We start from the raw sequence: 461,373 nt of genomic DNA on the forward strand, positions 1-461,373 counted from the left end.
TGCAGAACAAGCAGATCTCGCCGTTCCCCGACGAGTTCCGCGCGCTCGGCAGCGGGTTCCTGCCCGACCTCGGCGGCGGAACCTCGTTCCTCGAACCGCTCACCATGATCCTCGGCCTGGTGGCCGCGGTGCTGCTTGTCTTCCAGGGCGTGCGTCAGCGCGTCGCGAAGCGCAAGTACGACCTCGAGGATGAGCCCGTCGTGTGGTTCCTGCTCAAGCTGGCCTTCACTGTCGTTCTCGTGCTGCTCATTGCCTACCTGCTGGCCGGCTACCGCGGAACCCCGATCGTGCTCGTCGTGCTCGGAGTGCTGGCGGTCGTGTACTCGGCGGTCATGGCGCGCACCGTGTGGGGACGCCACATCTACGCGATCGGCGGCAACCTGAACGCGGCCGCGCTCTCGGGCGTCAAGACGAAGCGCGTCACGTTCCTGCTGTTCATCAACATGGGTGTGCTGTCGGCGCTCGCCGGCCTCGTCTTCACGGCGCAGCTGAACCTCGCCAACCCGAAGGCCGGTGACGGCTTCGAGCTCGACGCGATCGCCGCGGTCTTCGTCGGTGGCGCGGCCATCACCGGCGGCATCGGAACGGTGACCGGGGCCATCATCGGTGGTCTCATCATCGGAATCCTGAACAACGGCATGTCGATCATGGGTGTCGGAACCGAGTACCAGCAGCTCATCAAGGGGCTGGTGCTCCTCGCCGCCGTCGCGTTCGACGTGTACAACAAGCGCCGCTCGGGCGGCAAGTAGGCGGTAAGCGGATGCGGCAGCCGCCTGCGGGCGGCTGCCGTCTTCGGGTGGCTGCCGTCTTCGGGTGGCTGCCGTCCTCGGGCGGCTGCCGTCCTCGCTTCACCGGGTCGGGCCATATTGCGGGTCTTTTCGAAGACAGCCCGCAATATGGCCCGACCCACGTGTTTGGTGCGGCTGTGCCGGGCGAGCGCTGTGACGGGGTCGGGGCAGATCGTGGGTTTCTACATGGCAAACTCGCGAAGTGGCCCGACTCGTTTGCGTCGAGAGGGTTCGCGGCGGCAGATAGTCTGCTCACGTGGCGAACGGCGGGGCGATGGGCGCGGGTGCGGGCGGGCGCGCCGAGGATGCGGGCGGGCGTGGCGCGGGTGCGGGCGGGAGCGCCGGGGATTCGGCAGCGAACGCGGCGGCGGCAGCTGCCGCGCATCCGCTCGGCAGGGCCGCGACGCTCACCGACGTGGCCCGTCATGCGGGCGTGTCGCTCGCGACCGCGTCTCGCGTCGTCAACGGGAGCACCCGCACCGTCAACCCGCGCATGCGGGAGCGCGTGCTGGCCTCCGCGGCCGTGCTCAGCTACACGGCGAACGTGCAGGCGCAGGCGGTCGCGCGCGGCACGGGCCGCACGGTCGCGCTCGTGGTCGGGGACATCGCCGACCCCTATTTCGCGTCGATCGCCTCCGGCGTTTCGCGGGCCGCTGCCGGCCGCGGCCTCACGGTCACGATCGCGATGACCGGCGACGGCGCTGAGGCAGAGCTGGCGGCGGTCGCTGCCGTGCGCGGCCAGCGGCCCCAGGCAGTCATCATGGCCGGCAGCCGCCGCACCGACCTCGCCGAAGACGACCCTGTGCTCGCCGAGCTGCATGCCGTGGAGGCGCTCGGCGGCACCGTCGCCTTCATCGGCACGGCCGTTGCCTTCGACGACGGGTCCACGCAGCGGTTCGCGGGCGTCGAGGTAGACCATCGCGCAGGCGCGCGTGCCCTCGCCCAGGCGCTGCTCTCGGCCGGTTACCGCGACTTCGGCATTCTCGCCGGGCCCGCCAGCCTGCTCACACCCGTCGACCGCTCGGCCGGATTCGTGGGCGCCCTGTCGGCCCCCGATTGCGCGCCGGGTGCCGGGCGCATTGTGCACGGGCCGTTCACCCGCGACGGCGGCTACGACGCCATGACGCGGATGCTCGCCGCCGGCCCCGCGCCCGAATGCGTCTTCGCCGTGGCCGACGTGATGGCCGTCGGAGCCATGGCCGCGATCAGGGAGCACGGGCTGCGGCCCGGCATCGACGTGGGCGTTGCGGGGTTCGACGACATCCCGATTCTGCAGGATCTCGCGCCCTCACTTACCACGGTGGCACTGCCGCTCGTCGAGCTCGGGGAGCGCGCTCTCGAGGTCGCGCTCGGCGAGACAGGCGATGCCGGGCCGATCGTCGGCCGCGTCATCGTGCGCGAGAGCACGCCCGGTCGCTGAGGTCGCGGCCGCCCAGCGCGCGGCGTTCGCCACGATCGCGCGGTGCTCGGCTGCGTCGTACGACGCGGCGTCGTGTCCGAGCGCGTCGTACACCACGCGCGCCTCGCCGTACTCGTGCGCCCAGAGCAGCGGATGCTCGCGCCCCTCGTACTCGTGGGTCGCGAGTGGCACCATGGCGGGGTCGACACGCAGGTCGCTGTAGCGCTCGTCATCGACCTCGAAATCGCTGAGCCCGGCAACGATCGGGTGGCGGTTGCCGAAGACGCGGATGCGCGAGCGCGAATAGTCGGGGTGCATCGTCGTGCCGCGAACCCAGATGCCGCCGAGAATCGACTCCCACTCGTCGATGGCGGGGAAGCTAGTAGCCGCCACGTGCAGGGCCAGCAGACCCCCGCCACGCCCCAGGTGGGCGACGAGACCGGCCCGGGTCGCAGCATCCGCGTCGCTCGGCTGCTGCGGGTTGCCCACGTTGACCACGAGGAGGTCGGGCTGAGCAGGCGAGGCGGGTGCGAGGCGCGCGAGCGCCGCATCCGTGTCGTCATCGATGGCAACCTCGAACCCTGCGTCCCGCAGAATCTGGGCGACGCAGGCCGAGGTCTGGGCGAATGGATGCCACGGGTCGGCATAGCGACCGCTGCCCGAGACGATAAGTGCTCGCGTCATGCTGCTCCTTGGACGGTCTGGTGCGGTGGCCCCACGATACGCTACGGTGTCGGTAAGCGCTTTCCCAACGGGACGAAAGCATCAGGGTAACGCGCGAGAATAACCGGCCACGAAAGAGAGCCCGCGTGTCAGAGAAGACCATCGGCATCATCATGAACGGCGTCTCCGGGCGCATGGGTTACCGACAGCACCTCGTGCGTTCGATCCTCGCCATTCGCGAGGAGGGCGGCGTGCTGCTCTCCGACGGCTCGCGCGTGCAGGTCGAGCCGCTGCTCGTGGGGCGCAGCGAGGCGCGGCTGCGTGAGCTCGCCGAGCGGCACGGTCTTGAGCACTACACCACAGACCTCGATGCGGCGCTGGCCGACGACCGCTGGCAGATCTACGCCGACTTCCTCGTCACCAAGGCTCGGGTGCCCGCCATCACCAAGGCCATTGCGGCAGGCAAGGCCATTTACACCGAGAAGCCCACAGCCGAGACGTTCGAGCAGGCACTCGAACTCGCCCGCCTCGCCAGGGCGGCCGGCGTGAAAAACGGGGTCGTGCACGACAAGCTCTACCTGCCCGGCCTGCTGAAGCTGCGCCGCCTGATCGACTCGGGGTTCTTCGGCCGCATTCTCTCGGTACGTGGCGAGTTCGGCTACTGGGTGTTCGAGGGCGACTGGCAGGAAGCCCAGCGACCCAGCTGGAACTATCGCGCCGAGGACGGCGGCGGCATCGTCGTCGACATGTTCCCGCACTGGAACTACGTGCTCGAAAACCTCTTCGGCCGCGTCGAATCGGTGTACGCGAGGGCCGTCACCGAGATCCCCGAACGCGTCGACGAGCAGGGCGAGCCGTATCGGGCCACGGCCGACGACGCGGCCTACGCCGTCTTCGACCTCGCCGGCGGCATCACGGCGCAGCTCAACTCCAGCTGGACCACGCGCGTCAACCGCGACGAGCTGGTCGAGTTCCAGGTGGATGGCACCCAGGGCAGCGCCGTGGTCGGCCTCTTCGGGTGCAAGGTGCAGCCGCGCCAGGTGACGCCCAAGCCCACCTGGAACCCCGACGTCCCCGACCCGCGTGACTACGCCGCCGGGTGGGTGGAGGTGCCGCAGAACGACCCCGTCGAGAATGGTTTCAAGCTGCAGTGGGTCGAGTTTCTGCGCCACGTGCTTGAGGATGCGCCGCATCCGTATGACTTCCTCGCCGGTGCGCGCGGCGTGCAACTCGCCGAGCGAGGCCTCGAGAGTTCACGCACCGGGCGCCGCGTCGACCTGCCCGTCGTGAGCGTGGACTGAGGGCGCGGCATGAGTGACCTGACGCTGCTCGAGCCGGACGGCACCACCAGGACCGTGCCGCTCGGCCCCGCCCCGACCTTCACGCGACCCACCCGGCCGCTCGCCTCCCGCATCGCCTACGCCGCCGCCCACGTGATTCCGACGGCGTGGGGCGACAATACTCCTGGCGCGCCGGCCGAGATCGACTGGGATTCCACGCTCGCGTTCCGGCGCCACCTCTACTCGTGGGGGCTCGGCGTCGCCGACGCCATGGACACGGCGCAGCGCAACATGGGGCTCGACGCCGCGGCGACCCGCGAACTCATCACCCGCAGCGCCGCCGACGCCCGGCAGGTGAGCGGCCGCCTCGTTGTCGGCGTCAACACCGACCACGTCGACGATGAGGTGATCGCCCTCGACTCCGTGATCGATGCGTACGTCTCGCAGCTGCACTTCGCCGAGGATGCCGGCGCAGGGGTCGTGCTCATGGCCTCACGGCACTTGGCCAGGGCCGCCCAGTCCGCAGCCGACTACGAGCGCGTGTACGCCGCGGTGCTCGCGCGGGCGGGCGCGCCCGTCATTCTGCACTGGCTCGGCGCCGCGTTCGACCCGGTGCTCGACGGGTATTTCGGGTCACGGCGAGCGGATGCGGCATCCGACGTTCTCGTTCGTATCATCGAGGCCAACGCGGCCCATGTCAGCGGCGTGAAGATGAGCCTGCTCGACGCCGACGCGGAAGTCTCGCTGCGCTCGCGTCTGCCCGAGACGGCGCCCATGTACACCGGGGACGACTTCAACTACGTCGCTCTCATCGAGGGCACCCCTGCCCCTTCGCACACCTACTCCAACGCGCTGCTCGGGGCCTTCGCGGCGATCGCACCGAACGCCTCGGCGGCGATCCAGGCGCTCGATGAGGGCGACGCGAGTCGGTACCGCAGCATTCTCGGCCCGACCGAGGCGTTGTCTCGGCAGGTCTTCGCGGCACCGACGTTCTACTACAAGACCGGCGTGGCGTTCCTGGCGTGGCTGAACGGGCATCAGCCGTCGTTCACCATGGTCGGCGGGCTGCATGCCGCGCGCAGCCTGCCGCATCTCTCCGCGATCGTGCGGCTCGCCAACGAGTCGGGAGCGCTCGAGCGCCCCGAACTCGCCGCCGCCCGCTGGCACGGCATGCTCGCCCAAAACGGGGTCGGCGCATGAGAGCGGATGCGCGTGCCGCCTCCCGTCGCCGGCCCCTCCCGAACGGAGTCCTCTCATGAGCGCCCACCCCCGCCTCTCGCTGAACCAGGCGACGATCAAGTACGCGCCCCTGGCCGAGGCGCTGCGCGTCACTGCGGAGGCGGGCATCGGCGCGATCGGCCTGTGGCGCGAGCCCGTCGCCGAGGTCGGCCTCGCCGAGGCCGCGCGCATGGTCACCGACTCGGGGCTGCGGGTCTCGAGCCTGTGTCGCGGCGGGTTCTTCACGATGGCGGCGGGCGCAGAGCGGCGCGCCAGCATCGATGACAACCGGCGCGCGATCGACGAGACGGCTGCCCTCGCCGCTGCCGGCGCCGCGGGCTCGGCGGCCGTGCTCGTGCTCGTGGCCGGGGGGCTTCCCGCCGGCGATCGCGACCTGGTCGGCGCCCGGCAGCGCGTGGCCGACGCGATCGGCGAGCTGGCACCCTCCGCAGCCGCCGCCGGTGTGACGCTCGCCATCGAGGCTCTGCACCCGATCTTCGCGGCCGACCGCGCCGTGATCTCGACGCTCGGGGAGGCGCTCGACATCGCCGAGCAGTTCGACGCGGCATCCGTCGGGGTCGTCGTCGACACCTATCACGTGTGGTGGGATCCACAGCTGCTCGAGCAGGTTGCGCGCGCGGGCAATGGCGGCCGCATCGCGAGCTACCAGGTCTGCGACTGGATCACGCCGCTGCCCGCCGACTCCCTGCTCGGCCGCGGCATGATGGGCGACGGCCACATCGACTTCGGCCCGCTCACGCGAGCAGTGACGGATGCCGGCTACACCGGCGACGTCGAGGTGGAGATCTTCAACCAGCAGATCTGGGATGCGGCCGCCGCCGAGATCGCAGCCCTGACAGTGCGCCGCTTCGGCGCGCAGGTGGCCCCGCACCTGTGACGAGCGGGTGGCCACGCGCCAGTGACGAGCGGGTGGCCACGCAGCTGTGACGAGCGGGTGGCCACGCGCCAGTGACGAGCAAGTGGTCCCGCAGCTGTGCGAGCGGCGCACTGCCGCGATTCCGCGTTGCCGCCGCTCCACGACGCCCGCCGCCCGCGAACGAAAACGACGGTGATTCTGCACGTTTCGGCTCGATCCGTGCTCTCTGGGGCCCGAATTGACAGAATGACCGTCGTTTTCGTTCGCGCGGCTTCCGCTCGCGGCACCCGCGACATGATTCATCGCGACCATTGCTGCCGTTAGCGCTCACATTTCGAAGCCGGTGCAACTCGGGACGGCCCTCGTGCAAGAGCGAAGCGTCTCTGCCTCCGTTACCAGAATGTGATGATTGACCATTGTGGCTCGAGAAATGTGAGCGCTAACATTCTGGGAACGAGAGAGCGGATGCACCGCTCCCCGGGGCGGGCGAATTCACCCGTGCCGCCCCAGCTGAACAAGGAGGTTTGGTCGATGAAGAAGATTCTCGGAATGGCGGCGGCAGGCGCCCTGCTCTTCGCCCTCGCGGGCTGCACCGCATCCGGCGGCGCAAGCGCCGACGGTCCGAAAGATACGAAGGACCTCGTGGTCGGCTTCGCCCAGGTCGGTGCGGAGAGCGGCTGGCGCACGGCAAACACCAAAGACATCCAGAGCTCGTTCAAGGAGGCGGGCATCACCCTCAAGTTCTCCGACGCGCAGCAGAAGCAGGAGAACCAGATCAAGGCGATCCGCTCCTACATTCAGCAGAAGGTCGACGTCATTGCCTTCTCGCCCGTTGTCGAATCCGGCTGGGACACCGTGCTCAAGGAGGCGAAGAACGCGGGCATTCCCGTCGTTCTCACCGACCGCGCAGTGGACTCGAAAGACACCTCGCTCTACGAGACCTTCCTCGGCAGCGACTTCGTGACCGAGGGCAAGAAGGCCGGCGAGTGGGCTCTCAACGAGTTCAAGGATGCGAGCGGCACCGTGCCGATCATCCAGCTCGAGGGCACGACCGGTTCCGCGCCGGCGATCGACCGTACCAAGGGATTCGCCGACGCGATCGCCGCCAACCCGAACCTGAAGATCGTGGCGAGCCAGACGGGCGACTTCACGCGCTCGGGCGGCAAGCAGGTCATGGAGGCGCTGCTCAAGGCGCACCCCGACGTCAAGCTGCTGTGGGCCCAGAACGATGACATGGGTCTCGGCGCGATCGAGGCCATCGAGGCCGCGGGCAAGGTTCCGGGCAAGGACATCAAGATCATCACCGCAGACGCCACGCACGACGGCATGCAGGCCGCCGCAGATGGCAAGATCAACTTCATCGTTGAGTGCAACCCCCTCATGGGCAAGCAGCTCATCGAGATCGTGAAGAAGATCAACAAGGGTGAGGATGTTCCCAAGCGCATCGTCACCGACGAGACGACCTTCACATCCGCACAGGCGAAGGAAGCCCTCCCCAGCCGCAAGTACTGAACAGGGGTCGCGCGCCGCACAGCCATCAAGCGGATGGCCGGCACGCGAGCCCAGGACCGGTGACCGGCCGGCGGCCTTCGGGCCGGCGGCCGGTCACCGCATCCGATTCATGCTGACGCAACTCAACGAAGAGAAGGCAGGTACAGAACATGAGCGAGCCGGCGCCCGTCGTTCAGATGAGGGGAATCTCGATCGCATTCCCGGGGGTGAAGGCGCTCGACGGCGTCGATTTTCGCATGTTCGCCGGTGAGGTGCATTCGCTCATGGGCGAGAACGGCGCCGGCAAGTCGACCCTCATCAAGGCGCTCACCGGAGTATACGAGGTCGACACAGGCAGCATCGTGCTCGATGGCCGGCCGCTGTCGGTGAACGGCCCGGCCCAGGCGCAGGAGGCGGGCATCAGCACCGTCTACCAAGAGGTCAATCTGCTGTCGAACCTCACGGTCGCCGAGAACATTCTGCTCGGGCGTGAGCCGCGCAAGCGCGGCGTCATCGACTGGAAGGCGATGAGGGCGCGCGCATCCGACCTGCTCTCGGGCCTCAATCTCGACATCGACCCCGCGTCACTGCTCGGCGAGCACTCGCTCGCGGTTCAGCAGCTTGTCGCCATCGCGCGCGCCATTGACGTGCAGGCCAAGGTGCTCATTCTCGATGAGCCGACGTCGAGTCTGGATGCCGACGAGGTTGCCGAGCTGTTCCGCGTGATCCGCGGGCTCAAGCAGCGCGGGGTGGCGATTCTGTTCGTCTCGCACTTTCTCGAGCAGGTCTACGAGATCTCGGATCGCCTCACGGTTCTGCGCAACGGCCGGTTCGTGGGGGAATACCTGACCGACGAGATTCTGCGCATCGAGCTCGTGCACAAGATGATCGGGAAAGAGGTGGCGGTGCTCGAGGGCCTCGACCATAAGACGCACGCCAGCGCCAGCGCCAGCGCCAGCGCGGGCGACGGCGACGGCGAGAGCAAGCCTCTCATTCAGGCGATCGGCCTCGGGAGCCGGGGCAGCATCGCGCCATTCGACCTTGACGTCTACGAGGGTGAGGTGGTCGGCCTCGCGGGGCTGCTCGGTTCCGGGCGCACCGAGCTGGCGAGGCTGCTTTCCGGCGTCGACCACGCCGACAGCGGCGAGCTGAGCATCGACGGCGTCGCCGCCCGGTTGCGCACCCCGCGGGCCGCACTGCGCAAACGCATCACGTACTCCTCTGAGAACCGCCGTTCCGAGGGGATCGTCGAAGATCTTACGGTGCGCGACAACATCGTGCTCGCGCTGCAGGCGGACCGCGGCTGGTTCAGGCGCATCCCGAAGAAGAGGCAGGATGAGCTGGCCGCCAGCTACATTCAGGCGCTCAATATTCGGCCGCCCGACCCGGACGCGCTGATTCGAAACCTGAGTGGTGGCAACCAGCAGAAGGTGCTGCTCGCGCGGTGGCTGGCCGTGGCTCCGCGCCTGCTCATTCTCGATGAGCCGACGCGCGGCATCGACGTGGGTGCGAAGGCCGAGATCCAGAAGCTGGTGGCCGAGCTCGCCGACAACGGCATGAGTGTCATCTTCATCTCGGCTGAACTCGAAGAGGTGCTGCGGCTCAGCCATCGCATCGCTGTCATGCGGGATCGGGAGAAGATCGCAGACATTGCGAACGACGACGTGAGCGTCGGCCAGGTCATGACCCTGATCGCGAGTGGGGCAGAGGAATGAGGAACATCGTCAGGCACCGGCTCTTCTGGCCCGTCGTCACGCTCGCCGCACTGCTCGCGCTCAACGTGATCGTCGAGCACGACTTCTTCGCCATCCGGCTGCAGGACGGCCACCTGTTCGGCAGCGTGATCGACATTCTGCGCAACGGCGCCCCCACGCTGCTCGTCGCCCTCGGCATGACCCTGGTCATCGCCACGCGAGGCATCGACCTCTCGGTCGGCGCCATCGTGGCCATCTGCGGCGCGCTGGCGTGTTCGATGATCGCCGCGTCGCCGACGCCCGGCAGTGTCGGCACTGTGCTCATCGCGGTCGGCGCCGCCCTCGTGCTGGCGATCGTGCTCGGGCTCTGGAACGGCCTGCTCGTCTCCGTGCTCGGCATTCAGCCGATCATCGCAACACTCATTCTCATGACCGCCGGCCGTGGTCTCGCCATGCTCATCACCGAGGGCCAGATCATCACCGTCTCGAGCGCGCCCTACAAGGTGATCGGCGGCGGCTACTGGCTCACGATGCCGGCCTCCATCCTCATCGCCGGCGTCATGTTCGCCCTCACCGCCCTGCTCACGCGCAAGACGGCGCTCGGCATCCTCATCGAGTCTGTCGGCATCAACCCCGAGGCGAGCCGGCTGGCCGGTGTGCGCTCGCGCAGCATCCTCTGGACCGTCTACATCTTCAGCGCCTTCTGCGCTGGAGTCGCCGGTCTCATGATCTCGTCGAACGTGACCGCCGCTGACGCCAACAACGCGGGGTTGTGGATCGAGCTTGACGCCATTCTCGCCGTCGTGCTCGGCGGCACCTCGCTCGCTGGCGGTCGCTACTCGCTCATCGGCACGCTCATCGGCGCATTCGTGATTCAGACGCTCACCACCACGGTGTACACGGTGGGCATCGCGCCCGAGATCACGCTCGTATTCAAGGCGCTTGTCGTCATCGCGGTGTGCCTGCTGCAGTCGCCGGCCATGCAGGCCAGGGTGCGCAACGCCAGACGGCGGCGAGCGCTTCAGAAACAGGGCACGGATGCCGCGGGCGCGCCCGCGGTCTCGCCCGCATCCCTCACGAACGAAGGAGCCGCATCATGAGCTCTCAGGCCGCCTCTCCTGTCTCCCGGGCGGATGAGCGCTTCCGCGCGCTACGCAGGTTGATACCCGGCTCACGCTACGTGTCGGTTCTCGTGACGCTCGGGCTGCTGATCGCCATGTTCATCGCGGGTTCGGCCAGGTACCGCGGCTTCGCGTCCGGCCAGGTCGTGCTCAACCTGTTCGTCGACAACGCGTTCCTCATCGTGCTCGCCGTCGGCACGACCTTCGTGATAGTCACGGGCGGCATCGACCTCTCGATCGGCTCGGTCGTGGCACTGTCGACCATGATCGCCGCGTCGCTGCTGCGGGCGGGGTGGCCGCCGCTCGTCGTGATCGCGATCGTGCTGCTGGCCGGGTCGACCCTGGGCCTGCTGGTGGGCCTCGTCATCCACTACTTCGACATTCAACCGTTCATCGCCACGCTGGCGGCCATGTTCTTCGCGCGCGGGCTCTGCTATGTGATCAGCCTCGACGCCATCTCCATCAGCGACCCGTTCTTCGTGGCCATGGCGCAGACGCGAATCCCGGTGGGCGGCGGCATGCAGATCACCCCGAGCGTGATCATCGCGGTGCTTGCGGTGATCGTGGCCTTCGTCGTGCTGCATTACACGCGGATGGGCCGCACCGTGTACGCCATCGGCAACGGCGGCCAGTCCGCCATGCTCATGGGTCTGCCGGTGACGCGCACGAAGATCCTGGTGTACGTGATCAGCGGGTTCTGCGCGGCGCTCGGCGGCGTGCTCTTCACCTTCTACACGCTCTCGGGCTACAGCCTGACGGCGGTGGGAATGGAGCTGGACGCCATCGCCGCGGTCGTGATCGGTGGCACGATTCTCACGGGCGGCTCCGGGTACGTGCTCGGGTCGGTGCTCGGCGTTCTCGTGCTCGGGCTGATCCAGACGATCATCAGCTTCGAGGGCACGCTCAGTTCCTGGTGGACCAAGATCGTCATCGGCGCACTCCTGCTGATCTTCGTGGTGCTGCAGCGGCTCTTCATCGCGCGGCGCCGATGAGCGCGAGGCGCCCAATGCCCCGAGACGCGAGCGGGTGCGCGTGGAAGCGACGGCATAATTGAAGACGCGACGGCCAGCGGGTGCATCAGCGTGCTGCGGCGGGAGAACACGGCGGAATTCGTGAGCACAGACGAGCAGAAGGCCCGGGCGGCGACCATCTTCGATGTCGCGCGGCTCGCGGGGGTCTCGCACCAGACGGTGTCGCGCGTGCTCAACGACCTGCCGAATGTGCGGCCGTCGACCAAGCAGCGCGTCGAGAACGCCATCCGTCAGCTGCGCTATCGCCCGTCGACTGCGGCACGGGCGCTCGTCACCCGTCGTTCGCGCACCATCGGGCTGATCATGACCGGCGCGCCGGACTTCGGGCCGTCGAGCACCGTGCTCGGCTTCAACGAGGCGGCGCGGGCAGAGCGCTACGCGGTGAGCATGGCGAGCATGCTCGAATCCGACCCGGAATCGGTAACGGCCGCGGCCGAGCTTCTGCTGCGGCAGAACGTCGAGGCGATCGTGCTCGTCGCGGCGCACCGCACGGCGCTTGAGGCCATCAATCACCTGGAACTGGGCGTTCCGCTGCTGGCCGTGGAGGCCGGGGTTCCGCGTGCCGCTCACACGGTGTCCATCGACCACTACGGCGGGGCACGGGCCGCCGTCGACCATCTCGTCGGCCTTGGGCATCGCGCCGTGCTGCACATCGCCGGCCCTGCGCATTCGATCGACGCGACCGAGAGGGTACGCGGATGGCGCGACGCCCTCTCCCAGCACGGTCTCGTGGCGCGCGAACCTCTCTTCGGTGACTGGTCGCCCGCGAGCGGCTATCGGTTCGGCCTCGAGCTCGGCCGCTCGAGAGACTTCACGGCGGTGTTCGTGGGCAACGACCAGATGGCGCTCGGCGTGATCCACGGCCTGACCGCGGGCGGCGTTCGAGTGCCAGACGACGTGAGCATCGTGGGCTTCGACGACATCCCGGAGGCCGCGCACTTCGCACCGCCGTTGACGACCATGCGCCAGGACTTCGCCGGGCTCGGCCGCGAGATCATGGCGAGCCTGCTCGCGATCCTCGGCGGGGATGACCCGGCGCCGCGCCCCCCGGTCGTGCCGCAGCTCGTGGTGCGGGAGTCGACCCGCCCGGTGTGAGGTGTCGGCGTGGAGTGCCGCCGGCGTCGAGTGCGCTCCCGGCCCTGTGTCGCCTGTCGGGACTAGCCTGACGGCAATCGAAAGGAGCGAGATGACTCACACAGACCTTCTCGTCGACGCGTTCGGGCGCGTCGAGCACGGGGTACACGCGGTTCTCGATGGCGCGAGCGACGAGGTGCTTACGTACCGGGCCGATCCCGACGCGAATACGATCGCCTGGCTGGTGTGGCACATCGCCCGCGTGCAGGACGCGCAGCTGGCCCCGCTCGCCGGCCGAGACGAGAGCTGGAGCTCGAACGGCTGGTACGACCGTTTCGAGGTTCCGTTCGACGCGTCGGCGTCGGGCTACGGCCAGAGTTCAGCGGATGTCGCGGCGATCACCGCCGACGCCGACCTGCTGCGCGGCTACTTCGACGACGTGCAGCGCTCGACCGTCGAATACGTGCGTTCGCTGACCGACGCCGACCTCGAGCGCGTCGTCGACACCAACTGGAACCCTCCGGTCACGCTCGGGGTGCGGCTCATCAGCACCGTAGCCGACGACCTGCAGCACGTGGGGCAGGCCGCGTACGTGAAGGGGCTCGCGACGCGCGCCGGCGTGTGAGCGGGCAGGCTCTCGGTCCCGCGCGGCGGGTGTGAGCCGGCGGACTCTCGGCCCCGAGCGGCGCACGTCAGCCGGCAGACGCTCGGCGCCGCGCGGCGCATCCGCAAGAATGGAGCACGTGCGCATCCTCATCGCCCCAGACTCTTTCAAAGGATCGGCCACGGCGACCGAGGTGGCACAGGCCATCGCGGCGGGCTGGGGCCTAGCGCGACCGCATGACGACGTGCGGCTCATGCCAATGGCAGACGGGGGCGAAGGCACGCTCGACGCGTTCGAGGTCGCCGTGCCGGCGGCACGCCGCATCCGTGTGACTGTGCAGGGGCCAGACGAGCGCCCGGTCGAGGCAAGCTGGCTGCTGCTGCCGCCGAGCCCGGAGGCACCCGCGGGCACGGGCGTCGTCGAGCTCGCGTGCACCAGCGGCATCACGCTGCTCGACCCGCTGCGCCCGCTGACGGCGCACACGTTCGGTTTCGGCCAGGCCATCGCGAGCGCGCTCGACCACGGTGTCTCGCGGCTGCTTCTGGCACTCGGCGGCAGCGCGTCGACCGACGGCGGCGCCGGTGCCCTTACGGCGCTCGGGGCGCGACTGCTCGACGAGAACGGCAGACAGCTCGCTTTCGGGGGCGCCGCGCTGAACGACGTGGCGCGCGTCGACACCGCGGGTCTGCGCCCGCTGCCGCCATCCGGGGCGCTGATTCTCAGTGATGTGACGAACCCGCTGCTCGGTCCGCTCGGCGCGGCCGCGGTCTTCGGGCCGCAGAAGGGCGCGGATGCCGCCGAGCTCGCCCTGCTCGAAAGCGGACTCGCGCGTCTTGCCGCCCTGATGCCCGCCGACTCCGCGACGCCGGGCGCCGGAGCGGCGGGCGGCACCGGGTTCGGCCTGCTCGCGTGGGGTGCACGGCTGGCGCCCGGTTCCGCCGCGGTGGGCGACGCCCTCGGCCTGCCCGCCGCCGCAGCAGGCGCCGACGTGCTCGTCACGGGCGAGGGTCGCTTCGACGCGCAGTCAGCGGCAGGCAAGGTGCCGGCCTATGCGAGCGCGCTCGCGAAGGCGTCGGGCGCGCGCGCCATGCTCGTCGCCGGTGGCATCGAGGCGCCGACCGACGACTTCGCGGCGGCCGTCTCGCTCGTCGAGCTCGCCGGTGGCCTTGAGGCCGCCCTCGCCGAGCCCGTGCGCTGGCTGCGCGAAGCCGGCACGTCGCTCGCCTCGTCCCTGGTCGAGTAGCGAAGAACGCGCGATAACGGCGCTATTCGACGAGCGACGCGTAGCGCGCGTACTGCTCGCGGATGATCGCACGGTGGTCCGGCTCGGGTTCCGCACTGATCGTCACCGACCAGCGTGGCCGGGTTCCGCTCAGCGCCCACGCGGCCTGGACCGCGGCGCCGTCGGCAACGTACTCGCCGGGCGCGGGCACGACCACGGGTGCGTCGAAGACCTGCGCCGCGATCTGTGCGACGGCCGGGTTCTGGGCGGCACCGCCGATGAGAAGCAGTCGCTTCTCGCGCACGCCCACACCGCGCACGGCGTCGAGACCCGCGGCCAGGCCGCACAGCATGCCTTCGATGGCGGCGCGCGCGATGTTCGCGCGCGTGTTCGACGCCAGCGTCAGGCCGTGAAAGCTCGCCGTCGCGGCAGGCAGGTTGGGCGTGCGCTCGCCCTCGAAGTACGGCACAAGAACCACACCGCCCGCGCCGGCCTCTGCCGAGAGCGCGAGGGAAGCGAGCCCGTCGTGGTCCACGCCGAGCACGGCGGCGACCGAGCCGAGCACACGCGCGGCGTTCAGGGTCGCCACCAGCGGAAGGAAGGCGCCCGAGGCATCCGCGAACCCGGCGACGGTGCCGCTGGGGTCGTGAGCGGCCTCGTCCGTCACCGCGAAGACCGTGCCGCTCGTGCCGATCGAGACGATCACGTCGCCCGGCGCCGCGCCGAGGCCGAGGGCCGCACCCGCGTTGTCGCCCGCGCCCGGGCCCACGACGATGCCATCCGGCGTCACGCCCGCACGCTCGCCGGGGCCGAGCACGCGCGGCAGGATCGCGTCGTGGCCGAGCGCGCGAACGAACAGCTCGCGGTCGTAACCGTCGTCTGCGGGGTTCCAATATGAGGTGCCGCTCGCATCCGACCGATCGGTCACCAGCTCGCCGAGCTGCGGGCCGAGCGGACTCTCGCCCTCGGGCCCGAACCCGCGCAGCCGCCACGTCAGCCAGTCGTGCGGCAGCGCGACGGCCGCGACCCGCGCCGCGTTCTCCGGCTCCGCGTCGCGCAGCCAGCGCAGTTTGGTGGCGGTGAAGGATGCCACGGGCACCGTGCCCGTGCGCCTCGCGTACTCGTCGCGGCCCACCTCGTCGATCAGGTCGCTCGCGGCCTGGGCGCTGCGCGTGTCGTTCCACAGCAGGGCGTCGCGAATCACCCGCCCGTCCGAATCCAGCACCACCATGCCGTGCTGCTGCCCCGCGACCGAGATCGCCTCGACGCCGTCGAGCCCACCGGCATCCGCTATGGCCGTCAGCAGAGCGCCCCACCACGCGTCGGGGTCGACCGACGTGCCATCGGGGTGGGATGCGCGGCCCTCGCGCACGAGTGCGCCGGTGGCCGCGTCACGAATGACGACCTTGCAGCTCTGGGTCGACGAGTCGACCCCAGCGACGAATGCCATGGTGGCTCCTGAGTTGTGCGCGGCGTGGACGGTCAGCCGCGGGCGCCGAGCAGGTGCTCGAGGGCCAGCTGCTGCAGGCGCACGAAGCCGAAGCCCTTGCCGCCGAAGTACGCCTCGGTGTCGAACTCTTCGAAAGCCGAACGGTCGGCGATGAGGTCGTCGTACGACTCGCCTTCGCCGAGCGTCGGCACCGACAGCTGCGCGACGCGCGAGGCCTCGAGCGCCTCCTGCACCTCCGGGTCGGCACGGAACGCGGCCGCCCGCTCCTTCAGCAGCAGGTAGGTGCGCATGTTGGCCGCGGCCGAGTCCCAGACCCCCGTGATGTCTTCGGTGCGCGACGGCTTGTAGTCGAAGTGGCGCGGGCCGTCGTACGAGGGGCCGCCGTTCGCCCCGCCGTTCTCGAGCAGGTCGACGAGCGCGAACGCGTTCTGCAGGTCGCCGTGCCCGAACACGAGGTCCTGGTCGTACTTGATGCCGCGCTGGCCATTGAGGTCGATGTGGAACAGCTTGCCCTGGTACAGCGCCTGCGCGATGCCGGCGGCGAAGTTCAGGCCGGCCATCTGCTCGTGACCCACCTCGGGGTTCACGCCGACGAGCTCGGGGCGCTCCAGCGTCTCGATGAACGCGAGCGCGTGACCGAGCGTGGGCAGCAGGATGTCGCCGCGGGGCTCGTTCGGCTTCGGCTCGATCGCGAAGCGGATGTCGTAGCCCTTATCCGTCACATAGTCACCGAGCAGGTTGACGGCCTCGCGGTAGCGCTCGAGCGCGGCACGGATGTCCTTGGCCGAGTCGTACTCTGCGCCCTCGCGCCCGCCCCACATGACGAGCGTCTTGGCGCCAAGCTCGACGCCGAGCTCGATCTGGCGAATGACCTTGCGCAGCGCGAAGCGGCGCACGTCGCGGTCGTTCGAGGTGAAGCCGCCGTCCTTGAAGACCGGCGCGCTGAACAGGTTGGTGGTGACCATCGGAATGATGATGCCGGTGTCGGCCAGCGCCTGCTTGAGACGGTCGATCTGCTTCTGCCGCTCGGCGTCGGTCGAGCCGAACGCGAACAGGTCGTCGTCGTGGAACGTCAGGCCGTATGCGCCGAGCTCCGCGAGCTTGTGCACCGCCTCGACCACGTCGAGCTGCGGACGGGTGGGCCCGCCGAACGGGTCGGTGCCGTTGTATCCGATGGTCCAGAGGCCGAAGGAGAACTTGTCGGCCTTGGTGGGGGTGGGGGTCATGTGATCAGCCCTTCAGCGTCTCGTTTGGATGGATGAGGTGTGTGTTGCGTGTCGGAACGAAGAGAAAAGTGAGCGGATGCTGCCCCAGCGCGCAACTCATAGTCGCCCTCGAAGCCGGTCACCGTGACGCGCCCGTGCGCATCCGTGACGACGGTCGTCGGCGCAAGCCACCACTCGTCCTTCACCAGCCTACGCAGCGCTTCGTAGGACGGCTTGGGCGTTCCGTCGGAGCGCACGAGGCCGATCGGCGCGCCGAGCCAGGCGCCCGCGTCGGTGATGCCCCAATACGTGATGGCCTCGACGGCGGGGTGCGAGACGAGCGAGCGGTAGTGCCGCTCGAGCTCATCGGCCTGCCTGGCCTCGCCCTCGGGCGTGGATGGCCACTCGGTGACCTGGTAGTCGTTGAGGTCGACGATGTCGCGCGGCATCACGTCGCCCGAGACGAGCGAGGTCTCGGTCAGGTGCAGCGGCAGACCGTAGCGGGCGAACCGGTCCACCATGGCGAGCATCTTCTCTTCGCCCCAGTAGCCCTGATGCATGTGCGTCTGCAGGCCGAGCGCATCGATGCGGATGCCGGCCTCGAGCACGCCCTCGATGAGGCACTCGTACGCGCTCGAGAGGTCGAAGTCGTTCAGCAGCAGCGTGGCGCGCGGGTTTGCGGCGCGAGCCTCCTCGAAGGCGAGGCGGATCATGGGGATGCGCCCCTTCGCCCGGGCGAGCGGCGTGATGCCGTTGTCGCCGTTCGCGAACACCGGCATAATGACGACCTCGTTGATGGCATCCCACGTGTCGATGAGAGAGGCGAAGTCGGCCACGTCACGGCGGATGCGCTCGCGCTGCAGGCGCTCGACCTCGTCGAGCGGCAGGCCGAGAAGCCAGTCGGGCTGCACCGTGTGCCACACGAGCGGGTGGCCCTTCAGGGCGACGCCGCGATCGCGGAAGAAGCGGGCCGTCTGCTGCAGCCGCGCGGTGTCGGGCCTGCCGCGCTCTGGCTCGAAGCGGCCCCAGTAGAAGGGCAGGGTGGCGGTGTTGAAGACATCGACGAACAGGTCGGCGAGCTGCTCGGTGCCGATCTCGTCCGGCTCACCGTTTGCGAGCGGGATGAAGTCGAAGCCGATGTTGCCGAAGCAGAAGGCGTGGCGTGTCTGGGCCACGACGAGTTCGGCGCCCGGCAGCGGGCGACCGGCGGCATCCGTGACCGTCAGCGTGCTCTCGTGCAGGCGGTGAGCGGGCGCCCGGAGAGAGGAGACGGAGGCAGCGTGCATCGGTGCAGTTCGCTTTCGAATGATGCGAGAAATGTTGTTTGACCAAACATATCAGGATGCGCGACGGGCGCAAGCGCCCCTCGCGGCCTCAGGCCGCAGGGGCAGCGGCGGTGCTCGCCCGCACCACGAGCTTCGCGGGCAGCTGCACGTGGTTCGGCACATCGTGACCGTCGAGCAGTTGCACCAGCATCTGCAGCGCCTGGGCCCCGAGGTCGTGCAGCGGCTGCGCCATGGTGGTCAACGGCGGCGTCGCGCTCGCCGCTTCGGGAATGTCGTCGAAGCCGATGACAGAGAGGTCCTCGGGCACGCGCAGCCCGAGCTCGGCGGCGACCTTCAGCACGCCGAGCGCCGACATGTCGTTCGCGGCGAAGACGGCGGTCGGCCGGTCGGCCCTAGTGAGCAACTCGCGCGCCGCATCAGAGGTGAGCGCGGCCTTGTAGCCGCCGTCGCGTACGAGCTCGGGGTCGAAGGCGATGCCGGCCTCGGCAAGAGACTGGCGGTACCCCTCCTCGCGCAATTGTGCGGATGCGAGGTCGCCACGGCCGCGGATATGAGCGATGCGACGATGGCCGAGCTCGATGAGATGCCGCGTCGCCGATCGTGCGCCGCCCACGCTGTCGGAGTCGATCGTCGACGGTCCGCCCGGGCCGGTGTGCGGGTCGATCGCCACGACGGGAATGGAGGTCGTGGGCATGAGCACCGTGGGCGTCACGATGATGGCGCCGTCGATGAGGGTGCCGGCCAGGCGCGAGAGGGATCGGCGCTCCCAGCCCGTCGGGCTGCCATCCGTCACCAGCCCCGAATACGCGAGAACCTCGTATCCCGTGCCCGCGGCGGCGGCCGAGACGCCCTTGAGCAGTTCGACCGAGAACGACTCGAACTCGGCCACGAGAATGCCGATGACATTCGTCTGCCTGCGACGCAAACTGCTCGCCACCAGCGACGTCTCATAGCCGAGCTCCTCGACCACTTCGAGCACGCGCTTGGAGGTCGCGGCGGCGACGCCGTAGCGGCCGTTCACCACCTTCGAGACCGTGGGAACTGAGACTCCCGCGGCTCGCGCGACGTCGGTGATCGTCACTCGCCCCAGCAGGGGAGAGGGCTCGACGTCGGTGCTCATAGTGCTTACAGTACAGCCAGCGCGGCCCGGATCGACGCGAAAAGGAGACGTTTCGAAAACGTTATCGATATCGATTGACAAATCGCGGATGCCGGTGCGATGCTCTATTCGCGGCAGAGGCGCTGCCGGTGTCACCAATCACTACCAAGGAGTTTCCACAATGAAGAGGAAAATTCGAGTCGCGGGCATTATCGCGCTCGCCGCGAGCACCGCGATGCTCGCCTCTGCCTGCACGAGCGGAGGCGACAACGGCGGGTCGGCAGACAGTGGCAAGAAGGTCACGATGAGCTTCTGGCACAACTCGACCACCGGGCCAGGCAAGGCATTCTGGGCGAAGACGGTCAAAGACTTCGAGGCCTCGCACAAGAACGTCACCATCAAGATCCAGACCATTCAGAACGAAGACCTCGACGGCAAGCTGCAGACCGCGATGAACTCGGGCAACGCTCCCGACATCTTCCTGCAGCGTGGTGGCGGCAAGATGGCCGCAATGGTCGACGCGGGCCAGGTGCTCGACATCACCGACCACATCAGTGCCGATACGAAGGCCGCCGTCGGCGACGGGGCGTTCAAGGGTGAGTCGTACAAGGGCAAGATCTACGCGATGCCCGTCGACGTGCTGCCCGAGGGCATCTACTACAGCCAGGACCTCTTCAAGGCGGCCGGCATCGACACGCCACCCGCCTCGATGGACGAGCTGAACTCGGCAGTGTCGAAGCTCAAGTCGAGCGGCGTCGCACCCATCGCCGTGGGCGCGAAGGATGCCTGGCCTGCCGCGCACTGGTACTACAACTTCGCGCTGCGCGAGTGCAGCGAGCAGACGCTGTCGAAGACGGCGGAGACGCTGAAGTTCGACGACCCGTGCTGGATCAAGGCGGGCAAGGATCTGGAGGCGTTCAAGCAGACAAACCCGTTCAACGACGGCTTCCTCACGACTGCCGCCCAGCAGGGCGCGGGCAGCTCCGCTGGCCTCGTGGCCAACCACAAGGCCGCCATGGAGCTCATGGGCGCATGGGACCCGGGAGTGATCGCGTCGCTGACGCCGGACAAGAAGCCGCTTCCCGACCTCGGCTGGTTCCCGTTCCCGGCCATCTCGGGCGGTGAGGGCGCCCCCGGCTCCATGATGGGCGGCATCGACGGGTACTCGTGTTCCGCTAAGGCGCCGGTGAAGGAATGCACCGAGTTCCTGAACTACATCACGAAGAAGGACGTGCAGGAGGCCTACTACAAGGCGTTCAACGCGATCCCCGTGAACAAGGACGCGCAGGGCGTCATCACGGAGCCGTACCTCAAGTCGGTCCTCGAGGCCTTCAACAAGGCGCCCTTCGTGTCGCAGTACCTTGACACCCTCTACGGGCAGAACGTCGGCAACGCGCTCAACACTGCCGTCGTCGACCTGCTGGCCGGCAAGGGCTCCCCCGAGGGAATCATCAAGGCGGTCGACGAGGCCGCGGCCAAGGGATAGTCAGACAATATGAGCAGGCCCCAAGGCGCATCGTCGTTGACCGATCAGCAGCCGCCTCAGGGCACGCAGACGGCCGGGGGCGTCGCACGCAGTGCGGCGTCCCCAGCCGAGCCGCGGCCGAGGCGACGAGCAACCGATTGGCGCAAGCGTCTCGAAATCACCGTCCTCTCCGGACCGGCGATCATCGTCTTCGTCGGGTTCGTCATCTTTCCGGTGGCGCTCGCCGCCTACTACGGCTTCTTCCGCTGGAAGGGCTTCGGGCCGCCGCTTGACTTCGTCGGCCTCGGCAACTATCTGGTCATCTTCAAGGACACCGCGTTCCACGAGGTGCTGATCCACAACGGCATCATCGTCGTACTCTCCCTGGTGATTCAGGGGCCCGTCGCGATCGTCCTGGCGCTTCTGCTCAACCGAAAGATCCGCGGGCGGTCCATCATCCGCGTGCTGATCTTCGTACCGTACGTCATCTCCGAGGTCATCGTCGGTGTCGGCTGGAGCCTCATGCTGCAGACCTCCGGCGCGGTCAACGACCTGCTGCAGAGCATCGGGCTCGGCTTCCTCAAGGCCGACTGGCTCTCTGATCCGGGCATCGCCATCTGGTCGCTGATGATCATCATCTCGTGGAAGTACATCGGCTTCGCCGTCATCCTCTTCCTCGCAGGGTTGCAGAGCATCCCTGAAGAGCTCTTCGAGGCGGCGGCGATCGATGGGGCAAGCTATTGGCAGATCCAGCGGCGCATCACACTTCCGCTACTCGGCCCCACGATTCGCATCTGGGCGTTCCTGTCGATCATCGGCTCGCTGCAGCTGTTCGACCTCGTGTACATCATCTGGGGCCAGTACATCGCGTCGACGGCGGGCGTCTCGACCATGGCGACATACATGGTCGCCAACGGGCGCACCTCGGGCAACTACGGATACGGCAATGCCGTCGCCGTCGTCATGTTCCTGATCTCACTCGTTATCGCACTGGTCTACCAGCGCTTCGTGTTGCGCCGCGACATGGCGGGCGCAGTCACTGAGAGGCAGAAGTAATGTCAGCCATCACACTGAACCGCGCGGCGGGCACTGAGAAGCCCCGCAAAGAGAAGAAGGGCGCGGCCGAGTCCAGCCACTGGGGCAGCCCGGTCACCTACTTCATCGCCCTCGTCTTCATCGCGGTGTGCCTCGCACCGGTGCTCTACATCGTCATCGGCGGATTCCGCAGCAACTCGCAGATCACGTCGTCGCCCGCCGGCTGGCCGAGCCCGTGGCAGTTCGACAACTACGCGAGCGTGCTCACAAGCTCGACGTTCTGGCTCGAGATCGGCAACTCCGCGATCGCGGGCCTGACCACCACCGTCGGGGTCGTCGTTCTCGGCGTCATGGTGAGCTTCGTGATCGCGCGGTACGAGTTCAAGGGGCGCGGCGCCATGTACTCGCTGTTCGCCGCGGGCCTCATGTTCCCCATGACGGTGGCGATCACGCCGCTGTACATCCTGGTCAAGGACATCGGCCTCATGAACAACCTGGCCGGCGTGATCCTGCCGCAGATCGCGTTCGCGCTGCCGACGACCGTGATCATTCTGGTGCCGTTCCTCAAGGCGATCCCCGACGAGATCGAGGAGGCCGCGTCGATCGACGGGGCCAGCCGGCTCGGCTTCTTCTTCCGCATGGTTGTGCCGCTGTCGGTTCCCGGCGTCGTGACGGTGGGCATTCTTGCGTTCATCGCCAGCTGGAACAGCTACCTGCTGCCCCTGTTCATTCTGAATGATCAGTCGACGTTCACCCTTCCGCTCGGCGTGCAGGCCTTCGCCTCGCAGTACTCGGTCGACACAGCCAAGGTGCTGGCATTCACTTCCCTGTCCATGATCCCGGCGCTCATCTTCTTCACCATCTTCGAGAGGCGCATTGTCGGCGGGCTCACCGGAGCGGTCAAGGGGTGAGCTGCGGCGCCCGATCGCGCCCATGCGGTCGGGGCCCGCAACACCCTGGCACTCCTCTGCCGTTCTGAAAACGAAAGTGATGATTCTGTGACCGCCGCCGATGTCCGCATGCCCGAGGTCTCCGAGCGCGTGCGAGCGCTGCACAAGAGCATGAGCCTCGAAGAGAAGCTCGCGCAGATCGTGGGCTACTGGCTCGACCAGAACGGCCTCGTCGCTCCCATGCAGGGCGAGATGGCCGCGGGGCAGAAGCCCGCGGGAGACCTCGCCGAGGTGACCACACACGGCATCGGGCACTACACGCGCGTGTACGGCACGAGGCCGGTCGAGGCTGCCGAGCGCGCGGCCTGGCTCTGGGGCGAGCAGCGCCGGCTGAAGCGGGAGACGAGGCTCGGCATCCCCGCGCTCGTGCACGAGGAGTGTCTCACGGGGCTTGCCGCCTGGAAGGCCGCGACGTTCCCGACCCCGCTGGCATGGGGTGCGTCGTTCGACCCCGAGCTGGTCGAGCAGGTGGGCCGCGCCATCGGTGACTCCATGAAGCAGCTCGGCATCCACCAAGGGCTCGCACCCGTGCTCGACGTCGTGCGCGACCCGCGCTGGGGGCGGGTCGACGAGTGCATCGCCGAAGATCCCTACCTCGTGGGCACCGTCGGCACCGCGTATGTGCGCGGGCTGCAGGATGCGGGTGTGCACGCGACGCTCAAGCACTTCCTCGGCTACTCGTCTTCACGCGCTGGGCGCAACCACGCCCCGGTGCACGCCGGCCCGCGCGAGCTCGCCGACGTGTTCCTGCCCCCATTCGAGATGGCGCTTCTCGACGGCGGCGCGAAGTCGGTGATGAACTCCTACACCGACGTCGATGGCATCCCCATGGCCGCGAACGGCGATTACCTCACCGGCCTGCTGCGCGACACGCTCGGGTTCGAGGGCGTGGTCGTCGCCGACTACTTCGCGGTGGCGTTCCTCGAGGTCATGCACGCCGTCGCGGCCGACCGCGGCGAGGCGGCGGCGCTGGCGCTCGAGGCGGGCATCGACATCGAGTTGCCGACCGGCGATGCATACCTGCAGCCGCTCGCCGACCGCATCCGCGCCGGGGAATTCGATGAGGCGTATGTCGACCGGGCGGTGCTGCGCGCCCTCGCGCAGAAGGAGGAGCTCGGCCTGCTCGAGCAGGACGCGTTTGAGAACGATCCGCCCGAGCAGGTCGACCTCGATTCGCCCCGGCATCAGCAGCTCGCCCGCCAGCTCGCCGAGGAGTCGATCGTGCTGCTGTCGAACGACGGCGTGCTGCCGCTCTCGGCCGCAGACACCCCTCACCCCCGCGTTGCCGTCATCGGCCCCAACGCCCACCGGGCTGAGGCGCTTCAGGGCTGCTACTCCTTCGCCAATCATGTGCTCGCCGGCTACCCCGAACTGCCGCTCGGATTCGAGATCCCGACCGTGTACGAGGCGCTGACCGCATCGTTCCGAGCCTCGGGCCGCGCGACGCCAGAACTCGTCTACGAAGAGGGGTGCTCGGTCGAGGGCGATGACACCTCCGGCATCGCGGCGGCCGTGGCCGCGGCGACATCCGCGCAGCTGGCGATCGTGGTCGTCGGCGATCAGGCCGGGCTCTTCGGTCGCGGCACGGTCGGCGAGGGCAACGACTCAGAGTCGCTCGAGCTGCCCGGCGTTCAGCGGCAGCTTGTCGAGGCGGTCGTGGCGAGCGGCACTCCCGCGGTCGTTGTGCTGATCACCGGCCGGCCGTATGCGGTCAGTTGGGCGCTCGACGGCGCCGAGACGGCGCCCGCGGCCGTGCTGCAAGCATTCTTCCCCGGCGAGGGCGGCGGCCTGGCCATCGCCGATGTCATCACCGGCACGGTCAACCCCTCCGGCCGCCTCCCCGTCTCGCTGCCGCGCTCGGCCGGAGCGCAGCCGTATTCGTACCTGCACCCGATTCTGGGCGGCCCCTCTGACGTGACGGCGACCGACCCGACGCCGCTGCGGCCGTTCGGGTTCGGACTGTCGTATGCGTCGTTCGCCTACTCGGAGTTCAGCGTGGATGCGGCGGTGCGCGCGGGCGAGCACTTCACCGCCTCGGTGACCGTGACGAACACGGGCGACGTGGCCGGCGTCGACACCGTTCAGCTCTACGGGCACGACGTGCAGGCCTCGATCACGCGGCCCGTCGCGCAGCTGCTCGGATACACGCGCGTCGAACTCGAGCCCGGGCAGTCCGTGCGGGTGAGCTTCACCGTGCCGACGACCCGCTTCGCCTTCAGCGACCGCCGCATGACGCGCATCGTCGAGCCGGGTGACGTGGAGGTGTGGGTCGCCTCGCACGCGGCAGCCTCTGCCGCCGGCATCACCGAAGAGGCGACCGGCGGGGCGATCGTCAACTCGAAGCAGGCGGCGGTTCGACGCCTGCCCGGCACAGCGACCCCGCGCGCGATCCTCGCGATCACGGGCGATGTGCACCGAGTCACGACGAGAGACGCGCGCGTGGTCTCCGTTGACCTCGGCGCACCGGTGCGCTCGGCGCCCGTGGGAGTGTGAACCTGCCGCCCCCGCCGCCCGCCACCCGCTTCAGCACGTGCTCGTCGGTGACCGGCTGAGGCGCCCGACGGGTTAGGGTCGTTCAGGGACCGGCCATCCGGTCTGCAGCCTTCGAAGGAGATGGAACAGTGGTTCACGCCTCGTCACCGAACCAGACCACGCCCCTGCGCGTCGGCATGGTCGGCTACGCGTTCATGGGCGCCGCCCACTCACACGCGTGGCGCAACGCCCACCGCTTCTTCGACCTGCCCATGACGCCGCAACTGACGGCGCTGGCCGGCCGTAACGAGCAGGCCGCGCGCGAGGCGGCCGACCGCATGGGCTGGGCCTCGGTCGAGACCGACTGGCGCCGCCTCATCGAGCGCGACGACATCGACCTCATCGACATCTGCACGCCAGGCGACACGCACCGCGACATCGCGATCGCCGCGCTCGAGGCCGGCAAGCACGTGCTGTGCGAAAAGCCCCTTGCCAACAGCGTGGCCGAGGCACGCGAGATGACGGATGCCGCCGAGCGCGCCGCGCTCGCCGGGGTCTACGCCATGTGCGGCTACTCGTACCGGCGCACGCCGGCGCTCGCGCTCGCCCGCCGATTCGTTGAAGAAGGCCGGCTGGGGCGCATCCGTCACATTCGGGCCCAGTACCTGCAGGACTGGCTGAGCGACGAGAACGCGCCGCTCACCTGGCGGCTCGACAAGGCGAAGGCGGGCAGCGGCTCGCTCGGCGACATCGGCGCCCACAGCATCGACATGGCGCAGTGGGTGAGCGGTCTGCGCATCGAGGGTGTCTCGGCGGTGCTCGAGACGTTCGTGGTCGAGCGGCCGCTCGGCGGCGAGATGGTGGGGCTCGGCGGCCACGGGCAGACTGGCGACGACGTGGCGAAGGGGCCGGTGACGGTCGACGACGCGGCCATGTTCACGGCGCGCTTCGAGGGCGGCCCCGTCGGCATCTTCGAGGCCACCCGGTTCGCGCTTGGGCGCAAGAACGCCGTGCGGCTCGAGATCAACGGCAGCGAGGGCTCCGTCGCCTTCGACTTCGAGGAGTCGAACATTCTGCAGTACTTCGACGGCAGTGACAGAGCGGATGCGCGGGGTTTCCGCCGCATCATCGTGACCGAGCCCGAGCATCCGTATGTCGGCAACTGGTGGCCCGCGGGCCACGGCCTCGGCTACGAGCACAACTTCACGCACCAGGTCGTCGATCTCGTGCGTGACATTGCCGGCGGCGAGCAGCCTCGCCCCTCGTTCGCCGATGCCCTGCAGGTGCAGCGGGTGCTCGACGCGGTTGAGACGAGTGCGGCGAATCGGTCATCGTGGCAACAGGTGGATAACGACGTGGAGGAGAGCAAGTGAACGGCGCAACGCGACGCGCGCTGGTGGTGCGCGGGGGATGGGACGGACACCAGCCGGTCGAGACGACCGAGTCGGTGATTCCGTTCCTTGAGGCGAACGGCTTCGAGGTTCGTGTCGAGGAATCGAGCGGCATCTACGCCGACGCCGACTACATGGCGGGCGTCGACCTCATCGTGCAGACGAACACCATGAACACCATCGCCGACAACGAGCTCGCCGGCCTCATCGCGGCCGTGAAGAACGGCACCGGCATGGGCGGCTGGCATGGCGGCATCGCCGATTCATACCGAAACAGCGCCGATTACCTGCAGATGATCGGCGGCCAGTTCGCGCATCACGCCGCGAAGGCGCCGAAGAGCGAGCTCGCCGGGGGGCAGGAGGACAACTACCTGACCTACACCATCAACATTGTGCCGGAGCGAGCCGAGCATCCCATCGTGGCGGGCCTCAGCGACTTCACGCTCACCACAGAGCAGTACTGGGTGCTGAGCGACGACTACAACGACGTGCTCGCGACGACCACGGTTGAGGCACGCGCCTTCGACCCGTGGCACCGGCCCGTGACGACGCCGGCAGTGTGGACCCGCGAGTGGGGCGCCGGCCGCATCTTCGTCTGCACGGCCGGCCACCGCCTCGAGGTGCTCGACGACCCGAACGTGCGCATGATCGTCGAGAGGGGGCTGCTGTGGGCAGCCCGCTGAGAATCGGTGTCATCGGCGTCGGCAACATCAGCGCGCAGTACTTCGCGACGCTTCCGGCCCTGCCGGGGCTCGAGCTCGTGGCCGTCGCCGACGTCAACGCGCAGCGCGCCGCCGAGGTCGCCGCAGAACAGGGCGTCGAGGCGCTCACGGTTGATGAACTGCTCGCCGACGATCGAGTCGATGTGGTGCTCAACCTGACCATTCCGGCGGTACATGCCGAAATCGGCATACGTTCGCTCGAGGCGGGCAAGCACGTGTACGGCGAGAAGCCGCTGGCGCTCACAGTGGCCGAGGCGACTCCCATGCTCGAGCTCGCCCGCGCGCAGGGGCTGCGCGTCGGCAGCGCGCCGGACACCGTACTCGGCACGGGAATCCAGACGGTACGGCACGCGCTCGACGCGGGCCTCGTAGGGGAGCCGGTTGCGGCATCCGTGCACTGGAGCGCGGCGGGCCACGAGTTGTGGCACCCTGCGCCGCAGTTCTACTACCAGCCGGGCGGCGGACCGCTCTTCGACATGGGCCCGTACTACCTCACGAGCCTCGTGACGCTGTTCGGCCCGGTCGTGCGCGTGAGCGGCGTTACGACGCGCTCTGCCCGCGAACGCACCGTGGCCAAGGGTGCGTCGGCCGGTGCAGCGGTGCCGGTCGCGGTCGACACGCATGTCAGCGCGCTTCTCGAGCACGAGAGCGGCGTGACCGCGACCGTGACCATGAGCTTCGAGGTGTGGGCCACGCGCACGCCGCTGTTCGAGGTCTACGGCACCGCAGGCACCATCGCCGTGCCAGACCCGAACCGGTTCTCAGAGAGCGTCGAGGTCTACACCGCGGATGCCGGCGAGTGGAGCACCCTGCCGGTTGCCGCCGGCTATGCAGACGCCGCCCGCGGCTTCGGTCTCGCTGACATGGCGCACGCGATCGAGACCAAGCGCTCGCACCGTGCCTCGGGCGAGCTGGCGCTGCACGTGCTCGAGATCATGGAGGCCGTGCTGGTGGCGGGCGCAGAGCACCGCGTGGTCGACATCTCCAGCAGCGTCGAGCGCCCGCAGCCGGTGCCGCTCGGCGCGACGCCGGAGTCGTGGTGAGCTGAGCGTCGCCGAGCGAGCCTGGCACGCAGAGATAAAGTCGTCACATGTCTTCAGCCGATGATCCCGCGCTGCGATTGGCGTCGGCGCGCGGCACCACGGATCGGCTGCGCCGAGCGAACCTGTCGGCGATCCTCACGCTCGTACACCGCGATGGTGCTCTCTCGAGGGCCGAGATCACGCGGCGCACCGGGCTGAACCGCTCCACGGTCGGCGCCTGCGTTGCCGACCTCGTCGAGCTCGGCCTTGTAAGCGAGAGCATGCCGGAGAACGGTTCGCGGGCGGGCCGGCCGAGCCCCATCGTCAGCGTGAGCAGCTCGGTCGTGGCGATCGCCGTGAACCCGGAGGTCGACGCGCTGCACATCGGCGTGGTGGGCCTCGGCGGAAAGGTGCTGCGGCGCATCCGCCTCGAAACGGAACGCACGCTCACCGTGCCCGAGGTCGTCTCGCGGGCCACCGCGGGAATCGCCGGCCTCGTCTCGGGCCACGAGCGCGCCGAGCACGTCATCGGCATGGGCGTGGCGGTGCCGGGCCAGGTGCGCCTCTCGGACGGTCAGGTGCGCGAGGCCACGCACATGGGCTGGGCCGAGGAGCCGCTGACCGCGATGCTCGCGAGCGCCACGGGGTACCGCGCGTCGGCAGCCAACGCGGCCATTCTCGGCATGCGGGCCGAGAGCGTCTTCGGTGCCGGTCGCGGCGTCGATGACTTCGTCTACTTCATCGGCGGGGCGAGCGGCGTGGGCGGCGGCGCGGTCACCGACGGCGACTGGGTGACGGGCGCGGCCGGCTACGCGGGGGAGTTCGGCCACACGTTCGTGCGAAGCGGCGGCCTGGAGTGCGCATGCGGCGCGAACGGCTGCCTCGAGGCCGAGGTGACCCAGCAGCGGTTGCTCGACGCGGTCGGGCTCGACAACGCGCACGAGGACCAGTTGGCGGATGCGCTCGCGACGAGCGCGAGCGACGCGGTGCATCGGCTCGTGCACGAGGATCTCGAGCTGCTCTCGATCGCCGTGCGCAACGCCGTGAACGTGTTCAACCCGAGCGTGGTCGTGCTCGGCGGATATCTCGACGCCCTGTATCGCGCTCGGCGCACAGACGACGAGTGGGATCTCGCGAAGCGCGCCATCCGCTCGGCTCGCGAGAGCGTGCGCGTGATCAGTGCCGCGCTCGGCCGCGACCAGCTCATGATCGGCGCCGGCGAACTGGCGTTCGCCGAGCTGCTCGACGACCCCGCATCGTACGCCCTCGCTGCCGCGTGAGGCGGCCGGCGCACGCGCCCGCCGACCCACGCTCGGCGCACGCGCACGCCGACCCACGCTCGGCGCACGCGCACGCCGACTCGCGCTCGGCGCACGCGCCCGCGCCCGCGCACGCGTCCGCCGCGCCGCGTTGCCGAGCGTGGGTGTTCGCGACGACACTGTGTGGCACACCACCCGATCTCGTCGCGAACACGCGGATTCGGCGAAATTGGCCCGTTTGTGTGCGACTCGAACAAAACCGGCGTTGTCTAGGCGCAGTCGAGCATGTCGTCCGGCACGATCCCGAAAGTTGCCGAATTGAGACTTGCAACCGGGCGCCGGATGTGTTTATGTTGGCGTCGTCAACAAATTGCATCGGGGTGGCTGCGAGGCCTGCATCGCGCATCCGCTCCATTACGAGGAGGTATTCGATGCGTAAGAGGCATCTCGCACTCGGGGCCATCGTGGTCGCGGGAGCCATGCTGCTCGCCGGCTGCTCAAGCAGCTCGAGCGGCGGCAACGGCAGCAACGGCGACACCATCAACAAGAACCCCGACGGCAAGGGCAAGACGCTCACGCTGTGGGACTACGAAGACGACACCAGTGCGATGGGCATCGCGTGGAACGCGGCCATCAAGCAGTTCGAGCAGGAGACCGGCGCCAAGGTGAAGTTCGAGGCGAAGGCCTTCGAGCAGATCCGCACGACGGCCAGCCAGGTGCTGAACTCGAACAAGGCGCCCGACATTCTCGAGTACAACAAGGGCAACGCCACGGCCGGCCTCATCTCGAGCCAGGGCCTGCTCACCAACCTCGACTCCGCCGTCAAGGCGTACGGCTGGGACAAGAAGCTGGCCCCGAGCCTGCAGACCACGGCCAAGTACAGCAAAAAGGGCATCATGGGCTCGGGCAACTGGTTCGGTGTGCCCACCTATGGCGAGTACGTCGAGGTCTACTACAACAAGGACATGTTCGCGAAGTACGGCATCGAGATCCCCAAGACCCTCGATGACTTCGAGAAGGCCATGGCGACGTTCAAGGAGAACGGCGTGACGCCGCTCGCCGAATCCGCCGCCGAGTACCCGCTCGGCCAGCTCTGGTACCAGCTCGCGCTGACGAAGGCCGACCGCAACTGGGTCAACGCCTACCAGACGTACACCGACAAGGTCGACTGGCAGGGCAAGGAGCTCAGCTACGCCACCAAGACCATCAAGGACTGGGAAGACAAGGGCTACATCTCGAAGGATGCCACGGGGCTGAAGGCCGAGGATGCGGGAACCGCGTTCGAGGCGGGCAAGTACCCCATCTTCTTCTCGGGCAGCTGGTGGTACGGCCGCTTCACGAATGAGATCAAGGGCTACGACTGGGGCACGTTCCTGTTCCCCGGCACCACAATGTCGCCCGGCTCGGCCGGCAACATGTGGGTCGTGCCCGCCAACGCCAAGAACAAGGATCTCGCGTACAAGTTCATCGACATCACGATGAGCCCGAAGATCCAGGCGCTCATGGGCAACAACGGCGGTATCCCCGTCGCGGCCGACCCGGCCGACATCACCGACCCGAAGAGCAAGGAGCTGATCGCGAACTTCAACGCTCTGACCGACAAGGACGGCATCGCGTTCTACCCGGACTGGCCCACGCCCACCTTCTACGACCAGCTCAACGCCGGCCTGCAGGAGCTGCTGAACGGCACGAAGAGCCCGAAGGACGTCAACACCGAGCTCGGCACTGAGTACGAGCAAGGCATCGCCGGCGTCAAGTAGCACCACCGATGGGGGTGTCGACGCGAGTCGGCGCCCCCATCATCCGCCCCTCAATCACGCCACGCGAAAGGCAATCACCGTGACCACCCTGTCTGCGCAGCGGCCGCCGGTCCGCCGCCCGAAGCGCCGCAACGACAGCATGCTGCCGTACAGCGGCCGGGGTGGCTTCTGGTGGTACCTCGTTCCCGGCTTCGCCCTGCTCACCGTCATCATTCTGGTGCCGCTGGGGTGGAACGTGTACCTCAGCTTCACGTCGTACCGCGGCATCCTTCCCCCCATCTGGATCGGCGGCGACAACTGGACCCGACTGTTCAGCGACCAGGTCTTCTGGACCTCGTTCCTCAACAGCATCGCCATGATCATCGCCATGGTGGTCGCACCGACGCTGCTCGGCCTGGTGCTCGCCGCCATGCTCTTCGACCTCGTCGGCCGCAAGTTCGGCGGCAAGCTCGCGAGCTTCCTGCGGGCCACCTACTACCTGCCGCAGATTCTGCCCGTCGTCATCGCCGCCATCGTCATCGGCTGGATCCTGAGACCGAGCGACGGCGCGCTCAACAACATCCTGAACGCGATCGGCCTCGGCTCTCTCTCGCACAACTGGCTCGGCAGCCCCGACACGGCGCTCGCCAGCATCATGGTCGTCATGGTCTGGGTACAGCTGGGCTACCCGGTCGTCATCTTCATGGCCGCACTGCAGCGCGTCGACCCCGAACTGTACGAGGCCGCCGAGCTCGACGGTGCCAACTGGTTCCAGCGGTTCCGCGCGATCACGGTGTCGATCATTCGTCCCGAGATCTTCGTCGTGACGCTCACCTGTACCATCGCGGCGCTCAAGGTGTTCGGTCCCATCTACGCGCTGACGCGAGGCGGGCCCGGCACCTCCACGATCGTGCCGAGCTACTACTCGTACAGCGAGTTCTTCCAGACCCAGCAGGTGGGCTACGGCGCCACCATCGCCACGGCGCTCACGGTCATCATCGTGATCGTCTCGATCCTGTTCATCCTTGCGCAGAACCGCGCCGAGAAGGCGGAGCGTTCCAACTGATGTCCACCACCGCATCCACCACGTCACCCGCGAAGACGGATGCCCGGCGCCGCGGCGCCGGGGACCCCTCCCGCTCCCTGCACAAGCAGAAGCCGAAGCGCACCGCCACCGACTACGTGATCCTCGTGATCGCGATCATCATCGCGATCCTGATCGTTGCGCCGTTCCTGTTGATCCTCATCAACTCGTTCAAGTCGCCCGCGGACTACAGCGCGGGCGGCCCGCTGCAGCTGCCGAAGGCCATCGACTTCCACAGCATCGCGAACTTCTGGAACCGCGTCGACTTCCCGCTGAAGCTCTGGAACAGCATCTTCATCTCGGGCCTCGTCTCGATCTTCGCCGTCGTCATCTCGGTGCTCAACGCGTTCGCGCTCGGCATCGGGCGGGTGCGCGCCAGAACCTGGATCATCGTGCTGTTCCTGCTGGCCAACATGATCCCGCAGGAGGCGCTGCTCTACCCGCTGTACATGATGTTCAAGCAGGTGGGCCTCTACGACAACGTGTGGTCGATCATCATCATCTTCACGGTGATCCAGAGCGCGTTCGGCACGTACCTGCTCTCGAGCGTCTACGGCACGTTCCCGAAGGAGATCCTCGAGGCCGCGGCGCTCGACGGCGCGAACCGCTGGAAGATCCTGTGGCGCGTGATCGTGCCCATCTCACGGCCGACGCTCTCGGTTCTGCTCATCTTCTTCTTCATCTGGACATGGAACGAGTTCCTGATCCCGCTGACGTTCCTGATCAGCAACGACAACCAGACCGTGCCCGTGGCGATCACCGCGCTGCAGGGCCAGCGGCTCATGGATGTCACGACCACAAGCGCCTCGGCCCTGCTCGGCCTGATCCCGACGCTCATCTTCTTCCTCATCTTCCAGCGCACCCTGACGCGCGGCATCACCGCCGGCGCCGTCAAGTAGCCGCTGCGCAGCACCACTCGAAAGGCAGCACGTGAAGTTCACCGACGGTTTCTGGCAGGTCCGCCCCGGCGTCGAGCCCCTCTACGCACGCGAGGCATACGGCATCGAGGTGGTCAGCGACGCGAGCGGCGACGACACGCTCGTCGTCACCGCGCCCACCAAGGTGATCGAGCGCCGCGGCGACACCCTCAACCGTCCCGTACTCACGGTCACGCTCAGCTCGCCGATTCCCAACGTGGTGGGCGTGCGCATCGAGCACTTCCAGGGCGTGCGCGATGAGCTCGGCTTCGACCTGGCGCGCGAGAACGGTCACGTCACAACCGAGGTGACGGATGCGCTCGCCTCCCTCACCGCAGGCGAGCTCACGGCCACCGTCACCCGCGGCCCCGGCTGGAACCTCTCCTTCTCGGCCGCCGGCCGCACCCTCACCTCCAGCGGCGACAAGGCGCAGGGCTACATGACCGTCGCGCCGGACGCCGAGGTGACCAGCACGATCGTGGGCAACGCGCGATCAGCGGATGAGCGGCATCCGTCTCGTCACCATCACTACGTGCACGAGCAGCTCGCGCTCGGCGTCGGCGAACTGGTCTATGGCCTGGGCGAGCGCTTCGGGCCGCTCGTGAAGAACGGCCAGGTCGTCGACATCTGGAACGCCGACGGCGGCACGTCGAGCGAGCAGTCGTACAAGAACGTTCCCTTCTATCTGACGAACCGCGGCTACGGCGTGCTCGTGAACCACCCGGGCCACGTCTCGTACGAGATTGGCAGCGAGGCCGTCGAGCGCGTGCAGTTCTCGGTGCCGGGGGAGAGCCTCGAGTACTACCTCATCTATGGGCCGACGCCGAAGCAGATTCTGGAGCGGTACACGGCGCTCACCGGCCGTCCCGCCACGGTGCCGGCCTGGTCGTACGGCCTGTGGCTCTCGACGAGCTTCACCACCAACTACGACGAGGCCACCGTCACGGGCTTCATCGACGCGATGGCAAGGCGGGACCTGCCGCTGAGCGTCTTCCACTTCGACTGCTTCTGGATGCGCGAGTTCAACTGGTGCGACTTCGAGTGGGACCCGCGCACGTTCCCCGACCCGGAGGGCATGCTGACGCGCCTGCACCAGAAGGACCTGCACGTATGCGTCTGGCTGAACCCGTACATCGGCCAGCGTTCGCCGCTGTTCGCCGAGGCGGCCGCGGCCGGCTACCTCGTGAAGCGCCCCAACGGCGACGTCTGGCAGTGGGATCTGTGGCAGGCGGGCATGGGTCTCGTCGACTTCACGAACCCGGATGCGACCCGCTGGTACCAGGGCCACCTGCGGCGCCTGATCGGCCAGGGCGTCGACGCGTTCAAGACCGACTTCGGCGAGCGCATCCCCCTCGAGATCGACTACTTCGACGGCTCGAGCCCCGAGCGCATGCACAACTACTACACGCAGCTCTACAACCAGGCCGTGTTCGACGTGCTCGAGGAGGCACGCGGCGCGGGCGAGGCGGTGCTGTTCGCCCGGTCGGCGACCGCGGGCGGACAGCAGCTGCCCGTGCACTGGGGCGGCGACAACACCTCGAGCTACGAGTCGATGGCCGAGACGCTGCGCGGCGGGCTGTCGCTCGCGTTCAGCGGCTTCGGCTTCTGGAGCCACGACATCGGCGGCTTCGAGGGCACCCCCGACCCCGGCGTATTCAAGCGCTGGGCCGCGTTCGGTCTGCTGTCGAGCCACTCGCGCCTGCACGGCAGCGACTCGTACCGCGTGCCCTGGGCGTTCGACGCCGACGAGGCGGCCGAGGCCGACCCCGAGAGCGCCGTGAGCGTCACGCGCGCCTTCACCAAGCTCAAGCTGCGGCTCATGCCGTACCTGTACGCGGCGGGCCTTGAGGCCCACACGCACGGCACGCCCATCATGCGACCCATGCAGCTCGAGTTCCCACTCGACCCCGCGGTCGCCCAGCTCGACCGGCAGTACATGCTGGGCGCCGACCTGCTCGTCGCCCCCGTGTTCTCGGCCGACGGCGAGGTCGAGTTCTACCTGCCGCACGGCACCTGGACCAACTACGTCACCGGTGAGCGGGTCGTCGGCGGCCGGTGGCGCCGCGAGAGGCACGGCTTCGCGTCGCTGCCGCTGTACGTGCGCGAGGGAGCCGTGATCCCCGTCGGCGCCAGGGACGACCGGCCCGACTACGACTACCTCGACGGGTTGCGACTCGACGTATATGCAGCGGATGCGGCATCCGCTGCCCGTACGCTCACCGTGACCTCGCCGGACGGCACCGCGGCAGACTTCGTGATCGAGCGCACGGATGACGCCGTGCGGCTGCGCAGTACGTCACGCGGCGCGTGGAGCGTTAAAGTCGTTGGAGCGGGCGAGGAGATTCGCCCGGTCGACGGAGAGGTATCGGTGCGGCGGTGACGCAGACGGCAGCGGGTACGGCGGGCAGAGACGACTATCGGGATTCGGGCCTGCAGTTCCCCGCAGACTTCGTGTTCGGGTCGGCGACCGCGTCGTACCAGATCGAGGGCGCGGCGAGCGAGGATGGGCGCGGTTCCTCCATCTGGGATACCTTCAGCCACACTCCCGGGCGGGTGGTGAACGGCGACACGGGTGACGTGGCCGATGACCACTACCACCGGGTCGAGGAAGACCTCGACCTGATGAAGAGCCTGAACCTCGACGCGTATCGGTTCTCCATCGCGTGGCCGCGCATTCAGCCGACCGGCCGCGGCCCCGTGAACCAGGCGGGCCTCGCGTTCTACTCGCGGCTCATCGACGGGCTCATCTCACGCGGCATCACGCCGGTTGCCACGCTCTACCACTGGGATCTGCCGCAGGCGCTCGAAGACGAGGGCGGCTGGGCCAACCGGGCGACGGCCGAGGCGTTCGGCGACTACGCCCGCATCGTGGGCGAGGCGTTCGGAGACCGGGTCGCCGTGTGGACCACGCTCAATGAGCCGTGGTGCTCCGCGTACCTCGGCTACGCGTCCGGAGCGCACGCGCCAGGGCGAACGGAACCCGTGGCGGCACTGCGCGCCGTTCACCACCTGAACCTCGCGCACGGCCTGGCCATCCGCGCCCTTCGCGAGGTCGTAACCAATGACCCCCAGTACTCGGTCACCCTCAACCTGCATGCGCTTCGCGGCGAGGGCACAAGCGGGCCCGAGGCGGTGCGGCGAATCGACGCGCTCGCCAACCGCTGCTTCACCGGGCCCATGCTGCACGGCGCATACCCGGCCGACCTGCTTGAGGACACCAGGGCGCTCACCGACTGGTCGTTCGTCGAGCCGGGCGACCTCGAGACTATTCGGCAGAGAATCGACATTCTCGGCATCAACTACTACTCGACCACGCTCGTGCGCGTCTGGAGCGGCGAGGGCGAGCGTGCCAGCGCCGACGGGCACAAGGCGGTCGGCGCCTCGCCGTGGCCGGGCGCCGACGACATCGAGTTCCTGCCGCAGCCCGGCCCGTACACCGAGATGGGCTGGAACATCGAGCCGAGCGGCCTCGAAGAGCTGCTGACGGCGGTGCACGCCGAGTTCCCCGACCAGCCGCTGATGGTCACCGAGAACGGTGTGGCCTTCGACGACGTCGTATCGACGGATGCCGGTGGCCCGGCCGTTCACGACGAGAACCGCGTCGACTACCTCCGCCGCCACATCACCGCCGTGCACCGGGCATTGGAGGCGGGCGTCGACCTGCGCGGCTACTTTGTGTGGTCGCTTATGGACAACTTCGAGTGGGGCTACGGCTACACCAAGCGATTCGGTATCGTGCGCGTCGACTACGACACGCTCGAGCGCCTGCCGAAGGACAGCGCCCGCTGGTACGCCGAGCTGGCCGCCACCAAGCGAATCCCCGCCTGAGTTGGCCGCGAGCGCCGTGGTCGGCAACAACCTCGACACCGTCAGACGACACAACCTTTCGACCGTGCTCGGGCTCGTGCACCGCTCGGGCACCCGGTCGCGCTCCGAGCTGACGCGGGTGACGGGTCTGAACCGCTCGACCATTGCCGCTCTCGTGGGCGAACTCGTCGAGCGCGGCCTCGTCACCGAGAGCGTGCCAGAGGAGAAGAACGGCGTCGGGCGACCGAGCCCTGTTGTCGGTGCGCATCCCGGTGTGCTCGCGCTCGCGGTGAACCCTGAGGTCGACGCTGTCACGGTCGGCGTCATCGGTCTCGACGGTACGCTGCTGCGCCGGGTGCGCCACGCTACCGAGACCATGCCGACGGCGAACGAAGCCGTGGTCATCGCGGCCGCCGTGATCGACGGTCTGCGGGTCGAGCTGGGCGCCGCGTCGCACGTCGTGGGCATCGGCGCCGCCATCCCGGGCCTCGTGCGCGAGAGCGACGGCGTGGTGCGTCTCGCCCCGCACCTCACGTGGGTCGACGAACCCTTCGCCGACATGCTCGCGGATGCCACGGGGTTGCCCGTTCTCGCCGCGAACGACGCGAACCTCGGCGTCGGTGCCGAGCACCTCTTCGGCGCCGGCCGCGGCGTCAGCGACCTCGTCTACATCAACGGAGGCGCGAGCGGCATCGGCGCGGGCGTGATCACGGGTGGTGTGCCGCTCGCCGGCATCTCCGGATACGCGGGCGAGCTGGGCCACACGCTCGTCAACAGCGCGGGCGTGCGCTGCCATTGCGGCGCGATCGGTTGCCTCGAGACCGAGGTCAGCCAGCGGTCGCTGCTCGCCGTGCTGGGGTTGGAGACCGCCGACGCTGACGAGCTGGAGCGGGAGCTTGCGGCATCCGCTGACCCTCGGGTGCGCGACGAGGTCGAACGGCAGCTGCGGTTCCTGGCGGTGGCGGTGCGCAATGCGACGAACGTGTTCAACCCCGAGCTGATCGTGCTCGGCGGGTTCCTGCGGGCGCTGCTCTCGGCGGCGCCCGGGCGGCTCGACGAACTGGTGGCGTCGGCGGCGCTCGGGGCGTCGGGGGAGTCGCTGCGCATCGCGCGCGCCGAGCTGGGCACGAACGTGCTTATGATCGGGGCCGCAGAGCGGGCCTTCGAGCGCGTGCTCGCCGACCCCGGCGCGTTCTAGCCCCTCGCTTCACCGACCTCGGCACGTTCTAGTCCCTCGCTTCACCGACCTCTTCACGTCCCCGGCGTCGACAGCCCCAAGGGTCGGGCCATTTTGTGGGTGTTTGTCGGGCGCACTCCACATGTGCCCCGACCCGGTTGCGGGGGTGGCGGAGTCTTCGAGGGTCGGGCCATTTTGTGGGTGTTTGTCGCGCGCACTCCACATGTGCCCCGACCCGGTCACGCGCTCGCGCTGTGCGCGACGTCGACGCGCTCAGCCGATGGCGCTCAGCCGATGGCGCTCAGCCGATGTGGCCGCCGGCGAGCTTCTCCTCGTCCGCTGATTCCTCGGCCGCATCCTCGATGTACTCATTGATGGTGTCGGTCGAGAGCGTGACCTTCACCGCGATCCAGTAGATGACCGCGCTGATCACTAGGTTGATGAGGAAAACCCAGAAGAACATGGCCGGATGCGCGGCCGGGTCGAACAGCCAGCTGACGAGTCCGAACAGCACGAACCACGGGATGACCCACGCCGCCCCGACCTTGATGTTCAGGGTGGGCTTGCGGCCGTTCTTGCGTCCCGCGATCTCGAACACGATGAGCAGCACGTAGCCGATGAGGATCGTGATGAGCAGCTTCATGTTGGTCGCCCAGCCCGCCCAGAACACGATCATGTTGGCGCTGTAGAACGCGAGGAACGGAATGATGTCGCCGCCGGGCAGCCGGAACGGTCGCTCGCGATTCGGCAGCTTGCGACGCAGCACCGCGACGACCAGCGGGCCCGACCCGAACGAGACGACCGTGGCGCTCGTGATGAAGCCGACCAGCGACTGCCAGCTCGGGAACGGCAGCAGCAGCACGATGCCCACAAGGAACGTCACCAGCAGGCTCCAGTAGGGAACGCCGAACTTGTTGTTCGTCGACAGCCAGCGCGGTGCGTTTCCGTTTCGGCCCATGGCGTACGAGACGCGGGATGCGATGGTCGTGTAGATGAGGCCTGTGTCGGTCGGCGAGATGATGGCGTCGAAGTACAGGATGTAGGCCAGCCACGCGAGGCCGGCGAGGCTGGCGAGGGCGGCCAGCGGCCCGAAGTCGTTGTTGAATGCGAGGCCCGCCCATCCGTGTGACGAGGTCAGAACGTGCGCAGGCACGGCCAGCGTGAACGCGAGCTGCAGCAGCGCATAGAGGATCGCGCAGATGGCGACCGAGCCGATAAGCGCGATGGGGATGTTGCGGCTCGGGTTCTTCGTCTCGCCGGCGAGCTCGATGCCCTGGCGGAATCCGAGGTACGAGAACGTGATGCCGGCGGTCGAGATGCACACGAAGACGGCCGAGAAGCCGCTGGGCGCGAACCCCGCAGAGGTGAAGTTCTCGGGCGAGCCCATGCGCGTGGTGGCGAACGCGGTGATGAGGAACACGACGATCACGAGTGCGATCACGAAGAGCTTCCACCACACGAGCACGTTGTTGACCTGCGCGAAGAGCCGCACGCCGTAGTAGTTGATGACCACGAACACGGCGAGCAGCGCGATGGCGACGACGATGCCGAGCGGCGTGAGCACCTGCGCCGTCGCTCCGTTGTCGGTGGCCTTCACGGTGAACGGCGCGAACTTGGTTGCGTATGTGAGCGCCCCGACGACCTCGATGGCGGGCACTGCGGCCGAGGCGATCCACGTGATGAAGCCGAGCGAGTAGCTGCCGAACGAGCCCCACACGAGGTGCGGGTAGCGCACCACGCCGCCGGAGATCGGGAACATCGGGCCGAGCTCCGCGTAGCAGAGCCCGATGAGAATGATCATGACAGCGGCGATGAGCCACGAGAAGATGGCCGCCGGTCCCGCGATCTGCGAGGCGTGGAACGCGCCGAACAGCCATCCCGAGCCGATGATCGAGCCGATGGCGGTGAACAGCAGGCCGATCATGCCCACGTGTCGCTTGAGTTTGAACTCCTCGTGCCCGGTCTTCGGGTCTCGCGGCTCGTTCAGCGTTCGCGTCATGGCGTCTCCTTCGTCGTCATTCGGGCAACGTCGCCCGGCGCAGCGTGTCGTTTCTGCGTCTGGCAGGCTACGCCGAATGACGATTCGCGCCAGTCGGCACTTCGGCGGGCCGAGTGGCGTTCAACCGAGCGGATGGCGCGAAGCCCGCATCCACGGCATAGTAAGCTGGCGCTCTCGAATCGATTCGATCCCACCCACAGCAAAGGAACGCATGACCACCGTTGTGCACCCGGGGGACTCGCTTTCGGGCCGTGAGCGTCTCGTCTACGTTCTCGTGCTCGGCGCGCTCACGGCGCTCGGCCCCTTCACCATCGACCTGTACCTGCCCGCGTTCCCGACCCTCGAGCACGACTTCGATGTGCCGGCCGCGCTTATTCAGCTGACCCTCACGGGCACGACCGTGGGCTTCGCCGTCGGGCAGCTGATCGTTGGGCCCTGGAGCGACAAGGTGGGTCGGCGCCTGCCCCTGATTCTGGCAACCGGGCTGCACGTGGTCGCCTCGGTCGGCGCGGCGCTCTCGCCCGATATCGCCTGGCTCGGCTCGTTCCGGGTTCTGCAGGGCTTCGGCGCGGCAGCGGGCGGCGTGGTCGCCATGGCACTCGTGCGCGACCTGTTCGGCGGGCGCCCGCTGGTGCGCATGCTCTCGCGCCTGGCGCTCGTGAGTGGTCTGGCGCCTGTGCTCGCGCCCGTGATCGGCTCGCAACTGCTGCTCATCATGCCGTGGCGCGGTATCTTCTGGGTGCTCGCCGGCTACGGCACGCTCGTGATCATTGCGGTCTTCCTGTGGATCGTCGAGACGCTGCCGAAGGAGCGACGGCAGGATTCGGGGCACTCCACCGCGCGCCAGCGCTACCATGCCATCTTCTCGGACCGGGTCTTCGTCGGCGTCGCGATCGTCGGCGGCATGACGTTCTCGGGGCTCTTCGCCTACCTCTCGGCGTCGCCGTTCCTCTTCCAGCAGATCTACTCGTTCGACGCCCAGCAGTACGGGCTCCTCTTCGCCGTCAACTCGCTCGGTGTGGTGTTCGGCGTGCAGGCCAGCTCCCGGCTGACCAAGTACGTGGGCCCGCAGTGGATCCTCGCCGCGACCACGATCGGCATGCTCGCCTGCGGCGTGCTCATCGTGGTGCTCGACTCGGCGGGCGCAGGGCTGTGGGGCATCCTCATTCCGCTCTGGTTCTTCATCATGTGCTGCGGGTTCAGCTTTCCGTGCGTGCAGGTTCTCGGCCTCAACGCTCACGGGCACGAGGCCGGCACCGCGGCATCCGTTCTCGGCGCCGTCAACTTCGGGATGGCGGGCATCGTTTCGCCGCTCGTGGGCGTGCTCGGCGCGCTCGGGCTGAGCGACGCCGTGCCGATGGGCGGCATCATGGCCGTCACGGCCACCATCTCGGTCGCCGCGCTCTGGCTCGTGGTTCGCCCGCGCACCGTGCCACCGCTCACGAACTAGGCGGTCTCTGCAACGTTGTAGTCTTCATGCTGTGCCGCGCTCGCGGCGCGCCGGCCGCGGCCGGGGTGTGGAAGGGGTGGCCGTGTCGATCACCATGCACGACGTGGCACGGGCTGCCGGCGTATCGATCAAGACGGTCTCCAACGTCATCAACGACTACCCGCACATCAGGCCCACAACCAAACAGCGCGTGCTCGAGGCTATCGACGCGCTCGGCTACCAGCCGAATCTGTCGGCCCGCAGCCTGCGCTCGGGCCGCACCGGAGTGATCAGCCTCGTGATCCCGGAGCTGCGCAACGCATACTTCGCCGAGCTCGCCGATTCCGTCATGCGCGCGGCGGCCGAACACGGCCTGTCGGTGCTGATCGAGCAGTTCGGCAACGATCGCGAAAGCGAGCTGGCCGTGCTGCGCAAGCCGCGCTCGCAGATGGTCGACGGCATCCTGTACAGCGTGCTGGCTCTCGGTGAAGACGACGTGGGCATTCTCGACGAGATCTCGCTGCCGATGGTTCTGCTCGGCGAGCGCATCTTCCACGGCCCGCGCGACCACGTGACCATGCAGAACGTGGAAGGCGCGAGGGCGGCCACCGAGCACATCCTCTCGCTCGGGCGGCGGCGAATCGTCGCGCTGGGAGCGCACGAGGGCGAGGTCATCGGATCGGCGGGCCTGCGACTCACGGGGTACCGGCAGGCGCTCGACGCAGCCGGCATCGCCGTCGATGAGCGTCTCATCAGGCCGGCCGGCACCTGGCACAGAAAGGATGGCGCGGCCGCCATGCGCGCGTTCCTTGCCGAGAGCGTGCCTTTCGATGCCGTGGTCGCCTTCAACGACACCCTGGCATTCGGTGCCATGCGTGTGATGCAGGAGGCCGGCATGCGAATTCCCGAGGACGTCGCCGTGATCGGCTTCGACGACATCGACGAGACCCGGTACTCGCTGCCCACCCTGTCGACCATCGACCCGGGCCGCGGCGAGATCGCACAGACGGCGATCTCGATCCTGCTCGAGCGCATCGGGGAGCATGGCGACGCGCACGACATGCAGGATGCACGGGAGTACCTCTCGGCCTACCGGCTCGTCGCGAGGGAGTCCACCGCATCCGCGTGATTTGCCTCATGCCCCTTGACAGGGGGGCTCAAAGGGCGCTGTAATGTCTACAACGTTGTAGTACAACGTTGTAGAACCGCCCCACGAGGGCATTCCCTCCTTGCACGCAGCTTCGTCGGCACGGGCACGAGCATCACGCCCGCACGACGAGCAAGGCTCCCTGACGGAGCCGGTTACAGACAATGGTGTCTCACGCACCGCGAAAGGAATGTTGATGAAAAGGCTCCTTGCAGCAGGCGGTGCGCTCGCTCTGCTCGCCGTCACACTCACCGGTTGCTCCGGTGGCGGCAGCGGCTCCAGCTGTCAGAACAAGATCATGCACTCCGACGCCACACAGGTGTCGATGTGGGCGTGGTACCCGAACTTCAAGCCCGTGGTCAACCTCTTCAACAAGACGCACAAGAAGGTGCAGATCTGCTGGACCAACGCGGGCGCAGGCAACGACGAGTACACGAAGTTCTCCACCGCGATCCAGGCCGGCTCCGGCGCTCCGGATGTCGTCATGCTCGAGAGCGAGGTCGTGCCGAGCTACATCGCCGACGGCTCCATCGTGAACCTCAGCACGCTCGGCGCCGACAAGCTCAAGGACAACTACTCCGAGGGCGCATGGTCTGACGAGAGCAAGGGCGGCGATGTCTACGCGATTCCCGTCGACGGTGGTCCCGTCGGCATGCTCTACCGCAAAGACCTGTTCGACAAGTACGGCCTGACCGTTCCCACTACCTGGGACGAGTTCGCGGCCGACGCGCAGAAGCTCAAGGACGCGGGCGCCAAGACACTCATGACCGACTTCCCCGGCAACGGCCGCGCCTACCAGACGGCGCTCTTCGCCCAGGCCGGCTCCGAGCCGTTCGAGCTCACAGGCAAGACGGACATGAAGGTCGACCTCGACGATCAGGCGAGCAACAAGGTGCTCTCATACTGGAACGACCTCGTGCAGAAGAAGCTCGTGGGCACCGAGGACGCCTCCACGACCGACTACAACACGCACCTCGTCAACGGCACGTACGCGAGCGTCATCGCCGCCGCCTGGCTGCCCGGCTACCTGCAGGGCTTCACCGGTGCAGACAAGAGTGCGCAGTGGCGCGTCGCCCCCGTGCCCCAGTGGGATCCGGCGAACCCCGTGCAGATCAACATCGGCGGCTCCGCGTTCGCCGTCAGCAACCAGGCGAAGGATAAGAAGGCGGCGGCCACCGTCGCCGAGGGCATCTTCGGAACCGAGGCGGCATGGAAGCTCGGCATCGAAAAGGCCGCGCTGTTCCCACTCTGGAAGCCGATCCTCGAATCGGACTACTTCAAAGAGAAGGCGTACGACTTCTTCGGCGGTCAGCAGATCAACAAGGACGTCTTCCTCACCGCAGCGACCGAGTACAAGGGGTTCCAGTTCAGCCCGTTCCAGAACCTGGTCTACGACAAGCTGACCGACGCGGTCAACGCCACGAACAAGGGCAAGCAGCAGCCCGCGCAGGCGCTCGCCGGCTACCAGAAGGCGGTCGTGAGCTACGCCAAGCAGCAGGGCTATAAGGTCACCGAATAGCGGATGCGTCGGGCGCCGACCTGTCGGCGCCCGGCGTCTCGTGGCTCGCCCCGCCCGGGCGCGGGCCACGAGCATCCCTCGACGATGCGGCACCCAACGTGCCCCACATGATCAAAGGAAATGGCTGATGGCTCAAACGGCAGTGACGGCGCCGCCGCTAGCGGCGATGTCGCGCTCTGGACGGCGTCGGGGAGACGTCGTCTCACGGCGGCGGGCGCGATGGGGCTGGGCGTTCACGGCGCCGTTCGCGGTGATTCTGCTCGTGTTCCTCATCGTCCCGCTCGTCTTCGCGTTCGTGCTGAGTCTGCAGAACACAACGCTCGCCGGCGGCACGTCGTGGGTGGGCTTCGCCAACTACATCAAGGCGTTCACCGATCCGCTCTTCCTCAGCGGAGTGTGGACCGTCGTGCTGTTCTCGATCGTGCTGATTCCCATTCAGATGGTGGTCTCGCTGATCGCGGCGCTGCTGCTCGACGCACTGACGAGCCGGTTCGCCCGCTTCTCGCGTCTGATGATCTTCGTTCCATACGCTGTGCCCGCCGTGATCGGCGCGCTCATGTGGGGATTCCTCTACAGCCCGAGTTTCGGCCCCGCGCAGGAGGTGTTCGGCTGGATCGGGCTCACGGCGCCGGACTTCTTCGCGGATCAGAACGTCTTCGGCTCGCTCGTCAATATCGTGACGTGGCAATGGGCCGGGTACTACATGATCATCCTCTACGCGGCGCTGCAGGGCGTCGACCCCACGATCTACGAGGCCGCCAGGGTCGACGGAGCGAGCGCGTTCCAGACGGCGGTGCGTATCAAGATTCCCATGATCGCGTCGTCGCTGGTGCTGATCCTCGTGTTCGCTCTCATCGGCACGCTGCAGTTCTTCAATGAGCCGCAGATGCTGCGCGGCATGGCATCCGGCTCCATCACCTCGCACTACACGCCGAACATCTACGCGTACACCGTGGCGTTCTCGTACCACCAGTTCAATTACGCGTCGGCCATCGCGTTCGCGCTCGGCATCGTGATCTTCGTCGGCTCGTACGTCTTCATGTTCGCGACGCGCAAGAGAAGTGGACTCATGAAATGACCGCCGCCGACACCACTGCCGACACGACCATCGCGGTGACGCGAGGCGCGGGCCGCGGCAAGCAGACTCCTGCAGGGCGCACCGGGCGCTCGGCACCCCGCCGCCGCGCCCTGGCGATCCCGCACATCATTCTCGCGGCCTTCATCGTCTACTTCGCGCTGCCGTTCTGGTGGCTCATCGTGGCGAGCACGAAGAGCCAGCAGAGCCTGTTCGACGGCAAGACGAGCCCGCTCTGGTTCGCGTCGCACTTCGATCTGTTCGCGAACATCTCCGCCCTGTTCAACTACTCGGGCGGCCTCTACGCGCGGTGGCTCGGCAACTCGTTCCTCTACGCGATCGCGGGTGGTCTCGGCGCCACCGTCGTCTCGGTGCTCGCCGGCTACGGCTTCGCTCAGTACGCGTTCAGGGGCAGGCGCGCGTTCTTCGCGATCGTGCTCGGCTCGGTCATGGTGCCGGCAACCGTGCTCGTGATTCCCCTGTTCGTCATGATGAGCGCGGCCCACCTGACCAACACGGTGTGGGCCATGATCCTGCCCTCCATGCTCAACCCGTTCGCGGTCTACCTCATGAAGGTGTATTCGGATGAGGCGATTCCCGCCGAAATGATCGATGCGGCCAGGGTCGACGGCGCGGGGGAGCTGCGCGTGTTCGGCCGGGTGGCGCTGCCGCTGCTGCGACCCGCCATCGTGACCGTGCTGCTGCTGTCGATCGTGGGAACATGGAACAACTTCTTCCTTCCTCTCGTCATGTTCTCGAACCCGCAGCTGTTCCCCATCACCGTGGGGCTCGGCGCGCTGCAGTCGCAGGCTCAGGTGAACACGGGCGGTCAGGCGCTGTGGAACCTCGTCATCACCGGCGCATTCCTCTCGATCATCCCGCTCGTGGTCTCGTTCCTCACTCTGCAGCGGTACTGGCAGGGCGGCCTCTCGATCGGAAGCGTCAAGTAGTCCGTCGGCCGCAGGCCGCATCCGCTGTCTTATCACCCACGGCCACACGGCCACTAACCCCTCGACCAGTGAAGGAACTCCCATGCACGAAGCCCAGATCGCCCTCGACCCCGAAGCCGTCGTCGCACCCGTCAATCGCCGGCTGTTCGGTTCGTTCGTCGAGCACCTCGGGCGCTGCGTCTACAACGGCATCTACGAGCCGGGGCACCCGAATGCGAACGAAGACGGGTTCCGCATGGATGTCGTCGAACTCGTCAGGGAGCTGGGCTCGACGACGGTGCGGTACCCGGGTGGCAACTTTGTGTCGGGATTCCGCTGGGAGGACAGCGTCGGCCCGCGTGAGAAGCGGCCTGTGCGGCGGGACCTCGCCTGGCACTCGCTCGAGACCAACCAGGTGGGCCTCGATGAGTTCGCCCGGTGGCTGAAGCTGACGGACTCCGAGCTGATGCTGGCGGTCAACCTGGGCACGCGCGGCATCCAGGAGGCGCTCGACCTGCTGGAGTACGCGAACCACCCGAGCGGCACGGCGCTGAGCGACCAGCGCATCGCCAACGGCACTCCCGAGCCGCACAACGTGCGCATGTGGTGTCTGGGAAACGAGATGGATGGCCCGTGGCAGACCGGGTACATGACGGCGGACGACTACGGCAAGCTCGCCGCGCGCACGGCGGCGGCCATGAAGATGGCCGACAGCACGCTGGAGCTCGTAGCCTGCGGGTCCTCCGGCTCGGGCATGCCGACCTTCGGTGACTGGGAGCGCGTCGTTCTCGAGCACACGTACGAGCACGTCGACTACATCTCGTGCCACGCGTACTACCAGGAGCGCGGCGGCGACCTCGACTCCTACCTCGCCTCGTCGCTCAACATGCAGTACTTCATCGACACGGTCGTTGCCACCGCCGACCACGTGGGTAACAAGCTGCGCAGCTCGAAGAAGATCGCTCTCTCGTTCGACGAGTGGAACATCTGGTATCTCGACGAGCACCAGGCGTCAGACGAGGTCAACACCGAGTGGCGTTACGCGCCACGACAGCTCGAAGACGTGTACTCGGTAGCGGATGCCGTCGTGCTCGGCGGCCTGCTCATCACACTTCTGAAGAACAGCGACCGGGTCACGAGCGCGAGCCTGGCGCAGCTGGTGAACGTGATCGCCCCGATCATGACCGAGCCCGGCGGGCCGGCGTGGCGGCAGACCACCTTCTTCCCGTTCTCGGTCACGAGCCGGCTCGCCGCAGGCGTGGTGCTGAAGCCGCGCATCAGGGTGGGGCAGTACGAGACCGCCGTGTATGGCGCCGCCGACGTGGTGGATTCAGTCGCGACGTTCGATGCCGAGGCGGGGCGCGCGGCCGTGTTCCTCGTCAACCGCAGCCGCACCGATTCGCTCACCGTTCGCGTGGACGCGGGCGGCCTCGGCGTCACCCGGGTTGACGAGGCGCTCACGCTGAACGACGACGACGTGTACGCGAAGAACACGCTCGATGATCAGCAGCGGGTCGGGCTGAAGCCGAACGGCACAGCCCGCGTCGATGACGGCACCGTCGAGGTCGTGCTGCCGCCCGTGTCGTGGACGGCCCTGGCGCTCTCGTAGCTCCCGCCCCGCCGGTCGAGTAGTCGGCGCAGCCGGCGTATCGAGACCTCCCGCCCCGCCGGTCGCACCAAGATAGAGGAATGACCGCGACCATCCGCCCCTATCGCCCCGAAGATCACGACGACGTCTACGACGTGTGCCTGCGCACCGCGGCGGTCGGCAAGGATGCGACCGGCATCTACTCGAGCGACGATCTCATGCCGGATGTCTATGCCGGCCCCTATATCGCGCTCGAACCCGAGCTCGCGTTCGTCGTCGACACGGGCGAGCGCGTGAGCGGGTACATCATCGCGGCGGCGAACACGCGGGAGTTCGTGGAACGCTACCGCCGCGACTGGGTGCCCGTCTTTGCGTCTCGCCATCCGCGGCAGGCAGAGCGCGAGAGCGAGCAGTGGCTCGTCGACGCCGGCTACCGGCCCGAGCGCATGCTGATTTCCGAGGTCGACGAGTACCCGGCTCATCTGCACATCGATCTGCTGCCGGGGCTACAGGGTCAGAGCCTCGGCAGGCAGCTCGTTCGAACGCTGCTCGGCGCGTTGCGCGAGCGTGGCGTGCCGCGGCTGCACCTCGGCATGTCGCCGGACAACGTGTCGGCGCGCGCCTTCTACGACAGGGTCGGCTTCCACGAGTTGCCGTCGAGCACTCCGCGCGGGCCGCTGCTCGGCATTGCGACAGATGCGCCTGTGTGACCGAGGCGTCAGGAGCGACGTAGGCGCGGCATCCGCTCGAACCAATAGAGCAGGTTCGGCGATCGGCGGTGCAGCTCGGCGAGGGTGACCGCCTCTGACGGTTCTGTCACGGGCACCTCGAGATCGTCGAGCACCTTGCGCATGCTCTCGCGTGACCAGAACTGCCCGCGCAGGCGCAGCAGACGGCGCCCCTCGGTGTCACAGAGGAACAGCTGCGGCGTGGTCTCGAGCGCGTTGCTCTGATACACATCGACGAGCAGTGCGTAACCCACCTGGTCGGCGGTGAAGGTGTGCACCCGGCCGAAGAAGCCACGCTCGGTGACCGTGCGGTCGCCGACGGTGACCACGGTGTCGAAGAACGCGATGAGTGAGAGCAGGCACGCGAGCAGAACGAGCACGTGCACGAGCAGGGCGATGGGCCAGGCGTGAGAGGGCACGGTCAGCCAGTAGACGACCGCGAAGACCGGCGTGGTCAGGGCGAAGACGGCGAGCAGGCCGCGCGCGAAAAGGTGGCGATGCGGCTTGAGCACCACTCGTGTCGCGGCCAGATTCTGTTGCGGCATGCTTCCCCACTGCTTGCTGGCTCTAAGTATCTCCCGAGCGGAGGGCAGGCGGTATCGGCATTTTGGGGGACAAATGCTGCTTTTCGGCCTCCAGTCCGGGGGTCAGCGAGCGTTACGCAGGGCCGCCGGAGGTGGTGTCTTGCTCGGTTTCGGCGTTGTGGTGCTCCTGACCGGAGGGCTCTGGTGACATGCGAGAGCCGTCCTGCCCGTCGTCGGCGTCGTATGGCAGGTCTTCGCCGGCCGGTGAGCCCGGGTCGGTGCCGGGAATCGGGTTCGGCTCGGCTGGGCTCGGCGGGTTCGGCTCGACGCTCGGGTCGGGTGCCGGCTCGGAGCCGGGCGCAGGGTCGCCGCCGGGCTCGGGGCCGGGCTCGGGTGGCGTGCTGCGCGGAATCTCGTCTGGGCTCTCGGGAATCGTGTTCATGCCCGCGACCGTACGCCGCGCATCCCGCTCGTGACAGGCCCTCGCGGCCCGACTGCCGCGGAACGCCGTTCGTGACTCGGCTTTGCGCGGTGGCAGCTACCGAGCCTGAGGGTTTCCAGCGAGCGGATGCCGTGGAGCAGCGCTCGACGCCTGTTGCGGTTACGCTCCCCAGCATGAGCGAGAGACTCGCAGACATGCCGGGGGCCGACGATGACCTCGAAGTGCCGGACGACAGCAGCTGGCTGGAGCGCCGAGACTGAGGTGTCGCGACGAGTCATGCAGGTGCAACACCCGATCTCGTCGCGAACGCACTGCCTGGGGGCGCGACGTCGACCGGTGGCCGCTTAGCCGTGGTACTGCACGGTGCAGGTGTGCTGGGCCGCTGTCTGGCCGTACACGTTGTCGGGCAACGTGACGGCGCCATCGGCCGAGCCGGGTGTCGCCGCGGCATCCGTCGTCTGGGCACCGCCCGCTTCGGCCGGAGGAGTCGGCTGGCTCGTGTCGAGTTGAGTGGCGCCGGCACCGCCGGTTCCGCCCGTGAGCACGACTGGCTTGTCATCTCTTAACGCGGTCATGAGCTGCTCGGCTGCGGCCTTGGTGGGAAGGACCCCATTCACGTCGGGTTCCTGCCCGCCCGGGTAATGATTGGGGTACTGCACAAAGACGATGCTGTCGAAGTCGATGTTCTTGAACGCGAGGGCGATCTGCACGAGGGTTCCGACATCGGAGAGGTTCTCGGAGAGCGTCATGTTCTTCGCTGCAACCTTGGCAATTTTGTACAGGCGAGGGATGTCGGAGAGCTGGTCCCGCGTCTGGCGCACGAGCGCCGCGAAGAACAGTTGTTGATTGCTGACCCGGCCGAGGTCGCTGCCGTCGCCAACGCCGTGGCGACTGCGCAGGAACGAGATCGCGGTCGGGCCCTCGAGCTTCACGGTGCCAGCGGGCAAATCGAGCGGCGGGTTCGTGTAGCGGTCGATGATGGGGTCGGCGAGGCACACCTCGACACCGCCCACTGCATCGGCGATGGCGATGGCGCCGTCGAACGCCACATCCGCGGCGTACGAGACGGTGAGGCCCGTGAGTTCCTCGACGGTCTTGGCGGTGCACGGCAGGCCGCCGTAACTGTACGAGACGTTGATCTTCTGCGACGACATGGCGGAGTAGTGGCCGCCGCCCTCGCGCGGGCATGACGGGATCTTCACGAACATGTCGCGGGGGAACGTGACGATGGTGGCGTTCTTGTGGTCGCCGTCGAGGTGAATGAGCACCGTGACGTCGTTGAGCTTCTCGCCGCGCTTGCCATACGCGGGGTTGCCTCCGCCGCTGTCATCGCCGACCAGCAGAAAGTTCAGGCCGCCCTCGTATGCGCCAATGCTGGGCACGTGCTCGCCCTCAGTGTGCTCGAGCGCCACGGGAGGTTTGAAGCTGCGGGCGACATCCCACGTGGCGACTGCGGCCACGGCCACACCGCTCACTGCGACGACGGCAACCGCCGACAACAGCCACCGAACGAGCGTCAGGCCGGGCCGACTGCGCAGTCGGGCGTGGCTGATCGGGGTCCGTTCGCGGGCCTTGCTCACGCCTACGAACCTACTATGCGCATGCTGCTCTTCATCGCAGCGAGCGACCCTCAGATTGTAGGCGGCAAGAGATGTCGCGGCTCAGGTGACGCCTGTGACGCGACTCATATGTCACCTATGACGCGACTCAGGACATTGGCGGAGGATGGGGGATTCGAACCCCCGAGGGCTTTCACCCAACACGCTTTCCAAGCGTGCGCCATAGGCCACTAGGCGAATCCTCCTGGCGAGCCGTGAATCACGGCCAGAGAGCATCCTATCCGACTTGCGCAGGCGTCTGCGCCCGCACGGGAGCCGGTTGGACGCTCGATGATTAGGGTGAGGGGCATGGGTCATCACGACGCGGGGCATCCCGACGCAGGTCATTCCCACCACGCGCACAATCACGCGAACGGCCACGCGAACGATCACCCGCACGGTCCCGGCGACCCGCACGGCGACCCGCACGGCGACCCGCACGGCCACGCGCATAGCGACCCGCACGACGGCCACGGGGCTGAGCGCACCGCTGCCACCGTCATCACGGTCTCGGATCGGTCCTCGCGCGGCGAGCGCGAGGACGCATCCGGCCCCAGGGCGGCGGCGCTATTGGCGGAAGCGGGCTTCGACGCGACGACACGCATCGTTCCGGATGGCGCCGAGAGCGTGCGTCGGGCTCTCGAATTCGCACTCGAGTCTGGTGCGCGGCTCGTTGTCACGACGGGGGGAACCGGCGTTGGGCCGCGCGACGAGACGCCGGAGGGAACGCGCCCGCTGCTCATGCGCGAGTTGCCAGGCATCGCCGAGGCGCTACGCCGCGAGGGTGCCAGGGAGCACCCCACCGCGGTGCTCACGCGCGGGCTCGTCGGCGTCGCGGGGACGCCGCCGTCGGCGCTCGTGGTGAACCTTCCCGGTTCCCTCGGCGCCGTCGAGGAGGGGCTCGCCGTGGTACTGCCGCTCGTGCCGCACATTCTCGACCAGCTCGATGGCGGGGATCACTGAGAGGCGGTGGTGCTGGGCTTCGAGACGGCGCTTCGCGCCTCCTCAGCCCGCAGGTGGTGCTGGGCTTCGAGACGGCCTTCGGCCTCCTCAGCCCGCGTGCGCCTCCTCAGCCCGCGTGCTGCTCGCCGGGGCGCCGCCAGTCGCCCGAGCGACCGCCTGACTTCGCCAGCAGGCGCACCGACTCGATCACTACCGTGCGGTCGATGCCCTTCACCATGTCGACGATGGCGAGCGCCGCGACCGACACCGCCGTGAGCGCCTCCATCTCGACCCCCGTGCGATCGGCGGTGCGCACGGTCGCATCGACCCGCACCCCCTCGTCCACGATCTCGAGGTCGACCGTGGCGCCGTGAACCCCGATCACGTGCGCAAGCGGCAGCAGCTCGCTCGTGCGCTTCGCCCCCTGGATCCCGGCGATGCGCGCCACCGCGAGAACGTCTCCCTTGGGCGCCGTGCCCCCGCGCAGCGCCGCCACAACCGAGGGTGCGCAGCGCACGAACCCGGTCGCCGTCGCCTCGCGCACCGTCGGCGTCTTGCCTGTGACGTCGACCATGCGCGCCTGGCCTGCGGAATCGAGATGCGTGAACGGCTGATCTGTCATGGTCGCACCAGTCTGACATCCACCGACTCGCCCGGCGCGATCTCGGTCACGTTCTCGGGCACGATCGCGATTCCGTCCGCCCCGGCGAGGCTCGCCACGAGGTGCGAGGCCGAGCCCCCGCGCGCCGCAGGGCGTACGTGCAGCGGCTCCGCATCCGTCACCGCAATCGGAATGTATTGCGCCCGACCCGCCGGGCTGCGCCACCCCTGCGCGGCGATCGCGCGTACGACGGGTCGCGACAGCCCGGCATCGTCGTACCCCTGCATGCGCCGCAGCGCCGGCCGCACGAACGTCTCGAACGACACGAAGACACTCACCGGGTTGCCGGGCAGCGCGAAGATCGGCGTGCCATCATGCCACCGACCGAACCCCTGCGGCTTGCCCGGCTGCATGCGCACCGGCCCGAACCACATGTGCTCCAGCGGCGCCAGCACCGCCTTCACCACGTCGTACGCACCCACGCTCACCCCGCCGCTCGTCACGAACGCGTCGAGGTCGCCCGCGTAGCGCACGAAGACCTCGCGCAGCAGGTCTTCGTCATCCGTCACCGCCCCGATGCGCACGGGCACGCCGCCCGCCTCGGTGACCGCTGCCTCGAGCAGGTACGAATTCGAATCATGGATGCGCCCACGCGCCAGCGGCGCGCCGGGCGGCACGAGCTCGCTGCCGGTCGAGAGCACGCCGACGCGCGGGGCCGGTCGCACGGGCAGCACCCCGTGCCCGGTAGCGGATGCCGCGGCGAGATCCCGCGAGCTGAGACGGCGCCCCGCGGGCAGCACGAGCTCGCCCACGCGCACGTCGGAACCGGCGCGTCGCACGTGGGTGCGGTCGCCGACAGGGCGCAGAACGCGCACGACGTCGACCGGGGCGGGCGAGAGAACGAACGCGTCGGTCTCCTCGATGGGAACGACCGCGTCGGCGTCGCTCGGCATCGGCGCGCCCGTCATGATGCGGGCGGCGGTTCCGGGTGTGAGCGGCGGGTTCTCGGCGGTTCCCGCAGGCAGGTCGGCCACGACCGTGAGCGCCACGGGCGAGTCAGCGGATGCCGCGGCGACATCGGCGGCGTGCACCGCGAACCCGTCCATGGCCGAGTTGTCGAAGCCCGGCACGTCGACGCGCGCGGTGACGTCGTCGACGAGGATGCGGTCGAGCGCGGAACTCAACTCGACGTCGACCGGCGACAGGGGCTGGACCTCGGCGAGAATGCGCGCCAGGTGCTGCTCGACCGACACGCTAGACGGGGCGCTCTCGGGGGCGCTCTTCGCGGCGCTCTGCGCTGCGCTCTGCGGCGCACTCTGCGGGGAATCCACCATGGCGCCACTCTATCCAGCGACGCAAGCGGAGCACCCGCGAGGGTCGGGCCGAATCGTGGGTGCCGCCGCGTGGCACCCGCAACATGCCCCGATCCGCAGAGGGCAAGGCCCCGCGAGACGGCACGACTTCCGCAAATGCGGCGGTATGCTAGCATTCATGGCGCAATATCGGATCAGCGAGGCGGCGGCCCTGCTCGGCGTCAGCGACGACACGGTGCGCCGGTGGGTTGCGTCCGGCGCTCTGGCCACGAGCGCCGATGCCGCGGGCAGGCAGGTCATCGACGGCGCCGCTCTCGCCGCACGAGCCACCGACATCGCGGTCGCGCCGGCCAATCCGCTCGGCGCATCGAGCAGCGCCCGCAACCGCCTCGTCGGCCTCGTCACCGCCATCACGAGCGACACCGTCATGTCGCAGGTCGAGCTGCAGTGCGGGCCGCATCGCATCGTCTCCCTCATGTCGACCGAGGCGGTACGCGACCTCGCCCTCGAAGTCGGGTCCCTCGCGGTCGCCGTCGTCAAGTCGACCACGGTCATCGTCGAGACGCCGGGCGAGGCGGGCCGGCGATGAGGGCGAGTGCGCGGCCAGCAACCGGCACGAGGGCGACTCGGCGCCGGCGGGTGCTGGCGACGGCGGTGCTTGCGGCATCCGCTCTGCTGTTGAGCGGATGCGCGACCGCCGCCGACGGCACGGCAGGCCCAGCGGCCGGCGGTTCCCCAGGCGCTGGCCACACGAGCGCGGCACTCTCCGGCGACCTCACCATCTTCGCGGCGGCATCTCTGACCGACGCGTTCACCGAGCTCGCCACCCGGTTCGGCGAGAAGCACCTCGGTGTCACCGTGAAGCCGGTCGAATACGACGGGTCATCCACGCTCGCCACCCAGCTCATCGAGGGTGCGCACGCCGATGTGTTCGCCTCGGCCGACCAGACCAACATCGACAAGGTGGGCGACGCCGGGCTGCTCGAGGGCTCGCCGCGAGCCTTCACGAGCAACGTGCTCGAGATCGCGGTGGCGCCCGGCAACCCGCACCACATCACCGGCCTCGCCGACCTGGCGTCGAGTGGCCTGAAGGTCGTGCTCTGTGCGCCCGAGGTGCCGTGCGGTTCCGCCGCCCGCACACTCCTCGACGCCGATCACGTCACGGTGAAGCCCGCGAGCGACGAGCAGAACGTGACCGCCGTTCTCACGAAGGTGGGCCTCGGAGAAGCAGATGCCGGCCTCGTCTACGTCACGGATGTCACCGCGGCGAAGGGCCGGGTCGACGGGGTGCCCATCCCGGATGCGGCGAAGGCCACGAACCGCTACGGGATCGGCGTGCCGAAGGCTGCGGAGAACCCGGCTGCAGGGCGCGCCTTCGTCGCCTTCGTGCTCTCGAAGCACGGGCAGGCTGTACTCGCCCGCTACGGATTCGGCTCGCCGTGAGCCGTGACGCGGCATCCGTGCCCCGCGGCCTCATGATCCCGGCATTCGTGGCGCTCGCGCTGCTGGTGCTGCCGATCGTGGGCCTCATCGCCCGCGCCGACTGGGCCAGCGTGCCCGCCGCCATCACCTCGCGCGAGGCGGCCGACGCCCTCTGGCTCTCGCTGCGCACGGGCGTCACGGCAACCCTGCTGTGTGTGGTGCTCGGCGTTCCGCTCGCGGCCGTCATGGCCCGCACCGGTCCGCGGCTCGGCGGCGCGCTGCGCACGCTCGTCACGCTGCCGCTCGTCATGCCGCCCATGGTCGGCGGCATCGCGCTGCTCTACCTGCTCGGCCGCAACGGGCTGCTCGGCGGCAGCCTCACCGCCGTCGGCATCAGCATTCCGTTCACCACCGCGGCCGTCGTGATCGCGCAGGCGTTCGTCGCCATGCCGTTCCTCGTGATCGCCGTCGAGGGGGCCCTGCGCACGGCGGGTACCCGCTACGAGGTCGTCGCGGCCACTCTGGGGGCAAGCCGCTGGCGCATCTTCCGCACCATCACCCTGCCGCTGGTCGCCCCCGGCCTGCTGGCAGGCACCGTGCTGTGCTTCGCCCGCGCCCTCGGCGAGTTCGGCGCGACCGCACTCTTCGCCGGCAACGCGCAGGGCGTCACGCGCACCATGCCGCTGGCCATCTACACGGCGTTCAACGGCGCCGGCGTCAGCCAGCAGTCGGCGGTGGCGCTCTCGCTGCTGCTCATCGCGGTCGCCATCGTGATCCTGCTGCTCATGCGCGGCTGGCGCGCCGGGGCCGTGCGATGAACGCCGAACGGGCGTGGGGCGACGCGACCGCCGAGCGGGCGTCCGATGCCGCTGCGACCAGCGCCCTCGACGCCGACATCACCGTGCGCCGCGGCGCGTTCGTGCTCGACGCCGCGCTCACCCTCGCGCCGGGCGAGGTGCTCGCGCTGCTGGGCCCGAACGGCTCGGGCAAGTCCACCCTGCTCGCCGCGATCGCCGGCCTCGTGCGACCCGGCAGCGGCCACGTGAGCGCGGGAGGCAGGGTGTTGTCACGGATGCCGGTCGCGCCACAATCGGCGCGCCCGGTCGCGCCGCATCCGTCTGACACGCAGGTCTGGGTCGAGCCCGCCCAGCGCAGCATCGGTCTGCTCGGGCAGGATCCGCTGCTGTTCCCGCACCTGAATGCGGCTGCGAACGTGGCATACGGCCTGCTCGCGCAGGGCGTGCCCCGCCCACGCGCCCTCGAGCGTGCCAGAGAGTGGCTCGACGCCGTCGGCCTGGCCGGCCTCGAACGGCGGCGGCCGCACGCGCTCTCGGGCGGCCAGCAGCAGCGCGTCGCGATCGCCCGGGCGCTCGCCGCGAGGCCGTCAGTGCTGCTGCTCGACGAGCCCATGGCCGCCCTCGACGTTCAGACGGCGGCGGCGACGCGCGAACTGCTCGCCGAGCGCATCAGGGAAACGGGAACGACCGCGATCATGGTGACGCACGACGTGCTCGACGTGGTCGCGCTCGCCGACCGCGTCGCCGTGCTCAGCCAGGGCCGCATCGTGGACGATGGCTCGCCCGAACGCGTGCTCGGTGAGCGCGCCACGCCGTTCGCGTCGGCGCTCGCCGGGGGCCGGCTCGTCGCCGGGATCGTCGGCGACGACGGCTTGGTCCGCCTCGAGCGCGCAGAGGGCGTTCTGCCCCGCGGCACCAGGGTCTGGCTCATCGCGGAGGCGCGCGATGCGTCTTCCTCGCAATCCTTTCAATGATTCGGCGTGCGGGTTATGCTCAGGCCATGGCGAACGTAGGACCGAAACCGGAAGATCTGCCGGCCCCCGCACCATCCACCGTCACCCCCGATGTCATTCGTCGCTTTCGCGGCGAGTTGAATCGTGGCGAAGACGTCATCGACCCGATGACGTTCGCGGGGTCGCTGCCACAGGATCGCGGGATCGCCCCGCGCATCCGCATCGGGCATTCGAAGTGGTTCAACCTGCTCTGGCTGATCCCCATCGGGTTCGTGCTGCTCATAATCGGTGTGGCGGTCGCGCAGGGGCTGCGCAACATCCCTGCCGTGCAATCGTTCATGAGCGACTACCCCGGCACCTCCACGATGCCGGACGGCGCGCCCGTCGGCTTCCCCGCCTGGATCGGCTGGCAGCACTTCCTCAACGCCTTCTTCATGATCTTCATCATTCGCTCGGGCGCCCAGATTCTCACCGACCACCCGCGCCTCTACTGGACCAGGCACTCGACCCCCGGCAAAGACTGGTTCCGCGTGCAGCGGCCGGTGCCGGAAGACCCGCTGTGGACCGCCAAGAAGGATTCGATCAGCCTTCCCCACCAGGTGGGCCTGCCCGGCATGCGCCACTCCATCGGCCTCGCCCGCTGGTGGCACCTCGGCGTCGACACGCTCTGGCTGGCCAACGGCATCATCTTCTACATCCTGCTTTTCATCACAGGCCAATGGATGCGGCTCATCCCGCTCAACTGGGACGTGTTCCCGAATGCCATCTCGGTCGCCATCCAGTACCTCTCGCTCAACTGGCCGACCGAGACCGGCTGGACCGAGTACAACGCGCTCCAGCTGCTCGCCTACTTCATCACGGTGTTCATCGCCGCGCCGCTCGCGCTCATCACGGGCCTCGGCATGTCGCCGGCGCTCTCGACCCGGTTCCACGTCATCAGCTCGCGCTTCAGCATCCAGGTGGCGCGCTCGCTGCACTTCCTGGTGCTGTGCTGGTTCCTGCTGTTCATCGTCGTGCACGTCACCCTGGTGCTGTGCACCGGGGCCCTGCGCAACCTCAACCACATGTACGCGGGGCGCAACGACGAGAGCTGGATCGGCTTCTGGATCTTCGCCCTCTCGCTCGTGGTGATGATCGTCGGGTGGGTCGCGGCGACGCCGTTCACCATCCGGCATCCGCGCGTGGTGCAGCGTGTCGGCTACTCGCTCATCGGTCCGGCCCAGCGCCTGTTCGAGCACGTCGACACGCGGCCTGGCCAGTACACCGAGAAGGACATCTCGCCCTACCTGTGGCACAACGGGCAGTACCCGCAGTCCGACGAGTACAAGCGGCTCTTCGACACGAACTTCGCCGACTACCGCCTGCACATCGGCGGCCTGGTCGAGCACCCGGTCGAGCTGGACCTCACGCAGCTGCGCTCCATGGCGTACCACGAGCAGATCACCCAGCACTTCTGCATTCAGGGCTGGTCGGGCGTTGCGAAGTGGGGCGGCGTCTCGATGCAGACCATCCTCGACCTCGTGAAGCCGACCCCCGACGCCAAGTGGGTGGTCTTCTACTCGTTCGGCGAGGGGCCGGACGAGGGCATCTATTACGACGCGCACCCCATCGAGCAGATGGGATACGCCCTCACCATGCTCGCCTACGACATGAACGGCGAGTCGCTCAGCTACGGTCACGGCGCCCCGTTGCGTCTGCGCAATGAGGTGCAGCTCGGCTTCAAGATGGTCAAGTGGATCAAGGGCATCGAGTTCGTGCACGACTTCGCCGAGGTCGGCGGCGGCTTCGGCGGCTACAACGAAGACCACGAGTTCTTCGGCTATCGGCAGTCGATCTGAGGCGATCATCGTGTCCGTAACCGTTCTCGACCGCGGGGCCGCCCCCGTGCTCGACCGCCTGCGCCGGCCCCTTCGCGACCTGCGCATCTCGGTCACGGACCGCTGCAACTTCCGCTGCGTCTACTGCATGCCCAAAGAGATCTTCGGGCGCGACTACGCGTTCCTCCCGCGCGAACAGCTGCTCAGCTTCGAAGAGATCACCCGCCTCGCCCGCGTGGCCGTCGCCAACGGCGTCGAGAAGATCAGACTCACGGGCGGCGAACCGCTGCTGCGCAAGGGCATCGAGGAATTGATACGGATGCTGGCCGCGCTGCGCACGCCCAGTGGCGCGGCGATCGACCTTGCGCTCACTACCAACGGTTCGGCCCTCGCCCACCTGGCCCCTGCCCTCGCTGAGGCAGGACTCGACCGCGTCACGGTCTCGCTCGACTCACTCGACGACGCCACATTCCAGGCCATGAACGACGTGCGGTTTCCCGTCGGGCGCGTGCTCGAGGGCATCGACGCGGCCGCTGCCGTCGGCCTCGGCCCCGTCAAGATCAACATGGTCGTCAAGCGTGGGTACAACGACCACGACATCGTGTCGATGGCCCGGCACTTCAAGGGCACCGGCCACATTCTGCGTTTCATCGAGTTCATGGATGTCGGCTCGACCAATGGCTGGCGTCTCGACGAGGTGGTGCCGAGTGACGAGGTGATCGCCCGCATCGCTGCCGAGTTGCCGCTCGAGCCGATCGCTGCGAACTACCCGGGCGAGGTCGCCGGCCGCTACCGGTACCGTGACGGCGGTGGCGAGATCGGCGTCATCTCGAGCGTCACGCACGCGTTCTGCGGGGCGTGCACGCGCGCCCGCGTCTCCGTCGAGGGCCAGCTCTTCACGTGCCTCTTCGCGACGCGAGGCCACGATCTGCGTGCGCTCATGCGCGGCGGCGGCACCGACGACGAACTCGCAGAGGCGCTGACGGGAGTGTGGCGGTCGCGAGACGACCACTACTCACAGACGCGCTCGGCGCACACGGCCATACCCGACGCATCCGCCCGTGAGCGCCGCGTGGAGATGTCGTACATCGGCGGCTAGGGTGGGCGCATGAACGTGAGGGTGCGGTATTTCGCAGCGGCTGCTGAGGCGGCGGGCCGTGAGGAGGAGAGCCTCGACGTCGCCGAGCCCGCGACGCTCGGCGCACTGCGTGCCGTGCTCGAGGAGCGCTACGGCGAGCCGATGCGGCGCGTGCTCGCGAGCGGCTCGTTCCTCGTCGACAAGGTGGTGCGTCGGGATGCCGCGCACCCACTTGCCGAGCGCGTCGACGTGCTGCCCCCGTTCGCCGGCGGCTGAGCCGGCGCATCCGCTTGCCCTGCTCTCTACTCTCTCTGCCCCGCTCGCGAGCGCTCGCTCTCGTGGTCGATTCCCAAAACAGGAAGATCTGCACGGTTGCGCGTGAAAGCAGGAGAAATTGCGCCTCGTCAGCGCGCCTTTCCTGCCTTGGTCGCGCTACAGCGGCAGTGACGCGCCCAGCGAGATGTTGTAGACCGTCGCGATCATCAGGTACATGAGCCACAGCCCCGTCACGATGTGCCAGAAGCCGAGCGCACGCTCGCCGAAGCCGACACCGATCGCGGCGAAGAAGTCAGACGCGTAGACGAGCGCCAGACCGATGAACAGCAGACCGACGGGCCAGTCGCCGACGGTGAAGAACACAGCCGCCCCAAGAACCGACAGTATGAAGAACGCCACGCACATGCCGGCGTTGGGTCGCGGATCGTGCATGCGCAGCCGGTTATAGCCGATGGCGAACCAGTGGATGCCGTATGCCGAGAACGCAAGCGCTGCCATGTAGAGGGGCGCTTCCTTGAATACCTGGAACCAGGTGAGGCCGACGAAGAGGATAGATCCGGCAACGAACTGGCAGAATCCAGGAAGCCAGATCCCCCAAACGCCAGTGCTGCCATCGACGCGCTCGTCGCGCTTTGGCCAGCCGAACAACTCCTGTGGGCCATAAATGAGGTAGCCCGTGCCGAGGCCGAAGAAGCCAAGGGCCAAGGGCACGAAAGGTGAGACTGCGAACGACATGATCCGCCTCCAACGCATCATTGCGGTTTCGGCCCATACATTAGGCCGATTTCCGAACGTCAGCAAGTGCCTGCTGATCGCTGCCTGAACGCGAGCGGAAGGCAAACCGTGTATGCGCCGAATTCTAATCGTGGGTCGGGTGTCAATATTGGGTGAGGGGGCGCCAGGAAGGTCAGTAACCGGCGCCCCCTCTGGCATCGTCAGCCGAGGGGGAATCTCGGCGAATCCTCCTGGAGGTCGGCGACGAGCCGGCTTATGCGGGCACTATGACGTCGTTTAAGCTCGTGCATGGTGAGGGGGCGCCGTGAGCGATAAGAGACGGCGCCCCCTCTGGTTCCGGTCACAGCGCAGGTGACACGTTCCTGCGGATGGAGCGCGACGGGAACCGTCTGATGGAGCGCGGCGAATCGGCGACTCCACGTTGGGAGAACGAAAAGGCCAAGAGCCCTGAAGCTAAATGATGCCCGTCTCAGCGACATGACGATGCTGGGCGACGCACTTTGCACAGCGGTAACCATGGCGGTCCTATCTCTGGGCAGCAAAAACTGAGAGACAGGGACCGTTGTCGACGATGTCGAGGTTGTTCGCGGCGAGCCCCACCGCCGCTGCACCTAAGGTGCCTTCGCAAGTGTGTCAGATCTTCGCGCCTTTGGGAATAGGGCGCCTGATTTAGCTCTGTCCTGCGCCGGGAGCTTGCTGATCGGTTTCCGCAATTCCGTTATGTGGTTTCCCAGGAAAGTTTCGTCCCGTGAGGCACTGGTGATACAGGAATGATTGCGATCGGTCGATGCTGTCGATGCGCCGAGTGCACGGCCACTGATCCCGCGAAAAACTCGTGCGCGCCTGCCCGAATCCCGGGAAGCCTCGTGCCAACGACGATAAGACACGCGCCAAGCTCATTGGCAAGGTGGGCCAGCGCGCGTGCCGGATCTCCCACGAGTTGTCGAAGTGCGCGATGCACTTCGCTTCGACTCAACAGGTGGATCAGGTGGTCAGCAAAATCCTCCTATCTGAAGCATCATGAATGTGATGCGAGATAGGGACTGTTGTCGGCAAGCCAGGTTTGTCACGGTGAGCCCCACCGCCGTAGCACCGCTGCTGCTCTCAAGTCTGGCAGATACGTCACGAAATGTGTTGACGGGATGAAAACGATAAAGCAGTCTTGATACCGCAGGCGCGATGAAGCTCGCGATTGCTCCAACGCATTGTGCATGTGGCTGGTGGCTTCTACCCATTGGTTGTATAACGACAACGCGAGGTAGAGAGCCATGACGATCGACTCGACGCGATCGACCATGGGCGGTTTGAACGAGTACCAGGCGCGCCGCCTGGACCTGGCCGCCGGGCCATTTTGTGTGGGCGGATCAGGATGTCGTCGCGTTCCTGGACGCGCATCCACACTCGGGCGGTCATGCACTCGTTATTCCGCACATCGCGTGGTGCCAACGGGTCCTGTCCGATGAAACGTGACATTCCTGGCTGGGCTGCGCCATTGACGTTGTCCCGAAAGAGTCACGAGGCCGAGGATGACGACACACCATACCGGTTGCGGGTTGCCACCATTCAGTTTGACAGTGCCGAGGATGTTCTGATGCAGGTCCTCAACGACACCCATCGATCAGCGGCAGCGAAGCCGGTGTCAGGAATCGCCGACTCCCCGGCAGAACAATAGCGGCTGGCAAGCCGACTCGTCATCCGCGCGGCTTCTGATCCACAGCTAGAACGCTCCACACCCCGCCGACGCGGACGAGGTCGTTCCAGCTTCCGGTGGGGACCTCGAGACCGGTTTTCGTGGAATCCAGTTCGGCGATCAATGGGCGGATCACCGCATCATGAGTGACGACAATCACGGGGTCTCCCTCCGGGCCGTCGAGGAGAGCATCGAGCTCCGGTCGTGCACGCGCGAGGACATCCTCGAGCGGTTCGACTCCGGGTGCGTCATCCACGGTTCCCCACTGCGCAATGACTTCGGCCTTGATGTTCCCGGTTTGGGGGCCGTAGTCACGGTCATTAAAGCGCTCATCCACAGAACACCCCACGCCGGCGGCTTCGGCGATGATGCCGGCGGTACGAGCGGCCCGTGCCAATGGACTCGACACCACACGCACGGGTCCTTTGGCTGCGAGGACGCCTGCAAGTGCTTTCGCTTCGGCGAGCCCGATCCCGTCGAGTGGCGGGTTCGCGAGCCCGCGGAGTCGTCCCTCCGCATTCAGCGCGGTTTGCCCGTGGCGGACGAGGTATACGTGTTGCGCTCGGTTCGTATCCTGTGTCATTGCTCGATCCTCTCCTGCCGCGGCGGAACCGCAGCGTCACGGCTTTCGTGCTGCGTTGTCATCGTTCGACCTAGCTTCGGATCAGCTTGCGGTGACTGGCTTGGGCGGGGTGGCCCAGGTCGCCTCCGAGGCGCTCGGTTCGATTCCGCTCGTAGTCAGCGAAGTTGCCTTCGAACCAGAACCATCGGGCTGGATCACGCTCGGATCCCTCCCACGCAAGGATGTGGGTCGCCACCCGGTCCAGGAACCAGCGGTCGTGCGCGGTGAGGGCGACGCAGCCAGGAAAATCGAGCAGGGCGCTTTCGAGAGACGCGAGAGCCTCGGTGTCGAGGTCGTTCGTCGGCTCGTCCAGGAGGAGAACGTTTCCACCCTGTTTGAGAGTGAGCGCCAGATTGAGGCGGTTCTGCTCACCACCGGAGAAGAGGCGAACGGGCTTCTGCTGGGTCGCCCCTTTGAATCCGAAAGCAGCGACGTAGGCACGGGAGGGAATCTCGACACGCCCGACGGTAATGAAGTCTTGCCCCTCAGACACAAGCTCCCATGCGCTCTTGTCCGAGTCCATTCCCGACCTGGCCTGGTCGACGTAAGAGATCGTGACAGTATCGCCTATGCGAATCGCACCCGAATCGGGGCTTTCTTCGCCGACGAGCATCTCGAACAGGGTGGTCTTGCCGACGCCGTTCGGGCCGAGAACGCCAACGATGCCGTTGCGAGGCAGCGAGAAGGACAGGCCGTGGATCAGAGTGCGATCGCCGAATCCCTTCGTCACGTCGATAGCGTCGATGACCCGTGTGCCGAGTCGAGGACCAGGCGGGATCTGTATCTCTTCGAAGTCGAGCTTTTCGTATCTTCTCGGCCGCAGAAGCCATCTCCTCGTACCGGGCAAGCCGGGCAGCCGATCTACTCTGCCGCGCGTTCGCACTCGACCGCACCCACTCGAGTTCTTCTCTCAATCGTCGTTGCTGCTTCGCGTCCTTCTTCCCTTCGACGGACAGCCGATCCTGCTTGGTCTCAAGGTACGTGAAGTAGTTGCCCTGATGAGGATATGCATGACCGCGATCGAGTTCGAGAATCCACTCAGCCACGTTGTTCAGGAAGTAACGATCGTGTGTGACGGCGATGACGGTGCCGGGATAGGCCTTCAAGTGTTGTTCGAGCCACGCCACGCTGTCAGCGTCGAGGTGGTTCGTCGGTTCGTCCAGCAGGAGGAGATCGGGCTGCTGCAGGAGAAGTCGACACAGCGCAACCCGCCGCCGTTCGCCACCGGACAAGCTAGCGACGTAGGTCTCTGACGGCGGGCAACGCAATGCATCCATTGCCTGCTCCAGCCTCGAATCGATGTCCCAGGCCTCTCGACGATCCAACTCCTGCTGCAGCTCACCCAGCTCGTCGAGGAGCTCATCGGAGTAGTCGTCGCTCATTTCGGCAGTGACCTCCGTGAAGCGCGTAAGAAGGCGCTTCGTTTCCGAAATCCCCACCTCGACGTTGCGGAGGACAGTCTCGGTCTCATCCAGTTGCGGCTCCTGAAAGAGAATTCCGACCGTTGTATCCGGCGCCGTCATCGCCTCGCCAGTGGTCGGCCTTTCAAGCCCGGCAATGACATTGAGCGTAGTCGACTTCCCTGAGCCGTTGGGGCCGATGACGCCGATCTTCGCACCGGGCAGAAAAGACAGGGTGACGTCATCGAGGATGACTTTGTCACCGCGGTTCACGCGAACCCGGTTGAGCTGAGAGATCCAACGTGATGAGACCATTTTCACACCCCACCTTCGACGCGTGCGCGTCTTTCAAGATAGGGACCGTTGGCGATCTGTCATCGCGTCTGGCCGGTGAGCCCCTCCACCACTGCCGTTGTAACGACAGTACTCCGCAGTCGAGCGGTTAAGCTGATCCGAAGGCGATGGATCCCGCCGGAACGGTTCCCGTTCGAACTGCCACATGCTGATGGTTCCTAACCGTTCTGAACCGGAGGTAGGTCCACATGCCGATAAGACGACTCGCCATGGACGTCGACAAGGTCGTCGATCGACCCGACATGATCACCTTGGCGAGAGCGCTCGAGGCCGTAGCCGGCGTCGATGCAGTAAACGTCACCGTGACGGAAATTGACATCGAAACGGTCGGGACAGATGTCACTGTCGAGGGAAACGACATCGATACCGATGCCCTCTTTGCGGCCATCGAGTCAGTTGGCGCTGTCCTTCACAGCGTTGACGAGGTTGTAGCGGGAGATCACATCGTCGAGCGTGTCAGCCGAATTCGGTAGAACCGGTGAGGTGGCTCCCCGCGGCTCGCGCGCTCCCGATGCTTCCGCTCGTTCTTGGTGTCACCGACGGCATCCTGAACGCCTTGACGCTTTCTGCTGGAGCGATCGTGCGAGGGGGTGGGGAGGGGATAACAGTCCTGCTCGCCCTGCGTGTGGGAATAGCGGCGCTCGTCACGGCCGCATTCACAATGTTCGTTGCTGATTATGCTGAGCGGCGCTCGAGCCTGGTGCGCGCGTCTCGTCAGTTGAACTTGACCCAGCCCGGGCGCCTGGCAGCTACTCAGTTGGGAAGGCAGGCATTCAGGGAATCCGCCTTCGCCATGTCTGTGGCAGCTGCAGCAAGCCTCCTTGGAGCGGCGCTTCCGCTGTTCGTCGGCGCCGTACTGCCCGGACCTTCATGGATCGTGCTCGTGCTGACCGTCGGCGCGCTTGGCGCTCTCGGCTGGACGCTGGGGGGACTTATGGTCGCTCGTCGTGCAAGATGGGCAATCGCCATGCTGGTCGGCGGCGTCATCGTCACCGTGATCGGGGTGTGGCTCGACATCACATGATCAGTCAGGGACGAGAAGGCCTCGTGGGAACCTGCCTTCACGAGGTGACCGGATAATTTGCCATACTGGCTACAGCGTTGGAAGGCGCGACGGCGGTGGGGCCCACCGTGAACAACTTCGGCGAATGCCGACAACGGTCCCTATCTCGTGACATGACCATGTCACAGAAGAGATAGGAGAACCCGTGGCACACCCTCTCGAGACGGAAGCCCGCGATGGCAATCTCGTATTCGTGAGGCACGGAGAGAGCAGTGCCAACGCTGCCGGTCTCTTCACCGGTGTTCTCGACGTTCCACTGACCGCGCGCGGAGAACAGGAGGCGCGGGAAGCGGCACGGCTTCTTCGCGAAGGCGGGCTTGTTCCGTCGCTCGCCTTCACCTCCGAACTCTCCCGAAGCAGGGAGACAGCGCGCATCATCCTGTCCGAGCTCTCTGTGAGCGACGGTGATCGCGTGCCCGACTGGCGATTGAACGAGCGCAACTACGGAGCTCTCACCGGCCGATCGAAGGCGGAGGTGCTTCGGCGCTATGGGCCGGACAGATTCACGCATTGGCGACGATCGGTAAGCGGCGAACCGCCGCCTCTGAGCGACGAGGATTTCAGGTCACTCGCTCAGTCGGAGCCCTTTCGCCGGCTGCCGCCAGAGGCGCTTACCCGTACCGAATCGTTGCGCGCCGTGATCACGCGCGTCGGCCGATTCTGGCGAGAGCGTCTACGCCCTTCGCTTGCGGAGCATCCGCTCGTGCTGGTTGTGGCGCACGGCAACTCCCTGCGCGCCCTCTGTGGAGTCGTCGACGCGCTGTCGGTCGCCGAGCTGAAAGCGCTCAACATCCCCACCGGACAGCCATTGGTATACCGGCTCGGAACGGACGGGCGGCCGGCAATCCGTGGCGGTCGCTACCTCGATGAACCCGCTGCGCTCGCGGCAGCACTCGAAATCGCACACACAGGAGGAACGTAATGAACGAATACATCAGCCATCCCGAATCCGTCTCCGCCCCCGCAGGCGAGTACGTGAGTCATCCGTCGGGGCATGCGCTGCACATCGTGGGCGTCACCGCACGGCAGATCCTCGACTCGCGCGGCTTCCCCACGGTTTCCGTCTCGCTGCGCCTCGATGACGGCATCGTCGTCGAGGCGTCGTCGCCGTCCGGTGCGTCGACCGGTGAGCACGAAGCGGTCGAACTGCGCGACGGTGGGGCCGCCTATTCAGGCAAGGCCGTCGGCAAGGCGGTCGCGTCGGTGACCGGTGAATTGGCGCGATTGCTCACGAGCAGGCCGTGGCGCGGCATCTCCGAGCTGGATTCAGCGATGCGCGATCTCGATGGCACGGAGGGGTATGCGCGACTCGGAGCGAATGCCGTCGTCGCTGTCTCCATCGCCGCCAGCCGTGCCTTCGCACACAATGCCCAACTACCGCTTCACGAATGGATCTCGATGGCGACCGGCTGCTCCGCGTCGATGCCGGTGCCGCACTTCAATGTGCTCAACGGCGGCGCGCACGCGGCCAATGATCTCGACTTCCAGGAATTCATGATCGCGCCGGTCGGCGCAGGGGGCGAGCAGAATGCTGTCGAGATCGGAGCGGATGTGTACCACGCTCTGGCGAAGCTCGTCACCTCCCGATTCGGTACGGCGGGCCTCGGCGACGAGGGCGGTTTCGCGCCTCCGATTGCCGATCCCCGGCAGGCGTTGGACCTCCTCGTCGAGGCCATCGGCGACGCCGGCTACTCGGCGGCGGTCGGCGGCGTGGCGATCGCGATGGACCCCGCGGCGAACGGCTTCTACGTCGGCGATGGTGTGTACCGGGTTGCGGGTGCGGAGCGCAGCCGCGAACAGCTGTCGGCATACTACGAAGCGCTTCTGGATCAGTACCCGATCCGCAGCATCGAGGACGGATTCGCCGAGGACGATCACGAGGGCTGGCAGGGGCTGTACGAGAAAGTCTCGGATCGCGTTCAGCTCGTCGGTGACGACATCTTCGTGACTGACGCCGAGCGAATCCGTGACGGTTCACGCAATCGATACGCTAACGCGGCACTCATCAAGCCAAATCAGATTGGCACCGTCTCGCAGACCTTCGATGCGATTGCGGCGGCGCGCGAGTGCGGCATGCATGCCATGATCTCGCATCGATCGGGCGAGACTCTCGACACGTTTATCGCCGATCTCGCCGTCGGCACGGGGGTCGGCCAGATCAAGACCGGTGCGCCTGCACGAGGGGAGCGGGTTGGCAAATACAACCGGCTCATGGAGATCGAGCTCGAGCGACCTGGAACCCGCTTCGGTCTGGGCTGAGCCGGCCCGGCATCGGCAAACGCCGAACGTCACCCGCCGCCGAGCGCGGTGACGACGGCGACGACCGCGACGAGAGCGACCAGCATGTACGCCATGTAGGCGTCGAGCCGACCCGACTGCAGCCTCTTGGCGGCATGCACGGTCGAGCGGGCGAGTGGGATCAGCGGTCGGTAGACATATCGTTCGACGACGTCGGCGACATCGACCACATAACCGAGTCGCGCTTCTCGGGCGCCAGGAGCGTTCGTGATTGTCACATCGGCCTGCTCCTCACTGCGCAGCTCATGACGCGTGCGCAGAAGCGCGGCGAGAACCTTGCGGATGGCGTGTGCGTAGCCGAACGACGTGTACCCGCGCACTCCAGGGACCCCGCGCGATGCAGAGGTCCAGGGCGGAACCCTTCGCACGGCGAAGAACCTTCTGCCAGAGAAGAGGAGCGTCATCGCCATGAGTAGGGCGATGAACGAGGGCAGCACGATCCATAGGAGGGTGGGCGAGAGCGCGGAGAAGCCGGGGTATACCGGCTGCAGAATCCACTGTCCCGCATCGGCGGAGAACGCCGCTCCGCCGACGATTGGCCTCACGCCTTCGGCGATCATGTCCACCTCGAGCGGCGCCAGGAGCGCAGTGCCGAGGCACGCGGCACCGAGAACGAGCATTGCCGCCGCGGGAAGAACTTGTGGAGCGTGCGTGGAGGGCGCCGCGAGAGGTGTAGAGGGCCTGCCGAACACGGTGAGTGCGACGAGCCGCACGAAGGCGATGCCGGCGACGCCGATCGTGAGCGCCACGAGCACCGCCGCGACCGCAGTGCTCAGCTCGAGCGCCAGGTTGTGCAGTCGAAACTGCTGCATCAGGGCCTCGAGGGTCAGCCACTCCGATGCGAAACCCGCAGTGAGCGGTAGGCCGGCGAGAGTGAATGACCCGACAGCGAGTCCGACTCCGGCGGCAGGTCTGACGAAGATCACTCCCCGCAGCCGGTCGAGGTCGGTCGTGCCGAGAGTGTCTTCGATGTCCGACGCGGCGGTGAAGAGCAGCGACTTTCCGAGCGCGTGCGCGCATACCTGAGCCGTCGCGGCGACGAGACCGGCTGCCGTCATCATTTTCTCATCGGTCGCAGCACCGACAAGAGCGACGCCGTAGCCCGAGAGGATGAGTCCCGCATTCTCGACACTCGACCAGCCGATGAGCTCCAGGAGCTTGGCGTGCACGGCGGCGTGACTGATGCCGAGGATGGCGCTGACACCCGCCACCACGAGAACAACTGCAGCGAGCCAGGGCGCGGGAGCCCCGACCACATCGAGAGTGCGCCAGAGCCCGTAGAACGCCACATTCACGGCAACCCCGGCGAGCACCGCGCGCGCCGGTCCGGGCGTCGCGGCGTAAGCCGGGGGCAGCCACAGGTGGAGAGGAACCAGGCCTGCTTTCGCGACGAAGGCGAAGACGAGAAGCGCATAGGCGAGATCTCTCGGCCAGCCGTGTGTGCCGTCGGCGAGGCCTTGCAGGGCGAAGGTGTGGGACTGCGCGGCAAGGATCAGCCCTCCGAGCAGGAGGGCCGCCCCGCTGACCTTGCTGAAACCGATCGCAAGCAGCGAGGCAGCGCCTCTGCCGGGGCGGTCGCGGTCGTAGCCGACCAGAAGGTAGAACGAGAATCCGAGTCCCTCCCACGCGGCGAGAAGGAGGAAGAGATTGTCTGCGCAGATCACAATCGCGGTGCACAGGAGCACGAGGGCGACCGCCGAGGCCATACGTGGGCGTCTTTCGTGCCCTGAAGCGAGTGCTGCGACAACGACGGGCAGGGCGACCGCGAACGTGATCACGAGGAAGACGCCCGAGAGCCGGTCGACCCGGAGCCCGAGCTCGCCGAGATCGTCGTTTACCAACTGCGCATACTGAGAAGCGCCTGCGAGGGCCCGTGCGCCGGCGATCGCGAGGATGCCGCTGCCTGCCGCACAGAGAAGCCAGGTGACGATCACAGTTGGCCGCATCTCTCGGCTTGTCCATCTCGATCGGCGTCCCACCCTCGCGGGCGCCTGGCCGGCGAACCAGCCGACGATGACGCCAAGAGCCACCGCTGCGATGCCGATGAGCGCCATCATGTTCGGCCTCTCCGCTCACGGCGACGGGAAGGCAGACGGTCGATCGCGGTGAGAATCCCTTCCATGAGAGCGAAAGGCGACGCCGGAGCGCCGGGTACCCATACATCCACGTCGATGATCGATCCAGCACCGAACCCGCCGGTGTAGCCGCTTCGCCCCATGAGCCCACCGCTGACCGCGTCTGCGCCGGCCGCGATGACGACGACCGGCTCCGGCATGGCCTCCCGTGTGCGTCTGAGCGGCTCCGTCATGCCTGCTGCACCGATGCCGGTGACGAGCAGGATGTCGGCGTGTCTCGGGCTTGCAGTGAAGAAGATCCCCAGACGGTGCACGTCGTAGACCGGGTTGGCGAGCGCTTGCACCTCCCACTCGTCCGACCCGTCGGATCCGGCATCGACATGCCGGATGAACACCGAGCGGCCCAGATTTCGTACCTTGCCGGCAAGCGTTTCGCGCAGGTGCTTGAGATCGTCCGCCTGCTCCGCGCCGGTCGAGATCAAAGCTGCGGCCTCGGAGGCGACTCGTGTCGTTCCCGTCTCCCACTCGAAGGTATCCGGGAAGAGACGCACGCATCGTCCGCATAGCACGCATCGGCCACGGTCGAGGGTCACGCTCGTCTCGCCGTTCTGCGACGCGACGGCGATGGCGCCGGTAGGACAAAGGGCGGCGGCCGTCTCCTTCTCGTCGTCTGCGAGCGCCGGCGCATCTGAACGCAGACGGGCGCTCGTGGCAAATTCATCGTAATAGCCGTCTTTCTGCGCCGGCCACCGCGTTGTGAGGCGCCCGTCGCGCATCCCTCGTGTAACCCAGGCCATCTACATCGCCACCCCTGCGTATCCCGTTCCGAAGCTCGCCTCGATGAAGGCGAAGTCGGTGAAAACGTCGCCGCGGAACACCTCGTGGAACGCGGCGAGGTTGTGCAACGACGCTGAGCGCGCAAAGCATCGACGGATGATCGAATCCTGCACTGTGACGGCGTACAGCACCTCGCCCTGCGGTGCCTCCGACCATCCGATGCCGAATGCTTCGCCCTCGGGAAGATCGATCGTCGCGCACATGCTGTCATCCGGTTCCCGATCGAGCCGCTGCAGAGCAGCGAGCACGAGAACGGCGGACTGGTCGATCTCACGCCAGCGAACGAGCATCCGGGCCTGCACATCGCCCGCGTCGAGTATCGGGGGAGCGGTCGCCAACGGTAGTTCCGCGTAGGCGTCGGTCGGTCGTCGCCAGCGGCAGTCATCCTCGAGCCTGCTCGCGCGGCCCACAGGCCCGAGCGACGCCCACTCGGCAGCCCTGTCGTGCGGCAATATGCCGGTCCCCCGCAGCCGATCGAGGAATGACGGCGTCTTCATGGCGAGAGCTGCATCGCGCCTGACGCGCTCGTGAATGGCGCGAAGGGCGCGGGCCGCGGCGGCAAGATCGAGAGACGGCATGCCGGCGACGCCGCCCGGGACGACGGCCGATCGACCGAATCGGTTGCCGCAGAGCTCTGAGACCAGGCGCATGACGGACTCCTTGTGCCATGCGAAGCGGCTCGTGGCGACGGCGAGACCGGCCGCCTCGGCGAGTCTCATGGCGACGTCGAGGTGGTTCGCCATGCGTTCCAGCTCGGCGTAGACGACCCTCAGAAGTCTCGCCTTCGGCGGAACGACCGCTCCGCTCATCGCCTCTACCGCGTGTGAGTACGCCAGTGCGTGGGCCACGGATGCGATGCCTTCAACACGTTCCGCGATGAGAACACCGTCGTCGATGCTCCTGCCCTCGAATCGCTTCGCTACACCTCGGTGCTTGTAATGAGGCCGAATGTTGAGATGCGGAATATCCTCGCCGGGGGTCTCGATGAGGAACTCCACCGACTCGAACACGCCGGAACGAACGGGGCCGAGCGGGATGGTGAACATGCCCCTCCCGTGCACGTCGACCGGTCCCGGCGGTGTGCGCAGGGACACACTCGTTGAGGAGTGCGCACGCCCCGGATGCGGGCGTCCGTATTCCCCGTCGATGAGCACCAGGAGCGGGTCGAGCCGCGGATGCCCGTCCGCGACGACACCGGAGAGATCGTGGGCGGCACGCTCGTACCAGAAGGCGGCGAGCACATGCGGCGTCAGTGACGGGAAATGCAGCTCACCGTGAGCATCAGGGGTGACGAGCGTTCGAAGAACGGTGAACCGATCCGTGTCCGCGAGGAGCGCCGTGAGTTCGCAGCCGTCTCTTCTCGCCGTGCCGTACAGCCCTGCGAATCGGCTCCCGTCGCGCACGAGGGCGTTGACCTGGCTTGTGAATGCAGCGGGATCCGTCGCCGTGCTCGTGCGCACGCTCTGCGGGGCACTCATGGCAGCTCGCTCATTTCCGCTGCGCCCTGGTGCAGCAGGTCGACGAGGTCGGCGGGAGGGTGCACGCCGATCAGGAGCACGGCGGAGAGAGCGATGGCCATTGGCAGCACCATCCAGCCACTTGGCTCGCGTCGGGTCGGCGACCATTCCTTCGACGACGGCTCGAAGAGGATGCGCGTGGTCGTCAACGCGAGACCGAAGAATGCGATTGTGACGAGCACGACACAGACGGCCGCCGCGATACCCGAGCCCGAGAAGATGCCGCCCGCCACGATGTCGAACTCGCTCCTGAAAACACCGAACGGCGGGAGGGCGCAGAGAGTGAAGATGGCGATGAGGAACAGAGGCGCCGTCCATCGCAGTCTGCCCATGGCTTCTCGCATGCCGTCGAGCTCCTTCGTGCCGAACGCCTGCGTCAGCACGCCCGCGCCCATGAAGGCGGCGCCCTTCGCCGCTGCGTGCGCCAGCACGTGCAGCAGCATGCCGATCATCGCGATGGGCGCGCCGAAGCTCAATGCGATGGCGAGAATGCCCATGTGCTCGACGCTGGAGTATGCGAGCATCCGCTTGATGTTGCGCTGGCCGAAGAGATAGAGCGCGGCGAGGAGCACGGAGAGCACGCCGAATACGAGCATCACAGTGCGGGGCAGCTGAGGCCCGATGGCCGCCACCGCCACTTGGAAATAGCGGATGATGGCGTAGAAGCTCGTGGCGAGAAGCGCCCCCGAAAGCAGCACCGAGATTGGCGTCGGTGCCTCCGCGTGGGCGTCGGGAAGCCAGGTGTGCACGGGGAAGAGCCCCACCTTGGTGCCGAAGCCGACGACGGCGAGCACGAACGCCAGTTGCACCGGAACGACCGGCAAATGGTGCGCCGCATGCAGGAGCGGCTCGAACGCGAGATCGTACGAATTTCCGATCGTCTGCGCGCCGGCGTAGTACAGCAGGATGGTCGCGAAGAGGGCGATGCCGAGACCCGAGGAAGCGATCAGCACGTATTTCCAGGCCGCCTCGGTGGCGTGGTCGGTTCGATCAAGCGCGACGAGCAGTGCCGAGACGACCGTCGTGATCTCGATGGCGACCCAGAGCACCGCGAACCCGTCGACGAGCGGGGCGCAGAGCATGGACCACGCGAAGGCGTTGAAGCCCAGATAGAAGAGCCTGCTGTAGCGGTTGAAAGGCTCGGCCGTTCCTACGCCGGCGGCACGGACGGCCCGCGTGCGGTGCGAGAAGTAGCCGACGGAGTAGATGGAGCACAGGGCGTAGAGGAATGATGTGGCGAGCACGAAGACCATCGAGATCGCATCCGCCCGAAGATACCCAGCGACATGAATCGTGCCGCGAAGCACCTCGGGCACCAGCAGAAGCGCGAGGGCAAACGAGACCACGCCGACGACCACTGTCCCGCTCGCCGCGGCGCGTCGAGGCAGGAACGCCGAGGCCAGCGTCATGGCAAGTGGGAGAGCGAGGATCGCGACGATCAGCATCTTCAGCCTCTTAACCGGTCGAGGTTCGCCGTGGAGAGAGACTGCGATTGGCCGTGGTGCACGCGCATGAGCACGCCGAAGACGATGACCGCGACAAGGAGGTCGAAGAGGAAGGCGACCTCGAGGATGAGGGGCATTCCGGCCGCCACCACGAGGCTCGCCATGGAGATGCCGTTCTCCAGCGAGAAGAAGCCGACCGCCTGGCTCACCACGTCACGGCGCAGAATCATAAGCACGAATGCGACCAGCACGACGGCCGCCGAAAGGCTCAGCGCCGTGGTGGGCAACGCGCTCGAGGTGATGCCGAGTGAGGCGAACGAGAAGTATCCGAACGCCGCGACGACGATCGAGAGGACCACCTCGCTCGCGACGCCGAGAGCGCCACTTCCCGCTATGTCGGCGTGCGCGTCACGGAGCAGCCGCAACACCACCATCGGCACGATCACCGCCTTCAGCAGAAATGACAGGGCAGCGAGAGCGAAGAGCTCGGGAATGCCCCGGCCCCCGGCTACGACACCCGCCAGCACGCTCACGGCGAGGGATTGCACCGCGTAGAGCTGGATCTGGGCGCGGAGGAGGGCGGCACGAAGCATCCCGAACTCAAGCAGGAGAACGATGACCGCGATCGTATTCGCGGAACCGTCGAAGACGTTCGGCGCACCGGCCGCCAGGTGGAACATGGTTAACCTCCTCCGAGATAGAGCGTGAATATGGCGAGCACCGCCAAGAGGAACGCCGCCGAGACGAACTCCGTGATCTTGAAGAGACGCAGCTTCGCGAAGGTGTTGTCGATGACGGCGACGATGATGCCGAGTGCGAGGGCTTTGACGAAGAGTGAGACCATCGCGAGCGCGACGGCGTCCAGTCGGCCGCTCGTCGCCAATCCCCACGGAGCGGCGAAGACGTTGATGAAGAGTGTGTAGAACACGAACTGCTTTGCCGAAGAGCCCCACGTCAGCAGAGCCATGTAGGGACCGGAGTGCTCGAACGTGCGCGCATGTTCGATCATGCCGAGTTCGAGCGTTCCCGAATGCGTCTCCACGGGGATGCGCGCCGTCTCGAACAGGATCACCATGAACAGCGCAGCGGCCGCGAGCAGGTGGGCTGGGCGAACGATCTGCTCGGGACCGCTCATCACCGTTCCTGCGAGAGCGTAGGGAAGGTCGGTGGCGGTGAGCAGGCCGACCGAGAAGACCACGAGCAGAACGACCGGCTCCGTGATGGCGCCGAACGTCCTCGACCGGCTCGACCCGAGCTGCGCGTACGCGTCACCTGTTTCGGCCGACGCGATCGCGACGATAAAGCTCGCGAGTCCCAGGACGATACCGCCGCCGAGGATGTCGCCCATGTTGCCGAGTGGCAGCGGAAACGTCGTGAGAACCGGGATAAGGAGTGGCACGGCCAGGTAGCACGCGAAGGAGATGAGCGGGGCCGCGAGGAAGAATGCGCTCGCTCCTTCGGGAGCCAACGACTCTTTATGGAAGTACTTGGCCAGATCGTAGTACGGCTGCAGGATGCGCGGACCACGCCTGCCTTGAAGCCGGCCTTCGACCTGAGCTATGACGCCGCTGATGGCCGGAGCGCCCACCATGATGGTGAGTACCTGCAGTGCCTGGATCAGGGGAAGTGGCAGCGTGATCATGCGGTCGTCCGACCGCTCGCGCCGAGGAAGGGCACGCGAAAAGCGACAGATCTTTCCCACCGAGGTCTGCCCATGCCTGTGCCTTATCGGTCACAGGGGCTATCAGCAGGTTTGCGGTTCGGACATCGTCCAGGCGAGCTCCATCGCCGAGCCTCAGTAGACCACGAGCCGCTTCTGCTGGTCAAGCATGGGCGCAGGCGTGTCGCAGTGGCCGCGACGATCGAGAGCAACATCCATGCAGCGGCGTAGATGAAGCATGCGGCGGGAGAGACGACGGTGAAGAGGATGCCGCCGACGAGCGTTGCGGTGAGGTCGCCGCCGGCCTGCACGAGCCCGAGAGCGCCGAAGCCGGTGCCCCGCAGACGGTCGGGGAGCGAACGGGCAATCAGCGCGGACTCCGCGGTCTCGGCCAGGCCGATGCCGCACCCACTGAGCACGAAGAACAGCAGCAGGGGTGCCCACGAAGCGGCGCCCGCAGCGAATCCGAGATAGCCGACGAGATACGCCGCGGCACCGAGTGCCAGCGCGACGCGAGGCCCCGCCCGGTCAACGAGTGAGCCGGCGCCCAGCGACACGACAGCGGCGACGGCATTGTGCGCGGCGTACAGGGCGGTAGTGGCCGCGACGGCCGCTGCTGGAGTCAATCCCGCGTGCAGCATCTCCGTGCTGCTGCGAAGAATCAGCAATGTCGCGGCAAGATTGCCGCCCTCGAACAGCGCCACGGGCACGAGGGCGCGTGCCACACCGGTGCCACGAAGCGATCGATAACGGGTGAGCAGGGCAGCGCCTCTCCGGGGCCGTCCGCGTCGTGGGCCGGTCGGGCGCCCGCTCGCGCTCACGCTGTCGTTGGCCATCGCACCTCTTCTCGCGGCGGCAGCCTCGCGAGCCGCGAAGGTGATTGCCGCGGCCGCCAGCAGGCCGGGAATGAGCGCGAACCAGATGGTGGGCCGGATGCCGATGAGCCCCACAAGCAGACCGGCCAGGAGCGGGCCGACGACCGCGCCGAGATTGTCCCCCGCGCGCTCGAGGCCGAACGCGCGGCCAAGCGCACGTCGCGGCGCAAGGGAGGCCAGCATGCTGTCCCTCGCCGGAGAACGAAGGCCTCGCGCGGCCCACGCGGCGCCCCGTAGCGCGCCGACCTGCCACACCGCGGTGGTCACGCCGATGCCCGCCGTGCACAGCGCGGTCACGAGGTAGCCGCCGCTCGCGAGCCTCCCTCTGCGAACAGGTTCATCGGCCAGCGGCCCGCCGACGAGCTTCGTCACGCCGGTGAGAGCGTCGCTGATCCCCTCGATAACGCCGAGCGCCGCCGCCGATCCGCCGAGAGCGGCCGTCACGAAACTCGGCAGGATCGCGGTAACCATCTCGTGTCCGGCGTCCGAGAGCAGGCTCGTCAGACCTACGCTGCCGACGCCGGATGTGAGCCATCTCTCGTGCTGCGGCCCTCGACGAGGTGCGCAGCGGCCGAAGCCGGCCATGCCGCGTCAGCTCTCGTAGGTGTCGGCGGTACGGAAGTCGTGCACCGCCTGGGCAACGATACGTTCCGCCTCAGCACGATCGCCGAAACCGTGAACGGTCACGAACTTGCCCGGCTCGAGATCCTTGTAGTGCGCGAAGAAGTGCTGCAGCTTGTCTCGAAAGTGCTGCGGCACGTCGTCGATATCTGTGACGCCGCTCCACCTCACATCCTCGGCGGGTACGGCGATGATCTTCGCGTCGTCGCCGTGCTCGTCCTCCATGCGGAAGACACCAACGGGTCGCGCCGCGATCACGACGCCGGGGAACGTCGGCTCGTCGAGAAGCACGAGCGCGTCGAGAGGGTCGTCGTCCTTTCCGAGCGTGCCCTCGATGAATCCGTAATCGGCCGGGTATGCCATGGATGTGAAGAGCATTCGGTCGAGCCGCATACGGCCGGTCGCGTGGTCGACCTCATACTTGTTGCGGCATCCTGCCGGGATCTCGACGACCACGTCGACGTGCGGTGTGGGCATGATGGTTCCTCCGTTCGGTACGAGCAGAGGAGTCATCAGCGAATGATCGCGGTTCGGATGCAGCATCCAGGCGGAACCCATCGCCCTGCGCTCAACATACCGCTGACCGCATGCCCTGCCGCAAAAAACGGCCCCATTGAGCCGCCTGTGCGCCCCGCACGCGGCGTGCATTTGCGTGCAGAAGCGTCCCCTTACCAAAGGCTAATGAGCTAGCCTTTGGTAAGGTAGCATCGTGATAACGAATCGACCGTATGCTGACAGGCGCCAGCCGAGCGATTGGCCGGGGGTCGGATACGAGAGCTGGCCGTGGGCGCGTAGCGACGACGAGGCCGCTTCCCGTCGAGACCTGCTTCGGGCTCGCGGCGATTACCAGGCTGCCGTTCCGCCCCTCATCGCTCGTCTCCCTGTCAGTCTCGGGTCCGAGACCACAGCATTGGCCGACGACGCGAGCCAGGAGCTCGCTCGGTTCGACGCGGAGGCAGGAACGATCACCGCCCCGTTTGCATCCATCCTGCTTCGCACAGAATCAGCATCCAGCTCTGAGGTGGAGAACCTCACCTCGAGCGCGAAACAGCTTGCCCTCGCCGAACTTGGTCATTCGAGGTCGGCGAATGCGCGCCTGGTCGTTGCGAACGTGCATGCGATGAAAGCCGCCATCGAGCTCTCCGACCGTCTCGACGAGGGCTCCATCCTCGCCATGCACGATGCATTGCTGCGCGACTCCGCGCCCGAATACGCGGGGCGCTGGCGCGATGAGCAGGTGTGGATCGGCGGCGGGAGCATCTCGCCTCACGCCGCGATGTTTGTGCCGCCCCACCACGAGCGCGTCCCCGGCCTCATGGCGGACGTGGTCTCCTTCGCCACACGCACGGACGTGCCTGTGCTCACTCAGGCGGCAATCGCGCACGCACAATTCGAGACCATCCATCCCTTCCCTGATGGCAACGGCCGGACTGGGCGCGCACTCCTCCAAGGCATGCTTCGCCACGGCCGACTGACCCGCAACGTCACCGTTCCTGTCTCGGCGGGGCTCCTGCATGACCTCGACGCCTACTTCGACGCGTTGAACGAATACCGGGCGGGGCGCCCGGACGCCATCGTCGCCGCCGTGGCCGAAGCCTCCTTCGCCGCCGTGAGGAACAGCCGAGCGCTCGTGAACGAGATCCGAGAAGTCGCTGATCGTTGGGGCGGCCAGGTCACGGCCAGAAGCGACTCATCGGTGCACCGAGTCAAGGAATACCTGCTGCATCAACCGGTCGTGAACGCAAGGACCGTCGCGGTCCAGTTGCAGATCAGCGAAGTTGCGGCGCAGAACGCGATCGACCGGCTGGTCGACGCGGGGGTCCTCGCAACCGCCAGCGTTGGCCGCCGCAACCGCATCTGGCAGGCACCGGATATCCTCGCCGCTCTCGACGCCTTCGGCGCACGCGCCAGGCGCCGCCGCGGCTGAGACGTCGCTTGCGGGTACCGCGCGAGAGGGGCAGACTGAAGACGGCGATGAGGCTCGCCACAACCGCGATGACTCGCTAATGGCCTCTACCTTCCGCACTGCATGCTGCAGTGCCACGAAGTAGAGAGGCGAGCCATGACATCGATCACGGGTGAAATCCGGGCTGCAGAAGTTCCACCGCAACGGTTCAGCGGCAGCATCCTCTTCAGCGGCTCTCCCCGAGCCTCAGGCGCGGCCGAAGCGGATGCCGGGCTGCGCGCAACCCCGCCCGCATGCTTCACCGATCTGCATCTCGACCAGGTGGTCGCCGCCGTGCTGAAGGGTCGCGACGAGTACAGGCTCGAGCCGTACTTCTACACGCCCTTGTCGGATACTCGAGAGATCGAGTATCGGCAGGAGGTGCTCCGGGATCTTCAGGATGCCGGCGTGCGTGCTCAGATCCGCAGCTTCGCCGATCGCATGCGCTCCATGCGCGAGCAGTCGGGCCAGCGCGAGAAAATCCGCGATGAATATGAGAGACGGTTCTGGCAGCTCTCGGCCTGCCTCTGTTACATCGACGCAGTGCGCGGATTGCAGTCGGACATGGCCGACGATGCGTTCCGCTCGAGCGGCATGGCACGGCTGCGGGACTGGTGGGACGAGTATGTGGAGTCGGCTCGCTTCGCCGAGCTCGAGCGCGCGGCGAAGACGACCCATGAACGGCTCATCGCCATCCGCTATTGCGTGCACATTCTGGGCAACAAGGTGACCGTGACCAGGTATGACGGCGAACCGGACTACAGCGCCGAGGTCGAGAAGACCTTCGACAAGTTCAGGCAGGGCGATGTGGAGAGCCACCTCGTCAGGTACAACCGATATGTCGAGCTGAATCATGTCGAGGCGAGCATTCTCGGCCTCGTCGCAGGCCTGTTCCCCGAGGAGTTCGGTGAACTGGCGCACTTCGCGACGGCTCACTCGAGCTTTCTCGACACGACGGTGGAGCGCTTCGACGCAGAGGTACAGTTTCTCGTCGCGTATCTCGAGCACGCGGAGCGAATGACGCGGGCGGGGCTCGAGTTCTGCTTTCCGCGAGTCGATGCATCGAAGGCTGTGAGTGCCGCAGACGTGTTCGACCTCGCCCTCGCCAGCGTACTCGTTCCGGAGAGCGGCGAGGTCGTCACGAACGACTTCGCCCTTGGCGAGGGTGAACGTGTGATCGTCGTCACGGGTGCGAACCAGGGGGGAAAGACGACGTTCTCGCGCACGTTCGGGCAGCTGCACTACCTGGCGACACTGGGGCTCCTCGTGCCGGGCAGTCAGGCGCACCTGTTCCTCTGCGACCAGGTGTTCACGCACTACGAGCGGGAGGAGGACATTCATGACCTGAGCGGCAAGCTCGAGGACGAGCTTCATCGCATCCACGACATTCTGCAGCGGGCGACGAGCGACAGCATCGTCATCATGAACGAGATCTTCACCTCGACCACTCTCGAAGACGCGCTGCAGCTCGGCACTGCGGTTCTCTCCACCATCATCGAACGTGACATTCTGTGCGTCTGCGTCACGTTCGTCGACGAGCTTTCGCGACTGAGCGACGCCACCGTGAGCATGGTGGCGACGGTGGATGAGACCGACCCGGCCACCCGCACCTTCCGTCTCGAACGCAAGGCGGCCGACGGCCTCGCGTATGCCGTGGCGGTGGCCGAGAAATACGGGCTGAGCTACCGTCGGCTGACCGAGAGGATCGCAGCATGAAGGCCTTCCTGATGTTTCCGGATCGTGACTTCGACCCTGCGGCGGCGCTCGTGCCGCACGCCGACGACCTGCAGAGAGATCTCGAGCTGCCCGCGCTCGTCTCGGCGATGAGCGCCGGGGATGCCTTTCTCTCTGACGTCGCACGAGCGGCGCTGCTCGGGAGCCTGACCGAACCGGCCGAGATCGAATACCGGCAGCACGTGCTGCGGGACTGCCTGGAGAATCCCGAGGCGTTGCGTGAGATGTATGCACTCGCGGTGGAGACCATCACCCGGCAGAAGCACGTGTTCAGCTGGACGACGAAATATCCGCCGGGCATTCTGCAGCATGCCCTCGAACTGCTCGAGATCTTCGTGCATCAGCTGAAGATCCTGCGCGCCATCGCGGTGGACAACGCATCCCGATTCAGCTCGCACGGATTCTCGCGCTTCTTCGCAATGTTGCAGGACGAGCTCGATGACGACTATTTCGACGAGATCGATCGGCACCTTCGCCGTCTGCGGCTGCGGGACGGTGTTCTCGTCAGCGCGAACCTCGGCGACGATGGACACGGCGCAGGCCTCACGCTGCGTCGTTCCCTGAACGAGAAGCCCAGCCTCTCGGAGCGTCTCAGCGCGCTCACCCATCCCGATCCCTCGTTCCGCATTGCCGACAGGGATGAGGCAGGTGCGGATGCGTTGCGAGACATGCGCGGCCAGGGGATCAACCTCGTGGCCGACGCGCTCGCCCGCTCGACCGACCATATTCTGAGTTTCTTCGTCATGCTCCAGCGCGAACTCGGCTTCTACATCGGCTGCCTCAACGTCGCCGAACGGCTGCGAGAGAAGGGGCAGCACATCGCGTTTCCCGCTGCTTCTCCTCCATCGCGTCCCGTCTTCGACGCCGACGGTCTCTACGACGTGGCGCTTGCGCTCGTTTCAGACGACACGGCTGTCGGCAACGATGTGCACATCGGGACGCGCTCCCTCCTCGTGATCACCGGTGCGAATCGGGGCGGCAAGTCGACGCTGCTGCGGGCCATCGGCCTCGCGCAGCTCATGACGCAATGCGGCATGTACGTCGGCGCAGACGCCCTTGCGGCGAGCACGTGTTCGGCACTGTACACGCACTTCAAGCGTGAAGAGGACGAGACCATGACGAGTGGAAAGCTCGACGAGGAGCTGGCCCGCATGAGCGACATCGCCGACGCCGTCTCGCCCGGCGGGCTCGTACTCTTCAACGAATCGTTCGCGTCGACGAACGAGCGCGAGGGGTCGGAGATCGCCCGCCAGGTGGTGCGGGCGCTGCTCGACTCGCGCATCCGTGTCGCCTATGTGACCCACATGTACGACCTGGCGCACGGGTTCGCCGAGACGGATGCTGCGAGAACCCTGTTCTTGCGGGCCGACCGCGAACGCACCTTCAGCCTGACCGAGGCCCCTCCGCTGACGACGAGCTTCGGCGGAGATCTGTACGAGCGCATCTTCGAGACGGGCACCGCCACAGGCGTCTCGCGCCCCGCCGCGCAGGAAACAGGGGCACCAGAAGCCGCTGCGCCGGAAGCAGGAGAAAGTGCTTCGGCGGCCGTGGGTGCAGGAAGAATCGCACCGCCAGAGTCCGCATCTCCTGCGTTCACGACGCGCACCGAGTGCAATACTGAACGTGCATGAGGAGGAAGACATGGTAGCGGCCGAGTCGGCAGGCGGCACGGATGCGCCTACGCCGGCGCCGCAGATCATCGTCGGCGTCGTGCGCGGGCAGTCCGAGACCGTGCTGCACGCCGCGGTGAGCTTTGCCCGCCGTTTCGGTGCAAGTCTGATCTGCGCCTCGGTCGACGCCATGCGCTACGCCGTCGAGGAGCACCCCGACGGAACGGTCACGTCATTGCCCGTCGACCCCGACCCCGTCGAGCAGGAGGATGGCGCGTTCGACCCGCAGATCGAGCGCACGCTGCACGAGTTGCTCGACGGTTCGGGCGTGCAGTGGAGCACGCGCGCGCTCGCCGGCGACCCGGCACGTGCACTGGCTCGCCTCGCAGACGTCGTCGATGCCGAGGCCATCCTGGTGGGCACGCGTCACGGCGGCCTGCGTTCCGGCCTGCAGGAGTTCTTCGGCGGTTCTGTCGCCGTGCACCTGGCGCACCGGCAGCACCTGCCCGTCATTGTGATCCCGGTCAACCCCGTGGGCGGCGAGGAGGCCCTGCCGTGGGAGGACCAGCCCTGGGAGGGCGCCTCGTGACGGGGCCGCAGCAGACCATCGATACCGTTTCTCCACCCGCTGCACACTTCAGGCCGCTCCACCTGCGCTGGCACTTCATCGCGCTCGTGGCGCTCGGCGGCGCGGTCGGCACGGCGGCGCGCGAAGGCCTCGCGCTCGCGGTGCCCGACTTCGGCGGACTGCCGACCACCATCTTCGGCATCAACGTGGTCGGCGCGTTCCTTCTCGGCCTGCTGCTCGAGACGCTCGCGCTGGCTGGGCCGGATGCCGGTGGCCGCCGTGTTCTGCGGCTGCTCGTCGGCACGGGCATGCTCGGAGGCTTCACGACCTACAGCACGTTCGCGACGGGCGCGGGTCTTCTGCTTGACGGCGGCAGTATCTGGCTGTCGGTGCTCTACGGCGTCGGCACCGTCGTCATCGGGGCGGCGGCGACATTCGGCGGCATCGTGCTCGCGGCATCCGTTCACAATGCTCGAAGCCGACGGCGTGAGGTACTGGGGCGCCAGGCACGAGGGCGCGGCGAGGAGGCGGACGCGTGACGCCGCTGCTCTTTCTCGCGCTGGCAGGCGCGGGCGGTGTCGGCGCGGCCTGCCGCATGCTCGTCGACGGCCTGATTCGCGGCTGGGTGCGCGTGGCCTACCCGCTGGGCACGACGGTGATCAACGTGTCGGGTTCGCTGCTGCTGGGAGTGCTGACGGGCCTGGCGCTCGGCAACGTTCTACCCGAGGCCTGGGTCATCGTTGTCGGCACCGGGTTCTGCGGCGGTTACACCACGTTCAGCACGGCGAGCTTCGAGACCGTTCGCCTGCTGCAGGACGGCCGCCGACTCGTCGCCGTCGCGAACGGGTTCGGCACGCTCGTGCTCTCGGTGGCCGCGGCCATGCTCGGCCTCTGGCTCGGCACGCTCGCCTAGAGCCCGACCCATTCGCTCGTGCCGTCGGCACCGTGCTGGCGCTTCCAGATGGGAACGGTCGCCTTGATGCGCTCGACGAGGCGCTCGCAGGCATCGAACGCCTCGGTGCGATGAGCAGCGGATGCCGCGGCGAACAACGCGACGTCACCCACCTCGAGATGCCCCACCCTGTGCGCTGCCGCCACGCGCAGCCCCGTCTCGTCGGCGATGGCCGAGCAGCACTCTGCGAGAACGCGCTCCGCGTCGGGGTGCGCCTGGTAGTCGAGCGAGAGAACCGAGTGACCGCTGTCGTGATTGCGCACCACGCCGGCGAAGAGCACGACGGCACCGCTCTCGTCGGCCTCGACCGCGGACCGCACGGCGGCCTCGTCGATCGGCTCGTCGGTGATGGCGGCGAACACTTGCTCGGTCGCGACGCTCATAGGCTCAGCTCCTCAATACCGCGGCAGCGCCGGGTCGATCTCACGCGACCACGCGTCGATGCCGCCCTCGAGATCGTCGACCTGCGCGATGCCGGCCTGCTGCAGAATCCGCGCGGCGTGCAGTGATCGAACTCCGCTGTGGCAGTACACCACCACGGGAACGTCGCGGCGCACCCGATCGAGCGCGTGGACGAGGCCGCCGAGCGGCATGAGCTGTGACCCCGCGATGCTCGCGATCGCCGCCTCGAACGGCTCCCGCACGTCGATGAGCTGCAGCGGCTCGCCGTCGGCGATGCGCCGGGCGAGCTGTGCGGGGGAGACGCGGCCGGGCGTAGAGGGAAGTGTCATCGTGGGTGGTGCTCCGGCATCCGTCGGTTGAGGGGTTTGTGCGGGGATGGCGGGACTCGATACGCGTTTCGCGCTGCTTGACCCGCGGGGGGTGCGGGCGGCGCAGAACGCCTCATAGTCGATGAGTCGGGTGATGCGCGGCGCCTCGGGATCGCGGCCGTACTCGAGTTCGCGGTATCGGCCGGTGAGTGCGTCGTACGTGGTGACGCGCCCGATGAGCGGGTCGCCGATGCCCGTGATGAGCTTGACGGTCTCGGTCGCCATGATCGAGCCGATCGCCGTGCATACCCCGGGCAGCACGCCCGCTTCGGAGCACGAGGGAACGTCGCCGGGCGCGGGCGGCACCGGGAAGAGGTCGCGGTAGGTCGGTCCGGCATCCGCCCACGCCACCGACGCCTGGCCTCCGTAACGCAGAATCGCGCCCCACACGAGCGGCTTGTGGCTGAGGGCCGTCGCATCGTTCGTGAGGTATCGCGTGGCGAAGTTGTCGCTGCCGTCGAGCACGAGGTCGTAGTCGGCGAGCAGCGCCATGATGTTGCCGCTCGTCAGGCGAATGGCGTGCCGGTGCACGACGATGCCGGGGTCGATCGCGGCGACCGTCTCGGCGATCGAGTCGACCTTCGCGCGGCCCACATCGGCGAGCGCGTGCGCGGTCTGGCGGTGCAGGTTCGTCAGCTCGACAGTGTCGTCGTCAACGACGCCGATGGTGCCGACTCCCGCGGCGGCCAGCTGCGGGATGCTCGCGCTGCCGAGACCCCCGGCTCCAACAACGAGCACCCGCGAGTGCGCGAGGCGACGCTGGGCCTCCTCGCCGAAGCCGGGCAGCATGAGTTGCCGGCTGTAGCGGGCGAGGCGGGCGGGCTCGAGCGGCGGCCCGGGCGATACGAGCGGTGGCAGCATCCCCATGTGCTCCTCCCTCCAGAGCCATCCTAGGCAGCGGCGCGCGCAGTCGCTCTTGATCGGCAGGGTCCCGAGTGTTAGACCGGAGAAGTGGGACGGATCACGGCTCGGCGCAGGGTCGCCCGCGTAACGGTGGGCGAACGCACTTCTGTGCGCGAAGACGTGCTCGCGGTCGAAGAGCCGCTGGAGATACGCGTGGGTGGCAAGCCGCTGTCCATCACCATGCGCACGCCAGGTCACGACATCGAGCTTGCCGCGGGCTTTCTCGTCTCGGAGGGCGTCATCAGCCGCCCCGACGAGTTCGCGACCGGCCGCTACTGCGCCGGAGCCAGCGCAGACGGCAACACCTACAACGTTCTCGACATCACGCTCGCGTCGGGAGTGGCCCCGCCAGCCGCCAGCCTCGATCGCGCCTTCTACACCACCAGCTCCTGTGGGCTGTGTGGAAAGGCGAGCATCGACGCCGTTCGATCGACGTCGGCGTACGACGTGCACGACGACCCGCTCACGATCGACGCGGCGACGCTCGCCGGATTCCCCGGTCTGCTGCGCGCCGGGCAGGAGGTGTTCGAGAAGACCGGTGGCCTGCACGCGGCGGCCTTGTTCGACGGATGCAGTGGAGAGCTTCTCGTTCTTCGCGAAGACGTCGGCCGGCACAACGCCGTCGACAAAGTCGTCGGCTGGGCGCTGAACGCCGGCAGGCTGCCGGGCCGCGGCCTCGTTCTCATGGTCTCGGGGCGTGCCGGATTCGAACTCACGCAGAAGGCGTCGATGGCGGGTATTCCCATGCTCGCCGCCGTTTCCGCGCCCTCCTCGCTTGCTGCGGAGCTCGCGGACGAGGTCGGCATGACCCTGGTCGGGTTCCTGCGTGGCGACTCGATGGTCGTCTACGCGGGCCGCGAGCGGGTCGTGAACGAGACGGCCGGGGCGGCGGGAGAGGCGCGTGCGGGGCGCGGCGGTGACGGGGCGGCGGATGCGGCATCCGCTGATCGGTTCTCGGAAAGCCAGGAGAAGGTGAGCGTGGCATGACGAAGAGGCCACCGGTGGAAGACGTCACGGCAGACGATCTTCAGGTGAGTAAGCCGAAAGACTGGGCGGCCGGCGTTCCCGGCATCGCGCAGGCGATGGGGCCCGCGTTCAAAGACACGGGTGTCTCGCGCAGCATGAAGGGCCTGCTGGCGATGAACCAGAAGGACGGCTTCGACTGCATGAGCTGTGCCTGGGAGGATCCGCCCGACCGCAAGACGTTCGAGTTCTGCGAGAACGGCGCCAAGGCGTTCAACTGGGAGGCGACGCCGGTTCTCGTGCCACGCGAGTTCTGGGCCGAGAACTCCATCGACGACCTGCTGGAGAAGACCGACTATTGGCTCGGGCTGCAGGGCCGGCTCACCGAGCCCGTGTACAAGCCGGTGGGATCGAACCATTACGAGCCGATCAGCTGGGAGCGGGCGTTCGAGATTCTGGCGCAGGAGCTGAACGCGCTCGACAGCCCCAACCAGGCCGCGTTCTACACGAGCGGGCGCACAGCCAACGAGACGGCGTTCGTGTACCAGCTGTTCGTGCGCGCGTTCGGCACGAACAACCTGCCGGACTGCTCGAACATGTGCCACGAGTCGACGGGCGCGGCGATGGGCGAAACCGTGGGCGTCGGCAAGTCGACCGTGCACTACCGGGACTTCGAGAAGGCCGACCTGATCATCATCATGGGTCAGAACCCGGGCACGAACCACCCTCGCATGCTCACCGCGCTCGAGGACGCGAAGAAGAACGGCGCGAAGATCGTGGCCGTGAACCCCATGCCCGAGGCGGGTCTCAAACGCTACAAGAACCCGCAGACGGCGCGTGGCCTCATCGGTCACGGCACCGATCTGGCCGACCAGTTCCTGCAGGTCAAGATGGCGGGCGACATGGCGCTGCTGCAGGCGCTGTCGAAAAGGGTTCTGGATGCCGAGGCCGCGCATCCGGGAACCGTTCTGGACCAGGAATTCATCGACAAGTACTGCGAGGGGCTCGAGGCGTTCCGTGAGCACCTGGCGAGTCTCGACGAGCAGCGGGTGCTCGAGGCGACCGGGCTCACGAGCGCCGAGATCGACGAGCTCGCCGAGCGATACATGTCGAGCGAGCGCGTGATCATCACGTGGGCCATGGGGCTCACGCAGCACGAGTGGGCGGTGCCGACGATCAAGGAGATCATCAACCTGCTGCTGCTGCGCGGCAACATGGGCCGGCCGGGAGCGGGCGCGTCGCCGATTCGCGGGCACAGCAATGTGCAGGGCGACCGCACCATGGGCATCTGGGAGAAGATGCCGCCGAAGTTCCTCGACGCGCTCGAGAAGGAGTTCGAGTTCACGGTGCCGCGGGACGACGGGGTCGACGCGGTCGGTGCGATCCGCGCCATGCGCGACGGCGACATCACGGTGTTCGTGGCGCTCGGCGGCAACCTGGTGAAGGCCGTGTCAGACACCGTGGTGGCCGAATCGGCGATGCAGAACACGCATCTGACGGTGCAGATCTCGACCAAGCTGAATCGGTCGCACGCTGTGGTCGGCGAGTCGGCGATGATCCTGCCGGTGCTCGGGCGCAGCGAGATCGACATGCAGGCCTCCGGTGAGCAGTTCGTGACCGTGGAGGACACCGTGGCGGCGATCCATGCGTCGAAGGGCAACCTGACGCCCGTGGCTCCCACGCTACTGTCGGAGATCTCGGTGGTCACGCGACTTGCTCGCGCGGTACTCGGCGACAAGGTGCCCGTGGACTGGGCGCACTTCGAGCACAACTACGACAGCATCCGCCGTCACATCGGGCACGTCGTGCCCGGCTGTGACGACTTCAACCTGAAAGTGCGCGCGCCGGGCGGCTTCGACCTGCCACACGGGCCGCGGGACACGCGGACGTTCCCCACGAAGACCGGCAAGGCCATGATCACGGTCAACGAGTTGAAGACGGTGACCGTGCCGCCCGGGCGGCTTCTCATGCAGTCGTTGCGCTCGCATGATCAGTTCAACACCACGATCTACAGCAACAACGACCGGTACCGCGGGGTGAAGAACGGGCGGCATGTGGTGTTCGTGAACCCGGATGACCTGGCCGAACTCGGCATCGCGGACGGCTCATACGTGGATATCCACAGCGAATGGACCGATGGCGTGGATCGCGTCGCACCCAAGTTCCGGGTGATCTCGTACCCCACGGCGCGGGGATGCGCTGCGACATACTTCCCGGAAACCAACGTGCTCGTGCCGCTCGACCACACCGCGAAGGTGAGCAACACGCCCGTCTCGAAGTCGATCGTGGTGCGCCTGGAGCCCGTCGCCGCGTAAGCCTAAGCGGGCTGAGGAGCGCGCCCTACGTGGGCTGAGGAGCGCGCCCTACGTGGGCTGAGGAGCGCGAAGCGCGTCTCGAAGCCTAGAGCCTCGGGTTTCGAGACGCGCCGTCGGCGCTCCTCAACCCGCTCTACCCGCTCAGTCGGCGGGCAGCGGGTGCTCGCGGCACAGGTGCGTGGCGGTCGCGATCGCCTCGCTCATCGCCACCTGCGGCGTGACAGATGCGCCCGCCGCCTGCAGTCCCGCCGCATACCCTGCGATGAACGTCGTCAGCGGCGCGGCTGGTCGCAGCGCGGCATGCGCCGCGCGCCCGGCAAGCCCGAGCACCGCGTTGATGTCGACCTCGAACCCCTTGAGCTGCAGCGCCTCCGCGACGTCGGCCGCCCACTCCTCGAGCAGTTCGTTCTCGTGCTCGCGATCGTTCTCGGTCATGGCTGCTCCTCTTCGCCGGCGGACGGATGCCTCACTCCCAGTCTCGCCGCATCGCGCCACGTGTCAACGTCGGCCGTCGAACCGGCCGGCACCCGGACTGCCCCGAGCGACAACGAGCCGATCAGGCTAAACATGCTGAGGCCGTGCAGATCGCCCGCCTCCCGGTGTTGCTGAACGACACGCGACAGCGCCGCTGTCGCGTAGATCGCGGCGAGCGGCTGCAGGCGATCGTTCTCGTCGAGTGCGATCACGCCGTCGGCGTCGTCGGCGTCGTCGAGCCGGCCGTCGAGTTGATCGGGCGCGGGGGCGCTGGGTTTCGAGACGCCGCCTGGGCGGCTCCTCAACCCGCTCAGCAGTGCCTCCACTGCGCGGGCGGCCCCCGGCATGTCGCACGCGAGCACAAGCGTGAGCGGCGCGGCCTGCGAGGCAAGCGTGTCGAGACCGGCAGCGACACCGGCGGCGGGCCCGCCGAATGCGGGATCTTCTCGGGCAACGAGAGTCTCGGGCGCGAGCGCGAGGGAAGGAGGGCCGACGATAACGATGCGACGGGCCGCGGATGCGGCATCCATGACCCTGTGAAGCAGCGTTCGCCCGCCGGCATCCAGCGCGGCCTTGTCGACTCCGCCGAGGCGGCTCGCGCGGCCGCCGCTCAGGATGATCGCATCGAAGCGCACGCCCCCACCCTAGTTGCGGCGTGTCAGCCCGGCACCTGCCATGAGAGTCGGTCGAGAGGGCGAAAAGCGCCCTCACGAGCCGTTTTAGGGACGCCTTCTGCCCACTCACCGGGCGGAGACGATGCTCGGGCGCAGTCCAGTAGACTTAACGCGGCTCCCCACGTGGCGCTATCTCGGCCAACTCCCCCAGGGCGGAAACGCAGCAAGGGTAACCGGGCTCTGGCGGGTGCGTGGGGGGTCTTCTCTTTTCCGCGAGCCTTCCTACTCTGGGAACCGTGCCGCCTTTTCACCGCGGCGCGCTGGGAGGCGCCATGACCGAGAGCGAAATCTGGCAGGCACGCGACGTCGCGCCACTCGACGACGAGACGCTCGCGCAGGTCGATGCGTGGTGGCGCGCCGCCAACTACCTGAGCGTCGGCCAGATCTACCTGCTCGACAACCCGCTGCTGCGCGAGCCGCTCAGCCGCGAGCACATCAAGCCGCGCCTGCTCGGCCACTGGGGAACGACGCCAGGCCTCAACTTCGTCTATGCGCACCTGAACCGGGCCATCCGTCAACGCGACCTCAACACCATCTACATTGCGGGGCCCGGGCACGGCGGCCCGGGCATGGTGGCGAACGCCTGGCTCGACGGCACGTACAGCGAGATCTACTCCGGCATCGATCGCAGCGTCGAGGGCATGCGAAAACTGTTCCGCCAGTTCTCGTTCCCCGGCGGCATTCCGAGCCACGCGGCGCCCGAGACGCCCGGGTCGATCCACGAGGGCGGCGAGCTCGGCTACGCCCTGAGCCACGCGTATGGCGCCGCGTTCGACAACCCCGACCTGCTCGTCGCCGCGGTCGTGGGCGACGGCGAGGCCGAGACGGGCCCGCTCGCCACCAGCTGGCACTCCAACAAGTTCCTGAACCCCGAGCATGATGGCGTCGTTCTGCCGATCCTGCACCTGAACGGCTACAAGATCGCCAACCCCACGGTGCTCGCGCGCATCCCCGAAGACGAACTGCTCGACCTCATGCGCGGCTACGGCTACGCCCCGCACATCGTCTCGGGCGGCTTCGACGGCGAGAACCCGCTTGACGTGCACCAGCGCATGGCGCAGACGCTCGACACCATTCTCAACGAGATCGCGAGAATCAAAGCGGATGCAGCGCGCGGCGCCTACCGGGCCGATCCCGCCGGCGCAGCCGAGACGTGGTCGCCGCCGCCCGCAGGCGGCCCCGCCTCGGCCACCGATGCGTCCGCGTCGGCGCCAGCGCGCTATCCGCACTGGCCCATGCTGATCATGTGCACCCCGAAGGGCTGGACCTGCCCCACCGTCATCGACGGCGTTCGCGTCGAGGGCACGTACCGCGCCCACCAGGTGCCGCTCGCCAACGCCCGCGACACCGAGGCGCACACGCGCCTGCTCGAGAGCTGGCTCGCCGGCTACCGCCCAGACGAGTTGTTCGACGACGACGGGGCGCCGGTCGCGACGATCACGGCTCTCGCCCCGGACGGCGAGAGGCGCATGAGCGCCAACCCCGTCGCCAACGGCGGCCTGCTGCGAAAGCAGCTGCGGCTGCCCGACTTCCGCGACTACGCCGTCGGCGTGCGGGCCCCCGGCGCGACGACGGCCGAGGCCACGAAGGTGCTCGGCACCTGGCTCGCCGACGTGATCGACCAAAATCCACACACGTTCCGCCTCTTCGGGCCGGACGAGACCGCATCGAACCGGCTCGCGCCCGCCGTCTACGAGCACACCGAGAAGCAGTGGAACGCCGAGGTCGTCGGCACCGACGACCACCTGCGCCGCGCCGGCCGCGTCATGGAGATGCTGAGCGAGCACCAGTGCCAGGGCTGGCTCGAGGGCTACCTGCTCACCGGCAGGCACGGCGTGTTCAACTCGTACGAGGCGTTCATCCACATCGTCGACTCCATGTTCAACCAGCACGCCAAGTGGCTCGAGGCCTCGGCCGAGATCCCGTGGCGCGCCCCCATCTCCTCCCTCAACTACCTGCTCTCCTCCCACGTCTGGCGCCAGGACCACAACGGCTTCTCGCACCAGGACCCGGGCTTCATCGACCTTGTCGTCAACAAGAGCGCCAGCCTGGTTCGCGTCTATCTGCCGTTCGATGCCAACACCCTTCTCTCCACCTACGACCACTGCCTGCGCTCGGTCGACTACGTGAACGTCGTCGTCGCGGGCAAGCAGCCTGCCCCCGCCTGGCTCGGCATTGACGACGCGATCGCGCATTGCGCCCGCGGCCTCGGCATCTTCGAGTGGGCGGGCACCGAGCGCGACGGCGAGGAACCGGACGTAGTGCTGGGGGCGGCCGGCGATATACCGACGCTCGAGGTGCTCGCCGCGGCATCCATTATTCGAAAGCGGATGCCGCAGCTCGCCCTGCGCGTCGTGAACGTCGTCGACCTCATGCGGCTGCAGTCGGAGCACGAGCACCCGCACGGGCTCGCCGACACCGAGTTCGACGCGATCTTCACGCGCGACAAGCCGGTGATCTTCGCGTATCACGGGTATCCGTGGATGATCCACCGGCTCACGTACCGCCGGCACGGGCACGACAACATTCACGTGCGCGGGTTCAAGGAGAAGGGCACGACGACGACGCCGTTCGACATGGCGATGCTGAACGACATCGACCGGTACCACCTGGTGATCGACGTGATCGACCGCACTCCGGGCCTCGCCTCCCGGTTCGCGGGGCTGCGGCAGGAGATGCTCGACGCCCGGCTGCGCGCGCGGCTCTACACGCGCGAGCACGGCGAGGATCTGCCCGAGGTCGTGAACTGGACGTGGAGCGGCTCGGCGGGGCCGGGCCTCGCGCAGGATTCGGCCGAGGAGCAGGTGGGCGCCGGCCCCCGAGCCGACGCGACCGGCGGCGACAACACGTAGCCGGGCGCACAAGAACACGGCCGCTTGGCGCGTCGCGGCCACTACGGCTTAGATGGAAGACGGGCACAAGGCGAACGGAGAACCGTGGCGAGAAGCATCTACATCACGTCGGCCGAGGGCCACACCGGAAAATCGACCATCGCCCTCGGGGTGCTCGACACCCTCGCACGGTCGGTCGCTCGCGTCGGCGTCTTTCGCCCCATCGCCCGCTCCACCGTTGAACGCGACTACGTGCTGCAGCTTCTGCTCGACCACGACGGGGTCGACCTCGACTACGACCAGTGCATCGGCACGACCTACGACGACGTGCACAGTGACGCGGATGCCGCGCTCGCCCTCATCGTCGAGCGCTACAAGGCCGTGGAGGCCCAGTGCGACGCGGTCGTGATCCTCGGCTCGGATTACACGGATGTCGGCACACCGACCGAGCTGCGGTACAACGCGCGCATCGCCGCCAACCTCGGCTCGCCCGCGCTGCTCGTGCTCGGCGGCCGCGTGCCGCGCGGCACGGGGGAGCGCCTCGGCAGCGGCGAGGCGCGCAGCCCCGAGGAGATGCACCAGCTCGCCGACATCGCCCTCGCGGAGCTGCGCGACGAGCACGCAGGCGTTCTCGCCATCGTGGCCAACCGGGCCGACCCCGAGCAGCTCGACGGCATCGTGGCCGGCATCGGGGCGAGTGCGCCGGCCGACGTTCCCGTGTGGGCGATCCCCGAAGATCCGGTGCTCGTCGCGCCCACCATGCGCAGCGTCATGGAGGCCATTGACGGCACGCTGTTGCGCGGCGATCCCGAACTGCTGGGGCGCGAGGCGCTCGCGGTGGTCGTGGCGGCAATGTCGATGAACAACGTGCTGCCGCGCCTCATCGAGGGCAGCGTCGTGGTCGTGCCGGCAGACCGCACCGAGGTGCTGCTGGCCGTGCTCATGGCCAACGGCTCCGGCACCTTCCCGTCGGTGGCCGGCATCGTGCTCAACGGCGGCTTCGCCCTGCCCGAGCCCATCGACCGACTCATCACCGGCGTGCGATCCACCCTGCCGATCATCGGCACCGAGCTCGGCAGCTACGAGACGACGGTGCGCATCACCAACGCCCGCGGCCGACTCGCCGCGGACTCCCAGCGCAAGCACGACAGCGCCCTGGCGCTGTTCACCACACACGTGGATGCCGCGCGGCTTCTCGACCGGCTGAACCTCTCGAGCGCGCAGGTCGTCACGCCGCTCATGTTCGAATACGGCCTGCTGGAGCGGGCGAAGGCCGAGCGCAGACACATCGTGCTTCCCGAGGGGGGCGACGACCGCATCCTTCGCGCCGCCGCTCGACTGCTCGCGCGCGGCGTGGCCGACCTCACCATTCTGGGCGAGACGTTCGAGGTGCGCTCGCGGGCCATCGAGCTGGGCCTCGACATCTCGGCGGCCGAGGTGCTGAGCCCCTTCGACCCCGTCCTGAGCATGAAGTTCGCCGAGGAATACGCCCGGCTGCGCTCGCATAAGGGCATCACCATTCAGCAGGCATCCGACACCGTGACCGACCCGTCGTACTTCGGAACCATGATGGTGCACATGGGGCTCGCCGACGGCATGGTCTCGGGTGCCGCCCACACCACCGCTCACACGATTCGGCCCGCGTTCGAGATCATCAAGACGAGGCCCGAGGTGTCTGTGGTGTCGAGCGTGTTCCTCATGGCGCTCGCCGACCGGGTGCTGGTCTACGGCGACTGCGCCGTGATCCCCGACCCGACGGCCGAGCAGCTGGCCGACATCGCGGTGTCCGCCTCCGAGACGGCGGTGCAGTTCGGCATCGAGCCGCGCGTGGCGATGCTCTCGTACTCGACGGGCGAATCCGGCTCGGGCGCAGACGTCGACAAGGTGCGCCAGGCCACCGCGTTCGTGCGCTCGCGCAGGCCCGAGCTGCCGGTCGAGGGGCCCATCCAGTACGACGCCGCAGCCGATGCGGCCGTGGCCAAGTCGAAGATGCCGAACTCGCAGGTCGCCGGGCGCGCAACGGTCTTCATCTTCCCCGACCTCAACACCGGCAACAACACATACAAGGCGGTGCAGCGGAGTGCGGGGGCGGTGGCGATCGGGCCGGTGCTGCAGGGCCTTCGCAAACCCATCAACGACCTCTCTCGAGGAGCCACAGTGGAAGACATCGTGAACACCGTCGCAATCACGGCGATCCAGGCCGCCTCATGACCCACATCCTCGTCGTCAACAGCGGGTCCTCGTCGTTCAAGTACCAGTTCATCGACATCGAATCCGAGCACACGCTCGCGAGCGGCCTCGTCGAGCGAATCGGCCAGCCTGCCGGGCACACCAGGCACACGGATGCCGCGGGCGAGACCCACGAGCGGGATCTTCCCATCGCAGACCACACCGCGGGCTTCCAGGTGATGCTCGACGCGTTCGAGCAGTACGGACCGTCGCTTGCGCAGCATCCGCCGCTCGCTGTCGGGCACCGCGTGGTGCACGGGGGCAAGCGGTTCTTCGAGCCGACGATCGTCACGCCTCTCGTCGAGATCAACATCGAGGATCTGTCCGAGCTGGCGCCGCTGCACAACCCGGGCGCGCTGCAGGGCATTCGGGCGGCCGAGAAGGCGTTCCCGAAGATCCCGCACGTTGCGGTGTTCGACACGGCGTTCCACCAGACGCTGCCGTCGGCCGCCTACACGTATGCGATCGACCCCGCGCTCGCCGAGCGGTACCGCATTCGGCGCTACGGATTCCACGGCACCTCGCACAAGTTCGTCTCCGAGGCGGCGGCGCGCTTTCTTCAGCGCCCCCTCGGCGAGCTGAACCAGATCGTGCTGCACCTGGGCAACGGAGCATCGGTGTGCGCGGTGCGCGCCGGCGAGTCGGTCGACACGAGCATGGGCATGACGCCGCTGGAGGGGCTCGTGATGGGCACGCGGTCGGGCGACATCGACCCCGCAGTGCTGCTGCACCTGCAGCGGCGCACCGGCGCGAGCTCCGACGACCTCGACGAGATGTTCAACAAGCACAGCGGCATGCTTGGCATGACGGGCAACCTCGACATGCGCGACGTGCACGCGGCCGCGGAATCCGGCGACGAGGGCGCGAGGCTCGCGCTCGACGTGTACGCGCACCGGCTCAAGCACTACATCGGCGCGTATCTGGCCGAACTCGGGCGCGTCGACGTCATCTCGTTCACGGCGGGTGTCGGCGAGAACGCGGCGTTCGTGCGCGAGGCGGCCCTCGAGGGCCTGGAAGAGCTCGGAATCCGGCTCGATCCCGAGCGCAACGGCGCCCGCAGCCGCGAGGCGCGCCGCATCTCGACGGACGACTCGCGAATCGCGGTGCTCGTGATCCCCACCAACGAGGAACTCGAGATCGCGCGCCAGACGTTCGAGGTGTCGCAGGCCGCGGCGGAATGACGCCGCGACCCGTCGCGCTGCCCTGCACAGCGTGACGCCGCGACCCGTCGCGCTGCCCTGCACAGCGTGACGCCGCGACCCGTCGCGCTGCCCTGCACAGCGTGACGCCGCGACCTTACCCAGCACCACCCGCGTTTCAGCAGGAGGAATCGGCCGACACGCCGGCTGCGTCCGCTGATTCGTCGGCACGCCGCCCGATTGCTCCTGATTACTGCAGCGGGGTGCACTACGGCGGCAGTGCGCTACCGCAGCAGGCTGCGTGCATCACTGCGATCAGCTGCGTGCACGAGCGCTCTCGACTACCCGAACGATCGCGTCCCAGGTGCCGGGCCAGTCGCCGTCGATGTGGTCAGGATTCACGCTGATCATCGGCAGATCCCACCGCTGCGCGGCGAGAATTCGGCTTGTGTCGCGAAGTACCTGGGCTGGCCCACTGTGAAACGCGATGCCGTTGACCTCGAAGCCGACGCATTCCTCGATGATGCCGTCGATCCTGCCGAGGCCCGGGATCACCACCTGGGGCCGCACCCGGTATCCGCCTGCGCGTACTCGGCGGATGAAGATCGTCTCCCACCCGGACTCCGCGGCCGGCGTGATCTCGTCGAGTAGTGGATGCAGATGGCGCGGCAGTGCCAGCACCACGCTGCGAACGGAGGCGGGCGTGAGCAGGTGATGGTGAATCACAGAATCAATGCAAGCGAGGGCGTGCTCCGCATCCTGACAGCGCAGCGCCTGGGCCAGCGCGTTCTGTGGCGGCTCAAGCCAGTCGAGCTCCCGCCCGGCCGACCCTCGCTCGCTCCAGTGCAGAACCGGCATGCCGGGAGCACGAATCTGTAGCGGATCGCCCTCGGACCGCGCCCGCGCACCGGGCGCAGGCACCGGAGCCAGACTGCCAAGAAGAGCGGATGCGCGCTCCCGACTCAGCCGTGAGGCATTCGGTGCGAGCTGCACGTGGAGCCGGTTGCCCTTGCCAGCCCACGCGCCCCATCGGTGCAGCGCGCTCACGCAGCCGACTCGGCCGCCCAGCGCGAGCGCGCGCAACTGGTCGGAGTCGGCGAGTCCGGTCGCGAACCAGCCACGACGCACGCGGAAGAGCGTGCTGTCCGCCAGCGCTCGAGACAGCGCGCCTCGCGTTACGCCGAGGCGCGCCAGCGTCGAGCCGCGGGCAACCTGGCCGAGGGAGTTCATGAGATCGATGAGCTGCGGCATCCGTCAACTGTTGCGGTAGCCACGGCGCTCGGCGGTCCTCACGATCGAATCTGTGGAAACTGACCGGAACCGCCGTGCTGGGGAGGGGGAGGGAGGAGTGGCGCTGGGCGGCGGGCGACGGTGAAGGGCGGGGGAGACGTGGCGCTGGGCGGCGGGCGAGGGTGAAGGGCGGGGGAGACGTGGCGGCGGGCGACGGGAGAGGGTGAAGGGCAGGGAGAGGTGGCGGTGGCGGTGGACGACGGGAGAGGGTGAAGGGCGGGGAGACGTGGCGGTGGGCGGCAGGCGAGGGCGAAGGGCGGGGCGACGGCGGGCGACGGGAGGCGGCGACGGGCCGGGCGGCACGGATGTGACGCGCTGCGCACTTGTAGCCACTCTGTCACCGCGTCGTTCAACAGGAGGAATCGGCCGACACGCCGCGGAAACGGTGGCCGAGAGCGGGGTATCGCTCGATTTCTCCTGCTGAGTGACGGGTGACGGGTGACGGGTGACGGGTGACGGGTGACGGGTGACGGGTGACGGGTGACGGGTGACGGGTGACGGGGTGACGGGTGACGGGTGACGGGCGACGGGCGGCGACGCCCACCCCACCTCACCCCGCCTGCTCCACCACCTTCGTGAACGCGAAGTGCGCGTTGCTCCACACGGCGAAGAGCAGCACGCTCGGCACCAGGAACGCGCCGAGCACCGGTTGCACCAGCACGGCGGCCGCGATGAGCCCCAGAAGCACGAGCGCCATCACGCTGAAGTACCACCGGCGCACCGCCAGGTACACCGCGGCCTTCACGATGGCAGCCGCCGACACCCGCTCATACATCGCAAAGCCGGCCAGCGCCGTCACGGCGACCGCCACAGCGGCGGCAGCAATCATCACGAGCGTGGGCGCGAACAGCGGGGCGTACGTGTTCGCCCCGAACAGCGCCAGGTTGAACAGCATCGCCGAGACGATCACCGCGACGCCCAGCCCGACGACGAACGCCCGGCCTGCATTGCGGCGGTAACTGCGCCAGAACGCACCGAGCGGATGCGGCGCCGCGTCATCACGCGCCGCCTTGAACGCGCCGAACGCCGCGGCCAGTGACGGCGCGAGCGTGAGCGACAGCAGCATGAAGAACGGCCACGATGCGAGGGGGTCCGGCACGGCGAACACCATGATCGCCAGCGGCAGGTTCGCGGCGATGAGCGACACGTTGATCATGAGCGCGGTGTACACGTGGCCGAAGATTGACTCGAACGTCTCTTGTCGCACGGCGAAGAGGCGGCGTCGACGGGCAGGCACGGCGCTCACCCTTTCATTCCGCTCGTCGCGATGCCGCTGATGAAGTAGCGCTGCCCCGACAGGAAGATGATGAAGATCGGGATGATGGAGATCACCGAACCGGTCATGATCATGGCGTACTGCGCCGAGTACTGGCCGATGAACGAGCGAAGCCCGATCTGCACGGTCCACAGGTTGTTGCTCGAGAGGTAGATGAACGGCCCCATGTAGTCGTTCCACGTGTTCACGAACGTCAGAAGCGCGAGCGACGCGAGTGCGGGCTTCGACAACGGCAGGATGATGCGGGCCCAGATGCCGTAGTCATTGAGCCCGTCGATGCGCGCGGCCTCGTTCAGGTCGTCGGGGATCGTCATGTAGTACTGCCGCATGAGGAAGACGCCGAATGCGCCGAATGCCTGCAGCAGGATGAGCGCGGTAAACGTGTTCGTCAGCCCCGCGTGCTGCATCATGACGTACTGCGGAATCATGTACGCCTGCCACGGAACGGCGATCGTCGCGACGTACGCCAGGAACAGGGCGTCGCGCCCCGGAAACTTCACCTTCGAGAAGCCGTACGCCGCGAAGCTGCCCGTGAGCACCTGCAGGAACGTGATGACGATCGCGAGCAGCGCGGAGTTGCCGAGGTAGCCGGCCAGCGGGATCTTGTTCCAGATCTGCGCGTAGTTGCTCCACACGAACGTCTCGGGTACCCACTGGATCGGCACCGTGAGCACCTGGTTGTCGTGCTTGAACGACGACGACAGCATCCAGATGAAGGGGAGAAGCACCACGATGAGCAGCACCGAGAGCGCCACGTACATGGCCGCCTTGCCGAGACGAGAGCGGATGCGCCTACGCCCCCTGCGCGATGGCCGCGGACTCGGGTGGGTGTGCGCCGTCTCGAGCTCCTGCGTGAGGTCTGAAGTGAGCGTGGACATCAGCGCTCCCGCCGTTGCTGAATCTTGAACTGGAAGACGGTGACCACCAGCACGATGAGGAACAGCACGAGCGAGATGGCCGAGGAGTAGCCGAACTGGCCGTTGAGAATGCCGTCCTGGTAGATCAGTTGCGACAGCACGAGTGTGGCGCGACCGGGGCCTCCCTGGGTCATGACGAAGATGAGGTCGAAGACCTTGAAGCTGGAGACGCTGAGCAGCACGAGCACGAGGAACGTCGTGGGCCGCAGCGAGGGCAACGTGACGTTCCAGAACTTCTGCCAGCGGCCGGCCCCGTCGACCTCGGCGGCCTCGTAGTACTCAGAGGGGATCGCCTGGAGCCCGGCGAGGAACAGCACCATGTAGTAGCCCATGTCGCGCCACACGCTGGTGATGATGACCGCTGGCAGCGCCCACCCGGTGCTCGCCGTCCAGCCAGGGGCGTTGGCGATGCCGATCATGTGCAGGAACTGGTTGATCGGTCCGTTGATCGGGTCGAACAGCATGTTCCACACGATGGCGATGGCCACCAGCGAGGTGATGTACGGGAAGAAGATCGCGACCCGGAAGAAGGCGATGCCCTTCAGTTTCTGGTTCAGCAGTAGCGCGAGGCCGAGCGAGAGGGCGAGCGTCAGCGGCACGTGTCCGAGTGCGTACAGAACCGTGTTGGTGAAGGCGACGTGGAAGTTGCTGTCGCCGACGAGCCGCACGAAGTTGTCGATGCCGGCCCAGGTCGGAGGGTTGTAGGCATCCCAGTGCATGAACGCCAGCACGAACGCGGCGATCACGGGGATCAGCGTGAAGAGCGCGAAGCCGAGGAAGTTCGGCAGGATGAAGCTCCAGCCGACGAGAATCCGTCGCCGGCGGAGCGACCGACTGGTCGGCCTGCGCGTCACGCTCGCGCGTTGGGTGAGGGTTGTCATTCTCTCTGCACGTCTCCTGGTGTCCGGGTGCGACCTGCGGGTCGGCCTTCACGTTGCCGACCGACCCGCAGGCGCGGGCTGCCCGAATGCTACTGGTGCAGCACCTCGGACTTCACGCGGCTCTCCATCTCGGCGATGCCGTCGTCGACCGACTTGCTTCCGGTCATGATGAGCTGGTGCTCCTGGTTGAGGATGTTGCCGATCGCGGCCGCGTTCGGACCGGTGGGGCCATCCGGCTTGATCACATCAGGGTTGAACGCCTTCTTCGACAGGTCGTCCTGCGGCATCCCATCGAGCGCGAAGTACTTCGTGGTGATCGCGTCGCTGTGGTAGGCGGGCACGATGCCGATCGATGCCACGGCGTCGGCTCCCTGCTCACCGGCGGCGAACGTCAGGAACTTCTTGGCGGCGTCCTGGTGCTTCGAGTTCTTGTTGATGCCGAAGCCCGTGGGGCCACCGATACTCGTGATCTTCGTGCCGGACTTGAGCTGCGGCACCGGCGCGATTCCCCAGTCGATGTCGTTCGTGCCGGCCTTCTTGTCTGCCAGCAGCGGGGCGATCAACCAGCTGCCCATGGGAACCATGGCCGCCTTGCCCGTCTCGAACATGGTCTGGTAGCTGGTCTGCTGGCTGCTTGCCGTTCCCCAGTCCATGATGGTGCCGGCCTTCTGCATGCCGAGCACGAGCTTGTACTGGTCCTTCATCCAGCCGTAGTCTCCCGTGTCCCACTTGGCGTTCGACTTCTGCGCCGCCGGGTAGGCCTGCACGAGAGAGTTCCAGGTGTGAATGTAGGCGCCGTAGACCTTGTCGCTGCCGCTGCCCGACGTGAGCTTCTGCGCGTCTGAGGCGAACTCGTCCCATGTGAGGTTCGTCGGCTCGGCCACGCCCGCGTTCTTGAACATGGTCTTGTTGTAGAAGAGCATGGCGAAGTCCTGGCGATAGGGGACCGCGTATTGTGCGCCGTCGACCGCGTAGCTCGTCAGCGCCGGGATCTTGTCGGCCGGCAGCTGCTTGACGAGGCCTTCGACGTTCACGAACTGCTTCTTCTGGGCGTAACCGGCGTAGTCGGTGAGGTTCTTGACTGTGATGATGTCGGTCGTGTCACCGCCCGCCAGCATGGTGGTCACCTTGTCCTCGTAGTTTGCGGCGAGGATGTCGACGGGCTGAATCGTGATGTTCGGGTTGGCCTTCTCGAACGCGTCGAACAGGGCCTTGAATTCGGGTGTCTGCTTGTAGTTCCAGACCGAGATCGACAACGTCGTCTTGCCGTTGGAGGCTGAACCGCCGTCACTCGGCGAGCCGGCGCAGCCGGCGAGCACGAGTGCCGTGGCGGCCATGCCGGCAGCGGCCACGAGGGTGCGCTTCATTCGCATGGATAACTCCTTTGTTATGTGTCAAACGTTCTGCTGCTGTGGGGCGGGGAGAAAGTGATGTCTAGGCCGGATGCACCTCCGATGCCGACGGAAGGGTGATGCTCATGCGCTGAGCCTCAGATCTTCGTGGGAGAGGCCGGCGCGCAGTTGCACGCCGCGGGTGTACCGCTCGAGTTCGTCGAGTGCGGCATCCGTCATGCGGTGCACCTCTGAGCCGAGGGAGCCGGCGACATGCGGCGTCAGCATGACGTTGGGCAGGTCGTAGAGCACCGAGTCGGCCGGCAGCGGCTCGGGCTCGGTCACATCGAGAATGGCGCCGAGGCGGCCGGAGGCGCACTCGCGCTCGAGCGCGGCCGTGTCGACGAGCGAGCCGCGGGCCGTGTTGATCACGGTGGCATGGTCGCTGAGTGCGGCGAGTTCGGCGGCCCCGATCATGTGACGCGTGCTCGGCAGTTCGGGGGCATGAAGGGAGAGAACGTCGACGCGAGGGAGCATCTCATCGAGCGTGACGAGCGTGCCGCCCGCTGCGCGCACCTCGCCCGGTTCGGCGTAAGGGTCGGCGACGAGGCACGTGACGCCCTCGAGCTGCTGCACGAGCGAGACGACCCGGCGGCCGACGCGCGAGAAGCCGACCACGCCGATCGTGCGTTCGAGGTTGCTGAGCTCGCCGCGGGTGTTCAGGTAGCTCCAGTCCTCGCGATGGGTGCGCGCATCCGCGGCGAGGAATGGCGCCTTTTTGCCCGCGAAGATGACGGCGGCGAGGGTGAACTCGGCCACCGGGATCGCGTTGGCGTCTGCGACGTTGGAGGCGAGGATTCCGCGCTCCCAGAATTCCTCTGAGACGAGCGAGCGGATGGTGCCGGCGCAGTGGAACATGGCCGTGAGCCGCGGCATGCGGGCCAGGCGCTCCGCGGTGAGGCGCGGCGCCCCCCAACCCGTGAGCAGCACCTCGACATTCGCGAGGCGCTCGGCGAGGTCGGCAGAATCGAGATCGTCTGTCCATACCGGCTCGTCCAGAGAAGCGAGCCTGCCGAGGCGTGTCAGCCGCGCGGCATCGAACTGCGCCGAGAACGCCTTCGCGTCCATCACGATGAGTGCCTCGGGTCGGTTGGGCTGTGTCATTGTCGCTCTCGGTGCTCCTGGGGCTTCATGGGCTGCCGCGGCCGCCCACCCGAGAAGGTGATTGCGACCGTGCGGAAATCAGTAGATACTCAATGCCGAAAGCAGTCAAACAACAAGCACCAACTCGATCACAAAAGAACACATTCGAACACGAGAGACGCAATGACGCCACACTCCGGACTGCAGGGCCTCGACGATCGCGCCGACGACGCCACAGGCGAACGGTTCCGCGGCCCGCTTGCCGAGCACTGGGGCGAGAGGGCGCTGCCCGCCGCTCTCGTCGACCTGATTCGCAGCGCACCGCGCGCGAGCAACATCGCCTCCTCAACCGACAGGCCGGCGTGGCAGAGCCGGGATTCCGCCACCCTCGCCGCCGTCTCGGAACGCGCCAACCTCGAACTCGGCACCGCCTGGCCGCAGCCACTTATGTCGCACTACTCGCGCTACTTCCGCGAGGGCGACGGCGATCGCGCCCAGTACGAGAGCCTGGTCGCCGACCGTCAGCATCGGCTCACTCGCGCGGTGCTGATGGCGGCATTCACCGACGATCCGCGCTGGATCGACGAGGCGGGCGACGGCATCGCCCTGCTGTGCGAGCAGAGCAGCTGGTCATGGGCGGCGCACGACGACACCTTCACCGCCCAAGGCCACGTCGTTCCCACCGCGAGTTCGCCCTACCTCGACCTCGGTGCCGGCGAGGTGGCCGCTCAGCTGGCGTGGGCCGACGTGGTGCTCGGTGACCGGCTCGACGAACGCATTGCCGGGCTTCGCGAGCGGATGCGCCACGAGACCCGCCTGCGTGTCATCGAGCCGTTCCTCACCCGCCGGGACTGGCACTGGCTTGGCCTCGACGGCGACGTGCACAACTGGAATCCCTGGATCCACGGCAACGTCACGCTCGCCGCGCTGTTCCTCGTCGATGACCGGCAGCAGCGGGCCGAGGTCGTGGCCCGCGCCATCGAGGGGCTCGACCGTTACTTGGCGTCCCTCCCGCCCGACGGCGCCATCGACGAGGGCTTCGCGTACTGGTGGAACGGCGCCGGCCGGGCGCTTGAGATGGTGCAGACGCTCGAGGATGCCACCGGAGGCGCGCTCGACGCCACCGGCATCCGCGTCATTCATGCGGTCACGCGCTTCCCACACCGCATGCACCTCGGCGGCGACTGGTATGTGAACCACGCCGACGGCTCGGCCAGGCGCAGTCCGGCTCTGCCGTGGCACATGCTGCAGCACTGGGGGCGGCGTCTCGGTGACGAGGAGGCCGCTGCGCAGGCATCCGCTCACCGTGTGCCCGGCGCGCCGGTCGCCGACGAGGGTGCGGGGCTCGGGCGCATGCTTCGGGCGCTGTTCGACGAGCATTGGGTGCACACGCGGCCCGGCACTGCGCCGCTCGTGCAACGCACGTGGCTGCCCTCGGTGCAGGTGCTGGTCACACGGCAGAAGCAGGGCTCGACTGAGGGCCTCGCGCTCGCCGTCAAGGGCGGGCACAACGGCGAGCACCACAATCACAACGACGTGGGCAGCTACATCATCGCGCTCGACGGGCGGCCGCGCATCGTTGACGCGGGCCAGCCAACCTACACGGCACAGACCTTCGGGCCGAGGCGGTACGAGATCCGCGTGATGCAGAGCGGCTGGCACAACACGCCGTCGCCGCTCGGGGTGGAGCAGCGTGCGGGCGACCGATACCGTGCCACCGAGGTCACACCGGTGACGGATGCCGCAGCCGACGCCCTGCGCATGCAGCTCGCGAGCGCGTATGACCTGGGCGAGGGCGCCTCCTGGCGACGGGAAGCTCGGCTCGACCGGTCCGCCGAACTCGTTGTCGTGACGGACGAGTGGAGGCTGCCCGCCACGCCGGGCGCACCCTTCGACGGTGTGCGCATCAACCACCTGCTCGCCGGGGTGGTTCGGCTCATCGATGGAGGCGCGGCCGCGGTCGTCGGCGAGCCCGAGGGCGGGCGCGAGCTTGTGCTGCGCTGGCACGGGTCTGGCGCAGGAGGCGCGGGGGACGGGGGCGACGGGGGCGGCGCGGTCCCGGTCACGGCGGCGATCGAGCGGTGGGAACTGGATGATCCGCTGCTCGTCGCCGTGTGGGGAAGCGCGCTGAGCCGGCTCGTGCTGTCGATCCCCGCAGTCGGCGACCGGCGAAGTGAGGGCGTGCGCGGAAGCATGACGATGACGATCGGGGCGGGGCAATGAGCGAGAGACACGATGGGCCACCGCTGTTCGCCCTGCAACGGCGCGAGCGCGTGATGGACGAGCTGCGCATGCACGGCTCGGTGTCGGTGCGAGATCTCGCCGACCTTCTCGCCGTGAGCGAGCTGACGATTCGCCGCGACATCAACACGCTCGCCGGGCAGGGCCTCGTGACGCGCGTGCACGGCGGGGCGACGCTGCGCAGCACCATCGAGCGCAGCCTCGGCCAGAGCCTGGAACGGGTCGGCGCCACGAGCCGCTACACGATCGGCATGGTCGTGCCCTCGCTCGACTATTACTACCCGCAGGTCATCAACGGCGCCCGGGCCACCGCGGCGCAGGCGCAGTGCCAGCTCATTCTGCGCGGCTCGTCGTACGACGTTCGCGACAATCGCAAGCAGATCCAGGCGCTGCTGAACACGCCGGGCATCCATGGTCTCGTGCTTGCACCGAACGTCGCGGGCGACGCGGGTGCCGAGCTGCTGCGCTGGCTTGACGCGCAGCCCGTGCCGGTCGTGCTCATCGAGAGGCGCGCACCGGAGGCGGTGGCTGCGCGCCGACTCGAGTCGGTGGCAACCGACCATGCGTATGGTGCGGGCCTCGCGGTGCGCCACCTGCACGCCGCCGGCCACGAGCGCATCGGCCTGCTCTCCGAAGCCGAAAGCCCTACCTCGATCCCGGTGCGCCGCGGCTGGCGCGAGGCCGTCGCCTCACTGGGCCTGCCGACCGACGTGGTCTACGACGAGTCGATCGGGTTCACCGTGACCGACCGCGAGACCGGGCTCGACCAGGTCATCGACCGGTGCGAGGCGACCGGCACAACCGCGCTCATCATCCACTCCGATCCCGAGGCCGTGGCGTTCGTGCAGCACTGCGTGGATCGGGGCGTGCGCGTTCCCCAGGACATCGCGGTCGTGGCATACGACGACGAGGTGGCGCATTTCGCGCAGCCGGCCCTGACCGCTGTGCGCCCGCCGAAGCAGGCGGTCGGCCGGGAGGCGGTCGAGCTTCTGATCGCCCGGCTCGAGGGCGGGCGCAAGCGACCCGTGCACCACGTTCAGTTGAACCCCGAGCTGGTCGTGCGCGAGTCGTCGGTGCTGCCCGAAGCGGTGCCCGTTGAGTGAGGCCGGCCGCCGGCATCCGTGATTCGAAGAAGTGAAGGAGTACGAAGGCCGATGACATCGCTGATGCTGCCCGACGAGGATCGCACGCTCTCGCCCCACACGGGCTTCACCCGAGAGCACTGGGCGGCCGTCGCCGACCACCTGCTGCTCTCGCTTCGGCCGTACTTCTCGCCGGGTCGCGCGCGCGTGCTGCCGCCGGGCCGAACGAGCGCGTACGGCGTCGACAGCGACGGTCTCGAGGGGTTCGCGAGGTCGTTCCTGCTGTTCGGCTTCCGGTTGAAGGGAGAGGATGGCCGCGATCCGCACGGCTTCCTCGACTGGTACCGGCAGGGGCTCATCACGGGCACCGACCCCCGCTCGCCGGAGGCGTGGCCGCGCCCGGACCAGCTGGGGCAGGCGAAGGTGGAGGCCGCCTCGATCGCGTTGATTCTGCAGCTGACCAGGCCGTGGCTGTGGCAGACGCTCGACGAGGAGCAGCAGCGCAACGTGATCGCGTGGCTCGGCACGGTGGTCGGCGAGCAGTATCCGCCGAACAACTGGGCGTGGTTCCGCATTCTCGTCGAGACGTTTCTCGCGTCGGTCGGCGGGCCGTACTCGAGCGACGACATCTGCGCCGACCTGGCACTGCATGAGTCGTTCGCGCGCGAGCACGGCTGGTATTCAGACGGCGCCGAGCGCTCGTACGACTACTACAGCGGCTGGGCGCTGCACTTCTATCCGCTCGTGTGGGCGGGCGAGCCCGACTGGAGCGAGACGGTCTCTCGGCACGGCGCAGACCGGTTGGCGCCGCTGTGGCGCGAGCGGCTCGCCGACTACCTCGACGACTACGTGCACCTCATCGGCGGCGACGGCATGCCGGTGCTCGAGGGCCGCAGCCTCATCTACCGTTTCGCGGCGGCCGCGCCGCTGTGGGTAGGCGCTGCGACAGGGGCGAGCCGGATCTCGCCGGGGCTGCTGCGGCGCTCGGCGAGCGGGATTTTGCGGGCGTTCGTCTCGCGTGGTGTGCCGGATGAGCGCGGGCTGCTGACGCTCGGCATCACCAGGGAATGGCCGAACATGGCCCAGTCGTACTCGGGCTCGGGCTCGCCGTACTGGGCGGCGAAGGGCATGTATGGGCTTGCCCTGCCGGCCTCGCACCCCGTGTGGTCGGCCGTTGAGGAGCCGCTGCCCGTGGAGCGCGGAGACACGCGCCGCCTCATCGTTGCGCCCGGATGGCTGGTGAGCGGAACACGCGACGACGGAATCGTTCGGGTGATCAATCACGGCACCGACCACGCGAGCGCGGGCGATGCGGTCTCGGATTCGCCGCTGTATGCCCGGCTCGGCTACTCGAGCGCGACGATTCCGCCGCTGACGGGCGAGACGATCGAGTCGCCCGTCGACTCGACGGTCGGCGTGCTCGACAGTGCGGGCAGGGTGAGCAGCCGAACGGGCTTCGTGCGTCTCGACGCGGGAGCGGACGACGTGAGCGCCTTCGCGGTCTCGGCGGTCGCGCCGCACTGGGTGGACGTCGCCGACGACGCGGGGCCCGATCACGGCTCGGGTCGCCGCGGCCGCGCCAGCTGGGGGCCGGCGCTGACGGTCGGTTCGGTCGTGCGCGGCGCCTGGGAGGTGCGGGTGGCGCGCGTTGATCGTGGCGAGGGCACGGTCCCGCTGCGCGTCAGCGGGTGGCCCCTCGACGCCGCGCAGGCGTCGCAGGCGCGCGTCGAGACGAGCGCCGGCGCTGCGGCGGTGTCGGTGGGGCCGCTGCACTCGCAGGTGCGGTTGCTTGGTGGTCGTACCTCTGCGACAGACGTGACCACGGCCGTGACCGCGCTCGAGAATGTCTCGCCCCTGGCCGACCACACGTTCGTGCCGACCCTCACCGTGCGGCAGCTGGAGCCGGGCGTACCGCTCGCCGTCGCGGTGCAGCTCGGCGCAGGCGCCGCCGCCGCGCCGACCGCCCGCTGGGAGCATGGCGACGACGGTCTCGACGCTCTGGTCGTCTCCTGGGCGGATGGCGCAGAATCGCACCTCGCCCTTCCTGCGTTGGCGCGCTGACGGCCCGCGCGCATCCGCCCGGCTGCCGTGTGGAGAAGCGCACCCGACTGTCAGCGGCGCCCATTACGATTGAGCCGTGGTCACCGCCCTGTATCGCCGCTACCGGCCAGAGACGTTCGCCGAGATGATCGGCCAGACGCAGGTGACCGAACCGCTCATGACGGCCCTGCGCGCCGACCGCGTCAACCACGCCTATCTGTTCAGCGGCCCGCGCGGCTGCGGCAAGACCACGAGTGCGCGCATTCTCGCCCGCTGCCTCAACTGTGTCGAGGGGCCAACTGACACCCCGTGCGGAAAGTGCTCGAGCTGCATCGAATTGGGCCGCGACGGCGGGGGCTCGCTCGACGTGGTCGAGATCGACGCGGCCAGCCACAACGGCGTCGACGACGCGCGCGACATCCGCGAACGCGCCATCTTCGCCCCGGCTCGCGACCGCTACAAGATCTTCATTCTCGACGAGGCGCACATGGTCACGCCGCAGGGCTTCAACGCGCTGCTGAAGATCGTGGAGGAGCCGCCGGAGCACGTGAAGTTCATCTTCGCGACGACCGAGCCAGACAAGGTCATCGGCACGATCCGCTCGCGCACGCACCACTACCCGTTCCGGCTGGTACCGCCCGCGCAGATGCTCGACTACGTGCAGCAGCTGTGCGACAGCGAGGGCGTCACCGTCGCGCCGGGCGTGCTGCCGCTCGTCGTGCGCGCCGGGGGAGGATCGCCTCGCGACACGCTTTCGCTGCTCGACCAACTCATGGCCGGCTCAGAGAGCGACTCGATCGACTACGAGCGCGCCGTCGCCCTGCTCGGCTACACGCACGCGTCGCTGCTCGACGAGGTCATCGACGCGGTCGCCGCCAGGGATGCCTCCGGCGCGTTCGCCGGCGTCGACCGGGTGATCCAGACGGGGCAGGATCCCCGTCGTTTCGTCGAAGACCTGCTCGAGCGCCTGCGCGACCTCATCGTGGTTGCGGCCACCTCGGCCGAGGGAGCTGCCGCGGTGCTGCGCGGCGTTCCGCAGGAGGAGCTCGACCACATGGCGGCACAGGCGGCGCGCTTCGGCGAGGCCGAGCTGTCGCGCACGGCCGACATCGCCAACACCGCGCTCACCGAGATGACGGGCGCCACCTCGCCGCGCCTGCACCTCGAGCTGATGCTCGCGCGCATCCTCGTGCCCTCGAGCGACGCGACGAACCGCGGCGCGCTCGCCCGCGTCGAGCGGCTCGAGCGCCGAGTTGGCGTCTCCGACACTGAGGCTGGCACCCCGGCCGCTCCCGCCGGTCGAGGAGCGGCGGAGCCGCGTCTCGAGGCCCCTGACGCTGCCCCGTCCGCTGGTCGAGGAGCGGCGGAGCCGCGTCTCGAGACCCCTGACGCTGCCCCGTCCGCTGGTCGAGGAGCGGCGGAGCCGCGTGTCGAGACCCCGCCGCAGTCGACGGCCCCCGCTCCCGCCCCCGCCCCCATCGCCCCCGTCACGCTGCAGCAAGTGCGCGACTCCTGGCCGCAGATCCTCGACGTCGTGCGCGAGGCGAAGATGAGCGCGTGGATGGTGCTGGCGACCGCCCACGTGCTCGAGCTGCGCGACGGCAGCGTTCTCGTGCTCACGTTCCCCAGCCGCAAAGACGTCGAGGCGCTCAAGCAACCCGCGCCCTCCGGTCAAGGCCCCGGCGACCTTCTCAAAGACGCCGTTTCGAGCGTGCTGGGGTTCCGCCCCGCGCTGATCGCGAAGACGGATGGCGGCGCCGCTCCGGCTCCCTCCTCCGCGCCGCCGGCCGCACCTGAGCAGGCAGCACCCGCACCGGGAACGCCGGCGACCGTCACGGACTGGGCCGTCGCCGCCATCCCGGAGTCGAGCCCGTCCCCGGTCGCGCCCGCCAGCACCGCCTCCGCACCGGCCGCCGCCGCACCGGACGCCTCCGCACCGGCCACCCCCGCACAGCCAGAGGCCGGTCCCTCGGCTGCGGAAGCGCCCGATGAGCCACCGGAGGTGCCGTCCGCCGATGCAGACGGCTACATGCCGGGCGACGACGACGCCCCGCCTGATGACGAACCGCCATACGAGTCCGCCGAGTTCGACGCGGCGCCCAGCGCAGGGCGGCCGAGCCCGGCGGCGCCCTCGAGCACGGCGGGAGCACGCGGCACCGCAGCGACCACGCAGGCGCCGGCAGCGACCCCGCGCGGCAGCGAGCGTGAGCGCACGTCGGCTGCAGCATCCGAGCGCAGTGTGGCGTTTCAGGAGCCGCAGCGTTACGGCGAAGCGGTCGTGCGAGAACTGCTCGGCGCCCGGTTCATCGAGGAGCAGCCCGCGGGGCAGAGCGGCAGCAGGTACTGAGTGTACGAGGGCATTGTTCAGGAGCTGATCGACGAACTCGGGCGGCTGCCGGGTATCGGGCCGAAGTCGGCGCAACGCATCGCGTTCCACATTGTGCAGACCGAGACGTTCGACGTCTCGCGCCTGGCGCAGGTGCTGCTCGACGTGCGCGACAAGGTGCGTTTCTGCGAGATCTGCGGCAACGTCTCCGAGCAGGAACGCTGCTCCATCTGCCGCGACCCGCGACGCAACCCCGCTTCGATCTGCGTGGTCGAAGAGGCGAAAGACGTGGTCGCGATCGAACGCACCCGCGAGTTCCGCGGCCTGTACCACGTGCTCGGCGGTGCGATCAGCCCCATCGACGGCATCGGGCCCGACGACCTGCGCATCCGCCAGCTCATGCAGCGCCTCGCTGACGGCACGGTGCAGGAGGTCATCATCGCGACCGACCCCAACCTCGAGGGCGAGGCGACGGCAACCTACCTCAGCCGGCTGCTCACGACGCTCGAGATCACCGTCACCCGACTCGCGAGCGGGCTGCCGGTCGGCGGCGACCTGGAGTACGCCGACGAGGTCACCCTCGGTCGCGCCTTCGAGGGCCGCCGCCGCGTCTGACCCCGCAATACCTTCGCTGCGCGGCCATACAATGGTGTCTCGGTAGTCGTCGCCTTCCCCAGGAGAATCTTTCGTGGCATTGATCGTGCAGAAATTCGGCGGGTCCTCGGTCTCTGACGCCGAGAGCATCAAGCGCGTCGCCAAGCGCATCGTCGAGACGCACAAGGCTGGCAACGAGGTGGTCGTCGCGGTCTCGGCCATGGGCGACACGACCGACGAGCTCCTCGACCTTGCGCACGACGTCACGCCCATCCCCGCGCCGCGAGAACTCGACATGCTGCTCACCGCAGGCGAGCGCATCTCCATGGCACTTCTCGCCATGGCGATCCGCAGCCTCGGTCACGACGCTCGCTCCTTCACCGGCAGCCAGGCCGGAATGATCACGGATGCGCGCCACGGCGCCGCCCGCATCGTCGACGTCACGCCCGGCCGGGTGCGTGACGCCCTCGACGAGGGCGCGGTCGCCATCGTCGCCGGGTTCCAGGGCTTCAACCGCGACACCCGCGACATCACCACGCTCGGCCGCGGCGGCTCAGACACCACGGCGGTCGCGCTGGCAGCGGCGCTCGACGCGAGCGTCTGCGAGATCTACACCGACGTGGATGGCGTCTTCACCGCCGATCCGCGCATCGTGCCGCTGGCCCACAAAATCGACCGCATCTCAAGCGAGGAAATGCTGGAACTGGCGGCATCCGGTGCCAAAGTCCTTCATATTCGCGCGGTGGAATATGCCAGGCGACACGGCGTGACGCTGAAGGTGCGCTCGTCGTTCAACAACACGGAGGGCACCCTCGTCATCAACGAGAGCGCCGAGGAGAGGGCCGCGCGGGTCGCGGTCGAGACGAAGGACGGAAGAACAGTGGAAGAGCCCATCATCGCCGGCGTCGCCACCGACCTCAGCGAGGCCAAGATCACGGTCGTCGGCGTGCCCGACGTGCCAGGCAAGGCCGCGCAGATCTTCAAGATCGTCTCGAAGACCAACGCGAACGTCGACATCATCGTGCAGAACGTCTCGGCCGCGGCAACCGGGCTGACCGACATCTCGTTCACGCTGCCGAAGTCGGATGGGCAGCGGGTGCTGACCGCGCTGACCGCAGAGCAGCCCGACGTCGGCTTCCAGAACCTGCAGTACGACGACCAGATCGGCAAGCTCGCGCTCGTCGGCGCGGGCATGCGCAGCAACGCGGGCGTCTCGGCGCAGCTGTTCGAGGCGCTGTACGACGCGGGCATCAACATCGAGATGATCTCGACGAGCGAGATCCGCATCTCGGTCGTCACGCGAGCCGACACCGTGAACGAGGCGGCGCGCGTCGTGCACCGCGCCTTCGGCCTCGACGGCGACGCGCAGGCCATCGTTTACGCAGGTACCGGACGGTAGGCTGACCCGATGATCAAGAACGCCATGCACACGGGCGAGCGCGGATTCCATCTCGGCGTCGTCGGCGCCACCGGCCAGGTGGGCGCGGTGATGCGGCAGCTTCTCGACGAGCGGGAGTTCCCGATCGCGAGCATCCGCTTCTTCGCCTCCGCGCGCTCCGCGGGCACGACCATCGCCTTCCGCGGCGAGGAGATCACGGTTGAGGATGCGGCCACGGCCGACCCGTCGGGCCTCGACATCGCGCTGTTCTCGGCCGGCGCAACGGGCAGCCGGGCCAACGCGCCCCGGTTCGCCGAGGCCGGTGCCGTTGTCATCGACAATTCGAGCGCCTGGCGCATGGACCCGAACGTGCCGCTCGTCGTCAGCGAGGTGAACCCGCACGCCATCGATGAGGCCATGGCTGATGGCGGCTCCGGCATCATCGCCAACCCCAACTGCACCACGATGGCGGCCATGCCGGTGCTGAAGGTGCTCGACGCCGAGGCGGGCCTTGAGCGCCTCATCGTCTCGACCTACCAGGCTGTGTCTGGCTCCGGTCTCGCCGGCGCCCAGGAACTCGCGACCCAGGTGCGCACCGCGGCCGAAGACGCCAATCTGCTGCAGCTTGTGCACGATGGCTCGGCGGTGGCCATGCCCGAGCCCGTGAAGTACGTGCGACCGATCGCGTTCGACGTCGTGCCCTTCGCCGGCAACCTCGTCGACGACGGCATGAACGAGACCGACGAAGAGAAGAAGCTGCGCAACGAAAGCCGCAAGATCCTCGAGCTGCCCGACCTTCTCGTGAGCGGCACGTGTGTTCGCGTGCCCGTCTTCACCGGCCATTCGCTGTCGATCAACGCCGAGTTCGCGCGCGCGCTCAGCCCCCAGCGTGCCGAGGAACTGCTGTCGGATGCCGCTGGCGTGACCCTCACAGACGTGCCCACTCCGCTCGAAGCCGCCGGCAAAGACCCCAGCTTCGTCGGCCGCATCCGCGCCGACGAGGGCGTGCCCGGCGGGCGCGGGATCGCGCTCTTCATCTCGAACGACAACCTGCGCAAGGGTGCGGCGCTGAACGCGGTGCAGATCGCCGAACTCGTCGCCTCCCGACTGGGCGCGCCCGCGGCATCCGTCGCCTGAGCCTTCGGGAATCGCCCGCTCAAAGGCACCCCGCACCGCGCGGTTCCGGGGCGCGGATACACTCGTATGGTGAGTAGATCCCCCCTCGACGTCGTTCTGATCGGCGGTGGGATCATGAGCGCCACGCTCGGCGCCATGATCCAGCGCGTGCAGCCGGACTGGTCCATCCGCATCTACGAGAGCCTCGGCGACGTCGCCCAGGAGAGTTCCAACCCGTGGAACAACGCCGGCACCGGCCACTCCGCCCTGTGCGAGCTGAACTACATGCCGGAGGGCCCCGACGGCTCCGTCGACCCGTCGAAGGCCGTCAGCATCAACGAGCAGTTCCAGCTGAGCCGCCAGTTCTGGGCGAGCCTCGTGAAGGCGGGCGACCTGCCCGACCCGAAGAACTTCATCAACGCCACGCCGCACATGACGTTCGTGCGTGGGCGCGACAACGTCGACTACCTCCGCCGCCGGTACGAGGCGCTGAAGGACCAGCCGCTCTTCGCCGGCATCGAGTTCAGTGACGACCCGGCGGTCATCGCCGAGTGGGCGCCGCTGCTCATGAAGAAGCGCTCGCCAAAGCAGCGCGTTGCGGCCACCCGCACCGTCGCCGGCACCGACGTCGACTTCGGCGCACTCACCCGCGGACTCTTCGACGACGTGGTGGGCAAGGGCGGGCAGCTCATGGTGAACCACAGGGTGCGCAGCATCCGCCGTATGAAAGACGGATTGTGGCGGGTGCGCGTTCGACACCTCGTCGGCAGCACGCCCCACGAGGTCACCGCGCGTTTCGTCTTCGTCGGCGCGGGCGGCGGCGCGCTGCACCTGCTGCAGAAGTCGGGCATTCCCGAGATCGACGGATTCGGCGGCTTCCCGATCAGCGGCGAGTTCCTGCGCACCACGAACCCGGCCATCGTCGCGCAGCACAAGGCCAAGGTGTACGGAAAGGCCGCGGTTGGCGCGCCGCCCATGTCGGTGCCGCACCTCGACGCGCGCATGGTCGACGGCGAAGCGTCGCTGCTGTTCGGGCCGTACGCCGGGTTCAGCCCGAAGTTCCTGAAGCACGGGTCGTGGTTCGATCTGTTCGCGTCCATTCGGCCGGGCAACATCGTGCCTATGCTCGCCGTGGCGCGCGACAATTTTGACCTCATGAAGTACCTGGTGGGCGAGCTGATCGCGTCGCGCTCCGACAAGGTGAAGGCGCTGCGGGCGTTCATGCCGACCGCGAAGAGCGAGGACTGGGAGCTGATCACGGCGGGCCAGCGCGTGCAGGTCATGAAGAAGGATGCCTCGCGCGGCGGAGTGCTGCAGTTCGGTACCGAGGTGGTCACCGGTGGCGACGGCAGCATTGCCGGCCTGCTCGGTGCGTCGCCCGGCGCCTCGACGGCGGTGCCGATCATGCTGAAGCTGCTGCAGCAGTGCTTCCCGGAGAAGTACCCGGCGTGGGAACCGCAGCTGAAGCAGCTGATCCCGACGCTGGGCACAACGCTGAACGACACGCCCGCGCGGGCGAAGGAGACGATGGCGGCGACCGCCGAGGTGCTTCAGCTTCCGGCGTGACTCATCAAAGGGTTGTGTGACGCCTCTGCGAGGAATGCCCCAGTTCATGGGGCATTCGCCCATCGAGGCGCTCATGTTGCTTTCGGTTCCGCGACAGCGCCCTAGACTGCCCTTCGGGCGCGGATTCACATATCAGTCGTCGGGTGAAGACCATCGCAAGCCGTCGGCTGCACTTCCCTTAGCAACGGCTCGCGGCGTCACGGGGGAATACACCAATGCCACACGCAACATCACCGAAGACATCGTCCGGCTGGCGCCGTAAGCGCCCGGCCATCTTCCTGTCTGCTGGTCTTGTCGCCGCGATGCTGGCCATCGGCGCCCCGCTCGCCGCGAACGCTGCTCCATCGTCTGCCACGATCACGCTCAATGTGTCGAAGGTCACCGCGTGGGGGCAGTTCTCGGTCGTATCGGGAGGCGGATTCGGCCCCGGTGATGCCCTGTCGTTCACACTCGATGGCATCGACGTGACGAACCAGCTGGTGAACCCCACAGCCGATGGCTCCGGTGACATCACCTCGTCGTTCGGTACGCTGCACTTCCCTAACGGCGGCTCGATCGGCTCGCACACGCTCGTCGTAACCGACACGTCAGATACGACTCTAACGGCTTCATCGACGATCGAGGTGGTTGCCGACCTGACGCCGACCCCTGCTACCGCCACGCGCACGCTCGCTCAGATGGCGAGTTCCGGTGTCGCGGTCAGCTTCAGCGGATTCACCGCGGGCGCCATGGTGAACGTCGGCATGTTCAACAGCGCGCTTGATGGCGGCCTGTGCGACTCGGTGGCGGCGGACAGCAATGGTGTCGTTGCGGTGACGTGCGTCTGGGACGCCGCGTTCGCCGCGCTGCATGGCGGCGCTGTGAAGGCCGGCGAGTACACCATCGGAGCGAACACCGTAGACACCAGCATGTTTTCGTCGAGCGTGATCGTCACTGTCGGCGACCCTGCCACGCCTGCGGCTCCGGCCGTTCCCGTCAAGTCGACGGCCAGTTTCACGGGCTGATCGACGACCCGAACACCCTTACCGTCGGCCGTGAGCGAACTGCTCCGGCCGGCGGTTCTGCTGTATTTCCTTCTCCGTTCCGAAAGTCGCATTCGTGAAGTCCCGAGTCCAGAGAATCGCCTTGACTATCGCCGGCATGGCCGCCGCCACCCTTGTCATGACCGGATGCTCCGCAGCGGGTCCGAAGCACACGGCGCCACCGGGCGCATCCGCTTCGTCAGCGGCGCCTTCAGCGCCTGCCGCGGCCTCGCCGACGCCCGCGCCGCCCGCAGCCGGAATCTCTGCTACGGCGAACGCCGGGAGCGTGGCCGTGTACGGGGCGCCTGGCGGTGGCATCGCCACGACGCTGGCCAACCCGCTGCCCAACGGCACGCCATTGACGTTCCTCGTCGAGGAGACGAAGGATGGCTGGGTCAAGGTCGACCTCGCCCAACGCCCGAACGGGAGCACCGGGTGGGTCAGGGCCGACGCCGTGACGCTGCGCTCGCTCGCCTACAGCCTGGAGGCATCGACGGAGAGCAACCAACTCTCGCTCTACAAGAATGGCGATCTCGTCAAGACGTACTCCGTGGCGACCGGCACCGGTGGAACGCCCACCCCGCACGGTCACTTCTACCTCACCGAGCTGCTGGCGCCGACCAACGCCGGGTACGGCCCGTACGCGTTCGGTCTCTCCGCGTTCTCCGACGTGCTTTCGAGCTTCGGGGGCGGCCCCGGGCAGATCGGGCTGCACGGCACCGACGACGCGGCGAGCATCGGCAAAGCGGCCAGCCACGGCTGCATCCGGCTCGCCAACCCGGATATCACCGAGCTCGCACAACTGCTCCCGCTCGGCACCCCGATCACGATCGAGTAACCGTGCTGCACGCTTCACGTTCCTGCGGGATGACGTGGAGCCTCCCCCGCGCCCCCAATAGGCGGCACAGCGGCCGCGAGTGCGCGCTGTGGTCATGCGACGGACAGTAGACTTATGCTGCAGGTACCCGTCTTGCCAGAGTGCCCGGTCGGCGTTGGTGTGGTCGATGGCCCTCGCATCACCAGTGTCGTGTGACCACTCTTGAAGGGATACCTGTGTCGTCTGACCAGATCACCAGCGCCGCGTCTACCCGTTTCCGCAGAAAGCGCTCGGTCACGTTCGTCGCAGCCAGTATCGTCGCCGCCGTGGTCTCATTGGGCGGGCCGCTCACGGCCGAGGCGGCATCATCGCCGACAGGCGGTGTCAATGCGACGGCGACGCCCTCCGGCACGCTGGAGGCGACCGGTAGCGGGTTCGTTCCCTACGAAGGCGTGTCCCTGACATACGACACGGAGCCAGCGGTCACCGGGTTTTCTGCCGATAAGAGTGGCTGGATCGATATCGCGGTCAACGTTCCAGACGACGAGACAGTCGGGCCGCATACGATCACATTCACCGGGGTTACCTCGGACACGCCTGTTGTGTTGCACTTCGATGTGGTAGCCATGCCGACCATCACGCTGAGCACGACCAACCTGACGGCGTCTGAGGTCGCAAGCACCGGCGTCACCGCGACGGTCAGCGGCTTCACTCCTGGCCAGAGTGTAGCGTTCCTCATCGGAAACGGTGGCGTAGACAGCTACGACGGAGACGTCGTTGCCAAGGCTGACGGAACGGCCGCCTACACCTACGCCGTCAAGGCCGGGGGGCCGCTCTCAACGGGCCAGATTGGCACGTACTCCGTGCGAGCAACCTCCGGCGATATGAGCATGCTGTCCCAAAGCGCCTCGTTCACAGTGGTCGCAGACCCGACCGCTGCCGCTCCGGCAGTTCCGGCAGTTCCGGCAGCGCCGGCAGCGCCGGCAACACCCGTTGCTGGGAACGCGAGCTTCACCGGTTAGCCCGAGCGCCCGCCCAGAAGAGCTCGACATGAAGGCCGTCAGCCTTTTCGCTGCCTGGCATGGTCGCAGTCCAACCGCCATGTGGCGTGCCGGTTGCTGGACAAGTGCGGCATAGCGCTGTTAGTGTCGACCTCGCTATGAAGAGATAACTCCTTTCGTCCCGCGTCCGAGGCATGTGCCCGGTGTGCACGCCCCTGGCGGCCACCACGGCGCGGTCGACGCGAAAGGCTCTTCGCACCGGTGCGATTCGCGCATGCTGCGTTTATGATGCCCTGATTGTGTCGGCCGTTCACGCCCGGCGGGAACCAGCGCTCCCCCTGCAGGGAGCATCCGTGCCGAAAGGCGGTTCTCCATGGCTGTAAACCAACACGAGCAATACGAACGACACGAGCAGCACCAGCACGACAAACCACGCGCGAGCGAGCGCGAACGGATTGTGCGGGCTGCGGCATCCGCTCACCTGAACGTGAGCGATCTCTCGCGCAGCTACGGCGACCGGCGGGTGCTCGCCGGCGTCTCGCTCGACGTGGCGCCGGGCAGCAGACTCGGGCTGATCGGGGAGAGCGGCGTCGGCAAGTCCACGTTGCTGCGGCTGCTGGCCGGGTTCGAGAAGGCCGACGCCGGCGGCATCGCGCGCCCCGAACGAACCGGCTTCCTACGGCAGGAAGTGCCGTTCGCGCCCACCGTAACCCTGCGCGAGCTTCTCGAAGACGCCCTCGGTGAGGTGCGCGGAATCGAGGCAGAGCTGACGGATGCCGCATCCGCTCTCGCCGTTCCGTTGACCGATGACGACGGTGATTCTGTAAAGTCGGCCAATCGCTACGCCGCGGCACTGGAGGCGGCGGAGCGCGCGGATGTGTGGGGTGCCGACGCGAGGCGGGATGCGATTCTCGACGGTCTCGAGCTTGGCGAGGTCTCGCTCGATCGCTCGCTCGGGGAAGTTTCGGGCGGGCAACGCAGCAGGCTGGCGCTCGCTGCGTTGCTGCTGCGCCGTCCTGACGCGCTGCTGCTCGACGAACCCACCAACCACCTCGACGACGAGGCGGCGGCGTTCCTCGAGAAGCAGCTCGTCGCCTGGGTGGGGCCGATCGTGTTCGCTAGCCATGACCGTGCGTTTCTCGACGCGGTGGCGACGGGGCTGCTCGATCTCGACCCGACTGCCGAGGGCGAACGCGCGACCGACGGCGCGCGCGGCCGCGGGATCCGCTTCGGTGGAAACTACACCGGCTACCTGGCGGCCAAGGCACAGGCGCGCAAGCGCTGGGAACGACAGTTCGACGCCGAGCAGGCCGAGCTGAAGGAACTCAAATACGCCGCAGACGTCACCTCGCGGTCTATCAACCACGCCCGCGCGATGACCGACCGCAACAAGATGTCGTACGGCAACATGGGCACCCGCGTGCAGAAGCAGGTTGGCCGGCGGGTGACGAACGCGCAGGGCCGGCTCGAGGAGTTGAAGCGAACCCAGGTGCGCAAGCCGCCGGCGCAGCTGACTTTCGCGGGCATCCCGCGCGGGTTCGGCACACCGGGCGGTCTCGGCACGCCGCCCGTGGGGGAGCGCTCTGCCCAGACCGACGCCGGCGGCGAGCTGCTTCTCCAGGCCACGGATGCGCGCGTCGCCGGCCGCCTCACCGTCGCACGGTTCACCGTGGGGCCGGCAACGCGCATCCTCATCACCGGGCACAACGGAGCGGGCAAGTCGACCCTGCTCGCGGCACTCGCGGGCACGCTCGCGCTCGATGGCGGCTCCATTCACCGGCGGCGAGGCCTGCGCGTGGGCCTGCTCGAGCAGGACGTGCGCTTCGCCGACCCGGATGCCTCGTGCCGCGCCCTCTACGAGAAGACGCTCGGCGAGCATCGGGCCGCCTCGCTGCCGCTGACGGGTCTCGGCCTCATCGCGCCGCGAGACGTCGACCGGCCGGTCGCGTCGCTCTCGATCGGGCAGCAGCGCAGGCTGGCACTCGCGCTGATCATCGCGAAGCCGCCGCACGTGTTCCTGCTCGATGAGCCGACGAACCACCTGTCACTGGCGCTCGCTGGCGAGCTCGAGGAGGCGCTGGGGTCATACCCGGGCGCGGTCGTCTTGGCGAGCCACGACCGTTGGCTGCGCGCCCACTGGACGGGCGAGCGCGCCGACATGCGGGCCGGCACCCTCTCGGTGGTCGAGTAGCGCGCCGCCGGCTACTCGACCATCGCAGCGCAGCAACCGGTAGCGTTGAGACCGTGATGCAGCGATGATCGGCGCGATTGCGGACGACTTCACGGGGGCCACCGACGTCGCCGTCGCGTTCCGCCGCGCCGGCATGCGCGTGTCGATCGTGTTCGGCCCGCCCGTCGGCCTCGACTCCATCGATGAGGTCGCTCCCGACCCTGCTCTCGACCCTGCTCCCGACCCTGCTCCCGACGTCATCGTCGTCGCCCTGAAGTCCCGCACGATCGCCACCGCCGACGCGGTCGCCCAGTCGCTCGCCGCCGCCCGCTGGCTGCAGAGTCAGGGCTGCGACCGCTTCTACTTCAAGTACTGCTCCACGTTCGACTCGTCGCCCGCCGGCAACATCGGCCCCGTCGCAGACGCGCTCGCCGACCACCTCGGCGCCGGCATCGTCGTCGCCACCCCGGCCTCGCCGGTACACGGCCGCACGGTCTATCAGGGCACCCTGTTCGTGGGCGAGCAACTGCTGAGCGAATCGCCGATGCGCCGGCATCCGCTGACGCCCATGACCGACTCGAACCTCGTGCGCGTGCTCTCCGCCCAGACGCCGCGGCAGGTCGGCCTGGTGCCGCATGCCGTCATCGCCGCTGGCAGCGCCGCCATCGCAGACTCCCTCGAGCGGATGCATCGCGCCGGCACTCGCTACGCGGTCGCCGACGCGATCGACGATGCGGATCTGGCTGAGCTCGGCCGTGCCGTCTCGTCGCACGTGCTCGTCACGGGCGCGGCCGGTCTCGCCGCCGGAGTCGCGGCGGCGCTGGCGGCTGAGCGCGACGCGGGTGCCGCAGCGGCGGCGCCCATCCGCTCGGCTGCCGACGGCCCCACGACCGCCGATCGCTACCGCACGCCGGCCGTTCTCGCGGGCAGCTGCTCGGCGCGAACGCTGGAGCAGGTCGCTCTCTTTCGCCGCAGCAACCCGTCGTTCCGGCTCGACGCCGTCGCGACTCCCGACGCGGCCGCGCTGGCAGACGCCGCGCTCGCGTGGTTCGATTCTCTCGAGCGCGGGCCGGCGCCCCTCATCTACTCGTCGGTCGAGCCGCAGGCATTGCGTGCCGCGCAGGAGGCGCTGGGCGCGGCGTTGCTGGCCGACGTGATCGAGACGGCCATGGCGCGGATCGCGACGGGGCTTGTCGAGCGGGGCGTGGAGAGGCTCGTTGTAGCCGGCGGTGAGACGTCCGGTTCGGTGACGAGCGCGCTTGGTGTGCGCGCGGGAGTCGTCGGAGACGAGGAGGCGCCCGGCGTGCCGTGGATCTTCGCCGAGCAGCCCAGGCGCCTGGCCCTGCTCCTGAAGTCCGGCAATTTCGGTGACCCCGAGCTGCTGCTTCGGGCGTCGGCTCGGCACGGCGGGCATGGCGGCCAGGGCAGTGGCGACGATCGGGAAGGATGACGGTACCGGCATGAACGGTGATCCAGCAGAGGAGGAGGCCGCTCGGGATGCGATCGTCGCGGCAGCGCGCTCGGCGTTCTCGCGCTCGCTGACACACGGCAGCACGGGCAACATCAGTGTGCGGGTGGGCGAGCGCATCATCGTCACCCCCACAGGAAGCAGCCTCGGCACGCTCGAGCGCGACGACCTGTCGGTGATCGATGCTAGCGGCGCACACGTCGACGGCCCGAAGCCCTCGAAGGAGGCGTTCCTGCACGCGGCCCTGTTGCGGGCGCGCCCGAGTGACAATGCCGTCGTGCACACGCATTCGACGCATGCGGCTGCCGTCTCCTGCCTCGACGGTCTCGACCCCGACAACGCGCTGCCGCCGCTGACCGCGTACTACGCCATGCGCATCGGCTCCCTGCCCCTGCTGCCGTACCACGCGCCGGGCGATTCCTCGCTGGGCGCGCTGGCCGAGCGTGTCGCGACCGACCACCATGCCATGCTCCTCGCCAATCATGGCCCCATCGTCTCGGCTCCGACGCTCGCCGCCGCCATGGATGCGATCGAGGAACTGGAGGAGACCGCGCGGCTCTTCTTCCTGCTCGCGGGCCACGCGACTCGCCCGCTCAGCCCGGAGCAGGTTTCGGCGCTGCGCTCCCGCTGACTTAGACCCCGCTTGCGCTGCGCTCCCGCTGACTTAGACCCCGCTTGCGCTGCGCTCGAACATATGTTCGAATGTACTGCATGAGGTGGAGCGGCCAGGAACTCGGCGATGAGCAGCAGAACGCCCTGCCCGGCCTCGCCCGCCTCAACAACCTGGTGCGCAGCGTGTGCACTCCGGAGTTCGCCGGCATCACGTTCCACGAGGTGCTGGCCAGATCGGCACTGAACAAGGTCCCCGGCACCTCCACGGCCCTGCCGTTCGGTTGGACCATCAACCCGTACCGGGGCTGCTCCCATGCGTGCTCCTACTGCCTGGATCCAGAAACACTGATCCTCATGGGTGACGGTCGCCAAAAGCCCCTTCGTGCTCTCCACGTGGGAGATGAAATCTACGGAACCGAGCGCCGAGGCAATTACCGCCGATACGTCAAGACGCTCGTGCTTGCCAAGTGGGGTACGCACAAGCGTGCGATTCGAACGACGCTCGCTGACGGCACTGAGTTGACGAGCAGCGCCGATCATCGCTTTCTCACCGAGCGCGGGTGGAAATTCGTGAAGGGAGCGATGGCGGGAGCAGGGCAACGCCCGTATCTGACAGTGAACAACAAGCTGATGGGATTCGGGCACGGTGGACCACCTCGTGACCGTGAAGCGGTATTCACGAGCGCGACGTATCGGCTCGGATACCTCACGGGCATGATCAGGGGAGATGGCATGCTCTTCACGAAGAAGTACCCGCAGAGAGCTGGCGGCGGAAGCCACATCACCGCTTTTCGCCTCGCGCTCGCCGACGCGGAGGCGCTTGACCGAACGAGGCGTTACCTCGAACTCGAGGGAGTTGCGACCGTCACACGCCCCTTTGCCGTGGCGGCTGGACGCCGGCCCATGCACGCGATTCACACGAGCAGGGGAGCTGATTTCCGGCGAATCACCTCACTCATCGAATGGCCCTCCGCACCAACCGAAGAGTGGCACGCGGGATATCTGGCAGGCATCTTCGACGCCGAGGGGAGCTGCTCGCAGGGAGTCCTCCGGATATCCAACAGGTCCCCGGACATCCTGGCCCAGATATGTTCATCGCTGAACTATTTGGGCATCAGGCATGTGCTGGAGGCTCCTCGGGAGAACGGAGTCACCGCAATTCGAGTTCGTGGCGGTCTTGCGATACGGTCTCGCTTCTTCGAACTCACACGGCCTTGGATCAGTCGCAAACTCTCCATAGAAGGCCGAGCGGTGAAGTCCGACGCCGCCCTTCAGATCATCTCCATCGTCGACCTCGACACGAGCATGCACATGATCGACATCACCACGGGAACGGGTGACTTCATCGCGAATGGCACGATTAGCCACAACTGCTTCGCCAGAGCCACTCACAAATACCTCGATCTCGACGCCGGCAAAGACTTCGACAACGAGATCATCGTCAAGGTGAACGTCGCTGAGGTTCTCGCGAAAGAGCTCGCGAAGCCCACCTGGCAGCGGCAGCCTGTCGCCCTTGGCACGAACACTGACCCGTACCAGCGCGCTGAGGGCCGGTACTCCCTCATGCCGGGCATCATCGATGCCCTCGCTGCGAGCGGCACGCCGTTCAGCATCCTGACCAAGGGCACTCTTCTGCGGCGTGACCTCGACAAAATAGCGGATGCCGCGGCGAACGTGCCCGTCGACCTGGCCATGTCGATCGCCATCTACGACGACGAGCTGCAGCATGCCGTTGAGCCGGGCACGCCGTCGACCAGCGCGCGTCTCGCCACCGTCAGCGCCATCAGGGAACGAGGGCTCGACTGCACGGTGTTTCTCATGCCGATCCTGCCGTACCTCACCGATACGCGAGAGCATCTCGACGACGCGCTGGCACGAGCGAAGGCGGCGGGCGCGACATCGGTTCTCTACAGTGCGCTGCACCTGCGGCCGGGCGCACGCGAGTGGTACCTGCAGTGGCTGCAGCGCGCGCATCCGGAGCTGATGGGGAGGTATGCGCGCATGTACGGGAACGGGGCGTATGCGCCCAAGGAGTATCGGGAGTGGCTGGCGGCGCGCATCCGGCCGCTCATCGCGAAGCACGGCCTGCGGCGAGGCCGCGAGGATCCGCTGACGGGCGGAGTGCGCTCGACGGCGCTCGCGCGGCCCCGCTTCGCGGCTCCTTCTCGGCCTGAGGCGCCGACGGCAGCCGCGCGGGCGGCGTCGGACGCGCTCGGCGCTCCCACGCTCTTCTGATTCGTGCCGACCCGCACACCGGTGCCATCCGAATTGGGGTACGTCGTCGGGGTACAAGGCGGCGGGTGAAAGTGGAATAATCCTCAGCGGGGGCGCTCCGCTCGACGGAGCGTGCACCGCCGCACCGCCAGGGGGGAGAGCAGCGATGTCGCTCGGTCTTCCATCGCACCTCGCCCGCAGCGCGAACAGATCCGCGGTCGCCGCCGCGGTGCAGGCCGCCGGAGTCGTCTGCCTCGCCGTCGCCCTCTCGATCGTGCTCATCGAGACGGCAGCCGGAGCGGCCGCTGGGGGTGGCATCGCTCTGTGGCCTGCCATCGTCTCGCTCGTGCCGATGGGTGTGCTTCTGATCGCCGTGCGTCGCCGCCGTCGCATTCTGGGCATCGTCAGCTACCTCATCGTCGGAACGTTCGCGACGGCCGTGACCGTGTACACGCTTCTGGTCTGGGCGCCCGCGTTCAACGACACCGACCTGCTCGTCGTCGCCCTGCCCGTGATCGCCATGATCGCGGTGGGCGGCGCCGCGCACGACGCGCTCACCGGCGTGCTCTGGAGCACCCTCGGCTACGCCCTCGGGGAGTGCGCCGTCGCGGTCGCTGCGGCCGCCGCGGGCAACGCGTTCCAGCCCGAGCTGATTTCTCTCGTCGCCTACCTTCTGCTCGTGGCGGTCATGATCTTCGACGCCATGGTCGGCGTCTCCCGGCAGGGCCCGCAGGCGGCGATTCACCGTGCCATCCGCCAGGATCAGGTCGCCGCCGCCCGGCACGAACTCGCCGTCGAGTTCGCCGCAGACCTGCACGACACCGTGCTGAGCGAGCTGCTCACACTCGCCACGAGCGTGCCGGGCGAGCTGGCCCCTCGCCTTCGCCGCCGCATCGAACAGGATCTCGAGGAGCTGGGCCGTGACCCCTCGACCGGCCGCATCATGAGCGACGCAGCGGATGTGCCAGGCTCCGCCTGGCAGTCCAGCGAACTGCGTGCGGTAGTTGACATCTCGCGCGACGACGGCCTCGACATCACCGTCTCCGGCGAACGTGAGGAGGTCGCGCGCCTTCGCCCTGATGCGGAGCGTGCCGTCGCGCAGGCGGTGCGGCAGTGCCTCGTCAACGTGCTGCGGCACGCCGGGACCCTCGAGGCCGAGGTTGCGATCGTCGGTGACGACGGCACGGTTTCGGTCAGCGTGATCGACGCGGGCCGCGGGTTCGTGCAGGCCGAGACGCGTTCCGATCGGATGGGGCTGCGCACCTCGGTGCGCGAACGGGTGGAGCGCATCGGCGGCTCCGTCGACATCTGGTCAAGCCGCGATGTCGGAACAACGGTGATTCTCACGGTTCCTGTCGCCGGCTCCGTCGAGACGGCCGAGACACGAGGGCCGAGCGAGCCCGAGCCCGAAGCCGAGACCGCCTCATGACGGCGCGCGAGCAGACACCGCAGCAGCTCGACCCGCTCGGCACGCTCTCGGTGAGTCGCGCCACACCCGTCTTCTGTGTGGCGGCGTTCGGCTATGCGCTCTACGGCACAATCGTGCATGCCTCCCAGACCACGACGACCCCGGCGGCGATTGCAGCGCTGATCGTGCTCGCCGCGGCATCCGTGGTTCTCATTGTGTTGTCGCGCCCGACGACCGCGCCGTTCAGCCGCGCCGGCTGCGGGGCCGTGACGGCACTCGCCCTCATCGCCGCGGCGTTGCAGTCGGCGTCAACGTGGGGCGAGAACCAGGCGGTGCAGGATGACTGGGGGCAGGTCGCGATCGGCCTGCTGATCGCCGGAATGGCGTTGTCGCGCCCAGTGGCCGACCTGCTGGTCGCGGGTTTCGCGGGGTCGCTCACCGTCGGGGCGTTCGCCGTCGCGCAGTCAGCACACCTCGCCCTCGACGCCCCGGCCGGTGTCTTCGCCATGGTGGCGGCGGCACCGGTGCTCGCCTTCACGGTTGCTGCGGCGGCATACTCCACCGCAATGGTGCAGCGCATCCGGCGCTGGCAGCACAGCGCCAGGGCGTCCATTGCCCGCCTCGAACCGGAGGTGCACGAGGTGACGGCCCGAATCGTGCACCAGGAGCAGGTGACGCTCCTGAATACCAACGCCGTGCCGCTCTTCACCCGGCTCCTCGAGCAGGGCGAGATCACGGAGTCAGACGTGGTCCAGGCCCGCGAGATCGCGGCAGCGCTGCGCGGTCGCGCCGTGATCGCCCTCGAACACACGTGGCTCGACGCGGCCGTCGCCCGTGCACGCACCGGACACGCGGTGCTGCCAGACAGTCAGGGCTTCGACGGAGCGGATGCGGCAATCCTCGCAAAGGGCGTCGACGATCCCGGCCGCCTCGCCGAGCACGTACCACCCGAGATACGGCCCGTTCTCGCAGCGTTCATTGCCGCCGTGGCCGAATGCCCCGGCTACGACCGGTTCTCGCTGCGGGTGACGCTGCGCGGCGTCGTCGGAGGGCTCAAGGCCAACGTCGATGCCAACGTCGACGCCGAGCGTCGCGCCACGATCGCCGCGCTGACTCCCTACCTCGGGGTGCTGCGCGTGCTCACCCGCGACGCGCGACTGCGTTCAGATCACGGTCGCCTCGCGCTAAAGTTCACGTATGAGCGACCCTGATCTGACGCAGGCCGAGCGAGTGCGTCTCGCCCTGCTCGACGATCACGAACTCCTGCTCGACAGTCTGGGCGCGTGGATCACCGAGCACGCCCCTGAGTTCGACCTCGTGCTCCGCGCCGGCACCTGGCTGCAACTCGTACACAGTCCCGCCTTCCCAACCGACCTGGTCATCATGGACATGCAGCTCGTCGAGCACGTCTCCATCGAGGCGCGCGTGCGCACGTGCCGCGCGGCCGGCGCCAAGGTGATCGTGCTGAGCGCGCTGGACACGCATCTGGATCGCGAGCGCGCGCTCGACGCTGGCGCATCCGCTTATGTGGCGAAGTCGCAGCCGATGAGCGAGCTCATCGCGGTGGTGCGGCAGGTGGCGGGCGTGGCGGGCGGCCAGGCGCCGACGCGCGAGTGGCGGCCTCTGCCCGAGGGAGCGATCTCGTTGCAGCGCCCCACGCTGAGCGACGGCGAGCGCGAGGCGCTGCGGCTGTATGCAGACGGCTGGACCACCAGCGAGGTCGCCGCCATGATGGAGGTCAAGTACGAGACCGCCAAGACGTACCTGCGACGGGTGCGCGAGAAGTACGGCAAGGCGGGGCGCCCCACGAGCAGTCGCGCCGACCTGACGCGGCGCGCGGCGGAGGACGGCTACCTGGTCTGACGGGTCGAGGCCCTACAATCGACCCGTGGCAAAACTGTATTTCCGCTATGGGGCGATGAACAGCGGCAAGAGCACGGCGATGCTCCAGGCGGCGTACAACTACGAGGAACGCGGGCACCGGGTGCTGCTGGCTAAGCCGGCCGTCGACACCAAGGGCGACATGGGCATTCTGTCGCGCCTCGGCGTGCGCCGTGCCGCCGACTTCCTGCTGACTCCCGAGACGGATGCCTACACCACGTTCCAGCGTCACCGCGAGCGAACGGTCAAGCGCTTCGATCGCGACGTGAGCGCGCTGCTGGTCGACGAGGCGCAGTTTCTCACCGAGGCGCAGGTCGACGACCTGCTGCGGATCGCGATACTCGAAGATATTCCCGTTCTGGCATACGGCATTCGCACCGACTTTCAGACGGTCGCGTTCCCGGGCAGCAGGCGGCTGCTCGAGACGGCGCACAGCCTCGAAGAGCTGAAGACGATCTGCCGCTGCGGGCGCAAGGCCGTGTTCAACGCGCGCAAGGTCAACGGCGAGTTCGTCTTCGACGGCAACCAGGTGGCGATCGACTCGTCGTTCGAGGAGCGCGAGGGCGGCGCGGTCGAGATCAGCTACGAGTCGCTGTGCGGCGCCTGCTATCTGCAGGAGAGCCACGGCGTTCTCAACAACGGCAGGCGGCGCTGGCCGGTCGACGACGCGCCGGTGTTCACGTACACGCAGGAGCCCGACGCCGACTTCACCTGACGCGCCCGGCGGGTTGAGGAGCTCGCGCAGCGAGCACCCAGCGGGTTGAGGAGCTCGCGCAGCGAGCACCCGGCGGGTTGAGGAGCTCGCGCAGCGAGCGTCTCGAAACCCTCCTCGCCGATAGGCTGATTCACATGGGAATGAGTGCATGAAGGTCTCGGTCATCGGCTGCGGCTACCTCGGCGCGGTGCATGCCGCGGCAATGGCCGAGGTGGGCCACGATGTCATCGGCATCGATGTTGACGCCGACAAGATCGCCCGCCTCGCGGCGGGCCATCCGCCGTTCTACGAGCCCGGCCTTGCCGAAATTCTCACCTCGGCGACCGCCACCGGTCGGCTGCGGTTCTCGAGCGAGATCGCCGACGCGCGTGGCTCGCAAGTGCACTTCATCGCCGTCGGAACGCCTCAGGTGCAGGGCGGTTACGCGGCCGATCTGACCTACGTGAACGCGGCGGTCGATTCGCTCACGCCGCACCTCAGCGAGGGCGACCTGGTGGTGGGCAAGAGCACCGTTCCTGTCGGCACGGCGGCGAAACTGGCCGAGAGAATTCAGGCGAGCGGCACGGGCGCCCGCCTCGCGTGGAACCCGGAGTTTCTGCGCGAGGGTTTCGCCGTGCAGGACACGGTGGCGCCGGACCGCCTGGTGTACGGCGTTGCGAACGGCGAGGGCGACCCGGCTGTCGCCATCCTGAATGAGATCTATGCCGGTGCCGTCGCCGCGAACACCCCCGTCGTCGTGGCCGACTACGCAACGGCCGAGCTCGTCAAGGTCGCCGCCAACGCGTTCCTCGCGACGAAGATCTCGTTCATCAACGCCATGGCCGAGATCGCCGAGGTGACGGGCGCCGACGTGACCAAGCTCGCGGATGCGATCGGTTACGACACCCGCATCGGCCGCCGGTTCCTTAACGCCGGTGTCGGGTTCGGCGGCGGCTGCCTTCCGAAGGACATCCGCGCGTTCACCGCACGCGCCGAGGAGCTCGGCCGCGGTGAATCGGTCGCGTTCCTCAAGGAGGTCGACCAGATCAACCTGCGCCGCCGTCAGCGCGTCATCTATCTCACGGTGCAGGCGCTGGGCGGCAGCGTGTACGGCAAGAAGGTCGCCGTGCTCGGCCTCGCCTTCAAGCCGCATTCCGATGATGTGCGTGACTCACCGGCCCTCGACGTCGCCGTGCAGCTTCGGGGTCTCGGGGCCGAGGTGGTCGCCACAGACCCGCAGGCCATCGCGAATGCGCGAGCGCGGCATCCGCAACTCGGCTACACCGACGACGTCTCCGCGGCGCTCCAGGGCGCGCACGCCGTCGTGCTCGTCACGGAGTGGCCCGAGTTCAGCGCGATCGATCCCGAGTGGGCGGCGACCCTCGTGTCGGTCCCGGTCGTCGTTGACGCGCGCAACCGCCTCGACGCTGACGCGTGGCGAGCCGCCGGGTGGCAGTACCTGGGGCTCGGCCGGCCCTGACCTCGCGAGGCAAGGCCGAGTGTCGAATGCGAGAGACTGGCCCTCGGATGAGGGTCAAGACCGCCGCGCGGAATAAAGTGAGAAATGCTTAGATTGGGTAATGCCGATCCGACCATCCCGGCGTCACGCCACGCCTGCGCCCGACGCAGCCTCTGGCTCTGACGCTGCTGAGGCGGCCGAGGGCGTCATCCAGAAGCCTGACCGACGAGCACGCGCTCGCAGGCGGCGAACCGTCATCCTCGTCGCGCTCGGGGTGCTTCTCGTCGTCGTGGCCGCGGGTGCGTGGGTTGGCATCCGTGGTTTGCTCGCCAAGCACGAACTCGAGCAGTCGATTCCGCTGGCGTCGCAGATCCAGCGGCAGCTCACCGCGGGCGACACGAGTCAGGTGGCGAGCGATGCCGCCGCGCTCCGCGCGCACACCCACGACGCTGCCGCGCTCACGGGTGACCCCGTCTGGCGAGCGGCCGAGGTGCTGCCATGGCTCGGAGGCAACCTGTCTGCCGTGCGGCAATCGGCTGAGATCGCCGACACGGTGGCGGACAAGGCCGTCATGCCGCTCGCGCGGGCCGTGGGTCGGCTCTCACTCGACTCCCTGAAGCCGAAAGACGGGCGGGTCGACGTCACGCCCTTGAAGAGCATCGCGCCGGTGCTTCTTGGCGCACAGCACGTGCTGGAGCGGCAGGCGAGCCGGGCGAATGCGATCGAGACCGACGGGACCATCGGACCCGTCGCATCCGCAGTGTCGAAGCTGACATCGGGCCTCGACGAGGCACGAACCGCGGTCACGGCACTCGCCAACACGAGCGCGGTGCTTCCCGGCATGCTGGGCGCGGACGGGCCGCGCAACATCCTGCTGCTCATCCAGAACCCGGCCGAACTGCGCGCCACGGGCGGGGTGCCAGGGGCCATGGCCGTGGTGCACACCGACGACGGCCGCATTTCGCTGACCGCGCAGGTGTCTGACCTCGACTTTCGCCGGTTCGCTGAGCCCGTGCTGCCGTTGCCGGCAGGCACGGAAGGACTCTATGGCACGCGACCTGGTCGCTACATTCAGAACATCAGTATGACGCCGTACTTCCCCCTGACCGGCGAGCTGGCGGCCACGATGTGGCAGAAGCGGTTCGGCACGCACATCGACGCGGTCGTGAAGGCCGACCCGGTGGCGCTCGCCTACCTGCTGAAGGCCACGGGGCCGGTCACGCTCGCCACGGGTGACACGCTCGGCCCAGACAACACGGTGCCCATGCTGCTGAGCGAGGTCTACCAGCGCTACACCGACCAGCGCACGCAGGACGCGTTCTTCGCGTCGGCGGCGAGCTCGGTCTTCGAGAAGCTGATGCACGGCTCTGGCGACGCCGTCGGCATGATCAAGGCGCTGGCGCGGGCCGGCGCGGAGCGCCGCATCCTCATCTACAGCTCTGTACCCGCCGAGCAGAAGGTGCTCGAGGGCACCACTCTCGCGGGTGAGCTGCCGGCCTCGACCACGAAGACGGCGGGATTCGGCGTCTACTTCAACGACAGCACCGGCTCGAAGATGGACTACTACCTGAAAGCGCGCGTGACGGTCGCGTCGCGAGTCTGTCGGGCAGATGGGCACCCGGAGACGCGCGTCGATGTGACCATGACGAACACCGCGCCGGCCGACGCAGGCACATCGTTGCCTCTCTTCGTCGCGGGGCCGGTGCCGGGCACCGTCACGCCAGGCCATGTGCGCAACCAGGTGACGGTGTACGCCCCGAAGGGCTCCATCATTCTCTCGACGACGAGCGACTCCGCGGCATACCCCTCGAATGCCGCACACGATTTCGGGCACACGGTGGGCCAGTTCGAGGTGGAGCTGAAGCCGGGCGAGACGCGCACGGTGAGCGTCGAGCTGGTGCAGATGAGTGGTTTCGCCACCAGAGCGGATGTGGTCACAACGCCGGGTCTGAACGTGACGACGGGCGCAGGGGTTGCTCCTCGCTGCGGTGCGGGCGTAAACTGAGAATTCGTCATAAACCTCCTACCCGACTCTGAGGTCTCATATGCGCAAGCCATTTCTTGCCGGCGTTCTTCTGGCCGCCGTTGCCGTGCTCTTCACACCCCTTGCCGCGAGCGCCGAGAACTATGTTCCGGCCGGCGGCTGCACCATGAACCCGACGTCCGTCGACGCTGGCGACTCTGGCGTGCTCTCCTGCCTTCCGCAGACCTTCGCCGCGGGCGAGACCGTGACGTTCACGGTGTCGGGCTCGAATGGCACCGAGGTTCAGCTGGCGTCGTACCGCACGGCCGCGACCGGCAGTGTGAAGACGACGAAGCCGGCCGCGGCCGACGGAAGCGTGTCGCTCACGGTCACCGTTCCGAAGAATGCCGAGGGCACCTACACCATCACCGCGGCAGGCGCGGCACGCACGGTCACCTCGAGCATCTCGGTGATTCCCGCCGATAACGCGGCTCCTGCCGTCTCGACGGTGCACACGAGCAACACCATGTCGCTCGCCACGCTGTTCATGTGGCTCGGCATCGTCGTGCTTGTTCTCGTGCTCGCCGCACTGGTCGTGTTCCTGCTGCGCCGCCGGGCCGCCCGGGTCTGAGGCGGGGGCGCGCCCGCGCCGGTGCCGGGCTCGCTCACGCGGGGTTGCGCAGAGGAATAGCCGATGAGGCGCACGCGTTCCTGAAAGATATGTCACGACTGCCGCTGAACGTCCTTGACCTGGCTGGCCGTGCCCACGGCGCCACGAATGCCGAAGCGGTGGGTGGCAGCATCCGCCTGGCACAGGCCGCGGAGCGCCTCGGATACGAGCGGTTCTGGGTGGCAGAACACCACGGCATGCCGGCGATCGCCTCGAGCGCGCCGGCCGTGCTCATCGCGGGTATCGCGGCGAAGACCGAGCGCATTCGGGTGGGCAGCGGGGGAGTCATGCTGCCCAACCATGCGCCGCTGGTCGTCGCCGAGCAGTTCGGCACACTGCGCGCGCTCTACGGCGACCGCATCGACCTCGGCATCGGTCGTGCCCCCGGCACCGACCCGGTCACGGCCATGGCCCTGCGGCGCAGCGAGCAGGGGCTCGGCGTCGAAGACTTTCCCCAGCAGCTTCTCGATCTCTTCGGGTTCTTCCACGGCATGACCGAGGCGAATCCGCTGCACACGATCACCGCGGTGCCGGGCCTCGGCGACGCGCCACAGATTTGGCTTCTTGGCTCGAGCGGGTACAGCGCCCAGGTGGCGGCCGCGCTCGGGATACCGTTCGCATTCGCGCATCACTTCGCCGGCGAGAACACCGAGGCGGCTCTCGCGCTGTACCGCGAGAGGTTCGAGCCGAGCGAGGTGCTCGCTAAACCGCACTCCATGATCGCCGTCAACGTCATCGCCGACGACGACCCCGAGGTGGTGCGCGCGCAGTCGCTGCCCGGCATGCTGTCGTTCCTGCGCATGCGGCAGGGGCAGAAGCCGCAGCCGGTGTCGATCGACGAGGCGCTCGCCTACGAGTTCTCCGCGCTCGAGCTCGACTTCATCGCCGCTCGCAACGCGAGGCAGGCCATCGGCACGCCCGACGAGGTAGAGGCGCGGCTCACGTCGCTGATCAACGCGACCGGCGTCGACGAACTCATGATCGCATCCAGCGCAGCCACCCTGGATGCGCGCATCCGCAGCCTCGAGGTCGTCGCCGAGCGCCTCGCGTAACGCAAAGCGAGCGTGAGACGGATGAGGGCCGCGCCTCGACGGCCCGGCCCTCATCGTGTGTCGGGGTGGCGGGATTCGAACCCACGACCTCCTCGTCCCGAACGAGGCGCGCTACCAAGCTGCGCCACACCCCGAGTGGCCTGCGAACAGGCCTCCATAAGAATACACGGTGCGCGGTACGGCCGTTGACCGCGAGAGGTACTCCGCCTCCCCGCACTCAGTGGCCGCCGCCACCGCCGTTACCGCCGCCCGGCCCGCCATTGCCCGGGCCGCCGCCATTGCCGCCCCCTGGCCCGCCGGTGCCACCGCCTGGTCCGCCGCCAGAGCCGCCGCCGTTACCGCCGCCGCTACCGCCGCTACCGCCGCCGTTTCCTCCGCCACCGCCGCCTGGGCTTGGCGGTGTCGTCGGCGTAGGCGGCCGATACGGGTACAACAGCGAGTTCGGCGGCGTCGGCAGGGCACCGCCGGGGTAGGTCGCGTTCAGTGCCTGCAGAATCGGTTTCGCGACATAGAACTTGATGTTGTTGCCGGCAATCGCCGGGCCCGTGCCATTGGCGCGGAAATACACGCGGTGCATGTCAGCCTTGCGGTAGATGCCGTTCGCATCCGGCACGCCCTGCACGTTCCCGATCCAGGTTGCCGTGGCGATGGAGGTCGTCGAGGTGACCAGCCAGTTGTCGTAGGCGTAGTCGGTCGTTCCAGTCTTCGACATGATCGGCACGCCGTCGCGAGGGTTCGCGGCCATCGCGGTGCCGCTCTTCATGACGTTCTGCAGAGCGTAGCTCACGGCCGCCGCGATGTTCTCGGGCATCGCGCGCGTGCATGTGGTCTTCGGAACCGGCTTCTCCTCGCCGTCGCGTCCCACCAGCTTGGTGATCGCGATCGGCGTGCAGACCACGCCCTTGTTCGCGATCCCCGCATACGCCGTCGCCATCGTGAGCGGTGAGATGTAGTTGGTGCCGAGAATCATCGACGGCACGATCTGCCAGGGGTTGGCGGTGGGGGAGGCCGAGTGTACGAGGAGGCGCTTGGCGACATCCGATATCGAACACAGGTCGAGCTTCGTCGCCATCATGGCGAACGCCGTGTTGACCGACCAGGTCGTGGCCTCCATGACCGAGAGATAGCCGCCCTCGGAGGATTCGTCGTTGGCCACCGGCCAGTCACCCCACCCGCCCGTACAGCTCGCGTGGAACGACGACGCGGGGAACTTGTGGACGTTGGCATTCACCGATTCGTACAGCGTGTGACCGGCTTCGAGCCAGGCAGCCAGGTCGAACGCCTTGAACGACGAACCGGTCTGGAAACCAGCGGACCCGCCTTGATCGTGGTCGGTCGCGTAATTCACCGACGTTGTACCGGCCGGCGCATTCGCCGAGTCGTTGTAATCGCGGTTCTCCACCATGCTGACGATCTCGCCTGTGCCGACCTTCATCGAGACGTTGGTGCCGCCGAGGTCCATGCCGTCACGCGTCGGGGGAACATAGGCGCTGAGCGAACTCTTCGCCACCGCTTGCACATCAAGGTTGAGCGTCGTGTAAACCTGCAGCCCGCCCAACTGGAACGCCTGCTCTCGTTGCGTGGCCGTCTTGCCGAAGACCTTGTCGTTCACCAGCAGGTGCTGCACGTAGTTGCAGAAGAAGCCGGCGTCGTACTGCGTTGCGCTCATGCACCCCGATGTCGTCTGGGTGATCTTCGGCTCAATCTTGGTCTTGACGGCGTCGTCGTACTGGCTCTGCGTGATCTTCTGGTTGGCGAGCATGCGGCGCAGCACGTAGTCACGCCGGGTGAGCGTGGCGGCGTATCCGTTGTCGGCGTTGTTGCCCTTGTTGGTCTTGGCATCTTGATCGATGCGCAGGTTGGCGGGGTTGTTCAGAATGGCCACAAGCGTTGCGGCCTGCGCGAGCGTCAGGTTCGCCGCCGTCGTACTGAAGTAGTACTTGGCCGCGGCTTCGATGCCGTATACCCGGCCGCCGAAGCCGGCGATGTTGAGGTAGCCGAGCAGAATCTCGTTCTTGCTGTACTTCTTCTGCAGCCCGATGGCGTAGCGCATCTCGCGCAGTTTGCGCGGGATCGTGACCCCGGACGCCTCGTAGTTGCACTCGCTCCACTTCTTGCGCTGGGCTTCCTGCACATCCTTCGACGCGTTCACGTCGACCGCGTACCGGTTGCAGCGCTGCACGAGCACGTTCTTCACGTACTGCTGCGTGATGCTCGAGCCGCCCTGCAGGTCCGCGTTCGTCGCCGTCGAGATCGCCGCGCGCACCGTGCCGAGCACGTCGATGCCGCCCTCCTCGTAAAAGCGCGGATCCTCGGTCGCCACCGCCGCATCCTTCGCGTACTGCGAGACGCCCGACCACGACACGTCGATGCGGTTCTGCGCGTAGAAGGTGGCGATCGGCACTGGTTTCCCGCCCTTGGTGGCGTAGAAGGTGGTCGTCTGGTCGAGCTTGGGGATCTTCAGGTACTCCGGGAGCCCATTGAACGTCGAGATTCCCGCATCGGCTGCGCTCGCGGTCACGGCGACGGCCGGCATGAGCCCGATCGTGAGCACGAGTGCGGCCACCGCGCTCAGCGCGACGAAACCGAGAAGGCCAGCGAGCGCACGACCGATTTTCGCAGCAGAGACAGACACGCATCCAACCTAACCCGGCTGCACGCCGACGCTGAACCGACGGCACGAACCATCAGCAAATCCGAACCAACGGATGCGCGCTCCGCGCGTCCCGAGCAGCCTGCCGTCGAGAGCCTCCACCGGCGTGGTGGCCGGCGCTCGGCGCCGATCCGTCAGCGCACGGGCGTCAGCGTCAGAAGGGTGGCTTCGGGCCGACAGGCGAAGCGGACGGGTGCGTAGATGGAGGTGCCGAGACCGGCCGAGACATTGAGGTATGCCGAACGCAGCGCGTGCCGCCACAGGCTGAGCCCCTTCACCTGATGGCGGGGGATGTCGCAGTTGGTTACGAGCGCGCCGAACCCGGGAACGCACACCTGGCCGCCGTGCGTATGGCCGGCGAAGATCACGGAGGCGCCGTGCGTGACGAAGGAGTTCAGCACCCGCTGGTACGGCGCGTGCGTGACGCCGATCGTCACCGTAGACCGCTCCGGCCGGGGCCGATCCGCGGGCCACGTCGAATCCTCGGAGTACGGGTCGCTCTCGCGCAGCTCATCGAGTGCTCCGGAGATCAGCTCGAGCCTGTCGTAATGCCGGTGCGGGTCGTCGACCCCGAAGAGCTCAAGGTGGGTGCCGTTGACGTCGAGCGCGCCCGCGGCGTTGTTGAGGTTCAGCCAGCCGAGCTCGCTGAAGAACGCCTCCAGGGCGCTCGTATCGAGACGGTGCGGTGCCGACGACGGCCCGCCCTTCGACGGCCCGGTGAAGTACTTCAGCGGGTTCTTCGGGCTGGGGCCGAAGTAGTCGTTCGAGCCGTGCACGAACACGCCAGGGGTGCCGGCGAACGGCTCGAGCGCGCGGCGCACGCCGTCGATCCCGTGCTCGTGGCCGAGGTTGTCGCCCGTGTCGACAATGAGGTCGGGCTTCAGCCCCGCGAGCATGCGGATCCACTCCTGCTTGCCGCGCTGCCACGGCGCCATGTGCAGGTCGGAGAGATGAAGCACCCTGATCGGCTCTGCGCCCGGAGCCAGCACCGGCGCGCTCACCTCGCGCAGCATGTACAGCCGACGCTCGACAACAGAGCCCCAGACGAGGGATGCTGCTGCCGCACCGCCGAGCAGGGCGAGCGCGGCCGCGCCCGCTCCGATGCCGCGCCGACCCACGTCAGCCACCCGAGCCGGGCGCGGCCGGTGGCTGAGTCGACGCGTCTGCCTTCTTCAGGGTCAGCGTCACGGTGCTGCCGGGATCGACGACACTGCCGCCGTCCGGGCTCATCGCCGTCACGATGTCAGTCGGATCGCCGCTTCCGCCCGTCGTCTTCACAGTGAAGCCCGAGAGAGCCGACGTCGCGTCTTTCAGGGACTTGCCGACCACTTGGCCGGCATCCGGCAGCTTGGCCTTGTTCTGCTTGCTCGTGTAGACGGTGATCGAACTGCCCTTGCTGGCGTTGGATCCAGCGGCGGGATCAGTGCGCTCGACGGTGCCCGCGGCCTGCACGCCGTCGGTCTCGCCGCCGTCGACGTAGATGAAGCCGACGCCCTCCAGGATCGACTTGGCCTCTGTCGGCGACTTGCCGGTGAGGTCGGGAACGCCGATCTGCACACCGTAGAGCATGGTGTTCTCCACGGGGGTGAACGCGTCACCACCGTATTGCTTGTTGATGGCGGCAAGGATCACTTTGGCAACCGGGAACTTCGCGTTATTGCCCGCGTAGTTGCCGCCAGGGCCGCGGAAGTACACACGGTGCATGTCGGCTTTGACCCACTTGCCGTTCTTCAGCACGGAGTTGGCGTTGCCGATCCAGGTCGCCGTGGAGACCTTCGTTGTCGACGTGACGAGCCAGTTGTCGTACGCGTGGTCGGTTGTTCCGGTCTTCGCGAGCATGGGAACGCCGTCGCGGGGGTTCGCGGTCGCCGCGGTCCCGCCGCCCTGCAGCGGGGTTTCGAGCGCGTAGGCGACGCCGGCGGCCACCTTCGGGTCGATCGCCTGCTTACACGTGGTCGGCGTGACGGGCCTCTCGGTGCCGTCGGAGTTGATGATCTTGTCGATCGCCACAGGCGTGCAGATCTTGCCGTTGTTGGCGAAGCCCGCGTAGGCGGTGGCCATCGTCAGGGGCGAGATGCTCTGAGTTCCCAGCATGCTCGACGGATTCTCCGCAAGCGCCGCACTGCCGTCGCTGTTCGGTTTGGCGAGGTGCACGCCGAGCGCCGTCGCGGCCTTCTTGATGCCGCACAGGTCGATCTTGGTTCCCATCATGGCGAACGCGGTGTTGACCGAGTACTTTGTGGCGTTGAGCACGTTGATCCGCGAAGCGACACCCTCGTCGTTCGACACCGACCAGTCCGGGCCGGACGGCGTGGAGCAGCTGCTGTGGAACATCGACTGCGGAAAACGGTGTCGGGTCGCATCGATGCTCTCGTAGAGGGAGTGCCCCTCCTGCAGCCAGGCTGCGAGGTCGAACGCCTTCCACGTCGAACCGGTCTGAGCGCCGGAGGCGCCGCCGTACGCGAAGTCGACCGCGTAGTTGAGGGCCGTGGATCCCGCCGGTGGGTTGCCGGTGTTATTGAACGGCCGGTTCTGCACCATCGTGATGATGCGCCCGGTGTTCTGCTCGACCGCCACGTTTGCCGCACCGAGATCCATGCCGTCCTTGATCGACGGGATGTAGGCGCTCAGGGAATCCTGAGCGGTCTTCTGCAGGCCAAGGTCGAGGGTGGTGTAGATCTTGAAGCCGCCACGCAGCAGGGCCGCGTAACGCGCATCCTCAGTCTTGCCGAATGCCTTGTCGTGCTCGATGACGTGCTGCACATAGTCGCAGAACGTCGCGGCGTTGTATTGCGCCGCGGCCATGCAGCCGTTGGTCGGCGGCGTGATGTGCGGCTCGATGGGAGCCTTGATGGCCTCGTCGTGCTGCTGCTGGGTGATCTTCTTGTACTGCAGCATGCGGTCGATGATGTAGTCGCGGCGTGACTTGTTCGCGGCGTAGCCGTTCGCGGCGCCGTTCTGCTTGCTCTCGGGATCGTCAAGCTTGTAGTACGAGGGGTTGTTGACGATGGCGAGCAGGCTTGCGGCCTGGGGCAGGGAGAGGTCTTTCGCGCTGACACCGTAGTAGTACCGTGCGGCCGACTCGATGCCGTACACCTTGCCGCCGAATCCGGCGATGTTGAGGTAGCCGAGCAGGATCTGCTTCTTCGAGTACTTCTTCTCGAGCCCGATCGCCATCTTCATCTCTTTGAGCTTGCGATCCGGGGTCGTTTCGGTGGCGTCGTTGTAGCAGTTGTGGTACTTCTTCTGGTTGGCCTTGCCCTCGACGTTGTAGACCTCGCACTTCTGAATGAGCACGTTCTTCACGTACTGCTGCGTGATCGTGGAGCCGCCCTGCGTGTCGCCCTTGATCCAGGTGGAGAGCGCGCCGCGGATCGTGCCCTTGATGTCGACGCCGCCGTGCTGGTAGAAGCGAGGGTCCTCGCCGCTGGTCGCGGCGTCTTTCGCGAAGTCTGAGACCTGGTCCCATTTCACGGCCACCCGGTTCTGCGCGTAGAACGACGCGATCTGCACTTCCGTATCGCCGCTCTTCGCGTAGACGGACGTCACCTGGGGCAGATCGTCGAGCTTCAGGTACTCGGGGAGGCCTTCGAAAACGCCGATCGTGTCGTTGGCCGCCATGCCGGTCACGGCGATGGCCGGAGTGACCGCGGCCGTCACGAGAAGGCCGGCGACGACGCTCATGCCGACGAAACCAGCGAACGCGCTGAGGGCGCCCCTGGTCGTTGGTTTTTGGGCAGACATAGAATCAAGCGTAGGTGAGAATCCTGACAAACCACCCGAATGCCGCTCGCTCAGAGCGCATTAAAAGGAGCCGCATGCCCCGCTGGGAGTACCTGACAACGCCGCTGATCGTGCACAACACGGCGGCGATCCTGAACAACTGGGGCTCCGAGGGCTGGGAGCTCGTGCAGGTCGTACAGGGTCCGGAGGGCGGGCTGGTCGCGTACCTCAAACGCCCAGTCGCAGAGGAGGAGCAGGGCTGATGGCCGCCATTGACGAGCGTCTTGCCGAGCTCGGTATCGAGCTGCCCGACGTGGCCGCGCCGGTCGCCGCGTACGTGCCCGCCGTCGTCTCCGGTTCATACGTCTACACCTCGGGCCAGCTGCCGTTCGTCTCCGGGCAACTGCCAGCAACCGGCAAAGTCGGCGACGGCCATGGGTTGGTCCCCGCAGCGGATGCGCAGGCTTACGCGCGCCAGGCGGCCCTGAATGCGCTGGCCGCCGCGCGCGCCGTCATCGGTTCGCTCGACCGGGTGACACGGGTCGTCAAGGTCACGGGGTTCGTGGCATCCGCTCTCGACTTCACGGGGCAGCCCGGCGTGATCAACGGTGCGTCGAACGTGCTCGGTGAGATCTTCGGCGAGCACGGGGCCCACGCGCGCTCCGCTGTGGGCGTGGCCGTGCTGCCGCTGGATTCACCCGTCGAGGTGGAGCTGATCCTCGAGTTCGCGTAGCGCCGGCGGCGGCTGGGCGCTGGCCCCGCGCCCTGCCGCGGTGCCCTGTCGCTGTACCTCGCCGCTGTAACCTGCCACAGTGTGCTGCCGTTGTATCCGCCGCTGTACCCCGATCGTCCACAGAAGTGGGGACTGGCAGGGCCAGGAGCATGGGGTAAAAGAAATCCCTTGCGCGAGAGCCGGTTTGCCGTAAACTGATCGCGGTCGAATTAGCTTTCGATCGCGACGACCGAGATTCCCCCCAATCCAGCGTCGCTGAGGCGGCACCTGTTCCCCCCAATAGGTGCCGCCCCCTTTCGTTAAGCGGTCGTGCAGCTCGCGGCCGTGCTGCTCGCGGTCGTGCTGCTCGCGGTCGTGCTGCTCGCGGCCGTGTTCCTCGTGTGGCGGTCGTGCCGCCCACGGTCCTCCTGACGTTCCTGCACAGGTACTGCGGCCGCGCCGCTCTCCACGACCTGCTCCTGCCCGGCGCGTCGGAGCGACCGCCCTGCCTAGTGTCGGCTGATGTGACCTCGACGCCATTCGTTCCGCAGCCCCGCCCGCGCGCTCTCGCGAGCGACTCCGACGCCGTTGCCATCGACGTCGAGGCGAGCGGCGCATCCGCTCGTGTCATAGAGCGTGAACCGGTAGAGAGCGCGCCGACGGCCTCGCCTGATGCGGCGTTCGGGCCGCTAGCCGCGTACCTGGCACGGGGCTCGGTGACCGACGTCTTCGTCAACGGCGCTCGTGACATCTGGGTCGACGAGGGCGCCGGCGCCGTTCGAGTCGGTGCGTGGCCGGGCAGCGAGGCGGATCTGCGCACCAGCGCGGTTCGCCTCATCGCCCTCGGCGGGCGGCACATCGACGAGGCGTCGCCCTGCGTCGATGTGCGCCTGAACGGCGGCATACGCGTGCATGCGGTTCTTCCTCCCGTCTCGACAACGGGCACCCTAATTTCGATCCGGGTTCCGAGCCGACAGCGGCCGAAGCTCGCAGAGCTCGTCGCATCAGGCGAAGTGGATGCGCGCCAATGGGAACTGTTGAACGCGGCGATCGGCGGCCGACGCAACGTGCTGATCACGGGAGCCGCGGGCTCAGGCAAGACCACGCTGCTGGCCGCCATGCTCTCCGAGGCGCCCGCGGCGGAACGCATCGTCGTCATAGAAGACGTCGCAGAGCTTCGCATCGAGCATCCCCACGTCGTGTCTCTCGAGGCCAGGCAGGCCAATCTCGAGGGCGTGGGGGAGATCGGGATCTCCCGGCTCCTGCGCGAGGCGCTGCGTATGCGGCCAGACCGGCTCGTGCTCGGCGAATGCCGCGGTGCCGAGATCAGAGACCTGCTCACGGCGCTCAACACGGGCCACGACGGAGGTGCAGGAACGCTGCACGCCAACTCGCTCGCTGACGTGCCCGCGAGAATCGAGGCGTTGGGCGCGCTCGCCTCCATGACGCCGGAGGCGGTCGCGAGGCAGACCGTCAGCGCGATCGATCTGGTGCTGCACCTGGAGCACCGCGGGGGCCGACGGCGCCTCGCCGAGACCGGCCGCTTCTGTCTCGACTCGGCCGGCCGCCTCCAGGTCGTGGCGGCATGAGGGGCGGCCCGCCGCAGATCGAGGCGGTTGCCGCAGTCGTCGAACGCCTCGCGGTTCTGCTCGCGGGCGGGGTTGCTCCGGCGTCCGCGTGGGGATACCTGGACGACGGATCGCCCATGGTGGCGGCCGCCGTGGCCGCAGCTCAGGGCGGAGAGCCGATCGCTGACGGCATCGCTCGGGGTGCTGCCGCTTCGCCCGCAGGCGAGACGCGTGAGGCCTGGAGCGCGCTCGCCGCCGCCTGGAGCGTGGCGTCCGATTCGGGCGCGCCCATGGCCGAGAGCCTGCGGCGGCTGGCCGATTCCTTCCGCTCGCTCGGCCTGACCCAGCGCGAGCTGCAGATCGCACTCTCCGGCCCCTCGGCCACGGCACGCATGGTCATGGCGCTGCCCGTCATCGGCATTCTGTTCGGACTCGCGCTGGGCTTCAACACGCTCCAAACGCTCTTCACGACGCTGCCGGGCCTCGTTCTTCTCGCCGCCGGCTCGGCGCTCATGCTGGTCGGCTCTCGCTGGAACCGGCGTATGGTGCGCCGCGCGACACCGCGCGAGCGCACGGTCGGGCTTGCGACGGACCTCATGGCGATTGCCATGTCGGGAGGGGGATCGATCGAGGTGTCCAAACGGCGACTCGAGACCGCGTGGCACACCTATCTCGGCGGCAAGCCGACGGAGCTTGCAGAGATCGACGAGATTCTCGACCTCGCCGGCAGAGCGGGCGTGCCCGCGGCAGAACTCCTGCGAAGCGAGGCAGCCTGCCGCAGACGTGATGCCCGCATGGAGGGGCAGCGCGTCGCGGCGGCCCTCGCGGTACGCCTCATGATTCCGCTCGGGCTCTGTGTCCTTCCCGCGTTCATGCTCGTCGGAGTCGCTCCACTCCTTCTGTCAATCGTCTCCTCCACCATCGGCGTTCTCGGATGACGTCCACAGATGCCCCGCCAGGCGCATTCGTCAGCGCGCTCATGACCGAGCATGGAGGAACGCGGTTCGAAGCCGTCTGCCAGTGCGCGATCCGCCTCGCGAGGCGAAAGAGAAACGAGGTTCACATGAAGCAGGCAATGAGGAACGCGGCGAGGCGACTGGCCGCGGAAGACGGTGCGGCCACGGCCGAGTATGCGGTTGCCACGATGGCAGCCGTCGGATTCGCGGGCCTCCTCGTCGTCATTCTGCGTGGCGACGAGGTCAAGGGCATTCTGACCGACCTGGTGCGTCGGGCGCTCACGACGGCGGGCTGAATCGATGAGGGTGGGGGGCATGGCGCGGGTGCGCGGCGAGCGTGGGGCGATCACGGCCGAGTTCGCGGTTGCGATGCCGGCGGTCATTCTGGTGCTCGCGGCCTGTCTCGCCTGCCTGCAACTGGCCTCGTCGCAGAGCCGGCTGGCGGTTGCCGCAGCACAGGTCGCGCGCGCCCTCGGTCGCGGCGATACGGCGCTGGCAGCGCAGAGCGTCGCGCAGGTGGGCGGCGCCACCATGTCGCACGAGCAGAACGGATCCTTTGTCTGCGTTCAGCTGCGTGCCCCGGCCGCCGCCCACGCCCTGATCTCAGCGATCACGCTCGAGGCGCGTTCATGCGCGCTGGCAGGAGGCCTGTGATGCGATGCCGAACGCGGCTTGGAGCACTGTGCGCAATGCGGCTCGCGGATGAGCGGGGATCCGGCTCTCTCGTCGCGGTGGCTATCGCGGCATCCGTCATGATGCTGACGACGGTGTTCGTCACCGTTGCCGGGGCGTTGGCAGTGAGGCAGTCAGTTGAATCGGCAGCGGATGCGGCCGCGCTCGCCGCGGCCGACACGGTATCGGGCGCGGTACCGGGGTTCCCGTGCGACGCCGCCGGCACGGCAGCTCGCCTCGCGTCCGGTGCCGTGCTCGAGACCTGTCGGCTCGATGGGCTCGTTGCCACGGTCGTCGTCGAGCGCCCGTGGCTCAGCTTCAGCGTACGGGCGGCAGCGCGGGCGGGGCCGCCGGGAGTGGAAGGTCAGTCGAACAGCGTCTCGAGGTAGCGGTAGTCCACCGCACTGGGGCGGCGGCTGTCCGTGTCCTCCGACGCGTACTCGACACCGGCCGCCCTCAGATAGAGGTACCGCTTCCCGGTGGACTCCACGGGGATCTCGAGACGCGGTTGCGGGTCGCCGGAATCGAGGAAGTCGATTCGGATCGTCTTGCCCTCGAGCGGGCCGTCCGTGAGCTTCGCCGTGTAGCTTCCGACTGAGGTGTCCATACCCTCATTGTCCCCGCCGCGACCGCTGCTGCCAAGGGAATCGGGAGTGATCGTGACACGCGAGTGAGCGGGAGACGATTAGGTGCTTGAGCGGAAATGGTGTGTATGGTGTGCCTGTCATATATATAAGGAGTCACGTGCCTGACACGAAGAAGCTGGTCATTGTCGAGTCACCGACGAAGGTGAAGTCGATCGCCCAGTATCTGGGGGAGGGCTACGAGGTGATGGCCTCGGTCGGCCACATCCGCGATCTCATCGAACCCAAGAACCTGCCCGCCGAGCTCAAGAAGGGCCCGCTCGGCAAGTTCTCGGTCGATGTGGAGAACGGCTTCGAGCCGTATTACGTGGTTTCCGACCAGAAGAGGAAGACTGTCAGCGACCTCAAACGTGCGCTGAAGAACGCCGACGAACTCCTGCTCGCAACTGATGAGGACCGCGAGGGCGAGGCCATCGCCTGGCACCTCATCGAGGAGCTCAAGCCCACCGTTCCCGTACGGCGCATGGTTTTCCACGAGATCACCCGCGAAGCCATCGAAGCGGCGCGGGAGAACACGCGCGATATCGACATCGCCCTGGTCGACGCGCAGGAGACTCGGCGCATCCTCGACCGCCTGTACGGCTACGAGGTGTCGCCCGTCCTGTGGCGCAAGGTGGGCCCCGGGCTCTCCGCCGGCCGGGTGCAGTCGGCGGCGACGCGGCTCGTCGTCGACCGCGAACGGGAGCGGCTCGCGTTCGTCGCGGCGTCGTATTGGGACCTGACGGCACGTCTCGCGAGTGAAGCGGATGCGGCATCCGCTGCCCGTGAGAATGACGACACGTTCGATGCCCGCCTCGTGCGCCTCGACGGTCGGCGCATCGCCACCGGGCGCGACTTCGACGACCGCGGCTCGCTCAAGAGCGATGCCGTGACGCTCGACGAGAGCGTCGCCCGCGCGCTCGCCGACGCGGTCGCGCAGAAGAGCACCGCCATCTCGGTGACAAAGGTGGAGTCGAAGCCGTTCTCCCGCCGACCGGCGGCGCCATTCACCACCTCGACCCTGCAGCAGGAGGCCGCGCGCAAGCTGCGCTTCTCGGCACGACAGACCATGAGCGTCGCGCAGTCGCTGTACGAGAACGGGTACATCACATACATGCGCACCGACTCGCCGTCGCTGTCGCAGCAGGCGACGAAGGCGGCACGCGCCCAGGCCGCGTCGCTGTACGGGTCCGAGACGGTGCCGGAGAAGCCGCGCCAGTACACGGGCAAGAGCAAGAGCGCGCAGGAGGCCCACGAGGCCATTCGGCCCTCCGGCGAGACATTCCGCACCCCGGATGACGTGGCGCGATCGCTGCGCGGCAACGACCTTCGCCTCTACGAGCTCATCTGGAAGCGCACGGTCGCGTCTCAGATGGCTGACGCCAAGGGGCAGACCGCGTCTGTGACCATCGAAGCACGCGTGACGGAGGGCGAGCAGAAGGGCAGGGTCGCCGAGTTCAGCGCGAGCGGTACCGTCATCACCTTCCGTGGCTTCCTGCTGGCGTACGAAGAAGGCACGGACGAGGAGCGCACCTCGGGCCAGGAGCCGAGCCAGTCCAAGCTGCCGCCGCTCGCCGAGGGTCAGGCTCTCGCCGCGCGTGAGGTGGAAGCCAAGGGCCATGAGACCACTCCGCCGCCGCGATTCACCGAGGCCAGCCTCGTGAAAAAGCTGGAGGAGTTGGGTGTCGGCCGGCCGTCGACGTACGCGTCGATCATCTCGACCATCGTCGACCGAGGCTACGTGACGCCGCGCGGACAGGCGCTCGTTCCCAGCTGGATCGCGTTCTCGGTCGTTCGGCTGCTCGAGGACTACTTCGGCGACCTCGTGCAATACGACTTCACCGCAGAGATGGAGAACGACCTCGACCGAATCGCGAACGGCGAGGCGGGTCGCGTCGACTGGCTCACCAGTTTCTACTTCGGCAGCGACAAGCACCGCGGGCTGCGCCAGGTCATCGACAACCTCGGTGAGATCGACGCGCGCACCATCAACTCGATCCGCATCGACGACGACATCACGTTGCGCATAGGCAAGTACGGGCCCTACCTCGAGACCGCGGAGGAGGGAAGCGAAACGCCACGCCGCGTGAACATTCCCGATTCCCTCGCACCCGACGAACTCACCCCCGCCAAGGCGCGCGAACTCGTCGAGGCGCCGGTGGCCACCGACCGCGTGATCGGCGTGAACCCGGATACAGGCAAGAACATCGTCGCCAAGGACGGCCGGTACGGCCCCTACGTGACCGAGGTCGACCCTGAGACGGCAGCATCGGAGGCGGCGGAGGCCACGGCGGCCGAGACCAAGACCGCGAAGAAGAAGGCTGCCGCGGTGAAGCCGCGCACCGCATCCCTCTTCAAGTCCATGGATCTCGCGTCCATCGATCTCGACACGGCACTGAAGCTGCTGGACCTGCCGCGCGTGGTCGGCACCGACCCTGAGTCGGGCGACGAGATTCTCGCCCAGAACGGCCGATACGGTCCCTACCTGAAGAAGGGGACGGATACGCGCACCCTGCCGAGCGAGGACGACATATTCGCGATCGACCTCGCCGGCGCCCTCGAGCTGTACGCGCAGCCCAAGTACGGCGCCCGCCGTGCGGCGAGCGCACTGAAGGAATTCGACGCCGACCCGGTGAGCGGCAAGCCGATCCGCCTGAAGGACGGGCGGTTCGGGCCGTACGTCACCGACGGCGAGACCAACGCCACCATTCCGAAGAGCGAATCGATCGACGAGGTCGATTTCGATCGGGCCGTGCAGTTGCTGGCCGACAAGCGCGCCAAGGGGCCGGCGAAGCCGAAGAAAAAGGCGCCCGCGAAGAAGGCGCCCGCCAAGAAGGCGCCCGCCAAGAAGGCAGCCACGACGAAGTCGAGCGCGACAGCGAAGAAGACAAGCACGACGAAGAAGGCCGGCACGGCGACGAGCACCACGAGCCAGAAGGCCGCGCCGAAGAAGTGAGCGGGGCGGCATCCGGTCTCTTCATCACGCTCGAAGGCGGCGACGGCTCAGGCAAGTCGACTCAGGCGGCGCTGCTCTCCGAGTGGCTCACCGGGCAAGGGCGCACGACCGTGCGAACCCGCGAGCCCGGCGGCACCGAGGTGGGGCTCGAGGTGCGCGAGCTCGTGCTGCACCACCGGGGTGACATCGCGCCACGCGCCGAGGCCCTGCTCTACGCCGCCGATCGCGCACACCACGTCGCAACCCTCGTGCGGCCCGCGCTGGAGCGTGGCGAGATCGTGATCCAGGATCGCTACATCGACTCGTCCGTCGCGTACCAGGGCGTCGGCCGGGTGCTCGACGCGCAGGAGATCCGCTCGCTCTCCCTCTGGGCGACCGAGGGGCTCCTGCCCCAGCTCACCATTCTGCTCGACCTCGACGAATCCGTCGCCCGCGCGCGGCTCGACTCGGCGCGCACCCGCTACGACCGGCTCGAGGCGGAGGCAGCCGAGTTCCACGCCAGAGTGCGCGCCGCCTACCTCGATCTCGCCGCGGCCGAGCCCGACCGCTTTCTCGTTCTGGATGCCGCGCAGCCCGTCGACGTTCTCGCGTCAGCCGTGCGGGCACGGGTCGCTGCGCTGCTCGCGTAGCCTTGGTGCCATGTCGATCTGGGACGAGCTGACGGGGCAGGCCGAGGCGATCGCGGTCTTCACCGCTGCCGCCGCCGGTGCACCCGGGGCGATGACGCACTCGTGGCTCATCACCGGCCCGCCCGGCTCCGGCCGTTCCAACCTCGCGTTCGCGTTCGCGACCGCGTTGCTCGCCCCGGCCGGTGCCGAACCCGACGAGGCGACGGCGCGGCAGGTCGCTGCGCGCACGCACCCCGACCTCAACGTGCTATCGACGACGGGCGTCATCATCAAGCGCGATGACGTGCGCGAGATGGTTCAGCGCTCGCACTACTCGCCATCCGTGGGTCGTTATCGCGTGATCGTCGTCGAGGACGCCGACCGCATGACGGAGCAGACGTCGAACTTTCTGCTCAAGGAGCTCGAGGAACCGCCGGAGCGCACGATCTGGATCCTGTGCGCGCCGAGCGAGGCCGACATGCTGCCCACCATTCGGTCCCGCGTGCGCAGCGTGCGGCTGCGCATTCCGTCGGTTGCCGACGTGGCGCAGCTCCTGGTGACGCGCGACGGAGTCGACCCCGTCGTCGCCGAGCAGGCGGCCCGACACGCGCAGAGCCACATCGGCATGGCCAGGAGACTGGCCACGAACGCCGACGCGCGGGCGCGGCGCCAGGAGACACTGCAGACGACTCTCGCCATCCGCAGCGTGTCAGACGCGGTCAACGCGGCCGCCCGTTTCATCGAGATCGCGGGGGCCGACGGCAAGGCGATCACCGAGCAACTCGACGCCGAGGAGCGCGAGAGCACGCTTCGCTCGCTCGGCGTGGAGCCGGGCGGAACGCTGCCGCCCGCCCTTCGCGCCCAGCTGCGGCAGCTGGAAGAGGACCAGAAGCGCCGCGCCACCCGCAGCCTGCGCGACGGCATCGACCGCATTCTCGTCGACCTGCTCTCGCTGTACCGCGACCTCTCCATGCTGCAGCTCGGCAGCGCGAGTGCGCTCGTCAACGTCGAGCTCTCACCCGAACTCATTGAGCGCGCGCGTACGATGACTCCCGCCGCCACGCTCGCCGTCATGGACTCCATCGCGCAGGCGCGCACCCGCATCGCCGCGAACGTGGCACCGGCGCTCGCGCTCGAGGCCATGCTGATCAGCGTGGTTCGGGGCGTGCGAAGCGACGGCGGCTTCGGTGCAGCATCCGACAACCGAACGAAGGAACTCGCCTCATGAGCCACGCGCCCCTCGGCCCTGCTGTCTCGCGTGGCCGTGCAGGCGGTGTCCGTGCACATCGGGGCGGGCTGCGGATGGCGCGCGGCCTCGTCGCCGTTGGTCTCGTCGTCGCCCTCAGCGCCTCGCTGAGCGGATGCGTGACCTGGTTCATGCCGAGCAAGCCGGCGACCACGTCATCCCCCACAAAGGAAAAGGTGAGTGCCGATCTCGCCCGCTACTACCACCAGGTGATCACGTGGACGAGCTGCGGCAACGACATGCAGTGCGGCAAGGCCATGGTGCCGCTCGACTGGAAGAATCCGAGCCACGCGACGATCGAGCTCGCCCTCGTGCGGCACCTTGCGACGGGCAAGTCGCTCGGCTCGCTGCTCGTGAACCCGGGCGGGCCCGGCGGCTCCGGCGTTGACTTCGTGGAGAACAACCTGGACTACGCCACCGACACGACGCTGCAGACGCACTACACGATCGTGGGCTTCGACCCGCGCGGTGTCGGCAAGTCGACCAAGGTCACCTGCTATGGCCCCGCCAAGATGGACCAGTACCTCTACGGCATCACCACGGGCACCCGCGGCTCCGCCGCCTGGATCGCCGCCCAGACGGAGGAGGCGAAAGACTTCGCCAGTGCCTGCGAGAAGAACACCGGCGCTCTCCTCGCCCACGTCGACACCGTGAGCGCCGCCCGGGACCTCGACGTGCTGCGCGCGGCGCTCGGCGACACGAAGCTGCACTACCTCGGTTACTCGTACGGCACGTATCTCGGAGCGACCTACGCCTCGCTCTTCCCCGACAAGGTCGGCAGGCTGGTGCTTGACGGCGCCATCGACCCCGCGGCGAGCAACTTCGACGTGACGATGGAGCAGTCCAAGGGCTTCGAAAGTGCGCTGCGCGCCTACCTCAAGTCGTGCCTGGGCGGCAAGGACTGCCCCTTCACCGGCACCGTCGAGCGCAGCATGACCACCGTCGGCGACCTGCTTTCGAGCGTCGAGGCCAGCCCGATCCGCAACGCCGACGGCCGCGAACTCGGCGCCGACACCCTGCTCACCGCCATCATCTACCCGCTCTACGACGCCAACGCCTGGTCGTACCTCTCCCAGATGTTCACCGAGGTCATGAAGGGTAAGGCATCGCTGGCATTCACTCTCGCCGACGCCTACAACAACCGCAGCAGCAACGGCACATACGGCGACAACTCGACCGAGGCGTTCATGGCCATCAACTGCCTCGACTACACCTACGACGACAACCCGGCCGTCATGCGCAGCCAGGAGCAGAAGCTCGAGCAGGCAGCACCGGTCATCGGCCGCTACATGGGCTATGGAGACATCGGATGCGCCACATGGCCGTACCACTCCACCACCAAGCGCGGCCCCATCACCGCCCCCGGCGCCGCACCCATCCTCGTCGTCGGCACCACCAACGACCCGGCGACGCCGTACGTGTGGGCGCAGAACCTCGCGGGCGAGCTGCAGAGCGGGCACCTCATCACCTACCACGGTGAGGGACACACCGCGTACAACAAGTCGAACTCGTGCGTGAACGACGCCGTCGACGGCTACTTCGTCTCGGGCACCGTGCCATCGACCGACCCGATGTGCTGAGGCATCCGGGCCATAATTGAGGCATGGAAGCCGTCACGGAGGAACTCGGGCTGCGCGAGCGCAAGCGTCGTGCAACCCGCCTCGCGATCCAGCGCGCGGCCATCGACCTGGCGAGCGAGCGTGGCCTCGAGGGGGTCACGGTCGAAGAGATCAGCCGCGTCGCCAACGTCTCCCCGCGCACCTTCTTCAACTACTTCTCGTCGAAAGACACCGCCGTCGTCGGTGAGGTGCCCGAGCTGCCGGATGAGGCGGCGATCGAACGCTTCGTGAATGCCGGCCCGGCCGAACCGCTGCTCGACGGCATCGCCGAGCTGCTCGCGCAGGCGCTGCTCGCCGACGACCCCAGCTCAGACGAGGCGGAGCCGGAGCACGCACATGACCAGGCGCTGCACGACCGGCGCCGAGAACTGCTGAGGCTGCATCCGCAGCTCTTCGCCCTGAAGTTCGCGAGCATGCGCGAGTTCGAGACCCGGCTCGAGACCGTGGTCGAGCGCCGGTTGGTGGCCGACCGCCCGGCGCTGGCGGCGAAACCCGACGAGCTGCGTTCGCGCGCTCTCATGGCGACCTACGTGGCGTTCGCCGGGGTGCGCCACGCCTGGTCGTGCTGGGCAGACCGCGGAGGTCGCGATTCGCTCGTCGTTCGGCTGCGTGAATCGTTCGCGCTTCTGGCGTCGCTTTCGACGCCCGCGACGTGATTCGCACCGCCCCTATGATCGGCTAAGCTATTCCACTGTGCGCAGGCTCGCCTCGAGCCGGCCACGCCGCCTTAGCTCAGTCGGTAGAGCATCTCACTCGTAATGAGAAGGTCGTCAGTTCGATTCTGACAGGCGGCTCCACGCACTCTGCTCCCCACGCCCGGCAACGCCCTCGGCCCGAGATCAGGAGAGACGCATGGAGACGACCACCGAACAGGCGAGCGGCCGTCGGCCCATCCGCTGGGGAATCCTCGCGACCGGCGGCATCGCCCACGCCTTCGCCCGCGACCTCGTGAGCTACGGCCACATCGTGCAGGCGGTCGGCTCCCGCTCGCAGCAGAGTGCCGACGCGTTCGCCGCCGAGTACGGCATCCCAACCGCACACGACAGTTACGAGAAGCTCGTCGCTGACCCGGACGTCGACATCGTCTACATCTCGACGCCGCACCCGTTCCACGCCGAGAACGCCGAGTTGGCCCTGGGCGCCGGCAAGCACGTTCTCATCGAGAAACCCATCACGCTCAATGCCGCCGAGGCGCAGCGCATCGCCGACCTCGCCGCCGAGAAGAACCTGCTGCTGCTCGAAGCCATGTGGACCCGCTTCCTGCCGCACGTCGTGCGCATCCGCGAGATCATCGCCGCGGGCACCATCGGCGACGTGCGCGCCTTCCTCGCCGACCACACGCAGCTCATCACAGACGACCCGGAGCACCGCCTCAACAACCTCGCGCTCGGCGGCGGCGCGCTGCTCGACCTCGGCATCTACCCCATCTCGTTCGCGGCCATGCTTTTCGGCAGCCCGGAAAGCGTCACGGCCACGGGCACGCTGCGAGAGACCGGGGCGGATGCGCAGGTCTCCGCGGTCTTCCGTTATGCCGACGGCGCCATCGCCTCCACCTATTCCGCGAGCAACACGAAGGGCCCGAACACGGCCAGCATTCTCGGCACCAACGGCCGCATCGACATCGACGCCGTCTGGTACTCGCCAACCACGTTCCGGGTCTATAACGGATCCGGTGACGTCATCGAGGCGTGGGAGAACACGGTGCCGGAGCGCGGCATGCAGTTCCAGGCGGATGAGGCGGAGCGTCTGATCCACGACGGCGCGATCGCCAGCAGCATCCTCTCGCCTGCCGAATCCGTGTCGATCATGCAGACGCTCGATGAGGTGCGGCGGCAGATCGGGGTCGTGTATCCGGCGGAATCCCAGCGCGACGCTGGTTGAATAGCGGGTGATGGAACAGAGCGAGGGGCCGGAGGCGTCACGTGCGGCGGGGAGCGCGGCGCGCGGGCGCCGCGGCATCCTTCGGTCTCTTCGTGACCACCGTCAGGCGTGGCTGATCGCCGCCGCGTGCGTGGCGTTCGCCGTTCTCGGCTCGGGCGCGGTTGCCGTGGGAGCCGCGGTGGGCGCGCCTGCCGCCTCGGCGACGCGCGCGCCCGGCCACTCGTCGTCGCCATCGGCGTCGGCCGCCCCGACACACACACCGCGCCCCACGCCCGCGACCGCGTCGGCGGCGGCGCCGATCCGCACGTGCTCGGTCGATGCGCTCGCACAGGATGCCCGGCTCGGCAACCTCGAGGCGCAGGTCGTCAACGCGAAGACGGGCGAGGTGCTGTTCGATCGCAACGGCTCGAAGCCCAACCCCACGGCGAGCGTGATGAAGGTGGTCACGTCGGCCGCCGCACTGGCGATTCTCGGGCCGAACTATCGCGTGTCGACCACCGTGGTGGCAGGGCCTGACGCGAACTCGGTGATTCTCGTCGGCGGCGGCGATTCGACGCTGTCGCGGCTGCCGACGGGCGACGAGCCGTTCTATCGGGGCGCCGCGCACCTCGACGACCTCGCGAAGCAGACCGTGGCCAACCACCCCGCGCCGATCACGACGGTGTATGTCGACACGTCGCTGTTCGGCGCGCCCTACTGGCAGCCGACGTGGAACGAGCACGAGGAGCGCTTCGTCGACGGCAGCAGCTCGTATGTGACGGCGCTGCAGGTCGACGGCGACCGGGCCGACCCGCACGCCATGGATTCACAGCGCGGCGATGACCCGGTGACGGTGGCGGCGAACGCGTTCGTGGCGGCGCTGGCATCGGAACAGGGCGCCGCCCCCGCGTACAAGGGCGAGTCGAAGGCCGCCGCCGGCGCGGCGCAGCTCGCGGTGGTGCAGTCGCAGCCGGTCTCCTCGCTCATCAAGCTGGCGGTCACGTACTCCGACAACACCATCATGGAGATGCTGACCCGCCTCGTGGCCATCAAGACAGGCTCCGGCAACACGTTCGCCGCCGAGAACGCCGGCGTGCTCAAGGGGCTCGCGGCCTACGGCATCGACACCACCGGCGTGCACGTCGCCGACGGCTCGGGTCTCAGCGATCAGAACGCGGTGCCGCCGTCGTTTCTCACCCAGCTGTTCATCAAGGTGCTGAACGGCGACAAAGGGCTCGGTGTCGTGTACGACGGGCTGCCGATCGCCGGCAAGACGGGCACGCTCGCGCCGGGGTACGGCCGCTTCACCGGCGCCAGCGCCGTCGCGCGCGGCGCCGTGCACGCGAAGACGGGCTCGGTCGACGGCGGGTTCTCGCTCGCGGGCATCATCAACGCGAAGGACGGCACCGCGCTCACGTTCGCCGTCTACGCGTTCGGCAATGTCAACACGAGCGCACGCGCCGCTATCGATGCGCTGACCGCCGGCTTCTACACGTGCGGCAACAACCTCTCAGACAACTGAGCCGGCGCCCCGCGCCGCCGCATCCGCTCGTTGTGCGGCTTGCCTCGCATCCGCTCGTTGTGCGGCTCACCTCGCTTTCGCTCGGGGCGTTTCGTGGGTGTTCGGTGAGGTGGACCGCGATTGGGCCCGACCCAGAGTCGGCCAGAGAGCGGCAGGCCCCTCGGCGTTGACGCTCGGGGCATTTCGTGGGTGTTCGGTGAGGCGACCCACGATTGGGCCCGACTCATTGCGGGCGAGGGCGGCCCGCCGCATCCGCTCGGGGGCATGATGGAGGCATGAGGCGAGCGCTGTTCATCATCGACGTGCAGAACGACTTCACCGAGGGCGGGGCGCTCGGCGTGACGGGCGGCGCGGCCGTAGCGGCGGGCATCACGCGGATGCTGCAGGCCCACCCGGACGCGTGGTCGACGATCTTCGCCTCGCGTGACTGGCACGACGCCTCCGGAGACAACGGCGGCCACTTCGCGCTCGACGGCGAGCCCGACTACGTGACGAGCTGGCCCGTTCACTGCGTCGCCGACACGAAGGGTGCGGCCTACCACCCCGATCTCGACATCAGCCGCGTGAAGTACCACATTCTGAAGGGGCAGGGCGTGCCCGCGTACTCGATCTTCGAGGGGCACACCGACGCGGGCTCGACCCTGCACAACCTGCTCGACGAGCACGGGGTGACCGACGTCGACGTGGTCGGCATCGCCACGGATCATTGCGTTCTCGCCTCGGCGACGGATGCGCTCAGCCACGGGCTTCGCGTTCGCGTCTTCACCGATCTCGTCGCGGGAGTCGACCCCGGACGCAGCGCTGACGCGCTCATGGAGCTCGCGCGGCGGGGCGCCGAGATTGTGACGGCAAAGGCGGCGCTCGCGGGGTAGAGGGGGCGCGCTGAGCGGTCGCGCTAAGCGGTCGCGCTATGGCCTCGCATCGGGCACGGTCGCGCTGTGGCCTCGCACTGCGCTGTCGGCGGCCGCGAGTACTGTGGGCCGCGAGGAGGCGGATAGCGATGACGGTGATCGACGAGAAGAAACTGCTGGAGCGAGTGCCGACGGGGCTGTTCATCGGCGGGCAGTGGCGGCAGGCAGCATCCGGTAAGACGTTCGAGGTGCGCGACCCGTCGACCAATGCCGTTCTCGCCTCGGTGGCTGACGCGTCGGTCGATGACGGCCTCGCGGCGCTCGATGCGGCGGTCGACGCCGCGCACGAGTGGGCGACGACGCCGCCGCGCGTGCGGGGCGAGCTGCTGCGGCGCGCGTTCGAGCTGGTCGTCGAGCGCCACGACGAGTTCGCCATGCTCATGACGCTCGAGATGGGCAAGCCCCTGGCGGAGTCGGATGGCGAGGTCACGTACGGGGCAGAGTTTCTGCGCTGGTTCGGCGAGGAGGCGGCCCGCATCACCGGTCGTTACGGTGTGAACCCGGAGGGGACGGGGCGCACGATTGTCTCGCAGCACCCGGTGGGGCCGTGCTTCCTGATCACGCCGTGGAACTTTCCGCTGGCGATGGCGACGCGCAAGATCGGGCCGGCGCTCGCCGCGGGCTGCACGGTGGTCGTCAAGCCGGCGAGCCTGACGCCGCTGACGACGCTGCACTTCGTTGCGCTGCTGCACGAGGTGGGGCTGCCGGCCGGGGTGGTGAACGTCGTGACGACGCGCAGTTCTGGGCCGGTTTCGGATGCGATCATCGCCGACCCGCGGCTGCGCAAGCTGAGCTTCACGGGGTCGACCCCCGTCGGGCGCTCGCTGCTGGCGAAGGCGGCGCGCGGCATCCTTCGCACCTCGATGGAACTGGGGGGCAACGCGCCGTTCCTGGTGTTCGACGATGCCGACCTCGACGCGGCGGTCGAGGGGGCGATGAAGGCGAAGTTCCGCAACATCGGGCAGGCGTGCACGGCAGCGAACCGCTTCATCGTGCACGCGTCGGTGGCCGAGGAGTTCGCCCGGCGCGTGACCGAGAAGGTGCAGGAGTTCACGGTCGGGCGCGGCACGGAGGAGGGCGTGACGATCGGCCCGCTCATTAATCAGGACGCCATTGAGAAGGCGGATTCTCTCGTGAAGGATGCCGTCTCGCGCGGCGCGCGGGTGCTCGTCGGCGGCTCGGCCATCGAGGGTGAGGGCACCTTTTACGAGCCGACCGTGGTCACGGACGTCGCGGCGGGCAGCAGCATCCTGACGGAGGAGATCTTCGGGCCCGTTCTCTCGATCGTCACCTTCGACGACGAGGACGAGGCCGTGCGCATCGCCAACGACACCGAGTACGGGCTCGTCGCGTACGCGTTCACGCGCGATCTCGCCCGCGGGCAGCGGCTCATTGAGCGCCTGCAGACTGGGATGCTCGGGCTCAACGTCGGCGTGGTCTCGAACGCGGCGGCGCCATTCGGTGGGGTGAAGCAGTCGGGCCTCGGGCGCGAGGGCGGCTTCGAGGGGATCCACGAGTACCTCGAGACCCGCTACACGATGACGCCAGACCCGTTCGCCTGAGCCACTTCGACCACGGCACTTCTGCAGGTTGAGGAGCGCCGAACACCGTTTCTGCAGGTTGAGGAGCGCCGAAGGCGCGTCTCGAAACCCCCGCTGGCCTGACACCCGCCCCCGCCCGTGAGTGTGCTTGACTATCTGAGGTCTACCCCCCGAAAGGGGCAGACGAGAAGAGAGGTCACCCACGTGCACAAGCCACGCCCGTCACGGCTGACGAGGATCGTTCCGGCCGCAATCGCCGCCGTCGCCGCGCTCTCCCTGTTCGGTGGCGTCGCCGCCGCAGCGGCATCCCCAGCCGACGCCAGCCACGAGACCGCGGGCGGCGCGCTCGCCGCCGCGGCATCCACTCCGCCTCCCGCCGACGTCAAGGGCAAGACGTTCACGATCGGCACCGACACCACGTTCGCACCGTTCGAGTTCCGCTCGGGCGGCGACCTCAAGGGCATCGACATGGACCTGATCCGGTCCATCGCGAAGCTCGAGGGCTTCAGCGTCAACATCAAGTCGCTCGGGTTCGATGCGGCGCTCCAGGCGCTCCAGTCGAATCAGGTCGACGGCGTCATCGCAGGTATGTCGATCACTGACGAGCGCAAGCAGATCTTCGACTTCAGCGACCCGTACTTCGACTCGGGCATTCAGATGGCCGTCGCGAAGAGCAACAACGACATCACGAGCTACAAAGACCTGAAGGGCAAGACCGTCGCGGTCAAGCGCGGCAGCGAGGGCGAGGCCTTCGCGAACTCGATCAAGAACAAGTACCACTTCACGGTCAAGCCGCTCGACCAGTCGGCCACTATGTACGACGACGTGAAGGCAGGCAACTCGGTCGCCGTCTTCGACGACTACCCCGTGCTGGCGTACGGCATCCGACAGAACAACGGACTGAAGGCCGTGACCGCCAAGGAGCGCGGCAGCTCATACGGCTTCGCCGTGAACAAGGGGCAGAACCAGGAGCTGCTCGCCGCGTTCAACACCGGCCTCGCCGAGCTGAAGGCGAACGGCCAGTACCAGAAGATCCTCGACCGCTACCTGAAGGCGCCCGACGAGGCCGCGCCGAACTCGAGCTTCTTCGCGCTGCTGGCCAACAGCTTCCCCGCCCTCATGAAGGGCCTCGGCCTCACCATGCTCGCGACGGTGCTGTCGCTGATCTTCGCGCTCATCATCGGCATCGTCTTCGGGTTCTTCAAGGTCGGCAGCAGCCTGGTGCTGCGCGGCATCGCCACAACGTACGTGGCGATCTTCCGCGGCACCCCTCTGCTGGTGCAGGCGTTCTTCTTCTACTTCGGCCTGCCCCAGCTCACGGGGGTGCCGATCGACGTGCTCACCGCCGGCATCCTCACCCTGAGCCTGAACGCCGGCGCGTACATGACCGAGATCATCCGCGGCGGCATCCAGTCGATCGATCCCGGCCAGCTCGAGGCGGCGCGCAGCCTCGGCCTCGGTTACGTCACCTCGATGCGCCGCGTGGTGATCCCGCAGGCGGTCAAGGTGATGACGCCCACGTTCATCAACCAGTTCGTGATCACGCTGAAAGACACCTCACTGCTCGCCGTCATCGGCTTCGCCGAACTGACGTACCAGGGCCAGCAGATCTACGCGTCGAACTTCCGCACGGGCGAGACCCTGCTGATCGTCGCCGCGCTGTACTTCATCGTCATCATGCTGCTGACCCAGCTCTCCAACCTTCTCGACAGGAAGTTCAACAAATGAGCACCATTCACGTGAAGGGCCTGACGAAGTCGTTCGGCGGCAACGATGTTCTCAAGGGCATCGACCTCGATGTCGCCGACGGCGAGGTCGTGTGCGTCATCGGCCCGTCGGGTTCGGGCAAGTCCACGCTGCTGCGCTGCCTCAACAAGCTCGAGGAGATCAGCGGCGGCTCGGTCGTCATCGACGACTTCGACCTCACCGACCCCAAGGTCGACCTCAACCAGGTGCGCCAGCGCATCGGCATGGTGTTCCAACACTTCAACCTGTTCCCGCACATGAGCGCGATCGAGAACATCATGCTCGCGCCGGTCGAACTGAAGAAGCAGACCAAGGCCGAGGCCCGGCAGAGTGCACTCCAACTGCTCACGCGTGTCGGCCTCGAAGAGAAAGCGGATGCGCGCCCCGCGTCGCTCTCGGGCGGCCAGAAGCAGCGGGTTGCGATCGCGCGCTCCCTGGCAATGAACCCGGGCATCATGCTGTTCGACGAGGCGACGAGCGCCCTCGACCCCGAGATGGTGGGCGAGGTGCTGCAGGTCATCAAAGACCTCGCGCGCGAGGGCATGACCATGGTGGTCGTCACGCACGAGATGGGCTTCGCCCGCGAGGTCTCCGACCGTGTGGTGTTCATGGCCGACGGCGTGATCTGTGAAGAGGGCACGCCCGAGCAGATCTTCTCCCACCCTGAGCAGCCGCGGCTGCAGGACTTCCTCGCGAAGGTGCTCTGAGCGACGATGCTGTGAGCGACGGCGCTCTGCGCGAAGGTGCTCTGAGCGACGCGGCGCTGCTGCGGCATCCGCTCTTCGGACCGCTTTTCGGCTCGGCGGCTATCGTGGAGTCATGAGCACTGACGCTGTCATCGTCGACGTCATCCGCACCCCGAGTGGTCGGGGCAAGCCGGGCGGGGCCCTCTCTGAGGTGCACCCGACAGACCTGTTCGCCGGGGTGCTGCGCGAGTTGCTCGACCGCAACGACATCGACGCTCGCCAGGTCGACGATGTGATCGGCGGCTGCGTCACGCAGATCGGCGAGCAGTCGACCAACGTGACACGCACGGCGCTGCTGTCTGCGGGGTTCCCTGACACGGTGCCGGCGGTCACGATCGACCGGCAGTGCGGCTCCAGCCAGCAGGCCGCCACGTTCGCGGCGCAGGGCGTGATCGCGGGGGCGTACGACATCGTGATCGCGGGCGGCGTCGAGTCGATGAGCCGGGTACCCATTCTCTCCAACGCGGCAGGCAAGAAGACCTGGGGCCGCCTGCTCGAGGAACGCTACCCCGGCGGCCTCGTCGACCAGGGTATCTCGGCCGAGCTCATCATCGAGAAGTGGGGACTCACGCGCGACGACCTCGACGCGTTCTCTGCGCTGTCGCACGAGCGCGCGGCGGCCGCGGCCGAGCGCGGAGACTTCGACAACGAGATCGTTCCCGTTGAGATGCCGAACGGAGCGGTGACCGCCGACGAGACGATTCGGCCCGGAACGACGGCCGAGCGGCTCGGAACGCTGGGTTCGGCGTTTCGTACCGACGCGTTCGCCGAGCGCTTTCCGCAGGCGAGCTGGCAGGTGACGGCGGGCAATTCCTCCCCGTTGACGGATGGCGCCTCAGCCGCGCTCATCATGAGCGCCGAACGCGCTGACCAACTCGGCCTGCGCCCCCGCGCCCGCTTCCACAGCTTCGCGGTGACGGGAAGCGACCCTCTTCTCATGCTGACGGGCGTGATCCCGGTGACCCGGCGCATCCTCGAGCGGTCGGGCCTCAGCCTCGACCAGATGGACGCCTACGAGGTCAACGAGGCGTTCGCGCCGGTGCCGATCATCTGGCAGCGCGAACTCGGCGCGGACCCCGCGAAGCTGAACCCGCGCGGCGGCGCGATCGCGCTCGGCCACCCGCTGGGCGCGACCGGCACCAAGCTGCTCGCAACGCTCGTGAACACGCTCGAATCGACCGGCGGGCGGTACGGGCTGCAGACCATGTGCGAGGGCGGCGGCATGGCCAACGCCACCATCATCGAACGGCTGTGACGAAACGGCTGTGACAAAACGGCTGTGACGAGACGGCTCTGACGAAGGGGAGCGCAGCATGCAGATTGAAGGATCGACGGCGCTGGTGACCGGGGGAGCGTCGGGCCTCGGCCTTGCCACAGCGACCGCGCTGCACCAGGCGGGCGCGCGTGTGGTGCTCGTCGACCTGCCGACATCGAAGGGTGCCGAGGCGGCGGAAAGCCTCGGCGACGGCGCCCGCTTCGTGGCCGCCGACGTCACCAGCGACACGGATGTGCGCGAGGCCGTCGACATCGCGGCCGCCGACGGCAGCCTGCGTATCGCGGTCAATTGCGCGGGCGTCGGAACGCCGGGCAAGATCCTGGGACGGGAGGGCGTGCTGCCGCTGGCCGACTTCGAGCGCGTGGTGCGCATCAACCTGTTCGGCACATTCAATGTGCTGCGGCTGGCGGCTGAGGCGATGTCGCGCAACGAGCCCGTGGGCGGCGCGGCGCAGGACGGTGGCGGGGAGGGCGCTGGGGCGGAGGCCGGTACGCCGGAGCGCGGCGTGATCGTCGACACCGCATCCGTCGCCGCGTTCGACGGGCAGATCGGGCAGCCCGCCTACGCCGCGTCGAAGGGCGCGGTGGCGGCGCTGACGCTGCCGGCCGCCCGGGAGCTCTCGCGGCACCTGATCCGGGTGATGACGATCGCTCCCGGCATCTTCGACACGCCCATGATGGCGTCGCTGCCCGAGGCGGCGCGCGCGTCGCTGGGGGCGCAGGTGCCGCATCCGTCGCGCCTCGGCCGGCCCGAGGAGTATGCGGCGCTCGTCAAGCACATCGTCGAGAACCCGATGCTCAACGGCGAGACGATCCGCCTCGACGGCGCGATCCGCATGCAGCCCAAGTAGCCGGCTGCGGGTTGAGGAGCCGCGAAGCGGCGTCTCGCAACCGCTCAACTCCGGCTGCGGGTTGAGGAGCGGCGAAGCGGCGTCTCGCAACCGCTGAAGTCCGGCTGCGGGTTGAGGAGCCGCGAAGCGGCGTCTCGAAACCGCTCAACGAAAGCTGCGGGTTGAGGAGCCGCGAAGCGGCGTCTCGAAACCCGTGCTCGGCGAAGGTTCCGAGACGCGCTGCGCGCTCCTCAACCAGCGTGGGATGCGCTGCGCGCTCCTCAACCAGCGTGGGACGCGCTGCGCGCTCCTCAACCAGCGAGGGATGCGTTGCGCGCTCCTCAACCAGCCTCGGCGTGCGCGTCGAGGAACGCGTACACCTCGGAGTCATCGACGCCGGGGAACGTGCCGGAGGGCAGCGGCGCCAGAATGTGCGCGTGCAGGCGTGCGCTCGGCCACGACTTGGCCTCCCACCGCTCGGTGAGGTCCGTGGTTGGGCGGCGGCAGCACGCTGCATCGGGGCAGGTCGACGTCGCCCGCACGGTCGTCTCCCGGCCCCGGAACCACTTCGCCTGCGCGAACGGCACGCCGATGGTGATGGAGAATTCGTCGTCGGTCCCCGTTCCTGTCTGCGTCGCGCACCAATAGGTGCCCGCGGGCGTGTCCGTGTACTGATACAGCTCGGTCGTGCGGTTGGTGTGCGTGAACGCGCTGCGGGCCAGCCAGTGCCGGCACACGAGCTGCCCCTCGATCGCCCCCGTCACGTCGGTCGGCAGCTGCAGGCCGTCGTTCTCGTAGCCCTTGTGCAGAGCGCCATCGCCGCCCACGCGCAGGAAGTGCAGCGGCATGTCGAGGTGCGAGGTGGCGAGGTTCGTCAGCCGCAGCGCCGCCGATTCGTGTGTGGTGCCGAACGCATCCCTGAAGTCCTCGACCGCCAGGTCGCGCTCGCGCTTGGCGTCGGCGAGGAACGCAACGGCAGCCCCACGCGGCATCAGGCAGCTTGCCGCAAAGTAGTTGATCTCGAGCCGCTGGCGTAGAAACTCCGCGTAACTCGATGGGCGCTCGTGCCCGAGCAGGCGGTGCGCCATGGCCTGCAGCGCCATCGATCGCAGCCCGTGCCCGCCGGGAATCGAGGCGGGCGGCAGGTAGATGCGCCGGTTCTCCAGGTCGGTCACCGACCGGGCCGAGTGCGGCAGGTCGCCCACGTAGATGAGCTTGAAGCCGAGCTGTTCGGCCATGACGCTCACCTCGCGGTGCGTCAGCGCGCCGGACGTGTGCCCGGCCGCCTTCACGCGCTCCTCGGCGAGCTGCTCGATGTCGGGCAGATAGTTGTTCAGGGTGCGCATGTGCTCGCGCAGCTCGGTGTTCGCCCGCCGCGCCTCTTCGGGCGTGGCGATGGCCTCCGACGCGCGCCGCGCCAGCTCCCGGTGCAGCCCGACGAGCACCTCGAGTGTTCCGGTTGGCGTGCCGCGCGTCGGCTTCACCTCAGGCAGACCGAGGCTGCGGTACAGGCTGCCGCGCTGCACCCGCGCGAGCTCGATCTCGATCGCCGCGCGCGAGTTGGGTGGCTCGGTGCTCAGGAGGTCCGCCAGGTGCACGCCCAGCTCGTCGGCGAGCCGCTGCAGCAGCGACAGCCGGGGTTCGCGCTTGCCGTTCTCGACGAGCGAGAGCAGGCTCGGCGCGGCATCCACCGCCTGGCCTAAGGAGTCGAGGGTGAGGCCTCGTTCCGTTCGATAGTGGCGGATGCGGTGACCCAGCGTGGTCAGGTCGTCTGCAGCGGTCGTCATCTCTTCACCATAGTGAAAGAACGGCGATTCTTGACAACCCCAACGTTGAGAATTGCGGTGCTAACGGGACAATGCTGGACACAGACGAGGAAATTGTCGAGGCAACGAGGAGAACTATGACGATCATCCAGCACTCGCGAGGGTCAACGGCGGGCAGCGATGAGCCACAGGGCCGCAGCACGACGGATGCGCGGCTGCTCGCCTGGGTCGACCAGGTCGCGGCGCTCACCAAGCCCGAATCGATCGTGTGGTGCGACGGTTCCCTGGCCGAGTTCGACCGCATCACCCGCCTGCTGGTGGCGGAGGGCAAGCTCATCAGGCTGAACCCCGAGTGGCGGCCGAACAGCTTCCTCGCGCGCACCGACCCGAGCGACGTCGCGAGGGTCGAGGATCGCACGTTCATCTGCTCCGCCGAGCCGGATGCCGCCGGACCCACGAACAACTGGCGCGATCCCACGGAGATGCGCGCCGTCCTCGATGCGCTGCTCGACGGCTCGATGCGCGGGCGGGTCATGTACGTCGTGCCGTTCTCGATGGGCCCGGTCGGCGGTGCGCTCTCGCGCCTCGGCGTGCAGATCACCGACTCGGCGTACGTTGTGGCGAGTATGCACGCCATGGCGCGAACGGGTCGCGAGGCGCTCGAGCTCATCGAGCGGGGTGAATCGTGGGTGCCCGCCGTGCACAGTGTCGGAATGCCCCTCATCGATGAGCGCGGCCGCCGCGTCGACGACGTGGCCTGGCCATGCAATGAGACGAAGTACATCGTGCACTTCCCCGAGGACCGTGAGATCGTCTCGTACGGTTCCGGCTACGGCGGCAACTCCCTGCTCGCGAAGAAGGCGTTCGCGCTGCGCATCGCCAGCGTGATGGCGCGCGACGAGGGCTGGCTTGCCGAGCACATGCTGCTCGTGCGCATCACCTCGCCCGAGGGGCAGGCGTACCACGTCGCCGCGGCGTTCCCTTCGGCGTGCGGCAAGACGAACCTCGCCATGATGCGCCCGGCGCTACCCGGCTGGAGCGTCGAGACGATCGGCGACGACATCGCCTGGCTGCGCCCCGGAGACGACGGCCGGCTCTGGGCCATCAATCCCGAGAACGGCTTCTTTGGCGTCGCGCCCGGCACCGGCATGGGCACCAACCCGACCGCCGTCGAGACCATGTGGGGCAACACCATCTTCACGAACGTCGCCCTGCGTGACGACGGTGACGTGTGGTGGGAAGGGCTCACGGACACCCCGCCGGCGCACCTCATCGACTGGCGGGGTGAAGACTGGACGCCTGAGAGCGGGCGCGTTGCGGCGCATCCGAATTCTCGTTTCACCGTGGCGGCCGCGCAGTGCCCCTCCATTGCAGACGATTGGGATGCTGCAGAAGGCGTGCCGATCGACGCGATCATCTTCGGCGGGCGTCGCGCCACGAATGTGCCGCTCGTCACCGAAGCCGGCTCGTGGGAGCAGGGCGTGTTCATGGGCGCGACCATCGCCTCAGAGCGCACCGCGGCGGCGGAGGGCGAGCTGGGCGAGCTGCGCCGCGATCCGTTCGCCATGCTGCCGTTCTGCGGCTACAACATGGCCGATCACTGGGCGCACTGGCTGCGCATGGGGGAGCGGCTGGGGGCATCGGCGCCGGCGATCTTCCGGGTGAACTGGTTTCGCAAGGGCGAGGATGGGCGCTACCTGTGGCCGGGGTTCGGCGAGAACGCGCGCGTGCTCGCGTGGATCGTGCGGCGGCTCGAGGGCGAGGCCGGGGCGATGCGCACACCGGTCGGCCTGGTGCCGCTGGAGCGCGAGCTCGACATCGACGGGCTCGACGTGACCGAGGCAGACCTCGACGAGCTGTTCGCGGTCGATCCCGAGCAGTGGATCGCCGAATGCGACTCAACTGAGGAGTACTTCGACCGTTTCGGCAATCGCGTGCCGCAGGCTCTGCGCGCCGAGCTCGCAAGCCTGCGCTACCACCTCACCCTCTGAAGCGGCTCGAGGAGGCCGCGCAGCTGTGGGCCCCGGAGCCCGCGCAGCGGGCGTCTCGAAACCCGGCTTGGATGTGGAATTCGAGACGGTCGCTGGCGCGACCTCCTCAATCCGCGTCCTCGAGACCTACACGAGCAGCTGGTGCTTCGCCAGGTCGCGGTACAGCGGCGTCGTGCCGACGAGTTCCGAGTGCGTGCCCACGCCGACGACCTGCCCGTGATCGAGCACCACGATCTGGTCGCTGTCGACCACCGTGGAGAGCCGGTGCGCGATCACGATCATGGTGCGATGCTCGGCGACCGCGTCGATCGCCTCCCGCATGAGCTGCTCGTTGCGCCCGTCGAGGCTCGACGTCGATTCATCGAGCAGCAGGATGGGCGGCGCCGCGAGCAGCGCCCTGGCAATGGCCAGCCGCTGACGCTCGCCACCGGAGAGCATGATGCCCTCCTCGCCCACGGGTGCGCCGAGCCCCAGCTCGTTGCGTTCGAGCACCTCGGTGAGGTTCACGGCGTGCAGCACGTCGATGCATTGCTCGTCGGTCGCATCGGGCGCGGCCAGCGTGAGGTTGTCACGGATTGTGCCCGCGAGTACGGGCGCATCCTGCTCCACGTAGCCGATCTGTGCGCGCAGCTCGTCGCGCTTGAGACTGCGGATATCGATGCCGCCCAGGCTGATCACGCCCGCGGTCGGGTCGTAGAACCGCTCGATGAGCGCGAGCGTCGTGCTCTTGCCCGCACCCGAGGGGCCGACCAGCGCCGTGCGCTTTCCCCGCGCCGCCTCGAACGTCACTCCGCGCAGCACCGGGGCGTCACCGTACGAGAAGTGCACGTCGTCGAAGGCGATCGCCGCGGCATCCGGGTTCACTGACGCATTTGCGGCGCCGACGGTCATCGCAAGCGGGGCGATGTCGCGGTCGTTCTCGCCCTCTGACGGCAGGGAGATGATCTCCTCGATGCGACCGAGCGCTCCGAGCGCCGAGTTGACCGACGTGAGCGCGCCGAACGCCTGGCCGAGGGGCATGATCATCATGAACAGGAACAGGATGAACGCCACGAGGTTCGCGATCGTGATGGCGCCGCTCGCCACCCGGAACCCGCCGACGCCCAGCACCACCAGGAACGACACCTGCATGGCGATGCCCGCCACCGGCACGACGAGCGCCGAGATCTTCGCGACCCGGATTCCCATGCTCCAGGCACCTCTCGCGTCGCTCTCGACCGCCGCGATCTCCCGCTCGGTGGCGTTGGCGGCGCGAATGGTGCGCACCGCAGTGATGGCCCTCTCGACGGATGCCGCCAGGTCGCCGACGCGCTCCTGGGCCTTGCGGCTCGCGACCCGGATGCGCCCCGACAGCACCGTGACGGTGACGACCGACGCGGCGATCACGAGCACGGTCAGCCCCAGCAGCACGGGGTCGATGATGAGCATGGCGATGAGCGCGCCGACGAACGTGAGCACGCCGCCGATCGCCTCGATGAGCCCCTGCGTGAGCACGGCCCGCAACAGCGTGGTGTCGCTGCCGACCCGGGAGACGAGGTCGCCGGTGCGCCGGGTGTCGAACTCGCCGATGGGAAGGTGCAGCATGCGTGCCACCAAACGCTTGCGGCTCGAGAGCACGATGCCCTCGCCGGTGCGCTGCAGCAGGTAGTGCTGGTAGCCGGTGATCAGGCCCGAGACGACCACGAGTGCCACGAGCGCCCAGACCAGACCACCCAGCGGCTTGGATGCGCCCACGACCGAGATCACCTGGCTCACGAGCAGCGGCTGCGCCAGGCTCGCGAGCGCGCCGAGAATGCTGAGCCCGATGATGAGGGCCATGACGGGTCGGTGCTCGAAGATGTACGGCAGCAGCTGGCGGAAGGTGGCGCGTGGGCCATCGTCTTTCGACGGGCGGCGGAAGGGGCTGCGACGTGCGGTGGGGGTTTCGCTCATTGCTCTTCTTCGTGGGTCGGGTGGGGGCAAGCGTCGTGTTGGGGGCGCCGTCGCCTACCTTATGACCGTAGTTCGTGTGAACACCGAGACAGAGCGACGTGGGCGCCCCGGATGCTGGCGCCGCGATGTCACCCCCCTCGTCTACAGTTATGACTTGTGCCAGGGCCTGTCATCACCGCAACGAAGCTCGTGAAGAAGTACAAAGACTTCGCGGCCGTCGACGGCATCTCGTTCCAGGTGGCGCCGGGGGAGTCGTTCGGCCTGCTCGGCCCCAACGGTGCGGGTAAATCCACGACCATGCGCATGGTGGGCGCGGTCTCCACGCGCACGAGCGGCGACCTCGAGATCCTCGGCCTCGACCCCAACGCCTTCGGGCCCGAGATCCGTTCCCAGCTCGGCGTAGTGCCGCAGACCGACAACCTCGACACCGAGTTGCGGGTGCGCGAGAACCTCATGGTCTACGGCCGCTACTTCGGCCTGCCCCGCGCCGCCGTCGCCGCGCGAGCCAGTGAGCTGCTCGAGTTCGCCCAGCTCGCCGACAAGGCGAAGGCCAAGGTCGACGATCTCTCCGGCGGCATGAAGCGCCGGCTCACCATCGCTCGCGCGCTCATCAACGAGCCTCGCATCCTGCTGCTCGACGAGCCGACCACGGGCCTCGACCCGCAGGCCAGGCACATCCTGTGGGATCGCCTGTTCCGCCTCAAAGAGCAGGGCACCACCCTCGTGCTCACGACCCACTACATGGACGAGGCCGAGCAGCTCTGCGACCGCCTCGTCGTGGTCGACAAGGGCCGCATCATGGCCGAGGGCTCGCCTGCCGCGCTCATCCGTGAGTACTCGTCTCGCGAGGTGCTCGAGGTGCGCTTCGGCTCCGAGCGAAATGCGGATGCCGCAACGCGCCTCGCCGGCATCGGCGACCGCATCGAGGTGCTCCCCGACCGCATCCTCGTGTACAGCTCCGACGGTGAGGCGGAGCTCGCGCGCATCACCGAGCTCGGGCTGCACCCCATCACGAGCCTCGTGCGCCGCTCGAGCCTGGAGGACGTGTTCCTGCGCCTCACGGGCAGGAGCCTGATCGAATGACCACCGTGCGCGCTCGCCGCTTCGGCGCCTGGTACGTGGCCGAGCACCGCCTGCTCGTGATGCGCTCGTACCTGCAGACCATCGTCATCTCGGGCCTCGGCAACCCGCTGCTCTACCTCTACGCGATGGGCGTTGGTCTCGGCAGCCTCGTGAGCAGCAACATGGGCGCCGGCGCGGTCGACGGCGTCAGCTACCTCACGTTCGTGGCGCCGGCGCTGCTGTGTTCCGCGGCGCTGACCACCGCATCCGAGGAATTCACCTACCCCGTCATGCTCGGCTTCAAATGGAATCCCACGTTCTTCGGCATGAACGCGGCCCCCATCTCGCCCGGCCAGATCATCGACGGGCTCATCATCGCCACAACGGCCCGGGTCGTCGTGACGAGCGCCGTGTACTACGGGTTCATGCAGCTGTTCGGGGCGGTGCCATCGGCGTGGGGGTTCGCCACGATCGTCGTCGCCACGCTGACGGCGCTGGCCTTCGGCATCCCGGTCATGACGTATGTCGCCACGATCGAGCAGGACACCGGGCAGATCGCGATGCTCATGCGCTTCGTGCTTCTGCCGATGACGCTGTTCTCCGGAACGTTCTTCCCGCTGACGGCGATGCCGGTGTTCCTGCAGTGGATCGGCTGGATCTCGCCGCTCTGGCACGGCGTGCAGCTGGCGCGCGTGTTCGCGTACGGGGCGAGCGAGCCGGCGTGGCTGACGGTCGTGCACGTCGTGTACATGCTGGCGCTCGTGACGGTCTGCTGGGCGTGGAGCAGGCGCATCGCGGCGAGGAGGCTCAACAAGTGACCGGCATTCGGGAGCAGCCCCGAGCATCCGTCTCGGCTGGTCGGCCTTTCAAGGCGCTGTACGCGGGCAACGCCTCCTCTGTTATGCAGCGGGGCTGGTTGGCGACGCGATCGACGAACTGGCTCGTGGTCGTCTCGGGATTCTTTGAGCCCATCTTCTACCTGCTCTCGCTCGGCATCGGGCTCGGCTCGCTCGTCGGCAACGTCACCGCGGCAGACGGGCACGACATTCCGTACGCGGCGTTCATCGCGCCCGGCCTGCTCGCGACCGCCGCGATGAACGGCGCCATCTACGACTCCACCTGGAACGTCTTCTTCAAGATGCGCTTCGCGAAGCTGTACGAGGGCATGCTGTCGACCTCGCTCGGCCCGCTCGACGTCGCGCTCGGCGAGATCGGTCTGGCGCTCGCGCGAGGGGCGCTCTACGCGCTGGGCTTCATGGTGGTCATGCAGGTGCTCGGCCTCAACCTGTCGTGGTGGGCCATCGCCGCGCTGCCGGCGGTGCTGCTCGTGGCGTTCGGCTTCGCGAGCTTCGGCATGGGCATCACGAGCTATATGACGTCGTTCCAGCAGATGGATCTCATCAACATCGTGATGCTGCCCATGTTCCTGCTCTCAGCGACGTTCTACCCGCTGTCGGTGTACCCCGAGCCGGTGCAGTGGGTGATCCAGGCGCTGCCCCTGTGGCAGGGCGTCGAGCTGATCCGTGGCCTGACCACCGGCGTCGTGGGCGTGGGGTTGCTGTGGCACGTGCTCTACTACCTCGTGATGATCCTGCTCGGGCTCATTCTCACGACCCGCCGCCTGCGCGCCCTTTTCCTCGACTGAGTCGGCGTGTCGAGATCCCGGGAGAACGCTGGGAATCCGGTTAGGCTGGCGGCATGGGTACCCTCTTGAACGTTCTTCACGTCGTCGCCGCGGTCTTCATCATCGGCCCCATGGCGATCCTGCCGCATCTCGCGCCGCGCCTGATCCGCACCGGGCACGGCGGCCAGGTCGTGGCCCTGGCGAAGTCGGTCACCCTCTTCAGCTGGCTCTCCCTGATCGTCGTCGTCTTCGGCTTCGGCGTCATGGGCATGTACAAGATCCCATTCGACCGCACGTGGATCTGGCTCTCGATCGTGCTCTACGTCATCGCGCTGCTGCTCAGCCTCTTCCTGGTGGCGCCCGCGATGCGTCGCGCGGGGCAGGCCCTCGAACTCAGCACAGCGGATGCCGCCGTCACCGACACCCCCGCCTCAGGCACCGGTGTCGCCACCGAGAAGCCCAGCGTCGGCGCGATCTCCGGCGGTGCCGGCATCGCCACCCTGTGTCTCATCGCGGTCGTCGTCTTCATGGTCTGGCACATCTGACCCCGTCTGGCACATCTGAGCCGTCTGGCACATCTGACCCGACAGGCACATCTGACCGTCTACTGGCGCTCCGCGCTCCGCACTACCTAGCCGGTGCTCGCAGGCCCTCCAGCACGCGCGCCATCGCCAGTGCGGCGTGGGCGGCCTCGGCGCCCTTGTCCTCCTTCGAGCCCTCGAGCCCCGCGCGGTCCAGGCCCTGCTGCTCGTCGTCCAGGGTGAGCACGCCGAAGCCCACGGGCTTTCCCGTGTCGAGCGCCACGCGGGTCAGCCCGTCGGTCGCCGCCGCCGACACGTACTCGAAGTGGGGTGTTCCGCCGCGGATGATCACGCCGAGGGCGACCACCGCATCCGCACCGGCCTGAAGCGCGACCGCGCTCGTGACCGGCAGCTCGAAGCTGCCCGGCACGCGCACGAGCGAGTACTCGGCGCCTGACTCCTCGAGAACGCGCGTCGCCCCCGCGATCAGCCCGTCGCTGATCGTCTCGTGCCATGTGCCGGCGACGATCACGAGACGCAGCCCCCGCCCGTCCACGTGCTCAAGCTGCTGGGGTGCCCCGGCTCCGCTCATCCTGCGTTCTCCTCTTGTTCGATCGCGGTCGCGGCCAGAGGCAGCGAATGCCCCATGCGGTCCCGCTTGGTTTCCAGGTAGGCCTCGTTGTACGGCCCGGCGCCCACGACCAGCGGCACGCGTTCGAGAACGCGAATGCCGTGATCGCCGAGCTGCCGTTCCTTCTCGGGGTTGTTCGTCAGAAGACGAACGGATGCGATGCCCAGGTCATCGAGGATCGCTGCGGCGGCGCCGTAGTCCCGTGCGTCCACGGGCAGGCCGAGCGCCAGGTTGGCGTCGAACGTGTCGAGCCCGTCCTCCTGCAGCCGGTAGGCGCGCAGCTTGTTGGTGAGGCCGATGCCGCGGCCCTCGTGCCCGCGCAGGTAAATGACGATGCCCCCGTCGCGCTGGATCGTGTCGAGTGCCGCGTCGAGCTGCGGGCCGCATTCGCACTTCAGCGAGCCGAAGGCCTCGCCCGTCAGGCACTCCGAGTGCACGCGCACGAGCGTGCCGTCGTGCGGTTCGCCCGCGACGATCGCCACGTGGTCGGCGCCGGTCATGCGATCCCGGTACGCACGCATGACGAACGGTCCGTGCGAGGTCGGCACGGTGGTGGAGACCTCGAAGATCACGCGCGAGCTCTCGGGCGTCGCCGCGACGGGCTCGAGCGGCGTGTCGCAGTGGAACTCCTCGAGGTAGGCGAGCAGCGCCCCGATCGTGGTGACGAGCACGCCCTCGCGCTCGCCGAGCTCGATGAGGCCGGGCAGGCGCATCATCTCACCGTCGTCGGCGACGATCTCGCTGATGGCCGCGACCGGGGTCAGCCCGGCCAGTTTCAGCAGATCCACCGCCGCCTCGGTGTGTCCGTCGCGCTCGCGCACCCCGCCGTCCCGCGCCCGCAGCGGCATGATGTGGCCGGGGCGGTGCACGCTCGAGGGGGTCGATGCGCCGTCAGCGAGCACGCGCAGCGTGTGAGCGCGATCCGCTGCACTGATGCCTGTGCTCAGCCTGTTCGCCGCGTCGACGCTCACGGTGTAGTTGGTGCCGCGGTCGTCCTCGTTGTCAACGACCATGACGGGCAGGTCGAGCCGGTCGGCGATCTCGTTCGTCATGGGTGCGCAGATGAAGCCGGAGGAGTGCTTGACCGTCCACGCGATCCACTCCTGGGTGGCGAGTTCAGCGGCGAGAATGACGTCACCCTCGTTCTCACGGCTTTCGTTGTCTGCCACGATCACGGGCAGGCCCGCGCGCAGGGCGACGAGTACGTCGGGTATGGATGCGAGGCTCATGAGGCGCTCCGTAGGGTTGCGGCCGGGGCGTCGAACGCGAGCATGCGCTCGACGTGCCTGGCCAGGATGTCGGTTTCGATGTTGACGACGTCGCCCTCCGTGAGCGCGCCGAGTGTTGTGGCGGTGAGGGTCTCGGGGATCAGCGACACCTCGAACCAGGCGCCGCCCGCCGAGCCCGCTGAGTTTGCCGAGCCCGCTGAATTTGCCGAGCCCGCTGAATTTGCCGAGCCCGCTGAGTTCGCCGCGCCCGCCGAGCCCGCCTCGCTGACCGCGCTCACCGTGAGCGAGACGCCGTCCACGGCGATCGAGCCCTTGCGCGCGACGAGCGGGGCGAGCGCGCGGTCGAGACCGAACCGCAGCACGCGCCACGCGCTTCCCGGCGTCACGCTGAGCAGGGTGGCGGTGCCGTCGATGTGCCCCTGCACGATGTGGCCTCCCAGTCGGTCGCCGACCCGCGCGGCCCGCTCCAGGTTGACCCGGGAGCCGACGCCGAGCCGATCGAGCGTGCTCATCGCGAGCGTCTCTGCCATGACGTCGGCCGTGAACGTGTCCTCGCTCCGCGCCACGACGGTCAGGCACACGCCGCTGACACTGATGGAGTCGCCGTGCCGCGCATCCGTCACCGTCACCGGGCCCCGCACCGTGAGGCGCGCGGCGTCTGGCGTGTTCTCGACGGCGGTGATCTCGCCGATCTCTTCGATGAGCCCTGTGAACATCAGCTCTCCTCTTCCATGGAATGCAGCGGCCTGCTCGGGTCTGGCCTGGTGGCGGGCAGGATCGTGCCCCCGTCGCGCGGATGCGCGACGATCATGAGGTCGTTGCCCAGACGCTCGACCCCGGTGATCTCGAGGCGCCTCGCCTCGGCGATGGTGCCGACGCCGATATCGGCGATGGCGGTGTGTGGCCCGCCGAGCAGGCTGGGTGCGAGGTAGACGACGAGCTCGTCCACGAGCCCTGCGGCCAGAAACGCGGTTGCGAGTGTCGGCCCGCCCTCGACGAACGCGCGCCGCACCCCGAGGCCGAAGAGGTGGTCGAGCACCTGCGCCAGGTCGTGTGTCGGCGCAATGAACGGGGCATGCGGATGCCGGAACACCGCCGCATCGCTCGGAATCTGCCGCACCCCCACCACCACGGGCATGGGCTGACGCGGCATCAATTCGCCCGCGTCGCCGCGCGCGGTGAGGCTGGGATCGTCGCTGAGAACCGTGGCGGTGCCCACGATGATGGCGTCGGAAGCCTCTCGCTGCTCGTGCACGCGCTGCCGGGCTGCCGCCCCGATGATCCACTTGCTCGTGCCGTCGGCCGCGGCCGTACGCCCATCGAGGCTGCTCGCCCACTTGAGGGTGACGAAGGGCCGCCCGAGGCGCGCCGCGGGCAGCCAGTCGCCGAGAAATCGCTCGACCTCGTCGCCGAGAACGCCGCCGATCACCTCGACGCCGGCGTCGTGCAGGCGCCGCGCACCGCCGCCCGAGCGAACCCCGGGGTCGGATGCCGCGTAGACCACCCGTGCGACGCCCGCCTCGATGAGCGCCACCGAGCACGGCCCGGTGCGGCCGGTGTGGTTGCACGGCTCGAGCGTGACGACGACCGTGCTGCCGCGCGCGTCCCCCGGCTCCAGGTGGCCGAGCGCGTCGATCTCGGCGTGCGGGGTGCCCGCGCCGCGGTGCCAGCCCTCGGCGATGACGGCGCCATCCGCGTCGAGAATGACGCAGCCGACGCGCGGGTTCACGCCCGTCGCGGGGCCGTGCGCGGCGAGGGCGAGGGCGCGACGCATCGCTGCCTCGTACGCCGCTGCCGCCATCCGCTCACCCGTTTCGTCTCGAAACGCGTTCCGGGGCTCGGCATGGCCGAATATCGGCCGCCGCAACAGATGCGTTCGGCCGCGTGCTGCCTCCCATCCGGACTGAGGGTGAGCCTCCGCTCACCCATTACCGTCGGTGCCGGAATTCCACCGGCTCAGCGACGCGCGCCCCCTCTTCAGGAAGCACGTGTCGGTCGCGGACTGTCACCGCCGGTTCGGACTTTCACCGACCCCGGAGCACGTTGATCTGCACTCAGTCTAGGTCAATCGCGCGTGTGGTCGCGCTATTCCCGTAACAATGCGACGCGCCGTCCAGCTGCCGCGAACCGGCGCCCGGGATCGACCCGAGCGCCGGTTTTGCGTGAGTGGAAGCGACGGTGGAATGCCTTAGTTCACTCCTCGTCGGCCGTCGAAGGCGGCGGCACGACCTCCTCGCGGTACGCGGCGTGCGCACCGGCCGCCTCTGCTGCAACCGTCGTCGTGTCACGCGTGCGCCCGACCGGCTCGGTGTCGAAGCCGCGCGAGTGCAGCACGTCCCCGATGAACAGGTCGTAGAGGAACACGCCGATGATGCCACCGATCAGTGGCCCGATGATGGGCACCCAGAAATACCAACTGAACGAGCCGTCGATCGTTCCCGGCATCGCGACTTGCCCCCAGCCGGCGATCCACGCGAAGAGGCGGGGGCCGAAGTCACGGGCGGGGTTGATCGCGTATCCGGCGTTGGCGCCGAACGACATGCCGATCGCGGCCACGATGAATCCCACGATGAGCGGGCCCAGGTTCGCCTTGACCGCCGTGTTGCGCATGTCGATGACCGCGACGAGCACCATCACCAGGAACGCTGTGCCGACGATCTGGTCGATCAGCGGCCCGGTGGGGTTGCCGTGGTAATACGGGGCGGGGAAGGTCGCGAAGATCGAATAGGTCGCGAGGCCACCCGCGGCATCCCGCGCCGTCTTCGACGCCTTGTTGAACGCGTCGATCGCGTCGTGGTACACGAGGTAGACCAGCGCTGCGCCCGCGAACGCGCCCACCAGCTGCGCGGCCATGTACGGCAGCACCTTGCGCCAGGGGAACTTGCGGCGCACCGCGAACGCCAGCGTCACCGCCGGGTTGATGTGCGCACCGCTGACGCCGCCGGCCACGTACACGCCGAGGGCGACGGCGAATGCCCAGCCCCAGGCGATCAGCAGCCAGTCACCGGCCCCGAGGAAGAACGTCGTCGGCCCCGACGTGCGTCCGGAGCCCGGCAGCGCGGCGACTGCCATCGCCACGACCCCGTCTCCGAAGGCGATCAGGACGAACGTGCCCAGAAACTCTGCGAGCACCTCGCCCCACGTGCCGCCGAGTCGCTTCAATGGTGCGCCGTTGCGCAGCGCAGATCTGATGGGTGTGATATCGCTCACGATGAATCTCCTTCGATTCGTTCGCCAGGCGCGTGCCGTGCCGTCTCGTCTCTCGCTTTGTGCGAGCGTGCCGACGATTCGGCTCGGCCCTCGCTAGTCGTCGCTATCCGTGTAATGACCGTGCAGGCCGTCGCGCTCGTGCGCCTCGGGGTCCGTCTCGGTGTTCGTGTACCCGCCTTCAGCATCGGACTGCGGCATGGTGTCCGTGTCTTCAGCGGTGTACCGTCCGTGTACACCGTGTGGCGACGGCTCCTGGCCGTTCACCTCGGTGTACCGGCCCTCGGCTTCGTCTCCGGCCGGCGCGTTGCTCGACTGCGCGGTCATGATCGCTCCCTCCTTGCTCTCCGCCCTCGTGTCTCGGGGGTGCCTTCGGGGCAGGTCCAGCAATGCGGCCTGCGATTGTGATGTTACGCCCGGCGTGCAGCGCTGCGCTAGAGACGGCTCTCGGCATCCGCTTGGCGACCAATGCCTGATCAGAGGGCGTGTCATCTTCTCGCTCATTTACGAGACCAGCGGATGCCGCGGCTGACGCCGCTCCTACGCGGCGGGCTCCTGCTCCATGAGCACCCGCGCCGTGGCCTCGTCCACGATGAGGTCGGTGATGAGCCCGGCCGCGAGGGCGCCGCGGAGGCTGGGCACCTTCGACGCGCCGGCGACCACCGCGATGCGCCGGGGCGTGCGCCGCAGCATGTCGAAGTCGGGGCCTGTCGCGCGGGCGTTGAGCGGGATGTCCCGGTAGCTGCCGTCGGCCCGGTAGAACACGGTCGCGACGTCGCCGACAACGCCCGCGGCCTCGAGCGATTCGTAGTCCTCCTTGTCGAGGTAGCCGCCGATGTACACGTGGCTCGGCACCACAGCGAAGGGCGAGCCGAGGCCGAACAGCGCCACGTCCATGCGGGCCTGGATGTCGAGCACGCGGCGGGTGCCCCGCTCGCGCCAGAGAGCCTGCTTGGTCGCGGGGTCGTCGAAGAAGGCGGGCACGGGGAACTGCTGGCTGGTGGCGGAGAACGCGTCGGCGAAGCGGCGCAGGATCTCGCTGGCGTACACGATCCCGGTCGTCAGGTTGTTGCCCGCGCCGTTCAGCTGCACGAACTCCACGTCGTGCAGCTCCTTGGGCACGAGGTGGCGGCTGATGGCCGTGACGGTCGAACCCCAGGCGAGGCCGACGATCATGTTGGAGTCGATGTAGCGGTCGAGAATACGTGCAGCCGAGAGGCAGACGCGCTCGAGCCGGTCGATGTCGCTCGTGCTCTCGGGCACGGGCACGATGTTGACGGCAATGCCGTGCGCCTCCTGAATATCCCGTTGCAACTGCGCCGTGCGGTCGAGGGGCGAGCGAATCTGGATGTCGACCAGCCCCGTGTTACGGGCGAAACTCAGCAGTCGCGAGATGGAGGAACGCGACGTGTGCATCTCGTGGGCGATGGCGTCCATCGTCAGGTCCTGCAGGTAGTAGAGATGGGCGGCGGTGAGAGCGTCCCGCACCTTGTCGCCTGCGCCCGCATCCGTCATCTCTTACGCCTCTCAATCGTGGTGCACGTATGTGCATACTACTTGACCGAAATTCTCGCTCGTCCGCACAATGCTGGGAGGACGGTTGTGCGCACGGGCTCACGGCCACGCGAGAACGAAGAGGCTTAGGTGACGACGTGACACGACAGAAGGACTCGGGTCAGGCACGCGAGGTTGTCGCGGCGATCAGGAATGCACCACACGCGCAGGTAGTGGTCATCGGCGGCGGCATCAACGGCATCGGCACGTTCCGCGACCTCGCGCTCCAGGGGGTCGAGGTCGTGCTCGTGGAGCGGGGAGACTTCGCTTCGGGCGCCTCGAGCGCGTCGAGCCACATGATCCACGGCGGCATCCGCTACCTCGAGAACGGCGAGTTCCGGCTCGTGCGCGAGTCGGTGCACGAGCGCAACGGCCTGCTGAAGATCGCGCCGCACTACGTCAAGCCGCTGCGCACAACAATCCCGATCTTCTCCACGTTCTCGGGCATCATGGCCGCCCCGTTGCGGTTCCTTACGCATCGCCAGGGAAAGATCGTGGAGCGCGGTGCGTTCCTGATCAAGCTCGGGCTCACCATGTACGACGCGTTCTCGCGTGACGGCGGCACGGTGCCGCGCCATGTGTTCCGCGGTGCGGCCGCCTCGAAGCGCGAGCTGCCGCGGCTGAACCCGGACACGAAGTACACGGCAACCTACTTCGACGCGTCGGTGCACGAGCCCGAGCGCCTTGCGCTCGACGTGCTCATGGACGGCCTCGCGAGCGGCCCGCACGCGCGCGCAGCGAACTACCTCGAGGCGGTGGGCGTCGCCGACGGCGGCGTCCGCGTGCGCGACACGCTCAGCGGCGACGAGTTCACGATCACGGCCGACGTGGTCGTGAACGCATCCGGCCCCTGGACCGACCTCACCAATGAGGCTCTCGGCGGCGAGACGCGCTACATGGGAGGCACCAAAGGCTCGCACATCGTGCTCGACAACCCCGAGCTGCTCGAGGCGTGCGCGGGGCGCGAGCTCTTCTTCGAGAACTCCGACGGGCGCATCGTGCTCATCTACCCGCTGCGCGGTCGTGTCATGGTCGGCACCACAGACCTGGAGGCCGACATCCGTCAGCCTGCGCGCTGCACCGAGGAGGAGGTCGACTACTTCTTCGACCTCGTCTCGCACGTTTTCCCAGACGTGGCGATCGACCGCAGTCAGATCGTGTTCCGCTTCTCCGGGGTGCGACCGCTGCCGCGACACGACGACACCCAGCCCGGGTTCGTCTCGCGCGACTACCGCATCGTGCCCACCACGCCTGCCGGCCTGAACGGCGCAACAGTGCTGAGTCTCGTCGGCGGCAAGTGGACCACGTTCCGCGCCGTCGCCGAGCATCTGGCCGGCGACGTGCTCGCGCTGCTGGGCCGCGAGCGCCGGGTGAGCACGAACGGGCTGGCGATCGGTGGCGGCCGCGGGTACCCGACGACGGATTCCGCCCGCCGCGACTGGATCGCGGCGAACGGTGCGGGCGTGGGCCGCGGGCGGGCGGAGCAGCTGCTCGCGCGCTATGGCACCAGGGCGAAACAGGTCATCGCGTTCCTCGAGGAACACGGCGACCGGGCACTCACGCACACCGACGAGCTGACCTCGGGCGAGCTGGTCTTCATCGCCGAGAACGAGCTCGTCGTGCACGTGGCCGACGTGCTGCTGCGCCGCACGAGCATGGCATTCGACGGACGAGTGGATGCCGCCGTCATCGACGAGATCGCGCGCGAGCTCGGGAGCATCCTCGGCTGGTCGGATGCCCGCGTTCGCGACGAGGTCGCCGCCGCCAGGGCCGTCATGACTGAAGAGCACGGGGTGCGGCTGGGGCTGCCGGCGGAGGCGTCGGCAACGGCATCCGAATAATGCACGAACGTGCACGTGGCGGTGCTTGTCCTTGCTGTGCGTTCCCCGATAGCTTCATCCCGACTCCGCGATAAGCGGAGCCCAACGGGCCGCTCGTCCGGCGCCCGCGACTCGAATGGAAGGTCAACGTGGACAATCTCGGATTAGTAATGCTCTCGGAGGTCGTCGGCACGGCGATGCTCGTGCTCCTGGGTACGGGTGTCGTTGCGAACGTCGCCCTCGTCAAGAACAAGGGGTTCAACGGCGGGTTCCTGATGGTCAACATCGGCTGGGGCCTCGCGGTCTATGCCGGTGTGATCGTGGCGTACAACTCGGGTGCCCACCTGAACCCCGCGGTCACGCTCGGGCTGTGGGCGAGCGGGGCGACCGAGTTCGGCTCAGGGGTGCCGGTGAACGCACTCTCGATCCTCGCGTACCTTGCGGCCGAGATGATCGGCGCCATCCTCGGCGCGGTGTTCTGCTGGCTGGCATACAAGCGCCACTTCGACGAGGAGCCGGACCCGGCGAACAAGCTGGGCGTGTTCTCGACGGGGCCCGCCATCCGCAGCTATGGCTGGAACCTCGTCACCGAGATCATCGGCACGTTCGTTCTGGTGTTCGTAGTGATCGCGTTCGGCGGCGGACGTCAGGGTGACGGCGGCCTCGCGGCGCTCGGCGCGCTGCCCGTGGCGCTGCTCGTCATCGTGATCGGTACCTCGCTCGGTGGCCCGACGGGTTACGCCATCAACCCGGCCCGTGACCTCGGCCCGCGCATCGCACACGCGTTCCTGCCCATCAAGGGCAAGGGCTCGAGCGACTGGTCGTACTCGTGGGTGCCGGTCGTCGGCCCCATCATCGGCGGTCTTCTCGCCGGTGTCGCCTCCTACGCGCTGCTTCCCATCATCCACGTCGCGACCGGGGCGTAACCTTGCCTCAGCGGCATCTGACAATGGAGTTCGGTAACCATGAATGATTATGTAATTGCGATCGACCAGGGCACGACCTCGAGCCGGGCGATCATCTTCGACAAGTCGGGTTCGATCATCTCGAGCGGGCAGCTCGAGCATGAACAGATCTTTCCGAAGGCGGGCTGGGTCGAGCACAACCCGAAGGAGATCTGGACCAACACCCGCGAGGTGATCGGTCAGGCGCTCTCGAAGGCCAACCTCACTCGGCACAACATTGCGGCGATCGGCATCACCAACCAGCGCGAGACCGCTGTGGTGTGGGACAAGAACACGGGCGAGCCGGTGTACAACGCCATCGTCTGGCAGGACACCCGCACGCAGCACATCGTCGATGAACTGGCGAAAGACGGGGGAGTCGAGCGCTTCAAGCAGATCGTCGGTCTGCCCCTGGCCACGTACTTCGCCGGCACGAAGATCAAGTGGATCCTCGACAACGTCGACGGTGCACGCGAGAAGGCTGAGGCTGGCGATCTGCTCTTCGGCACGACCGACACGTGGGTTCTGTGGAACCTGACCGGTGGTGTGAACGGGGGCGTGCACGCGACGGACGTCACGAACGCCAGCCGCACGCTGTTCATGGATCTTGAAACGCTGCAGTGGCGCGAGGACATTCTCGAGGTCTTCGGCGTGCCGGCCTCGATGCTGCCCGAGATCCGCAGCTCGTCCGAGGTCTACGGCATGGCCGAGCCGAACAGCCTGCTGCGCGAGGTGCCCATCGCGGGCATCCTCGGCGACCAGCAGGCCGCCACGTTCGGCCAGGCCGCGTTCGACAAGGGCGAGGCCAAGAACACATACGGCACCGGCAACTTCCTCATCTTCAACACGGGTGAGGAGATCGTGCACTCGAAGAACGGTCTGCTGACGACGCTCGGCTACAAGCTCGGCGATGCGGCACCGCACTATGCGCTCGAGGGTTCGATCGCCGTCACCGGTTCGCTCGTGCAGTGGCTGCGCGACAACCTGGGCCTCATCACGTCTGCCAGCGAGATCGAGGCGCTGGCGGCATCCGTCGATGACAATGGTGGCGCGTACTTCGTGCCCGCCTTCTCGGGTCTGTTCGCGCCGTATTGGCGAGCGGATGCGCGGGGTGCCCTCGTGGGCCTGACGCGCTACGTCAACAAGGGCCACATCGCCCGCGCCGTGCTCGAGGCGACCGCGTTCCAGACGCGCGAGGTGCTCGACGCGGTCAACGCCGACTCGGGCGTGCCGCTGACGGAGCTGAAGGTCGACGGCGGCATGATCGCCAACAACCTGCTCATGCAGTTCCAGGCCGACGTGATCGGCGTGCCGGTCGTGCGGCCCGTCGTGGCGGAGACCACGGCGCTCGGTGCGGCGTACGCGGCGGGCCTCGCGGTCGGGTTCTGGAGCGACCTGGACGACCTGCGTAAGAACTGGCAGGAGGACAGCCGCTGGACCCCGTCGATGGACGAGGAAGAGGCCGAGCGCCTGGTTCGCACGTGGAAGAAGGCCGTGACGAAGACCTTCGACTGGGTCGACGAAGACACGAAGTAGCAGCGCGACCGCGGGGGCGGGGCGTGCCGGTTCGACCGGCCGCCCCCCCCCCGCGCGTCTCCCGCGCTGCTCCCGTCGCAGCGCACCCGTCGCGCCGCCCGCGGCTCGAACCAAAACGACGGTGTTTCTGTCGAAATGGTCGGATTTCTGGGTCGAGGGAGAGTCTTTCGCCAGGATCTCCGTCGTTTTCGTTCTGGTCGGGGACGCCGACCCAGGCAGCGGCAGAGGCGACCCGTCTTCCAGGGCGAGAAGCCGACGCGCGGCCACGAGGGTCAGGCAGCCAGGAGCGGCGCGGGCCCGCTGCTGACCGGCATAGTCGAGTTCACCGGCGAGATAGCGGTGGTCGTGCCTCACTTCGAGCTGGTGCCAGAAGGCAACCTCGGCGGTCGGGTCGGTCACCCGGTACGGCGTCCCGAGAGTGCGCAGGTGATCGATGATGCCCGCGTCGACCGCGGCCCGATGTGCGAACAGGGTGTCGTCGAGGTCGAACAGCACGACCCGCACCCGCACCGGCGCAGGCCGAGCACGCGCCGAAAACGACGGTGATTCTGTCATTTCATGCTCGCTCGCTGGCTTAACCGACCAAAGTCGTCACAATCGCCGTCGTTTTCGTTCGACACGCGAAGTAGATGCGCCCCGCGCCTCGCTGCCCAACCGCGCAAACGTGAACGGGGGCCAGCCGGGGACCGGTGTGCGGGGGTCTGTCGCCAGCAGGGCGGCAGACCAGTCATCCAGACGGATGCCGCGCTGCACGCCCGCGAGTCGGTGCATGCCCTCGAACCGGAACCCCGCGCGCCGTGCCACCCCGGCCGAAGCCGTATTGCCGACGAACGCGCGCCACTCGATCCGGCGCAGTCCCAGCCCCTGGCCGTTCCCCAGCCCCTGGCCGCTCCCCAGTCCCTGGCCATCCCGCAGTCCCTGGCCGTTCTGCAGGCCCGGTGCGTGATCCAGCCGGCGTCCGGGCCCCGGCTCTGCGAAAGCCCACGAGCACACCAGCCCGACGGCCTCGCTCATCACGCCGAGGCCACGCGCGCCGGGCGCCAGCCAGAAGCCGATTTCGGCAGCGCCATCGGTGATGTTGTCGAGGCCGATCATGCCCACGAGCGGCCCGACCTGAACTGAATTCGACTCGAAGAAACCCGCCCCCGCACCAGGCGAGCCCGCCTCCGCACCAGGCGAGCCCGCCCCCGCACCAGACGAACCCGCCCCCGCACCAGACGAACCCGCCCCCGCACCACGCGACCCCGAGCTCGCGCCCGCCGAGCCGGCGTCACCCGCCTGCCGCGACGCACCCAGCGCCAGCGGCCCGCCCATCCGGATGCCCCACGTGCAACTCGTGCCCTGCTCCCAGCCGGGCGTCGCAACCTCACGCACGAAGCCCTCGGCATCGGCTCGCGTGTACGGCGACGGCACGGTCGTCCACCGCTGGATGGCCTCGTCCTGGCACTCCGCCGTGATGGCGGCGACGTCGTCGAGCGTCGGCGCCGAAAGCGCCAGCCGCGAGGACCTGAGCACGACGGGCTCCACGCGCCTCAGCGCCCCCGTGGCAGGAAGCCGATGCGGTCGTACACCTTCGCCAGCGTCACCTCGGCAACCGCGTTTGCGCGGTCCGCGTTCGCCGCGAGAATGCGGTCGAGCTCCGCCGGGTCGTCGAGCAGCTCGAGCACCCGCTCGCGAATCGGCCCGAACTCGCCGGCCACAACCTCCGCCAGGTCCTTCTTGAAGTCGCCATAGCCGCGGCCCGCGTACTCGTCTTCGAGTGTCGCTATCGAGCGCCCGCTCAGCACCGAGTAGATGGTGAGCAGGTTCGAGACGCCCGGCTTGTTCTGCCGGTCGTAGGCGACGCGGCCATCCGTGTCTGTCACAGCCCGCATGATCTTCTTGCGCGTGACCGACGGCTCATCGAGCACCCACAGCACGCCCGCGTGCGACTCGGCCGACTTCGACATCTTCGACGTCGGGTTCTGCAGGTCGTAGATGCGCGCCGTCTCCTTCAGAATGATCGCCTCAGGCACCACGAACGTCTCGCCGAAGCGGGCGTTGAATCGCTCAGCGAGGTCGCGGGTCAGCTCCACGTGCTGCCGCTGGTCGTCTCCCACGGGCACGACCTCGGTGTCGTAAAGCAGAATGTCGGCCGCCATCAGAATGGGGTACGCGAAGAGCCCCACGGTCGTGCCCTCGGCCCCGAACCGCTGCGACTTGTCTTTGAACTGCGTCATGCGGCTGGCCTCGCCGAAGCCGGTGATCGTGTTCAGCACCCAGGCCAGTTCTGCGTGCGCAGGCACCTGCGACTGCACGTACAGGGTCGAGGCCGACGGGTCGATGCCGGCCGCGATGTACTGGGCCGCCGTGCGCCGGGTCTGCGCGCGCAGCGCCGCCGGATCCTGCTCAGCCGTGATCGCGTGCATGTCGACCACCGAGAAGAACGCGTCGTGGTCGGCCTGCAGCGCCTTCCACTGCAGCAGCGCGCCGATGTAGTTGCCGGCCTGCAGCGAGTCGGCCGACGGCTGCATGCCCGAATAGAGGCGGGGGAGTGAGGAGTGGGTCATGATGCGGTTCCTTGCAGAAAGACCAGCGGATGCTTCGCGCGGCGCGAGCGCCGCGCTCAGTCGCGCGAGCTGGTCGGTGTGGTGAAGAGGTCAGATGGCGTAGTCGACCACGACGGGCGTGTGGTCGGAGAATCGCTCGTCGTACGCCGCCGCACGGTCCACCGCGTATTCCTTCACGCGTGCGGCCAGGGCGGGTGTCGCCAGGTGGTAGTCGATGCGCCAGCCCGTGTCGTTGTCGAACGCCTGGCCGCGCCACGACCACCACGTGTACGGCCCGTCGACCTCACCGGCCCACTTGCGGCCAACGTCGACCCAGCCGAGCCCGGCGCCGTCGTTGTAGTTCGGCTCGCCCTCGGACCCCAGGAAGCGGTCGAAGTACGCGCGCTCCTCCGGCAGGAAGCCGGCGCGCTTCACATTGCCCTTCCAGTTCTTGATGTCGAGGGTGCGGTGGCCCACGTTCAGGTCGCCGACCACGACGGTCAGCTCGTTGTGCTCGGCGAGCTCGGGCAGCCTGGCCTGCATACCGTCGAGAAACCGGTACTTCTCCACCTGCTTCGGGGTGTCGGCGACGCCCGAGTGCACGTAGGTGCTCACGACCGTGACGATCGAGCCGTCGACGTCGTAGTCGGCCTCCAGCCAGCGGCCCGCGCTGTCGAAATCCTCGTCGCCGAACGTGACTCGGTGGATCGACGCCTTGCGACGGCTCGCCAGCGCCACCCCCGCGCGGCCCTTCGCGCTCGCCGCGTCATGCAGGATGTTCCAGCCCGGCCCGAGCAGGTTCTCGATGTCTTCCGTCGAGGCGCGAACCTCTTGAATCGCGAGGATGTCGACGTCGCGCTTGTCGAGCCACGCGCCCATGCCCTTGCGGTAGGCGGCGCGGATTCCGTTCGTGTTGATGGTCGCGATTCTCAGCGGCTTCGAGGGCATGAAATCAGTGTAGTGAGTGCCCCCGACATCGCTTCCCGGGCGACGGCGAGCGGGCGGCCACTCGCCGTTTTCACGAGCGGATGCGCGTGCCGCACCCCGTCGTCGGCGTCACGCGCCGGCATCCGCTTCACGGTGCAGCCGGTCGCGCTCGCGAAGAGCATCCCGCAGGTGCCGGCGCGACGACGCGCGGTGCGGCCACCGAGCCTCGGCGACGCCACGCCGGGCGTCGGAGACGGCGGCGTCGGCAAGTAGCAGGCGCGCCTGCACCCGGCGCTGGTGCTCGGCGGCGCGCTCGTCCTCTGGGCTGCGGGCCGAATAGCCGTGGTCCGCCATGACGGTGGCGATCCAGGCAGCCCCGAGCAGGATCACGGTGCAGATCAGGTTGAACCAGATGAGCAGCCCCACGAACACCACGAACGACGCGAGCAGCGGGTTGTTGTCGGCGCCGCCGAGCAGCAGTCCGCTGATGCTGCTCATGACGACCAGCACAACGCCGCCCGCGAGAGAACCGACGGTGAGAATCGACATCGGGATGCGCACCTGCGACAGCACCCGGTACATGAGGGCGAGTGCGAAGCCGTTCAGCGCGACCGCGATGATGTAGCCGACGATGCGCGCCGTTGCAGTGGCCCAGATGGTGTGCGCGCCGACGCCGACGAGCGAGAACACGAAGTCGAGGGCGCTGGAACTCGCGACCGAGACGACCGCCGACGCGATCAGCAGCACGCCGAACAGCACGGCTAGCCCGAGGTCGGCCGACTTCTGCACCACGAAATTGCGCTTGTCGTTCGGCAGATCGAAGATGTCGCGGATTGACTTGCGGGCGGCGGCCATCCAGCCGATGGCCTTCCAGAGCAGGCCGACGAGGGCGATCGCGCCCGTCCAGCTGAGCGCCGTGCCGTTCAGGAGCGCGTGCGGCTGCACCGCGCCGCCCTTGCCGATGAGCCCGGGAATCGTGCGGTTGATCGCGTCGATCAACGCCCGCGTGAGCTCATCGTCGGCGCGCAGCCACAGGCCGATGATCGAGAACAGCACCCACAGGCCGGCGAAGATCGCGAAGATCGACTGGTACGCCATGCCCGCCGCGAGCAGCCCTCCGTCGCGCTGACCGAGCCGTAGGAACGCTCGCACCGGCTGCAGAGCCTTCGCCCAGGCGATGAGTGCCTTGAGACGGTCGATGAACGAGGGCTTGACTGCCGGTGTACGCTCCCCAGCGGATGCGGCCACGCCGGTCGCCGTGGCGTCGGCCGTGCCCGTGCTTCTGGCGTCGGCCGTGGCCGTGCTCCTGGCGTCGGCCGTGGCCGCGTCGGCATCCGTCCCCCTGCTCACGCCCCCAGACTAATCAGGGCCGGCTCATTTTGCCGAGGGGTAGCGCGAAGGCCTCGCCCGGGCCGCGATCTGACGCTCGAGAGTGGGTGTTCGCGACGAAACGCGGTCGTGCCAGGTGCTATTTCGTCGCGAACACCCACTCTCGGCGCTATGGCGGAGTAGGCCTAGCGGCCCTTCGCGAGCACAGCTCGCTCGGCGGAAAGCGCGGCACGGGCCCACTGGGCCCCTGCCTCCTAGCGCTTTCCGCGCATTATTGCCTGCTTGACCTCGGCGATCGCCTGCGTCACCTGGATGCCGCGGGGGCACGCCTCGGTGCAGTTGAAGGTCGTGCGGCAGCGCCACACGCCCTCCTTGTCGTTCAGGATGTCGAGGCGTACGTTCGAGGCGTCGTCGCGCGAATCGAAGATGAAGCGGTGCGCGTTCACGATCGCGGCCGGGCCGAAGTACTGGCCGTCGGTCCAGAACACCGGGCACGACGACGTGCACGCGGCGCACAGGATGCACTTGGTCGTGTCATCGAAGCGTGCGCGCTCGGCGGCCGACTGCAGGCGCTCCTTGCCCTTCTCGGGCTTCGAGTTGGCCTGCAGGAACGGCTGCACCTCGCGGTACGAGGCGAAGAACGGCTCCATGTCGACGACAAGATCCTTCTCGAGCGGCAGGCCCTTGATGGCCTCCACGTAGATGGGCTTGGAGATGTCCAGATCCTTGATGAGGGTCTTGCACGCGAGCCGGTTGCGACCGTTGATGCGCATCGCGTCAGAGCCGCAGACGCCGTGCGCGCACGAGCGGCGGAACGTGAGCGAGCCGTCCTGTTCCCACTTGATCTTGTGCAGGGCGTCGAGCACCCGGTCCGTCGCGTACATCTCGACGTCGAAGTCCTGCCAATGCGGCTCCGAGTCGACGTCAGGGTCGAAGCGCCGAATGATCAGCGTGACGGTGAACGTCTGAATGGCCGGCTCCGCCGGTGCGGGTGCGCCCTCCAGCTCGGCAGTGGACATCAGTACTTCCTCTCCATGGGCTGGTAGCGCGTGATCACCACGGGCTTCCAGTCCAGCGTGATGTGGTCGCCCGCATCGGCGGAGTGGGGATCGCCGGTGAGGTAGGCCATGGTGTGCTTCATGTAGTTCTCGTCGTCGCGCTTGGGGTAGTCGTCGCGCATGTGGCCGCCGCGGCTCTCCTTGCGGTTTCGGGCCGAGTAGACGACGACCTCGGCCAGGTCGAGCAGGAAGCCAAGCTCGACCGCCTCGAGCAGGTCGGTGTTGAACCGTTTGCCCTTGTCCTGCACCGCCACGTTCTTGTAACGCTCGCGCAGTGCGTGAATGGTGCGAGTGACCTCGTCGAGGGTCTCGTCGGTGCGGAACACCTGGGCGTTCTTATCCATCTCGTCCTGCAGCGTCTTGCGCAGGTCGGCGATGCGTTCGGTGCCCAGGCCGCCGCGCATGCTCTCGAGCATTTCGCGGATCGGCCGCGCCGGGTCCTCCGGCAGCGGCGCGTAGTCGGCATCCTTCACATAGTTCACCGCGTTGGTGCCCGCGCGCTTGCCGAACACGTTGATGTCGAGAAGCGAGTTCGTGCCGAGACGGTTCGAGCCGTGCACCGAGACACACGCGCACTCGCCTGCCGCGTAGAGCCCGGGAACAATGCGATCGTTCGTTTGCAGTACCTCGGCGCTCACATTCGTCGGGATGCCGCCCATCGCGTAGTGGGCGGTCGGCATGACGGGCACCGGTGTGGTGACGGGGTCGACTCCCAGGTAGGTTCGAGCGAACTCCGTGATGTCGGGCAGCTTGGTTTCGAGCACCTCGGCACCCAGGTGCGTGCAGTCGAGCAGCACGTAGTCCTTGTGCGGGCCGGCACCGCGCCCTTCCTGCACCTCCTTGACCATGCAGCGGGCCACGATGTCTCGGGGGGCGAGGTCTTTGATGGTGGGCGCGTAACGCTCCATGAAGCGCTCGCCGTTCGAGTTGCGCAGGATCGCGCCCTCGCCACGTGCGCCCTCAGTCAGCAGGATGCCGAGGCCGGCGAGGCCGGTGGGGTGGAACTGGAAAAACTCCATGTCTTCGAGTGGCAGGCCCTTGCGCCAGATGATCCCGACGCCGTCGCCCGTGAGCGTGTGGGCGTTCGAGGTGGTCTTGAACATCTTGCCGAAGCCGCCGGTCGCGAAGATCACGGCCTTCGCCTGGAACACGTGCAGCTCGCCGGTCGCCAGTTCATAGGCGACGACACCGGCGGGCTTGCGCTCGCCGTCGGCTGCCTCGCCCATGATCAGGTCGAGAACGTAGAACTCGTTGAAGAAGTTGATGCCGAGCTTCACGCAGTTCTGGAACAGCGTCTGCAGGATCATGTGCCCGGTGCGGTCCGCCGCGTAGCACGAGCGGCGTACGGCAGCCTTGCCGTGGTCGCGCGTGTGGCCGCCGAACCGGCGCTGGTCGATCTTGCCCTCGGGGGTGCGGTTGAACGGAAGCCCCATGTTCTCGAGGTCGATGACCGCGTCGATGGCCTCCTTCGCCAGAATCTCAGCGGCATCCTGATCGACGAGGTAGTCGCCGCCCTTGACCGTGTCGAACGTGTGCCACTCCCAGTTGTCCTCCTCGACGTTCGCGAGCGCGGCGGCCATGCCGCCCTGCGCCGCGCCCGTGTGCGAGCGGGTGGGATAGAGCTTGGAGATCACGGCGACATCCGCGCCGGCGCCCGCCTCGATGGCGGCGCGCATGCCGGCGCCGCCTGCACCCACGATCACGATTTCGTGCTTGTGATAGTGCACGCCGTCGATCACCTCGCCGGTGCCTTCGGCGGTCTGTGATGCCGCATTCTGCGGGTCGCGAGCCTCTGCCGCATTGGCCACGTTATCGGTCCTTTTCGTTGTCGGTCTCTAGTGCGCAGAGCACTGCTTGATGAGTGCGGTCGGCGTCTCACCGAGGCATGGGTCGAACGTGAACACCACCAGCGTGCCGAGCACGATGAGAATGACCACGGCAGCGAGGATCGCGTAGTTCAGCACGCGGTTCACCGACCGTCTCGTCGCGTAATCGTTGACGAGCGTGCGCATGCCGTTGCCGCCGTGAATGAGCGCGAGCCACAGCATCAGCACATCCCACACCTGCCAGAACGGCGAGGCGTACTTGCCGGCGACGAAGCCGAAGTCGATGGCCTTCACGCCCTGGCCGAGCACGAGGTTGACGATGAGGTGGCCGAAGATCAGCACGACCAGCAGAATGCCGGAGCCGCGCATGTACATCCAGCCGATCTTCTCCCAGTTCACGCCGCGCTTGCGGGCGGGACGCAGGGGGCTTCGAGGCGCCTCGATGGTCGTCATGAGCCGCTCCCCTCGCTGAAGACGTGGATGAGGTGGGTCGGAGCGAAGCCCGCCATGAGCACCACCCAGAGCACGATGACGATCCAGAACATGACGCGCTGGTAACGCGGCCCCTTGCTCCAGAAGTCGATCAGGATGATGCGAAGCCCATTGAACGCGTGATACATGATCGCGCCGACGAGCGCGAGCTCACCGAATCCCATGATCGGGTTCTTGTATGTGCCGATCACCGCGTTGTAGGCATCCGGGCTGACGCGGATCAGCGACGTGTCGAGCACGTGCACCAGAAGGAAGAAGAAGATGGCCACACCCGTGATGCGGTGCAGCACCCAGGACCACATACCCTCGCGGCCCCTGTACAGCGTGCCCCCGGGCCGTGTCTTCTTCGGCTCCAGGGTCCCTGCCGTTTGATCTGGCACGAACAACCCTCCCTGGCTGTGAACGCGGCTTGGCAGTCGCTAAGCCGGCGGGCAACACGCGAGATGCGCGCTTGCAAGTCTATGACTCCTGCTGCGCGGGTGCCGCCAAGGCCAGCCTAACTGTCTTGACGTCGAGATATCTCCCGACCCGCCCGCGCCGCCGCTAGGGTGGCCACATGACGAACTCCGCCATGGATCGCTTCTACAGCGTCATTCCCGCGGGCGGCATCGGCTCCCGTCTCTGGCCCCTGTCACGAGCGGATGCGCCGAAATTCCTGCACGACCTCACCGGTTCGGGCCAGACGATCCTGCGCGACACCTGGGACCGCCTCGCGCCTCTCGCGGGCGACCAGCGCATCATGGTGGTCACCGGCCGCGCCCATCGCGCCGCCGTCGAGAAGCAGCTGCCGGGCCTCGCCGACCACAACGTGGTGCTCGAGAGCGAGCCGCGCGACTCGACCGCGGCGATCGGCCTTGCCGCAGCCATCCTGCAGCGCCGCCAGAGTGACGTGATCATTGGCTCCTTCGCGGCCGACCACGTCATCCACAACGAGACCCTCTTCCGGCAGGCCGTGCGACAGGCCGTGCACGCCGCCGACGCCGGCTACATCTGCCTCGTCGGCATCAAGCCGAGCGAACCCGCGATCGGCTTCGGCTACATACAGACTGCGGATGCCGTGGAGATTCCCGGTGCGCCCAGTGCCCTCTCGGTCAACTGCTTCGTCGAGAAGCCGGACCTGAAGACGGCCCAGGGTTACCTGGCCAGCGGCGACTACCTGTGGAACGCGAGCATGTTCATCAGCCGTGCCGATGTGCTCTTGGAGGAGATCGGCCGCAGTGAGCCCGCGATGCTCGCGGGCCTGCTCGAACTCGCCGCGGCCTGGGACGATCCCGCCACCCGGGGCCCCGCCGTCGACCACATCTGGCCCGCCCTCAAGAAGATCGCCATCGACTACACCGTGGCCGAACCGGCCGCGACACGCGGCCGACTCGTGGTCGTTCCCGGGCACTTCGACTGGGACGACGTGGGCGACTTCGCCTCCCTCGCCAAGCTCAACTCAGGCGGCCGCGCCTCAGACCTGGCGATCCTCGGCAGCGACGCTCGCGTGCTCTCAGATGCGTCGAGCGGCATCGTCGTCAGCCAGACCAAGCGGGTCATCAGCCTCATCGGCGTACGCGACATCGTGGTGGTCGACACGCCGGATGCGCTGCTTGTGACCACGAGCGAGAATGCACAGCGCGTCAAGTCGGTCGTCGACGCACTGAGGCTCTCGGGGTCGAGCGATGTTTTGTAGCGGATCGGCGAGCGAGCGCAGCTCGCTCGGCTGTGACGTTCAAACCTCGCGAGCGTAGCTCGCTCGGCGCTGGCGTCGCGCGAAGGCGCACTGCGCCTTCGCCTTTAGCTCCAGCGCGCAAGCGCGCAAATGAGCAGTTTGCAAACGGGCGCGCATTTGTAACGCTTACGTGAAGAAGACGTACGGCCGCGCAAGGCCGTTCGTCACATTGGGTAACGTAAGTGGCACAACGGCGCGCACCAGCGCCAGCATCCTGGAGGACACCTTGACAATCACAGCCCGTAGGGCCGGCCTCGCCGGTCTTGCCGTAGCCAGCGTCATCGCGCTGTTCACGGCGTGCGCGCCCGCCCCGTCGTCAGACAACGCATCGAACGGCGGCGAGAAGAAGAACGACTTCCTGCCCTGCATGGTCTCCGACTCCGGCGGCTTCGACGACCACTCGTTCAACCAGCTGGGCTACGAGGGCCTCGTCGCGGCATCCAAGGATCTCGGCGTCTCGTTCAAGAAGGCCGAGTCGAAGGGCGCGAGCGACTTCGACCCCAACGTCTCGAGCATGGTCGACCAGAACTGCAACCTGATCATCACGGTCGGCTTCCTGCTGAAGGACGCCACCGAGAAGGCCGCGAAGGCCAACCCCGACGTCGACTTCGCCACCATGGACGACAACGAGATCAGCCTGCCGAACGTCAAGCCGATCATCTTCGACACCGCGCAGGCGGCGTTCCTCGGCGGCTACGCGGCGGCCAGCTACTCGAAGACCGGCGTCGTCGGCACCTTCGGCGGCATGCAGATCCCGACCGTCACCATCTTCATGGACGGCTTCGTGGACGGCGTCAAGTACTTCAACGAGCAGAAGAGCAAGAACGTGAAGGTCGTCGGCTGGGACGTCGACAAGCAGAACGGCTCCTTCACGGGTGGCTTCGAGGCCAACGAGACCGCGAAGAACACCGCGCAGGGCCTGATCGACCAGAATGCCGACGTCATCATGCCCGTCGGTGGCCCGATCTACCAGAGCGCCGCGCAGGCGATCCGCGACTCCAAGAAGGACATCGTGATGCTCGGCGTCGACGCCGACGTCTACGAGTCCGACCCGACCGTCAAGGACCTGCTGCTCACGAGCGTCATGAAGGGCCTCAAGCAGAGCGCCGAGGCCGTGACCAAGACGGCGGGCGAGGGCAAGTTCGACAACAGCCCCTACGTCGGCACCCTGAAGAACGACGGCGTGGGCCTCGCCCCGTTCCACGACTACGCCTCGAAGGTCGACTCGAACCTCGAGAGCGAGATCGCGACCATCAAGAAGGGCATCATCGACGGCTCGATCAAGGTCGTTTCGCCCTCCTCGCCCAAGTCATAAGGCGCGAGTAAGGGAACAACGGATGGGGGAGACCAGCGCGGCTGGTCTCCCCTTTTCGGCGCCGGCGCCATCCGCTGCTCTGATCGTGGCGGCGCACGCACACGACTGCCCGTTCCCCGCCACGCTGCTCATCTGAGCGCTGACTGACATATGTGCAAAAAGGTAGGGTGAAGGGGCGCAGCGCGGCACTCGAGGCTGTTCTGCGAGCCCAGCACCCGTGGACGGGCAGAGAAGGAACTTGACACATGAAGCTCGAGCTTCGCGGCATCACGAAGAGATTCGGTGCCCTGGTCGCGAATGACCACATCGACCTGACGGTCGAGCCGGGAGAGATCCACTGTCTGCTCGGCGAGAACGGCGCAGGCAAATCCACCCTCATGAACGTGCTCTACGGCCTCTACCAGGCCGAGGAGGGCGAGATTCTGCTGAACGACGAGGTTCAGCACTTCTCCGGCCCGGGCGACGCCATGGCGGCCGGCATCGGAATGGTGCACCAGCACTTCATGCTGATCCCGGTGTTCACGGTGGCAGAGAACGTGATGCTCGGCAACGAGGAGACGACGTTCGGTGGGCGGCTCGACCTTGCGGCGGCGCGAGCCAAGGTGCGTGACATCTCGTCGCGGTTCGGCTTCGACGTCGACCCCGACGCCCTGATCGAAGACCTGCCAGTCGGTGTGCAGCAGCGCGTGGAAATCATCAAGGCGCTCTCGCGCGACGCGAAGGTGCTCGTCTTCGACGAGCCGACCGCCGTGCTCACGCCGCAGGAGACCGACGAGCTCATGTCGATCATGAGGCAGCTGAAGGAATCCGGCACCGCCATCGTGTTCATCACCCACAAGCTGCGCGAGGTGCGCGAGGTCGCCGACCGCATCACCGTCATTCGGCTCGGCAAGGTCGTGGGCGAGGCGCAGCCCACCGCGACGAACACCGAGCTCGCCTCGCTCATGGTCGGCCGCGCCGTCGAGCTGACCGTGCACAAGGAGCCGGCGAAGGCGAGCGAGCCCGCCCTCGTCGTGCGCAACCTCTCGGTGATCGACCGCGCGGAGCAGCGCGTCGTCGACGGCGTGAGCTTCGACGTGAAGGCCGGGGAGATCCTCGCCATTGCCGGCGTGCAGGGCAACGGGCAGACCGAGCTGACCGAAGCGATCCTGGGCCTGCAGGCGAGGGTGAGCGGCAGCATCCGCCTCAATGGTCACGAGTTGAGCGGCCGGAGCGTGCGTCGCGTGCTCGACGCCGGCGTCGGCTTCGTTCCCGAGGACCGCAACGAAGACGGTCTGGTCGGCGAGTTCACGATCGCCGAGAACCTTATGCTCGACCGCAGCGAGGGCGCGCCGTTCGTTCGTGGCGGCGGCCTGCGGCTCGGCTTCCGGGCGCAGTTCGCGGAAGAGAAGGTGCGCGAGTTCGACGTGCGGGCGCAGGGCATCGACACGCCGGTGGGGCGCCTCTCGGGCGGCAACCAGCAGAAGGTGGTGCTGGCGCGCGAGCTCAGCCGCGAGCTGCGCCTCTTCGTGGCCGCTCAGCCCACGCGCGGCCTCGACGTGGGGTCCATCGAGTTCGTGCACAAACGCATCGTGGCCACGCGCGACGAGGGGATTCCGGTGATCGTGGTCTCCACCGAACTCGACGAGGTGGTGGCGCTCGCCGACCGCATCGCGGTCATGTACCGCGGCGGCATCGTGGGCATCGTGCCCGGTGACACGCCTCGTGACGTGCTTGGCCTGATGATGGCCGGCGAGAAGCCGACGAACCCGGAGGTCGCAGCGTGAGCGACGAGAAGGAAATCGATCCCCGTCGAGACGATCGGTTCAGCGAGGCGCTTCGCCAGATCATGGGCGGAAGCTTCATGATCTCGATCCTGGCCGTCGTGCTCGCGCTCATCGCGGGGGCGTTCCTGATCGCGATCACCGACCCCACCGTGCAGAAGACGGCCGGGTACTTCTTCTCTCGGCCGACCGACATGTTCCAGGCGATCTGGAACGTGGTCTCGGGCGCGTACACGTCGCTGTTCCAGGGGTCGATCTTCAACTTCCAGTCGACGAGCGCCGTACGCGCGATCCGGCCGATCACCGAGACGCTCAACTTCGCGACGCCGCTCATCGCGGGCGGCCTGGGCGTCGGGCTCGCCTTCCGTGTCGGCATGTTCAACATCGGCGGCCAGGGGCAGATGCTCATCGCCGCCGCGTGCGCCGGCTGGGTGGGCTGGTCGTTCCCCCTGCCCGCCGGCCTGCACATTCTGGTCGCGCTCATTGCGGGCATGGCGGGCGGCGCGGTCTGGGCCGGAATCGCCGGGTTCCTGAAGGCGCGGACCGGTGCACATGAGGTGATCGTGACGATCATGCTCAACTACGTCGCCCTGTACCTCATCTCGTACCTGCTGCGCACCCCTGGCGCGTTGCAGGAGCAGGGATCGAACAACCCGAAGTCGCCCGCCGTGCTGCCGACCGCCGTGTTCCCGCACCTGTTGGGTGCCCAGTTCAACCTCAACATCGGCATCCTCATCGTGCTCGTCGCCACCATCGTGGTGTGGTGGCTCATGAGCCGCTCGAGCCTCGGCTTCCGGTTCCGGGCCGTCGGTGAGAACCCCAACGCGGCGCGAGTGGCCGGCATCAGCGTGAAGAACATGTACACGTACTCGATGCTCATCGCCGGCGCGCTCGTGGGCCTCGCGGGCGTGAGCCAGGTTCTCGGCACATCGCCGGAGGGCTTCGGATCGGGCATCGACGCCGGCATCGGCTTCGACGCCATCACGGTGGCGCTGCTCGGCCGATCCAAGCCGTGGGGCATCTTCGTCGCCGGCATCCTGTTCGGCGCCTTCAAGGCCGGAGGCTTCTCGATGCAGGCGGCCAACGACATTCCCATCGATATCGTGCTCGTCGTGCAGTCCCTCATCGTGCTGTTCATCGCCGCGCCTCCGCTCGTGCGGGCGATCTTCCGCCTGCCGACGCCGGGCGTGGCCCGTCGTAAACGTACGAGCCTGACCAGGGAGGTGGCGGCCAAGTGAGCGCTGTGACCGACGACATTGCAACGGATGCCACGCCGGCGCTTCGCCGCGCCATCGAGTGGAAGACGTGGAAGGCGCCGATCATTCTCGGCGTGTTCGCCGTGCTCGGCATCGTGCTGTTCGTGCTGCTGCCCCGCGAGGGCGCGAGCACGTTCCGCTTCTCGAACACGGGCGACGCGATTCGCCTGCCGAACCTGACGCTGCCGACCCACGGCACCGGAATCGTCGTCGCGGTGCTTCTCGTGCTGCTCGCGATCGGCGGCTTCATGCTGGCCCGTGCCTCTCGCGCGGCGAAGCTGTGGCTGATGATCGCGTTCGCGTTCGCCTTCATGGTGGGCTTTCTCACGTGGGCCGCCGCCGGCCACACCATCCCGTTCACCGGACTGCTGCTCGGCACCGTCAGCCTCAGCGTGCCGCTGATCTTCGGCGCGCTCGGCGGTGTGATCTCCGAACGGGGCGGCGTAGTGAACGTCGCCATCGAGGGCCAGTTCCTGGCCGGAGCCTTCGTATCGGCGCTCGTCGCCTCGGCCACCAACAGCCTCGTGCTCGGCCTCGTCGCGGCGCTCGTCGCGGGCATGCTCGTCTCGTTCGTGCTCGCCGCGTTCTCCATCACCTACTTCGTCGACCAGGTGATCGTGGGCGTCGTGCTCAACGTGCTGGTCACCGGCCTCACGAGCTTCCTCTACTCCGAGGTACTCGCGCCGAGCGCGACCGTGCTGAACTACCCGCCGCGTTTCCCGCGCCTGGCGATCCCCGGGCTCAGCGACATCCCCATCATCGGGCCGGTGCTCTTCGACCAGACGGTCATCGTCTACCTCATGTACGTGGCCGTCGCGGCCGTGTACTTCGGGCTGTTCCACACGCGGTGGGGACTTCGCCTGCGGTCCGTTGGCGAGCATCCGCAGGCCGCTGACACCGTTGGCATCAACGTGGCCGCGACCCGCTTCTGGAACGTGTCGCTTGCCGGCGCCATCGCGGGGCTCGGCGGCGCGTACTTCACGCTCGGCTCCGTTGGAGCGTTCACGAAGGAGATGACAGCGGGGCAGGGCTTCATCGCCCTCGCCGCGGTGATCTTCGGCCGGTGGGACCCGATCAGGGCGACGCTGGCGGCGCTGCTGTTCGGCTTCGCCACCAACCTGCAGAACGTGCTCGGCATCATCGGGTCGCCCGTGCCGAGCGAGTTCATGCTGATGCTGCCATACGTGGTCACGATCTTCGCCGTGGCCGGGCTCGTCGGCCACTCACGGGCGCCCGCAGCCGATGGAAAGCCGTATATCAAGTCATGAGTTCTTTCGACGACGTCCCGACAAGCGGCGAGATCGATTGGGGTACGCTGCGCCAGGCGGCGACCGAGGCTATGGAGCACGCGTATGTGCCATACTCCGGGTTCCCCGTGGGCGCTGCCGCCCTGGTCTCCGACGGGCGGGTGATCTCGGGCTGCAACGTGGAGAACGCCAGCTATGGCGTCACGCTGTGCGCCGAGTGCGGCCTGGTCTCCTCACTGCACATGACGGGCGGCGGCCACCTCGTGGCCTTCACGTGCGTCGACGGCCGCGGCGATGTGCTCATGCCGTGCGGCCGCTGCCGCCAGCTGCTCTATGAGCACGCCCTGCCGGGCATGCTGCTCGAGACGGTCTCCGGTATCCGCACGATCGACGAGGTGCTGCCTGATGCGTTCGGGCCCAGGCAGCTGAACGAGTACGGGACGGAGCGGGCGTGAGCGACACGAGCGGAACGGGCGGGCATGGCGCGGGCGACGGCAGGGGCGCCACGGCATCCGCTGGTTCGGTTGAGGCGTTCGACGTCGTCGACCTGATTCACACGAAGCGGGATCGCGGCGCGCTGACCGGCGCCGAGATCGGCTGGCTCATCGACGCGTACACGCGCGGGTACGTGGGCGACGAGCAGATGGCCGCGATGACGATGGCGATCTTCCTGAACGGCATGGAGCGTCGCGAGATCACCGACCTGACCATGGCGATGATCGCGAGCGGCGAGCGCATGGACTTCTCCGGTCTCGGCAAGCCGACAGTCGACAAGCATTCGACAGGCGGGGTCGGCGACAAGATCACGCTGCCGCTCATGCCGCTGGTGGCGTCGTTCGGCGTCGCGGTGCCGCAGCTTTCCGGTCGTGGGCTCGGGCACACGGGTGGCACGCTCGACAAGCTCGAGTCGATCCCCGGCTGGCGTGCGGAACTGTCGAACGAGGAGATGTTCGCGCAGCTGCGCGAATGGGGCGGTGTGATCTGCGCGGCCGGCGCCGGGCTCGCGCCGGCCGACAAGAAGCTGTACGCGCTGCGCGACATCACGGGCACGGTCGAGGCGATCCCGCTCATCGCGTCGTCGATCATGTCGAAGAAGATCGCCGAGGGCACGGGCGCGCTCGTGCTCGACGTGAAGTTCGGCTCCGGGTCGTTCATGGGCGACATCGAGCGTTCGCGCGAGCTTGCACGCACCATGGTGGAGCTGGGCAGGGATGCCGGGGTGGCGACATCCGCTCTGCTGACCAATATGAACGTGCCGCTCGGGCTCACGATCGGCAACGCGAACGAGGTGCGCGAGTCGGTGGAGGTGCTCGCCGGCGGCGGCCCCGCCGATGTCGTCGAGCTGACGCTCGCGCTCGCCCGCGAGATGCTGGCGCTCGCCGGCCAGCCCGACGCCGATGTGGAGGCCGCGCTGCGCGACGGCCGGGCCATGGACACGTGGCGGGCGACCGTGCGTGCTCAGGGCGGCGACCCGGATGCCGCGCTGCCCGCCCCCCGGGAGACCCACACGGTCGTGGCCGACCGCGATGGGGTGCTCGTCGAGCAGCAGGCACTGCCGTTCGGCATTGCCGCGTGGCGCCTCGGCGCGGGCAGGGCCCGCAAGCAGGACCCGGTGCAGCACGCGGCGGGCATCGACCTGCACGCGAAACCGGGCGACACCGTGCGCGCCGGAGCGCCGCTGTTCACGCTCGCGACCGACGAGCCGGCCCGCTTCGAGCGTGCCCTGGCGGCGGTCGAGGGTGCGTGGCGCATCGGGGATGCGGGGGAGCAGCCCGTCACCGGTGGGCCCCTCATCGCCGGCCGCGTCACCGCCGAGTAGCCGCGCTGCGCGCTAGGGAATCTGCGGGCTGAGGAGCGGCGCGGCCGCGTCTCGAAGCCACGGGCCGGTTTCGAGACGCCGCTTCGCGGCTCCTCAACCTCCGTGGGCGGCTCCTCAACCTCCGTGGGCGGCTCCTCAACCTCCGTGGGCGGCTCCGTCGCGCACCGAGGCCGCGATCGCGGCGGCAGCCGAGCGGATGGCAGCAGCAGCCGGGTCGGCAGGTTGCGAGTGCACGATCGGCACACCGGCATCCCCGCCCGAGCGCAGTGCCACGCTGAGCGGCACCGACGCGAGCAGCGGCACCGCGGAACCCTGCGCGCGCGACAACCTCGCGCAGAGCGTCGCCCCTCCGCCGGCGCCGAAGACGTCGAGCACCGAGCCGTCCTGCTGCACGAACCCCGCCATGTTCTCGATCACCCCGAACACGCGCTGCCCCGTCTGCCGCGCCACGGTTCCGCTGCGCTCGGCGACGTCGGCCGCGGCCGGCTGAGGCGTCGTCACCACGATGATCTCGGCGTTCGGCAGCATCTGGCCCAGCGAGATCGCGATGTCGCCCGTGCCCGGCGGAAGGTCGAGCAGCAGCACGTCGAGCCGGTCGAAGTGCACGTCGGTCAGAAACTGCTTGATCGTGCGGTGCAGCATGGGCCCACGCCAGGCGACCGCCGCCGAGTTGTCGTCGATGAACATGCCGATCGAGATCGTCTTCACCCCGTAGCCGATCGGCGGCAGGATCATGCCGTCCACGCGGGTCGGCCGCGCCGCCACGCTCGTACCCTCGGCGCTCGTCTCCACCAGCCCGAGCAGCCCCGGCATCGAGAAGCCGAAAACATCCGCGTCGATGACCCCGACCGCGAGCCCGCTCTCTGCCAGGGCGACCGCCAGGTTCGCGGTGATCGTCGACTTGCCCACGCCCCCCTTGCCGCTCGCCACCGCGAACACGCGCGTCGGCGACCCCGGCCCGAACGGGATCCCGCGCGTCGCCGCCTCGCCGCGCAGCCTCGTCACGAGCTCCTCGCGCTCGGCCGGGCTCATCACGTCGACGATCACCTCGACGCCCGTCACCCCCGCGACTCCGGCCGTCGTCGCCCGCACGTCCTCGGCGATCCGCGTGGAGTTCGGGCAGGTCGCGATCGTGAGCCGAATCGTCACGCGGGCTCGCCCCGCGTCATCCACCTCGATCGCCGACACCATGCCGAGCTGCGTGATCGGCCGCCGAATCTCCGGGTCCAGAACCTGCGACAGCGCCCCGTGGATGCGCGGTTCCAGATACGCGAACGGATGCGTCGCCTCGGCGACGCGCACGTCAGACATTGAAGCCGAGCGCCCTCATCATCTCGCGGCCGTCGTCGGTGATGCGCGCCGGCGTCCAGGCCGGCATCCATACCCAATTGATGGTGTGCGCGTCGACCAGGCCTTCGAGAGCGAGGGCGGTCTGCGCCGAGATGTCGTCCTGCAGGGGGCACTCGGCTGTGGTCAGCGTCATGTAGATGACGAGCTCGCCCTTCTCGTCGTTCCACCCGAGCTCGTAGATGAGGCCGAGATCGACGACGTTGACGCCGAGTTCGGGGTCGATGACGTCGCGCAGCGCCTCCTCGACCTCGTCCTGGGTGGGTGGTTCGAGTGCGGTGATCATGGTCTCTCCAAGCGGGCCGGCGGGAACACGGCGGCGATTCCGCCACCTGCTTCGACGATATCAATTTACAGGAGTATTGTCCTGTAAAAAGGAGAAGCGATGGCCTACGTGATCGGCGCCGCCTGTATCGACGTCATGGACCGCGCCTGCGTCGACGAATGCCCCGTCGACTGCATCTATGAGGGCGAGCGGTCGCTGTACATTCACCCGGACGAGTGCATCGACTGCGGTGCCTGCGAGCCGGTCTGCCCCGTCGAGGCGATCTCGTACGAAGATGACGTACCCGAGCGCTGGGTCGATTTCATCGACGACAACGAGAGATTCTTCGCGCAGCCGCTGCCGGGCATCGTGAGCGCTCTCGGCTCGCCGGGTGGGGCGGCGAAAGTGGGCCCCGTCGGGGTCGACACCGAGCTGGTGGCGGGCTATCCGCCCCTCGCCGAGCGCGACGACACTCTCGACAACCGCTGCGGCTTCTCAGTCGGCGAACAGTGAACCGATCATACTCGCCGCCGTGCCCGCCCCGGTAGATTGAGGGGATGGACGCACCAGCACCCCGCGAGGGCACATCGACCACGAATGAGGCGGCAGGAGCGGAGGGCCGCGGCGCCGACATCCGCTCGCTGCCCAAGGTTTCGCTGCACGATCACCTCGACGGCGGGCTGCGACCGCAGACGATCATCGAGCTCGCCGACGCGATCGAGCTCGAGCTGCCGCGCACCGAAGCCAGCGCGCTCGGGGAGTGGTTCGCCGACCAGTCCGACTCGGGCGACCTCGTCGAGTACCTGAAGACGTTCGACGTGACGACCGCGGTCATGCAGACGCGGGAGGGGCTCGGCCGGGTCGCGCGCGAGTTCGTGCAGAACCTCGGCGACGATGGCGTCATCTACGGCGAAGTGCGCTGGGCGCCCGAGCAGCACCTCGCGCGCGGCCTCTCGCTCGACGAGACCGTCGAGGCAGTGCAGGAGGGCATCGAGGAGGGCATCGAGGATGTGCGCCGCACCGGCCGCGATATTCGCGTAGGGCAGCTCGTGACCGCGATGCGCCACGCCGACCGCGGGCTCGAGATCGCCCAGCTGGCGGTGCGGCACCGCGACCGCGGCGTCGTCGGCTTCGACATCGCCGGTGCCGAGGCCGGGTTCCCGGCCTCCCGGCACCGCGACGCGTTCGACTATCTGGCTTCCCAGTTCATGCCCGTCACGGTTCATGCCGGCGAAGCGGATGGGCTCGACAGCATCCGCAGCGCGCTATTCGACGGCCGGGCACTGCGCCTCGGTCACGGCGTGCGGCTGGCCGAGGACATCGTGATCGAGCGGGAGGACGCGGACAACACGTATGTCTCGCTCGGGCTCCTGGCGCAATGGGTGAAGGATCGCGAGATCGCGCTGGAGACGAGCCCGTCGTCGAACCTGCAGACCGGCGCGATCGCCGCCTGGGGAACCGAGCTCGTCGACCACCCGTTCGACCTGCTGTACCAGCTGGGGTTCCGCGTGACTGTGAACACCGACAACCGGCTCATGAGCAACACGACGCTCACGAACGAGCTGTCGCTGCTCATCGACGCGTTCGGGTACGACCTGAGCGACCTCGAGACGTTCCAGCTGAACGCAGCGGCCGCGGCGTTCCTGCCGTTGGAAGAGCGCGACGAGCTCGCCGAGGACATCACGGCGGGCTTCGCCGCCGCCTGAGCCAGCGGCGAAATCCCAGCCAATCCCGATACGCTTGTCGCATGCAACTCCCGCCCCTGCCAGCGAAGGCCGTGACGATAGGGGCACGCGCCGACGACTGGCGCGAGGCCGTTGAGCGGGCGGGGGAGGCGCTCGAACGCTCCGGCGCGACCTTCCCCGAGTACACGAAGCGCATGGCCGACGTGATCGACGAGTTTGGCGCCTATGTCGTCATCGCGCCGGGGCTCGCCCTGGTGCACGCCCGCCCCGGGCCCGACGTGATCACCGACGGGCTCGCCGTCGTCACGCTTGCCGAGCCGGTGCACTTCGGGCACCCGCACAACGACCCGGTGAGCGTGGTGGTGGGTCTCGCGGTGGCGCACCCCGACGCGCATGTCACGAGCGTCGCCGAGCTCGCCAACATCTTCAACGATGAGGCGGCGATTCCGGCGCTCGCCGCGGCCGAGAGCGTCGAGGCGGTGCAGCGCATCATGGGCGCCGAGGCGGTGCAGCGATGAAGATCGTCGCCATCTGCGGCGCGGGCGTCGGCACCTCGGCGATCCTCAAGCTCAACGCCGAGCGCGCGCTCGAGCGTCTCGATATCGAAGCGGATGTCGCCGCCTCCGACGTCGCATCCCTCGCCCAGTCGGCGGCCGATGCCCAGGTGATCCTCACCTCGCCCGAGCTCGTGAAGGCCATCGGCACGACCAACGCCGACGTGGTCGTCATCGACAACTACTTCGATCTCGACGAGATCGCCGCCAAGCTCGAGGTCGCCGTCGGCTGACCTCGCTCTACTCGACCGGCGGGGCGGCGCGTCGCGCCTGACGCACCCTGAACACCACGAGCACGATGCTCGCGACCAGCGCGATGAGCGGCACCGCGAGCGAGCCCACGATCGCCATGAGTACGACGAGCGCCGCACCCGCGATTGCGCTCACTACCGTGATCAGCCCAACAATGAACGGCCGCCGTGCGAGACGGCCCTGCTGCAGTCCCGTCCACACGACGCGGCCGACGGCGAACGCCATAGCGGCAAGCGCCAGGGTGGCGAGGGGGACGACGAGGGATGCCAGGCCGCCGGACGCGCCCACGGCATCCGCTGTGCCACTCGAGCCAGAACCCGAGCCAGAACCCGGGCCCGCCCCGGTGCCCGACCCCGCCCGCGATGCCGCAGCCTGCGACACCCCGATCACGCCAAGCGCGACGGCGGCGAACCCGACCGTCGCGAACGTCGCGACCATGGGCAGTGCCGGCCGCGGCAGCAGCAGCACGAGCAGACCGAGCGCGAGCGCCCAGGGTGCCACCCCCATCGAGAGCGCGGTGGACAGCGCGGCGAGTCCGCGCGCATCCGCCCCCGCACTGCCCGCGAGCAGTGCGACGACGCCCGCCAGCACCGAGAGCAGGGTGAAGCCGAGGACGACGTCGATGCGTTTCATACGTGAAGGTTACGAGACGAGCGCACGAATTCCCTCGGCCAGCTCGCGCACGCGGCTCTCCGCGGCGGCTCGGCGGTCGTCGGCGTTGCCGTCGGTGCTCGACGCGTCGATGTAGATCTTGAGCTTCGGCTCGGTGCCGCTGGGGCGCACGACGACGCGCGAGCCATCCTGCAGCCATACGCGCAGCACGTCGCTCGGCGGCAGCGACTCGAAGCCGTCGATGAGGTCGTCGATGTGGCGAATGCCGATGTCGCCGATGGCGGTCGGCGGCGCCTGCCGCAGCTGCGCCATGATGCCGGTGATGCGGTCGATGTCGGTCACCCGAATGGAGATCTGGTCTGACGCGTAGTACCCGAACTGCTCGCCGAACTGCGCCAGCCGCTGCTCGATGCTCACGCCCCGCCGCCGCAGCCGGCGCGCCATCGCGAGGAACAGCGCGGCCGCCGAGATGCCGTCCTTGTCGCGCACCGTGTCGGGGTTCACGAGGTAGCCGAGCGCCTCTTCGTAGCCGAAGATGAGGTGCGGCGCGCGCGAGACCCACTTGAACCCCGTGAGCGTCTCGACGAAGTCATGACCATACGCGGATGCAGCCTGGCGCAACGCCGGCGACGAGACGATCGAGACGGCCAGCGTGCCGTGCTCGCCGCGGTCGAACGCCTCCTCGGCGACCATCCAGCCGAGCAGGGTGCCCACCTCGTTGCCGGACAGCCGCCGGTAGCCGGCCTCGGCTCCCGCGTCGGGGATTGCCACGGCGAGGCGGTCGGCATCCGGATCGTTGGCAATGATGAGGTCGGCGCCGACGTCGCGTGCGGCGGCGAAGGCGAGGTCCATGGCGCCCGGCTCCTCCGGGTTGGGGAAGGTCACGGTGTGGAACGTGGGGTCGGGGTCGATCTGTTCGGCTACGACGTGCGGGCGCGGAAGGCCCGCGGCCTCGAAGACGCGCGCGGCGGTCTCCCAGCCCACGCCGTGCATGGCCGTGTAGACGACGACGGGGTCGGAGGAGTCGGGGGCATCCGAGCGGGGCGCGCCAGCACCGGCGTCGGTCGCGACCGCGGCCGTCTGAGCAACGTAGGCTTCGACGAGCTCCTCGCCGGCCACCGCGTACACGTTCGAGCGCGGCAGGTCGGCGACGCTGCCGGCCGCCACCCGCAGAATGTGCTCCGCGATCTCGCCGTCGGCGGGCGGAACGATCTGCGAACCGTGATCCGCGCCGCCGAGGTACACCTTGTAGCCGTTGTCGTTCGGCGGGTTGTGGCTGGCCGTCACCATGACGCCCGCGCTCACGTCGAGGTGGCGCACGGCGAACGCGAGCACCGGCGTGGGCAGCATGCGCGGCAGCAGAATGGCGCGAACGCCGGCGCCCGCCATGATCTCGGCGGTGTCGCGCGCGAACACGTCGGAGTTCTTGCGCCCGTCATACCCGATGACGACGGATGCCGCCGGCTGCGCCGCCGGTTGCGCCTCACCGGTCTCGTGCGTGACGAACTCGGCCTGGGCCGCCGCCGTATCCGCGGCCTCCCGCGCCTTCTCGAGAAGGTACGCCGCGAGGCCCGCCGCCGCCTGCGCCACGAGCACCCGGTTCATGCGGTTGGGGCCGGCCGCGAGCTCGCCGCGCAGGCCCGCGGTGCCGAAGGCGAGCCGCGTGTCGAAACGTGAGTGCAGCTCGGTCAGGGCTGCGTCGGCGTCGTCGCCATCCGTGCCCTCTGCCGCCCCGAGCAGCACGCCGAGCTCGGTGCGTGTCTCGTCGTCGGGGTCCTGTGCGAGCCAGGCGTGCGCCTCGGCGAGCAGGCGTTCGGTGGCGCCGTTCGCGGGTGTTGAACTCACGGTTTCTCCATTCAGCGTGTCGCGTTGTGGTGCGTGTCGCGTTGCCGCATGTCTACAGCGCGCCGACGATCTTCGCCAGCAGGGCGCTGATGACGGGCTCGGCGGCGCGGCCGGCCTCGATCACCTCCTGGTGGCTGAGCGGGGTCTTCTGGATGCCGGCGGCGAGGTTCGTAATGAGGGACATTCCGAGCACCTCCATGCCGGCCTGTCGGGCGGCGATCGCCTCGAGCGCGGTGGACATGCCCACGATGTGGCCGCCGATCGTCTTCGCCATCTGCACCTCGGCGGGCGTCTCGTAGTGCGGCCCGCGGAACTGGCAGTACACGCCCTCGTCGAGGCTGCGGTCGATGCTCTTCGCGAGCGCCCGAAGGCGGCTCGAGTACAGGTCGGTGAGGTCGACGAACGTCGCGCCCTCGAGCGGGGAATCGGCGGTGAGGTTGATGTGGTCGCTGATGAGCACCGGCGTGCCGGGCCGCCAGGTCTCCTTGATGCCTCCCGCGCCGTTGGTGAGCACCATGGTCTTCGCGCCGGTCGCCGCGGCCGTGCGCACGCTGTGGGCGACGCGGCGCACGCCGTGGCCCTCGTAATAATGCGTGCGGGCGCCGATCACGAGTGCGCGCTTGCCGTTCGGCAGCAGGATCGAGCGCAAGGTGCCCACGTGGCCGGCGAGCGCGGGCTTGCCGAAGCCCGGCACCTCGGTGGCGTCGATCGTGGCGGTCGTCTCGCCGATCAGGTCGGCGGCCTTGCCCCAACCGCTGCCGAGGGTGAGGGCGATGTCGTGGTGGTCCACCCCGCTGAGCGCGGCGATGCGCTCTGCGGCCTCTCGGGCGACCTCGAACGGGTCGGCGGCCGGGTCGTCGAGGGGGTTGGTCGTGTTCTGCGGCATCCGACAATTCTATGGCGCGTGCCGACATCCACGGCAGAGAGCGGATGCGCGTGGCCGCTGCACATGCGAGCACCGCCCCTCTCGGGCCCGCCCTCTCCCACTCGCCGCCGCCCCCACGCCGCCCCGCCCAGCACCCCGCCCCCCATGCCGCCCGCCACGCCGCCCCCATGCCGCCCCGCCCGAACGAAAACGACGGACAAATCGACATGATCGGCCGGATCCCGGCCCCCTGAGACACCTTCTGCCGATTTCACCGTCGTTTTTGTCAGCGCGGCCATTCTGCTTCCCCCTACGCGGCCTCGAACGAAAACGACGGTGATACGGATGCGATCGGCCGCATTCGCGCCCGATCGAGACGATTCGCGCGATTTCACCGTCGTTTTGGTACGAGCCGCGCGGTGGTTTGGCGCGGCTCTGCGCATGGGAAAGAATGGCTGCATGGCCTTTGAGTTCGAGCGCAAGCAGCGGGTCGCGGTACTCGGCGGAGGCCCCGGTGGCTACGAGGCGGCGATCGCGGCCGCCCAGTTGGGCGCCGACGTCACTCTCGTGGAGCGCGTCGGCGTCGGCGGCGCCGCCGTCATCACGGATGTCGTGCCGTCGAAAACGCTCATCGCCACTGCTGAGGCGACCAGCAACATCCGCGACGCATCCGATCTGGGCGTGCAGTTCTACGTGCGCACCGAGGCGGGCAAGCCCGTGCGGCCCGACGTTGCGGTGAACCTCGCGGCCGTGAATAAGCGGCTGCTAGGACTTGCACGGCAGCAGTCCGAAGACATGAAGTCCGAGCTGATCCGCGCCGGCGTGCACATCGTCTCGGGCGAGGGGCGGCTCGATGGGCCCGCGGCCGTCATCGTCTCGACGGGCAAGGGCAAGGGCGGCACCGATTTCGACCGCATCGAGGCCGACACGATCGTGGTGTCCGTGGGCGCGAGCCCACGCATCCTCCCCAGTGCCGTGCCGGATGGTGAGCGCATTCTTACCTGGACCCAGCTCTACGACCTCGACAGCGTTCCCGAGCATCTCATCGTCGTGGGCTCTGGCGTCACCGGTGCCGAGTTCGCGTCGGCGTACACGGCGCTCGGCGCGAAGGTCACGCTCATCTCGAGCCGCGACCGCGTGCTGCCGGGTGAGGACGAAGACGCGGCGATCGTGATCGAGAACGTGTTCCGCCGCAACGGCATGACGGTGCTCTCGAAGTCACGCGCGCAGTCGGTCGAGCGCACCGAGAACGGCGTGGTCGCAACGCTGTCGGATGGCCGCACTGTCGAGGGCAGCCACTGCCTGATGGCCGTCGGGTCGATCCCGAACACCGCCGGCATCGGGCTTGAGGAGGCCGGCGTGCAGCTGACCGAGTCGGGTCACATCCGAGTCAACAGGGTGGCGCGCACGTCGCGACCGAACATCTATGCGGCGGGGGACTGCTCAGACCTGCTGCCGCTCGCCTCGGTCGCGTCGATGCAGGGTCGCACCGCTATCTTCCACGCGATGGGCGACGCGGTGAACCCCATCGAGCTGCGCAACGTGACGTCGAACATCTTCACGAACCCCGAGATCGCGACCGTCGGCTGGAGCCAACGGCAGATCGAGGAGGGCATCGCGCAGGGCGACATCTACAAACTGCCGCTCAAGGTCAACCCGCGCGCGAAGATGATCGGGCTGCGCGACGGCTTCGTCAAGCTGTTCGCGCGCACCGGAAGCGGCACCGTCATTGGTGGCGTGATCGTTGCGCCGCGGGCGAGCGAGCTGATCTTCCCGCTGGCGCTCGCCGTGGAGCACCGCCTCACCGTCGACCAGGTCGCGCGCGCCTTCACGGTGTACCCGTCGCTGACCGGCTCCATTTCGGAGGCCGCCCGCGCGATGCACATCGTGCTCTGACGCGCTCGCCTCGTCGGCGACTAGCCACAACCCGGTGCCGCGCGCGAGATCAGGCGACAGCTCGTGAGTTGTCGAAGAGCGGATGCGCCGGCTGCCGCCCCAAAGAAGGGCGCTTCCGGCCTCAGACGATGTTCAGCAGGCGGTGGCCCGACGACACCGTCGCGCCGACCGACGCGTTGACATCGGCGATCGTGCCGTCCTTGTGCGCGGTCAGCGGCTGCTCCATCTTCATGGCCTCGAGCACGAGCACGAGGTCGCCCTTGACGACCTTGTCGCCCTCGCCCACCGCAAGCTTCACGATCGTGGCCTGCATGGGCGCCGTGATCGAGTCACCGGTCGACGTCGCGGCCGACCCGTTGCCCGGGTTCCCGCCCGCACGGCGGCGCGGTGCCGGCGAAGCAGCGGCGGCACCGGCCGCGCTGCCGGCCAGCAGCGACGTCGGCAGGCTCACCTGGATGCGCTTGCCCTCGACCTCGACGACCACGCTGTGCCGGCGCTCGGCAGGTGCGGCCTCCTCGAGTGCGCCGCTCCAGGGCTCCAGCTCGTTCGTGAACTCCGTCTCGATCCAGCGCGTATACACGCCGAACGGCCCGTCGCCGGCCGGCGCGAACGCGGCGTCGCGCACCACGGCGCGGTGGAACGGCAGCACGGTCGGCAGGCCAGCCACCTCGAATTCGTCCAGCGCCCGGCGCGCCCGCTCGAGCGCCTGCTCGCGCGTCGCCCCGGTCACGATCAGCTTCGCCAGCAACGAGTCGAACGCGCCCGAGACGACGTCGCCGGACTCGACGCCGCTGTCCACGCGCACGCCTGGCCCCGCGGCAGGCTTGAACACGTGCACCGGTCCCGGTGACGGCATGAAGTTACGCCCCGGGTCCTCCCCGTTGATGCGGAACTCGAACGAGTGGCCGCGCGGCTCGGGGTCGGCGTAGTCGAGCGTGCCGCCATCCGCGATTCTGAACTGTTCACGCACCAGGTCGATGCCGGTGACCTCCTCGGAGACCGGGTGCTCGACCTGCAGGCGGGTGTTGACCTCGAGGAACGACACCGTTCCATCGGCCCCGATAAGGAACTCGCAGGTTCCGGCGCCCACGTAGCCGACCTCGGCAAGGATCGCCTTCGACGCGCGGTACAGCAGCGCGGTCTGCTCGGGCGTGAGGTAGGGCGCGGGCGCCTCCTCAACGAGCTTCTGGTGCCGGCGCTGCAGCGAGCAGTCGCGCGTGGAGACGATCACGACGGTGCCGTGCGCATCGGCCAGGCACTGCGTCTCGACGTGGCGCGGCTTGTCGAGGTACTTCTCGACGAAGCACTCGCCGCGCCCGAACGCCGCGATCGCCTCACGCGTCGCGGACTCGAACATCTCGGGCACCTCGTCGCGCGTGCGGGCCACCTTCAGGCCGCGCCCGCCGCCGCCGAACGCCGCCTTGATGGCGACGGGCAGTCCGTGCGTGTCGACGAAATCAAGAACTTCGGATGCGTCGGCAACCGGATTCAAGGTGCCGGGCGCCAGTGGGGCGCCCACCTTCTCGGCGACATGCCGCGCGGAGACCTTGTCTCCGAGCCGCTCAATCGCCTCGGGGGAGGGGCCGATCCAGGTCAGGCCCGCGCCGATGACGGCGCGCGCGAAGTCGGCGTTCTCGGCGAGGAAACCGTAGCCGGGGTGCACCGCGTCGGCGCCCGAGCGGCGGGCGACCGACAGCAGCTTGTCGATCACGAGATAGGTCTCGGCGCTCGTCGTGCCCTCGAGTGCGTATGCCTCGTCGGCGAGGCGCACGTGCACGGCGTCGCGGTCCTGGTCGGCGTAGACGGCGACCGAGGCGATGCCGCTGTCCCTGGCCGCGCGGATCACGCGCACGGCGATCTCGCCCCTGTTCGCGATGAGGACCTTGGTAATGGGCACGACCTTTAGCCTAAGCGCGGGAGCGGGCGCGGTTTTTGGTCGAGTACCACAAAGCTCGTGCCTGACACGGTGGGGTACCTACAAAGCGGTGTCGAGACGGGTGCGCGAGGGGGCCTGACAACGCGGTGTCGAGTACAGGTGCGCGAGGGGCACTAAAGGGCCGGCTGCCACAGCCGGTGCCACGGCACGCCGGCATCCCTGAACAGCGAGCGCAGCGTCGACAGCGATAGCCCGACCACGGTCGACGGGTCGCCCTCGACCCTGGTGATGAACGCCCCGCCGAGGCTGTCGATCGTGAACGCGCCGGCGACCTTCAGCGGCTCGCCCGTCGCCACGTAGGCGTCGATCTCGTCGTCGCCGATATCGTCGGCGAACGTCACCAGAGCGGATGCCACCGCCCCCGCCGCCCGCCCGGCCCGGCCCCCGCGGTGGTCGATCAGCCAGTGACCCGAGAACAGCTCGCCCGTGCGACCGCGCTGGAGGAGCCAGCGCTCGCGAGCGACCTCGGGTTCGTGCGGCTTTCCGTAGATCTCTCCGTCGAGCTCGAACGCCGAGTCGCCGCCCAGAATGAAGCCGTCGATCGGCTCGTCGTCGACCAGCCGGCCGACGACGGCCTCGGCCTTGGCCCTGGCGAGCAGCTGCACCATCTCGGCCGTGCTGAGGCGCCGGCCGAGCCGCTCCTCCTCCGCAGCGGTCGTTGCAGGCTCGTCGACGTGCGACGGCAGTGTGACGGGCTCGATGCCCGCGGCCCGCAGCGTCGCAAGGCGGGCGGGAGAGGTGGAGGCGAGATAGAGGCGCACGGGTGTTGTTGTCGTCGCCGTCACGCCGCCGCCCACCGTCATGCTGCCGCTCCCGTCATGTTCGATTCAGGTCGTTGTGCCATGCTCAACCCGTGGTGAAGAAAGTCGAGCTCGAGCCTACCAACGTGGCCCACGGAGGCGTCTTCGTGGCCCGGCACGAGGGGCGGGTGGTCTTCGTCGCCGACGCCGTCGACGGCGAGCGCGTGCTCGCCCGCATCACCGACGATACGCACGACCGGTTCTGGCGCGCCGAGACGCTCGAGGTGCTCGAGCCATCCCCGCACCGCCGCGAGCACGTGTGGCCAGAGGCCGCACTCGCCCGCGACCCCGCCGAGCGTGCGGGCGGCGCCGAGTTCGGCCACATCGCCCTGCCGCACCAGCGCGAGCTCAAACGGCGGGTCATCACCGACGCCCTCTCGCGCATGGCCGGCATCGAGCGCGACGTCACGGTCGAGGCAGCGGATGGCGACGACGCCGGGAATGGCCTCGCCTGGCGTACGCGCGTGCGCCTACAGGTGGGAGAGAGAGGCGAGGTCGGTCCGTTCGCCGCACGGTCGCACCACGTGGTTCCGGTGCGCTCGCTGCCGCTGGCTGTGCCCGCCGTCGCCGACGCCGCCCCGCTCGACGGGCGCCTGGAGGGCGCCGCATCCGTCGATGTCATCGCGAGTGGCGCGGGCGACGTGCACGTGATCGTGAACCCACGCGACGAGAAGCGTCGCCGCGGCGCCGCACCTACGGCCGGCGCCCTCATCACTGAGGCCGTGGCGGGGCGCGAGTTCCAACTCGACGCCGGCGGCTTCTGGCAGGTGCACCGGCGCGCCCCCGAGACCCTCTTCCGTGCGGTGCAGGAGGCCATCGACCCCTCTCTCTTCGACCCGGCCGCCGCCAATCTCGATCTCTATGGCGGGGTCGGCCTGCTCGCCGCCGCCGTCGGCGACCGCTTCGGGCCGGCCACCCGCATCACCTCCGTTGAGTCGTTCGCGCCCGCGACCCGCCACGCCGGCCGCAACCTCGCCGACTGGCGGGGAGCCGAGGCGGTCACCGCGCGCGTCGACCGCTACCTCGCGCGTCTCGAAGCGGATGCGCCGGCCCGCGAGCGTGCGCGGCTCTCGCAGGGCACGGTCGTTCTCGACCCCCCGCGCTCGGGCGCCGGGCGCGAGGTCGTCGACGGGCTCGCCGCGCTCGGGCCAGCGCAGCTCGTGTACGTCGCCTGCGACCCCGTCGCGCTCGCCCGGGACCTGGCGCTCTTCGCCGATCGCGGCTACGAGCTGCGGCAGCTGCGCGCGTTCGACCTGTTCCCGCACACGCACCACGTGGAGGCGATCGCGACGCTGGCGCCCGCGAGCTGAGCTTTTTCGCTTGTGACGACGGGAGCGTCTAGTCACTAGACGCTCCGCACGCCCATTACGCCGGCCTCTTCGCGAATCTCATGCCGCGACCGCTCGTTCTCCCCTACGATAAGCACATGGTGCGCGTGGCAATCGTCGATGATCACGAGTCCGTGCGTCTGGGGCTCGGTGCGGCGTGCGCGAACGCCGAGTACGACGTGGTCGCCACCGGCGCCACCGTCGACGAGCTCATCAGCGATCTGGCCGGGCGCGAGTGCGATGTGGTGGTGCTCGACCTCTCCCTGGGCGACGGCTCGAGCGTGACCGCGAACGTCAAGCGCGTGCAGGGAACGGGTGCGGCCGTGCTCGTGCACAGCATCGCCGACCGGGTCGCCAGCGTGCGTGAAGCGCTCGCCGCGGGAGCGGCGGGCGTCATCCCCAAGTCTTCTCCCACGACCACCGTGATGGCCGCTATCGCCACCGTTGCCTCGGGCGAGGTGCTCAACAACCTCGAGTGGGCGAGCGCCATCGATGCCGACGGCGACTTCGCCAAAGCGCAGCTGGGCCGACGTGAGCGCGACGTGCTGCACCTCTACGCCTCCGGGCTGCCACTGAAGGCCGTGGCGATCGAGCTCGGCATCGCCAACTCGACCGCCCGGGAATACCTCGATCGCATCCGGGTGAAGTACGTGGAGGTCGGTCGGCCGGCGCCGACCAAGGTCGACCTGCTGCGCCGTGCTGTCGAAGACGGGATCCTGCCGGGCCTGGATCCGGATGCGGGCAATGTCCGCCGATAGCTGGCCCGACCGCCGGTTCACGGCGGAACGGGGCCCCCGCAACCCCATCAGCCGAGCGGGCTTCGAGGTCATCGCCGGCCGTTCCATTGCGATTTTCGGCCTGATCTTCGGGGCGCAGACGGTCAGCGCGCTGCTCGCCCAGGTGCCGTTCATGACGCCGCGCTGGGGCATCGTGGCGGCGATCGCGGTGTTCGGCAGCCTGGTGCTCGTCGCCGTTGCGGCCATCGTGCAGTTCGGCGTGAAGACCGCCATGGGCCTCTCGGCACTCATCTATCTGGCCGTGGTGGCGCTGTGGCCGCTGCTCGTGCACTCGCCCGTGTTCGAGGGCGGCAACAAGCCGTGGGTCTGGTACCTCTGCACCGTCGCCACGGCGTTCGCCACAGTGGCGTTCCCGCTCTGGCTCGCGACCGTGTACACGGTTGTCGCGCCGGTCGTGTACGGTGTCGCGCGTGCGCTGCCGGCCGGCGGCGGCGTCGGCCCGGAACTCGCCCTGCTCGATGTCATCTACGCCGTCATTCTCGGCGGTGCCATTCTCGTAATCGTGACCATGCTGCGACAGGCGGCATCGGGCGTGGATGCTGCGCAGTCGACCGCGCTCGAGAAGTACTCGACGGCCGTGCGTGAACACGCCATGGAGGTCGAGCGCGTGCAGGTTGACGCCATCGTGCACGACAGCGTGCTTACCACGCTGCTCGCGGCGGCGGGGGCATCCTCTGCCGACGACCAGTCACGGGCGGCGCGCATGGCGTCCGACGCGATCGGCCACCTGCACTCGGCCGTCGCGGTCGACCCCGACGACCAGACGCTGGTGGATCTGGGGCGGCTGACGCGCAGGGTGCGGGCGGCGGCATCCGCTTTCTCTAACGCGTTTGAGATTCGCACGAGCAGGGTCGAGGGCCAGACGCTGCCGGTGCACGTCGCCGAGGCGCTGTATTCGGCGAGCGTTCAGGCCATGGTCAACAGCATGCAGCACGCCGGGGGAGCCGAGGTCACCCGCACGCTCAGCATCGAGGGCGGGCGCGACGGCGACCCTGTGACGGTCACGGTGACGGATGACGGCGCCGGGTTCGACCCGGACGCCGTTCCGACGGAGCGGCTCGGACTGCGTGTCTCGATCGGCGAGCGGGTGGTGAACGTGGGCGGCGCCGTCGAGGTGCGCTCGCACCCCGGCGACGGGGCGTCGATCGTGCTCACCTGGCCTGCCGCGGAGGTGCGAGCATGATCACCGTTCCCCGCCTCATCTTCCTCGGGCTCGGGGCGCTGTTCTCGGCGTACCACGTGTTCCTCGGCATCTCGACGCTCGGGCACCCGGCGACGCCGCAGCCGGCCATCGCCGCGATGGTGGTGTACGCGCTGGCCACCGCCGTGAGTATCTGGCCGGGCAGCCCCGTGAAGATGCCGCTGTGGCTCGCCGCGTTCGACCTGGCCGTGTGTGTCGCGCTGCCGCTGCTCGTGACCAGCCAGCTCGACGGCGGCGCGGACAACGGGTATGCCACGTGGCATGTAGCGGCCGTCGGAACGCTCATGACGATCTGCGCCGTGCGGCGGCAGCAGCTCATTGCGTGGACGGGCGTACTGTTCCTCGCGGTGCAGACCGTGGTGTGGGGTGGCTTCGGCGCGCTGGCCTCGGTGGGCGTGATCGGCAGCGTGGCCTGGGTGGGGGTGGCCGTGGTGATCACGCGGGCCCTCGTGAAGGCCGCCCGCGATTCGCGGCAGTTCGCGAAGGCCGAGCGTGAGGCGACCGAGTGGCAGGCGGCGCAGGAGGCGCACGTGATCGAGCGGCAGTTTCGGCTGCGCAAGACGTATCGGGTGGCGCAGCCGATGCTCACGGAGATCGCGCGCACGGGCGGCAACCTCACGCCGGCACAGCGGCAGGAGTGCCGGTACCTGGAGCAGGCGATCCGCGACGAGATCCGTGGGCGCAGCCTGCTGACCGACGACGTGCGGGAGCAGGTCATGGCCGCCCGGCGCCGGGGCACGGTCGTGAGCCTGCTCGACGAGGGCGGGCTCGACGACATGCTCGAGGAGGAGCGCCTCGAGATTCTCGGGCGCCTGGCAGACGCGATCCGCGGAACGCGCACCGACCGGCTGATCGTGCGCACCGTGCCGCACTCGTCGCGCGTTGCCGTGACCGTGGTGGGGCTGAGCGTGCCGGGCGACGGCCACGCCAACGCCCTCGGCCCCGACTCGCACGATGACGAGGTGGACCTGTGGCTGGAGATCCCGCGGCACCCGTCGCAGGCGGCGGCACCGCTGCTTGCGCCCGCCTCCCCGGTCGGGAAGTAGCGAAGGGGGCCTGTCGCTTCCGAGCCGGGCCCAGAACCGGCGGGTTAAAGACTGCGAGGAGGCCGGCTGTTCGCCGGCCCCCTCGAGAAGCCCCGAGTCAGGGCGATAACCCGAATATCACCCTGACTCGCCCCCAACACATTCGCCCGCTTACCCTAGTCGGCGAATGATTGGCGGTGTAACTCGGAAGAGAGACACCTAGCACTAGTAATACTGGCTGAGCCCCAACATATCTAAAAGTCGTCTCTTTGGGGGACAATTGGGGGACAATCCCGGTCCCCCATGGGGCTGCGAGCCCCGAAAAGACGGGGCATCCCACAAATGGGGGGTAGACCCTCGGGGTACAGAGCGTCGCTAGACACCGTGCCTCCATGCGCCGGGGCCCGGCACCAGTTCCTGGCGGATGGGCCGGGCGCTGCGCACCCAGCCATTGCTCGCGGGCGACGGGGCGAGCTCGGCCGCGGCGGCCTGCTCTGCGGCGGCCGCAACGATGACGGCCGAGACGGCGGCGATCTCCTCGCTCGTCACGGCGGTCTCGAACACGATGTCACTCGCGTCGAGCGTCTTCGCGTGCGCCGGCCTCTGCATGCTCATGCTCCACCCATCACAGCGGGATGTTCCCGTGCTTCTTCGGCGGCAATGTCGCCCGCTTGGTGCGCAGCGCACGCAGCGCGCGCACGACCGTCACACGCGTAGCGGCTGGCTCGATCACGCCGTCGAGCTCGCCGCGCTCCGCCGCGAGGAAGGGGCTCGCCACGTTGTAGGTGTATTCGCTCGCGAGCCGGGCGCGCACCGCGGCGACATCCTCGCCTGCGGCCTCGGCCGCCCTGATCTCGTTGCGATACAGGATGTTCACCGCGCCCTGCCCGCCCATGACGGCGATCTCGGCCGTCGGCCACGCATAGTTCAGGTCGGCGCCGAGCTGCTTCGAGCCCATGACGATGTAGGCACCGCCGTAGGCCTTGCGCGTGATCACGGTGACGAGCGGCACGGTCGCCTCCGCGTATGCGTACAGCAGCTTCGCTCCGCGGCGGATCACGCCGGTCCACTCCTGGTCGGTGCCGGGCAGGTATCCGGGTACGTCGACGAGCGTGAGAATGGGGATCGAGAACGCGTCGCAGAACCGAACGAACCGCGAGGCCTTCTCGCCGGCGTCAATGTTGAGCGTGCCCGCCATGGCGTTGGGCTGGTTCGCGATGATCCCGACCGACCGGCCCTCCACCCGGGCGAACCCGATGACGATGTTGGGGGCGAACAGGGGCTGCACCTCGAGGAAGTCCCCGTCATCCACCACATGCTCAATGACTTCGTGCACGTCGTATGGCTGGTTCGGAGAATCGGGTATGAGCGAGTTGAGCCTTCGGTCGGCATCCGTTATCTCGAGCTCCGGCTCGCTCTCGAACGCCGGCAGCTCGGAGAGATTGTTGTCCGGCAGGAACCCGAGCAGCGTGCGCACGTAGTCGAGGGCATCCTCCTCGTCGTTCGCCAGATAGTGGGCGACCCCCGAGATCTTGTTGTGGGTGAGGGCGCCGCCGAGCTCTTCCATGCCCACGTCTTCGCCGGTGACGGTCTTGATGACGTCGGGCCCGGTGACGAACATCTGGCTGGTCTTGTCGACCATGATCACGAAGTCGGTGAGCGCGGGGGAGTACACGGCGCCGCCCGCCGCGGGGCCCATGATGACCGAGATCTGCGGGATCACGCCGGAGGCCTGCGTGTTGCGGCGGAAGATCTCACCGTACTTACCGAGCGCGACCACGCCCTCCTGAATGCGCGCGCCGCCCGAGTCGAGCAGGCCGATGATGGGAACGCCGAGCCGCAGCGCCAGGTCCATGACCTTGATGATCTTCTCGCCGGCGACCTCGCCGAGCGAGCCGCCGAAGATGGTGAAGTCCTGCGCGTAGACCGCGACCTGGCGCCCGTGGATCATGCCGGTGCCGGTGACGACCGCGTCGCCGTAGGGGCGCTTGGCGTCCATGCCGAACGCGTGCGTGCGGTGCCGCACGAACTCGTCGAGCTCGACGAACGACCCGTGGTCGAGCAGCAGCTCGATGCGCTCGCGGGCCGTCAGCTTGCCCTTCGCGTGCTGCTTCTCGATCGCCGCCTGCCCGCTCGCCGTGACGGCCTCGTGGTAGCGCTCTTTGAGGTCGGCGAGCTTGCCCGCCGTGGTCATCATGTCGGGGCGCGATTCATTCTCGGTCACGCCGTTCACTCTACCGGCCGCCTCTCGGCGTCTCCGGGTGACGAAACCCTACAAATATCGCGCGCAATTCAATGGATGCCGCGGCTACGGCCCGCCCGCCCCGTCGCTCCCGTCCGCGCGGCGCCGCGCCGAACGAAAACGACGGTGTTGCTGTCGAAAAGCGTGGAAAATCGCGCGGCTGCGCACATCCGCTCGCGCATCGCCGTCGTTTTCGTTCGTCGGCGAGGTGCGGGATGCGCGAGCGCGAGCGGTCTGGCTGGCGACGCTTGATCGAAAACGACGGAGATAGTCGCAAACATCGACTGAGAGGGTGGCGGATCAAGGCGAATAGACAGGATCACCGTCGTTTTCGTTCGGAGCTTCGTCAGAGCGTCGTTCAGCGCTTCGTTCACCACGGGAGCTGGCACGGCTCGGCGCAGCGGGGGCGACGACGCGCAGCGAGGCGGCAGACTGAGGGCATGGAGTTTTCCCGCAGCGCCCGCATCGCCTCGCGCCTCGTCGCGCTCGAGAGCGCAGGGTCCACCAACGACGAGCTCATGCTCAAGGCCACCGGCGCGGATGCCGCAGGCTGGCCCGATCTGTCGGTCATCGTCACCGGTGACCAGACCGGCGGCAGGGGCCGGCTCGGGCGGGTGTGGGTCGCACCGGCGGGGAAGTCGCTTGCGATCTCCGTGCTGCTGCGAACGAGTGGCGGTGCGACAGAGGTCGGTGCGGGTGGGGGTGGGACGGGCGGGGACGCCAACGTGCATCCGCTACCGCATCCGCTACCGCATCCGCTACCGCATCCGCTACCGCATTCGCATCCGCAGCAGCATTCGCACCCGCTGCCGCTGGATGCACTCGGCTGGGTTCCCCTGCTCGCCGGGCTGGCGATGACGCGCGCGGTGGCGTCGTTCGTGCCGCAGCCCGACACGGTGAGCCTGAAATGGCCGAACGACGTGCTGATCCGAGGGCGGAAGGTGTGCGGGATTCTGTGCGAGCTGCTGCCCGGCGCGACCGGCGTGATCGTGGGGGCGGGGCTGAACCTGACGCTCAACGAGCGGGATCTGCCGACGTCGACGTCGACCTCCCTTCTGCTCGAGGGAGCCGAGAGCGCCAGCGCCGACGAGGTTCTCGCGGCATACCTTCGAGAGCTGGCGGCGCTCGCCGAGGCGTTCCGGCAGGCGGGCGGGGACGCGACGGTCCCGCAGGCGGAGAGTGCGCGGTCCGGCGGGGACGCGACGGTCCCGCAGGCGGAGAGCGCGCGCTCCGGCGGCGATGCGCCGACGACGCCCACTGCTGTCGCCACGGCGCTGCGTGACGCCGTCGTTGCCCGCTGCGGCACGATCGGCCAGGCGGTGCGGGTCGAGCTGCCCGACGGATCCCGGCTCACGGGCACCGCCACGGGCATCGACGACGCCGGGCGGCTCATTGTCGCGACCGAAACCTCGCTCGAGGCTGTCGCGGCCGGCGATATCACACACCTGAGGTATTAATTGGACATGGCCAAACGCGAGCGCGACGACCGCCGCGGCAGGGGCGAACCCCGCCGCGGCAGCGCGCGCGACGACCGCGGCAGCGCCAGCGCCAGCAATCACAGCGAGGGCGGCAACCATGGCAGCCTAAGCAACCCCAATAGCGCGCCGGCCAGCACCCGCCCCGCCCCCGCCGAACGCGTCATCGCCCGCCTGCGCCCCAACGCGCGCGCCCTCTTCTGGCCCGCGATCCTGCTGCTCGCGGTGTGCGGGTCGGTCGGCTACTTCGGCGGATCGTTCCCCCTGGTCTGGGAGAACGTGCTGGTCTTCGTCGTCGCCGCGATCGTCGTCTTCCTGCTCTGCGTGCTCCCGCTCTGCTTCTGGCTCAGCCGCCGCTACGTCATCACGACCCGCCGCATCATCGTGCACCGCGGATTCTTCGTGCGCATCCGCCAAGAACTTCTGCACAGCCGCGGTTACGACATCACGTTGCGCCGCACCTGGCTGCAGAGTGCGTTCCGTTCCGGCGACATTCGCATCAACTCGGGGCTCGAAACGCCCGTCGTGCTCGCCGACGTTCCGCGCGCCGATCAGGTGCAGAGCGCGCTGCACGACCTCGCCGAGAGCAGCCAGAACGTCATCGCCTCGCGCCGCCAGCAGGAGGAGAGCGCCGCCGGCGACATCACCTCAGTCTGGGGCGCCCGGTAGTTCCGATTGTCGAGTAGCGCCGCCGGGCGCGTATCGAGGCCCGAGCACGGCGACATCGGCCGCCCCGAGAGACGCCTCAGGCACGGATGCGGCTTCAGGCACGGATGCGGCGCCCGCGCGCGACGCGCGGCCGCCGGCGCTCCGCGCGGGCGCGAACACCCACCAGCGATACAACGCGAACCGAAACACCGTTCCGAGCGCAAGGCCGACGACGTTGTTGGCGATGTTGTCGGCGAGCAGCGAGGTGAACCCGAACACGTAGTGCGAGAGCCACAGGCACAGCAGGGGGATCCCCATGCCCGCCAGGCTCACGGCGAAGAACTCCGCGGCTTCGCGACCGGTGTGGGCCTGCCTCGACGCCGAGAACGCCCAGTAGCGGTTGCCGAGCCAGTTCGTCGCGATGGCGACGACGGTGGCGATGATGGTCGCATAGAGGGGGCCATGGTGAACTGCAGCGGGCCGCAGCACCGTGAGCAGGAGACCGTTGAACACGACGAGATTCACGAAGAATCCCACGCCGCCGACGGCACCGAACTTGAGCAGCTGCGGCACGAGGCGAGCGCCCCGAGGGGCTTCAGTCTGCTGTTCGGTCATGTTCCCGTAACGGTTGTGCGCGTTTCATGCGCGAAGATGGATGCGGATTAGAGCCTACTTACCCGCACCGCGGGCCGACTGTGAGTTTGACAGGCAGATGCTGCGACTACCCCGGGCGGCGGTATCACCGGCAGCTGGCAGCGCACCCACCCCGAGTAGCTAAGGAGACACCCGCGAGATGCGAGAGACGATCGGCGTGATCGGGGGCGGACAACTGGCCCGCATGATGATTCCCGCGGCGGTGAACCTGGGCCTCACGATCCGTGTGCTCGAGGAGGCGCCGGGAATGTCGGCCGAGCTGGCCGCCACCGCCGTCGGCGACTACCGCGACCTCGAGACGGTGCTCACCTTCGCCGAGACGGTCGACGCCATCACCTTCGACCACGAGCATGTTCCGCAGGCGGTTCTGCGCGAGCTCGTGGCACGCGGCGTTGCGGTTCACCCCGGGCCGGATGCGCTGCTTTACGCACAGGACAAGCTGCAGATGCGCTCTCGCCTCACCGAGCTGGGGCTCCCCGTGCCCGACTGGGCGGCGGTGCGCAACGCCGACGAGCTCGGTGCCTTCCTCGCCGCACACGGCGGGCGCGCGGTCGTGAAGACGGCGCGAGGCGGCTACGACGGCAAGGGCGTGCGGGTGGTCCGCGACGCGCACGAGGCCGACGACTGGTTCAGCGCGCTCGCCGACGCCGGCACGACACCCACCGCCGGCACGACACCCACCGCCGGCACGACACCGGATGCCCTCCTCGTCGAGGAGCTCGTCGACTTCCGCCGCGAGCTCGCACAGCTCGTGGCCCGCCGTCCCTCCGGCCAGATCGCCGCGTGGCCCGTCGTCGAGACCGTCCAGAAGGGCGGCGTCTGCGCCGAGGTCATCGCCCCGGCGCCCGAGGCAGCCGGCCACGTCGCGAACGCGGCGGGCGAGATTGCGCGAGCAATCGCATCCGGTCTGGGGGTGACGGGGGTGCTCGCGGTCGAGCTCTTCGAGACGACGGATGGCCGCATTCTCGTCAATGAGCTTGCCATGCGGCCGCACAACAGTGGCCACTGGAGCATCGATGGCGCGATCACGAGCCAGTTCGAGCAGCACCTGCGCGCGGTGCTCGACCTGCCGCTCGGCAGCACCGAGGCTCGCGCGCCGTGGTCGGTCATGGTCAACATTCTGGGCGGACCGGCCGAGGGCAGCCTGCAGGACCGCTACTCGGCGGTGCTCGACGCGTACCCGTCGGTCAAGATCCACGCGTACGGCAAGGCGCCGCGCCCCGGCCGCAAGGTGGGGCACGTCACCGCCGTCGGCGCCGATCTTGCAAAGGTGCTGGCAGAGGCGCGTGGCGCAGCGGCGTTCTTTGAGAACTGAGCTCTAGCATGGTGCGCATGCCCAACCCGTCTGCCTCCGAGCCGCTCGTCGCCGTCGTGATGGGGTCGGATTCCGACTGGAACGTCATGAGCGCAGCCGCGGAGCTGCTCGGCGAGTTCGGCATTCCGCACGAGGTGCAGGTGGTCTCCGCGCACCGCACGCCCGAGAAGATGATCGCGTACGGCAAGACGGCGGCGGGGCGCGGCATCCGTGTCATCATCGCCGGGGCCGGGGGAGCAGCCCACCTGCCGGGCATGCTCGCCGCCGTGACGACCCTGCCCGTCGTGGGTGTGCCGGTGCCGCTCAGCCGGCTCGACGGCCTCGACTCGCTTCTCTCGATCGTGCAGATGCCCGCGGGCGTGCCGGTCGCGACGGTGTCGATCGGTGGCGCGAAGAATGCGGGGCTCATCGCCGTCAAGATCCTCGCGACGGCGGATGCGGCCCTGACCGCAAAGCTGGCCGACTATGCGGCCGGGCTCGCTGACAGCGTCGAGACGAAGAACGAAGCACTGCAGTCTCGCCTATGACGATCGCGAACCCGATCCGCTACCCGGATACCGGCTCGTCGCAGTTCATGTCGCGGCGGGGCTGGTGGCTCGTGGTGCTCAACGTGCTCATCCCGGGGTCGGCTCAGGTGCTCGCGGGCAATCGTCGGCTGGGCCGGTTCGGTCTGGTCTCCACCCTTGTTCTGTGGATGCTGGCGGTCGCCGCCGTCGTTCTCTACCTCGTCTCGCACAGCACCGTGTACGAGATCGTCACGTCGACGCTCGGCCTGTGGGTGCTGCAGATTCTACTGATTGTGTATGTGGCGATCTGGATCGTGCTGACGCTCGACACGCTGCGGCTGGTGCGGTTCGTGCGCACGTCGGCGGCCTCCGGTGCGCTCATCGCGGCCTTCTCGGTGCTCGTGCTCGCCGCCGTGACGGTCGGTGGCGGCTACGGCGCGGTCGTGGCATCGTCGGCGCGCGGTGCCCTCGGCCACATCTTCGCCGCGGGTCCGTCGGTCGCGCCCGTGGACGGCCGTTACAACATCATGCTGCTCGGCGGCGACGCCGGGCCCGACCGTCAGGGCCTGCGCCCCGACAGCATGTCGGTCGTGAGCATCGACGCCGACACGGGGCGGGCCACCATGATCGGACTGCCGCGCGACCTGAACCCCACGCCGTTCTCGGCCGGCTCGCCCATGCTTGCGGACTACCCGAACGGGTACGGGTACAGGAACCGCTGTGACGTCGACGTGTGCCAGCTCAACTCCATTTACACCGAGGTCGAGCTGTACAAGCCGAAGCTCTACCCGAATGCCAAGGCGCACAACAGCGAGCCCGGTATCGAGGCCATGCGCGACGCCATGGAGGGCGCGCTCGGCATCAAAATTCAGTTCTACGTGCTGATCGACATGGAGGGCTTCGCCGACCTGGTCGACGCGCTCGGCGGCGTGGATATCGACGTGAAGCAGCGCCTGCCCATCGGCGGCGACGAGAACCTCAATGGTGTTGTCGGCTGGATCGAGGCGGGCAAGCAGCACATGAACGGCTACACGGCCCAGTGGTACGCGCGCAGCCGCCATGGCAGCGCGCGCGGCGACTACGACCGCATGGACCGCCAACGCCAGCTCGAGGACGCGATCCTGAAGCAGGCGAACCCGGTGAACGTCGTGTCGAAGTTCCAGGCGATCGCGAGCGCCGGCACTCAAGTGGTGAAGACCGATATCCCCCAGCAGATGCTCGGCTATTTCGTGGACCTCGGCATGAAGACGCGCACCCAGCCCGTGACCACGCTCGAGCTGACCCCGCCCACTATCGTGCCCGCCGACCCCGACTACGACAAGATCCACGCCCTGGTACGCCAGGCCCTGGCCCCGCCGACCTCCACCCCGACCCCGTAGGCCTGCGGCTGCTGCGGGGGCATCCCGTGTCGTGCCGCGCCGTCCGTGCCGTGCCGTGCCGCTGTTGCCGCGCCGCTGCGGGGCGCATCCCGTCCCGTGCCACTGCCGCACCTGCCCGCTGCCCGAACGAAAACGACGGTGTTTCTGTCGAAAGTGACCTGCCAGCGACCCAGAATGCCGATTCCGAGCAGAATGTCCGTCGGTTTCGTTCAGACGAGAGCGGATGCGCCCCGCCGGGGCGGCGCCCGAGCCGGCCGCGGTCCCGTCTCCGTTGGCCCGACGGAGTCTATTCAAAGGACGAATAGACTAACGGAGCCGCCGCGACGAGCAAAAGCGGCGCTCAGCCGGCCTGCTCCTCAGCAACGAGGGCATGCAGGGCCGTCTCGGCCGCGTTCTGGATATGTTGCGCGCACAGCCGCGCCGCAACATCGGCGTCTGACTGCTCGATGGCGTCCATGATCGCCCGGAGTTCCCTCGCCGATTCCGCAGGCCGTCCGCTGGAGTTGAGCGATGTCGCGCGAAGCACCTGTACGCGAGCCTGCAGCGAACCGAGTACCTGCCTGAGAACCGCGCTGCCCGCGCCCTCGATGAGGGTCGCGTAGAAGTCATCCTTGGCGCGCAGCATTCCTTGCGTGTCCTCCGGACTCGCCTCGGAAATGGCCGACAACTCGTCAACCGCGATGCGCAGTTGGGCCACCTGCTCAGGGGTCGCACGGTCGACGAATCGTTCGACGGCGAGTGATTCAAGGTGCGCGCGCACGTCGTAGAGATCGGCGGCCTCTTCCGGCGAGGGTGCAGCAACGATCGCTCCCTTCTGAGGCACCACCGTGACCAAGCCCTCTGACGCAAGATCGCGCAGTGCCTCTCGAATCGTCGTTCGTGACACGCCGAAACGCTCGATGAGTTCGCGCTCAATAAGGCGCTGGCCGGGTCGAAGCTGGAAGTCGAGGATCGCCGCCCTCATCATCCCGATGACCTGTTCGCGCAGCGGCGCCGCCACTCGCCCGATCGGCTCGACTTCCCAGCCGCTCAATGTCGTGTTCTCGGTCTTCATCGGCCACCACCCCCTCGCATTGTCAGCCAATTGTACGATCACACACTCAGAAGGACCGGTACGACGGCGATTGCAGCAGTTGTATGACGATCATATGATATGAGGAAGAGCGAGGCTAAAGGAGGCCGGTGTGGCGCTGACGTCGCGACAACAGGAGATCAAGGACGCGTTCCTTGCCGAACGAGGTTGGTGGGGTGAACCGTGGGATACGGTTCTCGAGATCGACCCGGAGTTCGTCGTCGCCTATCAGGAGATGTACGCGGTTCCACACAAGAAGTCGCAGCTCACGGCCAAGTTCCGCGAGCTCTGCTACATCTCTATCAACGCTGCGGCCACTCACCTCTATCTCCCAGGAATCCTTCCGCACATCAAGAAGGCGCTGGATCTGGGCGCCACTCCGGCAGAGATTCTCGAAGTTCTCGAGCTGGCGGCGACGCTCGGCATCCACACCATGAATATCGGGGTCCCGCTGCTCGTCGAGGTCCTTGAGGAGCGCGGGCGAACCGGGCCCACACCGTTGACCGACTACCAAGAGGATCTCAAGGCTGAGTTCACCGAGCTGCGTGGCTACTGGCACGATTTCTGGGATGAGATGCTCGAACTCGATCCCGAGATGTTCGAGGCGTACACGCATTTCTCGACGGTGCCTTGGCGAACCGGAACCCTCACACCCGCTGAGAAGGAGCTCATCTATATCAGCTACGACATCGCTGCGACGCACCTGTATGTACCGGGGACCAAGCTGCATATTCGAAATGCCCTTGCGCACGGTGCGACCGTCGCACAGGTGCTCGAGGTCATGGAGATCTCATCGATCATTGGCATCCACGCTCTAACGACAGCCGTTCCTATGCTCGCGCGGGAAATGGCGCGACGAAAGTCCGGCGAGGTCGAGCCGGATTAGAACGGCGTTGCCTCAGCTGACCTGAATCGAGAGGTACTTGCGCTCCAGATACTCATCGATGCCCTCGTGGCCGCCCTCCCGTCCGTAGCCACTCGCCTTCACGCCGCCGAACGGTGCGGCGGGATTCGACAACACGCCGCGATTGAGTCCGATCATGCCGACGTCAAGCGCCTCTGACACGCGTACCGCACGACCCAAATCAGTCGTGAACACGTAGCCGGCGAGGCCAAAATCGCTGGCGTTCGCCCACTCGACCACTTCTTCCTCTGTGTTGAACACGACAATAGGCGCCACAGGACCGAAGATCTCCTCACGCACGATTCGAGACGTTTTCGGCACGTTGGTCAGTACGCGGGCGGCGCTGTAGTAGCCGTTGCCACTCGGTACCTCGCTAGCGTATGCAACCGTTGCGCCGTCGGCGACCGCGGCATCCACAAGCTCAGCCACCTTGTCGACCGCAGCCTGGTCGATGAGTGCACCCAGAGTCACACCGTCATCAACGCCAGGACCCACCGTGGTCAGGGATACGCGCTCGACCAGTTTCCGGGTGAACTCCTCGGCGATCGATGCGTGCACGTACAGCCGGTTTGCTGCCGTACACGCCTCGCCGTTGTTACGCAGCTTGGCAATCACTGCCTGTTCCACCGCGCGATCGACATCGGCGTCGTCGAACACGATGAGCGGCGCGTTCCCGCCGAGTTCGAGCGAGACGCGCAGCAGTCCGTCTGCGGCTTGCCGAGCGAGGGACTGCCCGACTTCCGTCGACCCGGTGAACGAGAGCTTGCGCAGCCGGCGATCGGCAAGCAGGTCACTTACCACCAGGCTCGATTTCGATGTCGTCACGACATTGAGCACGCCCGCGGGCAGTCCCGCCTCCATCAGGATCGCCGCGAGGGCGAGCATAGAGAGCGGGGTCTGTTTCGCCGGTTTGACCACGACCGTGCAGCCCGCCGCGAACGCCGGTCCGATCTTCCGTGCGCCCATAGCGAGAGGAAAGTTCCATGGCGTGACGAACAGGCACGGACCAACCGGCTGACGCATGGTGAGGATTCGGGAGCCGCCGTCCGGCGCGGTCGCCCAGGTGCCGTCCACGCGCACGGCCTCTTCCGAGAACCACCGGAAATAGTCTGCAGCGTATGCCACCTCGGCGCGCGATTCAGCGAGCGGTTTGCCCATTTCCAGAGTCATGAGCACCGCGAGATCTTCGTTGCGCTGCGTCATGAGCTCGAAGCTGCGCCGCAGAATCTCCCCGCGTTCGCGAGGCGCTGTCGCTGCCCATCGCGCCTGAGCCTCAACGGCTGAATCCAGAGCCGCCCTCGCGTCGGCTATTGATGCGTCGGCCACCCGCGCGATGGGCACCGCCGTACTTGGGTCTTCGACGTCGAAGGCTGCCCCGCCCTCAGCGTCGATCCATCGGCCGCCCCGCAGCAGTTGCGTCGGCGCCTGTGAAAGCGCCCGGTGATATCTCTCGGCTCTTTCTGTCACTCGTTCGGCTCCTCGTTCGCCACGGCAAGCTCCTCAATCAGGATCGGTGCAGCCAACGTCACCGAGTGAATCCCGATCACAGCTGCGATCTCCATCACCTCGAGAATCTCGCCGACGGTCGCACCGTAGCCGAGCGCGTTCTCAATGTGCAGTTTGAGTCCGACCTTGTAGAGGTGGGTGGCGGAGGTGTCGAACGCCATATAGATGAACTCGCGTACCTTCGGCTCAAGCGTGCCGTTCTTCCACGGATGCGATGAATACTCCGTGTAGGCGTCGAAGAGCTCTGGGTCGAGCTCCAACATTTCGTCCCAGGTGGGATTCCAGTAGCCGCGATTTCGAGTGAAATCGGCCTTCAACCGCTCCTGGTATTCGTTGAGATCCGCCGGCTCTGTGCGAATCCCTCTTTCGGCAAGTATCTCCGTGAGCACGGGAACACCGACATTCATGGCGTGGATGCTGAGGGTTGCCGTGCACTCGAGTACCTCCATGACCTCCTGCGCGGTCGCGCCCGCGGCGAGGGCCGCCTTGATGTGCTGGCGGACTCCCGGTGCGTAGAGGTGCGTTGCTGCGGCATCCACGGCAATGTAGATGAATTCCTTGGTCTTGGTATCGAGATGATTCTTGCGCCATGGCACCGCGGAGAATCCGAGGTACGCGGCGAGGAATTCCGCGTCCAGAGTGAGAATCGCCTCCCAGCTTTCGCCCCAGGTTCCGCGCACGCGGATGAATTCGTCTTTGATCTCCTGCTGGCGCGCAGTGAACTCCATGGTGTTCTCCCTACTCTGTCGATGCTTCAGTCATGCTGGCGCGGCGGCATTCTGCCCGCGCTCGAGAGCCCGCAACGCCGTCGCGCTGGCGCGACGCACGTGTTCGGCGAAGAGCTGCGAGGCCAGCGCGCCGTCTCGCTGACAAACCGCCTCGACGATGGCTCTAAGCTCCGACACGACCTGTTGGGGGCGGCCGTCCTCCGCTAGCGATGTGGCCCGTAGCACGTGCACGCGAGCCTTGAGACCGCCAAGCAGTTGCTGAAGGGTGGGGCTCTGAGCTCCCGCCAACAGCACGGCATAGAACCGGTCCTTGGCCGCAAGGATCTCCCGGACATCGGTGCTAGTGGCAACAACGTGGTCGTATTCGTCGACGCTCGCCACCAAGCGGGCAACGTCGTCGTCGTCAACGCGATCGACGAAGTGACGCACGAGCAAGGACTCGAGCACTGCCCGAATCTCATAGAGGTCTGCCGCTTCTTCTGCCGAGGGGATGCTGACGATCGCGCCGCGCTGTGGCACGACGGTGACCAGGCCATCCGAGATCAGGTCGCGCAGCGCCTCGCGGACCGTCGTGCGCGAGACCCCGAGGCGTTCGATCAGCTCACGCTCAACGAGCCGCTGACCCGGCTTCAGGCTCAGGTCAAAGATGGCGGCGCGCAGCGAGGCGACCACCTGTTCGCGGAGCGGCGCGGCGATCCTCCCGATCGGCGCGACCGACCAGGTGTCACCCGTGAACTCTGATGGCGACACATCGACTCCCTTACTCATTCTGGGGTGGAGTCATGGGCGCGCTGTTGAATCCAGCGTGCGACTTCGGTGTGGTCTGCCGTCGGCTCCAGGCTTTCCGAGGCTGCACTCCAATGCCTGATGGCGTCCTCTCCAAGCTGGCTCGGCACCCCGAGCTCATCGGCCAGGTTCGCAGCGATCTTCATATCCTTGAGCATCAGTCGCAGGCCGAAACCTGACGCATAGGTCTGCGTGAGGATGAAGTTGGGCCACTTGTTTTCCGTCGAGCCGCTTCGACCGCTCGAACTGTTGAATACGGAGAGCATCACCTCGGGATCGATCCCGAACTTCTGCCCGACGACCATCGCCTCGCTTGTGATCCACAGGTGAGTGGCGGAGAGCAGATTGTTGAGCGCCTTGATCGCGTGTCCTGCCCCCACATCACCCACCCGCACGGGGCGTCCGAGAAGTTCGAGGAGTGGCGTGACCCGTTCCAGGAGCTCGGGCGGGCAACCGAGCATGATCGTGAGTGTTCCGCGCACGGCCCCGGTGACGCCGCCCGATACCGGGGCGTCGATGAAGCGGATGCCGGCCCTGGCCAGCACGTCGGCGAGCGCCTTGGTGCGCAGCGGCTCCGACGAGCTCATGTCGATGACGAGCGCACCCGCCTTGAGGGACCGACTGAAGGCGTCGTCGCCGGCCACGGCATCGACGATGTCGGAGTTTGGAAGCATGAGGATGACGACGTCGGCATCCGTCACTGCTTCACTAAGGGTCGCCGCCTCAACAGCACCGAGGTCGACCGCATGCGCCCGCGCCGTCTCGCTTACGTCATACGCGTGAACGCGGTGGCCGGCCTGGATCAGCCGGGCTGTCATTGGCGCGCCCATGTTGCCGAGCCCGATGAAGCCGATGGTCAGGGAACCGTCAGGCATTCTCATCAAGATCCTTCAAGACCTTCTCCGCGACCCTGAACGACTCCAGCGCCGCAGGGACTCCAACGTAGATCGCTGTCTGCATCAGCACGGCCTGGATCTCTGCCACTGTCACTCCGTTGTTCAACGCCCCACGCACGTGGACACCGAGCTCATGGCTGCGGTTGAGCGCGGTGAGCATGGCGAGATTGATGAGGCTGCGGGTGCGGCGGGGCAGCTCGTCGCCGCTCCAGATTTCGCCCCAGCAGTACTCGGTCACCAGCTCCTGGATAGGCCTCGAGAAGTCGGTGACCTTGGCCATTGAGCGATCGACGTGCTCGTCCCCGAGCACAGCCCGACGCGTCGCGAGTCCCTTCTCCAGAGACTCGCGATGCGTCTCGTTTTTATCGGTCATTGTTCTTCCCTTGCCTCGGGGTCGTGATAGTCGGAGTCGTCCACGGGATCGGCCCAACTGGTCGCGCCGAGCGAGATCGCCGTGTGCACCATGTACGACTCCGGCGACGCTCCGTGCCAGTGGCGTTCGCCAGGCGGGCACCAGACGGTGTCGCCAGCGCGGACCACCTCAACGGGGCCTCCCTCGCTCTGGACGAGACCGCGGCCAGCCAGCACTTGCAGGATCTGTCCGCGCTCGTGCTCATGCCAGTAGGTGTGTGCTCCCGGCGTGAAGTTGACCGTGTTGATTACCACGCCGTCTGTTGCGGGCATGGTCACGTAGGGGAATGCGGTTCCGGTCATCTTGGAACGGCGGTTGCCGGCTGCGCCTTCCTGATCGCCAGGACGGGTGATGATCATCGGGAATCCTCCTTGTCGTCGTCGTCGTCGTCGTTGTGTAGCCGAACGCCGCCCGAGATATCGCCGATCGCGTCGACCACCGTGTTGCTGATTTCGTCGGCATAGCCGAGCGCCCGGGCGAGGCCGAATGCCGCGACCGGTCCCGAGGAAGTGACGCTGGCCACTCCAAGCTGCGCGAGCAGCTCTGTGTAGAGGGTGATGTCCTTGAGCATGAGCGTGTTCGTTAGACCGCCCTTGAGATAGTCACCGTGAATGATCTTCGGAAACCGATTCAACGTGGCGAAGTTCACGCCGGAACTTTTGTTGAATACCTTGAGTACAGTCTCGAGATCGAGGTCGGCCTTCTTCGCGGCCACCATGACCTCGGCGGTCGCTGCGAGAGCCACACCGTTGAGAAAGTTGTTCAGCAGTTTGGTGATATGCCCCGTGCCGCTCGGTCCGATGTAGAAGATGCTCGAGGCGAAGTACCCGAGCTCTTCTCTGATCGAATCAAGCGCAGGCTCGCTGCCGCCGACCATGAGCGTCAGGTTGCCCTTCTCAGCTGCCGCTGCGCCACCGGAAATGCCGGCGTCGAGGTAGTTGGCGCCTCGCTCGAAGAACTTGGCATGGATGCTGCGGGTCGATGCCGGTGCGGCGGTACTCAGATCGACGACGATCTGCCCGGGGCGCGAGTGCGCGATCAGACCGCTGTCACCGTAGACGACAGCTTCAATTACCCGGCTGTCTGGCAGCGACAGGAAGACGACGTCACTGTTCTCGATCACATCAGCGGCGGAGGCGGCCGGCGTGGCGCCGACTGCCTGAATGTTGTCGGTCTTCGCGTCGAAGCCGAGCACCTCGCGTCCGCCACGCACGATGCATCCGGTCATCCGGCCGCCCATGTTGCCGAGCCCGATGAATCCAATTCTCTTGTCACCCATGCTGCATTACCTTCGATCCGATCCGTAGATGACCCTGTCGGTGGCTGCCGGGTCCCAGGCTCCGGCTCCCGCGGCAGGCCGCACTGTGTTGACGATCGTCGCGCCGCCATCCACAGAAACAATTTGCCCTGTCATGTAGGCAGCGTCTTCGCTGAGCAGGAACGCGACGACTCCCGCCACTTCCTCAGGCGTTCCTGCTCGACGTAGCGGCGTTGTGGATGCGCGCTTCTCCATGTCGTTCTTGCCGCCTGTCGCGCTGGCAGCAGCCGCGAAGAGCTCGGTCGGCACGATCCCCGGAGCGACAGAGTTGACACGAATTCCCAGCGGCCCGCCGTAGGCTCCCGCCCCGTGCACCAGCCCGTGCACGGCGTGTTTCGACGTTGTATACGGCAGGAGATCCGCGCTTCCGGTGAGACCGGCAATGGAGCCGGTCACCACGATCGCACCAGTCGACTGCTGAACCGCGAACTGCCGGAAGGCAGCCCGTAGTCCCAGGAACTGTCCACGCACATTCACGGCGAGCACGCGGTCGAATTCCGAGACGTCAATGTCAGGTAAGGGAGCGAACGTGCCGAACACGCCCGCGTTCAGGTGATAGAGATCCACACGGCCGAACCGGTCCACGGCGGCGGCCATGTATCTTTCGACTGCAGCCTCGTCGGAAATGTCTGCCTCGACGGCGATCGACGGCGTCGGCAATTGATCGACGACCTCGTGCGCCGCATCCGCGTTGATATCAATGACGACGATGCTCGCGCCTTCGCGGGCAAGCCGAAAAGCTGAGGCACGACCTAGCCCGCTACCCGAACCCGTAACGATGGCAACCCGGTTCTCGAAGCGTCCACTCATGATCGGGCCGTTCCCATGGAGGTCGGCGTGCCGATAATGGATGCGAAAGCCCCCAACTCTCCCGGCGCTCGAGCGAAGCGACCGAGTGTCGTCGGATCGTGGCCGGGGACGAGGTGAGCGATCTCGCCGGAGGCGAGCATGCTCCGGAGGCGAGCGAATGCGTCGTACATCTCGACAAGATCGGCGACGGAGCTGAACGGCATATCGTCAGTCATCTCCTCGTAGTAGTGAACAGCGTCGCTTGCCAGCAGCACCGTGCCCTCCGCAGTGTCGACCTTCACGACGCTCTGGCCCGGTGTGTGGCCGCCGACTTCGATCACTTCGATGCCAGGGGCAGGCTGCGTCTGGTCGTCGAAGAAGTCCACGCGACCGGATTCGACGAGGCGCTTCAACGTCTCGAGCTCGTCGTCCTCGACCGAGTGATGGAAGAGGGCTTTGTGCGCGTTCGGGCTGGTCCAGAACTCGTACTCCCTGCGGGAGAGGATGAATCGCGCTGCCGGGAAGGCGTCAAGATTGCCGATGTGATCGTAGTGTGCGTGTGTGACGATCACGGTCGCGACCGCGGTCACATCTACGCCCAGCCTCTGCAGCAGCTCCGCCACGGGAATGAGCACGTCTCGTCCGCGCACCTTGGCGCCGTGCTCGGAATAGCCGGTATCGACGACGACTGTGCGCTCATCGTTCTGCAGCACCCACACGAAATAGTCCATGTTCAGGGGCGCATCCGGCTGCCGGTACACGGGGTAGTTCAGGAAAACGTCGCTGCGCACCGTCGCTCGAGTTCCATGCCGCGCGATGGTGACGAGGTATTCGCCGTTTGTCGGAGAGTTCACGCCAGTACCGTTGCGATCTGGCCCGCTGCGCCGGCCGCTGCCGGGAACCTGCCCCGAACGCGAGCATCATGTCCGGGCACGATTGTCGCGCCAGTCGTGCGTGAGAGCTCATTGATGAAGCTGAGTCCCCGCTTCATCTCGTCGAGGTCCGTGAACGCGAAGAACGGCCACTCGTGCTCGATCTGCTCGTAGAAGTGCGCCGCGTCGACCGTAAGAATGAGCCCGCCGCCGGCCGTCTCGACCTTCGTCAGCAGCTCGCCCGGGCAATGCCCGCCGATCGGGTACACCGTGATGCCGGGGAAGACCTCGGTCTTCTCTGTCACCAGGCGGAGCCGCCCCTGTGCCTCGGCCTCGAGTACCGGCTGCAGATCGTCTTCGGTCGAGAACTCGCCTTCAAGGTCATCTGCGCGCAACTTGGAAATCCAGTAGTCGTACTCGGCCTGAGCCGACACGATCTGCGCGTTCGTGAACAGCGCGAGGTAGCCGATGTGGTCGTAGTGGTAGTGGCTGGTGATGACCATGCTCACATCGGCAGGATCGATCCCGAGGATGTCGAGGCCGTCGGGAGTCGGTGTGACGCTGATCTCGCCGAGCCAGTCACGCTTCGGAATGTCGTAGCCGGTGTCGAGCAGGATGATCTTTCCCTGACTGCGGATCACCCAGAAGTTGTAGTCCATCTCGAGATCGCCGTCTGGCACGCCGTATTGGGCGTAGTCGTGAAACACGTCGCTCTTATGAACGACCCGCTCGCCGTACTTGACTGACCAGACCGATACGGCGCTGCCGTTGGACTCGGCTGAAGCCTTCATTGTGCAACTCCTTTGTTTGCTCAACACATTCGATCGGGCGATTCCGCCATCGATCAGAACAACATTAGCGGAACCGCTTGCCTGACTATATGATCGTCATACAAAAAAGCGCAAGTGCCGACGCAAACCAAGATCGACGCTTCGCCGCGCTTGACAAAGGTCATTTCGCCCCGCACAATGAGCTTGATTGTCAGACAATCATACGGTCATCTGAACGGTCAGGATAGGTGCTCCACGAAGGCCGCCGTCGTTCTGCTCGGATGCTCGCACCAAGACACCTCAGTGCCGAGGTTGTGCCGCTTCGCCACAACCCCGACGCGATTCCTCGAAGGGATTTGCAATGAAGCGAATCGTTACAGCAGTAGTGGGGCTTGTGGCCGCGATGAGTCTTCTCACCGCGTGCAGTTCACCCGCCGCATCAAGCCCCGGTCAAAGCAGCGACGGCACGAAGACACTCGGGATCGTTGCGCTCGTCGCCACCGACGCCCTCAACGCCGCCGTGATCAAAGGCATGAAGGAAGTCGCCGCCGACGAAGGTTGGAAGACCATCGTCACCGATACCAACGGCAGCGTCGACAAGGCGAATGCCGCCATGACGACGTTCTCGACCACGCAGAAGGTCGATGCGATCGCTGTAATGGCGTTCCTGAGCACCTCGCTCCAGTCCGGCCTGTCCTCTGCTCGCTCGGCCGGCATCCCCGTCGTCAGCTGGGGTGGGGAATTGACCGACGGCATCGTGGCCACCACGAGTGCTGAGGCCGTGGGTGTGCAGTCCGTGCAGGATCTGCTCAAGGACTTCGGCCACAAGGGCAGCGTGCTCGCTCTGACCTACCACACAGGCGTTCTCTGCTACTACCGCGGGATCGCGTTCGATGCGGCCGTCAAGAAGGAGCCGGACCTCCAGGTGACCCGAAACGAGGTTGCCATTCCCGGTCAGGTGGAGGACGGCACGAAGTTCACGTCAGGATGGCTCGCCAAGCACCCCGCAGGCAGCGGACCCCTGGCGATCTGGGGATCGTGGGACGAGCCGGCCATGGGTGCGATTGCCGCTCTGAAGCAGTCGGGGCGCACCGACGTCAAGGTCTACGCCATCAACGGAGGCCCGCAGGCTCTGCAGGCCGTCAAGGACGGCACCCTGGAGCAGGTCGTCTGGCAGGACGGTGTGACTGAGGGCAAGGACATGATGAAGGCCGCTGTCGGCTCCGTCAAGGCCGGCTCGTCGTGGAAGGCGAAGACCTACAACGTGCCCGGTATCACGGTCACCAAGGCCAACATCGACCAGTTCCTCGCCGATCACCCCGACGCGCTGAACTCCTAGGCACGATCCCACCGAACTCAAGCGACTGCAGGCAGAAGGGCACGATATGTCGGAGCGCAGCGGGGCCTGGTTGCAGGTCAGGGGCCTGAGCAAGCATTTCGGTGGCGCCAACGCTCTCTCCGCGGTGGATGTCGACATCCACCGCGGAGAGGTCCACGGCCTCGTTGGTGCCAATGGCGCAGGCAAGTCCACCTTCATCAAATGCCTCGCCTGCATCACCACGCCGGACGAGGGCACCGTGAGCCTGGATGGCGAACCGCTCGCGCTCGGTAACCCGCACACTCCCGAGGACGCCGGGTTCGCGTTCATCCATCAGGAACTCAACCTGGTGCCCCACTTCGACGCCATCCAGAACATCCTGTTGGGGGTGCCCAAGCCCCGAAAGGCCGGCTTCACGCAGTGGAGACAGGCACGGGCGATGGCGATCGCCGCCGCCGAGCGTATCGGCGTCGACTTCCCGCTGAATCGTCGTGTCGACGAACTCACTGTGGCACAGCGCTGGCTCGTGATGATCGGCAAAGCGCTGGTGCGAAATGCATCCCTCGTCGTCATGGATGAGCCGACCGCTTCGCTGTCGGCGGTGGAGAGCGACGCGCTGTTCAGGATCATCCGCGATCTCTCGCGGTCCGGCGTCGCCATTCTCTACGTGTCGCACCGGCTCGATGAGGTGCTCGACCTCTCGGACCGCATCACGGTGTTCCGCGATGGGCGCGTGACGAAACGCGCCGACCGAGGCGAACTCGACAAGGCGGGGCTGATTCAGGCCATCGTCGGTCGTGCCGTGCCCTCATCCGCTCGCTCGGTGCGTGCCGAGATCGACCGCACGACTCCGCTCTTCGAGGCCCGCAATGTGCGTCGACTTCCCATGGTCAAGGACGTGTCGTTCACGCTCTTTCCCGGGGAGGTGCTCGGACTGGGCGGCCTGGTGGGCGCCGGCCGCACGGAGACCGCACGGCTCGCCTTCCACGCAGACAAGCTGGAGTCCGGCTCCTTCCTGCTCGAGGGCACCGAACTCAAGGCGCGGGGCGTGGCGGATGCGGTCAAGGCCGGGATCGCGCTGATCCCCGAGGAGCGGCGCTCAGAGGGCCTCATCCTCGAGAAGTCGGTGCAGTTCAACATGAGCCTCGCCGCGCTCGAACATCTCAGGGCACTCGCCGGACTTCCGTTCCTCAGCGCCGCGAAGCAGAAGACGCGCACGCTCGAGATGATCCGTGCCCTGTCGATCAAGACCACAGGGCCGTCTCAGGCCGTCGGCAGGCTCTCTGGGGGAAATCAGCAGAAGGCGTTGATCGCCCGGTGGCTGATACCGGGCATCAAGGTGGTCTTCTTCGACGAACCGTCACGTGGTGTCGACATCGGCGCCCGCCAGGAGATCCACCAGGCGATCAGAGACCTGGCCGAACGGGGCATCGGCACGATCGTCATCTCCTCCGACGTGGAAGAACTGGCCATGCTCTGCGATCGCGTAGTCGTTCTGCGCGAAGGGGAGGTCAGCGGAGAAGCCGTCGGAGACGAGATCACCGAACAGGCGATCATCCAGCTCAGCTATGCCCCAGTACACGAAGCCGAGGGAGGCACCCGATGAGCACGAGTCCGACGATCCCGAACGCCGCAGCGTCCCCCCAGCCGTCTCCTACGCCAAACGGATCGGGCGTCATCGCACGCGATCAGCGACGCGTCAGCCGGCTTCTGCTGCTCATCCTCTCCCGTTACGGAACGTTGATCGGCTTGGCCCTCATGGTCATCCTCTTTACTGTCAGAGCGCCCGAGGCCTTCTTCAACATCACCAACTTCGTGAACATCCTGAGCCAGAGCTCGCTGACGGCCATCATCGCGGCCGGGCTGACGATGACGCTGGTGGTCGGAGAATTCGACCTCAGCATCGGATACGCCGCAAGCTTCGCCGGTCTGCTCGTCGTCGGCTTCATCGCGCTGAACGGGCTGCCCGTTGCCGCGGCAGTGCTGCTCATGCTCATGATCGGGGCCGCCGTCGGCACAGCGAACGGCGTGCTCGTGACGAAGGTGCGCATCAACGCGGTGATCGCCACACTGGGCGTGGGCACGATCCTGACCGGGCTCGGATTCGCCTACAGCGCGTTCCCGATTGCCGCCGGCATCCCGCAGTCGTTCGACAACATCTCGCTCGGGCGGCCGCTGCTCGGCATTCCCAATCCGATCATCATCATGGTGCTCGTTCTCGCGATCCTCTGGTTCATTCTGAACAAGACCGATCTCGGCCAGAAGATGCAGGCCGTCGGCGGCAACATCGAGGCGGCCCGGCTCTCCGGCATCCGTGTCGATCGCGTCAAGATCTTCGCCTTCGGTGCGGCGGGCGTCTGCGCGGCCTTGACCGGGATCCTGCTCTCGGCGCTGCTGGGCAGCGGAACCCTCGCCGCCGCGGACGGCTATCTGCTCGACGCTTTCGCCGCTGTCTTCCTCGGCTCAGCGACCCTGCGCGACGGCGAGTTCCACATCGTCGGCACGTTGGTCGGCGTACTCATCATCTCTGTCGGCTTCAACGGCCTCAGCATCTTCGGCGCTCCATCGTGGGCCCAGGACGTCTTCAACGGCGCGATCCTCATCGTCGCCGTCGGGCTCTCGACGCTGTCCCGCCGTTATGCCAAGGCGGGTTGAGCCCGCTCATCATTTTCACCTTCATCGTCACAACGAAAGGAAGCACCATGGTTGATCGTCTCAAGGGCAAGGTCGCTCTTATCACCGGCGGGGCCCGCGGGCAGGGGCGGGAAATGGCGGAACTCTTTACCCGGGAGGGGGCACAGGCTGTCATCGCCGCCGATATCCTCGACCCGGCCGACACCGAGAACAGCACCGTCGAGTTCGTGAAGCTGGACGTCACGAAGGACGACGAGTGGAAGGCCACCGTCGACAGGATCGTCGCCGACCACGGCAAGATCGACATTCTCGTGAACAACGCCGGCATCTGCCTGTACGAGCCGATACTCGAGACGAGCAACGAGCTATACGATCGGGTGCTCGACGTCGACCTCAAGAGCATCTTCTTTGGGATGCGAGAGGTCCTGCCGCACATGATCGAAAAGCAGGCGGGTTCGATCATCAACGTCTCGTCGATCTGGGGCCTCGCAGGAGTGCCGAACTCGTTCGCGTACCAGGCGGCCAAGGGCGCGATCCTCAACATCAGCAAGAACGTCGCCGCGACGCACGGAACCGACGGCATCCGCTGCAACTCACTGCATCCCGGCTACATCCTCTCGCCGATGAACGAGCACCAGGCGCCGGAGATCAACGAGGCACTCATCGCCGGAACCGTGCTCAAGCGGCCCGGGATCCCGATCGAGACCGCGTACGCCGTGCTGTTCCTCGCGAGCGATGAAGCCAGTTATGTGACCGGCACGGCGCTGGTCGTCGATGGCGGCTACCTCGCCCCGTAACACCACAACACCTCGACCACAACACACAAGGAAGTGAAGGCCATGAAGAAGATCACAGTTGCGGGAATCGCGGCCCTGACCGCGCTCGCGCTCGCCGGATGCTCTGGAGGCGTCGGTAGCGGCGGCTCCGGCGGCTCCGGCGGCACCATTCTCGTGGGGGGCATCGCCGGAACAAGCGGCGCTTACGGCACCACAGGGCAGGCCGCCTTCAACGGGGCCGAACTCGCGATCGACGAAATCAACAGCAGCGGCACGGTTCTCGGCAAGAAGCTGAAGTTCCAGGGTTACGACGACGGAGCGGATGCGACCAAAGCGTCTCAGCTCTTCAGCAAGCTGCAGAGCCAGGGCGCGGTCGCGATCCTCGGATCGCCGGACCAGGGGCCGACGGTCGCCGCGCTGGCGGATCAAAAGAAGTTCCCCGTACTCGGCCCGGTAGACGATGCGGGTTTGTCGATCTATCCGAACGGGCCCGAAGCTGACCCGTACGCATGGGCATGGAGTACCAGCCTCAACACCTTCGCATGGGGTGAGAAGCTGGGAGAGTACGCGCTGAAGAACTGCACCGGCCTCGCCGTGCTGCACGATCCCAGCGGTTACGGCATGGGCGGGCTCGCCGGTATCAAGCTCGCGTACGACGCTGCGGGTAAGAAGCTGGCACTTGACGAGTCGATCACAGAGAACTGGTCCACCGGCGCCACCGTTGGCTTGAAGGCTGAGATCCGCAAGATCAAGCAGTCGGGCGCTGACTGCGTCGATGTGTGGCTAACCCCGCAGGATCAGGCGTCCTTCATGCAGGAGGCACAGACCGAGGGAGCCGACTTCACCTTTCTTGGCAACGACGAGACCTGCTCTGACACCACGTTCTCGGGCCTCGCGAAGAAGCAAGGCGACGGCATGATCTGCGCCCTGATCACCACGGACATGAACCCGAATGCGCGTCTGTCCACGTTCCGTGACGACTACAAGAAGAAGTTCGGCGTGGACGCGACCGCGTTCGCCGAGCTCACCTATGACGCCGTCTACATCCTCAAGAAGGCGATCGAGGAGGGCAAGTCGACCGAGCCGGAGTCTCTGCGCACTCAGTTGAACAAGATCACGAACTTCGATGGTCTGACCGGCAGTCTGACGTTCACCGAGAAGCAGCATTCCACGCTGACGACGGATCAGCTGACCGTTGTTCGGTACGACGCCGCATCCGACGCCTGGGTGGCGGTCGACTAGGAAGCGAACCCCGGTCGTCTGTCTCGGACGACCGGGGTCACCGCCCGGCACCGCCCCACCACGAACACAGCACACGAGAACTCGAGGAGAAGAATGCTGCAAGTCTTGCTCAGCGGCCTGGCGACAGGAGCCGTGTACGGCCTCGTCGCAATGGCGTTCGCCGTGGTCTTCTACGTGACCAAGGTGATCAATTTCGCCACCGGCCAGCTGCTGATGGTCTCGATCATGACCGTCTCAGGATTGAGCGCAATCGGCGTGCCGGTGTGGCTCTCGATCGTTGCCGGCATCGCCTTGTCTACCGGCTTTGGCGTCGCGATCTACTACGGCGCGGTTGCGCCGGTGCTCAAGGTGGACCGTACCGGCTTCGGCTGGCTGGTCAGTACCCTTGGCGTGGCCATTGTTCTCGCGTCGGTTGCCGCGATGATCTTCGGGCCGACCTCGAGGGCATTCCCTGCCCTTCTGTACCACCACAGCATCCGCCTCTTCGGTACGTCGACCACATGGCAGGAGATGCTGGCCGTCATCGTCGCGGCTGTGGTGCTCGTTGCCTTTGAGGTTTTTCGCACGCGCACGCTGTTCGGCAAGGTCGGTATGGCCATTTCGGGCGATCCCGAAATGGCCACGGCGGTCGGCGCGAATGCGACCGCGTATGCCGTCATTGCCTTCGCGATCGGCGGACTGCTCGCTGGGGTCGCCGGCGTGCTCGTGGGCCCGATTACGTTTGCGAACCCGTATCTGGGCGATACCTACGGCATCGCCGGCTTCATCGCTCTCATGATCGGCGGCATCGACAAGCCGGCGGCGGCGATGGGCGGGGGAGTGCTGCTCGGCGTGCTCTCGGTCGTCGCGAACACCTACATCAACTCGCAGGCTTCCGACTGGTTCCCGTTCGTCGTCGTCGTCGCGGTGCTGCTCATCGCACCGCACGGGCTCTTCGCCTCGGGAAACCTCTTCGCGCGGTGGCTCGGCCGTGGCCGCAGATCCGCTGAGCTGGCCCTCCCGGCGGTGCGCTCATGACCACAACACTTCTTCGGCGCGAGACTCGACCCAGGGCCGCTGCGCCATCTCGGCGAGGCCGGTTGATCTCCCTCGGCATGATCGCCGTCGCCATCGCCTATCTCGCTTCTGTCGGCGGCGTCGCCAACGGCGGCTACTTCGCCCAGAGCCTCTTCGTGACCGGCGGGGTTTTCGCCGTGCTGGCGGTGAGCCTAGACCTCGTCGCCGGGGTCACGGGGCTGTACTCGCTCGGTCACGCCGGCCTGTTCGCACTCGGTGCCTACGGAACGACCCTGCTCTACCACGCCGGATGGAACATCTTCGTGCTCCTGCCCGTGGTCATCGTCGGTGTCGGCCTCATCGGGGCGATCCTCGGAACCCTCTCCCTACGTGTCAGCGGCCTCTACTTCGCGATCATGACCTTCATCTTTTCGCTCGTTGTCACCGTAGTGCTGACCGACTTCCCGTTTACCGGGGGCTTGAATGGCATCGCGGGGCCGCCTCTGCCGAGCTTCCCCGCGTCGCTCTCGTTCCTCGGGTCCTCCCTGGTCTGGTGTGTGGGACTGGTGCTGCTTCTCGCGGTCGGCGTGGTGTGGAGCATCCGTGCCTCAGCCATGTACCCCGTGCTGCTCGCGATTCGTGACGCGGAACCTTTCGCGGCGGCCAACGGCGTGCGCACAGCCGCGACCAAAGTGGGCGTCTTCGCGCTGTCCGCCGGGCTGGCGGCAATGGCGGGCTGGGCGTTCTCGTTCACCGGCTACATCTCACCGAGCCAGTTCACGTGGACGATGTCGGTGAACATTCTCGTCATGGTGATCTTCGGCGGCATCAATACCCGCGTCGGCCCTCTCATCGGTGCGGCGTTCGTGAGTGCGTTCCCCGTCGTCGTCTCAATCGATCCGCTCGTGCAGGAGGCGATCTTCGGACTGATCTTCCTGCTGGTCATCGTGCTGTTCCCCGGCGGGGTGATGGGGCTTGTCGGTTGGTTCTGGCGGCGCATCGTGTCGCGCAGCAGCACGACGCGACATCATGTGACGGATGCGGCGGGCGAGCCCGCCGTGACAGCCCCCATCGAGAGGCCCGCGCGGATCCGTGAGGTCTCGTGGCCATCCGACGAATACGCGCTCGAATGCGAGGGAATCCGCTTCTCCTATATACGCGGCAACACGGTCGTCGATGACGTCGACCTGCGTGTACGGCGCGGCACAGTGCATGGTCTGATCGGCCCGAACGGTTCGGGCAAGAGCACGCTCGTGAACCTGATCTCGGGGGCGTTGCGACCGGATGCGGGCGAGATCAGGGTCAGTTCCGTTCGCGTCGACGGGTTGCCCGCACACCGCAGGCCCGGGCTCGGGCTGCTGCGCACCTTTCAGACGGCCGTGCTCGCCGACGAGCTCTCGGTTCGGGAGAGCGTGACGATCGGTCTCTATCACCGCACCCCGAGAGTGGCTTTGCGTTCGCTCATCTGGCCTCTGCTGCCGAGCGCGCGCCGCGACCATCGCCGCATTCGGTCGGAGGCCGGGGAGGCAATCCGCTCTGTTGGTCTCGCCGAGAGCTGGAATGAGGCACGCGTTGCTGATGTGCCACACGGGGTTGAGCAGCTGACCCAACTGGCGGCGGCGTGCGTGGGCGAGCCGAACATCCTTATCCTCGATGAGCCTCTGGCGGGCTTGTCGGCGAGTGAGGTCGCGGAGGTCACCGAGATCATCGACGATCTTCGCGCCAAGGGCGTGACGATGGTCATCGTCGAGCACCAGACTCAGTTCATCTTCGGTGTGTGTGACGATGTCACAGTTCTCGCCGCGGGCAAGCTGGTGACCAGTGGCCCCGCAGAGCAGGTCAGGCAGAACGAACGAGTGCGAGAGGTGTACCTGGGCCAATGAGCGAACACGCATCCCCGGCGCTGACGGTCGAGGGCCTGTCGGCCGGTTACGGTCGGTTCGAGGTGATCCACGACATCACCCTGAGCGTCGCCAAGGGCCAGGCGGTCGCCCTCCTCGGCCCCAATGGCGCAGGCAAGACGACAGTGCTGCGCGCCATCATGGGCATGCTGCGTCACCGGCGGGGCTCTGTCATCGTCGACGGCACCGACATCACTGCGATGCCGCCGCATCGCGTGGCTCGCGGCCATGTCGCCCTGGTTCCCGAGGGCAGACGGCTCTTCCTCGGCCAGACGGTGGAGGACAACCTGCGGCTCGGCGGGTTGCACCTGCGACATGACAAGGAGCGCACAGAGGCACTGCTGCGATCCGTGTTCGAGCTGTTTCCTGTCGTCGAGCGCTATCGCTCACGACCGGTGACAGCGATGAGCGGTGGAGAGCAGCAGATGGTCGCCATCGGGCGCATGATGATGAGTGCTCCGTCGTTGATGCTGCTCGATGAACCGTCTCTCGGCCTGGCACCGCTGGCGATTCAGGGCATGGCGGATGCGCTTGGCGCGCTACGTGAACGCGGGCAATCGATACTGCTCGTCGAACAGCGCGTCGATCTTGCGCTGCAGGTCTGCGACCACGTCTATGTGCTCAGCGGTGGTCGCATTGTGCGTCAGAGCGACGCTGCAAGCGTGGATGCGCAGGGACGTGAACTCATCGACGCCTATCTCGGCTGAGCGGGCACACCGCCGTTACAGGTCGGCGTGCAGCTGCCAGATGCGCTCGGCCGAGTCGCGCCAGCTGAACGCGCGCGCCCGGTCCTGGCCGAGCACGCCGAGCTTCTCGGCGAGAGCCGCGTCGCCCAGGATGCGCCCGATGGCGTCGGCCAGGCGGCGGGGATAGCCTGCGGCATCCGCTCGTGGAACGGAGAGACCGGCACCGTCGGCGACCTCTGTGAGTGCGGGGTCGTCGGAGTGCACGACCGGCGTGCCGAACCGGAACGCCTCGATGACCGGCAGGCCGAAGCCCTCGGCGAGGCTCGGGTAGACGAAGACTGCGGCGCGGTCGAGCGCCACCGCGAGGTCGGCGTCGTCGAGCTGCCCGAGCATGCGCACGCGGTTCTCGGCCAGCCCTGCGGCAGCGGCGACTCCGGCCGCGGTCTCGACGCCGACGGCACCAGCGGCCTCCTCGGCAGGCGCCGCCTCGGCTCCGGCGATCAGCAGCGGCAGCCCCTCGGTCTCGGGCAGGGCCATGGCGGCGATGAGCGAGCGCAGGCCCTTGCGCGGGTCGATACCGCCCATCGCGAGAATGTACCGCGGGGGCAGCCCGAGCGCCCTCGCGCGCTCGTCGGCGTCCGAGGCCGAACCGAGCCGCAGCGTCGCGGCCGGCGCCCCGCTGATCACGCGGATGCGATCGCCGAAGTCGAAGCGCTCGCCCAGCTGCGTCGCGACCGCATGCGTGGGCACGACGATCGCATCGGCGTGCTTGCGTGCCCGCTTGATCATGGCCTTCTGCCACTGCACGTCGCGTGGCTTCAGCGATTCCGGATGCGTGTACGCGAGCGTGTCATGAATCGTGACGACGACCTGCGTTCCGTCGATGGTCCGGTCGTGCTTCATGAGCGGGGCGAGCAGCCCGGGGGAGTGGATCATGCCGGGCCCGATCGGGATCCCGATTCCGTATTGCCACGCGCGCGCCAGCTCACGTCGCCGCAGCGGCACGGTGTGCAGCCGCACGAGCCCGGGCAGTTGCGCCTCGAGCCGCTCGTACTTCTCGGCCGCGTGCGAGGCGACGATGCCCTCGACGTCGCACCCGCGTGGTGCCGTCTCGATGAGCTGGCTGGTCAACTCGCGCGTGTATCGCCCGATGCCGCCGCCGTCTGCGGAGATGAGCGGATCGACGACAACGCGAAGTGTTGCCATGGCCTCACAACCCCCTGCTGGCGGCCTCCGCAAGCGCTTCGCGCCAGTCGCGCATGGGGGCCAGACCGGCCTTGTGCCAGGCCTCATGGCCGAGCACGGAATACGAGGGCCGAGGCGCCGGCCGCACAAACGTCGAGCTGTCTGTCGGTGTGACCCTATCAGGGTTCAACCCCGCCGACTCGAACACCGCCCTCGCGAAGCCGAACCACGTCGTCTCGCCCGCGTTCGTGCCGTGGTAGACGCCGCCGGGCGCGTCGCTGTCGAGAAGCGTCACGATCTGCGCCGCCAGGTCGCCGGTCCACGTCGGCTGCCCGCGCTGGTCGTCGACGACGCTCACGGTCTCGTGCGTGTCGGCCAGGCGCAGCATGGTCTTGGCGAAGTTCGGCCCGCCCGCGCCGTACAGCCAAGCGGTGCGCACGACGTATGTCGCACCCGGGTTCGCGGCCAGTGCGCGGCGCTCGCCATCCGCTTTGGTGCGACCGTATGCCGAGATCGGCGCGAGCGCCGTGTCCTCGGCGTATGGCGCGGAGGCAGCGCCGTCGAAGACGTAGTCGGTCGAGAGCTGCACGAGCCGCGCGCCGTTCTCTGCCGCGGCGATGGCCAGGTTCTCGGCACCGACCGCGTTGACCGCGTGCGCCTCGGCCTCGTGCGTCTCGGCGTCGTCGACCTTCGTGTAGGCGGCCGCGTTCACGATGACCCCATGAGCGGATGCTGCCTGCCGCACCTCGTCCATGTTCGTCACGTCGAGCTCGGCCCGCGTCAGCGCCGTCACGTCGCGCCCCTCGAGCGCGCGCTGCAGATCGAGCCCGAGCATGCCGCCCGCCCCCGTGATGAGATATCGCATGCTCACGCCTCGAGCGCGGCGCGGGCCTTCAGCGGCTCCCACCAGGCGCGGTTGTCGCGGTACCACTGCACCACGTCGGCGAGCCCCTGCTCGAACGGAACCTGCGGCTCGTAGCCGAGCTCGGCCTGGATCTTGGAGATGTCGACCGAGTAGCGCAGGTCGTGGCCTTTGCGGTCGGCGACGCGGTCGACGTACGACCAGTCCTTGCCGGTGGCGTCGAGCAGCAGCTGGGTGAGCTGCTTGTTGGTCAGCTCGGTACCGCCGCCGATGTTGTAGATCTCGCCGGCGCGCCCTCGCGTAAGCACCATCGCGATGCCGCGCGTGTGGTCGTCGACGTGCAGCCAGTCGCGGATGTTGTTGCCCTCGCCGTAGAGGGGAACATGCTTGTCGTCGATGAGGTTCGTGACGAACAGCGGGATGACCTTCTCGGGAAAGTGGAATGGCCCGTAGTTGTTGGAGCAGCGCGTGATCGACACGTTCAGGCCGTGGGTGCGGAAGTAGCTGCGTGCCAGCAGGTCGCTGCCGGCCTTCGACGCCGAGTACGGCGAATTCGGCTCGAGCGGGCGGTCCTCCGCCCACGAACCTTCGGCGATGGATCCGTAGACCTCGTCGGTCGAGACGTGCACGAAGCGCTGAAGGTTGTTGCGCAGCGCGGCATCCAAAAGCTGCTGGGTGCCGAGCACGTTCGTCTCGACGAAGATCGAGGCGTCGCGAACCGAACGGTCCACGTGCGACTCGGCCGCGAAGTGCACGACCGCGTCGACGGAGGGGAACAGCTCGTCAAGCAGCCCCCCGTTGCGAATGTCGCCCTTAACAAAGGTGTACCGGGGCGAATCGGCGACGGATGCGAGGTTCTCGAGATTGCCCGAGTAGGTGAGCGCGTCGAGCACCACGACCTCCGCACCCTCGAGGCCCGGGTAGGCGTCTTCGAGCGTGCGCCGCACGAAGTTGGAGCCGATGAAACCGGCGCCGCCGGTGACGAGAATCTTCATGGGGAATGGGTGCTTTCTGTCGACAAACTCAGCGAAGAGTCTATCGTGGGGCCGATTGCTAGACTCGGCGGGTGCAGATTCGCGAGCTGTCCATTCCCGACTCCTACGAGATCACGCCGAAGCAGCACGGCGACGACCGTGGCGTCTTTCTCGAGTGGTACCGGTTCGATCGGCTCGAGGAGACTCTCGGGCATTCCCTGAACTTGCGGCAGGCAAACACGTCGGTTTCGAAGCGCGGGTCGGTGCGCGGCATCCATTTTGCGGATGTTCCCCCCAGCCAGGCCAAGTACGTCACCGCCCCTTATGGTGCAGTCCTCGATTTCGTTATCGATATTCGCGTGGGTTCACCGACTTTCGGCACGTGGGATTCGGTGCTTCTCGACGACAAGGATCGGCGCGCGATCTATATCGCTGAAGGCCTGGGCCACTGCTTCGTGGCGCTTACTGAGGACGCAACGGTGAGTTATCTTGTGACGGATGTCTACAACCCAACCCGCGAGCATGGCATCAACCCGCTCGACGCCGATGTCGCATTGCGGTTTCCTGACGAAGCCGGCGCGCCGCTGCTCTCGCCGAAGGACACCGATGCACCCGGGCTTCTTGAAGCCGCGGATGCCGGCCTGCTCCCCACCTGGGATGCGGCTCGCGCGTTCTACGACTCGCTGAACAACGGGGGGCGCTGACACATGCGCGGAATCATTCTCGCCGGCGGCTCGGGCTCGCGGCTGTGGCCGATCACCAAAGGCATCTCGAAGCAGCTCATGCCCATCTACGACAAGCCGATGATCTATTACCCGTTGTCGACGCTGATGATGGCTGGCATCAACGAGATCCTCATCATCACCACGCCCGAGTACAACTCGCAGTTCCGCGCGTTGCTCGGCGATGGGTCCCAGCTCGGCATCCGCATCGAATACGCCGTGCAGCCCTCGCCAGATGGCCTTGCGCAGGCGTTCATCATCGGTGAAGAGTTCATCGGCGATGACAGCGTTGCGCTCGTGCTTGGCGACAACATCTTCCACGGCACCGGTCTCGGGTCTGCTCTGCAGAACCACAACGACATCGAAGGTGCCGTGATCTTCGCCTACCAGGTGAGTGACCCCACGGCCTACGGCGTCGTCGAATTTGATGACGATTTCAGGGCACTGTCGATCGAGGAGAAGCCGGCTCAGCCGAAGAGCAACTACGCGGTGCCCGGCCTCTACTTCTACGACAACTCGGTCGTCGAGATTGCCAAGACGATCGAGCCGAGTGCTCGCGGAGAGCTCGAGATCTCCACCGTCAACGAACGCTATCTCGAGCGCGGCAATCTTCATGTCCAGGTGCTGGATAGAGGCACGGCCTGGCTCGACACGGGCACATTCGAGTCAATGATGCAGGCCTCGGAATACGTGCGCGTTATCGAGGACCGACAGGGTTTCAAGATCGGCTGCATCGAAGAGATCGCCTGGCGCCAGGGCTGGATCGACCGGTCTCAGATTGTGGAGTTGGCGAAGCCGCTGGAGAAAAGCGGATACGGCCGCTACTTGTCCAGATTATTGACGACAGCCTGATCTCCGAGGGCTCGAGACCTTAGCTCTCGGCGTTGCAGTAGCCGGGAACGTACGTTCAGTCCCACCGTCAAAAAGACTCGCACCGGCCAGAGCAACGGGTTCGAATACTTTCTGGCTAGGAAGCGCCGGGCACTCTCGTGATGGGCGGCAATCATCGCAGCCGATTCACCTTCAGTTGCGTGTGCTCCGACATGCTTAGCGCTTACGTCCGGCACGTAGACGTTGCGCCAGCCCGCCTGTCCGAGCCGGTACCCGAGATCCACGTCTTCGAAGTACATGAAGTACCTAGAATCGAAACCACCGAGAGCCTCGAACGCCCGTCGACGCACAAGCAAGCAGGAGCCGGAGAGCCATCCGGCATCGCGCTGCTTGTCAGCATCGCCGCTTTCGTTCCGGTAGACGCGCGTCCAGGGGTTGTTGATCCACAGGTTGGCGAAGAGAGCGTGTCCAATTCCGGTACGAAGAGATGGAATAGTTCTTGCCGACGGATAGACGTTTCCTTCGAGAGTAATGATCGCTGGCCCTACCGATCCAATTGTCGGGTCGGCGCTCCCGACGTGGACAAGCCGGTCAATTGTGCCCACACCGAGTTCGACATCTGGATTGGATATCAAGATCCACTCGATCGACTCAGGTAAATCCGCGGCGGCGGCGTTCATCCCACCTCCATAACCTGGATTCATAGGCAGTGGAAGGTAGTGTGCTCCATAATCTTCGGCGAGTTCACGTACTCGAGACAACGGGCCCGGCTTGTTGTCGGCGATGATGAGGAGCGGCTTAGTGGCGCAGGCCGAATTGACCGACGTCAAAAAGCCCGGCAGCACCGCTTCCGACCCATAGCTCACCGTAATTACGGCGACAGCGGGCGAGTCATCGGAGAAATGAGGGGGAGTCATACGGCAGCCATCCTAATTGGGTGCGCCTGTGAGCGGGCTACCACGCAAAGTGAGTTACATTGGTCTGCGGCAATTCATGGTCCGCCGAAGCGAGGAAAGCGATGTCAATCCTGAAGGAGATCCTCTCTTCACGCGAACTTCTGCTGAATCTCACTCTGAGAGAAATCAAAGGCCAATACAAGCGGACGGTGTTCGGCCAGCTTTGGTCGTTGGTCAACCCGCTTGCATCAATGCTGGTGTACACGATTGTCTTCGCGTTTATCATTCGAGTCCAGCCGGACCCCGGAAAGCCGAGCGGCCTGAACATATTCGTGTTGTGGCTGCTCTGCGCTCTCCTCCCATGGACGTTCTTCGCGACAGTCCTCAACAAGGGTATGGCGTCTCTGGTGACGAACGCAGGCCTCGTTCAGAAGGTCTACTTCTCGCGAATAACCCTTCCTTTGTCGACGGTGGGTTCGGTCGGCTTCAACTGGCTGTTTGAGATGGCTGTTCTGCTGATTGTGCTGATGCTTTGCGGCGCCTTCGTGCTGCCGTGGATTCCACTGCTGATCGTGCAGATGATATTGCTCGCAGCGTTTGCGACCGGCTTAGCGCTGTTGCTATCCATTGCCAACGTGCACTTCCGCGATACTCAGTACTTCGTCACGATCCTGCTTCAAATCTGGATGTACCTGACGCCTATCATCTATCCGATTAATCTTGTCGAGGCTCAATCGGGGTCAACCGGAGGACTATTGGGCACGAATATCACCGTCCTCGACATCTACAATCTGAATCCGATGGTGCCTTTTGTGAATGTCTTCCGTCAGCTGCTATACGATAATCGCTGGCCGAACCCCGCTGACTTTTTACTCTGCGTCGTATGGTCCATCGCCGCACTCGTTGTAGGTCTTTGGGTCTTTCGCCGTAGCGAGAAGAAGCTGGCGGAACTCCTGTGAGCGAAGTTGCGGTCAGCGTCGAAAATGTCGGAAAGAAGTTCCGGCTCTACCACGAACGTAACCAATCACTCAAAGCAGCGATTATGCGCAGGCGAGTTTCTGTGCACGAGGACTTTTGGGCGCTGAACGACGTATCGTTCGCGGTCCCCGCTGGAACCACCTTTGGCCTCATCGGCAGCAACGGGTCAGGCAAATCAACGCTGCTCAAGTGCTTGTCGAAGATCTACTACCCAGATCGCGGCACAATCACGCACAACGGTCGCCTTGCTGGGCTACTGGAAGTCGGGTCAGGTTTTCACCCAGAACTGTCGGGCCGAGAGAACATCTTTCTCAACGGCTCGATTTTGGGCATGGCCAAGAAGGAAGTCGCCGCAAAGTTCGACGAAATCGTGGAATTCTCCGGCGTAGGCCAGTTTATCGATCAGCCCGTGAAGAACTACTCATCGGGCATGTACGTTCGGCTCGGATTTTCCATCGCTATCAACGTCAATCCCGACATCCTTGTTGTGGACGAAGTCCTCGCTGTTGGCGACACCGACTTTCAAGAGAAATGTCGCCAAAAATTCATCGACTTGAAGACAGCGGGAAAGACGGTCATCTTGGTGTCGCATTCGATGGGGCAGGTGCGTGAAATGTGCGACCAGGTAGCGTGGCTCAACAATGGAGACCTTGTGGCCATCGGGGACTCTGGTCCAACGATTGACAAGTATCTGAGGTCCTTGGACGGAGTGTCTGAATGACGAGTCTGTCTATTCAGACAATCCTTTACGAGAATTCTCCACAAGACATTCTTCGTTCGGTTTGTGCTCTAGCACACGCAGCACAATTGGCGAAAGATGCTCGGAGCGTCAATGACTGGGAAATTGCCGTGGGCGACTCGTCTCCAGAACCGGTGTTCGCTGAGGGGCTTCTCGCTCAGTTGAGAGAGATAGTTGAGGCGGCGGGCGGATCTTTCCGGTATCAGTTCTTCGGCGCGAATCTTGGACACGGTGGCGGCCATAATGTCGTAGCATCCCAAGGCAAATCGGACGTATTGGTATTCGTGAATCCCGACGGAGTCGTAGCGCCGGATGCGTTAGCGAGGCTCATGGCAGCTCTCGGGCCGGGAGTGGGGGCAGTCGATGCCCGGCAGCTGCCTATCGAACACCCCAAAGAATTCAATTCCCGTACAGGGGAAACCGCGTGGGCGTCAGGGGCGTGTCTCGCGACTGCCCGGGAAGTATTCGACTCCGTTGGTGGGTTCGATGACGATACGTTCTTTATGTACTGCGATGACGTCGACTACTCTTGGCGCGTGAAACTTGCAGGGTTCGCGGTGCTTCACCAGCCGTCTGCTCGGCTATTTCACGACAAGCGCCTTTCTTCCGGAGCAACTTATTTGCCAGGGGACGCAGAGGTGTACTACTCGGCCGAGGCAGCGCTGCTGCTCGCACACAAGTATTCCCGGCAGGATGTCGTCGATCGCATCATTTCAGCCTTCCAAGCTTCGGCGTCGCCGGTCGAGGTGAAGGTACTCGCGGAATTCGAGAGGCGGCGCGCAGAGCACAGACTTCCTGCGCAAATCGACCCCGGCCATGATGTCGGTCAGTTCACGTCTGGAAACTATGCGCCACACCGCTACTGAGCCGGCCCTTCGAATTTCGGTCACAATATCGGAAGCCCTCGGAGGGCATCGGAACTCTCTCGGGCTCATCCGTCTAGTTTTGGCCGCGCTCGTCATTTTCGACCACTCTTACCCGCTTGGCGGATTCGGTATTGACCCTGTCTCGCGGCTAACCCATGGTCAAGCAACGGCAGGCAGCCTCGCTGTAGGCGGATTCTTTGCGATCAGTGGCTATCTGATTGCCAAGAGCGGCCTCAGCGGCGACGTCGTGCAGTTTATGTGGCGTCGCGTTCTTCGAATCTTCCCCGGCTATTGGACAGTGCTTATCGTTGCGGCGTTCATTGTCGCGCCCATTGTCTGGACGCTGGCGGACGGTAGCGCTGGCGACTTGTTCGCCAGCGGAACGGCAACACCACTTCAGTACATCGAGGCCAACTGGACGCTGAAGATCGGCACCTTCGGCATTCAGAACATATTCGCAGACACCACACCTTATGGCGCACTCGTTCATGCCAGCGTGCTCAATGGGTCGCTATGGTCGCTGATCTACGAGTGGAACTGCTATCTCGTGATTGGCGCGGCCGTGGCCTTCGGAGTTCTCACCAAGGCACGTTTCATCCTCCCGCTAACGACGGCCTTCTTCATGGTCGCCCAAGTCGTGAATCTGACGTCTCCAGAATCCCTCGCGTCAATCGCGCCGTTTTTGGGTGACCAGCAACGAGTGTTCCTGACCATGACGTTCCTGCTTGGCTCGTGTATCGCCTTATACCCCCAGTTCGTGCCTTATGACAATCGCCTTGGCGCGCTGTCGGCGCTGGTTGTTCTAGGCACTCTCCGACTGGGCGGGTTTCAGACGATTGGCACTCTTGCAGCCGTTTACCTTGTGCTCTTTGTTGCGGCGTGGCTGCCCAACGGGTTTCAGCGGGTCGGCGCAAAGAATGACTACTCGTACGGTGTCTATATTTATGGATTTCTCGTTCAACAATCGCTTGCCTATTTCGGCGTGACAAAGTGGGGCTTCGCTCCCTACTTCCTGCTTTCGCTCGCGCTTTCGGCTGGTTGTGCCTGGCTAAGTTGGCACCTAGTCGAAAAGCAGGCGATGCTGCTCAAGAATTGGGGTCCAGGTCACGGTTGGGCATACTGGAAGGCGCGGTTCTCGGCGCTGAGAACTCGAGATGTCGCAAACCCAGCTTCCGCGCTGCCGGAAGCCTCAGTGGGACGTTCCGGCACGAGTTCAGCGCAGGGAGAGCAATGACCTCACTTCTTATCGATCTTCTGGATTCAGTCGCGCAGTCCCCTCACGCCGACCCAGCACTGCTGACGGCTGCCGATGACCTTCGTGCGGCACTAACGCCCGACGTCACCCACGGCCCGTTTCTCACGGTGATCGTTCGAACTCAGGGACGTCGGATCGAAACTTTGAAAGATGCTTTGCTGTGCCTGGCGGCTCAGTCCTGCCAAGATTTTGACGTTATCGTTGCTGATCACGACTCCGACGAGGTGGGAGCGGTAGCAGTGCGTGCAGCCGTTGACGAGCAGGCTGTCGATTTCCGGTCAAGGATTAGCATCGCCGAAGTTAGCGGCGGGGGCCGTGCGCATCCACTGAACGTTGCCCTGTCGCGGGCAACGGGACAGTACATTGCAATCTACGACGATGATGATCTCCTTTTCGGTCACTGGGTCGAGACTTTCCGGAGCGCGGCTGAAACCGCCGGCAACCGCCTGATTCGCGCGCAGGTCGGATTGCAAAACGTGCAGCCAGAAGCTTGGCCGGACGCGGAAGCAGGATTCCTCACACTCTCCTCAATTCGGGCCGAATACCCAGAGGAGTACGATCAGCTCCGGCATATCCGCGTGAACTCGTCGCCGTTCATGGGCTGGGCATTTCCGAGGGTCCTTTTTGAGAAGCTGGGATTCCGCTTTGATGAAGAGCTCGAAGTATGCGAAGACTGGGACGTGATCCTGCGGGGGGCGTCGTTGCTCGGAGTTACGAATGCAACCGAACTCACGAGCATCTATCGGCGCTGGGAAAATGGCCGGTCTTCGTACGATGTGCACGACCTCGAAGAATGGCAGCGATCGGAATCCAGGGTGATTGAAAAACTTGATGCCATGCCTTTGGTGCTCGACAGAGGGGCGGCGACTCAGATACGACAAGTTCTTGTGTTCGAGGATGCCGCAAATGCACATGCGCACCTTCTCGCAGGCTGGACTTGGCGACTCGCGACTCCGATTCGAATCGGAGTAGGTGTGGTGAAGCGCGCTCGGCCATTTGTCGGTAGAGTTCTTCGGCGTTTCCATCTTCGCTGACCCCAGTTTCGGGGGTAATCCGGGACGCCAGGATGCGGCGATCGTAGCGGGCCGTTGGCCGTACATCCACGTACAATGGTGCGGGTACGCCTCGGAGAGCGACCGCATTCGGGGCTCATTGAGACTGGGGCCCAACGATGATACGACCACGCCGTTTGTTAGCCGCGTTCGTCGGGGCTGCGGTCACGGTCGCGGGGCTCTCGGCTGGGTTCGGGCTCGCCGGTTCTGCGGAGCCCGCTAGCGCCCTATCGGGTTCCCAGTTTCAAGCGGGACACATCATTAGCGATGCGAACTTCTACGACACGTCCTCAATGACTGTTGCCGACGTTCAGAATTTCTTCGTTTCGAAGTCATGTAATCCGAGGGACGGTGTGCCGTGCCTCGCGAATTATGTCGCGTCGACGCGCACGATTGCTGCAGACACCTCGAATGGCTGCCAGCAGTACGCCGGGTCCTCGGCCGAATCCGCTGCAAGCATTGTCGTCAAAGCAGCTCAGGCATGCGGGATAAGCCCGAAGGTGTTGCTCGTTTTGATGCAGAAAGAGCAGTCGCTGGTAACGAATCCAAGCGCCTATGGATATCAGCGAGCGATGGGTTGGGGCTGTCCGGATAGCGGCCCAAATTGGAGTGCGAACTGCGATGCCCGGTATTTTGGATTCCAGAATCAGGTGTACAAATCGGCCTGGCAGTTTCGGCAATACACTGCATTCCCCAATTCCTGGAATTACAGGATTGGTCCAACGTACATTCAGTATCATCCCGACCCCGCCTGCGGCGGGACGACCGTGAATATTGTCAACCAAGCCACAGCGAATCTCTACATCTACACTCCGTATCAACCCAATCCGTCAGCCCTCGCGAACCTCTATGGCGCGGGCGACGCGTGTGGTTCTTACGGGAATCGCAACTTTTGGCGGATTTATAGTGACTGGTTTGGCTCACCAACGGCGCCCAAGCCTCTAGGCGCGTGGCTTACCTCGTCGGGCGACGGCGGAGTGACAGTTACTGGTTGGGCGGTGTATCCGGACGCCCGCCCCGCAACCGCGTCAATCTCGGTTCAGATCGACTCAAGTTGGTATCCCCTGCAGGCGAACCTCCCTTCGCCTGGGTTAAATGCCAATTGGCCGGGAGCAGGGGACAACCATGGTTATCGGGGAACGTTTGCTGCGGAGCCCGGGAATCACAATGTATGCGTATACGTCGTCAATCGCGACGGCGGGTCGACTCGACTCGGTTGCCTGACACAGACGGTCACTCCCGCTCCAACCGGCGTCTGGTCAACTTCAGCTGGCGACGGGGGAGTGACCGTGTCTGGCTGGGCGGTGTACCCGAATGCGCTCACAACTTCGGTAAGCGTATCCGTCTCGGTCGATGGAGCTCGCTATCCTCTAACGGCGAACAAGAGGTTTGCCGGTGTAGATGCGAAATATCCGGGGGCTGGCGATATGCACGGGTACTTGGGGACTATCCCGGCCTCGCCTGGAAGTCACGAGGTATGCCTCTACCTCATTCACAAGTCGGTGGGCGAGACCAAACAGGGATGCCTGACGCAGAACGTTACGCCCGGGCCGACTGGCGTCTGGCAGCGTGCGAGCGGCGCGGGTGCTGTGCAGTTCGCGGGCTGGGCCGTATATCCAACAGCGTTAGCGACGCCGGTCGGTGTGGCTGTTGAAGTGGACGGGAATCGTTCGACGTTCGTGGCGAATCAGCCATCACCGGGTGTGGGGATCCGCTACCCGGGAGCAGGTGATTCCCACGGTTACCAGGGGTCCATCTCTGCGAGTCCCGGCGATCACGAGGTATGTCTATTCCTGCTTCACAAATCGATTGGTGAGACACGGATAGGCTGCCTCACGCAGACCGTTGTTGCGCCGAGCACGCCAGCAGTCGGCTCGTGGGAGTCTGCCACCGGCGCTGGCGGAGTGACGGTGAGCGGCTGGGCGCTCTACCCCGGCAACTATTCGAAGTCAGCGACGATCGCTGTGACCGTGGACGGTGCACGCACGGAAGCCACGGCCGACACCTCGTCTCCCGCAAGCGACTTGACCTACCCTGGCTCGGGGGGAAAGCACGGCTACTCGCTTACTGTGCCTGCCGCGGCGGGCGTCAGGCAAGTCTGCCTGTACATCATCGACAGCGGGAAGGATGTTAAACAGGGGTGCCTTCCCGTCGTTGTTGTCGCGCCGGATGCAGCGCCGACAGGCGTTTGGGAGAAGGCGACCGGCATTGATCAGATCACGGTATCGGGCTGGGCTGTCTATCCTGGTGACCTTGGCAAGGCAGTTAAAGTGTCGGTGGACGTCGATGGCAAACGAACGACGGCGACAGCCGACGAGGCATCTCCCGGCGTAGGGGCGAAATATCCCGGCGCTGGAGACAACCACGGCTACTCAATTAATATCCCCGCCTCTGCCGGAACTCATACCGTCTGCCTGTACCTTGCATATGTTTCTACGGGGGAGGCCCGTCAGGGTTGCCTCGTACAACATGTTGTCACTGCCGATTCGCCGCCGACTGGCGTGTGGGAGAAGTCGTCGGGTACGAACGGAGTGACGGTGTCAGGGTGGGCAGTCTATCCTGGCGCACTAACCAAACCGGTTGCGGTTATGGTGACAATCGATGGCGTGAGGCACTCGCTAATTGCCGGTGGTTCATCGCCGGGCATCAACTCGCGCTTCCCTGGAGCGGGCGACTCTCACGGGTACTCAGGTACTTTTCCATCCACAGTGGGATCCCATGAAGTTTGCGTCTATTTGACCACTCTTGACGGCGTAGACATAAGGCAAGGCTGCCTTACGCAGAAGGTTTCGGCACCGATTTTGCCAGCAGGAGTGTGGCAGCGCTCCTCAGGCGCGGGCGGTGTGACGGTCTCAGGGTGGGCGGTCTATCCCGACGCGAAGACGACGACGGTGAAGGGCGTGGTTACCGTTGATGGTGTCGCGCACTCGTTCACAGCAGACCAGAATTCGGCCGGGGTCGACCTGCAGTACCCAGGCGCCGGCGACGGTCACGGATACAGCACCACAGTCTCAGCTACAGCGGGGGATCACGAGGTGTGTCTTTACCTGTTTGATAGGACCGGAAATAGAGTCCGTCAAGGGTGTCTAACGCAGCTTGTGGTCGCGGTCGACGCCCCGCCTGCCGGGGTGTGGTCCTCCGTGTCAGGCGCCGGGGGAATCTCAGTGGCGGGCTGGGCGCTCTACCCGGGCGCGCTGACTACGACCGTGCCAATCACAGTCTCAATCGACGGTGTACGCACCACCATTTCCGCGAACGGCGATTTTGCGGGCACGGACGCGAAGTACCCAGGGGCTGGGGATAATCACGGCTTCTCAGTCAGCCTGCCAGCGTCCTCGGGCAGCCATAACGTCTGCGTGTTCTTTAGTAGGAATGGCGGCGGGGAAATCCAGTGGGGCTGCACGACTGTCGCCGTAATTCTTCCGAACTCGCCACCTGTCGGTACCTGGCTCTCGTCCACCGGTTTCGGAGGAGTGACTATCTCAGGATGGGCCCTGTTCCCAGGCGCATTGACCGAGACGGTCAGTATGGCGGTGCAGGTCGACTCGAGTTGGTATCCGCTCGCGGCCAACCAGTATTGGAGCGGCACGAACAAGCTCTATCCCGGGGCCGGAGACAACCACGGGTATTCGGGCACCGTTCCTGCAACTCCGGGTGACCACGAGGTCTGTGTTTATGCCAACAACCGCGACAGCGGGAGTACGCAGCTTGGGTGTCTAACCCAGAATGTTGTGCCGGCTGCGGCAGGCACCTGGGCGACGTCTGACGGGTCGAACGGGAACGTTACAGTAAGCGGCTGGGCGCTCTATCCGGACAAGCCAACTGCCACTGCCGACATCTCGGTTGAAATCGATGGTGCGGCTCAAAGTTTTCCCGCTGCGCAGCCGTCCCCGGGTGTCGGCACCATCTTCCCAGGGGCAGGAGACTCCCACGGATACGCAGTCGCGATCCCCGCCGCCGCCGGGACGCACCAAGTCTGCGTGTACGTCCTCGGGCCGGGCACGACAAAGACCAGATTGGGCTGTCTCAGCCAAGCCGTGACACCATGAGGTCGTGACTCTTCAATACACTCCCGGGCTGGTCTCAGTCATCCTTGTCAACTTCCGGGGTGCGGATGACACGGTTGTGGCGCTCGAAAGATTGCGCCAAGTGGACTGGCCCCTCGAAGCGCTAGAGGTTGTGGTTGTCGAGAACGGGTCGGCGGACGACAGCGCTTCCAAAATCCGGGCAGCGGCACCTTGGGCGGTTCTCGTAGAATCGCCAGCAAATCTCGGGTTCGCTGGAGGAAGCAACTTGGGTGCCGCTAGAGCGAAAGGAGAATATCTTGCATTCCTGAACAATGATGCGCGGCCGGATGCCAAGTGGATTTCAGCCGCCGTCAGCGCGTTCGCCAGTTCGGAAGGCATCGGAGCGGTCGCGAGCAAAGTGTTGGACTGGGACGGTAGGCTCGTTGACTTCGTCGGCGCTGGGCTCACTTGGTTCGGCATGGGGTACAAGCCCCTCGTCGGCGCCAAGCCAGACAAGCATTCAGACCAGGCTCGGGACGTCTTGTTCGGAACTGGTTCCGCCATGTTCGTTCGGCGCTCCGTCTTCGAAGAACTGGGCGGATTCGACAAGGAATTCTTCATGTTTTTTGAGGATGTAGACCTTGGGTGGCGACTCAACCTCCTCGGTTGGCGATTCCGTTATGTTCCGGAGTCAATCGCGTACCACCGTCACCACGGTGCGGCAGGGAAATTCGGCGAGTACAGGGAAACTTACTTCCTCGAGCGGAATGCGCTTGCCACGCTGTACAAGAACCTCGACGCGGAAAGCCTAGATAGAGTGCTCGCCCCCGCGATCGCACTTGTCGTTCGCCGCAGCATTGCCAAAGGGGAGATCGATTCAGGGACGTTCGATTATCGTGCTGACGATGACGACCGCAGGCAATCAATGCAGGTCAGCAAATCTGTTCTGGCGGGCATTTTCGGCATCGATCAGTACATAGAAATGCTGCCGCACCTTGTCGCTGCCCGCGAAAAGGTTCAGAGTACGCGCCGCGTGTCCGACCGCAAGCTGCGTCCGCTCTTCGGTCGGCTCGATGTACCCGCGTTCGGCGGCCGACAGTACCTGGACGGCTACGATAGCCTGACGAATGCCTTCGACGTGCTTGAGGAGCCTCGCGCGACGAGGGTGTTAATTGTCACAGGAGATCCGCTTGGAGCACAGGTCGCCGGGCCCGCCATCCGAGCGTGGAATATGGCGGACCAGCTGGCCGCCGAGAACGAGGTCACCCTAGTTACCCTGTCCTCGCTAGAGCCGCAAGATGCGCCATTCAGCCTTGCGGCGGTAAGGCCCGGCGACGATCATGCGTTCCGGCGATTCGAAAGCTGGGCCGACGTGATCGTTTTTCAAGGGCATGCGATCGCCCTATTCCCGTCTCTTCGGAAGACACGCAAGATCGTGGTAGCCGACGTCTACGACCCGATTCACCTCGAACAACTCGAACAGGGCCGAGAGTTGCCGCGCGGCGCGTGGGATCGCCAGGTCTCCGATGCAACTGCTGTACTCAACGAGCAACTCGAGCGGGCCGATTTCCTTCTGTGCGCTTCGGAGCGGCAACGTCACTTTTTCCTCGGCCAGCTGGCGGCGCTGGGCCGGATTAACCCCGAGTCCTATCTTGCGGACAACGACCTACGCAAACTAATCGATGTGGCGCCATTCGGGCTTTCTCGAACTCCACCTGTCCACACCAGAGACGCTCTGCGGGGTGTTGCTCCAGGAATTGGGTCCAACGACAAGCTGTTGCTTTGGGGTGGGGGCTTGTACAACTGGTTCGATCCTCACACACTTATCCGGGCTGTCGCGGAGCTGAGCGAGACCAGGTCAGACGTCCGGCTCTTCTTCCAAGGTACGAAGCACCCGAACCCGCACGTACCTGAGATGCGGATCGTGGCAGAGTCACGGGCTCTTGCCGCCGACCTCGGCGTGCTCGACTCAGCGGTGTTCTTCAACGAGGCTTGGGTCGCTTTCGATGATCGGCAGAACTACCTGCTCGAGGCAGATGCAGGAGTGAGCACTCATCACGCCCACATCGAGACAACGTTCTCGTTCCGCACGCGGATTCTCGACTATCTTTGGGCAGGGTTGCCTATGGTCGTCACGGAAGGTGACAGTTTCGCCGACCTGGTTGAGGCGGAGGGCCTAGGAATCGTCGTGCCGCCGCAGGACGTTCGCGCCCTGACGGCCGCGCTCGAGAAGGCCCTCTACGACAAGGAGTTCATAGCACAGTGCCGGGCAAACGTAGAGCGGGTTCGTCAGTCGTTCTACTGGGATCGCGCGCTGGCGCCCCTTGTTGAATTCATGCGGAGTCCTTCACGTGCGGCAGATCGATTCGGGACCAATCCTGAGCGAGCAGCGGGCGGCAGCAGGCGGACGGGAAAGTCGTATGGGTTTGGCCGGGACTTCCAGCTGGCGCTACTTCACTTACGTGAGAGCGGCTTGAGGGCTGTGATCGGAAAAGTAGCTCGGCGCTTGCGATCGCGTTTCGGCCGATGAGAGCTGAACGACCCACTGTGGCGGTTGCACTGTGCACCCACAATGGAGAGCGGTATATCGGCCGGCAACTGGCCAGCATCTTGAAGCAAAGCGAGCAACCGGTCGAGATCGTGGTTTCCGACGATGCTTCGGTAGATCGCACCGTCGAAATTGTGCGGGAGATTGCCAGTGCAGTGCCGGAGGGCGGTCCGAGGATTACCTTACTGCAGAACGATTCTGCCCTCGGTATCGCTGCCAATTTTGCGCAGGCAATGCTCGCTACTTCGGCCGAGCTGGTCGCGCTCTGCGATCAGGACGATATCTGGCACGAAGACAAGGTGCGCCGGGCGGTGGATGAGTTTGCTCGGTCGTCCGAAACGACCCTCGTACATTCGAACGCGCGCCTCGTCGACAGAAATGAGATGCCGCTCGGCACAGACTTGCTGCATTCTCTGGGTGTGTCGCGCCGGGAGCGCGAGAGCATTGCGGCGGGTAACGCCCTGTACGTGTTCCTTCGCCGCAACCTCGTGACGGGCGCGACCGCGACTGTTTGCCGCCGAGTAGTCGACTTAGCCTTGCCAGTCCCGGACGGGTGGCTGCACGATGAGTGGCTGGCGGTCGTGGCTTCGGCAATTGGGCGGGTCGTTCTCCTCGATGAGCAGCTCATTGACTATCGCCAGCACGGTCACAATCAAATCGGCGCGGAGAAGATCACGATGGCCGGCAGATTTGAACGGATTCGAGAAAGGAGGACCGAGCGGAACGCTCGGCTGCTTGAGCGTGCACATTCATTGGCGACGCGGTTCAGTGCGGGAGAACCTGCTGTTCCAGAGCGCGTACTGCTCGAGGTAGATGCGAAGCTTGCCCATGAACAGAAGCGCTCGAAGCTTAACCACAGCCGGATCTTGCGCGTTGGTCCCGTTATCGTTGAATGGTACTTGGGGCGATACTCGCGCTACGGTCGGGGGTGGAAGGATATCGCCCGAGATCTTCTACAGCCAGAGTGAGCGCGTTCGAACGAGCGAAACGTTCCGACAGACTCCGGTAACCTGAACCTCATGTCTTTTGCTCCTGCTCCCGGCCTGGACGCAGCACTGCCTAGGCCGGGGCGGCGTCGATCTGGCAGCTTGCGTTGGCTAGTACTTGCTCCAGTCCTTGCCTTCATCGCGTTAGCCTGCTGGGCCGTATCCTCGCCTGTCGGATCCAGTCCAGACGAGGACTTTCATCTAACTAGCATCTGGTGCGCCGGTGGTAATCAGCCGGGTACTTGCGAGACGACGGGGAACCCTGCCCGGAGAGTCGTCCCTGAGGCGCTCGTCGAGTCGGCGTGTTTCGCTCATAAGCCCAGTGTCAGTGGCGCGTGCCAGGCAGGTATTGACTTTGACCCCTCGGACACAGTCGTAACCGACAGAGGAAGCTTCCTCCACAACTACCCGCCGGTGTTCTACGCGACCATGCACGTTTTCGTGTCGTCGAAAATTGGGCTATCAGTCGTTATCATGCGTCTGGTCAACGCGCTATATTTTGTCGGCGTTGCGACTCTTCTGTGGTTTCTTTTGCCCCGGCGTCTCAAATCCACACTCGTGTGGCAATGGGTGATCACCATGGTTCCGCTAGGGCTGTTCCTAATACCTTCGGTAAACCCAAGTTCGTGGGCAATCACCGGTATCGGTGCCTCTTGGATTGCCCTTTACGGCTTCTTCCAGTCCGAAGGAAAGAAGAAGCTAGGTCTCGGTGTTGTGTACTCGCTGACAACGTTCCTCGCGGCAGGAGCACGCGGCGATGCGGCGATCTTCGAGATACTGACGGCGGCCGTCGTGTGCTTTCTCGCGTTCCGGCCCAAACGACGCTTTGCCTGGGAAGCTGTCCTACCGATCGTGCTCGCGGCCGTCGCACTGATGTTTTACCTAACCTCACAGCAGTCAGGGGTCATTACCACAGGACTGCCGGAGGACACGGCTGGTGGTACCGTTCCGCTGCCAGCCAAGCCGAGCGCGCTCTCCATCCTGGTGAATAACCTGCTGAACTCGCCGTCGTTGGTGATCGGCGTCTTTGGCTCGTGGGAACTTGGCTGGCTGGATACGGCGCTGCCTGTTGTCGTTTGGGCGTTCGGCTCCCTGGTCTTCGCAGGTGTGTCTTTCGGCGCGTTACGTTCCTCTGACTGGCGCAAGATCGTGAGTGTCGCTGGCGTCGCATTGGTTGTTTGGCTGTTGCCGGTCTATATCCTCCAGCGCAGTCTCTCCATCGTTGGCACACAGGTGCAGGCGCGATATATTCTGCCGCTGATCGTGCTGCTCGGCGGTCTGCTACTCCTTCAAACGGGTACGCGCGCATGGATGCTGACCGGGCTCCAGCGTACGGTTGTGGTCGGCGCGCTGTCTGTAAGTCAGGCAGTCTCATTGCACTACAACTTCAAGCGATATGTGAGTGGTGTCGGAAGCGGAGGCGGATTAGATCTTGACAACAAGGCGCAGTGGTGGTGGGGAATCCCAGTTGGTCCTATGGCGATCTGGGTGATCGGAGCCATCGCGTTTGCCGTCATGCTGGCGATAATCGCGCGCGAACTGCAACAGTATGACGAGGTGCTTCCGAGGCGGCGAAAGCAGGAGCCCTTACCGAACCTCACCTGATGGAGTTTCGGGGACTTGTCGCGTATCGCCCTGCTCCGGCTCGCCTTCCAGGGTCCGCACGCGAAGCTCCAAGAGAGTGTGCTGTTCGACGAGGGCTCGGTTCTGGCTCTCGATCTTGGTTAGCTCAGAGCTGTGCTGCAGGCACACTAGAAACAGGATGATAAGGCTGACGAAGAAGACCAGATTGATAGGGATGGTGATGCCGATCAGGTCTGCCGCCCAGGTGAGAATCGACGGGAAGACACCGATGACCAGCGCAAAGAGGCCGGCAACGAGCCACCAGATCGCGTGGCGCTCGCGTAGTCTGCGACGGCGCAGCATCTCGACTACAACGAATAGGACGAATAGCGCCGCGACAATCCCGAAGACGTAGCTGGTCGCGTTCATTATTCGAATCCTTCCCGAAAGGCGATGCCGGGTCGAGCGAAGGCAAAGACCACTGCGAGAGCGACGCGACCCAGATAGACAGCAGAGCGGAACGGGTTATGTGATGGCACGCCTGCTGCTCGTTCTCGCATCGAGACCGGCAGTTGTGTCACACGAAAACCGGCGCGGCATGCGATCACTAGCGATTCGATCGTGTCGCCGAGGTACTCGGCGGGGTAGTGCTCTGCGAACAGCGCTATGGCCCGTGGTCCGGAGGCCCGGAAACCACTCGTCGGGTCAGTCAGCTTGGCCTTCGCTGTGTGGCTGAGAATGCGAGCGAGGAGAGCGATTGCCCAGCGCCTGGGACCACGGACTTTGTAGGTACCTTTGCCGGCGAACCGGGCGCCTAATGCGAGATCAGAGTCGCTGAGGAGCGCGATTAACTCCCTAACGTCGCCCGGATCGTGTTGACCGTCAGCATCAACTTGCACAACGGCGCGGAAACCGTGCGCGCGCGCGTAGGCGAAGCCGACGCGCATTGCGCCGCCAACCCCCAGATTGAACGGCAAGGAGGCGACATGGGCCCCAGCCGCGCGCGCAACAGCCGCGGTCGCGTCTACAGAGCCATCGTCCACGACGAGGCAGGTCGCTCGGGGAAGCTTGTCGTATACCTCGCGGACGACGGCACCCACCGAGCCCTCTTCGTTGTATGCCGGCATGACGATGAGGGTCTCTGACAGGCTGGGGGGAATGACGGTTCCTCTCACTATCTAGTACCGCTATTTTGCGCGCAGAGAATCGAGATGACGCAGGTACCAGTCGTAGGTGTCGCGGATTCCCTCGTCAAGTCGAGTCTCGGCGGACCAGCCGAGGCCCTCAAGCCGACTCACATCGAGAAGCTTACGAGGCGTTCCGTCGGGCTTCGACGGGTCCTGAACCAATCGGCCCGTGTATCCAATGATCCCGGCCACTAGCTCGGCGAGCTCACGTATGGGGATGTCCCGGCCGACGCCTACGTTGATGATCTCGTCCGAATCGTAGTTGTCGAGTAGAAAGACACTGGCAGCGGCTAGATCGTTGACGTGAAGGAATTCCCGGAGTGGCTCGCCACTGCCCCAGATGACAATCTCAGGTGTCCCCGCCTCCTTCGCATCGTGAAGCCGGCGGATTAGTGCGGGGAGCACGTGTGAGTGCTCCGGGTGGAAGTTGTCTCCTGGCCCATAGAGGTTGGTGGGCATGGCCGAGATCCAGCGCCGCCCAAACTGCCGACGAAAGGCCTGCACTTGCAGTACTCCCGCGATCTTTGCGATGGCATATGCCTCGTTTGTTGGCTCTAACACGCCAGTCAGCAGCGAGGCCTCCGTGATCGGCTGCGCGGCAAGCTTCGGGTAAATGCACGAGGAACCCAGGAAGAGGAGTCGGTCCACATCGACACTGTTGGCCGCATCCATTAGATTTACCTGGATCTGCAGGTTGTCGCTCAAAAAGTCAGCTGGGAACCTGCTGTTTGCTACGATGCCACCGACGCGAGCGGCCGCGTCGATGACCACCTTCGGTCGGACTGACCCGAGGAAGTCGAAGGTGGCGCGGCGGTCGCGCAAGTCGAGTTCCGCTGAGGAAGCGCCGACGAGATCCGTGAAGCCCTCCGCCTCGAGGCGACGCCATATTGCACCTCCGACGAGGCCGCGGTGTCCGGCCACATAGACGCGGGCCGAGCGATCGAGCGGCTGCGATGTAGCGTTGGTGGCTATACTCACTTGGACCTTTACTTACGTCGACGACGGGATCGAAGCGATCCGCTGCCAAGTCTAGCGACCGCCGGCTTCGCGAGCCTGAATGGAGACCATGCCTGCGTCCGACATCCTTGTTGTCCTGCCGACCCTCGGTGACAGGATCGAATTGTTGCGCGAGACGCTCGAATCCATCGCCGCTCAGCGAGGCGACGTCCAGTTGACACTCGCCTTAGTCGCGCCCCGACGAGCGACCGCCGCGCGCGCTCTTGGGGAAAAGTATGGTGCCGTGGTCGTAGATGATCCGAAGGCCGGTATTTCCGAGGCCATCAACGCGGGAATCGCGATTCGTGACGGCGAGCGCTATTACGCATGGATCGGCGACGATGACCTCTTCCGTCCTGGCGGACTCGTCACTCTAAAGACGCTGCTGGATGCACATCCAGACGCAGTGCTCGCATACGGCGGCTGTGACTACATTGATGCCGAAGGGCACATTCTCGCAGTGAGCAACGCGGCCGGGCTGGCAAAGCTCTTGCTCCCATGGGGGCCAGACCTCATTCCCCATCCAGGGACGATGATTCGACTGGATGACTTGGAACACATCGGCGGGTTCGACCGTTCCCTTAAGTACGCAATGGACCTCGACGCCTTCCTCAAGCTTAGAAGCCGCGGGAGTTTTATATGGACTCGCGCCAGCGTCTCGGCGTTCCGCTGGCATTCCAACTCATTGACGGTTGCGAACCGTCGCCCGTCGAGCCTGGAATCGGAGGCCGTAAAGCGACGTCACCTCCCAGTGTGGCTACGGCCGGTCAGCCGCATTTGGAGCCATCCTGTCCGCTGGGCATCAGCCTTGGCCGCAAAGCGCGTGAGTGCGGCGGGACGCCAACGGCTTGCTGCCTCGTCTCAGTAGATTGGACGTGACCTGCGCTAGGCTCTGGCATCGCGGCCGGTTGAAAGCACGGCCGCCCGTTCTCAATAGGTGACAACTTAGAGGTACCAATGAGCAATACCCGTGCAAAGCGTGCGCTGATCACCGGCATCACCGGTCAGGACGGCAGCTACCTGGCAGAGCTACTTCTGAGTAAAGGGTACGAAGTGCACGGTCTGATCCGACGGGCCTCAACGTTCAACACCGCGCGAATCGACCACCTTTACACCGACCCGCACATGGCCGGAACCAGATTGTTCCTCCACTATGGCGATCTGAGCGACGGGTCTAGGCTGGCAACTCTCCTCAGCACTGTGCAGCCGGATGAGGTATACAACCTCGCGGCTCAGTCGCACGTGCGGGTGAGCTTCGATGAGCCGGAATACACAGGGAACTCGACGGCACTTGGCTCCATTCGCCTGCTGGAAGCCATACGCATGATCGGGCTGGACTGTCGCTACTATCAGGCTTCGAGCTCAGAGATGTTCGGGGCTACACCGCCGCCTCAGACAGAGGACACGCCGTTCTACCCGCGTTCCCCATACGGTGCGGCCAAGCTTTACTCATACTGGGTAACTCGGAACTACCGCGAGGCGTACGGCATGTTCGCGGTAAACGGCATTCTGTTCAATCACGAGTCGCCGCGTCGGGGAGAGACGTTCGTCACTCGCAAGATCACGCGTGCAGTCGCGCGCATCCGTGCAGGACTCCAGAGCGAACTCTTCATGGGCAACCTCGACGCAGTTCGTGACTGGGGGTACGCGCCGGAATACGTCGACGCGATGTGGCGCATGCTTCAGCACGACGAACCGAGCGACTATGTAGTTGCGACCGGTGCCGCGTACACAGTGCGCGACTTCCTGACGTTCTCGTTCCAGCACGCTGGACTCGATTGGGAGCAGTATGTGCGCTTTGATGAACGCTATTTGCGACCAACCGAGGTGGACGCTTTAATTGGCAACGCGTCGAAGGCGGAGTCCTTGCTTGGCTGGAAACCGCTGGTGAAGACCCCGCGCCTCGCACAGATTATGGTTGACGCAGACATCGCGGCCCTCGAAGTGGAGGGCCGGCCATGGATCGACACTGTCGTCTCTGGTTGATTCCGAGGCGACCGGTCGCCTTACGGTAGAATTTCCCAATGCTTCGAGCCGTCCGACTTTCTCTGAGTTTTATGGCACAGTCGGATCGTCTCCGGTTCTTTGCTCTATTAACCGGTCGGACGCTTTCTGGTCTCTTGGACGTGTTCGGCGTCGCGATGATTGGCGTCATAGCTAGCGTCGCAACCACGGCGCTCGGCCCTAGCTCTTCGAAGCCGGCAACGGTGCTCGGAGTTGAGATGCCATTCGCAGGGCCGTACGCGCTTGTTTGGCTTGCCGCGATTGTGCTCGCGGTATTCGTTTTTAAGTCGTTGCTCGCGCTTTTTCTCTCGCGTCGCCTGGCCTTCCTGATAGCACGCGTGGAAGCAAGGAATGCCACCGCAATCGGCCGTCACCTGCTACATGGCTCGCTGGACGACGTCAAGCGGTACTCAAAGGCGGAGTATCAATTCGCGATTACGGGCTCGTCCACTGCAGCATTCACCGGACTTCTCAACGGCTTCAGCACGATTATCAGTGAAGGCTTCCTCTTGGTGCTGATCAGTGCGGCATTCTTTTTCGTGGATTTCGTTGCGGCAGTATTCGCATTGGTGTATTTCGCGTTAGTTGGCGTTTGCATCCAGTTGTTGATCGGTCGCAGCTTAAAGCGGGCGGGACAGGAAGCGTCCCGCGGGTCAATCGACACCGTGAATCTGGTCGGCGACAGCATCGATACGTTTCGTGAGTTGTCAGTCATGGGTAAGCAGGACTTCTACCTTGAGCGCCTACATACCGCTCGCTCACGGCTCTCTGATAGCGGAGCGACTTCCGCCTTTCTCTCCGGAATGCCGCGCTACATCGTAGAGACTGCGCTTATCGTCGGCGTTGTTGCCCTCGTGGCTCAGCAACTTCTCACTAACGGTCTAGTGTCAGGTGCCACTACTTTGGGCGTATTCCTTACCGGTGGAATGCGCATCATGGCGTCCTTACTGCCACTGCAGAGCGCGCTCGGCAGTATTAAAATGAACGCTGCACAGGCGACACTCGCCTGTGCATTCCTGGCCGAGCAGCGAAAGGGCGAGGCATCGGAAGCGTACAGCGGAGAACGCGCGCGGGCACAAGCTGACGCAGATGCGGCACTACCCGGTCGATTCGACAAGGGGCTCAAAGTCGCCCTGACGCATGCGGGCTTTACATACACAGGAACGTCCCAACCGGCCTTGAGCGGCGTTAGCCTCACAGCTGAGTCTGGACAGTTCACAGCCATCATCGGCCCATCGGGCGCCGGGAAGACAACCGTGGTCGACGTACTCTTAGGCCTCTTTGATCCGAGCGCGGGCGCGGTGGCTATCGACGGTGTGGAACCGAGCGTGCTGCGCCGCGTAAGACCCGGCGCGGTCTCCTATGTTCCGCAAAGGCCGGGGATTGTCTCGGGGACTATTGCGGAAAATATAGCGCTCGGCATATCGGCCGATCAGATTGACCGGAAGCGTCTTGCGCAGGTGGTTCGGGACGCATTTCTTACGGACTTCATTGACGCACTCCCAGACGGCGTCGATACAAGCGTCGGCCACCAGGCGAACTCTCTCAGCGGCGGCCAGATCCAGCGTATCGGCCTGGCCCGCGCGCTCTATCCGTCGCCGCGGCTCCTAATCATGGATGAGGCGACCAGCGCGCTCGATGCCTCATCTGAGGCCTTCATCAGTGAGACCCTACGTCGACTGCACGGCCAAGTGACGGTAGTCGTCATCGCTCATCGGTTGTCGACCGTGCAGCACGCTGACGTGGTCTACCTGCTCGAAGGGGGGCAGGTAACCGCCTCCGGGACCTTCGCTGAGCTCCGATCGACGAACCCGATCGTGGCGGAATATGTGAAGCTGATGTCATTTGATGATCAGCCCGTGTCATCGGTCTCCGAGCGATGAGGCCAGGGAAGGCGCACCAAGCAATGAGCACGATTCCATTCAATGATCTATCGCGGACGCCACCCGAGCTGCTGTCGGAGATAGAGGACGCCGTGGGATCCGTTGTACGAAGTGGTTGGTTCGTTATGGGGCCGCAGCACGCCGCCCTCGAACAGGAACTCGCTGCCTATCTGGGAGTGAGTTCAGCGGTACTTGTCGGAAACGGAACGGACGCACTCGAGCTTGCCCTTTGCGCTGTCGGAGTGAAAGCAGGCGATCTCGTGCTGACAACCGCCAACTCAGGCGCCTACACGAGCGTCGCCAGTCGGCTGTTGAGCGCTCGTCCCGTATTCGCGGACGTTGCTGCGGATACCCTGCTAATGACCGCCGAGACCTTCGAGAGGGCACTCGTCTCGTTGCCGAAAACTCCCGCTGCCGTAGTTGTGACGCACCTGTATGGGATGCTGGCGAACGTGGCCGAGATTGCGGCTCTGGCTCGGCAACACGGCATCGCGGTCGTTGAGGACTGCGCTCAGGCGCTCGGCTCCCGACGGGGCGGCCGTCTCGCTGGCAGCTTCGGCGACGTAGCTACGACGAGTTTCTATCCGACAAAGAACCTTGGAGCATTGGGCGACGGAGGCGCAGTACTCACCTCTCGACCAGAGGTGGCCGATAGAGTGCGCCAACTGCGGCAGTACGGTTGGTCGGGGAAATACACGATCGAGCGCGCCCACGGTAAGAACAGTCGTATGGACGAACTGCAAGCTGCGATTGTGCGCGTCAAAATGTCGCACCTCGATCGGTGGAACGAGCGACGGCGCGCAATTCATACTGCCTACGAGGAGGCGCGTCCTACAGGATTGCGCTTTGTCACGAGCGTGTCTCCCGCATACAACGGTCACCTCGCGGTTGTTCAGGCCAGCGACGCCGCCGCCCGGGAAGTCGCCAGGGACACGCTGCGGTCAGCAGGGATCGCCACCGACGTACACTATCCGGTACCCGATCATCTGCAGCCGCTCAAAGAGCTCCACGAATTTGACGTAAGCCTTCCGGTCACTGAGCGGGCAGCCCAGACTATCTTCTCCCTCCCGCTTTTCCCCGAGCTGTCCGATGAAGAGGTGGCGCACGTGAGCGCCGCTCTGGGGTCGCTTTGACCGAGGTCGCGGTGACAGGCGGCTGGTCGCGAGCCGGGCTTGTCGAGTTGGCGGAGATTCTCGACGCGAAGGGCGCCCTGATCGTCGCCGAGTTGGGAGCCGCGTTACCATTCGCGGCCGCCCGAATGTTTGTTATTCGAGACGTCCCAGAGGGAGAACCACGTGGGATACATGCCCACCGTGTGTGTGAACAGTTTCTCGTGTGCGTGCGCGGATCGGTCAAGGCGATGATCGACGATGGGAATCGCCGGACTGTGGTCGCGCTCGATCGGCCTTCGCTTGGGCTCTACATGCCAGCGCTGACTTGGGGTACACAGTACGACTATTCTGAAGACGCTGTTCTTGTCGTTCTCGCATCCCACCCGTATGATCCGAAGGACTACGTTCACGAGTACGAGGAGTTTCTCGGACTCGTTGGTTGATCCGAAGGGAAACAGTGTCGCTTCTCAGTCGCTTGGTCCCATTCGTTTCGCAGCGAATGCCGAAGCTATCGAGCCGTGTGCTTGCGTCGAGCGGCTACTCCCTGGACGTCGAATCATTCGGCGCCAACGCGTTCAACGTGTGGGAGGACCGCACCGCCAAGCGGCAGGACGCGGCGTGGCAGCCGATCATCCAGCAAGCTAAACAGGGCAGGCTTCGAGAGGATGTGGCCTCGCTGTTCCAGGCGCTCGACAATCTTCCCGAAGGCGAGCTGCGTGTGCTCGAGTCAGGTTGCGGCGGGGGCTATAACGCCGAGTTGTTGGCGATGTGGAATCCGCGTATTGATTACCTCGGCGTCGATATCTCACCTGCAATGGTCGGCTTGGCGCGTCAGCATTATCCGCACCGCGAGTTCCGGATCGGGAGTGCCTACGACCTCCCGGTCGAAGATGGATCGCAGGATCTGGTGATTGACGGCGTTGCCCTATTGCACATGACCGACTGGCCGCTCGCAATTGCAGAATATGGCCGAGTGAGCAAACAAAAGGTCATCCTGCATGGGCTGACTATCACGGACGACGCCCCAACGACTCGCTTCGCCAAATATGCCTATGGTCAGCCCTCTCTTGAGTTGGTGTTCAACAGGCAGCAGCTACTTATGGAGGCGGCCCGGGCCGGCTTAGAGCTGATCGAGACTCACCCTGGGCTCGACTATGACTTGGCGCCATACCTCGGAATTCCGTCAGTGTCCGAGGCGTGGGTGCTCGCGAAGAGCTCCTAGTCGCGTAACGAAGGCAGATAGATCGCGTTGCCAGAGAGGATCGAGGCCGCATCAAGGATATTGCGCTGTATACCGAAGAGTAGGCCGCGCAGGCCGGTACCTCGGCGCGCGATGGGCATCGCGACCGTGCGTCGGGCCCTAAGCCCGGCCTCGATTGCAGCAAGACGACGGAGATATGGTTGATAGACGTCATTGCGCAGGGATGAGCCCATTGGGCTCCCGTAAACCAGCTGGCTCGTGACGTACCAGCGTCGAGTTCGTCGGACACCGTGGAAGTGGAAGAATACAAGCGGGTCGCCGTCAACATAGACCCGGGTAGTGTCGCCCTGCAACTGCGCGGTGAACGAGTAGCGCCTGGTGTTCCACGGGGCCAAGTCCTGTCCGGCGCCGGGCAGGATGACGACATTATCGACCAGGCCGGGGAAACTATCCAGGTAGCCTTGATCCGCATACTTGCCGTCCTCAGGGGTGTCTGAGCACCACTCCAGGCAGCTCTCGGCCCACCAGTCCAAGCAGCGTCTCCCGTTCTTGTCGTCCCGGAAGGCCACCCAGCCGACGTTAAATCGGCCGTACTTGCCGAGCCTCCGAGCTAGTCGCTCTGGATAGCGGTGTTCGATGATGCCCACAGACCCACTGCCCAACTCCGACAGGGAAAGGGCCGGGTCGTCGAAAAAGTAGAGGTCAGCATCCAAATACACAACTACCGAGCCGGGGTCGCCAAGCTGGCCGCGCACGTACTTAAGAAGGAGCGGAGTGCAGGTGAAGTAATACTCCATGCGGGACCGGGTGGCTCGCAGGGGCGCAAGACGCTGCTCTTGCGCCTCAATGTCAGCTGCCATCAGGGTGTGGATGCTGGGGTCGTCCAGGTCGTCCAAGTAGCGTTTGGCAGCTTCGTCGAGGCAGAGCACCCAAACCGGTGCTTTGTCGCCGTGGTCCCGCAGCGAGGAAACGAGGGTCAGACCGCGTGCCAGGTAACCACTGTCGAAGTAGGTCACATAGGCATGGCGTGGCGCCCGTACATTCATTTGCACGCCCTTACTGGTCGGAATCAGCGCTCGACAGACCCGATGCGGCGTGCCGCATCGGGAATGACTCGGGCTGGCACACCAACGAGCAAGCTATACGGGGGAGCCACTGTGCCCTCTCTGACCACTGCTCCGGCGCCGACGATCGAATGATCTCCAATAGTGGCTCCCATAAGGACGGTTGCGTTCGCGCCGATGTGAACGTTAGCGCCAATAAAGGTGGGACGCCGTTCGATCGGTCGCGCGCCTGCGGAGACACATCTCGCGACTGTCGAGTGGCTGTAGATTTGCGCGCCCGCCGATATGTCACAGCCATCACCGATGGTCAGCTCGCCGCTGCCGTCGATGACCGTGAATGCGCCGATCCATACGCCGTCGCCGATGGAAGGCTCGCCGACGATCCAAGCATGCGGATTGAATGGGTTTGCGGGAAGGCCATGATCAAATCTCGCTGATTTCGAGGCCAAGTCTGAGTTCTGCACACAGGCTCCTTTCCCGCCCTCACAAGGGTCGCTGGTACCATGATCTGATGCAGGCGACGGTTCGTTCGCCGTCTTTCTCACTCTAACTATTTCTAAGGACTGAAGCATGTCGGTGAAGTCGAAGTCGGTTCTCGTCACAGGGGGAGCCGGCTTCATCGGCAGCCACCTAGTGGACCGACTGATCCAGGACGATCCGAAGAACCTCGTTGTGGTGGACAATTACTTCTTGGGTCACGAGGACAACCTGGTCGCGGCCCGGGCGGCACGCTCCGATCTCGAGGTCATCCGGCTTGATGCCGCTGATCTCGCCGCCATGCAGGACGTGGTCACGGCTCGTCGAATCGATACCGTCTTCGACCTAGCCGTCGTGCCGCTCCCCACTTCTCTTACCTATCCCGCGTGGACGGTGCAGACCAACATCGGCATCGCCACGACCTTCTGCGAGATCTCTCGGCGTGGCCTCATCGAGCGCTTGGTGCACTACTCCAGTTCGGAGGCCTATGGTTCGGCGCGCTACGTCCCGATGGACGAGCAGCACCCGCACGACGCCATCACTCCGTACGCGGCGAGCAAGTCGGCCGAAGACCACATCATCCACTCGTACGTGCAGACTTTCGGCATCGACGCCACGATCGTGCGCCCGTTCAATAACATAGGTCCACGGCAGAATCCGGGCACCTACGCCGGGATCGTGCCTATCGTGGTGAAGCGCGTGCTCGACGGAGTGCCGATCGAGATCCACGGCGACGGCGAGCAGACCCGAGACCTGACCTTCGTGCGCGACAGTGCGAATATGACCGTCAAAATCTACGATTCCCCGGACTGCCGAGGCAAGGTCCTCAACGTTGCGACCGGACACGAGACATCGATGAACGAGCTAGTGCGCCGGCTGCTGATGATCTTGGAGGCGCCGAACCATCCGATCGTCCACACGCCTGCGCGGCCGGGCGACGTGCGTCGCCACTGCGCCGATGTGAGCCAGCTCACCGAGCTGCTCGGCGAGCGCCCGCAGCCGCTCAGCGACGAGCAGCTCGCGGAGACCGTCGACTGGTACCGTTCGGTGCTCTCGTGAGGCTGAACCTTCCGCTCACGGGTGCCGAGGAGCTGGCGGCCGTCGCGGAGGTGCTCGAATCGGGGTACCTAACGCAGGGGCCCAAAGCCGCGACCCTCGAGGCACTCGTCAACGATACCGTCGGAACTGAGCACGCGTTCGCTGTGAGCTCCGCGACCACAGGCCTCCACCTGGCTCTCGTTGGCCTGGGCGTGAAACCAGACGACGAGGTGATCATCCCGGACTTCAGCTTCCCCGCTACCGCGAACGTTGTAGTGCAGCTCGGCGCCATTCCGGTTTTCGTAGACATCGAACCGGACACTTTTAACCTGGCCCCAGCTCTGCTTGAGGCCGCGATCACGCCACGAACCGCCGCCATCATGCCGGTGCACGCGTTCGGACTCACGGCCGACATGGATCCCATCAACCACATCGCCGCGGTTCACGGCATCCCTGTGCTCGAGGACGCCGCGTGTGCGCTCACCGCGCTCTACAACGGCCGGCCCGCTGGATCGCTCGGGACAGCCGGTGTTTTCTCGTTCCATCCACGCAAGATCATCACGACCGGGGAGGGCGGGATGATCACCACGAATGATTCGGAGCTTGCGGCACGCATGCGCGTGCTTCGCACCCACGGTGCGGTTCGCGACGGCCTATTCATGAGCTTCGTGGATGCCGGATTCAACTACCGCCTGAGCGATGTGCACGCCGCAATCGGCATCGCCCAGATGGCGAAACTCGATCACATCGTCGGGCGCCGTCAGACGCTCGCTTCCGCGCTCACCGAGCGGATTGGCTCGGTGGAGGGTGTCACGGCGCCGGTCGTCCCGGAGGGATCCCGCCACTCGTTCCAATCCTATGTTGTAACACTGGATGAGGACATCGATCGGGACGCCGTAATCTGTGAGATGCGAGAGCTGGACGTCGAGACGACGCTCGGAACCTACTCGATGCACCTTCAGCCATACTTCCGGGAGCGCTTTGGCATCCCGGACGAGGCGCTGCCGAACGCCACGCGCGCACACCGCAGCGCGCTGACGCTTCCGCTCTACCCCCAGCTGTCCGAGTCCGATGTTGACCGCGTCGCTGAATCACTGCGATTGGCCGTGGAGCGCGTGCGCTCGGCGCCGGCCGCCGCACGGCGATGAGCTGACGTGTGCGGGATCGCTGGCGGATGGCTCGCGAACGAGTCCTCCTCCCCACTCGGTCGCGTGGCTGACGCGCTGACACGCATCAGCCACCGCGGGCCCGATGATCGTGGTGTCGCCGAGTGGCGCTCGCCGGAGGGGGGGACGATCCTTCTCGGGTCGACCCGATTGGCAGTGCTCGACCTGTCGTCTGCCGGGCACATGCCCATGACCTCCGACGACGGCCGGTACACGCTCGTATACAACGGTGAGATCACTAACTACGTGGAGCTCCGCGACGAGCTGATCGCGGGTGGGCGAAGCTTCCGCTCCAGCGGAGACACCGACGTGCTCCTGCAGGCGTGGGACGAGTGGGGCGCCCAGGCGCTCTCTCGGTTCGAGGGCATGTTCGCGTTCGCAATGCTCGACCGCCGAGCGCGTACCCTCATCATCGCTCGCGATGTTTTCGGGATCAAGCCGCTGTTCTACCGCAGCGCGCCCGGCGAGTCGTTCCACTTCGGTAGCGAGCTGCCGGGACTGCTGGAACTACTTCCTGGTCGTCCGACGCTGGACTGGCAGACTGCGGTCGATTATCTGCAGTGGGGGGTCTACGACAGCTCCGAGCGGACATTCGTCGAGGGCGTACGCCATCTCCCCCCCGGGCACGTCCTGACCGTGGACCTCGACGGCGGCGTGGCGGGGCAGCCGCAGAGGTACTGGTGGCCGTCGGTCCGCCGGGAAATACTGAGCCTCGACCAGGCAACGGAGGCCGTGCGCGAAGGTTTTCTGCGGAGCGTGCAGCGTAACCTACGCAGTGACGTCCCCGTGGGGATCGCGCTCTCGGGCGGAATCGACTCGTCCGCGATTACGGCGGCAGTGCGTCATCTGGAGCCGGACTTCGACCTCCACACCTTCAGCTTTGTGGCGCCGGGCTTCCGGCAGTCCGAAGACGCGTGGATCGACCTCGTTGCATCGCGCACCGGTGCAATTTCGCACAAAGTCGAGGCGAGTGGTCAGGAGCTCCTCAGCGACCTCGACGATATGATCTTGGCGCAGGGTGAGCCGTTCGGCTCCACCAGCATCTACGCGCAATACCGCGTGTTCCGGCTCGCGCGCGAACACGGCGTCGTGGTTACCCTCGATGGGCAAGGCGCCGACGAGATGTTCGCCGGCTACGACGGATACGTGGCGCAGCGCCTGCGCTCTCTGGTCGAACGCGGCCGCCTTGTGGCGGCGAAGCGCTTCCTCGATCATTGGGGGACATGGCCGCACCGGTCGCGCCGGGCTGGAGTGCTGGAGGCAGGCGCGGAGTTCGTCCCGGTCCGTCTGGCGCGCACTCTCGAGGCGGCACGGAGCCGGCCGAACCCGCTGTTCGACCACGCGGCCCTCGTCGATCGCGGTGTCTCAGTCCGCTATCCCCGTCTCGAGGTCGCGGGCGAGCGCGGGCGTAGGCTGCCGAGCTTCCTGCGCACCCGACTGACCAGCCGGGGACTTCCCGCGCTGCTGCGCCACGGCGACCGGAACTCTATGCGGTTCTCAATCGAGAGCCGCGTGCCCTTCCTGGATCGGGAGCTGGTGGCCGTCGCGCTGTCCCTACCGGAGGACTACCTGGTGGGCCCCGACGGGGAGTCGAAACGCATTCTGCGTCGCGCGATGCGCGGCATAGTGCCTGACGAAGTGCTCGACCGTCGCGACAAGATTGGCTTCGCCACCCCGGAGTCGTCGTGGCTGACCACTTTCCGCAGCTCGGCGCTCAGTCCCGAGTCCGCTGAGCGCATCGGATTCCTGCACGGCACGGCCGCAGTTGAGGCCGCCAGCTCGGACTCGGCTCAGGAGCGCCTCGGGTTCGGCGGGAACGGGCTGTGGCGATACCTCAACCTCGTGCGATGGGTCGAGCTCCTCGAAGTCGACGCCGCGTGAGCGATGCGATGGTGCTGACGCTCCGCACCCGAATCGCCGTTGCGGCGCAGAGAGCCCTGCTTCGGGTGGCGTATCCGCTGAACCGGGCGTTGCGACGCCAGGAGCGCGGAACGGCGAGTTGGGTGGTCGGGCCACACGAGATAGCGGCAATGGTCTACAAGATCGCTGCAGCGGTTCCCAGTTCTCACTCCGTGTCGATGGGCCGACACAAGTTCTATGACTATCCCTATGACAGCGAGCTTCCCATCTCCGGCATCGGGCGGCACATCCGGGCGCCGCTACTGCTCGCCCGGCTGATGAACCGTGCCGCCGGGTTCATCTACGTCGGAGCGAGCGGGTTCCTGCTAGACACCGCCGACCAGCGGGAGTTCGAGTTCGGTTACCTTCGCAGACACGGTCGCAAGATCGTGTGTATCTTCACGGGCGACGACATCCGCGCTCCCCGCCTCATGGCCGAGCTCGTGGCCGAGCATGGCCGCGAGAACATCGTCGGACACTACGGGGAAAACGAGGCTCTGTTCCAGTCGGACGGCTACGACCGGCTCAAGCGCCGGATCGCCGCTGTCGCGGACCGGTTCGCCGATGCAATCGTAAACCCTCCCGTCGACCAGCGCTCCTACCTCACTCGGCACATGGAGCCGTTCACTTACTTCCTTCCCGATGATTACTTCGAACGGGCGATAGCAAAGTTCGACTCGTACGACCCGGTCGTGATCGTGCACGCGCCGTCATCGGCCGCGATCAAGGGCACCGCCCTCGTGCGCGATGCGATCGAACGACTGCGGGCTGAGGGGTATTCGATTGACTACCGCGAATTGACCCAAGCCGCCAACCGAACGGTGCGGGACAACCTACGGGACGCCCACCTCGTCCTGAATCAGTTCTACGGGTATATGCCAGGAGTGTTCGGGATCGAAGCAATGGCCGTCTGCTGCGCGATGCTGACGAGTGCCGATCCCGCCCTAGAGCCCTCCCTCGCGCCCGGCGCCGATCGGGCCTGGCTTATGACGACACACGACCGAGTCTACGAGAATACTAAAGCTCTTCTCGACGACCCTGCTGGCGCCCGGCAGCTGGCGCTTGAAGGGTACCAGTGGACGCTCAAGAACGAGTCGGCTAGCGCAAGCGGGGCGAAGCTTCGCCGCCTTCTCGACGACGTTCTCGCGGGACGCTACCGGTCCTGATCGCCAGCGAACTCGACCGCCGCGAGGAACCGCTCTCGTTCGGCACTAGCGGAGAGCTCTCGCGCGGCGGTGTCCGAGCAGTGCTTCAGCTCGACGACGCGCTCTGCGCTCAACCCATTGATCGTGGAAGCGAGGGAAGCAGCGGTCCACTCAGGTGTGACGACACCGTTGCCATACTGCTCGATGATCCTGACCATTTCCGGGCTCTTGCCAATGACAAGTCCCAGCCGGCCTTGGACGGCCTCAAAGAGTTTGTTGGGCAGGGCGTTGCGCAGGTTTTCAGTGACCGGGGGGAAGAACATGACTTCCAGGTCAAACTCATTGATCCGCTGGGCGACCTGCAGCAGCGGGACCGGATCGACGAAGTGGATGCGCGGATTACCTCCCGCGAGTGCGCGTACCGCCGCCTTGCCGTCCTCCGCACCCGTGAGCATCAGGGTGAGGTAGAAGCGCGAGTCGAGCAGTTCGACCGCCTGGATCAGCAGATCGAACCCGCGCTTGAGGTCGGCATTGCCGTGGTAGACAAGACCGATATGGTCCGGGTTCACGGGCGACGGTAGAGCGTTCACGAAGTCGGGGGCGTTGCGTACTACGGCGGCCCGCGGAACGCCGTACTCCCGGGCATAAAGGGCGGCGATGCCGCCCGCGACGGTCGTTCTCGTCGCGAAGACGGGCGAAGCAACGAACGATTTGGTCCACTCGTGGTAGCCCGCGAACAGAATCTTGGCAATTCGGCCCCAACGCGACGGCGGCGCCCACGCGTGGTACTCGTGGACGTCAAGATGGACGTGCCCCCGGGCGCTGAGCAGCGACGGGCTGGCGAGCACGATCCAAGGGAGTAGGTCCATATCGTTGATGAGGATCAGATCGTAGCGTGTGCCGTCGGCGCCGAGATCCTGCGGAATGCGCGAGCCCATCAGCAGCCGGAATCGTGCGCGATAGGGGAGGAACATGTGGATGGCGGCCCGCGCAAGCGTAGGCCGGGTCGCCGTTGGGGGATCGAGCAACGGGTAGTGCTTCCGCACTGTCGGCCGTGGCTTGTCGCCCAAGCCAAGGCTGTCGACAGCCCAGCCGTCCGACTGGAGCCAGTCGATCTCTCGTACCACCCTCGGGTCCCGATCCAGGGTGGAGAAGCAGACCACCAGGGCTGTTCGCACGCTCACGAGGCCCCCTGATCGGCGCTGATTGCCTCCAGGAATCGCCGCGCCTCGGCCTCGGCGGAGAGCGGCTGGGCAGCCCGATCGGCGGCGGCCTTGTACCCGGCAACTCGCTCGGCCGTGAGCCGTCGTAGCGCGCCGGCTAAGGCCTCCGCGGTCCACGCCGGAACGACGATGCCCAGGTGGTATTCGTTGATGAGGTCCACCATTTCCGGGCTGTCTCCGACGACGATACCTAGGCGGCCCTGGACGGACTCGAAGAACTTGTTCGGCAGCGCGTGCTTCAGATTGAGGGTCGTGGGTGGGAAGAAGATGAGTTCGAGATCGTACGGGTTCACCGCAACGGCGACCTCCGTGACCGCGACTGGCGGGACGAACGACACCCGCGATCCGAGCGGCTCGGCCAGCTTGCGCAGCTTGGCGATCACACGCGGCGAGCCGATCAGCATCATCGTGAGGGTGAATCGGTCGTCAAGGAGCTTCATCGTATCGAACAGCAGCTGCGGATTGCGGTCAAGGTCGGCCTTGCCGTGATGCAGCAGCCGGATGTGCTCCGGATCGGCGGGGCTCGGCTCCAAGTCGACGTAGGCCGGCGAGCTTCGGACGATCGAGAGCGGCGGGATGCCGAAGTAGTCCTCATAGAGGCGGCCGATACCCGGCGCGACGGTTGACCGCGAACTGATGGCGGCCGAGCCGATGAAGGGTATGCTCCAGCGCTGATAGCGGCGGAAGAGGAGCTTCCACAGCCATCCGGTCGCCTGGCTCGGCGCGAACTCGTGGAGATCGAGGTGAAAGCGGCCATGCGGGGCGGGCTTGACGAGTCGCGGTGCCACTGACGTGGCCCAAGGAAGCAACTCCATGTCGTTGGCGAGCAACAGGTCGTACGGCGGCTCGCTCCCGTCCAGGGCGGGTACGGAGGGGATGAGGCTACCGACGAGAAGCTCGAAGCGCCAGCGGCTCGGGAGGAGCAGGTAGGAGAGCAATCGTACTGGGAGTGGGCGGCGGCCGAGGGTGAAGTGCCTTCCGTTCGAGCGCGGCGGCCGGGGACCGTGGCCGATGCTGTCCACGACCCAGCCATCCTCGACAAGCCACTGGATCTGCCGTAGCACTCGAGAGTCTCGACTGAGATCGGAGTCGCAGGCCACGAGAGCGCGGCGCGAGGGGTCAGCAGTCACCATACAATCCTAGAGCGCGCCCGTTGCTGTGTAGAATCGTCAGGGCCAGCACCCGGCCCGCCTGCGCAGGGCGCGTGCTCGCGATTGCCGTTGGAGAGCTGTGGCACAAAGTATTCTTCTCATCGACTCGTACTATCGGGGTGTACTCGACAGTCTTGGGGTTGCAACAGCAGACCCGATCGGCAGAGGATACGAGGACGCGCTCGCCGAGCTCGTCGACTTCGGCTTCGGCACCGGCGGCGCGTACCAGCGCAATCTCCGCGCGGCTGGCTGGCGCGCCGACGTCATCGTGCCCAACGCGCTTGGGCTGCAGATGCAGTGGGCGCGGGAGAACGGTGTCCGGTCTCCGTTCGCGCGCGGCTGGAAGTACGCGCCCCACCTCTCCCGACTCCCGGGAGTTCGCGACCTGCTGCATCTCGTGCCTCACCTGCACCGTGTGATGCTCCAGCAAGTTGAGGCGGCGCAGCCTGACGTCGTACTGGTGCAGGACATCAACCTGGTGCCGCCGGGGCTCGCCAAGGAGATTCGGCGGAATACTTCGCTACTCGTGGGCGAGATCGCCTCTCCGCTGCCGCCCAAGCCCTACCTGCTCAGCTACGACCTCATCGTCTCCGCGCTCCCGAGTGTTGTTGAGCAGGCGCGGAGCTGGAACATCCCGTCGGTCGGCGTCCCGCTCGGCTTCGACGAGCGCTGGATGACCGTGAGCCCGGCATCCTCGCGGCCGATCGACGCCATCTTCGTCGGAAGTTTCTCGCGCCTGCAGCTTGCGACGGCACCGCTCTTGCGTGCCGTCGCCGAGCGCATCCCGACCCTCCAGATCTACGGCCCGGCCAGCCAGAAAGTGCTGGACGACTCCGGACTAGCCCCGTTTCACCGTGGTCCCGCCTGGGGCAGACGCATGTTCGAGCTCCTTGGGCAGAGCAAGCTAGTGGTCAACCGTCATGGCGAAGTTGCCGGGCCATACGCCGTCAACATGCGGATGTTTGAGACGACCGGATCGGGCGCGCTCCTCGTCACAGAGGCGAAGCAGAACCTCGCGGATCTCTTCGAACCAGGTCGTGAGGTGCTCGCCTACCGCTCCGCACAGGAAGCGGCGGACCTCGCTGCGGCCGCCCTCGCCGAGCCGGCACGTCTGGACGCTATCGCTCGCGCCGGTCAGGAACGGACGCTCGCCGAGCACACCTACGCCCGCCGGATCGAGCGGTTCATCGAGATTCTAGAGGAGCATCTCCCGCGGGATTGACGCCGGTCAGCGCGCGGAGGCTGCTCCGATTACGTAGGTCGGCACGCTCGCGCGGAGGTCCGCGGAAGTGATGCCGCGGCCATCGACGATCGTCTTAGCGCCGGGCAGGTCCGATGCCGATACGCGGGTGTACTCGTCGTGGTTGGCCTGGACAATGACGGCGTCGACAGGAGTGCCGAACTCGTAGTCTTCGAAGCCGAGCCTCTCCAGTTCAGCGCGCGTATACATCGGGTCGTTCACGACCGGGCGAGCACCGGCCGTCCGTAGCGCCTCGACCACGTCGAATACGCCAGAGAACGCCGTCTCCTTGACGCCACCCCGGTAGCTCGCACCGAGCACGGCCACCGTCTGATCATGCAGAGGTCCGTGCTTCTGCTCGAGGAGTTCGACGGCGTAGTGGGGCATCGATCGATTGGCAGCTCGGGCGGCACGCACGATCGTAGCTGACGGGTCGTTCCAGAGGTACATCTGGGGATAGATCGGGATGCAGTGGCCACCGACGGCGATCCCGGGCTGGTGGATGTGGCTGAAGAATTGACTGTTGCACGCCTCGATGACGCCGTAGATGTCGATGTGTTGCCGATCCGCGAACACTGCAAACTGATTCGCGAGCCCGATGTTGACGTCGCGATACGTGGTCTCCGCCAGCTTCGCCAGCTCGCTCGCCTCGGAGGAGCCGAGTCGCCACACGCCATTTGGTCGTGGAAGGTCGGCGCGCTCATCGAAATCGAGAACGTGCTCGTAGAACGCTACTCCGGCGTCTTCACTCGAGGGGCTCACGCCGCCGACGAGTTTGGGGTAGGTGCGGAGATCCACGAAGATCCTTCCGGTGAGCACGCGCTCAGGGCTGAACACCACGTGCAGGTCCTTGCCTTCGTTGAGGCCAGAGAGTTCTTCGAGCATCGGGGTGAAGCGGTTCCGGGTCGTTCCGACGGGAAGCGTCGTCTCGTAGGAGACCAGCGTTCCAGCCTTTAGCCCACGACCGATGTCGCGGGTCGCGCTGTCCATCCAGTCAAACGTCGGAATGCCCTCTGCGTCGACGAAGAGGGGCACCACCACGACGACCGCGTCGCTCTGAGCGACGGCGGCAGCGGTGTCGGTCGTAGCCGTCAGCCGGCCGGCTGAAACGACTCCCGGAAGCTTCTCAGCGAGTCCCTTCTCGCCTGGGAAAGGTTCGGTGCCGCCGTTAATGAGGTCGACCGTTCGCGCGTTGACATCCGATCCGAAGACCGTGTGGCCCTTCTCAGCGAACTGAACCGCTAGCGGAAGGCCGATCTTCCCCATCCCGACGACGGTGATTCTCATAAGCGTTAGTACTCCGACTCAATTAAGCTGATGGTTCTGGCCGTCGAGAACGAACTTCTCAGCGGTGACGACGACGGCCGTGCCTTCGGCGAGTGTGACGATCCCGCCGGTGTCGCCGGAGATGACGGCGTCACGGAACGCTTCGTGTTCTGTTCGCAACGGCTCTCGTTTCTCGAGTGCGAACCGGGTGACGTCGCCTTCGGTCACGCCCCGGAACGATGAGACGCCATCCCAGGAGACGGCGGTCGTGCCATTGGCAAAGTAGGTCAGGTCCGCTGTGAGAGTGTCTGCGACCAGGGCGCCTTTGGCTCCGGTCACAACCGTCGTGCGCTCCTTGAACGGACTGAGCCAATTGACGGTGTGCGTCGCGATCGTGCCGCTGGAGAGAGTGCCTACGGCGATCACCATGTCTTCGTACTTTCGACCACTGCGGTGCGCGGTTCTCGCGTTGACGCTGACGTAAGTTTGCTGGCTCACCCAGGCGGTGAGGTCGATGTCGTGCGTGGCGAGATCTTTGACGACCCCGACATCGGCGATTCTTCCGGGGAAGGGCCCTTGGCGTCGCGTCGCAATTTGATAGATCTCGCCGAGCAGACCATCTTCGATCCGTTGGCGCATCGATTGCAGTGCCGGATTGTAGCGCTCGATGTGACCGACGCCGCCGACCAGCCCAGCCTGCTCAAAAAGTGCGCACAGCCGGTGTGCGGATTCAGCGTCTGAGGCAACGGGCTTCTCGATGAGCGCATGCACCCCGCGTTCCGCCAGCATTCGTCCGAGGTCGAGATGATAGATGGTCGGTGCCGCGACGACGGCGTAATCGAGGTCGAGGTCGAGGAAATGGTCCAGCTCTTTGATGACATCGCGACCCTCGATCGAAGATGGAACGGCATCGCCCGGATCGTAGACTCCGACGAAGCTGACTCCTTCGAGCGAATTGAGAACCCGTGAATGGTGACGACCCATCACTCCAAGGCCGAGAACACCGGCGCGCAAAGTCATGGTCAGCTCCCTGCCCGTGCCACGGCATTCACCGTCTCGGCGATGGTCTGCAGGTCGTCGTCGCTGAGCGCCGGGTGCACCGGAAGCGACAGGCACTGGGCCGCGACTGTGTCGGTCACGGGGAGGTCCAGGTCAAGGGCAAAGGACGGCAGTCGGTGGATGGGAGTCGGGTAGTAGACGCCGCTGCCGATCCCGCGCTTCATCAGTTCTGCCGCGAAGGCGTCACGATCGTGCCCCTCGATCCGCACGGTGTACTGATGGAAGACGTGCACTGCGCCGGGTGCAGTGGGCGGCGTCACGACCTCGGTGATTGCTTCGCTGAGGAATGCCGCATTCCTTTGGCGAGTGGCCGTCCACCCGGCCAGCTTGGTCAGTTGAACCCGGCCGATCGCCGCGTGAATGTCGGTCATCCTCGTGTTGAAACCGACGATCTCGTTCGCGTAGCGCTTTTCCATGCCCTGATTGCGCAGTAGCCGCAACCGACGGGCGACCTCGACATCGGCCGTGGTCACCATGCCGCCCTCGCCCGAAGTCATGTTCTTGGTGGGATAAAAGGAGAACGAGCTCGCGACACCCCAGGTGCCGACAGGTCGGCCATCGAGGGAGGCGGCGTGAGCCTGCGCGGCGTCCTCGAAGAGGATGAGGCCGTGGCGTTCAGCAATGCCCGATAGCGCGACGAGGTCGGCCGGCTGACCGTAGAGATGCACCGGCATGATGCCTTTGGTGCGCGATGTGATGGCCGCTTCGGCGGCGGCGGGATCCATCGTGAAAGTGTCGATGTCTACGTCGACGAATACCGGCGTCGCGCCGGCGAGTGCGACGGCGTTGGCCGTTGCGGCGAAAGTGAAGGAGGGCACGATTATCTCGTCGCCGGGGCCGACACCGGCCGCGAGAAAGCCCATGTGTAGAGCCGACGTCCCTGAATTCACCGCGACGCAGTGAAGGCCCGAGACGACGGAGGAGAACTCTGATTCGAAAGCGGCTACTTCGGGCCCCTGCGCGAGCATGCCGGATCGCATAACCCGATCGACCGCTTCGCGTTCCTCGTCACCGATGATCGGCTGTGCTGCGTTGATCACTGAGCTTCCATTTCCACCAGTCGGTCTGGTTCGATCTGCTGATAACGGGTGGACGTCACCGGGCACACCCAAATGCCCGCGGACTCTTCTGTCAACGGGTGCCCGGCGACGCCAACCCACCCGACACGTCGCGCCGGGTTGCCGACGACGAGCGCGAAGTCCGGAACGTCCTTGACGACGACCGCTCCGGCGCCCACCAGCGCCCACCGGCCGATCGTTATGGGGGCGATGCAGACCGAACGGGCGCCTATCGACGCGCCACGGCGAATGGTCACCCCCACGGGTTTCCAATCCGAAGCAGACTTCAAGGATCCGTCAGCGTTGATGGCTCGGGGGAACTGGTCGTTGGTGAGCACGACGGCCGGGCCTATGAAGACGCCGTCCTCGAGATGGGCGGGCTCGTACAGCAGGGCGTAGTTCTGCACCTTGCAGTTGTCGCCGAGATGTACGCCTTCGCCAATATATGCGCCCCGGCCGATGATGCAGTTCTCGCCCAGCTGCGCGTTCTCTCTGATTTGCGCGTAGTGCCACACGTTGGCGGATTCTGCGACATTGGCCGCGGGGGAGACCTCGGCAGTGGCGTGGACCGTGCCGCGCGAGGATGTCATGAAGGCTCCGCTTTGTGACTGATCAGGTAAGAAGTGCAGTTAGATTCTAGGTGGCATTGCGGGACCCCTCCAATCGGCGGGGCACATTTGCGAGGAGACGGATGGCTCGGCAGTTTGAATTCACGTTCCCGTGGGGAGAGTTCCACACTCAGCGGTTCTTCTGTCTCACCGCCGACCAGGACTGGGCGCCAGAGTGGGCGACTGACTATTTCCTCAGCTGGGTTCAGTCGCTCCGCTTGCCGGTGCACGTTTTCCAGACGAACCCCTCGGCGATTCTGGATGCGGCGGCGGCGGCGCCAGGTCTCTCCCGCGGATGGCACCCAAATTTTTTAGCCGGATCCTCGCACGGAGCCGACGCGGCCGAGGTGGTCGCCGGTCTCACAGTGTCCCTTCCACCGGCCGATTCGTTCCGGTCCCACGGCTTCGGCGAGAGCTTCGTGGCACTTGTCGAACTGGCGAAGGCCGGCTTTGTGACTGATTCGCAGCATCCGAGCGCGTTCTCTGCGCACATCGTTCCCGCCGTGCACGCCACAGGTGTGGTGAGGATTCCGGTGTGGTTCGAGGACGACATCTGGATGCGTTTGCCCGACGACAGGCGAGCCGGTCTCGCTGCGCTTCTACCCGGCCTGGAGTCGCCGGGACTCAAAGTCCTGAATCTGCACCCGGTCCACATCGCCCTAAATTCACCGGGCCACGATTTCTATGAGTCAGTGCGCTCGCGCCTGTATATGGACGAAGATGGCGACCCGCGAAATGAGCTTGCGTTCGGCGGGTGGGGTGTTCGCGATCTTGTCGAAGAAATCGTCGATCTAGTCCGGGAATCCGGCGACGAGTTCTTCGACTTCGGCGCCATCGCGGCGCGGGCACAGAGGTACGCGCAAGTCAACGGAAGTCGCGCGTTGACGCTCTGACCTGCTCGACGGAGAGCTCTCAGCGCGCAGAGGCGAGGAGTCGCGCGGGATTGCCGAGAACCTTTGAATCCGGAGCGACGTCCCGGAGGACGACGCTGCCGAGTCCGACCCGGGAACGAGCGCCGATTCGCGCCTGATCAATGACCGTCGCGCCCGGGCCGATCCACACGTCATCCTCGACGGTGCAGCTTCCGGCCACTACTGCGCGCCCAGCGACGAAGACGCGTTCGCCGAGTTGCGTACCATGCGCGATGAGCACAAGGCTGTCAATCTTCGAGTCGTCGCCTATCCTCGTTGTCCTGCGAGCGAAACCTTGCGCAATCGAGGCGAGTGCGCCGATCTCCACGCGTTCGCCGAGGGTGACTTCGCCGTCGTGAACAACGCTAAGAATGCCGCGCCGCGTTTGTTTGTGCTCGAAGCCGCTTGAGCCGATCACCGCGCCCGCTCGGATAATGCTGCCGGCGCCGATGGTGGCCGGGCCGACGATGGTGACGTTGGGCTCAACGATTACGCCGGCCCCTATCGTCACGCCGGCCGGTGAGATGACGGCCCCATCGCTGATAACTGCGTCGTCGGCAATGGCCGTCGGAGCGAGCGGCGGTCGCGTGGTGGCCAAATGGTTGTGGAGCATGTAGAACGACCATCGGGGGTCTTCGACGACGATGACGGGCAGCGCCGACGAGTTTAGCTCGAGCGCGAGCTTGGCTGTCGCGAGGACAGCGCCCACCGACGGGTTCTCGTCGAGAGACGAGATGAACTTTGAATCGTCGAGAAAGGCGAGGATCTTTCGGTCGCCTTTCGCGGTGATGAGGTCGAGCGCGGCGACCGCGAACCCCTCTGCGCTCTTCTCTCCCGTCGCCTGTTCGAGGTCAGCCTCAGTAATCATGCTCCGATCCTATTCATCGGATCCCGTGGCAGACTCTCCGATCGACGGTCCAGTGCGGCCTGGTTTGCTCCGCAATCAGTGAACGTCTGGGTTAGCCTAGATCCGCCGCGGTTGTCGTCCTGAACTCTCGCGGTAGGAAGAGCGATAGATGAACGACGCATCCTTGAAGGACCTGATCGACAGCGCACTGGGCGGTGTGACGACCGCCGGTCGCCCGTCGGAGAGAACATGGGACTCGCTCGACCAGCTCGAGATCCTCGAACACCTCAACGACGAGTTCGGCGACGGTGTCAACGAGGTTGAAGCGCTGAACAATTTCGAGAACCTGGCAGAGCTGTCCACTGTCTTGCGGGCCGAGGGTTACCTTGACTGATTCTGTCTGGGTCTACCCGCTCGGCGCAGTGCTCGGTGGTCAGCCGGCCGACGTCGCGGAGCTGCTGACCGAGCACGGCCCGGTTCGCGACGGGTTCCTTGAGAGGACCGGCTTCTCGACCATCTACAGAAGCAGGGACGATCAGTCCAGCCTCTCGCTCGCTCTTGACGCCGCCGTCATGAGCGGAAGTGATTGGTGGAAAGAGCAGGTCGACGGCATTGTGAGCGTGACCTCGACAAGCGAATTGATCGCGCCTGGCAACGCCCACCTGATTCAGGCGGCGCTTGGGCTCGATCGTGAGATATTCACTCTCGATGTCAACGACGCCTGCACGGGCTTCGTTCGAGCGTTTATGGTGGCGAAGACATTAATCAATGGCGGGCTCGCCACGACGGTGCTGCTTACGCTCGCCGATACGTACACCAAGCTGTTCGAGTCGTCGGAACTCAAAGTCTCTCCGTTGTTCTCCGATGGTGCGAGCGCGCTGTTGATCAGCTCGATCCAGCTGCCAGACCCTCCGAAGTCGGTGGAAGCTCGTCGATGGGAGGTGCTTGCGCATAGTTTCCTCTCCGAAGGCGCACGTGCAGGTGAGCTTCAAATCCGTCGCGAGTCCGGACGGGATCTCGGCCACCTCGGGATGAACGGGGGCGCTGTATTCAACTTCGTTCTTCGGAGCATCAACGCTTGCACAAGCCGGCTCATGGAACAGTCAGGCGTCGATCTGGCCGAAGTCGACCGATGGTATGTGCACCAGGGATCGCGTGCGGTTGTCTCTGCCGTCGAGAAGGCGCTCGGAGTCTCCGACGACCTGTTCCGATCAGCGGAATATGGAAACGTCGTCGGTAGCTCTCTCCCGTTTCAACTTCACGCGGACCAGCACGAACGATCCGATTACCTTCTCGGTTTCCTGGCGTTCGGCGTCGGACTGACAATCGGCGGGATGCTCGTCAAACAGACATCCGACTAACGATTGAGCGCTTCCGGTGACTGCGCTCCGATACCTGCTCGCCAGCGCACAGAGCGTATAGTCGTCGCTCAAGGCGGGAGCGAGGCAGGCAAAGCGCGCCGCACGGGAGAAGGCCGAGTTCGAGCACGAGCGGGCGCGGCTGCCAGCGGCGCGCGGCAGGCGCATCCGCTGGATTTATCGTTCTTTGCGAGAGGGGCGGTATCTGCGCTTCGCCAGCCGGGGGAACGCGGACGCCCTCAGAGATCTTCTGCGGCCCTCGTAGGGGCGCGGTGCGGCAGGGCGTCGCGCCAGCTCAGGGACTGGGCGGCCTTGACCGCGCAGACGACGACGAGCAGCCATCCGCTCTCGATGAGGATCGAGCTCTCGAAGAGTGACGTGCTCAAGAGCGCGATCAGCACGAGCGGCAGCCACACGTGCACGACCGTGCGCTTGTTCGAGGCGAGCACCCAGGCGCGGCTGAACGCCAGGGCGAGCAGCACCAGGAAGGCGACGAGCCCGACGAGGCCAGTCTGCAGGTAGACGTCGAGGAACGCGTTCAGGCCGTTGGAGTGGGTGCTGCCGCTGAAGAAGTCGATGCTTGCGAACGGCACGAGGTTGTGCCGCCACAGGCCCACCCAGCCCCAGCCCTGCAGCTCGCGCAGCGGGATCATCTGCCACATCTGGATCCACGTGTCGTAGCGCACCGAGAAATCCGCTCGGGCGTTCAGCAGGTTGATCACGCCCGTGCGGAACACGTAGCAGAGCACCGCAATGGCCAGCGTGACGATGGCGAGCGACCACTGCACGTACGGTCGGGCGTGCGGCGGCACCTTGCGCAGCCCGTAGAGCGCGAGCGTCGCGACGGCGACGACCACGAGCACCGCCGCGATCACGGGCGAGTGGGCGAGCGCCAGGCAGAGCACCGCCAGAAGTATCGACGGGATGGCTCGGCGCTGCAGCACCGAGCGCGTGCGCAGCTCCACGAGGAAGGTGACGAACGCGATCAGCGCCACGATGCTCAACTGATTGCGCGTGCCGAAGAGGCCCTGGATCGGGCCGCCGTGTGCAATGTTGCCCTGGATGCCGAGGAACCGGATGGGCAGGTCGAGCAGAATGCCCGAGAGAACCTCGAGCACGAGCGACGCCGTGAGCAGCACGCGCAGCACGTCGCCCACCGCGCGCACCACCTGGATCGTGTCGCGAACCAGCGCGATGTACACGCCGAGGAACGCGAACGCCACCTGGTAGACGACCCCGGAGACGGCGGTCCACTGGTAGTCGGTCCACAGCACGGTCAGGGCGCACCACACCACGAACGCGATGAGCGAAATGGGCAGCAGGCCGTGCCACTCGATGTAGTGACGCTGAGCGATGAAGGATGCCGCGGCGAGCACCACGAGCCCGCAGAGCGCCCCGATCAGCCCCGGCCACCCGATGGTGCTGCGCAGCACGTGCGTCGAGAACGCCATGCCGATGGCGGCCATCGACAGCACCGACGTGAACCGCGGCGAGGCCAGGAATTCAGAGACCGATTCCGGCACGACGGGCCGGCGACCGGGCAGCGAGCTCATGCTTCATCCTATGGCCGGGCGAGCTTGGTCTTCACGCAGAACAGCACCAGCAGCATCCACCCGGCTTCGATCAAAAGGCGGCTCTCGGCGACGCTCTGCGCGAGGTACGCGGCGAGCACGAGAAGGGGAAGAAGGCTGGCGGCGGTGAACGGCTCGCGGTCTTCGAGGCCGTGGCGCGGGCGGTCGACGGCGAAGAACCAGGAGCGCATCAGCGTGGTGGCGACCAGCAGGGCGAAGATGACGAGGCCCACGATGCCGAGCTGCATCCACACGTCGAGCCACACGTCGTGCGCCTGCAGGTACTCGACGCCGTGCCGCACCGCGAGCCCCTTGAACGGTTCGATCCAGGGGGCCCAATAGCTGATCCAGCCCCAACCGAACACCGGATGCTGGTGGGCCAACCCGATCACGGAGTTCCAGATGTCCAGCCGGCCGGTCAGATCCTCGCTCTTGCCGAAGAGCTCGAGGATGCGCCCCCACAGCGCCCACACCACGCCGACCGCGACGAGGGCTGCGGCGAAGCCCGACGCGTAGAGCGGCATCCGCTTCGACTGCGGTATCGCCCGCGCCCACAGGGCGAACGCCAGGACGACGGCGGTGAAGGCCGTGGCGATAATGACGGTCGAGGAGCGGGAGAGCACGAATGCGGCGGCGGCGAGAACGATCCAGACGGTGCCAGCGATGGGGCGCGAGGTGCGGTCGGCGCGCTGGATGCCGAAGACGATGAGGGCGAGCAGGGCACACATGGCGAGCAGGTTGCTGTTGCCGAGGATGCCCTGGATCTGGCCGCCGTGGAAGAGCAGGTCGCGGCTCCAGTAGAAGGCTTTCGGCACCTTCTCGTCGCCGTAGTTCGTCCAGAAGGGAAGCACGGGGTGACGCACGAAGATCGAGACGATGAGCTCGAACACGAATGAGAGGCCGATGATGAAGCGCAGCGCGATGCCGAGGGCTCGGACGAGCTGCGGCCAGTCGAGGGCGACGGCGAAGAGCAGGGCGCCGACGCCGGTGGCCCACTGGGCGACGACCGCGATCGCGGAGACGCCAGGGTAGGCGGACCAGGCGATGGAGACGAGGGCGAGCAGGAGGAAGAGGCCCAGCATGCGGGGCATGCGGCGCCAGTCGAGGTGGATGGCTCTCGTGGTGCCGGTGGTGCCGGTGTTGCGGCGGCTGCGGGTGCTGCGGATCAGGATGGCGAGGCTGATGAGCGTGAGTACGCCCACGAGCACGCCCCACCCCCACCAGCTGATGAGATTGCGCCAGAAGTCACCGGCGAGCAGCGTGAAGAACGCGAGGGCCGCGAAGCCGACCAGGGGAGTGCGAGCGCGCGCGGTTGCCATGCCCTAAGCGTATTGGGCGAGCTATGCGACGCCACGCAGCGCCGCGTCGACGGCGAACTCCAGCTCGGCGCGGGCGTCGGCCGCATCCGCCCGCCCCGCGTGCGCGAGCCGGGGGAACCGTGCCGAGAGGGCCTCGCCGAGCCAGGCAGGCGGCGCAGCGTCGCTCAGGTTGCGCTCGAGCGTCATGTAGGTGCGCACGAGGCTGTCCAGGAGCAGCGCGAGTCGCAGCGGATCGACCTCGGTGTCGGCCCCGATCGCGCCGACGAGCGCGTCGATCCAGGCGTACACGTGCGGCTGGGTCGGCATCCGTGTCGGCGCGACGTCGCTCAGCCACGGATGTGCCGCGTAACGATCGGCGAGCAGCGTGGTCCACGTGCGGCAGTGTTGCCGCCAGTCGTCTGCGGCGATCGTCGGCGCATCGCCGACTGCGCTGTCCACCATCAACTCGATGAGCACCGCCTTCGAGTCGACATAGCGATAGAGGGCAGTGGTCGTCACCTCGAGCCGTTTCGCGAGGCGGGCGAGCGAGACCCCGTCGAGGCCGACCTCGTCGGCGAGGGCAACGCCGGCTGCGGCGACCTCGCTCAGGCTCCATCGCGCCTTGGGGCCGCGCGCGCTCGGCGCATCGAGCGCCCAGAGCTGGCGAAGCGCCCGATCGTCTTGACTGTGCATGACATTCACTGTAGCGTGCTCTTACTGTGAACGTAATTCACTGAAGGAGAGAATCAATGTCAGTCGTCTTCATCACCGGTGCCTCATCGGGCATCGGAGCCCGCACCGCGCAACTGCTGGCCAAACGCGGCGAACGAGTCTTCGGCGCCGCACGCAATACCGCGGCGATCGCGGCGCTCGAGGGCGTCGCCCCCGTCGCGCTTGACCTCACGAGCGAGGCGTCGATCCACGAGGCGGTCGCTCAGGTCGAGAGCATTGAAGGCCCGATCGACGTGCTCGTCAACTGCGCCGGCTACGGCGAATTCGGCAGCGTCGAAGAGACCGCGCTCGCCGACGCGCGGGCGCAGCTCGAGGTGAATGTGCTCGGTGCCGTGGCTCTCGTGCAGGCCGCGTTGCCGGGCATGCGCGAGGCCGGGCACGGACGCATCGTCAACGTCTCCTCGCTTGCCGGCGAGTTCGCCGCGCCGCTTGGCGGCTGGTATCACGCGTCGAAGTTCGCCCTCGAGGCGCTCTCGGACTCGCTCCGCGGCGAAGTCTCGCAATTCGGCATCGACGTCACGATCGTGCAGCCGAGCTACGTCGAAACCGACTGGCACGAGGTGGCGATGGATCGTCTCGAGCACACGTCGGCGCGCGGTCCGTATGCAGCGATGGCGGCGGCGATGCGTCGCCACTTCCTGAGCCCGGCGCGGGCCAGAGAGACATCGAGTGTGGATGCGGTGGCATCCCTGATCGCGAAGGCGGCTCTCGTGCGCCGCCCCAAGACCCGCTACCGGATCGGCCCGGGCGCCAGCATCGCGGTGGCACTCGCGACGTTCCTGCCCGACCGCACCTTCGACGCGATGACTCGAAAGCAGTTCGGATACGTCTGAGCGGTGCCCCGAGCGCGCCTACCTGCCCATTGACAACACGAAAGGCCTCTCATGAATATCGCCATCGGAATCTCCGCCATCCTCGCCATCGTCGGCATCGCCGTGATCTTTGGCGCCGACGTGCTCGCCGCGGTTGTGCTTCGCCCCGTCTACGCCGGCGTCGATGACCGCACTCTCGTGCAGGCCGTCGGGCGTGGGCACCATTTCGGCGACCGCCGGTTACCCATCGCCGGGATCGGCGGCGTCGTGTTCACGGCACTCGCTGCCGCGCTCGCCTTCGTCGGCGGCGCGCCGCTCCCGGCAGCGCTTGCGACCGCCGCCCTTGCGCTTCTGCTGGTCTGGCTCGTGCTGTTCACGCGCATCGCGAAGCCCATAAACCGCCGGCTCAGCACCGCGGCCCTCGCCAACGAGGTGCCGGCCGACGCCCGCGCCCTGCAGGACCGCTGGGAGTCGATCATCACCGTTCGGGCGATTATCCAGGGGGCCGCTCTGCTGCTGCTCTGCGCGGTGCTGCTGGTGGGGTGAGGGTGCGCAGCGGGGTTTCGAGACACGGCTGCGGCGCTCCTGGGCCCGCGTAGCGTCAGACGAAGGCGCCGAAGCCCGTGAGCGCGCGGCCCACGATGAGGGTGTTCATCTCGCGCGTGCCCTCATACGAATAGAGGGCCTCGGCGTCGGCGAAGAATCGGGCGACGTTGTAGTCGAGCACAATGCCGTTGCCGCCGAGGATTTCGCGGGCATAAGCGACGGTCTCGCGCATCCGTGCCGTTGCATATGCCTTGGCGAGTGCCGAGTGCTCGTCACGCTGCTCACCGCGGTCGAGCATCTCGGAGACGCGCACGCACATGGCGATGCTGGCGGTGATGTTGCCCATGCTTTTGACGAGCAGGTCCTGGATGAGCTGATGCGAGGCGATGGGTTTTCCGAACTGGATGCGTTCGCGTGCGTAGGCGAGCGCGGCCTCGTATGCGCCGATCGCCACGCCGACGGCAGCCCATGCCACCTCGGCGCGGGTCTCGCGCAGCACCTTGGCGGTGTCCTTGAACGAGTTGGCGCGCTGCAGGCGCAGCGACTCGGGTACGACCACGTTCTCGAGCGTGATGTCGGCGTTCTGCACCATGCGCAGGCTCTGCTTGCCCTCGATCTTGGTGGCGGTGTAGCCGGGGGTGGAGGTGGGCACGATGAAGCCCTTGACCTGGTTGTCGTCGCTGCTGCGGGCCCAGATGACGGTGATGTCGCTGAAGGTGGCATTGCCGATCCAGCGCTTGGCGCCGTTGAGCACCCAGTTGTCGCCGTCGGGGGTGGCGACGGTGCGCAGGCCCTGGGCAGAATCGGAGCCGGAGAACGGCTCGGTGAGGCCGAACGCGCCGAGGGTCTCGCCCGAGGCCAGGCGCGGCAGCCATTCCGCGCGCTGCTCGTCGCTGCCCGTAAGAGCCACCGAGCCGAGCGCGAGCCCGTTCTGCACACCGACGTAGGTGCCGACGCTCGCATCGACGCGGCCGAGTTCGAGGGCGGCCCATCCGCGGAACACGGCGGAGTTCTCGAACGTGCGGGTCTCGGCGTGGCCGAGCCCGATGGCGCCCAGCTTGTGCAGCTCCGGGATCACCTGCATGGGGAACTCGGCCCGCTCCCAGTACTCGTTCGCGATCGGGCGAACCTCGGTCTCGAGGTAGTCGCGCAGGTCGACGAGAAACGCCTTCTCCTGATCGGTGAGGGTGTTCTCGAAGCCGTAGAAATCGCTGGCGAGGGGTTCGAATGCCATGTCTGCTCCATTGCGCGTCGCGTCATGCTCGTAGTCTCGCCAGCCTAGGCACACGCCCGTCAGCGAACAACGCGATTGGTAGTTTGGTCTAACTCGATGAAAGGGACCGCGAGCCATGTTTGTACGCATCGGCAACACCCCGCGTGATTACGCGTGGGGCTCCACGACGGCGATCGCCGAGCTGCTCGGTACGGAGCCATCTGGCGGCCCGGAAGCGGAGCTGTGGCTCGGGGCCCACCCCGCGTCGCCAAGCCAGGTTCTCGAGCCCGCCGCGGCAGGCGGGGCGCGGGACCTCGTGGAGGTCGTTGCGGGGGAAGGCGAGAGGCTGCCCTACCTGCTGAAGGTGCTGGCGGCGGCTGGGCCACTGTCGCTGCAGGCACATCCGTCGCCGTCGCGCGCACGTGCCGGGTTCGAGCGCGAGAATGCCGCAGGCGTGCCGCTGTCGGCTCCCGAGCGCAACTACAAGGACCCCTTCCACAAGCCCGAGCTCATCTATGCCCTGAGTGAGCGGTTTGAGGCACTGTGCGGGTTCCGGCCGGTTTCCGAGTCGGTTGCGATCGTCGACGAGCTGCGGATGGCGGCAGCCGGCGGCGGGGCCGGCCGAGACGCGCTCGAGGAGCTGCGGTCGCGGCTCGGCGGTGGGGTTTCTGGCCGCGATGCTGGGGGCTCGGGCGTCGGCGGTGAGGGCGCGAGCGGCGATGCCGGGGGCTCGGGCGTCGGTGGTGTGGGCGCGAGCGCGGGTGCGGGTGGCGATGGTGGCGCGTCGGGTGGGGCGGCGCTTCGCGACACGGTCGGGTGGCTGCTCGGGGGAGGCCCGCGCGTGGGCGACCTGGTGGAGGCGGTGGTGGCGGCATCCGCTGGAGTGCTGACAAGCGGCAACGCTGGTGCGTTCGCCGCCTCGCTTGCGACCGTCGGAGACCTGGCGCGTGCGTACCCGGGTGACCCGGGGATTGTGCTGTCGTTGCTGCTGAACCGGGTGACGTTGCGGCGGGGGGAGGCGCTGTATCTGCCGGCGGGGAATATTCACGCGTATTTGGAGGGGCTCGGCATCGAGCTCATGGCCGCGTCAGACAACGTGCTGCGCGGAGGCCTCACGCCGAAGCACATCGACGTGCCCGAGCTGCTGGCCGTACTCGAGTTTGAGCCGGTTCCGGTGCCGCATTTGCGGGGGCAGGTGGCGGGGCCGGGGGTCGAGGCGTTCCGGCCGGACGTGCCTGATTTCGCGCTGCTGCACGTGGAGGTGGGCGGTGCGGATGCTGGGGCCGCTCTTTCTGCGACCGGGCCGGCGATCGCGTTGTGCACGCGGGGGAAGGCTCGACTCAGCGGTACGACGGGGGAGGTCGCGTTGCGGCGCGGCGACGCCGTGTATGTCTCGGCCGGGGAGGCTCCGCTGCGCGTCGTCGGCGATGCGACTCTGTTCGTGGCCGTGCCGAACGGGTGAGCCGGGGCGTCGCGCCCTCCACCCGTGGATCGGCTGGCTTGGGTGTGCTCTGCTCTGCCATGCCCTGATCCACCGCGCCGCGGCGCGATCGAAAAGGACGGTGATTCTGTTCTCTTGTGTGTGAAATGGCATGAAACAGGCCGTTTCGGCCTGTTTCACCGTCGTTTTGAATCGGCCGGCGGAGCGGCCGGTGAGCTCGGCAATCGGGCGGCCGGGTGAGGGCGAGCGGGCGGTCGGTCAGGGCGGGGCGCTGCGGCGGCATCCGCTCTTCTCCACAGCGGGGAGCGCGAGCGTGTTGTCCACGGTTCTGGACAATGAGGCCGGCGGCCGCCGCTTGGCGCGGCACGATCGAGGGGTGCACAGCATCAGGCAGTCATTCGAGGGCAACGGGCTCTTCCTGCGCCGACGCGATCTGCTCGCGCTCGGGCACACCGACGGGCAGATTCGGGCGGCGATGCGACGGGGTATCGTGATCCGCGCGCGGCAGGGGTGGTACGCGCTCGCGACCGCGTCGACGGCGGCCGTGCAGGCAGTGCGTGTGGGCGGCAGGCTCACGGGGCTCAGCGCGCTCAAGACCTACGGGCACTGGACGCCCACGACGAAGAGCCTGCACGTCGTCGTGCCGGCCAAAGCCCGCGCCCTGCGCACACCGCATGACATGCGCAAGCGGAGGGCGGCGACGCGAGTGCGGGGATGCCGCGTCACCTGGCACGACAGCGACGAGCTGCGGGCCGCGCCTACGCAGTGGCGCGACAGCGTCGTGGACGCGCTCGCGCACGTGCTGCGCACCGCCGATCGAGTGACCGCGATTGTGTGCCTCGACGCCGCTTTGCATGCCAGGCAGGAAGGTCTCGAGGGGATCACCCGGAAGCAGCTGGACGAGCTCTTCGCGACCGCGCCGCGCCGAGTTCAGACGTGGAAACGACTGGTCGACGGGCGTGCCGAGGCCGGCGGTGAGACCGAGTTCAGGCTCTTGTGCGCGGATGCCGGCATCCCCTTCCTGCCCCAGGCCTTCATTCCCGGTGTCGGCGATACGGACGGCCAGATCGGCCCGCACACCTACGTCGAGGTCGATGGATCCGAGACGCACGACACACCTGAGGGCATCGCGAACGACGCCAGGCGAAGTGCCGCCGCCGCAGCGAAGGGCGCGCGCCTGCTGCGCTTCCGGTACCGGCAGTACCAGCAGCAGTGGTCTTCGTGCGTGGCCGCGATGTATCAGGCGCTCGAGGAGGACGAGGCGCTCGTGAAGACGCCGGTGGTTCGCTACGAGTCGCCGCGGTGGGCGCGTTTCGAGCGTCGGAACGCGCGGATGCTGCGCCAGCTTCGCACGAAGCGCACAGCGTTGGCGAGGGGGAGGGGCCGGTAAGGTTGCGGTGGCAGAAACTCGGCCCCGCGGGCTCGCTGAGTTGCCGCGGCCGGGCGGGCCGAATATAGAGGCGAGCGCGCGGTGCCGCCTGACGCAGACGAGGAGGAACGCATGGCGTGGCTTGTGACCGGGGGAGCCGGATACATCGGTGCGCACGTGGTGCGCGCGTTCGCGGACGAGGGCATCGACACGGTCATCGTTGACGACCTGTCCAGCGGCCATGAATCCTTCGTGCCCGACGGCGCGCCGTTCGTGCGCGGCAGCATCCTCGACCGCGAACTGCTTGATGCCACGTTCCGCGACCATGACATCACCGGCGTCGTGCACGTGGCCGGCTTCAAATACGCCGGCGTCTCGGTTCAGCGCCCGCTGCACACGTATGAGCAGAACGTGACGGGCACCGCGACGCTGCTTGCCGCGATGCAGAATGCCGGCATCCGCTCGATTGTGTTCTCGTCAAGCGCCGCCGTCTATGGCACGCCCTCAGTCGACCTCGTCACCGAGGAGACCGCGAAGAGCCCGGAGTCGCCGTACGGCGAGTCGAAGCTGATCGGCGAATGGCTGCTGCGCGACCAGGGCATCGCCGACGGATTGCGCCACACCAGCCTGCGCTACTTCAACGTTGTGGGCTCGGCGAGCGACCAGCTGCCAGACACGAGCCCGCACAATCTGTTCCCGCTGGTCTTCGACGCGCTTATCGAGGGGCGCACCCCCCGCATCAACGGGGACGACTACCCGACCCCCGACGGAACGTGTGTGCGCGACTACATCCACGTGGCCGATCTCGCCATCTCGCATGTAGCCGCCGCCAAGCGCCTCGCGGCCGGTGAGAGCATCGAGCCGGCCTACAACCTCGGTAGCGGTGACGGCGTCTCGGTAGGCGAGATCATGTCGGCCGTGGCCGCGGTCACGGGCATCGCGTTTACCCCAGAGGTGGGGCCACGCCGCCCAGGCGACCCGGCTCGCATCGTGGCGTCGGGGGAGCTCGCCGCCCGCGACCTCGACTGGCGGATGCGCCACACGCTCGACGACATGGTCGCGAGCGCTTGGGCGGCCCACCAGGCTGCGTCCTGAGCCGGCAGCGGGTGTAACGAGCCGCGCGTCGGTTCTCCAAGGCGCCCTCTCGGTGGTCAGCGGCGCGCACGAGCGCCCGCTTTCCCGGGCGAAAACGACGGTGTTTCTGCGGAAAACCGGCGTTCTCGAGGCGGATCTGACCGGTTTCAACAGAAGTGCCGTCGTTTTCGTTCGGCGCCACGCCTACCCCCGACACGTGGCGCCCGCCGATCACCCTCTCAGGAGGTGAGCCGACCGGCAACGCGACGTTCGAGTCTCAGCGAGGGGTAGACAGCCCGGGCGTGTCGCGAATCTTCTGCATGTCCGGCGCGTCGCGAAGTCTCCAGCGCCGGTTGAGGCTTTACGATTTGCGACTTGACGCCACCTAACTACACCGGTGTAATTACTAGCAAGCGTCTGCAGTTGCCGGCGTGAGATGGGTGGGAGATCGATATGGCTATACCTGAATATCGCTCTGGGGTACCCGATGACTGGTTCGTCGATCCTGTTCGTTTGGGGGTGCCGGGAGTTCGGTCCTCTGTCGATGACGACGAGAACCCCCTGGCGTGGCAGTCGGATGCTCTGTGTGCGCAGACCGATCCTGAGGCGTTCTTCCCCGAAAAGGGCGGATCGACCAGGGACGCCAAGAAGATTTGCGCCACGTGCGAAGTGCGCGCCCAGTGTCTCGAGTATGCGCTCGCGAATGATGAGCGATTCGGCATCTGGGGCGGCCTTTCGGAGCGCGAACGCCGCAAGCTGCGCAAACGCGCCGTCTGAGCCGAGAGGTTCTATCATCGGGATGCGCGGCCGCACCCCAATGTGAGTGCATCGACTTGGGGGTTCCACGCGCTCCGGGTCCGGACGCCACGCTCGTTTTGCCTGGCGGCCGTGCGCCTCGCCTGATGGCCGTGCGCCTCGCGTTGCGGCCCTGGGTCTCGCCCGACGCCGTCCGTGGTTCTGCGCCTCGCGCGACGCCGCCAGGGCCTCGCTTTGCGCCGATAAGGGTTTGCCGCGCCCCCGATCGAAAACGACGGACATATCGCCTTTAACAAAGGGATTCGGCGTCCTGAGCGCCGAATCGGCCAATTTCACCGTCGTTTTCAATTGTGCTATCCGGCTATCCGGCTATCCGGCTATCCGGCTGTCCGGCTGTCGGGCTGTCCGGGCGATCGGGCGCGGCGTCGCCGGGTCGCGGGGTGCCGGGCCCGATGCTCCCGTTCGGTCAACCGGCTTCCGTGCTGTCGAAAGCGACGGACTTTTCTGCTCTATGAAGCGGATGCGGCGCTTCCAGCGCTGAATCTCGCAGAATCACCGTCGTTTTCGATCACGGGCGCGGCAGGCGGCAGCGGGGCGCGACGGCCGGGCGCAGAGCCGCGACGCGCGCCTCGCCTGAGCGGCGTTCGGGGAAGCGCGACCTAGGCTTGCTGCGATGTATCCGAGAGTCACCGCCGTCGTCGTCGCCCGCAACGGGGGCGAGCATCTGAGGCGAACCCTCGAGGCGCTGCGCGCGCAGACCCGCCAGCCCGATGTGGTGATCGCCGTGGACTGCGGAGCCGGGGAGGCTACGGCCCGCGACCTGGCCGAGTTCAGCCCGACGCAGATCGTCGCCGTACGGGAGCGGCTCTCGTTCGGTGCCGCTGTGGCGACCGGGCTGCGTGTGAGCGCGCAGCCCGCATCCGATCATGAATGGCTATGGCTGCTCGGGCAGGACACGGCGCCCGAACCGACCGCGCTCGAAGCCCTGCTCGGCACGGTCGAGGTGTCACCCTCGGTCGCGGTTGCCGGGCCCAAGCTGGTCGACTGGGAAGACGCGAGCCGGATCCGCGCGCTGGGCGAGTCGATGACGCCGCTCGGCGCGTCGGTCGCCCTCGTCGAGGACGAGCTCGACCAGGCCCAGCACGACCACATGAGCGACGTGCTCGGCGTCTCACCCGCGGGCATGCTCGTGCGGCACACGCTGTGGGAGAAGCTCGGCGGCTTCGACCCCGCCCTGCCTGTGGCCGACGATGGCCTCGACTTCTGCGTGCGCACGCGGCTCGCCGGCTTCCGGGTGGTGCTGGTGCCCACGGCGCGCGTCGCGATCGCCGGCGATGGGGTGGTGGGGGCGAGCCGGTCGGGCAAGGGTTCCAACCGCCGCCGATTGTTCAGGGTGCGCCGCGCCGCCCAGCTGCACCGTCGCATGGCATACGCGCCCGCCGCGGCTGTGCCGTTCCACTGGCTCTCCCTCGTGCCGCTTGCCGTGCTGCGCTCGCTCGGCCGCCTGCTGCGCAAGCAACCCGGCGCCGTCGGCGGCGAACTCGCGGCGGCGTTCCAGGTCGCCTTCAGTGGGATGCGCACCGGCAACGCGCGCCGAGCCCTCGCGCGCGGCCGCGCCACCGGCTCCGGATTCTCGGCCATCGCCCCGCTTCGCGTGCCCCTGCCCGAGGTGCGCCGCGCCCGTGCCCTGCGCCGCGAGGCCGCGGTCATGCGAGCCCGCGGCGAGCGGCAGGAACTCGAGTTCTTCTCGGGCGGCGGCATCTGGGTCGTGATCGCCATGGCGGTCGTCGGCGTCGCCATCACAGTTCCGCTGCTCGGCTCGCCCGTACTCACGGGCGGCGGCCTGCTGCCGCTGGGCGACCGCGTCGGCGAGCTGTGGCAGAACATCGGCTACGGATGGCGAGACACCGGCCTCGGCTTCACCGGCTCCGCCGACCCCTTCTCAGCCGTGCTCGCCCTCCTCGGCTCGCTCACGTTCTGGCAGCCGTCGCTCTCGCTGACCGTGCTGTGGGTTGCCGCCCTGCCGCTCGCCGCGCTCGGTGCGTGGCTCGCCGCATGCCGGTTCACGCGCCGAATCGGCCTACGTGCGGTCGTCGCGGTTCTCTGGGCGCTCGCGCCGCCGCTTCTGGTGGGCATGCAGACGGGCAGGCCATCCGCTGTGCTGCTGCATCTGGTGCTTCCGTGGATCGTGTTCGCGGGCGCGACTGCGGCGCGCTCGTGGGCGGCCGCCGCGACGACCGCGCTGCTGGCGGCCGGAGCGCTTGCGTGCGCGCCGTCGCTGTGGCCGGCGTTCGTTCTCGTGTGGATCGGGGCGATGATCGTCGCCCGCCGGTACGCGCCGCGACTGGCCGCCGTTCCGCTGCCCGCCGCCGTGCTGTTCGCGCCGCTGGGAGCGCAGCTGATTCTTTCGGGCAACCCATGGGCGATCTTCGCCGATCCCGGCGTGCCGCTGGCGGCGGGGGGAGCCGCAGCGGGTGCGGGAGCCGCGGGCGCTGGCGCGGCGGGCGCTGGTGCGGGAGTCGCGGGCGCCGCTGGTGTCGGTGCCGCAGGTGCCGCGGGTGCCGACGGCAGCACAAGCATCTGGCACCTGCTCGCGGGCTTCCCCGACGCGGCCTACGGCGGCTGGCATGCGGTGCTCGACGCGATCGGCCTCGGCGCCGTGCCCGTGGGCGTGACGGTCGCGGTGCTGCTCGCGCCGCTCGCGCTGCTGGCGCTTCTCGCCCTGTTCCTTCGTGGCTTCACGCGCGCGCTGCTGTGGGTCGGCGTTGCTCTGCTCGGCTTCGCAACCGCCGTCGCCGCCGGGCAGGTCGTCGTCGCCTCGGCCGGCGCCGCCCCCGTGACCATCTGGCCGGGAGCCGGGCTCAGCCTCTTCTGGCTCGGTCTTGTTGCCGCCGCGACCATCGGCCTCTCGGCTCTTCGCCGCGTCGCGCTGCTGCCCGCGTGGGTGGCTGCGGTGGCGGTCGTGGTCGCCGTGATCCCGGCCGTTATCGCCCTGCCGTTCGGCACGTCGGCGGTGACCGCCAGCGACGGGCGTGTGCTGCCCGCCGTCGTCACCGCCGAGGCGTCCACAAACCCACGCATCGGCACCCTGCGGCTTACCGCCCAGCCCGGCGGCGGTGTCGTCGCCGACCTCGTGCGCGGCTCCGGTCCCACCCTCGAGCGCCAGAGCGTACTCGAGGGCACCCGCAGGCACGTCACCGACCGGCAGCGCGAGCTGGCCACGCTGGCAGGCAACCTGGCGTCGAAGAGCGGCAGGGACGCATCCGCTGACCTGAAGCGACTCGGCATCGGCTTCGTGCTCGTGGCGCCCCCGGTGCACGAGCGCGGCCAGGAGCCGACACGCGCCGCCGACGACACGGCCACGCGTGCGACGACGGCGCTCGCGGGCAACGCCGATCTCGCCGCCGTCGCGTCGACGTCATACGGTTCGCTGTTCAGTTTCGATGCCGGCACGGATGCTGCTCCGCCCGCCGCCCGGGTGCCCACCGCGACGGGCGAGCCCTACCGCACGCTCACGTTCGTCGTCTTCGGCATCGTGTTCGGGGCGTTCCTGCTGCTGGCGCTGCCGACCGGGCGCTGGGCCGAGGTTCCGGAGCCGCGGCCGTCGCGGCGGCGCGGGCGGGGCGCGATCAAGGAACGCCGGGGTGTCGATGATGGTGCCGCTGCAGGCCGGACGGATGGGGACGCGGAAGCGGTTGACGTGGCCGAGGGGAACGCGGACGCGGTCGACGAGGCCGAGGAGGCAGCGGACGCGCAAAGCGTCGCTGACGCTGAGACGGATGCCGGTGACGCCGGCTTCGACGGCCGGCTCGACGACGCTGTCGATGACGACAACGCCTTCGATGACGACGACGCCTTCGACGATGACGACGACTTCGACGACGACACCGTGCTGAGCGCGCGCGACCACGTGCGGGTTCCCGCGCGGGCCGCCCGCGATGGTGCAGAGGGCGACGCCGACCCAGACGACGCAGGAGGGCGATCGTGACCAACAGCCGATCGATTCTCCGCGGAGCCTCGCGCGCCGTCGCCGGCGTGGTGGGCGTCGGCGTGGTTGCGGCCGTCATCGGGGCGGCAGCGCTGATGCCGCTGCCTGGCCACAGCATTGGCCCGGCGGTCGTTCCCGTCACGCCCGTGCCCACCGACCAGCAGCTCGTATGCCCGGGCCCACTGCTCGCGCTCGCCGCCGACTCCACAAACGCCGGATCTGCCGCCTCGTTCGGCAGCCCGTCAACGGTCTCGGGCTCGCTCGCTGCCAGCGGCTCCGGCGCAGGCTCCGGCACCGGCACTGAGCTCGGCACGGTGCAGGAATCGCGTCTGAAGTCGGGCGGAGTGGGCTCCGGCGCACCGCTGCTCGTGACCGTGCCCGTCGCCGACGGCTCCACCACGGCGCCGCTCGTCGCGGGCGGGCAGAGCCAGCGCGCGACGGAAGACGACATTGCGGGGCTGGCCACCTCGGCGTGCGGTGTCGCATCCGCTGACAGCTGGCTCGTAGCGGGCGCCACGACCATCGGCCAGACGTCGCTGGTGCTGCTGACGAACCCCACGCAGGTGAGCGCGACCGTCGACCTCACGGTGTACGGCGAGGCCGGGCCGGTCGAGTCGGCCGGCGCCACGGGCGTGACGGTGCCCGCCGGTCAGCAGAAGGTGGTGCCGCTGGCCGGCATCGCGCCGAACGTCGCCGCACCGGTCGTGCACGTGCGCACCCGCGGCGGCGAGGTACTCGCGAGCATGCAGCAGAGCTTCGAGCAGGGAATCCAACCGCGCGGCGTCGAGCTGAGCGCCTCGACCCTCGGACCGTCGACGGAGCAGAGGGTGCCCGGCGTCATGGTGCGCACGTCGAAGGCGATCGACGCGGGGCAGTCCGACGAGGAATACGACGTCAACCAGCCCGCCCTGCGCGTGCTCGTGCCGGGCGCGAAGGCCGCGCACGTCTCGGTGAGCGCCGTCGGCGAGAGCGGAACCGAAGCGGGCAACGCGTACACCGCCACGCTCAAGCCGGGAGTCGTCACCGAGATTCCCCTGACGCAGCTGCCGGATGGCGACTACACGCTCACCGTCACCTCAGACGCGCCGGTCGTCGCCGCCGCCCGCACTGCCACCGTCGGCAGCTCGTCCGGCACCAGCGGGTCGAGCGGCGCCTCGGGGTCGAGCGCGTCTGCCGCGGCTCACGAGGACTTCGCGTGGTTCACCGCGTCGGCGCCGCTGCCCGCGCGCTTCCTCGCGGCCGTGGCGCCGGGCGCCGGAGACTCGGTGCGCCTGCACCTCGTCAACCCCTCCGCGACGGATGCGGCCGTTAGCGTCACCCCGCCATCCGGCCCCGCGTCGCGTATTGAGATTCCCGCCGGGTCGGCCGTGAGCTTGCCGGCGCAACGGGACGGCGTGTACGTGGTATCGGGCGCGGCGGGGCTGGTGGCCTCGGTGGGCTACGCGGGCGACGGCGTGATCAGCGCGTCGGCGGTGGAGCGGCCTGCGCCGCTCGCGAGCCCGATCACGGTGTACACGCGCTGAGTTGCCGCGCGGGGGTTGAGGAGCGCCGAGGGCGCGTCTCGAAACCCTGTAGTAGCGCTGGGCGCGTCTCGAAACCCTGGAGTAGCGCTGGGTTTCGAGAGAGCCGGCTGCGCCGGCTTCCTCAACCCGCGCTGCGAGCGGGTCAGAAGTGGTTGAAGCGGTCGGGCGCCAGATCCCATGGGTCTCGACCAAGCAACTCTGCGACGGCACGGAAGACGCAGGCTTCGACCAGCATCCGCTTGTGAAAATCATCGTTGCGGTGCAGCTTGGTCAGCCGCTGGATGGGCACGCGGTACAGCACGACCGTTCGCGTGCCCCGGTCGACCGACCAGCGGCGCACGCCCTCGTCGCCCACGGCGCCGGCGGGAGCGGCGGCGACCTCGAAGTGCACGGCGGAGAGCTCGTCGGGCCAGAGGCCCGTGAGGTAGTCGGCGGCGGCCGCGACCATCATTTCGAAGTCGTCGATGCGGTTGTGCAGCAGGGGCAGGTGCGGGCCGGTGATGGGCCCGCGCGCGCCGTGGCCGTGGCGGTTGCGCGGCACGATGACCGCCGGGGGAACCGCGTGCGCATGACGGGAACGAGGCATGTCGCCATCTTACGGCGAGCCGCCGACGGTAGTCTTGACGCACGATGTCAACCCGCCCGTGTTCCCGCGCCGCGTGCCAGCGCGAGGCGATCGCCACGCTCACCTACGACTACGCCGACTCGATGGCCGTGCTCGGTCCGCTCAGCCTCGTGCACGAGCCGCACAGCTACGACCTGTGCGCCGTGCATGCCGAGCGCATGTCGGCGCCGAAGGGCTGGCAGGTGGTGCGGCACCAGGTCGTCGGCGAGCTCGGGGCCGGTGGCGTGGGCGCGGGTGAGATAGGTTTTGGGGCATGAGTTCCAGCACCGAAGCCCGTGCCCAGCTCGCCTCCGTCGTCAAGACGTATGACATTCGGGGCCTGGTGGGCGAGGGGCTTACCGACGAGATCGTGACGGCCATCGCGGCCGGCTTCGTCGACGAGGTCGGCGCGGCGGGCGGCGACGTGATCGTCGGGCACGACATGCGCGATTCGTCCCCGCGGTTCGCGGCGGCGTTCGCGAGTGGCGCCCAGGCCCGTGGCGCCAACGTGGTCTCGATTGGGCTGTGCTCGACCGACGAGTCGTACTACGCCTCGGGCGCGCTCGGCGCCCCGGCCGCCATGTTCACGGCGAGCCACAACCCCGCGACATACAACGGCATCAAGCTCTCCCGCGCAGGCGCGCAGGCCATCAGCATGGAGACGGGGCTTGGCGCCATCCGCGACCGTGCCGGCGCGTACCTGGCCGCGGGAGCCGTCGAACCTGCCGCGCAGCCGGGTACATACCGCGAAGAGAATGTCTTGAGCGGATACGCCGCCCACCTGCGCGGGCTCGTCGATCTCGGCGGCATCCGAACGATCACGGTGGTCGTCGATGCGGGCAATGGCATGGGCGGGCTGACCGTGCCGGCCGTGCTGGGCACGGCGGCGGACCTGCCGGCGCTGCCGATCTCGATCGAGCCGCTGTACTTCGAGCTCGACGGCACGTTCCCGAACCATGAGGCGAACCCGCTGGAGCCGGCGAACCTCGTCGACCTGCAGCGCGCGGTCGTGGAGCGTGGGGCCGACCTGGGGCTTGCGTTCGATGGTGACGCCGACCGTTGCTTCGTGGTCGATGAGAAGGGGCAGGCGGTGTCGCCGTCGGCGGTCGCGGCGATCGTCGCGGTGCGCGAGATCCGGCGCGTTCGTGCGCTGCAGCCCGAGGGTGAGATCGCCGTGATTCACAACCTGATCACGTCGCATTTCGTGCCGGAGGCGATCGAGGCCGCTGGCGCGGTGCCGGTGCGCACCAAGGTGGGGCACTCGCTCATCAAGGACGCAATGCGCTCGACGGGTGCCATCTTCGGCGGGGAGCACTCGGCGCACTACTACTTCCGCGACTTCTGGAGCGCCGACAACGGGATGCTCGCGGCCATGCACCTGCTGGCCGAGTTCGGGTCGCAGGCCGAACCGCTGTCGAAGTTCGGCGCGCGGTACTCGCCGTATGCGGCGTCGGGCGAGATCAACTCGACGGTCTCTGATGTGGCCGCCGCCTACACCCGCATCGTGGAGGCGTACGCGCAGCAGGCCGAGTTCGATGAGCTCGACGGGCTCACGGTCGAGGGCATCGTCGCTTCGGACGAGCCCTTCTGGTGGTTCAACGTGCGGCCCTCGAACACGGAGCCGCTGCTGCGTCTGAACGTCGAGGCGGCGGATGTCGCCACCATGACCCGTGTGCGTGACGCCGTGCTCTCGCTGATCCGCGCGTAGCGGCGGCGCCCGGTCGCGCACGCCGCGCATCCGCTGCGTCCGGCGCGCGGTCGCGCACCGGCTGACCCCGAACAAAAACGACGGACATTGTGTCGAAAAGTGCTCTGAGAGACGGGTTTCACGACCGAATCGACAGTATCGCCGTCGTTTTGGTTCGCGGATGCCGGCAGCGCGACGGTACGGCGCGCCGCCTGTACGGGGTGGCCGCGCAGGAGCGCGGCGCATCCGCTCTGTGAATCGGGGGAGCGAGCTCGCCCGCCCCGAACGAAAACGACGGAGAAATCGCACGGAATGAGCTGCGCGGGCGGGAAAAGCAAGCGGATGCGCAGATTGTCCGTCGTTTTCGTTGGGGGCGCGGGTGTCTCGATCGGGGGCGCACGGGTTCGTTCGGGTGCGGGGGACTCGTTCGAGTGCGGACGAGTTCGTTCGGGCGCGGGTGCGAGAATAGGCGCATGACTCTTGCCTCGACGCAATCGACCGCGCCCGCCTTCAAAGTTGCCGACCTGAACCTGGCCACCGCCGGCCGCCACCAGCTGCGCCTCGCCGAGCAGGAGATGCCCGGCCTCATGGCTCTGCGCGAAGAATTCGGCGCGTCGAAGCCGCTGGCCGGCGCCCGCATCGCCGGATCACTGCACATGACCGTGCAGACCGCCGTGCTCATCGAGACCCTCGTGGCGCTCGGCGCTCAGGTGCGCTGGGCGAGCTGCAACATCTTCTCCACACAGGACGAGGCCGCCGCCGCCGTCGCGGTCGGCCCAGACGGCAGCCCCGAGAACCCGGCCGGCGTGCCGGTCTTCGCCTGGAAGGGCGAAACCCTCGAAGAGTACTGGTGGTGCACCCAGCAGATCTTCGACTGGTCCGCCGAGGCCGAGGCGGCCGGTGCCGACTGGACCGGCCCGAACCTCATTCTCGACGACGGAGGCGACGCCACGCTGCTGGTGCACAAGGGCCGGGAGTTCGAACAGACGGGCGGCGTGCCGGCCGCATCCGCTGGTGACAGTCACGAATACCGCGTCATTCTCGACGCCCTGCGCGCGTCGCTTGCCGAGAGCCCCGACCGGTGGACCCGCATTGCCGACGGCATCATGGGCGTCACAGAGGAGACCACCACCGGCGTGCACCGCCTCTACGAGCTCGCGCGCGACGGGCAGCTGCTGTTCCCGGCGATCAACGTGAATGACTCGGTGACGAAGTCGAAGTTCGACAACAAGTACGGCATCAGGCATTCACTGCCGGATGGCCTGAACCGCGCGACCGACGTTCTCATCGGCGGCAAAGTTGCGTTTGTGGCCGGTTACGGCGACGTGGGCAAGGGTGCGGCGGAGGCGCTGCGCGGCCAGGGCGCGCGTGTGATCGTGAGCGAGGTCGACCCGATCAACGCGCTGCAGGCCGCGATGGACGGGTTCCAGGTGGCGCGGCTCGAGTCGGTGGCCGACCAGGTGGACATATTGATCAGCGGCACCGGCAACCTCAACGTGATCAGGCTCGAGCATCTGCTGGCGCTGAAGCACCTGGCGATCGTGGCGAACGTGGGCCACTTCGACAACGAGATCGACATTGCCGCGCTCGAGGCTCTGCCGGAGGCCGAGAAGATCGAGATCAAGCCGCAGGTGCACGAGTGGCGGCTGCCGAACGGGCGGTCTGTGCTGGTGCTGAGCGAGGGGCGGCTCATGAACCTGGGCAACGCCACCGGGCACCCGTCGTTCGTGATGAGCAACTCGTTCACCAACCAGGTGCTCGCGCAGATCGAGTTGTACTGCCACCAGGAGAACTATCCGGTCGGCGTGTACGTGCTGCCGAAGCGGCTCGACGAGAAGGTGGCGCGGCTGCACCTGGACGCGCTCGGCGTGGAGCTCACCACGCTCACGCCCGAGCAGGCCGCGTACATCGGCGTGCCGGTCGAGGGGCCGTACAAGGTCGACCACTACCGGTACTGAGCCGGCTGCCGGTTGCCGGATGGGGTCGGCCGCGGCGGGTCCGGGCGACGTCGCCGAACGAAAACGACGGTGATAGTGTGCGGATGCGCATGGCTGGGCCTGTGCAGGCACGTTTCGGTCGAAATCACCGTCGTTTTCGACAGGCGGCTCCGTCGCGCGCCGGGTGCGGCAGGCGTCAGCGGTCGGGGAAGCCGTGCGGGAGGCCACTGAGCGTGGGGTGCAGGCGCAGCATCCGCTCGCGTTCGCCCATGAGGCGCTGGAAGTCGCGGTCCCGGCGCATGGCGGCCACCCCCGCGAGGAACAGTTCAGGGTCGCCGCTCGGCAGGGGTGAGACGAAGGGCGCGGCCTCGTTCGCGAGCTCGGACGCGAGGGCGCCCCGTGACGCCGGCGTGAGCTGCGGCGCCTGGCGCAGGAACGCCGCGATGCGACGCGAGAGCCTGTCGGGAAGGCGGGCGACGTCGGCGACGGAGGCCCATCCGCTGAGAGATTCGGGGATGCCGAACACCGGCTCGATCACGTTCGGCACCCGCTCGTGCTGGCTGTAGGTGCCTGCGAGGAGATCTCCGAGGCGCTTGGCGCGCGCGTTGAGGAGGGAGACGAGCGCGGCGATCCCGCCGAAGGTCATGAAGATCTCGACGACTCCCGTGAGGGAGCGAATGAACGCGTGCCGCAGCCGGATCGCCCCGCCGTCGTCGCGCACGATGCGCAGCCCGAGCGCCCAGCGACCGAGTGAGCGCCCGCGGGTGGAGACCTCCACGACCATCGGCACGATCACGAGCGCGAAGACGAGAGACGCGGTCACGAGCGCGGTCTGCAGAGCTGAGTCGAGGCCGCCCGCGAGCGTGACGATGCCCAGCACGATGCCGAGGAACAGCAGGCCGTACGCCAGCCAGTCGATGAGGGTGCCGGCCGCGCGAAGCATAAAGCTGGCGGGGCGCACATCGAGTGCGACCGCCTCGCCCGTGATGAGTTCATCGGGCGCGACCGAAGCGGAAGCGGCGAGGTCGGGTGGGGCGGCGCGATCCGCGCGGCGAGGGCTTTCCGCACGGGCGGGGGCTGCGGGGCGCGCGGGCCGCACCTCGGGGGCGGGGGCGGCGGGGCGGGGGCTGCCGTCATCCGCTGCGGTGCCCGACGCTACCCGCCTGCCTGCCATGGCTATCATCTAAGCAGATGGACCTCGATGCCTACAGTGCCGCCCACCGCGACGAGTGGGAGCGGCTCGACGCGCTCGCGCGCAAACGGCGGCTCACCGGAGCGGAGGCAGACGAGCTCATCGACCGGTACCAGGCCGGGGCGACGCAACTCTCGGCGATCAAGACGCAGGCCGGGTCGAGCGCTCAGGGCGATCGGCTGTCGATTCGGCTCTCGCTCGCCCGGCAGCGGTTCACGGGGGCGGGCGCGAACGTGCTGTCGCAGATCCCTCGATTCGTGCTGCTGCAGCTGCCGGCCGCGCTCTACCGGCTGCGCTGGCTCACGCTCGCGGTCGCCCTCGTGACCACCGCGGTCGCGCTGCTGTACGGCGCATGGGCGCTCGCTGACCCGCGCGTGCTGGCGAATGTCGGGTCGGATGCGCAGCTCAAGCAGCTCGTGAACCACTCCTTCACGGACTACTACTCCGAGAATCCGGCGGCCTCGTTCACCGGGCAGGTGTGGACCAACAACGCGTGGATCGCCGCGCAGTGCATCGCGTTCGGGGTGCTCGGTGTGTACGTGCCGGTGATCGTGCTGCAGAACGCGCAGAACGTGGGCGTGACGGGGGCGGTCATGTTCGCGTACGACAAGGGCGACGTGTTCTTCCAGTACATTGCACCGCACGGGATGCTGGAGCTGACCTCGATTTTCGTCGCGGCCGCGGCCGGCATGCGCATCTTCTGGGCATGGGTGGCGCCGGGAGCCCGCACGCGGGGACAGGCACTCGCCGAGGACGGGCGTGCGCTGTTCACCGTGGCGATCGGGCTCGTGTTCTCGCTGCTCGTGTCGGGGCTGATCGAGGGGTTCGTGACGCCGGCACCATGGCCGTGGCCCGTGAAGGTGGGCATCGGAGCGGTGGCGCTCGCCGCGTTCCTGGCGTACATGCTCGTGCTCGGGCGCCGCGCGGCGCGGGCGGGTGAGACTGGCGACCTCGACGAGTTCGAGGCGGGCGCGAAGCGGATCGTCGCGGGGTAGGGCGCGGGGCGCGGGTTCGTGTCGCGGGCTCGGTCGGGGGGCCTGCCACGGGCCGCCTGTCGAAAACGACGGTGATTGTGGGGCGGAGCCCCGCGCATCCGCTGTTTTTGGGAGTTTGAGACGATTTGTCCGTCGTTTTTGTTCGGGGCGAGTCGGTTGCCGCGGGGGACGGCTGGCGTTGTGCAGGGGGGCGGGTCGGGCTGCCGTCGGGGATGGGCGGGTCAGCCGGCCTGACGATCGGGGTGGATCGCGACGAGCAGCGAGAGGGGCGAGCCATCGGGGTCGGCGGGGCGCTCCTTGAACTCGACGAGCAGGTCGCGGAACCTGTCGTACAGCTCGCGGCGGCTCGCCTCATTGAGCTTGAGGCCGAGGCGCGAAACGGCGATCACGTCGGGGTCGAGTCCCCGGATCTCCTCGAGAAACGTCGCGATGAGCGTCGCCGAAATGCCCGGGGCGTCGGCGTCCCAGCTGAGGCCGGTCGCGCGATACGGCACCTCTCTCGCGCCGCGCGCGCCACGCCTGGCGGACTCGGCCCGAAGCAGCCCTGTGTCAACGAGGGTGCGCACGTGGTGCAGGCAGCTGCCGGGATTCATTCCGAGAGCATCGGCGATCTCACGATTCGTGTGCGCCTCATGCAGGCAGATACGAAGGATGCGCATGCGCACCGTCGACGCCAGAGCCTTCGCGCGAGCATCGGCGGGTGCCTGGCGCGCGGCCGCGGCCTCGGTATCCGCTTGCTCGGCGTGTGCGTGCTCGGCATCTGCCCGTGGGGCGTGGGCCTGCTCGGCGTGTGCTTGCTCGGCGTCTGTCCGATCGGCGTGTGCTTGCTCGGCGTCTGCCCGATCGGCGTGTGCTTGCTCGGCGTCTGTCCGATCGGCGTGTGCTTGCTCGGCGTCTGTCCGATCGGCGTGCGCTCGGTCGGCGTCTGTCCGCTCAGCGTGGGCCTGCTCGGCGTCCGTCCGCTCAGCGTGGGCCTGCTCGGCGTTCGTCATGCATCAAGAGTAGAGGCGCTGTGACGCGTGTGCGAGAGTGATTGACAATTCCCAATCGGTGGGCGGATACTGATCGACGTGAATGGTGGGGACGAACGTGCGGGCGACCAGCGTCCGGGCGAGCAGGACGCGCGTGCGGGTGCACGTGGGGGCGGCGCCGCGCGCGATGACGTGCACGGTCCAGGCGGAAACGATGGCTCGCACTCGCAGGGCAGGGGCGGCGCCGCGCGCGATGAGGTGCACGGTCCGGGCCGAAACGATGGCTCGCACTCGCAGGGCAGCGGCGACGCGCGGGGCGGTTCTGGCGGGCGGGGCGCGGAGACGGCATCCGCTGACAGTCTCTGGCGGCACGGTGGATTTCTCAAACTGTGGGCAGGCGAGACGGCCAGCCAGCTCGGCACGCAGCTGACCCAGCTCGCTGTGCCGGTGCTCGCGATCACGCTGCTGGCCGCGAACGAGTTTCAGGTTGGGGTGCTGAACGCCGCCGAGACGGCCGCGTTCCTCGTGGTGGGGTTGCCGGCGGGCGCGTGGGTCGACCGCTGGCTGAAGCGGCGCGTCATGATCGCCGCCGATGTGGTGCGCGCGGTGGCGCTCGCGATGATCCCGCTGCTGTGGGCGCTCGGAATGCTGCAGATGTGGCACGTGTACGTGATCGCTGCGGTTGTGGGAAGTGCGACCGTGTTCTTCGACGTGTCGTATCAAAGCTACATTCCGCTGCTGGTGCGCAGCTCACAAGTGTCGGATGCGAATGGTCACCTCGAGACGACAGCCCAGGTCGCGCGCATCGGCGGCCCGGCGCTCGGCGGGGCGCTGCTGACGGTCGTCAGCGCGCCGCTGCTGCTCCTGGGTGACGCGCTCAGCTATGTCGTGTCGTTTTTGTTTCTGGCGCGCATCCGCGATGAGGAGAGGCAGCCCGATCGCGGCTCGCGGATGAGCTTGCGGCACGACATTGCCGAGGGGCTTGCCTTCGTGTGGAATCACCGGCTGATCAGGGTGATCACGGCGACAACGGGCACGACGAACTTCTTCGGCACGATCGCAATGACGCTGCTGTCGCTCCTGGTGCTGCGGGAGCTGCGGCTCGGGGCCGCAGGACTCGGCGTGATCATGTCGGCGGGCGCGGTCGGCGGGCTGCTTGGCGCGCTGGCGACACCGTGGCTGGGGCGGCGGCTGGGGGAGGGCACGATCATCCCGCTCGCGGCGGTGGTCTCGGGGCTGGCCATGCTGCTGTGGCCGGTCGCGGCGCTCGTGCCGGCGTTTGCGTTGCCGCTGCTGATCGCGGCGGAGTTCGTGTTCTCGTTCACGGTGCTCGTGTACAACATTGCGCAGGTGAGCTTTCGGCAGCGGGTGTGCCCCCCGCGGCTGCTCGGGCGCATGAACGCGTCGATCCGGTTCGTGGTGTGGGGCGTGATGCCGATCGGCAGTCTGATCTCTGGCGTGCTCGGGTCGACGATCGGGGTGGTGCCGACACTGTGGATCGGGGCGGTCGGCAGCGTGCTCGGGTGCGCATTCACGGTGTTCTCGCCGCTTCTCGGGATGCGCCGGCTGCCCGGGCGCGCAGCCGAGGACGACGGCGCGGCCCCTGTCGAGAGCGCCGGAGCGGCCCCGGTCGAGAGCGCAGGAGCGGCCCCGGTCGAGAGCGCGGGCTCGGCCCCTGTCGAGAACGCAGGAGCGGCCCCGGTCGAGAACGCAGGAGCGGCCCCGGTCGAAAACGACGGAAGAACTGACGGGAACGGTCCCTGACGGGCCTGAATCGGCCGTTTTCGACAGAATGACCGTCGTTTTTGTTCGTGCGTGCCGGGGCGGGAGCGGGGCGGCGGGCGCAGCGGGACGCTCAGAGGCGGCCGGCGGCCTTCAGCGCGAGGTAGCGGTCGGCGACCGCCGGCGGCAGCTCCGCCGGCGCGGCCGTCACGACCTCGGCGCCCAGCCGGCGGGCCGCAGCCGACACCCGCGCCACGTCGAGCAGCGCCCGCTCGGCCGCCGCCGCCCGGTAGATCTGCTCCCGATCGCCCCGCGAACCCGTCGCCGCCAGCACCGCAGGGTCGGTCACTGAGGCGACGACCACGGTGTGCCGGCGGGTCAGCTGCGGCAGCACCGAGAGCAGCCCGCCGCTGGAGCCGGGGGCGTCCAGCGTGGTGAGCAGCACGACCAGAGCGGCCTGTCGCGTCAGCGTATCCACCTGAGCGGGTACGGCGGCCCAGTCCATCTCGATGAGCTCGGGCTCCACCACCGCCAGCGAATCCACCATGCGCGACAGCAACTCCGCGCCGCTCGCCCCCTGCACGCGCGCCCGCACCCGCCTGTCATACGCAAGAACATCGACCCGGTCGCCCGCCCGACTCGCGAGCGCCGCCAGCAGCAGGGCCGACTCGAACGCGGTGTCGAGCCGCGGCTCGTCGTCGATGCGTGCCGCCGACAGTCGCGACGAGTCGATCACGATCACCACGCGCCGATCGCGCTCCGGCCGCCAGGTGCGCACCACCAGGTTCTCGCCGCCATCCGGCCTCTCGGCGCCGCGCCGGGCGGTGGCCCGCCAGTCGACCGAGCGCACGTCGTCGCCGCGCACGTACTCCCGCAGCGAGTCGAATTCGGTGCCCTGCCCGCGCACCATCACGCTCGTGAGCCCGTCCAGCTCGCGCAGCCGAGCCAGCCGCGACGGCAGGTGCCGCCTCGAGGCGAACGGCGGCAGCACGCGGATGCGGCCCGGCGCCAGCAGGGTCGCCTGCCTGCCGACAAGACCGAGCGGTCCCCGCGATCGCACCGTCACCCGCTCCACGCGGCGCTCACCGCGGCGGCGTGGGGTGAGGCCCAGGCGCACGGCGCGCCTCTCGCCGGCGGGGACGGCCACCGGCATCCGCTGGGCTGGTGCACCTGCGGAGGGCTGCCAGGCGTCCCGCACGAGGCCGTGCAGGGTACGGGAGCCGAGGTTGGTCACGAGCAGGTCGCTCGTCACGGTCTCTCCGAGCCGCACGCGGGCCGGCAGCATCCGCTCGAACGCCAGCCGCCGAGGCGATGCCGCCAGCAACGCGTCGACCGCCCCGAGCACGACGCAGAACACGACCCAGCCGAGCATTACGAGCGCCGCCAGGTTGCCCTCGCGCCCGAGCAGCACGACGGGCACCACGCCGAGGGCGAGGAGCGTGACGAAGCGACCGGAGAGTGTCATGGTTTCAGCGCCTAGATCGGCACCTGAACCTGCTGCATGATGGAGCGCAGGATAGCGTCGACCGCCACGCCCTCGAGCTCGGCCTCTGGCCGCAGCTGCATGCGGTGCCGCCACACCGGCAGCAGCATGGCCTGCACGTGGTCGGGCGTGATCGAGTCGTAGCCGCAGAGCCACGCCCAGGCGCGGGCGGCGGCGAGCAGCGCGGTCGTACCCCGGGGGCTCACGCCGAGCTTCACCGACGGGCTGTGACGGGTGGCGCGGGCCAGGTCGACGATGTAGCCGAGCAGGTCGGCGCTCGCACCGACGGATGCCGCCGCCGCCTGCGCCTCGGCCAGGCGCGCGGCGTCAAGCACCGGGCGCACCCCGGCCGCGTCGAGATTGCGCGGGTCGAAACCGGTGGCGTGCCGGCGCAGCACCTCCACCTCGCCCTCGCGCTCGGGCACATCGAGCGTGAGCTTCATGAGGAACCGGTCGAGCTGCGCCTCGGGCAGCGTGTACGTGCCTTCGTACTCGATGGGGTTCTGCGTGGCGGCGACAATGAACGGCTCGGGCAGGTGCCGGCTCACCCCGTCGGCGCTGACCTGGCGCTCCTCCATGGCCTCGAGCAGGGCCGACTGGGTCTTCGGCGGCGTGCGGTTGATCTCGTCGGCGAGCAGGATGTTCGTGAACACGGGCCCCTCACGGAACTCGAACTCGCCCGCGCGCGCGTCGTACACGAGCGAGCCGGTCACGTCGCCCGGCATGAGGTCCGGCGTGAACTGCACGCGCGTCGTGCCGAGGCTGAGCGCGTGGCTCAGCGAGCGCACGAGCAGCGTCTTCGCCACGCCGGGCACGCCCTCGAGCAGCACGTGGCCGCGGGCGAGCAGCGCGATGATGAGACCGGTGACGGCGCCCTCCTGGCCGACCACCGCCTTGCCGACCTCGGTGCGCACCTGCGTCAGCGCGGCCCGCAGCGGGTCGGCGGCGAGGTCGGCTACGGCGCCGGTCGGCCGGCTGCCTGCCGCCTCGGTCATCGGACGTGTTGCATCACTCATGCGTTCATTCTCCCGGTCGATCGCTCTCGGTCGTGTTCGTGGTGCGCGTTGCCTGTGTCGCCTCGTGCGGCGAGGCGCTCGCGCCGCCCGGTACCGACGCCCGCGTGACGGCGCGCTCCAGCGCCGTGAGCCGGTCGGTGAGGGCAACGAGCTCGGTATCCGTGCCCGGCTCTGAATCGAGAAGGATGCCGCGCACCTCGCGCGGATCGCGGCCGAGAAGGGCGGCGGCGGCATCCGACACCTCGCTCACGCTGGCGCTCTCGGGAAGGCCGAGCCTTCTGGCGAACCGGGTGATCGTTCCCACCCGCAGGGCGTCGAGTGCCCGTAGCCGTGCGGACGCGCGTTGGTACAGGCGGGCCCGCCCCTCCATCGTCTCTTCCGCGCGCACCGTGACGGGCAGGTCCTCGACGACGAGCGGCCCGAACCGCCTGCCGCGCCAGAACGCGGCCGCAAGAGCCGTGGCGATGAGCAGCACCATGACGGGCGTGACCCAGCCCGGGGTCAGCTCGGCGAGGCTCGGCGGCCCGCTCGCGGCCACGTCGGCGAGCGTGGGCAGGTACCAGACGAGCGTCTCGTCAGCGCCCAGCAGGCCGAGCGCCAGCGCCGCGTTTCCCGCATGGGAGATCGACTGGTTGCTCACGAGGTCGGTCGAGCCGAGCACCGTGACGAGGCGCCCGTCGGTTCGCTGCTGGGCCATCGCCCATGCTCCGCCGCCGGTGCTGAAGCACCCCTGGGCGTCGCCGGAGACGCGGTAGGCGCTGCCGGACGCGGTGATCGTGCCGGCGCGTGCGGCCGAGGCATCCGTGCACCCTGTTCCCGCCGGGAGGTTCGTGCTGTGTCGAGCGACGCCGGCCGCGGAGACGCCGGGCGCGAGAGCCTGCAGCGCCGCGAACGAGGGATCGATTGCGACGATGCTCGGCGCCAGGGCGCGCATCGACCGCAGCGTGTCGGCCGTCAGCAGCGTCTTCGGGTCGTAGTAGAGCAGCGTGGCGTGCGAGTCGCGGGCCGTTGCGCGCCGCGCCTCGCGCAGGGAGCCGGCCTCGACGACGTGCACGCCATGGTCGCGCAGCACCTGAACGACGGCGCCCGCACCATCGGGTGCCGGGTTCGTCGCGCCGAGTTCGATGTCGGATGCCGCGTCGCCCGCACCCCGGATGATCAGCGTCGCGATCACGACGACGACCGCGATCGCGGCGAGCACCAGCCAGAAGCGGGCTCCCCGCAGCGCCTGCCGCAGGGTGGGCGTCTGGGCCGCCGCCGCCCGCATCGTGCCCTGCTCGCTCATGCCCGCCCACCAGCGCCGCCGCCGGCCGCGCTCAGCGCCGGCCGCGCCGCACTGAGCGCGTCGTCGAGCCGCGCCACGCCCTCGTAGTCGGCCTGCGTCGCCGCGCCGCCGAGATACCGAACGCGATCGAACAGAGCGGATGCCGCGCGCAGTCGCGCCCCCTCTACCTCGAACACCGTCGCCGCCTGCTCCGCGAACGCGTGCGCCGTCGTTCCAGGGCTCACCCACACCAGGGTGCGCTCGTCGAGGGCGCGGGCAATGGCCCGGAACCGCTCCTCAACGGCGGTGCCCCAGTCGCCGGAGGCGGCAGCGGCGGCCGCTGCGCGTCGCAGTGCGGCCGCATCCCTCTCGTCGCCGCTGCCGAAGACCTCGCCGGCGAGTCTGCTTCGCCGGTTCAGTCTCGGCCGGCCGAACACGATCAGCGCCACCACGACGAGCGCGGCGATCACCACCACGAGCACGACGACGAGCAGCGGCTCGAGCCCGCCGCCCTTCGGCGTGAAAAGCGCGGCGAGCCAGTCGCGAACGGCTTGCGACGCCAGGTCGAACCACGTCGGCTTCGCTGCCTGATACGGGGCCTTCGCCAGCTCGCCCAGCAGCCACGCGCGCGCGGTCGGCGCGTCGGGCGTGACCGGCGGCCCCGCCTCAGTGAACAGCCCAGGCACGACGAGAAGAGGGCTCATGCGCTTCCGGCGCCGCCCGCGCCGGGCGCGCCGGGGGCGGGCGGCCGCGGCGCGGATGCGTGCGCGCCCGCGCCACCTACCGTCGTCTGATACGGGTCGGGCACCGAGTCGTTTCCGGCCTGGCGCGCCTCGACGTAGCGCGTCAGGTGCAGGTCGAGCCCCTCCTTACGCATGCGCAGGTCGATGTAGATGACGGCGATCGCGCCAGCCTGCACCACGGTCGTGATGGCACCGATCACCAGGGAGACGAGCAGCATGACGCCGTACGAGACGATCGCGGCCGTGATCGCGCCGCCGTTGAGCTGACCGGTTCCCGTGGGGTCGACGAGCGTGACGGCGACGCCGTAGACGAGGCCGAGCGGTGCGGTCACGATCTGCGAGACCACATTCACGATGAGGGTGATGAGAATCTGCACGCCGAACGTGCGCCAGAAGAAGTGGGTGGTGAGCGACCAGGAGCGGCGCACAGCCACCCCGATCGGCGCGGATTCGAGCACGATCACGCTCGGAACGAGCGACGTCTTCGTGTAGAGCCACGCGCCGAGAACCAGCGCCCCGAGGGATCCGAGCACCGCGAGCACGATGCCGAGCGCGATCATCACCGCTCCGCCGATCATCACGAAGAGCACCACGATGCCGGCCAGCACGGCGACGATGAGCAAAAGCGCGACGGCCACGATGAACACCCAGCCGACGAGCGGCCACAGCCTGCGGCGGGCCACCCGCCACAGCGCACGCATGGTGAGCTTCTCGCCGAGCGTGCCGCGCGCCACGTCGGTCACGATGATGCCCTGCAACAGAGCGGATGCGACAAGACTCAGCGCGATCGGCACCAGCGCTGCCACGATGATTCCCCCCACCGCCCCGCTCATGACGGCATCCCGATCGGCGGTATCGGCCATGCTCACGCGCCAGAGCAGCAACGCCGAGACGCCACCGACGACCACAATGGAGACGATGAGCACGACAGCCTGAATGAGCAGGGCGCTGCCGAAGACCGCCTTGGGGTTGCGTCGCAGCTCAGCGAACGGGGCGCCGAGCAGCGCGCCGAAGCTGAGCGGTCGCAGCGGAATGAGACCCGGCTTCGGCGGGGGAGTCCAGCCCTGCCCGTACCCCGGCTGCCCGTACCCCGGCTGCCCGTAACCCTGCTGCCCGTGGCCGCCCCCGGTGCCGTACCCTGCGCCCTGCCCGCCATCCGCACTCGACTGCTCGTGCCCGGGCGCGTACTCGCCGTACCGGGGCTGCTCGGGCCGCGGCTCACGCGGCGTCTCGGGCGGCTGCCAGGACTGGTCATCGGTCACGGGGGCGCTCCTCGAACGTTCGTGTCGGCTGCACTCGAGCGGTGAGTCGTGATCAATGCTGGCACATCCGCCCGACAGAGCGCGGTTCCCGCCGCGTCCGTCCCCGAACAAAAACGACGGTGAAACTGCCGATCGGGTGCCAGCCTGCGTGCGAAACGGCCGCGTACGCCGAAATCTCCGTCGTTTTCGTGCGGTGACCGCGAGGAAGGCGTTCGTTCGGGGACCGCGGGGAACGCGCTCTCGACTACTCTTGTGCCAGATACAGTCTGGCCTGCGGCATCGTCGCCGTGCGGCCCCGGCGGGAAACGGGTTTATGAACGGTCGCATTCTGGTGGTCGATGACGACACGGCGCTGGCCGAGATGATCGGCATCGTGTTGCACACGGAGGGCTACGAGACGCAGTTCTGCGAAGACGGTCTCAGCGCCCTCGATGCGTGGCGTGCCATGAAGCCAGACCTCGTGCTGCTCGACGTCATGCTGCCCGGACTCGACGGCATCGAGGTATGCGGGCGCATTCGCGCCGAGTCCGGCGTGCCCATCATCATGCTCACCGCGAAGACCGACACGGCCGACGTGGTGAAGGGGCTCGAGTCCGGCGCAGACGACTATATGGTCAAGCCGTTCAACCCCAAGGAGCTGGTGGCGCGCATCCGCACCCGGCTGAGGCCCTCGTCGGCGTCGCCTGCAGCCGAGCAGCTGCGCATCGGCGATCTCGTTCTCGACGTCGCGGCGCACGAGGTGCGGCGGGGCGAGGCGCGCATCAACCTGACCCCTCTCGAGTTCGATCTGCTGCTCGCGCTCGCGTCGAAGCCGCAGCAGGTGTTCACGCGCGAACAGCTGCTCGAGCAGGTGTGGGGCTACCACTACAAGGCGGATACGCGACTCGTGAACGTGCACGTTCAGCGGCTGCGCGCCAAGATCGAAGACGATCCGGACAACCCGAAGATCGTCATGACCGTGCGTGGCGTCGGCTATCGCGCGGCGGCAGCCTAGGGGCGCCATGGCGGCGGCGACGGCGGCCACGCCCGCGAGGCTGTTCGGGGTCGAGTGGCGCTCATGGCGCAGCTGGCCCGGGCGCCTCGCGGTTTCGTGGCGGCGCTCGCTGCAGTTCAGAACGGTCGCGATCACGCTGCTGCTCACTGGGCTCGCCATTCTCATCACGGGCATCTACGTCTCGTTCAGCGTGGGCAGCGACCTCTACAAGTCGCGCCTCGACCAGGCGTTGCGCGATTCGGCGCGCGCCACCTCGTCGGCCCAGAGCACGCTCGACGCAGCCGACGTCTCGGACAGCGCCGCCGTTCGCCACCTACTCGACAACGCCCTGACCTCGATCGGCACCGCGACCTCGAGCCGCCTCGTCGCCGCGTACCGCGTGCCGGGCCAGGGCGCCGCCCCGCTCGCGCCGCAGGATTTCCGCAGCCCCGGGCTCGCCGCAGCCGACATCTCCGACTCCCTGCGCCACTCGGTGCAGAAGGGTGACGACAAGCAGTACTACCAGTCGGTCGAGCTGCGCACCGGGCCAGAGCAGCAGACGCCCGGCATCGTCGTCGGCTCCGACCTGTCGCTGCCCACGGCAGGCCGATACGAGCTGTACATCGCGTACGACCTGAGCGACGCCGAGAGCACGCTCGCGTTCGTGCAGCGCACCCTGCTGCTCGCCGGCTTCGGGCTCATCCTGCTCATCGGGGCGGTCACGTGGGTCATCGTGCGCTTCGTCGTGCAGCCCATCCGCATCGCTGCTGAGACCAGCAAGCGTCTCGCGGCGGGGGACTTAGCCGTGCGCATCCCTCAACACGGTGAAGACGTCTTCGCCTCGCTAGCGGCGTCGTTCAACGGCATGGCCGACAGTCTGCAGCGGCAGATCACGCAGCTCGGCACGCTCTCGCAACTGCAGCAGCGGTTCGTCTCCGATGTGTCGCACGAGCTGCGCACCCCGCTGACGACCATCCGCCTCGCGGGCGATGTCATCTACGACCAGCGCGAGAGCTTTCCGCCCGCCACGGCACGCACGGCCGAGCTGCTGCACACCCAGGTCGAGCGCTTCGACCTGCTGCTCTCCGACCTTCTTGAGATCAGCCGGTACGACGCGGGCAGCACCACGATCGACGCCGAGCCGACGAGTCTCGTTCGCGTCGCACAGGAGGTGGTCGACGACATGGCGCCGCTCGCGCAACAGAACGGCTCCGAGCTGCGGCTGGATGCGCCGGGCGGCTACGTCGAGGTGAGCCTCGACCCCAGGCGCATTCGCCGCATTGTACGCAACCTCATCGGCAACGCCATCGAGCACGGCGAGGGCCGGCCCATCGTGGTCGCCGTCGACAGCAACGAGAGCGCCGTCGCCCTGTCGGTTCGCGACTACGGCATCGGCATGAACGCTGACGCCGTGCAGCACGTGTTCGATCGCTTCTGGCGAGCCGATCCCTCGCGCAAACGCACCATCGGCGGAACGGGGCTCGGCCTCGCCATCTCGTTGGAGGACGCCACAGCGCACGGCGGCTGGCTCGAAGTGTGGTCGAGCCCCGGCGCCGGGTCGTGCTTTCGCCTCACGCTGCCGCGCATCGCCGACGAGCCGATCCTCGTCTCCCCTCTGCCGCTGCCGCCAGGCGACGCGGCAACGGGTGACGGCGCCGTCGGCACCGGCCAGGGCATTCCCGCGGTGAAGGGCACGCCCACCACCGCGAAAGCGCCGCGAGGCAAGACGGCGGCGCCTGCGAGGCGCACCGCGAACAGCAGGGAGTCACGAGCATGAAACAGCGGATGCGCCTCGCTGCGCTCGCCCTCGCCGTCGCGGCCACCCTGCCGGTGGCCGGCTGCGCCAGCATCCCGCGCTCCGGTCCCGTGAAGGTCGGCGGCACGATCGGGGACACGAGCCAGGACTTCACGCTCGACTACATTCCGGAAGACCCCGTGAAAGGTGCGTCCGCGGGCGAGATTCTGCGCGGGTTCGTCGAGGCGTCATCCAGCCCGCAGGGGGATTACGAGATCGCCCGCAAGTACCTGACGCCGAAGCTGGCGTCGACATGGAACGCCGATGAATCGGTCACGGTCGACGAGGGGCCAGGGCGCGTCTACCAGGAGCTCGCCGCCAATGCGTGGCAGCTCGCGGTGAGCCCCGTCGCCGACGTCGACGCGACGGGCGCGTATCGAGAGGTGGATGCGCAGACGCCCGTCACGCTGCGCTACCAGCTGGCGAAGAACGCCAAAGGGCAGTGGCGCATCTCGTCGGCGCCCAACGGTGTGGTCATCGACCTGCCGACCTTCCGCACGGTGTTCAGCTCGCGGGCACTGTACTTCTACGACCCCAGCTTCAGCTTCCTCGTGCCAGACCTGCGCTGGTTCCCCGCGCGCGTGTCGACGCCCACCCGCGTGGTGAAGGCGCTGCTGGCCGGACCGTCGAAGTGGCTGGGCCAGGGAGCGCTCGCCACCGCGTTCCCCCAGGGCACGCAGCTCGCCGTCGACTCGGTGCCCGCACCGGCCGGCCGCGCCGAGGTCGACCTGAACGACGCGGCGAATTCGGCTGATCAGGTCACTCTCGCCCGCATGAAGTACCAGCTACAGCGCAGCCTGCTCGACGGAGTCTCGGTCGGCAGCGTGCAGATGCTCATCGACGGCACGCCGCAACAGGGCGTGCCGGAGCTCTCCGGGCCCAATCTGCCGGTCAGCGACCCTTCCATCGATCCGCGGCCGCTCGTGCTGCACGAAGGAGTGTTCGGGTTTGCGAGCGGCACCACCGTCTCGGCGATCCAGGGGCTCTCGGACAAGGTGGAGGCGCTCGCCCCCACCGCGGCCGTGATCTCGGCCTCTCAGCAGAGCGCCGCCGTGCTCTCGGCGGGCGGAGTGTCCCTCGTGCGCACGGGGGCGAGCGCGGCGACACGCATCGACGAGCGAGCGGGCCTCATCGCCCCGTCGCTCGACCCGAACGGTTTCGTGTGGAGCGTGCCGCGAACCCAGCCGGGGGCGATCCTCGCCACCCAGCCCGGAGGCAAGCAGGCGGCCGTCGAGGCCGGCTGGACGGGCGCGACAAACATCGTCTCGCTGCAGGTCTCTCGTGATGGCACCCGCGTCATCGCGGTGCTGCGGAGCGGCGCGAACACCAAGCTCGTCGCGGCTTCGATCATCCGTGACGCCGACGGCGCACCCGCGCGCCTCGGTCCGCCCCTCGACCTCGGGTCAGACGGCGGCAGCATCGTCTCCGCGGCCTGGCTCGACCAGCTCACGGTCGCCTCGCTGTCGACCAATGCGAATGGCGAGACCACGGTGACCACCCAGCAGATCGGCGGCCAGAGCCAGAGCGTGAGCGGCCCGGTGAAGGGCGCCTCCATCGTCGGCGGCTCGGGCAACCCGACGTATTGGGTGCTCACCTCCCAGGGTTCGCTGCAGGCCGCGAGCGGCACGGGGTGGCAGGAGCGTCTCAGCAAGGTAGCCCTGATCGCGACGCAGCAGGGGGCGCCGCACTAGCGTCCGCTCACCGGCGCGTCTGCTCAGTGGCGCGTCTGCTCAGCACTCGTCTGCTCAGTACTGGTCTGCTCGGTGGCGCGTCTGCTCAGTACTCGTCTGCTCAGTACTCGTCTGCTTACTGGCGCGTCTCCTTCACCGCGCTCGTCGAATCCGGGCTGTCCCCAGATCGTGCACCAGCGCTGCGACGCCGGCCGCGAAGCCGCGAGCATGGCTGCATGAGAGAGGCCCTGCGTGACGCGCTGGCGCTCGCCCTGCCCACCCAGTGCAGCGGCTGCGGGCGTGACGACCGTGCGCTCTGCGCCGCGTGCCGGGCCGCACTCGCGCCGCACCCCCATGCGATCGTGGTCGGCGACGGCGCACTCACCGTCTGGTCGGGCCTCGACTACGAGGGGGTCTGCCGGCGCGTGCTTCCCGCGTTCAAAGACGGCGGGCGAACGGATGCCGCATCCGCTCTCGCCGCGCCGCTTCGCGCCGCGGTCGCGGCCGCGGTCACGGCGACCGGCTCTCCCCTCCACCTCGCGGCGAACGCCGCACCGCCTGCCGCGGCCCGCCCCGCCATCCACCTCGCGGTCATCCCGTCGACACGGCAGTCGCTTCGCCGGCGCGGCTATCACCCGGTGTCGCTCGTTCTCGCACACGCCGGGCTGCGTGCCGAACGCGCTTTGAAGCCCCTACGGCAGACGCTCGACCAGGCGGGTCTCGGCCTTGTCGATCGGGCTCAGAATCGCCGGGGATCCCTCGCGGCGACGGCCTTCGCTGCCGGCCGATCCTGGCTCATCGTCGACGACATCCTGACGACGGGCGCGACCCTCCTCGAGGCGCGGCGAGCGCTCGTTCAGGTGGGTGCGCACGTGGTCGGCGCAGCCGTGATCGCATACACGCGGCGTCTGTCGAAGCCACCGTGAGCGGTGCGGCCGTCGCGTCGATCCTCGACGAACGCCGGCACAGGCGGGGCAGGCACGATCGGCCTCGGGCGGCACCTGAGACTTGCGGCACTCATGGGTGACTTATGGAAGACGCGGCACTACGGTAGGGGGAAAGAGGCGTGGATGACCCGCCCTGACGAGCCGGGCGGGGGCACGTCAGATCAGGGAGGGTCGTCATGGAACTTGACATCATCGGACGAAACCTGGGGATCACTGATCGATTCCGTGAATACGCCACGGAGAAGACCGAGAAGCTGTCTCGGCTGGCCACGCGAGCGCTCGTACTCGAGTTGCGCGTCAGCCGGCACAACGAGAAGCCGAACGGTCAGAGCAGTGAAGATCGCGTCGAGCTGACGCTGATCGGCCCGGGTCCCGTGGTTCGCGCGGAGGCGACGGCGACCGACAAATACGCCGCCCTTGACGTCGCGATGGCCAAGCTGATCGAGCGGGTGCGCCGGGCGAAGGATCGCCGCAAGATCCATCGCGGCAACCACCGCCCCACCTCCCTGAGCGAGGCCAGTACGGGAGCGTTCAATGTTGTCGACATCACCCCGGCATCCGCCGACGTGATCGAGCGGGTGCGCACCGGCTCCATCCCCGTCGTCGGTGAGGAGGCCGAGGCGAGCGACGAGGAGCAGTACTGCCCCGTCGTGATCCGGCGCAAGGTGTTCGCCTCGGTACCGATGTCCGTCGACGACGCGCTCTACTACATGGAGCTCGTCGGCCACGACTTCTACCTCTTCATCGATCAGGAGAACGGGCGCCCGAGCGTCGTCTACCGCCGCAAGGGCTGGGACTACGGCGTCATCGCCCTCGACGAGAACGCCGACGAACTGCAGGAGGTGGCGACTGCCAGCCGCAAGCTCGGCCGGTGACGGATGCCGCGTCGGCGGCGACGCCGCCGGCGCGGGCATCCGCTTCTCTTCGTATCGGGCGAACCGTGCCGATACTCATCACGCACCCCGCTAGCATTGCTATAGTTGCCGGCTGCGGTCGGTTCGCGCGCGTCCGGCCGGACGACAGGCGCTCCCGGCGCCCTGATCAGTGTGGAGTGCATCCGTGGCCTCAGTTCTGGAAAAGGTTCTTCGTGTCGGTGAGGGGCGCACTCTGCGCCGCCTTCAGAACTACGCGAAGGCCGTCAACGCTCTGGAGGACGACTTCAGTCAGCTCACCGACGAGGAGCTGAAGAACGAGACCGTCGAGCTGCGGGAGCGACACGGCAACGGCGAGTCGCTCGACGACCTGCTGCCGGAGGCGTTCGCGGCAGTGCGTGAGGCCTCCAAGCGCACGCTCGGCATGCGGCCGTTCGACGTGCAGGTCATGGGCGGCGCGGCCCTGCACCTCGGCAACATCGCCGAGATGAAGACCGGTGAGGGCAAGACGCTCGTCGCGACCCTGCCGGCATACCTCAACGCGATCACGAGCCGTGGCGTGCACATCGTCACGGTCAACGACTATCTGGCGAACTACCAGTCCGAGCTGATGGGGCGCATCTTCCGCGCGCTCGGCATGACCACAGGCGTGATCCTCGCGGGCCAGGACCCGCAGGAGCGGCGCGAGCAGTACGCGGCGGACATCACGTACGGCACGAACAACGAGTTCGGCTTCGACTACCTGCGCGACAACATGGCGTGGCAGGCCAGCGACATGGTGCAGCGCGGCCACTACTACGCGATCGTCGACGAGGTCGACTCGATCCTCATCGACGAGGCGCGCACGCCGCTCATCATCTCCGGGCCCGCCTCGGGCGAGGCCAACCGCTGGTTCAACGAGTTCGCGAGCCTCGCCAAGCGGCTCACGCCCGAGGTCGACTACGAGGTCGACGAGAAGAAGCGCACGGTCGGCGTGCTGGAGCCGGGCATTGAGAAGGTCGAGGATTACCTCGGCATCGACAACCTGTACGAGTCGGCGAACACGCCGCTCATCTCGTTCCTGAACAACGCCATCAAGGCGAACGCGCTGTTCAAGCGCGACAAGGACTACGTGGTGATGAACGGCGAGGTGCTCATCGTCGATGAGCACACAGGCCGCATCCTCATGGGACGCCGATACAACGAGGGCATCCACCAGGCCATCGAGGCCAAAGAGGGCGTCGCGGTCAAGGCCGAGAACCAGACCCTCGCCACCGTCACGCTGCAGAACTATTTCCGCCTGTACACGAAGCTCGCGGGCATGACCGGTACCGCCGAGACCGAGGCGGCGGAGTTCATGTCGACGTACAAGCTCGGCGTGGTCCCCATCCCCACCAACAAGCCCATGGTGCGTAAAGACCAGCCCGACCTCGTGTACAAGCACGAGGAGGCGAAGTTCGGCCAGGTCGTCGAAGACATCGCGGCCAGGCACGAGAAGGGGCAGCCGGTTCTGGTCGGCACCACGAGCGTGGAGAAGAGCGAGTACCTCTCTCGGCTGCTCGCGAAGAAGGGCGTGCGGCACGAGGTGCTGAACGCGAAGAACCACGCGCGAGAGGCGTCGATCGTCGCGCAGGCTGGCCGCCTGGGCGCCGTCACCGTCGCCACCAACATGGCCGGTCGTGGCACCGACATCATGCTCGGCGGCAACGCCGAGTTCCTCGCTGTCGCCGAACTCAACCGGCGTGGGCTCGACCCGGCCGAGACGCCCGAGGAGTACGAGGCGGCGTGGGACGAGGTGTACGAGAACGTCAAGCAGGAGGTCGAGACCGAGGCCGACAAGGTGCGCGAGGCCGGCGGCCTGTACGTGCTCGGCACCGAACGGCACGAGTCGCGCCGCATTGACAACCAGCTGCGCGGGCGTTCCGGGCGTCAGGGCGACCCCGGCGAGAGCCGCTTCTACCTCTCGCTCACCGACGACCTGATGCGCCTGTTCAAGGCGGGCGCTGCCGAGACCCTCATGGGCCGCAGCAACGTGCCGGACGACCTCGCCATCGAGTCCAAGGTTGTCAGCCGAGCCATTCGCAGCGCGCAGGGGCAGGTCGAGGCGCGCAACGCCGAGATCCGCAAGAACGTGCTCAAGTACGACGACGTGCTGAACCGCCAGCGCGAAGCCATCTACAGCGACCGCAGGCGCATCCTCGAGGGTGACGACCTGCACGAGCGGGTGCAGACGTTCCTCGACAACGTCGTCGACGAAGTGCTCGAGGCGCACACCGGCGAGGGCAACGGCGACGACTGGGACTTCGACGCACTCTGGAACGAGCTGAAGACGCTCTACCCGGTCGGTGTCACGATCGATGAGGTCATCACCGAGGCGGGCAGCCGGGGCCGCGTGAACCGCGAGTTCATGCGCCGGGAGATTCTGTCGGATGCTCATCTCGCCTACCAGCGCAGGGAAGAGACCCTGGGCACCGAGGCGATGCGCGAGCTCGAGCGTCGCGTGGTTCTCTCGGTCATCGACCGCCGCTGGCGCGACCACCTCTACGAGATGGACTACCTGAAGGACGGCATCGGCCTGCGTGCCATGGCGCAGCGCGACCCGCTGGTCGAGTACCAGCGCGAGGGCTACGCCATGTTCCAGCAGATGATGGGGCAGATCCGAGAGGAGTCGGTCGGCTTCCTGTTCAACCTCGAGGTCGAGGTGCGTCAGGCGCCGGGCGAGGTCGAAGTCGCCGCGAAGGGTCTGGCCCGGGGCGAAGAGGCCGAGCAGAAGCTCAGCTATTCGGCGCCGAGCGACTCGGGCGGCATCGAGGTGCGCAACCAGCGCGGACAGGTCGAGCAGGCCGCCACGGCTCGCGCGCAGCGTGCCCAGCAGTTGAAGGATGCCGCGGCAGCCCAGCAGGAGGAGGGCCAGCCGGCGCCGCAGGGTACCGGGAGTGCCCAGCGCGGGGCGTTCGGCCAGCGAGTGGAATCGGGCGAGCAGGCACCGACCAATCGGGCCGAGCGGCGCGCACAGTCACGCCGCAAGGGCTGACCGCCGCACAGTCACGCCGCACAGGCTGACCGCCGCACAGTCACGCCGCGCGGGCCGACCACCGCTAGAGCACGGAGACGACGCTGGCTCGCCAGCGCCTGTCGATGCCCTCGAGCCTGATGGCAACGGCCCGCGACCGCGCACGGTTATGCACCATGACGACCGCCTCGACGACGTCTTCGCGCGGCATGCTGATGATCGTGCGGCCGATGGAGACCTGTGGTCGGCGCGCCGCAACTCCCTTGACCTGACGGGCGCGAGCGGCGAGCACGACCCGTTTGAGCAGGTGCCGGTAGACCTCGTCGCTGACCCAGCGTGAGAGCTGGTCGAGCTCTCGCACACCGGCGAGCACTTCGATGACGCAGCGGCTCAGGTTCTCCAGCAGCGGCTGCGGGTCCGGCAGCTCGTGCACGGGCGTGCGTTGCGCGCCGAAGTACTCGTCGGCATCGAATCGGGCCGCCGCCGCAGCGGCAGCTGCCGAGCCACGGCTCTGCCGAACCTGCCCGGCCGCGGGCGTGCCGCGTGCGTCGTCGTCGCGCTCCTCCGCGGCCACCGGCACAGCTGGGCTCATCGTCTGCTCCCCGACTCTCGAAAACGTCAGCATGGATCGAATTGCGGTGTCTGCCCCCGGAAGGGGGTGACTTCCCGAGAAAGACTCAACCAGTTGCAGACGTTTCTGTCTACCGGCTTGAGACGATCTGTGGATAACTCGCGACGCATCCGCTTCATGCCGATACCGTCGGAAGCATGCGCTGGGACAACCTCTTCGACGACATCGAGGGCCAGCTCGAGCACGAGCTTGACGCAGACGACGTCGAGCTTCGGGCCGAGCGCGAACGCCTCCGCCTGGCGCGACTTTCGCTGCGCGAGAGGTTGACGTCGCTCGCCGCCGGCGAGGGCGACGACCGTCACCATTCGGCACCGGAGGGCGACGGTCGCCGGCAGCCGAACGCCCTGACGCTGCAGCTCACGAGCGGCGCGACGATCCGCGTTCGCCCGGCGACCTTCGGGCGGGATTGGTTCTCAGGCGAACTGCTCGAGGAGGCCAGACGGCCGCGTCACTGCGTCGTGCCGCTCGCCGCCATCGCGGGCATCCTGGTCAGTACAGCGGATGCCGCCCGCAGCCTCGCGGACGAGCCTGCACGCGGTCGCGCCCCCTCACTCTCCGATCGCATCGGCATCGCGTTCGTGCTGCGCGACCTGTGCCGTCGCCGCGCAGGCGTCGAACTGCAGACGGCGGCCGGGTCGTTCCACGGCACCATCGATAGGGTGGCGCGAGAGCACCTGGATCTCGCCGTACATGAGCCGGGAAGCCCGCGCCGCGCCGCATCCGTCACGCAGGTCCGCATTGTGCCGATCGAGCAGATCACCCTCGTGCGAGTGTGAGCGCCGCCGCCGCCGCCGCCGCCGTCGTCGTCGTCGTCGACACGATCGCGCTCATTCGCCGGGGCGCGTGATGCGGCCGCCGGAGAGCTCGGGGATGCTCGCAAAGTCTGACTGCTGCCACAGGCTGGCGCGCCGGCTCTCTTCGTACATGGCGTCGATGTAAGCCTCAAGCACGTTGCGCTCGATGCGCCACTTGCCCGTGGTACCGATGCGAATGGCGGGCAATTCGCCCGACTGCACGATCGCGAGAACGTCGTCGGGAGACACGTTGAGAATCTCGGCGGCATCGGCAACGGTGAGGAAGCGGCCGAGCGAGTCGAATGTGTCTGCGCCCATGCATCGATTATCTCCCTGCGACGCGCCGGCCGGGTCGAAGCCTGTGGATAACTTTCACGCGCGTCGCCGTCACACGCCACCATTGTTGAGCACTCGACGCAACCGTCGTCGAGCACGCTGCATGCCGCACGACACGCGAGCACTCGAGGCGAAGGGGAACAATGAGCGCGCAACCGACGACGAGGCCGCACCGGGTGTTCTGGCTCGACCCGCGCTTCGCGATCGGCATTCTGCTCGTCGCGGCGTCCGTCGTCGGCGTGTGGGCAGTGGTGCACACGGCCGACCGCACCACGACCGTGCTTGCCGCCGCCTCGGCCATCGCTCCGGGTGATCGGGTCACCACGTCCGACCTGCGCCGCGTGCAGGTGAGGCTGGGTGATTCAGGCAAACGCTACATGACAGCAGAGCGGATGCCGGCGGCCGGCGTCGTCGTCACGCGAGCCGTCGGCCCGGGCGAACTCCTGCCGGTTGCTGCCGTCGGCGACGCCGACAGCGTCACCAGCGCACGGGTGGTGCTCAGCGTGCGGGGCCCGCTCGCGGCATCCGTCATCGCCGGTTCTGTCGTCGATGTCTGGTCTGCCGCCGCCATCGATGGGGGCGGCTTCGGGCCGCCCGCCGTGCTCGCCGAGAAGGCGGCGGTCGTGCGCGTCGTTGCCGACGACGGCATGGTGCGCACGGGCGACGGGGTCTCTGTCGAGGTGCAGGTGCCCAGGCGCAGCCTTCCGGCGGTGCTGCAGGCGCAGGCGAACGGCGACGCGGTGAGCGTGATCGCGGCGGCGGCGCAGGCGGGTTCCTGATGGCGCGGCTCGCCCTCGCGCTCGATCGACGCACCGAGGATCGCCTGATCGGCGACGCGCTGAACGCAGGGCACCAGCTGGCTAGCCGGCCGCAGACCGGAATGGAACTGGTCGCACTCGCCGGGGACGGGGTGCTCGACGCCGCCGTCGTCTCAGCATCTCGGCGCTGGCTGACGCCGGCACTGATGGCCGCATGCGACGCGGGCGCCGTGCGGCTCGTTGCCCTTGCGGCGGGGGAGCAGGAACGCCGCAACGCCGCCTCGCTCGGCCTCTACGAAGTGCTGGATGCGACGAGTGAATGGGCGGCCGTCGAGGAACTGCTGACGGCGGTCGCGCCCGCGCCTGCGCCCGCGAGGCAGAGCGCGGCAGAGGCGGTGGCCGGCGGCCGAGTCATCGCCGTGTGGGGCCCTGCTGGTGCGCCCGGGCGAACGACTCTCGCCACCACGATCGCGGCCGAGATCGCGGCGCGGGGGCACTCGGTGGCGCTCGCCGACGTCGACACGTATGGCGGCTGCATCGCCCCGAGCCTCGGTCTGCTCGACGAAGCGCCCGGGTTCGCGGCCGCGTGCCGGCTGGCCGGTTCGGGCGGTCTCAATCGTGGAGAGCTCGAGCGCGTCGCGTCGCGCTACGCCTCGTCGAAGGGCCCGTTCTGGGTTCTCACGGGCATCGGGCGGCCGACCCGCTGGCCCGAGCTGTCGGCCGAGCGGGTCGCCGCGACCATCGAGACCTGCCGCGGATGGGTCGACTACCTCGTGATCGACACCGGCTTCAGCCTCGAAAGCGACGAAGAGATCTCGAGCGATCTCTTCGCGCCCCGCCGCAATGCGGCGACCCTGGCCGCGCTGCGAGCCGCTGACCATATCGTCGAGGTCGGGCTCGCCGACCCGGTCGGCATGCCGCGGTTTCTGCGCGCACACGTCGACCTTGCCGAACTCGTACCGGACACGCCGAGCACGGTGGTCATGAACCGAGTGCGCGCCACGGCCGTTGGCATGGCGCCGTTCGCCCAGGTCTCCTCGACCCTGGCCCGCTTCGCGGGCATCACCGCACCCGTGCTCGTGCCGCACGACCAGCAGGGCGTCGACACCGCGCTGCTCACCGGCAAGACGCTGGCGGATGCCGCACCCCGGTCGCCTGCGCGCGCCGCCGTTTCGCGCATGGTCGAGTCTGCACTGCTGCCGAGAGCGGAGGCCGGGGTTGCCCCGCGCCGACGGCTGCTCGGGCGACGGGCGGGCGCGGCATCCGTGTCTACCTGAGGTACGTGCCCACGTAAACTGTCACCGTGCCGACGCTCAGTGAACTCGTACTCGCCCAGGGCCGCTCCGCTGACGACGTCGACTGGCTGCACATGCTTGTCGGCGACTGGCAACTCCTCGCCGACCTCGCCTTCGCCGACATTGTGCTGTGGGTGCCCTCGGATGACGCGGATGGCGAGTTCGTCGCCGTCGCTCACGCACGCCCGTCGAGCGCGGCAACGCTCTTCTATCGCGACTTCGTGGGCCAGAAGATCAAGGCGGAATGGCGCGACCAGGTCATGCGGGCGTTCGAGACGGCGCAGATCGTGGATTCGTCGGCGCCGGATTGGTACGAGGAGACCCCGACCCGGGTGCGTGCCGTGCCCGTCATGCGGCGCATCAACCCGCGCTCGCCTGACATCGATCCGGTGCCCGTCGCCGTCATCACTCGGCACAGCAATCTGAGCGAGGCCCGCACCCCCGGGCGTCAGGAGCTGACGTTCAACGAGTGCGCCAACGACCTGTTCGCCATGATCGCGTCGGGGGACTTTCCCGATATGGGTGCGCCGACCGGCCCACGGCGCGGGGCGCCGCGGGCATCCGATGGTCTGATCAGGCTCGACGTCGACGGTGTCACGACCTTCGCGAGCCCCAACGCTCTCTCCGCCTTCAACCGCATGGGTTTCGCGGATGAGCTGGAGGGCGAATCGCTCGCCGAGGTGACGACGCAGCTGCTCGGCGGCCGGCTCGTGGTCGACGAATCGCTGCCGCTCGTGGTGACCGGCAGGGCGCCATGGCGAACCGACATCGAGGCGCGCGGCGTGACGGTGTCGCTGCGGGCGATCCCCATTCGCAATCGGGGCGAGCGCGTGGGAGCGATCGTGCTGTGCCGGGACGTGACCGAGCTGCGGCATCAGGAACGCGAGCTCATCACCAAGGACGCGACGATTCGCGAGATCCACCATCGGGTGAAGAACAACCTGCAGACGGTGGCGTCGCTGCTGCGCATTCAGGCGAGGCGCACGCACTCGGACGAGGCGCGCGACGCGCTCTCGCAGGCGCAGCGGAGGGTCGGCGCGATCGCGGTGGTGCACGACACGCTCTCGGAGGGTCTGGCGCAGATTGTCGACTTCGACGATGTGTTCGCCCGGGTGCTGCTGCTGGTCGCCGAGGTGGCGGCCAGCCACAACACGACGGTGCACCCGAAATCCACGGGGAGCTTCGGGGAGTTGCCGAGCGAGTACGCGACCCCGTTGGCGCTGGCGCTCACCGAGCTCGTGACGAACGCGGTGGAGCACGGCCTGGCGGGCCGCGAGGGCGCGGTCGAGATCATCGCGAAGCGCTCGGCCGAGAGCCTTGCCGTGAAGGTGGTCGACAACGGGTCGGGGCTGCCCGAGGGCAAGGTCGGCGCCGGGCTCGGCACCCAGATCGTGCGAACGCTGATCCAGGGCGAGCTCGGGGGAACGATCGACTGGCACACGCTCATGGGGCAGGGCACCGAGGTGACCATCGAGGTGCCGCTGCGCTACCTCAACAAGAAGTAGCGCCGGCTGGCCGCATGTGCGGCTGCTTCGTGCGACCATCGTGCGGCTGCTCCGTGCGACTGCTCCATGCGACCGCTGACCGAGCGCGTGCCCGCCGAGGTCAAACGCGCGCCTGACCGAGGCCGGCCGCGTGCCCTCCCAAAACCGGCCGCGTGCCGTCCCGGGCGAACGAAAACGACGGTCATTCTGCAGATTCGGCCTCCGAGGGCCGTGTATCGGCGCGATTTCGTCGAGATCACCGTCGTTTTGGTTCGGGCGGGCGGCAGTTTGCGGCGGCGCGGCCGGAGTCGCGCATCCGCTCTCGTGCTCAACAACTGAGCAGCGGATGGCGGGCGCACGCGCCCGCGGCCGCGAACCAAAACGACGGTGATCTCGACAGAATCGGCCTGAACAGGGGCGCAACAGACCGAAAACGACAGAATGACCGTCGTTTTCGTTCGGGGAGCGGGGCGGTCGAGGGCGGATGGCCGGGGGCCTTCGGGGCGCGGCCGTGCGGCGGCTCGGGCCGGGGAGGGTTAGGAGGTGCGGCGGCTAGGGCCGGGCAGGGCTAGGAGGCGCGGCGGGCGCGGGCGGCGCGGCGCTTCAGGGCGCGGCGCTCGTCTTCCGACAGGCCTCCCCAGACGCCGGAATCCTGGCCGGTCTCAAGAGCGTATTGCAGGCAGATCTCGGTGACGGTGCACCGGGCGCACACGGCCTTGGCCTTCTCGATCTGGTCAACGGCCGGACCGGTGTTGCCGACGGGGAAGAAAAGCTCGGGGTCGGCGGTGAGGCAGGCGGCTTTGTCGCGCCAATCCATAGGGGTGCTCCTTTGTTGCGTGATGCACGTTTCGTGAGTGCACGGCCGAACGGCCTAGAATGCGAGGTAGCGTCGAGTTCAGGGCGGATGATCCGATGGGAACTGAGACCTGCCCACGGCCCTGTGAGCGACAACTCGACCTCAAATATGCTCCCATAGTGCATGGGTCAAATCAATAGTTTTGTATGGGACAACCCTGTGAACATGGGCGAAAATGCTGGCGCCGAGGCGCATGAGAACCGCCGCCGACCGGCGTTCCTGACCGCACTCGCGGTACTTCTGTTCCTCGATGCCGCACTCGTGGCCGCCACGGTCGTGTGGCTGCTCTTCGAGTTGCTGACGGCCACGCCGAGCTCGTACGCCAGCGCCGTCGCCATCCTCGTGCTCGCCGCCCTCGCGGCGGTGTGGCTCGTCGTGACCGCGCTCGCCACGTTGCGTGGCCGCTCATGGGTGCGCGCGGCGGCGATCACCTGGCAGATCCTGCAGCTGGCGATCGCCGTCGGCTTCTTTCAAGGGCAGGATGCGCGGCCCACGCTCGCCTGGGCGTTGCTCGTTCCGGCGCTCATCGGTGTCGCGCTGGCGCTCTCACCCGCCGTCGTGCGGGCGACGGCTCGGCCCGTGGCAGGCGGCGACACGCTCCCGGCAGGCGGCGACACACCCGCGGCAGGCGGCGACACACCCCCGGCAGGCGGCGACACACCCCCGGCAGGCGGCGACACGCCCCGGGGCCGCTGACACCGGCCGCAACGCGCGATCGACTTACGCGGCCAGCCCCAGCTCGCGCCGCAGCCGAGCCACATGCCCGGTTGCCTTTACGTTGTACAACGCGAGCCGCAGCGTGCCATCGGGGTTCACGACGAAGGTCGAGCGCAGCACACCCGTCGTGAGCTTGCCGTACAGCGACTTTTCTCCGTACGCGCCGTACGCCTTGTGAACGGCGAGATCCGGGTCCGAGAGCAGCGGGAACGTCAACCCGTCGCGCTCCTGGAACTCCTTGAGGGTGGCGGGAGCATCCTTCGAGATGCCGAAAACTCGGTAACCGGCAGTCTGCAGCGCGCCGAGGTTGTCGCGGAAGTCACAGGCTTCGGTCGTGCAGCCCGGCGTCATGGCCGCCGGGTAGAAGTACACGATGACGCTCTCGCCGGCGACGTCGCTGAGCGAGACGGATGCGCCATCCTGGTCGAGCAGGGTGAACGCGGGGGCGGTGTCGCCAGGGGAGAGGGGATCAGTGGTCATGCCTCCACGCTACCGCGGGCAGGCCGACCGGCGAGGCCGACCGGCGACGCAGGCCGACCGGCGAGGCTGACCGGCGACGCAGGCCGACCGGCGAGGCTGACCGGCGACGCAGGCCGACCGGCGAGGCCGACCGGCGACGCAGGCCGACCGGCGAGGCCGGCCAGCCCGCGGCATCCGCTACTTGATGGCGCCCGCCGTGAGGCCTGCGACGAAGCTGCGCTGCAGAAGGAGGAACGCGACGACGATCGGCACGCTGACGACGAGCGAGGCGGCCATGATCTGGTTCCAGTACACATTGATCTGCGTCGAGTACTGCTGCAGCCCGATCGCGAGAGTCTGCGTCGGCCCGGTGGTCAGCACCGAGGCGAAGAGCACCTCGCCCCAGCTCGTCATGAAGCTATAGATGCCGACTGCCACGAGCCCGGGCCGCGCGGCAGGCAGCACCACGTGCCACAGTGCGCCCATGGCGCCGGTTCCGTCGACCTTGGAGGCCTCGTCGAGGTCGCGGGGGATGCCGTCGAAGTAGCCGGCGAGCATCCAGATGGAGAACGGCAGCACGAATGTGAGATACGTGATGATGAGGCCGAGCCTTGTGCCCACGAGCTGGATGCCGGTCGCCTGGTCGATGTTGACGAAGATGAGGAACAGCGGCAGCAGGAACAGCACGCCGGGGAACATCTGCGTCGAGAGCACCGTGGTCGTGAACGCCCCGCGCCCGCGGAAGCGCCACCGTGAGACGCCGTACGCGGCGAAGACCGCGATGATGAGGCTGACGAACGTGGCGACCGTGCAGACGATGAGGCTGTTCAGGAAGTACTGCGCAAGCGGCACCGTCTGCCAGATGTGGATGTATGGCTCGAGCGTGATGTGCTCGGGGATCCAGGCGAACGCGTTCTGCACGTCGCCGAGAGGCTTGATCGAGGTGGTGATCATGACCCAGAGCGGAATGACCGTGAAGAGGGTCAGCACCACCAGGGTCACGACACGGAATACCTTGGTTCCAACGGTGTCACGCACGCTTGGACCTCCTGTTCACAAAGAGCAGATACGCGCTCGTGACCACGAGCAGGAACAGCAGCAGGAGGACCGACATGGCGGCGCCCGTACCGAAGTTCCACGTCAGGAACGACGCGTTGTAGATGTGGAATGAGATCAGGTCACCCGCGGGTGGTTGTGCGGTCGAACCGAACAGCACGAACGGGGTGTTGAAGTCGTTGAAGGTCCACAGGAACATGACCAGGACGAGCACGACGTTGACCGGCCGCAGCATCGGCAGCGTGATGCTCGACCACTGCCGCAGCGGCTTCGCGCCGTCTACCGCGGAGGCCTCGTAGACGTCCTGAGGCACGGATTGCAGCCCCGCCATGAGCATGAGGAACGCGAAGGGCCACAGCCGCCAGATGGCGACGATGACGATGGCCAAGAACGCGTTGTCGCCGATGAGCCAGAACGGCTTGTCACCCGGCAGGCCCAGGTTGTCGAATAGCAGATGATTGACCGCGCCCGTGTCCTTCTGGAACATGAACTTCCAGGTGATGATCCCGGCATAGATCGGGATGGCGTACGGGATGAGAAAGAGCGTGCGGAACAGCCCGCGCCCACGGAATGCGCGCTGCAGGGCGACGGCGGCCGCCATGCCGAGACCCCACGAGATGCCGACGACAAGCACCGTGAAGCCGCACGTGACGAGAAACGAGTTGAGCAGGCTCTTGCCGATGGCACTGTTGAAGTCGAGCGAGACCGAGTAGTTGCCGAGACCGACGAACGGCGCGGCCCCCCAGTTGCGAAGGTAGATCTGGGTGAGCTTGATGAAGCTGACCCAGACGCCCGTGGCCATCGGCACGATGTGAATGAGCAGCTCGAAGAGGATGGCGGGAGCGAGCAGCGCGTATGGCAGCCACCAGCCGCCCAATCTCCTGTGCTGCCCGTTCTTCGAGCCGCGACTCGTGACCCTCTTGGTCACCGTCGAGCTGTCAGGCTGCGGCGGTACGGTCGTCGCCGACATGCGTTGATCCCTTCGTCGTAGCAGGCACGGTGGGCCGCATGCGCATCAGAGCGCCTGCGGCCCACCGCGGTTGTGTCATCGTGTCGGCAGCTAGCCCTGTGCCTCCACCTGCTCCTGCGCTGTCTTCAGCATCGCCTTGATATCGGCATCGGAAACGGTGCCGCCTGTCGCGATCGTCGCGAACTCCTGGCTCAGGCCCTTGCCGATGGTGCTTTCGAACGAACCCTCGGTGGCCACCTGCGGCAGCGGCTTCGACTTGTTGTTGTACGCGTCGAGGAACACCTTGGCCTCGTCGGCGTTGTCCGTGAACGACGCCTTCGCGCCGGCGAGAACCGGCAGGGCCGCGTACGGCTTGTCGAGCGTCGACTGCGTGTCCTCACTCGTCATGTACTTGACGAACTTCAGCGCCTGGCTGAGGTGCTTCGTGTACTTGAAGATCGACAGGTTGATGCCGGCCGGGAACGTGGCGACCTCGGCCTTCGCGTTCTTCGGGGAGGGCAGCGCGACCACACCGTAGTCGTCTGGGCTCATGCCATCTGCCTTGATGCTCGCGTCGGCGTTGTTCTGGCTGAGCACCATAGCGGCCTTGCCTGAGGCGAAGTCGGCGATGGCCTGCGTGCCGTTGTCGTACTGTGCGTTGCCCGGGTTCACGACCTTGTCGGTCTGCATGAGCGCCAGGTACCGGGAGAGGCCGTCGACGATCGGCTGGCTGGTGAACGTGGGCTTGCCGTCCTTGTCATAGAACGATGCGCCGTTCTGCGCCGCGGTCAGGAAGGCGAAGTGGATGTTCTCCGTGTAGCTCGCCGCCGCCAGTGCCAGGCCGTACTTGCCGCCCGTGGTCAGCTGCTTGGCAGCGGCCACGAACTCCTCCCACGTCGTCGGCGGCTGCAGTCCGGCATCCGCGAACATGGCCTTGTTGTAGTACAGGCCGTACGCCAGGCCGTAGAGCGGCACCGAGGTGGGCGTCTTGCCGGGGGCGCCGCCCGCGTCGAGCGCGGTCTTCACGAACTTGTCGGCGCCGCCGATGGCCTTCATGTTCGCGTCGTTGAACTCCGCGAACGCGCCCGTGGACTGCAGCCATGCGCCCCACGTGTTGCCGATGTTGACGACGTCGGGTCCCTGGCCGCTCGAGACGGCGGTCTGAATGCGGGTCTGCAGGTCGTTCCAGCCGATGACCTCGAGCTTGACCTTGATGCCCGTCTTCTGCGTGAACTTGTCGAGCACCGGCGTCAGAACGTCTTTGTCGTTCTGGATGCTCGTGCCCTGGTTGCTCGCCCAGTAGGTGAGCGTCGTGTCCTTGTCTGAACCCGACGACGATCCGCCACCGCCCCCGCCGCTGCTGCACGCCGCGGTGGTGAGGGTGAGAGCGGCAATGGCTGTGGCCGCGAGGATTGCTCGTGTCTTGCCCATCTGACTTCCTTGTCTACTCACGGTGTCCGTGGGATGTGGGCCGATGCGGTGAGCGAGGGCTGGGACTCGCTGTCAGCACCGATCGGCAGGTCGGTCACCTGGTAGGAGCATAACTGAACCGGTTAAGAGCGCAAGTAACGATTTCATGTCGGTCGGTTCAATTCGGCTCCCCGTTGGCGCTCGACATCATGGCAAGGCTACTCGCTAGGCGTGTCGAACGCTCGTCTCGCGGGCGCACAGAATGCTGGCGATGGGCTGCTCCGGCCCGGCCGGAATGCCGTCGAGAATGTCGAGAAGCAGCCGGGCGCTGCGCCGCCCCTGGTCCTCCGGATGCCGGGCGAGCGCCGTCACCGTCGGGGTCGCGATCTGGCAGATCATCGAATCGTCCCAGCTGACGAGGGCCACGTCGTCTCGCGCGTTCGAGCGCAGCGCGGCCGAGATTCCCAGGGCCATCACGTCGTTCGACGCGATCACGGCCGTGGCCGTGCATCCGCTGCCCAGGGCCTCGCCCATCATGCGCTGGGCCGACCTCATCGTGTAGTCGCACTCGATGACGATCGAGCGGATGCCGCGGGCCGCCGCCTCCTCAATGACCGCGTCGCGCCGCCGCACCTCGTGCGCGAGCGCGAGCGGCCCGGTCACGTGCGCCAGCTCGGTGTGGCCGAGCGCGGCGATGTGCTCGACGATCGTCGCGGCATCGGTGAGCAGGTCCTCGACGAGCTCGCCTCCCGTCTCGGGGTCGTGGCGGATGCCGTGCAGCACGTACGGCATGCCCAGGCGGTTCAGCAGTTCGGGTCGCTGGTCGTCGACGGCGAGGTCGAGCACGATCACGCCGTCGACGCGGCGCTCGGCGCTCCACCTCTTGTAGACGGCGATGTCACGGCCCTCGCCCGTGCCGACCATGCGCAGCAGAAGGCTCTGGCCCGCGTGCAGCAGCACGTCTTCGACACCGCCGAGCAGGCTCATGTAGTAGGGCTCGGTGCCGAGCAGGTCGGGGTCGCGCTTCAGCACCATGCCGATCGCGTCGACGCGGGAACGCGAGAGGGCCCTGGCCGACGAACTCGGGTGCCAGCCGAGGTCGGCCGCGAGCGCGAGCACGCGGGCCCTCGTAGCGTCGCTCACGCCCGGCCGGTCGTTCAGCGCGTACGAGACGGAGGCTTTGGAGATGTCGAGCCGCCTGGCGAGCTCGTGGATCGTCACCCGTGTCATCACGGTGCCTTCGAGAACGTGGCGAGCAGGCGCTGGAGGGAGTCGATGCGGGCACGGCCGGTGTCGCCGAGGCGGCCCGCTTCGACCGCCTCGTTGATCGCGCAGTCCGGCGCATCCGGCAGGTGTGTGCAGCCGCGAGGGCAGTCCTCGGCGATCTCGGCGAGGTCGGTGAAGGCGCCGAGGATGTTGTCGGGGTTGACGTGGCCGAGGCCGAACGAGCGCACGCCGGGGGTGTCGATGACCCAGCCGCGGCCGGCGTCGGTGACGAGCCGCAGCGCCACGGTCGATGAGGAGGTGTGCCTGCCGCGCCCCGTCACGGTGTTCACGACGCCCGTCGCGCGGCCCGCCTCGGGCACCAGCGCGTTCACCAGCGTGGACTTGCCGACGCCCGAGTGGCCGACGAACACCGTCTCATGGCCGATCAGCCAGCCCGAGATCTCGTCGACCGGCAGCGCATCCTGCCTGCTGGCAAAGACGTGCAGGTCGAGGCCCGCGAAGTTGGCGAGGAACTCGCTCGGGTCGGCGAGGTCGGTCTTGGTCACGCACAGAAGCGGGCGGATGCCGGCGTCGAACGCCGCGACCAGGTAGCGGTCGACGAGGCGAATGCGGGGTTCGGGGTTCGCCGCCGCGACCACGATGAGCATCTGATCGGCGTTGGCGACGATGACCCGCTCGACCTCGTCGGTGTCGTCGGCGCTGCGGCGCAGCAGGGTCTCGCGGGGCTGGATGCGCACGATGCGGGCGAGGGTTCCCGGCTCGCCGGTGGTGTCGCCGACGAGGTCGACGAGGTCGCCCGTCACGAGCGACGTGCGCCGGAGTTCGCTCGCGCGCGCCGCGGTGACGTGGCGCTCATCCGCCGTGTTCTCGCCGACGAGCACGGCGTAGCGGCCCCGGTCGACACCGAGCACGCGCCCCGTGGTGGCCTCGGTGTGCTCAGGGCGGATCTTCGTGCGCGGGCGGGAGCCGCGGCGATTCGGGCGAACGCGAACATCCGTCTCGTCGAACTCCGGTTCGTCGTCGTCCGGGTCCGCGTCCCACCAGGCCATCTACGGGCGGTTCCCGCTGAATGCGTCGCCGCTGAGCATGGCCTGCCAGAGCCCGGTGAACTGGGGCAGCGTCTTTGCGGTCGTCGCCACGTTCTCGATGCCGATGCCGTCGACGGCGAGGCCGATGAGTGCGCCGGCCGTGGCCATGCGGTGGTCGTGGTAGCTGTGCCACACGCCGCCGTGCAGGGGCCGCGGCTCGATGCGCAGCCCGTCATCGAGCTCGGTGACGCTGCCGCCGAGCGCGTTGATCTCGGCCGCGAGGGCCGCAAGCCGATCGGTCTCGTGGTGGCGGATGTGGCCGATGCCCGTGATCTCGCTCGGCCCGTCGGCGAGCGCCGCGAGGGCGACGAGGGCGGGGGCGAGCTCGCCACCCGTCGTCAGGTCGAGATCAACAGAGCGGATGCCGCTGCCGCCGGTCACCGTCAGCGCGTCGCCGTCGAGGCTCACCTCGGCCCCGAATCGTGGCAGCAGCTCGGCCAGGTGCGCGCCGACTTGGGTGGTGTGTTCGGGCCAGCCGGTCATCGTGACGCGGCCGCCCGTGACGAGGGCCGCGGCGAGGAACGGGGCGGCGTTGGAGAGGTCGGGCTCGATGTCGACATCGGCTGCCGCGATGCTGCCCGGCTCGACGACCCAGGTTCCGACGGCCGGCGAGTCGACGGGCACGCCGCGCGCGGCAAGCGCCGCGATCGTCATCTCGATGTGGGGCAGGCTGGGCAGGCGCTCGCCGGTGTGGGTGAGGCGCAGGCCGTCATCGAAGCGGGCCGCCGCGATGAGCAGACCCGAGACGAACTGGCTCGATGCGGAGGCGTCGATGGCGACCTCGCCGCCCGCAACCCGGCCCGTGCCGTGCACCGTGAACGGCAGGCCGGCACGGCCGTCGTCGTTGATATCGACGCCGAGCGCCCGCAGCGCCGTGATCATGGTGGACATGGGGCGACCGCGCGCCGCGTCGTCCGCGTCGAAGGTGGTGGGGCCGAGGGCGAGCGCCGCGACGGGCGGCACGAAGCGCATGACGGTGCCCGCCAGCCCGCAGTCGATGGTCGTGCTGCCGAAGAGCTCGCCGGGGGTGACGAGCCAGTCGCCGCCGAACACGCCCTCGCCCGGCCTCTCCTCGATGGTGGCGCCGAGCGAGCGCAGCGCCGACGCCATGTTCTCGCTGTCGTTCGAGTGCAGCGGCGCCCGCAACAGCGACGGGCCGTCGGCGAGGGCCGCGAGAACGAGCTGCCGATTCGTCAGCGACTTCGACCCCGGCAGCGACACGACGGCGTCGATCGCGCCGCGACACGACGGCGCCGGCCACGGCATGTCGGAATCGATCGGGTCGGTGTCGCCGTACGGGTTGAAGTCCGGCGAGGAATATTTCGAGATCAGCATCGTTTATCAACAGTATCGGCGTTTCGTGCGCTGCGAGGGAGGAAAACATGGTGCGTGAGGCGACCGCCCTGCTCGACCGGCCCGTATCCGCTGCGCTGCCGCAACTAGACTTGCGACCGATGACGACCGCGACAGACGACCACGGCACCCTCTTTGAAGAGCAGGCTCTTCCGTTCATGGACCAGCTCTACGGGGCAGCCCTGCGCATGACCAGAAACCCGGCGGATGCGCAGGACCTGGTGCAGGAGACGTTCGTGAAGGCGTACGCCGCATTCGGCCAGTTCAAGCAGGGCACCAACCTTAAGGCGTGGCTGTACCGCATCCTGACCAACACGTTCATCAACACGTACCGGAAGAAGCAGCGCGAACCGTACCAGGGCACGATCGACGAGCTCGAGGACTGGCAGCTGGGCGGGGCCGAGTCGCGCACCGCTTCGTCGACCCGCTCGGCCGAGGCCGAGGCGATCGACCACCTGCCAGACAGCGCGGTGAAGGATGCGCTTCAGTCCATTCCGGAAGACTTCCGCATGGCGGTCTACTTCGCCGACGTGGAAGGGTTCTCCTACCAGGAGATCGCCGACATGATGAAGACCCCCATCGGGACCGTCATGAGCCGCCTGCATCGTGGCAGGCGCTTGTTGCGGGACCGCCTTTCCGATTACGCGCGCGAGAGAGGGCATGCCGTCGACGAGACGAGCACGGCCGACGCGCCCACCCCCAGGAGCACCAGATGACGGACTGCGGCTGCGCCAAAGCCAAGAAAGACCTCGAAGAATACCTGCACAACGAGCTGTGCCGATCGGATGCCGCAGACATTCGAGAGCACCTCGAGAGTTGCGCGGACTGCGCGCAGGAGCACAACGTCGGCATCGTGCTGACCGAGACGGTGCGGCGCGCGTGCAGCGAGAGCGCGCCTGAGGATCTGCGCGTGCAGGTGCTGGCGAAGCTGCGCGCGATTCAGTCGACTCACTGAGCGGGGCCCAGCGCGGCTGCCGTCAGCCCTGCGCGGCGGCCCATTCGGCGACGCGGGCGGCCGACTCCTCGGGAGAGAGGTCGTCGACGCGCGTCATGATGGTCCACCGCACGCCAAACGGGTCGAGCAGCGACGCATAGCGGTCGCCCGAGACGAACGTTGCGGAAGCCTCGCGCACCGTGGCGCCCGCCGCCTGCGCTCGGGCCGTGACCGCGTCGACGTCGGGGCAGTACAGCGCCATCGAGTACTGGTGCCCCGCGGCGGGATCGAGCGGGATGAGCCCGAGTTCCGGCATCGGGTCGCCGAGCGTCAGCATCCCGTTGCCGAAGTCGAGCACCGCGTGCGCGACGATTCCGCCCATCTCCGTCACGTCGACGACGCGGGCACCGAAGACGTCGCGGTAGAAGGCGATCGCCTCAGCGGCCGGATTCACGACGAGATGCGGCGTGAGGGCCGTCGATCCGTGCGGGGTTCCGTTGGTCGTGTAGGTGCCGTCGGCACCGGTCGTGTTCTGCGTCATGCAGCAACCATAGGCATCCGGTGTCGGCGGCATCTTGTATTTTTGCGACATGACGGATGCCGGCGCCGCGCCCCGTTCGCACGGCCACCTCAACCCGGGCCACGACGCCGTGCGCTTCGATCGCTTCGACATCGGCGCCGGCACGGGCGAACTCGTGCGCCATGTGTGGGTGGTGCGCTGGAGCATCCCGCCGGAGGCCGCCCTCACGCAACGCGTGCTGACGTATCCGGCGGTGAACGTCGTCGTCATGCCCGGCGGTGCACGGCTGCACGGGCCGGATCCCCGCGTGCAATCCCGGGTGCTTGAGGGATCGTCGTGGGCGGTCGGCGTGCTGTTCCGGCCCGCGGCCGCCGCCCTGCTCTCGCAGACGCCGGCTCGGGTGCTGGTGCGCGGATCGGCGAGCGGCGAGCCGATCGATGCTCCGGTCGCGGCGATCGAGGAGGCGATGGCGTTGGAGCCCGACCGGGCCCGCATGCGGCTCGTGGGGCTGCTGAGGGCATGGCTTGTGCCGTTGGCCGCGCGCGTCGACGAACGCGGGCTGCTCGTCAACCGTCTCTGCCGGCTCGCCGAGGAGGATGAGTCGATCGTGCGAACGGCTCAGCTTGCCGAACGCGCCGGAATCGGCGTGCGCACGCTCGAGCGGCTCGTGCGAGAACGCGTTGGCGTGACGCCGAAGTGGCTCATCGAGTGCCGCCGCCTTCAGCGCGCCGCAACCGCACTCTTCGCGGGCCGCGACGAGTTGAGCGACCTTGCCGCCGAGCTCGGCTACGCCGACTACGCGCACTTCTCGAGGCGGTACGCGGCGGTGCTCGACGAGACCCCCGCGCAGACTCGCCGCGCGGGGGAACTCGCTCGCGTCAGAGGGTGAGGGCGCGCTGCACGAGCTCGCTCTGCTCGGCGGCGTGGCGCTTGGCCGAACCGTTGGCAGGCGAAGCGGATGCCGCTCGCGAGATCACCCCGAGGGGCCTCGGCCCGAGCTTCGACGTCTCGAGGATCATGAACGGCCACGCGCCCTGGTTCTCCGGCTCGTCCTGCACCCAGAACAGCTGCGCGTTCGGGTAGGCGTCGACCGCGGCCTTCAGCTCGGCGCCGGGCAGCGGGTAGTACTGCTCCACGCGCACGAGCGCGATCGCGGGGTTCGGGTTCTTGTCGAGCTCGTTGAGCAGGTCGTAGTAGAGCTTGCCCGCCACGATGAGAACGCGCTTGACCGCGGCCTTGTCGCTGATGCGCGTGTCGTCGATCACCGGCTCGAAGCGGCCCTGCGTGAAGTCTTCGACGCTCGAGGTGGCCCCGCGCAGGCGCAGCATGGCCTTCGGCGTGAAGACGATGAGCGGCTTGCGCGGCAGCGCGTACGCCTGCCGGCGCAGCAGGTGGAAGTACGAGGCCGGGGTCGACGGCCTGGCGACGGTCATGTTGTTCTCAGCGCACAGCTGCAGGAAGCGCTCGATGCGGGCGGACGAGTGGTCCGGCCCCTGGCCTTCATACCCGTGCGGCAGCAGCAGAACGAGTGACGAGCGCTGGCCCCACTTCTGCTCGGCCGACGAGATGAACTCGTCGATGACGGTCTGGGCGCCGTTGGCGAAGTCGCCGAACTGGGCCTCCCACATGACGAGCGCATCCGGCCGCTCCACCGAGTAGCCGTATTCGAAGCCCATGGCCGCGTACTCGCTCAGCAGCGAGTCGTACACCCAGAGCCGCGCCTGGTTGTCGGTGAGGTTCGCGAGCGGCAGCCATTCCTGGCCGTTCACCCGGTCGTGCAGCACGGCGTGACGCTGCACGAAGGTGCCGCGACGCGTGTCCTGCCCGACCAGGCGCACGGGCGTGCCCTCGACGAGCAGCGAACCGAGTGCGAGCAGCTCGCCGAAGCCCCAGTCGATGTTGCCCTTGCGGCTCATGTCGAGCCGCTTGGCCAGCAGCTGCTTGAGCTTCGAGTGCACGGTGAAGCCTGCGGGCGGGTTGTCGAAAGCGTTGCCGATGAGGTCGATGACCGCCCTGTCGACGCCCGTCGTCTCTGGTGCGCCGTTGCCCGCCTGCTCTGACGCATCCGTGCCATCGCCACCTTGCGTGACGATGGGGATGGAGTTGGTCTGCGCGGCGTGCGTCTCCGCGAAGGCCCGCTCGAGGCGCTCCTGGAAGTCGCGGTGCGCCTCGTCGTATTCCTCTTCGGTGATGTCGCCGCGGCCGACGAGGGCCTCGGTGTAGAGCTTGCGCACGCTGCGCTTCGCCTCGATGAGGTTGTACATGAGCGGCTGGGTCATCGAGGGGTCGTCACCCTCGTTGTGGCCACGGCGGCGGTAGCAGACGAGGTCGATGACGACGTCTTTCTTGAACTGCTGCCGGTATTCGAACGCCAGCTCGGCGACCCGCACTACGGCTTCAGGGTCGTCGCCGTTCACGTGGAAGATGGGCGCCTGGATGGTCTTGGCGACGTCCGTCGAGTAGACCGACGTGCGGCCCTCGCCCGGAGGCGTCGTGAAGCCGACCTGGTTGTTGATGTTGACGTGGATCGTGCCGCCCGTGCGGTAGGCGCGAAGCTGCGACATCTGCATGGTCTCGAGCACGACGCCCTGGCCCGCCATGGCGGCGTCGCCATGAATGAGGATGGGCAGCGTCAGGAACGTGCCGGCCGGCCGGCGATCCTGCTTGGCGCGCACGATGCCCTCGAGCACACCGTCGACCGCCTCGAGGTGCGAGGGGTTCGCGGCGAGGTAGACGGGCACTTCCTGGCCATCGGCGGCCGTGAAGGTGCCTTCGGTGCCGAGGTGGTACTTCACGTCGCCCGAGCCGTGCATGGTGCGCGGGTCCTGCGTTCCCTCGAACTCCTGGAAGATCTGCCCGTAGGTCTTGCCGGCGATGTTCGTGAGCACGTTGAGCCGCCCGCGGTGTGCCATGCCGATGGCAACGCCGTCGAGCTCGGCTTCGGCCGCCCCCTGCAGAATGGTGTCGAGCAGCGCGATGGTCGACTCGCCGCCCTCAAGGCTGAACCGCTTCTGCCCCACGTATTTTGTCTGCAGGAACGTTTCGAACGCCTCGGCCTCGTTGAGCTTGCGAAGGATGCGCAGCTGCTCGTCGTGCGTCGGCTTGGCATACGGCAGCTCGACCTTCTCCTGCACCCACTTGCGCTGGGCCGGATCCTGGATGTGCATGTACTCGATGCCAATGGTGCGGCAGTACGAGTCGCGGAGCACGCCGAGGATGTCGCGCAGCAGCATCTGCCGCTTGTCGCGGCCGAACTGGCCGGTGACAAACGAGCGGTCGAGATCCCAGAACGTGAGACCGTGCGTGGCGATGTCGAGATCGGGGTGCGAGCGCTGCTTGTACTCGAGCGGGTCGATGTCGGCCATGAGGTGGCCGCGCACGCGGAACGAGTTGATGAGTTCCTGCACGCGCGCCGTCTTGTCGACCGCGCTGGCGAGGTCGACGCTGATGTCGGGCGCCCAGTGGATGGGGTCGTACGGGATGCGCAGGGCCGCGAAGATGCCTTCGTAGAAGTCGCGTTTGCCGATGAGCAGCTCGTGCACGATCTTCAGGAACTCGCCGCTACCCGCGCCCTGGATGACGCGGTGGTCGTACGTGCTGGTGAGCGTGATGGTCTTGCCGATGCCGAGGCCCGTCAGCGTCTTCTCGCTCGAGCCCTGGAACTCGGCCGGGTACTCGAGGGCGCCGGCGCCGATGATGCAGCCCTGGCCCGCCATGAGGCGCGGCACGGAGTGCACGGTGCCGATGCCGCCCGGGTTGGTGAGCGAGATGGTGGTGCCGGCGAAATCCGACGCGCCCAGCTTGCCCGCGCGAGCACGCGAGATGAGGTCTTCGTAGGCGGCGAGGTACTCGCCGAAGCCCATGGTGTCTGCGCGCTTGATGCTCGGCACGAGCAGGGCGCGTGTTCCGTCGGGCTTCGGGAGGTCGATGGCGATGCCGAGGTTGATGTGCGCGGGAGCCACGACCGACGGCTTGCCGTCGACCTCGGCGTAGTACACGTTCTGGCTCGGGAACTGTTTGAGCGCCTGGATCATGGCCCAGCCGATGAGGTGCGTGAACGAGATCTTGCCGCCGCGGGCGCGCCGCAGATGGTTGTTGATGACGATGCGGTTGTCGATCATCAGCTTGGCGGGGATGGTGCGAACGCTCGTCGCCGTGGGAACCGTGAGGCTCTGGTCCATGTTCTTGGCGAGCGTCTTCGTCATGCCGCGAAGCGGTGTGACGGTGTCGCTGGGTTCGGCGACCTCGCCCTCGGCCGAGACGACCGGCTGGGGGGCGGTGACTGGGGCGTCGGCGGGCACCGGCTGCGGGCGCGGTGCGACAGAGGTGGTCTTGGCGACGGGCTGGCTGCCGATGACCTGGTTCGGACCGGTCGTGGGGCGCGGCTCGGCGGCCGGGGCCGGCTGTGCGGCGGCAGGGGTCGGCTGCGCGGCGGCCGGGGCCGGCTGCGCGGCGGCGGGCGACGGCTGTGCGGGGGAGGCGGCGACGTCGGACGTGGGTGCCGGCGCAGAGGCGGCGGGCTGTGCGGGAGTGCCGCCATCCGCTGGCTGTGCGTTGCCCTCATCGGGCACGGTCGGCTGGTACTTCTCGAGGATCGGCCACCACGACTTGTCTACCGAGTTCTTGTCGACGATGTACTGCTCGTACAGTTCGTCTACCAGCCATTCGTTGGCCCCGAATTCCCCTGCGGCACCCTCGTCGGTACCCGTTCCGGTCAACTGGCTCGACACAGCCGATCGCCCACTCTCTTACATTGATCACAATGTCCCACGGGAGACCGCTCGGCCCCCGTGCACGTCCATCGAACAAGCCTAATCCATCGGCCGCTGCTGCACTCTTCAAGGCGGGGCGATACCGTGGCATTCATGCAGTTCTATGCGACGACACCACGGCACGACCTGACGTATTCCGACGTCTTCCTCGTACCCTCGCGCTCGTCGGTCACCAGCCGCCTCGACGTGTCGCTCGCGCCGGGGGATTCGACCGGCATGAGCATCCCTCTCGTGTCGGCGAACATGAACTCGGTCACCGGTCCGAGGCTCGCGGCGACGATGGCGAGGCGGGGCGGGCTCGGGGTGCTGCCGCAGGACATGCCGCTGCAGGATCTGGATGCGGCCATCCGCTGGGTGAAGGAACAGCCGGTGCGCTTCGACACGCCGTTCATCTTTGACCCGGACGACACCGTGGCTCATGCCGTGACCATCGTGCCCGCGGTGGAAGGGCACGGCATCGTCGTGCGCGACGACGCGGGGCGGTACCTGGGGTGCATTCCGTCGGCGCGGCTCGCGACCGCTCTGCCGGACGCGCGCCTGGGCGACCTGCTGCACGGCGCGCTCACGTCGCTCGACGCCGACGATCTGCCTGACGCACGCGCGGCGTTCGACGTGATGGCGGCGGCGGATCTCGAGTTCGCACCGGTGCTGCACCACGGCGAGGTGATCGGAACGCTCAGCAGGCGCAGCGCCCTGCGGTCGAGCATTTATGAGCCGGCGCTGGACGACGGCGGGCGGCTGCGTGTCGCGGCGGCCGTCGGCATCAACGGTGACGTCGAGGGCAAGGCGCGGGCGCTCGCCGCGGCGGGGGTCGATGTGCTCGTGCTCGACACGGCCCATGGTGATCAGGAGGCGATGCGTTCGGCCATCCGTGCAGTGAAGGCGCTGGGGCTCGGCTTGCCCATCGTCGCCGGGAACGTGGTGACCGACCAGGCCGTGCGAGACCTCGTCGAGGCGGGCGCCGATATTCTCAAGGTCGGCGTCGGTCCCGGGGCCATGTGCACGACGCGCATGATGACGGCCGTCGGCAGGCCGCAGTTCTCGGCGGTGCTTGAGACGGCGGATGCTGCGCGCGAACTCGGCGCCGGGGTCTGGGCCGACGGTGGCGTGCGTTACCCGCGCGATGTGGCTCTCGGCCTTGCGGCGGGCGGTGCGGCCGTCATGATCGGCTCGTGGTTCGCCGGCACGATCGAGGCGCCGGGGACCCTGAAGACGGATGCGTCTGGCCGGCTTTACAAGGAGAGCTGGGGCATGGCGAGTACCAAGGCCGTGCAGGAGCGGTTCGGTCGCCTGTCGGCGTACGAGCTGGCGCGCAAGCTGCTGTTCGCCGAGGGGATCTCGAGCTCGACGATCTATCTGGACCCGCTGCGGCCCTCGGTGGAGGATCTGCTCGACATGATCACGACGGGGCTGCGCAGCTCGTTCACGTACGCGGGAGCGCGCACTCTGCTGGAATTCCAGGACCGGGCGCTCGTGGGGATCCAGTCGGCGGCCGGCTACGAGGAGGGTAAGCCGCTGCCCGTCAGCTGGTAGCTGCGGCCCCTGTGGAACGCGTGCCCGGCGGACCTCGTGCGGCTGGGCGCACGAGGGTGGGGCGACGCACGCTCACGGTGCGCCGAGGTGCGGTCGGTATACTTGGCGCACGATGGACGACCCCCCTCCTGCCCATAGTCGATTAGCCGCGGGAACGCGCCATGTGCCCCGCGTCACGAGTCGACCGGCCGCGAAGCTGAGCCGATCAATCCACTACTCGGACGGCGCGCGTGCTCTCTGAGTGGATCATGCTCGGGGTCGGGGTGATCCTGACCATCGGCACCGGCCTGTTCGTGGCATCCGAATTCTCGCTCGTCAATCTTGATCGGGCCGATCTCGAAGCGCGGCGAGAGCGCGGCGAGACGCGCCTCGGCATGACGATCGCGGCGCTCAAGATCACCTCGACGCACCTCTCGAGCGCGCAGCTCGGCATCACGCTGACGACGCTGCTCACCGGTTTCACGATGGAGCCGGCGATCGGCTCGCTCCTCGGCGTCCCCATGCGCGCCGCAGGGCTGCCGCAGGCCGCCGTCACCCCCGTCGCCAGCGTTGTGGCGATCGTTCTCGCCACCCTCATCTCCATGATTCTCGGCGAGCTCGTGCCCAAGAACTTCGCGCTGGCTCTGCCGATCGCCACGGCGAAGCTCGCGATCCCGTTCCAGACGGTGTTCACGCTCGTATTCCGGCCCACGGTGATGCTGCTCAACCGCACAGCCAACGGCGTGCTGCGGATGCTGGGCATCGAGCCGAAGGAAGAGCTGTCGGGCGCGCGCACCGCCGAGGAACTCTCGTCGCTCGTGCGCAGATCCGCGAGTGCAGGCATGCTCGAGCAGGACACCGCCACCCTGCTCGATCGCACCCTGAGGTTCTCGGACCGCGCGGCCAGCGACGTGATGACGCCCAGGCTGCGCGTCGCGAGCGTGAAGCGGGAAGAGCCCGCGCAGAACGTCATCGACCTCGCCCGCTCGACCGGCTACTCGCGGTTCCCCGTGGTCGACGAGGGCGTCGACGACGTCGTCGGGTTCGTGCACGTGAAGCAGGCCGTCGCCGTGCCGCGCGACCGGCGCGCCCTCGTGCCCATCTCGGCGCTGCAGACCGAGGCGCTGCGCGTGCCCGAGACCATGCCGCTCGACACCCTTCTCGGCGAGCTGCGCGGGCGCGGCTACCAGATGGCCGTCGTCGTCGATGAATACGGCGGCACCTCGGGCGTCGCGACCCTCGAAGACCTCGTCGAAGAACTGGTGGGCGAGGTCGCCGACGAGCACGACCGCCTGCGCGCCGGCGTCGTGCGGGGGCGTAACTCCATCACGTTCCCCGGCAGTCTGCGGCCAGACGAGCTCGAGGAGCGCGCCGGTGTCACCGTTCCGGAAGACGGCCCGTACGAGACCGTCGCCGGCTTCGTGCTCAACGAGCTCGGCCGGCTGCCGTCCATCGGCGACGAGGTCGAGCTTGCCGACGGCACCCTGCGCGTCGAGCGCCTCGACGGCAGACGCATCGACCGGCTGCGCTTCACGCCCGACCCGGTGCCGCCCGCCCACACCGAAGGCGAGGCCCAGACATGAACCCGTGGGTCGGCATCCTCTGGCTCGTCGTGCTGCTCGTCGTCAACGCGTTCTTCGTCGCCAGCGAGTTCGCCGTGATCTCCGCACGACGCTCACAGATCGAGCCGCTCGCCGAGAGCGGCAAGCGCAGCGCCAAGGTCGCCCTCTGGGCCATGGAGCACGCGACGCTCATGCTCGCGACGACGCAGCTGGGCATCACGGTGTGCTCCCTGCTGATCCTCAACGTCTCAGAGCCTGCCATCCATCACCTGCTCGAGGCGCCCCTCGCGCTCACGGGCTGGGCCCCTGAGGTCATCGCCGTCGTCTCCTTCATCATCGCGCTCGTGCTCGTGTCGTTCCTGCACGTCGTGTTCGGCGAGATGGTGCCGAAGAACATCTCGTTCTCGGTGCCCGACCGGGCCGCGCTTGTGCTCGCGACCCCGTTGGTGTGGGTGGGTCGGGTGTTCAAGCCCGTCATCGTGGCGCTCAACGCCACCTCGAACGGCGTCGTGCGGCTCTTCGGCGTGCAACCCAAGAATGAGGCGGCGAGCACGTTCACGCTCGATGAGGTTGCGACCATCGTCAGCCAGTCGACCCGGGAGGGCGTTCTCACCGATCGCTCCGGGGCGCTGACGGCGGCGTTCGAGTTCAGTGAGAAGAAGGTACGCGACATCGCGCTCGGTCTCGACAGGCTCGTGACACTGCCGCCGGGCGCCACCCCCGCCCAGGTGGAACGGCAGGTCGCCCTGCACGGGTTCTCACGCTACGTGACGACGGATGCCGCGGGTCACCCCACCGGCTACCTGCATCTCAAAGACGTGCTCGACCTCGAGGAGACCGGGTTCGACCTGCCCGTTCCGGCTAAGCGCATCAGGACGCTGGCGTCGGTGCCCGCCCAGAGCGACGTCGAGGATGCACTCCAGGTCATGCGCAACGCGGGCAAGCACCTGGCTCGGGTCGTGGATGAGAACGGCCGGACGCGCGGCGTGCTGTTTCTCGAGGACATCATCGAGGAGCTCGTCGGCGAGGTGCAGGACGCGACCCGCCGCGACTGAGCACCAGCCGGTTGAGGAAGTCGGCGAAGCCGATTGTCTCGAAACCCCTAGCCGGTTGAGGAAGTCGGCGAAGCCGACTGTCTCGAAACCCCGCGTGTGGGTTGGGTTTCGAGACGACGCTTCGCGTCTCCTCAACCCGCCGTGGGGGTTTCGAGACGACGCTTCGCGTCTCCTCAACCCGCGTGGGGGCGGGGGCGGGCGCGGTGGTACGCCTCGGGCCAGTAGTCGACCTCGACGCCGAGGTGCTGCGCGGCGTGCAGCGGGAAGTGCGGGTCGCGCAGGAGCTCGCGGCCGAGCATGACAGCATCCGCTCGGTTCTCGGAGACGATCGCCTGTGCCTGATCCGTCGACGTGATGAGTCCGACGGCGCACACGCCAACCCCCGCCTCGTCGCGCACGTACTCGGCGAACGGCACCTGGTAGCCGGGGGAGACGGCGATGGAGGCGCCCGCGACGAGGCCGCCGGAGGAGATGTCGAAGAAGTCTGCGCCGGCATCTCTCGCCCAGCCTGCGACCGTGGCCGTCTGCTGCTGATCCCAGCCGCCCTCGGCCCAGTCGGTCGCCGAGAAGCGCACGAACACCGCGATGTCGTCGCCGACCGCCTCGCGCACGGCCGACACGACGCGCAGCACCAGCCGGGCGCGATTGGCGAGACTGCCGCCGTATTCGTCGTCGCGCCGGTTGCTGAGCGGGGAGAGGAACTGATGCAGCAGGTAGCCGTGGGCGGCATGCACCTCGACGACGTCGAAGCCGGCAGCGACCGAGCGAGCGGCCGCGGACGCGAAGTCTGCGACGACGGTGTCGATGCCCGCGGCATCCAGTGCGATCGGTGCGTCGTAACCCTCGAAGGCGACCGGTGACGCCGAGACACTCTGCCAGCCGCCGTCGGCCTCGGCCATGGTGCCGCTGCGGTCGTAGCCCCACTCCGGCCAGGTCGACGCCTTGCGCCCCGCGTGCGCGAGCTGGACGCCCGCGACGGCGCCGCGCTCGTGGATGAACCGCACGATGCGGGCCCACGCATCCCGCTGCTCGTCATTCCAGATGCCGGTGTCCTCGTCTGAGATGCGGCCCTCGGGGCTCACGGCCGTGGCTTCGGCCATGACCAGGCCGGCCCCGCCCACGGCGAGCGATCCGAGGTGCACGAGGTGCCAGTCGCGCGGCACCCCGTCTTTCTCGAGCACCGAGTACTGGCACATGGGGGAGACCCAGATGCGATTGCGGAACGTTGCGGAGCGGATGGTGAGCGGGTCGAACAGGCCGGGCATGGAGCTCCTATCGGGCGAGATCGGTGAGGAACGCGCGCAGCTGCGCCGCGCCCGTGAACGTGTGACCCGTGATGCCGAGCTGCTCGGCGCCGCGCACGTTGACCTCCTTGTTATCGATGAAGATCGTCTGCGCCGCCTCTATTCCCAACTCGGCCATCGCGTGCTCGAAAATGCCGGCCTCGGGCTTGATCATGCCGAGCTCGCCGCTGACGATCACGGCGTCAAAGAGGCGGCCGAGGTTGCCGAAGCGGAAGAAGCTGCCGAAATCCGGACCGGCGTTCGACAGGAGCGCCAGCCGCGTGCCGCCGTCAGCAAGGTCGTGCAGCACAGCGAGCGTTCCCGTGTCGACGCTGAGCCAGCTGCGGAAGTCAGCGGCCCAGAGTCTGTCGATGAGCACGTCGTCCCACTCCGAGCCGAGCTCGGTCGCGATGCCGCGCCAGTAGTCCCGGATGCTGAGCGTTCCGCGGTCGAGGGCGTCGCGGTGCCGGCCGTACGCGGGCCAGAATGCCGCGGGCACGGCACCGGCCAGCCGCAACAGCTCGTCGCGATCGTGCTGCTCCGGCGCCGTCGAGATCACCTCTCCGTAGTCGAAGACGACGACCCTGCCCGGGATGCTGATGCTCATGTTGCGCCTTTCGCTCACGTCGTTTCAACCTATCGTGAAGGCATGGAGACGAAGCGTGAGGGGCAGCCGGGCACGGCGAGGCAGCAGACGCCGGGCGGTGCCCACGACTGGCAGGTCTGGAGCGGCGACGACGCGCAGGCGCACATCGCGGTCCCGCTCGCCACGGGCGACAAGTACAGCCGCGGTGTCCTCGGCGTGATCTGCGGCTCGGCCCGCTACCCTGGCGCGGCGGTGCTCAGCGTCGAGGCGGCCATGCGCACGGGTGTCGGCATGGTGCGGTACGTGGGCGCGAAGCGGCCGAGCACGCTCGTGCTGCAGCGCAGGCCCGAGGTCGTCACCGGCGTCGGGCGCGTGCAGGCGTGGCTCATCGGGTCGGGCATCGACGCGGAGAGCCGGTCTGCGAAGGTGACCGCGCGCATCCGCTCTGCCCTTGCCGACGGCGTGCCGGTCGTTCTCGACGCCGGCGCCCTCGACCTGGTCGGTGAGGCCACGGGCCCGGTCATCATCACCCCGCACTTCCGCGAGCTCGCCGTCGCGCTCGACACGGTGGGCGAGAGGGTGGATGCGCACGACATCGCGCGGGAGCCGGCACGCTGGGCGGCCCACGCCGCCGACGCGCTCGGCGTGACCGTGCTGCTGAAGGGCAGCACGACCTACGTGGCGGCGCCGAGCGGAGTGCGGCTGACGACCCGCACCGGGTCGGGATGGCTCGCGACCGCTGGCACGGGCGACGTTCTCGGAGGCGTGCTCGGCGCGCTCGTCGCGACGCACGCCGAGCGGCTGGGCGACGCGCCGGCGACCGCTCTGGCGCAGCTCGGGGCGACGGCCGCATACGTGCATGGCGTGGCGGCCGCGAGAGCCTCGCGGGGCGGCCCCATCGCCGCGCTCGACGTCGCGGAGGCGCTGCCGGCCACGCTGCGCGCGCTTCTCGCTGTGTGAGGGCCGGTGCGCGCTACGGGCGCGCATCCGCTCGATGTGTGGCGGCGAGCGAGCGGCCGGCGACAGATAGCATGACCGTTATGGCGCGCGTTCCCGCTGATGGCACCGTGGCGCCGCATCGAGTGCCGACGGCGGGCGTGCGGATGCTGCGCAGCCGGCTCGTTCTCTGGATCGCCTTTCTCGTGGTGCACCTCGTGGCCGGCTGGCTCGCGCTGGCGGCGCCCGGCGCGATCCTGGGCGACGTGACGACCGTCTACCGGCCGTGGGCACTCGACGCGGTGCACGGCTACGTGGTCGGCATCGATACGCCCTGGGTCTACCCCATCGCGGCGATCGTGCCGGTCATGCTGCCGCTTGTGCTCGGGCCGGCGCACTACGTGGGCGCCTGGCTGACGTTGGTTCTCATAGCGGATGCCGCCGGGTTCGCCGTTCTCATCGCCGGTCGGCGACCGGGGCGCGTGTGGGCCGCGTGGTGGTGGCTGCTGTTCATGCTGCTGCTCGGGCCCGTGGGAGTCTCGCGGCTCGACTCGCTGTCGGTGCCGATGGCGATCGTGGGACTGCTGTGGCTTGCGGGCCGGCCCGCGGTGGCGGCCGTGCTGCTCACGGTGGCCACCTGGATCAAGGTGTGGCCGGCCGCACTTATCGCGGCGATCGTCGTGGCGAGCCGGCGCAGGTGGCGCTTCGTGGCGCTCGGGCTGGTCACGAGCGGGGTGATCGCGCTCGTCGCGGTCGTGTTCGGAGCCGGGGCGAACGTGCTCAGCTTCGTAACCGCGCAGGCGGACCGGGGAATGCAGCTGGAAGCCCCGGCCAGCGGAATCTGGCTGTGGCAGGCGCTGCTCGGCCGCCCCGGCAGCATGGTGTACTACCAGGCGTCGCTCAACACGTTCGAGGTCACGGGCGACGGGGTCGAGGCCGGCATCCGTCTCATGACGCCGCTGCTCGCCTTCGCCGCGGCCGCGCTTGTACTGCTCGGCGTGCGAGCGGTGCGGGCGCGTGTGCCGCTGGCCACACTGCTGCCGGACCTTGCGCTCGCGCTCGTGGCCGCACTCATCGTGTTCAACAAGGTGGGCTCGCCCCAGTACATGCTGTGGCTCGTGCCGCCGGTCGTGCTCGGGCTCGCCTGGCGTGGCCGCGGGTACCTCGTGCCCGCCGTGCTCGTGGCCGTCGCGGCGGGGCTCACCCAGGTGTTCTACCCGGTGCTGTACAACGCGCTGCTTGGCCTCGACCCGGTGCTCGTTGTCGTGCTGAGCGTGCGCAACCTCGTCGTCGTCGCGGTGTTCGTGTGGGCGGTATCGGCGCTGTGGCGTAGCGTCGGGTACGTGCGCCGTGCACGCCTCGAATGAAGGGAATCCCTATGCTTGTCGCGTTCTCCGTCGCCCCGTCCGGTGGCTCTGCCGATGCCTCTGTGCACGACGCGGTGGCCGCTGCCGTCGAGGTCGTGCGCGCCTCGGGCCTGCCGAACCACACTGACGCGATGTTCACGACCATCGAGGGGGAGTGGGATGAGGTGTTCGACGTCGTGCGTCGTGCCACCCAGGCGGTCGGCGAGTACGGGTCGCGCGTCTCGCTCGTGCTGAAGGCCGACATCAGGCCCGGCTATTCCGGCGAGCTGACGGGAAAGGTCGAGCGGCTCGAGCAGGCGCTCGGCGACCGCCGCTCGTCGTAGGCCGCTGCTGCGGCGTGAGCGTGCTTCCGGGGCGGGCGCTCGTGTGACTTCGCGGCTCCCGCTCGAATCGATTCGATTCGCGCGCGGGATGCGCCTATTCTTGACCGCGTGACTGTGCAGACCGAGCCCGCCCGACTGGCCGAAGCGCCGCTGTCGCCTGGGCGCATCCGCCTGGCTCTGCTGGCGCTCGCGCTCGGCGGGTTCGCCATCGGCTCGACTGAGTTCGTCGCGATGGGGCTGCTGCCGAACCTCGCGGCCGATTTGCTGCCCGGGCTCTACGCGGCCTCGCCGGCCGAGGCGAACGCGCAGGCCGGCTGGGCGATCTCGGCGTATGCGCTCGGCGTCGTCGTGGGGGCGCCCACCATCGCCGCAGCCGCCGCTCGGCTCCCGCGGCGCACCCTGCTGCTGTGGCTGCTCGTGGCGTTCACGCTGGGAACGGTCTTCTCGGCGCTGTCGCCGACGTTCGGGGTGCTGCTGGTCGCCCGCTTCGTCAGCGCGCTGCCGCACGGCGCCTACTTCGGCATCGCCTCGCTCGTCGCGGCGCGCCTCATGGGGCCGGGCAAGCGTGGTCAGGGCGTCGCGCTCGTGCTCTCGGGCCTCACGATCGCGAACGTCATCGGTGTGCCGCTGATCACGTGGCTCGGCCAGACTCACGGATGGCGCGTCGCCTACCTCGTGGTCGCGTCGATCTTCGCGCTCACCTTCGCGGCCGTGTGGGCCTTCGTGCCGTGGCAGGCCGGCGATCCCAGCGCGACGATGCGCAACGAGCTGCGGGCGTTCCGGCGACTGCAGGTGTGGCTGGCGCTGGCTATCGGCGCCATCGGCTTCGGCGGCTTCTTCGCGGTCTACAGCTATGTGGCGCCGCTGGTCACGGTGACGGCCGGGCTGCCGGCGGGCGCGGTGCCGGTCATGCTCGTGATCGTCGGGCTCGGCATGACTCTCGGCAACGTGCTCGGCGGTCGCGCTGCCGACCGCAATCTGCCTCGCGCACTCGTCGTCTACTTCTGCATGCTGCTCGTCACGCTGATCGGTCTCGCGCTGACCGCGGGAACGGTCGTCGGCCTCGCGGCGTTCCTGTTCCTCATCGCCGTGGCGTGTTCTGCGCTGTCGCCGGCGATCCAGACGCGGCTCATGGATGTCGCGCACAACAGCCAGTCGATCGCCGCCGCTCTGAACCACTCCGCGCTGAATCTGGCCAACGCGTCGGGCGCGTTCCTCGGCGGCCTGGCCATCGCCGCAGGCTACGGGTACGTGTCGCCCGCGTGGGTGGGCGCGGTGCTCAGCGTCGCCGGCATCATGCTCGTGCTCGCGAGTCTCGGAGTGGACCGGCGGCGCAGGCGCCGCATCCGTGCCTGAGATGGCTGCAGAGCTGCCGCGAATCGGGCGAGGCGCGAGCGCTCCGCGAATCGGGCCAAGCGCGAGCGCTCAGTCGCCCTGCAGCAGGATGCCGTCCTGGATCGCGCGCTTGCGCAGCGCCACCTTGGTGCCGACGTCGAAGCCGGCAACGCGGTACTTCTCGCGGATGCGCTTGAGGTAGCTCTTCGCGGTCTCGTCAGAGATTCCGAGCTGGAACGCGACCGACTTCACCGGCTCGCCAGCGCCGTAGAGCGCCATCACGCGCCGCTCCTGCGCACTGAGCTTCGGCGTGCCGCCGACATCCACCGAATTGATCGCGAGGTCGAGTTCGGCCGAGATGAACGACTCGCCCTTGCTCGCCGCCCGCAGCGCCTCCACGATCATCTCGGCGTCCTCGCTCTTCACGAGGTAACCGAGCGCGCCGGCCGCCAGGGCTTCGCGCACGACCGGGGGCTCGGAGTACGTGCTCATGAGCACTGTGTTCACACCGGTGGTCTTCAGCGTCGAGATCTTCAGCGAGATCGGGATATTGTCTTTCAGATCGAGGTCGAGCAGCACCACGTCGACCGGGAACTCCGGATGCGTAAGGAGCTCGGGCCAGGTCGCGACGGCGGCCACCATGCGGATATCGTCCGCAGCGCTGCGGATCCATTCCGTCAATGCTCCCAGGAGCATCTTGTGGTCGTCGACGATGGCGATGCGGATCGGATCTGCTGCGTTGCTCACGTATGGTCCTTCATCTCGTTGGTGACGACACCCCTGCGCCCTCTTCGGCGGTATGTGAACCGACCACGCACTCGATCTCGATCAGCAGACCCGAGCTCGTGACTGACTCGTCGTACCGTCCCACTCTGGCAATAGCATGCCACGTCGCGGGGTCCACCCCTTTTCGTGGCACGCCGGTTGCGAGAATTGACATGGGGATCGTGATCGTCGCACCCGGGGGTAGAGCGCCCTCCTTGGAGCGTGGGGAGATGCGCACGCGCAGCGCCTGCCCGGGCTTCGGCGGGTCACTCAGCAGCAGCCACATGGCCGAGAGCAGGCCATCGCGTTGGTCGGGTTCCATCAGGCCGGCAAGGCCGTCGCTGTCGGTCACGGTGACCGCGGGCCCGAGGAACGTCGATTCCGAGACGGCGTTGTGCAGCCACGTCTCGCGACGGCCCTCAATGAGGTGCAGGCGAAGCTCTGTGGCGAGGGATGCCGCCTCGGCCGACGCCTCGGCGGTCAGCGGCAGCGGCGTATGGCCGGTCGCCACCCCGTCGAGCAGCTTCTCGGCGTCGAGGTCGAGGCGGGCGAGCTCCTCCGAGGCGAGCATGCCGACGGCGAAGCCGGGGGAGTTGACGGTGCTCTGTACCTGAGTGCGGTCGAGCTCGAGTTGCGAGGCTGTTCCTACCGCGCGCATCACGAGCACGGCGAGCACCGACGGGCTGACGGCGAGCCCGATCATGAGGTAGCCGAGCGCGAACTCCTGAATCGGATCGGGCCCGTGCAGCAGGAAGGCGACGGCGATCGTGAGGCCAACCACGCCGGCCGCCGTGAGCACGACGCGGGGTCGCGCGTGGGTCACGAGTTGCATGAGGCCGGCGCCGACGGCGATAGTCGCGGCCGGCGACGCGCCCGTGTGTCGGCCCCAGGCGCCGGCGATGTCGAGCACGACCGCTACGCCCCAGATCGCCATGACAGTCGGGACCACCCAGGCCGGCAGCTCCTCGTCGGCCCGCACCTGAGCGAACTGCACGATGCTCGTGCCGATGATCACGAGCAGCCAGGCCGCGACCGACAGGGGCAGGCGCGGGTACGCGCCGGGGTGCAGCAGGAAGCTCAGGAGCTGGTAGAGCATGAGCACGAGCGAGGCGAGGCCGAAGCCCGCGGCGAGCCGACGCAGGCGCTGCGTGGCCTGGCGTCGATGAAGGTCGGCGGCGATGCTCATTTGGGAACCTCGAGTACGACGGTCGTGCCCGAACCGGGCGAGGAGAAGAGCCGCGCGTTGCCGCCCACGTCGCGCAGCCGGGCGACGATCGACTCGGTGAAGCCGAGCCGTGCACTGTCGACCGATTCGAGCGTGAAGCCGACCCCGGCATCCGTCACCATAGCGCGCACGGTCGTGTCATCGTCGGTGATGGTGACGTGCGCCTGCCCGACCTGGGCGTGACGGCGCACGTTCTCGAGACACTCGGCGAGGGCCAGCAGGAACGCGTCGAGAATGTCGCCGGGAAGCAGAACATGCCCGGTGCCGTGCCAGTTGACCTCGAGGCCGAGGCGCTCGAACTTCTGCTTCACCGAGCGCAGGGTGTTGCCGAGAGTCGACTCCTCGACCGGCTGCAGCTTGTAGTCGCCTGACACGGCGGGCGCAGGCGTGTAGCCGAGACGCAGCTGACGCAACAGCGCCGCGTCGTCTGCTGCCTGCTGTCGCAGCGCATCCGGGCTGACGCCCACCCCCGAGTGCGCGAGAAGCGTGAGGGTGGCGAGCACGGTGTCGTGCAGCAGGCGCGCGCCCTGCCTGCGGCGGGCCTCGGTCTCGCTCGCCCGGCGCTCGGCCTGGTACGCCTTCGACGCACTCTCGATGCGGCGCAGAGTCTGCGTGACCATGCGGCCGAGCCACACACCGCAGATGATGCAGGCGATCCAGCCGGCGAGCGTGAGGGCGAGCGGCTCGAGCGGCAACGTGTCAGTGAGCAGCTGCGTCGCCAGCAGCGCCACCACATCGCCCGCGAAAAGCGCGGCGAGAAGGGAGAAGTGTCGCGTGTTCGAGACCAGCACGATGGCGATGGATGCCACGGCCGCCCCTGAGACGATGCCGATGGCGCACAGCGCGGCGAGATTCAGCGTTGTGCCCGATGCGATCGGCAGCAGAACGACCCCAACGCCGAGGGCCCAGATGCCCAGCGCCTTCACGCGAACGTGCCCACGGGGCAGCTGCCACTGCAGCACGCCCATGGCGATGAGGCACAGAACCGAGATGACGTACAGGGCAAGCGGCAGCGAGCCAGGCAGGCTCAGGCAGAGAATGCCGGCGAACGTGCCGATGATGCCGATGTTGCGGGATGTTGCGGCGAGCAGCCGGTCACGCTCCTTCTGGATGCGCATGGGGCCCCTTCGCTTGTCACACGGCGAGCAGACGGCGCAACTGGTCACCCACCAGTTCGTTCTCGATGAGGAAGCCGTCGTGCCCGAAACTCGACTCTATTATGACCGGTTCGTCACCATCGATATTGCCGGTGAGGCGCGCCGCGATTCGCTGCTGAGACTCCACGGGGAAAAGCCTGTCGCTGTCAATGCCGACGACGAGCGCGGGCATGTCGGCGCGGGCGAGCGCCTCATCGAGACCGCCGCGATCCCGGCCGACATCGTGCGAGTTCATCGCCTCGACGAGCGTCACGTAGCTGTTCGCGTCGAATCGGCGGGTGAACTTGTTGCCGTGAAAGTCGAGATACGACTCGACCGCGTAGCGTCCGCCATGGCCGAGAGGGCTGATCCCGCTCTGCCAGCTGCGCGTGAAGCGCGCGTTGAGCTCGTCGGGGCTGCGGTAGTTGACGAGGGCCATTCGGCGCGCGAGGGCGAGACCGCGGTGCGGGCCCTCGCCATCCTCTGCCTCGTAGTAATGGCCTGCCCGGAAGAGCGGGTCGGTGCGAACGGCCTCGAGCTGAAGCGAGTTCAGGGCCACCTGGTCGGCGCTCGACTCTGGGGGTGCGGCGATGACGGCGAGTCTGGCCACGCGCTCGGGGTAACTGACCCCCCACTCGATGGCGTGCATGCCGCCCATCGAGCCGCCGATGACCGCCGCCCACTTCTCGATGCCGATGGCGTCGGAGAAGAGGGCCTGCGCGCGCACCTGGTCGCGGATGGTCGTGAACGGGAACCGGGGGCCCCACTCGTAGCCGTCCGGCGCGAGAGAAGCCGGGCCGGTCGACCCCTGGCAGCCGCCCAGCATGTTGGGTGCGACGACGAAGAAGCGGTCGGTGTCGACCGCGAGGCCGGGGCCGACGATGCCGGCCCACCAGCCGGGGGTGGCGTGTCCGGCTCCCGCCTGGCCCGCCACGTGGCTGTCTCCCGTGAGCGCGTGCAGGACGAGCACCGCGTTGTCGCGTGCAGGGGAGAGCTCGCCCCACGTCTCGTACGCGATGCGCGCGTACGGCACGTCGCCGCCCGCCTCGAAGTCGAACGGGCCGAGGCCTGCGAACTGCCGATGGCCGACGGGATCGGATTCGCGCCATGCCCCACTCGCCGGCGGCTTGCCGAGCAGCGACCGCGCCTGGGCCTCGGTGATGAAACTCGAGGGGGCGGTGTCCGCCGATGTCTGCCACTCCATGCATCAATTCTGCCGGTCGCCGGCGTGCGGCCCGACCACGTTACGCGCGTGGGGGAGCGAGGAGACATGGCGAGGGGCGGATGCCGCAGCATCCGCCCCTCGTTCATGCCGGCCGTTCGTGGCCCTTGCCGGCTCAGGCCGCGGCGGCACCCCGGCTGGCGGCAAGGCCCGCCTCGAGGTCGGCCTTCAGGTCGTCGACGTTCTCGAGGCCGACCGAGAGCCGCACCAGGCCGGGCGTCACGCCGGCCGTCAGCTGCTGCTCGGGCGAGAGCTGCGAGTGCGTCGTCGACGCGGGGTGGATGACGAGGCTGCGCACGTCGCCGATGTTGGCGAGGTGGCTGAACAGCTCGAGGTTGTCGACGAGCCGGCGGCCGGCGTCAACGCCGCCCTTGAGCTCGAACGAGAGAACCGCGCCCACGCCCTTCGGTGCGTAACGGTTGGCGTTCGCGCGCCACGGGCTCGAGTCGAGCCCGGAGTAGTTGACGCTCGCGACATCCGGGTGCGACTCGAGGAACCGCGCGATCTCGAGGGTGTTCTCGACGTGGCGCTCGATGCGAAGCGAGAGCGTCTCGATGCCCTGGATGAGCTGCCATGCGCTCGCCGGCGCGATCGCCGCACCGAGGTCGCGCAGCAGCTGCACGCGCGCCTTGATGATGAAGGCGAGGCCGTCGCCGACCGCCGCGGTGTAGCTTGCGCCGTGGTACGACGGGTCGGGCTCGGTGAGGCCGGGGAACTTCTCGACGTTCTTCGACCACGCGAACTTTCCGCCGTCGACGATGATGCCACCGATGACGGTGCCGTGGCCACCGAGGAACTTGGTGGCCGAGTGCACGATGATGTCGGCGCCGTGCTCGAACGGGCGAATCAGGTACGGCGTCGCGATGGTGTTGTCGACGACCAGCGGCACGCCGGCCTCGTGGGCGATGTCGGCGATCGACGAGATGTCGAGCACGTTGATCTTCGGGTTGCCGATGGTCTCGGCGAACAGCAGCTTCGTGTTCGGGCGGATGGCGCGACGCCACTCGTCCAGGTCGTCCTGGTTCTCGACAAACGTGACCTCGATGCCCAGCTTCGCAAGCGTGTACTTGAACAGGTTGTAGGTGCCGCCGTAGATCGAGCTTGAGGCGACGAAGTGGTCGCCGGCCTGGGCGATGTTCAGCACCGCGAAGGTCGATGCCGACTGGCCGGATGCGAGCAGCAGTGCTCCCGTTCCACCTTCGAGCGCGGCGACGCGCTCTTCGACGACGGCCTGGGTCGGGTTCTGGATGCGCGTGTAGATGTTGCCGAACTCAGCGAGTGCGAACAGGTTCTGTGCGTGCTCGGCGTTGTTGAACACGTACGAGGTGGTCTGGTAGATGGGCGTGGCCCGGGCGTTGGTGACCGGGTCCGGCGCTGCACCCGTGTGGATCTGCTTGGTTTCGAACTTCCAGTCGGGGTTGTCGGCCATGGTGGTGCTCCTGTCGTGAGGCATGCGGGGGAACGCGCCGGGCGCGTTCGTTCATTCCCCCGAGCGTAGGCAAGAAGGGGGCCGCTCCACAATCGAATGAAACCGGGCGTAACGAATACGCTGGAGCGCATGGGTGAAAGCGACAGAGACGAGCGCAATCCGAGACGGGTCGTCGTGACCGGGGCGAGCTCGGGCATCGGGCGCGCGAGCGCCGTCGAGTTCGCCCGGCGGGGATGGCAGGTTGTCGGCGTCGCGCGGCGCACCGACCGTCTCGAGGCGCTCGCCGACGAGACGGGCGCATCCGTCTTCACGGCAGACCTGACCGACCAGGCCGATGTCGATGCGTTACGCGACCACCTCGAGGCGAGCGGTCCGGTGCACGCCCTGGTGAACAACGCCGGCGGCGCGCACGGGCTCGACAGCGTCGAAGCTGGGTCGATCGACGACTGGCGCTGGATGTACGAGATCAACGTGCTCGGAGTGAAGCGCATGGTGAGCGCGCTTCTGCCGCTGCTTCGCCGCGCGGCTGGCGCATCCGGTCACGCGGACATTCTGACCGTCACCTCAACCGCGGGCCACGCGGCCTACGCGGGCGGCGGCGGCTACAACGCGGCCAAGTTCGCGGCGCACGCCCTCACCGACGTTCTGCGGCTCGAGCTGGCTGGAGAGCCCATTCGCGTGATCGAGGTGGCGCCCGGCATGGTGGCGACCGACGAGTTCTCGCTCGTGCGCTTCGGCGGCGACCGGGCGAAGGCCGACGGCGTCTACGAGGGCGTCGAGAACCCGCTCACGGCCCACGATGTGGCGGTGACGATCGTCGACGCGCTCGAGCGCGAACCGCACGTGAACCAGGATCTGATCGTGCTGCGCCCCCTCGCCCAGACGGGCGCCGGCGTGCACAAGGGGCGCCTCACGCCGCGCCTGTGACAGATGTGACCAGCGTGGCCGAAGAGGCAAAAGAGATTGCCTCGCAACCTCATGCGGCGAGTACCGTAGCCACCATGACTTTCGACGTCGAGGACTCCGGCTTAGACACGCTTGCGGAGGACGATCGGGAGGTTCTGGGCTGGCTTGAGTTCGGTGAGGCATCCCGACACCTGGCCTCCGCCGTGGTCGAGAGCGGCTTCGAGGTCGACGTCGTTCTGGCCATTGCGCGCGGTGGTCTGCTTCTGGCCGGGGCCATGGCGTATTCGCTCGGTGTCAAGTCGTGCGGCGCCCTCAACGTGGAGTTCTACACCGGCGTGAACGAGCGCCTGCCGCAGCCCGTGCTGCTTCCGCCCATGCTCGAGCAGAGCGCGCTCACCGGCAAGCGCGTGCTGCTGGTCGACGACGTCGCGGACTCCGGTCGAACCCTCGCCATGGTCGTCGACCTCGTCAGCGCAGGGGGCGCCGAGGTGCGCACGGTATGCCTGTACGGAAAGCCTCAGAGTGCGATCACGCCCGACTTCGTCTGGCGACGCACCTCGCGCTGGATCACCTTCCCCTGGTCCGCGCTTCCACCGGTCCAGGTGGCCGGGTAGCGTGCCGAAGTCTCTCGACGAGCTCGCGGAAGACGCTCTCATGGATGCCGGCTGGGCGCACGCGCTCGAGCCGGTCGCGGGCCGCATCCGCGAGATGGGCGACTTCCTGCGTGGCGAGAACGCAGCGGGGCGCGGCTATCTGCCGGCTGGGAGGCAGGTGCTGCGCGCCTTCCGTGAGCCGCTCGAGCGGGTGCGCGTGTTGATCGTGGGGCAGGACCCGTACCCGACGCCCGGGCATCCGATCGGTCTGTCGTTCGCCGTCGAGTCTCACGTGCGCCCCATCCCGCGCAGCCTCGCCAACATCTATGCAGAGCTGCAGAGCGACCTTGGCATCACGCCGGCACCGCACGGCGATCTGAGCGCGTGGGCATCGCAGGGAGTGATGCTGCTGAACCGGGTGCTCACGGTGCGGCCCGGCACTCCCGCCTCGCACCGCGGCAAGGGCTGGGAGGCCGTGACCGAGCACGCCATCCGCGTGCTCGTGGCGCGTGGCACGCCGCTCGTCGCCGTTCTCTGGGGCCGGGATGCCGCGGGTCTGAAGCCGCTGCTGTCAGCCACGCCGTTCGTGGAGTCCGCGCATCCGAGCCCCCTGTCGGCCAGCCGTGGCTTCGTCGGCTCGAGGCCGTTCAGCCGCGTGAACGCCCTCCTGGAGGCGCAGGGCGGTGGCAGTGTCGACTGGGCTGTGCCCGCGGCTGTTTCCTCGCCCGAAGACTCCAGCCGTGCACGCGTAGAATCTGTGCGTGCTTGAGGAGGAATACGCGACACCGCGCGTGCTTCCGCGTGCCCTGAGGCCCGCGCAACCGGCCGACCCCGCGTTCGCGTTCTCGATCAGGGAGGCGAGCGAGGCGGACCTGCCCGACGTGCGTGAGATCTACAACCACTACGTGGCGAACAGCACCGTCACCTTCGACGAAGACGGGATGACCCTCGCCGACTGGCGGGCGAAGTTCGCCCATCTCGCAAAGCTCGGTATGCCGTTCATCGTGGCCGTCTCGCCGCGGGGGAGTGTGCTCGGCTACGCCCTCGTCGCGCCATGGAAGCAGAAGCGGGCCTACCGTTTCACGGTGGAGAACTCCATCTACCTCGGGCCGGCCGCGACCGGTAAGGGGCTCGGCACGGTGCTCATGACCGAACTCATCGACCGGTCGAAGCGGGCCGGGCTGAAGGAGATGATCGCCGTGATCGCCGACCAGGGCGCCGAGCCATCCCTTGCGATGCACGAGCGATTCGGGTTCCACGAGATCGGGCGCATGGGCCACGTCGGCTACAAGTTCGAGCGCTGGCTCGGCATCGTGCTGCTGCAGCGTTCGCTCTCGTAGCGGCCCAGCTCGTCGGCACAGCGGCCCAGCTCGTCGACGTAGCGGCCCAGCTCGTCGGCCGAGAGGCTCAGCTCTTCGGTGTAGCGCGGCGCAGAATGAAGAAGCCCGTGACGGCCGCGATGGCGGTTACGACGAGGCTCCACGCGACGACCCCCGTGCCGCCGGTGACCGCGAACCACTCGCCGACGCCTTTCCAGCTGTCGGTGAACGAGATGAGGGCGACCGCCCCCACCAGCAGAACGGCGAGAACGAGCCCCGCAACGATGAGGCCGTTCGCACGCCAGCGCACGTACACGGCGGCACTCGCGGTGCCGACGAAGAAGAAAAAGAGGAACGCCGCGAACACCGTGAACATGCGAGCCGCGAAGCTGTCGTCGCCGAAGTACACGGCGTTGAAGAAGGTGGCGCGCAGGCCCCAGCCGTTCGTCCACGTCTCGAGCTGCCCGCAGATCGCTATGCCAAGAGTGAGGATGGCCGAGAGAATGAGCCAGGTGAGCGATGTGCCGAGGTAATAGTCGCGGCGCGTCGCCCCATAGCCCAGCGCGAACGGGAACGTCAGGTTGATGGCCTGGATCGCGACGACGAGCATGTAGGCGAAAATGAAGATGGTGGAGCCGCTGTACTGCGTGCCATCGAGCGCGTTCTCGGACATGTCGGAGGACCGGAAGGCGATCACCCAGATGGCGTAGTTGAGCACGAAGATGGCGCCCAGGATCAGCACGGGCAGAACGAGAATGTTCCAGCTGTTGGTGAACTGCAGCTTCACGACACGCCAGATGCGGGTAGTCGATGAGGGATGCGCGCCGCGTCGTGCGACGGACTGGGTTTCGGCGATGGTGGTCATGCCGCCTCCTTGAATTCCTTGTCTGAGACCTTGGTCAGGTGAACGATGAGCTGCTGGAGCGACACCGTGGAGAGTTCGAGGCCCGCGCTCGTTGCCGCGCGTCGCTCGTCGGGGGTGAGCCGGCCGATGGTGGCCGACGCGAGGCCGCCGATGGCCTCGCGGTGGATGATGTCGCGCCCAGCCACGAACTCCTCGACGCGGGATGCGGAACCGACGACCGTCGTGGCGGAGCCGCGTAGGTCGTCGGCATCCTCATCGAGAATGATGCGGCCCTCGTCGATCACAAGGACGTGTTCGAGCATGTTCGAGACCTCGTCGATGAGATGCGTCGAGAGCACGATGGTGCGCGGATGCTCGGCGTAGTCTTCGAGAAGCCGGTCGTAGAAGATCTGCCGGGCCACCGCATCCAGACCCAGATACGGCTCGTCGAAGAAGGTGAGCGGCGCGCGGGAGGCGAGGCCCACGATCACGCCGACAGCCGAGAGCTGACCGCGCGAGAGCTTCTTGATGCGCCGGTCGACGGGCAGCCGGAAGTCGTCGATGAGACGCGCGGCGAAGTCGGCATCCCAGTGCTCGAAGAACCAGGGGGCGCTTCGGAAGACGTGCTTCGGCTTGAAGTTGTCGGGGTAGCGCTGGCTCTCTTTGATGAAGCAGACGTGCTCGAGCACGGCGGCGTTCTCGGCGGGGCGCTCGCCGAAGACGTTGACGGTGCCGTGGCTGGCGAAGTCCTGGCCGGTGAGCAGCTGCATGATGGTGGTCTTGCCCGCGCCGTTTCGGCCGAGCAGGCCGTGGATCATGTCGGGCTGCAGCTGGAAGCTGACGTCGTCGAGGGCGGTGAAGCCCCCGAAGCGCTTGGTGAGGGAGCGCACGTCGACGACGAGGTCGCCTGTGCCAGAGGGCGGTGGTGCTGACGGTGTGGTGTTCATTGCTTCATGTCCTTTCGAATCATGTCGATCAACTGGTCGGCCCCGATGCCGAGCTTGGCTGCTTCGGTGACGAGGGGCTGTACGTATTCGTGGCGAAAGCCTTCGCTGCGTTTGGCGATGAGGTGCTCCCGGGCTCCGGCGGCGACGAACATTCCGATGCCGCGCTTCTTGTAGAGGATTCCCTCGTCGACGAGCCGGTTCACGCCCTTGCCTGCCGTTGCGGGGTTGATGCGGTGGAACGCGGCGAACTCGTTCGTCGAGGGCACCTGGCTCTCTGCCGGGTAGGTGCCCTGGATGATGTCGTTCTCGATCTGCTCGGCGATCTGCAGGAAGATCGGTCGACCGTCGTCGATCACGGCGCTCCCCGCAGCGCTGCGGATGCCGTCGGTTGCGGCCGCTCCCGGAGCGATCGTCTCCCTGCCATCCGATTACCTCCTTGGTTCATTACTCATGTAACTAACCACATAACCAACCGCGCTGTCAAGCCTCCCGTGTGGCTAGGCTCGATTCATGGCGACTGACGAGCTGCACGACCTCACCGCATACGCGCAATGGCGCGCCCTGCAGGCCGGCGAACTGACGCCTGCGGAGCTGACCGAGCACTATCTCGGCCGCATCGAACGCCTGAACCCCGAGCTCGGCGCCTTCGTCACCGTGACAGCGGACGCCGCGCGAAAACGCGCCGCGCATGTCACCCGGAACGTGCCGCATGTCGCGCCGATCTGGGGCCTGCCGTTCGGCGACAAGGACCTCTGGATGCGCGCCGGCGTGCCGACCGGTTTCGGCTCGCGCCTCTTCGCGGGATTCGTGCCCGAGACCTCGGACGAGCTGGTCGAGACACTCGATGCCGCGGGTGGCATCAGCCTCGGCAAGACCAATACGCCCGAATTCGGCCTGCCCGCGTACACCGAGTCGCTCGCCGCGCCTCCCGCACGTAACCCCTTGGACCCGTCGCTCGGGGCCGGAGGCTCGAGCGGCGGGGCCGCCGTCGCCGTGGCGAGCGGCATGCTGCCCTTCGCGCCGGGCAGCGACGGCGGCGGATCCGTTCGTATTCCCGCGGCAGCATGTGGCCTCGTTGGTCTGAAGACGTCGCGCGGTCGCGTGCCGGGCGGCAGCGGCATCGGCGCACTCGCCGGACTGCCGGTCGCCGGGCCCATCGCCAGAACCGTGACGGATGCCGCGCTGCTCCTCGACGCCATGATCACCGGGGCGGGCAACGGCCCCGAGCACCACTTCGCGTTGAGGGCACCGGGGGCGGACGGGCCGATGCTCGCGTCGGCGGTGCGGGGCGAGGGCCGCTACCAGCTCGGCGTCATGACGACCTCCGCGTGGGATGACGCGTACGAGATCGTCATCGCGCCCGAGGCCCGCGCCGCGCTCGAGGCCGCTGTCGCGGCGTTCGAGGCCATGGGGCACGGCATCGAGAAGACCGCCCTCGCGCCCGACGACTCGTACGCTGGGGCGTTCCGCACCATCTGGCAGGCGGGGGCCGCCGGCATCCCGGCAGAGGGGGATGCTGAGGCGGCGCTCGAGCCGCTGACCCGCTGGCTCATGGGCCGGGGGCGCGCCATCTCGGCACGCCAGCTCGCCGAGGCCCTCTCGGCGCTGAGCGCGTACGAGCGCTCGTTCATCGAGCAGCTTTCGCGCTTCGACGCCGTCATGACGCCGACGCTCGCGATGACGCCGCGGCCGCTCGGTTACTTCGACCAGGAAGACGGGGAGCGCAACTTCGAGCAGCAGGTGCAGTACACGCCGTTCACCTCGATGGTGAACGTCTCGGGCCTGCCCGCCATCACGCTGCCCATCGCGCAGACGGATTCCGGGCTGCCGATGGGCGTGCAGCTCATCGGCCGGCCGGGTGGCGAGGCGACCCTGCTGGCGCTCGGCGCCCAGCTGGAGAGGCGAGTGGGCTGGCAGCTGAGGCATCCGCCATGCTGGTGACGGTGTAGGTAAGGCTTACCTATACTGGTCGTGAGATGCATCAGAGTGAACACGACACAGCGGCAGGCGGCCCGAGGGCCGAGCACGCCGCGCACACCGCGCGCACGGCGCACCACGACGACCGCGCACAGTTCGTGGTCGTGGCAGACGAGACGGCGCTGGCTCAGCTCGAGGCCGAGCTCGCGCTGTTGCCGCTCTGCGCGCGGGGTCGGGTGTTCGTCGAGACGGCGTCTGCGGCCGACCGCGTGGTGCTCTCGGCTCCCGTGCGCATGACGGTGACGTTTCTGCCGCGCTCGCGGGCCCCTCGTGACCGCCGTGAACGCCGTGAACGCCGCCCCGAGGGCGAGGCTCGGCCGGGAGACCTCGCCGCACGTGCGGTTCACGCGTGGGCTGCCGAGATGCTGTGCGAGGGGCCGGGTGCGACCCGTGCCGTCCTGGTGGGGCGCGAGCAGACGCTCGAGCGCGTTCGGGCAGCGCTCACGGGGTTCGGGATGCCGACCTCGTCGATCGTGGCGAGCCCCGTCGCGGGCGGCTAGCCGAGCCACTCCTGCCGCAGGCGTGCCTTCGCCCGCTGCGGAGCCGAGCCAGCGGCGGCAATGCGTGCCGTCGCCGCACCTCAGCCGCCGAACGAATCCGCCGAAAGCCGGCCGACCTCGTCCGCTCGGAGCGGCCGCAGCGTCGCCGGTGCAGGCAGCTCGAGCGAATAGTAGAGCTGAGGGGCGCCGATGTCGCCGAAATCGTCCCTCTTCACCCTGACGCCGGCAGGGCTCACCTCGGCGATACGCACGCGGAGGTCGCCTCCGTTCTCAAGGGTGAGCATGTAGGGGTCGGCAAGGTAACCGATGCCAAGCTCCTCGAGCGTCTCCTCGGCCGTCAGCCAGTCGACGGGCCCGCTGCGCTCCCGGCCGAGCAGGTCGACCACGACGAATCCCTCGCCCCTCGGCACCATCCAGCCCACGCGCTCGCCGTCGCCGCGCCGATGCTCGATCCAGTCGTCTGCCACCATGGCAGGCCACGTTAGCAGGCCGGTGCGAAAGCGCCCGGGCGCTCGCTCAGCAGCCCGTGAGCCGCGCGGAAAGGTCCCAGAGTTCGCGGCCGAGCGCATCCGTCGCTCGAGCGCTCACGTGACCGCCGGCAGTGAAGCGGTCGAAGTACGTGCCGCTCGGCGCGCCGATCGGTGCCTCACCCGCCAGTCGTACGAGCGGCTCCGCGCCTGCTTCGGCGCTGATGCCGTAGTGGCCGCCCGTGATCGCCGAGGCGAGCCGCATGGTGCGCAGCTGCATCCCGAAACTGGTCACGACCAGCCCGGGGTGAACCGAATACGCGCTGACGCCGGTGCCCGCCGTGCGCTCGGCGAGTTGCCTGATGAACAGGATCGTCGCCAGCTTCGACGCCCCGTACGCGCCCCAGCCGCCCAGCCACGGCCGATGCTCCCAATTGAGATCGTCGAGCCGGAGTCTGCCGTAGCGGTTCGCCGTGCTCGCCGTCGAGACCACGCGCGTCGGCCCGTATGCGGCCGACTGGCGGATGCGCGGCAGCAGCAGGTTGGTCAGCAGAAACGGCGCCAGATGGTTGGCCTGGATGGTGCGTTCGAAGCCGTCGACCGTGAGCTCGTGCCGCGCAGAGATGCCGCCGGCGTTGTTCAGGAGCACGTCGATGCGCTCGTACCGACGGAGCAGTTCTGCCGCGAGCGAGCGCACGTCATCGAGCCGGTCGAAGTCGGCGATGAGGGGGTCGCCGCCCACGGAGCGGGCCACATCCGTCGTTCGCTCCTGGTTGCGGCCGACGACCACCACCCGCGCGCCGTCGTCGGCCAGACGCCGTGCCGTGACCGCGCCGATTCCAGAGCTTGCGCCCGTGATGACGACCGTGCGCTGCAGGCTCACACGTATCCGCCCTTCTCCAGCCCCGCCTCGATCTCGAAGCGATTCTTCAGCGGGTCGCGCCCGGAGAACCCGTAGAGCAGGGGAAAGAGCATGCCGTAGCGCTGCCACTGCCGTTTGTGCACGGCCTCGTGCTCGAGCACGGCATCGCCGGCGTTGTTGGCCGTGAGATAGCAGCCACCCACGCAGGAGCCGCCGCGGCCGAAGGCCCAGCGTGGCATGCCCGTGAAGACGACGAGTCCGCCGCGCCGCTCGACGCGGCCCGTGCTGAGCGTGTAGCCCCACGCGAGGCCGACCGCGGTGGCATACAGGTAGCCGGCGCGGCTCACGGGCGAGTCGAGAACCAGCGCCGAGAGGGAGCGCCCTGCCTCGCCCACCGCGCGAGCGATGCCGCCCAGTGTGCGGCTGGCGCCACCGAGCGCCCGCCCGGCGCCACCGAGCGCCCGCCCGGCGCCGTCGACCGTGGCTCCGACTCGCCTCACGCGGCCGGCCTGCCGTACGACTCGAGCAGGCGCAGCCACACCTCACTGAGCGTGGGATACGACGGAACGGCATGCCACAGCCGTGAGATTGGCACCTCGCCGACGACGGCGACGGTGGCCGAATGGAGCAACTCACCGACATCCGCTCCCACGAATGTCACGCCGAGCAGAACCTGGCGGTCTTCGTCGACGACCATGCGCGCGCGCCCCTGATAGTCGTCGGCAAGCACGGAGGCACCCGCCACATTGCCGATGTCGTAGTCGATCACGCGCGTGCGGTAGCCCGCTTTCTCGGCCTCCGCGGCGCTCAGGCCGACCGACGCCACCTCGGGGTCGGTGAAGGTGACCTGCGGCACGGCCTGGTGATCGGCGGTGGCCTGGCACGCCGACCAGGGCTCAGTAGAGATGCGGATGCCGCGGGCTCGCGCCGCAATCGCGTCACCCGCGATGCGAGCCTGGTACTTTCCCTGGTGCGTGAGCAGGGCGCGCTGGTTCACGTCGCCGGCGGCGTAGAGCCACTCACCGGCGAGTGCATCGTTGCCCTGGGATTGCACGAGCATGCTGTCGTCGACCGACAGCCCCTTACCGGGTGTGAGGCCGATGTTCTCGAGCCCGAGATCCTGCGTGCGCGGTGTGCGGCCGGTGGCGACGAGGATCTCGTCGGTGACGAGCTCGGTGCCGTCATCGAGGGTGATGGCCACGCTGCGCCCGGGGGTGCGCGCAACGGATGTGGGGGAGGCGCCGAGGTGCAGATGCGCCCCGAGCTTCGTGAGGGATGCCGCGACCAGCTCGCCCGCAAACGGCTCGTTGCGCGTGAGCAGGCCGCTTCGGGCGATCACGTGCACCACGCTGCCGAGGCTGGTGTACGCGGTCGCCATCTCGCTCGCCACCACGCCGCCGCCGATGATGGCGAGGGTGGTCGGCACGCCCTGCGCGCTCGTGGCCTCTTTGCTCGTCCACGGCTCGGCCTCGGCCAGGCCCGGCACGTCGGGCAGCGAGGCGACCGAGCCCGTGCAGACGGCGACGGCGTGGGCGGCCGTCAGCACGCGCGTGCTGCCGTCTTCGGCGGTGACCGTCACCTCGCGGGGGGCGGTGATGGTGGCGTGCCCGCGTACCAGGTCGATACCGGCCGTGCTCACCCAGGCCGCCTGGCCGTCGTCGTTCCAGTTGCTCGCGATGCGATTGCGCCGTTCCAGCACCGCGTGCACGTCGGTCTCGCCGGTGACGGCCTGGGCGGCGCCGTCCACCGCCTGGGCTGCCCGCACGGCGGTGCCACTGCGCAGCAGGGCCTTCGAGGGCATGCACGCCCAGTATGAGCACTCGCCGCCCACGAGCTCGGCCTCGATGATGGCGGTGCGCATCCCACCCTGAACGGCGCGGTCGGCCACGTTCTCGCCCACGGCGCCCGCGCCGATCACGATCACGTCGTACTCGTCTGTGGTCTGCGTTGCCGCCATGTCGCGCTCCCTCTACCGGTCAGGTTCGCTTCGCGTCGTCGCGAGCGCCTCTTCCGTCATCGTATGCGCGGCCGCCGTCATCGGCAGCAGAGCCTCAGCGGCCGACGAAGCGAGGGTCGGCGCGCGCGAGGAACGCCTCGACGCCGATTCGCGCGTCCTCCGTCTGCATGAGGCGTACGAGTTCGGGCCCGAGCGCCCGCTCGGCGGCCGCATCCCCTTCGCGAATAGCGAGGCGAGCGTTGGCGAGCGTGGCCTGCACGGCCAGCGGCGCCTGCGCGGCGATCCGCTCGGCGAGCTCGAGCGCGCGCTCCAGCTGGGCTCCGTGCGGCACCACCTCCTGCACGAGCCCCATGCGGTGCGCCTCGGTCGCGTCGAACCGGTCGGCCGTGAGCAGATAGCGCATGGCGTTGCCCCAGCCGGCGGCACGCGCGAAGCGGATGCTCGCTCCGCCGAACGGCAGAATTCCCCTCGCGACCTCGATCTGCCCGAACACGGCCGAGTCGGCCGCGACCACGATGTCGCTGGCGAGCATGAGCTCGACGCCGAGCGTCAGGCACGTGCCCTGCACCGCCATCACCACCGGCTTCGAAAGCTGCACGCCATCGACCTGCCACGGGTTGATGCCGCCCTCGGGCACGAGGTCCAGCCCGTCGGGACCCACATACGGCACGATGTCGGCCAGGTCGAGGCCCGCCGTGAAGTGGTCGCCGACGGCGTGCACCACTCCCACGCGCACCTCGGGGTCGCGCTCGAGCTCGCCGTAGGCGGCGGCGAGGGCGTTCAGCAGTTCGAAGTCGGCGGCGTTGCGCTTCTCCGGGCGGTTGAATCCGATGAGCAGCACGTGCCCGCGGCGCTCGGTGAGAATCTTCGGTTCGCTCATGAGTACCGAGGCTACCGGCGGCGGCCCGCAGCTACGAAAGCGGCGATGTCAGGGAGCCGAGCACGCGCAGGATCACCGGCATGTCGGCGGCGGCCGCATCCGCGCTCGCGGGCGCGAAGCCCGTGATGCCCGCCCCCGCGAGCTCGAAGCGGGAGCGCAGCGCCCGCACCGCGTCACACAGCGTCTCGGGCTGCAGCCCGAACGGCTCGGGGGCACCGACTCCCGTCATGGTGGCGGGGTCGAGTACGTCGAGATCCACGTGAATATAGACGGATGCCGCTCCGCTTCTCTCCACGGCGGCGACGAGCGCGTCGGGCTCGCTCAGCTCGTCGACGGTGACGACCAGAACGCCGGCCTCGTCGATGAAGGCGAGCTCGGCATCGTCGAACGAGCGGGCGCCGGCGACCACGAGGTGATCGGGGGCGAGTCGCGCCGAGCCGGTCGCATTCAGGCCCTCGGGCGCGTCGCCGAGCAGGGCACGGGCCGACATGCCGCCGAACGCGCCGCTCGGGCTCGACGCGGCGCTGTTGAGGTCGGCGTGCGCGTCGAACCAGACCACGGCGACGCTGCCGGTGGGGTGCGCGGCGACCGCGCGGGATGCGCTGGCGAGGTCGGCACCGCAGTCTCCGCCGATCGTGATGACCAGGCCATCGAGGTCGTCGAGGGCCGCCGCGGCGCGCTCGCGCGTGGCGACAAGCGCCGAGTAGCGGTGCACCCCGGTATCGAGCGACTCACCCGCACCGAGCGGAACCTCCACACTCCGGGTGGCCGCCCTCGGCAGGTCACCCGCGATCGCCTCGGCTCCGTCGATCAGCCGCATCGCGCGGGACGACGACGACCCCTGCCACTCGGGTACGACGAGAAATGTTGCTGGCACGCACTCCAGTATGACGGCGACGGGACCGGCCACCGGCATCCGCTCGTCTACCGCCCGTGCGGCAGCCCAGTCACGATGGCACGGATGCGCTCCACCGGCAGCTTCGGCCGGCGCTCCTCGTCGACCAGGCCGTTGGCCTCCTGCAGCGTGTCGGTCAGCTGCGTGTAGCAGATGCCGGCGAGCGACGTGCTCGCGCGGACGGCGTCGAACAGCGAGCGGAGCCGCCGCTCGAAGTCGTCTGCGCTCGACGCACGCGAGTAGCCCCACGCCGCAGCGTCGGCCTGCCCGGGGGAGTACTGCACTCCGCCGAACTCCGTGAGCATCACGGGCTGGCCGCGGTCCGCGACCTCGGCGAGGCGCATGCGCCGGCCGGCCGGCCCGAAGCCCTCGAGCAGACGGGACGTTGCGGCAGCATCCGCATACCGTTCTCGCAGCACATCGCCGGACGCCTCGTAGTCGTGGATCGAGAAGATGTCGGTGTCGAGATGCTCCCAGCCGTCGTTTGAGACGACGGGTCGCGACGGGTCGAGCGCCTTGGTGAGTTCGAAGATCGCCCGCGAATACGCCTGAACGCGCGGCTCGTGCGCAATGTGCTGCACGCCCCAGCTCTCGTTCAGCGGCACCCACGTGACGATCGACGGATGCGACAGGTCGCGCTCGATCGCCTCCGACCACTCGCGCATCATGCGCGTCACCGCCGTGGTCGAGAACTCGAAGGCGCTCGGCGTTTCACCCCACAGCAGCAGCCCGAGGCGGTCGGCCCAGAAGAGGAACCTCGGGTCCTCGATCTTCTGGTGCACGCGGGCCGCATTGAAGCCGAGATCCTTGATGAGCTGCGCCTCGGCGCGGAGCGCGTCGGCCGACGGCGCCGCGAGGTGGGAGGCGGGCCAGTAGCCCTGGCTCAAAACGGCGCGAACCGGATACGGGCGGTCGTTCAGCAGAAACCGCCCGCCGCCGATCGAGGCCGATCGCATGCCGAAGTACGAGGCGACCGTGTCTGCCTCGCCGTCTGACGGCGCCGGCTGCAGCGTGACGGTCGCGTCGAAGAGCCGTGGATGCTCGGGGCTCCACAGGTACTGCTCGTAACCCTGGCCGTTGGCGAGCCTCGGCAGCCGCACGCGCGTCTCGACGCGGTCGGAATGCACGGGCACGTCGATGCGGCCGTGCGACTCCTCACCGAAGTCAACGTCGACGCTCAGCACGGCGCCCGGCGCCGGCGTGCGGCTGAGCTGCACCGACAGCGCGACCTCGGCGGCGCTCACGTCGGGGGCCCACGCGAGCGAGCGCACGCTCGTGGTGGGCACCGCCTCCAGCCACGCCGGCTGCCAGATTCCGCTCGTGCGGTGGTACCAGACGGCGTGCGGGTGCCGCTGCCAGTCCTGCTTACCGCGCGGCTGGGAGACGTCGAACGGGTCGTCCTCGGCGCGGACGACGAGCGCGTGCGCCTCGCGTGCGGGATCGAGCGCAGTCGTGATGTCGAACGTGAACGGCGTGTGCCCGCCCTCGTGCCCGCCCAGCAGCCGCCCGTCGAGCCAGACCTCGCAGCGGTAGTCGACCGCGCCGAAGTGCAGCAGCAGCCGACCGCCGCCTCCAGACGAGAGCGGATGCCCGGCCGCCGACACGTCGGCGCCCGTGATTATGCGCTGATACCAGATGACGCGGTGGAAGCCGGTGTCGCCGATACCCGATGCGACGGACTCCGGGGGGAATGGCACCGTGATGCTGCGCTCGAAGGCCCGGCCGTCGAACCAGCCGGCGTCTCTGCCCTCGTCGGCATCGTCGAACGCGAAGCCCCACGTTCCGCAGAGGTCGCGCCAGCGCGACCGCTTCAGTTGCGGGCGCGGGTACGAGCCGTCCTGGCGGCTGGCGCGGTCAAGGGCTGCGACAGTGCCGCCATGGTTGATGCTCATGGCACCAGTGTGCCGCAAACTTGCAGCGCTGTAAAATGGTGGATCGGATCAGGTTGCCGCGGGGGCGCTTTCTCGCGGGATGAGCCGGTAGTCCACAATGGTGTGCCGCCCGAGCCCCTCGAACCCCGCGATGCGCTCGGAGAGCATATCGAGTGCCTTCTCGGCGAGGCCCGCGGTGTCGGCCGCGATGGTCGTCAGGCTCGGGTAGGTGTACGACGTGAGCGAGATGTTGTCCCATCCCGTGACGGCGACGTCGCGTGGCACGTCGAAGCCGCGCTCCTTGAGGGCGCGAAGGGTTCCGATGGCGGCGAGGTCGTCACGGCACACGAGGGCGTCGAAGCGCAGACCGCGCTCGAGCGCGGCCCCCACGGCCTGCGCGGCCGCTTCGGCCGATACGGCATAGCTGGGCAACAGAAGAGACATGTCGAGCCGCAGCCCCGCCTTCTCCAGGCCCTCCTGATAGCCGATGAGGCGCTGTCTGGAGGTCTCCGACTGCCGGGGCTCCTCGTGACCGACGAACCCGATGCGGCTGCGGCCGAGCGCGGCGAGGTGCTGCGTCGCCTCGGAGGCGGCCGCGATGTTATCGATCATCACGTGGTCAACGCTCAGGGGGGCAGAGGCCTCGCCGAGCAACACGAGCGGCACGTCGCTTCGGTGCTTCGCGATCTCCGTGGACGACATGACCGAGGGCTGGAAGAGCACGCCGTCGACGAGGCCGGCCTCGCTTTCCGAGAGCACGGCCCGCTCGCCGTCGAGCGTGCCGTCGGTCTGTTCGAGCAGCAGGCGGTAGCCGCGCGAGCGCGCGGCGGCCGAGACGACACGGGCGAGTTCAGAGAAGTACGGGATGCTCACGTCGGCGAATGCGAGCGCGAGCAGGCCGGTTTTGCCCGTGGCCAGGCGTCGGCCCAGCGCGTTCGGTCGGTAGCCGAGCTCATCGATCACCCGTTGCACGCGCTCGCGCATGCCGGGGCTCACGTGCGGGTAATCGTGCACGACATTGGAGACGGTCTTCATGGAGACGCCCGCGATCTTCGCGACGTCTTCCAGGCGGATGCGCGCCATGATCTCCCTCTTCGTGCACGGGTGGCCGCCGTCGTGATGGCGCCACTGACGACTCTAGTGTCGCGCCTCGCCGCGATGCGATGCCATGCTTGACAGCAAGAATACAGCGCTGTAAATTCACAAACACACCGAGTTCGGCACGCCGCGGATGCTGCATGACCGCCCTGCCGAACCCGCGCATCCCTCGCATCGCAGCTAGGTGTCGCATTCATCGCCTACGCGATCACACTCAAAGGAGAGCAAGACATGAAGAAGGGAATGGCACGCCGCGCGATCGCGGCGACGCTGGCCATCGGGGTTGGAATCACCCTGGCTGCCTGCAGCGGTTCAGGCGGAGGCGACACGGGCGGCAGCGTCAAGGCGGGCGACTACAGCGGCCCGAAGGTCACCGTGACATTCTGGAACGGATGGACGGGCGGAGCCGCTCCGGTTCTCGTGCCGAAGCTCGTCAAGAAGTTCAACGCGGAGCACAAGAACATCGTCGTCAAGGACGTGCCGATGGAATGGGGAGACATCGCCAAGAAGATGCCTCTCGCGGTCAAGGCGGGCAAGGGGCCGGATCTCGCCGTCGGGCATGGCGACGACATCGCCACATACGCCGCGCAGGGGCTTCTGCTGAAGAGTGACAGCATCGTGAAATCCCTCGGCTACACCGATTCCGACTTCCCGGCCGGCCTCATGAAAGACGGCAACTACAACGGCAGTCAGTACGGGATTCCGTGGAGCGTTACCCCCCTCGGCCTCTACGTCAACAAGGACGTGCTCAAGCAGGCGGGCCTCGACCCCTCGAACCTGCCGACGGACAAGCAGAGCTACCTCGCCGCGCTTCAGGCGCTGAAGGCCAAGGGCATTCAGGGCGAGTGGGTCGACGGCTTCGTCTTCACGGGCACATTCGAGTTCGAGTCGCTGCTCTGGCAATACGGTGGCGAGCTCTTTAACGACGATGTATCGAAGGCGACCTTCAATTCGGATGCCGGGGTGAAAGCCCTTACCTGGATGACCGACTTGATCAAGAACGGCTACAGCCCGAGCAACGTCGCGCAGGATGGCAACATCAACGCGCTGGTCGCCAGCAAGACCGCGTTCAACTGGAACGGCGTCTGGCAGACGACCAACACCGCCCTGTCGAAGGTCGACTGGACCGCCGTACCGGTGCCGCAGATCGGCGACCAGAAGGCTGTGTGGTCGAGCTCAACGCACTGGATGTTCATGAACAACAAGGGGCAGGACAAGAACAAGACGAGCGCCGCCGCGACCTTCGTGAAGTGGATGAACGACCACTCGAGCGGATGGGCCGAGACCGGCGAGCTACCCGCGGCAAACAGCGTGCGCAACGACCCGGCCCTGGTGCAGAAGTACCCGAACCTCAAGCCATTCCTCGAGGAGCTGCCGTACGCGCACTATGAGACCGTCGCCCCCGGCATCACCAACGTCGAGGCGACCATCACGACGGCCGTGAACGAGGCCGTGCTCGGTAAGAAGACGCCGAAGCAGGCGCTGGACGATGCCGTGAAGCAGGCGAACCAGCTGCTTGAGCAGAACAAGAGTCAATACGGTGGTTAGCATCACGCCGACCGCCCTCGGTGCCCGGGACCGCGTGTCCCGGGCGCCGAGGGGCGCCCGGCGCACCGGAACCGCGTATCTGTTCCTCGCGCCCTTCCTGGTGCTGTTCTGCGTCTTCGTGCTCGCGCCGTGCGTGTACGGGCTCTGGATCAGCCTGCACAACTGGAACCCCCTTCTGCCGAACCAGCCGTTCATCGGCCTGAAGAACTACATCGACCTGTTCACACCGGGAACGCTCACCTCGGGCAACTTCTGGGAGAGCATGCTCGCCACGGGCATCTTCACGGTGGCGAGTGTGCCGTTCCTCATCGTGATCCCCATCGGCCTTGCGCAGCTGCTGAACCGACGCATCGCCGGCGGCACGGTCTTCCGCGCCGTCTTCTTCGCACCATACGTGCTGGGTGTCGCCGTCATCGGTGTCATCTGGAAGTACCTGCTCGACCCGCAGGTCGGCGTAGTCAACCACGTTCTCGGCATGCTTGGTCTGCCCGCGAACACGCCGTGGACCGTCGATGTGCCCTGGGCATGGGTGTCGCTCGTCGGTGTCACTGTCTGGTGGACGATGGGCTTCAACACCGTGATCCTGCTCGCCGGCCTCAAAGGCATCAACGCCGAGCTCTATGACGCGGCGTCTGTCGACGGCGCGGGTGCCGCTCGCAAGTTCTTCAGCGTCACCCTGCCCGGGCTGAGGCCGGTCATGACGTTCGTCACGACGCTGACGATCCTTGCCTCGGCGAACATGTTCGGCCAGTCGTACATCATCACCGGCGGCCACCCCGGTAATCAGACCAGGACCGCCATCATGTACATCTCAGACGAGGGCCTGTCGCAGAACCAGATGGGCGCGGCATCCGCCATGAGCTACATTCTGTTCGCGATCCTCGCCGTGATCAGCATCATCAACTTCCGCCTTCAGCGCGACACGACGAAATGAGGCACCGTGAGCACCGTCAGCACGCGTGACGAACGGACGGCAGCCGCCCTTCCGCCGCGCCCGCCCGTCGGCGGCCGCACGTCGGCCCTTCGCCGATCGGCGCCGAAGATCTGGCTGTACGTGAGCCTCGTCGTCATTTCGCTCGTCATCATCCTGCCGCTCATCTGGATCTTCCTCACGAGCTTCAAGACCGACTTCGACGCGATCAACTCGCCACAGAACCCGATCCCCAATCCGTTCACGTTGAACGCCTATCAGACGCTGCTCTCGTCGGGTCAGCAGCCCATCTTCCGCTGGTTCCTCAACAGCGTGGCCGCGGCCGCCCTGCAGACGGTAATCATCCTCGTGACCGCGTCGGCCGGGGCCTACGCCCTCGCGCGCCTCGAGTTCCGGGGCAAGCGCATCGTCTTTGGCGCCATCATTGCCACCCTGCTCGTGCCCCCGGTCATCTTCCTGATTCCCAACTACCTCATCGTGCAGAATCTCGGCTGGCTCGACACCATCTGGGCCATCACGATCCCCGGCGCCGCCAGCGCGTTCGGCATCTTCTTCCTTCGCCAGTTCTTCATCAGCCTGCCGATGGAGATCGAGGAGGCCGCCCGCATGGACGGCGCCGGCGACTTCCGCATCTTCTGGCAGATCATCCTTCCGCTCTCCAAACCCGCACTCGCCACACTCGCGGTGCTCAGCTTCCTCAACAACTGGAACGACTTCCTGTGGCCGGTGTACGTGCTGCTCAGCCCCGAGAACCTCACTCTGCAGCCGGGCCTCTCGATTCTCCAGGGCGCGTACTCCACGCACTTCGGCATTGTCATGGCGGGCGCGGTCATCGCCGCGGTTCCGGTGCTCATCATCTTCACGCTTGCGCAGAGGCAGATCGTCGACAGTGTCGCCTCCTCCGGGCTGAAAGGGTGAGCGGATGCGCGCCAGCAGAGCATGGGCAAGCGCCATCGCGGCGGCCTTCCTGGCGGTCGCCGCGATGAGCGGATGCAGCGGCGAGCCCTCGCCCGCCGAGACGACCCCGCCGACCCTCCCCGACCCCCACTTCGTCATCGACCAGGATTTCCCCGATCCCGACGTCATGCGAGTCGGCACGACGTACTACGCGTACGCCACCAACAGGCCGGGGGCCAACATTCAGTTCGCCACGTCGACGAATCTCACGAAATGGGATGTCTCGACGTCCGACGCCCTGCCGACACTGCCCAGCTGGGCAGCACCGGGCAAGACCTGGGCGCCCGACGTCTCAGAGTTCTCGCCTGGCCACTTCGTGATGTACTTCGTCGCCGCCAGCGCGACGAAGACTCAGCAGTGCATCGGTGTCGCGACATCCGATTCTCCCAAGGGGCCCTTCGAAGCCCACGGCGACGCCCCGCTGCTCTGCCCTGTAGATGAGGGCGGTGCGATCGATCCGAGCACGTTCGTCGATACGGACGGCACCAGGTACCTCGTGTTCAAGAACGACGGCAACTGCTGCGGGCTCGACACGTGGCTGCAGATCGCGCCGCTGACGGCCGACGGCTCGGCGCTCGCCGGCCAGCCGACCAAGCTGATCAAACAGAGTGAGCAATGGGAGGGCACGCTGATCGAGGCGCCCGTGCTCGTGAAGCACGCGGACGAGTACGTGCTGTTCTATTCGGCGAATGACTACGGGAGCGGCGCATACGCGATCGGCTACGCCGAGGCGACCTCGCTCCTGGGGCCATACACGAAGCATGGCTCGCCGCTGCTCTCGACGCTCTCCTCGCACGGCCGCTACACGGGGCCAGGGGGGCAGGACGTGGTGCGCGGGCCGAATGGGCACGACGTGCTCGTCTTCCACTCGTGGGATGCGTCGATGGCGTATCGCGGCATGAGCGTGCTGCCTCTGGAGTGGAAGAACGGCAAGCCGGTCGTTCACCCGTAGACGCTCCCTCGAAACGAGGCCTCCGGCGCCTCTCGGCGAAGGCGCCTCACAGATCGCGCCTCTCGCGCCTTACATATCGCGGTAGCGCTTCGCGGATGCGACGGCGTCGCGCAGCCCCTCGGCATCGTACTTTGCGGTGTATCCCGGGGTGTCCCGCTGAATGCGCCAGCCCTCGGAGAGTGCACCGATGTCGACGACATCGAAGCCGAAGCTGTCGATGAGATCGGTGACCGTGCGCTTGGCATTGTCGTCGTCGCCCGCGACGACGAGCGCCCGACGGCCCTGCGTGCCAGCGGGGGAGCCGTCTGTTGTCAGGTCGCCCGCGAAGATGTGGTTGAACGCCTTGACCACGTGCGAGGTCGGCAGGTGGCGCTGCAGCAGTTCAGCCGTGGTGGTGCTCTCGTCGTCGAGTTCGGCGATCTGCCCGTCGCGTTGCGGGTAGTAATTGTTGGTGTCGATCACGATCTTGCCTGCGAGGGGTTCGACCGGCACGTCCGCGATGTTCTTCAGCGGAATGGTGACGACCACGATGTCGCCCGCGCGGGCGGCGTCGGCGGGCCGGCCGGCACGGGCGTGCTCGCCCAATTCCGCCACCAGCGGTGCCAGCGTCTGCGGGTCGCGCGAGTTGCTGACGACGACGTCGTGCCCCTGCCCCACCGCCAGCCTCGCGAGCTGGCTTCCGATGTGTCCTGATCCGATCAATCCGATGGTTGTCATGACCGGTGCAACCGTCAGGGGGCCGGATCTGTTCCGCCCTCGTCGTTGTGCTCGGCCCACGCGCCATCGCCGATGAGCGGCACGAATGCGACGCCACCGAGCGACGACTGCTCGAGCGTGCCGTCGGCCGCCCTCGTGCACACGACGAGTCGCTGACCGAGGCGCGGCGCCCCCAACGGCATGACGATCCTGCCGCCGACCGCGAGCTGATCGCGCCAGGCGTCTGGGACACGCGGGCCCGCGGCGGCGGCGACAATGGCGTCGTACGGTGCGGCATCCGGCCACCCGGCGAGCCCGTCACCGGCGATCACCTCAACGTTGTCGTAGCCAAGCGCCGTGAGCCGCCGCCGGGCGCTCTCGGCGAGGCCGGCGTGACGCTCGATGCTCACGACGCGGCGCGTGAGGAGCGAGGCGACGGCCGCGGCATACCCCGAGCCGGTGCCGATGTCGAGCAGCACGGCGTTCTCATCGAGTCGTGCCGCCTCGAGCATGAGGGCCACGATGTACGGCTGCGAGATCGTCTGGCCGTTGTCGATGGGCAGCGGATGGTCGCTGTAGGCCTCAGCGGCGAGGCGAGCGGGCACGAACTCGTGCCGCGGCACCGTGCGCATGGCATCGAGAACGCGCGCATCCGTAATGCCGCGCGACACGAGCTGCTGCTCGACCATGTCGAGCCGGCGTCGCACCTCTTTCTCCACTACTGCCTGCCCGCTACTGCCTGGCGCGGGCGACGAGCCGGTCGAATGCCGCGTCGAGCTCGGCGTCCACGTGCTGGCGGGAACGGTCGGCGAGGTACCACTCGACGATCTCGCGCGCCCCGTCAGCGAACGGCACACGCGCCCGGAAGTCGGGCACGAGCGAGGTCACCTTGCTGTTGTCGAACACCATCGAATGCGCCTTGTCGCCGAGAAGACCCGGGCCGAGATCCGGCACCTCGCGCGCGATCGCCTCAGAGGTCACGTGCACGAGCTCCGGCTCCGCGCCCGCCGCGTGCCCCAGCCACGTGTAGATCTGATTCCAGGTCGGCGCCTCATCCGAGGTGATGTGGAATGCCTCGCCGACCGCCTCCGGCCGCCCGAGCAGGCCGGCGAACGCGACGGCGAAGTCGGTGTTGTGGGTGATCGTCCAGAGGCTGGTGCCGTCGCCGTGCACGACGACGGGGGCACCCCGCAGCATCCGATCGATGTCGGTGAAGCCGCCCATGGTGGGAAGTGCCGTGCGGTCGTATGTGTGTGACGGCCGCACGATGGTGGCGGGGAACCCGCGCTCTCGATACGCCTCGACGAGCACGTCTTCACACGCGATCTTGTCGCGCGAGTACTGCCAGAACGGGTTGCGCAGTGGCGTCGACTCGGTGATGGGCAGGCGCGACGGCGGCGTCTGATACGCCGAGGCCGAGCTGATAAACACGTACTGGCCGGTCCGGCCCTCGAAGAGTTCGAGGTCGGCCTGCACATGCTCGGGAGCGAAGGCCACGAACTCCGCGACGGTGTCGAACTCGCGGCCGCCGAGCGCCTCGCGCACGCTGTCAGGCGAGCGGATATCGCCGCGAACGCTCTCGACATCATCCGGCAGCGGCCGAGTACTCGATTCGCCCCGGTTCAGCACCGTGACGGCGAGGCCCCTCGCCTGGGCTTGCCTGACGCATGCCGAACTGATGATTCCTGTGCCGCCGATGAAGAGAACCGAGCCCTGTGCCATAGGGCAAGAGCCTACGCGCGCAGGTGAGCCAGTGTGAGGCCCACGGGGATGCTGACGAGCAGGATCGCCGTCAGAGCCCGATACACCCACAGCCACCAGCGGTGGGCGGCGGCAGCGCCTCGAACGGCGAGAAGGAACAGAATGAGCGCGATCACGAGCAGCACACCGCCCGCGTCGACGGCGAAGGGCAGGCTGGCGGCGGTTCCGGCGAGCACGGCGGCGTTGCCCGCGTTCCAGAACACCGTCTCGGCCACGATGATGCCGCTCGATACCGGGCGCGGGGCGAGCGGCTGCTGCAGTGCGCCGTACGCGACCTGCGCGACGCCGGCCACGAGCACCAGGTACGCCGCGGCCCACGAGCCGACGGCGAGAGAGAGCGGGTCCGTGACGGCGGCGACCAGGCCGCCGGCGATCACGCATGCGACGCCGATCGTCATCATGACGATCGAGGCCGGCCGGCGCGTGAGCGCGCTCACCGCGGGAGACCGGCGTCGACGGGTGAGGCGGCCGAGGCGGCCGAGTCGGCGGCCAACCCCGCGCTCGTGGCCGGCTCCAGGCGCTGCCACAACGCGGCGATCGACTGGCTCCTCGCGAACGCAAGGTACGGCAGCAGCTCATCCCGCTCGCGCTGAAGATGATGCTCTATGGCCGAGCGCAGCATGACCGCAGCCGCGCCCGCCTCGTGGGGATCGTCGAGCGTCGTGAGGTCGGCGAGCCGATCGCGCACAAGAGCGAGATCGCGCTCGAGGACGGCCTGCAGCATCCGCCCCTCGTCTGTCTCGGGCAGGGCGGGGTAGAGCACCTCGGCCTCCCGCTCGACGTAGGGCAGAACGTGCCCGGCGCACCAGGTGACCAGAGCGCTGCGCGCGGCGTAGCGGGCGCCGCTCGCGCGCTCACCGCGAACGGTGTTCAGAAAGTGCAGGGTCTTGACGGCGGTCGTGGCCGCGAGCTCGGTGTGATGGCGGGCGATCGCCTGAGCGGCGTCGGCGTCTGCCGTGTTCGCCGCGAGCACGAGAGGACTCATGGGTTAAAAGTAGCAGTCTCCGGTTAAATGGGGGCGGTCGTGACACGAATGCAACGGATGCGCTCAGCCGCGCGTGCAGTGCCCCGAATCCGCGGTCGTGGTGTCACTCGCGGCGCCCTGCGCGACGGGGCCGAGTACCGACATCGCCAGGGCATAGCCGATCGGCCGGTCGTCGGCGGAGGTCGCGAAGACCACGCCAGCGACCGCGCCGGAACGTGTCAGCAGCGGCCCACCCGAGTTGCCCTGCTGCACGTCGGCCGCGAGCGTGTAGATCTCCATGGTCGTCTGGGACGACTTGTAGATGTCCTGCACGCTCGCGTCGGCGACGCTGCGCACCGCGGCGGGCTTCGACTGGAACGGACCGCCGAGAGGGTAGCCATCGAAGACCGCGCTGTCCCCGTCTTTCAACGTCTGCGCCAGGGGCAGTGCCGGCGTGCCGAGACCGTCGACGGCGATGACCGCGAGGTCGTGCTTCGGGTCGAAGTACACGATGCGGCCGGTGCGAGACGAACCATCCGGCGCCTGCACGACGGGCTGGCTGACGCCCGCCACCACGTGCGCGTTCGTCACCACGCGCCCGGGAGCGACGACGAAGCCGGAACCGGATTGGGTCTGGCTGCACGCGAACGCGACGCCGGTGATCTTGACCACGCTGCGTGCCGCCTTCGTCAGCGCGGGCGTGTCGGTGTCGATGTCGGGCGGTGTGGATGGCGCGGAGGGCGAGACGATGTCGATGACGCGACCGGTCGCATCCTTGACCACGAACGCTCGAAGCTGCGCGAGACCCTGCTGCACGGGGGCCGGGGTGAGGGCGTTGATGCTCTTCAGCACGGCCGACGAGCCGATGGCGTTCGAGAGCGGCGGGATGCCGAGCGACGAGATTCCGAACGCGAGCATCGACATGAGCAGCGCAGCCACGACGACGTCGACGGCCGCCCCGGCGACCCGGTCGACGACGCGCAGGGGTGTGCGGTGCACTCCGCGGCGAAGCGCGCGGCCGACGGCGCTGCCGAGCGCGTGGCCCGCGCCAAGCAGAATGGCTGCGACCAGCAGCACGATCGCGACCCGCCAGGCACTGTCGGCCACGGCCGCGTTCACGAGCGGGATGACGAAGAACGCCGCAATGGCCCCGACGACGATGCCGATGATGCCGCCGAGGCTCAGGACCAGGCCGCTGCGGAACCCGTGGAAGAGGTAGCCGATGAGAACGACGACGAGCGCGATGTCGAGGATGACCGAGCCGGACATACACACCTCTCGGCCAGGGGATCACCGGTGTGCCCCCAGTAGGATTTGAACCTACGGCCTTCTGCTCCGGAGGCAGACGCTCTATCCCCTGAGCTATGGGGGCCAGGAGTTGCTCGAATCACATTAGCACCCGCAGCACGCGGCCTTTCGGTGCTCCCCGATCAGCTCGCGGGCAGGTTGCCGAGCATGTCCGAGATCCACGGCGCCGGCTCCCCGGGCTCGAGGAACGTGGTCGACGTGCCGACGATCCAGTACCCGTGGCTGAATACCTGCACCTCACCGACGCCGCCGCGGGCCGTGAAGTAGCCCTCGACCTCCGGTGGCACCCCGTAGGTCGGTACGGCGTCGCTTGAGCTGATCGCCTTGTCCTTCAGGGCGTCGAGTTCGGATGCCGCGGGCCGGGCCACTGCGAAGGCGATCTTGTCGTTGCTCGTCTGGTTCATCCACCCGCATGCCACGCCGGCGTCAGCGACGATCGTGGCGGCGAGCGAGTCCTTCTCGGGTGCGTACGCGGGGTCGGTGCCGATATTGGGGCCGGCGCCCGGCAGCGCATACACCTGGTCGCGGGTCATCAGCTGGTCGCAGCTGAGGGTGACGGGCGTCGGTTTGGGCGTCGGGGTCGAACTCGCCACGGGCGGATCTGAATGGGTCTTCCCTGGCTTCGCCTTGCTTGTGGTCGACGAGCTGGGCGAATGCGTCGTCTCCGGAGTGCTCGCGCAGGCGGCGAGAAGTGCGGTGCCGACCAGGCCGAGAACGGCGGCGGCGATGAGGCGGGAAGCCAGAGGGCGGTGCGTGGCAGCCAATGCGGTGACCTTCGTGAGTGATCGCGGTGCGAGGGGCGCGACGACACCGATCCGGGCCGCCACGCGTGCGACTTTAGCAAGTCGCGCCGACAGATGGCTCTGTGAGGCGCCGACCTGCATACGAATCGTGACAAATGGCACGGCGGCGGCCTACGCCAGAGCCGCTCGATCTCCAACGGGCACTCAGGCCGCAGCCCATAGAATCGATCCTTGTGACTCCCGCCGAACTTGCCGCCGCCCTCCTCGACATCGTCCGTGACGTTCTCGAGGGCCGACGCGCTGCCGCGTCGGCCGGTGCACCCCAGGCTGCAGCAGAGAACGTCGGGGTCGCGGCATCCGATGTCACGCTGGAGCGCCCGAAGAACCGGGAGCACGGCGATTGGGCGTCGAATGTGGCCATGCGGCTCGCGAAGCGCATCGGTGCGAACCCGCGGGAGCTGGCCGGGGAGATCGCCGAGAGGGCGCGCTCGCTCGACGGCGTCGCCTCCGCCGAGGTCGCCGGCCCGGGCTTTATCAACCTGCGCCTCGACGCCGGTGCCGCCGGCCGGCTGGCGAAGACCATCGTGGATGCGGGGGACGCGTACGGCAACAACGACGCGCTCGCCGGGCACCGCATCAACCTCGAGTTCGTCTCGGCGAACCCCACGGGCCCGCTGCACATCGGCCACACCCGGTGGGCCGCGCTCGGCGACGCGATCGCCCGCGTGCTGAAGGCATCCGGTGCGGATCTCGCCAGCGAGTACTACATCAACGACGCCGGCAATCAGATGAACGTGTTCGGCCTCTCGGTGCTCGCCGCGGCCAAGGGCGAGCCGACGCCCGAGAACGGGTATCCAGGGGCGTACATCGCCGCTCTCGCCAACGACGTGCTCGAGCGGGTGCCCGATCTGCTCTCGAAGCCGCACGACGAGGCTGTCGCCATCGCACGCGAGGAGGCGTACGCGCTGCAGCTCGCCGAGATCGAGCGCTCTCTGGCCGCGTTCAACGTGCACTTCGACGTGTGGTTCTCCGAGCGCACCCTGCACGAGGCGGGCGAGGCGGGAGCGAGCGCGATCGACGAGGCCGTCGAGCGGCTGCGCGCCCAGGGCCACGTGTTCGATCGCGACGGCGCCGTGTGGGTGCGCACGACCGACTTCGGCGACGACAAGGATCGGGTGATCCGCCGCTCCAACGGCGTGTACACGTACTTCGCGGCCGATGCCGCGTACTACCTCAACAAGGGCGATCGGGGTTTCGGGCACAAGATCTACCTGCTCGGCGCCGACCACCACGGCTACGTGCACCGGCTCAAGGCCCTCGCGGGCGCAGCCGGTGACGACCCCGAGCACGACATCGAGGTGCTCATCGGCCAGCTGGTCAGCGTCAACGGTGCGCGGCTTTCCAAGCGTGCAGGCAACATCATCGAGTTGAACGACCTGCGCGAATGGCTCGGCACGGATGCGCTGCGCTATTCGCTCGCCCGGTATCCGGCCGACTCGCCGCTCGCCCTCGACCCCGACCAGCTGCGCAAGCGCACCAACGACAACCCTGTCTTCTACGTGCAGTACGCCCACGCGCGCACGTGCTCGGTGGCGCGCAACGCCACGGCGGCCGGCGTGGACCGCAGCGAGTTCGCTCCCGAGGAGCTCACGCACGAGACGGAATCCGCTCTTCTCGGCGCGCTGCAGGAGTTCCCTCGCATCGTCGCGCTCGCGGCGCAGCTGCGCGAGCCGCACCGCGTCGCGCGCTACGCCGAGGAGATCGCCGGCCTGTACCACCGCTGGTACGACAACTGCCGGGTGATTCCGCTCGGCGACGAGCCCGTGACGGCGCTGCACCGCACGCGCCTGTGGCTCAACGACGCCACGGGCCAGGTGATCCGCAACGCGCTCGGCCTGCTCGGCGTCTCCGCCCCGGAGCGGATGTAGCGATGACCGACATCGGTTCGCTCGAGGATCTCTTTGCCGAACCAGGCGAGCAGCGCCCCCGGCGACGCCGGCGCGCGTGGCTGATCGGCCTCGGCGTGACCCTGGGCTTGCTCGTCTTGATCGGCATCGCGGCCGTGCTCGTCGACAACGGCCTGCGCGGGGCCGCGGAAGCCGCGGCCGCCACCCAGATCGAGAAGCGGCTGCCCGCCGGTGTCACGGGCGACGTCGACGTGCACATCGGCGGTGGCTCCTTCATTCTGCAGTACCTCGGCGGCTCATTCGATGACGTTCGCGTCGATGCACCCGACCTCAGAATCGGCGGCGACCGCGTCCCGGTGCACCTGGTCGCCCACGGCGTCTCAAGCGACCTCTCCGCGCCGGTGAAGCACGTGACGGCGAGGGTCGCCCTCGGCCAGGACGCGCTCAACCACCTGGTTCAGGTTCCTATCGCGACCGGCGGCATCACCCTCGGGCACGGCACCTTCGCCCTCAGCGGGTCGAAGAGCGTGGCTGGCCTCACCCTGAGCTTCAGCCTGAGCGCCATACCGAAGGCCGACGGCGACCACCTTCTGCTTGCCCCGACCGCGGCCAAAGTGACCACCGGCCCCGCCGGTCTCGACTTCTCGTCGGTGATCAGAGACCTCATGGCGAGCGGTCCCATTCCCGTCTGTCTCGCCACACAGCTGCCCAAAGGCGTCGAGCTGAGCCACATCCAGGTCACGCCGGAGGCGGCGACGCTCACGTTCACGGCGCACGATCTGCCCCTCACCGGTTCGGCGCTCAGCTCGCGAGGCACCTGCAGCTGATTTCGGCCCCGGGCGGCGCTCTCGCTAGACTTTCGCTACCGTGCCCGCCGCGCACACGCGGTGCACTGATCGGCTTCAGGGGCCAAGCCGGGCCCGCTCGCCGCGCTCCTCGCCCGATACGAGCACACCTGTGAGGTACCCGTGGCCGAAAGCCCGCTCGCACCCGAATGGCTGCGCCTGCCCGCCGACGCCAACGACCTCGCGCCCGGCCTGTGGCCGCGCACGGCAACACGAGCAGCGGATGGCGCCATTGCCGTCGCCGGTGTCTCTGCGCCGGCGCTCGCCGCCGCCTTCGGCACCCCCCTCTATGTTCTCGACGAGGCGGACGTTCGCGCGAGGGCGCTCGAGGCCCGGGAGGCGTTCGAGAGCGCCTTTGCCGGCATCGGTACCAGCGTGCACGTGTACTACGCGGGCAAGGCGTTCCTGAGCACGCAGGTCGCGCGCTGGGTCAGCGACGCGGGCCTGAACATTGACGTCTGCAGCGGCGGTGAGCTCGCCGTCGCGCTGGCCGCCGACGTGGACGCCGACCGGCTCGGCTTCCATGGCAACAACAAGTCGGCCGCCGAGATCGAACGAGCCGTCGCCGCCGGCGTCGGTGCGATCGTGATCGACAGCGTGCAGGAGATCGAGCGTGTCGCGAGTGAGGCGGCACGGCAGGGGCGGGTGCAGCGCGTCCGCCTGCGCGTCAACAGCGGCGTGCACGCGCACACCCACGAGTTCCTGGCGACCGCGCACGAGGATCAGAAGTTCGGCATCGCGCTCGGCGATGCGGCCTCCGCCGTCGCCGCCATCCGCTCACATGACTCGCTCGAGTTCCTCGGCCTGCACTGCCACATCGGCTCCCAGATCTTCGGGGCTGACGGCTTCGCCTCGTCCGCGGCCCGCCTGCTCGCGTTGCATGCGCGACTGGTCGAGAGCGGTCCGGTGCCCGAGCTCAATCTCGGCGGCGGCTTCGGCATCGCATACACGACGGCAGACACCCCGACGCCGCTGGGTGAGCTCGCCGAGAGCATCGCCCGCATCGTGGGCGAGGAGTGCGAGAGGCTCGGCATCCGCGTGCCTGTCGTCGCGTTCGAGCCCGGGCGTGCCATCATCGGCCCGGCCGGCCTCACCCTGTACGAGGTCGGCACGACCAAGGACGTGCCGGTCACGGTGCCGGGCACGCCGGAGGCGACCGCGGTGCGGCGGTATGTGAGTGTCGACGGCGGCATGAGCGACAACGCCAGGCCTGCCCTTTACGGCGCCGAGTATTCTGTGCGCATCGCGAGCCGTGTCTCTGAGGCCGAGCCGGCGCTCGTGCGCATTGCGGGCAAGCACTGCGAGTCCGGCGACATCGTGGTCTACGACGACTACCTGCCCTCCGACGTCGCGCCTGGCGATCTCGTGGCCGTTCCTGCCACAGGCGCGTACTGCTTCTCGCTCGCCAGCAACTACAACTATCTCGGCCGGCCTCCTGTCGTGGCGGTGCGCGACGGCGAGGCGCGCGTGATCGTGCGCGGCGAGAGTGAGAGAGACCTGCTCGCGCGGGACGTCAGAATCGACGAGAGGAACGCGTAGCACGTGATCGAGTACAGAAATCTCCGCGTCGCACTGCTCGGTGCCGGATCCGTCGGGGCACAGGTCGCCCGGCTGCTGCTGGCCCACCAGGACGAGCTGGCCGCGCGCGCGGGCGCCGGCCTCGAGCTCGTCGGCATCGCCGTTCGCGACATCGACGCACCGCGAACGGTCGACCTGCCGCGCGAGCTCTTCACGACCGATGCCGAGTCGCTCATTCTCGGCGCCGACATCGTGGTGGAACTCATGGGCGGCATCGAGCCCGCCCGCACGCTCGTGCTGCAGGCGCTGAACTCGGGCGCCGACGTCGTCACCGCCAACAAGGCGCTCATCGCCACACACGGCCCCGAGCTGTCGGATGCGGCAGAGCAGGTCGGTGCGCAGCTGGCATACGAGGCCGCCGTCGGTGGCGCGATCCCCATCATCCGGCCGCTGCGCGACAGTCTCGCCGGTGACCGCGTCGAGCGCATCCTCGGCATCGTCAACGGCACGACCAACTTCGTTCTCGACCGGATGCATACGCACGGCGAGAGCCTCGAGACGGCGCTCGCCGTCGCAAGCGATCTCGGCTACGCGGAGGCCGACCCCACGGCCGACATCGAGGGCTACGACGCGGCGCAGAAGGCGGCCATCCTCGCCGGCCTCGCGTTCCACACCACCGTGCCCATCGAGCAGGTGTACCGAGAGGGCATCACGCGCGTGACCAAGGACGAGGTCGATGCGGCGCGCGAATCGGGCCACGTCATCAAGCTGCTCGCCATCTGTGAGCGCCTGACCGACCCGGCCACCGGTGCCGAGGGCGTCTCGGCGAGGGTGTATCCGGCACTGGTGCCCGCCGCGCATCCGCTTGCCGCCGTTCGCGGCGCCCACAACGCCGTATTCGTGCAGGCCTCCGCGGCGGGCGACCTCATGTTCTACGGCGCGGGAGCAGGGGGAGTGGAGACGGCCTCGGCCGTGCTCGGCGACCTCGTCTCCGTGGCGCGCAGGCACGTGGTGGGCGGTCCTGGTGTCGCGGAATCGATGCACGCACACCTGCCCGTGCTCGAGATCGGCCGGGCCGTCACCCGCTACCAGATCAGCCTGCAGGTCGTCGACCAGCCCGGTGTGCTCGCCCGCATCGCGCGCATGCTGAGCGACGGGGGAGTGTCGGTCGAAGCGGTGCGCCAGACCATCGCGTCAGACCCGAGTGAGAGCCCGGCGGCCGGTGCTGCTGCGCCCGCCGCCACCGCTACCCTTGTAATCGGAACCCACCCTGCTCCCGAATCCGCTCTCGCCGCCACGGTCGAGGCGCTGGCGCAGAGCGACGTGGTGGCCGCCGTGACATCCGTACTCCGAGTCGAAGGATCGTAATGCCCGCAAAACCGAACAGTCGCCAGTGGCGTGGAGTGCTCCGTGAGTACGCGGATCGGCTCGATGTGAGCGAGGCGACGCCGATCGTGACGCTCGGCGAGGGCGGCACGCCTCTCATCGAGGCGCCCGCGCTCTCGGCGCGTACGGGGGCGAAGATCTGGGTCAAGTACGAGGGCATGAACCCGACCGGCTCGTTCAAGGACCGCGGCATGACGATGGCCATCTCGAAGGCCGTCGAATCGGGCGCCAAGGCCGTCATCTGTGCGTCGACGGGCAACACCTCCGCCTCGGCGGCCGCGTATGCGACGCACGCCGGCATCAAGGCGGTCGTGCTGGTGCCGGAGGGCAAGATCGCGCTCGGCAAGCTGAGCCAGGCGATCGCGCACGGCGCCGAACTGCTGCAGGTGCAGGGCAACTTCGACGACTGCCTCGACATCGCCCGCGACCTCGCCGACAATTACCCGGTTCACCTCGTCAACTCGGTCAATCCCGACCGCATCGAGGGTCAGAAGACGGCGGCGTTCGAGGTCATCGAGGTGCTCGGCGACGCGCCCGACCTGCACATCGTGCCCGTCGGCAACGCCGGCAACTACACCGCGTACACGCGGGGCTACACGCAGGATCTCGAGGCGGGCAACAGCACGAGGCTGCCCCGCATGCTCGGATTCCAGGCCGCGGGAAGCGCACCCATCGTGCTCGGCCACCCTGTTCGCGAGCCCGAGACCATCGCGAGCGCGATCCGCATCGGCAACCCGGCCTCCTGGAAGCTGGCGCTTGAAGCGCGCGACGCCACCGGCGGCTACTTCGGCGCCATCGACGACGCAAAGATCCTCGAGGCGTACCGCATTCTCGCGAGCGAGGTCGGCATCTTCGTGGAGCCGGCATCCGCCATCAGCGTCGCCGGCCTGCTCGAGCGCTCCGAAGCGGGGGCGATTCCTGCGGGAGCGACGGTCGTGCTCACGGTCACCGGTCACGGGCTGAAGGACCCCCAGTGGGCCCTGCGCACCGCCGATGGCGCTGACGTGACGCCCACGGTCGTGCCGGTCGACACGGCCCAGGTCGCCGCCACCCTCGGCCTCGCGGAGAACGGCGCCGCATGACCGCCGCCCCCGCGGCGCTCATCGGCAGGTCGGTGAGCGTCAAGGTTCCGGCCACGACCGCGAACCTCGGACCGGGCTTCGACACGCTCGGCCTTGCGCTGTCGCTGTACGACGAGCTGACCGTGAGGGTGCGCGAGCAGCCGGGCGCCCACGTCGAGGTCGTCGGCGTCGGCGCGGGCGAGGTGCCCACCGATGAGACCAACCTCGTCGTCACCGCGATCGCCCGCACCTTCGCGGCGCTCGGTGTCGAGATGCCGGGGCTCGAACTCGTGGCGCGCAACGCGATTCCGCACGGTCGCGGTCTCGGCTCATCCGGCGCTGCCATCGTGTCTGGCATCATGGCGGCGCGCGGCCTGCTGAACGGCATCATCGAGATCGACGCGCAGGGCGTTCTCGCCCTCGCCACCGAGATGGAGGGTCACCCCGACAACGTGGCCCCGGCCATCTTCGGCGGCCTCACGATCGCCTGGGTCACGCCCGAGGGCCCCCAGAGCAAGAAGCTCATGGTGCACCGGGGCGTGTCGCCTCTCGTGCTGGTGCCGCAGCACGTCATGTCCACGGCGCTCGCCCGCAGTCTGCAGCCCTTGCAGGTGCCGCACGAGGACGCGGTGTTCAACCTGTCGCGTTCCGCTCTTCTCGTCGCCGCTCTCACGCAGAGTCCCGAGCTGCTGCTCGCCTCGACGGAGGACAAGCTGCACCAGAGCTACCGCGCCTCGGCGATGCCGGAAACGAACCGTCTCATCGCGCTGCTGCGTGAGCAGGGCTTCGCCGCCGTGGTGTCCGGCGCGGGGCCGTCGATCCTCGTGCTCTGCAGCGATCCGGGCCAGCGCATCGCCGCCGCCGAGCTCGCCGCAGCCAGCGCGGAGACCCGCTGGCAGGCGCTCATGCTCGCCGTCGATTTCAAGGGCGCGACCGTCGCGCACGTGGGCGAGCAGGCCACATCCGCGCTCGCATGACGTAATTACGCCGCGGTGATGCTAGTCTTTTAGCGCACCTCGCAGACACCGCGTAACGAGCGATTCTGGTTTGCGGGCGCAATCACCGGTAACCCACTGCTGTCGCACTGCTCTGTACCTGCGCCACCCGCGCACCGGTACCGGCTTCGTGTGGATCAGAACGCACGCAGCAGAAGGCAGTCCCTTACGCGACATGCGCTCTCGGCACGCCCATCTTCCGCGGCCGGGAGGGAAGGAAAATCACACACGTGACCAACGTCAACACCACAACTGTTGTGGATCCCACCATCGACCTGAACACCCTTCGCGTCGCCGAACTGCAGGCACTCGCCACCCAGCTCGGCATCGCGGGAGCGGCCAAGCTGCGTAAGAGCGCGCTTGTCGAGGCCGTCAGCGCCGCCCAGGCATCGCAGTCGACGGATGCCGGCGCCGCCGGCGCCGGGCCCGCCCCCGAGGCAGAGCCCGCCGCGCCCGCCGCGGAAACGCTGCCGGGCCTCGCCGAGGCAGAGCCCGCGACGCCCGCCGCCGAAACGCTGCCGGGCCTCGCCGAGGACGCCGCCGAGCAGGCATCCCGGGCGGATGCCGCGTCGAGCGCCACCGCGGCGCCCGAGGCAGCCGCCGCCGGGGTCACCGCTTCCGAGTCAGCCGCTTCCGAGTCAGCCGCTTCCGGGGCCGCCGCTTCCGCGCCGGCTGCCGAGCAGGCGCCGACCTCGGGACGTCGCCGCGGCCGTCGCGCGACCAGCGCAGACGCGCTTCGTGCTCCGGGCGAGAACGCCTCCGTTCCCGCAACCGCCCACGCCAATGCGGGCCAGACCGGAACCACCCCCGTCGGCGACGCCGAAGCAGGGGGCAGGAGCGCCGCCGCTACGGATGCGACCGGTGCTGCTGCCGTCGGCGAGACGGAGTCATCGGCGACATCCGCGGAGCAGACAACCTCCGGCACGACCGCTTCGGCGGAGTCCGACAACGAGGGGCAGGGTGAGCCGCGCCAGCCTCGCGGCCGCAACCGTAACCGCAACCGCAACACCAGCGGTCAGGGCGCCGACAGCAACGGCCAGAACGTAGGCGGCCAGAACGCGGGCGGCCAGAACACGGGCGGCCAGAACGATGGCGGTCAGAACGACGGCGGCCAGCGCAACGGCGGCCGGAACGACGGCGCGCAGAACGCGGGCGCCGCGAACGAGGGCCGCAGGAACAACAAGGGCGGCGGGCAGGACGGCGCTTCGGAGCGTCAGGGCGACCGCAAGCGCGGCAAGAACGGCGACCGCGATCACGGCAACGAGCAGGGCGACCGCGACAACCAGGGCGACCGCAATCAGGGCGACCGCGACAACCAGGGTGACCGCAATCAGGGCGACCGCGGCGACCGCAACCAGAACGACCGCGATGGCGAGCGGGGCGGCCGTGGTCGCTACCGTGACCGCAAGCGCCGCGGGCAGGGCAACGACGATGTCGAGCCCGAGATCACCGAAGACGACGTTCTGATCCCCATCGCGGGCATCCTCGACGTGCTCGACAACTACGCGTTCGTGCGCACCACCGGCTACCTGCCGGGTGCGAGCGATGTGTACGTGTCGCTCGGCCAGGTCAAGAAGTACAACCTGCGCAAGGGTGACGCTGTCGTCGGCGCGATCCGCCAGCCGCGCGAGGGCGAGAACAACAGCCGGCAGAAGTACAACGCCATCGTCAAGGTCGACTCCATCAACGGGCAGGCCGTCGAGGAGGCGGGCGGCCGCGTCGAGTTCGGCAACCTCACGCCGCTCTACCCGCAGGAGCGCCTGCGGCTCGAGACCGAGCCCTCCAAGCTCACGCAGCGCATCATCGACCTGGTCGCGCCCATCGGCAAGGGCCAGCGCGGCCTCATCGTCGCCCCGCCGAAGGCGGGCAAGACCATCGTGCTGCAGCAGATCGCCAACGCGATCGCGACGAACAACCCCGAGGTGCACCTCATGGTCGTGCTCGTCGACGAGCGGCCTGAAGAGGTCACCGACATGCAGCGCACCGTCAAGGGCGAGGTCATCGCCTCGACCTTCGACCGGCCTGCCGAAGATCACACGACCGTCGCAGAGCTTGCGATCGAGCGTGCCAAGCGCCTGGTCGAGCTCGGCCACGACGTGGTCGTGCTGCTCGACTCGATCACGCGTCTGAGCCGTGCGTACAACCTGGCCGCCCCGGCGTCAGGGCGCATCCTCTCGGGCGGCGTGGACGCATCCGCTCTGTACCCGCCCAAGCGCTTCTTCGGCGCTGCTCGCAACATCGAGCACGGCGGCTCGCTCACCATACTGGCCACCGCGCTTATCGAGACCGGCTCCAAGATGGATGAGGTCATCTTCGAGGAGTTCAAGGGCACCGGCAACATGGAGCTGCGGCTCTCGCGCCAGCTCGCTGACAAGCGCATCTTCCCGGCGGTGGATGTGAACGCGTCCGGCACCCGTCGCGAAGAGATGCTGATGGGCGCAGACGAGGTCAAGGTCACGTGGAAGCTGCGCCGGGCCCTCGCGGGCGTCGACCAGCAGCAGGCCCTCGAGGTCGTGCTCGGCCGGCTCAAGGAGACCACAAGCAACGTCGAGTTCCTCATGCAGGTGCAGAAGTCGATGCCGGTGCCGCCGACCGGTCACGGCACGGCGCACTCGCACGGGCACGAGAACGACCACCGTTAACGTCGCCGGTCGGGCGGCGCGCGGTCTCGCGCGTCGCCTCATCCGCTCGGTGACAGGAAATGCTGCGTGTGAATCGCGTGGCGACGGTGGGAAAGTAAGCACATGTTCGAATCAGTAGGCGTTCTTCTCGCTGAGCACGAGCAGCTGCAGACGCAGCTCTCCGACCCGGCGGTGCACGCGGACGCCGCGCGCGCCAAGAAGATCAACCGGCGCTATGCGGAGCTCAGCCAGATCAAGGCGGCCTACGAGCGCTGGCAGCAGCTGGGCGACGACCTGGCGGCCGCGCGGGAGTTGGCGAAGGAAGACGACTCGTTCGCCGCCGAGGTGCCGGGGCTCGAGACCGAGTTGCAGACCGCGCAGGAGAAGCTGAGGCGGCTGCTGATCCCGCGCGACCCGGATGACGGACGCGACGTGATCATGGAGATCAAGGGCGGCGAGGGGGGCGCCGAGAGCGCGCTGTTCGCAGCCGACCTGCTGCGCATGTATATCCACTACGCCGAGTCGAGGGGCTGGAAGACCGAGCTGCTCGAGCGCACCGAGAGCGATCTCGGCGGCTACAAGGACGTGCAGGTGGCCATCAAGTCGAACGCCACCGACCCGTCTCAGGGCGTCTGGGCCCACCTCAAGTACGAGGGCGGGGTGCACCGCGTGCAGCGCGTGCCCGCCACCGAGTCGCAGGGGCGCATCCACACGTCGACGACCGGCGTGCTCGTGTTCCCCGAGGTCGACGAGCCCGAAGAGGTGGAGATCAGCCAGAACGACCTGAAGATCGACGTGTACCGGTCTTCCGGCCCCGGCGGCCAGTCGGTCAACACGACCGACTCGGCCGTACGCATCACCCACCTGCCCACCGGCATCGTGGTGTCGATGCAGAACGAGAAGAGCCAGCTGCAGAACCGCGAGGCGGGCATGCGTGTGCTGCGCGCCCGGCTGCTCGCCCGCCAGCAGGAGGAGCAGGCCGCCGCCGCCTCCGACGCCCGCAGAAGCCAGATTCGCACCATGGATCGCTCCGAGCGGATCCGCACATACAACTTCCCCGAGAACCGCATTGCCGACCACCGCACCGGCTACAAGGCATACAACCTCGACGCGGTCATGAATGGCGCGCTCGACGCGGTCATCGACTCGTGCATCCAGTTCGACGAGGAGGCCAGGCTGGCCGACATCGGCGACCACGAGGCGTAGGCCGCTCTCGCTCGTCCCACACTGGGCCGCGCGCGCTGCGAGAGGCCAAAAGTCGCCCTCAAGATCTGAAATGAGGGCGGTTTTTGGCCTCTCACTGACGGGGACGGGCGGGGTAAGTGAGATGGCGCGGTGAGCAGAGGTGGGCGGGGTAAGTGAGATGACGAGGAGATGGGGGAGCGTGTTCGCCCGCGCGGCTCAGGCGGTGATGGCCTCGAGCAGCGACTCCTGCAGGTAGCCGCACCACAGGTAGAGCTGCTGCACGGGCTGCGCCTCGTCGTCGGTGCGGCCGGTCTCGCCGTCTCGCTGAATGCCGAGGCGCGCCGCCAGGGTCAGCCTGAGATCGGCGAGCGTACGCAACCAGGCCTGCACATCGTGAGCATCCAGAACCACGGATGCGCGCTCGCCGCCGCGTACCGAGTCCGCGACAGCGCGCGCGTTCGCGATCTTCCGCTGGGTGAGGTCGGCGGAGGTAAACCGGCGGAACTCGGCCGACGCCTCCGCGTCGTCGGGGTACGCGTCGGGCAGCAGGCGCGCAAGAGCCGGATCGGCGGCGGGCGACGCGCTGTCGCTCGAGAGGTCGAGCAGCTCGATCAGCTGCTCGGCAAGGCTGACGATGAGCCCGCGTTCGACGACGTCGAACTCGGCCTCGACCTCGCCGTCAGATCCCGGCCGGAACCCGTTCATGCGTCGGCCTTCGTCACGGTCGCCCACAGCCCGTACTCGTGCATCGCCTCGACATGCCGCTCCATCTGCTCGCGATTGCCGCGCGCCACAACGGCCTTGCCGTCGTTGTGCACCTGCAGCATGCGCCGCTCTGCCTCCGCGGCGCTCATGCCGAAGTACGTGCGGAACACGTAGACGACGTACGACATGAGATTCACCGGGTCGTTCCACACGATCGTCACCCAGGGAGTGTCCGGCCCCTGGAGAGTGCGCGTGCGGCGTCTCTCCTCGGTACTGGTCGACTCGCGCGCATCCGTTCGGCCTCGCGCGCGAAGGTCAGTGTGCATCCCTTAAGCGTGGCACGTCTCGGGGCCGTGTTGTGACGCGGATGCGCGGCAGCGGCTCAGATGTAGATCGCCGGGTCGAGCCAGGCGTCTTCGTCGGCTGCGGCATCCGCTCGGCTCGCCTGCGTTGCCGAGGCGCTCGCGCCGCCCGTCCCGCCGCGCGGTCGTGCGACGCCGGGGATGCCGACGATCACCGAATCCGGCGCCGCGTCGTGCACGACGACCGCGTTCGCGCCGATCACGCACCGGGCGCCGATCGTGATGTCGCCGAGCACCTGAGCGCCCGCGCCGACGACCACGCCATCGCCGAGCGTGGGGTGTCGTTTGCCGTGCCCCGAACTCTTTCCGCCGAGCGTGACGCCGTGGTACAGCATGACGTCGTGGCCGATGACGGCCGTTTCGCCGATCACGACGCCCATGCCGTGGTCGATGAAGAAGCGTCTGCCAATGCGCGCGCCCGGGTGGATCTCCACGCCGGTGGCGGCGCGTGCCGCCTGGGAGAGCAGGCGCGCGGCGAGGCGCATGCCGGGCGAACGCCACCAGCGATGAGCGATGCGGTACGCCCAGATCGCGTGCAGCCCCGAATAGCCGAGAAACACCTCGGCCGAACTGCGCGCGGCCGGATCGCGCTGCCTCGCGGCGCGGATGTCCTCACGCAGGCGGGAAGCGATGCTCACGGCGCGCTAATCCAGCAGGTCCTCGTACAGCGCGGTCGAGACGTAGCGCTCGCCGAAATCGGGGATCACGACGACGATGGTCTTGCCCGCGTTCTCCTCGCGCGCGGCGACCTCGAGCGCCACCGAGGCGGCGGCCCCGCCCGAGATGCCGGCGAGTATGCCCTCCTCGCTCGCCAGGCGCCTGGCGGTGGAGATGGCGGCCTCGAACGTGACGTCGGCCACCTCGTCGTACACGTCGGTGTCGAGCACGTCTGGCACGAAGTTCGCGCCCAGGCCCTGGATCTTGTGCGGGCCAGGTTCTCCGCCGCTCAGGATCGGTGAGTCGGCCGGCTCGACCGCGACCACGCGAACGTCACTCTTGCGTTCTTTGAGCAGCTGGCCGGCGCCCGTGATGGTGCCGCCGGTGCCGATCCCTGCAACGAGCACGTCGACCGCGCCGTCGGTGTCGGCCCAGATCTCCTCGCCGGTCGTGCGTCGGTGGATCTCGGGGTTGGCGGGGTTGGCGAACTGGCGTGCCCAGACGGCGCCCGGCGTCGCCGCGACGAGTTCCTTGACCTTCTCGGTGGCCCCGCTCATGCCGATCGAGCCCGGAACGAGAACGAGCTCTGCGCCGTACGCGCGCAGCAGCACGCGACGCTCCTTGCTCGCGGTGTCCGGCATCACGAGGATCACCTTGTAGCCGCGTGCGGCGCCGACCAGTGCCAGGGCGATCCCGGTGTTGCCGCTCGTGCCCTCGATGATCGTGCCGCCAGGCTTCAGCACGCCCGCCTTCTCGGCGGCGTCGACGATGGCCACGCCGATGCGGTCCTTCACGCTGCCCGCCGGATTGTAGAACTCGAGCTTGGCGAGCACGCTCGCGCCCAGCCCCTCGGTCAGGTGATTCAGCCGCACCAGCGGCGTGCGCCCGACGGCCTCGGTGATGTCCGAAAAGATGTGCGCGTTCATGTAGACCCTCGTCTCGGATACGTAAGCGGGCGGCGTCGATGTGGCCCGCGTGACCAGCCTATTCTTATAAGCCCATGACTCCACCTGACAGCGACGCCTCAGCGAGACCCGGCACTCCGGAGAGCCGCGACTCCTCCGAGAGCACCCACACCGCTCGCGCGCCGCAGACCGTCCGCGAGCTCAGAGCGTGCGCACGCGACAGGCTGGCCGCGGCGGGCATCCTTGAGGCCGAGACCGACGCCGAACTCCTCATCGGTCACGTGCTCGGCGTCAGCCGCGGCCGCGTGCAGTCGCTCGTCGTGACCGATTCCGGCGTCGAGCCGGGCCACGCGGCATCCGTCGCCTCACTCGTCGAGCGCCGTGCCAGACGCGAGCCGCTGCAGCACATCACGGGAATCGCGCCGTTCCGCGCGCTCGAGCTGCGTGTCGGGCCCGGCGTCTTCGTGCCGCGCCCGGAGACCGAGCTGGTCGCCCAGTTCGCGATCGACGCGCTGGCAGGCACGATGACGGATGCCGGCGCCCCTCCCATCGCTGTCGACCTCGGCACGGGCAGCGGCGCCATCGCCATCGCCCTCGCCACCGAGGTGCCGCACGCGAACGTCTACGCCGTCGAGAAGTCTGCGGAGGCGTACGCGTGGGCGAGGCGCAACGTCGACGAGCTCGCCGGAGGCAACCTCACGCTCGTGCACGGCGACCTCGCCGACGCGCTCGGCGAACTCGACGGCCGCGTCGATGTGGTCGTCTCTAACCCGCCGTACGTGCCCCGCGACGCGGTTCCCGTGGACCCCGAGGTGCGGCTCTTCGACCCGGAGCTCGCGCTCTACGGCGGCGACGACGGCCTCGACGTGGTGCGTGCGCTCTCGGTCACGGCGCTTCGGCTGCTGCACCCCGGCGGCCTGCTCGTTCTCGAGCACGGCGAGTTGCAGGGTCGCGCCATTCGCGAACTGCTCTCGGCAGACGGATGGCGCGCCGCCGCCACGCACCCCGATCTCACCACGCGCGACCGCATCACGACCGCCCTGCGCTGAGCCGTCGACGCGGTCGCGGAGCGCCGAAGGCGCGCCTCGAAACCCCATCGCCCGTTCGCCGAGAACGCGTCTTCGCGACGAGCCGGCATGTTCCGCGACCCCGCCTCGTCGCGAAGTCTCGCTCTCGAGGGGCAGGTCGCATTTCGAGACGGCCACGTCGCGGCCTCCTCAATCCGCGTCTCGGCGCTCCGGACTGGGGCGTACGCTCACTGAGATGAAATCCTCGTTCTCTCCCGCCTCCCATTCCCGCTGCGTCGTGCTCGTTCGGCACGGCGAGACCGAGTGGAGCCGCGACGGCCTGCACACCGGCACGACCGACGTCGACCTGACCGAGGCGGGGGAGCAGCAGGCTCGCGACGCCGGCGAGGTGCTGCGCGCGCATCCGTTCGGTCTCGCGCTCACAAGCCCTCTGGGCCGCGCCCGGCGCACGGCCGAGCTCGCCGGATTCCCCGACGCCGTCGTCGACGCCGACCTCGCCGAGTGGGACTACGGGCCGCTGGAGGGCCGCAGCACGCCCGACATCGTGGGCAAGCTCGGGCATCCGTGGAACATCTGGGACGCGGTCGCACCCGACCCGCTGCCCGCTGAGAGCGCGGATGCGGTCGGCGCCCGCGCCGACCGGGCCATCGCGCGGGCGCAGTCCGTTCTCGACGGGGGAGCCGACGTCGTGATCTTCGCGCACGCGCACCTGCTGCGCATCTTCGCCGCCCGCTGGCTCGGCCTTCCGGCCCGTGACGGTGCGCACTTCGCCCTCAGCACGGGTTCTCTTAGCGAGCTCGGCTTCGAGCACGGCACGCGCGTGATCGACCGCTGGAACATGCAGCCCTGACGCCGGCCGACTCCGGGACCCGACCGCGGCCGAAGCCACGCGCCGCCGCTCTCACAGAACCGTGAGCGGCTTCACAAGTATCATGGTGCCGACATGGCACCCACATACGACTGCTCGCTCGAGGCTGAGCTCCTCACAGGAATGCGACTCGCCCGCACCGCCATCGGGCGCGGCGAGCTCGTGGTGTTCCCCACCGACACCGTCTACGGCATCGCCGCGGACGCGTTCGATGCGTCCGCCGTCGGCCGCCTGCTCGAGGCGAAGGGCCGCACCCGGCAGTCACCGCCGCCCGTGCTCATTCCCGGCCTGCCCACGCTCGACGCGCTGGCCGAGCACGTGCCAGACGTGGTGCGCCGCCTCGTCGACGCCTTCTGGCCGGGCGGACTGACCGTCGTTCTGCCCGCGCAGCCCTCCCTCGTGTGGGATCTGGGGGAGACGCGCGGCACCGTTGCCCTGCGGATGCCGGACGACACGATCGCGCTCGAACTTCTCGCGGAGACCGGCCCGCTCGCCGTCTCCTCCGCGAACCTCACCGGCCAGCCCCCTGCCGACACCGCCGCAGCCGCCGAGGCGATGCTCGGCGAGAGCGTCAGCGTCTACCTCGAGGGCGGCAAGCGCCCCGCAGGTCGTCCGGCCGACGCGCCGCCGGAGCCGTCGTCCACGATCGTGGACGCGACGGCCCTCGTGACGGGAACGGGCGGTTTGCGCATCCTGCGTCACGGCGCCATATCCGACGAGCGCATCCGCGAGATCGCCGGCGACGAACTCGATGAGGATCAGACCGGCTCGTGACCCTCCTCCTTGTGCTGTCCATCGTGTCGGCGGTCATCACCTTCGGGCTGTCGATCGCGGTGCGGCGACTCGGAATCCGCTTCCGGCTGTACCCGAAGATCCGCGAGCGGGACATGCACACCACACCGACTCCGCGACTGGGCGGAGTCGCGATGTTCGGCGGCATCATCTGCGCGTTCGCGGTCGCGTTCGCCATCGCCTCCCGGTTCCCCGTTCTCAACGTCGTCTTCGCCGACCCGACGCCGGTGTTCGCCATTCTCGGCGGGGCGCTGCTCATCGTCGTGATCGGTGTCATCGACGACCTGTGGGACCTCGACTGGATGACGAAACTCGCCGGCCAGTTCGTCGCCGCGGGCCTCGTGGCGTGGCTCGGCGTGCAGATCTACTCCCTGCCGATCGGCGGCGTCACGGTGGGCTCGTCGTGGATGAGCGTGAGCATGACCGTGATTGCGATCGTGCTCGTCATGAACGCCATCAACTTCATCGATGGCCTCGACGGCCTCGTCGCCGGGGTCGGCCTCATTGCCAACGGCGTCTTCCTCATCTACGTGTACCTGCTCACGCGTGAGACGAACCCGTCGAACTACTTCAGCCTCTCCGCGGTCATCGCGGCGATCCTCGTCGGGGCGTGCGCCGGCTTCCTGCCGCTCAACTGGCACCCGGCCAAGCTCTTCATGGGTGACGCCGGAGCGCTGCTCATCGGCCTGCTGATGGCGGCATCCGCCATCTCGGTCACCGGCAACATCGTGCCGTCGACGATCTCGGAGTTCGGGCGTTCGCAGCTGTTCCCGGTGTTCATCCCGATCATCCTGCCGTTCGCGGTGCTGATCGTGCCGATCCTGGACTTCACACTCGCGGTGCTGCGCCGGCTGCGCGCAGGCAAGAGCCCGTTCAGCGCCGACCGCAAGCACCTTCACCACCGGCTCGTCGACATGGGGCACTCGCGCCTGCACGCCGTGCTCATCTTCTACGCCTGGACCGCCGTGCTCTCGATCGGCTGCCTGCTCTTCTACTTCCGCCCGTACTGGATGGCGGTGGTGTTCATCGCGGTCGGCGTGATCGTGTGTGCCGCAGTCACGTTCGCGCCGCTCAGCCGCAGGAAGGCGCGCGAGGTCGCCGCCGAACTCGCGCCGGCCGGTACGCCCGAGGGTGACGCGAGCGCCCACCTCGACCGCCTCGACCGCGCCGCGAGCGAGGCGCACAGCCCCAACCCAAGGAGAACGCCGTGACCGACCCGACGAATGCCGAGCCGGAGCCCGTCGCACCCCGACCCGTGCCCAGTTCCAACGCGGTGCTGACCCGCATCCTCAAATATGGTGGGATGCTGGCTGCCGCGATCGTCGTCGTCGGAGCGATTCTCGGCTACATCTTCGTCGGCTGGCCCGGCGTGACGAGCGCGCTCATCGGCACGGCGATGGCTGTCGTGTTCCTCAGCATCACGGCCATCAGCATTCTGCTGGGCAATCGGTTCGCGGGGAGCGACCTGTTCGTTGGCGCCTTCTTCGGCATCGTGCTTGGGTCGTGGTTCGTGAAGTTCGCGCTGTTCCTCGTGTTGTTCTTCGCGCTGCGGGGGCAGTCGTGGCTGAACCCCACGGTGGAGTTCCTGTGCCTCGTCGCGGGCGTGGTCGGATCGCTCGTCGTCGACGTGCTCGTCGTGACGAAGAGCCGCATGACCTACGCTTCCGACGTCAAACTGCAGGGTGAAGACGAGAGCCACTGATCGATCTTCGATTCGTCGGCGGGCCATATTTCTTGTAGAGTAAGGGGGATTCCCCGCCTTGTGCTGCGATGCGTCGCACCCGGTATGGCGTCACACTTTTCCGCTGCCTTGAGCGAAGCTCGATGCCTTGAAACAGGAGATAGCGCTGTTAGCTAACGCTGTGCACCTGCTGGTCCCGACCGCGGGCGTTCCCCCCTTCGTCGGTCCGGATATCGATGAGTTCTTCCCCCCTGCGGTTTTCTTCGAGGGCACGGCCTTCGAGATCAACCGCATCATGCTCATCCGCTTCGCCGCGGCCATTGCCATTCTGCTGCTCTTCTGGATCGGCACCCGGCGCATGCGCGTCGTTCCCGGTCGCTTCCAGAGCGTGATCGAGATGGGCCTCGACTTCGTTCGCGTCAACATCGCGGAAGATCTGCTCGGCAAGAAAGACGGCAGGCGATTCCTGCCGCTCATCATGGCCATCTTCTTCACGGTGCTCGTCATGAACTTCACGGGCGTCGTGCCGCTCATGAATATCGCCGGCACCTCGGTGATCGGCGTGCCCCTCCTGCTCGCCGTCGTGGCCTACGTTGCCTTCATCTACGCAGGCTGCCGCAAGAGCCCCGCCAACTTCTTCCGCAATGCGCTGTTCCCGCCCGGGGTTCCGTGGCCGCTGTACATCCTCATCACCCCGCTCGAGTTCCTCTCGACCTTCATCGTGCGACCGTTCACTCTCACGCTGCGTCTCATGATGAACATGATCGTCGGGCACCTGCTGTTGGTGCTGTTCTTCACGGCGACGCAGTGGTTCTTCTTCGTCGTACCCGGCTTCGTCAAGGCGATCGGCGCGGGCACCCTGGCATTCGGCTTCGCCTTCACGGTGTTCGAGCTTCTGATCATCGTCCTGCAGGCCTACATCTTCGCCCTGCTCACCACTGTCTACATCCAGCTCGCGCTGGCTGAAGAGCACTAATAAGCGGCTCGGCACCCGCCGATCACCGTCATCACGGAAGGAAACCCACGTGGACGCAACAACCGTTCTCGCTGAGATCAGCGGCAACATCGGAACCGTTGGCTACGGCCTCGCAGCCATCGGCCCCGGCATCGGCATCGGCATCGTCGTCGGCAAGACGGTCGAGGCCGTGGCCCGCCAGCCAGAACTCGCCGGCCGCCTGCAGGTGCTCATGTACATCGGTATCGCCTTCACCGAGGCGCTGGCATTCATCGGCATCGCCACTTACTTCTTCATGGTGGCCAAGTAGCTCGCTGAGCATTTAGGGAGACATGATGCTTCACGCGATTCGCGTGGCGGCTGCCGAGCACAACCCGCTCATTCCGGCGCCGGCCGACCTCATCTGGGCCACGCTGTGCTTCCTCGTCATCCTCTTCTTCTTCTGGAAGATCGGGCTGCCCCGGTTCACGAAGATGCTCGATGAGCGCTCCGCGGCCATCGAGGGCAACATCGCCAAGGCCGACGAGGCGCAGCAGAAGGCGGAGTCGCTGCTCGAGGAGTACACCGCGCAGCTCGCCGACGCGCGCGCCGAAGCCGGCAGAATCCGGGAGCAGGCGCGTGAAGACGGCAAGAAGATCCTCGCCGACCTCAAGGAGCAGGCCACGAGCGAGGCCGCGCGGGTGACCGCGAACGCTCAGGCGCAGATCGAGGCAGAGCGCCAGGCGGCCCTTGTATCACTGCGCAACGAGGTCGGCTCTCTCGCGCTCGATCTTGCTTCGGGTGTGATCGGGGCCTCCCTCGCCGACGACACGAAGGCGGCGGGCATCGTCGACCGTTTCCTCGCGGACCTCGAGGCAGACGAAGCACGTAAGGCAGGGTCGAACACGTAATGGGCAGCGCCACCAGGCACGCATTGACCGCCGCGAGGGCCACGCTGGGCTCTCTCGACGGCTCGGTCGACCTCCAGACGGCCCTCGATCTGTTCTCCATCGCGCGAGTGTTTGGCGAGAATGCGCAGCTTCGCGCGGCTCTCGCCGATCCGGCGGCCGCGTCTGAGGACAAGTCACGGCTGATTGGTCGCGTGTTCGACGGCAGGCTGGCTCAGAACGCTCTCGCCCTGGCCACGAGTGCGGTGGAACAGCGGTGGTCGAACCAGGACGAGCTGCTCGCCGGCATCGAGGAACTCGGCATTCGCGCCGCATCGCTCTCGGCGGACTCCGCCTCGTCGATCGAGAAGGAGCTGTTCGCCTTCGGTGAGGCCGTCGCTTCCGACGCGCAGCTGGAACTCGCGCTCGGCTCCAAACTCGGCCTCGACGACGCCAAGGTGGCCCTGATCGGCCGCCTGCTTCAGGGCAAGGCGTCCGAGGAGACCGTCGCGATCGTGCGTCAGCTCGTGCTGCAGCCGCGCGGGCGCAGCACTCGCGTCGCGCTGCGGCAGGCCGCATCCATCGTCTCCGATCAGCGGGGTGAGATGGTCGCCGTCGTGACCTCGGCGGCACCCGTGGCACCGGAACAACTCGACCGGCTCGCCGCGAGCCTGTCGGCCCAGTACGACACGAAGCTCACGCTGAATCTGGTCATCGACCCCGCGGTACTCGGCGGACTGCGCGTGCAGGTCGGCGACGACATCATCGACGGAACGATCGCAACGCGTTTGAACGACGTCAGGCAGAAACTGGCCGGCTGACCCGCCGAACCCGTCGCCACACAGACATTCGGGACACACCAGTCCCACATGAAAAAGGGAACGAAAGATGGCAGAACTAACGATCAGCCCCGATGAGATCCGCGATGCTCTCAAGGACTTCGTGGGTGCGTACGAGGCCAAGAAGGCGAGCGCGACCGAGGTCGGCCACGTCATCGATGCCTCCGACGGCATCGCGCACGTGGAGGGTCTGCCCGGCGTGATGGCGAACGAGCTCATCCGCTTCGCCAATGGCGTGCACGGCCTCGCGCAGAACCTCGACGAGAACGAGGTCGGCGTCATCGTGCTCGGCGAGTTCAACGAGATCGTCGAGGGCATGGAAGTCACGCGCACAGGCGAGGTGCTCTCGGTGCCCGTCGGCGACGGCTACCTCGGCCGCGTGGTCGACCCGCTCGGCAGCCCGATCGACGGCCTGGGCGAGATCACGTCCGAGGCGCACCGCGCGCTCGAGCTGCAGGCGCCGGGTGTCATGCAGCGCAAGAGCGTGCACGAGCCGATGCAGACCGGTATCAAGGCCATCGACGCCATGATCCCGATCGGTCGCGGCCAGCGCCAGCTGATCATCGGCGACCGCCAGACCGGCAAAACGGCCATCGCGATCGACACAATCATCAACCAGAAGGCCAACTGGGAATCGGGCGACGTCAACAAGCAGGTGCGCTGCATCTACGTCGCGATCGGTCAGAAGGGCTCCACGATCGCGGGCGTCAAGGGCGCCCTCGAGGATGCCGGCGCCATGGAGTACACCACCATCGTCGCGGCTCCGGCCTCCGACCCCGCCGGCTTCAAGTACCTCGCGCCGTACACCGGCAGCGCCATCGGCCAGCACTGGATGTACGGCGGAAAGCACGTGCTCATCGTCTTCGATGACCTGTCGAAGCAGGCGGAGGCGTACCGCGCCGTGTCGCTGCTTCTGCGTCGCCCGCCGGGACGCGAGGCGTACCCCGGCGACGTGTTCTACCTGCACTCGCGCCTGCTTGAGCGCTGCGCGAAGCTCTCGGACGAGCTGGGTGCCGGTTCGATGACGGGCCTTCCCATCATCGAGACCAAGGCGAACGACGTCTCCGCGTACATTCCGACCAACGTGATCTCGATCACCGACGGCCAGATCTTCCTGCAGTCCGACCTCTTCAACGCCAACCAGCGGCCGGCCGTCGACGTCGGCATCTCGGTCTCGCGCGTGGGTGGCGACGCACAGGTGAAGTCGATCAAGAAGGTCTCGGGAACGCTGAAGCTCGAGCTCGCGCAGTACCGTGCACTCGAGGCTTTCGCGATGTTCGCCTCTGACCTCGACCCGGCCAGCCGCCGCCAGCTTGACCGCGGCGCGAGGCTGACCGAGCTGCTGAAGCAGCCGCAGTACTCGCCCTACCCGGTCGAGAACCAGGTCGTCTCGATCTGGGCAGGCACGAACGGCAAGCTCGACGAGGTCCCTGTCGACGACGTGCTGCGTTTCGAGCAAGAGCTGCTCGATCACCTGGCGCGCAACACCCAGATCCTCGAGACGCTTCGTGAGACGAACGTGCTCAGCGACGACCTGGTCTCCGAGCTCGACTCCGCGGTTGACGCGTTCAAGCTCGAGTTCCAGACGGGTGAGGGCAAGCCGCTCGCCTCGGTCGGTCGTGAGGAGTTCGAGGCGATCGCCGAGGAAGACGTCAACCAGGAGAAGATCGTGAAAGGTCGCCGGTAGGCGACCCATCCGTCGGTCATCAGGTAATTAGCACAGGAGAGACATGGGAGCGCAACTTCGGGTCTACCGGCAGAAGATCAGGTCTGCCCAGACGACCAAGAAGATCACCCGGGCCATGGAGCTCATCTCTGCCTCGCGCATTCAGAAGGCGCAGGCGAGAGTGGCGGCGTCTACCCCGTACGCTCGCGCGATCACGCGTGCCGTCTCCGCCGTGGCCACATACTCGAACGTGGAGCACGTGCTCACGACCGAGCCCGAGAAGATCGAGCGGGCGGCCATTGTGGTCTTCGGTTCGGACCGAGGGCTGGCGGGGGCGTTCAACGCCAACGTGCTGAAGGAATCCGAGCAACTTGCCGAGCTGCTGCGCAGTCAGGGCAAGGAGGTCGTGTACTTCCTCGTCGGCCGTCGGGTCAGCTCGTACTTCCAGTTCCGCCACCGCGCGGCTGAACGGGTGTGGATCGGTGGAACGGATTCGCCCGTCTTCGACATGGCCCAGGAGGTCGGCCAGGCCCTGCTGGCGTCGTTCCTGCGGGATTCTGCGGATGGCGGCGTCGACGAGATCCACATCATCTACAACCGCTTCGTGACCATGCTCACGCAGGTGCCGGAAGTGGTGCGCCTGCTGCCACTCGAGGTCGTTGAGGGCGTGGAGGAGCCGGGGGAGCACGAACTGCTGCCGCTGTACGAGTTCGAGCCCGACCCGGAGACGGTGCTCGACGCGCTGCTGCCGGTCTACATCGAGAGCCGCATCTTCAATGCCCTGCTGCAGTCGGCGGCGTCGAAGCACGCGGCCACACAGCGGGCGATGAAGTCGGCGAGCGACAATGCCGACAAGCTGATCACCACATACACGCGTCTTGCGAACAACGCGCGGCAGGCCGAGATCACGCAGCAGATCTCCGAGATCGTGGGCGGGGCCGACGCGTTGGCCTCGACGAAGTAACACCTTTTGCTTGAAGAGAAGAGAAGAGACAGAGCAATGACACCGACCGCAACCGCGCAGACCCCGGCCGCGCCTGAGGCGCAGGTCGCCGGCGTCGGCCGCGTCGCCCGCGTCACGGGCCCCGTCGTCGACATCGAGTTCCCGCACGACGCGATCCCGGGCATCTACAACGCGCTGAAGACCACCATCACCATCGGCGAGAACACGCAGGAGATCACGCTCGAGGTCGCACAGCACCTCGGTGACGACCTCGTGCGGGCGATCGCGCTGAAGCCGACCGACGGCGTGGTTCGCGGGCAGGAGGTGCGCGACACCGGTGCCGCGATCTCCGTTCCCGTCGGCGACGTCACCAAGGGCAAGGTCTTCAACGTGATCGGCGAGGTGCTGAACGCCGAGCCGGGCGAGAAGATCGAGATCACCGAGCGCTGGCCCATTCATCGTGAGGCGCCCGCGTTCGACCAGCTCGAGTCCAAGACCACCATGTTCGAGACCGGCATCAAGGTCATCGACCTTCTCACCCCGTACGTGCAGGGCGGCAAGATCGGCCTGTTCGGCGGCGCGGGCGTCGGCAAGACCGTGCTCATCCAGGAGATGATCCAGCGCGTCGCGCAGGACCACGGCGGCGTGTCGGTGTTTGCGGGCGTCGGCGAGCGCACGCGTGAGGGCAACGACCTGATTCACGAGATGGAAGAGGCGGGCGTCTTCGACAAGACCGCGCTTGTGTTCGGCCAGATGGATGAGCCGCCGGGAACGCGTCTGCGCGTCGCCCTGAGCGCGCTGACCATGGCGGAGTACTTCCGCGATGTGCAGAAGCAGGACGTGCTGTTGTTCATCGACAACATCTTCCGCTTCACGCAGGCAGGCTCCGAGGTCTCCACGCTGCTCGGCCGCATGCCGTCCGCCGTGGGCTACCAGCCCAACCTGGCCGACGAGATGGGTCTGCTGCAGGAGCGCATCACGTCGACCCGTGGCCACTCGATCACGTCGCTGCAGGCCATCTACGTTCCCGCCGACGACTACACCGACCCGGCACCGGCGACGACGTTCGCGCACCTGGACGCCACGACCGAGCTCTCGCGTGAGATCGCTTCGCAGGGCCTCTACCCGGCCGTCGACCCGCTGGCCTCGACCAGCCGCATCCTCGACCCCCGCTACCTGGGCGAGGACCACTACCGCGTCGCGACGACGGTCAAGCAGATCCTGCAGAAGAACAAGGAACTGCAGGAGATCATCGCGATCCTCGGCGTCGACGAGCTCTCTGAAGAAGACAAGGTCACGGTCGAGCGCGCCAGGCGCATCCAGCAGTTCCTCTCCCAGAACACCTACATGGCGAAGAAGTTCACGGGTGTCGAGGGTTCGACTGTTCCGCTCAAGGACACGATCGAGTCGTTCGACGCCATCTGCCGCGGTGACTTCGACCACGTCGCCACCCAGGCGTTCTTCAACGTCGGCCCGATCACCGACGTCGAGGAGAAGTGGGCGCAGATCCAGAAGGAGAACGGCTGAGCATGGCCTCGCCGCTGAAGGTCTCACTCGTCTCGGCGGACCACGAGGTGTGGTCCGGCGAGGCGAGCATGGTCGTCGCCAGAACGACGGAGGGTGAGATCGGCATCATGGCCGGTCACGAGCCCATGCTCGCCATCCTCGCCTCGGGCCAGGTTCGCCTGACCCTGGCCGAGGGTGCGCCCATCACGGCGGATGCCGAGGATGGCTTCCTGTCGGTCGAGAACAACACCGTGACGATCGTCGCCGGCCGGGCTGAACTGGTCTGACGACGTGAGCGACGCATCCGCCCCTCTTGTTCGCCAATTCGGCGACCTCGCGGTGCCGATGCTCGTCGCCATGGCGGGCCTGCCCGGCACAGGCAAGTCCACCATTGCCGAGGTGCTTTCCGCGCGGATGGGCGCTGGGATCGTCTCGGTCGACCCGATCGAATCGGCAATTCTGAGTGCCGGCATCGACGCGGACCAGCCAACCGGGCTCGCGGCGTATCTCGTGGCCGAGGCCATGGCAGAGCAGACGCTCGCGTCCGGCCGATCGGTGATCGTCGACGCGGTGAATGCGGTCGAGCCGGCGCGCATGCAGTGGCGCGAGCTCGCCGAGAGGGCGGGAGTCCAGCTTCGGGTGGTTGAGGTCGTGTGCTCCGACGCTGAGCTGCACCGGCAGCGCCTGGCAAAGCGGGTGCGCAACCTGCCGCATCTGCACGAGGCCTCGTGGCGAGCGGTCGAGCAGAGCGTCGAGGGGTACGAGGAGTGGCGCGGACCGAGCGGCACCCTGCCCCGGGTCACGGTGGATTCGGCTCTCCCGCTCGGCGAGAACGTGGAGATCGCCCTCACGTTCCTGACGAGCTGACGTGCTCGTTCTGCTGCCGCCCTCCGAGACGAAGCGGGAGGGCGGCGATGCTGAGCGGGCGCTCGACCTCGATCGGCTGCGCTACCCGAGCCTGACGCGCATCCGCCGCTCCCTGGTGAGGGCGGTGTCGAAACTCGCGCACGACGAGGCGGCCACGATCACCGCGTTGCGGCTCGGTCCACGGCAGCACGGCGAGGTCGAGCGCAACCGGGTCATCGCGTCGGCGCCGGTCATGCCGGCCATCGACCGGTACACGGGCGTGCTGTACGACGCCCTCGACGCCGCAACCCTGAGCGAGGCGGGGCGCGCATCCGCGGAACGTCACCTGCTGATCCACTCTGCGCTCTTCGGCCCGGTGGGGGCGCTCGATGCGATTCCCGCCTATCGATTGTCCTGGGATTCACGGCTGCCGGACACCCGGCTGGCGTCAGTGTGGGCGGGGGCTGTCTCAGAGCAGCTCGGCAGGCATGACGGCCTCATCGTGGACCTGCGATCCGAGGGGTACGCGAAACTCGGCCCGCTTCCCGAACGCCCTGACGCCGTTTACGTGCGCGTGGTGTCGTCTGACCCGTCACGCCCTCGGCCGCTCAACCACTTCAACAAGCGCAGCAAGGGCCTCTTCGTCAGGGCGCTGATGGAGCGAGGCGAGCCTGTCGGCGATGCGGACGACCTCGTCGCCTGGGCCGCGCAGGCCGGCTTCACGTTGCGCCGCGCGGAATCGGGGGAGCTGCACCTCGTCGAGGTTGCTGCCGTCAGTGGCGCAGCCTGACGCAAGGCCAAGCGCGCTGACATCGCCGCGCACCGGCGATGAGGTTGCACAAGGGGGTGCCCAACCCTGCAAAAATGAGTTATGCTCATCGAGGGTGATCTGTGTCAAGATCCTACTGTTCACGCGAGCCGAAGGAGGCGCCAGCCGAGGGGCCCTCGAGCGCATTGACCGCTCGAATGGTCACCCCACCAAGACTGTCGGGCCGACGGATCGGCATCTCCTTCAGTGCTCAGCACTGCAAGGAAGCGCGACAGCTCAAGCACGTGATGACAGTCGAGAATCCGCCTGCGGTCGGGCACGAGCGGACGCTGGTCATGGAGCACGTGAGAAGCTGATCGTAGCCATTGCCGTCGTCGGCCCGACTTTCCTTTCTTGTTCGGTCTCAGAGTGAACGCCAGCAGCCCGTGACATGGTCGTCGAGCATCCCGCACGACTGCATGAGCGCGTGCATGGTTGTCGGCCCCACGAAGCGAAAGCCGCGTCGGCGCAGCTCAACGCTCATCGCGACCGATTCTGGCGTACGGGTGACGAGATCGCCGAGCGATTCGGGGCGGGGCCGCACCGGAGTGGGCGCGAAGCTCCAGAGCAGGTCGCCCAGGGGGCGGTCGAGCTCGAGAGCGGCCCGAGCGTTGCCAATCGTTGCCTCGATCTTGCTTCGATTGCGGATGATGCGTTCGTCGGCAAGAAGACGCTCAACGTCGTCTGCCGCCATTTCGGCAACCTTGTGCACGTCGAATCCGTGGAAGACTTCGCGGAAGTGCCCACGTCGCTTGAGGATCGTGATCCACGAGAGACCGGCCTGGAACCCTTCGAGGCAGAGCGATTCGAAGAGCGCGACGTCGTCGTGCTGGGGCGTGCCCCACTCCTCGTCGTGATATCGCCGGTACTCGGCGTCTGCCGCGGCCCAGGAACAGCGCTGGCGCCCGTCGTCGCCGGCCACGAGCGCGGCGCGCGGCGCATCCGCTGTTCTGGTCTGTGCACGTGTCATGGTCGTCTCGCTGCCTGTCATGCGCTCGACGCTACCGGCCCCTTCGCTGGGCAGGTGAGCGCCGGCTCTGGCGGTGGAGAGGGCGGATGCGCTGGCCGCTGTGGAGGATCGGTACACGTCGGCGTCGTGGGCCGCGATCCGTAGACTGGGAGCATGGCTCAGATCGAATACCGCCGGCTCGGCGAATCCGGCCTCATCGTCTCGACCATCGGCCTCGGCTGCAACAACTTCGGCAGGCTGAACACCGCCACCGAGTCGCAGGAGGGCACCAATGCCGTCATCGACGCCGCGATCGACGCGGGGGTCACGCTGTTCGACACGGCCGACATCTACGGCAAGGAGCGCGGCCTCTCCGAGACCCTCATGGGCAATGCACTGGCGGGCAAGCGCGAGAAGATCGTGCTCGCGACCAAGTTCGGCATGGACATGGAGGGCGCGAACGGCCCGGACTGGAGTGCCCGGGGCTCCCGCCGCTACATCAGACTCGCCGTCGAGGCGTCGCTGACGCGCCTGAAGACCGACTGGATCGACCTCTATCAGCTGCACCGGCCCGACGAGAACACCCCCATCGACGAGACGCTCGACACCCTCGACGACTTGATCTCGGAGGGCAAGATCCGCTACATCGGCCACTCGAACTTCGCGGGATGGCAGGTGGCCGAGGCCGAGTTCACGGCGAGAATGGGCGCGCATCCCCGGTTCATCTCGGCGCAGAACGAGTACAGCCTTCTCGCTCGCGAGGTCGAGCACGAGGTGCTGCCGGCCGTGCGCCAGTACGGGCTGGGGTTCCTGCCGTTCTTCCCGCTCTACAACGGCCTGCTCACGGGCAAGTTCAGCAAGGCGGGTGGCCCCGCCGAGAGCCGCATCATGCACACCAGGCCATACATTCTCGAGAACGCTCCGTGGGAGAAGATCGAGCGCTACCGTGCATTCTGTGACGAGCGGGGCGTCAGTATGCTCGAGGCCACCTTGGCCTGGCTGCTCGCCCAGCCGTCACTGACGAGCGTGATCGCCGGCGCCACCAGGCCCGAGCAGATCGTGCAGAACGCGGACGCCGCGACGGCATGGCGTCCGAGCGACGACGATGTCGCCGCTATCAGCGAGATCTTCGCGTGAGCGGCTGGGATGACGAGGTGCTCGCGCTCCAGGGCGACGCGCACTTCATGCAGAGTGAGGCGTGGGCGGCGACCAAGCAGGCAACGCCGTGGGCGCTCTCGCGCATCGCGGCCGACGCGTCGCCACTGCCCGTTCAGCTCTTCACGCGTCGTGTTCCCGCTTTCGGCTCGCTCGTGCACGCGCCGCGGGTGGCCGGCGTGCGCGCCGAGCACGTGCCCGAGCTGACCCGGGCGCTTCGGCAGGCCGCGAGCCGTGGGGCGTTCGCCGTCAAGCTCGAGTTCTTTCAGCACGACGACGACGCTCTCTTTGCGGCCTTCGAAGAGAACGGGTGGATGCGCACGCTCGCCTCGCAGTACCGGCACGCCGTCTCGCTCGACATCACGGGAAGCGAGGATGAGGTGCTCGGCCGCTTCAAGAAGCGCGCCCGCTATGAGGTTCGCGCGGCCGAACGCGGGGGAGTCGAGGTGAAGCGCGTGCCGCTCACATCCGAGAACGTCGACACCATGGTCTCGCTCGTGAACACCACCAAAGACCGCACCGGCGCCTTCTTCCGCCACCGCGGCTACCTTGAGCGCGCCTGGCGCGCGTTCGCCGAGCGCGGCCAGGGCGACCTCTACTTCGCGAGCCACGAGGGCGAGATCCTCGCCGGCGCGTTCGTCTTCAGCTTCGGTCGCACCGCCTGGTACAAGGATGGCGGCTCCGTGCGCTCCAAGCCCAAGCTCATGGCCCCGCGCTTCCTGCAGTGGGAGATCATGCGCGACCTGCGCGCACGCGGCATCGAGCGCTACGAGCTCGGCAACATTCCCGACCCCGACGCCGTGGAAGGCAGCTCGACGGCGGGCCTCTTCCGCTTCAAGACGGGCTTCAGTGATGAGACGGTGCGCTACCTTCCGGCCGTCGAGCTGCCGCTGAAGGACCGTCAGGGCTTCTGGCACACGCAGGAGAAGAACTGGCTGCGCGTGTATTCGAGGGCCCGGCGCGACTACTGGTACTGACGGCGGGTCGGCGCCGCGGCATCCGTGACAAATATCACTTGCGAGTGAGCGCTCACTCATTTAGATTGATCCGGTGAGCAGGAACACTGGAGCCACCCGCGCGCGGCCGTTGTCAATCGAGGATCGGCGCGCGATGATCATCGCGGCGGCCGCTCCGCTGCTCATGGAACGCGGGACCGCCGTGACCACACGGCAGATCGCTGACGCCGCCGGCATTGCCGAGGGCACCATCTTCCGGGCCTTCGACGACAAGGAGAGCCTGATCCGGGCCACGGTCGAGCACCACCTCGACCCGGAGCCGCTGCGCCAGAGCCTGCGTGAGATCGACGCCGGGCTTGCGCTGGAGGAGAAGGTGCCGCTCATTCTCTCCCTGCTTCGTGCGCGCTTCAGCGGAGTGTTCCGCATGATGGCGGCGCTCGCGCACCTCGACGGGCACACTCCGGGGCCGCCGCACCGCCCGGACCGTCTCGAGTACGCCACCATCGTGGCCAACGCGCTCGAGCCCGACCTCGCACGGCTGAACTGCCCGGCCGAGCGGGTCGCCCCGTTCATTCGCCTCGTCGCCTTCTCATCGTCCCTGCCGACCTTCGCCGAGGCCAGCCCATTCTCTGAGGATGAGCTCTCCCGGCTCGTCCTCTACGGCATCGCCGGCGCCACCGGCGACGCCACCTGAACAGGAGGAACATGCTTCTCAAACTTCTCGGCCGGTACCTTCGGCCGCACACCACGCTGCTGGTGGGCGTGGTGCTCTTCCAGCTTGCGCAGTCGATCGCATCGCTCTTTCTGCCGACCCTCAACGCCGACATCATCGACAACGGCGTCATCAAGGGCGACATCGGCTACATTCTGCGCGTCGGCGCCGTCATGCTTGCGATCACGCTGGCGCAGGTGGCATGCTCGATCCTCGCCGTCTACCTCGGCGCGAAGGCCGCCATGCGCGTCGGCCGCGACCTGCGCGGCGCCATCTTCACGCGCGTCTCGGAGTTCTCGGAGCGCGAGGTGACGCACTTCGGCGCCCCGTCTCTCATCACGCGCAACACGAACGACGTGCAGCAGGTGCAGATGCTCGTGCTCATGTCGTGCACTCTGCTCGTATCGGCGCCGATCCTCTGCGTCGGCGGCATCATCATGGCGCTCAGCCAGGACCTCGAACTGTCGTGGCTCATCGCCGTCAGCGTGCCCGTTCTGCTGATCGCGGTGGTGCTGATCATCCGCCGCATGGTGCCGCAGTTCCGGCGCATGCAGAAGCGGATCGACGCGGTCAACCGGGTGCTGCGGGAGCAGCTCACCGGCATCCGCGTGGTGCGGGCCTTTGTGCGTGAGGAGGTCGAAGCGCGCCGGTTCGAGACGGCCAACGAGGATGTCACCGAGACGGCGCTGAAGGCGGGCCGGCTGTTCGCGCTCATGTTCCCGACCGTGATGCTCGTGCTCAACGTGTCGAGCGTCGCGGTGATCTGGTTTGGGGCGTTCCGCATCGACGACGGTTCGATGCAGGTGGGCACGCTCACCGCGTTCCTCAGCTACCTCATGCAGATTCTCATGTCGGTCATGATGGCGACATTCATGTTCGTCATGGTGCCGCGCGCCGCGGTGTGCGCCGACCGCATTGGCGAGGTGCTGAACACGCCATCGAGCGTGACGGCGCCCGAGAAGCCCATCACGACGCTTGCCGAGCGCGGCTCGATCGAGCTCTTCGAGGTGGGATTCGCGTACCCGGGCGCGGCGCAGCCGGTTCTCAGCGAGATCAACTTCCGCGTGGAGCCGGGCACGACCACCGCCATCATCGGCTCGACGGGTGCGGGCAAGACGACGCTCATCAACCTGCTGCCGCGGCTGTTCGACGCCACGAGCGGTTCCGTGCTGGTCGACGGGGCGGATGTCGCGGAACTCGATCCCGACCTGCTCTGGTCGCGCATCGGCCTCGTGCCGCAGCGCCCGTACCTCTTCTCGGGAACCGTGGCGAGCAACCTGCGCTACGGCAACCCCGACGCGAGCGACGACGAGCTGTGGCGCGCGCTGCAGATCGCGCAGGCGAAAGACTTCGTCTCAGAGATGGATGGCGGGCTCGACGCGCCGATCGCGCAGGGCGGCACGAACGTCTCGGGCGGCCAGCGACAGCGCCTCGCAATTGCGAGGGCGCTTGTGAAGCGCCCGGAGCTGTACGTGTTCGACGACTCGTTCTCGGCTCTCGATCTGGCGACGGATGCGCGGCTGCGCCGCGCCCTGCGCACCCACGAGAAGGAGGCGACCTTCGTGATCGTGGCCCAACGCGTGTCGACGATCGTCGACGCCGACCAGATTCTGGTGCTCGAGGACGGCCGCATCGTGGGGCGGGGCACACACGAGCAGCTCCTCGAATCGTCGCCCACCTATGCCGAGATCGTCTCATCCCAGCTCACCCCGGAGGAGGCAGCATGAGCACCGAGAAGCCTGGCGCGACGCCCGCTGGCGCCACGCCCGCTGGCGCCACGCCCGCTGGGGCGACAGCGCGCACGACGGCACCCGCGCCCGCGTCCCCACCCCGCCCGCCCGCCCGCCGCGGACCCGGCGGAGGCGGCCCGTTCGGCGGCGCGATGCCGGTCGAGAAGTCCATGAACTTCGGGCCGAGTGCGAAGCGCCTCATCCGCCGCCTGAAGCCCGAGACGTGGGCCATCGCCGTCGTTGCCCTGCTCACGGTGGTGAGCGTGGCGTTCTCAGTCGTGGGACCGAAGCTTCTCGGCAACGCGACCAACCTCATCGTGGCCGGCTTCATCTCGAAGTCGCTGCCGACCGGTGCCACGCAGGCGCAGGTAATCCAGGGAATGCGGGCGAAGGGCCAGGGCCAGCTGGCGGACATGCTGACCGGCATGCACCTCACGCCGGGGCTCGGCATCGACTTCGGGGCGCTGTCGGCCGTGCTGTTCCTCACGCTAGCGCTGTACATTGCGGCATCCGTCTTCTCGTGGTTGCAGGGCTACATTCTGAACGGAGTGACGCAGCGCACGGTCTACCGTCTGCGTGAGGATGTCGAGCTGAAGATCAACCGGCTTCCGCTGAAGTACTTCGACCGCATGCAGCGCGGCGTATTGCTGAGCCGGGTGACGAACGACATCGACAACATCCAGCAAAGCCTGCAGCAGACGATGAGCCAGATGCTGACCTCGCTGCTGACGGTTGTGGGCGTCCTGGTCATGATGTTCGTGATCTCGCCGCTGCTCGCCATCATCGCCCTGGTGACGATCCCGATCACCCTCATCGTGACCGTGCTGATCGCCAGGCGCTCGCAGAAGCTGTTCGTCGCACAGTGGACGCACACGGGCGTTCTCAACGGGCAGATCGAGGAGGCGTTCACCGGCCACGCGCTCGTGAAGGTCTTCGGCCGTCACCGCGAGGTCGGCGAGCTGTTCCGCGTGAAGAACGAGGAACTGTACAAGGCCAGCTTCGGCGCGCAGTTCGTCTCCGGCATCATCATGCCGGCCATGATGTTCGTCGGAAACCTCGTCTACGTGGCGATCGCGGTCGTCGGCGGGCTGCAGGTCGCCTCCGGCGCCATGCAGATCGGCGACGTTCAGGCGTTCATCCAGTACTCGAGGCAGTTCACGCAGCCGCTGAGCCAGCTCGGATCGATGGCCAACCTGCTGCAGTCGGGCGTCGCGTCGGCCGAGCGGGTCTTCGAGCTGCTCGACGCCGAGGAGCAGAGCGAGGATCCCGAGGAGCCGGTGAGCCCAGAGGGCACGCGCGGCCGGCTGGCGTTCGAGAACGTGTCGTTCCGTTACACGAGCGAGACGCCGCTCATCGAGGATCTCTCGCTCGTGGCGGAGCCCGGGCAGACCGTGGCGATCGTCGGGCCGACGGGCGCGGGAAAGACCACGCTCGTCAACCTCATGATGCGCTTCTACGAGATCGACCAAGGTCGCATCACGCTCGACGGCGACGACATCGCGAAGATGACCCGCTACGACCTGCGCAGCCGCATGGGCATGGTGCTGCAGGACACCTGGCTCTTCGCGGGCACCATTCGCGACAACATCGCGTACGGCCGGCCCGATGCGACCGAGGAGGAGATCCTCGATGCGGCGAAAGCGACTTACGTTGACCGCTTCGTGCATTCGCTGCCAGACGGCTACGACACCGTGCTCGAGGATGAGGGCGCGAACGTGAGCGCGGGCGAGAAGCAGCTGCTCACGATCGCGCGGGCGTTCCTCGCCAGGCCGAGCGTGCTCATTCTCGACGAGGCGACGAGCTCGGTCGACACGCGCACCGAGCTTCTCGTGCAGCAGGCGATGGGAGCGCTGCGTGCGGACCGCACGAGCTTCGTGATCGCGCACCGCCTGTCGACCATTCGCGACGCCGACCTCATCCTCGTGATGGAGGCGGGCCGCATCGTCGAGCAGGGCACGCACAGCGAACTGCTGACCCGCGGCGGCGCGTACTACAGCCTGTACAACGCTCAGTTCGCAGGGGCCATCACCGACGAGGTGTAGGAGGTACGGGCGCTGCGGCGGTGCTCCTGCACTGCTGCGGCGCCCGCATCCGTTCTCCACAGATGTCAGCGGATGCCGCGAGCCCGTGCCGCGCGCACGCCATCGTTGACGCATGGACACCCTCGTGAAGGTCGACGGCCTCGCCCAGTTTCTCGCGGCCGTGCCGCACATGGTCGGCTTCGAGCCCGAGAACAGCGTGGTGCTCGTCGCCCTGCGCGGCAAGCGCACCTGCGGGGCGCTGCGCTTCAACCTGCCGGCATCGACGAATCGCACCGTCGTCAAACGAATCGTGACGACCATCATCGGGGTCTTCTGCCGGCTGCACGGGGTCGATGCGGTGGTGCCCGTCGTTTATACGCAGCAGCGCTTCGCCGACTCGGGCCATGCGCCGCATCGCGAGGTGGCAGACGAACTCATCAGGCGCGCCGAGCTTAGCGGCTTCACCGTGCGCGACGCGGCGTGCGTCGCCTCCGACGGCTGGGGCTCGTACTACGACTCGGACTGCCCCTCAAGCGGTCGGCCGCTTTCGCTCATCACCACATCCGGGCTGCAGCAGCGCCTGCCCGCCGAGCACACGGTCGCCGCCTCGGCCCAGCAGCTCGCGCGCATCGAACCAGCGGATGCCTCGACGCGCCGGCGCGTCGAGGGCGCACTCAACCGCATCGAAGGCCCCATCCCGCCCAACGCCCTCGTGGACCTTACCGAGCAGGTGCTCTCGTGGCAGGCGGCGTCGCTGACACCCGATCAGGCGGCGACACTTCTTGCGGCCATCCAGCCTCCGTCGGCTCGGGATCAGGCGATGCTGCAGTTCGCCTTCGGGCCCGACGCGGGGCGGCTCTCGGCCAGCGCGGATGCGCGAGCGAGGGTGGCGATGTGTGAGTCTGGTGGGAGCATGGACGACGTCGTCGCGGCATCGCTCGCCAATCCGTCGTTACAGCACGCCGACGACGTGCTGCTGGCGAGCATGATGATGGGCAGCTCGCCTCGACGCCCTGACGTCGAGCGTGTCGAGAGGGCAATCGAGCTGCTGAAGGCGGCGTGCGGCATGGCACCCGCGCCGGGGCTTCTGCCCGCGCCGCTGACCATGCTCGCGTGGCTCTCCTGGGCGCTCGGGCTCGGCAGCTGCGCCGGAGAATTCCTGGACCGAGTCCGAGCGATCGACTCGCGCTACGGCATGGCTGAGGTTCTCGGCATGGTCATTGACGGGGGAACACTGCCGGAGTGGGCGTTCGCCGATGGCTCGGGCGGGGACTCCTGAGCCGGCCCCGGCGCCGATACACTCGAGTCATACTGCACCGACGGCTGACTGAGCCGTGAACCTTCGACGTGAAGGATGACCCCAACGTGACATCCGGCCACACCCGCTCGCTGCCGCCGTCGGCATCGCGTAACTGGCTTCTGGTGTGCGGGCGAAGCTTCATCGTCGCTCTCGGCGACGATCCGGCGCCCGACGTGATCGAATCGCTCTGGGCGCTCGCCCGCAGGCACGATGTGCAGGTGGAGGAGGTCGTCGCCCTCATCCCTCTGGCCGGCGACGGCGCCGTGCGGTCATTCGCGCTGGCCAGCATCCCCGATGCGGGATCGGCGGATGGCCGCACCGTCACGGTCGTCACGAGGGGCACGGCCGTGGTCGACGTCGTCTCGATCGGTGGCGCCCGGCGCTTCAGCGCGGCCGGTATCCAGCCGTGGGTTCTTGCCGACTTCCGCTCGGTCACCGCGCTTCAGATCGGCGGCATCGAGGCTGAGGGCGACGACGAGGAGCAACCACGCTCGTTCGGCGCGCGCGCTCCCGCCGGTTCCCTGCCGGTCGCGGAAGGCGTGCTGCACGCCGGGGGAGCGCTGTGGTCGAACGACGAGCTAGCGCTCGACGATATCGAGCAGACGATCGTGTTCGTGCGGCGCGGCAGCACCGTGACCGATACTGAGACCGGGACCGAGCTCCCGCCTGAGAGCGAACGTCCGCAGGCGAGCGAGCTTCCACCCGAACTCGACGAGACCGTCATCCGCGAGCGGCCACTGCCGTCGCGGCAGTGGGGAACGCCCGCGGCAGCGGAGCCGAAACCGGAGCCGAAACCGGAACGGGAACCGGAACCTGAACCGGAACCGAAGGCGAGTGCCCCCGGCCAGGCGGACTTCGACGACGACACGATCGTGCGGGCCGAGCTCGACGACACGGTGCTGCTCAGGGGTCCGCGATCGTCTCCGCGACCCGTGGAGCCCGGCATCCGCGCCGAGACGGCACCCCCGACGCCGCAGCAGGCCGCCGCGCGGCAGGTCGAGCCGGCGGCGCCGCACACGCCACCCGGCCCGACGACGCCGTTCGGCTTCCGCCTGCTCCCGGGCGAGCCGTTCGACCTCGACGCGCCCACGTTCTTCGGCCGCAACCCGAGGGCGCCCGAATTCGTCGCCGGCGCCGCCCCTCGGCTGGTTCGCGTCGCGTCGCCCACCCAGGAGGTCTCGAGCACGCACCTGCGCATCGAGCCCGTCGGCGATTCCGTCGTCGTCACCGACCTTCGCTCCACGAACGGCACGGCACTGGCCGGTCCCGGCATCACGACGACGAGGATGCGGCCGGGCGAGTCCCGGGCGGTTCTCGCGGGCACGACCGTGGATATCGGCGACGGTAATATCATCGAGATTGTGCCTGGTCGGCGTTCAACCATGACGGTTTCCCACCCGACACGACCCGGAGAGGATCGTCTGTGACGCAGATCGGACGCAGCAACAGGCGTCACAATGTAGCCGTTCCCGGGGGAGAGGCCGGCCGGCTAAGCCTCGCCTGGGCAGCCCTGAGCGACACGGGCTACCGTCGTGCGGCGAACGAGGACAGCCTGCTCGCTCGGTCGCCGATCTTCGCCGTCGCCGACGGCATGGGCGGCCACACCGCCGGGGACTTCGCGAGCGCCGCGGTGGTGACGCGTCTGGCCGAGAAGGTTTCCTCGCCGTTCGTGGAGCGCGAGGCGATCAACGAGGCGCTGCGCTCCGCCGTTGACGACATCGCTCGGGGCGTCGGCACCACCGACCTCGGCACGGGCACCACGGTCACCGGCATTGCGCTGACCCTCGTCGAGGGCGTGCCGCACTGGCTCGTGCTGAACATCGGCGATTCGCGCGTGTACCAACTCGTCGACGGCGTGCTCGACCAGCTCACGACCGATCACTCCATCGTGCAGGAACTCATCGATGCCGGCGCCATCACACCCGCCGAGGCCGAGGTGCACCCGCACAGCAACGTCATCACGCGAGCGGTGGGCTTCAACGAAGATCCGGTTCCGGACTACTGGCTCATCCCCGTCGTCGCCGGCTCTCGGTTCCTGGTCTGCTCGGATGGGCTCACGAAGGAATTGACGGAGCACGGCATCCGTCACTTCCTCTCTGACGGGTCGTCGTCGCTCGACGCCGCGAAGCTTCTGATGGATGCCGCGCTCGGCAACGGCGGTCGCGACAACGTGACCGTCGTCGTGGTCGACGTGCTCGAGACCCCTGAATCCGTCGACGAGGCGGACGACGCGCATCCTCGCACCATGCGTCGGCACTGAGGCGACAGCATCCTCACACCGTGCGTCGGCACTGATGCGAGAAGGTGACGCCTCGCCCTCTCGCCCGGCGTGACCCCCGACTTGGGGGTGTGTCGCACTGTCCCCAGTTACGGTATCAACGCCCAAACGCGGTATGGGGCCTGCCTAGAATAGTCTTCAGCCGACGCGGAGGCATCCGACGCAAGGCTTGACCACTTTGGAGCATCTGGGGTCGCCGTCGCGACTGATCATTCGGGGGAGGCGCCATGGCCAGACGCCTGCCTTCGCAGCCCCCCGTTCTGCCCGGCTTCTCCTACGTGCGCGTGCTCGGTTCCGGCGGCTTCGCCGACGTCTTCCTCTACGAGCAGAACATGCCGCGGCGCCAGGTGGCGGTCAAAGTCATGCTCTCCGAGGTGGCCACGCCGCAGGTGCGCCAGATGTTCCAGGCCGAGGCGAACCTGATGGCCCAGCTGAGCACACATCCGTCGATCCTCACGGTCTACCAGGCGAGCGTCTCGGCAGACGGGCGCCCGTACCTGGTGATGGAACTGTGCTCGGCGTCCATCGGGCAGCGCTATCGTCAGCAGCCGCTGGGCGTGCCGGAGGTGCTCTCCATCGGGATCCGGGTGGCGAGTGCCGTCGAGACCGCGCACCGTTCCGGTGTGCTGCACCGCGACATCAAGCCGTCGAACATTCTCACGACCGCGTACGGGCATCCCGTTCTCAGCGACTTCGGCATCGCCTCGACGCTCGGCGACGTCGAGCTCGATGAGGCGGCGGGCCTGTCCATCCCGTGGTCGGCCCCTGAGGTTCTGCTCGACAACACTCCGGGAACCGTGGCAAGCGAGGTGTGGTCCCTCGGTGCCTCTCTCTACTCGTTGCTGGCGGGTCGCTCGCCCTTCGAAGTGCCGGGGAAGAACAACACGCCGGCAGACCTCATCGGCCGCATCACGAAGGCGAGGCCCGCGCCGATCGGCCGAGACGACGTGCCCCCGCGCCTGGAGGCGATGCTCGCGCGGGCCATGTCGAAGAAGCCCGAGGCGCGCCAACGCAGCGCCCTCGAGTTCATCAGGGAGCTGCAGTCGATCGAGACCGAGCTCGGGCTCGCCCAGACGCCCATCGAGGTCGCAATGGACGACTGGGCGCTCGCGACGGTCGCCGACCCCGAAGACCGCACGCGCATCAAGGGCATTGTCAGCGTCGATCCCGGCGGCCCCCGCAGGCGCACGCGCAAGCCCCGGCCTCAGCAGACCGCGCGGCCCCTCGGGCGTTCGGCCTCACGTGAGAGCGCCGGAAGCATCGTGAGTGCCAGTCGTTCGGCCGAGATCGCGGGACGACGTACGAAAACGCTCGCATGGTCGCTCGTCGCGTGCGCCGCGCTCGTCGTCGCTCTCGGCGTCACGGCCACCGTCGTGCTGGTGCGCTCGTCGACGGTCGCCGACATTCCCACGGTCAGGGACATCTCGGCCAACGTGGCGGACGGAACGATCGTCTTCTCCTGGCCCGATCCCGGCCTGCTGCCCGACGACGCGTACCAGGTGCGCGTGGGGGACACCCCGCCCAGCATCCAGCGTGGAACGCAGTTCAGGGTCGACCCCTCTGAATCCGGGCCGGTGTGCATCACGGTGGCGGTGAACCGAGACGGAAGAACGGGGCCTTCGAGCGCGCAGAAATGCGCAACGACGGCGGACGATTCATGATTCGCGCGTGGCTGGCAGCCCATAAGTCGCTCGCGGTCACCGCCGTCAGCAGCACCTCGATCGTCGCTCTCGTGACGACACTGGCGCTCGTCTCCGGCGGCTACCCCGCTCAGCGTATGCAACTCGACGACGCGTCGGTGTGGGTCACGAGCCAGTCACGCTCCCTTCTCGGTAGGGCGAACACCGAGATCTCTCGCCTGAACACCGTCGTCAGCTCGGCCAGCTCGAGCACGGATGTCGTGCAGTCCGGCAAGACGGTTCTCATGGTCGACGCGGGCGAGAACACCGTCTCCCGCGTCAATCCCGCGACATCCCAGGCGGGCAAGAGCGTTCCGCTTCCACCCCGGCAGCCGCGGGTGCAGCTCGCGGGAACCTCGGTGGCGATCAGCTCGGAGGCGACGGGGCAGCTCTGGCTGACAGGCCTCTCGCAGCTGGCCGACTTCACCGTCGAGTCACAGCCGACCCTCGATCTCGGCGGCCGCTCGGTCACATCCATCGACCAGGCGGGGGTGCTCTTCGCCTACCTCCCCGAGACGCATCAGCTTCGCCGCGTCGATCTCGCCGCCGGCACCGCGATGCAGACCGTCGGTGACGTCTCGATCGACAAGGCCGACGACGAACTGAGCATCACGAGCATCGGCGGCCATTGGGCGCTCCTCGACGCGACCACACGCATGCTCTACCTCGACCGCGGCCGTGTCGACCTTTCAGACGCCCTCGCGGGTGCCACCGGTGCGGTTCTCGAGCAGCCCGCAACCTCTGGCGACACTGTCTACATCGCGTCGTCGGCCGGCCTCGTCTCCGTACGGCTCGACAGCGGAGGCGCCACGAAGGTGCTGAGCGGCAGCATGGGGCGACCCGCCGCGCCGACGCGGGTCGACGGCTGCGTGTACGCGGGCTGGGCTGGCGGCACCGCGTGGAAGACGTGTGGAGCGGCATCCGATGGTGTGAAAGACACGCTGTCGAGCATGCCGGGCGGTGCGCAACTGGTGTACCGCGTGAACGGTGACCGTGTGGTGCTCAACGACGAGGTCAGCGGCACGTCGTGGGCAGTGCAGCAGGGCAATGCGCTCATCGACAACTGGGACGAACTCGTCGTCAAGAAGGACAAGACGCAGCAGATCGAGGAGAACAACCTCGACACGCCGCCTGAGTACGAGAAGACGCAGGCCCCGCCTGTCGCGATCGACGATTCGTTCGGGGCCAGGCCGGGCAGGGTGAGCCCGCTTCCGGTGCTCATGAACGACTACGACCCCAACGGCGACGTGCTCATGATCACGCAGGTGACGCCGGTCGACGCCACCAGGGGGCGCGTCGACATCGTCGGCAACGGCCAGCGTCTTCAGCTGACATTGCCAGCGGATGCCGTGGGAACCCTCTCGTTCGACTACACGATCACCGACGGCCGCGGCGGAACAGCCAGCGCCCACGTCCTCGTGACCGTGCGAACGCCCCAGGAGAACTCGCCGCCGCAGCAGATCCGTCGCACGAAGGCGCTCGTGCAGGCGGGTGGCAGGGTCACCTCGCAGGTGCTGGGCGATTGGTACGACCCCGACGGTGACCCCTTCTACCTGACCGCCGCAACCGTGCCGGCGCCGGACACCGTGACATACACGCCGCAGGGCGGCGTGGTGTTCTCGGACGCGGGCAAGGGCGGCACGCTGAAGAACGTGGCGCTCGTGGTCTCCGACTCGAGAGCGGAGGGTACGGGTGTGCTCGCGGTGACGGTGCGGCCGGCGAACCAGGTGCCGATCATCGCCGACCCGTTCGCGCTGCTGGCCACCGCCGGGCAGGAGATCACCGTCTCGCCGCTTGCGCACGTGCGCGGCGGCACGGGCGCCTTGCGGCTCTCGGCGGTGCCCGCGAAGCCGGATGCCACGATCACGCCAGATTACGAGGGCGGCACGTTCCGCTTCACGAGCACGCAGGTCGGGCCGCACTACGTCGACTACGCGGTCACCGACGGGGTGACGACGGCGACCGGGCTCGTTCGCATCGACGTTCAGGCCCCGCCGGATTCCAAGACGCAGCCCATCACCGTGCCGCACACGGCGTTCATCCACGCACAGAGCACCCAGGAGGTGGACGTCCTCGCCACCGACATCGACCCGGCAGGCGGCGTGCTGCTCATCACGGGTGTCACGACCGTGCCGGCGGCTAGCGGCATCCGCGTGGAGGTGCTGCAGCAGCGCATTCTGCGGGTGACGCTCACCCGGCCGCTTGAGGCGCCCGTCGACTTCACGTACCGGGTCAGCAACGGGCTCGCAGAGGCCGAGGGCACCGTGACGGTCATCGAGATCCCGCAGCCGGCCGTGCGGCAGCCGCCGGTCGCTATGGACGACACGGTCTCCGTGCGCGTGGGCGACGCCATCGACATCCCGGTGCTCGACAACGACTCGCAGCCAGACGGCGACGAGCTGACGCTCGACCCGACGCTCGTGCAGCCGCTGCCCCAGAACGCCGGTCTGCTGTTCGTCTCCGGCGACAGGCTGCGCTATCTCGCACCGAAGTCGACGGGAAACTTCACGGCGACATACAAGGTGTCGGCGCCGGACGGCCAATGGGCGACCGCGCAGGTGAAGATCGCCGTGCGCGAGCTGGATGCGGCGACGAACAACGCACCGGTGCCCAAGACCGTGACGGCGCGGGTCCTCGCGGGTGACACCGTGCGCATCCCGATCCCGCTGACCGGCATCGACCCGGACGGCGACTCGGTTCAGTTGCTCGGTCAGGAGAGCAACCCGGCGAAGGGTGCGGTAACCAAGGTCGGCTCCGACTGGATCGACTACGAGGCCGGCGACTACTCGGCAGGCACCGACACGTTCGGCTACACCGTTGTCGATGCGCTGGGCGCGAGGGCCACAGGGATCGTGCGCGTAGGCATCGCCACGAAGCTCGACGGGGCCAGGAACCCCGTCGCGGTCGAGGACGAGGTGACCGTGCGCCCCTCGCGAACCGTCAGCGTGCAGGTGCTCGCGAACGACTCCGACCCTGACAACAGCCCGCTGACCGTCACCAACGTCACCTCAACGACGCCGGGCATCAAGGCGACCACCGATGGCGAACTCGTCACCGTGACAGCCCCCGCGACCGAGGGCCGATATGGCTTTATCTACGAGATCAGCAACGAACGCGGTGGCACAAGCTCCAACTTCCTGACCGTCATCGTGGCGAAGAACGCGCCGTTGTCTCGCCCGATTGCAAACGACACCGTGCTCGCGCTCTCCGACATCCTGGGCCGCACGAGCGTTGACGTCGACGTGCTCGCCAACGTGTTCTTCGCCGACGGTCCGGTATCCCGTCTCGGCCTCAGCGTGCTGCCCGGCTACGGCGATACCGCGACCGTCACGAGCGACAAGCGCATCAGGGTGACCATTGAGAACGAGAGCCAGATCATCCCGTTCGCCGTGCGGCATCCCGATGATTCATCGATCGTCTCGTACGCGTTCATCTGGGTACCCGGCTTCGACGACGCCCTGCCCCAGCTCAAGCGCGGCGCGCGCGACGTCACGGTGGCGAGCGAGAGCACCGTGACGATCAACCTGGGCGGCTACGTCGTGGCAGCGGGCGGCAAGAAGGTCATGCTCACCGATGCGTCGACCGTGCGCGCAACGCATTCGAACGGCGACAACCTGGTGAAGGATTCGCACACGCTGGTGTTCACGAGCGCCGACCGGTACTTCGGCCCCGCCTCCATCTCGTTCGAAGTGACGGATGGCACGTCTCCCAGCGACCCCAACGGCCACACGGCCACGCTCGTTCTGCCTATCACCGTGACGCCGCGCGAGAACCAGCCGCCTGTGTTCACCGGCGGGCTCATCGACTTCGAGCCTGGCCAGCAGAAGACCATCGACCTGGTGAAGCTCACGCGTTACCCGTACCAGAAGGACCAGGGCGAGCTCACGTACACCGTGCTCGACCCGAAGCCGAAGGGCTTCTCCGTCAGCCTGAGCGGGCAGAAGCTCGACATCGACGCGGCAGAGAGCACGCCGAAGGGCGCCGTCGCGACCGTGCTCGTCGGGGTGAAGGACGCGATCAACGCGGGCCAGGCCGGGCGAATCCAGCTCACGGTGGTGCCATCGACCAGGCCGCTCGCGGTGCCGGCCGCCGATTCGGCGATCGTTCAGCGCGGCACGACCAAGACGGTCGACGTGCTCGCGAACGACGCGGCCACGAACCCGTTCCCGAAGACACCGCTTCGGGTGGTCGCGGTGCGCGGCATCGGCTCGGACGCCCTGCCCCCCGGCGTCTCCGTGACCCCGAGCGCCGACAAGAGCACCCTCACGGTGAGCGTCTCGGCCAACGCGCAGCCGATCGACACGAACCTGCAGTATGAGGTGGCGGATGCCACGGGTGACCCCGATCGCTATGCATGGGGCACCGTGCGCATCTCGGTGCAGGACAGGCCGGACCCCGTGCAGAACCTGCAATTGACCGGTATCAGCGATCAGAAGCTCACGTTCTCGTGGGTGCCGGGCGCGTTCAACAACTCGCCGATCACCGACTACCAGGTCACGACGACGAGGGCGAGCGACGGCAGCACGAACACGACGACCTGTGCCGCGACGTCGTGCACCGTGCCCACTTCGGGCAACGGGCCCGACAACCAGGTACGGGTGTCGGTCACGGCGAAGAACGCGCTCGGGATCTCGGATGCTGTCGCGTACCCCGATGCGGTCTGGTCGAACATCGTGCCTGCCGCACCGTCCAACCTCGCCACCTCGCCCCTCGACGGTGGCCTGCACATCACCTGGGACAAGCCGCCCGCGACGCCCGGTGCCAGCGCCGTCACGTCCTACCTCGTGACGGTGGCAGACAACACGACCGTCGTGTCGGCGGGAACGTACGCGATTGATGTCGGGAACTTGACCAACGGCACCCAGTACACGGTCAGTGTCGCCTCCCGAAACGCGTTTTACGGAGCCACCAACTGGAACCAGGCCACGGCCACAGGCGTGCCCGCAGGGCCGCCCCAGCGCATTGGCAATCTCACGGCCGCTCAGCCCAGCTACGGTTCAACGAGCGTCAACGTCAATTGGCCCGGCGTCTTCGACGGCAACGGTCGCGGCATCACCAAGTATGCGGTTGCCGCATACTCCGGCGGCTCAGGCCCGACCTGTCGCTCGAACGGCACTATCCTCGCCAACGGAGCGACGGTTCACGACGGGCTCCCTGCCTCGACAACCGCAGACACCTTCTCGGGGCTCTCGGCAGACACCCCGTACTCCTTCGTCGCGTTCGCCTACAACGGCCAAGGCTGCACGGCAAGCAACGTGGCCATGGTGAGCCCGCACGTGACGCCCGGGCCAATCACCGCATTCAACACTCACAGGCAGCCGGATTCATCCAGCCAGACGACCTTTGACTTCATATTGGACAGCGTTACGCCGGCGTGCTCGCCGACGATGCCGTGCGAGTATCGGGTGGATGGCGCCAACTCTTCGACTGCGTGGCAGGCAATAAGTGTGGGAGGCACGATCTCTGCGGGCACCGGGAACTACGGTCAGCCCATCACCGTTCATCTTCGCAGGGTCGCTGTCTACGACGACGGTGCGGTCCGACTTCCGAGCGACGAGTTCGCGAAGGTCATAGGTACGCCGGTTGATACAAAGGTGGGCGGACTTCATTTCGAGAACGGCGATTTCAGCTGGACGCAGGCCCCCGCGTCCTATACCTCGGTGCAGTACAGCTGCGATGCTGGCGTCACCAAGACCTCCATGCCCGCAGCGGGGGCGGCGACGAACTGCGTAAGCGGCTTACTGACCGTCTATGTGCAGATGAACGACAGTGGCGGCAGCAACCTCTACACCAAGACGTATCGGAGCACCGACTATGACCAGTGAGTCCGCCACGGCCGCAGGCGCTGCGACCGGCATACTGAATTCAGCCGCCGACGAGGTGGAGAGAAACAGGAGGATCCCCGGCATGACGATGACCCCGGAGCAGGCCGCGTGGTTCGCCGACGTCTTCGAGCGGCTCGTCAGCAATGTCGAGAAGGTGGTGCTCGGCAAGACGCACATCATCCGGCTCTCGTTCACGGCGCTGTTCAGTGAGGGTCACCTGCTGCTCGAGGACTTCCCGGGAACCGGCAAGACCTCGCTCGCTCGCGCCATCGCGCAGTCCGTGCATGGCGCGAGCAACCGCGTGCAGTTCACCCCGGATCTGCTGCCGGGCGACATCACGGGCGTCAACATCTACGACCAGCGCACCGGTGAGTTCGAGTTCCATCGCGGCCCGGTCTTCGCCAACATCGTGCTCGCCGACGAGATCAACCGGGCGAGCCCGAAGACGCAGTCGGCGCTTCTCGAGGTCATGGAGGAGGGCCAGGTCACGGTTGACGGTGTCACCCACCCCGTCGCCGCGCCGTTCATGGTCATCGCTACCCAGAATCCCATCGAACAGGCGGGCACCTACCGTCTGCCCGAGGCGCAGCTCGACCGATTCATCATGAAGGCCTCAATCGGGTATCCCGACCACGCGGCGATGCTGCGCATCCTTGACGGTTCTGAGCACCGCGCGCATGAGGTCGTCGTGCCCTCCGTCGTGCCTGCGGACACGATCGTCGAGATGGCGTCGCTCGCGCGCACCGTGCACGTCGACCCGGCGATCAACGACTACGTCTCACGCCTGGTCGACGCCACGAGGACCGCGGTCGAGGTGCGGCTCGGCGTCAGCGTGCGGGGCGCCCTCGCGCTGCTTCGCACGGCGAAGACCATGGCGGCCGCGAACGGCCGTCACTACGTGATTCCTGACGACGTCAAGGCCCTCGCGGAGCCCGTGCTGGCGCACCGCCTGCTGCTCGACCCCGAAGCCGAGTTCGACGGAGTCACCGCCTCGAGCGTCGTCTCACAGATTCTCATCGAGACGCCGCCCCCGGCCGATCGGCAAGCCGTGTGACGAACACCGTAACGAGAACGCAGCATGAGCTGACAAACGCGCGTACGCGCATCGTCGGCACGAGGGATGGCAGGCTCGCCGACGCGATCGTCACCATCGTGCGCATCGCCGGCACCGTGCGCACGCGCGCGACTGCCGTGTGGGCGCGGGTCAGTGCCGTCGTCACGCCCCTGGGCTGGTCGATCGCCGTCATCATGCTGCTCTCGTTCGTGCTCGGCTATCGGTTCGGCTGGGTGGAGGCCGTCGCCATGGCCTGGACCTCGCTCGCCCTTGCCTGCGCGGCCCTGTTCTACCTCATCGGCCGCAACGCGCACGAGGTCACCCTGGCGATGCCCGCAAACCGCGTCGTGGTCGGCGAGAAGGCACCAGGCGAGATCACGGTGCACAACCCCACCAGGCGCCGAATCTCGGGAGTTCGCGTCGAGGTTCCCGTCGGCTTCGGCCTCGCGGAGTTCGCCATGCCGAGCCTCCCCGCGGGGGCGGAGTACCGCGATGTCTTCATCGTGCCGACCGCCCATCGCGGCGTTATCCCCATCGGCCCCGTGCGAACCGTGCGCGCCGACCCGGTGGGCCTGCTGCGCAGGGAGGTCGTCTGGGCGAGCACCCTCGAGTTGTTCGTGCACCCGCGCACCACCGCCATTCCGAGCATGAGCACCGGGTTCATCCGCGATCTCGAGGGTGCACCGACCCGCGACCTGACCTCGAGCGACATCGCGTTCCATGCGTTGCGTGAATACGTGCCGGGGGACGAGCGTCGCAATATCCACTGGAAGAGCACGGCGAAGACCGGCAGCTACATGGTGCGCCAATACGAGCAGACCAGGCGGAGCCACCTCATGATCGCCCTCAGCCTCGCGGCGGCCGATTACGCCACCGCTGAGGAGTTCGAGCTGGCCGTCAGCGCCGCCGGCTCGCTCGGCGTACGCGCTATCAGGGATGCTCGCGACGTCTCCGTCGTCGCGAGCGAGCGCACTCCCGACTTCGCCAAGCGCGCCGTCCGTGCCGTGCGCCGACTGAGCACCCTCGGTCGCGCGCGCCTGCTCGACGACCTCGCGAGGGTCGAGCTCGCCCAGACGGCGCTGCCGCTGACCGAGCTTGCCCGCGTCGCCTCCGATTCGGCCGCAGGCATCTCCATCGCGTTCCTCGTGTGTGGCTCCACTGTTCCGGCGAACGAGCTGCAGGCCGCTGCGCTGCAGTTCCCGATCGGCGTCGATGTCATCGCGGTCGTCTGCGATGAGTCTGCGCCGCCCTCGCTGCGTCGCGTCGCCGACCTCACCGTGCTCACGGTGGGCGTGCTCGAGGACCTGCAGAAGAGCCTGGCCCGCAGGACGGCCAGCGCATGAACCGCTCCCCGGCATCCGCCTCGGTGAACATCGGCTTCGGCGTCGCCGCCACGGCCGCCGCAGCCTCGCCGTTCTGGGCCGTATACCGCAGCGTCGACTTTCTGATCATGGTCGCAGCGACGATCGTCATCGGCGGCCTTCTCGCGGGCCTCTCGGCACGCTTCCGCTGGCCGAGCGCTGTGGTCGTGCCCGCCGTCATCGTCGTGTACTTCGCGTTCGGCGTGCCTCTGGCGATCCCCGATCAGGCCCTCTCCCGCGTGCTTCCGACGCTCGGCTCCGAGTCTGCGCTCGCCACCGCGACCGTGACCAGCTGGAAGCAGCTCGTCACCATTTCAGTGCCGGTCGGCTCGTACCAGGCGCTGCTCGTGCCGGCGTTCATCCTCGTGCTGCTCACCATCGTGATCACCCTGGTGACGGCGTTGCGCTCGAGGCGTCCGGAACTCGCCGTGCTGCCTCCCGTCGGCCTGTTCGTCTCGGCGATCCTGCTTGGGGCGACGGATGCGCTGTGGCCGCTCATCGACGCATTGGCGCTTCTCGGCCTGCTCATCTTCTGGCTCCTGTGGTTCCGCTGGCGCCGACGCACGATGTCGATCCACTCCCTGGCCGAGCAGTCCGGCGTGGCCGTCGAGACGCCGGGTGAGCGCCGCCTCGCCGGACTGGGCACCGTGCTCTCCGCCCTGCTCATCCTCGTCATCGCAGGCGCTGTCGGCACGGCAGCGACCATCCTCGTTCCCACCACTGTTCCGCGCAACGTCGTGCGCACGCACGTTGTGCAGCCGTTCAACCCGCGCGACTACCCGAGCCCGCTTGTCGGGTTCCGACGCTACCTCGAGCCGGCCAACGCGAAGACGCCGTTGTTCACGGTTCGCGGCCTCGGGGACGTGCGGCACGTGCGCATCGCCACCCTCGATACGTACGACGGTGTCGTCTACTCGGTGGGCAGCGGCAACGCCGCATCCGGTTCGTTCACGCGCGTTCCGTACCGCCTCGACCAGGCGGGCGTCAACGGTGAGCGCGTCTCCCTGAACGTGACGATCAGCGGGTACCGGGGCGTGTGGGTGCCGTCAGACGGGCAGCTGCAGCAAGTGCGCTTCACGGGCGACGATGCGGCGGCGCTCAGCAACGCGTTCTTCTACAACGACACGACGGGCACGAGTGCGGTGACGAGACCGCTCGGCTCGGGCGACGCATACACGCTCGACGCGGTTGTGAAGCCCGAACGAACCGCCGCGCAGCTCGGCACCGCGATGCCTGGTGACGCCGCGCTTCCCCGCGTCAGCGTCGTGCCCGATGAACTGGTCTCGACCCTGCAGGACTACGCGGGGAGTGCCACGACGCCGGGCGCCAAGCTGGCCGCCGCCCTGAAGGCGTTGGCGAAGAACGGCTACATCAGCCACGGCATCGGGGACGAGCCGGTGAGCAGGTCGGGCCACAGCGCGGACCGCATCACGCAGCTGCTGACGGATGTCCCCATGATCGGCGATCAGGAGCAGTACGCGGTCACGGCCGCGCTCATGGCCAGGCAGCTCGGCTTCCCGGCCCGCGTCGTGTTCGGATTCGCCCTGCCGAAGGGGCAGGAGACGAGCTCCAGTGTCACCTTCACTGGCGCTGATGTCTCGGCGTGGATCGAGGTGCAGACGCGCGCCGATGGCTGGGTGAGCGTCGACCCGAATCCGCCTGTGCGGCCGATCCCGAAGAAGCAGCCCGACACGCCTCGGCAGATCTCGCGGCCCCAGACGATGGTCCAGCCGCCGAAGGACGAGACGGTGAAGCCGCCGGAGGAGGCGCCGCCGTCGCATGTCGACGACAACCCGGACACCATGTCCGGCCTGGTGGCGATCCTGCTCGCCGTGCTCGCCATCGCCGGGTGGAGCCTTCTTGGCCTCGCCATTCTCGCGGCACCCTTCCTGGCCGTCATCGCGGCGAAGCTGCGCAGGCGGGTTCTGAGGCGCAGGGCCGCCACCTCGATCGATCGCATCACCGGTGGGTGGCGCGAATTCGCCGACACCGCCGTCGACTACGGCTATGAGGCAGCCCCAACGGCAACCCGTCTCGAGCTTGCCGAAGTGGTGGGCGGCATGCCGCCTCTCGTGCTCGCCAGCGCCGCCGACCGCGCCGTGTTCTCGCCAACCGCTCCCAAGCCAGAAGAAGCGGATGCCGTGTGGCAGGCCGTTCGCGACCTGCGCACCGAACTCGGCTCACGCCGTACCCGGTGGCAGCGCCTGCGGGCCGCAGTCTCGCTGCGTTCGTTCGCAGGCTACCGTGGGAGTCAGGCACGAAAGAAGGGTGAACGATGAACTGTCGGGTCTGTGGCAGCGAGCTGCCGGAGGGCGCGATGTTCTGCGGCGAATGCGGCAGCTCCGTCACGGCAGCCAGGCTCACGCGGCCGGCCGTCGCCGATTCGAGACCCAGCGATACGAGCATCATCGAGCCGCTGCCCGCTCCAGCAACAGCGGGGCCGGCGATCGTGAGCCGCGAGATCCTGTTCGACATGCCGCCTGAGCCGATCGATGCGACTGACGAGCCTGTGGATGGGGCCTACGAGGTCGATGAGGTCGATGCGGCTGACGAGGCCGGTGAGCCTGTCGCGGAGCCTGTCGCTGTGCCTGTCGCTGGGCCTGTCGAGGCTCTCGCCGAGGCTCTCGATGAGGTGACGGGGCCGACCACGCAGTTTGCACTCAGCTTCAGTTCCGGTGAAAGAGCGCGCATCACGGGCGGCGGTCTTCTCGGCCGCCGGCCGATCGCTCAGCCGGGGGAGCACGTGGCGCAGATCGTGCAGATCTCCGATCCCGGCCGCTCGGTGTCCAAGACCCACCTGGAGTTCGGCATTGAAGCCGGCGAGCTGTGGATCTGTGACCGTTACTCGGGCAACGGCACCGTCATTCATCCGCCAGCCGGGGAGACGCGATTGTGCGAGCCGGGTCGGCGCTATCGGGTTGGGCGCGGTACTCGTGTCGAGATCGGCGATCAGTTCTTCGACGTGAGCTGACGCCGGCCTGGCTCTGCTGCCGCGACTCTTCTCCCCACGCCGGTCTTGCCTGCTCACCTCCACAGATCCCGTCGATCGGGGACGGCAGCACTCGTGTCGGTGTTCGACTTGTCGTGTGCAGAACACGAGCGAGATCGATCACACGCAACGGCAGCTGGCTCTGCCGCCTCGGGCAGCGGCCCCCGCCCGTACGCCCTTCCCGCTTGCGGCCATCATCGCTCCGCTTATCGCCGCGGGTGCGATCTGGGCGCTCACGCGTTCCTCGTTCGCGCTCGTCTTTGCCGCGCTGAGCCCCGTCATGGCGGTCGCCGGCATGGCGGACAGTCGCTGGCAGGCCCGCCGTTCCGCTCGACGGCATCAGCGGGAGCGTGAATCAGCGACCGCGCGACTCCAGATCGGGATTCACGAGGAACACGAGCGCGAGCGAGCGGCGCTGAGGCTGCGCTTTCCCAGCGCGACGAGCATTCTTGACGACCCGCAGGCCGAGTCTCGGCGATGGCGCACCGCCGCGATCGAATCGGGCCGACTGGCGCTCGTGCTCGGAAACGGCGCGTCGCCGAGCACGCTACGGGTCGCAGGTGAGGCGAGCGAAGAGTCAGAACGCAGGCTGATCGCATCGGCGGCGGTACTCGATGCTGCACCCGTCGTCGCCGACGCGTTCGGCGGCGTCGGCATCCTCGGCCCCCGAGGGCAGGCGCGTGCGCTCGCGCGAAGCTATCTCGTGCAGGTCACGCACGCGTTGTCGCCGACCACGGCATGCCTCAGCTCACTGCCCGACCACGGCTGGGAATGGGCCCGCCGTCTGCCGCACTACTCCGAATCGAACGAGGCACCCACCCGCATCGAGGTGCGCGAATCGTACGACGAGGCCGCGCCCGTTCGAACACCCGGCCCATCGGCCGCCGGTGCCAGCAGCGCGATCATTGCGCTCGCAGGCGAGCAGCGGCGCATCCCGCCATCGTGTTCCGTGGTCGTTCGCCTCGACGGCGTCGGCGGCGCCCAGCTGCTCCACGGCGATGGCATTCCCGCGCCAGGGCGCCTTGACGTCGAACAGGTCTCGGCCGTGAACGCCGAACACTTCGCGGCAACCCTCGCGGCTCACGCGGAGACCGCGGGGCTCGCGGCCTCCGCCGGCCTAGCCACGACGGCCGCGTTCGGCGAACTCGATCAGCGCGGCTTCGAGGCTTCGGGTCTCGGGTGCTCGATCGGGGTACGACCGGGAGGCAGGCACGCAATCGACCTGGCCCTCGAGGGCCCGCATGCCGTCATTGCGGGCACGACCGGCAGCGGCAAGAGCGAACTGCTGATCACGTGGGTCGCGGCTATGGCGGCGACCCGTTCGCCCGGGCAGGTGTCGTTCCTGTTGATCGATTTCAAAGGAGGCGCTGCGTTCGCACCGCTCACGGCGCTGCCTCACTGCGTCGGGGTCATGACCGACCTCGACCATGCCGCGGCCGCGCGTGCCCTGCAGTCCCTCGGCGCGGAGCTGCGGCGCCGCGAGGCGCTTCTCGCCGAACTCGGCGCGCGCGACATTGCCGACCCTGCCTGTCGCGGCCGTCTCGGCCGGCTCGTCATCGTCGTTGATGAGTTTCAGGCCATGCTCGAGACGCTGCCCGAGTTGCACGCGTCGTTCCTCGACGTGGCGGCACGCGGACGCTCGCTGGGCGTACACCTGATCCTGTGCACGCAGCGTCCGTCCGGCGTCGTGCGAGACGCGCTGCTTGCAAACTGCGGATTGCGGCTCTCCCTTCGTGTGCATTCACCGGCCGACAGCCGTGCCGTCGTCGGCACGGATGCTGCTGCGCGCCTTCCCGCCGATCGCCCCGGTCGTTGTGTTGTCGCGACCGGAGGCGAGGTCGTCACCGTGCAGGTGGCGGCCACGACGAGCGACGCGATTGCGCGCATCGCTCGCGCGGCCGGTGCCGCAGCCGGTGCGGACGAAGCGCCGCCGCCCCGCCCGTGGCTCGATCCGCTTCCAACCGAACTCGCTCTCGACGCGCTGCCGATGGCCGCGGCCGAGGAGTTCATGCTCGGTCTCGACGACGTGCCGTCTCGGCAGGCGCAGACGCCGGTACGGTACAAGCCGGCGACCGACGGCCATCTCATCGTCGTGGGGGCGCCCCGGTGCGGCAAGAGCACGCTCCTCGAACTGCTGCGGCGGCAGGCCCCCGCGTCGATCACCACGGTCGATCCCGGTACCGACCTGGAGCGCCTGTGGGACGCGGTGAACGAGCTGGCTGTCGACGGCAGCGTGAGCGGGGGCCGCCGGGCCGACGAGAGCAGTCAGACTCTGCTGCTTCTCGACGACCTGGACGCCGTTCCCGCGCGCCTTCCCGAGGCGTATCAGCACGCGTTTGTCGACGCGCTCGGCTCGCTGCTACGCGACTCTCCGGCCCGGGGCGTCCACGTGGTGGCGAGTGCACAGCGCGAGGTCGGCCCAGTCGCCGCACTCTGCGCACTGTTCCCCACTCGCCTGTTGCTGCGCATGAGCAGCCGGCAGGAACACGTTCTGGCGGGCGGGGACCCCGCGCTCTACGATTCGTCGTTGCCGCCGGGTGGCGGATTCCTCAACGGCCGCCGCCTGCAACTCGCGTTGCCGGGCGCAGCAGCAGTCGAGGAGCCATCGGCGCCAGACTCGGCGCCGAACTCGGCGTCAGACTCGGCGCCGAACTCGGCGTCAGACTCGGCGCCCGACTCGGCGCCGGACTCGGCGCCGGACTCGACGCCGGTTGTGGACTTCACCGCCGCGCGCACCCACCTTCTCGTCTCGCGTTCGCCTGTGCGACTGGCGCGACGCATCCGTGATTCGTCGACGGGAGAGCGGGTCGAGGTCATCGACCTGGCGAACGCGAATGCCTCCGGCGCGCCTGCCGTCGGGCATGTGCCGGCGAGCGGCGCCATCGACGTGGGCGCAAGCGGACGCCCTCGAGTCATTATCGGCGACCCCGACGAATGGCAGGCGAAATGGGGCGTGCTCGCGTCGCTCCGCCCCGGCGCGCGTCTCGTGTTCGACGGCTGCACCCCAGCGGATGTTCGCATGATCGCGCGCATCCCGTCTCTGCCGCCGTACCTTGCACCTGGTCGGGGCCGCGTATGGCTCGTTGACGCCGACGGCGGCATCGGTCGTGCACGACTGGACTTCAGCCGTGAATGAACCCGCCCGGTTCCTGGAACTCCATGCCGTGCGCCTCCGCCACCGCCCGGTTCACCACGGCGCCCGCGCACACGTTGAGGCCGTGAACGAGCGCCGGCTCGCCCTCGAGAGCCGCCCGCCATCCCTGTCCGGCGATCGCCCGTGCGTACGACAGGGTGGCGTTCGTGAGCGCGTAGGTCGATGTGCGGGGGACAGCGCCCGGCATGTTGGCAACGCAGTAGAAGAGGCTGCCGTGAACGGCGAAGGTCGGATCGGCATGCGTCGTCGGCCGGGAGTCTGCGAAGCATCCGCCCTGGTCGACCGCGATGTCGACCAGCACGCTTCCCGGGCGCATGCGCGAGACGAGCTCGTTCGAGACCAGCTTGGGCGCACGAGCCCCCGGCACCAGCACCGCACCGATCACGAGATCGGCATCGACGACCGCACGCTCCACTTCGAGGCTGTTCGAGGCGATCGTCGTGATGCGGCCCGCATAGAGCGAGTCGAGTTCCTGCAGCCTGGCCACATTGGTGTCGAGCACGCGCACGTCGGCGCCCAGCCCCACAGCGATGCGGGTCGCGTTGCTGCCGGCCACGCCGCCACCGAGAACCGTCACTCGGGCCGGATGCGTTCCCGGCACGCCGGGAACGAGCAGCCCTGGCCCCCCGTTCGGAGCGAGCATCGTGTTCGCGCCGACGATGGGCGCGAGCCTGCCCGCCACCTCGCTCATGGGAGCCAGCAGGGGAAGGGAGCCGTTCGGCAGCTGCACGGTCTCGTAAGCGATCGCGATGACGCCGGTGTCGACGAGGGCGCGCGTCAGCGCCGCATCCGCCGCAAGGTGCAGGTAGGTGAAGACGACGAGGCCGTCGCGGAAGTGACGGAACTCGTCAGGTACAGGCTCCTTCACCTTGAGAATCAGCTCGGCGTCGCTCCAGACCCGGTCGGTGTCGGCCTCGATCGTGGCCCCGGCCGCCGCGTACTCGTCGTCGGGAATCGCGGAGCCCTCGCCCGCGCCCGCCTCGACCACGACGTCGTGCCCCTGGCCGGTCAGGTCGTGCACGCCCGAGGGCGTGATGGCCACTCGGAACTCGCTGTTCTTCACCTCACGGGGGATGGCGATTCTCATTCGATTCCCTTCGCGTTCTCGTCGGCTCGACTTCAGGGTATCCACGAGCGTCGGCGCGTGCGACGAGGCTTCATTGCGTCGTTGTGTAGGTTCATGCGTGAGCCGGTGCCGCCGAACGGCGGCGCGGCGCCTTCCCGCCCTTGAGCACGAGGAGCCCCCGTGAGACGACAGCTGCCGGGCGACAATCGTCTGGCACAGCTCGTTCGCCTCGCCGAAGCTGCACGGCCGACCCGCCGGCAGCTGCTGTCCGGCGCCGCCGCGACCGCGCTCACTCTGACGCTCGCGGCATGCGCGCCGCGCCCGGCACCGCGCCCCACCGCGGCCGCCGACCGGTCGCGCTCCGAGCATTCGCTGCGCTGGGTGAGCCAGCCCGACTACCTCGACCGCGACGCGGCAGGGGGCCATCCGACACTCAAGGCCTTCTCGGCGAAGACCGGCATCGACGTGAGCTACCGCGAGAGCATCCGTTCGAGCAGCGACTACGTCTCCACCGTCGCGAAGCGGCTCGCACGCGGCGACGACATCGGTGCCGACCTCACGGTGCTCGACGACGGGATGGCCGCGCGCCTCGTGCGCGACGGTTACGTACAAGCGCTCGCGCCCGCTTCCCTGCCGAACGCGAAGAACCTGATCGCGCCGCTTCGAGGGGTGGACTACGACCCGAAGCGACAATGGTCGATGCCGTGGCAAGGCGGCATGGCCGGCATCTGCTGGCGCACGGATGCCGTGCCGGGCGGGCTCTCCTCGATCTCGGACCTGTGGGATTCGTCGTTCACAGGAGGCGTCGGGGTCGTGACCGAGATGCGCGACGTCATGGGGCTCATCATGCTTTCCCGCGGCGTCGACATCGCGGGCGACTGGACCAGGGACGACTTCTACAACGGGCTCGACGTGGTGAAGAAGCAGGTCGCGGCGGGGCAGTTCGCGCCGGTGGCCGGCCATTCCTACGTAGACGAGCTGCGCAGCGGCGCCGCGGTCGTCGCCATCGCCCGGTCGAGCGACGTCACGCTGCTGAACGCCGCGGCGGGGGAGAAGTGGAGCTTCGCGCTGCCCGACTCCGGCGGCACGCTCTTCAGCGACAACCTGCAGATCCCCATCGGCTCGCCGCACCGCGCGAACGCGGAGTCGCTCATCGACTACTACTACCAGCCGGCGGTGGCGGCGCAGGTGGCAGCCTGGGTGAAGGCGCTCTGCCCGGTCGACGGGGCGCGAGACGCGGCAGCGGCCGTGGACCCGGCGCTCGCTGCGAACACGCTCATCTTCCCCGACGCTGACATTCTGGCGCAGACGCATCGCTTCCGCACCCTCGGCGAGAGCGAGGCGGCCGAGCTGCAGGCGGCCTTCTCCGACGCGCTGCTCGGCACCTAGGCGTCAGCCGAGCAGTTCCTGGGCGGATGCCGGGGCCAACCGGTTCGGCCGCCGCTGGCGTCAGCCGAGCAACTCTCCGACGTCGCGCACGATGGCGTCAATGACGTCGCTCGCGCGGTGATGCCGGATCAGCGGAGCGCCCTGGCCAGCCCACAGCGACATGAGATCCGCGTTGCCCTGCCGGGCGGCCTCCGCCTTGATGCGGCCCGTGAGCCAGCCCTGCACGGGGAAGGGGGCGCGGCGGGCGCCGGGGGCGTCGAGCGCGGCGCTCATCCGGTTCGGGATGCCGCGGGACGCACGAGACGAGAACGCGCTCGTGATCACGGTGGTCTCGGCGTCGGCGCTCCAGAGCTTGGCCCGGTGGGCGGCGTTGGCTGCGGACTCGTCGCACGCGAGGAACGCCGTGCCCAGCTGGGCCGCCTGCGCGCCGAGGGTGAGTGCCGCCGCGACGCCGCGCCCGTCGGCGATGCCTCCCGCCGCCACGACCGGCACGTCGACCGCGTCGACCACGCGTGGCACCAGGGCCATGGTGCCGATGAGCGACTCGGCGGGCGGCTTCAGGAACGACACGCGGTGGCCCGCCGCCTCCATGCCGCTCGCCACGATGGCATCGACGCCCGCCTCGTTCAGCGCCCTGGCCTCATCGGGCGTGGTCGCCGTGCCGATCACCACGATGCCCTCGGCGCGGCACGCGTCGATCACCTCGGCCGACGGTACCCCGTAGACCAGGCTGAGGGCCGCAGGGCGCGCCTCGAGAACCGCGGCGAACTGCTCCTCAAAGCTCGGCAGGTAGCGCTCGGGGGCCTCGGGGGCGGCCAGAGAGAGCTCGGCGAAGAACGGTTCGAGCGCGGCAACGTACGACGCGAATTCCTCAGGCAGCGGATGCGCGGCGCCATGAAGCGCGCCGCCGCCCAGCGGCAGCCACAGGTTCAGGGCGAACGGCCGGCTCGTGGCCGACCTCAGCTCGCCCGCGGTGGCCCTGATGGCGTCGGCGCCCATCCCGTAGAGCCCGAACGAGCCGAGCCCGCCGGAGTTGCTGACGGCCGCCACGAGCGCGGTCGATGAGGCACCGCCGAAGGCGCCGAGCACGACGGGAAGGTCGATCCCGAGGAGTCTCGTGAATGGTGTCGATGTCCAGTCGTGTGGGCGCGGCATACTCTGCTCCTCAGCCTGCAGTTGCGGCACGCGGGCGCGTGCGTGTGTACGACGGGCGGATTCCGCCCACCACCTCGCCGCCGCCGAGCACGGCGAGTCCGAGTTCGGGGAGAACCGCCGCCACGGCCGCGCCGGTGAGTGCTCCGGCATCCGCGAGCATGGCGAGAGCGACCACGGTCGCTGCCCGCAGCCCGCCGTCGAGCATCTTGAGCGTGACGGTGGTGCCGTCGGGTGCCACGACGGCCATGACGCCCTCCGCGCCCCATTTCGCGAAGACGCCGAGCCGCTCGATGATCACGCTGTTCGGCCGGCCGCTGCCGTCGATGGCCCAGGGGTTCTCCAGCACCGCCTGTCGCAGCTGCGCGGCATGACGGTAGAGCGCGAACGGCGAGGAAGGTGAGGCGGTGCCGATGCGCTGGATGCCGCGGGCAAGCGCGACGAGGGACATCGCGTGAACGGGGGCGCCGCAGCCATCGATGGCGCTCAGCCCGATCTTCTCGCCCGTCATGCGCTCGACCACGTCGCGAATGTGCACCTGCAGCGGATGCTGCGGCTCGAGATAGCCCGAGACCGGCCACCCGTTGTGCGCACACGCGAGCAGCATGGCCGCGTGCTTGCCCGAGCACGTCATGGTCAGTCGCGAGGGGCCGTCGCCCGCCCGAAGCATGACGGCGTGCGACGTCGGGTCGCTCGGCCAGGCGGCGGGACACGCCAGCGCGCCCTCGTCGAGGCCGGCGCGTGCGAGCAGGCCGCGCACGAGCGAGACGTGGGCGGGCGTGCCCGCGTGGCTGGCCGTGGCGATGGCGGCGGCTGCACCCTCGAGATCGGCGCCGGCCGTCATCACGGCCACCGCCTGCAGCGGCTTCATGGCGGAGCGGGGCAGGATCGGAGCGTCGGGCGAGCCGTGCACCGCGATCGTACTGCCGTCCGGCGCGACGACGATCGCGGATCCCGCGTGCCGGGACTCGATGAACCCGCTGCGCTCGACGACCGCGAGCTCGACCGCCTCGCTCGTACTGAAGGTGCCGTCCACGCCTCGAGAGTGGCGCGCGGGCGAGTCGTTCATGGTGCGCCCATCCTACCGCCGCACTCAACCCGGCATTCCGCCGGCGCTGACAGGACGCGCGCTGCCAGAACGCGCTGGCAGAATGGCCGCATGGGGCATGAACACCGCTACGAGATCACCACCGAGTGGACGGGCGACCGCGGCACCGGCACCACGAGCTACCGCGACTACGGCCGCGACCACATCATCTCGGCCGAGGGCAAGCCGCCCATCCTCGGCTCGGCCGACCGCACCTTCCACGGCGACCGCGACCGCTGGAACCCCGAGGAGCTCCTCCTCGCCGCCCTGAGCCAATGCCACATGCTCAGCTACCTGCACGTCGCGACGACCCACGGCGTCGTGGTTGTGGGGTACGAGGATGCCGCATCCGGCACCCTTCAGACCGAAACCGACGGGTCGGGCCACTTCACGCGAGCTACGCTTCGACCCCGCGTTACCGTCGCAGCCGGGTCTATGCGCGATGCGGCGCAGGCCCTGCACGAGGAGGCGGCGACGAAGTGCTTCATCGCCGCATCCGTCAACTTCCCCGTCGAGCACGAGCCGGTCACCCTCGTCCTGGCGTGAGAGATCGTGCTGGCGTGACCAATCACGGCGCTGGGCGGCGAGAAGGCCGCCCGTCGCGCGCTCAGCGGCGCTCGGGCCTCAGCGGCGCTCGGGCCTCAGCGCCCTCTTGACACGCTCGACGGCGTTGGCCGGCGGCGCCTCGTTATACGAGCCTGCGAGCTCCTGGCCGGTCAGCGCGTGGATCGCGGCCATCACCTCGTCGGTCGCCTGCCGGCGTGCTCGGCCGCTCGTGGCGCTGCCGTGCCGCGATAGGTCGATGGGCTCGCCGAACTTCACGGTGACCCGTCGCACCCGCGGCAGCTTCGCGCCCACCGGCTGCAGCTTGTCGGTGTCGATGAGCCCGACCGGGACGACGGGCGCACCCGTGGTGAGCGCGAGCCAGGCGACGCCGGTGCGGCCCTTGTAGAGGCGCCCATCGAGCGATCGGGTGCCCTCGGGGTACAGCGCGAACACGTTGCCGCCCTCGATGATGTGTTTGCTCACCTCGAGCGCATCCTGCGCGGCCTGGCCCGCCCCGCGCTCGACGCTGACGGCGCCGATGCTCGTGAAGAAGCCGCGGGAGATGCGCCCCTTCAGACCCGTGCCCGTGAAGTAGTGCGACTTGGCGAGAAACTGAACCCTCCGCGGCGCCACCATGGGAATCACGATGCTGTCCATGAACGATTGGTGGTTGCTCGCGAGAATCACCGCGCCCGTCTTCGGCACGTTGCGCTTGCCGATCACCCGCGGCCGGAAGATGAGCCGGCTGAGCGGAGCCATGATCGTGCGGCCGAGCAGGTACACCAATCCCGGCTTCTTCGCCGTCGATGCATCGTCTGCCATAGCCGTGCCAGTCACCTTTCGAGACTAACGCGCCTCGTATTCCGCACCGGGTATGCGATCACGGGGTCGCCGGGATCTGCACCGGCTCGCAGCTCACGCCGTGTGGGTGCCGCAGGCACGTCGGCAGCCAATCCGGGAACCGCACCGCCAGCGGCGAGCCGAACCACGTGTTCCAGATGCGCGAGAAGTTCAGGTTGCCGTAGGTCGAGCAGCTGCCGGCGGGCCCGTCCGGTGCCTTGAGCGTCTCGTCGTTTGGCTGGTACGGCGTGTAGTTATAGAGGTCGGCGGTCGCCTGGTTGCGGATACGCACATCGCTCGCCCCGCACGCCAGATTCGGGTGGTACTGAATGGCGACGGTGCCAACGTGGTAGCGCCAGTCGCTCGAGAATCCGTACTCCCTGAACTGCCATGCCGCGCTGTAGAGCTGGTTGAAGAGACCGAAGTACGTCGCGTCGCAGTCGGCGCTGTCCGGGCACGCGTAGCCGGTGGCGCGCTGGTAGCCGTACATGCTCGGCCGCGTCACGAGCGACTGCTCCTTCTGCACGAGCACGATGAGCGTCTTCGGGCTGATGCCGCACGCGCGCGCCACCTTCACGATGATGCGGCTGGCACGCTCGTTCGCCGCCCCCGCGTACGCCTCGCAATGCCCGTACTTCTCCGGCGTCGAGTGCGTCGTCTCCCGATAGTCGGCGAGACACGGCGCACCGTCGGCTGGTCGGCACGTGGCCGAGGCGAGGAACGCCTGCACCTGGGGCGCGGTCATGGCGCGGGCGTTGAAGAAGCTGTCGTCGCTCACGATGAGACCGGGCGAGAAAGCGGATGCCGTGGCCTCTGCCGCCGCCTGCGCGTGCCGTGCGGCATCCACTTTGTGCACAACAACCCGGCCGGAGGCGCCGGATGCCCGCGTCGCCGCCGCGTACGCCGCGCCGAACGCGAAGACGCACACGAGAGCGACGACCGCGACGCAGACGAGCGCGACGGCACCCTTCACCCAGGCGGTCACGACTGCGCGGCGAGCGCCTCCTCGATCACGCTCGCGGCGTCATCGATGAGCTCGTCGCTGACGACGACGGAGGGCAGCAGCCGCAGCACGCTGTCCCAGCTGCCCGCGTCGAGGACGATGACTCCGTTCGAGGTGGCATGTCGAATCACGTTCTTCAGCGCTTCGGGGTTCTGCTTCTTCGTTCCCGGCTGCACGATCTCGATGCCCCACATGGCGCCGATGCCGCGCACGTCGCCGACGACGCCAAACCTCTCGGGCCAATCGCCGATGCGCGCCCGCAGGGTGCGCTCCACGCGTTTCGCCTCGCCGATGAGGTCTTCGCTCTCGATCACGTCGAGCACCGCAAGCGCGGCCGCGGTGGAGACCGGGTTGCCGCCGAAGGTGCCGCCGATGCCGCCGGGCTGCACAGAGTCCATGATCTCGGCGCGGCCGGTGACCGCCGCGAGTGGGAAGCCGCCAGCAAGGCCCTTGGCGCTCGTGACGAGGTCGGGCACGACGCCGTGGTGCTCAATCGAGTACCAGGCGCCGGTGCGGGCCATGCCCGCCTGGATCTCGTCGGCGACGAAGACGATGCCGTTCTCGGCGCAGAACTCGCTGAGGCGCGCGAAGTAGCCCGGCGCCGGGATGATGATGCCGCCATCGCCCTGCACGGGCTCGACGAACAGCGCGGCGAGTTCGGAGGCGCCGATGTGCGTGTTGATGTAGTCGATCGTGCGCTCGGCCGCCTCCTCGCCTGTCATGCCGTCGGGGTCGCGGTACGGGTAGCTCGTCGGCAGGCTGTAGATGTCGCCGGCGAGCGGGCCCATGCCGACGCGCTCCGGCCACGGGCGGTAGGTCATGGTCATCGTCAGGTTGGTGCGGCCGTGGAACGCGTGATTGAGCGCCGCGATGCCGCGTCGACCGGTGAACTTGCGGGCGATCTTGACAGCGTTCTCGACCGCCTCGGCGCCCGAGTTCACGAGAATCGAGTGCTTCTCGAAGTCACCGGGAGTGCGCTCGGCCAGCTTCTCAGCGACGCGCACGTAGTTCTCGTACGGGGTGACGGTGAACAGCGTGTGGGTGAGGCGCGCGGCCTGCTCGGCTGCCGCGGCGGCGACGGCCGGATGCGCGTGGCCGATCGTCGTCACACCGATGCCGCTGCCCATGTCGATCAGCTGGTTGCCGTCGACGTCGACGAGGATCGCCCCATCGCCGCGCTCCATGTAGATGTTCGCGAGAGTGCCCGCTCCGCGGGAGACACTGGCGACGCGGCGCTCCTGCAGCGCGAGCGAACGAGGGCCTGGAAGCTCCGTGACGAGCTTGCGCTCCTGCGGAATCTGGAAAGCACGTGTCATGCTTACCATCGTAGGTGGAGCAGGCTGGGCGCATGCCCGTACAGCGCCGCCGTCGCAGCACCACCGTGGCACCGCGTGACTCGCGCGGCTCAGGTGCATCACAGCCAGCGTCAGCCAGACTGGGTCACCTCACGGTCCTCTTCCCTCAACGAACAGAAACCCTCTCGTGCGCAAACGCCTCCTTCTCGTGCCGGCCACGGCCGTCTCACTGCTGCTTCTCGCCGGCTGCTCCGCATCCGGCACCCCATCGCTCACAGCGACGTCGACGGCTGCGGCGGACCCCTGTGCGTCGGTGAGCTCGGGGCCGGTCTCGAAGTCGGTGAAGGTCAGCGGCGAGTTCCCGGCCAAGCCTGCGGTGACGATCCCGGAGAAGTTCTCGGCGAAGAAGATGCAGCGTACGGTCATCACGCGCGGCAGCGGTGCGAAGGCGTCCGCCGGAAGCACGGTCGACGTGGCGTACAGCGTCTACAACGGCTCCACGGGCAAGGAGCTCGAGTCGAGCGGATACGAGGGCCAGGGCACCATCGCCATCCCCATGAAGCCGGACGCGGTCCTGCCCGGCATGCTGTGCGCGGTCGAGGGCCTGCCGGTGGGCTCGCAGACGGTGCTCACCGGGTCGGCGACCGAGGTGCTCGGCGCCGGTGTCGACCCCTCCAAGGTCGGGCTCACGGCGAAAGACAGTGTCGTCTTCGTGATGAACGTGGCCGATATCCTGCCCGAGAAGGCCACCGGCACGGCGCAGAAGCCCGTCGCCGGCATGCCGAAGGTCACGCTCGCCAAGAGCGGCAAGCCCACCGTCACGATCCCGAAGAGCGATCCGCCCGCCGAGACCACGGTTGCCGTGCTCAAGAAGGGCACGGGCGAGCCGGTGCAGGATGGCGACAGCGTCACCGTGCAGTACCAGGGCGTCAACTGGCGCACCGGCAAGGTCTTCGACCAGAGCTGGGGTCGCGCGGTCGCCACGTTCTCGACGAGCCAGGTCGTCAAGGGATTCCAGAAGGCTCTCGTCGGCCAGAGCGTCGGCTCGCAGGTGCTCGTGACGATCCCGCCGGCAGACGGCTACGGCACCAAGGGTCAGCCGAGCGCCGATATCAAGGGCACCGACACGCTCGTCTTCGTCATCGACATCCTCAAGACCGAACGCTGAGCGGGGTCGGCCCGGCGCCTACGATGGGCACGTGCGCAGAGTAGTCATCCTCGGATCCACCGGTTCCATCGGCACGCAGGCGCTCGATGTCATCAGGGCCAACCGCGACCGCTTCACCGTCGTCGGTCTCGCAGCAGGCAGGCAAGCGGATGCGCTCGCCGCGCAGGCGGCCGAGTTCGGTGTCGCGCTCACGGCGCTCGGCGCCGACGACGCCGAGCGCCTCGTTCGCGACGTGGATGCGGACGTGGTGCTCAACGGGATCACGGGCTCGGTCGGGCTCGGCCCCACGCTCGCCGCGCTCGAGACCGGGCGAACACTCGCGCTCGCCAACAAGGAGTCGCTCATCGTCGGCGGCGAGCTCGTGAAGTCGATCGCCGCTCCCGGCCAGATCGTGCCCGTCGATTCCGAGCACTCGGCCATCGCGCAGGCGCTGTCGGCGGGCACGGCAGGCGAGGTGCGGCGACTCGTGCTGACCGCGTCGGGCGGGCCGTTCCGCGGGCGCGACCGCGAGACGCTGCGTGACGTGACGCCACGCGAGGCTCTCGCGCATCCGACCTGGGATATGGGGCTCGTGGTCACGACCAACTCGGCAACGCTCGTGAACAAGGGTCTCGAGGTGATCGAGGCCCACCTGCTGTTCGACGTGCCGTACGAGCGCATCGATGTGGCGGTGCATCCGCAGTCGATCGTGCATTCCATGGTGGAGTTCGTCGACGGCTCGACGATCGCCCAGGCGTCGCCGCCCGACATGCGCCTGCCCATCTCGCTGGGGCTCGACTGGCCGAACCGCATCGCGGGCGTCGGGGTGCCGTTGGACTGGAGCACGCCGCAGACCTGGAGCTTCGAACCGCTCGACGAGCGTGCGTTCCCCGCGGTCGCGCTCGCCAAGCGCGTTGGCATGGCAGCGCGCACCTGGCCGGCCGTCTTCAACGCGGCCAACGAGCAGGCGGTGCTCGCCTTCCACGCCGGCCGCATCGGCTACCTCGACATCGTGGACGTGATCGAGCGGGTCGTCGACGAGCACGAGGCGGATGGCGAGTTGACGCGCGAGAGCCTGGCAGCGGCCGAGCAGTGGGCGCGCGCCGAGGCCGACCGATTCATCGCGGCCCGCTGAGCGCCCTTACCAGGCCACCGCCGGGCTCAGCCTGCCGGCGTCGAGGTGGGCGTCGGCGTCGACGTGGAAGTCGGCGTCGAGCCGGAGCCGTCTCCCGCGGCGGCCGAGACGGTGCTGCTCACGAAGCTGAGGAACGCGGAGGCATCGGTGAGGCTGCCCGGGTACATTTTTCCGTTCACGAGAACGACGGGCGTCCCGAAGCTCCCGCTTCGCGGATTCTGCAGGGCCGGCGTTGATTTCGCGGTCGTCGTCTGCGCCGTGACCCACGACGAGTATGTGCCGTCCTTCACGCACGACGTGATGGCCGAACTGCTCGCACCCGCGCCCTTCAGAATGGAGAGCAGCTTGGAATCGCTGAGGCCGCTGCCGCCCTCCTGCGGCTGGTTCTCGAACAGGGCAGAGTTCACCGCGAAGAACGCGCTCGGCTTGTCGTTCGCCACGCACGCGGCGGCGTTGGCCGCCCTCGTCGAATACTTGTCGTTGCCGGCGGTGTCGAGAATGGCGACGGGGTGCACTTCGAGCGTGGCGGCTCCGGAATCGAGCCACTGGCCGATCTGCGTGTTGTTGGTCGTCTCGAACTGATCGCAGTACGGGCACTGGTAGTCGACGTAGGTCGTGATGTGCGCGACGCTCTTGTCCTTGAGCACGGCTGCCGGCTTCGGCGTGGAATCCGCCGCCATCGCGGGGGTGGAGACGACCTTGGTGGTGCTTGTCAGCAGGATGCCGCCACCCGCCATGTTCTTCGGCCCCGGCCCGGCCGGCTTGATGCTGGTGACCACCACGAGCGCGATGATCGCGAGAACGGCGAGAACCGCGACGCTCACGGAGCCCTGTACAATCCAGCGGCGACGCTTAGCCTTGCGCTGAGCCTCCTCGCGCATGATGCGCGCCTTTTCGCGGGCGGCCTCTCTGCGGTCCTTCTTGCTCGAACGGTCTGGGCCAGAGGCGGATGCCATTGCACTCCTTCGCGGGGGTCGGCCGCCGCGGCGGCCAGCGGGCGCTAGAAACCATTATGGCCAGTCTCAACCTTTGAGTGCGCCGGGAGTCGTCTCCCCGGTCGGCGCCGGAGTGCTGCCGCCAGTCCCTCCGCCGCCATCGCCGCCACCGTCTCCGGTGCCGCCACTTCCTCCGCCCGAGCCCGTGCCGTCGCCCGGGCCGCTGGTGCTGCCCGAACCTCCGCCACCCGCACCGGAACCTCCGCCGTTTCCGTTGTCGCCGCCGTTCCCGTTCCCGTTGTTCCCGTTCCCGTTGCCGTTATTTCCGTTGTTGCCGCCGTTGCCCTTGCCGTCCTTTCCACTGTTTCCGTTTCCGTTCCCGCCTGTCTTGTCGCCCGTGCTTCCGCCGCTCTCACCGCTCGTCGGCGTCGGCGAGGCGGGCAGCGCGCGATTCAGGTCGCCTCGAACCAGGTCGATCGCCGCCTGAATACGCGTCTCGCGCGCCGCGTCGACCGTGCCGGCCGCCGTCGCCTCCTGCAGCTGCTCCTGCAGCGCATTCAGCGTCACGAGCGCCGCCTCGGTCTGACCGGCGGCCGCCTGTGTGGTCAGCGTCAGAACGGATGCCTGCAGCGATCGTGCTGCTCGCGCGTCGATCCCGGTCTCACCCTGGGTGCATCCCGAGAGCAGCGCCGCCGTGAGCGCCGCCGCGGTCGCGAGCGCGGTCATCCCGAACCGGCGCCTGCTCACGGGGTGACGCTCTTCTGCAGCTGCTTCAGATGGGTGCCGAGCGTTCCTCCGACGGGCGGATAGGTCGTCGAGGGCGAGTGCGAAGCGGGAGTGGGCGGCGGGTTCGCCGCCCACGCGGCAGCCCCCAGAGCTGCGGAGACGACCAGAACGGCGCCTCCGACGCCGACCCGCCAGCCGCGCCGCCACCGTGATCGAGTCGCGTTCCCGCTCGGCCCTGCGCTGGCCGTGCGCGCCGGGTCGGAAGCGCTCGCCCCCGGCCCTGCCGTTGCCGCTGCACCTGCCGCTGCCCCTGCCGTCTCCGGTGTCGCGCCACCCTCATCCGAGACTGCGGTCGGCAGCGGCAGCGTCCGATCGCCGTCCGCCGGTCGCTCCATCGCCACCGTCTCCGTCGTCGACGGCAGCGGGATCGACAGCGAGCCCGTGTCCGCGATGCGCGCGCAGCGCATCGCGACCTCCGCGGCGTCGATGCGGTCGTGCGGATCGAGCGCGGTCATGGCCGTGAGCAGGCGGCACCATTCGTCACCGAGCGACGACGGCACGAGTGGTGCCCTCATGACACGAGCGCTCGCCGACTCCACGGCCGTCCCGGGGAACGGCGGCGTGCCGGTGAGAGCCTCAAGAAGCACGATGCCGAGCGCGTACACATCGGCAGCCGGTCCCGCCTGGTTGCCGCGAGCCTGCTCAGGGCTCAGATAGCTCGCCGTGCCGAGCACGATCCCCGTGGTCGTCAGGTGCGACGAGCCCACGAGCCGGGCGATACCGAAGTCGGCGAGCTTGGCGTGGCGCACGCGCCCCGGCAGTCCGTCGGGCGCGAGCAGGATGTTGGCCGGCTTCACATCGCGGTGCACCACGCCGCGCCCGTGCACGTACAGCAGCGCCTCGGCGACGTCGGCGCCGATGCGGGCGATGGCCGTGCGCTCCAGACCGTCCACGAGCGCGTCGCGCAGGTTCGGACCGTCGACGAACTCCATGACGAGAAAGGTGCGCTCACCGGCATCCGTCGTCTCGGTGCCCGCGTCGTACAGCGTGACGAGCGCGTGGTGGCTGAGCGCGGCGAACGTCTCGATCTCGCTGCGCTGCCGCAGCAGCTCGTGGTCGGCCTGGCTGCCCGCCATCACCTTGAGGGCCACCTCGCGCGGCAGCGTCTCGTCTGACGCGCGGTACACCGAGGCCATGCCTCCACGCCCGATGAGGGCTGAGACGCGGTACCGGTCGCCGACGAGGCTGCCGATGAGTGGGTCGTCATCGGTCACGGTTCACGAACCTCCCTGTGACGCTCGCCTTCCTGCCTACCACCCGCCGCCGCCGTTGCACAGGGCGCGACCAGCCCATCCACAGGCTCGTGGCACTACTCTTTCACCGTGGAATCGGTGCTCCTCTTCGTGCTCGGCGTCGTCATCGCCTTCATCGGCCTGGCGCTGTCGATCGGCCTGCACGAGCTCGGGCACCTCATGCCCGCCAAGCTCTTCGGAGTCAAGGTCACCCAGTACATGGTGGGGTTCGGCAAGACCCTGTTCTCGCGCCGCCGCGGGGAGACGGAGTACGGCATCAAGGCCATCCCGCTCGGCGGCTACATTGCCATGGTCGGCATGTTCCCGCCGCAGAAGGGCGAGGAGCACGGGCGCGACGCCAGCACGGGCTTCATTCAGGCGATGGTTCAGGATGGCGGCTCGCAGACCGCTACCGTCACCGAGGGCCGCACCGACCTGCCGAGCCGCGACGACGTGCCCGCCGTAGCCGCGGGGCTGCCGTCGGTCGCGCCGCACAACGCGGAAGACGACCGACGCTCGTTCTACCGGCTCGCGGTGTGGAAGCGCATCATCGTCATGCTCGGCGGCCCGTTCATGAACCTCGTGATCGCCCTCGTGCTCTACGCGGTGCTGCTCTGCGGCATCGGAGCGCAGCAGTACAGCACCACCGTCTCGAGCGTGTCTCAGTGCATCCAGTCGGCGACGAGCTCCAGTGACACCTGCGCCGCATCCGACCCGCTCAGCCCGGCCGCAGACGCGGGCCTGAAGTCGGGCGACAGGGTCGTCAGCTACAACGGCACCGCCGTCACGGGCTGGGCGCAGCTGACGCGCCTCATTGAACGCACGCCCGGCCAGAGCGTTCCCGTCGTCGTCGAACGCGACGGCGCCCGCCAGAGTCTCACCGTGACCCCGAAGGCCACCGAGCGTTCCGTGACGGATTCCTCAGGAAACGTCGTGACGGATGCCGCGGGCAGGCCCCGCACGCACACCGTCGGCATGATCGGCATCAGCCCCGGCATCGAGTTCGTGCGCCAGCCGGTGACGAGCGCGTTCTCGGCCGTTGGCAGCAACATCTCGAGCGTCGTCGGCGTTGTGGTGCACCTGCCGCAGCGCATGGTCGACGTGTGGAACGCGGCGTTCGGAACGCAGGAACGTGCCGCGGACTCGCCCGTCGGACTCATCGGCGTGGGCAGGGCGGCGGGCGACATCGCGAGCACCGACGTGCTGCCGGTTGTCGACAAGGTGCAGCTTCTGCTCGGCCTGCTCGCCTCGCTCAACGTCGCGCTCTTCGTGTTCAACCTCGTGCCGCTGCTGCCGCTCGACGGCGGCCACATCGCCGGCGCCCTGTGGGAGGGGCTGCGGCGCTCGATCGCGAAGCTGTTCCGCCGGCGCGATCCGGGCCCCGTCGACATGACGCGCCTCATGCCGCTCACCTTCGCCGTCATCATCGTGCTCGGGGGAATGAGCCTGCTGCTCGCCTACGCCGATATCGTGAAGCCCATCAGCCTCTTCGGCTGAGCCGCCCACTCATTGAGCGACGCGAGGCGCACATCCAGCCTCGAGCGACGCGCGGCGCACATCCAGCGCCGCGGCCTAGACTTGTCCCGTGGCAGCGATCAACCTGGGCATGCCCAAGGCCCCCGAAACTCTGGCCCCGCGGCGAAAGTCGCGCCAGATCCGGGTGGGCAAGGTTCTCGTCGGCGGCGACGCGCCCGTGAGCGTGCAGTCGATGACCACCACGGCGACGACGAACATCAACGAGACGCTGCAGCAGATCGCCGAGCTGACCGCATCGGGCTGCGACATCGTGCGCGTGGCCGTGCCGAGCCGCGACGACGCCGAGGCCCTGCCGATCATCGCGAAGAAGAGCCAGATCCCGGTCATCGCCGACATTCACTTCCAGCCCAACTACGTCTACGCGGCCATCGACGCGGGGTGCGCGGGCGTGCGGGTGAACCCCGGCAACATCCGCAAATTCGACGACCAGGTGGGCGAGATCGCCCGGCGTGCCCAGGCGGCGGGCGTCTCCATTCGCATCGGCGTGAACGCGGGCTCGCTCGACCCCCGGCTGCTCGAGAAGTACGGCAAGGCAACGCCCGAGGCGCTCGTCGAAAGCGCGGTGTGGGAGGCGAGCCTGTTCGAGGAGCACGACTTCCACGACTTCAAAATCTCGGTGAAGCACAACGATCCCGTCGTCATGGTGAAGGCGTACCGCCTGCTGGCCGAGCGCGGCGACTGGCCGCTGCACCTCGGCGTCACAGAGGCGGGCCCGGCGTTCCAGGGCACAATCAAGAGCGCGACGGCGTTCGGCATCCTGCTCTCCGAAGGCATCGGCGACACGATCAGGGTTTCCCTGTCTGCGCCGCCCGTCGAAGAGGTCAAGGTGGGCCTGCAGATCCTGCAGTCGCTGAACCTGCGCGAACGCAAGCTCGAGATCGTCTCGTGCCCGAGCTGCGGGCGCGCGCAGGTCGACGTCTACAAGCTTGCCAACGATGTGACGGAGGGGCTGCAGGGCATGAGCGTGCCGCTGCGGGTCGCGGTCATGGGGTGCGTCGTGAACGGCCCTGGCGAGGCGCGCGAGGCCGACCTCGGCGTGGCATCCGGCAACGGCAAGGGCCAGATCTTCGTGAAGGGCCAGGTCATCAAGACCGTGCCGGAGTCCGAGATCGTCGCCACGCTCATCGCGGAGGCCAACCGCATCGCCGCCGAGATGCCCGCCGGCGCCGTCGGCAGCCCCGACGTCGTCACCGTCTGAGCCTGCAACACCGCTCGAGAACCGCACGACGAGCGGATCGC

At 67.6% G+C, this 461,373-nt stretch carries 403 protein-coding genes, 4 tRNA genes, 1 other RNA gene, 4 pseudogenes and 3 riboswitches (1 of these 415 cut by a window edge); of the genes and pseudogenes, 255 read left to right on the forward strand and 157 right to left on the reverse strand.

Annotation, left to right across the window (positions count from 1 at the left end; translation table 11 throughout):
• Positions 1–749: the 3' portion of a multiple monosaccharide ABC transporter permease gene (gene mmsB, locus OSC27_RS00785; RefSeq protein WP_267179514.1), read on the forward strand. It extends 514 nt beyond the left edge of the window; 749 of the gene's 1,263 nt are visible here — the last part of the coding sequence; the start codon falls outside the window, past its left edge; the stop codon is at positions 747–749.
• Positions 750–1,044: 295 nt separating this feature from the next.
• Complete coding sequence (locus OSC27_RS00790) at positions 1,045–2,208, forward strand: LacI family DNA-binding transcriptional regulator (protein WP_267179515.1); 1,164 nt, start codon at positions 1,045–1,047, stop codon at positions 2,206–2,208.
• Between the two features lie 21 nt (positions 2,209–2,229).
• On the opposite strand, the pseudogene OSC27_RS00795 reads toward OSC27_RS00790, so the two are convergent.
• A pseudogene (locus OSC27_RS00795) lies at positions 2,230–2,871 on the reverse strand (ThuA domain-containing protein); the annotation flags it as partial.
• A 152-nt stretch (positions 2,872–3,023) separates the two neighbouring features.
• Here OSC27_RS00795 and OSC27_RS00800 point away from each other — a divergent pair.
• The 10 genes from OSC27_RS00800 (at position 3,024) to OSC27_RS00845 (ending at position 14,483) form a co-directional block, all read left to right on the forward strand.
• Positions 3,024–4,151, forward strand: coding sequence for a Gfo/Idh/MocA family protein (locus tag OSC27_RS00800; RefSeq protein ID WP_267180388.1), 1,128 nt, complete (start codon positions 3,024–3,026; stop codon positions 4,149–4,151).
• 9 nt (positions 4,152–4,160) lie between these two features.
• Complete coding sequence (locus OSC27_RS00805) at positions 4,161–5,330, forward strand: DUF993 family protein (RefSeq protein WP_267179516.1); 1,170 nt, start codon at positions 4,161–4,163, stop codon at positions 5,328–5,330.
• A 55-nt stretch (positions 5,331–5,385) separates the two neighbouring features.
• A complete protein-coding gene (locus OSC27_RS00810; RefSeq protein WP_267179517.1) occupies positions 5,386–6,246 on the forward strand; it encodes a sugar phosphate isomerase/epimerase family protein in 861 nt (286 codons plus the stop codon).
• A 510-nt stretch (positions 6,247–6,756) separates the two neighbouring features.
• Positions 6,757–7,737, forward strand: coding sequence for an ABC transporter substrate-binding protein (locus OSC27_RS00815; protein ID WP_267179518.1), 981 nt, complete (start codon positions 6,757–6,759; stop codon positions 7,735–7,737).
• A gap of 149 nt (positions 7,738–7,886) precedes the next feature.
• Entirely contained in the window at positions 7,887–9,431 is a 1,545-nt protein-coding gene (locus OSC27_RS00820; RefSeq protein ID WP_267179519.1) for a sugar ABC transporter ATP-binding protein, read from the forward strand.
• Complete coding sequence (locus tag OSC27_RS00825; protein ID WP_267179520.1) at positions 9,428–10,510, forward strand: ABC transporter permease; 1,083 nt, start codon at positions 9,428–9,430, stop codon at positions 10,508–10,510. Before OSC27_RS00820 ends, OSC27_RS00825 begins: the two co-directional genes overlap by 4 nt.
• Positions 10,507–11,523 carry a galactofuranose ABC transporter, permease protein YjfF gene (yjfF, locus tag OSC27_RS00830; RefSeq protein ID WP_267179521.1) on the forward strand — a complete coding sequence of 339 codons (1,017 nt, stop codon included), beginning with the start codon at positions 10,507–10,509 and terminating at the stop codon, positions 11,521–11,523. Before OSC27_RS00825 ends, yjfF begins: the two co-directional genes overlap by 4 nt.
• Before the next feature lie 120 nt (positions 11,524–11,643).
• The gene (locus OSC27_RS00835; protein WP_267179522.1) at positions 11,644–12,657 is read left to right on the forward strand and encodes a LacI family DNA-binding transcriptional regulator; all 1,014 of its coding nucleotides are present in this window, start codon (positions 11,644–11,646) and stop codon (positions 12,655–12,657) included.
• Positions 12,658–12,748: 91 nt separating this feature from the next.
• Complete coding sequence (locus tag OSC27_RS00840) at positions 12,749–13,261, forward strand: mycothiol transferase (RefSeq protein WP_267179523.1); 513 nt, start codon at positions 12,749–12,751, stop codon at positions 13,259–13,261.
• Positions 13,262–13,370: 109 nt separating this feature from the next.
• On the forward strand, positions 13,371–14,483 hold the full coding sequence (locus OSC27_RS00845; RefSeq protein WP_267179524.1) for a glycerate kinase: 1,113 nt from the start codon (positions 13,371–13,373) through the stop codon (positions 14,481–14,483).
• Positions 14,484–14,505: 22 nt separating this feature from the next.
• Here OSC27_RS00845 and xylB read toward each other — a convergent pair whose 3' ends face one another.
• The 4 genes from xylB to OSC27_RS00865 all read right to left on the reverse strand — a co-directional run bounded on the left by xylB (position 14,506) and on the right by OSC27_RS00865 (position 19,523).
• Complete coding sequence (xylB, locus tag OSC27_RS00850) at positions 14,506–15,912, reverse strand: xylulokinase (RefSeq protein ID WP_267179525.1); 1,407 nt, start codon at positions 15,910–15,912, stop codon at positions 14,506–14,508.
• A 32-nt stretch (positions 15,913–15,944) separates the two neighbouring features.
• Positions 15,945–17,138, reverse strand: a complete 1,194-nt coding sequence (gene xylA / locus OSC27_RS00855; RefSeq protein ID WP_267179526.1) for a xylose isomerase — start codon at positions 17,136–17,138, stop codon at positions 15,945–15,947.
• Positions 17,135–18,403: an endo-1,4-beta-xylanase gene (locus tag OSC27_RS00860; protein WP_267179527.1), complete on the reverse strand. Its 1,269-nt coding sequence runs from the start codon at positions 18,401–18,403 to the stop codon at positions 17,135–17,137. Before OSC27_RS00860 ends, xylA begins: the two co-directional genes overlap by 4 nt.
• 88 nt (positions 18,404–18,491) lie before the next feature.
• Positions 18,492–19,523 (reverse strand): LacI family DNA-binding transcriptional regulator, encoded by a 1,032-nt coding sequence (locus OSC27_RS00865; RefSeq protein WP_267179528.1) that lies wholly within the window; start codon positions 19,521–19,523, stop codon positions 18,492–18,494.
• A gap of 160 nt (positions 19,524–19,683) precedes the next feature.
• On the opposite strand from OSC27_RS00865, the gene OSC27_RS00870 reads away from it, so the two are divergent.
• From OSC27_RS00870 to OSC27_RS00935, 14 genes are all read left to right on the forward strand, one after another.
• On the forward strand, positions 19,684–20,988 hold the full coding sequence (locus OSC27_RS00870; RefSeq protein ID WP_267179529.1) for an ABC transporter substrate-binding protein: 1,305 nt from the start codon (positions 19,684–19,686) through the stop codon (positions 20,986–20,988).
• Positions 20,989–20,997: 9 nt separating this feature from the next.
• Positions 20,998–22,023, forward strand: a complete 1,026-nt coding sequence (locus OSC27_RS00875) for a carbohydrate ABC transporter permease (protein ID WP_267179530.1) — start codon at positions 20,998–21,000, stop codon at positions 22,021–22,023.
• Positions 22,023–22,913 carry a carbohydrate ABC transporter permease gene (locus tag OSC27_RS00880; RefSeq protein WP_267179531.1) on the forward strand — a complete coding sequence of 297 codons (891 nt, stop codon included), beginning with the start codon at positions 22,023–22,025 and terminating at the stop codon, positions 22,911–22,913. Before OSC27_RS00875 ends, OSC27_RS00880 begins: the two co-directional genes overlap by 1 nt.
• Before the next feature lie 108 nt (positions 22,914–23,021).
• A complete protein-coding gene (locus tag OSC27_RS00885) occupies positions 23,022–25,445 on the forward strand; it encodes a beta-glucosidase family protein (RefSeq protein ID WP_267180389.1) in 2,424 nt (807 codons plus the stop codon).
• A gap of 176 nt (positions 25,446–25,621) precedes the next feature.
• Entirely contained in the window at positions 25,622–26,797 is a 1,176-nt protein-coding gene (locus OSC27_RS00890; protein WP_267180390.1) for a Gfo/Idh/MocA family protein, read from the forward strand.
• Positions 26,794–27,498 (forward strand): ThuA domain-containing protein, encoded by a 705-nt coding sequence (locus tag OSC27_RS00895; RefSeq protein WP_267179532.1) that lies wholly within the window; start codon positions 26,794–26,796, stop codon positions 27,496–27,498. Before OSC27_RS00890 ends, OSC27_RS00895 begins: the two co-directional genes overlap by 4 nt.
• Positions 27,483–28,580, forward strand: coding sequence for a Gfo/Idh/MocA family protein (locus OSC27_RS00900; protein ID WP_267179533.1), 1,098 nt, complete (start codon positions 27,483–27,485; stop codon positions 28,578–28,580). The genes OSC27_RS00895 and OSC27_RS00900 overlap by 16 nt, the downstream gene beginning before the upstream one ends.
• 47 nt (positions 28,581–28,627) lie before the next feature.
• Positions 28,628–29,839, forward strand: a complete 1,212-nt coding sequence (locus OSC27_RS00905) for an ROK family transcriptional regulator (protein WP_267179534.1) — start codon at positions 28,628–28,630, stop codon at positions 29,837–29,839.
• Between the two features lie 410 nt (positions 29,840–30,249).
• Entirely contained in the window at positions 30,250–31,578 is a 1,329-nt protein-coding gene (locus OSC27_RS00910) for an ABC transporter substrate-binding protein (protein ID WP_267179535.1), read from the forward strand.
• A 139-nt stretch (positions 31,579–31,717) separates the two neighbouring features.
• The gene (locus OSC27_RS00915; protein ID WP_416348815.1) at positions 31,718–32,623 is read left to right on the forward strand and encodes a carbohydrate ABC transporter permease; all 906 of its coding nucleotides are present in this window, start codon (positions 31,718–31,720) and stop codon (positions 32,621–32,623) included.
• A complete protein-coding gene (locus tag OSC27_RS00920) occupies positions 32,623–33,540 on the forward strand; it encodes a carbohydrate ABC transporter permease (RefSeq protein ID WP_267179537.1) in 918 nt (305 codons plus the stop codon). The genes OSC27_RS00915 and OSC27_RS00920 overlap by 1 nt, the downstream gene beginning before the upstream one ends.
• Positions 33,541–33,571: 31 nt before the next feature.
• Positions 33,572–35,938 (forward strand): alpha-xylosidase, encoded by a 2,367-nt coding sequence (gene yicI, locus OSC27_RS00925; protein WP_267179538.1) that lies wholly within the window; start codon positions 33,572–33,574, stop codon positions 35,936–35,938.
• Positions 35,935–37,386, forward strand: coding sequence for a GH1 family beta-glucosidase (locus OSC27_RS00930; protein WP_267179539.1), 1,452 nt, complete (start codon positions 35,935–35,937; stop codon positions 37,384–37,386). Before yicI ends, OSC27_RS00930 begins: the two co-directional genes overlap by 4 nt.
• Position 37,387: 1 nt before the next feature.
• Complete coding sequence (locus tag OSC27_RS00935) at positions 37,388–38,563, forward strand: ROK family transcriptional regulator (protein ID WP_267179540.1); 1,176 nt, start codon at positions 37,388–37,390, stop codon at positions 38,561–38,563.
• A 280-nt stretch (positions 38,564–38,843) separates the two neighbouring features.
• Here the strand turns inward: OSC27_RS00935 and OSC27_RS00940 are convergent, their stop codons facing one another.
• Entirely contained in the window at positions 38,844–40,541 is a 1,698-nt protein-coding gene (locus OSC27_RS00940; protein WP_267179541.1) for an APC family permease, read from the reverse strand.
• 211 nt (positions 40,542–40,752) lie between these two features.
• Between OSC27_RS00940 and OSC27_RS00945 the strand changes: the two genes are divergently transcribed.
• The 7 genes from OSC27_RS00945 to OSC27_RS00975 all read left to right on the forward strand — a co-directional run bounded on the left by OSC27_RS00945 (position 40,753) and on the right by OSC27_RS00975 (position 48,938).
• Positions 40,753–41,991, forward strand: a complete 1,239-nt coding sequence (locus tag OSC27_RS00945) for a multidrug effflux MFS transporter (protein ID WP_267179542.1) — start codon at positions 40,753–40,755, stop codon at positions 41,989–41,991.
• An 82-nt stretch (positions 41,992–42,073) separates the two neighbouring features.
• Positions 42,074–43,099 (forward strand): LacI family DNA-binding transcriptional regulator, encoded by a 1,026-nt coding sequence (locus tag OSC27_RS00950; RefSeq protein ID WP_267179543.1) that lies wholly within the window; start codon positions 42,074–42,076, stop codon positions 43,097–43,099.
• Positions 43,100–43,313: 214 nt separating this feature from the next.
• Positions 43,314–44,636, forward strand: a complete 1,323-nt coding sequence (locus OSC27_RS00955) for an ABC transporter substrate-binding protein (protein ID WP_267179544.1) — start codon at positions 43,314–43,316, stop codon at positions 44,634–44,636.
• A gap of 127 nt (positions 44,637–44,763) precedes the next feature.
• Positions 44,764–45,714 (forward strand): carbohydrate ABC transporter permease, encoded by a 951-nt coding sequence (locus OSC27_RS00960; protein WP_267179545.1) that lies wholly within the window; start codon positions 44,764–44,766, stop codon positions 45,712–45,714.
• The gene (locus tag OSC27_RS00965) at positions 45,711–46,661 is read left to right on the forward strand and encodes a carbohydrate ABC transporter permease (RefSeq protein ID WP_267179546.1); all 951 of its coding nucleotides are present in this window, start codon (positions 45,711–45,713) and stop codon (positions 46,659–46,661) included. The genes OSC27_RS00960 and OSC27_RS00965 overlap by 4 nt, the downstream gene beginning before the upstream one ends.
• A gap of 82 nt (positions 46,662–46,743) precedes the next feature.
• Positions 46,744–48,249, forward strand: coding sequence for an alpha-N-arabinofuranosidase (locus OSC27_RS00970; protein ID WP_267179547.1), 1,506 nt, complete (start codon positions 46,744–46,746; stop codon positions 48,247–48,249).
• Between the two features lie 80 nt (positions 48,250–48,329).
• Entirely contained in the window at positions 48,330–48,938 is a 609-nt protein-coding gene (locus tag OSC27_RS00975) for a GNAT family N-acetyltransferase (protein ID WP_267179548.1), read from the forward strand.
• Between the two features lie 8 nt (positions 48,939–48,946).
• Here OSC27_RS00975 and OSC27_RS00980 read toward each other — a convergent pair whose 3' ends face one another.
• Both OSC27_RS00980 and OSC27_RS00985 read right to left on the reverse strand, forming a co-directional pair.
• Positions 48,947–49,501 carry a hypothetical protein gene (locus OSC27_RS00980; RefSeq protein WP_267179549.1) on the reverse strand — a complete coding sequence of 185 codons (555 nt, stop codon included), beginning with the start codon at positions 49,499–49,501 and terminating at the stop codon, positions 48,947–48,949.
• Between the two features lie 112 nt (positions 49,502–49,613).
• Positions 49,614–49,922, reverse strand: coding sequence for a hypothetical protein (locus OSC27_RS00985; RefSeq protein WP_267179550.1), 309 nt, complete (start codon positions 49,920–49,922; stop codon positions 49,614–49,616).
• Between the two features lie 89 nt (positions 49,923–50,011).
• Here OSC27_RS00985 and OSC27_RS00990 point away from each other — a divergent pair, with 89 nt between their 5' ends.
• The gene (locus OSC27_RS00990) at positions 50,012–50,182 is read left to right on the forward strand and encodes a hypothetical protein (RefSeq protein ID WP_267179551.1); all 171 of its coding nucleotides are present in this window, start codon (positions 50,012–50,014) and stop codon (positions 50,180–50,182) included.
• An 84-nt stretch (positions 50,183–50,266) separates the two neighbouring features.
• Here OSC27_RS00990 and OSC27_RS00995 read toward each other — a convergent pair whose 3' ends face one another.
• Complete coding sequence (locus tag OSC27_RS00995; RefSeq protein ID WP_267179552.1) at positions 50,267–51,502, reverse strand: LCP family protein; 1,236 nt, start codon at positions 51,500–51,502, stop codon at positions 50,267–50,269.
• A gap of 136 nt (positions 51,503–51,638) precedes the next feature.
• Positions 51,639–51,726 (reverse strand) — tRNA-Ser (locus tag OSC27_RS01000).
• A 103-nt stretch (positions 51,727–51,829) separates the two neighbouring features.
• On the opposite strand from OSC27_RS01000, the gene OSC27_RS01005 reads away from it, so the two are divergent.
• Positions 51,830–52,483 carry a MogA/MoaB family molybdenum cofactor biosynthesis protein gene (locus OSC27_RS01005; protein ID WP_323373869.1) on the forward strand — a complete coding sequence of 218 codons (654 nt, stop codon included), beginning with the start codon at positions 51,830–51,832 and terminating at the stop codon, positions 52,481–52,483.
• Positions 52,484–52,589: 106 nt separating this feature from the next.
• Here OSC27_RS01005 and moaC read toward each other — a convergent pair whose 3' ends face one another.
• Both moaC and glp read right to left on the reverse strand, forming a co-directional pair.
• Entirely contained in the window at positions 52,590–53,084 is a 495-nt protein-coding gene (gene moaC / locus OSC27_RS01010; RefSeq protein ID WP_267179553.1) for a cyclic pyranopterin monophosphate synthase MoaC, read from the reverse strand.
• A complete protein-coding gene (gene glp / locus OSC27_RS01015; protein ID WP_267179554.1) occupies positions 53,081–54,397 on the reverse strand; it encodes a gephyrin-like molybdotransferase Glp in 1,317 nt (438 codons plus the stop codon). Before glp ends, moaC begins: the two co-directional genes overlap by 4 nt.
• Before the next feature lie 157 nt (positions 54,398–54,554).
• Here glp and OSC27_RS01020 point away from each other — a divergent pair, with 157 nt between their 5' ends.
• Genes OSC27_RS01020 through OSC27_RS01050 form a run of 7 tightly spaced genes read left to right on the forward strand, consistent with a single transcriptional unit; the run spans position 54,555 to position 60,719 of the window.
• On the forward strand, positions 54,555–54,965 hold the full coding sequence (locus OSC27_RS01020) for a TOBE domain-containing protein (protein WP_267179555.1): 411 nt from the start codon (positions 54,555–54,557) through the stop codon (positions 54,963–54,965).
• On the forward strand, positions 54,962–55,819 hold the full coding sequence (modA, locus tag OSC27_RS01025; RefSeq protein WP_267179556.1) for a molybdate ABC transporter substrate-binding protein: 858 nt from the start codon (positions 54,962–54,964) through the stop codon (positions 55,817–55,819). Before OSC27_RS01020 ends, modA begins: the two co-directional genes overlap by 4 nt.
• Before the next feature lie 32 nt (positions 55,820–55,851).
• Positions 55,852–56,616 (forward strand): ABC transporter permease, encoded by a 765-nt coding sequence (locus tag OSC27_RS01030; RefSeq protein ID WP_267180392.1) that lies wholly within the window; start codon positions 55,852–55,854, stop codon positions 56,614–56,616.
• Entirely contained in the window at positions 56,613–57,569 is a 957-nt protein-coding gene (locus tag OSC27_RS01035) for an ABC transporter ATP-binding protein (protein WP_267179557.1), read from the forward strand. Before OSC27_RS01030 ends, OSC27_RS01035 begins: the two co-directional genes overlap by 4 nt.
• Positions 57,570–57,595: 26 nt before the next feature.
• The gene (locus tag OSC27_RS01040; protein WP_267179558.1) at positions 57,596–59,386 is read left to right on the forward strand and encodes a molybdopterin-dependent oxidoreductase; all 1,791 of its coding nucleotides are present in this window, start codon (positions 57,596–57,598) and stop codon (positions 59,384–59,386) included.
• Between the two features lie 10 nt (positions 59,387–59,396).
• Positions 59,397–60,464, forward strand: a complete 1,068-nt coding sequence (gene moaA, locus OSC27_RS01045) for a GTP 3',8-cyclase MoaA (RefSeq protein WP_267179559.1) — start codon at positions 59,397–59,399, stop codon at positions 60,462–60,464.
• 9 nt (positions 60,465–60,473) lie between these two features.
• A complete protein-coding gene (locus OSC27_RS01050) occupies positions 60,474–60,719 on the forward strand; it encodes a MoaD/ThiS family protein (protein ID WP_267179560.1) in 246 nt (81 codons plus the stop codon).
• 156 nt (positions 60,720–60,875) lie between these two features.
• Here OSC27_RS01050 and OSC27_RS01055 read toward each other — a convergent pair whose 3' ends face one another.
• Positions 60,876–61,430: a hypothetical protein gene (locus tag OSC27_RS01055; protein ID WP_267179561.1), complete on the reverse strand. Its 555-nt coding sequence runs from the start codon at positions 61,428–61,430 to the stop codon at positions 60,876–60,878.
• 742 nt (positions 61,431–62,172) lie between these two features.
• Entirely contained in the window at positions 62,173–62,415 is a 243-nt protein-coding gene (locus OSC27_RS01060) for a universal stress protein (RefSeq protein WP_267179562.1), read from the reverse strand.
• Positions 62,416–62,807: 392 nt separating this feature from the next.
• On the opposite strand from OSC27_RS01060, the gene OSC27_RS14480 reads away from it, so the two are divergent.
• Positions 62,808–62,924, forward strand: coding sequence for a hypothetical protein (locus OSC27_RS14480; protein WP_416348793.1), 117 nt, complete (start codon positions 62,808–62,810; stop codon positions 62,922–62,924).
• Between the two features lie 221 nt (positions 62,925–63,145).
• Here the strand turns inward: OSC27_RS14480 and OSC27_RS01065 are convergent, their stop codons facing one another.
• Positions 63,146–63,727, reverse strand: coding sequence for a histidine phosphatase family protein (locus tag OSC27_RS01065; protein ID WP_267179563.1), 582 nt, complete (start codon positions 63,725–63,727; stop codon positions 63,146–63,148).
• Between the two features lie 70 nt (positions 63,728–63,797).
• A pseudogene (gene ettA / locus OSC27_RS01070) lies at positions 63,798–65,481 on the reverse strand (energy-dependent translational throttle protein EttA).
• A gap of 133 nt (positions 65,482–65,614) precedes the next feature.
• Positions 65,615–65,688: riboswitch (Fluoride riboswitch) on the forward strand.
• A gap of 20 nt (positions 65,689–65,708) precedes the next feature.
• Here ettA and OSC27_RS01075 point away from each other — a divergent pair.
• From OSC27_RS01075 to eno, 4 genes are all read left to right on the forward strand, one after another.
• Complete coding sequence (locus tag OSC27_RS01075) at positions 65,709–65,993, forward strand: DUF211 domain-containing protein (protein WP_267179564.1); 285 nt, start codon at positions 65,709–65,711, stop codon at positions 65,991–65,993.
• A 320-nt stretch (positions 65,994–66,313) separates the two neighbouring features.
• Positions 66,314–66,544, forward strand: a complete 231-nt coding sequence (locus tag OSC27_RS01080) for a hypothetical protein (protein WP_267179565.1) — start codon at positions 66,314–66,316, stop codon at positions 66,542–66,544.
• 184 nt (positions 66,545–66,728) lie between these two features.
• The gene (locus OSC27_RS01085; protein ID WP_267179566.1) at positions 66,729–67,505 is read left to right on the forward strand and encodes a 2,3-bisphosphoglycerate-dependent phosphoglycerate mutase; all 777 of its coding nucleotides are present in this window, start codon (positions 66,729–66,731) and stop codon (positions 67,503–67,505) included.
• On the forward strand, positions 67,505–68,842 hold the full coding sequence (gene eno / locus OSC27_RS01090; RefSeq protein ID WP_267179567.1) for a phosphopyruvate hydratase: 1,338 nt from the start codon (positions 67,505–67,507) through the stop codon (positions 68,840–68,842). The genes OSC27_RS01085 and eno overlap by 1 nt, the downstream gene beginning before the upstream one ends.
• 29 nt (positions 68,843–68,871) lie before the next feature.
• On the opposite strand, the gene OSC27_RS01095 is transcribed toward eno, so the two are convergent.
• The 8 genes and pseudogenes from OSC27_RS01095 to OSC27_RS01125 all read right to left on the reverse strand — a co-directional run bounded on the left by OSC27_RS01095 (position 68,872) and on the right by OSC27_RS01125 (position 78,388).
• Positions 68,872–70,938, reverse strand: a complete 2,067-nt coding sequence (locus tag OSC27_RS01095; RefSeq protein ID WP_267179568.1) for a proton-conducting transporter membrane subunit — start codon at positions 70,936–70,938, stop codon at positions 68,872–68,874.
• Entirely contained in the window at positions 70,935–71,753 is an 819-nt protein-coding gene (locus OSC27_RS01100; RefSeq protein ID WP_267179569.1) for a hypothetical protein, read from the reverse strand. The genes OSC27_RS01095 and OSC27_RS01100 overlap by 4 nt, the downstream gene beginning before the upstream one ends.
• Entirely contained in the window at positions 71,754–73,271 is a 1,518-nt protein-coding gene (locus tag OSC27_RS01105) for an NADH-quinone oxidoreductase subunit C (protein WP_267179570.1), read from the reverse strand.
• Positions 73,268–74,755, reverse strand: a complete 1,488-nt coding sequence (locus OSC27_RS01110; protein WP_267179571.1) for a proton-conducting transporter membrane subunit — start codon at positions 74,753–74,755, stop codon at positions 73,268–73,270. Before OSC27_RS01110 ends, OSC27_RS01105 begins: the two co-directional genes overlap by 4 nt.
• A gap of 2 nt (positions 74,756–74,757) precedes the next feature.
• Complete coding sequence (locus OSC27_RS01115) at positions 74,758–75,435, reverse strand: hypothetical protein (protein WP_267179572.1); 678 nt, start codon at positions 75,433–75,435, stop codon at positions 74,758–74,760.
• A 2-nt stretch (positions 75,436–75,437) separates the two neighbouring features.
• A complete protein-coding gene (locus tag OSC27_RS01120; RefSeq protein ID WP_267179573.1) occupies positions 75,438–76,397 on the reverse strand; it encodes a respiratory chain complex I subunit 1 family protein in 960 nt (319 codons plus the stop codon).
• A gap of 86 nt (positions 76,398–76,483) precedes the next feature.
• A riboswitch (Fluoride riboswitch) is annotated at positions 76,484–76,554 on the reverse strand.
• 55 nt (positions 76,555–76,609) lie between these two features.
• A pseudogene (locus OSC27_RS14485) lies at positions 76,610–77,875 on the reverse strand (MFS transporter); the annotation flags it as partial.
• A gap of 6 nt (positions 77,876–77,881) precedes the next feature.
• Positions 77,882–78,388 (reverse strand): inorganic diphosphatase, encoded by a 507-nt coding sequence (locus OSC27_RS01125; protein WP_267179574.1) that lies wholly within the window; start codon positions 78,386–78,388, stop codon positions 77,882–77,884.
• Positions 78,389–78,821: 433 nt separating this feature from the next.
• On the opposite strand from OSC27_RS01125, the gene OSC27_RS01130 reads away from it, so the two are divergent.
• From OSC27_RS01130 to crcB, 6 genes are all read left to right on the forward strand, one after another.
• Complete coding sequence (locus OSC27_RS01130; protein ID WP_267179575.1) at positions 78,822–79,838, forward strand: Fic family protein; 1,017 nt, start codon at positions 78,822–78,824, stop codon at positions 79,836–79,838.
• Between the two features lie 34 nt (positions 79,839–79,872).
• Positions 79,873–79,934: riboswitch (Fluoride riboswitch) on the forward strand.
• A 39-nt stretch (positions 79,935–79,973) separates the two neighbouring features.
• Positions 79,974–81,572 (forward strand): MutS-related protein, encoded by a 1,599-nt coding sequence (locus tag OSC27_RS01135; RefSeq protein ID WP_267179576.1) that lies wholly within the window; start codon positions 79,974–79,976, stop codon positions 81,570–81,572.
• On the forward strand, positions 81,569–83,221 hold the full coding sequence (locus OSC27_RS01140; RefSeq protein WP_267179577.1) for a MutS-related protein: 1,653 nt from the start codon (positions 81,569–81,571) through the stop codon (positions 83,219–83,221). Before OSC27_RS01135 ends, OSC27_RS01140 begins: the two co-directional genes overlap by 4 nt.
• 10 nt (positions 83,222–83,231) lie before the next feature.
• Entirely contained in the window at positions 83,232–83,789 is a 558-nt protein-coding gene (locus OSC27_RS01145; protein ID WP_267179578.1) for a universal stress protein, read from the forward strand.
• Complete coding sequence (locus OSC27_RS01150) at positions 83,786–84,307, forward strand: fluoride efflux transporter FluC (protein WP_267179579.1); 522 nt, start codon at positions 83,786–83,788, stop codon at positions 84,305–84,307. The genes OSC27_RS01145 and OSC27_RS01150 overlap by 4 nt, the downstream gene beginning before the upstream one ends.
• On the forward strand, positions 84,304–84,681 hold the full coding sequence (gene crcB / locus OSC27_RS01155; RefSeq protein ID WP_267179580.1) for a fluoride efflux transporter CrcB: 378 nt from the start codon (positions 84,304–84,306) through the stop codon (positions 84,679–84,681). The genes OSC27_RS01150 and crcB overlap by 4 nt, the downstream gene beginning before the upstream one ends.
• Here crcB and OSC27_RS01160 read toward each other — a convergent pair.
• On the reverse strand, positions 84,678–85,103 hold the full coding sequence (locus OSC27_RS01160) for a molybdenum cofactor biosynthesis protein MoaE (RefSeq protein WP_267179581.1): 426 nt from the start codon (positions 85,101–85,103) through the stop codon (positions 84,678–84,680). The genes crcB and OSC27_RS01160 overlap by 4 nt on opposite strands.
• Positions 85,104–85,115: 12 nt before the next feature.
• Positions 85,116–86,357, reverse strand: coding sequence for a ThiF family adenylyltransferase (locus OSC27_RS01165; protein WP_267179582.1), 1,242 nt, complete (start codon positions 86,355–86,357; stop codon positions 85,116–85,118).
• An 84-nt stretch (positions 86,358–86,441) separates the two neighbouring features.
• On the opposite strand from OSC27_RS01165, the gene fdhD reads away from it, so the two are divergent.
• Both fdhD and OSC27_RS01175 read left to right on the forward strand, forming a co-directional pair.
• Complete coding sequence (gene fdhD, locus OSC27_RS01170; protein WP_267179583.1) at positions 86,442–87,380, forward strand: formate dehydrogenase accessory sulfurtransferase FdhD; 939 nt, start codon at positions 86,442–86,444, stop codon at positions 87,378–87,380.
• A complete protein-coding gene (locus OSC27_RS01175; RefSeq protein ID WP_267179584.1) occupies positions 87,377–89,671 on the forward strand; it encodes an FdhF/YdeP family oxidoreductase in 2,295 nt (764 codons plus the stop codon). Before fdhD ends, OSC27_RS01175 begins: the two co-directional genes overlap by 4 nt.
• A 141-nt stretch (positions 89,672–89,812) precedes the next feature.
• On the opposite strand, the gene OSC27_RS01180 is transcribed toward OSC27_RS01175, so the two are convergent.
• On the reverse strand, positions 89,813–90,106 hold the full coding sequence (locus tag OSC27_RS01180) for a DUF6457 domain-containing protein (RefSeq protein WP_267179585.1): 294 nt from the start codon (positions 90,104–90,106) through the stop codon (positions 89,813–89,815).
• A complete protein-coding gene (gene mobA, locus OSC27_RS01185; protein ID WP_267179586.1) occupies positions 90,103–90,780 on the reverse strand; it encodes a molybdenum cofactor guanylyltransferase in 678 nt (225 codons plus the stop codon). Before mobA ends, OSC27_RS01180 begins: the two co-directional genes overlap by 4 nt.
• Positions 90,781–90,929: 149 nt before the next feature.
• Here mobA and ffs point away from each other — a divergent pair.
• The 4 genes from ffs (at position 90,930) to OSC27_RS01205 (ending at position 97,060) form a co-directional block, all read left to right on the forward strand.
• Positions 90,930–91,026, forward strand: an RNA gene (gene ffs, locus OSC27_RS01190) — signal recognition particle sRNA small type.
• 65 nt (positions 91,027–91,091) lie between these two features.
• Entirely contained in the window at positions 91,092–93,671 is a 2,580-nt protein-coding gene (locus tag OSC27_RS01195; RefSeq protein WP_267179587.1) for a phosphoketolase, read from the forward strand.
• A gap of 84 nt (positions 93,672–93,755) precedes the next feature.
• A complete protein-coding gene (pta, locus tag OSC27_RS01200; protein WP_267179588.1) occupies positions 93,756–95,861 on the forward strand; it encodes a phosphate acetyltransferase in 2,106 nt (701 codons plus the stop codon).
• Positions 95,858–97,060, forward strand: a complete 1,203-nt coding sequence (locus tag OSC27_RS01205; protein WP_267179589.1) for an acetate/propionate family kinase — start codon at positions 95,858–95,860, stop codon at positions 97,058–97,060. Before pta ends, OSC27_RS01205 begins: the two co-directional genes overlap by 4 nt.
• 273 nt (positions 97,061–97,333) lie before the next feature.
• Here the strand turns inward: OSC27_RS01205 and OSC27_RS01210 are convergent, their stop codons facing one another.
• The 6 genes from OSC27_RS01210 to OSC27_RS01235 all read right to left on the reverse strand — a co-directional run bounded on the left by OSC27_RS01210 (position 97,334) and on the right by OSC27_RS01235 (position 103,877).
• Positions 97,334–98,269 carry a hypothetical protein gene (locus OSC27_RS01210; protein WP_267179590.1) on the reverse strand — a complete coding sequence of 312 codons (936 nt, stop codon included), beginning with the start codon at positions 98,267–98,269 and terminating at the stop codon, positions 97,334–97,336.
• A gap of 589 nt (positions 98,270–98,858) precedes the next feature.
• The gene (locus OSC27_RS01215) at positions 98,859–99,545 is read right to left on the reverse strand and encodes a DUF624 domain-containing protein (RefSeq protein ID WP_267179591.1); all 687 of its coding nucleotides are present in this window, start codon (positions 99,543–99,545) and stop codon (positions 98,859–98,861) included.
• A gap of 5 nt (positions 99,546–99,550) precedes the next feature.
• Positions 99,551–100,462 (reverse strand): carbohydrate ABC transporter permease, encoded by a 912-nt coding sequence (locus OSC27_RS01220; RefSeq protein WP_267179592.1) that lies wholly within the window; start codon positions 100,460–100,462, stop codon positions 99,551–99,553.
• On the reverse strand, positions 100,462–101,382 hold the full coding sequence (locus OSC27_RS01225) for a carbohydrate ABC transporter permease (protein WP_267179593.1): 921 nt from the start codon (positions 101,380–101,382) through the stop codon (positions 100,462–100,464). The genes OSC27_RS01220 and OSC27_RS01225 overlap by 1 nt, the downstream gene beginning before the upstream one ends.
• Before the next feature lie 89 nt (positions 101,383–101,471).
• Positions 101,472–102,755, reverse strand: coding sequence for an ABC transporter substrate-binding protein (locus OSC27_RS01230; RefSeq protein ID WP_267179594.1), 1,284 nt, complete (start codon positions 102,753–102,755; stop codon positions 101,472–101,474).
• Between the two features lie 102 nt (positions 102,756–102,857).
• Positions 102,858–103,877, reverse strand: a complete 1,020-nt coding sequence (locus tag OSC27_RS01235; RefSeq protein ID WP_267179595.1) for a hydroxyacid dehydrogenase — start codon at positions 103,875–103,877, stop codon at positions 102,858–102,860.
• A gap of 162 nt (positions 103,878–104,039) precedes the next feature.
• On the opposite strand from OSC27_RS01235, the gene OSC27_RS01240 reads away from it, so the two are divergent.
• The 23 genes from OSC27_RS01240 to OSC27_RS01350 all read left to right on the forward strand — a co-directional run bounded on the left by OSC27_RS01240 (position 104,040) and on the right by OSC27_RS01350 (position 134,630).
• Entirely contained in the window at positions 104,040–106,079 is a 2,040-nt protein-coding gene (locus OSC27_RS01240; protein ID WP_267179596.1) for a heparinase II/III domain-containing protein, read from the forward strand.
• Positions 106,076–107,200 (forward strand): substrate-binding domain-containing protein, encoded by a 1,125-nt coding sequence (locus OSC27_RS01245; RefSeq protein WP_267179597.1) that lies wholly within the window; start codon positions 106,076–106,078, stop codon positions 107,198–107,200. Before OSC27_RS01240 ends, OSC27_RS01245 begins: the two co-directional genes overlap by 4 nt.
• A gap of 51 nt (positions 107,201–107,251) precedes the next feature.
• Positions 107,252–109,240, forward strand: coding sequence for a DUF2264 domain-containing protein (locus OSC27_RS01250; protein WP_267179598.1), 1,989 nt, complete (start codon positions 107,252–107,254; stop codon positions 109,238–109,240).
• A 76-nt stretch (positions 109,241–109,316) separates the two neighbouring features.
• Positions 109,317–111,566, forward strand: coding sequence for a DNA polymerase III subunit gamma and tau (locus OSC27_RS01255; protein WP_267179599.1), 2,250 nt, complete (start codon positions 109,317–109,319; stop codon positions 111,564–111,566).
• Positions 111,567–112,160 carry a recombination mediator RecR gene (gene recR / locus OSC27_RS01260; protein WP_267179600.1) on the forward strand — a complete coding sequence of 198 codons (594 nt, stop codon included), beginning with the start codon at positions 111,567–111,569 and terminating at the stop codon, positions 112,158–112,160.
• A 73-nt stretch (positions 112,161–112,233) separates the two neighbouring features.
• Positions 112,234–113,538 (forward strand): aspartate kinase, encoded by a 1,305-nt coding sequence (locus OSC27_RS01265; protein WP_267179601.1) that lies wholly within the window; start codon positions 112,234–112,236, stop codon positions 113,536–113,538.
• Positions 113,539–113,547: 9 nt separating this feature from the next.
• On the forward strand, positions 113,548–114,654 hold the full coding sequence (locus OSC27_RS01270) for an aspartate-semialdehyde dehydrogenase (protein ID WP_267179602.1): 1,107 nt from the start codon (positions 113,548–113,550) through the stop codon (positions 114,652–114,654).
• 66 nt (positions 114,655–114,720) lie between these two features.
• A complete protein-coding gene (locus OSC27_RS01275) occupies positions 114,721–116,199 on the forward strand; it encodes a malate:quinone oxidoreductase (protein ID WP_267179603.1) in 1,479 nt (492 codons plus the stop codon).
• A gap of 215 nt (positions 116,200–116,414) precedes the next feature.
• The gene (locus OSC27_RS01280; RefSeq protein WP_267179604.1) at positions 116,415–117,203 is read left to right on the forward strand and encodes a hypothetical protein; all 789 of its coding nucleotides are present in this window, start codon (positions 116,415–116,417) and stop codon (positions 117,201–117,203) included.
• A gap of 136 nt (positions 117,204–117,339) precedes the next feature.
• The gene (locus OSC27_RS01285; RefSeq protein ID WP_267179605.1) at positions 117,340–118,059 is read left to right on the forward strand and encodes a L,D-transpeptidase family protein; all 720 of its coding nucleotides are present in this window, start codon (positions 117,340–117,342) and stop codon (positions 118,057–118,059) included.
• 191 nt (positions 118,060–118,250) lie between these two features.
• Complete coding sequence (locus OSC27_RS01290; protein ID WP_267179606.1) at positions 118,251–119,060, forward strand: hypothetical protein; 810 nt, start codon at positions 118,251–118,253, stop codon at positions 119,058–119,060.
• 352 nt (positions 119,061–119,412) lie between these two features.
• Positions 119,413–121,230 carry an ABC-F family ATP-binding cassette domain-containing protein gene (locus tag OSC27_RS01295; RefSeq protein WP_267179607.1) on the forward strand — a complete coding sequence of 606 codons (1,818 nt, stop codon included), beginning with the start codon at positions 119,413–119,415 and terminating at the stop codon, positions 121,228–121,230.
• Positions 121,231–121,294: 64 nt separating this feature from the next.
• Complete coding sequence (otnK, locus tag OSC27_RS01300) at positions 121,295–122,659, forward strand: 3-oxo-tetronate kinase (RefSeq protein WP_267179608.1); 1,365 nt, start codon at positions 121,295–121,297, stop codon at positions 122,657–122,659.
• A gap of 10 nt (positions 122,660–122,669) precedes the next feature.
• Positions 122,670–123,308 (forward strand): 3-oxo-tetronate 4-phosphate decarboxylase, encoded by a 639-nt coding sequence (gene otnC / locus OSC27_RS01305; RefSeq protein WP_267179609.1) that lies wholly within the window; start codon positions 122,670–122,672, stop codon positions 123,306–123,308.
• A gap of 80 nt (positions 123,309–123,388) precedes the next feature.
• Positions 123,389–125,524, forward strand: coding sequence for an intein-containing Rv2578c family radical SAM protein (locus tag OSC27_RS01310; RefSeq protein WP_267179610.1), 2,136 nt, complete (start codon positions 123,389–123,391; stop codon positions 125,522–125,524).
• A 145-nt stretch (positions 125,525–125,669) separates the two neighbouring features.
• On the forward strand, positions 125,670–126,932 hold the full coding sequence (locus OSC27_RS01315) for a sensor histidine kinase (protein ID WP_267179611.1): 1,263 nt from the start codon (positions 125,670–125,672) through the stop codon (positions 126,930–126,932).
• Complete coding sequence (locus tag OSC27_RS01320; protein ID WP_267179612.1) at positions 126,929–128,122, forward strand: hypothetical protein; 1,194 nt, start codon at positions 126,929–126,931, stop codon at positions 128,120–128,122. The genes OSC27_RS01315 and OSC27_RS01320 overlap by 4 nt, the downstream gene beginning before the upstream one ends.
• Entirely contained in the window at positions 128,109–128,774 is a 666-nt protein-coding gene (locus tag OSC27_RS01325) for a DNA-binding response regulator (protein WP_267179613.1), read from the forward strand. The genes OSC27_RS01320 and OSC27_RS01325 overlap by 14 nt, the downstream gene beginning before the upstream one ends.
• 25 nt (positions 128,775–128,799) lie before the next feature.
• Entirely contained in the window at positions 128,800–129,507 is a 708-nt protein-coding gene (locus OSC27_RS01330) for a thymidine kinase (RefSeq protein WP_267179614.1), read from the forward strand.
• 148 nt (positions 129,508–129,655) lie between these two features.
• On the forward strand, positions 129,656–130,966 hold the full coding sequence (locus tag OSC27_RS01335) for a UDP-glucose dehydrogenase family protein (protein WP_267179615.1): 1,311 nt from the start codon (positions 129,656–129,658) through the stop codon (positions 130,964–130,966).
• Positions 130,967–131,066: 100 nt separating this feature from the next.
• Entirely contained in the window at positions 131,067–132,950 is a 1,884-nt protein-coding gene (locus OSC27_RS01340) for a DUF4012 domain-containing protein (RefSeq protein WP_267179616.1), read from the forward strand.
• A gap of 40 nt (positions 132,951–132,990) precedes the next feature.
• Positions 132,991–133,539: a hypothetical protein gene (locus tag OSC27_RS01345; protein WP_267179617.1), complete on the forward strand. Its 549-nt coding sequence runs from the start codon at positions 132,991–132,993 to the stop codon at positions 133,537–133,539.
• A gap of 89 nt (positions 133,540–133,628) precedes the next feature.
• The gene (locus OSC27_RS01350) at positions 133,629–134,630 is read left to right on the forward strand and encodes an LLM class flavin-dependent oxidoreductase (protein ID WP_267179618.1); all 1,002 of its coding nucleotides are present in this window, start codon (positions 133,629–133,631) and stop codon (positions 134,628–134,630) included.
• A gap of 60 nt (positions 134,631–134,690) precedes the next feature.
• On the opposite strand, the gene OSC27_RS01355 is transcribed toward OSC27_RS01350, so the two are convergent.
• From OSC27_RS01355 to OSC27_RS01370, 4 genes are all read right to left on the reverse strand, one after another.
• Positions 134,691–134,764: transfer RNA gene (locus OSC27_RS01355), tRNA-Pro, on the reverse strand.
• An 83-nt stretch (positions 134,765–134,847) separates the two neighbouring features.
• Positions 134,848–137,265 (reverse strand): transglycosylase domain-containing protein, encoded by a 2,418-nt coding sequence (locus tag OSC27_RS01360; protein ID WP_267179619.1) that lies wholly within the window; start codon positions 137,263–137,265, stop codon positions 134,848–134,850.
• 152 nt (positions 137,266–137,417) lie between these two features.
• Positions 137,418–138,401, reverse strand: a complete 984-nt coding sequence (locus OSC27_RS01365; RefSeq protein WP_416348816.1) for a metallophosphoesterase — start codon at positions 138,399–138,401, stop codon at positions 137,418–137,420.
• A gap of 1 nt (position 138,402) precedes the next feature.
• On the reverse strand, positions 138,403–141,027 hold the full coding sequence (locus tag OSC27_RS01370) for a transglycosylase domain-containing protein (RefSeq protein ID WP_267179620.1): 2,625 nt from the start codon (positions 141,025–141,027) through the stop codon (positions 138,403–138,405).
• Positions 141,028–141,101: 74 nt separating this feature from the next.
• Between OSC27_RS01370 and OSC27_RS01375 the strand changes: the two genes are divergently transcribed.
• The 7 genes from OSC27_RS01375 (at position 141,102) to OSC27_RS01405 (ending at position 145,303) form a co-directional block, all read left to right on the forward strand.
• On the forward strand, positions 141,102–141,269 hold the full coding sequence (locus tag OSC27_RS01375) for a hypothetical protein (protein ID WP_267179621.1): 168 nt from the start codon (positions 141,102–141,104) through the stop codon (positions 141,267–141,269).
• Positions 141,269–141,739 (forward strand): RidA family protein, encoded by a 471-nt coding sequence (locus OSC27_RS01380; protein ID WP_267179622.1) that lies wholly within the window; start codon positions 141,269–141,271, stop codon positions 141,737–141,739. The genes OSC27_RS01375 and OSC27_RS01380 overlap by 1 nt, the downstream gene beginning before the upstream one ends.
• Positions 141,740–142,242: 503 nt before the next feature.
• Complete coding sequence (locus OSC27_RS01385; RefSeq protein ID WP_323373874.1) at positions 142,243–143,307, forward strand: TadA family conjugal transfer-associated ATPase; 1,065 nt, start codon at positions 142,243–142,245, stop codon at positions 143,305–143,307.
• Complete coding sequence (locus OSC27_RS01390) at positions 143,304–144,224, forward strand: type II secretion system F family protein (protein ID WP_267179623.1); 921 nt, start codon at positions 143,304–143,306, stop codon at positions 144,222–144,224. The genes OSC27_RS01385 and OSC27_RS01390 overlap by 4 nt, the downstream gene beginning before the upstream one ends.
• Positions 144,225–144,349: 125 nt before the next feature.
• Positions 144,350–144,538: a DUF4244 domain-containing protein gene (locus OSC27_RS01395; protein ID WP_267179624.1), complete on the forward strand. Its 189-nt coding sequence runs from the start codon at positions 144,350–144,352 to the stop codon at positions 144,536–144,538.
• A 19-nt stretch (positions 144,539–144,557) separates the two neighbouring features.
• Positions 144,558–144,896 (forward strand): TadE/TadG family type IV pilus assembly protein, encoded by a 339-nt coding sequence (locus tag OSC27_RS01400; protein WP_267179625.1) that lies wholly within the window; start codon positions 144,558–144,560, stop codon positions 144,894–144,896.
• Positions 144,897–144,931: 35 nt separating this feature from the next.
• Complete coding sequence (locus OSC27_RS01405; RefSeq protein ID WP_267179626.1) at positions 144,932–145,303, forward strand: Rv3654c family TadE-like protein; 372 nt, start codon at positions 144,932–144,934, stop codon at positions 145,301–145,303.
• Here OSC27_RS01405 and OSC27_RS01410 read toward each other — a convergent pair.
• Positions 145,279–145,521, reverse strand: coding sequence for a hypothetical protein (locus OSC27_RS01410; protein WP_267179627.1), 243 nt, complete (start codon positions 145,519–145,521; stop codon positions 145,279–145,281). The genes OSC27_RS01405 and OSC27_RS01410 overlap by 25 nt on opposite strands.
• A gap of 137 nt (positions 145,522–145,658) precedes the next feature.
• Between OSC27_RS01410 and topA the strand changes: the two genes are divergently transcribed.
• The 14 genes from topA to OSC27_RS01480 all read left to right on the forward strand — a co-directional run bounded on the left by topA (position 145,659) and on the right by OSC27_RS01480 (position 162,418).
• Positions 145,659–148,493, forward strand: coding sequence for a type I DNA topoisomerase (gene topA / locus OSC27_RS01415; protein ID WP_267179628.1), 2,835 nt, complete (start codon positions 145,659–145,661; stop codon positions 148,491–148,493).
• Positions 148,490–149,122, forward strand: a complete 633-nt coding sequence (gene tmk / locus OSC27_RS01420; RefSeq protein WP_267179629.1) for a dTMP kinase — start codon at positions 148,490–148,492, stop codon at positions 149,120–149,122. Before topA ends, tmk begins: the two co-directional genes overlap by 4 nt.
• Positions 149,123–149,132: 10 nt before the next feature.
• The gene (locus OSC27_RS01425; RefSeq protein WP_267179630.1) at positions 149,133–150,329 is read left to right on the forward strand and encodes a DNA polymerase III subunit delta'; all 1,197 of its coding nucleotides are present in this window, start codon (positions 149,133–149,135) and stop codon (positions 150,327–150,329) included.
• Positions 150,326–151,927 (forward strand): alpha/beta hydrolase, encoded by a 1,602-nt coding sequence (locus OSC27_RS01430; protein ID WP_323373875.1) that lies wholly within the window; start codon positions 150,326–150,328, stop codon positions 151,925–151,927. Before OSC27_RS01425 ends, OSC27_RS01430 begins: the two co-directional genes overlap by 4 nt.
• Before the next feature lie 23 nt (positions 151,928–151,950).
• Complete coding sequence (locus OSC27_RS01435; RefSeq protein WP_267179631.1) at positions 151,951–152,622, forward strand: TetR/AcrR family transcriptional regulator; 672 nt, start codon at positions 151,951–151,953, stop codon at positions 152,620–152,622.
• A gap of 65 nt (positions 152,623–152,687) precedes the next feature.
• A tRNA-Thr gene (locus OSC27_RS01440) sits at positions 152,688–152,763 on the forward strand.
• A 55-nt stretch (positions 152,764–152,818) separates the two neighbouring features.
• Positions 152,819–153,847 carry a Gfo/Idh/MocA family protein gene (locus OSC27_RS01445; protein ID WP_267179632.1) on the forward strand — a complete coding sequence of 343 codons (1,029 nt, stop codon included), beginning with the start codon at positions 152,819–152,821 and terminating at the stop codon, positions 153,845–153,847.
• A 10-nt stretch (positions 153,848–153,857) separates the two neighbouring features.
• A complete protein-coding gene (locus OSC27_RS01450) occupies positions 153,858–155,348 on the forward strand; it encodes a D-alanyl-D-alanine carboxypeptidase/D-alanyl-D-alanine-endopeptidase (RefSeq protein ID WP_267179633.1) in 1,491 nt (496 codons plus the stop codon).
• A gap of 275 nt (positions 155,349–155,623) precedes the next feature.
• Positions 155,624–156,220 (forward strand): isochorismatase family protein, encoded by a 597-nt coding sequence (locus tag OSC27_RS01455; protein WP_267179634.1) that lies wholly within the window; start codon positions 155,624–155,626, stop codon positions 156,218–156,220.
• A 128-nt stretch (positions 156,221–156,348) separates the two neighbouring features.
• Positions 156,349–157,821 carry an NAD-dependent succinate-semialdehyde dehydrogenase gene (locus OSC27_RS01460; RefSeq protein ID WP_267179635.1) on the forward strand — a complete coding sequence of 491 codons (1,473 nt, stop codon included), beginning with the start codon at positions 156,349–156,351 and terminating at the stop codon, positions 157,819–157,821.
• 183 nt (positions 157,822–158,004) lie between these two features.
• Positions 158,005–159,528, forward strand: coding sequence for an amino acid ABC transporter substrate-binding protein/permease (locus OSC27_RS01465; RefSeq protein ID WP_267179636.1), 1,524 nt, complete (start codon positions 158,005–158,007; stop codon positions 159,526–159,528).
• Positions 159,525–160,253: an amino acid ABC transporter ATP-binding protein gene (locus OSC27_RS01470; protein WP_267179637.1), complete on the forward strand. Its 729-nt coding sequence runs from the start codon at positions 159,525–159,527 to the stop codon at positions 160,251–160,253. Before OSC27_RS01465 ends, OSC27_RS01470 begins: the two co-directional genes overlap by 4 nt.
• 112 nt (positions 160,254–160,365) lie before the next feature.
• Complete coding sequence (locus tag OSC27_RS01475) at positions 160,366–161,547, forward strand: thiolase family protein (protein ID WP_267179638.1); 1,182 nt, start codon at positions 160,366–160,368, stop codon at positions 161,545–161,547.
• Positions 161,548–161,605: 58 nt separating this feature from the next.
• Positions 161,606–162,418 (forward strand): 3-hydroxyacyl-CoA dehydrogenase, encoded by an 813-nt coding sequence (locus tag OSC27_RS01480; RefSeq protein ID WP_267179639.1) that lies wholly within the window; start codon positions 161,606–161,608, stop codon positions 162,416–162,418.
• A gap of 320 nt (positions 162,419–162,738) precedes the next feature.
• Here the strand turns inward: OSC27_RS01480 and OSC27_RS01485 are convergent, their stop codons facing one another.
• Positions 162,739–164,184, reverse strand: a complete 1,446-nt coding sequence (locus OSC27_RS01485) for a helix-turn-helix transcriptional regulator (RefSeq protein WP_267179640.1) — start codon at positions 164,182–164,184, stop codon at positions 162,739–162,741.
• Between the two features lie 116 nt (positions 164,185–164,300).
• Between OSC27_RS01485 and OSC27_RS01490 the strand changes: the two genes are divergently transcribed.
• Positions 164,301–166,154 carry a phosphoenolpyruvate carboxykinase (GTP) gene (locus tag OSC27_RS01490; protein WP_267179641.1) on the forward strand — a complete coding sequence of 618 codons (1,854 nt, stop codon included), beginning with the start codon at positions 164,301–164,303 and terminating at the stop codon, positions 166,152–166,154.
• Positions 166,155–166,280: 126 nt separating this feature from the next.
• On the opposite strand, the gene OSC27_RS01495 is transcribed toward OSC27_RS01490, so the two are convergent.
• The gene (locus OSC27_RS01495; RefSeq protein ID WP_267179642.1) at positions 166,281–168,086 is read right to left on the reverse strand and encodes an ABC transporter ATP-binding protein; all 1,806 of its coding nucleotides are present in this window, start codon (positions 168,084–168,086) and stop codon (positions 166,281–166,283) included.
• A gap of 156 nt (positions 168,087–168,242) precedes the next feature.
• On the opposite strand from OSC27_RS01495, the gene OSC27_RS01500 reads away from it, so the two are divergent.
• Genes OSC27_RS01500 through OSC27_RS01515 form a run of 4 tightly spaced genes read left to right on the forward strand, consistent with a single transcriptional unit; the run spans position 168,243 to position 171,317 of the window.
• Positions 168,243–169,169 (forward strand): ABC transporter ATP-binding protein, encoded by a 927-nt coding sequence (locus tag OSC27_RS01500; RefSeq protein WP_267179643.1) that lies wholly within the window; start codon positions 168,243–168,245, stop codon positions 169,167–169,169.
• Complete coding sequence (locus tag OSC27_RS01505; RefSeq protein ID WP_267179644.1) at positions 169,166–169,966, forward strand: ABC transporter permease; 801 nt, start codon at positions 169,166–169,168, stop codon at positions 169,964–169,966. Before OSC27_RS01500 ends, OSC27_RS01505 begins: the two co-directional genes overlap by 4 nt.
• Complete coding sequence (locus OSC27_RS01510) at positions 169,963–170,793, forward strand: ABC transporter permease (RefSeq protein ID WP_267179645.1); 831 nt, start codon at positions 169,963–169,965, stop codon at positions 170,791–170,793. Before OSC27_RS01505 ends, OSC27_RS01510 begins: the two co-directional genes overlap by 4 nt.
• 53 nt (positions 170,794–170,846) lie before the next feature.
• Positions 170,847–171,317 carry a DUF2269 family protein gene (locus OSC27_RS01515; RefSeq protein ID WP_267179646.1) on the forward strand — a complete coding sequence of 157 codons (471 nt, stop codon included), beginning with the start codon at positions 170,847–170,849 and terminating at the stop codon, positions 171,315–171,317.
• 82 nt (positions 171,318–171,399) lie between these two features.
• On the opposite strand, the gene ribH is transcribed toward OSC27_RS01515, so the two are convergent.
• The 7 genes from ribH to OSC27_RS01550 form a co-directional block, all read right to left on the reverse strand.
• Complete coding sequence (gene ribH / locus OSC27_RS01520) at positions 171,400–171,885, reverse strand: 6,7-dimethyl-8-ribityllumazine synthase (RefSeq protein WP_267179647.1); 486 nt, start codon at positions 171,883–171,885, stop codon at positions 171,400–171,402.
• Positions 171,882–173,153 carry a GTP cyclohydrolase II gene (gene ribA, locus OSC27_RS01525; RefSeq protein WP_267179648.1) on the reverse strand — a complete coding sequence of 424 codons (1,272 nt, stop codon included), beginning with the start codon at positions 173,151–173,153 and terminating at the stop codon, positions 171,882–171,884. Before ribA ends, ribH begins: the two co-directional genes overlap by 4 nt.
• Positions 173,150–173,869 carry a riboflavin synthase gene (locus OSC27_RS01530; RefSeq protein ID WP_267179649.1) on the reverse strand — a complete coding sequence of 240 codons (720 nt, stop codon included), beginning with the start codon at positions 173,867–173,869 and terminating at the stop codon, positions 173,150–173,152. The genes ribA and OSC27_RS01530 overlap by 4 nt, the downstream gene beginning before the upstream one ends.
• The gene (ribD, locus tag OSC27_RS01535) at positions 173,869–174,954 is read right to left on the reverse strand and encodes a bifunctional diaminohydroxyphosphoribosylaminopyrimidine deaminase/5-amino-6-(5-phosphoribosylamino)uracil reductase RibD (RefSeq protein WP_267179650.1); all 1,086 of its coding nucleotides are present in this window, start codon (positions 174,952–174,954) and stop codon (positions 173,869–173,871) included. Before ribD ends, OSC27_RS01530 begins: the two co-directional genes overlap by 1 nt.
• Before the next feature lie 392 nt (positions 174,955–175,346).
• Positions 175,347–176,363, reverse strand: coding sequence for an MIP/aquaporin family protein (locus OSC27_RS01540; protein WP_267179651.1), 1,017 nt, complete (start codon positions 176,361–176,363; stop codon positions 175,347–175,349).
• A 93-nt stretch (positions 176,364–176,456) separates the two neighbouring features.
• Positions 176,457–176,687 carry a hypothetical protein gene (locus tag OSC27_RS01545; RefSeq protein ID WP_267179652.1) on the reverse strand — a complete coding sequence of 77 codons (231 nt, stop codon included), beginning with the start codon at positions 176,685–176,687 and terminating at the stop codon, positions 176,457–176,459.
• A gap of 213 nt (positions 176,688–176,900) precedes the next feature.
• Positions 176,901–177,875 (reverse strand): sugar-binding transcriptional regulator, encoded by a 975-nt coding sequence (locus OSC27_RS01550; RefSeq protein WP_267179653.1) that lies wholly within the window; start codon positions 177,873–177,875, stop codon positions 176,901–176,903.
• Positions 177,876–178,012: 137 nt separating this feature from the next.
• Between OSC27_RS01550 and OSC27_RS01555 the strand changes: the two genes are divergently transcribed.
• The 3 genes from OSC27_RS01555 (at position 178,013) to glpK (ending at position 182,214) form a co-directional block, all read left to right on the forward strand.
• Complete coding sequence (locus OSC27_RS01555) at positions 178,013–179,755, forward strand: glycerol-3-phosphate dehydrogenase/oxidase (protein ID WP_267179654.1); 1,743 nt, start codon at positions 178,013–178,015, stop codon at positions 179,753–179,755.
• 176 nt (positions 179,756–179,931) lie between these two features.
• Complete coding sequence (locus OSC27_RS01560; RefSeq protein WP_416348817.1) at positions 179,932–180,660, forward strand: MIP/aquaporin family protein; 729 nt, start codon at positions 179,932–179,934, stop codon at positions 180,658–180,660.
• 39 nt (positions 180,661–180,699) lie between these two features.
• The gene (glpK, locus tag OSC27_RS01565; protein ID WP_267179656.1) at positions 180,700–182,214 is read left to right on the forward strand and encodes a glycerol kinase GlpK; all 1,515 of its coding nucleotides are present in this window, start codon (positions 180,700–180,702) and stop codon (positions 182,212–182,214) included.
• 591 nt (positions 182,215–182,805) lie between these two features.
• Here the strand turns inward: glpK and OSC27_RS01570 are convergent.
• The 8 genes from OSC27_RS01570 to sdhC all read right to left on the reverse strand — a co-directional run bounded on the left by OSC27_RS01570 (position 182,806) and on the right by sdhC (position 190,730).
• Positions 182,806–183,729, reverse strand: a complete 924-nt coding sequence (locus OSC27_RS01570; RefSeq protein WP_267179657.1) for a GNAT family N-acetyltransferase — start codon at positions 183,727–183,729, stop codon at positions 182,806–182,808.
• 17 nt (positions 183,730–183,746) lie between these two features.
• Positions 183,747–184,763 (reverse strand): tryptophan--tRNA ligase, encoded by a 1,017-nt coding sequence (trpS, locus tag OSC27_RS01575; RefSeq protein ID WP_267179658.1) that lies wholly within the window; start codon positions 184,761–184,763, stop codon positions 183,747–183,749.
• A 90-nt stretch (positions 184,764–184,853) separates the two neighbouring features.
• Entirely contained in the window at positions 184,854–185,690 is an 837-nt protein-coding gene (locus OSC27_RS01580) for an exodeoxyribonuclease III (RefSeq protein ID WP_267179659.1), read from the reverse strand.
• 108 nt (positions 185,691–185,798) lie between these two features.
• Positions 185,799–187,019: a YihY/virulence factor BrkB family protein gene (locus OSC27_RS01585; protein ID WP_267179660.1), complete on the reverse strand. Its 1,221-nt coding sequence runs from the start codon at positions 187,017–187,019 to the stop codon at positions 185,799–185,801.
• A 233-nt stretch (positions 187,020–187,252) separates the two neighbouring features.
• Entirely contained in the window at positions 187,253–188,017 is a 765-nt protein-coding gene (locus OSC27_RS01590) for a succinate dehydrogenase iron-sulfur subunit (RefSeq protein ID WP_267179661.1), read from the reverse strand.
• On the reverse strand, positions 188,017–189,795 hold the full coding sequence (gene sdhA / locus OSC27_RS01595; RefSeq protein ID WP_267180396.1) for a succinate dehydrogenase flavoprotein subunit: 1,779 nt from the start codon (positions 189,793–189,795) through the stop codon (positions 188,017–188,019). Before sdhA ends, OSC27_RS01590 begins: the two co-directional genes overlap by 1 nt.
• A 96-nt stretch (positions 189,796–189,891) precedes the next feature.
• Positions 189,892–190,335, reverse strand: coding sequence for a succinate dehydrogenase hydrophobic membrane anchor subunit (locus OSC27_RS01600; RefSeq protein ID WP_267179662.1), 444 nt, complete (start codon positions 190,333–190,335; stop codon positions 189,892–189,894).
• Complete coding sequence (sdhC, locus tag OSC27_RS01605) at positions 190,332–190,730, reverse strand: succinate dehydrogenase, cytochrome b556 subunit (RefSeq protein WP_416348818.1); 399 nt, start codon at positions 190,728–190,730, stop codon at positions 190,332–190,334. Before sdhC ends, OSC27_RS01600 begins: the two co-directional genes overlap by 4 nt.
• A 200-nt stretch (positions 190,731–190,930) precedes the next feature.
• On the opposite strand from sdhC, the gene OSC27_RS01610 reads away from it, so the two are divergent.
• The 7 genes from OSC27_RS01610 to OSC27_RS01640 all read left to right on the forward strand — a co-directional run bounded on the left by OSC27_RS01610 (position 190,931) and on the right by OSC27_RS01640 (position 199,488).
• Positions 190,931–192,049, forward strand: coding sequence for a mannose-1-phosphate guanylyltransferase (locus tag OSC27_RS01610; protein ID WP_267179664.1), 1,119 nt, complete (start codon positions 190,931–190,933; stop codon positions 192,047–192,049).
• Between the two features lie 265 nt (positions 192,050–192,314).
• On the forward strand, positions 192,315–193,403 hold the full coding sequence (locus tag OSC27_RS01615) for a BMP family lipoprotein (RefSeq protein ID WP_267179665.1): 1,089 nt from the start codon (positions 192,315–192,317) through the stop codon (positions 193,401–193,403).
• A 245-nt stretch (positions 193,404–193,648) separates the two neighbouring features.
• Positions 193,649–195,169 carry an ABC transporter ATP-binding protein gene (locus OSC27_RS01620; protein ID WP_267179666.1) on the forward strand — a complete coding sequence of 507 codons (1,521 nt, stop codon included), beginning with the start codon at positions 193,649–193,651 and terminating at the stop codon, positions 195,167–195,169.
• A complete protein-coding gene (locus OSC27_RS01625) occupies positions 195,166–196,404 on the forward strand; it encodes an ABC transporter permease (protein WP_267179667.1) in 1,239 nt (412 codons plus the stop codon). The genes OSC27_RS01620 and OSC27_RS01625 overlap by 4 nt, the downstream gene beginning before the upstream one ends.
• On the forward strand, positions 196,401–197,690 hold the full coding sequence (locus OSC27_RS01630; RefSeq protein WP_416348797.1) for an ABC transporter permease: 1,290 nt from the start codon (positions 196,401–196,403) through the stop codon (positions 197,688–197,690). Before OSC27_RS01625 ends, OSC27_RS01630 begins: the two co-directional genes overlap by 4 nt.
• Complete coding sequence (locus OSC27_RS01635; RefSeq protein ID WP_267179668.1) at positions 197,687–198,124, forward strand: cytidine deaminase; 438 nt, start codon at positions 197,687–197,689, stop codon at positions 198,122–198,124. The genes OSC27_RS01630 and OSC27_RS01635 overlap by 4 nt, the downstream gene beginning before the upstream one ends.
• Positions 198,121–199,488 (forward strand): thymidine phosphorylase, encoded by a 1,368-nt coding sequence (locus tag OSC27_RS01640; protein ID WP_267179669.1) that lies wholly within the window; start codon positions 198,121–198,123, stop codon positions 199,486–199,488. Before OSC27_RS01635 ends, OSC27_RS01640 begins: the two co-directional genes overlap by 4 nt.
• Before the next feature lie 135 nt (positions 199,489–199,623).
• Here the strand turns inward: OSC27_RS01640 and OSC27_RS01645 are convergent, their stop codons facing one another.
• Both OSC27_RS01645 and OSC27_RS01650 read right to left on the reverse strand, forming a co-directional pair.
• Entirely contained in the window at positions 199,624–200,799 is a 1,176-nt protein-coding gene (locus OSC27_RS01645) for a P-loop NTPase (RefSeq protein ID WP_267179670.1), read from the reverse strand.
• Positions 200,792–201,121, reverse strand: a complete 330-nt coding sequence (locus tag OSC27_RS01650) for a metal-sulfur cluster assembly factor (protein ID WP_267179671.1) — start codon at positions 201,119–201,121, stop codon at positions 200,792–200,794. Before OSC27_RS01650 ends, OSC27_RS01645 begins: the two co-directional genes overlap by 8 nt.
• Positions 201,122–201,220: 99 nt before the next feature.
• On the opposite strand from OSC27_RS01650, the gene fdxA reads away from it, so the two are divergent.
• The 4 genes from fdxA to OSC27_RS01670 are packed head-to-tail and all read left to right on the forward strand — an operon-like array spanning position 201,221 to position 203,572.
• Entirely contained in the window at positions 201,221–201,613 is a 393-nt protein-coding gene (gene fdxA, locus OSC27_RS01655) for a ferredoxin (protein ID WP_267179672.1), read from the forward strand.
• Between the two features lie 44 nt (positions 201,614–201,657).
• A complete protein-coding gene (locus OSC27_RS01660; protein ID WP_267179673.1) occupies positions 201,658–202,806 on the forward strand; it encodes an adenosine deaminase in 1,149 nt (382 codons plus the stop codon).
• 41 nt (positions 202,807–202,847) lie between these two features.
• On the forward strand, positions 202,848–203,303 hold the full coding sequence (locus tag OSC27_RS01665) for a PTS sugar transporter subunit IIA (RefSeq protein WP_267179674.1): 456 nt from the start codon (positions 202,848–202,850) through the stop codon (positions 203,301–203,303).
• The gene (locus OSC27_RS01670) at positions 203,300–203,572 is read left to right on the forward strand and encodes a PTS sugar transporter subunit IIB (protein ID WP_267179675.1); all 273 of its coding nucleotides are present in this window, start codon (positions 203,300–203,302) and stop codon (positions 203,570–203,572) included. Before OSC27_RS01665 ends, OSC27_RS01670 begins: the two co-directional genes overlap by 4 nt.
• A gap of 7 nt (positions 203,573–203,579) precedes the next feature.
• On the opposite strand, the gene OSC27_RS01675 is transcribed toward OSC27_RS01670, so the two are convergent.
• From OSC27_RS01675 to OSC27_RS01685, 3 genes are read right to left on the reverse strand one after another with little or no spacing between them, the layout of a single operon-like run.
• Positions 203,580–204,224 carry a hypothetical protein gene (locus OSC27_RS01675; RefSeq protein ID WP_267179676.1) on the reverse strand — a complete coding sequence of 215 codons (645 nt, stop codon included), beginning with the start codon at positions 204,222–204,224 and terminating at the stop codon, positions 203,580–203,582.
• A gap of 9 nt (positions 204,225–204,233) precedes the next feature.
• Complete coding sequence (locus OSC27_RS01680) at positions 204,234–206,048, reverse strand: phospho-sugar mutase (RefSeq protein WP_267179677.1); 1,815 nt, start codon at positions 206,046–206,048, stop codon at positions 204,234–204,236.
• 52 nt (positions 206,049–206,100) lie between these two features.
• Complete coding sequence (locus tag OSC27_RS01685) at positions 206,101–206,934, reverse strand: purine-nucleoside phosphorylase (RefSeq protein ID WP_267179678.1); 834 nt, start codon at positions 206,932–206,934, stop codon at positions 206,101–206,103.
• Positions 206,935–207,372: 438 nt separating this feature from the next.
• Between OSC27_RS01685 and OSC27_RS01690 the strand changes: the two genes are divergently transcribed.
• Positions 207,373–208,809 (forward strand): NAD(P)H-quinone dehydrogenase, encoded by a 1,437-nt coding sequence (locus tag OSC27_RS01690; RefSeq protein ID WP_267179679.1) that lies wholly within the window; start codon positions 207,373–207,375, stop codon positions 208,807–208,809.
• A gap of 121 nt (positions 208,810–208,930) precedes the next feature.
• Here OSC27_RS01690 and OSC27_RS01695 read toward each other — a convergent pair whose 3' ends face one another.
• Both OSC27_RS01695 and OSC27_RS01700 read right to left on the reverse strand, forming a co-directional pair.
• Positions 208,931–210,706: an acetyl/propionyl/methylcrotonyl-CoA carboxylase subunit alpha gene (locus OSC27_RS01695; RefSeq protein ID WP_267179680.1), complete on the reverse strand. Its 1,776-nt coding sequence runs from the start codon at positions 210,704–210,706 to the stop codon at positions 208,931–208,933.
• A gap of 152 nt (positions 210,707–210,858) precedes the next feature.
• Positions 210,859–211,548, reverse strand: a complete 690-nt coding sequence (locus tag OSC27_RS01700) for a Maf family protein (protein WP_267179681.1) — start codon at positions 211,546–211,548, stop codon at positions 210,859–210,861.
• 83 nt (positions 211,549–211,631) lie between these two features.
• Here OSC27_RS01700 and OSC27_RS01705 point away from each other — a divergent pair, with 83 nt between their 5' ends.
• From OSC27_RS01705 to OSC27_RS01720, 4 genes are all read left to right on the forward strand, one after another.
• Positions 211,632–212,855, forward strand: coding sequence for a class I SAM-dependent RNA methyltransferase (locus OSC27_RS01705; protein ID WP_267179682.1), 1,224 nt, complete (start codon positions 211,632–211,634; stop codon positions 212,853–212,855).
• Between the two features lie 116 nt (positions 212,856–212,971).
• A complete protein-coding gene (locus tag OSC27_RS01710; protein ID WP_267179683.1) occupies positions 212,972–213,631 on the forward strand; it encodes a response regulator transcription factor in 660 nt (219 codons plus the stop codon).
• A complete protein-coding gene (locus OSC27_RS01715) occupies positions 213,618–214,853 on the forward strand; it encodes a sensor histidine kinase (protein ID WP_267179684.1) in 1,236 nt (411 codons plus the stop codon). Before OSC27_RS01710 ends, OSC27_RS01715 begins: the two co-directional genes overlap by 14 nt.
• Entirely contained in the window at positions 214,850–215,917 is a 1,068-nt protein-coding gene (locus OSC27_RS01720) for a hypothetical protein (protein ID WP_267179685.1), read from the forward strand. Before OSC27_RS01715 ends, OSC27_RS01720 begins: the two co-directional genes overlap by 4 nt.
• 354 nt (positions 215,918–216,271) lie before the next feature.
• On the opposite strand, the gene OSC27_RS01725 is transcribed toward OSC27_RS01720, so the two are convergent.
• On the reverse strand, positions 216,272–216,511 hold the full coding sequence (locus tag OSC27_RS01725; RefSeq protein WP_267179686.1) for an acyl-CoA carboxylase epsilon subunit: 240 nt from the start codon (positions 216,509–216,511) through the stop codon (positions 216,272–216,274).
• A gap of 10 nt (positions 216,512–216,521) precedes the next feature.
• Complete coding sequence (locus tag OSC27_RS01730; RefSeq protein WP_267180398.1) at positions 216,522–218,093, reverse strand: acyl-CoA carboxylase subunit beta; 1,572 nt, start codon at positions 218,091–218,093, stop codon at positions 216,522–216,524.
• A gap of 485 nt (positions 218,094–218,578) precedes the next feature.
• Between OSC27_RS01730 and OSC27_RS01735 the strand changes: the two genes are divergently transcribed.
• Both OSC27_RS01735 and OSC27_RS01740 read left to right on the forward strand, forming a co-directional pair.
• Entirely contained in the window at positions 218,579–219,595 is a 1,017-nt protein-coding gene (locus OSC27_RS01735) for a biotin--[acetyl-CoA-carboxylase] ligase (protein ID WP_267179687.1), read from the forward strand.
• 6 nt (positions 219,596–219,601) lie between these two features.
• Positions 219,602–220,282 carry a PH domain-containing protein gene (locus tag OSC27_RS01740; RefSeq protein WP_267179688.1) on the forward strand — a complete coding sequence of 227 codons (681 nt, stop codon included), beginning with the start codon at positions 219,602–219,604 and terminating at the stop codon, positions 220,280–220,282.
• Here OSC27_RS01740 and OSC27_RS01745 read toward each other — a convergent pair.
• On the reverse strand, positions 220,262–220,876 hold the full coding sequence (locus OSC27_RS01745; protein WP_267179689.1) for a GtrA family protein: 615 nt from the start codon (positions 220,874–220,876) through the stop codon (positions 220,262–220,264). The genes OSC27_RS01740 and OSC27_RS01745 overlap by 21 nt on opposite strands.
• Positions 220,877–221,054: 178 nt before the next feature.
• On the opposite strand from OSC27_RS01745, the gene OSC27_RS01750 reads away from it, so the two are divergent.
• From OSC27_RS01750 to OSC27_RS01760, 3 genes are read left to right on the forward strand one after another with little or no spacing between them, the layout of a single operon-like run.
• Positions 221,055–222,230 (forward strand): 5-(carboxyamino)imidazole ribonucleotide synthase, encoded by a 1,176-nt coding sequence (locus OSC27_RS01750; protein WP_267179690.1) that lies wholly within the window; start codon positions 221,055–221,057, stop codon positions 222,228–222,230.
• Between the two features lie 17 nt (positions 222,231–222,247).
• Positions 222,248–222,757 carry a 5-(carboxyamino)imidazole ribonucleotide mutase gene (gene purE / locus OSC27_RS01755; RefSeq protein ID WP_267179691.1) on the forward strand — a complete coding sequence of 170 codons (510 nt, stop codon included), beginning with the start codon at positions 222,248–222,250 and terminating at the stop codon, positions 222,755–222,757.
• The gene (locus tag OSC27_RS01760) at positions 222,754–224,115 is read left to right on the forward strand and encodes an LCP family protein (protein WP_267179692.1); all 1,362 of its coding nucleotides are present in this window, start codon (positions 222,754–222,756) and stop codon (positions 224,113–224,115) included. The genes purE and OSC27_RS01760 overlap by 4 nt, the downstream gene beginning before the upstream one ends.
• 340 nt (positions 224,116–224,455) lie before the next feature.
• On the opposite strand, the gene OSC27_RS01765 is transcribed toward OSC27_RS01760, so the two are convergent.
• The gene (locus OSC27_RS01765; RefSeq protein ID WP_267179693.1) at positions 224,456–225,169 is read right to left on the reverse strand and encodes a GntR family transcriptional regulator; all 714 of its coding nucleotides are present in this window, start codon (positions 225,167–225,169) and stop codon (positions 224,456–224,458) included.
• A gap of 130 nt (positions 225,170–225,299) precedes the next feature.
• Between OSC27_RS01765 and OSC27_RS01770 the strand changes: the two genes are divergently transcribed.
• Positions 225,300–226,073 carry a carboxymuconolactone decarboxylase family protein gene (locus tag OSC27_RS01770; protein ID WP_267179694.1) on the forward strand — a complete coding sequence of 258 codons (774 nt, stop codon included), beginning with the start codon at positions 225,300–225,302 and terminating at the stop codon, positions 226,071–226,073.
• Between the two features lie 12 nt (positions 226,074–226,085).
• Here OSC27_RS01770 and OSC27_RS01775 read toward each other — a convergent pair whose 3' ends face one another.
• From OSC27_RS01775 to OSC27_RS01820, 10 genes are all read right to left on the reverse strand, one after another.
• Positions 226,086–227,558, reverse strand: a complete 1,473-nt coding sequence (locus OSC27_RS01775) for an NAD-dependent succinate-semialdehyde dehydrogenase (protein WP_323373878.1) — start codon at positions 227,556–227,558, stop codon at positions 226,086–226,088.
• Positions 227,555–228,325 (reverse strand): carboxymuconolactone decarboxylase family protein, encoded by a 771-nt coding sequence (locus tag OSC27_RS01780; protein WP_267179695.1) that lies wholly within the window; start codon positions 228,323–228,325, stop codon positions 227,555–227,557. Before OSC27_RS01780 ends, OSC27_RS01775 begins: the two co-directional genes overlap by 4 nt.
• Before the next feature lie 30 nt (positions 228,326–228,355).
• Positions 228,356–228,997, reverse strand: a complete 642-nt coding sequence (locus tag OSC27_RS01785; RefSeq protein WP_267179696.1) for a GntR family transcriptional regulator — start codon at positions 228,995–228,997, stop codon at positions 228,356–228,358.
• 92 nt (positions 228,998–229,089) lie between these two features.
• Positions 229,090–229,986 (reverse strand): NAD(P)-dependent oxidoreductase, encoded by an 897-nt coding sequence (locus OSC27_RS01790; protein WP_267179697.1) that lies wholly within the window; start codon positions 229,984–229,986, stop codon positions 229,090–229,092.
• Positions 229,979–230,380 (reverse strand): 4-carboxymuconolactone decarboxylase, encoded by a 402-nt coding sequence (gene pcaC / locus OSC27_RS01795; protein ID WP_267179698.1) that lies wholly within the window; start codon positions 230,378–230,380, stop codon positions 229,979–229,981. Before pcaC ends, OSC27_RS01790 begins: the two co-directional genes overlap by 8 nt.
• Positions 230,377–230,778 carry a cupin domain-containing protein gene (locus tag OSC27_RS01800; RefSeq protein WP_267179699.1) on the reverse strand — a complete coding sequence of 134 codons (402 nt, stop codon included), beginning with the start codon at positions 230,776–230,778 and terminating at the stop codon, positions 230,377–230,379. The genes pcaC and OSC27_RS01800 overlap by 4 nt, the downstream gene beginning before the upstream one ends.
• Complete coding sequence (locus tag OSC27_RS01805) at positions 230,775–231,698, reverse strand: NAD(P)-dependent oxidoreductase (protein WP_267179700.1); 924 nt, start codon at positions 231,696–231,698, stop codon at positions 230,775–230,777. The genes OSC27_RS01800 and OSC27_RS01805 overlap by 4 nt, the downstream gene beginning before the upstream one ends.
• Before the next feature lie 6 nt (positions 231,699–231,704).
• Complete coding sequence (locus OSC27_RS01810) at positions 231,705–232,547, reverse strand: SDR family NAD(P)-dependent oxidoreductase (RefSeq protein WP_267179701.1); 843 nt, start codon at positions 232,545–232,547, stop codon at positions 231,705–231,707.
• On the reverse strand, positions 232,544–233,380 hold the full coding sequence (locus OSC27_RS01815; protein WP_267179702.1) for an N-acyl homoserine lactonase family protein: 837 nt from the start codon (positions 233,378–233,380) through the stop codon (positions 232,544–232,546). Before OSC27_RS01815 ends, OSC27_RS01810 begins: the two co-directional genes overlap by 4 nt.
• Positions 233,377–234,189, reverse strand: a complete 813-nt coding sequence (locus tag OSC27_RS01820) for an N-acyl homoserine lactonase family protein (RefSeq protein WP_267179703.1) — start codon at positions 234,187–234,189, stop codon at positions 233,377–233,379. Before OSC27_RS01820 ends, OSC27_RS01815 begins: the two co-directional genes overlap by 4 nt.
• A 340-nt stretch (positions 234,190–234,529) precedes the next feature.
• Between OSC27_RS01820 and OSC27_RS01825 the strand changes: the two genes are divergently transcribed.
• From OSC27_RS01825 to OSC27_RS01860, 8 genes are all read left to right on the forward strand, one after another.
• Positions 234,530–235,507, forward strand: a complete 978-nt coding sequence (locus OSC27_RS01825) for a sugar ABC transporter substrate-binding protein (RefSeq protein ID WP_267179704.1) — start codon at positions 234,530–234,532, stop codon at positions 235,505–235,507.
• A gap of 46 nt (positions 235,508–235,553) precedes the next feature.
• Positions 235,554–237,092: a sugar ABC transporter ATP-binding protein gene (locus tag OSC27_RS01830; protein WP_267179705.1), complete on the forward strand. Its 1,539-nt coding sequence runs from the start codon at positions 235,554–235,556 to the stop codon at positions 237,090–237,092.
• On the forward strand, positions 237,089–238,141 hold the full coding sequence (locus OSC27_RS01835) for an ABC transporter permease (protein ID WP_267179706.1): 1,053 nt from the start codon (positions 237,089–237,091) through the stop codon (positions 238,139–238,141). The genes OSC27_RS01830 and OSC27_RS01835 overlap by 4 nt, the downstream gene beginning before the upstream one ends.
• 47 nt (positions 238,142–238,188) lie before the next feature.
• On the forward strand, positions 238,189–238,917 hold the full coding sequence (locus OSC27_RS01840; RefSeq protein ID WP_267179707.1) for an SDR family NAD(P)-dependent oxidoreductase: 729 nt from the start codon (positions 238,189–238,191) through the stop codon (positions 238,915–238,917).
• 42 nt (positions 238,918–238,959) lie between these two features.
• Positions 238,960–240,138 carry an ABC transporter substrate-binding protein gene (locus OSC27_RS01845; RefSeq protein WP_267179708.1) on the forward strand — a complete coding sequence of 393 codons (1,179 nt, stop codon included), beginning with the start codon at positions 238,960–238,962 and terminating at the stop codon, positions 240,136–240,138.
• Between the two features lie 93 nt (positions 240,139–240,231).
• Positions 240,232–241,155 carry a branched-chain amino acid ABC transporter permease gene (locus OSC27_RS01850; RefSeq protein WP_267179709.1) on the forward strand — a complete coding sequence of 308 codons (924 nt, stop codon included), beginning with the start codon at positions 240,232–240,234 and terminating at the stop codon, positions 241,153–241,155.
• A 62-nt stretch (positions 241,156–241,217) separates the two neighbouring features.
• Positions 241,218–243,017 carry an ABC transporter permease subunit gene (locus tag OSC27_RS01855; protein ID WP_267179710.1) on the forward strand — a complete coding sequence of 600 codons (1,800 nt, stop codon included), beginning with the start codon at positions 241,218–241,220 and terminating at the stop codon, positions 243,015–243,017.
• Positions 243,014–243,742 carry an ABC transporter ATP-binding protein gene (locus OSC27_RS01860; protein WP_267179711.1) on the forward strand — a complete coding sequence of 243 codons (729 nt, stop codon included), beginning with the start codon at positions 243,014–243,016 and terminating at the stop codon, positions 243,740–243,742. Before OSC27_RS01855 ends, OSC27_RS01860 begins: the two co-directional genes overlap by 4 nt.
• 15 nt (positions 243,743–243,757) lie before the next feature.
• Here OSC27_RS01860 and OSC27_RS01865 read toward each other — a convergent pair whose 3' ends face one another.
• Genes OSC27_RS01865 through rfbB form a run of 3 tightly spaced genes read right to left on the reverse strand, consistent with a single transcriptional unit; the run spans position 243,758 to position 246,763 of the window.
• Positions 243,758–244,927, reverse strand: a complete 1,170-nt coding sequence (locus tag OSC27_RS01865) for a glycosyltransferase family 4 protein (protein ID WP_267179712.1) — start codon at positions 244,925–244,927, stop codon at positions 243,758–243,760.
• Between the two features lie 4 nt (positions 244,928–244,931).
• Entirely contained in the window at positions 244,932–245,771 is an 840-nt protein-coding gene (gene rfbD, locus OSC27_RS01870) for a dTDP-4-dehydrorhamnose reductase (RefSeq protein WP_267179713.1), read from the reverse strand.
• 2 nt (positions 245,772–245,773) lie between these two features.
• Positions 245,774–246,763 (reverse strand): dTDP-glucose 4,6-dehydratase, encoded by a 990-nt coding sequence (rfbB, locus tag OSC27_RS01875; RefSeq protein ID WP_267179714.1) that lies wholly within the window; start codon positions 246,761–246,763, stop codon positions 245,774–245,776.
• A gap of 71 nt (positions 246,764–246,834) precedes the next feature.
• On the opposite strand from rfbB, the gene OSC27_RS01880 reads away from it, so the two are divergent.
• Positions 246,835–247,446, forward strand: a complete 612-nt coding sequence (locus tag OSC27_RS01880; RefSeq protein ID WP_267179715.1) for a dTDP-4-dehydrorhamnose 3,5-epimerase family protein — start codon at positions 246,835–246,837, stop codon at positions 247,444–247,446.
• Positions 247,447–247,449: 3 nt separating this feature from the next.
• The gene (rfbA, locus tag OSC27_RS01885; RefSeq protein WP_267179716.1) at positions 247,450–248,316 is read left to right on the forward strand and encodes a glucose-1-phosphate thymidylyltransferase RfbA; all 867 of its coding nucleotides are present in this window, start codon (positions 247,450–247,452) and stop codon (positions 248,314–248,316) included.
• Here rfbA and OSC27_RS01890 read toward each other — a convergent pair.
• Entirely contained in the window at positions 248,286–249,212 is a 927-nt protein-coding gene (locus OSC27_RS01890; protein ID WP_267179717.1) for a glycosyltransferase, read from the reverse strand. The genes rfbA and OSC27_RS01890 overlap by 31 nt on opposite strands.
• A 101-nt stretch (positions 249,213–249,313) precedes the next feature.
• Here OSC27_RS01890 and OSC27_RS01895 point away from each other — a divergent pair, with 101 nt between their 5' ends.
• From OSC27_RS01895 to OSC27_RS01935, 9 genes are all read left to right on the forward strand, one after another.
• Positions 249,314–250,150, forward strand: coding sequence for an ABC transporter permease (locus tag OSC27_RS01895; protein WP_267179718.1), 837 nt, complete (start codon positions 249,314–249,316; stop codon positions 250,148–250,150).
• Positions 250,147–250,890: an ABC transporter ATP-binding protein gene (locus OSC27_RS01900; RefSeq protein ID WP_267179719.1), complete on the forward strand. Its 744-nt coding sequence runs from the start codon at positions 250,147–250,149 to the stop codon at positions 250,888–250,890. The genes OSC27_RS01895 and OSC27_RS01900 overlap by 4 nt, the downstream gene beginning before the upstream one ends.
• A complete protein-coding gene (locus OSC27_RS01905) occupies positions 250,887–251,774 on the forward strand; it encodes a glycosyltransferase (protein WP_267179720.1) in 888 nt (295 codons plus the stop codon). Before OSC27_RS01900 ends, OSC27_RS01905 begins: the two co-directional genes overlap by 4 nt.
• Positions 251,755–253,008 (forward strand): acyltransferase, encoded by a 1,254-nt coding sequence (locus OSC27_RS01910; RefSeq protein ID WP_323373954.1) that lies wholly within the window; start codon positions 251,755–251,757, stop codon positions 253,006–253,008. The genes OSC27_RS01905 and OSC27_RS01910 overlap by 20 nt, the downstream gene beginning before the upstream one ends.
• Positions 253,005–254,063 carry a glycosyltransferase family 2 protein gene (locus tag OSC27_RS01915; RefSeq protein WP_267179722.1) on the forward strand — a complete coding sequence of 353 codons (1,059 nt, stop codon included), beginning with the start codon at positions 253,005–253,007 and terminating at the stop codon, positions 254,061–254,063. Before OSC27_RS01910 ends, OSC27_RS01915 begins: the two co-directional genes overlap by 4 nt.
• Positions 254,064–256,150: 2,087 nt before the next feature.
• The gene (locus OSC27_RS01920; RefSeq protein WP_267179723.1) at positions 256,151–258,130 is read left to right on the forward strand and encodes a hypothetical protein; all 1,980 of its coding nucleotides are present in this window, start codon (positions 256,151–256,153) and stop codon (positions 258,128–258,130) included.
• A gap of 4 nt (positions 258,131–258,134) precedes the next feature.
• The gene (locus OSC27_RS01925) at positions 258,135–260,618 is read left to right on the forward strand and encodes a glycosyltransferase (protein ID WP_267179724.1); all 2,484 of its coding nucleotides are present in this window, start codon (positions 258,135–258,137) and stop codon (positions 260,616–260,618) included.
• A gap of 17 nt (positions 260,619–260,635) precedes the next feature.
• Entirely contained in the window at positions 260,636–261,604 is a 969-nt protein-coding gene (locus OSC27_RS01930) for a glycosyltransferase family 2 protein (RefSeq protein WP_267179725.1), read from the forward strand.
• 51 nt (positions 261,605–261,655) lie between these two features.
• On the forward strand, positions 261,656–263,227 hold the full coding sequence (locus tag OSC27_RS01935; protein ID WP_267179726.1) for a DUF2142 domain-containing protein: 1,572 nt from the start codon (positions 261,656–261,658) through the stop codon (positions 263,225–263,227).
• Here OSC27_RS01935 and OSC27_RS01940 read toward each other — a convergent pair.
• Genes OSC27_RS01940 through OSC27_RS01950 form a run of 3 tightly spaced genes read right to left on the reverse strand, consistent with a single transcriptional unit; the run spans position 263,210 to position 265,344 of the window.
• Entirely contained in the window at positions 263,210–263,614 is a 405-nt protein-coding gene (locus tag OSC27_RS01940) for a DUF2304 domain-containing protein (RefSeq protein WP_267179727.1), read from the reverse strand. The genes OSC27_RS01935 and OSC27_RS01940 overlap by 18 nt on opposite strands.
• Entirely contained in the window at positions 263,614–264,312 is a 699-nt protein-coding gene (locus tag OSC27_RS01945; RefSeq protein WP_267179728.1) for a glycosyltransferase family 2 protein, read from the reverse strand. The genes OSC27_RS01940 and OSC27_RS01945 overlap by 1 nt, the downstream gene beginning before the upstream one ends.
• Before the next feature lie 60 nt (positions 264,313–264,372).
• On the reverse strand, positions 264,373–265,344 hold the full coding sequence (locus OSC27_RS01950) for a GDP-L-fucose synthase family protein (RefSeq protein ID WP_267180400.1): 972 nt from the start codon (positions 265,342–265,344) through the stop codon (positions 264,373–264,375).
• 85 nt (positions 265,345–265,429) lie between these two features.
• Between OSC27_RS01950 and OSC27_RS01955 the strand changes: the two genes are divergently transcribed.
• The 6 genes from OSC27_RS01955 to OSC27_RS01980 all read left to right on the forward strand — a co-directional run bounded on the left by OSC27_RS01955 (position 265,430) and on the right by OSC27_RS01980 (position 271,589).
• A complete protein-coding gene (locus tag OSC27_RS01955) occupies positions 265,430–266,236 on the forward strand; it encodes a glycosyltransferase (protein ID WP_267179729.1) in 807 nt (268 codons plus the stop codon).
• An 89-nt stretch (positions 266,237–266,325) separates the two neighbouring features.
• Complete coding sequence (gene gmd / locus OSC27_RS01960) at positions 266,326–267,354, forward strand: GDP-mannose 4,6-dehydratase (RefSeq protein WP_267179730.1); 1,029 nt, start codon at positions 266,326–266,328, stop codon at positions 267,352–267,354.
• Positions 267,355–267,392: 38 nt separating this feature from the next.
• Positions 267,393–269,255 carry an ABC transporter ATP-binding protein gene (locus tag OSC27_RS01965; protein WP_267179731.1) on the forward strand — a complete coding sequence of 621 codons (1,863 nt, stop codon included), beginning with the start codon at positions 267,393–267,395 and terminating at the stop codon, positions 269,253–269,255.
• Between the two features lie 23 nt (positions 269,256–269,278).
• Positions 269,279–270,388: a DegT/DnrJ/EryC1/StrS family aminotransferase gene (locus OSC27_RS01970; RefSeq protein WP_267179732.1), complete on the forward strand. Its 1,110-nt coding sequence runs from the start codon at positions 269,279–269,281 to the stop codon at positions 270,386–270,388.
• The gene (locus OSC27_RS01975; protein WP_267179733.1) at positions 270,385–270,810 is read left to right on the forward strand and encodes a sugar 3,4-ketoisomerase; all 426 of its coding nucleotides are present in this window, start codon (positions 270,385–270,387) and stop codon (positions 270,808–270,810) included. Before OSC27_RS01970 ends, OSC27_RS01975 begins: the two co-directional genes overlap by 4 nt.
• Positions 270,811–270,866: 56 nt before the next feature.
• A complete protein-coding gene (locus OSC27_RS01980; protein ID WP_267179734.1) occupies positions 270,867–271,589 on the forward strand; it encodes a class I SAM-dependent methyltransferase in 723 nt (240 codons plus the stop codon).
• Here the strand turns inward: OSC27_RS01980 and OSC27_RS01985 are convergent.
• Positions 271,586–272,584 (reverse strand): hypothetical protein, encoded by a 999-nt coding sequence (locus OSC27_RS01985; protein ID WP_267179735.1) that lies wholly within the window; start codon positions 272,582–272,584, stop codon positions 271,586–271,588. The two genes, OSC27_RS01980 and OSC27_RS01985, sit on opposite strands and share 4 nt — an antisense overlap.
• Positions 272,585–272,637: 53 nt before the next feature.
• Complete coding sequence (locus OSC27_RS01990) at positions 272,638–273,096, reverse strand: acyltransferase (RefSeq protein WP_267179736.1); 459 nt, start codon at positions 273,094–273,096, stop codon at positions 272,638–272,640.
• 106 nt (positions 273,097–273,202) lie between these two features.
• Here OSC27_RS01990 and OSC27_RS01995 point away from each other — a divergent pair, with 106 nt between their 5' ends.
• Genes OSC27_RS01995 through OSC27_RS02010 form a run of 4 tightly spaced genes read left to right on the forward strand, consistent with a single transcriptional unit; the run spans position 273,203 to position 278,378 of the window.
• The gene (locus OSC27_RS01995) at positions 273,203–274,168 is read left to right on the forward strand and encodes a dTDP-glucose 4,6-dehydratase (RefSeq protein ID WP_267179737.1); all 966 of its coding nucleotides are present in this window, start codon (positions 273,203–273,205) and stop codon (positions 274,166–274,168) included.
• Complete coding sequence (locus OSC27_RS02000) at positions 274,165–275,295, forward strand: DegT/DnrJ/EryC1/StrS family aminotransferase (protein WP_267179738.1); 1,131 nt, start codon at positions 274,165–274,167, stop codon at positions 275,293–275,295. Before OSC27_RS01995 ends, OSC27_RS02000 begins: the two co-directional genes overlap by 4 nt.
• A 6-nt stretch (positions 275,296–275,301) precedes the next feature.
• Entirely contained in the window at positions 275,302–277,194 is a 1,893-nt protein-coding gene (gene asnB, locus OSC27_RS02005) for an asparagine synthase (glutamine-hydrolyzing) (protein ID WP_267179739.1), read from the forward strand.
• Positions 277,191–278,378, forward strand: a complete 1,188-nt coding sequence (locus OSC27_RS02010; protein ID WP_267179740.1) for a hypothetical protein — start codon at positions 277,191–277,193, stop codon at positions 278,376–278,378. The genes asnB and OSC27_RS02010 overlap by 4 nt, the downstream gene beginning before the upstream one ends.
• Here the strand turns inward: OSC27_RS02010 and OSC27_RS02015 are convergent.
• Positions 278,366–279,541 (reverse strand): glycosyltransferase, encoded by a 1,176-nt coding sequence (locus tag OSC27_RS02015; protein WP_267179741.1) that lies wholly within the window; start codon positions 279,539–279,541, stop codon positions 278,366–278,368. The two genes, OSC27_RS02010 and OSC27_RS02015, sit on opposite strands and share 13 nt — an antisense overlap.
• A complete protein-coding gene (locus OSC27_RS02020) occupies positions 279,538–280,602 on the reverse strand; it encodes a glycosyltransferase (RefSeq protein ID WP_267179742.1) in 1,065 nt (354 codons plus the stop codon). The genes OSC27_RS02015 and OSC27_RS02020 overlap by 4 nt, the downstream gene beginning before the upstream one ends.
• 208 nt (positions 280,603–280,810) lie before the next feature.
• Between OSC27_RS02020 and OSC27_RS02025 the strand changes: the two genes are divergently transcribed.
• The gene (locus tag OSC27_RS02025; RefSeq protein ID WP_267179743.1) at positions 280,811–281,953 is read left to right on the forward strand and encodes a glycosyltransferase; all 1,143 of its coding nucleotides are present in this window, start codon (positions 280,811–280,813) and stop codon (positions 281,951–281,953) included.
• 6 nt (positions 281,954–281,959) lie between these two features.
• On the opposite strand, the gene OSC27_RS02030 is transcribed toward OSC27_RS02025, so the two are convergent.
• The 4 genes from OSC27_RS02030 to OSC27_RS02045 are packed head-to-tail and all read right to left on the reverse strand — an operon-like array spanning position 281,960 to position 285,944.
• A complete protein-coding gene (locus OSC27_RS02030; protein ID WP_267179744.1) occupies positions 281,960–283,258 on the reverse strand; it encodes a nucleotide sugar dehydrogenase in 1,299 nt (432 codons plus the stop codon).
• Between the two features lie 18 nt (positions 283,259–283,276).
• Positions 283,277–284,257, reverse strand: coding sequence for a Gfo/Idh/MocA family protein (locus OSC27_RS02035; protein WP_267179745.1), 981 nt, complete (start codon positions 284,255–284,257; stop codon positions 283,277–283,279).
• Positions 284,258–284,259: 2 nt separating this feature from the next.
• On the reverse strand, positions 284,260–285,336 hold the full coding sequence (locus OSC27_RS02040; RefSeq protein WP_267179746.1) for a DegT/DnrJ/EryC1/StrS family aminotransferase: 1,077 nt from the start codon (positions 285,334–285,336) through the stop codon (positions 284,260–284,262).
• Positions 285,333–285,944 carry an acyltransferase gene (locus OSC27_RS02045; RefSeq protein WP_267179747.1) on the reverse strand — a complete coding sequence of 204 codons (612 nt, stop codon included), beginning with the start codon at positions 285,942–285,944 and terminating at the stop codon, positions 285,333–285,335. The genes OSC27_RS02040 and OSC27_RS02045 overlap by 4 nt, the downstream gene beginning before the upstream one ends.
• A 101-nt stretch (positions 285,945–286,045) precedes the next feature.
• Here OSC27_RS02045 and OSC27_RS02050 point away from each other — a divergent pair, with 101 nt between their 5' ends.
• Complete coding sequence (locus tag OSC27_RS02050) at positions 286,046–286,855, forward strand: hypothetical protein (RefSeq protein ID WP_267179748.1); 810 nt, start codon at positions 286,046–286,048, stop codon at positions 286,853–286,855.
• A gap of 19 nt (positions 286,856–286,874) precedes the next feature.
• On the opposite strand, the gene OSC27_RS02055 is transcribed toward OSC27_RS02050, so the two are convergent.
• Positions 286,875–287,741 (reverse strand): hypothetical protein, encoded by an 867-nt coding sequence (locus OSC27_RS02055; RefSeq protein WP_267179749.1) that lies wholly within the window; start codon positions 287,739–287,741, stop codon positions 286,875–286,877.
• Between the two features lie 148 nt (positions 287,742–287,889).
• On the opposite strand from OSC27_RS02055, the gene OSC27_RS02060 reads away from it, so the two are divergent.
• Together OSC27_RS02060 and OSC27_RS02065 are read left to right on the forward strand one after the other, a co-directional pair.
• On the forward strand, positions 287,890–288,114 hold the full coding sequence (locus OSC27_RS02060; protein WP_267179750.1) for a hypothetical protein: 225 nt from the start codon (positions 287,890–287,892) through the stop codon (positions 288,112–288,114).
• Entirely contained in the window at positions 288,107–289,081 is a 975-nt protein-coding gene (locus OSC27_RS02065) for a 3-oxoacyl-ACP synthase III family protein (RefSeq protein ID WP_267179751.1), read from the forward strand. The genes OSC27_RS02060 and OSC27_RS02065 overlap by 8 nt, the downstream gene beginning before the upstream one ends.
• A 236-nt stretch (positions 289,082–289,317) precedes the next feature.
• Here the strand turns inward: OSC27_RS02065 and OSC27_RS02070 are convergent, their stop codons facing one another.
• Genes OSC27_RS02070 through OSC27_RS02080 form a run of 3 tightly spaced genes read right to left on the reverse strand, consistent with a single transcriptional unit; the run spans position 289,318 to position 292,640 of the window.
• Positions 289,318–290,631: an exopolysaccharide production protein gene (locus tag OSC27_RS02070; protein ID WP_267179752.1), complete on the reverse strand. Its 1,314-nt coding sequence runs from the start codon at positions 290,629–290,631 to the stop codon at positions 289,318–289,320.
• An 8-nt stretch (positions 290,632–290,639) separates the two neighbouring features.
• Positions 290,640–291,968, reverse strand: coding sequence for an O-antigen ligase family protein (locus OSC27_RS02075; RefSeq protein ID WP_267179753.1), 1,329 nt, complete (start codon positions 291,966–291,968; stop codon positions 290,640–290,642).
• A 21-nt stretch (positions 291,969–291,989) separates the two neighbouring features.
• The gene (locus OSC27_RS02080; protein ID WP_267179754.1) at positions 291,990–292,640 is read right to left on the reverse strand and encodes a TetR/AcrR family transcriptional regulator; all 651 of its coding nucleotides are present in this window, start codon (positions 292,638–292,640) and stop codon (positions 291,990–291,992) included.
• Positions 292,641–292,696: 56 nt separating this feature from the next.
• On the opposite strand from OSC27_RS02080, the gene OSC27_RS02085 reads away from it, so the two are divergent.
• Both OSC27_RS02085 and OSC27_RS02090 read left to right on the forward strand, forming a co-directional pair.
• The gene (locus OSC27_RS02085; protein WP_267179755.1) at positions 292,697–293,512 is read left to right on the forward strand and encodes an oxidoreductase; all 816 of its coding nucleotides are present in this window, start codon (positions 292,697–292,699) and stop codon (positions 293,510–293,512) included.
• 51 nt (positions 293,513–293,563) lie between these two features.
• Positions 293,564–294,037: an anthrone oxygenase family protein gene (locus OSC27_RS02090; protein WP_267179756.1), complete on the forward strand. Its 474-nt coding sequence runs from the start codon at positions 293,564–293,566 to the stop codon at positions 294,035–294,037.
• Positions 294,038–294,092: 55 nt separating this feature from the next.
• Here the strand turns inward: OSC27_RS02090 and OSC27_RS02095 are convergent, their stop codons facing one another.
• Complete coding sequence (locus OSC27_RS02095) at positions 294,093–295,271, reverse strand: acyl-CoA dehydrogenase family protein (RefSeq protein ID WP_267179757.1); 1,179 nt, start codon at positions 295,269–295,271, stop codon at positions 294,093–294,095.
• Positions 295,272–295,386: 115 nt separating this feature from the next.
• On the opposite strand from OSC27_RS02095, the gene OSC27_RS02100 reads away from it, so the two are divergent.
• From OSC27_RS02100 to OSC27_RS02125, 6 genes and pseudogenes are all read left to right on the forward strand, one after another.
• The gene (locus tag OSC27_RS02100; RefSeq protein ID WP_267179758.1) at positions 295,387–296,712 is read left to right on the forward strand and encodes a type I phosphomannose isomerase catalytic subunit; all 1,326 of its coding nucleotides are present in this window, start codon (positions 295,387–295,389) and stop codon (positions 296,710–296,712) included.
• A 190-nt stretch (positions 296,713–296,902) separates the two neighbouring features.
• Positions 296,903–298,081, forward strand: a complete 1,179-nt coding sequence (locus tag OSC27_RS02105) for a hypothetical protein (protein WP_267179759.1) — start codon at positions 296,903–296,905, stop codon at positions 298,079–298,081.
• 111 nt (positions 298,082–298,192) lie between these two features.
• Positions 298,193–299,155, forward strand: coding sequence for a UDP-glucose 4-epimerase GalE (gene galE / locus OSC27_RS02110; protein ID WP_267180401.1), 963 nt, complete (start codon positions 298,193–298,195; stop codon positions 299,153–299,155).
• A gap of 432 nt (positions 299,156–299,587) precedes the next feature.
• Positions 299,588–299,911, forward strand: coding sequence for a WhiB family transcriptional regulator (locus OSC27_RS02115; RefSeq protein WP_267179760.1), 324 nt, complete (start codon positions 299,588–299,590; stop codon positions 299,909–299,911).
• A gap of 652 nt (positions 299,912–300,563) precedes the next feature.
• Positions 300,564–301,199: pseudogene (locus OSC27_RS14490) on the forward strand (glycosyltransferase family 2 protein); the annotation flags it as partial.
• 2,675 nt (positions 301,200–303,874) lie between these two features.
• A complete protein-coding gene (locus tag OSC27_RS02125; RefSeq protein ID WP_267179762.1) occupies positions 303,875–305,401 on the forward strand; it encodes a DUF5719 family protein in 1,527 nt (508 codons plus the stop codon).
• Between the two features lie 142 nt (positions 305,402–305,543).
• Here the strand turns inward: OSC27_RS02125 and OSC27_RS02130 are convergent, their stop codons facing one another.
• The gene (locus OSC27_RS02130; RefSeq protein ID WP_267179763.1) at positions 305,544–305,987 is read right to left on the reverse strand and encodes a metallopeptidase family protein; all 444 of its coding nucleotides are present in this window, start codon (positions 305,985–305,987) and stop codon (positions 305,544–305,546) included.
• Positions 305,988–306,031: 44 nt separating this feature from the next.
• On the opposite strand from OSC27_RS02130, the gene OSC27_RS02135 reads away from it, so the two are divergent.
• The 3 genes from OSC27_RS02135 (at position 306,032) to ahcY (ending at position 309,650) form a co-directional block, all read left to right on the forward strand.
• Positions 306,032–306,283, forward strand: a complete 252-nt coding sequence (locus tag OSC27_RS02135) for a DUF3499 family protein (RefSeq protein ID WP_267179764.1) — start codon at positions 306,032–306,034, stop codon at positions 306,281–306,283.
• On the forward strand, positions 306,280–307,713 hold the full coding sequence (locus OSC27_RS02140; protein ID WP_267179765.1) for a phosphomannomutase/phosphoglucomutase: 1,434 nt from the start codon (positions 306,280–306,282) through the stop codon (positions 307,711–307,713). Before OSC27_RS02135 ends, OSC27_RS02140 begins: the two co-directional genes overlap by 4 nt.
• A 452-nt stretch (positions 307,714–308,165) precedes the next feature.
• Complete coding sequence (ahcY, locus tag OSC27_RS02145) at positions 308,166–309,650, forward strand: adenosylhomocysteinase (protein WP_267179766.1); 1,485 nt, start codon at positions 308,166–308,168, stop codon at positions 309,648–309,650.
• A 175-nt stretch (positions 309,651–309,825) separates the two neighbouring features.
• On the opposite strand, the gene OSC27_RS02150 is transcribed toward ahcY, so the two are convergent.
• The gene (locus tag OSC27_RS02150; RefSeq protein WP_267179767.1) at positions 309,826–310,803 is read right to left on the reverse strand and encodes an RDD family protein; all 978 of its coding nucleotides are present in this window, start codon (positions 310,801–310,803) and stop codon (positions 309,826–309,828) included.
• A gap of 17 nt (positions 310,804–310,820) precedes the next feature.
• Between OSC27_RS02150 and OSC27_RS02155 the strand changes: the two genes are divergently transcribed.
• Positions 310,821–311,816 (forward strand): stage II sporulation protein M, encoded by a 996-nt coding sequence (locus tag OSC27_RS02155; protein ID WP_267179768.1) that lies wholly within the window; start codon positions 310,821–310,823, stop codon positions 311,814–311,816.
• A gap of 221 nt (positions 311,817–312,037) precedes the next feature.
• Here OSC27_RS02155 and OSC27_RS02160 read toward each other — a convergent pair whose 3' ends face one another.
• Complete coding sequence (locus OSC27_RS02160; RefSeq protein ID WP_267179769.1) at positions 312,038–312,475, reverse strand: winged helix-turn-helix domain-containing protein; 438 nt, start codon at positions 312,473–312,475, stop codon at positions 312,038–312,040.
• Between OSC27_RS02160 and OSC27_RS02165 the strand changes: the two genes are divergently transcribed.
• Positions 312,440–312,832, forward strand: coding sequence for a hypothetical protein (locus OSC27_RS02165; protein ID WP_267179770.1), 393 nt, complete (start codon positions 312,440–312,442; stop codon positions 312,830–312,832). The genes OSC27_RS02160 and OSC27_RS02165 overlap by 36 nt on opposite strands.
• 54 nt (positions 312,833–312,886) lie before the next feature.
• Entirely contained in the window at positions 312,887–314,551 is a 1,665-nt protein-coding gene (locus tag OSC27_RS02170) for an MFS transporter (RefSeq protein WP_267179771.1), read from the forward strand.
• 91 nt (positions 314,552–314,642) lie between these two features.
• Here OSC27_RS02170 and OSC27_RS02175 read toward each other — a convergent pair whose 3' ends face one another.
• Genes OSC27_RS02175 through OSC27_RS02195 form a run of 5 tightly spaced genes read right to left on the reverse strand, consistent with a single transcriptional unit; the run spans position 314,643 to position 320,277 of the window.
• A complete protein-coding gene (locus tag OSC27_RS02175; protein ID WP_267179772.1) occupies positions 314,643–315,974 on the reverse strand; it encodes a DUF58 domain-containing protein in 1,332 nt (443 codons plus the stop codon).
• 11 nt (positions 315,975–315,985) lie between these two features.
• Complete coding sequence (locus tag OSC27_RS02180) at positions 315,986–316,987, reverse strand: AAA family ATPase (protein WP_267180402.1); 1,002 nt, start codon at positions 316,985–316,987, stop codon at positions 315,986–315,988.
• 25 nt (positions 316,988–317,012) lie between these two features.
• A complete protein-coding gene (locus tag OSC27_RS02185) occupies positions 317,013–318,293 on the reverse strand; it encodes a DUF4350 domain-containing protein (protein WP_267179773.1) in 1,281 nt (426 codons plus the stop codon).
• The gene (locus OSC27_RS02190; RefSeq protein ID WP_267179774.1) at positions 318,290–318,976 is read right to left on the reverse strand and encodes a DUF4129 domain-containing protein; all 687 of its coding nucleotides are present in this window, start codon (positions 318,974–318,976) and stop codon (positions 318,290–318,292) included. The genes OSC27_RS02185 and OSC27_RS02190 overlap by 4 nt, the downstream gene beginning before the upstream one ends.
• Positions 318,973–320,277, reverse strand: a complete 1,305-nt coding sequence (locus tag OSC27_RS02195) for a hypothetical protein (RefSeq protein ID WP_267179775.1) — start codon at positions 320,275–320,277, stop codon at positions 318,973–318,975. Before OSC27_RS02195 ends, OSC27_RS02190 begins: the two co-directional genes overlap by 4 nt.
• Before the next feature lie 313 nt (positions 320,278–320,590).
• On the opposite strand from OSC27_RS02195, the gene mtrA reads away from it, so the two are divergent.
• The 6 genes from mtrA (at position 320,591) to secA (ending at position 329,547) form a co-directional block, all read left to right on the forward strand.
• Positions 320,591–321,271, forward strand: a complete 681-nt coding sequence (gene mtrA, locus OSC27_RS02200) for an MtrAB system response regulator MtrA (RefSeq protein WP_267179776.1) — start codon at positions 320,591–320,593, stop codon at positions 321,269–321,271.
• Positions 321,272–321,278: 7 nt separating this feature from the next.
• Positions 321,279–323,027, forward strand: coding sequence for an MtrAB system histidine kinase MtrB (gene mtrB / locus OSC27_RS02205; RefSeq protein ID WP_267179777.1), 1,749 nt, complete (start codon positions 321,279–321,281; stop codon positions 323,025–323,027).
• The gene (locus OSC27_RS02210; protein WP_267179778.1) at positions 323,024–324,736 is read left to right on the forward strand and encodes an LpqB family beta-propeller domain-containing protein; all 1,713 of its coding nucleotides are present in this window, start codon (positions 323,024–323,026) and stop codon (positions 324,734–324,736) included. The genes mtrB and OSC27_RS02210 overlap by 4 nt, the downstream gene beginning before the upstream one ends.
• Positions 324,737–324,951: 215 nt before the next feature.
• On the forward strand, positions 324,952–325,641 hold the full coding sequence (locus OSC27_RS02215; protein ID WP_267179779.1) for a ComF family protein: 690 nt from the start codon (positions 324,952–324,954) through the stop codon (positions 325,639–325,641).
• A gap of 197 nt (positions 325,642–325,838) precedes the next feature.
• On the forward strand, positions 325,839–326,537 hold the full coding sequence (gene hpf, locus OSC27_RS02220; protein WP_267179780.1) for a ribosome hibernation-promoting factor, HPF/YfiA family: 699 nt from the start codon (positions 325,839–325,841) through the stop codon (positions 326,535–326,537).
• Positions 326,538–326,721: 184 nt separating this feature from the next.
• The gene (secA, locus tag OSC27_RS02225; RefSeq protein ID WP_267179781.1) at positions 326,722–329,547 is read left to right on the forward strand and encodes a preprotein translocase subunit SecA; all 2,826 of its coding nucleotides are present in this window, start codon (positions 326,722–326,724) and stop codon (positions 329,545–329,547) included.
• Between the two features lie 64 nt (positions 329,548–329,611).
• On the opposite strand, the gene OSC27_RS02230 is transcribed toward secA, so the two are convergent.
• A complete protein-coding gene (locus OSC27_RS02230; RefSeq protein WP_267179782.1) occupies positions 329,612–330,118 on the reverse strand; it encodes an Rv3235 family protein in 507 nt (168 codons plus the stop codon).
• Positions 330,119–330,294: 176 nt separating this feature from the next.
• Between OSC27_RS02230 and OSC27_RS02235 the strand changes: the two genes are divergently transcribed.
• Complete coding sequence (locus tag OSC27_RS02235) at positions 330,295–330,933, forward strand: hypothetical protein (protein WP_267179783.1); 639 nt, start codon at positions 330,295–330,297, stop codon at positions 330,931–330,933.
• 51 nt (positions 330,934–330,984) lie between these two features.
• On the opposite strand, the gene OSC27_RS02240 is transcribed toward OSC27_RS02235, so the two are convergent.
• Positions 330,985–331,269, reverse strand: a complete 285-nt coding sequence (locus OSC27_RS02240; protein WP_267179784.1) for a helix-turn-helix domain-containing protein — start codon at positions 331,267–331,269, stop codon at positions 330,985–330,987.
• A 161-nt stretch (positions 331,270–331,430) separates the two neighbouring features.
• On the opposite strand from OSC27_RS02240, the gene OSC27_RS02245 reads away from it, so the two are divergent.
• The 3 genes from OSC27_RS02245 to OSC27_RS02255 are packed head-to-tail and all read left to right on the forward strand — an operon-like array spanning position 331,431 to position 334,845.
• On the forward strand, positions 331,431–332,066 hold the full coding sequence (locus OSC27_RS02245) for a hypothetical protein (protein WP_267179785.1): 636 nt from the start codon (positions 331,431–331,433) through the stop codon (positions 332,064–332,066).
• Positions 332,066–333,322 (forward strand): AAA family ATPase, encoded by a 1,257-nt coding sequence (locus tag OSC27_RS02250; protein WP_267179786.1) that lies wholly within the window; start codon positions 332,066–332,068, stop codon positions 333,320–333,322. Before OSC27_RS02245 ends, OSC27_RS02250 begins: the two co-directional genes overlap by 1 nt.
• A gap of 26 nt (positions 333,323–333,348) precedes the next feature.
• Entirely contained in the window at positions 333,349–334,845 is a 1,497-nt protein-coding gene (locus OSC27_RS02255; RefSeq protein ID WP_267179787.1) for a sensor histidine kinase, read from the forward strand.
• Positions 334,846–335,392: 547 nt separating this feature from the next.
• On the opposite strand, the gene OSC27_RS02260 is transcribed toward OSC27_RS02255, so the two are convergent.
• On the reverse strand, positions 335,393–335,641 hold the full coding sequence (locus OSC27_RS02260) for a WhiB family transcriptional regulator (protein ID WP_056730333.1): 249 nt from the start codon (positions 335,639–335,641) through the stop codon (positions 335,393–335,395).
• Positions 335,642–335,845: 204 nt separating this feature from the next.
• Between OSC27_RS02260 and OSC27_RS02265 the strand changes: the two genes are divergently transcribed.
• The gene (locus tag OSC27_RS02265) at positions 335,846–336,376 is read left to right on the forward strand and encodes a hypothetical protein (RefSeq protein ID WP_267179788.1); all 531 of its coding nucleotides are present in this window, start codon (positions 335,846–335,848) and stop codon (positions 336,374–336,376) included.
• 24 nt (positions 336,377–336,400) lie between these two features.
• On the opposite strand, the gene bcp is transcribed toward OSC27_RS02265, so the two are convergent.
• From bcp to aroA, 7 genes are all read right to left on the reverse strand, one after another.
• Positions 336,401–336,877 carry a thioredoxin-dependent thiol peroxidase gene (gene bcp / locus OSC27_RS02270; RefSeq protein ID WP_267179789.1) on the reverse strand — a complete coding sequence of 159 codons (477 nt, stop codon included), beginning with the start codon at positions 336,875–336,877 and terminating at the stop codon, positions 336,401–336,403.
• Positions 336,878–337,054: 177 nt separating this feature from the next.
• Positions 337,055–337,894 (reverse strand): carbohydrate ABC transporter permease, encoded by an 840-nt coding sequence (locus OSC27_RS02275; RefSeq protein ID WP_267179790.1) that lies wholly within the window; start codon positions 337,892–337,894, stop codon positions 337,055–337,057.
• Entirely contained in the window at positions 337,887–338,882 is a 996-nt protein-coding gene (locus tag OSC27_RS02280) for a carbohydrate ABC transporter permease (RefSeq protein ID WP_267179791.1), read from the reverse strand. Before OSC27_RS02280 ends, OSC27_RS02275 begins: the two co-directional genes overlap by 8 nt.
• Before the next feature lie 90 nt (positions 338,883–338,972).
• Positions 338,973–340,292, reverse strand: a complete 1,320-nt coding sequence (locus OSC27_RS02285; protein WP_267179792.1) for an ABC transporter substrate-binding protein — start codon at positions 340,290–340,292, stop codon at positions 338,973–338,975.
• Between the two features lie 204 nt (positions 340,293–340,496).
• Entirely contained in the window at positions 340,497–341,501 is a 1,005-nt protein-coding gene (locus tag OSC27_RS02290) for a LacI family DNA-binding transcriptional regulator (RefSeq protein WP_267179793.1), read from the reverse strand.
• Entirely contained in the window at positions 341,501–342,547 is a 1,047-nt protein-coding gene (gene rsgA, locus OSC27_RS02295) for a ribosome small subunit-dependent GTPase A (RefSeq protein ID WP_267179794.1), read from the reverse strand. The genes OSC27_RS02290 and rsgA overlap by 1 nt, the downstream gene beginning before the upstream one ends.
• Positions 342,548–343,921 carry a 3-phosphoshikimate 1-carboxyvinyltransferase gene (gene aroA / locus OSC27_RS02300; RefSeq protein ID WP_267179795.1) on the reverse strand — a complete coding sequence of 458 codons (1,374 nt, stop codon included), beginning with the start codon at positions 343,919–343,921 and terminating at the stop codon, positions 342,548–342,550.
• A gap of 119 nt (positions 343,922–344,040) precedes the next feature.
• Here aroA and OSC27_RS02305 point away from each other — a divergent pair, with 119 nt between their 5' ends.
• Both OSC27_RS02305 and OSC27_RS02310 read left to right on the forward strand, forming a co-directional pair.
• Positions 344,041–344,655: a sigma-70 family RNA polymerase sigma factor gene (locus tag OSC27_RS02305; protein ID WP_267179796.1), complete on the forward strand. Its 615-nt coding sequence runs from the start codon at positions 344,041–344,043 to the stop codon at positions 344,653–344,655.
• Positions 344,652–344,894: a zf-HC2 domain-containing protein gene (locus OSC27_RS02310; protein ID WP_267179797.1), complete on the forward strand. Its 243-nt coding sequence runs from the start codon at positions 344,652–344,654 to the stop codon at positions 344,892–344,894. The genes OSC27_RS02305 and OSC27_RS02310 overlap by 4 nt, the downstream gene beginning before the upstream one ends.
• Positions 344,895–344,916: 22 nt before the next feature.
• Here the strand turns inward: OSC27_RS02310 and OSC27_RS02315 are convergent, their stop codons facing one another.
• On the reverse strand, positions 344,917–345,414 hold the full coding sequence (locus OSC27_RS02315) for a VOC family protein (protein WP_267179798.1): 498 nt from the start codon (positions 345,412–345,414) through the stop codon (positions 344,917–344,919).
• A gap of 49 nt (positions 345,415–345,463) precedes the next feature.
• Between OSC27_RS02315 and OSC27_RS02320 the strand changes: the two genes are divergently transcribed.
• Positions 345,464–346,282, forward strand: coding sequence for an AraC family transcriptional regulator (locus tag OSC27_RS02320; RefSeq protein WP_267179799.1), 819 nt, complete (start codon positions 345,464–345,466; stop codon positions 346,280–346,282).
• Here the strand turns inward: OSC27_RS02320 and OSC27_RS02325 are convergent.
• The gene (locus OSC27_RS02325) at positions 346,272–350,123 is read right to left on the reverse strand and encodes a multifunctional oxoglutarate decarboxylase/oxoglutarate dehydrogenase thiamine pyrophosphate-binding subunit/dihydrolipoyllysine-residue succinyltransferase subunit (RefSeq protein ID WP_267179800.1); all 3,852 of its coding nucleotides are present in this window, start codon (positions 350,121–350,123) and stop codon (positions 346,272–346,274) included. The two genes, OSC27_RS02320 and OSC27_RS02325, sit on opposite strands and share 11 nt — an antisense overlap.
• 135 nt (positions 350,124–350,258) lie before the next feature.
• On the opposite strand from OSC27_RS02325, the gene OSC27_RS02330 reads away from it, so the two are divergent.
• From OSC27_RS02330 to OSC27_RS02340, 3 genes are all read left to right on the forward strand, one after another.
• The gene (locus OSC27_RS02330) at positions 350,259–351,698 is read left to right on the forward strand and encodes a GuaB1 family IMP dehydrogenase-related protein (RefSeq protein WP_267179801.1); all 1,440 of its coding nucleotides are present in this window, start codon (positions 350,259–350,261) and stop codon (positions 351,696–351,698) included.
• Between the two features lie 248 nt (positions 351,699–351,946).
• Positions 351,947–353,260, forward strand: a complete 1,314-nt coding sequence (locus OSC27_RS02335; RefSeq protein ID WP_267180403.1) for a hemolysin family protein — start codon at positions 351,947–351,949, stop codon at positions 353,258–353,260.
• The gene (locus OSC27_RS02340) at positions 353,257–354,294 is read left to right on the forward strand and encodes a hemolysin family protein (protein ID WP_267179802.1); all 1,038 of its coding nucleotides are present in this window, start codon (positions 353,257–353,259) and stop codon (positions 354,292–354,294) included. Before OSC27_RS02335 ends, OSC27_RS02340 begins: the two co-directional genes overlap by 4 nt.
• Positions 354,295–354,467: 173 nt before the next feature.
• On the opposite strand, the gene OSC27_RS02345 is transcribed toward OSC27_RS02340, so the two are convergent.
• Both OSC27_RS02345 and OSC27_RS02350 read right to left on the reverse strand, forming a co-directional pair.
• Positions 354,468–355,559 (reverse strand): NADH:flavin oxidoreductase/NADH oxidase, encoded by a 1,092-nt coding sequence (locus OSC27_RS02345; protein ID WP_267179803.1) that lies wholly within the window; start codon positions 355,557–355,559, stop codon positions 354,468–354,470.
• 7 nt (positions 355,560–355,566) lie between these two features.
• On the reverse strand, positions 355,567–356,184 hold the full coding sequence (locus tag OSC27_RS02350; RefSeq protein ID WP_267179804.1) for an HAD family hydrolase: 618 nt from the start codon (positions 356,182–356,184) through the stop codon (positions 355,567–355,569).
• A 42-nt stretch (positions 356,185–356,226) separates the two neighbouring features.
• On the opposite strand from OSC27_RS02350, the gene OSC27_RS02355 reads away from it, so the two are divergent.
• The 4 genes from OSC27_RS02355 to OSC27_RS02370 all read left to right on the forward strand — a co-directional run bounded on the left by OSC27_RS02355 (position 356,227) and on the right by OSC27_RS02370 (position 360,145).
• Positions 356,227–357,123, forward strand: coding sequence for an ADP-dependent NAD(P)H-hydrate dehydratase (locus OSC27_RS02355; RefSeq protein WP_267179805.1), 897 nt, complete (start codon positions 356,227–356,229; stop codon positions 357,121–357,123).
• Between the two features lie 80 nt (positions 357,124–357,203).
• Entirely contained in the window at positions 357,204–358,466 is a 1,263-nt protein-coding gene (locus OSC27_RS02360) for a hypothetical protein (protein ID WP_267179806.1), read from the forward strand.
• Positions 358,467–358,477: 11 nt separating this feature from the next.
• Positions 358,478–358,789, forward strand: a complete 312-nt coding sequence (locus tag OSC27_RS02365; protein ID WP_267179807.1) for a thiamine-binding protein — start codon at positions 358,478–358,480, stop codon at positions 358,787–358,789.
• Positions 358,790–358,903: 114 nt separating this feature from the next.
• Positions 358,904–360,145: an MFS transporter gene (locus OSC27_RS02370; RefSeq protein ID WP_267180404.1), complete on the forward strand. Its 1,242-nt coding sequence runs from the start codon at positions 358,904–358,906 to the stop codon at positions 360,143–360,145.
• Between the two features lie 69 nt (positions 360,146–360,214).
• Here the strand turns inward: OSC27_RS02370 and OSC27_RS02375 are convergent, their stop codons facing one another.
• The 5 genes from OSC27_RS02375 to OSC27_RS02395 all read right to left on the reverse strand — a co-directional run bounded on the left by OSC27_RS02375 (position 360,215) and on the right by OSC27_RS02395 (position 365,901).
• Positions 360,215–360,871: a response regulator gene (locus OSC27_RS02375; protein WP_267179808.1), complete on the reverse strand. Its 657-nt coding sequence runs from the start codon at positions 360,869–360,871 to the stop codon at positions 360,215–360,217.
• Positions 360,872–360,881: 10 nt separating this feature from the next.
• Entirely contained in the window at positions 360,882–362,075 is a 1,194-nt protein-coding gene (locus OSC27_RS02380) for a hypothetical protein (protein WP_267179809.1), read from the reverse strand.
• Positions 362,072–363,232, reverse strand: coding sequence for a sensor histidine kinase (locus OSC27_RS02385; RefSeq protein WP_267179810.1), 1,161 nt, complete (start codon positions 363,230–363,232; stop codon positions 362,072–362,074). The genes OSC27_RS02380 and OSC27_RS02385 overlap by 4 nt, the downstream gene beginning before the upstream one ends.
• Before the next feature lie 16 nt (positions 363,233–363,248).
• Complete coding sequence (gene metX / locus OSC27_RS02390) at positions 363,249–364,454, reverse strand: homoserine O-acetyltransferase MetX (protein WP_267179811.1); 1,206 nt, start codon at positions 364,452–364,454, stop codon at positions 363,249–363,251.
• Between the two features lie 133 nt (positions 364,455–364,587).
• Positions 364,588–365,901 (reverse strand): bifunctional o-acetylhomoserine/o-acetylserine sulfhydrylase, encoded by a 1,314-nt coding sequence (locus OSC27_RS02395; protein WP_267179812.1) that lies wholly within the window; start codon positions 365,899–365,901, stop codon positions 364,588–364,590.
• Between the two features lie 129 nt (positions 365,902–366,030).
• On the opposite strand from OSC27_RS02395, the gene OSC27_RS02400 reads away from it, so the two are divergent.
• The 4 genes from OSC27_RS02400 to OSC27_RS02415 all read left to right on the forward strand — a co-directional run bounded on the left by OSC27_RS02400 (position 366,031) and on the right by OSC27_RS02415 (position 368,740).
• Positions 366,031–366,828, forward strand: coding sequence for an SDR family oxidoreductase (locus tag OSC27_RS02400; RefSeq protein ID WP_267179813.1), 798 nt, complete (start codon positions 366,031–366,033; stop codon positions 366,826–366,828).
• 74 nt (positions 366,829–366,902) lie between these two features.
• Positions 366,903–367,421: a phosphoribosyltransferase gene (locus OSC27_RS02405; RefSeq protein WP_267179814.1), complete on the forward strand. Its 519-nt coding sequence runs from the start codon at positions 366,903–366,905 to the stop codon at positions 367,419–367,421.
• Position 367,422: 1 nt separating this feature from the next.
• Entirely contained in the window at positions 367,423–368,169 is a 747-nt protein-coding gene (locus OSC27_RS02410) for a uracil-DNA glycosylase (protein ID WP_267179815.1), read from the forward strand.
• The gene (locus OSC27_RS02415; RefSeq protein WP_267179816.1) at positions 368,162–368,740 is read left to right on the forward strand and encodes a GNAT family N-acetyltransferase; all 579 of its coding nucleotides are present in this window, start codon (positions 368,162–368,164) and stop codon (positions 368,738–368,740) included. The genes OSC27_RS02410 and OSC27_RS02415 overlap by 8 nt, the downstream gene beginning before the upstream one ends.
• A gap of 67 nt (positions 368,741–368,807) precedes the next feature.
• Here OSC27_RS02415 and OSC27_RS02420 read toward each other — a convergent pair whose 3' ends face one another.
• Genes OSC27_RS02420 through OSC27_RS02430 form a run of 3 tightly spaced genes read right to left on the reverse strand, consistent with a single transcriptional unit; the run spans position 368,808 to position 370,866 of the window.
• The gene (locus OSC27_RS02420) at positions 368,808–369,584 is read right to left on the reverse strand and encodes an ABC transporter permease (RefSeq protein WP_267179817.1); all 777 of its coding nucleotides are present in this window, start codon (positions 369,582–369,584) and stop codon (positions 368,808–368,810) included.
• The gene (locus tag OSC27_RS02425; protein WP_267179818.1) at positions 369,581–370,510 is read right to left on the reverse strand and encodes an ABC transporter ATP-binding protein; all 930 of its coding nucleotides are present in this window, start codon (positions 370,508–370,510) and stop codon (positions 369,581–369,583) included. The genes OSC27_RS02420 and OSC27_RS02425 overlap by 4 nt, the downstream gene beginning before the upstream one ends.
• The gene (locus OSC27_RS02430; RefSeq protein WP_267179819.1) at positions 370,507–370,866 is read right to left on the reverse strand and encodes a GntR family transcriptional regulator; all 360 of its coding nucleotides are present in this window, start codon (positions 370,864–370,866) and stop codon (positions 370,507–370,509) included. Before OSC27_RS02430 ends, OSC27_RS02425 begins: the two co-directional genes overlap by 4 nt.
• Before the next feature lie 154 nt (positions 370,867–371,020).
• Between OSC27_RS02430 and OSC27_RS02435 the strand changes: the two genes are divergently transcribed.
• Positions 371,021–372,451, forward strand: coding sequence for an amidase (locus tag OSC27_RS02435; RefSeq protein WP_267179820.1), 1,431 nt, complete (start codon positions 371,021–371,023; stop codon positions 372,449–372,451).
• Between the two features lie 35 nt (positions 372,452–372,486).
• Positions 372,487–372,987 (forward strand): SIP domain-containing protein, encoded by a 501-nt coding sequence (locus OSC27_RS02440; protein ID WP_267179821.1) that lies wholly within the window; start codon positions 372,487–372,489, stop codon positions 372,985–372,987.
• Between the two features lie 80 nt (positions 372,988–373,067).
• Here the strand turns inward: OSC27_RS02440 and OSC27_RS02445 are convergent, their stop codons facing one another.
• From OSC27_RS02445 to OSC27_RS02480, 8 genes are all read right to left on the reverse strand, one after another.
• Entirely contained in the window at positions 373,068–373,457 is a 390-nt protein-coding gene (locus OSC27_RS02445) for a hypothetical protein (protein ID WP_267179822.1), read from the reverse strand.
• 46 nt (positions 373,458–373,503) lie between these two features.
• Positions 373,504–374,337: an SDR family NAD(P)-dependent oxidoreductase gene (locus tag OSC27_RS02450; RefSeq protein ID WP_267179823.1), complete on the reverse strand. Its 834-nt coding sequence runs from the start codon at positions 374,335–374,337 to the stop codon at positions 373,504–373,506.
• Positions 374,334–374,723, reverse strand: coding sequence for a Fe-S oxidoreductase (locus tag OSC27_RS02455; RefSeq protein WP_267180405.1), 390 nt, complete (start codon positions 374,721–374,723; stop codon positions 374,334–374,336). Before OSC27_RS02455 ends, OSC27_RS02450 begins: the two co-directional genes overlap by 4 nt.
• An 89-nt stretch (positions 374,724–374,812) precedes the next feature.
• Positions 374,813–376,273 (reverse strand): dihydrolipoyl dehydrogenase family protein, encoded by a 1,461-nt coding sequence (locus tag OSC27_RS02460; protein ID WP_267179824.1) that lies wholly within the window; start codon positions 376,271–376,273, stop codon positions 374,813–374,815.
• 94 nt (positions 376,274–376,367) lie between these two features.
• Positions 376,368–377,153: a crotonase/enoyl-CoA hydratase family protein gene (locus OSC27_RS02465; RefSeq protein ID WP_267179825.1), complete on the reverse strand. Its 786-nt coding sequence runs from the start codon at positions 377,151–377,153 to the stop codon at positions 376,368–376,370.
• Positions 377,154–377,184: 31 nt separating this feature from the next.
• Positions 377,185–378,030, reverse strand: coding sequence for an arginase family protein (locus OSC27_RS02470; protein ID WP_267179826.1), 846 nt, complete (start codon positions 378,028–378,030; stop codon positions 377,185–377,187).
• A gap of 47 nt (positions 378,031–378,077) precedes the next feature.
• Positions 378,078–379,940 (reverse strand): glycoside hydrolase family 2 protein, encoded by a 1,863-nt coding sequence (locus tag OSC27_RS02475; RefSeq protein WP_267179827.1) that lies wholly within the window; start codon positions 379,938–379,940, stop codon positions 378,078–378,080.
• 48 nt (positions 379,941–379,988) lie between these two features.
• Positions 379,989–381,002, reverse strand: coding sequence for a LacI family DNA-binding transcriptional regulator (locus OSC27_RS02480; protein WP_267179828.1), 1,014 nt, complete (start codon positions 381,000–381,002; stop codon positions 379,989–379,991).
• Positions 381,003–381,248: 246 nt separating this feature from the next.
• On the opposite strand from OSC27_RS02480, the gene OSC27_RS02485 reads away from it, so the two are divergent.
• From OSC27_RS02485 to OSC27_RS02500, 4 genes are read left to right on the forward strand one after another with little or no spacing between them, the layout of a single operon-like run.
• The gene (locus tag OSC27_RS02485; protein ID WP_267179829.1) at positions 381,249–382,565 is read left to right on the forward strand and encodes an ABC transporter substrate-binding protein; all 1,317 of its coding nucleotides are present in this window, start codon (positions 381,249–381,251) and stop codon (positions 382,563–382,565) included.
• Positions 382,558–383,499, forward strand: coding sequence for a carbohydrate ABC transporter permease (locus tag OSC27_RS02490; RefSeq protein WP_416348799.1), 942 nt, complete (start codon positions 382,558–382,560; stop codon positions 383,497–383,499). The genes OSC27_RS02485 and OSC27_RS02490 overlap by 8 nt, the downstream gene beginning before the upstream one ends.
• Positions 383,500–383,505: 6 nt before the next feature.
• Positions 383,506–384,414 carry a carbohydrate ABC transporter permease gene (locus OSC27_RS02495; protein ID WP_267179830.1) on the forward strand — a complete coding sequence of 303 codons (909 nt, stop codon included), beginning with the start codon at positions 383,506–383,508 and terminating at the stop codon, positions 384,412–384,414.
• Between the two features lie 4 nt (positions 384,415–384,418).
• On the forward strand, positions 384,419–385,405 hold the full coding sequence (locus tag OSC27_RS02500) for a glycoside hydrolase family 43 protein (protein ID WP_267179831.1): 987 nt from the start codon (positions 384,419–384,421) through the stop codon (positions 385,403–385,405).
• A 69-nt stretch (positions 385,406–385,474) separates the two neighbouring features.
• Here the strand turns inward: OSC27_RS02500 and OSC27_RS02505 are convergent, their stop codons facing one another.
• The 8 genes from OSC27_RS02505 to OSC27_RS02540 all read right to left on the reverse strand — a co-directional run bounded on the left by OSC27_RS02505 (position 385,475) and on the right by OSC27_RS02540 (position 390,961).
• The gene (locus OSC27_RS02505; RefSeq protein ID WP_267179832.1) at positions 385,475–386,182 is read right to left on the reverse strand and encodes an NADPH-dependent F420 reductase; all 708 of its coding nucleotides are present in this window, start codon (positions 386,180–386,182) and stop codon (positions 385,475–385,477) included.
• Positions 386,137–386,820, reverse strand: a complete 684-nt coding sequence (locus OSC27_RS02510) for a protein-L-isoaspartate(D-aspartate) O-methyltransferase (protein WP_267179833.1) — start codon at positions 386,818–386,820, stop codon at positions 386,137–386,139. Before OSC27_RS02510 ends, OSC27_RS02505 begins: the two co-directional genes overlap by 46 nt.
• A 13-nt stretch (positions 386,821–386,833) precedes the next feature.
• Positions 386,834–387,823, reverse strand: a complete 990-nt coding sequence (locus OSC27_RS02515) for an SDR family oxidoreductase (protein ID WP_267179834.1) — start codon at positions 387,821–387,823, stop codon at positions 386,834–386,836.
• A gap of 11 nt (positions 387,824–387,834) precedes the next feature.
• A complete protein-coding gene (locus OSC27_RS02520; RefSeq protein ID WP_267179835.1) occupies positions 387,835–388,299 on the reverse strand; it encodes a hypothetical protein in 465 nt (154 codons plus the stop codon).
• Positions 388,296–388,847: a hemerythrin domain-containing protein gene (locus OSC27_RS02525; RefSeq protein ID WP_267179836.1), complete on the reverse strand. Its 552-nt coding sequence runs from the start codon at positions 388,845–388,847 to the stop codon at positions 388,296–388,298. Before OSC27_RS02525 ends, OSC27_RS02520 begins: the two co-directional genes overlap by 4 nt.
• Before the next feature lie 63 nt (positions 388,848–388,910).
• Entirely contained in the window at positions 388,911–390,095 is a 1,185-nt protein-coding gene (locus OSC27_RS02530; protein WP_267179837.1) for a MarP family serine protease, read from the reverse strand.
• A 30-nt stretch (positions 390,096–390,125) separates the two neighbouring features.
• Positions 390,126–390,198, reverse strand: a tRNA-Arg gene (locus OSC27_RS02535).
• A gap of 58 nt (positions 390,199–390,256) precedes the next feature.
• The gene (locus OSC27_RS02540; RefSeq protein ID WP_267179838.1) at positions 390,257–390,961 is read right to left on the reverse strand and encodes an iron ABC transporter ATP-binding protein; all 705 of its coding nucleotides are present in this window, start codon (positions 390,959–390,961) and stop codon (positions 390,257–390,259) included.
• Positions 390,962–391,110: 149 nt separating this feature from the next.
• On the opposite strand from OSC27_RS02540, the gene argS reads away from it, so the two are divergent.
• The 8 genes from argS (at position 391,111) to prfA (ending at position 402,416) form a co-directional block, all read left to right on the forward strand.
• Positions 391,111–392,805, forward strand: a complete 1,695-nt coding sequence (gene argS / locus OSC27_RS02545; protein WP_267179839.1) for an arginine--tRNA ligase — start codon at positions 391,111–391,113, stop codon at positions 392,803–392,805.
• 2 nt (positions 392,806–392,807) lie between these two features.
• Positions 392,808–393,611, forward strand: a complete 804-nt coding sequence (locus OSC27_RS02550) for a DUF2993 domain-containing protein (RefSeq protein WP_267179840.1) — start codon at positions 392,808–392,810, stop codon at positions 393,609–393,611.
• Between the two features lie 141 nt (positions 393,612–393,752).
• Entirely contained in the window at positions 393,753–395,168 is a 1,416-nt protein-coding gene (gene lysA, locus OSC27_RS02555) for a diaminopimelate decarboxylase (RefSeq protein ID WP_267179841.1), read from the forward strand.
• Between the two features lie 3 nt (positions 395,169–395,171).
• Positions 395,172–396,515: a homoserine dehydrogenase gene (locus OSC27_RS02560; RefSeq protein WP_267179842.1), complete on the forward strand. Its 1,344-nt coding sequence runs from the start codon at positions 395,172–395,174 to the stop codon at positions 396,513–396,515.
• The gene (gene thrC / locus OSC27_RS02565; RefSeq protein WP_267179843.1) at positions 396,515–397,615 is read left to right on the forward strand and encodes a threonine synthase; all 1,101 of its coding nucleotides are present in this window, start codon (positions 396,515–396,517) and stop codon (positions 397,613–397,615) included. Before OSC27_RS02560 ends, thrC begins: the two co-directional genes overlap by 1 nt.
• Positions 397,612–398,571, forward strand: a complete 960-nt coding sequence (thrB, locus tag OSC27_RS02570; protein WP_267179844.1) for a homoserine kinase — start codon at positions 397,612–397,614, stop codon at positions 398,569–398,571. The genes thrC and thrB overlap by 4 nt, the downstream gene beginning before the upstream one ends.
• A gap of 248 nt (positions 398,572–398,819) precedes the next feature.
• Positions 398,820–401,231, forward strand: coding sequence for a transcription termination factor Rho (gene rho, locus OSC27_RS02575; RefSeq protein ID WP_267179845.1), 2,412 nt, complete (start codon positions 398,820–398,822; stop codon positions 401,229–401,231).
• A gap of 102 nt (positions 401,232–401,333) precedes the next feature.
• Positions 401,334–402,416 (forward strand): peptide chain release factor 1, encoded by a 1,083-nt coding sequence (gene prfA / locus OSC27_RS02580; RefSeq protein WP_267179846.1) that lies wholly within the window; start codon positions 401,334–401,336, stop codon positions 402,414–402,416.
• A 195-nt stretch (positions 402,417–402,611) separates the two neighbouring features.
• On the opposite strand, the gene OSC27_RS02585 is transcribed toward prfA, so the two are convergent.
• The 4 genes from OSC27_RS02585 to cysK are packed head-to-tail and all read right to left on the reverse strand — an operon-like array spanning position 402,612 to position 405,045.
• Positions 402,612–403,100 carry a DUF2017 domain-containing protein gene (locus tag OSC27_RS02585; protein WP_267179847.1) on the reverse strand — a complete coding sequence of 163 codons (489 nt, stop codon included), beginning with the start codon at positions 403,098–403,100 and terminating at the stop codon, positions 402,612–402,614.
• Positions 403,097–403,426 carry an ATP-dependent Clp protease adapter ClpS gene (clpS, locus tag OSC27_RS02590; RefSeq protein WP_416348800.1) on the reverse strand — a complete coding sequence of 110 codons (330 nt, stop codon included), beginning with the start codon at positions 403,424–403,426 and terminating at the stop codon, positions 403,097–403,099. Before clpS ends, OSC27_RS02585 begins: the two co-directional genes overlap by 4 nt.
• Positions 403,427–403,482: 56 nt before the next feature.
• Positions 403,483–404,100: a serine O-acetyltransferase EpsC gene (gene epsC / locus OSC27_RS02595; RefSeq protein WP_267179849.1), complete on the reverse strand. Its 618-nt coding sequence runs from the start codon at positions 404,098–404,100 to the stop codon at positions 403,483–403,485.
• A gap of 6 nt (positions 404,101–404,106) precedes the next feature.
• Positions 404,107–405,045 (reverse strand): cysteine synthase A, encoded by a 939-nt coding sequence (cysK, locus tag OSC27_RS02600; protein ID WP_267179850.1) that lies wholly within the window; start codon positions 405,043–405,045, stop codon positions 404,107–404,109.
• A gap of 74 nt (positions 405,046–405,119) precedes the next feature.
• On the opposite strand from cysK, the gene prmC reads away from it, so the two are divergent.
• From prmC to OSC27_RS02675, 15 genes are all read left to right on the forward strand, one after another.
• The gene (prmC, locus tag OSC27_RS02605; RefSeq protein WP_267179851.1) at positions 405,120–406,073 is read left to right on the forward strand and encodes a peptide chain release factor N(5)-glutamine methyltransferase; all 954 of its coding nucleotides are present in this window, start codon (positions 405,120–405,122) and stop codon (positions 406,071–406,073) included.
• Positions 406,074–406,287: 214 nt separating this feature from the next.
• Positions 406,288–406,902: a histidine phosphatase family protein gene (locus OSC27_RS02610; RefSeq protein WP_267179852.1), complete on the forward strand. Its 615-nt coding sequence runs from the start codon at positions 406,288–406,290 to the stop codon at positions 406,900–406,902.
• Positions 406,903–406,995: 93 nt separating this feature from the next.
• Entirely contained in the window at positions 406,996–407,694 is a 699-nt protein-coding gene (locus OSC27_RS02615; RefSeq protein ID WP_267179853.1) for an L-threonylcarbamoyladenylate synthase, read from the forward strand.
• Positions 407,691–408,923: an MraY family glycosyltransferase gene (locus OSC27_RS02620; protein ID WP_267179854.1), complete on the forward strand. Its 1,233-nt coding sequence runs from the start codon at positions 407,691–407,693 to the stop codon at positions 408,921–408,923. Before OSC27_RS02615 ends, OSC27_RS02620 begins: the two co-directional genes overlap by 4 nt.
• Entirely contained in the window at positions 408,920–409,414 is a 495-nt protein-coding gene (locus tag OSC27_RS02625; RefSeq protein WP_267179855.1) for a hypothetical protein, read from the forward strand. Before OSC27_RS02620 ends, OSC27_RS02625 begins: the two co-directional genes overlap by 4 nt.
• A 160-nt stretch (positions 409,415–409,574) precedes the next feature.
• Entirely contained in the window at positions 409,575–410,369 is a 795-nt protein-coding gene (atpB, locus tag OSC27_RS02630; RefSeq protein WP_267179856.1) for a F0F1 ATP synthase subunit A, read from the forward strand.
• A 49-nt stretch (positions 410,370–410,418) separates the two neighbouring features.
• Complete coding sequence (gene atpE, locus OSC27_RS02635; RefSeq protein ID WP_267179857.1) at positions 410,419–410,658, forward strand: ATP synthase F0 subunit C; 240 nt, start codon at positions 410,419–410,421, stop codon at positions 410,656–410,658.
• A gap of 25 nt (positions 410,659–410,683) precedes the next feature.
• Entirely contained in the window at positions 410,684–411,238 is a 555-nt protein-coding gene (locus OSC27_RS02640; protein WP_267179858.1) for a F0F1 ATP synthase subunit B, read from the forward strand.
• Positions 411,238–412,035: a F0F1 ATP synthase subunit delta gene (locus tag OSC27_RS02645; RefSeq protein ID WP_267179859.1), complete on the forward strand. Its 798-nt coding sequence runs from the start codon at positions 411,238–411,240 to the stop codon at positions 412,033–412,035. The genes OSC27_RS02640 and OSC27_RS02645 overlap by 1 nt, the downstream gene beginning before the upstream one ends.
• A gap of 67 nt (positions 412,036–412,102) precedes the next feature.
• On the forward strand, positions 412,103–413,740 hold the full coding sequence (gene atpA / locus OSC27_RS02650; protein WP_267179860.1) for a F0F1 ATP synthase subunit alpha: 1,638 nt from the start codon (positions 412,103–412,105) through the stop codon (positions 413,738–413,740).
• A 43-nt stretch (positions 413,741–413,783) separates the two neighbouring features.
• Entirely contained in the window at positions 413,784–414,683 is a 900-nt protein-coding gene (locus OSC27_RS02655; protein ID WP_267179861.1) for a F0F1 ATP synthase subunit gamma, read from the forward strand.
• A gap of 36 nt (positions 414,684–414,719) precedes the next feature.
• A complete protein-coding gene (gene atpD, locus OSC27_RS02660; RefSeq protein WP_267179862.1) occupies positions 414,720–416,189 on the forward strand; it encodes a F0F1 ATP synthase subunit beta in 1,470 nt (489 codons plus the stop codon).
• Positions 416,190–416,191: 2 nt separating this feature from the next.
• Positions 416,192–416,455 (forward strand): F0F1 ATP synthase subunit epsilon, encoded by a 264-nt coding sequence (locus tag OSC27_RS02665; protein WP_267179863.1) that lies wholly within the window; start codon positions 416,192–416,194, stop codon positions 416,453–416,455.
• A 4-nt stretch (positions 416,456–416,459) separates the two neighbouring features.
• Entirely contained in the window at positions 416,460–417,035 is a 576-nt protein-coding gene (locus tag OSC27_RS02670; RefSeq protein ID WP_267179864.1) for an AAA family ATPase, read from the forward strand.
• 1 nt (position 417,036) lies between these two features.
• A complete protein-coding gene (locus OSC27_RS02675; protein ID WP_267179865.1) occupies positions 417,037–417,804 on the forward strand; it encodes a YaaA family protein in 768 nt (255 codons plus the stop codon).
• Between the two features lie 382 nt (positions 417,805–418,186).
• On the opposite strand, the gene OSC27_RS02680 is transcribed toward OSC27_RS02675, so the two are convergent.
• Entirely contained in the window at positions 418,187–418,792 is a 606-nt protein-coding gene (locus OSC27_RS02680; protein ID WP_267180407.1) for a DNA-3-methyladenine glycosylase I, read from the reverse strand.
• Positions 418,793–418,945: 153 nt separating this feature from the next.
• Here OSC27_RS02680 and OSC27_RS02685 point away from each other — a divergent pair, with 153 nt between their 5' ends.
• The 15 genes from OSC27_RS02685 to OSC27_RS02755 all read left to right on the forward strand — a co-directional run bounded on the left by OSC27_RS02685 (position 418,946) and on the right by OSC27_RS02755 (position 444,967).
• Complete coding sequence (locus tag OSC27_RS02685) at positions 418,946–419,908, forward strand: aldo/keto reductase (protein WP_267179866.1); 963 nt, start codon at positions 418,946–418,948, stop codon at positions 419,906–419,908.
• Positions 419,905–420,903 (forward strand): lipid II:glycine glycyltransferase FemX, encoded by a 999-nt coding sequence (locus OSC27_RS02690; protein ID WP_267179867.1) that lies wholly within the window; start codon positions 419,905–419,907, stop codon positions 420,901–420,903. The genes OSC27_RS02685 and OSC27_RS02690 overlap by 4 nt, the downstream gene beginning before the upstream one ends.
• A gap of 73 nt (positions 420,904–420,976) precedes the next feature.
• On the forward strand, positions 420,977–421,576 hold the full coding sequence (locus tag OSC27_RS02695) for a TetR/AcrR family transcriptional regulator (RefSeq protein WP_267179868.1): 600 nt from the start codon (positions 420,977–420,979) through the stop codon (positions 421,574–421,576).
• 11 nt (positions 421,577–421,587) lie between these two features.
• Positions 421,588–423,321 (forward strand): ABC transporter ATP-binding protein, encoded by a 1,734-nt coding sequence (locus OSC27_RS02700; RefSeq protein WP_267179869.1) that lies wholly within the window; start codon positions 421,588–421,590, stop codon positions 423,319–423,321.
• Positions 423,318–425,366, forward strand: a complete 2,049-nt coding sequence (locus OSC27_RS02705) for an ABC transporter ATP-binding protein (protein WP_416348801.1) — start codon at positions 423,318–423,320, stop codon at positions 425,364–425,366. Before OSC27_RS02700 ends, OSC27_RS02705 begins: the two co-directional genes overlap by 4 nt.
• A gap of 112 nt (positions 425,367–425,478) precedes the next feature.
• The gene (locus tag OSC27_RS02710) at positions 425,479–426,624 is read left to right on the forward strand and encodes a DUF4192 domain-containing protein (RefSeq protein WP_267179870.1); all 1,146 of its coding nucleotides are present in this window, start codon (positions 425,479–425,481) and stop codon (positions 426,622–426,624) included.
• A gap of 86 nt (positions 426,625–426,710) precedes the next feature.
• Positions 426,711–428,072, forward strand: a complete 1,362-nt coding sequence (locus tag OSC27_RS02715) for an FHA domain-containing protein (protein ID WP_267179871.1) — start codon at positions 426,711–426,713, stop codon at positions 428,070–428,072.
• Positions 428,069–428,905: a PP2C family protein-serine/threonine phosphatase gene (locus OSC27_RS02720; RefSeq protein ID WP_267179872.1), complete on the forward strand. Its 837-nt coding sequence runs from the start codon at positions 428,069–428,071 to the stop codon at positions 428,903–428,905. Before OSC27_RS02715 ends, OSC27_RS02720 begins: the two co-directional genes overlap by 4 nt.
• A 245-nt stretch (positions 428,906–429,150) precedes the next feature.
• Complete coding sequence (locus tag OSC27_RS02725) at positions 429,151–430,584, forward strand: serine/threonine-protein kinase (RefSeq protein WP_267179873.1); 1,434 nt, start codon at positions 429,151–429,153, stop codon at positions 430,582–430,584.
• Positions 430,581–436,427: an Ig-like domain-containing protein gene (locus OSC27_RS02730; protein ID WP_267179874.1), complete on the forward strand. Its 5,847-nt coding sequence runs from the start codon at positions 430,581–430,583 to the stop codon at positions 436,425–436,427. Before OSC27_RS02725 ends, OSC27_RS02730 begins: the two co-directional genes overlap by 4 nt.
• A gap of 82 nt (positions 436,428–436,509) precedes the next feature.
• Positions 436,510–437,481, forward strand: a complete 972-nt coding sequence (locus tag OSC27_RS02735) for an AAA family ATPase (protein ID WP_267179875.1) — start codon at positions 436,510–436,512, stop codon at positions 437,479–437,481.
• Entirely contained in the window at positions 437,478–438,824 is a 1,347-nt protein-coding gene (locus OSC27_RS02740) for a DUF58 domain-containing protein (RefSeq protein ID WP_267179876.1), read from the forward strand. The genes OSC27_RS02735 and OSC27_RS02740 overlap by 4 nt, the downstream gene beginning before the upstream one ends.
• Positions 438,821–441,121 (forward strand): DUF3488 and transglutaminase-like domain-containing protein, encoded by a 2,301-nt coding sequence (locus OSC27_RS02745; protein WP_267179877.1) that lies wholly within the window; start codon positions 438,821–438,823, stop codon positions 441,119–441,121. Before OSC27_RS02740 ends, OSC27_RS02745 begins: the two co-directional genes overlap by 4 nt.
• Entirely contained in the window at positions 441,118–441,813 is a 696-nt protein-coding gene (locus OSC27_RS02750) for a zinc-ribbon domain-containing protein (RefSeq protein ID WP_267179878.1), read from the forward strand. Before OSC27_RS02745 ends, OSC27_RS02750 begins: the two co-directional genes overlap by 4 nt.
• Before the next feature lie 115 nt (positions 441,814–441,928).
• Complete coding sequence (locus OSC27_RS02755; protein ID WP_267179879.1) at positions 441,929–444,967, forward strand: FtsK/SpoIIIE domain-containing protein; 3,039 nt, start codon at positions 441,929–441,931, stop codon at positions 444,965–444,967.
• On the opposite strand, the gene ald is transcribed toward OSC27_RS02755, so the two are convergent.
• Positions 444,954–446,072: an alanine dehydrogenase gene (ald, locus tag OSC27_RS02760; RefSeq protein ID WP_267179880.1), complete on the reverse strand. Its 1,119-nt coding sequence runs from the start codon at positions 446,070–446,072 to the stop codon at positions 444,954–444,956. The genes OSC27_RS02755 and ald overlap by 14 nt on opposite strands.
• A 159-nt stretch (positions 446,073–446,231) precedes the next feature.
• Here ald and OSC27_RS02765 point away from each other — a divergent pair, with 159 nt between their 5' ends.
• A complete protein-coding gene (locus OSC27_RS02765; protein WP_267179881.1) occupies positions 446,232–447,440 on the forward strand; it encodes an extracellular solute-binding protein in 1,209 nt (402 codons plus the stop codon).
• 60 nt (positions 447,441–447,500) lie between these two features.
• Here the strand turns inward: OSC27_RS02765 and OSC27_RS02770 are convergent, their stop codons facing one another.
• Complete coding sequence (locus OSC27_RS02770; protein ID WP_267179882.1) at positions 447,501–448,595, reverse strand: NAD(P)H-dependent flavin oxidoreductase; 1,095 nt, start codon at positions 448,593–448,595, stop codon at positions 447,501–447,503.
• Positions 448,596–448,605: 10 nt separating this feature from the next.
• Positions 448,606–449,661, reverse strand: a complete 1,056-nt coding sequence (locus OSC27_RS02775; protein WP_267179883.1) for an asparaginase — start codon at positions 449,659–449,661, stop codon at positions 448,606–448,608.
• A gap of 90 nt (positions 449,662–449,751) precedes the next feature.
• Between OSC27_RS02775 and OSC27_RS02780 the strand changes: the two genes are divergently transcribed.
• Complete coding sequence (locus OSC27_RS02780) at positions 449,752–450,225, forward strand: OsmC family protein (protein ID WP_267179884.1); 474 nt, start codon at positions 449,752–449,754, stop codon at positions 450,223–450,225.
• Positions 450,226–450,303: 78 nt separating this feature from the next.
• On the opposite strand, the gene OSC27_RS02785 is transcribed toward OSC27_RS02780, so the two are convergent.
• Genes OSC27_RS02785 through OSC27_RS02795 form a run of 3 tightly spaced genes read right to left on the reverse strand, consistent with a single transcriptional unit; the run spans position 450,304 to position 453,393 of the window.
• Positions 450,304–451,047, reverse strand: a complete 744-nt coding sequence (locus OSC27_RS02785) for a lysophospholipid acyltransferase family protein (protein WP_267180409.1) — start codon at positions 451,045–451,047, stop codon at positions 450,304–450,306.
• Positions 451,048–451,105: 58 nt separating this feature from the next.
• Positions 451,106–452,050: a hypothetical protein gene (locus tag OSC27_RS02790; RefSeq protein WP_267179885.1), complete on the reverse strand. Its 945-nt coding sequence runs from the start codon at positions 452,048–452,050 to the stop codon at positions 451,106–451,108.
• Positions 452,047–453,393, reverse strand: a complete 1,347-nt coding sequence (locus OSC27_RS02795; protein WP_267179886.1) for an aminotransferase class III-fold pyridoxal phosphate-dependent enzyme — start codon at positions 453,391–453,393, stop codon at positions 452,047–452,049. Before OSC27_RS02795 ends, OSC27_RS02790 begins: the two co-directional genes overlap by 4 nt.
• Before the next feature lie 157 nt (positions 453,394–453,550).
• On the opposite strand from OSC27_RS02795, the gene OSC27_RS02800 reads away from it, so the two are divergent.
• Positions 453,551–454,531, forward strand: coding sequence for an FKBP-type peptidyl-prolyl cis-trans isomerase (locus tag OSC27_RS02800; protein ID WP_267179887.1), 981 nt, complete (start codon positions 453,551–453,553; stop codon positions 454,529–454,531).
• Positions 454,532–454,562: 31 nt separating this feature from the next.
• Positions 454,563–455,645: a 1-deoxy-D-xylulose-5-phosphate reductoisomerase gene (locus tag OSC27_RS02805; RefSeq protein ID WP_267179888.1), complete on the forward strand. Its 1,083-nt coding sequence runs from the start codon at positions 454,563–454,565 to the stop codon at positions 455,643–455,645.
• 26 nt (positions 455,646–455,671) lie between these two features.
• Here the strand turns inward: OSC27_RS02805 and OSC27_RS02810 are convergent, their stop codons facing one another.
• The 3 genes from OSC27_RS02810 to OSC27_RS02820 all read right to left on the reverse strand — a co-directional run bounded on the left by OSC27_RS02810 (position 455,672) and on the right by OSC27_RS02820 (position 458,580).
• Positions 455,672–456,601 carry a thioredoxin domain-containing protein gene (locus tag OSC27_RS02810; RefSeq protein WP_267179889.1) on the reverse strand — a complete coding sequence of 310 codons (930 nt, stop codon included), beginning with the start codon at positions 456,599–456,601 and terminating at the stop codon, positions 455,672–455,674.
• A gap of 66 nt (positions 456,602–456,667) precedes the next feature.
• Positions 456,668–457,327 (reverse strand): hypothetical protein, encoded by a 660-nt coding sequence (locus OSC27_RS02815; protein WP_267179890.1) that lies wholly within the window; start codon positions 457,325–457,327, stop codon positions 456,668–456,670.
• Positions 457,324–458,580 carry a serine/threonine-protein kinase gene (locus OSC27_RS02820; protein ID WP_267179891.1) on the reverse strand — a complete coding sequence of 419 codons (1,257 nt, stop codon included), beginning with the start codon at positions 458,578–458,580 and terminating at the stop codon, positions 457,324–457,326. Before OSC27_RS02820 ends, OSC27_RS02815 begins: the two co-directional genes overlap by 4 nt.
• A 108-nt stretch (positions 458,581–458,688) precedes the next feature.
• Here OSC27_RS02820 and OSC27_RS02825 point away from each other — a divergent pair, with 108 nt between their 5' ends.
• Together OSC27_RS02825 and ispG are read left to right on the forward strand one after the other, a co-directional pair.
• On the forward strand, positions 458,689–460,095 hold the full coding sequence (locus OSC27_RS02825; protein ID WP_267179892.1) for a M50 family metallopeptidase: 1,407 nt from the start codon (positions 458,689–458,691) through the stop codon (positions 460,093–460,095).
• 88 nt (positions 460,096–460,183) lie between these two features.
• Positions 460,184–461,332 carry a flavodoxin-dependent (E)-4-hydroxy-3-methylbut-2-enyl-diphosphate synthase gene (gene ispG / locus OSC27_RS02830; protein WP_267179893.1) on the forward strand — a complete coding sequence of 383 codons (1,149 nt, stop codon included), beginning with the start codon at positions 460,184–460,186 and terminating at the stop codon, positions 461,330–461,332.
• Positions 461,333–461,373 lie beyond the last annotated feature (41 nt).

Source organism: Microbacterium sp. STN6 (assembly GCF_026410545.1).
Classification (GTDB): domain Bacteria; phylum Actinomycetota; class Actinomycetes; order Actinomycetales; family Microbacteriaceae; genus Root112D2.

Excerpts from the sequence above, each read along its gene's own strand:
- OSC27_RS00800 (WP_267180388.1), top strand. The coding sequence starts at position 3,024 with ATGAACGGCGTCTCCGGGCGCATGGGTTACCGACAGCACCTCGTGCGT.
- OSC27_RS00805 (WP_267179516.1), top strand. The coding sequence starts at position 4,161 with ATGAGTGACCTGACGCTGCTCGAGCCGGACGGCACCACCAGGACCGTG.
- OSC27_RS00810 (WP_267179517.1), top strand. The coding sequence starts at position 5,386 with ATGAGCGCCCACCCCCGCCTCTCGCTGAACCAGGCGACGATCAAGTAC.
- OSC27_RS00815 (WP_267179518.1), top strand. The coding sequence starts at position 6,757 with ATGAAGAAGATTCTCGGAATGGCGGCGGCAGGCGCCCTGCTCTTCGCC.
- OSC27_RS00820 (WP_267179519.1), top strand. The coding sequence starts at position 7,887 with ATGAGCGAGCCGGCGCCCGTCGTTCAGATGAGGGGAATCTCGATCGCA.
- OSC27_RS00825 (WP_267179520.1), top strand. The coding sequence starts at position 9,428 with ATGAGGAACATCGTCAGGCACCGGCTCTTCTGGCCCGTCGTCACGCTC.
- yjfF (WP_267179521.1), top strand. The coding sequence starts at position 10,507 with ATGAGCTCTCAGGCCGCCTCTCCTGTCTCCCGGGCGGATGAGCGCTTC.
- OSC27_RS00840 (WP_267179523.1), top strand. The coding sequence starts at position 12,749 with ATGACTCACACAGACCTTCTCGTCGACGCGTTCGGGCGCGTCGAGCAC.
- OSC27_RS00845 (WP_267179524.1), top strand. The coding sequence starts at position 13,371 with ATGGAGCACGTGCGCATCCTCATCGCCCCAGACTCTTTCAAAGGATCG.
- xylB (WP_267179525.1), bottom strand. The coding sequence starts at position 15,912 with ATGGCATTCGTCGCTGGGGTCGACTCGTCGACCCAGAGCTGCAAGGTC.
- xylA (WP_267179526.1), bottom strand. The coding sequence starts at position 17,138 with ATGACCCCCACCCCCACCAAGGCCGACAAGTTCTCCTTCGGCCTCTGG.
- OSC27_RS00860 (WP_267179527.1), bottom strand. The coding sequence starts at position 18,403 with ATGCACGCTGCCTCCGTCTCCTCTCTCCGGGCGCCCGCTCACCGCCTG.
- OSC27_RS00865 (WP_267179528.1), bottom strand. The coding sequence starts at position 19,523 with ATGAGCACCGACGTCGAGCCCTCTCCCCTGCTGGGGCGAGTGACGATC.
- OSC27_RS00870 (WP_267179529.1), top strand. The coding sequence starts at position 19,684 with ATGAAGAGGAAAATTCGAGTCGCGGGCATTATCGCGCTCGCCGCGAGC.
- OSC27_RS00875 (WP_267179530.1), top strand. The coding sequence starts at position 20,998 with ATGAGCAGGCCCCAAGGCGCATCGTCGTTGACCGATCAGCAGCCGCCT.
- OSC27_RS00880 (WP_267179531.1), top strand. The coding sequence starts at position 22,023 with ATGTCAGCCATCACACTGAACCGCGCGGCGGGCACTGAGAAGCCCCGC.
- OSC27_RS00885 (WP_267180389.1), top strand. The coding sequence starts at position 23,022 with ATGCCCGAGGTCTCCGAGCGCGTGCGAGCGCTGCACAAGAGCATGAGC.
- OSC27_RS00890 (WP_267180390.1), top strand. The coding sequence starts at position 25,622 with ATGGTCGGCTACGCGTTCATGGGCGCCGCCCACTCACACGCGTGGCGC.
- OSC27_RS00905 (WP_267179534.1), top strand. The coding sequence starts at position 28,628 with ATGTCTTCAGCCGATGATCCCGCGCTGCGATTGGCGTCGGCGCGCGGC.
- OSC27_RS00910 (WP_267179535.1), top strand. The coding sequence starts at position 30,250 with ATGCGTAAGAGGCATCTCGCACTCGGGGCCATCGTGGTCGCGGGAGCC.
- OSC27_RS00915 (WP_416348815.1), top strand. The coding sequence starts at position 31,718 with ATGCTGCCGTACAGCGGCCGGGGTGGCTTCTGGTGGTACCTCGTTCCC.
- OSC27_RS00920 (WP_267179537.1), top strand. The coding sequence starts at position 32,623 with ATGTCCACCACCGCATCCACCACGTCACCCGCGAAGACGGATGCCCGG.
- OSC27_RS00940 (WP_267179541.1), bottom strand. The coding sequence starts at position 40,541 with ATGACGCGAACGCTGAACGAGCCGCGAGACCCGAAGACCGGGCACGAG.
- OSC27_RS00945 (WP_267179542.1), top strand. The coding sequence starts at position 40,753 with ATGACCACCGTTGTGCACCCGGGGGACTCGCTTTCGGGCCGTGAGCGT.
- OSC27_RS00955 (WP_267179544.1), top strand. The coding sequence starts at position 43,314 with ATGAAAAGGCTCCTTGCAGCAGGCGGTGCGCTCGCTCTGCTCGCCGTC.
- OSC27_RS00960 (WP_267179545.1), top strand. The coding sequence starts at position 44,764 with ATGGCTCAAACGGCAGTGACGGCGCCGCCGCTAGCGGCGATGTCGCGC.
- OSC27_RS00965 (WP_267179546.1), top strand. The coding sequence starts at position 45,711 with ATGACCGCCGCCGACACCACTGCCGACACGACCATCGCGGTGACGCGA.
- OSC27_RS00970 (WP_267179547.1), top strand. The coding sequence starts at position 46,744 with ATGCACGAAGCCCAGATCGCCCTCGACCCCGAAGCCGTCGTCGCACCC.
- OSC27_RS00975 (WP_267179548.1), top strand. The coding sequence starts at position 48,330 with ATGACCGCGACCATCCGCCCCTATCGCCCCGAAGATCACGACGACGTC.
- OSC27_RS00980 (WP_267179549.1), bottom strand. The coding sequence starts at position 49,501 with ATGCCGCAACAGAATCTGGCCGCGACACGAGTGGTGCTCAAGCCGCAT.
- OSC27_RS00985 (WP_267179550.1), bottom strand. The coding sequence starts at position 49,922 with ATGAACACGATTCCCGAGAGCCCAGACGAGATTCCGCGCAGCACGCCA.
- OSC27_RS01005 (WP_323373869.1), top strand. The coding sequence starts at position 51,830 with ATGGGTCATCACGACGCGGGGCATCCCGACGCAGGTCATTCCCACCAC.
- moaC (WP_267179553.1), bottom strand. The coding sequence starts at position 53,084 with ATGACAGATCAGCCGTTCACGCATCTCGATTCCGCAGGCCAGGCGCGC.
- glp (WP_267179554.1), bottom strand. The coding sequence starts at position 54,397 with ATGGTGGATTCCCCGCAGAGTGCGCCGCAGAGCGCAGCGCAGAGCGCC.
- OSC27_RS01020 (WP_267179555.1), top strand. The coding sequence starts at position 54,555 with ATGGCGCAATATCGGATCAGCGAGGCGGCGGCCCTGCTCGGCGTCAGC.
- modA (WP_267179556.1), top strand. The coding sequence starts at position 54,962 with ATGAGGGCGAGTGCGCGGCCAGCAACCGGCACGAGGGCGACTCGGCGC.
- OSC27_RS01030 (WP_267180392.1), top strand. The coding sequence starts at position 55,852 with ATGATCCCGGCATTCGTGGCGCTCGCGCTGCTGGTGCTGCCGATCGTG.
- OSC27_RS01035 (WP_267179557.1), top strand. The coding sequence starts at position 56,613 with ATGAACGCCGAACGGGCGTGGGGCGACGCGACCGCCGAGCGGGCGTCC.
- OSC27_RS01040 (WP_267179558.1), top strand. The coding sequence starts at position 57,596 with ATGGCGAACGTAGGACCGAAACCGGAAGATCTGCCGGCCCCCGCACCA.
- OSC27_RS01050 (WP_267179560.1), top strand. The coding sequence starts at position 60,474 with ATGAACGTGAGGGTGCGGTATTTCGCAGCGGCTGCTGAGGCGGCGGGC.
- OSC27_RS01065 (WP_267179563.1), bottom strand. The coding sequence starts at position 63,727 with ATGACACAGGATACGAACCGAGCGCAACACGTATACCTCGTCCGCCAC.
- OSC27_RS01075 (WP_267179564.1), top strand. The coding sequence starts at position 65,709 with ATGCCGATAAGACGACTCGCCATGGACGTCGACAAGGTCGTCGATCGA.
- OSC27_RS01080 (WP_267179565.1), top strand. The coding sequence starts at position 66,314 with ATGTCTGTGGCAGCTGCAGCAAGCCTCCTTGGAGCGGCGCTTCCGCTG.
- eno (WP_267179567.1), top strand. The coding sequence starts at position 67,505 with ATGAACGAATACATCAGCCATCCCGAATCCGTCTCCGCCCCCGCAGGC.
- OSC27_RS01095 (WP_267179568.1), bottom strand. The coding sequence starts at position 70,938 with ATGATGGCGCTCATCGGCATCGCAGCGGTGGCTCTTGGCGTCATCGTC.
- OSC27_RS01100 (WP_267179569.1), bottom strand. The coding sequence starts at position 71,753 with ATGGCCTGGGTTACACGAGGGATGCGCGACGGGCGCCTCACAACGCGG.
- OSC27_RS01105 (WP_267179570.1), bottom strand. The coding sequence starts at position 73,271 with ATGAGTGCCCCGCAGAGCGTGCGCACGAGCACGGCGACGGATCCCGCT.
- OSC27_RS01110 (WP_267179571.1), bottom strand. The coding sequence starts at position 74,755 with ATGCTGATCGTCGCGATCCTCGCTCTCCCACTTGCCATGACGCTGGCC.
- OSC27_RS01115 (WP_267179572.1), bottom strand. The coding sequence starts at position 75,435 with ATGTTCCACCTGGCGGCCGGTGCGCCGAACGTCTTCGACGGTTCCGCG.
- OSC27_RS01120 (WP_267179573.1), bottom strand. The coding sequence starts at position 76,397 with ATGATCACGCTGCCACTTCCCCTGATCCAGGCACTGCAGGTACTCACC.
- OSC27_RS01125 (WP_267179574.1), bottom strand. The coding sequence starts at position 78,388 with ATGCCCACACCGCACGTCGACGTGGTCGTCGAGATCCCGGCAGGATGC.
- OSC27_RS01135 (WP_267179576.1), top strand. The coding sequence starts at position 79,974 with ATGACATCGATCACGGGTGAAATCCGGGCTGCAGAAGTTCCACCGCAA.
- OSC27_RS01140 (WP_267179577.1), top strand. The coding sequence starts at position 81,569 with ATGAAGGCCTTCCTGATGTTTCCGGATCGTGACTTCGACCCTGCGGCG.
- OSC27_RS01145 (WP_267179578.1), top strand. The coding sequence starts at position 83,232 with ATGGTAGCGGCCGAGTCGGCAGGCGGCACGGATGCGCCTACGCCGGCG.
- OSC27_RS01160 (WP_267179581.1), bottom strand. The coding sequence starts at position 85,103 with ATGAGCGTCGCGACCGAGCAAGTGTTCGCCGCCATCACCGACGAGCCG.
- OSC27_RS01165 (WP_267179582.1), bottom strand. The coding sequence starts at position 86,357 with ATGGGGATGCTGCCACCGCTCGTATCGCCCGGGCCGCCGCTCGAGCCC.
- OSC27_RS01175 (WP_267179584.1), top strand. The coding sequence starts at position 87,377 with ATGACGAAGAGGCCACCGGTGGAAGACGTCACGGCAGACGATCTTCAG.
- OSC27_RS01180 (WP_267179585.1), bottom strand. The coding sequence starts at position 90,106 with ATGACCGAGAACGATCGCGAGCACGAGAACGAACTGCTCGAGGAGTGG.
- OSC27_RS01195 (WP_267179587.1), top strand. The coding sequence starts at position 91,092 with ATGACCGAGAGCGAAATCTGGCAGGCACGCGACGTCGCGCCACTCGAC.
- OSC27_RS01205 (WP_267179589.1), top strand. The coding sequence starts at position 95,858 with ATGACCCACATCCTCGTCGTCAACAGCGGGTCCTCGTCGTTCAAGTAC.
- OSC27_RS01210 (WP_267179590.1), bottom strand. The coding sequence starts at position 98,269 with ATGCCGCAGCTCATCGATCTCATGAACTCCCTCGGCCAGGTTGCCCGC.
- OSC27_RS01220 (WP_267179592.1), bottom strand. The coding sequence starts at position 100,462 with ATGTCCACGCTCACTTCAGACCTCACGCAGGAGCTCGAGACGGCGCAC.
- OSC27_RS01225 (WP_267179593.1), bottom strand. The coding sequence starts at position 101,382 with ATGACAACCCTCACCCAACGCGCGAGCGTGACGCGCAGGCCGACCAGT.
- OSC27_RS01230 (WP_267179594.1), bottom strand. The coding sequence starts at position 102,755 with ATGCGAATGAAGCGCACCCTCGTGGCCGCTGCCGGCATGGCCGCCACG.
- OSC27_RS01235 (WP_267179595.1), bottom strand. The coding sequence starts at position 103,877 with ATGACACAGCCCAACCGACCCGAGGCACTCATCGTGATGGACGCGAAG.
- OSC27_RS01240 (WP_267179596.1), top strand. The coding sequence starts at position 104,040 with ATGACGCCACACTCCGGACTGCAGGGCCTCGACGATCGCGCCGACGAC.
- OSC27_RS01245 (WP_267179597.1), top strand. The coding sequence starts at position 106,076 with ATGAGCGAGAGACACGATGGGCCACCGCTGTTCGCCCTGCAACGGCGC.
- OSC27_RS01250 (WP_267179598.1), top strand. The coding sequence starts at position 107,252 with ATGACATCGCTGATGCTGCCCGACGAGGATCGCACGCTCTCGCCCCAC.
- OSC27_RS01270 (WP_267179602.1), top strand. The coding sequence starts at position 113,548 with ATGATCAAGAACGCCATGCACACGGGCGAGCGCGGATTCCATCTCGGC.
- OSC27_RS01275 (WP_267179603.1), top strand. The coding sequence starts at position 114,721 with ATGGTGAGTAGATCCCCCCTCGACGTCGTTCTGATCGGCGGTGGGATC.
- OSC27_RS01280 (WP_267179604.1), top strand. The coding sequence starts at position 116,415 with ATGCCACACGCAACATCACCGAAGACATCGTCCGGCTGGCGCCGTAAG.
- OSC27_RS01285 (WP_267179605.1), top strand. The coding sequence starts at position 117,340 with ATGGCCGCCGCCACCCTTGTCATGACCGGATGCTCCGCAGCGGGTCCG.
- OSC27_RS01295 (WP_267179607.1), top strand. The coding sequence starts at position 119,413 with ATGGCTGTAAACCAACACGAGCAATACGAACGACACGAGCAGCACCAG.
- otnK (WP_267179608.1), top strand. The coding sequence starts at position 121,295 with ATGATCGGCGCGATTGCGGACGACTTCACGGGGGCCACCGACGTCGCC.
- otnC (WP_267179609.1), top strand. The coding sequence starts at position 122,670 with ATGAACGGTGATCCAGCAGAGGAGGAGGCCGCTCGGGATGCGATCGTC.
- OSC27_RS01310 (WP_267179610.1), top strand. The coding sequence starts at position 123,389 with ATGAGGTGGAGCGGCCAGGAACTCGGCGATGAGCAGCAGAACGCCCTG.
- OSC27_RS01315 (WP_267179611.1), top strand. The coding sequence starts at position 125,670 with ATGTCGCTCGGTCTTCCATCGCACCTCGCCCGCAGCGCGAACAGATCC.
- OSC27_RS01320 (WP_267179612.1), top strand. The coding sequence starts at position 126,929 with ATGACGGCGCGCGAGCAGACACCGCAGCAGCTCGACCCGCTCGGCACG.
- OSC27_RS01325 (WP_267179613.1), top strand. The coding sequence starts at position 128,109 with ATGAGCGACCCTGATCTGACGCAGGCCGAGCGAGTGCGTCTCGCCCTG.
- OSC27_RS01335 (WP_267179615.1), top strand. The coding sequence starts at position 129,656 with ATGAAGGTCTCGGTCATCGGCTGCGGCTACCTCGGCGCGGTGCATGCC.
- OSC27_RS01340 (WP_267179616.1), top strand. The coding sequence starts at position 131,067 with ATGCCGATCCGACCATCCCGGCGTCACGCCACGCCTGCGCCCGACGCA.
- OSC27_RS01345 (WP_267179617.1), top strand. The coding sequence starts at position 132,991 with ATGCGCAAGCCATTTCTTGCCGGCGTTCTTCTGGCCGCCGTTGCCGTG.
- OSC27_RS01350 (WP_267179618.1), top strand. The coding sequence starts at position 133,629 with ATGTCACGACTGCCGCTGAACGTCCTTGACCTGGCTGGCCGTGCCCAC.
- OSC27_RS01370 (WP_267179620.1), bottom strand. The coding sequence starts at position 141,027 with ATGTCTGCCCAAAAACCAACGACCAGGGGCGCCCTCAGCGCGTTCGCT.
- OSC27_RS01375 (WP_267179621.1), top strand. The coding sequence starts at position 141,102 with ATGCCCCGCTGGGAGTACCTGACAACGCCGCTGATCGTGCACAACACG.
- OSC27_RS01380 (WP_267179622.1), top strand. The coding sequence starts at position 141,269 with ATGGCCGCCATTGACGAGCGTCTTGCCGAGCTCGGTATCGAGCTGCCC.
- OSC27_RS01390 (WP_267179623.1), top strand. The coding sequence starts at position 143,304 with ATGAGGGGCGGCCCGCCGCAGATCGAGGCGGTTGCCGCAGTCGTCGAA.
- OSC27_RS01395 (WP_267179624.1), top strand. The coding sequence starts at position 144,350 with ATGAAGCAGGCAATGAGGAACGCGGCGAGGCGACTGGCCGCGGAAGAC.
- OSC27_RS01400 (WP_267179625.1), top strand. The coding sequence starts at position 144,558 with ATGGCGCGGGTGCGCGGCGAGCGTGGGGCGATCACGGCCGAGTTCGCG.
- OSC27_RS01405 (WP_267179626.1), top strand. The coding sequence starts at position 144,932 with ATGCGGCTCGCGGATGAGCGGGGATCCGGCTCTCTCGTCGCGGTGGCT.
- OSC27_RS01410 (WP_267179627.1), bottom strand. The coding sequence starts at position 145,521 with ATGGACACCTCAGTCGGAAGCTACACGGCGAAGCTCACGGACGGCCCG.
- OSC27_RS01425 (WP_267179630.1), top strand. The coding sequence starts at position 149,133 with ATGTCGATCTGGGACGAGCTGACGGGGCAGGCCGAGGCGATCGCGGTC.
- OSC27_RS01430 (WP_323373875.1), top strand. The coding sequence starts at position 150,326 with ATGAGCCACGCGCCCCTCGGCCCTGCTGTCTCGCGTGGCCGTGCAGGC.
- OSC27_RS01435 (WP_267179631.1), top strand. The coding sequence starts at position 151,951 with ATGGAAGCCGTCACGGAGGAACTCGGGCTGCGCGAGCGCAAGCGTCGT.
- OSC27_RS01445 (WP_267179632.1), top strand. The coding sequence starts at position 152,819 with ATGGAGACGACCACCGAACAGGCGAGCGGCCGTCGGCCCATCCGCTGG.
- OSC27_RS01450 (WP_267179633.1), top strand. The coding sequence starts at position 153,858 with ATGGAACAGAGCGAGGGGCCGGAGGCGTCACGTGCGGCGGGGAGCGCG.
- OSC27_RS01455 (WP_267179634.1), top strand. The coding sequence starts at position 155,624 with ATGAGGCGAGCGCTGTTCATCATCGACGTGCAGAACGACTTCACCGAG.
- OSC27_RS01460 (WP_267179635.1), top strand. The coding sequence starts at position 156,349 with ATGACGGTGATCGACGAGAAGAAACTGCTGGAGCGAGTGCCGACGGGG.
- OSC27_RS01470 (WP_267179637.1), top strand. The coding sequence starts at position 159,525 with ATGAGCACCATTCACGTGAAGGGCCTGACGAAGTCGTTCGGCGGCAAC.
- OSC27_RS01475 (WP_267179638.1), top strand. The coding sequence starts at position 160,366 with ATGAGCACTGACGCTGTCATCGTCGACGTCATCCGCACCCCGAGTGGT.
- OSC27_RS01480 (WP_267179639.1), top strand. The coding sequence starts at position 161,606 with ATGCAGATTGAAGGATCGACGGCGCTGGTGACCGGGGGAGCGTCGGGC.
- OSC27_RS01485 (WP_267179640.1), bottom strand. The coding sequence starts at position 164,184 with ATGACGACCGCTGCAGACGACCTGACCACGCTGGGTCACCGCATCCGC.
- OSC27_RS01490 (WP_267179641.1), top strand. The coding sequence starts at position 164,301 with ATGACGATCATCCAGCACTCGCGAGGGTCAACGGCGGGCAGCGATGAG.
- OSC27_RS01495 (WP_267179642.1), bottom strand. The coding sequence starts at position 168,086 with ATGAGCGAAACCCCCACCGCACGTCGCAGCCCCTTCCGCCGCCCGTCG.
- OSC27_RS01505 (WP_267179644.1), top strand. The coding sequence starts at position 169,166 with ATGACCACCGTGCGCGCTCGCCGCTTCGGCGCCTGGTACGTGGCCGAG.
- OSC27_RS01515 (WP_267179646.1), top strand. The coding sequence starts at position 170,847 with ATGGGTACCCTCTTGAACGTTCTTCACGTCGTCGCCGCGGTCTTCATC.
- ribH (WP_267179647.1), bottom strand. The coding sequence starts at position 171,885 with ATGAGCGGAGCCGGGGCACCCCAGCAGCTTGAGCACGTGGACGGGCGG.
- ribA (WP_267179648.1), bottom strand. The coding sequence starts at position 173,153 with ATGAGCCTCGCATCCATACCCGACGTACTCGTCGCCCTGCGCGCGGGC.
- OSC27_RS01530 (WP_267179649.1), bottom strand. The coding sequence starts at position 173,869 with ATGTTCACAGGGCTCATCGAAGAGATCGGCGAGATCACCGCCGTCGAG.
- ribD (WP_267179650.1), bottom strand. The coding sequence starts at position 174,954 with ATGGCGGCAGCGGCGTACGAGGCAGCGATGCGTCGCGCCCTCGCCCTC.
- OSC27_RS01545 (WP_267179652.1), bottom strand. The coding sequence starts at position 176,687 with ATGACCGCGCAGTCGAGCAACGCGCCGGCCGGAGACGAAGCCGAGGGC.
- OSC27_RS01550 (WP_267179653.1), bottom strand. The coding sequence starts at position 177,875 with ATGACGGATGCGGGCGCAGGCGACAAGGTGCGGGACGCTCTCACCGCC.
- OSC27_RS01560 (WP_416348817.1), top strand. The coding sequence starts at position 179,932 with ATGCTCGTGCTCCTGGGTACGGGTGTCGTTGCGAACGTCGCCCTCGTC.
- glpK (WP_267179656.1), top strand. The coding sequence starts at position 180,700 with ATGAATGATTATGTAATTGCGATCGACCAGGGCACGACCTCGAGCCGG.
- trpS (WP_267179658.1), bottom strand. The coding sequence starts at position 184,763 with ATGACCCACTCCTCACTCCCCCGCCTCTATTCGGGCATGCAGCCGTCG.
- OSC27_RS01580 (WP_267179659.1), bottom strand. The coding sequence starts at position 185,690 with ATGCCCTCGAAGCCGCTGAGAATCGCGACCATCAACACGAACGGAATC.
- OSC27_RS01590 (WP_267179661.1), bottom strand. The coding sequence starts at position 188,017 with ATGTCCACTGCCGAGCTGGAGGGCGCACCCGCACCGGCGGAGCCGGCC.
- OSC27_RS01600 (WP_267179662.1), bottom strand. The coding sequence starts at position 190,335 with ATGACGACCATCGAGGCGCCTCGAAGCCCCCTGCGTCCCGCCCGCAAG.
- OSC27_RS01610 (WP_267179664.1), top strand. The coding sequence starts at position 190,931 with ATGACGAACTCCGCCATGGATCGCTTCTACAGCGTCATTCCCGCGGGC.
- OSC27_RS01620 (WP_267179666.1), top strand. The coding sequence starts at position 193,649 with ATGAAGCTCGAGCTTCGCGGCATCACGAAGAGATTCGGTGCCCTGGTC.
- OSC27_RS01635 (WP_267179668.1), top strand. The coding sequence starts at position 197,687 with ATGAGTTCTTTCGACGACGTCCCGACAAGCGGCGAGATCGATTGGGGT.
- OSC27_RS01645 (WP_267179670.1), bottom strand. The coding sequence starts at position 200,799 with ATGTCTGACGTGCGCGTCGCCGAGGCGACGCATCCGTTCGCGTATCTG.
- OSC27_RS01650 (WP_267179671.1), bottom strand. The coding sequence starts at position 201,121 with ATGATCACCGCACTCGAACCACCCACCCAGGACGAGGTCGAGGAGGCG.
- fdxA (WP_267179672.1), top strand. The coding sequence starts at position 201,221 with ATGGCCTACGTGATCGGCGCCGCCTGTATCGACGTCATGGACCGCGCC.
- OSC27_RS01660 (WP_267179673.1), top strand. The coding sequence starts at position 201,658 with ATGGACGCACCAGCACCCCGCGAGGGCACATCGACCACGAATGAGGCG.
- OSC27_RS01665 (WP_267179674.1), top strand. The coding sequence starts at position 202,848 with ATGCAACTCCCGCCCCTGCCAGCGAAGGCCGTGACGATAGGGGCACGC.
- OSC27_RS01670 (WP_267179675.1), top strand. The coding sequence starts at position 203,300 with ATGAAGATCGTCGCCATCTGCGGCGCGGGCGTCGGCACCTCGGCGATC.
- OSC27_RS01675 (WP_267179676.1), bottom strand. The coding sequence starts at position 204,224 with ATGAAACGCATCGACGTCGTCCTCGGCTTCACCCTGCTCTCGGTGCTG.
- OSC27_RS01685 (WP_267179678.1), bottom strand. The coding sequence starts at position 206,934 with ATGCCGCAGAACACGACCAACCCCCTCGACGACCCGGCCGCCGACCCG.
- OSC27_RS01690 (WP_267179679.1), top strand. The coding sequence starts at position 207,373 with ATGGCCTTTGAGTTCGAGCGCAAGCAGCGGGTCGCGGTACTCGGCGGA.
- OSC27_RS01700 (WP_267179681.1), bottom strand. The coding sequence starts at position 211,548 with ATGACGGTGGGCGGCGGCGTGACGGCGACGACAACAACACCCGTGCGC.
- OSC27_RS01710 (WP_267179683.1), top strand. The coding sequence starts at position 212,972 with ATGGTGCGCGTGGCAATCGTCGATGATCACGAGTCCGTGCGTCTGGGG.
- OSC27_RS01715 (WP_267179684.1), top strand. The coding sequence starts at position 213,618 with ATGTCCGCCGATAGCTGGCCCGACCGCCGGTTCACGGCGGAACGGGGC.
- OSC27_RS01720 (WP_267179685.1), top strand. The coding sequence starts at position 214,850 with ATGATCACCGTTCCCCGCCTCATCTTCCTCGGGCTCGGGGCGCTGTTC.
- OSC27_RS01725 (WP_267179686.1), bottom strand. The coding sequence starts at position 216,511 with ATGAGCATGCAGAGGCCGGCGCACGCGAAGACGCTCGACGCGAGTGAC.
- OSC27_RS01730 (WP_267180398.1), bottom strand. The coding sequence starts at position 218,093 with ATGATGACCACGGCGGGCAAGCTCGCCGACCTCAAAGAGCGCTACCAC.
- OSC27_RS01735 (WP_267179687.1), top strand. The coding sequence starts at position 218,579 with ATGGAGTTTTCCCGCAGCGCCCGCATCGCCTCGCGCCTCGTCGCGCTC.
- OSC27_RS01740 (WP_267179688.1), top strand. The coding sequence starts at position 219,602 with ATGGCCAAACGCGAGCGCGACGACCGCCGCGGCAGGGGCGAACCCCGC.
- OSC27_RS01745 (WP_267179689.1), bottom strand. The coding sequence starts at position 220,876 with ATGACCGAACAGCAGACTGAAGCCCCTCGGGGCGCTCGCCTCGTGCCG.
- OSC27_RS01750 (WP_267179690.1), top strand. The coding sequence starts at position 221,055 with ATGCGAGAGACGATCGGCGTGATCGGGGGCGGACAACTGGCCCGCATG.
- purE (WP_267179691.1), top strand. The coding sequence starts at position 222,248 with ATGCCCAACCCGTCTGCCTCCGAGCCGCTCGTCGCCGTCGTGATGGGG.
- OSC27_RS01760 (WP_267179692.1), top strand. The coding sequence starts at position 222,754 with ATGACGATCGCGAACCCGATCCGCTACCCGGATACCGGCTCGTCGCAG.
- OSC27_RS01765 (WP_267179693.1), bottom strand. The coding sequence starts at position 225,169 with ATGAAGACCGAGAACACGACATTGAGCGGCTGGGAAGTCGAGCCGATC.
- OSC27_RS01780 (WP_267179695.1), bottom strand. The coding sequence starts at position 228,325 with ATGGAGTTCACTGCGCGCCAGCAGGAGATCAAAGACGAATTCATCCGC.
- OSC27_RS01790 (WP_267179697.1), bottom strand. The coding sequence starts at position 229,986 with ATGCCTGACGGTTCCCTGACCATCGGCTTCATCGGGCTCGGCAACATG.
- pcaC (WP_267179698.1), bottom strand. The coding sequence starts at position 230,380 with ATGACCGATAAAAACGAGACGCATCGCGAGTCTCTGGAGAAGGGACTC.
- OSC27_RS01800 (WP_267179699.1), bottom strand. The coding sequence starts at position 230,778 with ATGATCATCACCCGTCCTGGCGATCAGGAAGGCGCAGCCGGCAACCGC.
- OSC27_RS01805 (WP_267179700.1), bottom strand. The coding sequence starts at position 231,698 with ATGGGTGACAAGAGAATTGGATTCATCGGGCTCGGCAACATGGGCGGC.
- OSC27_RS01810 (WP_267179701.1), bottom strand. The coding sequence starts at position 232,547 with ATGAGTGGACGCTTCGAGAACCGGGTTGCCATCGTTACGGGTTCGGGT.
- OSC27_RS01820 (WP_267179703.1), bottom strand. The coding sequence starts at position 234,189 with ATGAAGGCTTCAGCCGAGTCCAACGGCAGCGCCGTATCGGTCTGGTCA.
- OSC27_RS01825 (WP_267179704.1), top strand. The coding sequence starts at position 234,530 with ATGAAGCGAATCGTTACAGCAGTAGTGGGGCTTGTGGCCGCGATGAGT.
- OSC27_RS01830 (WP_267179705.1), top strand. The coding sequence starts at position 235,554 with ATGTCGGAGCGCAGCGGGGCCTGGTTGCAGGTCAGGGGCCTGAGCAAG.
- OSC27_RS01835 (WP_267179706.1), top strand. The coding sequence starts at position 237,089 with ATGAGCACGAGTCCGACGATCCCGAACGCCGCAGCGTCCCCCCAGCCG.
- OSC27_RS01840 (WP_267179707.1), top strand. The coding sequence starts at position 238,189 with ATGGTTGATCGTCTCAAGGGCAAGGTCGCTCTTATCACCGGCGGGGCC.
- OSC27_RS01845 (WP_267179708.1), top strand. The coding sequence starts at position 238,960 with ATGAAGAAGATCACAGTTGCGGGAATCGCGGCCCTGACCGCGCTCGCG.
- OSC27_RS01850 (WP_267179709.1), top strand. The coding sequence starts at position 240,232 with ATGCTGCAAGTCTTGCTCAGCGGCCTGGCGACAGGAGCCGTGTACGGC.
- OSC27_RS01860 (WP_267179711.1), top strand. The coding sequence starts at position 243,014 with ATGAGCGAACACGCATCCCCGGCGCTGACGGTCGAGGGCCTGTCGGCC.
- OSC27_RS01865 (WP_267179712.1), bottom strand. The coding sequence starts at position 244,927 with ATGGCAACACTTCGCGTTGTCGTCGATCCGCTCATCTCCGCAGACGGC.
- rfbD (WP_267179713.1), bottom strand. The coding sequence starts at position 245,771 with ATGCGATATCTCATCACGGGGGCGGGCGGCATGCTCGGGCTCGATCTG.
- rfbB (WP_267179714.1), bottom strand. The coding sequence starts at position 246,763 with ATGAAGATTCTCGTCACCGGCGGCGCCGGTTTCATCGGCTCCAACTTC.
- rfbA (WP_267179716.1), top strand. The coding sequence starts at position 247,450 with ATGCGCGGAATCATTCTCGCCGGCGGCTCGGGCTCGCGGCTGTGGCCG.
- OSC27_RS01890 (WP_267179717.1), bottom strand. The coding sequence starts at position 249,212 with ATGACTCCCCCTCATTTCTCCGATGACTCGCCCGCTGTCGCCGTAATT.
- OSC27_RS01895 (WP_267179718.1), top strand. The coding sequence starts at position 249,314 with ATGTCAATCCTGAAGGAGATCCTCTCTTCACGCGAACTTCTGCTGAAT.
- OSC27_RS01905 (WP_267179720.1), top strand. The coding sequence starts at position 250,887 with ATGACGAGTCTGTCTATTCAGACAATCCTTTACGAGAATTCTCCACAA.
- OSC27_RS01910 (WP_323373954.1), top strand. The coding sequence starts at position 251,755 with ATGCGCCACACCGCTACTGAGCCGGCCCTTCGAATTTCGGTCACAATA.
- OSC27_RS01915 (WP_267179722.1), top strand. The coding sequence starts at position 253,005 with ATGACCTCACTTCTTATCGATCTTCTGGATTCAGTCGCGCAGTCCCCT.
- OSC27_RS01935 (WP_267179726.1), top strand. The coding sequence starts at position 261,656 with ATGTCTTTTGCTCCTGCTCCCGGCCTGGACGCAGCACTGCCTAGGCCG.
- OSC27_RS01940 (WP_267179727.1), bottom strand. The coding sequence starts at position 263,614 with ATGAACGCGACCAGCTACGTCTTCGGGATTGTCGCGGCGCTATTCGTC.
- OSC27_RS01945 (WP_267179728.1), bottom strand. The coding sequence starts at position 264,312 with ATGCCGGCATACAACGAAGAGGGCTCGGTGGGTGCCGTCGTCCGCGAG.
- OSC27_RS01955 (WP_267179729.1), top strand. The coding sequence starts at position 265,430 with ATGGAGACCATGCCTGCGTCCGACATCCTTGTTGTCCTGCCGACCCTC.
- gmd (WP_267179730.1), top strand. The coding sequence starts at position 266,326 with ATGAGCAATACCCGTGCAAAGCGTGCGCTGATCACCGGCATCACCGGT.
- OSC27_RS01965 (WP_267179731.1), top strand. The coding sequence starts at position 267,393 with ATGCTTCGAGCCGTCCGACTTTCTCTGAGTTTTATGGCACAGTCGGAT.
- OSC27_RS01970 (WP_267179732.1), top strand. The coding sequence starts at position 269,279 with ATGAGCACGATTCCATTCAATGATCTATCGCGGACGCCACCCGAGCTG.
- OSC27_RS01980 (WP_267179734.1), top strand. The coding sequence starts at position 270,867 with ATGCCGAAGCTATCGAGCCGTGTGCTTGCGTCGAGCGGCTACTCCCTG.
- OSC27_RS01995 (WP_267179737.1), top strand. The coding sequence starts at position 273,203 with ATGTCGGTGAAGTCGAAGTCGGTTCTCGTCACAGGGGGAGCCGGCTTC.
- OSC27_RS02030 (WP_267179744.1), bottom strand. The coding sequence starts at position 283,258 with ATGAGAATCACCGTCGTCGGGATGGGGAAGATCGGCCTTCCGCTAGCG.
- OSC27_RS02035 (WP_267179745.1), bottom strand. The coding sequence starts at position 284,257 with ATGACTTTGCGCGCCGGTGTTCTCGGCCTTGGAGTGATGGGTCGTCAC.
- OSC27_RS02045 (WP_267179747.1), bottom strand. The coding sequence starts at position 285,944 with ATGACATCCTCGCGCGGCACGGTCCACGCCACTGCCGAGGTCTCCCCC.
- OSC27_RS02050 (WP_267179748.1), top strand. The coding sequence starts at position 286,046 with ATGGCTCGGCAGTTTGAATTCACGTTCCCGTGGGGAGAGTTCCACACT.
- OSC27_RS02055 (WP_267179749.1), bottom strand. The coding sequence starts at position 287,741 with ATGATTACTGAGGCTGACCTCGAACAGGCGACGGGAGAGAAGAGCGCA.
- OSC27_RS02060 (WP_267179750.1), top strand. The coding sequence starts at position 287,890 with ATGAACGACGCATCCTTGAAGGACCTGATCGACAGCGCACTGGGCGGT.
- OSC27_RS02070 (WP_267179752.1), bottom strand. The coding sequence starts at position 290,631 with ATGAGCTCGCTGCCCGGTCGCCGGCCCGTCGTGCCGGAATCGGTCTCT.
- OSC27_RS02075 (WP_267179753.1), bottom strand. The coding sequence starts at position 291,968 with ATGGCAACCGCGCGCGCTCGCACTCCCCTGGTCGGCTTCGCGGCCCTC.
- OSC27_RS02080 (WP_267179754.1), bottom strand. The coding sequence starts at position 292,640 with ATGCACAGTCAAGACGATCGGGCGCTTCGCCAGCTCTGGGCGCTCGAT.
- OSC27_RS02085 (WP_267179755.1), top strand. The coding sequence starts at position 292,697 with ATGTCAGTCGTCTTCATCACCGGTGCCTCATCGGGCATCGGAGCCCGC.
- OSC27_RS02090 (WP_267179756.1), top strand. The coding sequence starts at position 293,564 with ATGAATATCGCCATCGGAATCTCCGCCATCCTCGCCATCGTCGGCATC.
- OSC27_RS02095 (WP_267179757.1), bottom strand. The coding sequence starts at position 295,271 with ATGGCATTCGAACCCCTCGCCAGCGATTTCTACGGCTTCGAGAACACC.
- OSC27_RS02100 (WP_267179758.1), top strand. The coding sequence starts at position 295,387 with ATGTTTGTACGCATCGGCAACACCCCGCGTGATTACGCGTGGGGCTCC.
- galE (WP_267180401.1), top strand. The coding sequence starts at position 298,193 with ATGGCGTGGCTTGTGACCGGGGGAGCCGGATACATCGGTGCGCACGTG.
- OSC27_RS02115 (WP_267179760.1), top strand. The coding sequence starts at position 299,588 with ATGGCTATACCTGAATATCGCTCTGGGGTACCCGATGACTGGTTCGTC.
- OSC27_RS02130 (WP_267179763.1), bottom strand. The coding sequence starts at position 305,987 with ATGCCTCGTTCCCGTCATGCGCACGCGGTTCCCCCGGCGGTCATCGTG.
- OSC27_RS02135 (WP_267179764.1), top strand. The coding sequence starts at position 306,032 with ATGTCAACCCGCCCGTGTTCCCGCGCCGCGTGCCAGCGCGAGGCGATC.
- OSC27_RS02140 (WP_267179765.1), top strand. The coding sequence starts at position 306,280 with ATGAGTTCCAGCACCGAAGCCCGTGCCCAGCTCGCCTCCGTCGTCAAG.
- ahcY (WP_267179766.1), top strand. The coding sequence starts at position 308,166 with ATGACTCTTGCCTCGACGCAATCGACCGCGCCCGCCTTCAAAGTTGCC.
- OSC27_RS02150 (WP_267179767.1), bottom strand. The coding sequence starts at position 310,803 with ATGGCAGGCAGGCGGGTAGCGTCGGGCACCGCAGCGGATGACGGCAGC.
- OSC27_RS02155 (WP_267179768.1), top strand. The coding sequence starts at position 310,821 with ATGGACCTCGATGCCTACAGTGCCGCCCACCGCGACGAGTGGGAGCGG.
- OSC27_RS02160 (WP_267179769.1), bottom strand. The coding sequence starts at position 312,475 with ATGCGCATCCTTCGTATCTGCCTGCATGAGGCGCACACGAATCGTGAG.
- OSC27_RS02175 (WP_267179772.1), bottom strand. The coding sequence starts at position 315,974 with ATGACACTCTCCGGTCGCTTCGTCACGCTCCTCGCCCTCGGCGTGGTG.
- OSC27_RS02180 (WP_267180402.1), bottom strand. The coding sequence starts at position 316,987 with ATGACCGAGGCGGCAGGCAGCCGGCCGACCGGCGCCGTAGCCGACCTC.
- OSC27_RS02185 (WP_267179773.1), bottom strand. The coding sequence starts at position 318,293 with ATGAGCGAGCAGGGCACGATGCGGGCGGCGGCGGCCCAGACGCCCACC.
- OSC27_RS02190 (WP_267179774.1), bottom strand. The coding sequence starts at position 318,976 with ATGAGCCCTCTTCTCGTCGTGCCTGGGCTGTTCACTGAGGCGGGGCCG.
- mtrA (WP_267179776.1), top strand. The coding sequence starts at position 320,591 with ATGAACGGTCGCATTCTGGTGGTCGATGACGACACGGCGCTGGCCGAG.
- mtrB (WP_267179777.1), top strand. The coding sequence starts at position 321,279 with ATGGCGGCGGCGACGGCGGCCACGCCCGCGAGGCTGTTCGGGGTCGAG.
- OSC27_RS02210 (WP_267179778.1), top strand. The coding sequence starts at position 323,024 with ATGAAACAGCGGATGCGCCTCGCTGCGCTCGCCCTCGCCGTCGCGGCC.
- OSC27_RS02215 (WP_267179779.1), top strand. The coding sequence starts at position 324,952 with ATGAGAGAGGCCCTGCGTGACGCGCTGGCGCTCGCCCTGCCCACCCAG.
- hpf (WP_267179780.1), top strand. The coding sequence starts at position 325,839 with ATGGAACTTGACATCATCGGACGAAACCTGGGGATCACTGATCGATTC.
- OSC27_RS02230 (WP_267179782.1), bottom strand. The coding sequence starts at position 330,118 with ATGAGCCCAGCTGTGCCGGTGGCCGCGGAGGAGCGCGACGACGACGCA.
- OSC27_RS02235 (WP_267179783.1), top strand. The coding sequence starts at position 330,295 with ATGCGCTGGGACAACCTCTTCGACGACATCGAGGGCCAGCTCGAGCAC.
- OSC27_RS02240 (WP_267179784.1), bottom strand. The coding sequence starts at position 331,269 with ATGGGCGCAGACACATTCGACTCGCTCGGCCGCTTCCTCACCGTTGCC.
- OSC27_RS02245 (WP_267179785.1), top strand. The coding sequence starts at position 331,431 with ATGAGCGCGCAACCGACGACGAGGCCGCACCGGGTGTTCTGGCTCGAC.
- OSC27_RS02250 (WP_267179786.1), top strand. The coding sequence starts at position 332,066 with ATGGCGCGGCTCGCCCTCGCGCTCGATCGACGCACCGAGGATCGCCTG.
- OSC27_RS02260 (WP_056730333.1), bottom strand. The coding sequence starts at position 335,641 with ATGGATTGGCGCGACAAAGCCGCCTGCCTCACCGCCGACCCCGAGCTT.
- OSC27_RS02265 (WP_267179788.1), top strand. The coding sequence starts at position 335,846 with ATGGGCGAAAATGCTGGCGCCGAGGCGCATGAGAACCGCCGCCGACCG.
- bcp (WP_267179789.1), bottom strand. The coding sequence starts at position 336,877 with ATGACCACTGATCCCCTCTCCCCTGGCGACACCGCCCCCGCGTTCACC.
- OSC27_RS02280 (WP_267179791.1), bottom strand. The coding sequence starts at position 338,882 with ATGTCGGCGACGACCGTACCGCCGCAGCCTGACAGCTCGACGGTGACC.
- OSC27_RS02285 (WP_267179792.1), bottom strand. The coding sequence starts at position 340,292 with ATGGGCAAGACACGAGCAATCCTCGCGGCCACAGCCATTGCCGCTCTC.
- OSC27_RS02290 (WP_267179793.1), bottom strand. The coding sequence starts at position 341,501 with ATGACACGGGTGACGATCCACGAGCTCGCCAGGCGGCTCGACATCTCC.
- rsgA (WP_267179794.1), bottom strand. The coding sequence starts at position 342,547 with ATGGCCTGGTGGGACGCGGACCCGGACGACGACGAACCGGAGTTCGAC.
- aroA (WP_267179795.1), bottom strand. The coding sequence starts at position 343,921 with ATGCTGATCTCGAAATATTCCTCGCCGGACTTCAACCCGTACGGCGAC.
- OSC27_RS02305 (WP_267179796.1), top strand. The coding sequence starts at position 344,041 with ATGACGACCGCGACAGACGACCACGGCACCCTCTTTGAAGAGCAGGCT.
- OSC27_RS02310 (WP_267179797.1), top strand. The coding sequence starts at position 344,652 with ATGACGGACTGCGGCTGCGCCAAAGCCAAGAAAGACCTCGAAGAATAC.
- OSC27_RS02315 (WP_267179798.1), bottom strand. The coding sequence starts at position 345,414 with ATGACGCAGAACACGACCGGTGCCGACGGCACCTACACGACCAACGGA.
- OSC27_RS02320 (WP_267179799.1), top strand. The coding sequence starts at position 345,464 with ATGACGGATGCCGGCGCCGCGCCCCGTTCGCACGGCCACCTCAACCCG.
- OSC27_RS02330 (WP_267179801.1), top strand. The coding sequence starts at position 350,259 with ATGCAGTTCTATGCGACGACACCACGGCACGACCTGACGTATTCCGAC.
- OSC27_RS02335 (WP_267180403.1), top strand. The coding sequence starts at position 351,947 with ATGCTCGGGGTCGGGGTGATCCTGACCATCGGCACCGGCCTGTTCGTG.
- OSC27_RS02340 (WP_267179802.1), top strand. The coding sequence starts at position 353,257 with ATGAACCCGTGGGTCGGCATCCTCTGGCTCGTCGTGCTGCTCGTCGTC.
- OSC27_RS02345 (WP_267179803.1), bottom strand. The coding sequence starts at position 355,559 with ATGCCCGGCCTGTTCGACCCGCTCACCATCCGCTCCGCAACGTTCCGC.
- OSC27_RS02350 (WP_267179804.1), bottom strand. The coding sequence starts at position 356,184 with ATGAGCATCAGCATCCCGGGCAGGGTCGTCGTCTTCGACTACGGAGAG.
- OSC27_RS02355 (WP_267179805.1), top strand. The coding sequence starts at position 356,227 with ATGGAGACGAAGCGTGAGGGGCAGCCGGGCACGGCGAGGCAGCAGACG.
- OSC27_RS02360 (WP_267179806.1), top strand. The coding sequence starts at position 357,204 with ATGGCGCGCGTTCCCGCTGATGGCACCGTGGCGCCGCATCGAGTGCCG.
- OSC27_RS02365 (WP_267179807.1), top strand. The coding sequence starts at position 358,478 with ATGCTTGTCGCGTTCTCCGTCGCCCCGTCCGGTGGCTCTGCCGATGCC.
- OSC27_RS02380 (WP_267179809.1), bottom strand. The coding sequence starts at position 362,075 with ATGAGCATCGCCGCCGACCTTCATCGACGCCAGGCCACGCAGCGCCTG.
- OSC27_RS02385 (WP_267179810.1), bottom strand. The coding sequence starts at position 363,232 with ATGCGCATCCAGAAGGAGCGTGACCGGCTGCTCGCCGCAACATCCCGC.
- metX (WP_267179811.1), bottom strand. The coding sequence starts at position 364,454 with ATGGAGTGGCAGACATCGGCGGACACCGCCCCCTCGAGTTTCATCACC.
- OSC27_RS02395 (WP_267179812.1), bottom strand. The coding sequence starts at position 365,901 with ATGGCCGACAACCCCGACTGGAAGTTCGAAACCAAGCAGATCCACACG.
- OSC27_RS02400 (WP_267179813.1), top strand. The coding sequence starts at position 366,031 with ATGGGTGAAAGCGACAGAGACGAGCGCAATCCGAGACGGGTCGTCGTG.
- OSC27_RS02405 (WP_267179814.1), top strand. The coding sequence starts at position 366,903 with ATGACTTTCGACGTCGAGGACTCCGGCTTAGACACGCTTGCGGAGGAC.
- OSC27_RS02420 (WP_267179817.1), bottom strand. The coding sequence starts at position 369,584 with ATGACCACCATCGCCGAAACCCAGTCCGTCGCACGACGCGGCGCGCAT.
- OSC27_RS02425 (WP_267179818.1), bottom strand. The coding sequence starts at position 370,510 with ATGAACACCACACCGTCAGCACCACCGCCCTCTGGCACAGGCGACCTC.
- OSC27_RS02435 (WP_267179820.1), top strand. The coding sequence starts at position 371,021 with ATGGCGACTGACGAGCTGCACGACCTCACCGCATACGCGCAATGGCGC.
- OSC27_RS02440 (WP_267179821.1), top strand. The coding sequence starts at position 372,487 with ATGCATCAGAGTGAACACGACACAGCGGCAGGCGGCCCGAGGGCCGAG.
- OSC27_RS02445 (WP_267179822.1), bottom strand. The coding sequence starts at position 373,457 with ATGGTGGCAGACGACTGGATCGAGCATCGGCGCGGCGACGGCGAGCGC.
- OSC27_RS02460 (WP_267179824.1), bottom strand. The coding sequence starts at position 376,273 with ATGGCGGCAACGCAGACCACAGACGAGTACGACGTGATCGTGATCGGC.
- OSC27_RS02465 (WP_267179825.1), bottom strand. The coding sequence starts at position 377,153 with ATGAGCGAACCGAAGATTCTCACCGAGCGCCGCGGGCACGTGCTGCTC.
- OSC27_RS02475 (WP_267179827.1), bottom strand. The coding sequence starts at position 379,940 with ATGAGCATCAACCATGGCGGCACTGTCGCAGCCCTTGACCGCGCCAGC.
- OSC27_RS02480 (WP_267179828.1), bottom strand. The coding sequence starts at position 381,002 with ATGGCGCGCATCCGCCTGGAAGACGTCGCGAAGATCGCGGGCGTCTCC.
- OSC27_RS02485 (WP_267179829.1), top strand. The coding sequence starts at position 381,249 with ATGAAGAAGGGAATGGCACGCCGCGCGATCGCGGCGACGCTGGCCATC.
- OSC27_RS02500 (WP_267179831.1), top strand. The coding sequence starts at position 384,419 with ATGCGCGCCAGCAGAGCATGGGCAAGCGCCATCGCGGCGGCCTTCCTG.
- OSC27_RS02515 (WP_267179834.1), bottom strand. The coding sequence starts at position 387,823 with ATGGCACAGGGCTCGGTTCTCTTCATCGGCGGCACAGGAATCATCAGT.
- OSC27_RS02525 (WP_267179836.1), bottom strand. The coding sequence starts at position 388,847 with ATGAGTCCTCTCGTGCTCGCGGCGAACACGGCAGACGCCGACGCCGCT.
- OSC27_RS02530 (WP_267179837.1), bottom strand. The coding sequence starts at position 390,095 with ATGTCCGGCTCGGTCATCCTCGACATCGCGCTCGTCGTCGTTCTCATC.
- OSC27_RS02550 (WP_267179840.1), top strand. The coding sequence starts at position 392,808 with ATGACCGACATCGGTTCGCTCGAGGATCTCTTTGCCGAACCAGGCGAG.
- thrC (WP_267179843.1), top strand. The coding sequence starts at position 396,515 with ATGCCCGCAAAACCGAACAGTCGCCAGTGGCGTGGAGTGCTCCGTGAG.
- thrB (WP_267179844.1), top strand. The coding sequence starts at position 397,612 with ATGACCGCCGCCCCCGCGGCGCTCATCGGCAGGTCGGTGAGCGTCAAG.
- prfA (WP_267179846.1), top strand. The coding sequence starts at position 401,334 with ATGTTCGAATCAGTAGGCGTTCTTCTCGCTGAGCACGAGCAGCTGCAG.
- OSC27_RS02585 (WP_267179847.1), bottom strand. The coding sequence starts at position 403,100 with ATGAACGGGTTCCGGCCGGGATCTGACGGCGAGGTCGAGGCCGAGTTC.
- clpS (WP_416348800.1), bottom strand. The coding sequence starts at position 403,426 with ATGCACACTGACCTTCGCGCGCGAGGCCGAACGGATGCGCGCGAGTCG.
- cysK (WP_267179850.1), bottom strand. The coding sequence starts at position 405,045 with ATGAACGCGCACATCTTTTCGGACATCACCGAGGCCGTCGGGCGCACG.
- prmC (WP_267179851.1), top strand. The coding sequence starts at position 405,120 with ATGACTCCACCTGACAGCGACGCCTCAGCGAGACCCGGCACTCCGGAG.
- OSC27_RS02610 (WP_267179852.1), top strand. The coding sequence starts at position 406,288 with ATGAAATCCTCGTTCTCTCCCGCCTCCCATTCCCGCTGCGTCGTGCTC.
- OSC27_RS02615 (WP_267179853.1), top strand. The coding sequence starts at position 406,996 with ATGGCACCCACATACGACTGCTCGCTCGAGGCTGAGCTCCTCACAGGA.
- OSC27_RS02640 (WP_267179858.1), top strand. The coding sequence starts at position 410,684 with ATGCTTCACGCGATTCGCGTGGCGGCTGCCGAGCACAACCCGCTCATT.
- OSC27_RS02645 (WP_267179859.1), top strand. The coding sequence starts at position 411,238 with ATGGGCAGCGCCACCAGGCACGCATTGACCGCCGCGAGGGCCACGCTG.
- atpA (WP_267179860.1), top strand. The coding sequence starts at position 412,103 with ATGGCAGAACTAACGATCAGCCCCGATGAGATCCGCGATGCTCTCAAG.
- OSC27_RS02655 (WP_267179861.1), top strand. The coding sequence starts at position 413,784 with ATGGGAGCGCAACTTCGGGTCTACCGGCAGAAGATCAGGTCTGCCCAG.
- atpD (WP_267179862.1), top strand. The coding sequence starts at position 414,720 with ATGACACCGACCGCAACCGCGCAGACCCCGGCCGCGCCTGAGGCGCAG.
- OSC27_RS02665 (WP_267179863.1), top strand. The coding sequence starts at position 416,192 with ATGGCCTCGCCGCTGAAGGTCTCACTCGTCTCGGCGGACCACGAGGTG.
- OSC27_RS02680 (WP_267180407.1), bottom strand. The coding sequence starts at position 418,792 with ATGACACGTGCACAGACCAGAACAGCGGATGCGCCGCGCGCCGCGCTC.
- OSC27_RS02685 (WP_267179866.1), top strand. The coding sequence starts at position 418,946 with ATGGCTCAGATCGAATACCGCCGGCTCGGCGAATCCGGCCTCATCGTC.
- OSC27_RS02700 (WP_267179869.1), top strand. The coding sequence starts at position 421,588 with ATGCTTCTCAAACTTCTCGGCCGGTACCTTCGGCCGCACACCACGCTG.
- OSC27_RS02705 (WP_416348801.1), top strand. The coding sequence starts at position 423,318 with ATGAGCACCGAGAAGCCTGGCGCGACGCCCGCTGGCGCCACGCCCGCT.
- OSC27_RS02710 (WP_267179870.1), top strand. The coding sequence starts at position 425,479 with ATGGACACCCTCGTGAAGGTCGACGGCCTCGCCCAGTTTCTCGCGGCC.
- OSC27_RS02725 (WP_267179873.1), top strand. The coding sequence starts at position 429,151 with ATGGCCAGACGCCTGCCTTCGCAGCCCCCCGTTCTGCCCGGCTTCTCC.
- OSC27_RS02730 (WP_267179874.1), top strand. The coding sequence starts at position 430,581 with ATGATTCGCGCGTGGCTGGCAGCCCATAAGTCGCTCGCGGTCACCGCC.
- OSC27_RS02735 (WP_267179875.1), top strand. The coding sequence starts at position 436,510 with ATGACGATGACCCCGGAGCAGGCCGCGTGGTTCGCCGACGTCTTCGAG.
- OSC27_RS02745 (WP_267179877.1), top strand. The coding sequence starts at position 438,821 with ATGAACCGCTCCCCGGCATCCGCCTCGGTGAACATCGGCTTCGGCGTC.
- OSC27_RS02750 (WP_267179878.1), top strand. The coding sequence starts at position 441,118 with ATGAACTGTCGGGTCTGTGGCAGCGAGCTGCCGGAGGGCGCGATGTTC.
- ald (WP_267179880.1), bottom strand. The coding sequence starts at position 446,072 with ATGAGAATCGCCATCCCCCGTGAGGTGAAGAACAGCGAGTTCCGAGTG.
- OSC27_RS02770 (WP_267179882.1), bottom strand. The coding sequence starts at position 448,595 with ATGCCGCGCCCACACGACTGGACATCGACACCATTCACGAGACTCCTC.
- OSC27_RS02775 (WP_267179883.1), bottom strand. The coding sequence starts at position 449,661 with ATGAACGACTCGCCCGCGCGCCACTCTCGAGGCGTGGACGGCACCTTC.
- OSC27_RS02780 (WP_267179884.1), top strand. The coding sequence starts at position 449,752 with ATGGGGCATGAACACCGCTACGAGATCACCACCGAGTGGACGGGCGAC.
- OSC27_RS02785 (WP_267180409.1), bottom strand. The coding sequence starts at position 451,047 with ATGGCAGACGATGCATCGACGGCGAAGAAGCCGGGATTGGTGTACCTG.
- OSC27_RS02795 (WP_267179886.1), bottom strand. The coding sequence starts at position 453,393 with ATGGTAAGCATGACACGTGCTTTCCAGATTCCGCAGGAGCGCAAGCTC.
- OSC27_RS02810 (WP_267179889.1), bottom strand. The coding sequence starts at position 456,601 with ATGGCATCCGCCTCTGGCCCAGACCGTTCGAGCAAGAAGGACCGCAGA.